The following is a 352,011-nucleotide window of genomic DNA, read 5'->3' as shown; positions in this document are numbered from 1 at the left end:
CTGCCGAGGACCAACCTCGTCAATCTGTCCGGACTTTAGTGAAACTGCTGTCCGGGAATTGGCGGAAATCCTGTCCAACTTTTGCGAAGCGCGCACGAATCATGAGGGATCAGCCATTCTTGATTCTGTTTGCTTGCATGGACGAACGAAAACGGCGCCATCGCCAGGATTCGTAATGGGCCGGCAGGCGACCCCTGACGGGACTTGTTCTTTGGATATCGACGAGAATCTCGGTAACCGAGTTAGACCAAGAGAGCGTCTACTTTCTGGGAGCGACTTCTGGAAGGAGCGGCTTGATAGTCTCGCGCTTCATCCGATCGCCGTCGTTTCGAGCGGAGGCCCAAGGGGGTGGTCGTTGCCTGTTTAGGCTGCGTCAAACCCTGTATGATATGCAACAGCGCCAGCTGGTGACGCTCCCTTGAACACGATCCGCTGAAAGTATTCCGCGGGTACGTCAGCATATCGCAGGGCAAGGTCGTTGGTGAAGCCGAAGCGGGCATAATAGCGGGGATCGCCGAGAACGACGCAGCCGTTGGCGCCTTGGGTTTTCAGCTGAGCCAATCCGCTCGTGATCAACTGCCTTCCGATGCCCTGGCCCTGCCGGTCCGGCCGGACCGATACCGGGCCTAGGCCGAACCATTCTTCCGCTCCGGATTCGATGGTGATGGGCGAGAAGGCGACATGGCCGATAATCTCGCCATTATCGAGAGCGACGAGGGAAAGGGTCAGCTCGCCGGCGGTTCGCAGCGCGTCGATGATCGCAGCCTCGGTGCCGGAACTGTGCTCCACACCCTCGAAGGCAGCGGTGGTGACTTCTCGAATCCTATCGATATCCGCGGGCATCTCGGCACGTAAAGTAATCAAGGCTGTCGACTTTCCTTGTTGGTGATTTCGAATTGGCTGTCGCGTAGCACCATCATACATCTCGAACAGGTTGCAAAGGGGCTTGCGCCGGGCGCGATTGTCGCCGGGCCACCGGGGTCGTTGTCCGTCTGGCACTGCCGGCGGCCGGATACTCACTCCGCCGATTGATGAATGGCTGTGGTGCCGCGGCCATGCCCATGCGTGTCACCGACATGGTTTTCCGGCTCTGTGCCGCACCGGACTCTTTTAAGTAGACCATCAAATTCTACGAGGAAGCACAGGAGATCGCCTGCCAACAGCGCTTCGAGAATAAGGAAATGCGTATCAATGGCGCGAAAGTCCGCCGAGTACTGATCGTTTCCGGACGTGACGAAGATCTTGTGTTGGTGCGTGACATCGTGCGGTTTTCTACGTGGATTCCCTCGACGCCTTCCAGAATCTGTCGGCCGGCGCAATAGCCTACTGCTTTACGGACAGGGCAGGGTTTGCGCCACCATTCAAAATCCCGCCTTTTTCAGGCCTTCCCGATAGAGATCTTTGTGCCATTGCTCCTTGACCGGAACGAGCGACAGCCATCTGTCGACATCGAAATCAGGATTGGTCTCGCGGACACGGCGCACGAGCATACGCGCCTCGTCCCGATGGCCCAGCATCGCCCAGCTTGCCGCCGCAAGCCTGTCTGCCAGGCTTGGATCGGCCATCTGGTTGATATAGTCGAGTACTGTCTGGAACTGGCCGAGAGCATAGTTGGCGCCAGCGGCCGTCCAGATATAGGAATCCGGGTTTATGGGATTGAGGTTCATCGCACGCTGGATTTTTTCCAGAGCCAGACCGGGTCTGGAGAAGTGGACCAGCGTGTCCGCGTGATCGGCGATGACGTCAGCATGATGTGGGCTGAGGGTTTCCGCTACTTCCAGCGCCTCAACGCTTTCGTCGATCGCTCCTCGAAAGAGTTTGGCGACGCCGAGTTCGCGATAGCCGTCGGACAAGTCGCTGCGAACTAAGATGGCGCGCACCGCAAAATCCTCTGCCAATTTCAGCAGTTCGTCGTCACCGCACGCAGTCAGCAGCCATTCCTTGGAATAGGTGCGGGCGACGGAGCTGAGTGCCGGTGCAAAATCGGCGCTCTCCAACAAGGCTGCTTTCAGCTCCTTGCGGGCGCGCCGCATGTTCGGCAGGCTCAAAAGATGGAGATATTGCTGGCCGACGAGATATTGATGGTAGGCAGCCGGGTTGTGCCTGAAATATGCGCGCGTCATCTCATGACGCTCGACCTCAGCGGTGGCGGCGAGCACGATCTGCCGCGAGATTTCGCGCTTGTTGTGTGCAAGATCCAGCCTGCCGAAGTTGAAACGTTCGGCCCATAGGACCTCGCTGCCCGGCAAAGAGATGAGCTGCGTAAAGAGCGAGAGGTCGTCATTCGGCCCGCTCAATCGGGTCTCCAGCACATAGTTGATGTTGTATCGCTCGAAAAGCGCGCCTTGATCGTCGCTTTGGCGCCCGATCTGAATGGCGGAGTAGGGGGCGATCACGCGCAAACTGTGCAGGGCGCAGAAGCCGAGGGTGATGTCTTCGATCAACGAGGCCGCGATCATGGTCGCCGCGCCATCAGGACTGTCGTTTCCGGGCGGCAGCAAGGCGAGACGTGGTATGCGCAGGATGGTCCGCGCCGCAGCATCCTGCTCCGATACCGCGGCCGAGTGTGCGGAAGCGGCTGACGCTGGAGAGCGAGGCAACGCCGGCGAGGTTGCCGACCATGATGAAATGAGATCCTTGCGCCGCGCAAATATGCGTTTGAGCTGTTCGAGGCCGCCTTCGACGTCAAATGCCCTCAGCAGTATACGATGGGCGATCTCGTCTTGCGGCTCGGTTTCGAAAAGAAGGAGAGCTGCCTCCTTGACGACGGCGATATCGCCGGCTGCGACCGGAAGCTTTACCGCGGCATCCAGCGTTTCCTTCAGCATGGCGAGATGCCGCTTTCTTTCACCCGCTCGCCAATCGACAAAGGGCCTGCTTTGACAGTTCGCCCTTTCCAGAAATTTTAACTGCAAGGCCTTCGTCAGGAAGGCCAGGTTCTCGGCCGGATTCTTGGGCGTGCTTGCGCGTGTCGGGATAGTATCGCTCGCAAGCGAGCCACTCACAAGGTGGATATCGGTATCGTCAAAGGTCAGAAATTCGGCGCTCAGGTCCGATTGCCGGCTCTTGATACGGGAAACGAGCTTGCGAAGGTTGGCCAATGAATTTGCCAAGTCACCTTCGCCCCAAAGAAATCGCGCCATGCTTGTCCTGCTGACGGATTTGCTATCGCTCGCGAGCAGATAGGCAATAATCAGAAGTGCCTTTTTCGGGAATGCTATTTGGCGTTCGTCGCTATCCAGAAGAGCGATTTCACCAAAAGTTCTCAGTAAAAAATTCATCGCGCCATCTATATTGCTTTAGATATATAACGACCGTCGTCTTCCGGCGTTTCGGTGATTCCGCCTAGATAAACGCCAAGATGACAGTGGAATCGATTATATATTTCTGATGCAAGGTATGAATATTTGCAACTGAACTAATTTTGTTTCTCTATTTTGAAAGTTATTGTTGCACAAAAGCTTAGTTTCCCGGCTCCATTTCCAATGTCGCTCCGGCGACGGGTTTGTCGGGAAGTGTCTTTAGTTTGACTGATCGGTAAATTGATCCACACTGCAGGGCCAAGGGCTGCGGTGCCCCACATACTGGGCCAGGGCGAAAGTCGCTAACCGGCTTTAAAGACAGGGTTTTTATTGCTCCCCGCCAAGCTGCCGGTCATCGAGATCGTGCTGCATATACTTTGGTATAATGGCGGTGCACCATCGCCTGATTGACCGCTCTCGGTGGTTGTGACAATACGGCGATGTCTTCGCAACGTGATGCGAAGGCTGATGAAACCAACAGATTAAGAAACCAATGGACAGCTACCCTAGTCGCTGTCCGGCTGCGGCGTCGTGCCGCATCCGGACGGTCATCGCAACAACCTGGACCGCTGCCGGCATTCGCCGGGCGAGCGTCGGTCGGGCCTAGCCTGTCCAGCTCTCCCCCGGATCTGCCGTCAGGTGGGCCGAGGAGGTGAGCCATGAACAACATCGTTCTTTTCCGCGGACGTAGGTTCGCAACCAAGTTTTCCGCCCCGCACGCTTTCGCCGTTTCGACCGGTATCCGTCCGGCTGGACATTCGCTGTCTTCGCAGCGTCCGCGCCTGATCGCCGTCTGGCACACCAATTCCCATACCGGGAAGCTGGAGTGCTTCTGGACGACCGAGGGCGGACCAGTTCTCGACGAGGACGGCAGTCGCCAGGCGGCATAAGCGTCCTCCTTCAAACAAGCGCACCGTGTGGCGTCGCGAATGCAGCGCCCCACGGCCGCGCCCTAGTTGATAACATCCTGTTCTCAAAGGGTTATTACATGGTTTTCCTTGCTAACGATCGACGCGAGCGTAGTGCCGTTGCTGCGTTGGCCGGTGCACGTATTCTGCCGAATGGCTATGACCTCGCCGCATTCGCCTTCATTGCAGCTGTCGCCTATCTCACACTTCACGGCGTAGCGGAGATGCGCGCGCCGCTCGCCGGTCTGTCCACGGCACCGCTGTCGCTCGACCCGGCCTATCTGCCCGAATATGCGCTGCGTACGACCCTGCGCATGATGGCGGCCATCGTTGCCTCCCTCATCTTCACCTTCGTCGTTGCAACGCTTGCCGCGAAGAGCCGCCGTGCCGAGAAGATCATCATTCCGGCTCTCGACATTCTGCAATCTGTTCCGGTGCTGGGTTTTCTGACCTTCACCGTCACCTTCTTCATGGGTCTTTTCCCAGGAAGCCAGCTTGGGGCCGAATGTGCGTCGATCTTCGCGATCTTCACCAGTCAGGCATGGAACATGGCCTTCTCCTTCTATCAGTCGTTGCGGACGGTTCCGCGCGATCTCGATGAGGTCAGCCGGGGTTTTGGCCTTTCGACCTGGCAGCGTTTCTGGCGGCTGGAGGCTCCCTTTGCCGCACCTGGCCTCGTCTGGAATACGATGATGTCGATGTCCGGCGGCTGGTTCTTCGTGGTTGCGTCCGAAGCGATTACGGTGGGCAATACCACCGTGCAGCTTCCCGGGCTCGGCTCGTGGCTGGCGGTTGCCATCGACAAGCAGGATTTTGCCGCCGTAAGCTGGGCTGTACTTGCCATGGCGGTCGTCATCCTCCTCTACGATCAGCTGCTCTTCCGCCCGATCGTTGCCTGGGCAGACAAGTTTCGCTTCGAGCAGACGGCCGGACAGCAGAAGCCGCGTTCCTGGGTCTATTCGCTGATCCGTCGCACGCGCCTGCTGAAATATGTCACCACCCCGATTGCCGCCGTGTGGGGCCGACTGATGCTCATGCGGCTGTTGCCCATGTCGCGGGCCGTCGCAAAGAAGGGGGACGAGCAACATGCCGTCAGCTGGGCTATCGACCTTGCCTGGTATGCCCTGATCGCCGTCGTTGGCGCCTGGAGTGTCTGGGATGCGGTATCCTATCTCAGCCAGACGCTTTCCTGGGGCGATGTCTGGATTGCTTTCGCCGGCGGGTTCCTGACGCTCATTCGTGTCGTCGTTCTCATTGCGGTCGCGAGTGTCATCTGGGTTCCGATCGGCGTGTGGATCGGACTTCGCCCGGCCGTTGCGGAGCGGGTGCAGCCGCTGGCCCAATTCCTGGCGGCGTTTCCGGCAAACGTGCTCTTTCCCGTCGCGGTGGTTGCCATCGTTGCGACGGGTGCCAGCCCGAACATCTGGCTGTCGCCGCTGATGGTGCTCGGCACGCAATGGTACATCCTGTTCAACGTGATCGCCGGGGCGAGCGCATTTCCCACCGATCTGCGGGAGGTATCCTCGGTCTACCGGCTGCGCTCGTGGACCTGGTGGCGGCGCGTGATACTGCCGGGAATATTCCCCTACTACGTCACTGGAGCGTTGACGGCTTCCGGCGGCTCCTGGAACGCGAGCATCGTCGCTGAACTGGCGAGCTGGGGAAACACGAAACTCGAAGCCTTCGGGCTTGGATCATACATCGCAAAGGCGACGGAAGCGGGCGATTTTCCGCGGGTCATCCTCGGCATCGTCGTCATGTCGATCTTCGTCACGCTCTTCAACAGAACGCTCTGGCGGCCGCTCTACGTCTACGCTGAACGCCGCATGCGCCTCGATTAAATTCAGATCGGAGAACCGAACATGGAAAACGCTGTCATCTCCAAGAAGAACGATATTGCAAAGAACGCACCGCTGGTTCTCGCCAAGCAGGTGTGCCAGACCTACGACAAGGGGGCTTCCGGCTCGCTTGTCGTGCTCGAGAACGTCGATCTTCAGCTCTATCCCAATGAAATCGTGGGGCTGCTTGGTCGCTCCGGTTCCGGCAAGTCCACGCTCTTGCGTGCGATTGCGGGCTTGATCCGCCCGAGCAGGGGCGACATCACCTTCGCGGGCCGGCCGGTCGTCGGCCCCAACTCGGATGTTGCCGTGGTCTTCCAGAGCTTTGCGCTCTTTCCCTGGCTGACCGTGCTGCAAAATGTCGAGCTCGGCCTGGAGGCGCAAGGCGTTGCGGCGTCCGAGCGGCGCAAGCGTGCGCTCGCCGCCATCGACCTCATCGGCCTCGACGGTTTCGAAAGCGCCTATCCGAAGGAACTGTCGGGTGGCATGCGCCAGCGTGTCGGTCTTGCTCGGGCACTCGTCGTCCGGCCGAAGGTTCTGCTGATGGACGAGCCCTTTTCGGCGCTCGACGTGCTGACGGCGGAAACGCTTCGCACCGATCTGCTCGATCTGTGGTGCGAAGGCCGGATGCCGATCGAGTCGGTGCTCATGGTGACGCACAATATCGAAGAAGCGGTGCTGATGTGCGACCGCATCCTGATCTTCGGATCGAATCCCGGTCGCGTGATCGCCGAGATCCATGTGGATCTGCCGCAGCCGCGCAACCGCCTCGATCCGGCGTTCCGAATGCTGGTCGAAGACATCTACGCCCGGATGACGGTCAAGACCGGTGCGCCGACGCGCGAGGGGCTTTTCCCCGGCACGGGCATCGCGATGGCGCTGCCGCGTGTGTCGACCAACCTGATGTCCGGTCTGATCGAGACGGTCGCCGCCGAGCCCTACCGCGGGCAGGCCGACCTGCCGCCGCTGGCCACCCATCTGCATCTCGGCATCGATGATCTTTTTCCGGTTGCGGAAACGCTGCAGCTTCTGCGTTTCGCCGATCTGGAAGGCGGTGACATCAAGCTGACGGCACCAGGTCTGCGTTTCTCAGACAGCGATGTCGACGAGAGGAAAAGACTGTTCGAGCAGCATCTGGCGACCTATGTGCCGCTGGCCGCGCACATTCGCCGCGTGCTCGACGAGCGGCCGACCCATCGCGCGCCCGCACGGCGCTTTCGCGACGAGCTGGAGGATTACATGTCGGAGGATTATGCCGACGTCACCCTCAAGGCCGTCACGAACTGGGCCCGCTATGCGGAATATTTCGCCTATGACGAAAATGCCGATCTGTTCACGCTGGAGAACCCGAGTTGAAACCCACGGCTGGAACGGATGCGAAAGGGTCGCCGCCGGTTGAGGCGGCGACTGGCCCCAATGCATTTTTTAGTTTGATAGGCCGCCAAGGCAGGACTTAGCGCATGAGATCCAGCAGATCGCCGGCTTTGGCGATCTGCGGTCGCGCGGCCTGTCTGGCTGCGGGACGGATTGACATGCCCAGAGACAACGAAGAACTCGGCCGCTTCCTGGAAGCTCTCAACAGGAACAAGCCAGGTAGATCAGACAGGGAAAAGCGCCGCCATTCTCGTTCCCACAGAAGCTTCAGCGCACGCATAGCGCGGCTGAAGGATTTTATCGGCCTGGCACATATGCTGGCGCTTCTGTGGGGCGCGCATTGGCTCATGCGATCGGCTACGCGCTTGTTCTTCAACGGATTTCTGTCGGCAAGCCAGACGCGCAGGCTGCTTCGCTGCGCCGCACGTCTCAACAGGGCAAGCCTTGCCGTTCTCCGGCGTCGTCAGCGACGGCGCCTCGCCAGTCGCTATGCCGGAAACGACAACAATGACCGTCGCGCTTGATGAGGCTGCCGTTTCTTCGAGCGCGGTATAGGTGTCCGGCGTTAGCTGCGATGGCCGGGCAGATATAGGCCCGAGCTCTCGCCACGCCCGAGGAATGCCATATGAGGCTGGGCGGGAGAATACGGCAGTTGTCTTGGGGCCTCGGGTCAGGCAGTTTGCAGCTTCTGCACGCAATGCTGCGGGAACGCTGATGCAGGGATGCAAGGGATGAGGCGCGAGTTTCTGAAATACCTTTTCGAAATGCCCTTGCTTTGGCTCGGCATCGCAGTCCTCGCCGGCCTTATTTTCATCGGTGACACGATCACCGATCTGGAGATCGCCTTTGCCGTTCTCTATGTCTCCGTGATCCTGCTGGCGGTGTATTCCGGTCGAACCGGTGCGATCGCGATGGTCGGGATCGCATGCGCCGTTCTGACGATCGTCAGCTATTTCTTGACGCGCCATGGCGCTTCGCAAGCAGGCCTGATCAACAGTGCTCTTAGCCTGGTGGCGATCGGCGCAACCACCTATCTGGCAATCAGGATCGAGATGCTCGATGCCAGGGCGAGACAGGCGCAATCGGAACTCGCACGCATGTCGCGTCTGATGATCGTCGGCGAATTGGGCACTTCCATAGCCCACGAGGTCAGTCAGCCGATCACTGCGATTGCCGCCAATGGCAATGCTGCACTGCGATGGCTTTCCGCAACGCCACCCGATAATGACGAAGCTCGCCGAGCCATTGAGCGAATCGTAACCGATGCCGGGCGGGCGGGGGATGTCATCGGCCGCGTCCGGGGGCTTGTGGCGCGCTCGTCGCCTTCGCGCGATACGGTTGATCTGGTCGAAGCGATCAACGATGTTCTGGAACTGGTCCGTAGTGAGATCCGCAGGAACCAGATCTTGTTGCGCACCGAATTGGCGGGTGATCTGCCATTGGTGGCCGGCGATCGTGTCCAGCTTCAGCAGGTGATCCTCAATCTCGTCATGAATGCGATCGAGGCCCTGGTGGAGGTTGATGCGGAAACACGCGAGCTGCTTGTCAGCGCCGCGGCAGACGAACGGAAAGTGACCGTCAGCGTGCGCGATACCGGCAGCGGCATGCCCGCCGAGATGCTCGACAAGACATTCGAGGCCTTCTACACGACCAAGCCGAAGGGCATGGGAATGGGGCTTGCTATCAGTCGGTCCATCATCGAAGCGCATGGCGGGACCGTTTATGCGGCACCGAATTTTCCGCACGGGGCAGTTTTTGGTTTCACCTTGCCGCTCGGCGGAAAAGCAAAGGGGTAGGGCATGCAGGGGCAGCAGTCGACCGTTTATGTCATCGACGACGATCCATCCGTGCGCGACGGGCTGGACAGCCTCCTGCGTTCCGTCGGCTATGATACGCGCGGCTTTGCGTCGCCGCGAGATTTCCTGGCATCTCCGCGATCGGAAGGCCCAGCCTGCATCGTGCTCGACGTCAGAATGCCGGATGCGAGCGGCCTTGATTTTCAGGATGAGCTTGCGCGAATGGGCCATCCGATCCCGATCATTTTTCTTACCGGACATGGCGATGTGCCAATGTCCGTCAGGGCGATGAAAGCCGGAGCGGTGGAGTTTCTTTTAAAGCCATTTCGGGAGCAGGATCTGCTCGATGCTATCAGGCAGGCACTCGAAATCGATCGTGCCCGGCTGCGGAAGCAGGCGGCGGAAGTTGATCTTCATGAGCGCTTCTCGACGCTCACGCCGCGCGAACGCGAGGTCATGGCACTCGTCGCGCGAGGCCTTCTGAACAAGCAGATCGCGGCCGAGATCGGCCTGAGCGAAATCACCGTAAAGGTCCATCGGGGGCAGGCCATGCGCAAGATGCGGGCCGACTCTGTCGCCGATCTCATCCGGATGGCGGATAGCCTGGGATTGACGGACGGCAAAGCCAACGATGTGGTGCCGGGGCTGCGTTAATCCTCCCGCGGTTGGCGCAGCCGCATGGATATGGTCGCTTGCAAGTGCGTTGCTACGGTACCATGGGTTCAGCCTTTTGGAGCGGTGAGCGTTCCCTGGTGAAAGATCATCTGCCAGCGTCCGTCGATACGCTGCCAGATCGAGCTCCGCAGAGTGTGTCGCTCCTGGCCGCTCTCTCCGGCTTGGCGGGTGCTTCGGTAGGTGACGAGGACGGCATCGGGTGAGATCGGTCGAAAGGCATAGTCGCGGGAAATGACTAGTGGAGAAGGCTTCTCCGTCTTTTCTGCTGCCAGATGGGCGATTAGTTCATCCCTGTCGTCATAGATCGTTCCGGAACTGCCGAACTCAACGAAGCCTTCCGCCAGCAGTTCCGTCACGGCCGTTGGCGACTGTCGGATTTCAGGGAGATGCAGCTTCTGCTCGAGTAAACGGATCTCTTCGAGCTCGTGCTGGGGTACGTCCATGGTCTCAGCGATCTCCTTCTGGTGTCGATGCCCGCATGTTCCGGACCTTAATGTGATGCCACGAGCAGCTCCAGGTTTCTCTCCTGCTTGATCTTCTGGTCTTGATCATGGTCAGTCTCCCTGGACTGCTCCAATTCAATGGCGAAAAGTTCGGCGGCGTGACGACCGGCATGCGTCTTGTCGTCTTCAATGACGGAGGCTATTCGCCGAAACAATTCCGACTCGAAACCGCCAGCATTATTCGAGGCATTCGGCCGCGCCAGCCGTGCACCACCATCCAATCTGATCGCTGATACGTAGAACTCGTCTTCGTAGTCGGCGCCGGCTGATGTCAATTCAGCGCGCCCATACAATAGCAATCCGGTTTCCCAACGATCGCATAGGCGGATGCTGAGCTCATCGAACGAATATTCGCAGGAAAATTCCGAGGCGTACATTGTCATTACCCCCCGGTAGCAAGCGATGATGACGCAGGAATACCTGCCCTCTTAGAGGCGTTTGCCAGCGTAATCATGAAAGCATTCGGCTTTCTCCGCATGAATGACACTCTCCCTTCGACGGCCTTGCGGCCTTACCAATAGATCCGCCTGGTCCGTCCGGTTTCGCTGACTTCGGGCAAGATCCTGTGCTTGCTCGGGCTCATTCCATTCAGGGCCAGTGGCTCTCATCGGCTAGACTGTCATGCAACATAATGTATGTCAACATTATTTATGTTTATTTGTGTGGGCTGGACATCAAAGGTGTTCAAGGCCTCTATTATTTCTATTTTCGGGCGATATGCCCGCAGATTCGACCGATGATGGTCAATCGATCCAGCTCTACGGTAAAGGTTTCCAGTGCCGGATTATCGGAGATGATCTTGACCTGGCTCGGATGGGTAAAGGGAACCCGCTGCAAACGCTTGATCTGCGGTTCCGTATAGCCGTCGCTGATCGCATAGACGGTATCCGTGGTCATCAGGTTCTGGGAGAGGTCGACGATGACGCGATCGCCCGGCATGTAGGTCGGCTGCATGGAATCGCCGACGACTTCCATGATGATCGTATGGTTCGGCGATGCCTTTGCCTCGTTTCGCAGATAGCCGGTGGGAATAAGCCATTCGGCGACGATTTTATGCCCGGCGACATTGCCGGAGCCGACGGGGAGATTGATGACTTCGCCGACGACGCCGCTGCCGGCGCCGAGTTTGACGTCCACCTCGGGCGTTGCACCCTCGATGTGCGGCTTCCAATGCTCTCGGCTGTAGCTGAGGTCGTCGCCGCTCTCGGCAAATCCATCCTGATCCTGTTCGTCAGGATCGAAGGAGGTCACGATATTCGGTGCCATGCGTACCGTCTTGCGAGGGCCTTCACCGGTCAGCAAATAGGCGGCCGTGGTGCCGAATTTCTTGGCGTAGCGATTGGCGATTTCGGCGTTGAATTCGTTTTGCCCGTTTTCATGCGCGCGATAGGTGGACAGGCTCACGCCCAACGCTTCCGCCGCCTTCGTGGCTGATGGATAATTTGCGGCCTCGCGTGCCGCTCTCAGTCGTTCGCCCATGGATTTCTGCATCTTTCGACCCTTGCAAAATTTCCGACATAAATCATGTTGACATCGCCATTATTATCAACATAATTGATGTTTATCAAGGGGCCGGCAGCGCAATCCGCAGCTTGGCAGGTAGGCAGGCTCACGCCGCGTGCGGCGGGCAATGATTTAGGGGTGAAGGCATGGTTACGGGCAGCGGGAGTAGGAAGGCGGTGTCCCAGGCTGGATATTTCGATCGCTTCTGGGGATGTCCCGGCTGCTTCCGAATCCTGTCGATCGCGGAGATCATCGAGCTGCATTGTGAGGATTGTGCTGCAGCCGTCGAGCCGATGGAAATTGCAGAGACCATGTCCACCGCCGAAACAACCGAACAGGAGATCTTGCCATGATCGAAATGCTTCAGGGCTTTCTCGCCTGCATCGGCGCCGCGTTGTTTTTCGCCACCATGGTGATCGCGATAAAATCAGTCATTTGGAGGTCGCCGTCGCGATTCCTCGATGATGAAGATTCCGGTGCTCCGGAGGGAGACCAATTTCACTTCCGCATCGTCGAAGACCCAAGCTCGCGCCCAAGGGAGCCGGTCCGTCCGGTGAAGCTTCGCAGGCGATAGCGAGCGCTGAAAAGCTAAAAACCCAATCGGAAACTCAACAGACAGACCTGGCCCAGCCGGCCGGGGGAGGTTGCTATGAACGAATTTCAAATCGGAACAGAAGCCGTTGCCGGCGGCCATCTCGGCTGGATTCGCAAGGTTCACCGGGCGACGAACGAGATACTTCGGGATAATCGGGGCGAGCCGATCGTCTTTGCCACGCAGGATGCGGCAAAGGCTGCAGCCGGCGAGGCGATGGTCGCCTATCTCAATACGCCGATACTGCGCGATGGCGCGCGGGTGGAAGCGATTTCCAAGGCAGAGGCGTTCTTCAAACCCAAATCGGTCAGTGCGGCAAGCGCCGCCGGTAGCGTCGCGTGATCCGTCCGCTTCATCGACGAGGTCGCAAATTCACCGACGAAAGGAGTTGAGCTGAGATGACCAAAGGCAGGCTAGATCTTCTTCTCGATGGGCTTGGCATCAAGTTGGTTCCGGTCCATCGACGCCGTGCTCCGGCGGAAAGCCACGCGCGCGGCACGATGCAGGAAATCCGTGCCCACTACGGCGACGGCCATCTGGTCTTCGTCTTGCGGTGCATCCGGCAGACCGGGGACAATCGCGACGAGCTCTGGTCCGATACGATCGGCGCGGTGTCCGATGTCCTCGCACAACGTCAAGATTGGGCATTGCAGCGCCCCGGCGATCTTCTGGGAGCCTTTGACGATATCGCGCTCGCTACATTGCGCACGGACGCTGTGGCGCGGCGACCTTGGCCCGTTCGGGCGACATTGCGCACGCTGATCTATCGCGAATTGGAGAAACGACTTGATGCACCGGTCCGCCTTGCAGTTTAACGACCTATCCCATCGTGCGGCCGAAATCGCTGATCTGAGCCTGATCATCCGTGCGCGTTTTGTCGAGGCTGCCGATACGATGGTTCATCTCGATGTGCGCGGCATCCGCCCCGACAGGATGCGGACGCTCTGGCCGGAGGTTTTGCCCGAGCCGACGGATCATGCCGATATCCGCATTCGCTATCGCCCGAATGCTTCCGCAATCAGTCGGGCGGAGGAGGTCTTGCAGGAATGGCTGCGGGTTCACGTCAAGGACGAGGAGCGGCGCATCCTGCTTTCTCGGTGGTCCATTTGCCTTGCCGCACCTTATGTTGCCGGTTCCTTTCGGGATTTCTGCGCCCGAACGGGGCGCGTACGGCGCACGGCCGAACGGCACATTCAGAGCGAGTTCGAGAATCTTGCCAGCGTGCTTCTCGCCGCTTCACCGATGTTGCAGGAACCTGACTGGTCACGCATAGCGCCGATGATGCCGAATACGCCTAGTGGGCTTGACCGGGCAAAGCCTCCATCGCCAAAGCATGAAACACATTGGCTGCCGGATGATGCGCGCCCCGTCTTCGATGCGGAAAGTTCTGAACTAGCCGAACTGGCAAAGCGACTGGAGCGTGGGAACCGCAGGCGCGCCAGGATGAAGGCCTAGTCTCTGCGACACGTGCGGTCCGAACCCGCATTTTTGCTACAAAATAACTAAATCTCCGATCGGTGACTTACTTCATTCGAATGCGAAGACGCCGGCTGCGCTGGTTCTTGCGGCATCCTCGCCGAAATCCGAGACTGCATACTCCGCAAGAAGTCTAAGCCGTGATTTCGGTAAATGGACCCGCCACGGGTCGCCGATCAAAATCGCAACTCCATGCGCTCGACAACGATCCAGAAATGCGATGACGCTTTCCGCAAGCCCAGCTTCATAGAAAAGATCGCCGACACATATAAGATCGACTTCCGGCGGCTCGCCCTTCGTCAAGTCGGCGAGCATCGTGTCGATCGTGACCTCATTGAGTGCCGTATTGAGCCCGATGGCTGAGATCGCGTAAGGATCGACATCGGCGGCATAGACCTTCGCCGCGCCGGCCTTTGCGGCTGCAATACCGACAATTCCCGAACCGGCGCCAAGATCGAGCACCCGACGACCGACCGCGCTTTCCGGCCTGTCGAGAAGATAACGGGCCAGGACCAAACCCCCACCCCAATAATGTGCCCAGTAGGGTGAACCGAATTGCGGATCTCGTTTCGCGAGGCGCCGCAATCCGCTTTGGGGGCCTGCTTTATACAGGCGAATATCCGGAATACCGGGAACGGGCAGGATCGGAAGGTTGGCGGTAATAAACCGCCGAATCCAATCTTGGTCTGCAGGATCATCCGAACCGCAGTTTTGTCTTGCCGAGATTCCTATCAAGCGGTCCTTGCGCATCTCGAGTATTTTGTGAATTGAGGGCTATATCGTCTAATTCGTCGGACTACAGAGTGCGATATTTTCTTGTAATTTCAAGCCGTTATTTGTGGTCTCCGTCAAAGTCCTCATTCCTTGCGCGCTGATCGCCCTCCGAGGGTGTCGCCAACTGCGCCGAAATGGGGTATCTATTTTGACATGATGAGAACAGTTGCAGCGACGCACTGTCGACCGCAAGCGGTTCTTCTGAACCGCTTGTTTTCTTTCAAAATTCCATCGGAAATCTCAAGCATGTCCAATGCCGACAAGCCGGTCGCGCCGCGCAAGCCACGTGCGCGCCGTCGCAAGGTTGTCTCCACCGGAGATACGCCGCTCGATTACATGTTGAAAGTGATGCGCGACGACGAGGCGGATCAGAAGCGGCGCGATGAAATGGCGAAGATCGCCGCTTCCTATGTTCACCAGAAGCCGAGCGAACGTTCCGCTGCCGGGGCCAAGGGAGGAAGCGGCCTCACCATCGACTTAACCAATGCCACGGATGAGCAGCTTGCGATACTCGAATCCCTCTTCGCTCCGCTTGCCGAAGCCGGCGACCATGATGGCGGCGATTCGGGAGGAGAAGGCGAGGCGGAGAGCTGAGCGTGAGGGAGCCGAGCATGCCAGCCAGATTGCAATGGATGCGGCGCGAATACGTGCCAATTGCCGGTCGCTGGCCGGTTTCGTACGAGAGGCCTGGCACGTCGTCGAACCCTCTATCGACTATATTCATGGCTGGCATATCGATGCCATTTGCCAGCATCTTGAAGCGGTGACTTCGGGTGGCATTACCCGGCTGCTGATCAATGTGCCGCCGGGCACGATGAAATCGCTTCTCTGCGGCGTCTTCTGGCCGGCCTGGGAATGGGGGCCGAAAGACAAGCCGCAGATGCGCTATCTTGGCGCTTCTTACTCGGAGCATTATGCCAAGCGCGACAACAGGCGCATGCGCGACCTCGTCGCGTCGGAATGGTATCAGGCGCTGTGGGGTGATCGGGTCAAGTTGACGAGAACCGGCGAGATGGCTTTTGCCAATACCCGCACAGGCTCACGTCAGGGCGTGCCGTTTTCCAGACTGACCGGCGGACGTGGCGATCGCGTCATCATCGACGATCCGCATTCGGTCGATGGCGCCGAATCGGAGGCGGAGCGTCTTTCGACGGTTCGAACTTTCCGTGAATCCGTGCCGACCCGGCTCAACGATCCGCAGCGCTCGGCAATCGTCATCGTGATGCAACGATTGCACGAGGCGGATGTGTCCGGCACGATCCTGGCGCTTGGGCTCGGCTATGAGCATTTGATGCTGCCGATGGAGTTTGAGCCGGAGCGTCGTTGCCGGACTTCGATCGGATTTGTCGATCCGAGAGCTGTGGAGGGCGAACTGCTTTTCCCGCAGCGTTTTCCCCGCTTTGTGGTCGAGCGGGACAAGGTACCGCTTGGCTCCTACGCGGTGGCCGGTCAGTTTCAGCAGCGGCCTGCGCCACGCTCGGGCGGCCTGTTCCAGCGCGGCGACTTCGAAATCGTCGAGGCGGTGCCCGCGGGTGCAAAACGCTGCCGTGCCTGGGACTTCGCCGCTTCGAAAGCGCGTCCCGGCCACAAGCCGGACTGGACTGTCGGTTTGCGTATGGCTTTGGCCGATGGTGTCTTTTATGTGGAAACCATCGCGCGCGGACACTGGTCGCCCGCCGAGGTCGAGCGCAATCTGAAAAATATAGCATCGCAGGACGGGCCGACGGTCACGATCCGGATGCCACAAGACCCGGGCGCGGCCGGCAAGGCCGATGCGGAAACGAAGATCAAGTTGCTCGCGGGCTTTCCGGTCAAAGCTATATCTCCGACTGGCGACAAGGCGACGCGTGCCAAGCCGGCCTCGGCGCAGGCGGAGGCCGGGAACGTCAGGCTCTTGCGCGGAGACTGGAACGAGGCATTTCTCGATGAGGTCTGCGTCTTTCCGAGCGGACAGTTCGACGATCAGGTCGACGCCTTTGCCGATGCCTTGAATGAACTCGCGCTGAGCTCCTCTTTCAGCTTCAGCAATTTCTAGGCTCGCCCGGTGCGAGCCTCTTCATCACATGACATCAAAGGATAATCCATGGGGCAGGTATTCTCGATGGTTCGCGACGGATTGGTGAGCCTTGCATCCCGCATGGGCACCGAACGCGACAAGGCGGCATCCGTTTTCTACACGCAGCCGATCCTGACGGACGAGCAGATCATTGCCGCCTATCGCGGCTCCTGGCTGCCGCGCAAGATCGTCGATATTCCGGCGCTGGATAGTTGCCGGAAATGGCGGAACTGGCAGGCTGCTAGCGATCAGATCGGATTGATCGATGCCGAGGAACGTCGTCTCAATATACGCGGTAAAGTGCTGGAAGCATCGACGAAGGCGCGTCTCTTCGGTGGTGCCGCCTTGTTCATCGGATCTGAGGACGCCGATCCGGCATTGCCGCTTGAGCCAGAGGGGATAGGAAAGGGCGGCCTCAAGCACCTGACGGTGCTGACGCGCCGCCAACTGGCTGCCGGTGACATCGACAGCGATCCCACGTCGGAATGGTATGGCAAGCCGAAGTTCTACACGCTGACCGGTGCCAATGGCATGCAGGTGACCATCCATCCTTCTCGGCTCGTCATCTTCAAAGGGGCGATGACGCCGAATGAAGATTTTGCCGGAATGGGCAATCAGGCCTGGGGCGAAAGCGTGCTGGCTGCGACCTTCGATGCGATCAAGAACGCCGACAGTACGGCTGCCAACATCGCCAGCCTCGTCTTCGAGGCGAAGGTCGACATCATCCGGGTACCGCAGTTCTCCGCCAATATCGGCAATCAAGCCTATGAAGACGCCGTGCTGCGCCGCTATGCGCTCGCCAACACGATCAAGGGGGTCAACGGAACGCTGATCCTTGATGCCGAGGAGGAGTACGACAGCAAGAGCGCGCCGCTCTCCGGCCTCACGGATATTCTGATGGCCTTCCTGCAGGTCGTTGCCGGCGCCGCCGACATTCCGGTCACCCGATTGCTCGGTCAATCGCCGGCCGGCATGAACGCGACGGGTACGGCCGACATGAAGAACTATCACGACCGCATCCAGGCGATCCAGGAGCTCGACTATACGCCGGCAATATCCCGGCTCGACGAATGCCTCATTCGCTCCGCGACAGGCGGCCGCGATCCCGCGATCTATTCGACCTGGGCTCCCCTGGAGCAGATGAGTGAGAAGGAGCGGGCCGATATCTTCAAGACGAAGGCAGAGGCGGCCCGAGCCCTCTTCGGCGCTGCTTCCGGAGACGAAGTTATTCCCCGCCGGGCGCTCTCGGAAGCTCTGTTGAATGCTTTCGTGGAAGACGGATCGTTGCCGGGACTGGAGGCAGCCGCGAAAGCACTCGACCGACCGGATGATGTCGAGGAATCAAAATCGTCCCCCGACGTGGCCTGACGATCTAATGCGACGTGCTTGTAGCCGTCGATAGATCCGCTTCGCCAAGGGAAGCGGCTTTCATCACGAACCTGATTGGCTTCGGCCAGGAGAAATCCCCACATGAACTTCACAGACACTGTCACCGTCGCGGGGACGCGGCGGACTGGAGACGGCTATCTTGTGGCCGACGCCCGGATCGCCCGCACGGGCATTCAGAGCTATGCCGGCGCTGAAATCGGCAGGCCCGAAATGCCGACCGTACGGATCTACAGGCCTGGAGGCGAGGTCTTTTCCGAAGACACGTTCAAGAGTGCCGCTCACCGTCCGGTGACAAATGAACATCCTCCGGAAATGGTCACGTCGGAAAACTGGAAGAAATACGCGGTCGGCCAGACCGGAGACGAGATCGCAGGCGAGGGCATCTTTCTGCGTGTCCCGCTGATGGTCAGCGACGAAGAGGCCATTCAGGACATCGAAAGCGGCAAGCAGGAGCTTTCGGCCGGCTACGTCTGCGATGTCGATTTCACCGCTGGCGTAACGCCTGCAGGCGAAGCCTACGACGCCATCCAGCGAAACATTCGCATCAACCATATCGCCATTGTGCGCCGTGGCCGTGCGGGCTCGAAAGTCCGCATCGGCGATGCAGCCGCACCGTGGGGCTGCTCTCCTCTCGCAGCCCCACGCCCCCTTTCCGATGACAAGCAAAGCAAGGAAGGAATGATGCCCACGAAGACAATGACGATCGACGGCATCGACATCGACATCGAGGTCAGCGATCAGGCCGCGGAGATCATCACGACATTACGGCAGCGCCTTGCCGACGCAGAGGTCGGCTATCAGAAGGCCATCGCGATCCGCGACGCCGAACTCGATACGCTGAAAGCCGCTCTTTCGGACGAGGCGGAGATCGAGCGTCGAGCAGAGGCGCGTGCAGAGCTGATCGGCCTTGCCAAGGCGATTGCCGGCAGCGTCCAGACATCAGGCCTTTCCGACGCCGCGATTCGCAAAGCCGTCGTAATCGCCAAGGCGGGCGAGGGGGCCGTTCAGGGCCGATCGGACGCCTATATCGACGCTCGCTTCGACATGCTGGCCGAAGGGCTGCGCAAGAAGCCGGATCTTTTTGCCGATGCGATCAAGGACGGCATCACCTCGGCGCAGCCGTCCACATCCGTAGCCTTTGCTGCCTACGCCGCCATGGTGCGCGACCTTGAGAGCGCACATCTGGCAGCCAATCCCACCTAACCAGGTCAACGAAAAGGAGACGCTTCAATGGCGACTTATCAGACCACCTATGGAAACGCTCCTCGGAAGGGCCTGCATGGGCAGATCGCTTCTGAGGAAAACACCAACAAGATCAGCCGTACCGTCGAAAATGTTGCCGGCATCAAGTTCGGGCAACCCGTCCAGCGCGGCCTTGCCGATCATGGCGTGGCGCCCTTTGCCGCCGGCGGCAAATTCATCGGCATTGCCGTGCTGACGCCGACCGTGCTGCCCGATGTGGCTCCAGCCGGTGGTTACGCCCAGTTCGTGACCGGTGCATTCCTGACCTCTGGCCAGATGTATGTGCGAGCCGGCGGCGGCGTCGCGGATGGTGACGTCGTCTACTACAACCCAACGACGGACGCCTACGTCAACGCAGCCGGAGCCGGCATCGTCGGTCCTATTCCCGATTGTTTCTTCGACACGAGCGGCAGCAACGGCGACATCGTCGAGATCTCGCTCAAGCACAGGAGCGCCTAATTTATGAACCAGTTCGTTCGACAGCATTTCGCCGATGCCCAGGCGGCCTATTCCTTCGTCATCGCGCAGGGCCGCAATATCGAGACCCGCATCTACCAGCGGCGCTATCCAACCTTCAATTACGGTCTCCATGTTCCGGTCGTCACCGAAGGCAATGAATGGGCGTCGGGAACGACCTTTTTCACCGTCGACAGCGCCGGCGAGGCGAAGTTCCTCTCGGCTGCCGGTGCGGATATGCCGTTCAACCAGTCGACCCGCGACAGCGCCAGCCACGATTTCGCGATGATCGGCTCCGGCTGGGAGTGGAACCTCGAAGAGGTCAACCAGGCTGCGCTCTACAATCTCGATCTCAACGCTTCCAACGCCATCTTCGCCGCCGATAAGATCGAGCGCCTGCTCAATTCCGTCGCCATGACCGGCTCGACGGAAAAGGGCTGGACCGGTTTCGTCAACGATCCGAAGGTGTCGCGCTCCGATGTCGCTGCCGATGGTACGGGCAGCTCGACGAAATGGTCCGCCAAGACAGCCGACCAGATCCTGCGCGATGTCAACGATCTTATCGGCGGCGTGCGGCAGCGAACGGGCGAAGTCGAGTGGGTCGACAGCCTGCGCCTCCCACCGGAAGCGTTCCGCCTGATCGCCACCAAGCGGCTTGCCGATGGCGACGGCTACATTACCGTGCTGGAATTCCTGCGGCGCGGCAACGTCTACACTGCTGAAACCGGCCAGCCACTCGACATCCAGCCGCTGCGCGAACTGGCGACGGCCTCGCAGGATGGCGGCGGCCGCATGGTCGTTTATCGCCGCGATCCCGAAGTGCTGCGCTTCCATCTGCCGATGCCACGCCGCGTGCTGCAGCCGCGTCAGAAGTCGATCATGAGCTTCGAGACGGGCATCATCGCTCGCACTGGTGGCACCGAAGTGCGCCTGCCGGCGGCCATGGCTTACGGCGACGAGATCACCACTGCTGCCTGAGGCTGAACTCCCTCTCTCCGTTTCATGCGGGGAGAGGGTTTTTCTTTCCAACGATCGACATCGGAGCTTTCATGTCCGCTTCCTTCTACGGCACGCTTGCTGCCGCCGATGCCCATTTTGCCGATCGCGGCAAGGCGGCCTGGGCTACTGCGAGCGATAGCGATCGTCTGGCGGCGCTGGTGCGCGGATCGCAGGCGATCGATGCTCTCTACGAGCCAAGATTCACCGGCCGGCGGGCTGGCGGCTACGATCAGGTGCTCTCCTGGCCGCGCAGTGAAGCAACGACGGTCAATGGCGAGCCGATTACCGAGAACACATTGCCGCTCGCCGTGACTTACGCTGCTTATGAGGCGGCCGCGATCGAGCTTTCGGAACCTGGCAGCCTGACGCCCGTTATCGTCGCGGCTCGCACGGTGAAGCGCGAGAAGGTGGGGCCGCTGGAGACGGAGTATGCCGTTGCCGATACGAGCGGCGAGATGATCGCCTCAGCAAAGCCGGTGCTGACCATGCTTGACGGGCTGCTCTATCCACTCTTGCGTCCGGTGCTGCCGGGCATTCTGGTGGTGTGATGGCCGCTTTCGATTACGACAGGACGCGGGCGACTGCCGCGCGGCTGATCGCCAAGTTCGGCGGGAAGGGCAGTCTGCGGCGCATCTCAAATACAGGTCTGGATTACGATCCGGCGCAGACGAGCGAGGACTTTGCCTGTTCGCTGGTCGATCTCGATCACAGCCAGGCGCATGTCGCCGACACGCTGATCCAGCGCGGGGATCGCATGGTCTATCTCTCGACCGAGGGGCTATCGATCACGCCGGCACTGGCCGACAAGGTGCTGATCGGCGGCGTCGAGCATGCGATCGTCGATATCCAGCCGTTGTCGCCGGGCGGGGCTGTCGTGTTTTGGCAGTTGCAGGTGCGGAGATGAGGGCGATTGTTCGTTTCAAGACGATCCTCACGCTCTGGCTGCTGTCGCGGGTCATCCTGCTGCTCAATCGGCTTTCACCATTGCCGGGAATTGAGAGGAGTGGCGGGGCAAAGGCCGAATCCCACACTATCCGGCCTGCGGTTCGCGCCCGTTACGGCCATCTCACCCTTCTGAATTTCGAGCAGCGTAACGCCTCATCGGGCGACGCCGCCGATGATGCATAACCCTATCAAGGGGCAATCGACATGGCTTCCTCGAATTTTTCTACTGATATCGCTTCTTGGGCCGAGTGGACCAAGAAGCGCATGGAAGAGGTGGTGAACCTCTCCGCGCAGCGGCTGGCCGAGGCGATCGTCGAGGCAACGCCTGTAGCCTCCGGCGAACTTGTCAATTCCTTCCGGGTCTCAGCCCCGCCACGGCAAAGCGGGGATGCGGAGGAATCCAATGAAGGCCAGCCTGTCAATCTGGCCGGCCTCGGCGCGCCATTGGGCGGTCTGATCCATATGGGTTTCACCGCGCCGCACGCCGCTGCCGTCGAGTATGGCACGGATGGACAGGCGGGGCAGGGCATGGTGCGGCTCGCGGCGCGCCAATGGCCTGACATTGTCGAGCGCGCCGCGCGCGACACGGCGAACTGATCCCTCGAAATTTCAAACATTAGACAAGGTGACGCATGGCGACGGCGACGGACGCTCTCATTCTGGCTGCGCTGCTGGATCATCTGGCGGCGCTCCAATTCCAGCCGCCATTGCCGGTGGCGCAGCCGGGCATTCCCTTCCCGTCGGCAGGGCAGGAAAAGCCGGATAACTATCTGGCTGTCAGCTTCCTGCCCAATCGCCCCCGGCAGGTGACGCTCGGCGATGATCCGCAGCAGAAGCTCGGGCTTCTGCAGGTTTCCGTCTATTGGAAGGCCGGCGGTGGGCTGATCAAGCCACTCGATGCCGCCGGCCAGATCATCGGCCATTTCAACAACAAGACGCTGTTCGCCTCTGGCGTGAAGATCACGATCAGTGGCGAGCCGTGGGCCGCAGGCCCGATCCAAGAGGATGACCGGGTGCAGATACCGGTCACCATTCCCTACACCGCCTTTGAACCGGAGACATGATCCATGGCGAACAAAAGTACGAAGAAGGGCTCGAAAGTCTATGTATGCGAGACGCCCCAGAATACCGACCTAACGGCCACGGCCTATGCCGCGCTAACCTGGGTGCAGGTGGGCAAAGTCGGCAAGGTCGGTGATTTCGGCTCGGAATCCACCATCAACAACTACAATACGCTGGATGAGCCGGTGCAGCAGAAGCAGAAGGGCGTTTCCAACGCCGGCGACCCGGAACTCGAAGTCGCCTCCATCGCCGACGATCCCGGCCAGGACATCCTGCGCGTCTTCGGCGATCCCCTTAACATCAACAACATGGCGATCAAGGTCGAGCGCAACGACGCGCCGCAGGGCAAGACCAATACAGTGTTCTATTCGCGCGGCGTCGTTTCCGGCCCGCTCTATCCCGGCGGCGGCTCCGACGATTTCGATCTGGAGAAGTTCAAGATCGGCCTCAACCAGCTGCCGATCCGCATCGATCCCGTCACCACGCCGTAAGCACCATCTTACGGAGCCTTGCGCGCGTCGCTCTCCTGCGGCGCGCGGCCACTCGATTATGTCCCAACCGATAAGGTGTTTCCTTGGATATCTCCAGTCTCGTCAATTCCGAAGATCTCTTCGAGCTGCAGCTCCTGCATCCGGCCACCGAAGAGCCGCTCGGCATCTCCTTCATGATCCGCTCGGCCGAAAGCAACGAGGTGAAGAAGATCGTTCGCCAGCATAGCGACCGCTTTCTCGCCAGCCGCAAGAAGAAGCTGACCACCAGCAAGGTCGAGGCCGAATATCTCGACAAGGCCGCCGCCGCCATCGCTTCCTGGAGCTGGGGCGAGCAGCAGTGGAAGGGCGAGCAGCCCGCGCTCTCCTTCGAGAAGGCCCGCGAAGTCGTCGAGGACGCCGGCTGGATCTACGATCAGGTGGCCGGCGCCTCGGAGGACCGCGCAAATTTTATGAAGAGCTTGCCGAAGGGCTTTCAGAAGCCGTAGGGATCGTCGCGCGCTATGATTGCGTGCGTGATGTAAACGGTGAGACCCGGCGCGAACGCAACGAGGCCTTCGAGCTTTTAAGCCCGGAGGCCGAGGTGCCGGAGGCCGCCCATGCGCTCTGGGACTGGTTCTGGGACCTGCGCTCGGCGCAGGCTCCCGGCTTTTCCGGCCCGGCGCCGCTCTCCCACCAGGAAATGCTGGCCTGGCTGCAACTGACCGGCAACCTGCTGCGCCGCGAGGACATCGCCGTGCTGAAGGCGATGGACGGGCGCTATTGCCAGGCGGTGGAGGAGGAGACGGAGGCGATCAGGGCGCGGGAGGCGGGGTAGCTATCTCGCGTACTTAACCGTATGTGCAAAATACCACCGGAAAACACCCGAAAACTAACAGTTTCGATCCCTTTATCGTCCTGTAAAGCATTCGTCAGAGTCAATCCTCCCGATTGCATCTGTTGACTGAAGAATCTTCTCCAGATTGTTTAGCATATCGGCAATGGCCTTAGAGGGAGCACCGATCGCTTTCAATTTGGATTTCTCCTCCTCGCGGACCAAGGGATAAAGGTCGGCTCCGAATACGTCACGGCATGCGTAAGCTATGGTCAGTTTGTGTAAAGATTGGTCGACGATTCTGCGTGACGAAGCGTTCGTATTGTGATTATTTTCGGCCGTCGCATTTGCGCTGGTAAAAAACAACGCAGCCAGCAATGTGATGATGCCCGAGGGCAGCTTCATCAAACCTCCTATTTCGATTTATTCTCGCCTTAAAATAGGCAGCCAATGTGCTTAGTCGCAGGCCTATCGATTTTCCGGGTACGCAAAATCGATATAGTTTTTTTGTGCCCTTTGAAGGTTGTGGTTTACGGTTGCGATATTCCACACGCATCCTTCGAGCCCCTCCTTCCGACCGAGTTTCTTGTCGTTTTCGAAAGATTTTTCTAGCTTGTTCAATCGCTGTGTCGCTACTTCCGGTGACGAGCCGATTTTCTAGAGGGCTTTCTCGGCATACGTCCGAATTGCATTGTAATATGTGGTGCCAAGAGCATCGCGGCATTGATAAGCAATCATGAAGCTCACGTCCACATTATCGATAACCCGACCGACCAATTGAACACGCTTTTGCTGATCGTCAGCCAAGGCTTGGGTGATGATTGTGCACGCGAAGAATGCAGTCAGAAGTAGTTTTAGCCCCATAGTCATGTCACTACACATACAAAAGTTGCGAAAATAGTCGATGCATATTGCATCCATAGGTTGATCAAAACAAGCTCTGATATTGATGTTCATCCTAAGAGCCGTCTAAGCGTATCGCGAATCCAACCAGCATAAGGGGCGATTGGCTTTGAGTATCTCAACTCTTCTTCCGGTGTCGGCGGCGGATCGTTGCGGATGTTTCGTATTATTTGGGAAAATGCGGCTGCATCCACCGGCGACGGGACGACCGACCAAATCGCAATTTGGGACGTGCGGCCGTCGGTGGAGAAGTATCGACAAGTAACCGTTGTCGTGACGCGATCAGCGTTACTGTTCAATGCGCTGAAGTTCAGGATTCCGGTATAAATTACTGGCTTCAGCGCTCCCGTATCAAACTCCTTCAGGTAGAATTTTTTCAGATCGGGATGCCGTAATTCCTCGTCGAGTTCGGCTCTGGTGGCGGGCCTTTCGCCGGGGATGAACCTATTACGCTCATAGCTTGACGGTACCACGAGTGCCGGCTTCAGATTTTCCTCACAAGCCGTCACGATCGGCGGGTCGAAGGCGCCGCAACTGCTCAGCAGCGGCAACAGAAACGACGTGATCACAACATTTGAAAACAACTTCATGAAATCCCCCGAATGCGCTGGGTGATTTCTGCCATCTATTCGAAAGGTACGCTAGTGGCTGATGTTGCAACTCTTAGTATTTCTGTTGACAGCTCGAATGTACGGAAGGCGACTGGTGACGTTGATGGTTTTGTTGCAGCGATGGGGCGTGTGACAAATAGCTCGAGCGCAACATCACGCGCGTTCAAGACCATGAATGGTGAGGCGAAGACGACTGGTGGAATCGTCGATAAGGCGGCCGCAAATGTACTAAAGTTTGGAACCAGTTACGGTCTCGCTGCGGATAAGTTGAGGGGAGGGCTGGTGGTCCTTGAAGCGCAGCCCAATAATGGCGCGCTCTCGTCGCATGCTTCTATGGCGGATACCCACGGCGCAGTCGCCGCTTCGGTAAACATACAATCTACGGGGGACAAGGATTATGATTATTTTCTAGCACATCGGGCTGATTTCGCCAACGATACAGGTAAAGGCATAGCGGATATCCTTTTGAGCGCTACGAGCTTCGCAGTGAAAGGTATAGCTAATGAGAAAATCCCTTATGTAGGTGAAGTTGGTGAGTGGGTAGGGAATTGGATAGAGTCCTTCAGCCCGGCGGTAATGCGTGACAAGTCTGCGGCGCAGATCAGAGCTGACGCTCAACTTGCCAGGGACGTGCAATCTTTGCCAGGGCAAAAAAGCAATCCGGCAGTCGCTGACTTTGCGGCTGAGAGGATCGCAAGAGAGGACTCCCTCAAAGAAACCATTCGATTTCGCGAGAGCGCGGAACGCACATTTAGTCAAACTCTCGGCAAGTTCGAAAATGTTGCGAGTGGGTTCGATGCATCACTTTCTGTTTCTGCAGGCAGGGCTGACAGTCAGCTTTTCGAACTGGGAAATACCTATGTCGACTTCAAAGAGAAGCTTAAAGCGGGGACTGCTCAAATAGCTGATGCGCTGAACTTTGATAAAGTTCTGTCTAAGACGGCAGCACAAATGCCCGACTATCCTGAACTCACTGAATTTTCCAAGAGTTTCAAAGGCGTTCTTGGGTCAATCACACAGGACTTAACTGTTGCGAATGGTTTGAAAGCGCAACACGAAGCAGTTAATAGACCTCAAGGCGTTGCCGTAGATCCAGCAAAGCAGGCCATTTTCGCCCAAGGTGGCACCAGCGCGAATATGCTCCTTCCAAATATCTCTGCTTTCTCTCGCGTCAGCCCACTTGCGATTGGAATGACATCGAAGCAGCCAATCGCCAACAATATTGGTGTTCGAAATAGTCAAAAAGATGAGCTTCAGGGCGTTCAACAAGCCACGGACGCTCTTACGAAATCCTCCAAGGACAACACCGAACAGACCAAACTTGGCACCCAAGCCTCCACCCAGTCCGCTGCCGCGACGGACAATGTGAAGTCGAAGGTTGTCACACTGAAGCAAAGTCAGGACGAGCTTCAGAAAAGCTGCGCCGTGCAACTGGCGCAAATGCCGCAATTGACCAAGGCGGCCAACGACCAAGCTGATGCCTATCGGCGCGTTGCCGACGCGCAGGCGCTGCAGAAGCTTTCGGGCGATATCCAGTTCCAGCAGGAGCAGATGGGTCGCTCGACCATCGATCAAACAGTCGCCTCGACACAGAAGCAATATGGCCTGCCGGTCGATATGAATTCGGCCTCTGCCAATATCATTCGCTACAATGAACAGCTGAAATATGCGCGTGAGCTTGCCGGCGATTTCGCCTCGACGTTGGTCAGCGGCTTGCGCAATGGCGAGGGCCTCTGGAAATCCCTGGGGAAGGCGGCGATTTCCGTGCTTACCAAGATTTCCGACAGGTTGCTGAACGATGTCCTCAACAGCCTGTTCAAGGTCAACAGTGCCGCTGCAGGCGGCGGGCTGTTCGGTGGCGGCGGTATCCTTGGCGGGCTCTTCGGCGGTGGTGGCGGGCTGGATCTCGGCATTCTGGCGCGATCGCCGCAGGCGGCGGCAGCTGTCGCGAGCGGTATTCCCGGCCTTTGGGCCGATGGCGGCTATACCGGCCCCGGAGGCAAGAATGATCCAGCCGGCATCGTTCATGCCGGCGAGGTCGTCTGGAGCCAGAAGGATATCGCCCGGGCGGGCGGCGTCGGCATCGTCGAGGCGATGCGGCTTGGCCGGCGCGGCTATGCCGATGGCGGCGTGGTCGGCGAGGGCGGGCCGCAATTGCTGCGGGCGCAGCCGGATGCCGCCGTTCCCGTCCGTCGCCTCCGGGCTGACAATCAGAACGATGCCTCCGGCTCCGCTTCCGGCGTGCATGTCACCGTCGGCGTTTCCGTCGATGAGGACGGCAATCTGAAGGCGTATGTGAAAAATGTCGCGCAATCGGAAGCGCAGAGTTCGACGCGGCAGGGGCTGAATGATTTCAATCAGCAGCTTCCTGATCGCGTCGCGCAGATCAACCGCAATCCCCGGAGGCGCTGATGGCCGTTTCCTATCCCTATAGCCTGCCCGCCTTTGCCGATCTTCTGAAGATCTCCAGCATCGTCTGGGACATTCAGCGCAATGACGAGCTTTCCGGCTCCGGCGATGGCCGGGTCTGGCAGGCGGAGCTGGCGCCGCCGCTCTGGACCGGCACGGTGACGCTGGCCGACATGTACAACGCGGAGGCAAAACAGATCGCCGCCCGCATCCGCAAGCTACACGGCGCCCAGGAGGCGCTTTTTCTTTATGATCCGCTGTCGAAATATCCGCAGGCCGATTCAGACGGGACGAAGCTCGGGAGCGCTGCGGTCAGTGTCGCAGCGCTCGGGGGCGATAACGCCTCGCTCAGCCTCAAGGGCCTGCCGGCTAGTTATAGGCTGACCGTCGGCGACAAGATGCAGGTGGGGTATGGCGGCCGCTATGCCTTTCTCGAAATTTCGGAAACGGTCGATGCCAGCGGGCAGGGGATCACGCCCGTCTTCGGCGTTTTCCCGCATCTGCCGGCGGGTTTTGCCGCCGGTCTCGGCGTGACGCTTCTGCTGCCGGCCTGCAAATGCCTGGTCATGCCGGGCAGCCACAATCCCGGCACCGCAAGCGGCCCGATCACCACGGGCGCCACCTTCAAGATCATCCAGAAGAAATAGACGATGAAAAACATCACCTCCGCCTTCTTCGCGGCGCTGACCGGCGCGCGCGACAAGGGGCTCGTGCCCCGTCGTTTCATCTGGATCACCGTCAAGGATCTCGCCAGCGGCGCGCCCGCCTCGATCGGCCTGTGGACCGGCGACGACGACATCAACATCACCGTTACCTCGGGCGTCACCGGTCTGCCGGAGGCGCGGACCTATTATGGCGGCCTCAATCTGCAGGTAAGCCCGATCCCGCGCACGGCGGATCTGACAATCCAGACCGTGACCATCACCATCGGCCAGATCGCGCCCGCCGTGCAGCAGCTCGTGCGCGGCTACGACCTGCGGCTGGCGCCGATCGAAATCCACGACATGACGTTCGATACCGGCACGCGCCTGCCGAGTGCGGCGCCGGAAATCGCCTTTCTCGGCATTGCCGATGGCGCGCCGGTGAAGACACCAGCGGTTGGGCAGGATGGCGATATCGAAATCTCCGCCATCTCCGCCGCCATCGCCATGCTGGAGCGCACCAACCCGGCGAAATCCTCCTATGAGGGCCAGAAGCGCCGCAGCGGCGATGAATTCGGCCTCTATTCCAGCACCGTCGCCAATTGGCAGATCCCCTGGGGGCAGAAATGAACAGCGATCTTGTCAGGGTCAAGAACTGGCGCGCCTGCTTCGTCGCCGAGATCGATCGGCTGAAGCGCACGCCCTTTGCCTGGGGCAGCCATGACTGCGGCCCGGGCCTTGCCGGCAATTTGGTGCTGGCGATCACCGGAGTCGATTGCGCCGCCCAGTTTCGCGGCGAATATTCGACCGCAGCAGGCGCGCTGAAGACGATGAAGGCGGCGGGCTTCGCCGATCTCGCCGATCTCGTCGCCAGCATGTTGCCCGAGATCCATCCGAGCGAAGCCGGCATCGGCGATATCGCCGCCGTCCCGCATGAGGGCCCCTTCGGCTACGCGCTCGGCGTCGTCAATGGCGAGCGCATCTTCGTGCTGCGCGAGAGCGGGCTCGGCACCGTCGACCTGCTCGACGCCAAGCGAGCCTTCAAGGTCGGCTAGCAAGTCTCCCGACACCAAGTTTATCTCTGACCGGTGACAAGTCGGCGCAGCTTTGCCTGCGACGGCCCTTTCCATTCGCCAATCGAGGTCGTCCGATCCATGAAATATCTCATTCTGCTCCTGAATGTCCTCGGTTTCTGGCTGATGGCGGATGCGGCACATGCCGGGCCTCTGGTAGCCGCTATCGGCGCGATTGCACAGCTTCTACCGATCGGCGCCATAGGCAAACTGTTTCTGACCGTTGCCCTCAATATTGGCCTGTCATTGATCGAGAAGGCACTGGCGAAGAAGGACCAGCCGCAGCCAGCGGGAACGAAGCTCGAGATCAGCATGGGGGACGACCATGCGATGTCCTTCATCATCGGCAGCTACGCGACTGCCGGCAAGCGCAAGTACGCCGGCACCTGGGGCGATGACGGCAAGACGCCAAATGCCTATTTCACCGATGTCATCGAGATCGGCAGCATTCCCAACCGCGCCGGCGAACGCGGCCTGACCAGCGTCTGGATCGATGACCAGAAGGTCGGCGTGCTCTGGGATCAGCCTCATCCCGATGGCCGCGGCTTCCCCGTGCTGCAGTATCGCGTCAAGAACAAGGACTATCTCTGGATCAAGTTCCTCGACGGCACGCAGACGGCGCCCGATCCCTTCCTCACCGCTAAGTTCGGTACCCATGCCGAGCGGCCCTGGAAGGCGACCATGATCGGTCGCGGCTGCCAGGTGGTCATCCTGACCTCGCGCTACAATACCGATCTCTTCAAGGGTGTTCCTGCCGGCCTGTTCGAGCCGCATCCGCTGCCGCTTTATGATGTCCGCAAGGATTCTTCGGTCGGCGGCAATGGCGGACATCGCTGGGCCGATCCTTCGACGTGGCAGCCCAGCACCAATCCGGCCGTGATGATCTACAATCTCGCCCGCGGTGTCTATTACGGATCGGAATGGGTCTATGGCGGCCAGAATATCGGCGCCTTCTGCTTGCCAGCCACGAACTGGATGGCCGCCGCCAATGCCTGCGACACATCCGTCCAGCTCGATGGCGGCGGCAGCGAACCGGCCTTCCGGGCCGGCTACGACGCCCAGTGCGATCAGGAGCCGCTCGACGCTATTTCCGAGCTGTTGAAGGGCTGCAATGGCCGCATCGCCGAGGTCGGCGGCATCTTCAAGATGCTCGTGGGCACGCCAGGCGGCGCGGTCTACTCCTTCACGGACACTGATATCGTCGTCACCGAAGAACAGGATTTCCAGCCATTCCCTTCGCTGTCTGCCACCTATAATGCCATCGAGGCGACCTATCCCGAGCCCGAGGAGAAATGGGCGACGAAGGACGCTCCTGGCCGTTACAACACCGATCTGGAGGTTCAGGACGGCAATCGCCGCCTGCCGGCGCAGATCCAGCTGCTCGCCGTTCCCTTCGCCAATCAGGTGCAGCGCGTCGGCCTGGCAATGATCCAGGACTACAGGCGCTTTCGCGTGCATCAGGTATCGCTGCCGCCGGACGCCTATCCGCTTGAGCCGAACGACGTCGTCTCCTGGTCTTCGGTTCGCAATGGCTATGACGAGAAGAAATTCCTTGTCGTCAAGGTCGAACCGCAGCCGAATTTCCTGATTGTGGTCACGCTGAAGGAAGTCGATCCGGCTGACTACGATTGGCATCCGGGGCTGCAATTGCCGACCGCTATCGGCTGGCTCGGCCCGATCACACCACCGTCACAGCCGATGATCGGCTGGACCGTGGAGCCGTCCACGATCAAGGATGCAGGCGGCATCGACCGCCGTCCGGCGATCAAGATCAGCTGCGCGCCGGATCTCGACGACGTGACCGGCGTGTGGGTGCAGGTGCGGCTCAAGGAAACCGGAGACGTGGTTTTCGACAGCGATAGCAATCCCTATGCGTCGCCTTACTCGTGGATCATCTCCGGGCAGTGGATGATTTCCAATACCGACTATGAGGCACGCGGCCGGTATCTTCCGAAGTCGAACCGAGCGACGGATTGGTCGGCCTGGCTGGCCGTCAAGACGCCGAACGTCCTCATTCAGGCAAGTGACGTCCTTGACGGGGCGATCATCGCGTCCAAAATTGCCGACGCAGCCGTAACCGCCTCCAAAATCATGGATGAGGCCATCAGCAATCTGAAGCTCGCCAATCAGGCCGTTTCGACTGCCAAGCTTCAGGTCGCTGCGGTCACCGCCGATGTTCTTGCCAGTGGCGCAGTAATTTCCACCAAGCTTGCTGACGGTGCCGTGACGGCTGCAAAGCTCGCCCAGGGTGCCGTGGATGCGACAGCGCTTGCGAGCGGCATCAGGGCAGTCGAAGTCGTGGCCGCCCTACCAACGACGGGCAACGTCGAAGGCCGACAGGTATTTCTGACGACGGACGGTAAGCTTTATCGGTATCACAACGGGGCATGGACAGCGGCGGTTGCGGCCGGCGACGTTAACGGTACTTTGAACACCACCCAAATCGCCGACAACGCCATCACGAACAACAAGCTGGCGGCGTTGGCCGTGGATGCAAGCAAGATAGCCGATGGTTCGGTGAGCGCTGCCAAGCTCTCGGCCAATGCTGTCGATGCGACCAAATTCGCTTCGGGCATTCGTCCTGTCGAAATCGTTAGCAGTCTGCCGACTTCGGGCAATATCGAAGGTCGTGCAGTCTACCTGACGACGGACGACAAGCTCTACCGCTACACCGGCACGGCCTGGACAGCGGCGACGGCCGCTGGCGACATCGCCGGTCAGATCGTCGGAACGCAAATCTCCGATAGTGCCATCTCGACACCCAAGCTCGCTGCCGGCGCGGTCACCGCCAATACGCTCGCAGCGGGAGCCGTTACCGCCGACAAGATCGCCGCCAACAGCATCACGGCCGGCCAGATCGCGGCCGGCGCGATCGGCGCGACACAGATTGCTGCGAAGGCGATCACGGTAGACAAGTTGCTTGTCGGCAGCTTCGACAACATGATCGACCTTGGCTTTTCGACCGGCGATCTTTCTGCTTGGATCACTCCGGGGAAAGTGTCCTACTATCTTGAAGCAGCGACGAGCTCCCTTCAAGGTACTTGGATACTGCAGGGTGACGGGCGTGGGCAGGCGCTAATAGGAAACCCGCTCGTCAAGGTTTCTCCCGGCGAGAGCTATAATTTCTCTGTCTGGTTCTACAACACCGATCCGAGCGTCAATGCTTACATTGGCTTCTGGCAAAAGGATCAATCCGGCAACAACGTCGCACCCGGCTTCGTAACGGTCGTATCTAGTTCCGCTAAAGTGTGGACACAGATGCAGGGGAACTTCACGGTCCCGGCTGGGGTTTATGGTATCCAGCCGACACTTGCCGTCGACAAGGATACTGCGAACGGCAAGTATTGCTATTGGGGTAAGCCCAACATGCGCCGCGCTTCAGGTGCCGAGCTGATCGTCGATGGTGCGGTGACGGCATCGAAGGTTGCGGCCAATGCGATCACGGCCGACAAGATCGCTGCAAATTCGATCACTGCGCGCAGCATCGTTCTGCAGGATTGGGAAAACCTCATTCCAGATAATCAGATGCAAAGTTCTGACTCTTGGTTCTCGCGGCCGGCCAACACTGTAGTCAATCCGGTGGCTACGCAGCCGTTTAACAGCAAGGGTTCTCTCGACTTCACGTATGTGAAGGGGGGCGGATATCAGTTGATCGCGCAGTCTGATCCCTTCCCGGTGGTGCCTGAGCAACAGTATCTCGCCTCTGCTCAGGCGATCCGAACATCTGGTACTAAAATGGCTGTTTGGTGCCGTGTGCATTGGACTGACGCAACCGGCCAGGTTCTCAACCCCGATGTCTACCCCGCGATATTCGATACGTCAGCAGGCACGACAGTTTCAGGCCTGCAAACCTACATCGTTACGATGACGCCGCCCGCGAACGCCTTTGGCGCTATCCTGCGAATATACGTTCAGCTCCTCAACACTGACGGCAATATTTCGTTCGGCGGCTTCAGCTTTCTGCGCAAGGCTTCGGCCAGCTTAATTATTGATGGCGCTGTCACGGCCGATAAGATCGCGGCCAATGCCGTCACCGCAGGCAAGATCGCCGCCAGCGCCGTGACAGCCGGAACGATTGCCGCAAATGCGGTCACGGCAGGGACGATCGCTGCCGGTGCCGTCTCCGCAGCGCAGATCGCGGCGGGCGCAATAACGGCCGACAAGCTTGCGGCCGGCTCCATCTCCACTCAGGTGCTCGCCATCGGCAACGGCGGCAATTATCTGTCAAATTCCGATCTGTCAGCAGGCCTAACCGGTTGGGGGGCTGAATGGTCGCCTGAGCCAGCAAGTTTTAGATTTGGGCTGCGAACCGACACCTATGCGCCTCTCCCCGGAGCGATCGAGGTGTACCAGTCCAACGGCATCCAGGGGATAGAGTATGGCGTGCAGCCATATGATGGCTACGGGAACGGGCAGGTTTTTGCAGTCAAAGCGAATGGCTGGTACGAGCTGTCCGCTTATTATCTTGGCCATCGCTGCAAGGGCGTCCAACCGTATTTGGCAATTATGGACGCCGGCGGTAACCTCATTAATTACTTTCAGTGGGGTGTCTTTCCTGCGACGCACAACACCGATCCTCAGAAGAACCTGGCAAATTACCAGCGCTTTTGGGGCAAAGCGCAGATGCCCACGAACGCCGCCAAAGTCGTCCCATTCTTTCGGATGAAGGGGACTGTAGCCGGGCAAAGCGACAGCTATCTCTGGCTGGCGTGCATGTATTTCGGTGAAGCCAATCCCAATCAGACTGAGCCGACGCCATGGAGCGATGGCAGCCTGACGTTGGTTTCAGGCGGCAACATCGTCGCCAACGCCATCACCGCCGACAAGATTGCCGCTAACGCCATCACTGCCGGCAAGATCGCAGCGAATGCGGTTACGGCCGGGACGATCGCGGCCGGCGCAGTAACCGCGACCACGATCGCGGGCAGCTCGATTACTGGTGACAAGCTTGCCGCCAACACGATCGGCGCGAACCAGATCGCGGCGAATGCCATCACCGCAAAGCAGCTCGTCCTGACCGATTTCAGCAACATGGCCGACAATGGCTGGCAGACCGGAACGTTGGACGGCTGGGTCACCCAGAACCAGCAGAACTTCTACAATGATACTGGTGCAAGCGATGCAGCCGGCTGGGTGCTGCAGTCGCTCGGTCGAGATTGCGCACGATCAAACTTTGTCGCCGTCACATCGGGAGAGATCTACGCCTTCGATGTTTGGGTCTATAACACAGATGCTGCATTGGCGAGCATCCTTGCCATGACACAAACCCCTTCCGGGGGGGTAGGCTATAGCTTCGTGGCTGGCACCAATGCCAAGAATGGCTGGGCTCGTCTGCAGGGCCGCTTCACGATCCCGAACGGCTATACCAAACTTGCCATGTTGCTGCAGCTCGATAGGACGGCTGGCACTGGTGGCCCTTGCTACTGGTCGAAGCCGGTCATGCGCCGCGCCGTCTCGGCCGAACTGATTGTCGATGGCGCGGTCACCGCAAACAAGATCTCGGTTAACAGCCTCGATGCGATCACCGCTAACCTCGGGGCGGTCAACATCAGTTCCGCCGTCATTGGCACATTGCAGGTGGGTACGTCCAACATCACCCCAGGTGCCGTAACGGCGATGAATGCCGGTCGTGTGGCGGACGTGCAGACAATCGGGGCTAATCAAACGGTCAATCTTGCTGCGGTAGGAATCAATGTCGCGGGGGATAACCGGGTGATGATCAATGCCATGACGCTTGGACAGTTCAATCAGAACGGCGGCAGCCAAAATTCTCAGCCGGTCGGCTGCAACATCTTTCGCGACGGTTTGGCGATCTTCAGTCAGACCTACTACCTTGGCGTCGTTCAGACGGTAGTGTCAGGTGGCGGCAATGGCGGTACCTCCCAAGCGACCTATACCGCGGGCCTCGTTGGCGTACCGGCTCTCTATGACGTCCCCGGCGCAGGCTATCACGTCTACACCCTGCAGATTTATTGCCCCGGCAACACGATCGGCTGGCGCGAGAGCAACATCGTTGCAACTGCATTCAAGAGGTAATTTTATGACTGCGTTAGACGATAAGACGACACACTATGTCATCTATGATACGGACGGGCGCATCCGCCAGCATGGCAATTGTGCGGAGAGCGTATTGCCCCGCTTCGCCATGCTATTCGGCCGCGGCTATTCCGCAATGGCGGTCACGGCCGGGCAATATCGGTTCGATATCGACGCGACCTCTTATGTGCTTGACGGCGTCATTACGCCCAAGGGCGTCGCTCTCAACGTCACCGAATACACTGTTCAGGCCAATGGTGTGGATGCGGTGCATTTTTCCGTACCGGCAGGCACCTCAGTCATTCATGCCGGCGATATCATCCCGATCGAGGACAATATCTTCGAGTTTGCAACCGACGTTCTCGGTGATCACCCCTTTTCCTTCATCGCGCCCGCCGCCTTTTATCATTTCGAGGTGACGATCCATGCGGTGTAACGTGTCCGCTGATCTCACCCTAGAGCGCGTCCAGGTACAAACCGACATCGATCGGCAGGTCAGGCTAGCGCGTATGTTGTTTATCACGGTCATTCCCGGTCAGGAGGCTGTCTACGCGCTGAAGCTTCGTGAGGCCGAGTTGATCATCGCCGATCGGCAGCAAGGCGCGAATGTGCCGGAGGGCGAGACGCCACATGTCACGGACGAAGCGGCCGAGGATGGCGTTAGCCGCTTCGAAAAGGCGGTGGAGATCCTGACGCGCGACCAACATTGGAAAGTCGGCTCGCAGATGATCGAAGTCTTGCGCCGCTCCGCAAACGCCGCTCTTGCCATTGCCAAAACCGCTCCCGAAATCCGCGCCGCCGCCGAGATTGACTGGTGGGCTGTGCGTGCCTTTGCCCAAACGTAACGTAGGAAGGGACTGCCATGTATCGCATTGACAGCATGTATGAACCGATGGTTGAGGCGCTGCTTGCGGCGCGTTCTGAAGACAAGGCCGACCGCTGGATGGCGTGCGTCGCCTTCTGGCTCGGCCGACAGCAGATCTACAATGTGCCGGATTTCTGGCTGGCGCTCGCCGCCAAGATCACCTCCGGGCTGGATGCGGCAGAGAAGGACGCCGTCCTTGACCAGCTGAACAACAAGGAAGCCGCCCTGGTCGCCTCGGTCGCCGATTGGCCGGAAATGCCGGCAAGTCTTCTGGCGATCGTCGCAAGCTGGTCGCCGGAGCCAGATCCGGTCGATCTTTACGCCTATGCCGCCTCCAAGCGCTACGCAATCGAAACGGGCGGTGTCGAGCTCAATGGCATGCGGGTGATGACTGACCGCGCGAGCCAGTCACTGATTACCGGAGCCTATAACTATGTCGAGGCGAATCCAGACGTATTCGTGAAGTTCAAGACCGCGGCCGGCTTCGTCGAATTGACCGCGGCGCAGATGATGGCGATCGCCAATGCGGTCGGCGCGCATGTCCAGGCAAGCTTTGCGGTCGAGGGCGAAGTGAATAGTCTCATCATCGCGGGAACGATCACGACCACTACCGAGATCGATGCCTTCGCTTGGCCGTCTAACACAGTCGCGGTGCTCAAGGTCTGAGGAGCTTTGAATGTCTACCCATGCAAATTCTCTGAAGAAGCAAATCGAGCTGTTGCAAGGGGAGATCGAGATCTACTCGAATGCGGTCGATCGCCTTGCTGCACAGCTCGCCGAAAAGGAAGCTCAATTGCGTGCCGTTGCGCCATCAGCAGCGGTGGATGCGCCTGTAGTGGTTCCCGCCGACCAGCCGGCGCAGGAGATGGGCGAAATGGTTCAATGAGTGAAGAGCTGGGGTCGTAGTCGATTGAGACGGCTACGAAATGCGAAACCGAGCTGGTTTTAGCTATGAAGATCGGTTTCTACCGGCTGATAGTGCTAGCGGGAGTTGCACTCTCGTTCGGTAGTTCAAACTCTACATCTTCGAAATTGGAATGAAGATTATGAACCACGAGACGTTTTTCTCGGCGGTCCGGACGTCGTTGTTTAGCGGCCGGCTGTCCAAAAATCAGGTCAATGGCACGGGGGCGATCCTGGCGGCATGGGTAGCAGCGCCTTTCGATCCCCGTTGGCTGGCTTATATGCTGGCGACTGTCTATCACGAGACGGACAAAGCCATGTGCGCCGTCTCCGAAAATCTCAACTATTCCGCGACAGGGTTGCAAGCCACGTTTCCCAAGTATTTCAGTACTGTCCAGGCTGCCACCTATTCCCGTCAGCCTCGGCGGATTGCCAATCGTGCCTATGCCAACCGAATGGGAAACGGTGACGAAGCTAGTGATGACGGTTGGCGGTATCGGGGGCGTGGCCTTGTCCAGATCACCGGGAAGGACAACTACGCCAAATATGGGATCGCTGATGATCCGGACACGGCGCTCGATCCGTCCAAAGCCATCGAAATCCTATTTGATGGCATGATCAACGGTCGGTTTACCGGTAAGAAGCTTGCTGACTACTTCAGCGCCACGGGTTCCGATTGGCTCGGTGCTCGCCGGATTATCAATGGCACTGATCGAGCAATCGATATTGCCGGTTTTGCCAAGAAGTTCGCGGCGGCGATTGAGCGAGCCCGATAGATCTAGCCGAGGTGGCGGCGACTAGATGCTGGCGATGCCTGCAGCGCCAGTTCTCGACGCGCCGAGTCCTCACGCCGCTTATAGCAGCTCCCCACAAATTCCTGGTTTCACCGGCATCATATCGATGAATTGTTACCGTCGATTCAAAAGGAGAATATATGTTCAATACGAATATGTTGCATAATGTTCTGAATGTTTTGATTGCACTATCTGCGTCTATGATTGCGGTTCTTCTGGCAACCGGCTGTACCCAGCTTCCCGACGGCGCATTGGAATGTTCGCAATCCTTCGTCGGCCCGGATTTTGCCGCCGTTGCCGTTGCGGCTCTGAGCACGCTGAAAATCGTCGTCAATATCATGCGCGACGGTGTAGCGGGTTTGATAAAGCCGCAGCCGCCCGTCGTCAAATGAGGCCGTTTGCCCGCTGCTTGCGCTGATGAATAGGCGGCGGCAACCCAAGTTCTCGAGTTGGATGGAGAGAAGCGATGACGTTACACGAATTTCTGGATGCTTTGGGCATCAAAGTCGGAGTTGTCATCGCTGGCCTCTCCGGCGGCATTTTGCGTGGTCTTTCCAGGCGCCGATATACGCCACGAGAGATTGTTGCATCGCCGATCTGCGGCGCACTTGCTGCAACCTATTTGACGGAGCCGGCGCTTTTCTATCTGCGCGCTATCAACTGGCCTTTGCCACAAAAAGATGTGGCAGCCATGAATGCCACGGCTTTTGTCGTCGGCGTATGCGCCATGTGGATTGCCGACCTGGTTTTTGATGCCATTTCCAGATGGGTCAAGGGAGGCCATGAAATGCGGTAACGACCAGGCCGCTTTTGTACGAGAAGGGAAGGCACTACATATTTTCGATTGATATATGCACAGTTCAACCTATTTCTTGATTGCCGTTTACGGGCGATAGGAATGGGGGAGTCTTGTGGTTGATTTGTCGGATCGTTTCGCGGTTTCAACCTGGTCCTTGCATCGTGCGCTCGGCTCCACCTATCCCTATAAGCCCGCCGATCGCGCATATCCGACTCGTCAGGCGACTTACGGGAAGGGCACAATCGAACTGATCGACGTGCCGCAACAATGCGCCGATCATGGTATCTTTCGGCTTGAGATCTGTTCCTTTCATTTACCGAGTCTTCTTCCGAACTATCTTGCCGATTTTCGCAAGGTTGCCGGAAAAGCTGGCGTAAAGGTTCAGACGCTGCTCGTTGAAGATGGAGATCTCAGCAATCCTGAAACGGCCCAGCGCGATGCGGAATGGATGGCCGGATGGATTGATGTTGCCGTGGCCCTCGGGGCTGAAAACATGCGTGTAATTGCCGGAAAGGCCCAGCCGACGGATTCGGCCTTGGCGCTTGCGGAGACCCACCTGCGTCGACTGGCAGAATTGTCAGCCGCGGCGGGGGTGCGCCTCGTTATAGAAAATTGGTTCGACTTGCTGCCGGGACCAACTGAGGTCAATCGAATTCTGGATGCCCTGCATGGCAAAGTCGGCCTCAACGGAGATTTCGGCAACTGGGAGCGAGCCGGTAAATACGACGATCTCGCGAGGATCATGGGCCGTGCTGAACTTTGTCATGCAAAGGGACATTATTCGACAGCAGGTCTCGATGCCGAGGACTATGTTCGCTGCGTCAAGCTTTCTAACGCTGCCGGCTATCAAGGTCCTTTCACGCTGATTTACGACTCGACATACCATCAGGACGAATGGTCCGGGCTTCTCGAAGAGCGAGATTGCATCGCCAATGCCTTCAAAGAAAAGGCGGCGTAAAATCACAATCACGGCCGCTGAAACTATGCAGATTCATTACTTCGCCGAATTGTTCGGTGGTTTCAAATGCCGGGATGGCATTGTCCAGGCAAGATATCAATAGAAATCATAATTCTGCAATGCGCCAAGAAGCTGATCCTGTGTTTGGTAGCCGGCATTATAGAGGTTGATAGCCACATTGGCTGCCGATAGGCCCTCTTGGCTTTGTAGTTTGATACTGCGCTCGGCACACCAAGCAAAGAGGGCGCCCGCAAGGACATCGACATCATCGGAGTAAAGCGGCGCGTGGACCATCATAGACATTCGCTACACCATTCATTGTTGGAGCTTGGTACCGGGTGGGGTGCAGCGAATACTGCTTTGGTTTTGGAAATTTGCAACCAAGTTCATTGCGCGACGTTAACGGCAGCCTGACCTGAGACAAGTCGCTTGTGTCTTAACGCGACACAGGTTCCTTTTGGCACATCATTGTCGGCTTTGATGTTCGCCGGGCTGTCCTGCCGGATGGGTAAGCCTGTCCCTCGTATCGTGTGGCGCAACGAATAAGAGGACGCCGAGCGTAATTGCCAGCGCCACTAAAAGGGACAGGGCGAGCCTCGGCCCGGAAGGCATCACTGATGAATTGGATGCGACGCCTTGACCGCGGCCTCGATCAATTCCTCGGCATATAAAAGTGCCGATGCCGTGTCTTCTCCGTCCAGCTTCAAATCCTTGCATTTGTGGTGCATGGCTCTGCGAATCTGGGCCAGCAGGGCAGCATCGATATCGACTTCACCTTCATCGAACACGTGGGTCAGTGCGGATTGCGCGACAATTTCGAGAACCGCAACGCGCCCCTCGATCTCACCCAGGGACGGTATTGCGTTCCTCTTCACATGCTGTTTGCAATCGCGATGGGTAGTAAGCATTTCGGTCACCTCCTTCACGAAAAAGGATAACCACTGAGAACGGAAAAAGTTCAGCCGTTTTGCAAAAAAAGCGCGCAGCTTGCAGCTGGCGATTCGTTACTTGATCTACGGTCGACACATCCTTGCCAGCCTGTCACTTCATGGGGCAAAGGCTGGGGTCCGACAATACATCGGCGCAGTGGGGCGAACGACGAAAGTCGTCATAGTAAAGGGTCCATACGGTGGTATCGGCGGCGCGATAGGGGCCGAATTTGAAATATTGATTCTTCCCCAACCCGTGGTCTGCATGTCCCACGTGGCCTGTAACGGTAACGATCCATTTGTTGTTGGCGAATATTTCAATGTGCCCAGAGCCATCCGGGCCTGGTTTGCTGTAAATAGCGAAATCGATCCAACCTGAGGCTGGCGTCGGCAATTTGTTTCCGCGGCTTATTACTTTGATGGCGCTTGTGCAGCCGGTAAATTCTTGGCCGTCGGATTCGCTCCAATTGCCATCCGTGGCCACCAATGCACGCATCTGATTGGTGTCCGGACGGAACCAAACCGGTGCCTCGTCGCCGCCGCATGCTTTGCTGCGATTTTTGGGCTCGTGCTTCTTGATGGGTGCAACGTAGTTGGTTTCAACGGTTGCGAAGAGTTTGCCATTATTGAGCCGCAGTGCGAGGAAGGGACTGAAGTCCCCCTTGGCGTTAGGCCCGATTTCCCGCTTCCATTGCGCGATGAGGTAGCGATGGTCGCCCGAGGGTATCGGGTCGGCGAATTTTACGGCAAAGCCGTACCAAACCCCCTGGTCGTATGGCACACGATATTTGGTGCGCTCCCAGATTTCCGCTCTCTCGCTGCAGTTTGCTTTACCCGGCGGACAGAATGGCTTGACGCTCAACTTCAATGCGCCCGTGCCGGTACGCTTCACTTCAGATTGAAATTCGACCGTTCCCGCCTTCTGCTCGAAATTGTCGCGGTAATAAAGGTGGCCAGATGGAGCGAAATCCGTGCCGTCGAAACCATCACGCAGTACCATTTGTGCCGGGCTATCGGCCAGAGCCGGTGTTGCGGCGCAGGTACAGGCCAGGATAGCGGGTAGTGCGTATTTTGCATTCATGCTGGAGTATTCCTGTGGCGGGATATTCGTAAAGCTTTATCAATGACCTGTTCGCTTCCTGCAGGCAAGCGAGAGCAACATGACTTCAAGGCCGGACTGATGGCTCTCAGATCACTTCCAATCAATTCCAGGAGAACGACAGCCTGTGAATGTGATGATTAATGGTGCAACTTTAACCGCATGTTAGACGCTTTACGGTTCATATCCCGGCAGAATTGGGCTTTGGTTGCGGTTATCATCGCCCCGGACATGAATGTTCGCTGCTGCAACCTCATCGACGTTTTGATGTCGGTTATGTGAAATACCGGCTGAGGGTCGCTGTTGGGGACCGCCTTTGGCAAATTGGAAAGTAGAGCTGGGCACTTCAGGGGCTCAGCCACGACGAAAAATCGTGATTTTGACGTCGCACGCGTTTTTGCGCGGCTACCGTAAGGCGTCAATTCACTTCATCGCATCCTGCTGGGCTCAGCAGGGACACGAGGTCTATTTTCTCACAATAGGCCACAGCTGGCTCACCCTGCTCAAGGATCGCTCGCGATTTCGCGCCTTGTCTCAAGATCAGGCAAACCGGTTTCAGACCGTTGCAGCAAATCTGAGAGCGGGCGCCTATCTTCCGCCATTGCATGCCTTCAGCTCCAGCAACCGCTTTCTCAATGCAGCCAATGCGGTACTCTTTCGGCTCTATGGCAGCTATTTCCCGACTTTTGCGCGGCACGCTATTGCCAACGCAGATCTGGTGCTGGTTGAGAGCGGCTCCGCACTCGCCTTCTTCGATAAGGTCAAGAAGCTGAACCCAAGGGCGTGTACTTTGTACTTCTGCCGCGACCTGTTGAGAACCATCGGTGCGGCGCCGGCGCTGCAAGATATTCAAGCTCGGGAGATTACTCGCTTCGATGCCGTCTGCGTTCCTTCGGAGCGGCTAGGGGCCATGCTTCCACCGGGGGGGCGCGTACGGGTCATCCCGCAAGGTGTCGATGCGACCCTGTTTGATCGCGAGCAGCCATCCCCTTATCCACCCGGAAGCCGCAATGCGATTTCCATCGGCAATATGCTTTTCGACCAAACTTCCATCGCTGCCATGGCCGCTGCCGCTCCGGATGTAGATTTCCATGTCTTTGGCGCCACATGGGACGGCTGGGTTCGGCCGAATATCACGATCTATGGCGAGCGGGACTTTGAAAGCATTGTCCCTTACCTGCAGCATGCTGATTTCGGTGTTGCACCCTATCGCCTCACCGCGGATGAGGTCTATCTGGCGGAATCGAGCTTGAAACTTGCACAATACAGCTATTGTGGGCTGCCGATCCTGTTGCCTGATCTTGTTCCCTTCACCCGTGCCAACGGCATCGCCTATCGTCTGGATGGCGAGGTGGCCTGGCGGGAGAAGATTGAGGCGGCACTGGCGATGCGGCGCTCTGCGGCTTTTCGCGAGGGGATAATGACCTGGGACGAAGTCGCGCAGCAAACTCTGTCCGCCGCTTTCGAAACGCGGTGATTGCCTCAGCCGGGTGCAAGGAAGTTTAGCAATCTGCCAGCGATGAAGCGGGACACGTTCGGTAGTTTCCCACCGGCTGTTGCCATCAGAATTTGCGCGTCTTCGGGCGTAATCAAGCGCAGAAAGCGAATTGCCAGCATATAGGTAATTGCTCCGGTGGGAATGGCGCTCAAAAGCGCCGGCAGCCCGTTTAGCATATAAACGCCGAGGCTGGCGGCGCCTGCGCAGAGAATTGCGGCAAGAATTGTTTTTGCCAAGGCGGCTACGGGTACGGCAACTTGGACATATTTCCAAGCCATCCAGCCGAGCAATGCAAACGTCAATGTCACGATCACAGCGCGGGCCAGGGCGGCGCCTTCGAGGCCGAGGGAGGGCACTAGAACGGTTAGCAGGAGTATCGTCGCTATGGCGCTTGTAATCTGCACGCGCAGCAAAATGGCGCTGTGCCCGGATGCGCTGATGATACCCCAGGGAATCACGGACATGCCGGCAAGCCACACGAAGGCCAGCAACGTGACTGCCACCGGAACAGCGGGCTCGAAGGCGTCGCCGAAGATCAGCGGTAGGAGCTCGGGCATGATGATCGCGCCGCCCATGCTGATTGGCAGCATGATCAGCGCAACTATCCGGATGACGCGCCCATAGGCCGCATCAAGCGCCTGCTGATTGCCTCTGGCATGGACTTCGGTGAAGTTTACGATCAGCGCCGGCGATATCTGGAGCATGATCTGTTCGATGAGACTGGCCAGACCGAGGCCGGCAGCGAAGTAGCCGATGCTGGTTGGAGATACAAAGACGCCAAGAAAGAGGAATTCGATGCGCGAGAGGATGAGGATTTCGATGAGATCGCTGAACCAGATATACCGGCCATAGCGCAACATTTCCGGCGATAGCGCTTCTCGCGAGTATTTTATGGTTGGATCGATATAGCCGCGCAATTTCAATGCCTGCGGCAGGTAGCGAGCGATATAGCCGATCAAAGCTCCTGTCGGGCCAAGTAACCAGGCACCGAGGAATACAAGTGGGATTTGCATTGCTCCGCCGAGCAAGGTGGTGCGCGCGGTTTGACTGAAGCGATTTCTTCCGCGTGCCACGGCTGTAGAAAATACGTGGAATGCATAGCTGAGGAAGAGGAGGCCGGTGATCAGCCAGAACCATGCATGCTGCGCATCGCGTTGAGCGTAGGTAATCACAGCAAAAAGAATAATGCCCGTACCGATCATGCCGACCGATATAAGGAAACTGCGCAGCGCCGTGCGGACCAGCGCTTTCCATGCATTACCATCGCCCGCAAGACCGCCTGCATTGCGCAGCAAGGTCTGAGGCAAACCCATATCAGCCAATGCGGCAGCTGATGTCGCAACCCACAATGCGTAGGCGACTTTGCCAGATCCCGCAGGACCAAGCAGCCGGGCCGCGATGATACTGCTCGCAAAGCCCGCGGCCAGCGAGATGAAAGTCGCTGCCAGGCTGATCAGCGAGCTTTTGAGAAGATTGGATACGGATGTGCTCATTGCCATCTATCTTGAGGGCCGACGCATAACCTTGTGTTAAAGGGCGGCTGATAGTTTTCACTTGCTTTCTAGTTGAAATTCGAGACGGTCACCATGACAGATCGAGCTGCCGACCGAGATGGATTTCTCATTCCGGGGTATCTGCAAAAGGGATTGCGCGAGCGGGCGCACAACCTTCTCTGGCGGCTTATGTCGCCTTTGCCCGACAAGCCCTATTGCGCGCTCAAATATCGTGTCATTCGTGGCAAGTTCCCGAACTTGGCATCCCCTCAAACCTTTACCGACAAGGTACAGGCACGCAAACTATATGATCGCAATCCTCTGTTTCCCCGTTTCGTGGACAAGGCCGATGCAAAAGTGCTGATTGCGGAAAGGGTTGGCAGCCAGTATGTCATCCCGACGCTTTGGGTAGGGAACGATCTGGCCTCCGTGGATTGGTCGAGGGTTTCCTTGCCGGCTGTCGTCAAGCCGACCCATGCGAGTGGTGTGGGACGATTTCTCTACGGAGAGGCCGATGTGGTTCGGCTTCTCAACGACGATCCGTCTGCCGAGTGGCTTGCGATCAATCATGCTTCCTACAACCGAGAGTGGGCTTATAGCCAGATCGAGCCTCGCATTCTCATAGAAAGCATGCTGCTTGTCGATGGGCGGGTTCCTTGGGATTATCGGCTCTTTACGTTCGGCGGCAAGGTGTCGCATATCGAGATCGACATACGCGAGAATGGTCGAGGCTATTCCTGCAACTATACGCCTGACTGGCAAAAGTTGCCGTTCTACGATCAGGATTATCTTGGTATTTATCCAGGTGAGGTGGCTTGCCCGCCAAGACTCGATGAAATGATCCACATCGCTGAAAAGGTCGCTCACGACATCGATTTCGTTCGCGTCGATCTCTATGCCTCGCCGGAGTGGGTTCGTGTCGGTGAACTGACTTTCTATCCGGGCGGAGGTTTCGAGGCATTCGAGCCGGAGGGATACGACCTCTCGATCGGTCAGAAGTGGCAGCTCGACTTCGAAATACCGAAGAGATAGATGGACAAATCATCCTCTGCGCGTTTCATAGGCCGATCTATTCTAGAGAAGGTTTTCCATGACGACCGACCAAGACCTTGCCTGTATCGAGCTGCAAGAGGAAACGCTGCGTTTCGATGCCTTTGACCTTTCGACCGCTTGGGTGCTCGGCAAGCTGTTGCGCGATCTCGCCAGCGAGCGCAATATGGGCGTCGCCATCGATATCACGCTGCATTCGATGCCGGTTTTCTACATAGCCTTGCCGGGCTCAACGCCAGACAATTCCAACTGGATTCGCCGGAAGCGCAATATGGTGCTGCGTTATTTCCGTAGCAGTTACGCCAGCACCTTGCGGCTGCAGCAGCAGGGCAAGACGATCGAGGATAACGGGCTTTCCAGCGCCGATTACGCAGCGTCCGGCGGCAGCTTTCCCATTTTCGTCAATGGCACGGGTTGCATCGGCGCCGTCACCGTTTCGGGCCTGCCGCAGCGCGAAGATCACAATCTGGTGGTCGAAGCCCTCGCTCTGACCCTTGGTCACGAACTTCACAATCTGAGCCTAGCATAGAGACTTGAGGCGGCGCGGCACTTCGAGCGAGCGCCGCCTCAGTCTCAGATCTTGCCGCCAGCCTTGGCGATGACCTTTGTCAGGCTGCCCGTTGCCGGGAAGAGGGGGATGAGGCACGCCTGCAGGGCATGATAGATGTCGCCCTTGCCCGGGAATAGGGTGTGAGCTGGAACGAGGTCCTCCGTCAGCTCCTCATGCCAGCCGCCATTGTTGCGATCGACGAAGGCGCGGCCGATCACGCTCCAGATCTTGCGGTAGCTCTCTTCATGGAAATCGCTCGGTGCATGTTCGTTCAGATAGTGAGCGGCACCAGCACCCTCGCAGGCGGGCCACCAGAGCTTGTTGCGCTTTGCAGGCGCATCCTCCCAGTCGAGCGTGTAGAAGAAGCCGTTTTCCTTGTCATCCCAACCGAGTGACATGGACTGGGAGAATAGGCCCTTGGCCGCTTCCGGCATCCAATCGTGACGCTTTTCCCCAAGCGCCCAGAGCTGCAGGATGAGACGCGCCCACTCCAGCCAATGTCCGGGTGTCGTGCCTGATGGTCGGAACATCTCGTTGCCGCGATAATTCTTGTCAAGCACCCAATCGGAGTTGAAGTGTTCGGCGACGCGCCAGCCAACGGAGCCTGCCGAGCGGCGAATGACGAGATCGGCGATGCTTTCGGCCTTTTCGAGATATGCCTTGTCGCCCGTTGCTTCGAACGCGGCCATCAGGGCTTCCGTCAGGTGCATGTTGGAGTTCTGGCCGCGATAGGTACCGCCGTCGATCAACGACCAATCTCGATTGAATTCCTCGGCGATCGCGCCGTGCTTTACTTCCCAGAACTTCGTATTCAGGGTTTCCGTGGCATCGGCGAGCATTCCGTCCGCAAGGGGATGACCGATCGTCTTTGCGGAAGAGGCGGCGAGCAAAACGAAAGCGTGACCATAGCCCTGCTTGCTGGAATCGACAGGACCGTCATTGTTCAGCGACCAAAAGTAGCCGCCATGCTTCGTGTCGCGATGATTATTCCAAAGATAAGTCATGCCATGGTCGACAATCTCATTTGCACCGGGGCGACCCAGCAGCGATCCGATCGAGAAGCAATGCACCATGCGGGCGGTCGAATGAATGCCGCGGACGGGATTTGTGGCATCCAGGGGGTTGCCGGCATCATCCATGTCATAAAAACCGCCTTTGGGATTGACGGCGCGATACTGGAAGAAGTCAAAAAGCGCATCAGCCTGATCCAGCAGCCAACGCCGATGATAGGCGCGCGTACTCCAGTTTCCGAGCGTTGCGGGTTCAACCTGTATGTTCATGCCGTCCTCCTGGGATTCTTTCTTCAAGCCTATAGCTCTGCCCGATAGCGCTGTCATCGCATAACGGATGAAACTGTGTCGCTGTCCTCATCTTGTCCATGGCGTGTGCCGGCAATCGGTTCCGCTCGCTCTTATTTTTCGAAAACACTTCGAACTATGGAAGCATCGTGCTTGCGGTGACGCCACTTCAAGCGTAGATATGTTGACATAAAGATATCTTTATGTGATCTGGTTGCGAAGTCGCAATCAGGCCAGAGGAATTCGCTTATGTTTGACAATCTTTTTGGTTCGGAAACGGCGAAGCGCGACGGCAACGAGGTATTCGCAGCCCTGCGGAAAGCGGCGAGCGAGCGAATTCTCGTGCTCGATGGCGCCATGGGCACGCAGATTCAGGGGCTCGGCTTCGACGAAGATCAGTTTCGCGGTCACCGCTTCATCGGTTGCGTCTGTCATCAGAAGGGCAATAACGACCTTCTTATTCTGACCCAGCCTGATGCGATCGAAGAAATCCATTACCGCTATGCAAAGGCTGGCGCCGATATCCTGGAGACCAACACCTTCTCGTCCACGAGCATTGCGCAGGCGGACTACCAGATGGAAGGTGCGGTTTACGACCTCAACAAGGAAGGCGCGGAAATCGTGCGCCGTGCCGCGATCCGCGCCGAGCGCGAGGATGGCAAGCGCCGTTTTGTTGCTGGCGCCATCGGCCCGACCAACCGTACAGCTTCGATCTCCCCCGATGTCAACAATCCTGGCTATCGTGCCGTCACGTTTGATGATTTGCGCCTGGCTTACGGCGAACAGATCGATGGCCTGATCGATGGCGGCGCCGATATCATCCTGATCGAGACCATCTTCGATACGCTCAACGCAAAAGCGGCGATTTTTGCCTGCGAAGAGCGTTTCGAGGCAAAGGGTATCCATCTACCCGTCATGATTTCCGGCACTATCACGGATCTTTCCGGCCGGACACTGTCAGGGCAGACCCCTTCTGCATTCTGGAATTCCGTGCGCCACGCCAGCCCCTTCACCGTTGGCCTCAATTGCGCTCTCGGCGCCAATGCGATGCGGCCGCATCTGCAGGAGCTTTCGGCTGCCGCTGACACCTTCATCTGCGCCTATCCCAACGCCGGATTGCCGAACGAATTCGGCCAGTACGACGAGACGCCTGAGATGATGGCGGCACAGGTCGAGGAATTTGCGCGCGAAGGTCTCGTCAATATCGTTGGGGGCTGCTGCGGCTCCACGCCCGAGCATATTGCTGCGATCGCAGAAACGGTGTCGAAATATCCGCCGCGCCAGCTCGCCGAACATCGACCGTTCATGTCGCTCTCCGGTCTGGAGCCGTTCGAGCTCACCAAGGACATTCCCTTCGTCAATGTCGGCGAGCGCACCAACGTCACTGGCTCGGCAAAATTCCGCAAGCTTATCACCAATGCCGATTACACCGCGGCGCTTGCCGTTGCCCGAGATCAGGTTGAAAACGGCGCACAGGTGATCGACATCAACATGGACGAGGGCCTAATCGATTCCGAGAAGGCTATGGTGGAATTCCTCAACCTCATCGCCGCCGAACCGGATATCGCCCGCGTTCCGGTGATGATCGACAGCTCGAAGTTTTCGATCATCGAGGCAGGCCTGAAATGCGTGCAGGGCAAGCCGATCGTCAATTCCATTTCCCTGAAGGAAGGCGAGGAGAATTTCCTCAAGCAAGCTCGATTGATGCGCATGTATGGCGCGGCTGTCGTCGTCATGGCGTTCGATGAGCAGGGCCAGGCGGACAGCTATGAACGCAAGGTGGAGATCTGCTCTCGCGCCTATAAGCTGCTGACGGAAGTTGCGGGCTTAGCGCCGGAAGACATCATCTTCGATCCGAACATCTTTGCGGTGGCCACCGGTATCGAAGAGCACAATAATTATGGTGTCGATTTCATCGAGGCGACGAGGACGATCCGAAAGACCATGCCGCTGGTCCATATTTCCGGCGGTGTCTCGAATCTATCCTTCTCGTTCCGTGGCAATGAACCTGTCCGTGAGGCGATGCACGCCGTATTCCTCTACCACGCCATCCAGGCAGGCATGGACATGGGCATCGTCAACGCCGGGCAGCTGGCTGTGTACGACAATATCGATCCGGAGTTGCGGGATGCTTGCGAGGACGTCGTCCTCAATCGCCGGCCCGACAGCACCGAGCGCTTGCTGGAGGTCGCCGAGCGTTTCCGTGGCGCCGGCGGCAGAGAGGCCAAGGCGCAAGATCTTTCCTGGCGGGAATGGCCGGTGGAGAAGCGGCTTGAACATGCGCTGGTCAACGGCATCACCGAATATATCGAAGCCGATACCGAGGAAGCGCGTCAGGCCGCGCAGCGGCCGCTGCACGTCATCGAAGGTCCTTTGATGGCCGGCATGAACGTCGTTGGCGATCTCTTCGGCTCGGGTAAGATGTTCCTGCCGCAGGTGGTGAAGTCTGCCCGTGTCATGAAGCAGGCCGTTGCCGTTCTGCTGCCTCATATGGAGGCCGAGAAGCTTGCCAATGGCGGCGGCAGTGAGCGGCAGTCGTCCGGCAAGGTGCTGATGGCGACAGTCAAGGGCGACGTGCATGACATCGGCAAGAACATCGTCGGCGTCGTCCTCGCCTGTAACAACTACGAAATCATCGATCTCGGCGTCATGGTGCCGGCAACGAAGATCTTGGAAACAGCCGTTGCCGAGAAGGTTGATATCATCGGCCTATCGGGACTGATCACGCCGTCTCTGGACGAGATGGTGCACGTCGCCTCCGAAATGGAGCGGCAGGGCTTCGATATTCCCCTATTGATCGGAGGGGCCACCACGAGCCGTGTTCATACGGCGGTGAAGATTCATCCGAGCTACCATCGCGGGCAGACGGTCTATGTCACGGATGCCAGCCGCGCAGTCGGTGTTGTATCCGCGTTGCTGTCGCCTGAAGCGCGGCAAGGCTATATCGATACCGTTCGGGCTGAATATTCCAAGGTCGCAGCCGCACATGCGCGCAGCGAGGCGGAGAAGGTCCGGCTGCCGATCGCAAGGGCGCGTGAGAATGCCGAGAAGGTCGATTGGTCGAGCTACAAGCCGGTGAAGCCTCAATTCTTTGGAACCAAGGTATTCGAGAGCTACGACCTCGCCGAGCTGGCGAAATATATCGACTGGACACCGTTCTTTCAGACCTGGGAGCTCAAGGGTCGCTTCCCGGCGATCCTGGAGGACGAAAAGCAGGGCGAGGCGGCACGGCAGCTCTATAGCGATGCGCAAGCGATGCTGGAGAAGATCATCGCGGAAAACTGGTTCCGGCCGCGCGCGGTCATTGGCTTCTGGCCGGCGGGCGCGGTGGGCGACGATATCAGGCTGTTCACGGATGAAAGCCGTAGCGAGGAACTCGCCACCTTCTATACGCTGCGTCAGCAGCTGTCGAAGCGCGACGGCCGACCCAATGTTGCTCTTTCGGACTTCGTGGCCCCGGTTTCGAGTGGCATCAGCGATTATGTTGGAGGCTTCGTCGTTACTGCGGGCATCGAGGAGGTCGCGATCGCGGAGCGTTTCGAACGGGCCAATGACGATTATTCGTCGATCCTCGTCAAGGCGTTGGCTGATCGCTTTGCGGAGGCTTTTGCCGAACGGATGCACGAGCGGGTGCGACGCGAATTCTGGGGCTATGCCGCAGATGAGGACTTCTCGAGCGAGGAACTCGTCCTCGAAGCCTATGCCGGCATCCGTCCGGCGCCTGGCTATCCGGCTCAGCCTGACCACACCGAGAAGGACGCGCTTTTCCGTCTGCTGGATGCCGAAGCGGCAACGGGCGTGAGGCTCACGGAAAGCTATGCGATGTGGCCCGGCTCCTCTGTCTCAGGTATCTATATCGCTCATCCGTCCGCTTATTATTTCGGCGTTGCCAAGGTCGAACGCGATCAGGTTGAAGACTATGCTGCTCGCAAGGGCATGCCTGTTGCCGAGGTGGAGCGCTGGCTAGGCCCGGTTCTCAACTATGTGCCTGAAAAGCGTGATGCAGCTGTCGACGACGCGGCCTGATTGTGAGCCGTTTCAGAGACCTGCAGTGCTTGGCTTGGAATTTGATTCTGCATGCAAATGCCGCCCCAGCTATTTCGGCTGGGGCGGCTTTTTTTGATTCCGGGCGCCTTCTGTTTCGTGGATTGAACTAGTTCGCGCCTATCGTCAGTTCCGCGACAAAATCATAGGCGTCTCCCCGATAAAGCGATCTCGTGAACTCCACAGCTCGGCCGGAGCCGAGATAGGAGATACGTTCGATCGACAAACCGGCGGCTCCAACCGGAACGCCAAGCAATCCCGCATCGGCCTCTTTCATGTTGGTCGCCGATATGCGTTGAACGGCGCGAACGGGACGCACCTGACGCTTTTCCAGTTCCGCATAAAGCGATGTCGTCACGACAGATGGATCGGGCAGGAATTCGCCGGAGACGCTGGCGTGCTCGATTGCCAGCGGCTGGTCGTCGGCGATGCGGAGACGGCTCAGCCGCGATACTTTGGTGTCGGCTGCAAGGCCGAGGATCATCATCTCATCCGGGGATGGCGTGTGGATGCCCTTGTGCAGCCATTCGGAACGAGCCGTCATCCCGCGCCTGGCCATGTCCTCGGTAAACGATGTCAACTGTGACAGCCGTTGCTCCACCTTGGAAACGGGTTTTGCGACGAATGTGCCCGAGCCGTGGCGGCGAACGAGAATGCCTTCCGCCACGAGATCGTCGATCGCCTTGCGCACCGTGACGCGGCTGACCGCGGCAAATTCAGCGATATCACGCTCCGGCGGAAGCGCGTCCCCATGCTTCAGCCTGCCGACTTTCACGGCCTCTTCGAGCGTGCGTCGCAGCTTGACGTAAAGCGGACCCGTGCCGCCTCCAGAAAGGCGCTCGGGCGAGAAGATCGCGCTCAAATCTTCGGTCATGCCTTGTCTTCCTCTCCACCCCGCAGCAATTTTGCCGCCAGTTCCACGGCGCCGCGCAAGACATCGCCCTTAGGTTCCGCGAGTATCGCCTTGTGGCGTTCGTCAAGCCAGGGACGATAGGCCTGGGCAAGTCCGCCGAGCAGGCAAATAGAAGGGCATTCCGGCCAAAGCAGCGCGTCCAGGCTCTCGGTTATGGATCTTGCCGCCGTCTTGACGATATTGGTGGCGACAACGTCCTCCATCCCGGCATATTCGAACACGATCGGCGCGTAGCGGGCGAAATCCTTGGGCTTGGAAGCATGCGCAAACTCGACGATGCGTTCCGGATCGTTGCCGTATTCGCCCATGATCGATGCCGTGAGGGCGGAGCCCGCCGTCACCCCGTCATGCGCCAGAACAGCTCTCTCAAGCAAATCGCGTCCGAGACGAGCGCCGCTCGCCTGATCGCCGATCACAAACCCCCAGCCGCCGATGCCCCAGATCCTGCCCTCGCGACGGGCGTTATAGACGGAACCGGTGCCGAAGGCGCCGATGATTCCATCGGCGTCGCCAAGAGCGCCTTGAAGCGCCGTCGTCGCATCGGTCACCACCCGCGTGCTTGCAAAGGGCAGGGCACCTTCGACCCGCTTGCCGTAATTGCCGACATTGGCCCCGGCTGTCCCGATGACGGCAGGCAGCGTTCGCAGCAGTTCGGGGGCGAGACCGGCTTCGATCAATGCTTGCTTTGCCGAGGCGACAATATGGATCAGCGAGTTTTCCAGATCAGATAGAATGTTCGCCGCGCCGGCCTTGCCGGTGCCGAGCACCCGCCCCGTGCCGTCTATGACCGCTGCCCGGCAATTTGTGCCGCCGCCATCGATACCAATTGCCAACTGCCTCATCATGCCTCCGGATGCCGTCCATTCCCCGTTTTTTCATACAATACCAAAAAAATACCATTTACCAATAGGAAAGACGTCTATTTTTCCTTGTAGATATCCATTTGAATTATATGAATAAAATTATCGCCTTCAATCTTTTTGCGTCCGAAAGTTAAATTCGGCTGGACAATTGGTATTTTTTTGGCCTTAATTCGAGACAAGGGAACAGAGCGAACAGACATCGGCAAAGCCGGCAGAAGAACAACAGTCGGTAGGTGAGGCGTAAAGGCGTGCATCTCGCCGTTGTCCCAAGCCGTCCGGATCAGGAGGATCTCGATTCGGCGTTCGTCACAAATTTCCCGCGTGGTTCTTGCAGCATCTCCGCCTGACGGCGGCAGGCTGCAATTGATGGGGTAGATCGGGCCGGTGCCCTTGAAGCCTGTTGGATGGAGGGGTCGGCAATATTGGCGGTCCCTATGGAGCGCTGACCGTTTCCTCGGACAGGCCAGCGGATTTTCAGATCGAGAACAGCGCCTGCTACGGCGCGGAAAACAGGAGAGGGAAATGAAAACCAATGTTCTGAAAGGCTTGCTTCTTGCATCCAGCCTGCTGACGTCTGTCAGCCTGGCGCATGCGGCCGATGTGACGCTGACGGTTGAAAGCTGGCGTAACGACGACCTGCAGATCTGGCAGGAAAAGATCATCCCGGCTTTCGAAGCGAAGAACCCGGGCATCAAGATCGTCTTCTCGCCGACCGCTCCGACCGAATACAACGCATCGCTCAACGCCAAGCTCGATGCCGGCTCCGCGGGCGACATCATCACCTGCCGTCCGTTCGACGCCTCGCTCGACCTCTTCAACAAGAAGCATCTTGCTGATCTCACCAGCCTGTCGGGCATCGAGAATTTCTCTGCGGTCGCCAAGGCTGCATGGTCCACCGACGACGGCAAATCCACCTTCTGCGTACCGATGGCTTCCGTCATCCATGGTTTCATCTACAACAAGGATGCCTTCGACAAGCTCGGCCTGAAGGTCCCGGCAACGCGCGATGAGTTCTTTGCCGTTCTTGATAAGATCAAGGCCGATGGCACCTACATCCCGATGGCGATGGGCACCAAGGACCTGTGGGAAGCCGCAACCATGGGCTATCAGAACATCGGCCCGAATTACTGGAAGGGTGAGGAAGGCCGCGAGGCTCTTATCTCCGGCAAGGAAAAGCTGACGGACGCTGCCTGGGTCGATCCTTACAAGGAACTCGCCAAGTGGAAGCCTTATCTCGGCGATGGTTTCGAGGCTCAGGGTTATGCCGACAGCCAGAACCTCTTCACGCTCGGCAAGGCCGCTATCTATCCGGCCGGTTCCTGGGAAATTGCTCTGTTCAATACGCAGGCGCAGTTCAAGATGGGTGCCTTCCCGCCGCCGGTCGCAAAGGCTGGTGACACCGGCTACATCTCGGATCATCCGGATATCGGCGTCGGCCTGAATGCGAAGAGCACGCACCAGGAAGAAGCCAAGAAGTTCCTGAGCTGGGTCGCTTCCGACGAGTTCGCCACCATCTACGCCAATTCGCTGCCAGGCTTCTTCAGCCTGAATTCGCATCCGGTAAAGATGAGCGATCCGCTCGCACAGGAATTCGTGTCCTGGCGCGACAATCACAAGTCGACCGTTCGTTCCACCTATCAGATCCTGTCGCGCGGTACGCCGAACCTGGAGAACGAAACCTGGACCGAATCCGCAAACGTGATCAACGGCACGGATACGCCTGACCAGGCTGGCGCAAAGCTCCAGAAGGGCCTCGACAGCTGGTACAAGCCGGCCAAGTGATCCATTGTGTAGTGCGGGCGAGGGGCCATCGGGCTCCTCGCCCTTTTTCCTTGTGATGGATAATCGGATTGGCGATCGTATCGTCATTGCATTGCGACACACCCGACGTCGTTTCAGTCCGACCGCAGACTGGGGCAATGGGTGGATTTGAACCTTAGTGCTGCCGTCTCGTCATGCAGCCAACAAGAACAGGCAGAAAGCCATGAGCGACGTCGACACGTCCCATATTGTTGAGGTCACGCCGATCAGACGCTCCAAGCGCTGGCACATCCTCGTTTTCCTTTTCCCGGCTTTCGTCGTCTATACAGCGGTCATGATCCTGCCTCTGATCGAGACGCTGCGGCTGTCGCTCTACAATGTCGTCGACAATCAACCCGTCTTCGTCGGTCTCAACAATTTCAGAGTATTATTCGGCGACGAACGCTGGTCTCATGATTTCTGGAATGCGCTGCGCAACAACCTGATCTTCTTCGCCATCCATATGTGCGTGCAGAATCCGATCGGTGTCGCACTGGCTGCGCTGCTGTCTCTGCCGAGATTGCGGTTCGTCGCTTTCTATCGCACCGCCATTTTCCTGCCGACGCTGCTTTCCTTTGTCGTCGTCGGCTTCATCTGGAAGTTGATCCTGTCGCCGCTTTGGGGTGTGGCGCCCGAGCTTTTAAGCATGATCGGCCTCAAGTCGTTTTTCGCGCCTTGGCTCGGCAGACCGGGCACGGCGCTAATCACCGTCGCGCTTATCTCAGTCTGGCAATACATCGGCATCCCGATGATGCTGATCTACGCCGCCCTGCTCAATATTCCCGAAGAGGTCGTCGAAGCTGCGGAATGCGACGGCATTACCGGCTGGAGCCAGTTCTGGAAGATCAAGCTGCCGCTGGTTCTGCCGGCCATCGGTATCATTTCGATCCTGACGTTCGTCGGCAATTTCAACGCTTTCGACCTGGTCTACACCGTGCAGGGAGCATTGGCTGGACCTGACGGCTCCACCGATATTCTCGGCACGCTTCTCTATCGCGTCTTCTTCGGCTTCCAGCTGCAGCTTGGGGATCGCTCGATGGGTGCGACCATCGCCACGGTGATGTTCCTCATCATCCTCGCCGGCGTGTCCTTCTATCTTTTCATCGTGCAGCGGCGCATCCGCCGCTACCAGTTCTGAGGAGCGCGACCCATGTCCAAGGCACGCACTTCCACTATCCGTACCGGTTTCGTCCATCTGGCGCTGATCGCCTATACGCTGGTTGCCATCTTTCCGGTGTTCCTGACCGTCATCAATTCCTTCAAGGATCGCGCATCGATCTTCCGCGCACCCCTGAGCCTGCCGACGCCATCCTCCTTCAGCATGATCGGCTATGACACGGTTCTGAAGCAGGGGGATTTCCTGACTTATTTCCAGAACAGCTTCGTGGTGACGATCGTTTCGATCATCCTGACCCTGCTGTTCGGCGCGATGGCCGCCTTTGCGCTGTCGGAATATCGCTTCCGCGGCAATACGGTCATGGGTCTTTATCTGGCGATCGGCATCATGATCCCGATCCGTCTCGGTACCGTCGCGATCCTGCAGGGCATGGTCGCTGCCGGGCTCGTCAATACGCTGACGGCGCTGATCCTCGTCTACACGGCGCAGGGCCTGCCGCTCGCGATCTTCATCCTGTCCGAGTTCATGCGGACGGTTTCCGACGATCTGAAGAATGCCGGCCGCATCGATGGTCTCAGCGAATACTCCATCTTCTTCCGTCTCGTCTTGCCGTTGGTACGTCCGGCCATGGCGACTGTAGCGGTCTTTACCATGATCCCGATCTGGAACGACCTCTGGTTCCCGCTGATCCTGGCGCCGAGTGAAGCGACAAAAACCGTGACGCTCGGATCGCAGATCTTCATCGGTCAGTTCGTCACCAACTGGAATGCGGTGCTGGCAGCCCTGACGCTCGCCATCCTGCCGATCCTCGTTCTTTATGTCATCTTCTCGCGTCAACTCATTCGCGGCATTACATCCGGAGCAGTCAAGTGAGCCTATCTGAAAAGCCGATCCGCGTTCTCGTTGCCGGCCTTGGCAATATGGGCCGCAGCCATGCGCTGGCCTATCACAACAATCCGGGCTTCGAGATTGTCGGCCTCGTCAACCGGTCCAAGCGGGAACTGCCCGAGGAATTGCAGGGATATACGCTCCATCCGGATTTCGAGACGGCGCTGAAGGAACTGAAGCCGGACCTCTGCTCCATCAATACCTATTCCGACAGCCATGCCGATTTCGCCGTCATGGCCTTCGAAGCTGGTTGCCACGTCTTTGTCGAGAAGCCGCTGGCCACGACGGTCGAAGACGCGGAGCGTGTTGTCGCGGCCGCAAAGAAGGCCGGCAAGAAGCTGACGATCGGCTATATCCTGCGCCATCACCCCTCGTGGGTGCGGTTGATTGCCGAAGCGCGCAAGCTCGGCGGCCCCTATGTGTTCCGTATGAACCTCAATCAGCAATCGAGCGGTCCGACCTGGGAGACGCATAAGGCGCTGATGCAGAACACGTCACCGATCGTCGATTGCGGCGTGCATTACCTCGACGTCATGTGCCAGATCACCGATGCGAAGCCTGTGGAAGTGCGTGGCATGGGTCTGCGGCTGACGCAGGAGATCAAGCCGGACATGTATAATTACGGCCATCTCCAGGTGATCTTCGAAGACGGTTCCGTCGGCTGGTATGAGGCTGCCTGGGGTCCGATGATTTCGGAAACGGCTTTCTTCGTGAAGGATGTGATGTCGCCGAACGGTTCGGTGTCGATCGCCATGGATCAGAACGCAAAGTCCGACGATATCGACATGCACACGAAGACGTCGGTTATCCGGCTGCATAGCGCCGAGACGGGACCAAGCGGCCAGTTTATCCGGCCAGATCAGGATCTGCATATGGATGGCGAACCGGGCCACCAGGAGCTCTGCAATTTCGAGCAGGCCTTCATGCTGAAGGCCATCCGAGAGGATCTCGACCTTGATCGCCATATGACCGATGCCGTTCAATCGCTGCGCATATGCCTCGCCGCCGACGAGAGCGTGCGCACCGGCAAGCCTGTTTATCTATAAGGACAAAAGACTGTGGGATCGCTTCAACTGAAATCCATCCGCAAGGCCTATGGCTCGCACGACGTGCTGAAAGGCATCGATCTCGAGGTGAAGGATGGTGAGTTCGTCATCTTCGTCGGTCCTTCCGGCTGCGGCAAGTCGACCCTTCTGCGCAGCATTGCCGGCCTTGAGGACGTGACCTCCGGCGCCGTGCTGATCAACGGCCAGGATGTGACCGTGACGCCGCCGGCCAAGCGCGGCATCTCGATGGTCTTCCAGTCCTATGCGCTCTATCCGCATCTGACCGTCAAGGACAATATGGGCCTGGGGCTCAAGCAGGCTGGTACGGCGAAGGCCGAGATCGACAGCCGCGTCGAGAAGGCGTCCGGCATGTTGTCGCTCGCGCCCTATCTCGGCCGCCGCCCGTCGGAGCTTTCCGGCGGCCAGCGCCAGCGTGTCGCCATCGGCCGCGCCATCGTTCGCGAGCCGGAGCTTTTCCTCTTCGACGAGCCGCTCTCGAACCTCGATGCGGCGCTGCGCGTCCAGACGCGCCTGGAGATCGCCCGACTGCACCGCAGCCTGAAGGCGACGATGATCTATGTCACCCATGATCAGGTCGAGGCGATGACGCTTGCCGACAAGATCGTCGTGCTCAATGCCGGTGCGATCGAGCAGATCGGTTCGCCGATGGAGCTTTACAATCGTCCGGCCAATACCTTCGTTGCCGGCTTCATCGGCTCGCCGCAGATGAATTTCATCCCGGCCGAGCGTCTGGGTGAAAGCGGCGCCAAGACTGTTGGCATTCGCCCCGAACATATCACGCTATCGCACGATCAAGGTACCTGGGCCGCCAAGGTCATCCATGTCGAGCATCTCGGTGCGGACACGATCATCTATCTCGAATCCGATGCCACGGGCCTTTTGACCGTGCGCCTTTTCGGCGAGCATCAGTACGAGCCGGACGAGATGGTGTATGCGACACCGGATACGAGCCACATGCATCGCTTCGATGCCAATGACCAAGCGATCCGCGCGTAAGCAGGACTAGTCGAGGCGGGGTGGCAACCTTCGTCTCGGCTGCCCCGTTATTGTATGACTTGCAGGGTCATTTTCCTTGCGGTTGCGAAGGGTTGCCGGCGGTGAGAGCAGCCCGCTCGATGACTTCGGCTATGTGGAGGGAAAGGGCGGGATCGGAAACGGCGCGGGCAAGCGTTAGACCACCGCTCAACGTCGCGAGAAGAACGATAGCGCGGTCCTCTGCCGTTGTTTCACCCGCGCTCGTGCTCTCCGGCAGGCCGGCGGCGACATCGGTGATCAGTTTTCTCAATTCTACCGTATAGACGCGGCGTGTTTCCTCATCAGCACGCATCACATCAGGGGAAAGGCTCGGCAGCGTGCAGCTGTCGCCGAGATCGCAGGTCCGCTTGTAGCCGAGATAAAAGCCGGCAAGCGCCTTCAGCCAGTCTTTCGGCTGGTTTTGCCTGAGTGTCAGGATAGCCTGACGCAATTCCTCCAATCCTTCCACGACCGCCGTGCGAAACGCATCGCTCTTGGACTTGAAGTGCCCGTAGAAGGCGCCGTTGGTAACGCCCGCTGCTTTCGTCAGCGCATCGATGCCCGCGCCACCATAGCCTTCCTTGCGAAAGACTTGCCCTGCCGCCGCGACGACCCGCGTCCGGGTCTCTTCCTTATGCTCGGCGCTGTAGCGCATTTTTTTGTCTCCATTGAGAGTGATCTCTCTTTATCGCTTGAATAGAGAGCGATCGATGTGTATCGTTAAAGAGTGATCGGTATATATCAATTGCCGCCACAGGTCCAACAAGGAGATGTTCCCATGCCCATTACACTCACCATACCCGAAGGGTTGCTTTCGTCCGAAGCGCAGGCGCAGGCCTTTGCCAGATTGACGGATGCCGTCCTCGACGTTGCCGGCTTGACCGGGAATGAATTCATGACGGCCAATGTCATTGGTTCGATCAATGTGCTTCCGGCCGGACACGTGCTGGCGGCCGGAAGGCCCGTTGCCGCGGCCTTCATCGAACTCAAGCTGCCCGAAATCGCGCTCGCGACCGCCGAGGCCAAGCGCGCTTTCATTGCACGGGCGACCGATGTCGTCGAGCAGGCGGCCGAAGGGAGGATCAAGCGCGAGCATATCTGGTCTAATATAGTCTATGCGCCCGAGGGTGGCTGGGGCATAGCCGGGCAAAGCTACAGCAATGCCGATCTGGTCAATGCCATTGCGAATGCCGCAACGTCTGAGGTTACAGCTCATCGCGTTTGATGAAGGCAGTTTGTGTAAACATCGGGCGGCCGCGTGAGCCGCTTGTGGGATAGCGAGAAGGAGGCAGGACGTGCAACTCGCCAATTATTTGTTTTTTACAACGCATTGCGACGAAGCTCTTGCCTTCTACACCGCCTGCGGGCTCGGTAAGATCACACTGTTGGTTCGGCATGGGGCGAATGGAATGCCGCTCTCTGACAGCTCGATGCGGGGCAAAGTGATGCATGCGCGTTTCGAAGGGCCGGGCCTCCTCTTCTTTGCGTCGGACAATCACGACGCCGAGCCGATGCGAGGCTCTGCGCACATGCTTATGATGGATGATCGCGACAGCACCGACGAGATTTTTGCCCGCTTGGCTGAGGGCGGTAGGGTAACAACGCCGCTCGCCGTGCAGCCGTGGGGCAGTTACTACGGCAAGCTGACGGATCGCTATGGCGTGCAATGGATGATCGACTGCACGAAATAGGGATCTTCCCGGTTAGGGAGGAGTGAATCATAGTAAATAGTCCGGTCGTCCGGATGAATTCATACGGCTGTCATGAGAGCTGGCTATCAAGGGTTCAGTCCACTCCAACGGCGAGCCCATCATGACAAACGCAGCATCCATTTATGCAACCTGGCACACGGAGCCGCAGGGCGATGTCGCCATGGCGGAATCGCATGCTCCTTATTGGCGTCACTTCATCGAGACCGTGCCGGAGCGGGATCTCTCGTCAAAGACCGTCCTGGATTTCGGCTGCAACCGCGGCGGTTTCCTGCGGCTGCTTCACGCCATGCGGCCGTTCCGCCGGGGTGTCGGCATCGATATCGCCTCGGAGTCGGTAGCTGCAGCCGCTGCTGCTGTAGGCAACATGCCGTTGCAGTTTCATGTCACGACCGACCTGGCGCCCTTTACCGATAGCTTCGACGTGGCCTTCAGTTACGAGGTCATCTATCTGCTGCCGGAATTGAAGCAACACGCCGAGCAGATGTTTCAGGTCATGCGCAATGGCGGCGTCTATTATGCCGTGACCGGCTGCCACAATGAAATGCCGCTCTGGCCGAAATGGTTGGAGTTGATCGGCAACAACAGCAATGCGCCGGTGCAGGATCGATCTCCGCAGGACTATATCGAGGCTTTCACGGCGGCCGGCTTCGATGTCTCCGTCAAGCGTTTTGGTTATGACGGCTTCGTGCGCGCGACGAAGGATCGGAAATATTATCCGAGCATTCTAGATGCGCTGAGTTATCCAGCCGAATACAAGCTCCTGTTCCGGCTCGAGAAGCGCGTTTGACATGGAGACGATCGATCGCAAGGGCGGCAGTGCCCTCTGGCATCAGATCGGCGAGATCCTGGCGGCTGATATTGCCGCCGGGACTCTCGCTCCCGGAGAGAAATTGCCGACCGAGCCGGAGCTTATGCAACGCTTCGGCGTCAGCCGCTTCACCGTGCGTCAGGCCCTTGGGCATCTCGAGCAACGCGGGCTGGTGCGCGCCGAACAGGGACGTGGAACCTTTGTCCATAGGGGCGTGCTCGATTATACGCTGTCGAAGCGTACACGCTTTCACAAGAACCTGATCGAGCAGGGTTTCGAGCCGGGTGGCGAGTTGCTCGCCCATGAGATCGTGCCGGCGACGGAAGGCATCGCCAGCTATCTGAAGCTGGCGGTCGGGGCGCCGGTCATCCATCGCCGCGGCGTGATGACGGCAGACGGCATTCCGGTCGAATTGGGCGATTCCTATTATCCGGCCGAACGCTTTCCCGATTTCGATAAGGCCAGATTGAAGCACCCAACTATTACGGCGGCGCTCGCCAGCTATGGTGTCACCGATTATGAGCGGCTGTCGACGGAGATCGAGGCGCGCATGCCGACGGCTGAGGAGGCGAGAATCTTGCGCCAGCCGAAGTCCGCGCCGCTGCTGGTGACGCGCAAGGTCGATGCGGATGCAGATGGAGTGCCGATAACCTATTCGGAATCGGTATGGCCGGCTGAACGCACCACCTTCAATCTTGATCTGCGATAGGGGCCGCGGGAAGGGCGCTGGGGTTCCTCGTGACCTTGGTTTAAAGCATGATGCCGAAAAGTGTGATCGGTTTTCGGACGACATCATGCTCTACCTTTTTGATTCTAGAGCGGATTCAGGTTTTAGGTCGAACAGACCTAAAATCATCCGGCTCTAGCGGTGGGAGAGGATATTGACCACCTTGCCGAAGGGATCGCGGACATAGAAGCGGCGAACGCCCCAGGGTTCATCCGTAAGGTCATACAATATGCCGAAGCCCATCGATGTGGCGCGTTGGTAGAGCGCGTCGACATCGTCGACCTCGATCGAGAGATCTGGGACGATGGTGCCTGAGCCGCCCTCGCTGGCGACGCTGATCTGCGGCACCGTTGCCGCTTCGGAGGCGAAGGTGACGATCCAGCCGTGATCCATGACGATGTCGAGACCGAGCAGTTCATGATAGAACAGCCGGGCTGTAGCGGGATCTGCGGCGGGCAGGTTTGGAATGATACGCAGGACGGCCACGGACGTTTCTCCCTTGTGAGGTGGAGGCGGGCTTTGGCCGCGCCTCCTCCATGATGCTGGTTCAGACCGTAACGGCCGGCAGCAGCTTGGCGCGTTCGTTGAGGATATGGCGGCAGGCGCTGGCCACCTCACGGCCCTTCAGGATGAAATGCTCCTTGAAGAACTGGATATGCGCCTCCGATTCCTGGAAGTGATGGGGCGTGAGGACGGCGGACAGGATCGGAACGCCGGTATCCAGCTGGACACGCATCATCGCATCGAGAACGGTATTGGCAACGAACTCGTGACGATAGATGCCACCGTCGACAACGAAAGCGGTGGCAACGATCGCCGAATAACGGCCGTTGCGGGCAAGCGTCTGCGCATGCAGCGGGATCTCCAGCGCGCCGGGAACGTCGAAGATGTCGATCGGCGATGCGCCTTCTGTCGTCTGCCACTCGGCGACGAAGGAATCGACAGAGCGATCGACGATGTCGGCATGCCAGCGGGCCCGAATGATCGCAATGCGGCTCGGCTGGGTAGAGATAGAAATGGTCATGAATTTTGCCTTTCAAGGGTTGTTGTCAATTATCCCTTGGGCGAACACGCATGAACGCAGCGCTCCCCGCTCGGAGGAGGTGCGACCTGCTTGCTCTCTTCCATCCGGACTATACCGTCGGCTCCGGCCTCTCACCGGATCTGCTGACCCTTCCGGATATCGGAAGGCGCTCGCGGGCTCGGGGAAATCCCCATACCGCCGGTGGGGAATTACACCCCGCCCTGAGAACGAGTGGACTATAAATGCATTTGCGCAGCGAAATCAAAGAAAAACGCCGAGCTTTTGGCCCGGCGTTCGCGAATATTTTTTCAAAATTGTTTCACTGCGAGGCAGCTTCTCAATCCTGGATGACCAACAGGTCTGAAGAAGCAAAGCGCAGCGTCACCTTCTCGCCGACGCTCGGAGGCATCATGCCCGGGCTGTTGAACATATCGAAGGAGATCGTGTTGCCGGCGACGTTCATGCGGGTGCGGATGACCGAACCGAGGAAATGCGCGGAGGAGACTTCGCCCGTCAGCGCCGTGTCGCCCTTGGCCGATTCAGCGAGCGAACCCGCTTCCGGGCGCAAGGCCAGCGATACCGTATCGCCAGGCTTGTAGGCGGTGACCGACTGTCTCAGCGTGACATTCTGATCGCCGATCGTGATGCGGCTGCTGTCGGGATCAACGACCTTGCCCTCGATCAGGTTCAGCGTGCCAACGAAGGACGCGACGAAGCGGGTGGCCGGAGTGTTGTAGATCTCGAAAGGCGAGCCGATCTGGTCGGCGCGGCCGGCATTCATGACGACGATGCGGTCGGAAATCGACAGCGCCTCTTCCTGATCGTGCGTCACGAAGACAGTGGTGATGCCGAGCTGCTGCTGAATGGCACGGATTTCCTCGCGCAGCGATACGCGGATTTTTGCATCCAGTGCCGAAAGCGGCTCGTCAAGCAGGAGAACCTGCGGCTTGACGGCGATGGCGCGGGCGAGCGCCACACGCTGCTGCTGGCCGCCGGACATCTGATACGGGAAGCGAGTGGCAAGATGATCCAGCTTGATGAGAGCAAGCATCTCCTTGACGCGCTTGTCGATGTCGGGCTTCGCCATGCCGGCGACCTTGAGGCCGAAGGCGACATTGTCATGCACCGTCATGTTCGGGAACAGCGCATAGGCCTGGAACACCATGCCGATGTTGCGCTGGTTCGGTTTCAGCGCTCGCTGATCCTTGCCGTTGATCGTGAGCGTGCCGGCGGTCGGGGTTTCGAAGCCGGCAATCATGCGCAGCACGGTCGTCTTGCCGCAGCCTGACGGTCCGAGGAAGGAGATGAACTCTCCCTTCTCGATCTGCATGTTGAAATCATGGACGACATGAATGTCGCCGAAGGACTTCTTGATGTGGGTAAGTTCGAGAAAAGCCATAGCGGGGAACCTTACGCCTTAATCGGAGCGGATTTTGAGAAACGGGAGACCAGCTGGAGAAGGGCCATGCTGAGCCAGGTCACTGCAAGCGCGATGATCGCCAACGCAGACGGCTCATAGGCCTTGTTGGCGCCGACGAGCTGCATATAGGGCCCGAACGCCGGACGGTTGAGCAGCGAGGCCATGGTGAATTCACCCATGACGATCGCGAGTGTGATGAACGCTCCGGAAAGCACACCGCTCATGACATTTGGAAAGATGCATTTGAACATGATCGTCGTCCATTTTGCACCAAGGCTTTCGGCCGCCTCCGTCAGCGTGCCGATATCGATGGTGCGCATCGCCGTATCCACTGAACGATACATGTAGGGCAGCGATAGGACAATGTAGGAGCAGACAAGCAGGATATTCGTTGTCGAGTTGTAGCCCGTCAGCGGCAGGACCGACGACGAATTATAGAGGCGGAGATAGCCAAAAACGATGACGATGGCGGGAATGACCAGCGGCATCAGCGTGATGAACTCGACGATGGGGCGGAGTTGCGGCAACCGCAACCGCACCCAGTACGCCGTCGGCACCACGAGGAGCATGCCGAAAATGATGGTCAGAAGCGCCATCAACATCGAGAAGCCGAAGGCGGTCAGGAAGCTGAAATCGGAAAAGACCGAAGCATAGGCATCGAAGCTGTAGGCGCCGCGCCGCATGCGCAACGAGAATTCCAGGGTGCCGATGAGCGGCACCAGGAAATAGATGAGGCCGATGGCAACGGCGATCCAGGCGAAGAGTTTTTGCAGCTTCATTTCTGCCACCGTTCAGCGCGCATGCGCATCAGGATATAGATGACGTTCGAAATACCGGTGATGACGATCATGCCGAGCGCCAGCGCATAGCCGAGATTGGCGTTATGCAGCACGTCGCCGCGGATCTGCGCATAGAGCACGATCGGAACGATATTCAGTGAACTGCCCGTGAGCGCGATGGCCGTCGCGATCGCGCCGAAAGAATTGGCAAATAGCAGCAGCGTCGTGCCGAGCAGGCTGGGCCAGAGGATCGGCAGGGCGACCATCAGCCAATATTGCCTGTTGGTCGCGCCAAGAATGGACGCGGCTTCACGCCATTCCTTCTTCATGCCGTCGAGTGCCGGCGTGATGATCAGCACCATCAAGGGAATCTGGAAATACATGTAGGTAATGGTAAGGCCGAGAAAACTCAGCAGATTGAAGCCGGTCGAATAAAGGTTCAAACCAAAATGAGCGAGCAATATGGTGACCAGGCCCTGGCGGCCTAGTGTCGCGATGAACGAAAAGGCCAGCGGCACGCCGGCGAAATTGGATGCGACGCCGGAGAACGTCAGGAAGGCGTGGCGAATCCAGGTGGGAAGGCCGCCAAGGACGAGTGCCCAAGCCAGATAAAAGCCCAAGATCGCACCGCCGAGCGCCGAAGCGACCGAGATTTTTATACTGATCCAATAGGCGCTCATGATGGTCGGCGTGAACAGATCGACGATATTCTTGAGCGTAAAGCTCCCATCCGGCGTCAGAAAGGCGCCAGCGACGAGGTAGATCGTCGGGAAAATCAGAAACAGCAGCGCGAAGATCGTGAACGGCGCAATGCCCAGCCAGTCAACGACGACGCGTTTACTGATCAGGGGAGTGGAACTGACTGTCGATGTCGTGACGATGCTCATGATTGGCCCAATCCGCGGCGTCAGAAAAACGGAAAACCTCCCCGTCGAAACGGGGAGGCCATGTCAGGTCGGATTACTGTACGTTCGAACCGACGACAGAATCCCACTTGGTGGTGATGGCGGCCTTGCCGGCATCCTGCTCTTCGAGCGTCGGGAAGACGGCCTTTTCATAGGCGGCAGCCGGCGGCAGCTTGTCGAGAAGTTCCTGCGGGACCTTCTTGTTCTTCGCCAGATCGTTGAAGCGGATCGGGTGGCAATAGCCCTTCAGCCAGCCAATCTGACCTTCGTCAGAGTACAGGAACTCCATCCAGAGCTTGGCAGCGTTCGGATGCGGAGCGAAAGCCGAGATCGCCTGGACGTATACGCCGGCGATAACGCCCGAAGCCGGAACGGTGACGTCAACCGGCGGGTTGCCGTTCAGGCTGTCGCGCCAGGAGAGACCGTTGTAGTCCCAGGCGACGACGATCGGGGTTGCACCCTGAGCCAGCGAAGCAGACTTGCCGATGACCGGAACGAAGTTGCCGGCCTTGTTCAGCTTGGCGAAGTAGTCGAGGCCAGCGGCGCCGACCTTGGCGGCGTCCTTCTCGCCGGCGGCGAGACCTGCGGCGTAGACGGCCTGAACAGCCTGGTTCGAGGTACGCGGGTCGCCAGCGAGCGAAACGGTGTTGGCGTATTCCGGCTTCAGGAGGTCAGCCCAGTCCTTCGGCGGGTTCTTCACGACGTCCTTGTTCACGACGAAGGAGAGAACGCCGTAATAATCGCCGTACCAGTAGCCTTCGGCATCCTTGGCGCTGTCCGGAATCGAATCCCAGGTGGAAACCTTGTAAGGTTGCAGCAGGCCTTCCTTCTTGGCGGTTGGGCCGAAGGAGAGGCCGACGTCGATGACATCGGGAGCCTGCGGGCCGGTGTTGCCCTTGTTGGCGCGAATTGCTTCGACTTCATCACCAGAACCGGCATCCGGGTTCAGTTCGTTGACTTCGATGCCATACTTCGCCTTGAAGGCGGCGATCAGGTCGCCATAACCGCACCAGTTGTGGGGCAGGGCGATCGTGGTCAGCGTGCCTTCCTTCTTGGCGGCAGCGATGAGATCGGCGCTCGGTTCTGCGGCCGCAATTGCCGTCGAAGCGACGAGCATCGCTGTGGAGATGGTCAGAAGACGATGAATTTTCGAGATCACTGCATTTCCTCCTTTAGGGTTTTCAGTGCCTGGCGTTGCTGTTAATGACGTTGCATGAAGGTTGTGTGACGGCTTCAAAGCATTGCGTTTGCTGAAAACGCAGTTGATTTTGCTTCTAATCGACAAGTATGACAGTCGCTGCATTTCACACCGCCTTGCGACGCGTTATTTTATGTTTTCATTCCCCTTCAGCTTAGCTTGCGAAACAATTTTGTTTGTTCGAAAAGGCCTTCCAGCGTTTTCATGCGCTCGCTTGTCTCGTCCCATGTCGAGCTTTGTACGGCTTCGATGAGGGCTTCGACGATGAAGAGAGTGACAACCGATGAGTCCCAGGCGGAAGGCGCCTCGATCTGCACGCGAAACGTGTGTTTCGCATGCTTGGCGGCGGGCGTCGCCCACTGGTCGGTAAAGACGATGATTTCGGCGCCGCGCCGACGGGCGGCAGCGGCGAGATTGACCATTTCCTGCTCGTAGCGCCTGATATCGAATATGACGAGCAGGTCGCCCGGGTTCATGTTCAGGACATATTGCGGCCAGGTGCTCGAATTGGAGGAAAGCAGGGTCGTGTTGGGCCGGATGACCTGCATATGGGTGAAGAAATACTCGGCAAGCGCTCCCGTGATGCGGCCGCCCACGAAATAAAGCCCGCGTTTTCTTTCCGACAGCAGCGTTGCAACGCCCTCGAATGTCGCCACGTCGATATCCGACAGGGTCTGCCGCAGGTTGCCCATGATAGCATCGGCGAAACGATTGAGGATATGGGTGCCCGGCGCGTTCGATGCCCAGCGATCGTGCTTTGTCAGAGGGTTGGAGATGGTTGCTTCGACTTCCTGATGAAGATGGGCCTGGAAGTCCGGATAGCCCTTGTATCCGAGTTTCTGCACCATGCGCGCAACAGTCGGGGTCGAGACGCGGGCATTCTCGGCGACCGTCGTGATACTTCCCAGTCCTGACACCGGATAGTTGTCGAGCAGGCTCTTAGCCAGCTGCCTTTCGGCGCGCGTCAGCGTGTCGAAGCGCGCATTAATCACGTCAGAAACTGTCTTCGACGCCTTGTTCACTCGATTTTTGCTCCCCGGGACGGTCTTATGCCAGTCTCCTGCAAGGATATAACAACGCTGTCACATTTCGAGTCAATGTCACAAATGAAGAAATAATTTCAGTTTCCAGTTGACAGCGACGAAAACCTGAAGAATTCTTTTCTTATAAACATTTTATTAATCGGCTATGGGGCGTCTGCGATGCTTGCGCAGCACGGCATTTTGACGAAGGCAGACGGCGATTGCGTTGCGGTCGAAAGATCGGACGGAAGCAGCGCGGCCCTGCTCATCTGCGAGCATGCCTCCCGCGCGCTTCCGGAGCGGTTCGGCAATCTTGGGCTTTCCGCAGAAGCGCTTGCCAGCCATATCGCCTGGGACCCGGGCGCACTCGCGGTTGCAAGAAGAATGTCTGCGGGCTTGAATGCCACCTTGGTTTTTCAGCGCTTTTCGCGCCTGATCTATGATTGTAACCGGCCGCCTGAAAGCGCCGGCGCCATGCCGGAGACGAGCGAGATCTATACGATCCCCGGCAACCAGCATCTGGGCGAAGCGGATAGGCAGGCGCGTACGGAAGGGCTCTATATACCGTTTCACGATCGCATCCGGGCGCTTCTGAAGGAGAGGGCGGCGCGCGGACAAAAAACCGTGATCGTGACAATCCACAGCTTCACGCCGATCTACAATGGCAGACCGCGGGCGGTGGAGCTTGGCATTCTGCATGACGAAGACCGTTGGCTGGCCGATCGCATGCTGAATGCGGCGGCTGAGGCACCGCTCTATCAGACCGAACGCAACCAGCCTTACGGGCCCGAAGACGGCGTCACCCATACGCTGAAGCTGCATGGGCTCGCCAACGGCCTGCATAACGTAATGATCGAGGTCCGCAACGACCTCATTCGAGATGACGTCGGCCAAGGGGTCATGGCCGATTATCTGACGGGGCTCCTCCAGAGCAGTCTGGAAGCCTGAGTACAAAAGAAAAAGACCCCGGGGAGCAGTTCAACTGCGATCAAGGCGGCGTGCCGAAAGGCAGGCAGCTCACGTGCACATGGTTCTCCGCAATCCTGCGGACGACCCGGCTTTAGGGGAGTGACATGCCTGAATATACAGAGTTAGACAAGAAGCAGGATGTTCATATCCTGCACTCCATGGGCTACGCTCAGGAGCTGGAACGGCGCATGAGTTCGTTTTCGAACTTCGCCATTTCCTTCTCCATCATCTGCATTCTATCGGGCGGCATCAACTCGCTCGCGCAGGCGACATCCGGCGCTGGCGGTGCTGCGATCGGTTTAGGTTGGCCGTTAGGCTGCCTGATTTCTGGCGTTTTCGCGCTCTCGATGGCGCAGATTTCCTCAGCTTATCCCACGGCCGGCGGCCTTTATCACTGGGGTTCGATCCTCGGCAACCGCTTTACCGGCTGGCTGACGGCTTGGCTCAATCTGCTCGGCCTGATCACGGTGCTCGGCGCGATCAACGTTGGCACCTGGGGCTTCTTCAGCGGCTCCATCGCCGGCTGGTTCGGCATTGCGGTGGATACCAATACCTCGGCAGGTTTCGCCAATCAGATCATCTTCGTTGCCATCATCACCGGCCTGCAAGCCCTGATCAACCACTTCGGCATCAAGCTGACGGCAAAGCTGACTGACATGTCCGGCTACCTGATCTTCGCCGCCGCGATCGCGCTGACGATCGTCTGCCTCATCGGCGTCAAGAGCTGGGACATCAGCCGCATCTGGACCTTCACCAACTATTCCGGCACGCCGGAAGGTGATGCATCCGTCTGGCCGAAGATGGAGAATATCTGGTACGTCTTCGCCCTTGGCCTGTTGCTGCCGATCTACACGATCACCGGCTACGACGCCTCGGCGCATACCTCTGAAGAGACCGTCAAGGCATCCAGTTCCGTGCCGCGCGGCATGGTGTCTTCGGTCTGGTGGTCCTCGTTCTTCGGCTATATCATGCTGCTCGCCTTCCTGCTGGCGATCCCGGACATGAACGAAGCCTCGAAGCAGGGCTGGAACGTCTTCTTCTGGACGATCAACAGCATCACTAATCCTGTCGTCGCCAATATACTTTACGTGGCGATCTTCATCTCGCAGCTCCTGTGCGGTCTTGCGACCGTCACATCGGCATCGCGCATGATCTATGCCTTCTCGCGCGATGGCGGCTTGCCGTTTTCGAAGGCGCTCGCCAGCGTCAGCCCGAAGTTCAGGACGCCTTCCGTCGCCATCTGGACGGCCGCGGTTCTGGCCGTACTGTTCGTCTGGGGCGCTTCGCTCGTCACGATCGCTGGCTCTTCGGCCTATACCATCGTCGTGTCGTGCACCGTCATCTTCCTTTTCCTCTCCTTCACCGTGCCGATCGTGCTCGGCATCAAGGCGATCGGAACTGCGAAATGGCCGAAAATGGGGCCATGGAACATGGGTATCGGCCTTTACAAGGTGGTCTCGATTGTCGTGATCCTTGCGATGGCGATCATCTTCATCATCGGTGTGCAGCCACCGAACGAGTGGGCACTTTACATCACCATCGGCTTCCTGGTGCTGACCGCAATCGTTTGGTTCGCCTTCGAAAAGCGCCGTTTCCAGGGCCCGCCTATCGGTGACATGATTGCCAAGCGTCAGGCCGATATCGCTGCTGCCGAACGGGCTGTCGGCGAGGCATAATCCTCACATATCATCGATCCGGGGGGGCCGTTGTCGCGGCCCCATCCAACTTGACGAGCGGCTTGGGGTAAATCTCCCGCAGCGCTCCAGCCGATCACTCTTCTATCTTTCAGGCGGATTCATCATGACCACTAGCTATACGTTCGACGACCTCAAAAAGGATGTGGCCGAGGGGCGCATCGACACGGTTCTGGCATGCCAGGTGGACATGCAGGGCCGCTTGATGGGGAAGCGCTTCCAGGCGGAATTCTTCGTCGAAAGCGCATGGAAGGAAACGCATAGCTGCAACTACCTGCAGGCGACCGATATCGAGATGGAAACCGTCTCCGGCTACAAGTCGACGAGCTGGGAGAAGGGCTATGGCGACTACACCATGAAGCCGGATCTCGCCACGCTGCGCCGCATTCCCTGGCTGGAAGGCACGGCGCTCGTTCTTTGCGACGTGCTCGATCATCATACGCATGAAGAAGTGGCGCATTCTCCGCGTGCCATCCTCAAGAAGCAAGTCAAGCGCCTTGAGGCGATGGGCATGAAGGCCTACATGGCCTCGGAGCTCGAATTCTTCCTGTTCGATCAGAGCTACGACAGCGCCCGCGAAGCCGGCTATCGCAACCTCAATCTCGTCAGCGGCTACAATGAGGACTACCATATCTTCCAGACCACCAAGGAAGAGGATGTGATGCGGGCGATCCGCAAGGGCCTGCAGGGCGCCGAGATCCCGGTCGAAAACTCCAAGGGCGAGGCCTCTGCCGGCCAGGAAGAGATCAACGTTCGCTACGCCGACGCTCTGACGATGGCCGACCGTCATGCGATCATCAAGAACGGCTGCAAGGAGATCGCCTGGTCGAAGGGCAAGGCGATCACCTTCCTGGCGAAATGGAACTATAGTGCCGCCGGCAGCTCGTCGCATATCCATCAGTCGCTCTGGAGCACCGACGGCAAGACACCGCTGTTTTTCGACAAGGAGCAGGCACACGGCATGACGCCGCTGATGAAGCATTATGTCGCCGGACTTTTGAACCATGCCAGCGAAATCACCTATTTCCTGGCGCCCTATATCAATTCCTACAAGCGCTTCGTTGCCGGCACTTTTGCGCCCACCAAGGCGATCTGGAGCACCGACAATCGCACAGCCGGCTATCGCCTGTGCGGTGCAGAGACTAAGAGCATTCGCATCGAGTGCCGCGTCGGCGGCTCCGACCTCAATCCCTATCTCGCGTTCGCGGCCCTGATTGCCGCCGGTATCGACGGCATCGAGAACAAACTTGAGCTTGAAGCGCCCTTCGTCGGCGACGCTTATGGCGCGCGCGAGGTTCGCGAGATACCGCGCACGCTGCGTGGCGCGACCGAGGCCTTGACCAATTCGAAAATGTTGCGCGCCGCCTTCGGCGACGATGTCATCGATCACTATACGCGCGCTGCCGAATGGGAGCAGGAAGAGTACGATCGTCGCATCACCGATTGGGAAGTGGCGCGCGGATTCGAAAGAGCGTAAGGCTTTTGCGATCTGCCTCGTGCCCGATTTTCATTCTATGATCGGGCAGGGGCGCCAGGAGGTTTGCCTGCTCGTCATTTCCTTGTGGATGCGGCGGGTTGCGCAGCATCCGGCAATCAATGGATGACCAAGAAAACAGGAATTCGATCATGACGATGATCACATGCGTCTCCCCGGTGAACGGAGAGGTTTATGCCGAGCGTCCGGCCTTGTCGCTGGATACCGCCAAGGAAGTCGTGGCCCGCGCCCGCAAGGCGCAGAAGGATTGGGCTCGCCGCCCGCTGGAAGATCGTGTCCAGCTGGTACTGAAAGGTGCCGCCCGGCTCAATGAGATGGCCGATGTGGTCGTGCCAGAGCTTGCCTGGCAGATGGGCCGCCCGATCAAGTACGGCGGCGAGTATCGCGGCTTCAATGAGCGCTCCAACTATGTCGCATCGATTGCCGCCGATGCGCTTGCGCCGCTTGTCGTCGAGGACAGCGCCAATTTTGCCCGGCGCATCGAGCGCGAGCCTCATGGCGTCGTTTTCGTCATCGCGCCGTGGAACTATCCTTATATGACGGCGATCAACACGATCGCCCCGGCGCTGATGGCCGGCAATACGGTTATTCTCAAGCATGCTAGCCAGACGCTGATGGTCGGCGAGCGGCTCGTCCAGGCTTTCGTTGAAGCCGGCGTTCCCGCCGACGTCTTCCAGAATGTCTTCCTCGATCATGAAACGACTTCGGCGCTGATTGCGGCCGGCAGCTTCAACTTCGTCAATTTCACCGGCTCCGTCGAAGGCGGCCGGTCGATCGAGCGTGCGGCAGCCGGCACATTTACCAGCCTCGGGCTCGAGCTTGGCGGCAAGGACCCGGGCTATGTCATGGAAGATGCCGATCTCGACGCCGCCGTCGACACGCTGATGGACGGGGCGACCTTTAATTCCGGGCAGTGCTGCTGCGGCATCGAACGCATCTATGTGCATGAATCGCTCTACGACGCCTTCGTCGAAAAGTCGGTCGCATGGGTTTCGAACTACAAGCTCGGCAATCCCCTTGACCCGGAAACCTCGCTCGGGCCGATGGCACACAGGCGCTTCGCCAAGGTGGTGCGCGAACAGATCGCCGATGCGGTTGCCAAGGGCGCCAAGGCGCTGGTCGACCCGAAGCTCTTCCCGGCCGATGACGGCGGCGCCTATCTCGCCCCGCAGATCCTCATCAATGTCGATCACTCGATGGCTTTCATGCGCGAAGAGACCTTCGGCCCGGCCGTCGGCATCATGAAGGTGAAGAGCGATGCGGAAGCGCTGAAGCTGATGAACGACAGCCCCTACGGTCTGACGGCATCGCTCTGGACCAAGGATGTCGAGCGCGCCTCGCGCCTCGGTCGCGAGATCGAAACCGGCACCGTCTTCATGAACCGCGCCGACTATCTCGATCCGGCTCTATGCTGGACCGGCGTCAAGGAAACCGGCCGCGGCGGTTCGCTGTCGATCATCGGCTTCCACAATCTGACGCGTCCGAAATCCTATCATCTGAAGAAAGTAACAGCATGAGCACTATCTCAGCCAACTGGAGCTATCCGAACGCCTTCAAGCTCGGCCGCGGCCGCATCAAGGAACTCGCGGACGCCTGCAAGAGTCTCGGCATGAAAAGGCCACTCCTGGTTACCGACCGGGGACTTGCCTCGATGGCGATCACGGCGGCGGCTCTGGATATCTTGGAAGATGCAGGTCTCGGGCGTGCCATCTTCGCCGATGTCGATCCGAACCCGAACGAGAAAAACCTCGAAGCCGGCGTCAAGGCATTCAAGGACGGCGGACATGACGGCGTCGTCGCTTTCGGCGGCGGCTCCGGCCTCGATCTCGGCAAGTGCGTGGCGTTCATGGCCGGTCAGGCACGCCCGGTCTGGGATTTCGAAGATATTGGCGATTGGTGGACCCGCGCCAGCGTCGAAGGCATCGCGCCGATCGTCGCGGTGCCGACTACGGCAGGCACCGGCTCTGAAGTCGGCCGCGCCAGCGTCATTACCAATTCGGCGACGCATGTTAAGAAGATCATCTTCCATCCGAAGTTCCTGCCCGGCGTCGTCATCGCCGATCCGGAACTGACCGTGGGCATGCCGAAGGTTATCACGGCCGGTACGGGCATGGATGCGTTTGCCCATTGCCTGGAAGCCTATTCCTCGCCCTTCTATCATCCGATGTCGGCTGGTATCGCGCTGGAAGGCATGCGGCTCGTCAAGGAATTCCTGCCGCGCGCCTACCGCGAAGGGACCGATCTCGAAGCGCGCGCCAATATGATGAGCGCTGCCGCCATGGGCGCCGTCGCCTTCCAGAAGGGGCTTGGCGCCATCCACGCGCTGTCGCATCCGATCGGCGCCGTCTACAATACGCATCACGGCATGACCAATGCCGTCGTCATGCCGGCCGTTTTGCGCTTCAACCGCAAGGCCATCGAGGACAAGATTGGGCGCGCCGCCGCTTATCTCGGTATCTCAGGCGGTTTCGACGGCTTCTATGATTACGTATTGAAGCTGCGTGCGGAACTCGGCGTTCCGGAAAGCCTCTCTGCCATGGGCATCGCCCCTGACCGGATCGACGAGCTTTCCGCCATGGCAATCGAAGACCCAAGCGCCGGCGGCAATCCGGTGCCGATGACCTTGGAAAACACCAAGGCTCTCTTCCGGGATTGCTTCTGATAGGCCGCACCACTCCTGACGCGCCGCGCGGAAGTTGCAGTGGGTCAGGGACTTAATGATAAACAAAGAAGCCGCCGGGCGTCACTCGGCGGCTTCTTTTGCTGAAGCTTTATCGCCGATCAATCGACGAATTCGACGACGACGCCAGGCTTGACCATCTTTGCCAGCTCGGTTGCGTCCCAGTTCGTCAGACGCACGCAGCCATGGCTCTGAGTCTTGCCGATCCTTGAAGGGTCCGGCGTGCCGTGGATGCCGTAGGTCGGCTTCGACAGGGCCATCCAGACCGTGCCGACCGGGCCGTTCGGGCCTGGCGGAATGTTGAGAACCTTGTCGTTTCCGGCTTGCTGAAAGTTGATCTTCGGATTGTAAGTATAGCCCGGATTGAAGGCGACGCGCTCGACCGTGACGGTGCCTGACGGCGATGGCGTGTCGGCCGAACCGATGCTGGCCGGGTAGGCTGCGATCAGCGTGCCGTTGGCATCATAGGCGAAAACCTGCTTGCGGCCCTTGTCCGCCAGGATCTTGGCGACCGTGCCCGTCTTGCCGGGGCCTGTATTGACGACCTTGATGGTGCTGCCCGGCACGGTGAAATCGACGCCGGGGTTGAGCGCCTTCAGATAACCCTCATCCATGTGAAAGCGTTCGGCCAGCATTTCCGTCGTCGAGGTATAGCCGAGCGACGGCATCTGAGACTTCGCCGCATAGTCCTCGGGGATCGATGCGACATAGGGGCCGGCAGCGTCGGCGGCCGTGATCGTATAGTTGACGATCGGCATGCCGCCGGACATGCGCAGCTGCTCGAGGATCGCGTCGGTATTGTTCGGATCGAGCGTCTGGCCGGTCATCTGCTGATAGGCATAGATCGCCTTGGTGACGTTTGCGCCCATGCGGCCGTCGATAGCGCCTGGCGAAATGCCCTGCCGCGCGAGGAAGACCTCCAGCGCGGTAATCTCCATCTTCGACTTGCCCTTGAGCGTAATAACGGGTTCGGCCGGCGGCTTGTTGACGATGTCAGGCGTGCCCTGCTGCGGATCGATCGATGCGTAGTCACTGCCGTTCTGGTTCGTCTGGCCCTGGTTCGTGCCTGGCAAGGGCTGATTGTCGAGCGGCTGTCGCTGGATGTCGCCATCGCGCGGAATGCCGCCGGTGACGACGCTGCGATCCTGCTGATCATAGCCGTTGTCCGGGTTGCCGTTGTAATTACCGTAACTGTCGGTCCGATACTGACGATAATCCTGGTAGTCGCCGTTGTTTGAAAGCTGCGTGTCGCCATAGCGACCGCCGTCGCGGTTTCCGTTGTCGCCGTAGCCGTCGCGAGCCGGTGCGCGCGGATAATAGGTGCTTGCCTTCATCTCCGTCGCCACGACATTGCCATAGGCGTCGATCAGAACCCGTCGGCCGCGGCCGTCACGCGCCATGGAATATCCACCGCCGTTCGGGTATTGATCGAGAATTCGACCGTCAGGAGTGACGAGAACCGTGTTGCCGTTGCCACCACGGTAATATTGCGCCTGCGCATCGGTGAGCGCGAGCAGGGACATGGTGGCAGTCGTTGCCAAGGCTAAACTCAATTTTACGAACCGGTTCACGTCTGTCGAATCCTTGGGATGGTCGTTCGGCTGACACACACATGGCAATTTTGACGCCAGTATGGAAATTTAGATTATCATGCTGAATAAAATATAAAAATTTGTGTGATCAAGGCTTCAAGTTAACATTCGGTAAGCTAAATCACCGTTTATTTGCGCCGCGCTCCATCCCGGGACAACGTCCGCTGGTGGCGCCGACCAGGGAGGGTTTTAAGGAATGATCGATTTTTCCGCAGCCAAGGGGCCGAAATTGGCGCTCGACGAGGGCTCCGTCCTGGATATTGGCGCCTGCATTGTCGAGGGTAACAATCTTGCGCCTGGTAGCGCCGTTCCCGATGATGGCGATGCGCGCATCAGCCATTCCGTGGAGGGCTTCCTCTTCACATGTGGGCCGGATCATATCCGCCATCCCGAGCCGATGTCCGGCGCATATGAGGGTAAGCGCTATCCGCTGCATGGTTCCTTCTCGTCTCATCCAGCCAAAATTCTCTGGACCAAATTCGAGAACGGCGATGCCGAATGCCGCGCCGATATCGATGTTGTCACCGCAGAGGGGCGGACGGCGAGGTTGGAGCGTCATTGGCGGATCGATGGCGCCACCGGCGAAGTCTCGCTTGCCGATCGTCTTGTCAACACCAGCACGGAGGCGATGCCGGCCTTCCTGATGTACCACATGAATATCGGCGGCAAATGGTTCGACAGCGGCACGCGCCTTGCCGGACAGATGCTGGAGAATGGCGGTTTTCCCTGGACCTTCGGCGAGGAGGGGGGCGATATCTTCTGCGTGCCGGCAGAGGACAAGGGGGAGGATTGGGCGGAGATCAGCCTCGGGCCCATCGCGGCCATCGGCGGCAAGACGCTGAGGGTGCGTTTTGGAACGGATACGCTGCCGTTCCTGCAGGTCTGGCGCAATCAGCGCGCGCCCGCGCATGTGCTCGGCATCGAGCCGGTCTCTCATCGCTGGGTCTCCCGCGCGGAGCTCGAGGCGGCGGGTGAATTCAATATTCTCCAGCCCGGCGAAGCCCGCAATTTCATGCTCAACTTTGCCTTCGTTTGAGCGCGCGCCGCGGTTGACGCTTGCCCTATGGCGGCGTAGATCAGGGCCACGGTTTTAGAGAGGACATGAACCATGGATATCCGCCCGATCGACGACGAATACTCCGTCTCCGGCCAGATCACCGTCGAGGATCTCGATGAGATCAAGGCCATGGGTTTCAAGTCCCTCGTCTGCCATCGTCCCGATGGCGAGAGCCCGGATCAGACGCCGTTCGGCGTCATCGAAGCTCGTGCCAAGGAACTCGGCCTCGAGATTGCCCATGTGCCTGTTGGCCCCATGGGCGTCACGGAAGAGGCCGTGCAGAGCATGGTCGATGCGCTGGACGAGTTTCCGCGGCCGATGCTCGGCTATTGCCGCTCGGGCGCGCGTTCGACCGCGATCTATCAGAAGACGCATCACATCCGCGGCTGAACGGGCGTATTTCCAATTTGAGATTGAAGGGCAGGCCTGAGGCGGTGCCTTTCGCTCACCTGTCGAAGAACAACATCAGGAGAAAACCATGAGCATCAAGCGCATCGACGTTGGCGCCCGCATGAGCGGCGCTGTCATCCACGGCAACACCGTTTACCTCGCCGGCCAGGTTGGCGAAGGCGAAAGCGTCACCGATCAGTGCAAGTCGGCACTGGGCGAAGTTGATCGTCTGCTTGCAGCAGCCGGCACCAACAAGTCGAAGGTCCTGCAGACGCTGATCTATCTCTCGGACATTTCCTACTTCGCCGAAATGAACGCCGCCTGGGAAGCCTGGGTCGATCCGGCCAACACGCCGGCTCGCGCCACCAGCGAAGCCAAGCTCGCAGCGCCAAAGTACAAGGTCGAATTCATCGTGACCGCAGCACTCGACTAAGTCGATTTCAACGCGATTTTTGAAAGGCCGGTGGGTTCGCGCTCACCGGCTTTTTGTTTGGGCGATTTCCGTGAGGGTGCGCGAGGGCGTGATCGCTTCCGGGTCCAGCACGATCTCGATGATTGCCGGCTTGCCGCTCGCGCGTGCCCGCTCGAATGCCGGGCCGAATTCTTCCGTCACCTTCACTGTTTCGCCGTGCCCGCCATAGGCGCGGGCAAGCGCGGCAAAATCCGGATTGTCGAGCGCGGTGGCGCTGACGCGGCCGGGATACTCCCGCTCCTGATGCATGCGAATGGTGCCGTACATGCCGTTGTTGATGACCAGGGCGATCAGCGGCAGGCCGTACTGGACGGCGGTTGCAAATTCCTGGCCGTGCATCATGAAACAACCGTCGCCGGCAAAGCAGATCACTTCGCGCTCCGGAAACAGTTGCTTGGCGGCGACCGCTGCCGGCAGGCCATAGCCCATTGATCCGGAAGCGGGGGCTGCCTGGGTGTTGAAGCGGCGGAAGCGGTGGAAGCGGTGCAGCCAGGTCGCATAATTACCGGCGCCGTTGGTGAAGATCGTATCCTCGGTCGTATTGGCCTCGATCCAATCCATGATGCGGCCCATGTGGGCCGCGCCGGGGCTCTTTTCAGGCGTCGTCGACCAGGCAAGATAGGCTGCGTGCATACGCTCTGTCCGCTCGGCCCAAGGAGTCTCGCGTGGCGGGTCCAAATCTGAGAGCGCCGCAACGAAATCCGCCGGGCTCGCACAGATCGCCAGATCCGGGCGATAGACGCGGCCGAGTTCGGAAGGATCGGGATGGATATGCACAAGCTGTTGAAGCGGATAGGGGATGTCGACCAGCGTGTAGCCGGAGGACGGCATCTCGGAAAGACGGCCGCCGAGAAGGATCAGCAGATCCGCTTCCTTGATCTCTTTCGCCAGGGCCGGGTTGATGCCGATGCCGACATCGCCTGCATAATTTGGATGCAGGTGGTCGAACAGCATCTGGCGGCGGAAGGAGCAGCCAATCGGCAGCTTGAAACGCTCGGCAAATTGCCGGATACCGGCTACCGCTTCCTCGTTCCAGCGCGTACCGCCGAGGATGACCATCGGACGCTTTGCTGTGGCGAGCCGCTGACTGAGGTCGGCAAGCTGGCCGGGGCCTGGGTGGGCGGCAACAGGGAGATAGGGCAGCGCTTCCGGCGCCTCGACCTCGTCGCGCAGCATATCTTCCGGCAAGGTCAGTACGACCGGGCCGGGGCGGCCCGATGTCGCCAGCGCGAAAGCGCGGGTGACGAATTCCGGAATGCGGGCGGCATCGTCGATCTCGCCGACCCATTTGGCAAATTCGGTAAAGGCTCTCCGGAACTCGACTTCCTGAAAGGCTTCGCGTTCGCGGGCATCGCGCTGGACCTGGCCGATGAACAGGATCATCGGGATCGAATCCTGCCGGGCAATGTGCAGACCGGCGGATGCGTTCGTGGCGCCGGGGCCGCGGGTGACCATGCAGATGCCCGGCTCGCCGGTCAGTCGGCCCCAGGTATCCGCCATCATCGCCGCGCCGCCCTCCTGACGGCAGACGAGCACCTTGATGTCGCTGTCATGCAGCGCATCGAGCACCGCGAGAAAACTCTCGCCGGGCACGCAGGAAATACGCTTGACGTCATTGGCCTTCAAGGCTTCGACGATGAGTTGGCCGCCCGTTCGTTTCATGTCTTCGCCTTCCCCTCCAGTTCCGCCAATTCGGCGAGAACCTTCTCCTGATGTTCGCCGAGACGCGGGCTCGGGCGCGAATAGGTCAATGGCGTCTCCGTAAGCACGATCGGCGTGCGCACGCTTGGGATCATGGTACCGGCTGCGTCCTCGAGATTGATCCTCAAGCCGCGCGCCACAATCTGCGGATCGGCGAACATGTCCTCGATCGTGTTGATCGGGCCTGCCGGAACGGCGTTGGTCTCGCAGGCCTTCAGCAGATCCGCCTTGTTCCATTTCAGCGTCTCCGCCGAGACGAAAGCCCGCACCTCGTAGCGGTTGGCGACGCGCGCCTTGTTGGTCGCGTAGCGCTCGTCGTCGGCCTGGGTAGCGAGGCCAAGAATAGTGCAGAGGCGGCGGAACTGTCCGTCGTTGCCGACCGCTAGAATGAGATAGCCGTCTGCGGTCGGAACGACTTCGTAGGGCGAGATATTGGGGTGGGCATTGCCGAGCCGCACGGGCGGCTTGCCTGAGATCAGATAGTTCATGTTCTGGTTGGCAAGCACGGCCGATTGCACATCGAGCAGCGCCATATCGACAAGCTGTCCTTCGCCGGATCTGAGCGCATGGATCAGCGCTGCCTCTATCGCCGAGACGGCATAGATGCCCGTGAAGATATCGGCGATCGCGACGCCCGCCTTTACGGGTTGGCCGTCCGGTTCGCCTGTGATCGACATGAAGCCGGACATGCCCTGGACGATATAGTCGTAGCCTGCGAGGTTGGCGTAGGGGCCGGTCTGCCCAAAGCCGGTGATGGAGCAGTAGACGATGCGGGGATTGATCTTCTTCAGGCTTTCGTAGTCCAGCCCATATTTGACAAGGCCGCCCAGCTTGAAGTTCTCGATCACCACATCTGCCGTTTTCACTAGGCGGCGGACCAGTTCCTGACCTTCCTCGGTCTTGAGATCGGCGGTGATCGAGCGCTTGCCGCGATTGGCTGAATGGTAATAGGCGGCGGAGAGATTCTCGCCGTCCTTGCCTTCAACGAAGGGAGGTCCCCATTGGCGCGTGTCGTCGCCGCCGTCGGGATTTTCCACCTTGATCACATCGGCGCCGAGATCGGCCAGCATCTGCCCGGCCCAGGGACCGGCAAGCACGCGGGCAAGCTCAATGACACGAATACCGGAAAGCGGGGGTTTCTTGGTCTTTTGTTCTGTCATGTCTGTCCGCTCTCCCGCTCAGGGCGTGAATGCTATTTCAGATGTATCGGATACCGGCCTGGAAGCAAAGCGCTGCTCGCGCCAGAGGATGTAGAGCCCGGAGCCGATGATGATGAGGATGCCGAGCCATTTGATGGCGTCCGGGAAGTTATCGAAGACGAGCCAGCCAAAGATCGTGGCGGAGACGATCTCGAAATACTGCAGCGGTGCGAGCTTGGAGGCCGGCATGGCGCGATAGGCATAGACGGTGAGGATGCCGGCAGCGGCTGCAGTCGCGCCAACGCCCAGCAGATAGAGCATGGCCGTCAGATCCGGCATGACCGGATCGAGGATTACCGACCCCGTCGCCCGGCCGATGGCGAGCAAGATCAGGCTGAGGCCGGTGCCCCACAAGGCGGTTTGGAACTGCATCGACCAGGCATCCTCGCTATGGGAGACAACCCGCGTGATCATCACATAGATGGCGATGCAAAGGGCGGTGACGACCGGAAGCAGGGCGATGACGCCGACTTCCTGAAAGCTCGGCTGAATGATCAGCATCGCGCCGAAAAAGCCAACGCCGCAGGCGGTATAGCGGCGCCAGCCGATGGTTTCCTTCAGGAAGATGCTGCTGAGGATGGTCAGCATCATCGGCTCGACGAAGAAGATGGCGATGGCATCGGCCACTTCCATCACCTGCAGCGTCGTCACGAATGACACCATGGATAGCGTCAGTACGGCGCCGCGGATGGCATGGACGCCGCTGCGCCGCCATGTCCACACGCCCCATTGCCTGCGCATGGCCATCATCGGCAGGGCGAGGAGCGCTTGAAAGATGAAGCGGGCAGCAGTGACTTCGCCCGGCGGAATGGTGGCTGCCGCGAGCTTGGAAAAGATGTCGATGATCGGCGAGAGGATGACGGAGAGAAACATCATCGACAAGCCGAAGGTCAGCTCCGACTGCGACAATTGCGCCGAGGAGCCGCTGGAGGTGTTCATTGCAGAATTCCCATGAGGATCAGTTGTTCGCCGTCACCTTCTTGCACCAGTCGGCGAAGCGGGAAATGGCTTCCTCGGCATCGATGTCGTTGAGCGTCTCGTGCCGCATATCGGGGTAGATCTCGGTCGTGATACGAGAGAAGGCAGCCTTTTTCAAATGGCTTGCCAGCCAGGAAATCGCCTTCCCATTGTCGGTTGCCGGATCTTGGCCGCCTCCGACGAGATGGATCGGCATGTCGCGTCGCAGCCGATCGAGATAGGCTTTTTGCGGCGCGCGAAAGCTAAGCTCGAATATGTCGAGCCAGAGCGAGACGGAGGCATCGAAGCCGCAGAGCGGGTCGGCGATGTACTTGTCCACCTGTTCGGGAATGCGCGAGAGCCAGTCGAAATCGGTGCGGCGGTTTGCGATCGATTTGCCCCAGGTCCCGAAGGTCAGTTTCGGCAATGGCCCGCTCGGGACATCCGATCCCTTGAACATGCGCTCTGTCTTGAGGATGAGCTGGGCGGCGCGGCCGGCGAGGCCCGGATTGAAATTGGAGTTCCAGACTGTGACGGCATCGAACTTGTCCGGATGCGTGACGACCGTGTTCAGGCTGATCAATCCGCCCATGGAATGACCAAACAGGATGATCGGCAAGCCGGGATGGGTGCCTGCGGCAAGCTCGCGCATGGCGAGCACGTCCGCGATCACCCGTTCGACACCGCCTCTTCGGGCAAAGCGGCCGATCGGCGCGTCGGAGGCAATGGTCTCGCCATGGCCGCGATGATCGTGCGCATAGACATGAAAGCCTTGGGCCGCCATCGCATCTGCAAAGGCTTCGTAGCGACGAGAGTGCTCTGCAAGGCCATGCGAAATCAGCAGTACGCCGCGTGCATCGGTCGCCGCCGGTAAATGATGATAGGCAAGCGTCGCGCCTGTCGGGCTATTCAGGCGCTGCGTTTCGGCGAACATGCATTCGTTCCTCCCCGATTGGACGAAAGGTTATCATCCGCTCGATTGCAAGGGATAGGTGGTAAAGCTCACAGAAATAAATCTTTCCGAGCGCTGCGATTCAGGATTGCGCGCTTTCGAGCAAACTGCTTATTTGTTCCCATAATGTTCTAGTTGGAGGCGGGGAATGAAGCATTGGCTTCGGGTATTTACGGTTGTAGTCCTTTCGATCGGCACTGTGACGGGCGCCATGGCGCAGGAGCACAGTCGCGGCCGGACACGCTTTATCCTGGCGGCAAGCTGGGAGCCGGCATTTTGCGCGACGAACCAGAAGAAAGCGGAATGCCGGAACCAATCGTCGGACAATCACGATGCCACGAACTTTTCGCTGCATGGTCTTTGGCCGATGCGGCAGGAATATTGCGATGTCTCGGAGGATTTGAAGCAGGCGGATCGCGGCCGCGACTGGAAAGATCTGCCGGCGGTTGAGCTATCGCAGGACGTCAAGACGAAGCTGGACAAGGTGATGCCGGGCACGCAGTCCGGCCTTGAGCGGCATGAATGGATCAAGCATGGCACCTGCACGAAGCTCAGTGCCGACCAATATTTCTCCATCGCCGCCGGCCTGATTACCGAGCTCAATGCGTCGGCCGTGCGCGAGCTCTTCGCGCAGAATATCGGCAAAGAGCTGGATGCGGAAACCATTAAGGCCGCCTTCGACCAGAGTTTTGGCGAGGGCGCCAATGCCCGCATCAAGATGAGCTGCCGCCGGGTCGGCAATGTCAGAATGATCTCGGAGCTGACCATCGGTCTCTCGGAAGATGCGATCGATCCTCAGCGGGGCAGCGAGCCACGGCTCGCCAAATTGATCCAGGGTGCAGGCAGCACCTCGTTCGGCTGCGATCGTGGCGTGGTGGACGCGGCCGGTTTCTAGCCTAATCCGGTCTTTGCGACGCGGATAAATGCCCTCGGACAAGGTTTCGCCGTTGCCCGAGGGCCGGGTTTCGCCTACATAGCGGCACAATTCGCAATGTTATCCGCCCGTGGAGCAACCCAAGCTATGGCACGTCAGTTCATTTATCATATGGCCGGTCTGAATAAGGCCTATGGCGCCAAGAAAATCCTCGAGAATATCCATCTCTCCTTCTACCCCGACGCCAAGATCGGTATTCTCGGCCCGAACGGCGCGGGTAAGTCGACCGTGCTGCGCATCATGGCCGGCCTCGATAAGGAATATACCGGCGAAGCCTGGCTGGCCGAAGGCGCCACCATCGGCTACCTGGCGCAGGAGCCTCAGCTCGATCCCAACAAGACGGTTTTCGAAAACGTCATGGAAGGCGTTGCCAAGAAAACCGAAGTCCTCAATCGCTACAACGAATTGATGATGAACTATTCCGACGAGACGGCGGAAGAGGGCGCCAAGCTCCAAGACATCATCGACAGCCAGAATCTCTGGGATCTGGAAAGCCAGGTCGAGATGGCGATGGAAGCATTGTGCTGCCCGCCGCGCGATGCCGAAGTCACCAGCCTTTCCGGCGGTGAGCGCCGCCGTATCGCGCTGTGCCGCCTGCTTCTCTCGCAACCGGACCTGCTGCTGCTCGACGAACCGACCAACCATCTCGACGCTGAAACCATTGCCTGGCTGGAAAAGCACCTGCGCGACTATCCGGGTGCCGTGATGATGATCACCCACGACCGCTACTTCCTCGACAATGTTACCGGCTGGATTCTCGAACTCGACCGCGGCCGTGGCATTCCCTACGAAGGCAACTATTCCGCCTATCTGCGGGCCAAGGCCAAGCGCATGCAGCAGGAAGCCCGCGAAGAAGCTGGCCGTCAGAAGGCAATCAGCCGCGAACAGGAATGGATCGCCTCCAGCCCCAAGGCTCGTCAGGCCAAGTCCAAGGCACGTATCAACGCTTACGAACAGCTGGTCGATGCTGCCGAAAATCAGCGTCCTGGTGATGCGCAGATCATCATTCCGGTCAGCGAGCGTCTCGGCCAGGTGGTGGTCGAGATGGAGGGCATCACCAAGGGTTTCGAAGGCCGCACGCTGATCAACGATCTGTCGATCAAGCTGCCGCCCGGCGGCATCGTCGGGATCATCGGCCCGAACGGCGCCGGCAAGACGACCCTATTCAAGATGATCACCGGGCAGGAAAAGCCAGATGCCGGCTCGGTCCGCATCGGCGAGACGGTGCATCTCAGCTATGTCGACCAGAGCCGCGACGCGCTTGATGGCAATAAGACGGTATGGGAGGAAATCTCCGGCGGCGCCGAAGTCATCAAGCTCGGCAAGTTCGACATGAACTCGCGCGCCTATTGCGGCGCCTTTAACTTCAAGGGCGGCGACCAGCAGCAGAAGGTCGGCAATCTCTCTGGCGGTCAGCGCAACCGCGTTCATCTGGCCAAGATGTTGAAGGCAGGCGGCAACGTGCTTCTGCTCGACGAACCGACTAACGACCTTGATACGGAAACGCTGGGAGCGCTGGAAAGCGCGCTCGAAAACTTCGCCGGCTGCGCCATCATCATTAGCCATGATCGCATGTTCCTCGACCGTCTGGCCACGCATATCCTCGCCTTTGAAGGCGAAGGCCATGTCGAATGGTTCGAAGGCAATTTCGAAGATTACGAGCAGGACAAGATCCGCCGCCTCGGCCCCGATGCCCTCAATCCGGGCAGCCAGGCGCACAAGCGACTGACGCGCTAAGCTCTCGGTTTCGCTCTTCGAAAACCCCGGCTTGTCCGGGGTTTTTGTTTGCCTGACGGCGGAAGCCGATATTCCGTTTTCGTCAGAAACTAACAGATTTCCGACGTGGAATTGTCGTCGCGATCGATTGGCTCTTGCAGATTGCATTCAAATCACATAAAGATATCTTTATATCTTGATTGGGTGTCGAATGACGGATCTGGTTAAACTCGGCTTGGATGACGTGGTGGATGTGCTGAAGGCGGTCGGCGAGCCGACACGATTGCGCCTTCTCGCACTTCTCGCCGCCGGCGATCTCACGGTTACCGATCTTACAGAAATTCTCGGTCAGTCGCAGCCACGCATCTCCCGGCACTTGAAGCTGCTCGGAGAAGCCGGCTTGATTGATCGCTATCAGGAAGGCGCGTGGGCCTATTTCCGCCTGAAGCAGGAGGGCAAGGCCGTGACGCTGGCGCGCTCGCTGCTGCGCCACACCGCCGAAAAGGATACGGTGCTGCTGCGCGATGGCGAGCGCCTTACCTCGGTGAAGCGTATTCGTGCCGAACGCGCCCAGGCCTATTTCAGCCGGAATGCCGCCGAGTGGGATGAGTTGCGTCGCCTCCATGTCGCCGATGAGGATGTCGACAAGGCGCTGATCGAGCTGATCGGCCCGCAGCCGATCGACGCCTTCCTCGACCTCGGCACGGGTACGGGCCGGATGTTGCAGCTTCTGGCCGGCCATTACCGCCGCGCTGTCGGCATCGATGCCAGCCGCGACATGCTGGCGGTTGCCCGCGCCAATCTCGACCGGGCCAACATCACCGCCGCCTCCGTGCGGCATGGCGATATTTTCAACCTGCCGCTCGAGCAGCAGGATTTCGATCTCATCACCGTCCATCAGGTGTTGCATTTCCTCGATCAGCCGGAGGTCGCCATCAACGAGGCGGCGCGAATGCTGCGGCCCGGCGGCCGGCTTGTCATTATCGATCTCGCGCCGCACGGGCTTGAATATCTGCGTGACGAGCATGCGCATCTGCGTCTTGGCTTCTCGCATCAGTCCATGTCGGATTGGCTGAAGCTGGCGGGGCTGGATGTGGAGCGCGTGCAGGACCTTCACTCGGGGCGGGAAGGCGGTCAGGCACTGACCGTCACCATCTGGCTGGCGCGCGACCCGCGTCTGCTGATGGCAGCCGACCGGGGCCACCAATCATCCCCCATCCTTGCCGGGAGAGTTTGACATGTCTTCGAGATCAGAAAGCCGTAACGACGGTATCCGCATCTCTTTCGAGTTCTTTCCGCCGAAGTCGGAAGAGGCTGAGCAGCAGCTGTGGAACACTGTCGAGGAGCTCAGCGATTGGGAGCCAGAATTTGTTTCGGTCACCTATGGGGCAGGCGGCTCGACCAAGGCGCCGACGCTTTCGGCCGTGCGCAAGATGATCCATGAGACGCCGTTCACGACCGCATCGCATCTGACCTGCGTCGGTGCCACGCGTGAGGACACGCATCGGGTAATCGATGAATTCCTTGCCGCGGGCGTTCGCCGGTTCGTCGCTCTGCGCGGCGATCCGCCTGGCGGTGTCGGCTCGGCCTATCAGCCGCATCCGGGCGGTTATGCCAATGCCGCCGAACTGGTGGGAGCTTTGCGCGAGCGTGGCGATTTCGATATTTCCGTCTCCGCCTATCCGGAAAAGCATCCGGAAAGCCGCGATACATCAGCCGATATCGATATGCTGAAGCGCAAGGCCGAGAACGGCGCCGACCGGGCGCTGACCCAGTTCTTCTTCGATAATGATGCGTTCGAGCGCTATCATGATCGCGTTCGCGCTGTTGGCATCAAGATTCCAGTTGTGCCGGGCATCATGCCGATCCAGAACCTGACGCAACTGAAGCGCTTTGCCGGCGCTTGCGGTACCAGCATTCCGTCCTGGCTCGATGAGCGTTTCGATGGTGTGGAAGAAAATACCGAGGAGCGGGCCAGGGTTGCCGCCGAGGTTGCCGCCGAGCAGATCCAGGACCTGATGCGCCGTGGCATCCACGAGTTTCATCTCTATACGATGAACCGTTCGGCACTGGTTTCCGCCGTGCTCGAGCGGCTGGGCCTGCAGCGCAAGGTGGATGCGCGGGCCGGCGCTGCCGCCTGAATCTTCCGCGAAATCACGCATGAAAAAGCGCATGTCCAGTTGGGACATGCGCTTTTCTAATGAAACAGGGGTTTTGTTAGCTTTTCGGAGTTTGATCGTTTGCGAATTTCGTCAAAGCCATCAGATGAAAAGCATCGTCACGACGAAAGCGAAGGCCGCACCGACCACTAGGACGTTGATGGATCGTGTTAATCCCATGTCTTCCTCCTCAGTCAGCCGTTAAATTTTATGTCGAAAATGTGTTGCTTGGAAAGAACATTCGATGCTGCGGCGCGGTATCGAGTTTGCAATTTGATTCATGGCTTCGCGGCAACAATTTGATTTCACGTCATAAATAGCGATTTCTGGCTCGGTGACGGGCTGTGAATAAATATTAATATGCTGTGACCGGGGATCATCCGAGTGGAGGACGAGATCATGTTTCACGCGTTCTGACGCTGCGTTTCATCCAGATGTAAAACCGCCCATCGAGGACGAGGAGGCCCGCGGCTATGAGCAACATGCCGGCGATTTCGCTCGGACCCATCCGCTCGCCCAAAAAGAGGAAGCCGAGCAATAGCGCGCTCGGCGGCACGAGCAAGGTGACGAGGGAGGTGTTGGTGGCGCCGGCAAGTTCGATGATGCGAAAATAGAGGATATAGGCGAAGGCGGTCGATAGCAGCGCCAGGCCAAGAATGGCTGCAATTGCCGTGACCGGTGGGGCGGCAAGCGTCCAAGGCTGATCGATGAACAGGGCGGCCGGCAGCATGATGAGCGAGGAGCCGGTCAGCTGGCCCGCCGCAACGACGGGTGGCGCGATGCCCTTGAAGCGTTTGGCATAGATCGCTGCAAATCCATAGGAGATCGCCGCGAGGATTGGCAATGACAGCGCCCAGAAGGGAATCGAGCCGCTGCTGGTAACACTCGGCCCGAGCAGCACGATCGTTCCGAGCAGGCCGGTGAGGCAGCCAACCAGCTTGGCCGACGTGAGGCGTTCGTCCGTCGTCAGCTGATTGCCGATCAGCACGGTCCACATCGGTGTCGTCGCGTTCAGGATGGATGCAAGTCCGGCGCCCATCTGCGTCTGACCGCAGAAGAGCAACACATGCGGCACCGCGTTGTTGATCAAGCCCAACAGGAGAAACTGCGGCCAGTGACGCCGCAAGGACTGATAGATGCCAAGACGGCCGGCAAGATAGATGTGCAGTGCGATCGCCGCCAGCGACAGGCGCAGCAGAACCAGCGTGAAGGGCGGGACATAATGAACAGCGATGCGGGCGAAAAAGAACGATCCGCCCCAGATCAATCCCAATAGTAGCAACAGGCCCCAGGTCGAGGCGCTCATTCTGTTCTCGGTATTCATCGTGATTTCCCCTCTTTCAATCTATCTAAGCTGAAAGAAGGCCGGCTCTCCACCCGTTTCTTGCTGTCGCAGGATCGTAGGCTGTCGGAGGGACGAAAGAGCGCGCATAAAAAAAGGCGGCCCGGAGCCGCCTTTTCGTTCGAGACATGCGAGAAATCAAAGTGCGTTGAGCAATGCCGTCGTTGCCCAGCCGTCGGCCGGCATGCCCAGGCGGAACTGTTCCTTCTGGATGGCGACGCGGGTTCCGGAGCCGAGAATGCCGTCGATCTTGCCGACATCATAGCCGCGTGCCACGAGCTTGGTCTGGAGCGCCTTCATGTCGACATCGTTGAGGCCCGGTTCAGGCGTGCCCTTGTTGTAGGGAGGAGCGCCGGCGAAACGGGTGGCGAAATAGGCGGCCGAGGTCGTGTAGATGAACGACTGGTTCCAGCCGAGGTAGGTGTTGTAGTTCGGGTAGGTGAGGAAGGCTGGGCCTTTGCGGCCCTGCGGCAGGATGAGAGCGGCCGGCAGTGACGCGAAGTTGGTATCGCCGTCGCGCGGCTTGACGCCAAGCTTGAACCAGTCGCCGGCCGTCAGCGTGCCACCGATGCCGGATTTTTCCCATGGCAGATTGTCCGGGACAGCAACTTCCTGCAGCCAGGGCTGGTCGCGTATGAAGCCGAGATGCTGTAGGAATTTCGCCGTGGTCAGGATGACGTCGGGCGCGCTTGTCTTCAAGTTGACGTGACCGTCGCCGTCGCCATCCGTGCCGTAAGCAATGATGTCGGGCGGCAGCATCTGCGTCTGGCCGATTTCGCCGGCCCATGCGCCCGTCGTGGTCGCCGGATCGACATCGCCGCGTTGTACCAATTCAATCAGCGCGATCAGGCGCGGGCGAAAGAATTCTGGCCTGCGGCAGTCATGGGCGAGGGTGACCAGGGCGTTTCGGGTGTTGAAATTGCCCTGAACCGCACCGAAGTCGGTTTCCATGGCCCAGAAGGCGGTGATGACGCCGGGGGGAACGCCATAGTCCTTTTCAGCCTTGGCGAAGACGTCGGCATATTGCTTGATCTTCTGGCGGCCGATATCCAGGCGACCCTGGCTGACGGTGCGCTGCGAGAATTCGAGGAAGGTCTGGCGGAAGACACCCTGGCTACGGTCCATGGCCAAGACCTTGGGGTCGATTTGCGCGCCGGCAAACGTCTTGTCGGCCGCTGCAGCATCTGCACCATCGGCAATCGCCTCGGCTTTTACTCCGGCCAGGAAGGCTGCGAGATCACCACCGCAGGCCGCTTTGGGAGTAGCGTCGCTGCTCGCGGGCGGCACCGTGGCCGGAGCTGCATTCTGAGCGATCGCCGTGCCGGCGACAGCGGAGGCGAAGATCAACGCGAGCGCGCTGCGTCGAATGGTGTGACGATCCATGAGCGATCCTCTCTAGTGATAGAATAGGGTCGCTTTCACAGAAGATTGTGACATAAGCAAGAGAGAACTGATCTCAATCTCAAGAATTTCCCTGCTTCTGTACTGCCGCCACCCAGTTGTGCCAATTCTGTTCGGAACCGGCAAAGACGTTGATATCCGTCGGTCCTTTTATGCCGGGGATGAGCCCGGTGGATGTATATTGCCAAAAGGCCCAACTGCGGTCGGCATAGATCTCCCTGGGATGCTTTGCGACCGAGCGCACCCAGAACTGATAGTCCTTGAAGTAACCGACAAGATTTTCGCGATGGAAATCGACCGATGTATAGATGATCGGGCGTTTGCCGTAGTATGCCTCGAGGCGATCCATGAAGCGCTTGATTTCCGTCCGCACTGTTTCGGGGGCAGGTCTGGTGCGGCAGGTCGGGGAACCGGGGTTCCATTCGACGTCGATAACGGGCGGAAGCGCCGTGGCATCCTTCGGCACGTTGCGGATGAACCAATCGGCCTGATCGTCGGCGGTGGAGCAGAAATAATAGAAATGATAGGCGGTATGCAGCAGCCCCGCAGCAGCTGCTTCCTGCCAGTATTCGGTAAAGCGAGGATCGATCCTGTCCTTGCCTTCCGTCGCCTTGATAAAAGCAAAGGCAACGCCGGAAGATTTGACGGCCCGCCAATCGATATCGCCCTGGTACTTGGAAATATCGATACCGTGGATGGGATGGCGCCCGGGATGGTCGCGGCCGAAATCCTGCGGCTTCGTATCGCTGAACCTGGTCTTGGGAAGGGCTGCCGTCGAGAGGGCGTCGTAACCCGTCGTGCAGCCATTCAAGAAAAGGGCGAGCGGCAGTAGGCATGCCAGAAGCCGGCGCATGGGTTTCCTGTTATGGCGCGAGTGATCTTGCTGCCCCAAGGCCTGGCTTCCGTAATATGGTCCCCGAGAATCCGAAAGAGCGGCAGACCATACCGTTACCAGCTGGTCTTGCCACTTTATTCACCATATCAACGTAAAAAATGCGTTATCTTCAAGCAGATTCTTATGCTTGATGCCCTCCGGGGCTGGATTCTACGTTGGAATCGACAACTGCTCAGGCGCTCTGCCGGGTTGCCACGACCCGCCAGGCATAACCGCGGCCGATCCTTTCGGTCTTCAAGGACATGCCCCGCGCTTCAGCCTTTTCTTCGAGCACGGTCAGAAGATCGGCGCGAGGGGTGACGTGGAATTTCCTTAGCCACCCCTTGAGCATGGCGCGGAACCAGCCCGGCAATCCCTCCTGCTGGCCGAAATCGACGATGTGCAGCTCGCCGCCCGGTGCGACCGCGTCGAGCGAGGCGTCGATGGCACTTTTCCAATCCGGGATCATCGAGAGCGCGTAGGAAATCATGACGCGATCGAACCCGCCGGCGCCGAAATCCGCCGGCGAAAAGGCCGTGGCGTCAGCAACGCGGAAATCCGGCATGTGCTTCAAGCCGCGGAAATTGGCCCGCGCCGAAATCAGCATCTCCTGCGAGATATCGAGGCCGTAGAGACGGGCAGAGGGAAAGCGCCGATAGGCGAGCAGCATGTTGCGGCCCGTGCCGCAGCCGACCTCTAGCAGGGAGCCGCCGACCGGCACGTTCAACTGTTCGATCGTCCGGTCGCGCCCGAAAAGGTAATATTTGCGGGTCAGGTCATAGATGTGGCGCTGATAGCGGTACATGCCGTCCATCAGCTTGGCGTGGTTGTTCCCGCTTGTCTCTATGCCCGTGTCCGCCTGGCTCACGCTTTTTTCCCGTAGATATGGAAGCCACCATAGATTGCCGAGCGATCGTGGGCATTGAGTTCCTGCGAACGCTCTTCGAAATAAACCCACTGGTCGCGGATGGCCGGAGACAGGCGACCTTCGATGATGCTCTTTTCTGCCGCCGTGCGGAAGATCACGCGGGCGCCTTCACGCGCCGTGCGGGTGATCTCGGCCCAGAGACCGTTGAGCTGTTCGTCGGTCATCCAGTCCTGGGCATCAAGCAGGATATAACGATCACGCGAGGCTGCCGGCTTGGAAGCAAGAAGTTCGGTGAAGTTGGCGTGATGCACGTCGACGCGGTCGGCATTTGCGCGGATCGCGGCATAGTGCTCCGGCTTGAGATAGGTGGGCAGTGGCCCCTGGTGCTGGGCAGCATAGCGCCGCGAGAATGCCTGCCAGGCGAAATAATTGTCGCGCATCGGGAAGTGGCAGGCGAGCTTTTCCAGGCGATGCTTCAACACAGCGGAAATGGAATCGTCACCAGCCAGGCTCGCAAGCTCGTCATATTGCTGCGGCGGGATGCCAAGGCCGAAAAGCGAGCTCTTGCGCCCGAGCAGCCAGCGAACCATCCGCTTGTCGAAGATCGGCGCGATCTCCTCCTCGAAGAACTGACGCTGCTCGCGCATGGTGCGGGCTTCCGTCATTCTGTCGAGGCGGACGCCATGCACGCGTGCCAATATGTGAGCGGCACCGATAAAGCGGCCGAGAAGGCCGGTCTTGTAGATATTGCGATTGAATACCGTGATGCGGCGGCGGCCATAAAGGTCGCGGCCGGCCCAGTAGTCGGCTGTGGAGGCATCGAGCCGCGGTGCGATGAACTGGTCGTAAGCCTGGCTGTTGGCGGCGGTGTCGGGCGTCCCGAAGAAGCGCACCAGGTCGGAATGGCCGGGGAGCAGGCGGAATGCCGCAAGTTTCAGCTTGTTCAGCGCGATATGGTGGCGATTGAGATCGACGACATCGATAGAGGCCGGATTTTGCGAGAGGTAGGCGAGCATGTTGCAGCCGCCCGAACCGATCGTCACGATGCGGTGGTGTGGTTGAAGCTCCATTGCCGCCATATCGACATCCGGATCTTCCCAGATCTGCGGATAGACGAGGCCGGAAAAGAGCATGCCGAACAGGCGTTCGGAGAGGCCCGCCTTGGACAGTGCCTTGTGTTGGAGCAGCGCGTCCTTGAGTTTCCGGTTCTTCTGGAGACCGGCATCCGGGGCGAATTCCGTCATCTGAGTCTTGTCACCGATTTGTGAAGTTCAGGGCGTTTAACCCGGCAATGCTACAGTCTGATGACGCGGGCTGTTGGCAGATTGGGCATAAGAGTAACCCTGCACATATTTAAGGAGCCCTGATCATCATAGGTCTTTCATCTTGTTGCGTTTCCTGATTGTCTCCGCCTACCTTTCTGGAGGGTATGCAATATGCGTTTGATATCGAGAGTGATCGGGGCTCTGGTTGTACTGCTGCTGATCATTGTCGCCGGCGGAGCCGTCTGGCTTTCCGTTTATCCGCCGGAATTGCTCAAGGTTGGCGATGGCTATGCGGCAAAGATCGTCTGCTCCAACACCTTCGTGGCCAAGCGGGACCCGGACAAGGTGTTGGAGGAGGATGTGCAGGCTCCCGGCAATCCGGCACTGAAGCTCATACGGGTGTCGGTCGACCGGGAGGAAGGGGTTGTCACGGCCCGCTTCCTCGGATTGTTTGCGCCGAACCGCGCGCTCTATCGCGGCGCGCTCGGCTGCGCGCTGGTTCCGGATGGCGATCTGCAGGCGGCTCGCAGCGCCGTTTTCCTCAACAAAATCAAGGCGCCGAAGAATGATGCGCTGTGGCCGGACGGAGATGCTGTCAACATCGAGCAGGGCGGCGAGGGGGCCAAACTTGCCAATGTCGTCGCAAATCCGGAGCTTGCCGGGCCTGCTATGCGTGCGGTCGTCGTCGTCAAGGATGGGCGCATCGTCGCAGAGACCTATGGTGACGGCTTCGGCAAGGGGACGCCTCTCGTCGGCTGGTCGATGACAAAGACGGTCAACGCCGCCATTATCGGCCGCCTCATGCTGGCCGGGCGCATGTCTTTCGACGATCAGAATCTTCTGCCGCAATGGAGCGGAGACCCACGCAAGGATATCAAGCTCAGCGATCTCCTGGCCATGGAGAGCGGGCTTGCCTTCAACGAGGCCTATGGCACCGTATCGGACGTGACGCGCATGCTCTATCTCGACCCGGATGTGACGAGTATCGCAGCCAATGCACGCCAGGTAGTCAAGCCCGGCGAACGTTTCAGCTATTCCAGCGGCACGGCAACCCTGCTTTCGCGCCTCTGGATGAACCGGCTGCCCAATCTGAGCGCCGCCGTCTCCTATCCACGCGAAGCACTTTTCGGGCCGCTCGGCATGTACAGCGCCGTTTTCGAGGCCGACGAGCGCGGCACCTTCGTCGGCAGCTCCTATCTCTATGCCAATGCTCGGGACTGGGCGCGTTTCGGCCAGTTCCTGCTTCAGGATGGTGTCTGGAATGGGCGCCGCCTGCTGCCGGAAGGGTTTGTCGGCGCCATGCGTACGCCGACGAAGGCTTCCGAGGGTGTTTACTCGCAGGTTCAGGCCTGGCTCGCCGGCCCCGGCGGCTCGAATGCGCAATTCGGCCTGCCTGCGGATACGTTCTGGATGACCGGACACGACGGTCAAACTGTCGCGATCGTGCCGTCTGCCAATCTCGTCGTCGTGCGGATGGGGCTGACGCCGACCTGGGCGGACTATCGACCACAGGTTCTGGTAAAGCGGATCATGGATGTGATAAAGCCGGCCACGAATTAGGCCAGCTTTTCAGACTGTCTCGATAAAATCAGTGCTCGATAAAATCAATAATTGCCGTTGGCGACGTCCGTCAGGCCCTTGCGCTTGGCATCGTAGTAATAGCCGCGTGCGTAGAGCTGTACGGCGTTGACTTCCTTGTTCTGGGCTTTGCTGTCCGCCGTCATCCACGCGCCGCGCAGATATTTGGCGGCGTATTTGATGTTGGTTTCGGCATCGAGCAGGCCGGACGCCGGGCCTTCATAGCCCATGGACTTGGCCGTATTGTACTTGATCTGCATCAGGCCGAAATATCCGGCGCGGTTATACGCCTTCGGATTGTAGCGGCTCTCGCGATGAACGACGCGATGGATCAGGGATTCGGGAATTTCGTAGAGCTTGGCGTATTTCTGGATGAGTTTCGAAACGTAGCTCTTTTCGGCCGCCGGAACATCGGAATCGTAATTCGGCGTGTTGGTGGTGGTCATGACAGCCGGAACGACCGTCGGGCCGCTGCTATCGAAATTGAAGTCATAATGCATGCGGTTGTCGGCATAGCGCAGAAGGCCGATCTGCGCGGGCGTGGCGAAGGCGACCTCCGCCTGTGCCATCGAATCCGGGCGTGGCGTCGGCACGGCGACCTGAATGGCGGCAACATCCGACGTCATCGGAATGGTCGGCTCGCCCTGAGCCACGGAGGCGGAGACCGGCATGAGCGCGGCATCGCCGGGGCGGGCCGGATTGGGCATGGGGATTGCGACCACGGAAGGCACAAGAGGTACATCGGATGCCGCATAGGCGGCGGCCGTTGACGTGCCGGCAGCCGAAGCACCCGTCGCTGCCGCGATTGCGGCAGTTCCCTGGTTGGCAGCGTTTGCCGCCGGCGTGCCGAAGCGTCCTTGTGCCGCGTCCACCTGCTGCTGGCTTACCGTGCCGGAGGCAATGTTTGTCGCGCCCGGTGCAAGACGGCCGGACTTTGCCATTGCTATCTGTTGCGGCTGCTGCGGTCCGATGAATCCAGGCGCTGCTGCGGTCATTGCGACGCCCGTGGACGGGGCAGCGCCAGTTGCGCTCGCGGTCATATTCGGATGCGGCACGTTGGCGTGTGCCGACGGGAGTTCTGCCTGAGACGTCTTCTGCTGCTGAGTGCTTGCGCACCCGGCCAGAGCGCCGCACATCATTGCCGATAAGGCAACGCTGCGCTTCAGGCTGGGAAATCCGATCGCTACCATTCTGTCACTTTCGAAAAAACCAAACCTAATTTCGATGCAATTCCGCCACAGGACCGCCAAATTCGGTCACAGTATCGGTAAAATTATGAATCCCCATTAACCTATCCGTGATCGCGCCGCAACCCTGCACCGCCTCAGGCGGCCATCCGGCGGTATCCGGCGGTCACTGCGCCGGCTGCAATCAACAGGGTACCGCCCGTTCTGTTGACGGCGCGTTGCACGCTTGCCTTGCGGATGAAGCCGCGCGCCATGTCGGCCACGAACACGTAAATCAGCGAGTTCAGTGCCGCCAAAGTGAGGAATGTTGCCTCCAAAATAAGCGTTTGCTCAAGAAATGGCTTAGACATGTCGAGAAATTGCGGCACGAACGCAATGAAGAAGACGATGCTCTTCGGGTTGAGGGCTGTTACAACATAGGCGTGTAAGAGAATTTTTAACGGTTTTTCCTCTGGGAGATTGTCATTGTCGCCCATTGGACCCGTTACAATAGGGGCTCTCCAGAGCTTGATTCCGAGGAAAACGAGATAGGCCGCGCCGATCAGTTTAAGAATCGTGAATAGTGTCGCTGATGTGGCGAGTAGGGCGCCGAGACCGGCGAGCGAGGCGGTCATTGCCGTAAAATCGCCCAAAGTGACGCCGGTGACCGTTGCGAGCGCCGTCTTGCGGCCGTGGCCGAGTGCATAGGATATGACAAGGAGAATAGTCGGACCCGGTATGGCCAGCATGATGCAGGACGCGGCGGCGAAAGCGAGCCAGGTTTCGATTGACATGGAATCCTCCCTAATTCCTATTTCGCCGCCAGCAAAGACATCGGATTGGTCATCCGTCAATCCGCTTGATCGAAGATCGGGCCGCTTGATCAAAGATCAGGCCGCTCGATTACCGATCAGTCCGATTGACCACCGATCAATCAAGCTTGTGTGTATTTCTGCCCGATATGATCCATGACCTCGCCGAACCAGGGCGCCGAGAGATCGAATGCCTTGCCGCCCTTGATGCGCGGGAATTCGATGACGCGCAGCTTGCCGCCCTGGCCTTCGTCATGTCCGGTGACGCCGGATACCTTGTTGAGAGCGCTTTCGACCGCAAGATCGACCATGCCCTGGATGAGGCGAAGATCGTCGCCGTTTGCCGGGGCGGAGCGGGCGAAGTAACCCGATTTCTGCACCATGGAGCGCTCCGCGCCGATGATGGCTGCGAACTGCTTCTGGAACCAGCCACCGACATTGATGGTGTCGATCTTCACATGGCCGAAGGCGTCGCGCTTGACGGTTTCTCCGGCGGCTTCCCGTTCGGCGACGATGGCGTCGAGGGCGGCACCTTCCGACACGAACAGCGTCACCTGGCCGGTCTTCTCCATAATATTGCGCAGTCGTTCGCCTTCAGCTTCGATATCGAATGCCATTTCCGGCAGGTAAAGGCCGTCGATGCCCTTCATCTCGGCGTTCATCATGAAGCCTTCGACATATTCGTTGGCGCTGCTCTTCTGGATATAGGCGCGCGCGGTTGCCGCCGTCAGCCAGCCACAGTGGCGGCCCATCACTTCATGGATGACGAGCGTTTTCGGCGCGGCGGTCTGCTCATTGCTGACATTGTCGAAGAAGTGAGCGCCAACTTCGGCGGCCGTCCAGGCGCCGAGGGACTGACGGATCGGCACGACGTCGTTATCAACAGTCTTCGGCAGGCCGACGACGGTCAGGTCATAGCCGTTGGCGCCGAGGTAGGCTGCGAGATCGGCCGCCGTCGTATTGGTGTCGTCGCCACCGATCGTGTGAAGGATGGTGACGCCGTCGGAAGCCAGTCGCTCGGCTGCGACGCGCAACGGGTTTTCGCCTTCCTTGACCAGGCCGCGCTTGACGCAGTCCGCGATGTTGGTGAGCTTGACGCGGCTATTGCCGATCGGCGAGCCGCCATAGCGATGCAGCAGATAGGCACGCTCGCGCATGGCCGGCGTCACCTCGATACTGTCACCCAGCAGAACTCCCTGGTAGCCAGAACGATAGGCGATCATGTCGAGATCGGGCGCCACGTCGGTGTAGCGCTGGATCAGCCCGCCGACGGCAGACGAAAGGCAGGGCGCCAATCCACCAGCAGTGAGCATTGCGACTTTCTGTTTGGCCATGGAGATCCTCCTTGCAGTCAAGCTGCGTCATTTCAATGGTTGCGGTGGGAATGGATGCGACAGGCGGGCATGGGTGTAAAGTAAAGAATTTAAGAAACCCGCGGTTTGTTTTGCCGTTGTGGGGTAGGCGTACGTCCGATTGGAGAATGTCTTGCAGTGCAGCATCATTACCAAATCGTGAAAAGTGTTTTCGGGCTTGCGACGAATGGACAGCTTGCATTGGCAGGCATTATTTGATCAAGGTGTTCTACTGTTTCAGTAGGATATCGAGACCTGCATGTCGTTCTGGGAAAAATTGCTGAATGCTATCGGTAGCACTGCCGGCAATGCCCTGTCGGCGGTGGTCGAGGCTATTCGCACCGTCTTCGAAGGCGACCCGGAAACGCGCCGCAAGGTGGCCTTTTCCGTCGCCATAATCGCTCTTTCGGCCAAGATGGCCAAAGCTGACGGCGTGGTGACGGAAAACGAGGTCAATGCATTTCGCGAGATCTTCGAATTTCCCCCCGATCAGGCAAGAAACGTCGCACGTCTTTATAATCTGGCGCGTCAGGACGTGGCCGGTTACGAAGCCTATGCGGAACGGCTATCCTCTCTTTGCGAGACATGCACGAAGAACTGCCCGGTGCTGGAAGACGTGCTGGACGGTCTCTTCCATATCGCCAAGGCGGACGGTCTGATCCATGAGAAGGAAATGGATTTCCTTCAGCATGTCGCCGAGATCTTCCATATGAGCGAGGAGCGGTTTGAACAGATCATGGCGCGCCATGTGAGCACCGGCGGCCGCGATCCCTACAAGATACTTGGTGTCTCGCGTCAGGACGATTTCCCGACGATCCGCCGCCGCTACCACGGCCTCGTCTACGAGAACCATCCGGATCGCCTCGTGTCGCGCGGAGTGCCGGAAGAGTTCCACGCCATCGCCAACGAGCGCATGGCGGCTCTGAATGCTGCCTATGCCGAGATCGAGAAAGAACGCCGCGCAGCATGAGTGCATTTAAGGCCGATTTCACTCGCGCCCGTGTGCAGCCTTCGCCGAACCATGGCGAGAGGCGTGATGGGCGTCGGCCTGATATCATCCTCCTGCACTATACGGGCATGGGCACGGCCGAGGGAGCGCTCGATTGGCTCTGTCGACCGGAGAGCCAGGTGTCGAGCCACTACTTTGTTTTCGAGGACGGGCGCGTCATGCAGCTTGTTCCCGAAGAGCGCCGCGCTTGGCATGCGGGCAAGAGCTCCTGGCATGGCGAGGCCGACATCAATTCATCCTCAATCGGCATCGAGATCGCCAATGCCGGCCACCCCGGCGGACTGCCAGAATTCCCCGATGCGCAGATCGAAGCGGTCATCGAACTGTGTCGCGATTGCGGCCAACGCTGGGCAATCAGGCCAGAACGGGTGCTTGGGCACTCCGATGTAGCCCCTGTGCGCAAGGTCGATCCGGGCGAGAAATTCCCCTGGGCACGGCTGGCCGCGGCAGGCGTAGGCCACTGGGTTGAGCCGGCTTCGATCACCGGCGGGCGGTTCTTTCAGAAGGGCGATGTGGGCCAGCCGATCGAAGCCTTGCAGTCCATGCTCTCTCTCTATGGTTACGATACTGTAATAAATGGCGAATTCTCGGAAAAGCTGAAGGGCGATATCGAAGCTTTCCAGCGTCATTTCCGGCAGGAGCGCGTCGACGGTATCGCTGACTTCTCGACGATCGATACGCTTCATCGCCTTCTGTCCGCGCTGCCACGCTATTCCTAACTGGGTCGATCCTGCCTCCTATCTTTATAGCCGGCTATAGAGACGAAAACGCGCAACACCCTGCTGCGCCACAGCTTTTCCCTATTATCTCCGCATTGCATTGGTCTAACGACGCTCGCTGAACGGCGGTCGCGCCGTCTGGGTTTGTGTGTAGCGCGACCGTAGACGACTAATGGGGACTGTGCATTCCGGCGGCTCTTTTTGCCTCCAGCCGGACGTGACGGCTTGTGCTGTCCGCGGTCCCGCCCCTGGAGACAAAAGACTACATGAAAAATTTGATTGTTGCGGCGGTAGCATGCGTGGGCGTGCTGCTGGTGGGATATGATTGTGCCTTTGCGGGCCAGCGTGACGCAAAGCAGAAAACGGTTCCCCTCAAGATTGTCAGCCGCACCACCGGCTTTCCGGTTCCCAATGTTCCCGCCGAATTGCGCGATGCCGACACATCCTTCGCACGGCAAAATCGCTATTCCGTATTGATTGCCAAATATGCCAAGCAGAACGGCGTCGCAGTCGAACTCGCCACCGCCGTCATTCAGATCGAAAGCAATTTCAATCCGAAAATTCGCGGAAGCGCAGGCGAAATCGGCCTGATGCAGATCAAGCCGGCGACCGCTAGACTGATGGGCTACACTGGCCGGAGCAAGGGGCTCTACGATCCTGAGACGAACATCAAGTTCGGCATGAAATATCTTGCCATGGCGCAGAACCTTGGCGGTGGCCCGACCTGCAACACCATTCTCAAATATAATGCCGGCCATGGCGCCACGCGCATGAATCCGATCTCGAAGCGCTATTGCGGCAAGGTGCTCGCGCTTCTGGACTGACGTCCCCTCTCTTGGAGGATTACGGGTAGGGCGGAATCGCTTTCCATGCTATCGAACCGCTATTGTTTGCGAGGGATCATAGCATGGCAGCGGATTTCAGGTTCATCGTCGTCGGCCGAGGAATGATGGGAGCTGCTGCTGCCCGCCATCTCGCCAGGCAAACAGACGGTATCGCCGTCATCGGACCGGATGAACCAGAGGATCGCGCGAGCCATCGGGGTGTCTTCGGCAGTCACTACGACGAGGGCCGCATCACCCGCACGATCGACCCTAACACGGATTGGGCTCGCCTCGCAAACCGTTCGATCAGCCGCTATGCGGAAATCGAACGGGATAGCGGCATTCGGTTCTATGCGCCCGTCGGCTGCCTGGTCACCGGTCCGATGCGGGGCGGCGACAACGGCTATGTAGGCGATGTGGTGGATGCAGCGCAACGGCTGGGCGTTCAGACCGAGATTTTCGACGATGCCGGGCTGAAGGCGAAGTTTCCCTTCTTCTCTTTCGCATCGGCAAGCGAAGGGGTCTATGAGCCTCACGGCGCCGGCCATATCAGCCCGCGCCGGCTGGTGAAGGCGCAGTCGCTGCTGGCGGAGAAGGCCGGCGCGCGGGTCATCAAGCAGACTGCAGCGTCGATCCGCGCCGACGGCGGCTTGGCTATCGTGACGACCGCCGAGGGCGAGACATTCAGCGCGGAAAAGGTGCTGCTGGCCGCTGGCGGTTTCTCCATTGCCGAGAATCTCTTGCCGCGACCTGTTGAGATGAAGGTTTATGGCCGCACGGTCACCTTCTTCGAGGTGAGCAAGGACGAGGCCGAGGCGATGTCGGCAATGCCGTCGCTGATATCCAAGACGCTCGACGATATCGACAGCATTTATATGCTGCCGCCGATCCTCTATCCGGACGGCAAATATTACATGAAGATCGGCGGCGATCCGGACGACCTTCAGTTCGATACCGAGGTCGAACTGCGGGCCTGGTTCCGCACCGCCGGCCGCGACAAGGCGCGCGAGCATCTGGCGCGGATATTCCACGACCTCGTTCCCAGCGTAACGCACCCTCCCGCTTTCACCAATTCCTGTGCGGTTTCCTATTCACCGACCGGTTATCCGATGATCGGCTACACGTCTTCGGCACGCGTTGCGGTTCTGACGGGCGGTTGCGGCACGGCAGCCAAGAGTTCCGATGAAATCGGCCGGCTGGGGGCGGAACTGCTGCTCGCAGGTCGAATCAAGGACGAGGGCTACGACACGGATTTCTCAGCGCATTTCCGCGATTGACATCAGCCCGGAACAAAGCCGCATATTTAGGTGGCAATTGTGGGCGGTCTCGGTTAATGAGCCTGTGCCAGTTGGCCGGGCAGCCGCGCTTCATCAATGTCGAAAGACGATGAGGTGAGGAAAGTCCGGGCTCCACGGAAACACGGTGCCGGATAACGTCCGGCGAGGGCAACCTCAGGGAAAGTGCCACAGAAAGCAAACCGCCTGGTCCTCGGATCAGGTAAGGGTGAAAGGGTGGGGTAAGAGCCCACCGCGTCTCTGGAAACAGCGACGGCACGGAAAACCCCACCGGGAGCAAAACCGAATAGGGATGACGCGGAGCGCGCGAGCGCTCCAGCCTGTTTCCAGGCCGGTCATCCGGGTGGGTTGCACGAGGCGTCGCGTAAGCGCCGTCCCAGATGAATGGCTGCCACGTTCCGGCCTCGGTCGGAGCCATACAGAACCCGGCTTACAGGCCAACTGGCAAATCATCGCACTCTTTCAACAAGGGCGTTTCTTGCTCTCCAAAAAATAAATCCGAAAGCCTGCGGATGCCCTGAATTTCCAGGGCTTCCGGTTGTTGCCGGCGAGAGTTTTCGCTTGTGAAAACAACCCGTTTCGGGACGTTGGCTGAAGGCATTCCTAACCTTTCGTTAAACTTAACGGCTTATGAATATTCAAGCTGTGGCCGCGCCTGATGCGGCTTCATCCCATTGACGCCCATATGGTCCCATGGTATCCCAAAAGAACACTGCACTAGGGCAAATCAGAGCCCAATCATCGCAAGACCATGATTGCTCCCGTCCCGGGGGTGTCGACGGGGTGTTCGCTCTTTCGGTTTGCGAAGCTGTGTCCGATTTTGGCTGTGCCTGCGAGCGTGTAGCGGCTTGCGGGTCATGGGGGACGGGTGTTTCGCGTCATGAACCGCTTCCTGTCAAATGCGACCAACCGTATCGATGCCAAGGGGCGGGTTTCCGTACCGGCGGCGTTTCGATCCGTGCTGGCCGAGCGCAATATCCAGGAGCTGTACTGTTTCCAGGACTTTGTGTTCCCGGCGATCAGCGTCGGCGGTCTCGATCTGCTCGATCGCTTCGAGCGGCAGATTGCGGCGGACGATCCTTTTTCGCCGATGGCGAACCAGATGTCGCTCCTCATTCATGGGGGCGGGGTCTTCATGAAGCTCGACGCGGAAGGGCGGCTGATGGTCACGGATTTCATTCGCGACTTCACCGGAATTACAGGCGAAGTGACCTTCGTCGGACGAGCGGATCATTTTCAATTGTGGCGTCCGGAGGGCTTTCTGGCCTTGCAGGCGCAGGCACGAGAGGAGCGCAGGCTGGCGGGCAGGCGCTCGGAATAGAGCGGAGAAACGGAATGGCGGCGAATTCGGGCGGAGGTTCTTCTGATGCCGGTGGCGGACCAGTTCGTCACATTCCGGTTCTTCTTTCCGAGGTGATCGAGGCCCTGGCTCCGGCGCCAGGCAAGATCATCCTCGATGGCACATTCGGGGCCGGCGGCTATACGTCGGCCATTCTTGCCGCCGGTGCGGACGTGATCGCGCTCGATCGCGACCCGACGGCAATTTCGGCAGGGCAGGCGATCGTTTCGGCTCATGATGGCCGGCTCAAGCTCATCCAGTCGCAGTTTTCCCATCTTGCCGACCATGCTCCCGGGGGCGGTCTCGACGGCGTCGTTCTCGATATCGGCGTCTCCTCGATGCAGATCGACGAGGCCGAGCGCGGCTTTTCCTTCAACAAGAACGGCCCGCTCGACATGCGCATGTCGGCAAGCGGCGTGTCGGCCGCCGATGTCGTCAACCGCGCCAAGCTGGCCGATCTCATTCGCATCTTCGTGTTTCTAGGCGAGGAAAAGCAGGCGCCGCGCATCGCTCATGCCATAGAGAAGCGGCGTGCGGAGGCTCCCTTCGTCACCACCCGCGATCTGGCCGGGTTGATCGAGGTCGTGACGCCGCGAAAAGCGAAGGACAAGATTCATCCGGCGACGCGCGTTTTTCAGGCGCTGCGCATCTTCGTCAATGACGAGCTTGGCGAGCTGGCTCAGGCGCTGTTCGCCGCCGAGCGCGCCCTCAAGCCGGGCGGACGTCTTGTCGTTGTGACCTTTCATTCGCTGGAAGATCGGATCGTCAAGAAGTTCCTTGCCGATCGCTCCGGTCGTGCCGTCGGGTCGCGGCACATGCCTGTTGTCACTGAGCGGCCGGCCACCTTCGAGCCGGTCGGCAAGTCGATGATTTCTGCGAGTGACGCTGAGGCGGAAGCCAATCCGCGCGCTCGTTCAGCCAAGTTGCGTGCGGGGGTTCGCACCTTGGCTCCAGCAGAGACGGCAGATCTTGCGATTTTCGATCTGCCCAATCTCGCCAGTCTCGGAAAGCTTGGGGGGTGAAATGCTGAAGACTTTTGACATTGTGCTGATCGGCGTCATGACGGCCACGGCCAGCGTGACCTACACGATCAAGCATCATGCCGAGCTGAAGCTGGAAGAGGTCCATCGCCTCGAGGCCGAAATCAAGCTGGAAAGGGATACGATCGAGCTTCTCAAGGCGGACTGGGCTCTGGTTTCCCAGCCGAACCGCCTCGAGCGTCTCGTCAACAACTATAGCGGCGAACTTCAATTGCAGCCGACGCTTTCGACGGCGATCGTTCAGCCGAGCGAGTTGCCGATGCTGCGCTCGCAACTTCCTCCGCCGACGGTAACGGCGTCAAACGATCCGAAGAGCGGCAAGGCGATTGGGGCCAAGGCCGGTGCGTCGCTTGCTTCCAAGAGCAGCGATACGACGGATGCGGAGATCAGGAAGGCCATAGCTGACGTCGCTGCCGCGCCCGCGCCGCGACCCAAGCCGCCAGCTCTTGCCAAGCGCAAGAAGCCGGATGTCGACAACATAGCAACGGGATCGGTGGGGGAATAATGTCTTTTCTTTCTCGCATCATGGTCCTGAAGAGCAGGGCCCATTTCTCCACCGACGGCAATAACCGCCCGAGCGACGGCGTTTCCCGTTCGACCTTCGAGGGCGCACGCAAGCGCAAGTCCAATCAGGCGAAAAGCCGCGTCGTGCTGCTGGTCGCAAGCTTCATCGCCGTCTATTGCCTGATCGGCGGCCGGCTGGCGCAATTCGCCATGACGCTGCCGGAGACCACGTCGAGCATTCTGCCGCCGGACCGGCTGATGGCCTCGCGTCCTGACATCGTCGACCGCAATGGCGCTCTTCTCGCCACCGATATCCGCACCGTCTCCTTGTTTGCCGAGCCGAACAAGATCATCGATCCCGATGAGGCCGTCGAGGAGCTGCGCAAGGTTCTGCCTGACCTCGACACCAAATCCACCTATAAGAAGCTTTCGGCAAAGTCCTCGCACTTTGCCTGGCTTCGCCGGCAGCTGACGCCGAAGCAGCAGAGCCAGATCCTTGCGCTCGGCATTCCCGGCATTGGCTTCCGCCCGGAGAAGCGTCGCTTCTATCCGGGTGGTACAACTGCTCCCCACATTCTCGGCTACGTCAATATCGACAATCGCGGCGTCGCCGGCATGGAGAAATACATCGACGACCAGGGGCTCGCCGATCTGGCTGCCGCCGGCATGACCAACGATCAGCCGCTGCAGCCGGTGAAGCTTTCGATCGATCTGCGCGTGCAGGGCATCGTCCGCGATGCCGTCGTCAACGCCGTCAAGAATTTCCAGGCGAAGGGTGCTGGCGCCGCAATCATCGACGTCCACACGGGCGAGGTGCTCGGCATGGCTTCGGCGCCCGATTTCGATCCCAATTATCCGAACGAGGGCGCCACCGAAGGCTGGCTCAACCGCATGACGAACGGCACGTTCGAAATGGGCTCCACCTTCAAGACCTTCACCATGGCCATGGCGCTCGATGATGGCAAGGTGACGCTACGCGATGCCTTCGATGCCACCAATCCCATCCGCATCGGTGGCTTTACCATCAAGGATTTCCACGGCCAGCGTCGCGTTTTGACCGTTCCTGAAATTTTCCAGTACTCCTCGAACATCGGCACGGCCAAGATTGCCGATCTCGTCGGTATCGATGGCCATAAGGAATTCCTCACCCGTATCGGCCTGCTCTCGAAGATGCAGACCGAGTTGCCCGAGGTGAAAATGCCATCGCAGCCACGCGTCTGGAAGAAGATCAATTCCATCACGATTTCCTTCGGTCACGGTGTCTCGACGACGCCGCTGCAGACGGCTGTCGCGGGAGCGGCGCTCGTCAATGGCGGTAAGCTGATCGAGCCGACCTTCCTGCCGCGCACGCGCGATCAAGCCGACGCCATCGCCAAGATGGTCATCAAGAAGAGCACCAGCGATGACGTGCGCTTCCTGCTCGAGTTCAACGGCACCAGGGGCTCGGGTCGCAACGCCCGCGTTCCCGGCTACAATGTCGGCAGCAAGACTGGCACGGCCGACAAGGTGGTCAACGGCCGGTATTCGAATACGCTGAACTTCAATACCTTCATGGCCGTCTTTCCGATCGACAATCCACAATACATCGTCATGACCTTCATCGACGAACCTAAGAGCGGCGAGCGCGGCGGCGGGACGATTTCGGCCTTCACGGCCTTGCCGATCGCCCGTGATATCGTCGCCCGCTCGGCGCCGATTCTTGGGGTGCAGCCCAGCTTTGGAAAAGATGACTCGGCCTTGCTGGCGTCTTATTAAGCGTGAAAGAATACACACGTCGATTCGCGAGGGGCGGACTGATCGAGAAGGCGAAAAGTACATTCGATGAACTTGCGGGATATTGCCGGAAACACGTTTCCGGAACTCAACACACAACTTGGCGGGGCGGTTGGCGATCTTGAGATAAGCGGGATCTCCGCCGACAGTCGTAAGGTATCGCCCGGCATGGCCTTTGTTGCCGTGGCCGGCACGAAGGCCGATGGCGCGAGCTTCATCGCCGATGCCGTTTCGCGTGGAGCCTCCGTTGTGGTTGCCGGCCATGAAGCCGATGCCGGCAGCGTGCCTGTGCTGCAGGTCTCCGAGCCGCGCCGGTTCCTCGCGGTCGCCGCTTCACGGTTCTTTGGACGTCAGCCGGAAACGATGGTGGCGGTGACCGGGACGGCCGGCAAGACCTCGGTTGCTTCCTTCACGCGGCAGATCTGGGCCCATGCTGGCCATCCCGCGGCCATGATCGGCACGACGGGCGTCGTTTCGCCGACCCGCAATGAATATGGCGCGCTGACGACGCCCGATCCGGTGTCGTTGCACGAGCTGCTGACCGAACTTGCCGATGAGGGCGTCACGCATGCGGCCATGGAAGCCTCCAGTCACGGCCTCGATCAGTTCCGGCTCGATGGGGTGAAGCTCGCTGCTGCCGCCTTCACCAACCTCGGTCGTGACCACATGGACTATCATCCGACGGTCGAGGACTATATGGCCGCCAAGATGCGGCTGTTCCGGGATTTGCTGCCGAAGGGCTCGCCGGCCGTCATTTTTGCTGACGATGCTTGGTCCGCGCAGGCGATTGCCGCTGCCCACGATGCGGGACAGGACGTGCGCACTGTCGGCCGCAAGGGCGATTTCCTGACGTTGAAGCGCGTCGAGCACTTTCGCCACAAGCAGATCGCCGAGGTCCATATCGGCGACGATATCTTCGAGATTCATATTCCGCTGGCCGGCGATTTCCAGATCGCCAACGCGCTTGTTGCGGCCGGCTTGACCATCTCGACGGGTGTTGCGGCACCGGTTGCCATGGCGGCACTCGAAAAGCTCATCGGTGCGTCCGGCCGTCTGGAGCTCGTCGGTCATACGCATGACGGCGCACTTGCCTATGTCGACTATGCCCACAAGCCGGATGCGCTTGAGAACGTTCTGAATTCGGTACGGCCGTTCACGACGGGCCGCGTCGTCGTCGTCTTCGGCTGCGGCGGGGATCGCGATCGCGGCAAGCGTCCGATCATGGGTGAGATTGCCTGCCGTCTCGCCGATGTCGTCATCGTCACGGATGACAATCCGCGTTCGGAAGATCCGGCAACGATTCGCGCGGAAATCATGGCGGCTGCCGCCTGTGCGGTGGAGATCGGCGATCGTGCCGAAGCGATCCGCAAGGCGGTCGGCCTGCTGAAATCCGGCGACACGCTGATCGTCGCCGGCAAGGGGCATGAGGAAGGTCAGACGATCGGCGGCGTCACGCTGCCATTTTCCGACCATGCCGAATTGCGCAAAGCATTGGAGGATTTGAAGTCTTGAGCTGGCTATGGACAACTGAGGATTTGATCGCCGCAATCTCGGGCCGCTTCGTCGGATCGCTGCCCGCTGGCATTACGGGCATTTCCATAGACAGTCGTTCCATTCAGCCGGGCGAGGCTTTTTTCGCCATCAAGGGCGATCGCGTTGACGGTCACGACTATGCCAATATCGCTATGGCGAACGGCGCAGCATTCATCGTCATAAGTGAGGCACGCCTGCCGGCAATGGGCAGTCTGACCGTGCCGAAGATCGTCGTGGATGACGTCTTGGCGGCGCTTGGGCGACTTGGTGTCGCCAGCCGAAAGCGTACGCAGGCCAAGATCATCGCTGTCACGGGTTCGGTCGGCAAGACGACCACGAAGGAGATGCTGCGCCGTGCGCTGACGCCTTCGGGCAAGGTGCATGCCTCGGTCGCCTCCTTCAACAATCATTGGGGCGTTCCGCTGACATTGGCGCGCATGCCCGAGGACACCGATTTCGGCATTTTCGAAATCGGCATGAACCATCCCGAAGAGATCAGGCCGCTCGTGAAGATGGTGCAGCCGCATGTGGCGATCATCACCACGATCGCGCCGGCCCATCTCGGCAATTTCAATAGTATTAGCGAAATCGCCGCCGCGAAGGCGGAAATCTTCGACGGTGTCGTGCCTGGTGGTCATGCCATTCTCAATCATGACAACGACCAGTTCGAGATGCTGGAGCGGGCAGCTGTCGCGGCCGGCATCGAGCATGTGCACAGCTTTGGCCAGCATGCAAAGGCGGATGTGCGACTCGCCGAATTCAACGCCTCGGAAGAGAATTCCACGCTGTGGCTGACGATCGGTGGCGAGACCATGGAAGTGGCGCTTGGCGCGCCGGGTCGCCATATCGCTGAAAACGCGCTTGCCGTGCTCGGTGCGGTCATGCTCGTGGAGGCCGACCTTGACGAGGCCGTCGATGCCCTCGCGGACCTGCGGGCGGAAAAGGGCAGGGGACAACGCCACAAGCGCGCGATCGGCAACGGCTATCTCACGCTGATCGACGAAAGCTACAACGCCAATCCCGCATCCATGCGCGCGGCAATCGCGCTGCTGGCGACGACATCGCCGCATGCGGGACCGGGCGGCCGGGTGGGCAGGCGGATCGCCATGCTCGGCGACATGTTGGAGATGGGGGATTATGCCCAGCGCGTGCATGCCAACCTTGCCGGGCCACTCTTGGCTGCCGGCATCGAGCATGTCTGGCTGGCTGGTCCGGAGATGGCGGCTTTAAGGGATGAGCTGCCGGATAGTGTTCATGTCGAATATCGCGAGACGACTGAGGAACTCTCGGAATTCGCGCTCAATTCTGTCGCTTCGGGCGACGTGTTGATGTTGAAATCTTCGCTGGGAATGGGATTTGGAAAGATCGTTGCGGCCTTGCTTGACAAGTTTCCCGCATTTTCCGACACGGGCCCCCATACCCATCAGGGGCTTTAGAAAGGGCTCTTATGCTGATCTGGCTTGCCGAACTGTCGGACCATATTCATTTTTTCAGTACTCACTTCAGATTCCTCAATCTGTTCAGATACATCACGTTCCGTACCGGCGGTGCCCTGTTCACGTCAGCGTTGATTGTTTTTCTCTTCGGACCGCGAATCATTTCATCTCTGCGCGTGCGCCAGGGCAAAGGACAGCCGATCCGTGCCGATGGCCCTCAGACGCATTTCAAGAAGGCCGGGACGCCGACCATGGGAGGCCTGATGATCCTTGCCGGCATCGTCGTCTCGTCGCTGCTCTGGGCTGATCTCGCCAATGTCTACGTCGTTGCCACCCTGCTGGTGACGCTCGGCTTCGGCGCCATCGGCTTTTATGACGACTATCTCAAGGTGACCAAACAGAGCGACAAGGGCTTCTCCGGCCGCGCGCGCCTCGGCATCGAATTCGTCATTGCGGGCATTGCAGTGTATTTCATGATGACCACCGCACTGTCCTCCGGTCCCGCCGGTTCGACCTTCGGCTCGTCGGTTGCCTTCCCATTCTTCAAGAGCCTGCTGCTCAATCTTGGCATGTTCTTCGTGTTTTTCGGCGCCTTCGTCATCGTTGCGGCAGGCAATGCCGTCAATCTGACCGACGGCCTTGACGGGCTTGCCATCGTGCCGGTCATGATCGCGGCAGCTTCCTTCGGGATCATCGCCTATCTGGCGGGCAACTTTGTCTTTGCTGATTACCTCGCGATCAATTTCGTACCGGGTACGGGCGAACTGGCGGTGGTTCTTGGTGCGGTGATCGGTGCCGGCCTTGGTTTCCTCTGGTTCAATGCGCCGCCGGCGGCAATCTTCATGGGCGATACCGGCTCGCTGGCGCTGGGTGGTTTGATCGGCTCGGTCGCCGTCGCCACCAAGCATGAGATCGTCATGGCGATCATTGGCGGTCTCTTCGTGCTCGAGGCACTTTCCGTCATCATCCAGGTCGGCTTCTTCAAGATGACCAAGCGCCGCGTTTTCCTGATGGCGCCGATCCACCACCACTTCGAGAAGAAGGGTTGGACGGAAAGCCAGGTCGTCGTGCGTTTCTGGATCGTCGCCGTTATTCTGGCGATGGTCGGCCTGTCCACCCTGAAGCTGCGGTGAGGCATCGATGATCCCAGTCTCCACGCTGAACGGAAAGAAGGTCGCCCTCTTCGGCCTTGGCGGCTCCGGCCTTGCCACGGCGCGCGCGCTCGTCGCCGGTGGCGCCGATGTGACGGCCTGGGACGACAATCCGGACAGCGTGGCCAAGGCGGCTGCGGAGGGAATAACGGTCACTGATCTCAGGACGATCGACTGGAACAGTCTGTCGGTCTTCGTTCTGTCGCCCGGCGTGCCGCTGACGCATCCGAAGCCCCATTGGACTGTCGATCTCGCTCACGCTGCTAGCGTCGAAATCATCGGCGACGTCGAGCTTTTCGTTAGGGAACGGCGGGCGCATGCGCCGGATTGCCCATTCATCGCCATTACCGGGACGAACGGCAAGTCGACGACGACGGCGTTGATCGCCCATATCCTGCAGTCAAGCGGACGGGACACGCAGCTCGGCGGCAATATCGGTACGGCAATCTTGACGCTCGATCCGCCGAAGGCCGGCCGTTTTTATGTCGTCGAATGCTCGTCCTACCAGATCGATCTGGCACCGACCCTCAACCCTTCCGCCGGCATTCTGCTGAACCTGACGCCCGATCATCTCGATCGTCATGGTACGATGCAGCATTATGCCGATATCAAGGAGCGACTGGTCGCCGGCAGCGACGTTGCCGTGGTCGGCGTCGATGACAGCTATTCTTCCTTGATTGCCGATCGCATCGAGCGCGCTGGCACCAAGGTAATGCGGATTTCGCGCCGGCACGCATTGGCGGATGGCCTCTATGCGGAGACGAGCAGCATCGTTCAGGCATCGAACGGCGCGGCGAGCGAGATCGCCGACCTCGACGGCATCGAGACCCTACGCGGCGGCCATAATGCACAGAACGCAGCGGCGGCAATCGCGGCCTGCCTTGCCGTCGGTGTCTCCCCTGACGAGATCCGGGCCGGCTTGAAATCCTTTCCTGGCCTCAAGCATCGCATGCAGCCTGTGGGAAAGCGCGGCCGGGTCGTCTTCGTCAACGATTCCAAGGCGACCAATGCGGATGCGGCCGCACCTGCGCTTTCGAGCTACGAGAATATCTACTGGATTGCCGGTGGTCTGCCGAAGGAGGGCGGTATCACCACCCTGGCGCCACTCTTTCCGCGCATCGCCAAGGCCTATCTGATCGGCGAGGCGGCGCCAGCCTTTGCGGCGACGCTCGGCGACCGGGTGCCCTATGAGATTTCCGGTACGCTGGAGCGTGCAGTCGCGCATGCTGCCGCGGATGCGGACAGGGACGAGCATGGGTCCGCGGCGGTGATGCTTTCACCGGCTTGCGCAAGCTTCGATCAGTATAAGAATTTCGAGGTCAGGGGCGACGCCTTCGTCAGCCATGTCGCTGCGATCGATGGCGTCACCATGCTGATCGGTTCAGCAGCTGGAGGCAAATAATATGGTAAGCCGCGTTGAACGTGGGGCCTTGGCCGAGTGGTTCTGGACCATCGACCGTGTATTTCTCGCCCTTTTCATCCTCTTGATCGGCATCGGCTTCATGTTGTCCTTCGCGGCGTCGCCGGCGGTGGCGGAGCGCATCGGGCTTGAGCCGTTCCACTTCGTCAAGCGCCATGCCCTGTTTCTGGTTCCGGCGATCGCGGCGATGATCGGCATTTCCTTCATGACGCCCAGACAGGTGCGAAGGACGGCGGTCATCCTGCTCGTCGTGTCGCTAGCGATGATGCTTTTTGCGCTTTTCTTCGGCGTTGAAGTCAAGGGGTCCAGGCGCTGGGTCAATATCGCGGCCTTGTCGATCCAGCCTTCGGAATTCATGAAGCCCGCTTTCGTCGTCGTCTGCGCCTGGCTGTTTTCCGAACATGCGCGCCAGCCGGAGATCCCGGGCAATCTCTTCGCCATCATCCTCTTCGGCATCGTCGTCGCATTGCTCGTCGCGCAGCCTGACCTTGGCCAGACCATCCTGACAACAGCCGTATGGGGCGGCATGTTCTTCATGGCCGGCATGCCGTGGCTGTGGATCATCGTGCTCGGCGGTCTCGGCGCGGGTGGTTTCGTGACGGCCTATTATGTGTTCGATCACGTGGCGCAACGCGTGAACAAGTTCATGACGGGCGAGGGCGATACATTCCAGGTCGACACTGCCAAGGAAGCGATCGTTCACGGCACCTGGTTTGGCGTCGGTCCGGGCGAAGGCACCGTCAAGCGCATCATTCCGGACGCCCATACCGACTTCATCTTCTCCGTCGCAGCCGAAGAGTTCGGCGCCATCTTCTGCATGGCGCTCGTGCTGATCTTTGCTTTTCTCGTGCTGCGCGGCCTGTCGCATGCCTACAAGGAAAAGAACGACTTCAACCGCTTCGCCGTCGCTGGCTTGGTGCTGCAGATCGGTATTCAGTCGATCATCAACATCGGCGTGAACCTGCAGCTGCTGCCGGCCAAGGGCATGACGTTGCCGCTGATTTCCTACGGTGGCTCGTCGATGACCGCGATCTGCGTGACCGCGGGCTTCATCCTGGCGTTGACGCGTCACAGGCCGGAAAAGCGTGCACAGGATCGCAGCCAGTTCCGCGTGACGCACGGGCTGCCGGCGGAGTGATCGTCTTGGGACTACCTGTTTTTCGCTCTCGATATCTCCTGCCCGTTCTTGATTCTCTGGTCGCTTTTCCAGGAGCGGCGGTCTATGAGGGGGGCTTGGTTTGCACCGATGACGCGGTCATGGCGACTTCCTATATTAGGGAGATGCCCCGGGTAGTGGGGTATTCGCGGGAGCGAAAATTATGAGTAAAGGCATTGTCCTTCTTGCCGCCGGCGGAACCGGCGGTCACGTATTTCCGGCCGAGGCACTGGCCTATAAGTTGAGAGAGCGCGGCTATTCCGTGCACCTCGTCACCGACAGCCGCGCCGAACGCTTTGCCGGCAAATTTCCGGCCGACGAAGTCCATGTCGTGCCCTCGGCGACGATCGGTTCGAAGAACCCGTTGAAGGTCGCAGGCGCCCTGTGGACGCTGTGGACCGGCATGCGCGCAGCGCGCAAGCTGATCCAGCGCATCAAGCCCGTCTGTGTCGTCGGCTTCGGCGGCTATCCGACGGTTCCGCCGCTTCTGGCCGCCACGCGCATGGGCGTGCCGTCCATGCTGCATGAGCAGAATGCGGTCATGGGCCGCGCCAACAAGATGCTGGCGACGCGCGTTCGCGCGATTGCGGGCGGCTTCCTGACGGAAAATGGCGCGTTTGCCGAGAAGACGGTGACGACGGGCAATCCGGTGCGTCCGGCCGTCATCGAGGCTGCCAAGCGTCCCTATGTGCCGTCCGGTCCGGACGACCCTTTCAACCTGGTGGTTTTCGGCGGCAGCCAGGGCGCGCAGTATTTCTCGAAGGCCGTTCCGACGGCGATCAGCCTGCTTGAGGAGCCGCTGCGCAAGCGCCTGCGGATCACGCAGCAGGTGCGTCCTGAGGATATGGAAACGGTCAACAGCTGCACGAGAAGGTTGGAGATGGGCGCCGATGTCGCACCGTTCTTCAACGATATGGCGGAGCGGATTGGCGCCGCACATCTGGTTCTGTGTCGCTCCGGGGCCTCGACCGTATCCGAGCTTGCCGTCATCGGCCGTCCGGCGATCCTCGTGCCCTATCCTCACGCGCTGGATCACGACCAGGCAGCCAATGCCGCGGCACTGGCGGCAACCGGTGGCGTCAAAGTCATCGTGCAGTCGGAACTGACGCCGGAGAAACTTTCCACCATTCTGCGCGGCTCCATGACCATGCCGGAAAAGCTCGCCAAGATGGCCGCCGCCGCCAAGCAGGCGGGGAAACCGGATGCGGCAAACTTGCTTGCCGACATGGTTGAGGCTATTGCCGCGGGACGTTCAATTCAGCAATTCAAGGGGGCAGGCGCATGAAGCTGCCGAAGGCAATCGGCCTTGTGCATTTTATCGGTATCGGCGGTATCGGGATGAGCGGCATTGCCGAGGTGTTGCATAACCTCGGCCATCGCGTGCAGGGTTCCGATCAATCGGAAAGCGCCAACGTGCAGCGACTGCGCGACAAGGGCATTCCGGTTCATATCGGTCACAAGGCGGAAAACCTCGGCGATGCCGAAGTCGTTGTCGTCTCCACCGCCATCAAGAAGACCAATCCGGAACTGGCCGCCGCGCGCGAAAAGCTGCTGCCGGTCGTGCGCCGCGCCGAAATGCTGGCGGAATTGATGCGCTTCCGCAGTGCGATCGCCATCGGCGGCACGCATGGCAAGACCACGACGACCTCGCTCGTGGCGACGCTTCTGGAAGCCGGTGGCCTTGACCCCACAGTCATCAACGGCGGCATCATCAATGCCTATGGCACGAATGCGCGCATGGGCGCCGGCGAGTGGATGGTGGTCGAGGCCGACGAGTCGGACGGCACGTTTCTGAAACTGCCCGCCGACGTCGCGGTCGTGACCAATATCGATCCGGAGCATCTCGACCACTACGGCAATTTCGATGCCGTGCGGGCCGCCTTCCGGCAGTTCGTCGAGAATGTACCGTTCTACGGTTTCGGCGTCATGTGCATCGACCATCCCGAGGTGCAGTCGCTCGTCGGCCGTATCGAGGACCGCAAGGTCATCACCTATGGCGAAAATCCGCAGGCGGACGTGCGTTTCTCGAATGTTCGCATCGATGGCACGCGTTCGCTGTTCGATATCGAAATCCGCAGGCGCCGCACCGGCAAGGTGATCCACATCAAGGATCTCGTCATGCCGATGCCGGGCCGCCACAATATTTCCAATGCGACGGCGGCCGTCGCGGTTGCCAACCGCCTCGGAATTTCCAGCGAGGCGATCGCCAAGGGGCTTGCATCCTTCGGCGGCGTCAAGCGCCGCTTCACGCTGACCGGCGAGTGGAACGGGATCAAGGTCTTCGACGACTACGGTCATCACCCCGTCGAGATCAAGGCCGTGCTGAAGGCCGCGCGCGAAGCCTGCAACGGCCGCGTCATCGCGATCCACCAGCCGCATCGCTATACGCGCCTGTCGAGCCTCTTCGAAGAGTTCGCCGCCTGCTTCAACGATGCCGACAGCATCTTCCTGGCGCCCGTCTACGCGGCCGGCGAGGACCCTATCGAGGGCGTGGATTCACAGACACTGGTTTCGCGCATCAAGGCAAGCGGCCATCGCGATGCGCGCTATCTACCATCACAGGAAGATCTTGCCGCCATGGTTGCAGAGATTGCGCAACCGGGTGATTTTGTGGTTTTGTTGGGAGCCGGCAGCATCACATATTGGGCAGCATCATTGCCAAAGGAATTGGAAGGCCTCTCAGGTAAGTCCGCATGAAACAGGTCAATGGAGAAAAGCTTCTGGCGTCGCTCGGCGACGGTGTAAAGGACATCAGGGGTCGGCTGACGCCGGACGCGCCGATGGATCGTGTGACGTGGTTCCGTGCCGGCGGACTGGCGGAGCTGATGTTCCAGCCGCATGACACGGACGATCTCATCGCCTTTCTGAAGATCCTGCCGGAAGAGGTGCCGCTGACGGTCGTCGGCGTGGGTTCGAACATATTGGTGCGCGACGGCGGGATTCCGGGCGTCGTGCTCAGGCTTTCGGCCAAGGGCTTCGGCGCCGTCGAACTTGTCGGCGAAAACCGCATCCTGGCCGGCGCCATCTGCCCCGACAAGCACGTCGCGGCCATGGCGATGGATAATGGCATCGGCGGGTTCCATTTCTATTACGGCATTCCTGGCAGCATTGGCGGTGCCGCGCGCATGAATGCTGGCGCCAACGGTGCCGAGACCCGCGAGCGCGTCGTCGAGGTGCATGCGGTCGACCGCAAGGGCGATAAGCATGTCCTGACCAATGCCGAGATGGGTTATTCCTATCGTCATTCCGACGCCTCTGAAGACCTGATCTTCACGCATGTCCTCTTTGAGGGCTATCCGGAGGATCGGGCCACGATTCGCGCCGAGATGGATGCCGTGCGCGCCCATCGCGAAACCGTGCAGCCGATTCGGGAAAAGACCGGCGGCTCGACCTTTAAGAATCCGGACGGCCTGTCGGCCTGGAAGCTGATCGATGAGGCAGGTTGCCGCGGTCTCGTCATTGGCGGTGCGCAGATGTCGTCGCTGCATTGCAACTTCATGATCAACATGGAGCAGGCGACGGGCTACGATCTGGAGTATCTGGGCGAGCAGGTTCGCCGCGAGGTTTTCGAAAAGTCTGGCGTCAAGCTGGAATGGGAAATCAAGCGCCTTGGCCACTTCATGCCCGGCCGTGAAGTCCACCCGTTCCAGGGTGTCACGACGGAATAGGCTTGGGCCGCAACCGGCGCAAACTTCATAAAATGATTCAACAAAAAGGCCGGGTTTTCACCCGGCCTTTTCAATTGCTTATGCTTGTTTTCTCAGACTTCGTCGTTGCCCGAGAGCAAGATGCCGATCAAGGAGAGCACCGCAGCGCCGGCGAGATAGTAGCCGACATAGACTAGACCGTAATTGGTCGCGAGCCAGGTGGCGATGTAAGGCGCCAGGGACGCGCCGACGATGCCGCCGAGATTGAAGGTCATGGATGCGCCGGTATAGCGCACGGTGGTCGGGAAGGGCGCAGCCAGTGCCGCGCCGATCGGGCCATAGGTGAAGCCCATCAAGGCCAGGCCGATGATCGAGCAGGCGAAGGCGCCTGCAAGGCCCGCCGTCAGCAGCGACGAATAGAACAGGCCGAAGATCAGAATGCCGATGGTCGTCAGGATCAGAACCAGCCGGCGCGAATAACGGTCCGACAAAAGGCCCGAGATCGGGATCATCAGACCGAAGAAGACGACGCCGACGAGCTGGACGACCAGGAACTGACCCTGCGAATAGCCGAGACCTGCCGGCAGCGCTCCAGTACCCGGAGGCCGGGTGCCCCAGCTGAGTGTAAAGGCCGTCATCAGATAGAACAGCACGAAGGTGGCGACCGCGATGATGGTGCCGAGGATCAGGCTGCGCAGATGCGAGCGGAAGATGACCGCGATCGGCACGGAAACCCGTTCTTCCTTCTCGATGGCGCGCTGGAATTCCGGGGTTTCGGTGATCTTCAGGCGGACATAGAGGCCGACGGCGACCAGCACGATGCTGATCAGGAAGGGGACGCGCCAGCCGTAGCTGAGGAAATCGGCGTCGGTCATGGTTTCGCGCAGGATCAGGAAGAGGCCCGCCGAGAGGATGAAGCCGATCGGGGCGCCGAGCTGCGGGAACATGGCGTACCAGCTGCGCTTGCCTTCCGGAGCGTTTTCCGTTGCAAGCAAGACCGCACCACCCCATTCGCCGCCGAGCCCAAGGCCCTGACCGAGACGGCAAAGTGCCAGCAGAATCGGTGCGAGAACGCCGATCGACTCATAGGTCGGCAACAGGCCGATCACGATGGTCGAAAGGCCCATGGTCATCAGCGCCGCGACGAGCGTCGCCTTGCGGCCGATCCGGTCGCCGAAATGGCCGAAAATCATCGCGCCGATCGGGCGAGCGAAGAAGGCGATGGAGAAGGTGGCAAAGGACTGCAGCGTCGCCGACGTCGGATCGCTTGCCGGGAAGAACAGCTTCGGGAAGACGATAACCGCCGCCGTCGCATAAACATAGAAATCGAAAAATTCGATCGTTGTGCCGATAAGGCTCGCGATCAGAACACGTGCCGGGGAATTCGCAACAGCATTGTTCGATGACGAGGGGGTCGGCGATAAAGGAGATATCGCGTCAGTCATGTTCCCACCAGTTCAGATGATGCTAAGGCGCGCTTAGCGGATAAAAATTGTCCTTAGCGTAATTTTTGTTCAACGCAAACGCTAACTGCGCAAGAAATCAGCGGTTGCGTGCTATTATTTTGCCGTAATTGTTGATTCGTGAGCAATCAGGCGGGCGTTTGTTGTTGGGGGGGCGTACTCCGGCGAGTCCTTGCTGGAATCTTTTCACCAACAACCGATTCTCGCTTGGATTGCGGGCTGAGGAGAAGGGTTTCATGCAGAAAAAACTCATTGCTGAGTTTCTTGGGACGTTTTGGCTCGTATTCGGCGGCTGCGGCAGTGCGATCTTCGCAGCGGCATATCCGAGCCTTGGTATCGGTTTTCTAGGTGTTGCCTTTGCGTTTGGTCTAACCGTGCTGACCATGGCTTTTGCCGTCGGCGGCATATCGGGCGGGCATTTCAATCCGGCCGTTTCGGTTGGCCTGACGGTGGCTGGCCGCTTTCCCGGCGGGCAGCTCATTCCCTATATCATTGCGCAAGTGATCGGCGCGATCGCCGCGGCGGCGGTGCTCTATCTGATCGCAAGCGGCAAGGCTGATTTCCAGCTCGGCGGCTTTGCGGCAAACGGCTATGGGGAACATTCTCCCGGCGGCTACTCCATGGTCTCGGCATTGGTGGCCGAGATCGTGCTGACCCTGTTCTTCCTGGTCGTGATTCTCGGCTCGACGAGCAGCAAGGTGCCGGCCGGCTTCGCGCCGATCGCCATCGGTCTGGCGCTGACGCTGATCCACCTGATCTCGATCCCGATCACCAACACATCCGTCAATCCGGCCCGCTCGACGGGGCAGGCGCTGTTTGTCGGCGGTTGGGCCTTGCAGCAGCTTTGGCTGTTCTGGGTCGCGCCTATCGTCGGCGGAGCGTTGGGCGGCTTAGTCTGGAAACTGGTCGACGACAGCGAGTGATATCGGCCTCATTTCAAGGCTTTGAGCCCCGCATCGATCCGTCGATGCGGGGCTCTTTGTTTAAAAAAATCTAAATGTAGCGATTTCAAAAGTAGCAACTCCATGATTCCAATGGCAGAATTCTTTAAGTAGGTTTGATTCGAGCCATTCGGTCATCGCCAGGACGGCGGAAAGTTAACGAAAGTAAACGCTTCATTAACCTTAATGTCGTTCTAATCGGCCTATTGAAAACGGGGCAAGAATCGCGGTTAGGCGAGGCCCTGCAAAAGCAGTGTAGAGACCGTGAAGTCGGGGGTATTGATGGGTGGCAAGCATGTGGCTGTCCTTTTGGGCGGATTTTCCTCGGAGAGGCCCGTCAGCCTTTCCTCGGGAAAGGCATGTGCCGATGCCCTCGAAGCGGAAGGCTTCCAGGTTGCCCGTGTCGACGTCGATCATGATGTCGCCAGCCGCCTTGCGGAGCTGAAGCCCGACGTCGTCTTCAATGCGCTGCATGGTCCCTTCGGCGAAGACGGTACCATTCAGGGCATTCTCGAATATCTGCAGATTCCCTATACGCATTCCGGCGTGCTTGCCTCGGCTCTCGCGATGGACAAGTCCCGCGCGAAGACGGTTGCGGCGGCGGCGGGTATTCCGGTTGCCAGCTCGATCGTGATGGATCGCTTCGCCATTGTCGGCGAGCATCCGATGAAGCCGCCTTATGTCGTCAAGCCGGTGCGCGAGGGCTCAAGCTTCGGTGTCGTGATCGTCAAGGAAGATCAGGCACATCCGCCGCAGATCATCACGTCGTCCGAATGGCGCTACGGCGACGAGGTGCTGGTCGAGCGCTATATCCATGGCCGCGAGCTGACCTGCGGCGTCATGGACGGCAAGGTTCTCGGCGTCACCGAGATCGTGCCGCTCGGCCACAGCTTCTATGATTACGACGCCAAGTACGCCAAGGGTGGTTCAAAACATGTCTTGCCGGCGGAAATTTCACCGAATCTTTACCAAAACATACAAACATTATCGTTAAGGGCGCATGAAGCTATCGGCTGCCGCGGTGTTAGTCGATCTGACTTCCGTTTTGACGATCGCTTTTCCGAAGAGGGCGAACTTGTCTGGTTGGAGATCAATACCCAGCCCGGCATGACTCCTACCTCCCTGGTGCCTGAAATGGCCGCTCATGCCGGCTACTCTTTTGGTGAATTTCTCCGGTGGATGGTGGAGGACGCGTCTTGTTTGCGCTGACGGTCAAAAATATGAGGCGGTCCCGTCATCGCGTCCCGCTCGCCATCGACGACGTCGAGGACGCATTCGTCCTGCCACGTCCGCTGCGCCGCGCGGTTCGCTTCCTTGTCAGCCTCGGTTCGGGGCGCATCAATATTCCCGCACACACGGGTACGGTTTCGACCTTCGTCCTTCTTGCCGTGACCGGCCTTTACGGCATGTCCGTCGGCGGCCACACCCAGGCTGTCGCCGAGGCGACGACGTCCGCCGCGGGTTTTGCGATCGAAGATGTGAAAGTCTCCGGCAACGATGAGACCTCCGAAATCGAGATCCTGCAGCTGCTCGGCCTCGACGGCACCACCTCGCTCGTGGCTCTCAATGCGGATGCGGCTCGTCAGAAGATCGCGAACCTGCCCTGGGTTCAGAATGTCGAGGTTCGCAAGGTTTATCCAAGAACCGTCGAGGTAAAGCTGAAGGAGCGCAAGGCTTACGCCATCTGGCAGCACGGCTCCGAGCTTTCGCTGATCCAGAGGGATGGCAGCGTGATTGCGCCGCTGCGCGACAACAAGTTTGCCAAGTTGCCGCTCTTCGTTGGCCGCGATGCCGAAACTGCCGCTGCCTCCATCGATGACCAGTTTGCCAAGTGGCCGGATGTTCGCGGCCATGTGAAGGCTTTCGTGCGCGTCGCCGGCCGCCGCTGGGATCTCTATCTCGACAACGGCGTGACCATCAAATTGCCGGAAGACAATATCGATGGTGCGCTCGCACGCCTGACCAGGCTCGACAAGGATGAGAATCTTCTGCAGCGCGATATCGCCGCCGTCGATCTCCGTCTCGATGATCGTACCGCGATCGAGTTAACCCCGGATGCCGCAGTTCGTCGCCAGGCCGCAGTCGATGCAAGAAACAAGGCTTTGAAGAAAGCAGGTCAGGATACATGAGCTTATTCGGTTCGTCCCATTTCGGCCTGCCTCGGTTGAAGCCGCTGTCTTCGAAGCGGTCGCACATCGTCTCGGTCCTCGACATCGGCTCGACGAAGGTCGTCTGCATGATCGGCCGCCTGACGCCGCGCGAGGAGAGTCAGGTTCTCCCGAACCGCACGCACAATATCGAGATCATCGGTATTGGCCATCAGCGTTCCCGCGGCATCAAGACCGGCGTGATCGCCGATCTCGACGCTCTCGAAGGCGTCATCAGGCTTGCTGTCGATGCCGCCGAACGCATGGCTGGCCTGACCGTCGACAGCCTGATCGTCAATGTCTCGGCCGGCCGTCTCGGCAGCGACATCTATACCGCGACCATCGATCTCGGCGGTCAGGAAGTCGAAGCCAATGATCTGAGAAAGGTTCTGGCTGCAGCTTGCCAGCAGTCGATCCGCCAGGAGCGTGCCGTGCTGCATTCGCTGGCGACCGGCTATTCTCTCGACGGCGAGCGCGGCATTCGCGATCCCCTGGCGATGTTCGGTGATGCGCTCGGTGTCGACATGCATGTGGTGACGGCCGAGCGCGCGGCGCTTCGCAATCTTGAGCTCTGCATCAACCGCGCGCATCTTTCGGTCGAGGGCATGGTGGCAACACCCTATGCCAGTGGTCTTGCCGCTCTCGTGGACGACGAAGTCGAGCTCGGCTGCGCCGCGATCGACATGGGCGGCGGCACGACGACGATCTCGGTCTTTGCCGAGGGCAAGCTGGTGCATACCGATGCCGTGAGCCTCGGTGGCCATCATGTCACCACGGACCTTGCTCGCGGCCTTTCCACGCGCATCGAGGATGCCGAGCGGCTGAAGGTCGTCCATGCCTCGGCGCTCGCGAATTCTTCGGAAGAGCGTGAACTGATTTCCATCCCGCCGATCGGCGAAGATGAGCGTGACCAGCCGACGCAGGTGCCGAAGGCCCTGGTGTCGCGCATCGTCAAGGCTCGTATCGAGGAGACCCTCGAGCTCATTCGCGATCGCATCCAGCGTTCGGGCTTCAGCCCGATCGTCGGCAAGCGCGTCGTCCTGACGGGCGGTGCCAGCCAGCTGACCGGTCTGCCCGACGTGGCGCGCCGGGTACTTGCCCGCAATGTCCGCATCGGTCGTCCGATGGGCGTGTCCGGTCTGCCGACGGCAGCCAAGGGGCCGGCTTTTTCGACGGCGGTCGGTCTGATGATCTATCCGCAGGTCGCAGACATGGAAACACATGCGCCGAGCAGCGGTCTGCTCTCGTCGCTTGGGGGTAACAACAGCCGGATCGGCCGTGTCGGCCAGTGGTTGAAAGAGAGTTTTTGAGTGCCTGATCCCGGAAAGTTCTTCCGGGGTAAGCGTCAGGCAAGTGAAATCAGTGAATTGGCCGGCGTGGCGATGCGGCCATAAAGAGAAGGAACGGGTACAATGACTATCAAGCTGCATAAGCCAGATATCACCGAGCTTAAGCCGCGAATCACCGTGTTCGGTGTTGGTGGCGGTGGCGGCAATGCCGTCAACAACATGATCACGGCAGGCTTGCAGGGCGTCGATTTCGTCGTCGCCAACACCGATGCGCAGGCGCTGACCATGACGAAGGCGGAGCGGATCATCCAGCTCGGCGTCAACGTCACGGAAGGTCTCGGTGCCGGCTCGCAGCCGGAAGTCGGTCGTGCAGCTGCCGAAGAGTGCATCGACGAAATCATCGATCATCTGAATGGCACGCATATGTGCTTCGTCACCGCCGGCATGGGCGGTGGTACGGGTACGGGTGCCGCGCCTGTTGTCGCGCAGGCCGCTCGCAACAAGGGCATCCTGACCGTCGGCGTCGTGACCAAGCCGTTCCACTTCGAAGGTGGCCGCCGGATGCGGCTCGCTGAGATGGGCATCCAGGAACTGCAGAAGTCGGTCGACACGCTGATCGTCATTCCGAACCAGAATCTGTTTCGCATCGCCAACGACAAGACGACTTTCGCCGACGCGTTCTCGATGGCCGACCAGGTTCTCTATTCGGGCGTTGCCTGCATCACCGACCTGATGGTGAAGGAAGGTCTCATCAACCTCGACTTCGCCGACGTGCGTTCGGTCATGCGCGAAATGGGTCGCGCCATGATGGGTACCGGCGAGGCTTCCGGCCAGGGCCGCGCAATGCAGGCTGCTGAAGCTGCCATTGCCAACCCGCTGCTCGATGAAACCTCGATGAAGGGCGCACAGGGCCTCTTGATCTCGATCACCGGTGGTCGTGATCTCACCCTGTTCGAAGTCGATGAAGCCGCGACCCGCATCCGCGAAGAAGTCGATCCCGACGCGAACATCATCCTCGGCGCCACCTTCGACGAATCGCTCGAGGGCATCATCCGCGTTTCCGTCGTCGCAACGGGCATCGACCGTGCAATGAACGAGGCAGCCGACAGAGGCATGGAGTTCCGTCCGGCCGCGAAGCCGGCTATGCGTCCTTCCGCGGCCGCCGCTCCGGTAGCGGCCGCAGCCCAGCCTGCCCACGTCGCGCAGGCCCATACCGCACAGGCTGTCGCTCCGGCTCCCCGTACCGTGGACCCGGTCGCCCAGACCATACGTACGGCAGAGGCCGATCTTGAGCGTGAACTGGAATTTCAGATGGGCCGTCAGGCGCATGTCCAGCAGCAGCCGGTGATGACGCAGGCCGCCGCGCCGGAAGAGAATTTCCGTCCGCAGAGCCGCATCTTCGCAGCTGCTCCGGAAGCTCAGCCGGTCCGTCAGGCCCCGGTTCAGCCGCAGCAGCCGGCACCGGTCATGCAGCAGCAGCCGATCATTCGACAGGCTCCCGAGCAGGTCCGCATGCCGAAGGTCGAGGATTTCCCGCCGGTCGTTAAGGCGGAAATGGAACACCGCGCCCAGCCGGCAGCAACCCAGGCTGCTGAAGAGCGTGGTCCGATGGGTCTGCTGAAGCGAATCACCAATTCGCTCGGCCGCCGCGAAGAAGATCCGGCTTTCGACGACATGATGGCTCCGACGAGCAATGCCGCCCCGCAGCAGCAGCGTCGCGCGCCGTCGCCCGAGGCCAGCCTCTACGCTCCGCGTCGCGGCAATCTCGACGATCATGGCCGCCCGGCTCCACAGGCACGCATGGCAAGCCATGAGGACGACCAGCTCGAGATTCCGGCCTTCCTGCGCCGTCAGTCGAACTGACCCGCACTGGACAACCTTTTAATAGGTTGCTAACCATCCTGATGAAATCCGGGGCCGCAAGACCCCGGATTTCCTTATTTTATACCTGTTGTCGTATTTAAAATTATCCAATGAATTCAATCGGCTGCTTTCGTAACAAAACGAAAGAAACAGTGATTTGGAATGCAATGCCCCGGCGAGTATGTAGATACCAAGCAAGCCCGCTGAATCACATTCGATGACGAATGTATGTGACCTGTGTGGCATAGTTAACAGACTGAACCGGCGATAAGGGTAAGCGTCCGAAGATGACCGCCCGGCCTGGATCAGACAGACGAAGGCAGAACTATATGGCAATCGGATTGCTTGGTTTTCAGACCACCATTGCAAACCCCGCGACACTTTCCGGTATTGGCGTTCATTCCGGTGCTAACGTGTCGATCACCTTTTATCCCGCCGAGGCCGGCACCGGTGTTGTTTTTCAGCGCCTGCACGACAATGGCGATGTGACCGAACTTCGCGCCGTTTCGGCGCAGGTCGGCAATACGGACCTCTGCACGGTTCTTGGCTTTTCGCCGGCGCGCTCCGTCGCGACGGTCGAACACGTCATGGCCGCGATCTACGCGATCGGTCTCGATAACGTCGTCGTCGAAGTGAGCGGCGCGGAAATGCCGATCATGGACGGCAGCTCCCATCCGTTTATCGAAGCCATCGAGCAGGCCGGCATCGTTTCGCTCGGCGTCAAGCGTCGCTATATCCGCGTCACCAAGCCGGTACGCATCGAAGCCGGTGGTTCCTGGTGCGAGTTCCGGCCTTATGACGGTACGCGCTTCGAAGTCGAGATCGATTTCGAATGCCCGCTGATCGGCCGCCAGAAGTGGGCAGGCGATCTGACCGCCGAGACCTTCAAGACCGAACTGTCGCGTGCCCGCACGTTCGGCTTCATGCGCGACGTCGAGCCTCTCTGGGCTTCAGGTCATGCGCTCGGCTCGTCGCTGGAAAATTCCGTCGTCATCTCCGACGACAACACTGTCATCAACGTCGAAGGCCTGCGTTATGCCAAGGACGAATTCGTCCGTCACAAGACGCTCGATGCCGTCGGCGACCTGGCTCTGGCCGGCGCGCAGTTCATCGGCTGCTATCGCTCTTATCGCGGCGGCCATCGCATGAATGCGAACGCGCTCAAGGCGTTGCTCAGCGATCCCACGGCTTATGAGGTCGTCGAAACCTCGGCTCCGCGTCATCGCGGTCACAGCCGCGAGTTCATCGCGGTCAACGCTCCCGAATTCGCTCCCTGGTCGGCGTGATCTTTTCGGGATTGGAATGAGAAAAAAGCTGCCGCTCTGATGAGGAGCGGCTCTTTTTTTGGCGGACGACTCACAGGGTTTGTCTTCGGTCGCGCAGCGGCGGCAGGGTAGCGCAGGCCCAAATGAGAAATCCCTGTCAAAACAGTGATTAAAGGCTGCGTATATGCGGTCTTTGCCACAAAAATGCGTTAATGCATGATCAATGCGTTGCCCTGATGGTGTTTTTGCGGCTAGAAACGCCAGCGAGAGAACGCCGTCTCCGCAACGACGGCTATGGGACAGTTATCCGATGGGTTTTGCAAGGTCTGAACGCATGAATATCACAGCACGGGCTTTGCTCGTATCGCTCCTTCTGGTCGGTACCGGTGCGGTGGTGACGGGGTGCAATACGAAAAAGGATATCGACATCACCAAGCTCGGTGTCGATAGCGATCCGCCGGAATTGCTCTACAACCAGGGTCTTGCCAACATCAAGGCAGGCAACATGACCGAGGCTGGCAAGAAGTTCGATGCCATCAACCAGCAGCAGCCCTTCTCGGAATGGGCGCGCAAGGCATTGGTCATGAGCACCTTCGTCAAGTACCGCACGGGTCGCTATGATGACGCGGTGCAGACCGGTAATACCTATCTCAAGCAATATCCGGGCTCCGAAGATGCCGACTACGTCCAGTATCTGGTCGGCTCGTCCTATGCCAAGCAGATCGTCGACGTGACGCAGGACCAGCGCGCGGCACAGCAGACGATCGAGGCGATGACCAAGCTCGTCAACAACTATCCGAAGTCGCAATATGTCAGCGACGCTCAGGAAAAGATCCGCTTTGCCAAGGACCAGCTCGCCGGCAAGGAAATGCAGATCGGCCGTTACTACCTGGAACGCAAGGATTACCTTGCCGCTATTTCCCGCTTCCGCGTGGTCATAGAGCAATATCAGACGACGAACCAGATCGAAGAAGCACTGGCGCGACTCGTCGAAGCTTATTATGCAATGGGTATCGTGCCTGAGGCGCAGACGGCTGCCGCCGTTCTCGGCCACAACTATCCGGACAGCCGCTGGTATAAGGATTCCTATCAGCTGCTGCAGAAGGGTGGCGTGGAGCCGAGCGAAAACTCGGGTTCGTGGATTTCGAGGGCAGGCAAGAAACTTCTTCTTGGGACGTGAGATTGAGCGCAGATGCTGATCCAGCTTTCGATCCGCGATATCGTTCTGATCGAGCGGCTGGATCTTGCCTTCGAATCCGGGCTCTCGGTGCTGACCGGCGAAACGGGTGCAGGCAAATCCATCCTGCTTGACAGCTTGTCGCTGGCCCTTGGCGGGCGCGGCGATGGTGGGCTCGTGCGTCATGGCGAGGACCGCGGCCAGGTGACTGCGGTTTTCGATGTCGGCACACAGCACCCGGCCCGCAAGCTCCTGCGTGAAAATGACTTAGACGATGACGGCGACCTGATTTTCCGCCGTGTTCAGTCAGCCGATGGCCGTACCAAGGCTTTCGTCAACGATCAGGCGCTCAGCGTTCAGCTCATGCGCCAGATTGGCCAGCTTCTCGTCGAAATTCATGGCCAGCATGACGACCGCGCGCTCGTCGATACGGATGCGCATCGCACATTGCTGGATGCCTTCGCCGGCCTTGCCGAAGAGGCGCTGGACGTTGGCAAGCGTCACAAAGTCTGGCGTGATACCGATCGCACCCTGAAGAAGCACAGGGAGCAGGTGGAGCGAGCCGCTCGCGAGGCGGACTATCTGCGCGCTTCGGTCGAGGAGCTGGAGAAGCTCTCGCCGCAGGATGGCGAAGAGGATGAGCTCGCTGAAAAGCGTTCGCGGATGATGAAGGCCGAGCGCATTGCCGGCGATATCGCCGAGGCTTCGGAATTCCTCAACGGCAATGCGTCGCCCGTGCCGCATATCGCATCTCTGGTGCGCCGGCTGGAGCGCAAGAGCCACGAGGCGCCGGGCCTGCTGGAGGATACCGTGGCGCTGCTCGATGCGGCTCTCGACCAGCTTTCCAATGCTCAGATGGAAGTGGAGGCTGCGCTCCGCAAGACGGAATACGATCCGCGTGAATTGGAGCGGGTCGAAGAGCGCCTGTTTGCGCTAAGGGGCGCCTCTCGCAAATATTCCGTGCCCGTTACCGATCTGCCGGCATTGGCGCAGCGGATGATTTCGGATCTTGCCGATGTCGACGCCGGCGAAGAGAGGCTGGCGCGGCTTGGTGCCGAGCTTGCCGCCGCCAGGGCGGATTATGATGTTGCCGCGCGCAGCCTGTCGGAGAAGCGCCGTCACGCCGGCGAGGCGCTTGCTGCTGCTGTCATGGCGGAACTTCCGGCGCTGAAGCTTGAGCGGGCGCGCTTCATGGTGGAGATCACCAGCGATCCAGAAGCGGGCACTGCCGAGGGCATCGATGTCGTCGAATTCCATGTGCAGACCAATCCCGGCACGCGGCCGGGGCCAATCACCAAGGTTGCCTCCGGTGGCGAGTTATCGCGTTTCCTGCTGGCGCTGAAAGTGGCGCTTGCCGATCGCGGCTCGGCGCCGACCCTGGTTTTCGACGAAATCGACACCGGCGTCGGCGGTGCGGTTGCGGATGCGATCGGTCAGCGGCTGAAGCGCCTGTCCGATCGGGTGCAGGTGCTGTCCGTCACCCACGCGCCGCAAGTCGCCGCGCGCGCCGCGACGCATCTGTTGATCTCCAAGGGTCCGGTTGCGGATGGTTCGGAGAAGATCTCCACGCGTGTCGCGACAATGGAGCCGAAGGACCGCACCGAGGAAATCGCCCGCATGCTCGCAGGCGCTTCGGTGACGGAAGAGGCGAGGGCGGCCGCCAAGCGCCTGCTGGCTGGCAACGGCTGATCGCCAGGCGCGTCCCTCTGGCGATTTCTCCCTTTGTTTTTGCGTGCCCAGCGTGGAAAACCGCTTCGCACTTTTCCCGGAAGTGCTCTAAAACATCTTCGAAATCGGGGAGTGTCGATTCATGAGCACCGAACAGAAGCCCGTCGAGGATTTGAGCGAAGAGGAGGCGGCTGCAGCGCTTGCCTATCTGGCCGCGGAAATTGCGCGCAACGACGCGCTTTACCACGGCAAGGATGCGCCGGAGATTTCGGATGCGGACTATGATGCGCTGAAGCGGCGCAATGATGCCATCGAGGCGCGGTTTCCGGCTCTCACTCGCGCCGATAGCCCGTCGCGTCGGGTGGGGGCGGCACCTTCAGAAACCTTCGCGCCGGTCGTTCATGCAAGGCCGATGCTGTCGCTCGACAATACCTTCTCGCAGGAGGATGTGCAGGATTTCGTCGCCAGCGTCTATCGCTTCCTCGGACGCCTGCCGGATGACTCGATCGCCTTTACCGCCGAGCCGAAGATCGATGGCCTTTCCATGTCCATCCGTTACGAGAATGGCCGGATGGTGAGTGCGGCGACGCGAGGCGACGGTACGACCGGCGAGAATGTCACTGCCAATATCCGAACGATCCGGGAAATCCCTCAGACACTGCCAGCGGGCGCCCCTGATGTTGTCGAGGTGCGCGGCGAGGTCTACATGGCCAAGAGCGACTTCCTGGCGCTCAATGCGCAGATGGAAGCCGAGGGCAAGCAGACCTATGTCAACCCGCGCAATACGGCGGCGGGTTCGCTGCGGCAGCTCGATGCGAAGGTGACGGCGAGCCGCAAGCTGAAATTCTTCGCCTATGCCTGGGGCGAGATGTCGGACATGCCGGCCGATACGCAATATGGCATGGTGCAAATCTTCAAATCCTGGGGCTTCCCGGTCAATCCGCTGATGGCGCGATTGCATTCCGTCGCCGATATCCTCGGGCATTACGAGGAGATCGGTCTGCAGCGGCCCGATCTCGATTATGATATCGACGGCGTCGTCTATAAGGTCGATAGCCTGGAGCTGCAGGCTCGCCTCGGCTTCCGTTCGCGCTCACCGCGCTGGGCGACGGCGCATAAATTCCCGGCAGAGCAGGCATTCACGCGTCTGGTTGGTATCGATATCCAGGTTGGCCGCACCGGGGCGCTGACGCCGGTTGCGCGGCTCGAACCGATTACCGTCGGCGGTGTCGTCGTGACCAATGCGACGCTGCACAATGCCGATTACATCAAGGGCATCGGCAACAAGGGTGAGCCGATCCGCGACGGCCGCGATATCCGTGTTGGGGACATGGTGATCGTGCAGCGGGCAGGCGATGTCATCCCGCAGATCGTCGATGTCGTCATGGAAAAACGCGAGGCATCGAGCGTCTCCTATGAATTTCCGAAGGTTTGCCCGGTTTGCGGCAGCCATGCGGTGCGCGATATCAACGAGAAGACCGGCAAGGTCGATGCGGTCACCCGCTGCACCGGCGGTTTCATCTGCCGCGCGCAGGCAACCGAGCATCTCAAGCATTTCGTCTCGCGCAACGCCTACGACATCGAAGGGCTCGGTTCGAAGCAGATCGACTTCTTTTTCGAGAGCGACGATCCGGCGCTGCAGATAAAGACTGCGCCCGACATCTTCACTTTGGAGAGTCGCCAGCAGTCGTCGCTTGCCAAGCTGGAGAACATTGACGGCTTCGGAAAGGTCAGCGTCGGCAAGCTTTATGCCGCGATCAACGAGCGGCGGCAGATTGCCTTGCATCGCTTCATCTTCGCGCTCGGCATCCGCCATGTCGGCGAGACGACGGCCAAGCTGCTGGCGCGTTCCTATGGTACCTACGATGCCTTCGAAGCCGGAATGAAGGATGCTGCGCCGCTTGCCGGTGATGCCTGGAATGATCTCAACAATATCGAGGGCATCGGCGAGGTGGTGGCGCGGGCTATCGTCGAATTCTACAAGGAGCCGCGCAACACCGACGTGATCGCGAAGCTCCTGGAGGAAGTAAAGCCGCAGGAGGCCGAGCAACCGGTGACCTCCGGCAGCCCCGTGGCCGGCAAGACGGTCGTGTTTACGGGCTCGCTGGAAAAGTTCACCCGGGACGAGGCCAAGGCGAAGGCGGAGAGCCTTGGAGCCAAGGTTTCCGGTTCGGTATCGAAAAAGACCGATATCGTTGTGGCCGGGCCTGGCGCGGGTTCCAAGCTCGACAAGGCCCGGGAATTCAATGTCCAGGTCATGACCGAGGACGAGTGGCTGGACTTGATCGGCTGATGGTAGGCGGCGGCGGAATCACAATCCGCCGCCCCTTGGTGCTCAGAATCTCAGCCGCGCCATCGTGAACGCGTCGACATATCCGCCGTTGCGGAAACCGAAGGCGCGCAGGCGGCCCTCGGTTTCGAACCCGAATTTCTCGTAGAGCCCGATCGCCGCTGCATTATCGACATAGACAGTCAGCTCCAGACGCTTGATCGCCAGCCAGTTGTCGGCGGTATCGACGAGAGCGCCCAGCAGTGCCGATCCGACGCCACGACCAGCAAAATCGTCGTGTACGCCCATGCCGATGTTGGCGCTGTGAATCCGCCGGCCGGCGAGGCGTTGCATGCCGGCATTGCCGACGATCTGCCCTTCAAGCACAGCGACAAGGCGGGTTGAGTTGGGAGCCGGCTTGTCCAGCCATTCTCGCGTTTCCTCAACACTCTGGAAGGGTAGGCGCAGGGTGCCGGCGCGAAAGCCGGGGAGGTTGGCGATCATTGCGATCGCTTCGGCATCGGACGGGCGCGTTGCGCGGATCTGGATCGGACCGACTTTGACTGGCCGTCGTTTTTCGGTTTCTTGCTGTTCTAAAGACATCGGCTCTCCTTGATATTGGGGGAGGAGAGCAAGGAAACTTCAACCCTGATCGCCTCGGCAGGGTTGAGATGGATCGCGGTTAGCTCAGCGCAACACGGCTTCCACTCGCCCTGCAAGGGGAGAGATGGTGTGAAGGTGCATCACGATGGCGCGGTTTGCGATCATGGTTGGATGATCCGATGCGACGCGGAGCTTGTCAATCGTTCGTTGCGCAAATCCCTCGGCTAAACCGCTGCACCCTCAAGGTGGCATGAGATCGGATTTTGTTACTCGATGCTTGACAAGCAACCATTTGGTTGCCTATAAGTCAATAATAGGCAACCAAATGGTTTCGTATCCGTGGATTATGATGATGCGGTCTTCAAGGCGCTGGCGGATGCCAGCCGGCGGCAACTGCTCGACAGGCTCTATGAGCGTAACGGGCAGACCCTGAACGCGCTCTGCGAGGATCTGGACATGAGCCGCCAGGCGGTCGCCAAGCATCTTGTCATTCTGGAGGAGGCCAATCTGATCTCCTCGGAGAAGCATGGGCGCGAGAAGCTGCATTTCATCAATGCGGTCCCGATCAACGGCATCGCCGAGCGTTGGATCAATAAGTTCGAACGCCGGCATCTGAGTGCGCTTTCGGCCTTGAAGAAGGCGCTGGAAGGCGGGGGCGATCAATGACCTCGATAGCCAAGAAAATCCAAACAAGGAGAAATGACATGACTGGAAGCAAATTCGTCTACGTCACCTTCATCCGCACCACGCCGGAAAAACTTTGGTCGGCGCTGACCACGCCTGAATTCATCAAGCAATATTGGTTTGAGATGGTCCACGATACCGACTGGAAGGTTGGGTCGCCGTGGAGAATGCTCTTTCCGGATGGCCGTGTCGCCGACACGGGAGAGATCGCGGAGTTCGAGCCGCCGCGACGGCTGGCCTTCAAATGGCGCAATGAGTTTCGCCCCGAACTGAAGGCAGAAGGCTGGTCTCGCTGCGTGATGGAACTGGAACCGGCGGACAGTGTCGTGAAGCTGACTGTTACACACATGATCGAGGTCGAAAATTCCAAGTTCATCGACGCGGTTTCAGGTGGCTGGCCGAAGATCTTGTCCAATCTCAAATCGCTGTTGGAAACCGGAACGGTTGCCGTCAGCCAGAAATGAGATGACGTACTACCCGCCTGTATTGCGGGCGCCGTTGCCCTCCTGGCGGCGTCTGCATCGCGGGCCAACAGCCGTATCGATCGCGAAGCGTAGCGGCGCGGAGTGCGCCGCCCATCTTGCATCGCTCATGCGCCATCCTACCTTAGCCGAGCCGCATTTGCTCCCGGCGGCTGTTGTTGGAGGATGATCGATGCGTTCACGCAAATTCTTTGCCACCATTGCCGCGTCATTTCTGGCTCTGGTGCCCGTTTCCGCTTCCGCCGAGGTCGTCGGCAAGGTCGGCGTGGACTGGACGGGCAATGATATTCTGGTCGATGCAGTGGCTGATCCGGAAGTCGCGGGGGTGACCTGCCACGTGACCTACTTCGACCGCAGCGTCATAGACCGGCTGCGCAAGGGCAACTGGTTCGAAGATCCCTCCAACAATTCCATCGCCTGCCGCCAGACCGGCCCGATTGAGATCGGCGATATCAATCTGTCCCAGAGCGGCGAGGAGGTGTTTCGCGCCGGGCTGTCGCTGATCTGGAAGAAGTTGGTCGTGACACGCATCTACGACAAGAAGAACGATACGCTCGTCTATCTCATCCATTCGCGGCAGCTGACGGATGGTTCCGCCAAGATGGCGATTTCGACGATCCCCTTGTTTGGCCAGCAGGTAACATGGAAGAGCGGCAAACCGAAGTAACGGTGTTTCCGTACCTCACGTATAACTCGCAGAAAGATAATACCAAAAAAAGTCATACTCTTGGGTTGTCTAATTCCTTCTAGTTGCTTTCGGTTTGCACCTTTTTGATGCAATTTCGAAAGCGAACAAGGTGGCGACTCTTGCCCCTGTTCACGGCCTGCAAGACCGCGTCATTGGCTACACCCCTGCCAAAACCGGTTACTGAAAAAACGATCGCCCTGGAGCTCTGCTTCAGGGCGATCTTCTTTTTTGGGCTAACTTATTGAAATCAGGCCGCTTGTGCCAGTTGATCGGCAATGACCGTGTCGAGGTTGAGGAAGCAGACCATGGTCTTTTCCAGAGCCACGATGCCGCGGCAGAAGGCGCGCTGAGCTTCCGGGATGATTTCCGGAGCCGGTTGCAGATCTTCGCTCTTGATCGACATCATGTCCGAAACCTGTTCGACCAGAAGGCCGACCAGCTTGCCGGCAATATCCGTGACGATGATCGCCGAGCGTTCGGAAGGCTCCGTCATCTTCATGCCTAGGCGGCAGGCCATGTCGATGACCGGAATCACCGCGCCGCGCAGGTTGATGAGGCCAAGCACGTAGGGCGGCGTGTGCGGCATCGGCGTCACCGGCGCCCAGCCGCGGATTTCGCGGATGGCCATGATGTCGATGCAGAATTCCTGATCGCCGAGGTGGAAGGAGACGATCTCCAGATAGGCGCCCGATTGCTTGATGGCGTTCGTCATGTTCGACAACTTCCCGTTTGGCATCGCCGCAAGCGACGCTCGCGATTGAAAAGAGAGATCGGCTGGAGCGGCTTGGGCAGCGGCAGCGTCCGGAGCTTCGGCAAAAATACGCCTGGCTTTCCGGCGGGCGTCATGCCCTTCTGGGACAGAGAGGTTCGCCGCGTTTTCAGGCGGCGGGCGAACTAGAGTTCGACCTTTGGTGCAGATGTTGGCGCGGACTGGTTAGGATTGGTTTAACATCAATCGAGATTTTGTCTCACCAGGCCAAGAAGAGCGGGGAAACGGGGTGATCGGGGCTTGAAACACCTGGATCTCCATGCTGCGACGATTTCGGCCTCGTCTGAACATCTTCTTGAATTGCGTCCTCCACTTCGAGCCGTTACATCGGCAGGTGGGTTGGTCGCGCGCATCCGGGCGCGATCGCTGGGATTGGTGAGGAATGGCAGGCATGAGAAGCGTGCGGATTGCAGTTTGGGTGGCCGTGTTGATCGTGGCCGGGATATTGGGCTGGTTGAGCTTTGGCGGCGGCAAGCCGCCTGAGGTCGCGGCATCAGGGCCTTATGGCGTGCCCTTCACCCTCGTTTCGCAGAGCGGCCAGCCGATCAGCGATCAGGCGTTCCGTGGCAAGCCGTCGGCCGTTTTCTTCGGCTATACGCATTGCCCCGATGTCTGCCCGACGACGCTGTTCGAGCTGAACGCCTGGCTGCAGAAGGTCGATCCCGATGGCAGCAAGCTCAATGCCTATTTCGTGACCGTCGATCCCGAGCGCGATACGCCCGAAATCATGGACCAGTATGTTTCCAACGTGTCGAAGCGCATCACGGGCATTTCAGGCGACCCCGCCAAGGTGATGGACATGGTCAAGGGGTTCCGTGTCTATGCCAAGAAGGTGCCTGTCGATGACAAGCAACCGAACGGCGACTATACGATGGATCACACCGCTTCCGTCTTCCTGCTGGATTCGGCAGGACGCTTTGCCGGAACCATCGCATACGAGGAGGACCCGGACGTGGCGGTGAAGAAGCTGGGGAACCTGGTCAAGAAGGGATAGGGCCCGCATGGGCGAGGGGATTGGCGGACAAGGAAAATCCAGATCCATCCTGGTTGCTGGGGCCGGACCTGTCGGTCTCGCGGCCGCGTTGGAGCTTGCCCGTCGCGGGTTTTCGCCGCGTGTTGTTGATGACGGCGCCGGCCCGACTCCCCTGGAGGAGAGCCGTGCTCTCGGCGTCAATGCCCGCACGCTGACGCTGCTGTCTCCTTCCGGCGTTGCGGAGCGTATCGTCGCAGCCGCTCAGCCGATCGAGCAGTTTCGCGTCCGTTCGAAAGAGAAAACTCTTGTCCAGCTGGACACCCGGCAGGTGCGGGGCCGTTTCAGCGCCATTCGCGCCCTGGCGCAGGGCCATACCGAGCGCCTGCTGATGGAGGCGCTTGCGACCTATGGCATCGCACCCGAATGGCAGACCGCGGTCGTTGCCGACGCCATCTCGGATTTTCAAAAACCGGAGGTGCTGTTGCGCCGTGCCGACGGCAGGTCGGAAACGGTGCGGCCAGACATATTGATCGGCGCCGATGGAGCCCATTCGGTCGTTCGCAAGGCGCTGGGCGCCGGCTTTCCGGGCGAGGCGCTGGAGACCTACTTCTATCTTGCCGATTTCCGCTATGCGGGTCCGGTCGATACCCATTACGGCGAAGTCTCGATCTTCGATCCCGGCATGGTCGCGCGCTTGCCCGTATCTGCCGACATTATCCGCTATATCTCGACGCTCGAGAATTTCGAAAATCGCATTGTCCATCCGGCTACCGTCGCGAAAAAGACCTGGGCTTCGCAGTTCCGCATCAATTTCCGTCATGTCGAGCCGATGGCGAAGGGCAATATCTTCCTGGCGGGCGACGCCGCGCATATTCATTCGCCGGCCGGCGCGCGCGGCATGAATCTCGGCATCGAAGATGCCTGCTGGCTTGCCTGGCTCATTGCGGAAGGCCGTGAACAGGAGTATTCGGCGCTGAGAATTCCCGCCGTGAAGCAGGTCCTGAAGCAGACCTATGGCCTGACGCGACTGGTGACCATGAAAAATCCGCTGGCGATTGCGGTGCGCAATCTGGTTGCGCCGCTGTTCCCGCGCTTTGGCCCGGCCCGTCGGGCATTGCTTCAGAGTGTTGCCGGCTATGATACGCCGAGACCGCCCTGGATCGACTGGGCCGAATAAGAACGAGAAAGAGCGACGAGTTGAGTGAGATCCGCTTTTATGTGACGACGACCGAGAAAGAGGCAGCGCAGATCCTCGATCTAATGACGCCAGTGTTCGAGGACGAGGAGTTTCCGATCGCGACGACGGAAATCGACGAGAAGAACGATGTCTGGGAGGCATCGATCTATCTGTACGACGAGGATGAAGATGAGGTGCGCGGCCGCTTCGAGGCGTTGCTGAAACCTGCCTTTCCGGAACTTTCGATCGAAAAGGAAGTACTGCCGGATATCGATTGGATCGCCAAATCCCTGGAAGGCTTGAAGCCGGTTCGTGCCGGCCGCTTCCTCGTTCATGGTTCGCATGACCGCGACAAGGTCGGCTCCAGCGACATCGCCATCGAGATCGAGGCCGGGCAGGCCTTCGGCACCGGCCATCATGGAACGACAGCGGGCTGCCTGGAGACGATCGAGAAGGTCGTCGCCAGCCGCCGCGTGCGCAATGCGCTCGATCTCGGCACCGGCAGCGGTGTTCTGGCGATCGCCGTGCGCAAGCTGCGCAACATTCCGGTTCTGGCGACGGATATCGATCCGGTCGCCGTCCGTGTCGCTCGAGAAAATGTCCGCAGCAACGGAATTGCCTCGGGCATCGCGCTCGAGACGGCGCCGGGATTCCATTCGACGGCGTTTTCCCGTCATGGACCGTTCGACCTGATCATCGCCAATATTCTGGCGCGGCCGCTGATCAAGATGGCGCCGCAACTTGTTGCACATCTGGCGCCGGGCGGCTCGGTCATTCTTTCGGGTATCCTGGCCGAGCAGCGCTGGAAGGTTCTGGCCGCCTATAATGGTGCAAACCTGCGGCACGTGCGCACGATCTGGCGCAACGGCTGGGTCACCATCCATCTCGACCGGCCTTGAGCCGGTCGTTTCCCTCTCAGCTTGTCGCAGCAATAAAAAAGGCGGTGCCGAAGCACCGCCTTGAAGATCGACTTTCGCCGACCTTGCCCGCGAGCGTGTGGAGGAGTGCTCAAGCAGGCTCTAGCGTTCTGACCGCGATCCGGGAGGGAGGAGGAGAACCGGATTGCGATCTGTTTAGAACGCGTAGCTCGTAAATTTCTTAGCGGCGATCGCCGCGGCTAGCGCCAATTGCCCTCGAGGTTTCGACTTCGAGCTGACGAAGCGAGCCTACGGAGTGGCGTACGGTGCGACGCTCGCCAGCCAGCGCCGGGCTAACATATGCGGAGCGAGAGATAGGCATTGTCTTAGTCCTTGTTCGTGCGGGTTCTTCGTGAACCCCGTTTGATGCGCCGGATATAACGATTCGTTCTTCGGTGTGGCAGGGGGGCGGGTTCATGGGAGCTATGCGTGATATGCATATTGCATGCCGTGAAGATGTCATATTTGGCTAGTGATGCTCACGAAATGGGCGGATTCGTTAACGGCCAAGGATGAGACGGAGCGCTCTCCCAAGGTGCGGCGCCGTCGTTGATGCGCATATCGTCTCAATGATCTAAAATCACGTCGCACTTCCGATCATCATGCTCTAACATACTGGCACCATTCGGTTTCACGGATTCTCCACCAGTCTCGGATCAGCTCATGTTTCAGTCTTTCGACGTCACTTCCACCCCGCAATTCGGTCGCGAGCGTGTGGCCGGTTTGCGTGTCGCCTTCGGCGATCTCGGCATTGACGGCTTCCTCGTGCCGCGTGCCGACGAGTATCAGGGCGAGTATGTGCCCAAATGCTCGGAGCGCCTGGCATGGCTCACGGGCTTCACGGGATCGGCGGGTGTTGCGCTTATCACACACTCCCAGGCGGTGGTCTTTGTGGATGGCCGCTATGTGACTCAGCTTAGCGAGCAGGTGGACCGCGCCGTCTTCACCGGTGGCGATCTGGTAAACGAGCCGCCGCATGTCTGGCTGCCGCGCCATGCGAAGAAAGGTTTCCGACTCGGCATCGATCCGTGGCTGCATACGGGCGCTGAAGTGCGCCGGTTGGAAAAGGCGTTGGCCGAGATTGACGGCACGCTCGTGTTCCTGCCGCACAATCCGCTCGACAAGCTGTGGACGGACCGGCCGGCCGAACCGCTCGGCGGAGTCATCATTCAGGATATCGGCCAGGCCGGCGTGCTGGCCAGGGACAAGCTTGCGACCATCGCGGCCAACCTCAAGGAGAAGAACCTGAAGGCGGTATTGATCACCGATCCGTCTTCGGTCGCCTGGATCTTCAATATTCGCGGCAGCGACGTGCCGCATACGCCGCATCCGCTGGCGCGGGCCATCATCTATGCAGCAGGCGAAGCGGAGCTCTTCCTCGACAAGCGCAAGACCAAGGTCGAGGCGGAAGCCTATCTGGCACAGATTTGCAAGCAGCTGCCACCCTCCGAACTTGCCAGGCGGCTGGCTGCCACTGCTGCGAACGCTGGTCGTATCCTGGTCGATCCGGATCTCGCCTCCTACGCGCTTACGGACATCATCCGTCGCGGGGGCGGAGAAGTGGTTGAGGGCAACGACCCCGCCAAGCTGCCGCGCGCTTGCAAGAATGCTGCCGAAATCAACGGATCGGCGGCTGCCCATCTGCAGGACGGGGCTGCCATGGTCGAGTTTCTCTACTGGCTGGAGACGAGCAAGCCGGGAACGGTGACGGAAATCGCCGCTGCCGAACGGCTGGAAGCCTGCCGCGCCCGCGTCGGTGAAAGCATGCAGAACCCGCTGAAGGACATCTCCTTCGACACGATCTCAGGCGCCGGCGAGCATGCCGCCATCATGCATTACCGCGTGACGACGGCGAGCGACCGGCTGATCCAGGCCGGCGAATTGTTCCTGATCGATTCGGGCGCGCAATATATCAACGGCACCACGGACATTACCCGCACGGTCGGTGTTGGCGCCGTCTCCGAAGAGCAGAAGCGTCTTTTCACGCTGGTGCTGAAGGGGATGATCGCCATCAGCACGGCGCGTTTCCCGAAGGGCACGCGCGGCTGCGATCTCGATCCGCTGGCGCGCATCGCGCTCTGGAAGGCTGGCGTCGATTTCGCCCATGGCACAGGCCACGGCGTCGGCTCGTACCTTTCCGTGCATGAGGGGCCGCAACGCATCGCCCGTCTCGCCGTGCAGGAGCTGCTTCCCGGTATGATTCTTTCCAATGAGCCTGGCTACTATCGCCCGGGTCATTTCGGCATCCGCATCGAGAACCTGATCTATATCCGCGATCCGGAAGGGATCGATGGCGGCGATATGCCGATGCTGGGTTTCGAAACGCTGACCTTCTGCCCGATCGATCGCAGCCTGGTTCTCGTCGAGCTGCTGACGCATGAAGAGCTGCATTGGCTGAACGAATATCACGTCAGGACGCGCGAGGCGCTGATGCCGCTGATCCACGATCACGATATCCGGGCATGGCTGGAAAATGCCACGCTGGCGCTCAATCACTAGGAAATGACCCCATCCCGCTCCGAAGGCGGGATGGGGTTTAGATGCTCAGGCGCCGATCGAATGGCGCCATGCCATCACGACGATCCATCCCGCGACGAGCATATAGGTCGAGGGATAGCGCAGCCCGACGAGAAGAGCGGCGAACATCGCCACCTTGGTATCCCAGCCGCCGATGAAGAAGGCGGGTGCGACAAGCGTCGTGAGGACGGCAGCGGGCACGGCATTCAGCGCCGCTTCGACGCGCGGCGGAATGCGGGTCATCTTGACGATGAGGACGTAGCCGCCGATGCGCGTCAGGAAAGTCACGACGGCTGCGGCTGCAATCAGCATGACCATATGGGAATTGAAATCGAACATGGTCAGACCTCGTGGTTTTCGTGGGCGAGGTCTGGCTTGCGGTTCGCCTTCACCGGTGGCAGCACGGCGGCAAGCGCAACGCCTGCGAGCGCGCCGATGCTGACATGCCAGGGCGAGCCGACATAACGATGCGCGATGGCCGATGCCACGGCGCTGGCGGCCACAACAGGCAGGAAATTATCGCGCGTGCGGAAGCCCATGACGATGCCGAGGAAATAGATCGGCAGCAGGATATCGAGACCGATGGCTTTCGGATCGCCGATCAGGCTTCCAAGCAGGCCGCCGATCAGGCTGATGACCACCCATGGAATATAGACCATGGCCGCAAAGCCGATGTACCAGGCGAAGGTCACCGACTTGCCGCTCTCGTGGCGCTTGATCGTTTCGGCAAATTGCGGATCGACCAGCAGGAAGAAGGTGAAGAACTTCTCTACCGCGGAAAAATGCCTGATGTAGCGCGCGATCGCCGCCGAATAGAGCACGTGGCGGAAGTTCACAGCCAGGATCGACAGAACAATCAGCCAGGCCTGGACATTGTGCCCGAAGAGATCCAACCCGACCATCTGGCTAGCGCCGGCATAGACCGTGCCGCTCATCAGGGTCAATTCGCCGAGCGACATGCCCTGATCGCGTGCCAGCGCACCGAAGAGGGCGCCGAAGGGCGCCGCAGCGAGGCCGACGGGAATGCCACCCTTCAAGCCTTCAAAGAATTCCGCGCGGTTCATCGTCCGCCCTGTCCTTTATGGAAAATCCGGAGCTTTGCCCGGGTGCCGCATTTGCCGTCCAGCACACAGATCAAGCGCGAAGTGCAACATCATTGCACCCTTGCGCATCTGCCCCCGAGCGCTGTTCAATAGGGGGAGCTGTAAGCCGTGCGCGTGGAAGCAGCAATTCAATTTACTTGATGGATTAATTGATTTTCTTGAAGCAGTTCCTTGGACCTGCTTGCAAAATGGGAGATGCGGAGAATGAAGAAGATCACCTTCACCAAGGACGAAAAGGCGGCGATCGTCGCCCGTCTTCAGCGCTATTTCTCCGAAGAACTCGACCAGACGCTCGGCACTTTGCCCGCCGAATTCCTGCTCGATTTCTTCACGGCCGAGATCGGACCCTACTACTACAATCAGGGTCTGCGCGATGCCCATGCCGCATTGGTAAGCAAAATGGAGGATTTCGGCGAGGCGATCTATCTACTGGAGAAAGAGCCGGCCAAGGACTAACGAGGCCTATTTCTTTGGCTGGAATGTATGTTCCAAAGCCGGGAAACTGCGGGCCTTTACTTCCTCGGCATAGGCTTCCGCTGCTTTCGAGACCATGGGCGCCAGCTCCGCGAAATGCTTGACGAAGCGCGGCTTGAAATCGTTGAAGAGGCCGAGCATGTCATCGGAAACGAGGATCTGCCCATCGCAGGCGGCAGAAGCGCCGATGCCGATGGTGGGGATGGCGACTGCAGCGGTGATTTCGCGGGCGAGCGGCTCGATCGTGCCCTCGATCACCATGGCGAAGGCGCCGGCTTCGGAGATCGCCTTGGCATCGCGCCGGATCTTGTCGGCTTCCTTCTCCGAGCGCCCAAGCGAACGGTAGCCGCCGGTCGTGTTCACCAACTGCGGCATCAAGCCGACGTGGCCGAAGACCGGAATGCCGCGCGAGGTGAGGAAGGAAACGGTTTCAGCCATTTCCTCGCCGCCTTCCAGCTTCACGCCGTCGCAGCCGGTTTCCTTCAGGATGCGCGCGGCGTTGCGAAAGGCCTGTTCCTTCGATTCCTGGTACGAGCCGAAGGGCAGGTCGACGATGACGCAGGCATGTCTGGCGCCACGCATGACGGCCTGGCCATGGGCGATCATCATCTCCATCGTGACGCCGACGGTCGTCTCCATGCCGTAGAGCACCATGCCGAGGGAATCGCCGACCAAAAGCAGGTCGCAATGCGGATCGAGCAGGCGGGCGATCGGTGTCGTATAGGCCGTCAGGCTGACGATGGGGCGCGTGCCTTTCAGCGCTTCGATCGCGGCGGGCGTCGTGCGCTTGGTGTGTCCGACGGTGCTCATCTCAGGCAGTCCCTTCGTTGGCGGACGGTCTGCGCCCGATGACACGGTTGTCGAGCAGGCGGGTGATGCCGATGCGGACGAAGAGAGCCACAAGCACCGGCTCGCCCTGCAGTCTTGTCAGCTGTTCCAGCGTATCGGGATGGCGAACGGCGGCGACTTCGGCTGTTGCAAGGGACTCCCTTTCGATGAAGGCGTGCAACGCTTTTTCGAACGCTGCAGGATCATCCGCACCGAGATTGTAGAGCCTCTCGGCCTCCGCCAGTGCCTTGGGAACGATGACGGCGGCGGCACGCTCTTCCTTCGACAGATAGATGTTGCGCGAAGAAAGCGCCAAGCCATCGGTATCGCGGACGGTCGGTACCGGCACGACGCGAACGGGCTGTGCGAGATCCTCGACCATGCGGCGGATGATCGCCACCTGTTGATAGTCTTTCTCGCCGAAATAGGCGCTGTCGGGCTGAACGATGTTGAAGAGCTTGGTGACGACGGTGGCGACGCCGGCGAAATGGCCGGGACGAACGGCACCTTCCAGCTCCGCGCCGAGCTTGGGGACGTCAACAACGGTTTCCATCGGGCGCGGATACATGTCGGTGACGCCGGGGGCGAAGAGGTAGTCGACGCCGGCGTCGCGCAGCATGGCGCTGTCGCGCTCGAGATCGCGCGGATATTTGGTCAGATCCTCGTTGGCGCCGAATTGCAGCGGATTGACGAAGATGGAGGTGACGACGATATCGTTTTCGGCCTTGGCACGGGAAACCAGCTCCATATGGCCGGCATGCAGATAGCCCATGGTCGGCACCAGGCCGATTGTCCTGCCGGCTCTGCGATGTTCGCCAAGCCGTTCGCGCAGTGCCGCTATCGTGTTGATGACCTTCATCGTGGCACTCCTCCCCAGGCAGCGCCGCCTTACACTACCCATTCCATCCCTTGAATTTTGCGGGCCGTTCTAACGTGTGCAGTGCAAAAAAGCAATTCAAGGGAATGCGGCGCCGGCTTGGAAGATGACGCATATGAGACTGGCCGGCGGAGAGGTCGCTACCGCGGTCTCGTGCAGGCAAGCCGCTCCCCAAGACATCATCCGGGAGAGCGGAAACCGTACACCGTGCCGGGGAATCAGACCGAGCGGGTCAAGCCTCCATCGACCTTGAGGTTCTGGCCGGTGATGTAGCCGGCACCGTCTGAGGCGAGGAAGGCGACGGTGGCGGCGATCTCGGCGCTGGTGCCGTAGCGCTTCATCGGCACGTTGTCGCGGCGCTCGTCGGTTGCCGGCAGGCTGTCGATCCAGCCGGGCAGCACGTTGTTCATCCGGAGATTGTCGGCGGCATAGGTGTCGGCGAAAATCTTCGTGTAGGAGGCAAGGCCCGCACGGAATACGGCTGAAGTCGGAAACATTGCCGAAGGCTCGAATGCCCAGGCCGTGGAAATGTTGATGATTGCGCCGGACTTCTGCTTCTGCATGATCGGAGCGACGAGCCGGACCGAACGGATGACGTTCATCAGATACACGTCGAGACCGGTGTGCCACTGTTCGTCGGTGATATCGAGGATGGGAGCACGCGGGCCGTGGCCGGCGCTGTTCACGAGCGCATCGATTCTTCCCCACCTTGTCATTGTCGCATCGACCAGACGCTTGAGATCGTCATTGGACTGATTGGAGCCCGTAATGCCGATGCCGCCGAGTTCCTGTGCAAGAGCCTCGCCCTTACCGGAGGACGAAAGGATCGCCACCTTGAACCCGTCGGCGGCAAGACGTCTGGCGCTCTCGGCACCCATGCCGCTGCCGCCTGCGGTGATGATCGCAACTTTTTCTATTGACATATGCGTTTCCTCCTTCGTCTTGCCCGGATGATTTGATTGCTTCAAACTTACCGACGAAATATCATCTTTCTCGCGCGGGAGCGAAGCAGTTACGCTCTCATTTAACAGTAGAAAAACTATCGCATGAACGGTTCACTCGGTAAACTTCCTTCTCTTAACGGCCTGAAGGCATTCGAAGTGTCCGCGCGTCATCGCAGCTTCCGGCTGGCCGCCGAGGAGCTCGGGGTTACGCAGGGTGCGGTGGCGCAGCAGGTTCGCGGGCTGGAAGCCGAACTTGGCGTAAAACTGTTCGAGCGGATGCCGCGGACCCTGGTTCTGACAGGCGAGGGCCGCGGCTACATCGCCGATATCAGGCGTGCCTTTGAGATCATCGCCGAGGCGACGGGCGATCTCAGGCCGCAACCCGTCAGGCTCACCATCAGCACCACGCCGACATTCGCATCGAAATGGCTGATCCCACGACTGCCGGATTTTACGGCCCGTCATCCCGATCTCGATCTCCATATCCTGGCGACGGAACGTATATCGGGGTTTCAGGTGGATGGAGTGGATCTTGCCGTCCGCTACGGGCGACCACCCTTCGGACCGGGACTGGCGACCGAGCTGCTGTTCGAGCAGGAAATCATTGCCGTTTGCAGCCCCGTGCTGTTGCGTGACCGAAAGCCGCCGAAGACATCGGAAGAGCTTGCGGACTATGTGCTCCTTCATGACGCCCATAATTCTTGGCCGGAATTCATCGACAGGCATTTCGGACGGGCAGCGCAAGCTTCCTATAAGGGGATCAGTTTCAGCCAGACATCGCACGCGATCGAGGCTGCCATTGCCGGGCAGGGGATCGTTCTTGCGAACCGCGATTTCGTCGCGCGCGACATGGCGGAGGGCCGCCTGACGCAGATAATCGAGGGGTCGCTAAGCGGTCCCTCCGACTTCTATCTCGTCTGGCCGCGCTATCGGAAATCCCCTGCGCTCGAGACCGTGATCGGCTGGATCAGCGAAGAGGCAAGGCGGAAATGATCGGATGATGCGGTGCCGCATCATTGCCAGGATCTTTGCCTTGCCGATCGAGCAGATTTTTGGAGAGTGGGATCGTGTGGCGGGCAAACGGCTCATATCGCCGAGCAGGCTAGAGCGCGACATCATCTTTGATGGCTCTTGTATCCCCGATACCGGAATTCATCGCGCGGGATTAGCGCTTTTCTCAATCTTTTGCTGTTAGCTGCCGACATGGCAAAGATCGTGGCATTGGCGGCATATTTCTATCAGGCGGCGGTAGCCTTCGGACTGCTGATCGCGGTCGCGCATCTGCTGGCTCCGGCGGATTATGCCGGTTATTCGCTGTTCATCTCGATCAGCCAGTTCGCGGCAATTTTCTGCTTTGAATGGGTCCGCTTTGCCTGCAGCCGCTTCTATCCCGGGCAGGGGCCTGACAGCGAGGCGCTGGAGCGCAAGGCGCTCACCGTCGAATTCGCGGCGTGCTCGGCGCTCTGCCTGATTGCCGCCTCCGTTTCGATCTTCTTTTCGGTACCGGCGGAGATTGCCGTGCTCGGCGGTCTGGTCGCGATCTTCCAGGGCGGCAGCGACCTGCATCTCACCATGCTCCGCTTCCGTCAGGAGTTTCGCGTCTTCTCTCGGCTGCAGGGCTCGCGAGCCACCATTCTCGCCATCGGTACGCTTGCGGGTGCGGCCGTTGCTCCGAATTTCACATCCACCGTCATCGGTCTGATGGCTGGCTATGTGGCCTATGGTCTCCTCGCTGCATTTCTGACCCGCAATAGTCTGCGCGAAGCGGCGCCCTTCAAGCCGTCGCTGGTGCGCAAGCATTTCGTCTATGGCAGCGTTGCAGCCAGCGCCTCCGTCATCGGCATGCTGACGCCGCTCGGGTTGAAGTCCATCCTCACGGCCATGCTGGGGGCAGGCGGCGCTGCCGGCGCGCTTCTGGCGCTTGACCTGCTGCAGCGACCTTTCGTGCTCATCGTTTCCGCCTTGCAGGCGATCCAATATCCCGATGTTGTCACGACCTATGATCGTGACGGCGCAACGCCCGCCTTTGCCAAGCAACTGGGGGAATATTATTCGCTGCTGACCGGCCTCACCCTGATGACGGCCGCCGGTATTTTCGCGTTGCTGCAGCCGGTTGGGCAACTGGTCATCGCGGCGGGTTTGCGCGCCGAATTTCTGGCCGTTGCCCCCTTTGTCATCGGCCTTGCGACATGCCGCGCTCTGACTGCCAACATGATGCCGACTCCCGCACATCTGCAGCATCGGCTGCTGACGATTTTCCTGCTTGCCGCGCTGGATTGCGTGTTGCTGAATGCCGGCACCCTCGCCGGCGGCTATCTCGGCTCATTTGGCGATGCTGCCCTTATGGCCGGCGGCATGATTGGTGCGCTCTGCGCCATGACGATCGGTGTGAAGGTCATGACGTCTCTTTCATTCAATTTCGTCTGGCCACCCGTTACCTTCTCCGCCGTCGGGCTCGCCGTGCCGGTGCTGGCGACAGCCGGGTTCGCCTATTCGCTGTGGATATCGGTGGCGGTCGGGGTTATCGGCGGCGCGCTCTTTTGCCTGCTCGGCCTTTACAGCTATTTCGTGACCATGTTCCGGCCGCAGGCTAGGTCCTGAGATCTCTCAGAGATCTTCGAGAATGGACAGCACGCGGTCTGCGCTGCCATCCCAGGAGAAACGCGCGACGTTCTCGTGGCCGCGTCGGCGCAGGTCCTGGCGCAACGCGTCGTCCGTTGCGATCCGGCGCATGGCGGTAACAAGCTCATCCTGTTGCGAAGGGTCGAAGTAGAGCGCAGCATCGCCCGAGGCTTCGCGAACGGCGGGAATATCGGCTGCGAGCACCGGGCAGCCCTGCGTCATGGCTTCCAGCGGCGGGATGCCGAATCCTTCATAGAGACTTGGGAAGACGAAGGCGGTGGCATGGCGCTCAAGGGCGACGATCTCCGCATCGCTGAGGCGCCCAGGAAAGAGCAGGCTGTCGTTGGATTGCTGGCCTTCCGATTTGAAGACGGTTGGCGCGGAGCCGCCGACGACCACGAGTTTCTGGTCTTCATCCTTCAGCGCTTCGAAGGCGCGGATGGCGAAATCGAGGTTCTTGTTCGGCTTCATCGTTCCCACCAGCAGGAAGAAGCTGTTCTCCTTCAACCCGAGCCGTTGCATGACGGCCTCATCCGGTTCGATGGCGGCGAAATGATCGACGGCATTGTAGACGACGTCGATGCCAGCCGACGGAACCCGGAATACGGAGGCTAGTTCCTGCCGCGAGAATTCGGAGACAGTGCCGATCTTGGCGGTGCGCGTCAGCACCGTGCCAAGCGCACCGTGCAGCAGGCGATAGCTGCGCTTGAAGGACTGCGGATGGCGAAAGATCGTCACGTCATGGATGACGACGGCCTGGCGGCGATGCAGCAGCGGGCCGCTGCCGCCGAAGCCGATCAGCCGGCTGCCGCGCGAGTGCGAAAGCAGTGATGTCTGCTCCCAGACGTGACCGGGGCCGGACCCGAAGCTGTCGATTTCGATGGCCGAGAGCCTGATATCGATGGGCGTATTGCGCGGCACGGCCAGCCGCCAGCGCGCGCCTTTCAACGAGGCGGGCAGGGCGCCTGTCGAGATCTTGCGGTCGAGCGCCAGCGTCAGCTCGCGCGCGAAGCGCTGTACGCCGGACAAGGGCTGGCCGAGGAAACGCCCGTTGATGACAATCGACTGCACGCTAAGTGTCCCGACAACTTATTGATGAGACATAGCTTGCATCATTTTGTTTAGAGAAGGTTTAGCTTGGTTCGCGCGATTTTAGGTAAGCGCGTCCTTGCTGCTGGCAATGGTGACGCCGCGCGCTCGCATGTCGTCGATCGCAGCCTTGACCCCGGCGGGATCGATGCCGCGGCTCGCGTCTTCGATAAAGCGAACGGTGACGCCGGGCAGCATTTCGACTGCATCGAGCGCCGAAAACTTGACGCAATAGTCCGTCGCGAGCCCGCACAGATCGAGCGCGGTAACGCCCTTGCTGCGCAGATAGGCTGCCAGACCCGTGAGGGCTGCCTGGTCGTTGTCGCGGAAGGCGGAATAGCTGTCGACTGCGGGGTTCTGGCCCTTCTGCTGGATGAAGTCGAATGCAGCCATATGGAGGTCGGGATGGAACGCGGCATCTTCGGTGTTCTGGACGCAATGATCGGGCCACATCATCTGCGGCTTGCCCGAGAGCATGCCGATTTCGAAGGGCTTCTTGCCTGGGTGGGCAGAAGCGAAGCTGCCATGACCGGCCGGATGCCAGTCCTGCGAGGCGACGATCAGATCGTAGTTGTCGCTGTCGATGAGCTTGTTGGCGATCGGCACCACCTGATCTCCATCCGGTACGGGCAGGTGACCGCCGGGGCAGAAGCCGTTCTGGATGTCGATGAGCAGCAGTGCTTTCATGAGGCTTGTCCTTCCCTTTTGTTGCGCTGCACGATGCCAAGCGGCGCGCTCCGGATCAAGCCCTTTGCGCCCCGCCGAAAACCTCGGCGGGGCGCAATTCTGAGCTAGTCTCAGGCCGGCTTGTGGCCCTTGAGGCCGTAGAAGGCAATATAAAGGTAGCAGATGATCGGCATCAGGAAGGCGAGGTGAATGCCGATCGAATCGGCGAGGCCGCCCTGGATGACCGGGAGGATTGCGCCGCCGACGATGGCAAGGCACAGAATGCCCGAGCCCTGGCTCGTATATTTGCCGAGGCCATGCAGCGCCAGGCTGAAGATCGTCGGAAACATGATGGAGTTGAACAGGCCGATGGCCAGCACCGACCACATGGCGACATGACCTGTCGTGAGCACGGTCACCAGCAGAAGAATGATCGCAATAGCGGCATTGAAGGCGAGCGCCTTGCCATCATCGATGTGGCGCATGATTGCAGAGCCGACGAAGCGCCCGATCATGGCGCCACCCCAGAAATAGGAGACGTAATGGGCGGCATCCGCCTCGGAGAGGTGGGCGATGTCAGGCTGGCTCAGGAAGTTGACGAGGAAGCTGCCGACGCTGACCTCGGCGCCGACATAAAGGAAAATGCCGATGGCGCCGAGCACGAGGTGGCGATACTGCCAGGCGGAGCCGCCGCCGCGCATCGGTTCGACCGTTTCCTCATCCTCGACTTCGGGAAGCTTGAGAGCCGCAAACACGGCGGCGAGGACCAGGAAGGCCACGGCGAGCAACAGATAGGGGAACTTGACGGCACCGGCTTCGGCAAGCCGCATGGCGTCGAGCTGCTCCGGCGTCGCATTGGCTGCTGCAACGGTTGCGGCAGACAAGATCAGCATCGCGCCGAAGTACGGCGCAATCGTCGTGCCGAGCGAGTTGAAGGCCTGCGTCAGGTTCAGGCGGCTGGCTGCGGTGTCGGGTGGTCCCAATACGGTGACATAAGGATTGGCGGCGACCTGCAGGATCGTGATGCCGGTGGCGAGCACGAAGAGCGCGCCCAGGAAAAGGGCATAGACGCGATAGCTGGCGGCCGGGATGAAGAGCGCGCAGCCAACCGCCGCGATCGAGAGGCCGACGACGATGCCCCACTTGTAGGTGATACGCTTCACGAGCGCTCCCGCCGGCAGCGATACGATGAAGTATGCGCCGAAAAAGCAGAGCTGAATGAACATCGCTTGGGTGTAATTGAGCTGAAAGACGCTCTTCAGGTGCGGGACCAGAATGTCGTTCAGGCAGGTGATGAAGCCCCACATGAAAAAGAGTGAGGTGAGTGCGATAAGCGCGAATTGATAATTGCCCTGGCCATGGCGTGCGGATGCACGGGCGCTGGTGGGCGCAGAGCTTGTTGCTGAGCCAGCCACTTTTTTATCCTTGGTTCTTGTTGTTGCCAGGCTTCGAGATCCGACCCGGGCGAAAGCCCCGAACGGGCCGAAAGAAAGACAGGCAGCGGCTTGCCGAGATGCCCGCAGGAGGCGCGGAATCCCGAAGCCGCTTAGATCGATATAATCGATTAGGCTCATATTGGTAGCTTGCTAGTGATGCGGATTTTGCAATGCTGCAATGCAATCACTTGCAAGCTTGGAATAGCAGGCCAGCCCTCTGACTTTGGGCGATGCCCTGATTTTACGCCGGTTGACGATCCCAGCCTAGATAGCCGAGCACAGCGCGCTTTACGCGCTGCGCCAACAGGTCTTTATCCTGATCGCCGTGTTCTCCGGCGGCATCGACCATTCCCTTGATGATGGCAACCACATCGCGACTTGCGACATCGATATCGGCCTGCGGCGGCAGGTCTGGCCGCTGGAGCGTTGCGCGCGTGAGCTCGAAGAAACGCATCTTCACCTGTTCGGTGGCGGCATCGAGCGGCAGGCGCGCTTCCTCGAAATCGAGCAGGCGGGCAAGGGCAGGGCGGCGAAGCTGCTGTTCGACGCAGGGCAGAATCAACGCCGATAGAGCTTCCCCGGCGGTGGGCTGGGCGGCGGCATTTTCCGCATCCTCGACGAGGCGGCTTGTCTCGCGAAAGATCAGCGCCCCGATCAACGCATCCTTGCGCGGAAAATATTGGTAAAGCGAGCCGACGCTGACGCCGGCCCTCTCCGCGACGGCATTGGTGGAAAAGGCTTCATGGCCGCGCTCCTCCAAAATGCGAGCTGCAGCTTCCACGATCGCTTCGACGGTCGCGAGCGAGCGGGCTTGTTTCGGCGCTTTTCTCGGCGCGGGGCGGCTCTTCAGGGCGCTTTCGGACATGTTCCCGGAATGCGAGTAGCAAAAAGCGAATTATCGCTCATATTACAGATCACGGCCCAACGACACAAGCGTTCCAGCGACATCCGGGGATGGAGTTCCTTCGGCGTGTTCGAGAGCGCATGTGCGCGCACCGCTCGCCGTTACGAACGGAAGAACAAAGGAGAGAATACATGTCCAGCGAAATCAGAACCGCAATCGTCACCGGCGCATCGAAGGGTATCGGGGCTGCCATTGCGAGGCAGCTTGCCGCCGATGGTTTTCAGACCGTCGTCAATTACGTATCGAGTTCCGCCGAGGCTGAGGATGTCGTCGCCGGTATCGAGGCGGCGGGCGGTCGTGCGCTTGCGGTCCGCGCGGATGTGGCTGAGGCTTCGGCTGTGGCGGCATTGTTCGATCGTGCTGAAGCCGAGTTCGGCAGAGTCGATGCCCTCGTCAACAATGCCGGGATCAGCAAATTCTCACCGATGGCCGAGGTTACGGATGAGGATTTTCAACAGCAGATCGCCGTCAACCTCACGGGCACCTTCAATGGAATGCGTGAGGGTGCAAAGCGGGTGCGCGATGGCGGCCGCATCATCAACCTGTCGACGAGCATTATCGGCCATTATTCCCCCGGTAATAGTGTCTACGCGGCGACGAAGGCGGCGGTGGAAGCCATGACGCATACACTCGCCAAGGAACTGGGCCCGCGCGGCGTCACCGTCAACGCCGTTGCGCCGGGACCGATCGCTACGGAATTGCTGTTCAAGGGACGCTCCGAGGCTCTGATCCAGCGGCTGATCAACGACATTCCGCTCGGCCGTCTCGGGTTGCCGGAAGAGATCGCCCAGATCGTGTCGTTTCTCGCCAGCGCCGAGAGCGGTTGGATCAACGGCCAGATCATCCGGGCGAATGGCGGCCGTAACTGAGGTCGGCGGTGAGCGCCTGAAAATCTGAGATAGCCCAGGGGCGGCAAAGCGGATGATCCGGTTCGCTAGTCGCTCGCCCGCGCTTCGTCGCCGGCGGGAAAGCGCCTTATATGCTCGATCAGCGCCCGAAGCTTCGGGGCGGTGTTTCGCCGGCTTGGATAATAGAGATAGAAGCCCGCAAAATAGGGGCAGTATTCTTCCAGAACCGGCAGCAGTTCGCCGCGGCCGATGAAGGGGCGGAAACTCTCCTCCATGCCAAAGGATATGCCGGCACCGGCCACGGCAAGCTTGATCATTAAGCCCATGTCGTTGGTGGTAATGGTCGAAGGCACCGCGACACTGAATTCCTTGCCCGCCTCAGCGAACTCCCAGCGATAGGGTGCCGATTTCGGAGAAGGGCGCCAGCCGATGCAGGCATGGCCGGCCAGCTCCGCCGGGTGCGTAGGCACTCCGAAACGCTGGCGGTAGGATGGCGCGCAGACGGCGAGTTGCCGCTCCGTGCCCGCGATCGGCACGGCGATCATGTCCTGCGCGATGACCTCTCCCAGCCGCACTCCCGCATCATAACCTTCGGCAACAATATCGAACTCCTCGTCCGTGACGGTAACATCCAGTTCCACCTCGGGATACTGGCGGACGAAGCGGGCGAGGAGCGGTCCGGCCAGAAAACGTTCGGCGATCGAGGAGACCGCAAGCCGCAGGCGGCCGCGCGGAAGTTCCGTCAGCGCTTCGGTCTTTTCCAGCGCGGCGCGCATTTCGGCAACGGCCGGTGCCACCTTCTCATAAAGCCGTTCGCCGGCTTCGGTGAGGCTGACGCTGCGTGTCGTGCGCAACACAAGCGCGATGCCGAGATTTTCTTCCAGACGCCGGATCGTCTGGCTGACGGCGGAGCGTGTCACGCCGAGCCGTGTCGCCGCAGCCCGGAAGCTCCGCTCCTCCGCAACGAGCGCAAAGACCGCGAGCGCATTCAGATCTGGCTCCATTGGTTATTTTTTCTTTCCAATCTGGCAAGGAAGTGATGGCTTATCGAAACAATAGCCGATCCGTACAGTCAAGGCCTCATAACATGGACCACGAAAGGATGAGGTCATGCCGATGGACAAAGTTATTCTGATCACAGGTGCTTCGAGCGGGATCGGCGAGGGTATTGCCCGCGAACTTGCCGCCGCCGGCGCGAAAGTGGCTCTGGGCGCAAGGCGCGTGGAGCGCCTGGAGGCGCTGGCTGCCGAATTAAGCGCGGCGGGCGGCGCGGTGCTCGCCCATCCCCTCGATGTGACGGACCGCCAGAGCTTCGATGCCTTCGTGAATGCTGCCCGCGAAAAATGGGGACGCGTCGACGTCATCGTCAACAATGCCGGCGTGATGCCGCTATCTCTGATGGCGTCGCTGAAGGTAGAGGAATGGGACCGGATGATCGATGTCAACATCAAGGGCGTGCTCTATGGTGTCGCCGCGGTTCTGCCTGAGATGATCTCTCGCAATTCGGGCCAGATCATCAATATCGCGTCGATCGGAGCGCTTGCCGTCTCGCCCACGGCGGCCGTCTATTGCGCCACGAAATATGCCGTGCGGGCGATCTCCGACGGGTTGCGGCAGGAGCACAAGACGTTGCGCGTGACCTGCATCCATCCCGGCGTCGTCGAAAGCGAGCTTGCCCACACGATCACCGATCCAGTCGCCGTGGAAGCCATGAAGACCTATCGCGCCATCGCCTTGAAGCCCGATGCCATCGCCCGCGCCGTGCGCTTCGCCATCGAGCAACCCGTGGATGTCGACGTCAACGAGATTGTCGTACGCCCGACGGCCAACACCTAAGCGGCGGTGGAGACGGCCGTGCCTATCCAGAGTCTCGCCATGGCTCTTGCTGTCTGCGCCATATTCATCTTCACATCCGAGGTCTACGCCACCATGAACAACAAGCCTGTTGCATCTGCGGCCACCCAGCAGAACCATCCCTATGCCGGCATGTGGGTTACCGCCGATGGCTACGTGCGCCACAATCTGCTGCCGAACGGCCGTTATGACGAAGCACGCGGCCGGCGCGAAAGCGCCTATCAAGGGCGCTACGAGGTTCGCGGCAATCACATCGATTACTGGGACGATACCGGCTTTACCGCCGACGGAGACTTCATCGATGACGTACTCCATCACGGCGGCATGATCCTTTATCGCCAGAAGTAGCGTTTGCTGAATGACGCCACCGCGAGACTGGGAATGTCTCGCGGTGGCTTTTCTCTTGCTGTTCGCCATGATGGCTATCAGTCAAACGCCAGTCCTTCCTCCAGGATGGATTTACGCACCGCATCGCGTTGCCTCATGCGGCCATACCAGGCCTGGAGATTGCGCAGTTCGTCGAAATGGATGCCGGCTTTATAGTAGGATTTGAGCCATGCGGCCTGGCCCCATCCGGTCAGTGCAAACAGATAGGCATCGGCAACCGTGAAGCTGTCGCCCATGAGGAAGGGGCGGTCGGCGAGGTGCGCGTCGATCCATTGATACCGCTTTTCGAGCTTCGGTCTCGCCGTCTCGACATAGTTTCCCGCCAGCCGCGCATAGAGAAGCGGGATGAATCCCTTGTGGATCTCAGTCGACAGGAAACCGAGCATTTCCTGCAGCTTGTAGCGTTCCATCGTGCCGGCGGCCGCAGCCAGTCCGGATTCGGGCTTCAGATCCGCCAGATACTGGACGATGGCCGGTCCCTCCCTGAGACGGCTGCCGTCGGCGAATTCGAGAAGGGGGACATAGCCGTGCGGGTTGATGTCATAGAAATCCAGCCCGGTCTCGGTCTTGTGGCTGGTATGATCGACCTTGATCAATTCCACGTCCAGGCCGAGTTCGTTGATGACGATATGGGGCGAGAGCGAGCAGCTTGCCGGCAGATAATACAGTTTCACGAGGGATCTCCATGGTGGTTTCCAGTGCCAGCTTCCGGTTGGAAAGACTGTCGCTGGAGCATGTAGTCCGCTTGGTATGGAATAGTAAGAACGGAAAAGTTTGACATCTAGGTACAAAAATTATACCAGCTTGCGCATGAGGTATGCGCAATGAAAAAGACCGTCACGGGCTGTTCAGTCGAGGAGGCGATGCATTTGCTGGGGGGGCGCTGGCGGCTGCTGATCGTCTCCTACCTGGTCGATGAACCCAAGCGCTTCAACGAGTTGCGGCGGCTGATGCCCGGCATCTCGCAAAGAATGCTGACGCTTGATCTGCGGGCGTTGGAGCAGGCAGGCCTTATCCGCCGCACGGTCTATCCGACGGTTCCGGTGAAGGTTGAATATTCGTTGACAGGGGATGGGCGCCGGTTGGAGAAGGTGGTGGCCGTGGTCAAGGAATTTGGATTGTGGCTGAAGGACCGGGATAAGCAGGTGCTCGCAGGGCGTGAGGTTTCACCAGCGCTCACGGTCTAAGTCTCGCCAATCGGGATTTGTCTTCTCGATCAGCCTGATCCTTGCGATTGCACGGGGCTCGACCCTCTAGTCCCAAACCAGATGGCCCGCTTTTTCCGATCAAACCCTCTCCACAAACCCGTCCAGCACGCGCTTCTGCCCGGCGCGGTCGAATTCGATCGTCAGCTTGTTACCTTCGATCCCGGAGACATTGCCGTTGCCGAACTTGATGTGGAAGACGCGGTCGCCGATGGTGAATTTCGAGGGTTCGGTGGAGGTGGATTTGGCCACCAGCTCGCCGTCGATGGTGCGCACCTTCGGGCCGCTTTCGCCATAGCCGATGCGTTCGACGGCGTGACCCGAGCGGCTGCCCCAATTGTCGCGGGTTGCGTCGTTGCGGTTTGCCTGCGCGCGCTTCCAGCCGGGCGTCGAATAGGAATTGGCGAAGGGCTCGGCCTTGTCGAAACGCGACTGGCCGTAGCCGCCGCGACCATACCCGCCATAGGATTGCTCGACTTCAGCGACCTGAACATGCGTTTCCGGCAGCTCGTCAAGGAAGCGGGAGGGGATGGTCGATTGCCAGAGGCCGTGGATACGGCGGTTGGAGACGAACCATATGTGGCAGCGGCGCTTGGCGCGGGTGATGCCGACATAGGCGAGGCGGCGCTCTTCCTCCAGACCTGCCCGGCCGCTTTCGTCGAGCGAGCGTTGATGCGGAAACAAGCCTTCCTCCCAGCCGGGCAGGAACACCGTGTCGAATTCCAGACCCTTGGCGGAGTGCAGCGTCATGATGGAGACGGCGTCGAGATTCTCGTTCTGCTCGGCGTCCATGACCAGCGACACGTGCTCGAGGAAGCCGCGCATGGATTCGAAACTATCCATCGAGCGGATGAGCTCTTTCAGGTTTTCCAGGCGTCCCGGCGCTTCCGCCGATTTGTCGTTCTTCCACATGTCCGTATAGCCGGACTCTTCGAGGATCTGCTCGGCAAGCTCGGTATGCGGCGTGTTTTCGAGCAGGCCCTGCCAGCGGCGGAAGGACTGCACGACGTCGAACAGTGCCTTGCGCGCCTTCGGCTTCATCTCGTCGGTTTCGATGATATCGGTCGCCGCCGCCAGCATCGGAATATCGCGGGCGCGGGCATAATCATGCAGCGCGCGCACGGTGGTGTCGCCGAGGCCACGCTTCGGCGTGTTAACGATGCGCTCGAAGGCGAGATCGTCGGCCGGCTGGCAGACGAGGCGGAAATAGGCCATGGCATCGCGGATTTCGAGGCGCTCATAGAAACGAGGGCCGCCGACAACGCGGTAGTTCAGGCCGAGCGTGACGAAGCGGTCTTCGAATTCGCGCATCTGAAAGGAGGCGCGCACGAGAATCGAGATGTCGTTGAGATTGTGCTTGTTGCGCTGCAGCTGCTCGATCTCTTCGCCGATGGCGCGGGCTTCCTCCTCGGAGTCCCAGGAGGCGTGTACCTGCACCCTGACGTCGTCGGGATCGGAGCGATCGGTGAACAGAGTCTTGCCGAGCCGGCCCTCATTGTGAGCGATCAGATGCGCGGCGGCACCGAGAATATGCTCGGTGGAGCGGTAATTGCGCTCAAGCTTGATGACCTTGGCGCCGGGAAAATCCTTTTCGAAGCGAAGGATGTTGTCCACTTCCGCGCCGCGCCAGCCATAGATCGACTGGTCGTCGTCGCCGACGCAGCAGACATTCTGCAGCTCGCCCTTCGGCCGCTGCGCCAGCAGGCGAAGCCACATATACTGCGCCGTATTGGTGTCCTGATACTCGTCGACCAGGATGTAGCGGAAGCGCTGGTGATAATCCTTGAGAATATCAGGATTCTGCCGGAACATATTGATCGGATGCAGCAAAAGATCGCCGAAGTCGCAGGCGTTCAGCGTCTTCAGGCGGTTCTGATAGGCGGCATAGAGTTCGCGGCCCTTGCCGTTGGCAAAAGCGCGCGCATCGCCCTCGGGAATTTCGGCCGGGCTCAGACCCTTGTTCTTCCAGGTGTCGATCATGCCGGCGAACTGTTTGGCCGGCCAGCGCTTGTCGTCGAGCCCTTCCGCCTGGATCAATTGCTTGATCAGGCGGATGACATCGTCGGTATCGAGAATGGTAAAGCTGGAGGTGAGGCCGACCAGTTCGGCATGACGGCGCAACAGCTTGACGCCGATCGAGTGGAAAGTGCCGAGCCAGGGCATGCCTTCGACGGCACCGCCAACGAGCAGCGCGATACGTTCCTTCATCTCGCGTGCTGCCTTGTTGGTGAAGGTGACGGCGAGGATCTGGCTGGGGAAGGCGCGGTTGGTGGACAGGATATGGGCGATGCGGGTGGTCAGCACGCGCGTCTTGCCGGTGCCGGCGCCCGCAAGCACCAGAACGGGGCCGTCGAGTGTTTCCACAGCTTCCGCCTGCTCGGCATTGAGGCCCGAGAGATAGTCCGGCCGGCGGCCGCTGTCGCGTGCCGCCATGGCGCGGGCGGCAATGCCGCCGCCGATGCCGCCGGCAGCCGGTGCGGGGCGTCGCGGCGCCAGGTGCTCCGGCTCCTCGTCAAAGAAGGGAATATCGTCATGTCCAATGGTCATGCGGTCCAATGTAATGATTCTACCCTGAAAGGCAAAAGAAACGGGCCGAAACTAGAACAAAAAGTGCACATTCACAGGGTAAAATGCCCGCGGGAAGGCCATTTTTCATATCGGAATGGATCGACCGAGGCGCCGCTGAAACGTCTCGTTGTCCGCGCCGAGATTGCAACTTTGTCATAATCTGTGGCAAAACTTGCCGCATATGCTCAAAGACACGATATTGCAGCAAATCGGGCACAATCTTGCTTTATAGAGCCGGCTGATCCGAATTTGGCCCCCGGTTAAGTGCGCTGGGTGAGAGGGGCCGTACAGAAAACCAACGACGCGATTTCATCGCCTCTGACACAACGAGCCGGAGACGTGCATGACCGCCTGGAAGCAGCTTTCCTTGTCTTTTTTCTTGCTGGCAGCCGGCATTGCCGCTGTCGTGGCCTTCGTGCCGAGTGCGGCAGGCCTGCTGCAGAAGGTCGGTGTTCCCGAAGCCGTCGTGGCCTGGATCGCACCGCGCGATGACGCGGCCGACGGGAAAACAGAGACGAAGGCAAGCTCCGGCGGGCGGCGCGGTCAGAACATACCGCTTGTCGTGACCGAACCTGTGGTCAGCGGCATCGTCAACGATCGCCTGAGCGCGATCGGTACCGGTGATGCCATCCGTTCGGTGGTCGTCATGCCGCAGGCGGCGGGCACGATCCGGGAAATCCTCATCAAGTCCGGCGACAGGGTCAAGCAGGGCCAAGTGCTGGCGCGTCTCGACGACGACGAGCAGATCATCGCCCGTGGCCAGGCGGAAGTGGCGCTGAAGAGCGCTGTCGAAAAATCCCAGCTCTACCGCAATATCAAATCCACCGTTTCGCGCATGGATGTGTTCGATGCCGAGATCGTCGAGCAGGGCGCCAAGCTCGCGCTGCAATCGGCTGAGCTGGCGCTGAAGCGTCGCGATGTCGTCGCGCCGATCGACGGTATCGTCGGTATCGTGCCTGTGGTCGTCGGCGACAACGTGACGACGGCGACCAACATCGTCATGCTGGACGACCGCTCGGAAATCCTGGTGGATTATTGGGTGCCGGAGCGCTTTGCCAATACCGTCAAGGTCGATCAGTCGGTGGAAGCGACGTCTGTGGCGCTGCCGGGGCGTGCGTTTTCGGGTGCCGTCGAGGCGATCGACAATCGTGTCGATGGCGCGAGCCGGACGCTGCGCGTACGCGCCCGCATCGACAATGCCTCCGACGAGCTGCGTGCCGGCATGTCCTTCAATGTCGGCATGCGCTTTGCCGGCGAATCCTACCCCTCCGTCGATCCTCTGGCCGTGCAATGGGATGGCGCGGGCGCTCATGTCTGGCGCGTTGTCGACGGCAAGTCGAGGAAAGTGCGTGTCAGCATCGTGCAGCGCAATCCCGATGCCGTTTTGGTCAGAGGCGAACTCCACAATGGCGATCTCATCGTCATCGAAGGATTGCAGCGCGTGACCGAGGGCGGCGCGGTTCGCTTTGCCCGTGATGTCGCCGACGCCAGGGAGGTCATTACCCAATGATGACGGATGGCGATGACGCGACGAATGCCGGCTCGGCTGCTGCCAAGCAGTCCTTTACCGCACTCTTCGTGCGGCGGCCGATCCTGGCGCTGGTCTTCAATACGCTGATGGTGGTTGCCGGTCTTGCCGCCTATTTCGGCGTCGAGGTGCGCGAACTGCCTGATGTCGATCGTCCTGTCGTGACTGTCAGAACCGTGTTCGACGGTGCATCGCCGCAGACCGTCGATCAGGAGCTGACGAAAATCATCGAAGGGGCGGTGGCTCGCGTCAGCGGTCTGAAATCGGTCTCTTCAAGCTCGTCCTTCGGCCAGAGCAGGGTGACGCTGGAGTTTTCCGACGCCACCGATCTTTCGGTTGCGGCCAATGATGTCCGCGACGCCATCGGCCGCATCGCCGAACAATTGCCCGATCAGGCGGATGCGCCGCAGATCGTCAAGGCGGATTCGGACTCGCAGCCGATCATGCGCCTCGCCGTCACGTCCAGCACGATGACGATGGACGACCTGACGCAACTCGTCGACAAGGAAATCCGGGACAGGCTCGCTTCGGTCGAGGGCGTCGCCGATGTCGAGCTTTATGGCGATCAGGAGAAGGTCTTCCGCATCGATGTCGATCAGGCGGCGCTTGCCGGGCGTGGCCTGACGATCGGCGATCTGACGACGGCACTTTCGACCGCCGCACTCGACGTGCCGGCCGGATCGTTGAAGAGCGCGCGTCAGGATATCGTCGTGCGTGCCACGGCCGCATTGCAGACGCCGGAGGATTTTTCCCGGCTGATCATTAAGGATCGCGTGCGGCTTTCCGATGTCGCGACCGTGACACTCGGACCGCGGGACGGCACGACGGCACTCCGCTCGAACGGCGTACAGGGCGTCGGTCTTGGCATCATCCGCCAGGCGCAGTCGAACACGCTGAATATTTCCGAAGGCGTGAAGGCGGTCGTCGCACAGCTGTCGAAATCGCTGCCTAACGGTACGCGCATCGTTGTGACGAGCGATGACGCCCTGTTCATTCAGGGTGCGATCCATGAAGTCGTGCTGGCGCTGGTGCTGTCGGCGCTGATCGTCACGGCGGTCATCTATCTCTTCCTGCGCGACTGGCGGGCGACGCTGATCCCGGTCGTCACCATGCCGGTGGCGCTCATCGGCACGCTTGCCGCGCTCTATATGGTCGGCTTCTCGGTCAATATTCTGACGCTGCTGGCGATCGTGCTTGCGACCGGCCTCGTGGTCGACGACGCCATCGTCGTGCTGGAGAATATCGTGCGCCGTCGAGCCGAGAAGATCGGGCCGCGGGCGGCCGCCGTGCTCGGCACGCGGGAGGTGTTCTTCGCGGTCATCGCGACGACGGCGACGCTTGCCGCCGTGTTCATTCCGCTGTCGTTCCTGCCGGGGCAGGTGGGTGGCCTGTTCCGTGAGTTCGGTTTCGTGCTTGCCTTCTCCGTGGGCCTCTCGTCGATCGTGGCACTGACGCTGTGCCCGATGCTCGCCTCGCGGATGCTGACCAAGGAGATGCGCGAGGAGCATGGCGCGCTCGGGCGTTTCGGCGAGCTTTTCTCCGGTGTCTATCGCCGTACGCTCAAGGCCTGTCTCAATGCGCCTCTTGTTGTCATCGTCTTCTGCGCGGCGTTTTCAGCCGCCGCTGTTTTCGCGTTCATGAACGTGAAAAGCGAGCTGACGCCTAGCGAGGACCGCGCGATGGTCATGCTGCGTCTCACCACGCCGCAGGGTGCCGGTCTCGATTACACGAAGGACCAGCTGCAGCGCGTGGAAGAGCGGCTGCAGCCGCTGATGGATAGCGGCGATATAAGAAATATCTATGCGATATCAGGCATGAACAGCCAGAAGAACAGCGGTTTCATGGTGCTGACGCTGGCGCCCTGGAGCGAGCGCCATCGTACGCAGCAGGACATCGTCACTGACATCAACCGTGCCATGGCCGGCGTGCCGGCGCTTCGCGGCAATGTCATCCAGGCCAACAGCCTGAGAATTCGCGGCGCCGGCAGCGGCCTGCAAATGGCTCTCATCGGCAACAATCACGAGGCGCTGACCGAGGCGGCGCTGAAGCTGGTAGAGGAACTCGACAAGACAGGCCGATTCGACACGCCACGGCTCAACAACGAGCCGACACAGGCCCAGGTCTCCGTTACCATCGATCGGGAGCGCGCTTCCGATCTTGGGGTCGATATTGCGGGCCTTTCGATCGCGCTGCAGTCGCTGCTTGAGGGGCGTTCGGTGGTCGACGTGTTCGTCGCCGGCGAATCCTATCCGGTGCTGCTGACGTCGACGATGCGGCCGATCGACGATCCCACGGATCTCGAAAACGTCTTCCTGAAGACCGCCGACGGCAAGATCGTGCCGATGTCGGTTATTGCGTCGCTGAAGGAGAATGCGGTTGCGCCGCAGTTGACCCGCGAGCAGCAGCTGGCTTCCGTCGCGATCACCGTCGGGCTCAAGAACGGCATGTCGCTCGGGCAGGCGGTCGACGAGGTGACACGGATCGCCACGCCGCTCTTGCCGGCCGGTGCGCGGTTGATGCCGCTCGCCGAAGCGGCGACATTGGAGGAAAACTCCAGCGGCATGGCGCTCACCTTCGGCTTTGCCATCGTTATCATCTTCCTGGTGCTGGCCGCGCAATTCGAAAGCGTGCTGTCGTCGGTCATCATCATGTCCACAGTGCCGCTCGGCCTCGCCTGTGCCGTCTTTGCGCTTGTCATCACCGGTTCGAGCCTCAACATCTACAGCCAGATCGGCCTGGTGCTGCTTGTCGGCGTCATGGCGAAGAACGGCATCCTGATCGTCGAATTCGCCAACCAGCTCCGCGACAAGGGCGAAAGCGTGCGCGAGGCGATCGAAAAAGCCTGCGCGCTACGCCTGCGGCCGGTCATGATGACGATGATCGCGACCATTCTCGGTGGCGTACCACTCGTCTTTGCCGCAGGTGCCGGTGCCGAGGCGCGCATTGCGCTCGGCTGGGTCATCGTCGGCGGCCTCGGGTTCGCGACGCTGGTCACGCTTTACATCACGCCGGTCGCCTATCTGCTGATTGCGCGTTTTGCAAAGCCGCAGACGCACGAGGAGCAACGTCTGCATGACGAGATGTCTGACGCGGCGCTGCGCTCGAAGCTCGCGAATCTAAGGGCCGCGGAATAGGGCGGGCACGGGCGGGTTGCGCCTGTTGCCGCTCCTGCGCTTATTTATGGTGAATCAAGCGTGTCGCTTAGCGCTTTATTAAGTATGTTTGCTAATCATAGCGGCATGTAACCGCTGGAGCGAAGGTGTTGTTTTTGCCTTGCTCCCCGTTCGCCGACACGCTCGGCCCGCGCGCATGAGCGCCCGCGGCAAGGTTCCAATGTTTCCTTGTATCTGTTGCGTATTGTTGCGTCCGGAGTTCATGTGTCGTGAGTGTTTTTTCGACCTTCATCAGGGTTAGTCCCTCCGTGAATACAGCACTGGAAGTGCTGAGGGACACCCAAATCAAACTGGGCAATGCCCAACGGCAGATGTCATCCGGCCTGCGGGTGCAATCGGCTCAAGACAATGCCACATACTGGAAAATCTCGACTCTGACGCATACCGACATCGGCGCGATTTCGTCGGTTCAGGATGCGCTCGGTCTCGCCGCTTCCACCGTCAGCACCGCCTCCACGGGTGTCAGCAGCGCAATCGACGTCGTGACTGAGATCAGGACGAAGCTTGTCGGCGCTTATGAGACCAGCGTCGACAAGACGACGCTCAATGACGAGCTCACCGAGCTCAAGCAGCAGCTGCGCAGCGTGGGGGAGTCGGCGACCTTCAACGGTGTCAACTGGACCGTGTTGCGGGACGGCACCGATCCGACCGCTCCGCATGAAGTGCCGGGCTCTCTCATTCGCGGCAGCAACGGAACGGTTACGATCGGCATGCTGAATTATGCAGGCGTGAGCTCGACGACCGGCCCGATCACATCGGCCGATGCGCGTTATCTGATCGATGATCAGTCAAGTGGCACCGGCGGATATGGCGTGCTGACCTCGACCTCCTTCGCGACGGAGGCAGGTGCTGCCAAGAACTACGTGCTTATCAGCAGCCAGAACGGCAATACGAGCGGCCAGGTGGAAATCTCGCTCGATGCGAATACGACCCGGGGCGCCATCGTCGACATGGTGAACACCGTGACGGGAATGCTGAACCAGCTCAAGACAATCGGGTCCGCCTTCGGCTCCCTCGAAGCGCGCATCAACCTTCAGACCGAGTTCGCCAAGAATCTCAACGATTCGCTGACCAGCGGTGTCGGCAAACTTGTCGATGCCGATATGGAGCAGCAGTCGAGCAAGGTTATGGCGCTGCAAGCCCAGCAGCAACTCGGGCTGCAATCGCTCTCGATTGCCAATGCGAGCTACAATACGGTTCTGCAACTCTTCCAGAATCGCTGATTGCCGTTGGGGGGTGGGGAGGCCGGCAGATGGACGGCTCCGCCTTTCCGGATGAGCCGGCACCCTCAAAAGCTTCGCCGATGCTCTATGCACAGGGGACAAAGGTCCGGATAAGATTTCTCTTCATGATATTGCCGCAATGCTTCATATCTGCTGCGGCCATCGAACCGGAGAGCGACGATTCTATGATCAAGAAAATTGCCATTCTTGCCCTAGCGGCAGCCTTTTTGAACGCATGCACGACCACCGACCCCTATACAGGGGAGCAGAAAGTCTCCAACACGGCAGGCGGTGCGGCACTCGGTGCGGGCGTTGGTGCTGTGGCCGGCCTTCTCATCGGTCATTCGCCGTCTTCGCGCCGCAATGCAGCGCTGATCGGCGCTGGCGTCGGGGCGCTCGCAGGTGCGGGCATCGGCAATTATATGGACCAGCAGGAGTCCGAATTGCGCGCGCAGCTGCAGGGAACCGGCGTTTCGGTGACCCGCGTTGGCGACCGCATCATCCTGAACATGCCGTCGGCAATCACCTTCGATATCGACCAGGATGCGATCAAGCCGGAATTCTTCGCGACGCTGAATTCGGTCGCGATCGTTCTGCGCAAGTTCAACCGCACGCTGATCGACGTCAACGGCCATACGGATTCGACCGGCAGCCTGCAGCACAACCAGGATCTGTCCGAACGGCGAGCCGGCTCGGTTGCCTCCTACCTCGGCAGCCAGGGTATCGATCAGCGCCGCATGTCGGCCATCGGTTTCGGCCCGTCGCAGCCGGTTGCATCCAATGCGACCGAAGCCGGCCGCGCCCAGAACCGCCGCGTCGAGATCCAGATCGCGCCGATCACCCAGAACGGCTAAGCCCTTTCAACGAAAACGGCCGGATCTTGCGATCCGGCCGTTTTCTTATGTGCATTTATCACGCGTGCATGCTTGCGCCCTTGGTGATCTTGTCGACGATTTTCTTATCAGCGCGGATGGCTATGCCGACAACCTTGGCGTCGTCGGGCGCGAATTCGGAGAAGACGGCGCGATTGGCGACATCGTGACCGGTCGAGAACATTTCCTCGATGAAGACAGAGGAGGTGACGCCGCGTTCCAGCGAGCGGCGATGAATGGCGGCGATACTCTCTTGGTCGGCCGAAAGCACGATGATGGGCTGGATCGACAATGCGTTGTAGACGTTGCCGTTGCGATCGCGATAGGCTTCGCCGATGATGTCAGGATGTTGTCCGGCTATGCCTGTCGACAGGAAGGCAGTTACGTTCAGCTTTTGCCAGGATTGAAGGTCGCTTCGCAAAACGATCGCGATTTTCGTATCGAACATCGATGGTCACTTTCATGCAGTCTGAGAATGGGACATTGCAAAAGGATGTAGCCGGACAGATCTTCGAGGGTCTTGAACGTTTGTGCGTGACGCCGGAGGCAAACCGCATCCTGTCGGCACCCGCCTATCCCGGCATCGAGCGCATCCAGGCGCAATTCCGCGGCGATGCCTTCGATCTGCATCGGCACGATACCTATGCGCTCGGGGTCACCATGCGGGGCGTGCAGACATTCCGTTACCGTGGCGAGCAGCGCTACAGCCTGCCGGGGCGGGTGATTATCCTTCATCCGGACGAACTGCACGATGGCGGAGCTGCGACCGAGGACGGGCTCGTTTACCGCATGCTGTATCTCGAGCCTTCGGTACTGTTTCAATGCCTGGAGGCGGCACGTATCGGCCTGCCTTTCGTCGACGATCCGATCGTTAGGGATGATCGGCTCGCCGGGCTGCTGCTGGCGGCGCTGGGCGAACTCGATCGTGAGCTGGATGACCTCTTCGTCGACGATTTCGTATCCCGCCTGGCGGATGGTCTCGCGCAACACGCGCGTCTGCCGCCAAGGCCGCTAGGCAGCATCGCCTGGGGCCAGGTGAAGGCCGCCCGCGACTATCTCGAGGCGCATGTCACGCGCGGCGTGGACTCACAGGAACTCGAGCGCATCACCGGCCTCGATCGTTTCGCGCTCGCCCGGCATTTCCGCGCTGCCTTCGCCACCAGCCCGCATCGATTCCTGCTGATGCGCAGGTTGCAGCAGGCGAAGCTCCTGATCGGCAGCGGCGAGTCGATCGCCGAAGTCGCCGCTGCCACCGGCTTTGCCGATCAAAGCCATTTGACTCGGCATTTCAAAAAGACTTTCGGCATCGCACCGGGTGCATGGAGCGGGATGGTGCGAGCAGCCGGACAACGAGGCTGACCGGCTTTCAGTGGTGGCCGAGGAACTGCTTGAGTTCCGGCGTCTGCGGGTTGGCGAACACGTCGCTCGGTGGGCCGATTTCGTGAACCCGGCCCTGATGCATGAAGACGACGCGGGAGCAGACATCGCGGGCGAATTTCATCTCATGCGTGACCATCAGCAGCGTCATGCCTTCACCTGCCAGTTCGCGCACAACGGCGAGAACTTCTGCCACCAGCTCCGGGTCGAGTGCGGAAGTGATCTCGTCGCAGAGAAGCGCGATCGGCTGCATGGCGAGTGCCCTGGCAATGGCGACGCGTTGCTGCTGGCCGCCGGAGAGCTCGTCCGGATAGGCGTCGAACTTGTGCCCGAGACCGACGCGATCGAGCATTTTCCGCGCCATGGCCTCCGCTTCGGCCTTGGCGATCTTCTTGACGACCATCTGCGACAACATGACGTTGCGTCCCGCCGTCAGGTGCGGAAACAGATTGAATTGCTGGAAGATCATGCCGACCTTCAGCCGGAGCGCTTTCAAGTGTAAGTCATCGGGCAGGAGCTGCGCACCTGCGACCGAGATCGAACCGTCGTTGATCGTCTCCAGCCCGTTGATGCAGCGCAGCAGCGTCGATTTTCCCGAACCGCTCTTGCCGATGATGGCGATGACTTCGCCGGGCTCGACATCAAGATTGATGCCTTTCAGAACCTCGTTGCTGCCGAAGCTCTTGCGGACTTCAGTGACCTCGATGAGCGACATTGAGCTTCCTTTCCAGGATCTGGCTGCTCTTCGACAGCGGCCAGCACAGGGCAAAATAGATGAGGGCGACGAAGCCATAGACGGTGAATGGCTGGAAGGTCGCATTGGTGATGACGGTGCCGGCCTTTGACAGCTCGACGAAGCCGATAATGGAGGTGAGGGCCGTGCCCTTGACGACCTGAACGGAGAAGCCGACCGTCGGCGGCACGGCAATGCGCAGCGCCTGCGGCAGGATGACGTAGCGCATCTGCTGGAAATAACCCATGCCGAGGCTGGCGGAGGCCTCCCATTGGCCTTTGGCGACCGCCTCGACGCAGCCGCGCCAGATTTCGGTGAGGAAGGCTGCCGACCAGAGGGTGAGGGCGGCGCCGGCGGCCAGCCATGCCGGCACGTCGATGCCGAACAGGCCGAGGCCGAAGAAGGCGAGGAAGAGCTGCATCAGCAGCGGCGTGCCCTGAAACAGCTCGACGAAGTATTTGACGGCGATGCGGCCGGCCTTGCGCTTGCCGATGCGCAGGAACAGCAGCGTCGCGCCGACGATGGCGCCTCCGGCAAAGGAGACCAGCGACAGAAGTATCGTCCAGCGTGTGGCCAGCAGCAGGCCGCGAAGAATATCCCATGTGGTGAACTGGATCATCGGCTGGCCCTGCGTGGAAAGATCAATGCGCCCACGCCTGCAAGTGCCTGCCGTAGCAGGATCGCCAGCACCAGATAGATCGCCGTGGACACGAAATAGGCTTCGAAGGCACGGAATGAGCGTGATTGGATGAAGTTTGCCGCGAAGGTGAGATCCTCCGCCGCGATCTGCGAGACGACCGACGAGCCGAGCATGACGATGACGACCTGGGACGACAGCGCCGGCCAGATGCGTTGCAGGGAGGGCACGAGGACGACATGGCGGAAGGTTTCGAATGGTGTCATCGCGAGACTGGCGCCGGCCTCGAACTGGCCGCGCGGCGTTGCCTGTATGCCGGCACGGATGATCTCGCAGCTATAGGCGCCGAGATTGATGATCATAGCGAGATTGGCCGCCGTCATCTCGTTCATCTGGACGCCGATGCCGGGCAAGCCGAAGAAGATGAAGAACAGCTGGATCAGAAAGGGCGTGTTGCGGATCAGCTCGACATAAGTGGCGACAAGGGGCTTGAGCCAGCGCGGGCCAAGCGCGCGCACCCAGGCGCAGGCGATGCCGAGGATGATGCCTAGCACGGCGCCGATCAGGGTCAGCTCCAGGGTGACGAGGACGCCCTTGATCAGGACCGGGTAATATTCGGCGAGCCAGCCGAAGTCGAAATGATAGCGCATGGGAAGATGCCTCGCTCGGACGGACCGCACAGCCAGTTAGCGGTGCGGTCCGTCGCGCGTTGATCAGAAGCCGGCAGGAAGGTCGGCACCGAGCCACTTCTGCGAGATCTTGTTCAGCGTTCCATCGGCCTTGGCGGCGGCAATGATTTCATCGACCTTCTTCTGCAGGGCCGGCTCGCTCTTGTTCAGGCCGATGTAGCAGGGGGAGTTGGTGATGAGGAATTTCATCTCGGGCTTTTTCGGCGGGTTCTTGGCAAGGATCGCTGCCGCCACGACGTTACCGGTGGCGATCAACTGTACCTGGCCGGAGAGGAAAGCCGAGATGGTGCCGTTATTGTCTTCGTAGCGCTTGATCGTCGCATCCTGTGGCGCGACCTTCGTCAGCGCCAGATCCTCGATGGCGCCACGGGTGACGCCGATCGTCTTGCCGGAAAGATCCTCCGGCTTGGCGGCGGCAGTGTCGGCCGGGCCGAAGATCCCGTTGAAGAAGGGTGCATAGGCATCGGAAAAGTCGATGACGGCCTGACGCTCGGCGTTCTTGCCGAGGCTCGAAATCACCAGATCGACCTTGTTCGTCTGCAGATAGGGGATACGGTTGGCGCTGGTGACCGGCACAAGCTCGGTCTTCACACCAAGCTTTTCGCCGATCAGGTTGGCCATGTCGATGTCATAGCCCATTGGCGCCATATCCGTGCCGACGCTGCCGAAGGGCGGGAAGTCCTGCGGAACGGCGACGCGGAGCGTGCCACGCGAGGTTATGTCGCTCAGGGCATCCGCCCGAGCCGTATGCGGGGCGGAAAGCGATCCCATCGCGGCCATCGCGATGCCGAGTGCCATGAGCAATTGTCTGCGCTTCATCGAAAATCCTTCCAATCAGGCTGTGTGAAAGCTGCAAGGCAAAAAGCAAGACCCATGCCAGTCGATGGAGTAATGCCGGCGCTCCGCCGATTACTGAGCTCGGCATCAGGGAAGTTTATCGCCGATGATCAGTTTGCTCGGCATTCTGCTAAAAAAATGGGCGATTTCCTGCTCGCGCTGTTCATCAGGACAGCCGGCTGCCCGCGCCGCCGAAATCGATCCGGATCAAAGATTTGAGAGGTAGGACGGCACAGCAATTGCTGTTTATTTTCATGACTGGACAGCGCCGCGCCGATGTCCCATAGAACCGACAAGAGGGTTAACGCCCTTGGATGATCGCGATGGGAGATTCGGATTATGGTTCTGGCTGATGCGAAGGCGGGAGCACGCAACGAGGCGGGGATATCGGCCGTTCTCGGCATTCTCAAACAGGCTTTCGGGGAGCGTTTCCAGACCGGCGAAAGCTTTCGCGCCCAGCACGCCCACACGACGACCTATATCCCGCCGCAGCTTCCTGACGGTGTGGTTTTTGCGGAAACCAGCGAGGATGTGCGGGCCGTCGTCAATGCCTGCGCAGAACACAAGGTTCCGGTCATTCCCTTCGGCATGGGTTCTTCGCTCGAAGGTCAGGTCAATGCGCCGCAGGGCGGAATTTCCATTGATTTCAGCCGTATGAACCGCATTCTCGAAGTCAATGCCGAGGATCTGGATTGTATCGTCGAGCCCGGCGTCACGCGCGAGCAGCTCAACACCTATCTTCGCGACACCGGATTGTTCTTTCCGATCGATCCGGGCGCCAATGCTTCGATCGGTGGCATGGCATCGACGCGCGCCTCGGGCACGAATGCGGTGCGCTACGGGACGATGAAGGACAATGTGTTGTCCCTGACCGTGGTTACCGCCAATGGCGAGGAAATCCGCACCGCGCGACGCGCCAAGAAATCATCGGCCGGCTACGATCTGACACGGCTTTTCGTCGGCGCTGAAGGCACGCTCGGCGTGCTGACCTCGATCACGCTGCGTCTGCAAGGCATTCCGCAGAAGATCGCCGGCGGCGCCTGCGCCTTTCCGGATATCAAGGCGGCCTGCGATGCCGTCATCATGACGATCCAGATGGGTGTTCCCGTCGCCCGCATCGAGCTGCTCGACGCCGTACAGATACGGGCGTGCAATCGTTATTCCGGCCTGACCTATGATGAGAAGCCGACGCTCTTTCTCGAATTCCATGGCACGGACGAGACCGTCGCGCTACAATCGGCGCAGTTTGCCGAGATCGCGGCGGAGTGCGGCGGGGGCGAGTTCCTCTGGACGAGCAATGCGGAAGAGCGCAACAAGCTCTGGAAGGCCCGCCACGATGCCTATTGGGCCTGCCGCGCGCTCGCGCCGGAGCTGTCCGCCCTGTCGACCGATGTCTGCGTGCCCATCTCACGTCTGGCGGAATGCGTTGCGGAGACCCAGGCCGATATCGAGGCGCATGGCCTGCTGGCGCCGATCGTCGGTCATGCAGGCGACGGCAACTTCCATGTGCTTGTCCTGTTCGACGACAAGACTCCGCAAGGCATCGCCGTCGTCGAGGATTTCGTTGGGCGCCTCAATGCGCGTGCACTCGCCATGGATGGCACGTGTACGGGCGAACACGGGATAGGGCAGGGCAAGATGGCGTTTCTCGAACAGGAACTCGGCGCTGCGGTCGATCTGATGCATCAGATCAAGGAGTCGCTCGATCCGGATGCCATCTTCAATCCCGGAAAGATATTCCGCAGGCACTGAAAGATGGAATATTTTCATGATCTTGGCTTGCTACGCGCGCGAATGAGGCTAGGCTGCAGCCGCTCTTTTCCGGTTTTTGTCACGAAAAGCCACATGTATGCGCTAGATGGGGTGGCATACCTCTTAAAAAGAACTGCTGTGATCGGCAGGGATCGGGTAGAACTGTGCATATTCTAGGTTATGTCGTGTATGCGCTCTGACAAGCGACGGCTTGGCTCATGTTGGGAATGAAGATTGGAGACGATACGCGTTGTTAGGTAGGGTCCTGGTTTTTCTGGGTGGGTTGCTCGTGGTGGTGCTGTTCGTGGCGCTGCTCGCTCCGCTCTTCATAGACTGGACCGATTTTCGCAAGAATTTCGAGGATCAGGCAAGCCGCATAATCGGCAAGAAGGTGACCGTTCACGGCACCGTGGATGCCCGCCTCCTGCCGTTCCCATCGGTGACGCTGCACGATGTCCGCGTCGGCCAGGAGGCCGATGGGACGCCGCTCGTGCAGATCGACGAATTCTCCATGGATGCCGAACTCGCGCCTTTCCTTTCCGGCGAAGCGCTGATCTTCGACATGCGCGTATCGAAGCCCAAGGTGCGGCTGCGGTTGCTGAAGGACGGTACGCTGGACTGGATGCGCGGCAGCCAGCCGGAAATTCCGGCGAAATCTGTGGTGCTCGAAAGCGTTCACGTCGAAGACGGCGATATTCTCTTCATCGACGAGCAAACGGGCAGAACGCGGCATGTCACCGGCCTGAACGCCCAGATGTCGGCGAGGTCGCTTGCCGGGCCATGGCGCATCGAGGGCGATGCGGCACTCGACAACGAGCATGGCAATTTCACCATTTCCAGCAGCCAGCCTGACGACAACGGCGTCTTGCGCGTCCGAACCAGGCTAATGCCGGATCGCCATCCCCTCAATGTCGATCTCGACGGCGAACTGAAACTCGTCAACAGCAAGCCCGACTACATGGGTTCCTTCACGGCCGGGGTCAACGACAAGCAAGCCCGTGATTCTGCCGATCAGAAGGCGCAGCCTCGCATCAAGGGCCGTTTCGAGCTGACGAATGATCGCATTCGTGTTCCCGAATACCGTCTCGAAGTCGGCGCCGACGACGATCCTTATGTGGTCACCGGCGAGGCGACACTCGATACCGGTTCCAAGCCGGAATTCCTGCTGACGGCCGATGGGCAACAGATCGACGTCAACCGCCTCGGCGGCAACAAGGGTTCCAACGGCAAGACCAATCGGAATCCGGCGATCTCGGTGCGTCAGCGTCTGAACAGCCTGATTGCGATCGCCGCCGAAATCCCGGTGCCGCAGGTTCCTGGCAAGGCGACCTTCAGGCTGCCGGCAATCGTCGCGGGCGATACGACTATACGCGACGTGCAGCTCGATCTGGAGCCGGCGGGGACGGGATGGAAGATCGACCATGCCATCGGCACGATGCCCGGACGCACCCAGGTCGAGGCGCGCGGCAATCTGATGCTACAGGGCGAGCCGAATTTCATCGGCAATCTGGTCGTCGCGTCCAACCAGCCCTCCGGCCTGGCTTCGTGGCTGGTCGGGTCCGTCGATCCGGCGATCCGCCAGTTGCGTCAGGCCGGTTTTTCTGCCGATGTCAGCCTGCGGCGCGAAGAACAGCGTTTCGACAATCTGGAGATCGCAATCGGCCCGGCTACGCTGAAAGGCCGGCTTGATCGCCAGAGCGGGACGGACAAGACCCCGCCGAAGCTTGCCGTCGACTTGACCGGCGACGCGCTCGACCTCGACGCACTCAGGGCGCTGACCGGGCTGTTTACGGGACAGGATACCGGCGAATCTCTCTTCGATCACCGGATCACCGCGCATCTGCAGGCCGACAAGTTCATGGCCTTCGGCGTGCCGGCCGACAATGTCGATACCTCCTTCTCGATAGCCGACGGTGCGCTGACGCTCGACAAGCTTTCGGTGCGCAATGTCGCCGGCGCCGAAATCACCGCCACGGGCCGCGCCGATGGTTCGCCTTCCGACTACAAGGGATCGGGAGAGATCACCTTCAAGGCCGCCGATCCGGGGCCGTTTTTTGAAATGCTGCGCCAGCATCTGCCGCAACACCCCGTCATGGACCGGCTGGTGCGCAATGCCGCCTGGTATGGAAACACGGCGCTTCGCGGCGCGGTGACGCTTGGCGGCGATCAGGACAATGCGCTGACCGTCACGCTCGCCGGCGTTTCCAACGGCAGCCGCGTCAATTTCGATTATCGCATGTCGGATCTCTCGGCTTTCACCGGCAAGGGCACCACGACCCTGGAAGGAACACTGGAAAATTCGGTGACGTCGATCCTGTTCGGTCAGGCGGGCCTTGATCCGCTGCCGGTCGAGGCCGACGCCAACGGCCGCCTGACGCTGAAAGTATCTGCGAATGGCACCGATCCGGCCGATGCCTCACTGACGTTTGCGACCGACAAGACGTCGTTCACGGCGAACGGCAAGGTCGATGTGCGTCCCGCCACCTTCCTCAACGGCAACTTGGCGCTATCGCTCGACAGCGCTGACATTGATCCCTATTTCGTCATGAACGGCATCGGCATTCCGCAGATGGGCTCTGGCTTGCCGGTCAAATTCCAGGCCAATGCCGCGCTGAACCCGGACAAGATCGTGTTTTCCGACATGAAGGGCCTGTTTGCCGACAACAACATGTCCGGCACGCTGACCGTTGATCGGAAGGCGCAGAACCTCAAGGCATCGGGCGAACTGGCGCTCGACAAGGTGGATCTCGACTGGCTGGCGGAAGCCATCTACGGGCCGATAAGCGATCCGAAAACGGGTGCCCTCAACAAGGACAAGCTCGGCTTGCCTGCCTTCAGCGGGATGGACATCGGCGTCAAGCTTTCGGCAAAGCAGGTATGGCCCGGCATATTCGGCCCTATCTCGAACTTCACCGCCAATGCCGCCTATAGGGGCGAGGAGTTGCGGCTGAACGACCTGACGGGCGGCTGGAACGGCGGCACGCTGAGCGGCAGCGCAATGCTCGCCAATTCGGACGGTACGGGCCTTCTGCAGACGAAGCTCAGTCTCACCAATGGCGATCTTGCCGCCGTTGCCTGGCAGCGCGACGGGGCGCCACTTGCCACCGGTCGCTTCGGTCTTGCGATGAATGCCGAAGCGAGCGGCAAGAGCATTGCCGACCTTGCCGCCAATGCCAGCGGCTCGGGAGAAATCAAGCTCGGCGAGACGCATGTGCGTGGCCTCAATCTCTCTATCCTGCCGCCTTTGCTTTCGGCGACGGATCAGATTCAAGGCGATATTACCGCCGCCAAGGTATTTCCGATCGTGCAGACGCTGCTCAACAATGGCGAGGCTGTCCTTCCGGCCACGAGCATTCCCTTCAACATTTCAACGGGTGTGGTGCGGGCGTCCAATATTGCAACCGGCAACGATCTCGCAAAGCTCTCGGGCAATGCGGAAATCAGCCTGCCGGATGAGCGTATGCGCGGGTCTTTCGGCATTGATTTCAATGCCGGCGCGGAAGCGCAGAGCGGGGCGGAGCCGGCCTTGCGCCTTGATTTCGCCGGACCGCTGGCAGCGCCTGGCCGGACGATGGATGTCACCGACGTCACCAGCTTCCTATCGGTTCGCGCATTCGAGCGCGAGCGCCGCCGCGTTGAGCGCTTGCAGGCCAATGTGCTTGAAAAGCAACGGCTGCGGCGTGAGGTGGGGCTCTATAAATATGTAGCAGGCGTGCGCGAGGCCCAGCGCCAGCGCGATGCCGCCATCGAGCAGCAGCGTCGCGCGGAAGAGGAGCGGCTGCGCGATCTGGCCCGCCAGGCGGCCGCGCAAAAGCAGGTCGAAGAAGAGGCGCGCGCCAAGCAGGCAGCGGAGGAGGCAGCCAAGGCCAAGGCTGCTGCCGACGCGCGAGCCAGGGCCGAAGCTCAGCGTCCGCCGGCATCCAACAATCCGGCTCCGCAGACGACGGCACCTTTGAACTTCAATGAATTGCCGGGAGTTGCCCAATAGGCTGGGCACCCAATAGGCTGGGCAATCGCGAACCGATCCATATTGGGTGGGTGAAGCGTGCTCGCGATGGAGTCGTGAGCCCCCGTGCAACTCGTCAGTTGCGATCCTTCAGCCATTTGAGGACATAAAGACGGAGAGCGGAGGAGAGGTTGCTGCCGGCCTCGCGCCCGTCGTCGATCTCGGAGATCAGCGCTGCGAGCGACGTGCCACGCGCATTGGCGATAGCCTTCAGTTCTGTCCAGAAGGCATCCTCAAGGGAAAAGCTCGTGCGATGGCCATGCAGCGTCGCGGAATGTTTACGGATCATCGGCGGATCGATCAAAAATCGGAAATGGAGGGATATTTACGAAAGTGATTCAAAATGCGGAAGTAAGCAACTGATTTCTGAAGTTTTTTATCTGAAGGCCGAAACTAGTCTTCGGTCTTCTCGGTCTCGATTCGACCCGCATCATGCGCCTTTGCGGTCTTTTCGTTGAGCGCCGTCGTCAGGTTCTTCTCAGCCTTGGTTCGCCCGAAGGCGATGCGGTTCTGCTCCGCCTGCTTTTCCTTGTCCGAGCGGGCCTGCTTCTTGCGAAACTGGCGCAGATTGACGATTTCCGCGCTCATCGAGCTCTTCCTGTTACCGATGTGGAAAGGGGAGGCAGATGCTCCCCCCAATATGGCTACTGCTTCTTGCGGAACGAGTCGAGGGAGACGACTGAGCCCGGCTTCTTTTCCTCGCCTTCCTTGGCTGCCGGAGCCGGCGCTTCCTCGCCTTCGACAGGCACCGGATAGGCAGTGATCTCGCCGGAGGTGGTTTCCTCCTCGTCGTCGGCCAAAGGCACGTCGAACTCCAGTTCGAAATTGACTGAGGGGTCGTAGAAACCGCGGATCGCATTGAACGGGACGACCAGCTTTTCCGGAACGTCGGAGAAGGACAGGCCGATCTCGAACAGGCTCTCGGTGATTTTCAGGTCCCAGAACTGGTGCTGGATGACGATGGTCATCTGCTCGGGATACTTCGCCTTGAGGTGCTGCGAAATACGCACGCCGGCAGCGCCTGTCAGAAATGTGATGAAGAAATGGTGGTCGCCGGGCAGGCGGCCTGAGGCGCCGACCTCGGTCAACACCTTGCGGATGACTCCACGCAGGGCGTCCTGTGCCAAAATGTCGTAGCGGATATGATCCTGCCCCATGCTTTCCTGTCTTTCGTTGGCCATGTTTTTTATAGGCTTATGCCACGCTGAACGCCGCGGGAAAAGCCCTGTGCGCGAGTCACCGCATGTCGATCTATAATATAGCACTGGAGAAGAAGGTGAAGGCTTCTGTTGCCAGGTGCCTTCGAACCCCGCCTAAGAGTGCGACCCCTTAGGACTTTATTTGAAGTGTCACACCGCGATTAAGCAGCGAGACGAGCTTCCGCATAGTTGTCGTTTGCAACTACAATTTTAGCCCGATAACGGCGGTACAATGCCGAGCAAAAAGTCGATCTTTACACCCTTGTCGATCCTGTTTCGCCCCCATCAAAAGCCGGTCTGACGCAAGTTCTGCCGGCCGGTTTTTGGTGGAGGCGCCGGGTACCGCCCCCGGGTCCAATAGGTTTATTACACCGCTCATTTATCGCCATAGCCGGCCCGAAGACCGGCATGGGTGATATAGTGTTTTCCGCGGGCGAAGGGAAGGGCAATTGTCACAAATGCTTCGCCGAAACATCGGTTTGCCATGCAGACCTAGCAGATTTATCCGAATTACCTTCCGCCACGGTTGGTTTCGCGCCCACTTGTCATTAAAATCGCAAAAAAGGAATCGGCCGGGCACGCGGCGGCAGTTTGCCGTTTGCGGCATCCGTGCCGCCCGGAAAATTCAAGCAATTTCGGAGCGGAAGATGGCTCGTCACCCGGAGTACCAATATCTCGACCTGATGGCGCACCTGCTGGAGCATGGCGATCGCCGGATCGACCGCACCGGCGTCGGCACCCTGAGCGGCCTCGGCGCGATGATGCGCTTCGATCTCTCCAAGGGACAGATCCCGATCTTCACCACCAAGCGCGTCTATTGGAAGCTTGCCGTCAAGGAGATGCTCTGGTTCCTGACCGGCGACACCAATATCCGCAATCTCCTCAAGGAGAATGTGCGGATCTGGACCGATTGGCCGCTGGCGAAATATCGCAAGGCAACGGGCGAGGATATCGATCAGCTTGCCTTCGAGAAGCGCGTCCTCGAGGACGAGGCTTTCGCGCTCAAGTGGGGCGATCTCGGCCCGGTCTATGGCAAGCAATGGCGGCAATGGCGCGATGCCGAGGGCCGGGTGCATGACCAGGTCGCCTCGGTCATCAAGGACCTCAAGACCAATCCCAGCAGCCGCCGCATGATCTTCCACGCCTGGAATGTCGGCGAACTTGCCGATATGGCACTGCATCCCTGCCATATGGTCTATCAGTTTCACGTATCGAACATCTCGGCTGAGGGGGGGAAGCGTCCGCGTCTCAGCCTGATGGTCTTCCAGCGCTCGTGCGACCTGTTTCTGGGTAATCCCTTCAATATCTGCCAGCAGGCAGCCTTGCTGGCTATGGTCGCGCAGCAGGTCGATATGGATATGGGAGAGCTGGTCTGGTCGGGTGGCGACGTGCATCTTTATCTCAACCATCTGGATGCGATCCGCGAGCAGCTCAGCCGCGAACCGAGGCCGTTCCCGACGCTGCGTCTGCTTCGCCGTCCCGACAGTATCGACGATTATCGCATCGAGGATTTCGAGGTTCTGGGCTACGAGCCGCATGCCGCGATCGCGGCGGAAGTCGCGGTTTAGGCTGTAGTTCGGCCGGCAACGAGCGCGGCGCCGGCGACGAGCAGCAATGCTCCGACAAGCTGCCACACACTGAGACCGGCAGTCGCCTTTCCGGAGATGGCGGCATCGAAGGCGAGGCCAGCCAACAACTGGCTGGCGACGAGCACCGCGATGGTGGGTGCTGCGCCAAGGCGCTGATATCCGAGAATGCCGGCAAAGACGAAGAACGAGCCGAGCAAGCCCGGCAGCAGGGCCCATGGCCTGATGGCGCCGGCCGCTTCCGCAAGTCCGCCGAGGCCATTGCGGGAAATCAGGATCACAAGCAGCGCCGTCAGGCCGACTGAGGAGTTGATGACGAGCGTGATGAGTACGGTCGACACCGACTGAGTGATCCGCACCATCAATGCGTTCTGCAGAACCAGCGATATGCCGGCGAGAATGAGCGTTGCCACCGTGATCGGCATGATGTCAGCACTTTCAGGCGGTCGGTTTGGAAGCAGGATCTGTGCGCTGATCGAGCAGAAGCTGCAGAAAGGCGAGATCGAGCCAGCGCCCGAATTTCGTGCCGACTTGCGGCAGAAGGCCGACCTGCTGGAAGCCGAGCTTCTCATGCAGCCGGATCGAGGCCTCATTGCCGGCCTCGATGCCCGCGACCATCGCATGTTTTCCGATCACCCGGGCGCGTTCGATCAGCGCGATCATGAGCGCCTTGCCGATGCCGCCGCGATATTGATCGTTGCGGACGTAGACGGAGTGCTCGACCGTGTGACGATAGCCGTCGAAGGCGCGCCAGTCGCCGAACGAGGCATAGCCGATCACGTCGCCGTCGTCGTCGGTTGCCACCAGGACCGGATAGCCGAGCTTGTGCCGATCCTGCAGCCACTGGCTGCGATTGGCGATATCCACTTTGGTCTCGTTCCAGATGGCGGCGGTATTGACGACGGCATCGTTATAGATTGCGGTTATTCCCGCCAGATCCTCATCTCTCGCATCGCGAATTTGCATCGGTGGCTCCGTGGGCTATCCACTCAATTGGATGTATAGGCGGTTTGTCGTTCCAGCCTGTCATACACCGATTTTCATATCTGTCCACTATATTATTACATAAATCCAATAGACCGAAGGTGGTGCGAGAGGCCCATATCATCACGGTTTTGATGAAGTATCGTACATTGCCTGATCGCTATACGGCTTCCTTAGTGGAGATTTTGGTGGCTTCCTGCATCGCTGGGATTTGCGTGAAGCAATCTTTCGAAGGTTCCCTGCATCGATTGTCACTCCTGTAATTGTCCACTATAGTAAAACGATGTCGCAACTTGATGATATCGATAGGCGCATCGGCGCACGCATTCGCATCGAACGGGAGAGCCGGGGCTGGTCGCTGACGGAACTGGCCGAGCGCTCCGCCGTGTCCCGTGCCATGATCCACAAGATCGAGCGCGGCGAGAGCAGCCCGACGGCAGCGCTGCTCGGCAAGCTTTCCGGCGCCTTCAGCTTGAGCATGTCGACCTTGATGGCGCGCGCGGAGATGCAGCAGGGACGGTTTCTCCGGAGGGAAGAGCAACCTGTCTGGGTCGATCCGCAGACAGGCTACGAGCGCCGGCACGTTTCCCCGAAGTCCGATCTGCCACTGGATCTCGTCCGAATCGAATTGCCGGCGGGGGCGGAAGTGCCCATGCCCGCATCGGCTTACGCTTTCATGCGGCAGCTCATCTGGGTACTGGAGGGGCGGCTGACCTTTCTCGAAGGAGCTGTCAGGCACTTGATGTCTGCGGGCGATTGTCTCGAGCTCGGTCCGCCGACGGATTGCGTCTTCAGCAATGAAAGCCAGGAGCCGTGTATCTACGCCGTCCTCGTGCTTCGCAATGCATGAAGGATGGCGCTAAACTTAGCGTTACCGCGTGGCATTCCGCTCGTCCGGCCGGGAGATAGGCGATATGCTGGTCTCTCCCCTATGCGGAGAAGGAGATCGGCCATGGAAATCGCAGTCATCGGAGCCGGTGCGATGGGGAGTGCCATCGCTCGGCGTTTGGTCGAACATGGGGTGAGGGTGGTCACCTATCTTGAGGGCCGTTCTGCTTCGACCGTCGAGCGGGCGAAAGCGGCGGGCATGGAGCCGGTCGGGTTGGACGTTATCGCGGCGTCGCGTCTCATTCTTTCGATCGTTCCGCCTGCTGAGGCCGTCGCCGTCGCCGAGCAGGTTGCCGCTGAATTGCGTCGGAGCGGTATCCGGACGACGTTCATGGACTGCAACGCGATTTCGCCGAAGACCATGACTGCGGTCGCGGCGATCTTCGGACGTGATTGCGGGGTAGTCCTCGACGGCTCGATCATCGGCGGTCCGCCGAAGCCAGGCCAGAAGGGACCGAAGCTCTATGTCAGCGGCGACGCAGCCAATGACAGCGGCGTGCTTGCGGATCATGGACTTCAGGTCCGCCGCATCGACGGGGCGATCGGTGCGGCCTCGGCGTTAAAGATGTGTTACGCCGGCATCAACAAGGGCGTGACCGGCCTCGGCACCGCCATGCTGCTTGCCGCGATCCGTTCCGGCGCCGATGCGGCCCTGAAACGTGAGCTTCAGGAAAGCCTGCCGGATCTCGATGCAAAATTTGTCCATGGTATTCCAGACATGTATCCCAAAGCCTATCGCTGGGTCGCGGAAATGGAGGAGATTTCCGAGTTCCTCGGCGAGGACGATCCTGCCGCCCTGATCTTCAAGGGCATGGCCAGGCTCTATCGGGAGATGGCCAGGGATCGGGAAGATGGAGGTCTGCTGGCTGGCCAGCTCGACAAATTGAATAGCGGCACTTTGAATAGCGGCACTTGATGCAGGGCCGCAACAAATGCCTTCGACCTCCCCTCACGGCCATCATGATATAAAGTCATCGGGCCGACTCGCATTGATGTCGGTGACGTAGACTGAGGGAGACGCATGACCCAGCCGATCAAGACCATCGTCGTTGCCGTATCGCGCAACGGCATCATCGGGCGCGAAGGCGATATGCCCTGGCGGCTGTCATCCGATCTCAAGCGCTTCAAGGCGATGACCCTGGGCAAGCCCGTGATCATGGGCCGCAAGACATTCCAATCGATCGGCAAGCCGTTGCCCGGCCGGCCAAACGTCGTCATCAGCCGCGATACCGGGTTCTCGGCCGAGGGGATAACGGTGGCGCATTCGCTTGATGAGGCGATCGAGGTTGCGTCGCGTTTCGCAGAAGAGAGCAATGTCGATGAAATCTGCATCCTCGGCGGCGGTGAAATCTATCGGCAGGCGATCGGCCTATCCGACCGATTGCTGATTACCCATGTCGAGGCGGATGTAGAAGGCGATACTTCGTTTCCAAAGATCGATCCGGGCATCTGGCAGGCGGATAGCGAGCTTGCCGTGCCGGCGGGAGAAAAGGATACCTATCCGACGCGTTTCGTTCGCTACTTCAGGCGAAAAGCATAAAAGCTGTCCCCGAAAAGCAAATATTTTCCAATGAATCCGACGAACTTCCTGAAGTCGCGTTGAAAGCAGGTGCTTCGATACCTATAACGGGAAACAATCGCTGCCGCCTGCGGATCTCGAGCCAAGAATTCCGCGGTTTCGGCGCGATATCGGGAGTCAACAAACAAAGAGGTTTTGATGCCTTGGAGCAATCAGAATGGCGGCGGCGGTGGCCCATGGGGCGGCGGCGGCGGCGGTGGAAATAATCAGGGACCTTGGGGGCAAGGACCGAACCGGCCGCGGGGAAGCGGCAACGGAGGGCCTCCGGATCTTGAGGATATCATTCGCCGCGGCCAGGACCGGTTGAAGGGCTTCATGCCCGGCGGCTTCAACGGAGGCGTCGTCCTCATCATCATCGCGGTGATCGCCATCTTCTGGCTGATCCAGTGCATCTACACGGTGCAACCGGACGAGCGTGGCGTCGAGCTGCGCTTCGGCAAGCCGCGCCAGGAAGTCTCGATGCCTGGCCTGCACTTCCATATCTGGCCGATGGACCGCGTCGATTTCGTCAAGGTCACCGAGCAGCAGCGCAATATCGGCGGCCGCTCCACGCCTGGCTCGACCGCAGGCCTGATGCTGACGGGCGACCAGAACATCGTCAACGTGCAATTCTCGGTCCTCTATACCGTGACCAATCCGCAATCCTATCTGTTCAATCTCGAGACCCCCGACGAGACGCTGCAGCAGGTTGCCGAAAGCGCGATGCGCGAGGTCGTCGGTCGCCGTCCGGCTCAGGACATCTATCGTGACAAGCGTCAGGACATCGCGACCGAGGTCAGAAGCATCATCCAGGATACGATGGATCGCTATGGCGCCGGCATCTCCATCAATGCCGTACCGATCGAGGACGCAGCCCCGCCGCGCGAAGTGGCCGATGCGTTCGAAGAAGTGCAGCGTGCCGAGCAGAACGAAGACCAGCAGGTGGAAGAGGCTAATCAATATGCCAACCAGCGGCTCGGTCAGGCCCGCGGTCGCGCGGCCCAGGTCCGCGAAGAGGCGGCTGCCTACAAGGACCGCGTCGTCAAGGAAGCACAGGGTGAGGCGCAGCGCTTCATCTCGATCTACGACGAATACGTCAAGGCGCCGGAAGTGACGCGCAAGCGTCTGTTCCTCGAAACCATGGAGTCCGTCATCGGTAATTCCAACAGCATCATCATCGACGACAAGCAGGGCGTCGTGCCTTATCTGCCGCTGAACGAAATCGGCAAGCAGTCCACGACGCAGGCGGGCAGGCCCGCTGCTGCAACTCAGCCGGAGGCCAAATAATGACGTCCAGCCGTTTGCCAGCCATTCTCATCGCGCTCGCGGTAGTGCTGCTGCTTATTTATTCGTCGGTGTTCGTGGTCAATGCCCGTGAACAGGCGATCGTCCTGCGCTTCGGCCAGATCCGCGCGGTCAAGACGGAGCCGGGCCTCTATTTCAAGTTGCCCTTCGCCTTCATGGATGCCGATCGGGTCCAGTATATCCAGCGACAGGAGCTGCGTTTCGATCTGGACAATATCCGCGTCCAGGTCTCGGGCGGCAAGTTCTACGAAGTCGATGCCTTCGTCGTCTACAAGATTACCGATGCGAGCAAGTTCCGTGAGACCGTCTCCGGCGATCGCGACGCGGCGGAATCTCGTCTCAGGACCCGCCTCGATGCCGCTCTGCGTCGTGTCTATGGTCTGCGCGGTTTCGAAGCGGCGCTTTCCAACGAGCGTGCCGCGATGATGACGGAAGTGCGCAACGATCTGCATCGCGATGCAGAAACACTCGGTCTCAACATCGAGGACGTCCGCATCCGCCGTACAGACTTGTCTCAGGACGTGTCGCAAAACACTTACGACCGCATGAAGGCCGAGCGTTTGGCGGAGGCCGAATTGATCCGCGCTCGCGGTAACGAAGAGGGCCAGCGCCGGCGTGCAGTTGCCGACCGCCAGGTTGTCGAGATCGTTGCCGATGCGCAGAAGGATTCGGAAGTGCTGCGCGGTGAAGGCGAAGCCGAGCGAAACGGCATCTTTGCCGATGCCTCCAAGCGCGATCCGAACTTCTATGAGTTCTATCGCTCGATGGCCGCCTACAACAAGGCTCTCGCCTCGGGTGGCAAGACGCTCGTCCTGCCGCCGAACCAGTCGGATTTCTTCAAGTTCTTCGACAGTCCTACGGGCACGGCACCCGCTTCGGGAGCTCCGGCGCTTGCCAACCCGACGCCGCCTGCGAACTAAGGCGTCGATTTTACGGAAACGGAAGGGCTGCCTCGGGGCGGCCCTTTTCTCTTAGGCGGACTGCATCAGCTGCAACCTGCAAGCATCGGCGGCGAGGAGGTCCGGGGATTTCGCAAAAAGGTGATTTCACGCTTCATCATTCCGCCTTATGTTGATGCTTATACAAGTTTTCCCTTTCTCTATGAGGATGCCTGATGGCTTCGACCAATCGCCTGCCTTTCGGCCGTTCGTTTGCCCTGCTCGCGAGCATTGCGCTGATTGCCGGCCCCGTTGTGGGCGTCACCGGACAGGCTGATGCGCAGACGCAGAACAGCGGTGCGGCCGCGGGTGCTCAGGCGCCGGCCTCGACAAACAATCAGACGCCGCCGGCAGCATCACCGACGATCACGACGAACCCGGCGATGAATGCCGGACCGGCGTCGGTCGCCGATCTTGCTTCCGGCTTGCTCGATGCGGTCGTCAACATTTCCACATCGCAGAAGGTCAAGGATGAAGGAAATGGCCCGGCGACGCCGAAGGTGCCGGATAACTCTCCCTACCAGGATGAGTTCAACGATTTCTTCAACAACAAGAAAGATAACGACAGCAATCGCAAGGTGAGCTCGCTCGGCTCCGGTTTCGTCATCGACCCCACCGGCTACATCGTCACCAACAATCACGTCATCGAGGGCGCCGACGATATCGAGGTGATCTTCCCGAACGGCACGAAGCTGAAGGCCAAGCTGATCGGTACGGATACGAAGACCGATCTTTCGGTCCTCAAGGTCGAGCCGAAGCATCCGCTGACGGCTGTCAAGTTCGGCGATTCCTCCAAGATGCGGATCGGCGACTGGGTTATGGCGATCGGTAATCCCTTCGGCCTCGGCGGCTCGGTCACCATCGGCATTGTCTCGGCGCGCGGCCGCAACATCAATGCCGGCCCCTACGACAATTTCATCCAGACGGATGCGGCGATCAACAAGGGCAATTCCGGCGGTCCGCTCTTCAACATGAAGGGTGAGGTGATCGGCATCAACACGGCGATCATCTCGCCGAGCGGCGGCTCGATCGGCATCGGCTTTGCCGTGCCGTCCGAGCTGGCGGAAGGCGTCGTCAATCAGCTCCGGGACTTCGGCGAGACGCGCCGCGGCTGGCTCGGCGTGCGTATTCAGCCGGTAACGGACGATGTCGCCAACAGCCTCGGTCTTGCCGAAGCCAAGGGCGCGCTCGTCGCCGGCGTCATCAAGGGCGGTCCCGTCGACAACGGCTCGATCAAGGCGGGCGACGTCATCCTGAAATTCGACGGCAAGGATGTGGACGAGATGCGCGATCTGCCGCGCGTCGTCGCCGAAAGCCCGGTCGGCAAGGCAGTCGATGTCGTCATTTACCGCGATGGCAAGCAGCAGACCGTCAAGGTGACGCTCGGCCGACTGGAGGACAGCGATCAGGCGGCGGCAGCAAGCACCGACAAGAACAAGAAGCCGCAGCTTGCGCCTGACGACAAGGGCAGCGGCGATGGCGTCATCAACCCCGACCAGGGAGACGATGGCAATGATGACAGCATGGACGACGGGCAGGATCAGGGCGGCGATCCGCAGCAATCGCCGCAGGCTCAGCCGCCTGTTCAGGCGACGTCGAACATACTCGGCATGAAGCTTTCGACGCTGACTGCGGAGAACCGCAAGAGCTTCGGCATTGCCGACAGCGTCGATGGAGTCGTCATCACCGAAGTGGCACCCGGTTCGGCCGCGGCGGAAAAGGGGTTGAAGCCCGGTGACGTCATCGTCGAGGTCGCGCAGGAATTCGTCCAGACCCCGAGCGCTGCTTCGGAAAAGGTGGCTTCGCTGAAGCGCGAGGGACGTCGCAACGCGCAGATGATGATCGCATCTCCGAACGGTGACTTGCGCTTTATCGCCGTCGCGCTGGAGTAGAATTCAGCTTTCGGTTCGACTTGCCTGCTGCGCCCGCCATTCGGCGGCGCGCAGGCGATGGACGACGTGACGCTTCAGATGCGGATGCGTCTCCGGAATTTGCGGATGGTCAAAATCGCGGGCCGGATCGGGGTGCATGCCGATCTTGCGCATCACTGCGAGCGCGCGCCTGTTGTCATGCACCGCGACCGAGAGGATTTCTTCAAGGTTCAAAACGGTGAAGGCGTGACGCATAAGAGCCGCACCTGCTTCGGTCGCATAGCCGTTCCCCCAATGGCGCACCGAGAGCCGCCAGCCGATCTCCACGGCATCTCTGGGCAAGTGAGGATCGAGCCTTATCCTGGACAGCCCCGAGAAACCGATTGGCTCGCCGCTATGCTTCAAGACTAGAACCAGAAACTCGAATCCGGGTTCGGAGATGAGGTTCTGGATCACGGTGAAGATGGCGTCGGCAGCTTCACGGCTGCGGCTGAAGGGAAAGAATTCGAGAACGGCCGGATCGGAGCTCAGCTCGTAAAACAGCTGGCGATCCTCTTCCGCGCATGGCCGCAGGATCAGCCGGGGCGTTTCGATCGGGATCATTGCCGGGAGCGCCACTCGGCTGATGTCAGGCGGTAGAGGACATGGCGCTGCAGATGGGGATGGGTGTCGGGAACGTTGGGGTGATTGAAATCGCCGCCCTCGACGCGGTGCATGCCGATCCGCCCCATCACGGCGGTTGATCTGACATTGTCATGCACGGCGAAGGAGACGATTTGATCCAGATCGAGCTTGCCGAAGCCGTGAGCAAGAAGCGTTCGCGCCGCTTCGCTGACCAGTCCCTTGCCCCAGTACCGCGCCACCAGCCGCCAGCCGATCTCGATCGTTCCGACCGGAACGAATGGCTCCAGATGATCGGTACGCATTAGCCCGCAATAGCCGATTGCCTCGCCGCTTTCCTTCAGCTCCAGCACGTAGAGGCCGAGCCCAGTTTCGGCGATCATCGACTGAACGCGATCGAAGAACGCGTCCGCTTCCGCACGATTGCGGCGGAACGGGAAGAACTCCATGACCGCTTCGTCGGAATTGATCTCATAGGCCAGGTCGCGGTCCGTCTCGCGCCAGTTGCGGATGATGAGGCGGTCGGTTTCGGTAATGATCATTTGTGGCCTCGATTCCGGTAGTTGATGCCAGCCTATGGTTTGATGAAGTCGGTCTTGCGATAGCCCTGGATGTAGAGCAAGGCGGTGAGGTCGCTGTGGTCGATGCGCATCCTGGCCTGTGCGGAAACCGTCGGCTTGGCGTGGAGCGCAACACCGGAGCCGGCGAGCTGAAGCATGCCGAGATCATTGGCGCCGTCGCCCACAGCCAGGGCGTCATCAGCGGAAATGCCGAGCTTTGCGGCGATATCGTTCAGCGCATCCACTTTTGCCTGCTTGCCGAGGATCGGCTCCTCGACGAGGCCGGTCAGGATACCGTTTTCTTCCAGCAGAATATTGGCGCGGTCTTCATCGAAGCCGAGGGTCGCGCCGATGCGGCTGGTGAAGACGGTGAAGCCGCCGGAAACGAGGGCGGCGTAATAGCCCTTCGCCTTCATGGTGGCGATGAGCTCGGGGCCGCCCGGCGTCAGCGTGATGCGCTTGGCGATGACGTCGTCGACGACGGAAATCGGCAGCCCCTTCAGCAGAGCGACGCGCTCGCGCAGGGCCGGTTCGAAGGCGATTTCGCCGTTCATGGCGCGCGCGGTGATGTCGGCCACTTTATCCTTGAGCCCGACTTCGGCGGCGAGCTCGTCGATGCACTCCTGGCCGATCATGGTGGAGTCCATGTCGGCAATCAGCAGCTTCTTGCGGCGGGTATCGGCTTCCTGGATCACCAGATCGATCGGCGCAGTGCCGATCACCGCCTGGATATTGGCTTCAGCGGCCTTGAGGTCCGTATCGTCGCGAAGTGCGATATCGCAGGCGATGCCGTCGGCCAGCCAATAGAGGCCGGACGCTTTGACGGCATCGGCCGCCTGTTCAGCGATGGCCGGAACAAGAACGGGGTTTGACGGATTGGCAATAAGCGTGGCAACGAAGGCCATGAGCAGAAACCCTATGAGCAATATCGACGCGATCCTGATAACCGGGCCGACAGCCAGCGGCAAGTCCGCGCTGGCGGTTGAATTGGCGCGTTCACATAATGGAGTCGTCATCAATGCCGACAGCATGCAGGTCTATGACACGCTGCGCGTGCTGACCGCGCGGCCCGACGAGGCCGACATGGAAGGCATTCCGCACCTTCTTTATGGTCATGTACCCGCGGGCCAGGCCTATTCCTCAGGCATCTGGCTGCGCGAGGCCGGCGCATTGGTGGAGCGTCTACGCGGCGAGGGAGGAATGCCTATCTTCGTCGGCGGCACTGGCCTCTATTTCAAGGCGCTGACCGGCGGACTTTCCGACATGCCGGAAATTCCGCCTGATATCCGCGATCGGCTTCGTGCCCGTTTGCTGGCGGAAGGGCCGGAAGCGCTGCATCGCGAACTTGCGGAGCGCGACGGTGCGGTTGCCGAAAGTCTGAATCCGCAGGATGGGCAGCGCATCGTTCGCGCGCTCGAGCTGATCGAAGCGACAGGCCAGTCTATCGCCGCTTTTCAGGGCAAGACCGGGCCAATGGTCGTCGATCCGGACCATGCGCGAAAGATCGTGGTATTGCCCGAGCGCGCCGTCCTGCACGAGCGCATCAACAGCCGCTTTGAAAAGATGCTGGCGATGGGAGCTGAGGCGGAGGTCCGGGCTCTATTGGCGCTGGACCTGCCGCCGGAATTGCCCGTCATGAAGGCGATTGGCGTGGCGCAGATCACCGCGATGCTCAAAGGCGAGATGACACGCGCCGAGGTCATCGAAACCGGAGCGGCGGCAACGCGACAATATGCCAAGCGGCAAATGACCTGGTTCCGCAACCAGATGGACGAGAGCTGGGAGCGTTTGAGCCCCTAGTTCGAGGCGTCAGTCCTTGTCGTAGAGACTGCTCAAGGGCTTTTTCAGAATGCTGTCCCGCAATGACGTGCCGGATTCCCGCCGCAGCGATGGGGAGGCTTCCCTTGTCGGTGCCGGGCGTGCGCCTGCGTCGTCGCTGCGGAATTCGCGACGCAGGTCTGTAAGTCTGCTGTCGATCGACGTTTGCATCGGGGCTGCAGTCTGGGCTGCTGCGGCGCGGGGCAGCATGTCGGGGCGATAGGGTTCTATTGATGGCGAATTCGGTTCCGCCGCACCTTGTATCATCCGGGTGAGAGACAGGCCGTCGAATTCATCACCGAGTTCCGTTGCGGTGCCATTGCTCTGTTGCAGGGCGCTGATATCGGGGCCTGAAATCGAGCGCATGCGGCTGATGATCGTGCGTAGATCGACCGTGTCGGGCGAGTCCTCGCTGGCTTTCGCGACGCTGCCGCTGGCTTTTGGCAACAAATGACGTTCAACCTGGGAAAAGCGCATCCGCATCGGGACCGCGATGGCCTCGCCGAAGGCGATGGCTTCGCCGTTGCCGATCGATGACAGAAAGCTGGTCGTCGAGATCGAGGAGTTCGGAATGGCCGAACGGATGATTTCCTGGTCGCGGTCGTTGGCGAGACGCATGGCGAAGAGAGTCGAGCATTGCGAGAGGATCGTCTGGTCCAGTTCTCCGGGGCGCTGGGTGATGATGCCAAGCGATACCCCGTATTTGCGGCCTTCCTTGGCGATGCGGGCGATGGCCTGCCGCGTCGGGAGGAAGCCGAGCGTCGGGTCAGCGGGGATATAGCGGTGCGCTTCCTCGCAGACGACGAGCATATGGATAGCGCCGTCGCTCCAGAGCGCCAGCTCAAACGCCATGCGGCAAAGGACGGAGGCGACGGAGTTGATGACTTCCGAGGGAATGCCGGCGAGCTGGAAGGTGCAGATCGGCTTGCCGTCGCCCGGAATGCGGAAGATCTTGGCGATGGTCTCCATGATCGTATCGGTGATCGTATTGTTGGAGAACATGAAGTGATAGCGCGGATCGTTGATCGCCGAGATGATGCGCATCTTCAGGGAGCGCAGATGCGGTTTTTCCTGGCGGCCTTCGAGGCGGCCGATGCGTTCGTCGATCAGCGCCAGCAGATCGGCCATACGGTAAGGGACCGGCGTATCCGCCGTGACGGAGGACTTTTCCGTCTGGCGGCGCATCAGGCTTGAATCGCTGCCGCGAAAGGCGCGCCTCGCGTCGGGGATGAGGTCGCGCAGCGCGTCCATCTCTTCCGGGACCGCCGGGCGGCCGCGGAAGACGACTTCGCTGAATTCGTCCAGCCGCATCAGCCAGAAGGGCAGATCGAGCGTATCGGTGTCGATGACGACGGCGTGCCGGGGAAAGGCGGCGGCGAACTCGTTGTGCGGATCGAGGATTAGCACGCGCAATTTGGGATCGGTGCTGATCGCCTTGTGCAGCAGCAGCGAGACGGCGGTTGATTTGCCGACGCCGGTCGAGCCGACGACGGCGAAATGCTTCGACAACATCGAGGGAATATGGATGGCGGCGTCGATGCTTTCGTCCTGCGTCAGCTTGCCGATGACGCAGCTGCTGCCCTTGCCGGCATCGAAAATACGCATGAGGTCGGCAGCACGAATGCGATGCGCAATGGCGCCGAGATAGGGATAGGCCGATATGCCGCTCGAAAACTCCTCGCGACCATCAGGTTCGACGCGGACTTCGCCCAACAGTTCGACTTCGATGCGGAAGAGATTGTCCTGCCCTTCGCCCCAGCCGACGCTTTGGGTATTCATCGCATAGACGAGGGCGGCCACGCGGTTCGATCCGACGCTGATGGAAATCAGTCTGCCGACCGACCAGAGTTCGGTCAGATCCGTGCCGCCTGCCTCGGCGACGGCGGCGATTGTCGCGCGCGAGCCGTTGCACGCGACAACGCGGCCAAGGAAGCGATTTCCCGGCTTCAGCCTGTCGCGGCGATCAAAATCTCCAGCGTTGCCGGACGTCTGCAGATCATTGTTCAGCAAACAGCTACCCCAACCATTAGATGTCGGAGCATAGAGACGCTGGCTTAACAAAATCCTGTCTGCCACCCACGCTTTTTATGCGGTTGTGATGCGGCCGCGATTTTTTATTGCTTCACGCGTTGACGCTTCGAAATTTTCTGTCTATCACTTCGGCCCATGAAAAACTCGATCATTCTTATCGTGGTGGGAAGGCGCATGGGCAGGATGGTGTAACCATCCGGCGATAGCCACCCATGCGCTAGATGACAGGCTCCCCAAGGGGCCTTTTTTTATGCCCGAAATCGAGATTTCATCCTTCCAAACCTCCAGTAGACAGCGGAACAAACGTATGACCGGCACAGATAATCAGGCGAGCGGCAATCGAATGACAGGCGCGGAGATCGTGTTGCGGGCGCTCAAGGACAACGGCGTCGAACACATCTTCGGTTATCCGGGCGGCGCTGTGCTTCCGATCTACGACGAGATTTTCCAGCAGGACGATATCCAGCACATTCTGGTTCGCCACGAGCAGGGCGCCGGCCACGCGGCCGAAGGCTATGCCCGCTCCACCGGCAAGGTCGGCGTCATGCTGGTCACCTCCGGTCCCGGCGCGACGAATGCCGTCACGCCGCTGCAGGATGCCTTGATGGACTCGATCCCGCTGGTCTGCCTGACCGGCCAGGTTCCGACCTCGCTGATCGGCTCGGACGCTTTCCAGGAATGCGACACGGTCGGCATCACGCGGCCCTGCACCAAGCACAACTGGCTGGTCAAGGACGTCAACCAGCTCGCCGCCGTCATTCATGAAGCCTTCCGCATCGCGCAATCAGGCCGTCCCGGTCCTGTCGTCGTCGATATTCCTAAGGATGTTCAGTTCGCCACCGGCACCTATACGCCGCCGGAAGCGCATGATGCGCAGAAGAGCTATCAGCCGAAGGTTCAGGGCGATCTCAACAAGATCACCCAGGCGATCGAGTTGATGAAGAATGCACGCCAGCCAGTCATCTATTCCGGTGGCGGCGTCGTCAATTCTGGTCCGGAAGCCTGCAAGCTGCTGCGCGAACTGGTCGAGTTGACCGGCTTCCCGATCACCTCGACGCTGATGGGCCTCGGCGCCTATCCGGCGTCCGGCAAGAGCTGGCTCGGCATGCTGGGTATGCACGGCTCCTACGAGGCCAATATGGCGATGCATGATTGCGACGTCATGGTCTGCATCGGTGCGCGCTTCGACGACCGCATTACCGGCCGCCTGAATGCCTTCTCGCCGAATTCGAAGAAGATCCACATCGACATCGATCCGTCGTCGATCAACAAGAACGTTCACGTCGACATCGGCATCCTCGGCGATGTCGGCAATGTTCTGGAAGACATGGTTCGCCTGTGGCGGGCGCTGCCGCAGAAGCCTGCCGCGGAGCGTCTCGACGACTGGTGGGGGAACATCGCCCGCTGGCGTGCGCGCAATTCCTTCGCCTACAAGCCGAGCAGCGATGTCATCATGCCGCAATATGCGATCCAGCGGCTCTACGAGCTGACGAAGCATCGCGACACCTACATCACGACGGAAGTCGGCCAGCACCAGATGTGGGCTGCGCAGTTCTACGGCTTCGAGCAGCCGAACCGCTGGATGACCTCGGGCGGCCTCGGCACAATGGGCTACGGCCTGCCTGCCGCGCTCGGCGTACAGATCGCCCATCCGGAAAGCCTGGTCATCGACATTGCCGGTGATGCCTCGATCCAGATGTGCATTCAGGAAATGTCGGCGGCGATCCAGCACAATGCGCCGATCAAGATCTTCATCCTGAACAACCAATATATGGGCATGGTACGCCAGTGGCAGCAGCTGCTGCACGGCAACCGCCTGTCCAATTCCTACACCGAAGCGATGCCTGATTTCGTCAAGCTGGCCGAGGCCTATGGGGCAGTCGGCCTGCGCTGTGAAAAGCCTGATGATCTCGACGCAATGATCCAGGAGATGATCGACGTCGACAAGCCGGTCATTTTCGATTGCCGCGTCGCCAATCTCGCCAACTGCTTCCCGATGATCCCCTCGGGCAAGGCGCATAACGAGATGCTGCTGCCGGACGAAGCCACCGATGAGGTCGTTGCCAACGCCATCGACGCCAAGGGTCGCCAGCTGGTTTGATCGATAGCCGGGGCGCGGCATAAGCTGCGTCCCGGTCGATCCCGCTGGCAGACCGAACAAGAACCGAGGAAACGGAACAAGGACAATGAACGCACACCTTCAACCCACGGGCTCCGCCTATTTCATTTCGCCGGAAACCGCGGCGGCGGAGAGCCACACGCTTTCAGTACTGGTCGACAACGAACCCGGCGTTCTCGCCCGCGTCATCGGCCTTTTCTCCGGCCGGGGCTACAACATCGAAAGCCTTACCGTCTCGGAGACGGAGCATCAGGCGCATCTGTCGCGCATCACGATCGTCACGCGCGGCACGCCGCAGGTGCTGGAACAGATCAAGGCGCAGCTTGAGCGCATCGTGCCCGTTCACCGCGTGGTGGATCTGACGGTACGCGCCCGTGAACTCGGCCAGGAACGGCCGATCGAGCGCGAAGTGGCGCTGCTGAAGGTGACCGGAAGCGGCGAGACCCGCGCCGAAACGCTGCGGCTGGCCGATGCCTTCCACGCCAAGGTGGTGGATGCGACCGTCGAGCATTTCATCTTAGAGATCACCGGCAAGTCCTCGAAGATCGATCAGTTCATCGCCATCATCAAGCCGCTCGGCCTCATCGAAGTCTGCCGCACCGGCATAGCTGCGATGAACCGCGGCTCGCAGGGGATGTAAGAGCCTCTTGCCCTTGTCGTTGACCGGTCAGTGGGCGTCGCTTAGCTTCTGCGACGCCCGACCTGGATCGGTGGCCTTATTTGCAGCGGAGGATGAAGGTGGCAGTCATTGCCGGCGAGACTTTGCCTGAGATCGGTGGAAAGCCGTGGCATCCGCCTGATGATATGCGTCTCGGTGCTGCGTTTTTCGTCCGCGGCGATTTTCCCTGGCTTGGGCATTATTTCGGCGAGCAGAAGCTGGCATCGATCCTTTCTCCCGACATCGGCGGCATCGTTTCCTGGGGCGGCCGTGCCCCGGCCAAGATAGCGGGCAGGATCGCTCGCTTCCGCCGATTGCGGCACTGGCATCTGGAGGACGGCTTCCTGCGGTCCACGGGGTTGGGCAAGGCCGGCGCCATTCCGCTTTCCATCGTCATCGACGATTTGGGTCTGCCCGTCGATGCAGGCCAGCCGTCGCGGCTTGAACGGCTCATAGAAGGAGCCGGGGAGACGAGAGAGCAGGGCGGCGCCATCCGCGAGCAGATCGTTCTCAACAAGCTTTCGAAATACAATCATCTTCCGCATCGGCAGCCCAATATCGAGCGGACGGCAAAGCGGCGCATTCTCTTGGTCGATCAGGTCGTCGGTGACATCTCAGTCGGCAGAGCGCTCGGCTCAAAGGCCTCCTTCGAGACGATGCTGGCCGATGGGCTGGCGAGCGATGCGCAATGCCTCATCCGTACCCATCCGGATGTCATGGCCGGGATTCGTAAGGGGTACCTTACGGATGGCGCTTCGAAAGGTAATGCAATCCTTGTCGGTGACGAGGTGTCGGTGGCGTCGATCCTCGAAGTCGTCGATGAAGTCTGGACGGTTTCCAGCCAATTCGGCTTCGATGCGTTGCTGCGCGGCATTCCGGTTCGCTGCTATGCCGCGCCCTTTTATGCGGGCTGGGGCGTGACCGAGGATCGTTTCGGCGTCTACACCAAGGCCGCGCTTGCCGGGCGGCGGACGAAGCTGCGGACGGTCGACCAGATCGCCGCTGCCGCCTTTTCGCTTTACCCGACCTATCGCGATCCTGCCGACTGGCGGGAGATCGACGTCTTCCGGGCGATCGAGCTGATCGTCGCGCAGCAGAAGGCCGCTGCCTGAACCTATAGCATGTCCAGCGGCTTCTTTCGCGATGGCGGCGGGAAGGCGGCGTCGAGGACTGCCCAATCCTCGTCAGTCATGTCGATATCTATGGAGTCGCGGTTTTCCTCGATGCGTTGCGGGTTCGATGATTTCGGAATCGATATCACGCCGTCGCGCTCCAGCAGAAAGGCGAGTGCGATCTGGGCAGGTGTCGCCTGATAGGTCTTGGCGATGCGGATCAGCTCGGGGTGATGGAGCAGGCGGCCTTGTTCGATCGGCGAATAGGCCATGATCGGAATGCTGCGCTCCTGGCACCAGGGCAGCAGGTCATATTCGATGCCGCGCCGGGACAGATTGTAGAGCACCTGATTGACGGCGACATTGCCGCCATTCGGGACTGAAAGGAGCTCATCCATATCATCAACGTCGAAATTGGACACACCCCAGGCTTCGATCTTGCCGGCCGCCTTCAGGCTCTCGAAGGCTTCAACCGTCTCCTCGAGCGGATGATTGCCGCGCCAATGCAGCAGATAGAGGTCGATACGATCGGTATTCAGGCGCCTCAGGCTGCGTTCGCAGGCCTCGATCGCGCCTTGGCGGCTGGCGTTGGCGGGATAGACCTTGCTGACGAGGAAGACCTCGTCGCGGCGGCCTTCGATCGCTTTGCCGACCACCTCCTCGGAACCGCCATCGGCATACATTTCGGCCGTGTCGATCAGCGTCATGCCGAGATCGAGGCCGGTCTTGAGGCTGGCGATCTCGTCCCTGGCGGTCGCGGCATTCTCCCCCATGTTCCACGTTCCCTGGCCGAGTGCCGGAACCATGATGCCGGAAGGGAGGGTGACGGTGGGAATGGGCTCGCGCATTGTCTGTCCTCGCTGCAGAAAACCGAAGGATAAGGGCATTCAATCGGATTTCAATCGACATCCGTCATGTCACGGTGACAATCATCCTATGGCTTTCGTATGGCCGGCGAACTAATGTTGCACGGATATGCGCCGTCACATTTCTGTGCGCATGAAGAAGAATTTTGGATGCCGCTCTTTGTCACAATACGGTGTCCTGGGAGGCATCATGGCGCTGGATACATTTCTGGCTCTTTTACTTTTCGCGTTCACCACATCGATCACTCCAGGCCCGAACAACATGATGCTGTTTGCGTCCGGCGTGAATTTTGGTTTCCGGCGCACCATTCCGCACATGCTCGGCATTGGAGTCGGCTTTTTTGTGCTGCTGATTGCCGTGGGATTGGGATTGGGGGCGCTTCTGCACACGGTGCCGTTACTCTACACCGTGCTGAAATTTGCCGGCGGTGCCTATCTCATCTGGATTGCCTGGAAGATCGGAACATCGCGCAGCCTGAGCGAGGCGGAAAGCGATGCGCAACCGATGAGCTTCATCAGTGCCGCCGCGTTCCAATGGGTCAATCCCAAGGCGTGGGTGATGGCCGTCACCGCCATGGCGACTTACACCAACGAGCAGCTCTATCTCTTCACGGTTCTCCTCGTCGGCTTCGCGTTTGCCGCCGTGAACGTGCCGAGCGTATCGACCTGGGCCGGCTTCGGCTCTGTTCTGCGCGATTGGCTGTCCGATCCCATCAGGCTTAAATGGTTCAATATAACCATGGCCGCCCTGCTGGTGCTCAGTCTCTGGCCGATGCTAAAGTAGCGTTCAAGAGACAGGAGACGGCTATGTCGCACGACCATTCGTATGATGACGACGATCATCATCACGACAACCACTATTCGGATATGCAAGCGCGCGTGAAGGCGCTCGAAACGCTGCTGACGGAAAAGGGGTTGATCGATCCGGCGGCAATCGACCGTATTGTCGAGACCTATGAGACGAAGGTCGGGCCACGCAACGGCGCGCGGGTGGTGGCAAAAGCCTGGGCCGATCCCGACTTTGCCGACTGGCTGCGGCGCGACGCAACGGCGGCAATTGCCAGCCTCGGCTTTACCGGCCGCCAGGGCGAGCATATGCGCGCGGTGTTCAATACGCCGGACACGCATAATCTGATCGTCTGCACGCTTTGCTCCTGCTATCCGTGGGCCGTGCTCGGGTTGCCGCCCGTCTGGTACAAGGCGCCGGCCTACCGGTCGCGCGCGGTGATCGATCCGCGTGGCGTGCTCGCCGAATTCGGCCTGACGCTGCCGCGGGAGACGAAAATCCGCGTCTGGGATTCGACCGCCGAACTTCGCTATCTGGTGATCCCGGAGCGGCCGGCCGGCTCCGAGGGTATGGACGAGGCGACGCTCGCGGATCTCGTCAGCCGCGATGCCATGATCGGAACGGCAGTCGCCAGAACGCCGGAGGCCGCGCTATGAACGGGCCGCACGATCTCGGCGGCCAGATGGGCTTCGGCCCGGTCGCGCCGGAACCGAACGAGCCTTATTTCCATGCAGAGTGGGAAAAGCGTGCGCTCGGCATCACGCTTTCCTGCGGCGCTTTCGGCGCCTGGACCATCGACGAAAGCCGACATGCGCGTGAAAACATTCCGCCGGCGAGCTATCTGGGTGCCAGCTATTACGAGGTCTGGACACGAGGCATCGATATGCTGCTGGAGCGGCATGGGTTTGCAACGGTCGAGGAGCTGCGCACCGGTCATTCGCTCGAGCAGGGCAGGGTGCCGAAGCGGGTTTTGAAGGCGGATATGGTCGATGCGGCCCTCGCCAAGGGCGGCCCCTGCGACCGGCCGGTCGAGACCACACCGTTTTTCGCCGTCGGCGATCATGTGCGAACGAAGAATTTCAATCAGACCGGCCACACCAGATTGCCGCGCTACGCCCGCGCCAAGGCGGGTGTCGTCGAGGCTGTGCAGGGCTCGTTCGTCTTCCCCGACGATAACGCCCATGGCCGCGGCGAAAACCCGCAATGGGTCTATACGGTGGTTTTTGACGGCGCCGAGATCTGGGGCGAGGGCGCCGATTCCTCGCTGACGGTCTCGATCGATGCCTGGGAGAGCTATCTTGAGCGCGTGTGAGGTCGTTTCGCCTCTGGCGCAATCGCCGGGACTGCCGAGGTCAGCCGATGGCGAGCCGGTTTTTCCCGAGCCTTGGGCGGCCGATGCTTTTGCGATGACCGTTCATCTGCACGAGAGGGGCCTGTTTGCCTGGGGCGAATGGGCGGAGCGGCTGTCGGCCGAACTGCATAAGCCCGGCCGTGCAATGGACGGCAGCGACTATTTCGATTGCTGGGTTGCCGCTCTATCCGAGTTGCTGGTCGCGAAAGGCATTGGCGATGCCGACGCGATTTTGGCTTTGCAGCAAAGCTGGCAACGTGCGGCGGAGGCAACGCCACACGGCAAGCCGATCGTGCTGGAAAATGATCCGCAGCGCTAGAAAGCGGGCTTGCCCGGGGCCATCCTCGCCCTTCGAGGCTTCGGTCTGCGACCTCCGCGCCTCAGGATGAGAATGGAGCCGATGCCGCATTCGATGAAGCCGATTTTATCGACGCGGAAAAGACCAGCCCTCATGGTGAGGAGGCCCAAGGGGCCGTCTCGAACCACGAGGGTGGGTGGCCGGCCCCTATCTAAATGTCCTATGCGAGTGTCCCGCCGGCGTCAGGACGAGAACTGCTTGTAGCACTCGTCCGCCACCTGCCGCAGCATGTCGCGGGAGATTTCGCCGGTCACGGCGTAGCCGAGATCGCCGTCGATCCAGTAGAAGGTCTCGACGGCGTTGTCGCTGGCGAAACGGAAGCTGGTCGTGGTGTTGCCGCTATTGCGCCCCACCAGCACGGTCAGGCGCTGACCACTGGCATTTTCATACATGAACAGGGCTCCCGGCGTGCCGTTGATCGGCAGCAGCCGACCGCCGACCAGCTGGAAGCCCAGTCTCTGCAGGCTCGGCACCTTGAGGCCGGCGACGTTCATGCGCTTGCCGAGCCAAGTGGCGAGATGGGCTTCCTGATCCGCGCCGACTTCGACGGGATGGCGGATGTCGCTGGCATAGACGACAAAGGCCGAGTGTGCCTGCTGCGGCAGGGCTTCGATCGAGGTCAGCTGCAATTCTGGCCGGGTGAAGAGTTCGGGGCCGAAATGACCTGTCGCCGCGCCGGCGACGAATAGTGCCAGCGAGGCAGCGAGCATCATCAGCCTGCGGCTTCGCTGTGGCGGGATGGCTTGTGCGGAAGGCGTGCTTCGACTTCTGGAAATGAGGTCCGCATCGCCGTCCTTCGACATAGTATAGGGAGAAAACAACGCCCGGATGTCATCGTTCTGGGCCTGCCATGCAGCAACGGTGGCGGCGTCCTCGGGGTTTTCGGCCAGCCACGCCTGCAATTCCGCCTGCTTTTCAGGCGGCAGAAGGCCGTCGGCAAGGGCGTGAAGGTCCGCTTCGGTCACGGTCGGGTTGCGTTCGTTCATCTTGGTCTCCGAAGCGTGACGACATTGTCTGCATTCAGCAGGCTGGTCATCTTCTGGCGCGCGCGCGACAGGCGCGACATGACGGTGCCGATCGGTATCTCGAGTATGTCAGCCACATCCTGATAGCTGCAGCCCTCGACGACGACGAGCATCAGCACTGAGCGATAGTCTTCGCCGAGACTGTTCAGGGCTAGCTCCAGACGGGACCGTTGCAGCGGGTCGTCATCGATCTCGGCTGCGGCTAGGTGGTCGTTGTCGTCGATATCGACGAAACTGCGGCCGCCCTGCTGGCGCCGCCCATTGCGATAGAGATTGGTCATGATGGTGAGGACCCAGCTGCGCAGGTTCAGCCCGCGCCATTGGCCGCGCCGGGTCAGAACCTTCTCGACGCAATCCTGAAGCAGGTCCTCGCCGTCGGCATCCGAACGGGTGAGGCTGCGCGAATAGCGCCGCAGCGAGGGGAGGAGCGCCAGCACCTCCGCCTCGAAACTATCGGGCGCGGAGGGCGTTGCCGCCGCGCCCCTTTCGATCCCGTCAGGGCCGTGCGGCATTCCAGACGTCCTTAAAACCGTCGCCGGCGACATCGCCGGACTTTGCGTCCTTGACGAAGAAATAAAGCGGCATGCCGTCCTTTGCCCACTGTTTCATCCCGTCCTTGCGGGTAATGATCGAATATGCACCCTCGGCCTTGGCTTTGTCATCGGCCATCAGCGGCGGCCACGCTTTCGCGCAATCGCCGTTGCAATTGGATTCGCCAGCCTTGTCGTTCTTGAAGGTATAGAGCGTCTTGCCGTTTTCACCGGCAAGCACTTTGCCCTTGGCGCTATCGACCGTCTTGACGGGGGCTGCGGCGAAGGCGGCTGTGGCAAAAGCCGATGCCGCAGCGAGTGCGGCCAGGAATCTCATGGTCTTCACGATGTTTCTCCTCGGGTGATGGACGATGGTCGCTCGGGCCTCGCATTTTGCGCTGCCGGACATGAGACACGGTTGCTCCTGATTTTATTCCCAGGCTCGCCGGGTATTTTTTACTGCTTGCTTCCATCTGCCGAATCCTGCCATTTCGGCCCATGCAATTCGCGCCGCAACAAGATGAAGCGCTCAAGGCCGTTGCGAAATGGCTGAAGGAAGGGCGCTCGCCGCTGTTCCGTCTGTTCGGCTATGCCGGCACGGGCAAGACGACGCTTGCGCGGCACTTTGCCGAACATGTGGACGGCGACGTACTGTTTGCAGCCTTTACCGGCAAGGCGGCACAGGTGCTGCGCTCGCGCGGTGCCTCGAATGCCAAGACCATCCATTCGCTGATCTACCGGCCACGCGGCGAAGAGGCCGTCGAGGACGAGGAGACCGGCAAGACGTCGATCGCCCCGATGTTCACCATCAACCGCCAGAGCCCGGTCGCCAAGGCGGCGCTGATCATCGTCGATGAATGCTCGATGGTGGACGAAGCGCTCGGCAAGGATCTGATGAGTTTTGGCACGCCCATTCTGGTGCTCGGCGATCCCGGCCAGCTCCCGCCAGTTTCCGGCGGCGGTTTCTTCACCAACGAGGAGCCGGATTATCTGCTGACGGATATTCATCGCCAGGCCCGCGACAATCCGATCATCCAGCTCGCCATGCAGGTGCGTGAGGGCAAGGAGATCATGCACGGCGACTATGGCACCGCGCAGGTGATTTCGAAGAACGAGGTCACGCAGCCGCTGGTGATGGAGGCCGATCAGGTTCTCGTCGGCACCAACAGGACGCGTCGGCGCTACAATCAGCGCCTGCGCGAACTCAAGGGCTTTACGGCCGACTATCCACAATCCGGCGACAAGCTCGTCTGCTTGCGCAACGATCCGGCCAAGGGGCTGCTCAACGGCTCTCTCTGGCAGGTCATGACCTCTTCCAGGGAAACCACGAAGCCGGGCATCAATCTGCTGGTGCGGCCGGAAGACGACGACATGGATCGCGGCGCAGCCAAGATCAAGCTCCTGAAGCAGGCCTTCGAGGATGTCGAGGGCGAGATCCCGTGGTCGACGCGCAAGCGCTACGACGAATTCGATTATGGCTACGCGCTGACCGTACACAAGGCGCAGGGTTCGCAGTGGAACAATGTCGTGCTGTTCGACGAGAGCTGGGCCTTTCGCGACACGCGCGAGCGCTGGCTCTATACGGCTATCACCCGCGCCGCCGAGACGCTGACCATCGTCCGGTAGGACGGTGATTGGGCCGATAGACATTCGCAAAAGAGACTCGCTGTCGATGTGTCACTGCATGGTGACGCGTGCCGGGCGCGCCCATCAAAGTTTTGCATGGGTTGATGTCGGAATCTCGTTGGTTTTGCTGGGCATAATGGCCTAAAACGGTTGGCATCTTCCGCTTTGAAAATCAGGGATTTCGATCATGCCCGCCAAGCTTTCCGTGAACCTCAACGCCATCGCGATGCTGCGCAACCGGCGTGATCTTCCCTGGCCGAGCGTTACCGGGCTTGGCCGTATCGCACTTGCCGCCGGCGCCAGCGGTCTGACGGTTCATCCGCGCCCCGACCAGCGGCATGTCCGCTTTTCCGATCTGCCTGACATCCGTGCTCTGATCGACGACGAGTTTCCGGAGGCGGAGTTCAATATCGAAGGCTACCCGAGCGACGAGTTCTTCGATCTCTGTGCTTCCGCCGAGCCCGAGCAGGTGACGCTTGTGCCCGACGATCCCGCGCAGGCGACATCGGATCACGGCTGGGACTTTCGCAAGGACCGCGAGCTGCTGGTCGAGGTCGTCGCCAAGTACAAGACGATCGGCTGCCGCGTGTCGCTGTTTGCCGATGGCGACGGCGATGCCGACGCCGTGAAGATCGCCAGGGACGTCGGTGCCGATCGCATCGAGCTCTACACCGGCCCTTATGGCGGCTGCTACGACGATCCGCAGAAGGCCGCCGTCATTCTCGAAGCACTCGGCAAGACCGCCGATGCCGCCTTCGCCAACGGCCTTGACGTCAATGCCGGCCACGACCTAACGGTCGCCAACCTGCCTGCACTCCTCAAGCGTATTCCGAAGCTTGCCGAAACCTCGATCGGCCATGGGCTGACCGCTGATGCGCTGCAATATGGCATGGCCGAGACTGTGCGGCGCTTCCGCCGGGCTTGTGGTCAGGTGGTCTAGTCAGCGGCTGCAAACCCAGGATTGCTGCTCCATCAAAGCTGACGACCGTCGTAATGAAGGCGGTTGTCTTCGATTTCTCCTCGATGGGCTGCCGCCCAATCGGCGAGATGTCGCGCGGTTTCCGACAGGGAATGTCCGAGCGGCGTTAGCGTGTATTCGACCTGCGGCGGAGTGTTGTGGCGAACGGTGCGTTCGACCATGCCGTCGCGTTCCAGCGTCTTAAGCGTCCTTGTCAGCATCTGTTGCGAAATGCCGCCCACGCGCCGCTTGATTCCGTTGAAACGGAGCGAACCGGCGCGAAGCGTGACGACCACCTGGATCGTCCACTTGTCGCCTACGCGGCTGAGGATTTCGCTCACGCCCTTGCAGTCTGCTCCTGCGGGCTTGGCGGTCACATCCATCTGACCAACTCCCAAAAATATGCTTTTGACGGTTATTTCTTGGTCCCATAAATGGCTGTGGTCAACATTGTAGACCATGTCTTCGACCCCAAAACGTCGAGATGGGTTCACCCACGGAGACCACTATGAACCTCTTCTATTATCCCGCCGCCTGCAGCTTGGCCGATCACATAGCGCTCATCGAGGCCGGGCTTTCCTACAAGCTCCTCAGCATCGACCGCGAAAAGAAGACCGAAGACGGCCGTGACTTTCTGTCGATCAATCCGAAGGGCTATATCCCGACGCTCGAGATGGACGACGGAACGATTCTCACCGAGAATCAGACTATCCTGGCCTTTATTGCGGAACAGAGTGGCAAACTCCTGCCCGACGATAGAATTCTCAGGTGGCGGACGTTTGAGGCGCTCGCCTTCATGTCCTCCGAAATCCATGGAAGCTATACCCCGTTCTTCAGGGGTTTCTCCGAGCCAGAAAAGGAGCGCGCCCGCGAGAAGCTCATGAAGGCCTTCGCCATCCTGGCCGATCAGATGGGCGACAAGGCATTTCTGGTGAGCAATGAGATGACAATCGCCGATTGTTATCTTTTCTGGGTCCTGATGGTCGCGCCGAGAAGCGGCGTCGAACTGCCGGGAAATCTGCAGAACTGCCTGGATCGCATGAAGGCGATGCCTTCCGTGATCCGGGCGCTCAAAGAGGAGGGATTGAGCTGACAGAGCGACAGCTCGACCGAGCCGAGCATTCCCCGGCCAGGTGTACCGCGGCAACGGAACGTTTGGCTGGAAGGGCCGCGAGCAGCGAATGGCGCAAGACGGTCATCACGACCGCCGCGAAACGGCTGGTGATATTTGTTGTATAGTACCGCACCGGTTCCCTGACGCGGCGCGGTGAGAATTTACTTATAAGGCGTGAGAATTCCCTCGCCCCGCGTTGCGGGGAGAGGGTTGGGGTGAGGGGCAAGTGCAGAAGTGTCGCAATAACAGACCCGCCCGGCCGCTCGAAAACTCAGCCAGCCAATGCAGCCTTGTGTTCCTCAAAGAAGCTGCGCAGCGTCTGCGGCTCCTTGCCTGTGAGCTTGTTGAAGTCGTTGGTGAGGATGTCGAATTTGCCGGCGCGGGTGTTGGCGTCGGCGGAGACGAGCATGTCGACCACGAAGGGCGGCAGGCCGGCTCCGGCGAGGCCGGCAGCGAACTGTTCGTCATTGACCTCAACGACCTCAAGCGGACGGCCGGTGATCTTGCTGACGACGCTTGCAATATCCCGGACGGTAACCGCGGTCGAGCCCGTCAGCGTGTAGGTGGCGTTGTCGGTCGTGTCGGAAGCCAGGGCTGCGGCGATCGCGAGCGCGCAATCGTCACGGCTGATGTTGCTGACGCGGCCGCCGGCGGTCGCGGTGTACCACTTGCCGGTTTCGATGCTGTGCGGCAGGCCATGCAGGAAGTTGTCGAAGTACCAGGCGTCGCGCAGGATCGTGTAGCCGATGCCGCTGGCCTTGATGGCGTTTTCCGTGCCGAGGTGGTCCGGCGCGAAGCTGACGAGCGAGCCTTCTGGAGCCGGCATGGACGTGTAGAGAATATGTTTGACGCCAGCCTTCTTGGCGGCCTCGACGGCAGCGGTTTGCTGCTTCAGGCGCTGGCCGGGCACGGCGAGCGCGTCGGTGCTGATGATCAGCAGGCGATCGACGCCGGTAAAGGCGGCGGTCAGGCCGGCGGCATCGTCGAAATCGGCCTTACGGGTGACGACGCCCTTGGCGGCGAGATCGGCAAGCTTTTCGGGGCTGCGCGTGGCGGCGACGATGCGGCCGGGCGCGACCTTGTATGTCTCCAGCAGGTGATGAATGACGCGTTGGCCTAGCTGACCCGCGGCGCCGGTAACGAGAAGAGTGCTGCTCATGTCTTTATCCTTGTTTGACCGCCGCGGACTTGCAGAGGTTTGTTGCTCTCAAAAAGAGACTAGCACTACATTGGGGTTTGACACCGACCTGTAAAGGAGGCAGTTTTTTGGCTCTACGTTACCAAAAGGGAACCGCCTTGAGCAGCAGCACCGTCGTCAATCTTCGCAGCACGAAGCCGCAATTGCGTGCCGTGGATATCAGCAAGGTCACGTTTACGGATTGTCCGGTGCGGGATCTGGTTTCGCAGATCGGTGGCAAATGGTCGGTGTTGTTGCTGGAGGCCCTGGCGCAAAAGCCCTATCGTTTCGGCGAGCTGCGCCGCATGGTGCCCGATATCTCCCAGCGCATGCTGACCCAGACGCTGCGCGAACTCCAGCGCGACGGCTATATCGGTCGCGAGGTTTTCCCGACGAAACCGCCGAGCGTCGAATATCGCATGACCGATCTTGGCTATTCGCTTTACGAGCCATTGGCGCAGCTGCTGAACTGGGCCGAGGCCAACCACGAGGCCGTTCGGACCGCGCGCGCCCGTTTCGATCAATTGCCGGACTGAGCCTCGCGGTGAAGCCTCTGAAGATCGCCATCGTCGGCGCGGGACCTGCCGGTCTTGCCGCGTCTCTCTTTCTCACTCGCGCCGGTCATACGACCGATATCATCGAACGTTTCGATAGTCCGGCCCCCGTCGGCTCGGCTCTGATGCTGCAGCCGACCGGATTGACCGTGCTGGAAGCGCTCGGGCTCGGTCCCGCCATTCATGCCGCCGGCAACCGCATCGATCGCTTGTTCGGTACGGAAACCGCCCGGGGCCGCATCGTCCTCGACGTGCGCTACGATGCGCTGCGGGGCGGGCGTTACGGGCTCGGCGTTCATCGCGCCGCGCTGTTCGACACGCTTTACGATGAAGTCTCTGCGCGGCGACATCCTGTGTATACGGGGCAGCGGGTCGCCGGCGTGGTGGAGCAGGGCGCTGTCAGCTATCTTTCCATTGAAGGCGGGGAGCGTCTTGGACCCTATGATCTCGTCATCGATGCCAGCGGCGCGCGCTCGGAACTGGTGGTGGCGTCATCCGTAGCGCCGCGTGCGCGCAACCTCGTCTATGGCGCCTTCTGGGCGACGCTCGACTGTCCGGATGGATTGGTGGATCAGGCGGCGCTGACGCAACGCTACGACAGAGCGAGTGTGATGATCGGCGTCCTGCCGGTCGGCAGCAGGCGGCCTGACATGCCGAAGCAGGCGGCCCTGTTCTGGAGCCTGAAGGTGGCGGATGCGGATGAGGTGCGCAAGCGCGGGCTTGAGCGCTGGAAGCAGACGATCCGCGGTTACTGGCCGGAATGCGAGCCATTGCTGCAGCAGATCACCGATTGGGATCAGCTGACGCTGGCGCGCTACGCTCACCGCACCGTGAAAACACCCTATAGCGGGCGGACGGTCTTCGTCGGCGATGCGGCCCACTCCACCAGTCCGCAGCTCGGGCAGGGCGCCAACATGGCTCTGCTCGATGTGGCGGCGCTGGCGCATGCGCTTGCAGGACATCAAACCATCGAGGCCGCTCTTTCGGCCTATACCAAGGCACGGCGAATGCATGTTCGGCTGCTCCAGCTACTGTCGCTGGCGTTTACGCCCTTCTACCAGTCGGATTCGGCAGCTCTCGCATGGATTCGCGATCGGCTGGTGGCCACCATCGCCAAGGTGCCGCCGGCACCGCAAATCCTGGCGGGCATCGTGTCCGGCACGCTGGTCGATCCTTTCAACGCCGCGGGTTTGCGGGAGTGCGACTGGCTGCGGCTGGCCGTGCCGCAGCCGTCCTGATCACTTCTCGCGCTCGGTCAGGAAGGCGAGCAGCGCGATGACCGGGAAGGCGATGCCGAACCAGGAGGCGAGATTCCAGCCGCCGGTGGCATAGGCCCAGCCGCCGAGCGCCGAACCGATGGCGCCGCCGCCAAAGAAAGTGGCCATGTAGAGGCCGTTCAGGCGGCTGCGGTGTTCGGCGCTGAGCGCGTAGATGGCGCGCTGGCCGAGCACGAGATTGGTCTGCACGCCGAAGTCGAGCATGATGCCGGCAAGCGTCAGTGTGATCAGCGCCAGCAGCGAACCGCTGCCCGAGACGTGGCCGATGAAAAAGGCGACGATGGCAAGTATCATGGCGAAAGCGGTGGCGAGCTTGGTCCAGCCGCGATCGGCAACCCGCCCTGCGATCGGCGAGGCGACGGCACCCGCGGCGCCGGCCAGCGCGAAGAGGGCAATGCCGTTCTGTGTCAGACCGAAGGCCGGGCTGGCCAGCAGCAGCGGCGTGGTCGTCCAGAACAGGCTGAAGGCACCGAACATGCAGGCCTGATAGAGTGCGCGCCGCTGCAGCACAGGGGTATGCAGGGCGAGGTGCCCCATAGATGAAAGCAGCTGGCCGTAATGCAGCTTGGTGTGCGGGACGCGGGTCGGCAGCACGACGCGCAGGATGACGATCAGCCCGACCATGATGCCGGCCGAGATGATATAGACCGCATGCCAAGAAAGGAGTTCGGACAGAAAGCTCGCGGCTGGGCGGGCCAGCATGATGCCGCAGAGCAGGCCGCTCATGACATTGCCGACGACGGCGCCGCGGCTGGCATCGGGCGCCATATGCGCCGCAAAGGGGACGAGAACCTGCACCGCGACGGATGCAAGGCCGATGCAAAGCGAGGCGAGCAGGAACAGCGACGGCGACCAGGCGAAGGCCGCACCGATCAGTGCGACGGCGGAAAGCGCCACCAGTGTCAGCACCAGCCTGCGATTCTCCAGGAGATCGCCCAACGGGACGATCAGCAACAGGCCGAGGCCGTAGCCGATCTGCGTCAGCGTAACGATCAGGCCAGTGGCAGCGGGAGTGAAGCCGAGCGACTGGCTGATGGGGCCAGCGAGCGGCTGGCCGTAATAAAGATTGGCGGCCACCAGCCCGCAGGCGGCGGCGAACATGAAGGTCATCAGCGGTGAAATGGTCTTTTCGGGGAGCGGTGTGCTCTCCCGTCTAGCTGCGGCAGTTGCGGGCATGTCTCGTCCTCGATGCGGGCAGGGGGCGTGCCCCCACAATTCAATGAGAAATCAGTTCAGCAATTTCATGGCCGTCTCGGCGACGGCGAGCATATGTTCGGTCTTGCGGCCGGTCTTTCCGATCACGCGCATGCCCTTCGTGAGGGCAAGCAGGGCGCAGGCTGTACTTTCGGCTTCGACATACCTCGGGATGGAACCGTCCTCCTGTCCGAGGTGGATCAGATCCAGAATGCGCCGCTCGTCGAAATCGAAGGCGACGCCGACGCGACTGGAGACCTCTTCGTCGAACAGCGCAAGTTCGGTCGCGCTGCCGACGACGAGGCAGCCTCTTCGACCGATCTCGCCGCACGAAGCCTCGGCGAAGAATGTCACCAATGCGCGCAGCTTGTCATGGCCGTTGGCAGCCTCGGCGAGGCGTTGGTCAATCATGCCCTGGCGGACGAGGCGATAGCGATCGAAGGCCGCGAGGAAGATGCCGCGTTTGTCGCCGAAGGCCTTGTAAACGCTGCCGGCGGTCAGGCCCATGGCCTCAGTCAATTCGCTGATCGAGGCGGCGTAATAGCCACGCTCGGAAAAGACCCGCAGCGCTTCGTCGAGCGCCGCTTCTATGTCGAACTCCCTGGGGCGACCGCGAAGTCTGGGGGGCATGTCGATGGTATCGGTTATCATGCAACTCTTTTAGGAAATGATCGTTTCCAAATCAAGTGAATTTTTGCGCCGCAGCAAGATTATCGCCGGTCACCGACGCCGGTGGCGGCTGTTAAGCCGCTTATTTCGTTGTCGTTATTGGAAAATGATCGCCATGTGGATCTTGTCCTTGTAACGCCCATCGATGCGCACCGCTTTACGTGCGAGGCCCTCACGCACAAAGCCGACCTTCTCGTAGAGCGCGATCGCCCTGGCATTGTCGGCGTAAACGCTGAGCTCCACCCGTTCGATGCCGGCATCGCCAGCCGCCCGTATTGTCGTTTCGATCAGCCTGCGGCCAAGGCCCTGACTGCGATAGGCCGGAATAATTCCCATTCCAAGCCAAGCTGCGTGGGCATGGGAAGGGAAGGTATGGCGGCTGATATCGCACCAGCCGACGACGTTGCCGCCTGCCAAAGCAACGAATTGCGGATTGCCTTTCGCGATCATGCCGAGCACAAAAGCTCGGGTCTCTTCCAGCGGAAATGCTTCGAGCATTGCCAGATATTCACGCTCGCGTGCGACGGTATCGAGCGCCTTGTGAAAGCCTTCGATGTGCTCGCTGGCGATAGGCAGGATCGTGATATCGGCGCTGGCAGTCATAAGGTGATATCCCGATGCAAATCAAAGATGTATCGAGAATAGGGCTCAACCTTTATCCTGTCTATCTCGGCATCCGGGCGGGGCTTACAGATCGAGTTCCCAGGTCTGGCCGTTCAATTCCGGGCCGAACATGCAGTGCCTTTCCTCCGCCATAAGCTTGAAGCCCGCCTTGACGTAGATCGCCCGCGCCGTGTCGAGAATATCATTCGTCCAGAGCGAAAGCTTGGCATAGCCGGCACCGCGCGAGAAGCGGATGCATTCGTCGACCAGCAGCTTGCCGAGGCCGAGACCGCGTGCGGCCTTGTCGACGTAGAGCAACCGGAGCTTGGCGACGCCGTTGCCGCCATCGGCGATCATGGCGGAACCCACCTTCAGGCCGCCTCTTTCCGCGATCCAGCACCGGTCCTTCTTCGGATTGAAATTGGACAGGAATTTTCCGGCGACTTCGGCCACCAATCCCTCGAAGCGATCGTCCCAGCCGAATTCTTCGGTGTAAAAGCGTGCCTGGCTTTGAACGATCCAACCAATATCGCCGGGGCGGTGGGAGCGGATGATCGCGGGAGCTGCGGTGTTTTCGTCGCCACCGAGCGTATCCTGGATGGTCCGCATGGCCGAGACGATGCGTTCGGGTTCGCCGATCGCAAGCCTTTCGAAATATCCGGCGATCTGCGCGCGCGAGCGGCGGACGAATTCCTCGAATTGCGCCTGTCCCTTGTCGGTGACCTTTATGATCTGGCTGCGGGCATCGCTCGGGTCCGGAGTCGTCTCGATCAGTTCGTCCTCGCGAAAACGCTTGACGATGCGGCTGAGATAGGCGGGATCGAGGTGAAGCTCGCGCGTCAGCGCAGAGGCGGCGACGCCGCCTCGGAAGCCGACTTCGAACAGCACGCGCACATCCGTCAGCGTGTAGGGGCTGTCGAGATAGGCCTTGTTCAGGACGCCGAGAAAATTCGTGTAGAAGCGGTTGAAGTCGCGGACGGCGTCGATCGTCGCGAATTCGGCAGCATGGGTCATGACATCGTCTCCTCACATATAGGAGACGATGTCCATTATTTATTGGACCCAGTCAAGTAAATTGATTGGCGTCACGCCGCGCAGCTGCTCTGAGCCTTTTCATCCGCAAGGGCGAAGTCGACGGCGGCTTCCGCATGGATCGTCGTCGTGTCGAAGCCGGGCAGGATGAGGCTATTCGGATCGAGGATGAGGCAGATCTCGGTGCAGCCGAGAATGACGCTGTCGGCGCCCTCGGCCTTGGCGCGTTCGATGATGCCGTTCAGCTTCCGGCGCGACTCGTCCTTGATGATGCCGGCGCAGAGTTCGCTGAAGATGATGTCATGCGTGATAGTGCGATCTTCGGCACCGGGGACCATGATGGAGACGCCGTTCTCAGCCATGCGCTCGGCATAGAAGCCGTGTTCCATCGTGTAGCGCGTGGCGAGCAGCAGCGGCTTGACCCGGCCCGCGGCCTTCAGCGCTGCCGCCGTTTCATCGATGATATGGATGAGCGGCGCGGAAACGCGGGCAGCAACTTCTGGCGCAATCAAGTGCATGGTGTTGGTGCAGATGAGCACGCATTCGGCGCCGGCCGTCTGCAGGCGATGTGCCGCATCGCCGAGCCGGTCGGCGGCATCGTTCCAGCGACCCGCCTTCTGCAAGGCGACGATTTCCTCGAAATTGACGGAGTACATGACCATCTCGGCCGAGGAGAGACCACCCAGCCGCTCGCGGACCATTTCATTGATCAGGCGATAATAGACGACCGAACTCTCGAAACTCATACCGCCGATCAGGCCAATGGTGCGCATAGTGCTGTTCTCCGCTTCTTAGATGTGAATGGAGGAATAGTGCGGCGATTCATCCGCCATGTGTTTGCAATCTTTGTGATCTCGACGGTCTCGGCTGCAATGATTTGCACTTATTTCTCATTTTGTGCAAAATAAAGGCGCACTGACGGAGATCGCTGCACATGCTTGACGAACGTGACCGAAAGATTCTCGAATTTTTGCAGGCAGATGCCGGCATTTCGGTGACCGAGCTTGCCGATCGGGTGGCTCTATCGGTCTCTGCCTGCTCGCGCCGCATTCAGCGGCTGGAGGAGAGCGGTCATATCGCCAGGCGCATCGTTGTGCTTGACCGTGAGAAGATGGGAGTGCCGACCACGGTCTATGCGCTGATCAAGACAGCGCACCACGCCGACGAGTGGATCGAAGCCTTCCGCAAGGCGATCGGCGATATCCCCGAAATCGTCGAGGCCCATCGGCTCACTGGAAATCACGACTATATTCTGAAGATCGTCTTGCCCCGGGTCGAACATTATGACGTGATCTACAAACAGCTCGTGCGCCGGGTCGAATTGTTCGATGTGTCGGCGTCGATCTCGATGGAGGAGCTGAAAAGTGGTGCGTCCATTCCTGTCGGCTATGCATGGTAGATTCACATAGCTGCGCGCCGAACTTGCATATCACCTCGGCAAAGGTGGCATGAAGGATAAGAGCTTTCAGTTGTAGAGTTATTGTCGCGGTTATCGCTTTAGGGGCTATAAGCCATGCGCAACACAGACATCCAAAACTACTTCCTGCCCGGCGAAAAGCTATTGTGGCTAGGCCGGCCGAAACAAGGCCTCATGTTCAGCAAGAGGGACATACTGCAAGTGCCGTTCTCGCTCATGTGGGGCGGTTTTGCGATCTTCTGGGAAACTATGGCCGTGCGCCAGGCTAACGCGCCGCTCTTTTTCAGATTGTGGGGCGTGCCTTTCATATTGATCGGCCTCTATCTCATCGTCGGCCGGTTTGCGCTCGATGCGTTTGTTCGCGCCAGGACACAGTATGCCGTCAGTGATCAACGGATCATAGTCTCGCGCGAGGGCTGGTTTTCCAAACTTCTGACCATGTCGTTGGACCGGCTGCCTGCTCTGGATTTAGATCAGAAAGGCGATGGAACAGGGACGATCAGTTTCGGCAGCGATGCCCAAGTCGGTTATGGCCGCCGCAATGGCCTAGGTTCCTGGACCCCGGCGCTTTCGAATGTGCCGCAATTTCTGGGAATCAGTGAGGTGCGCGAAACATTCAATATCATCCAGCGAGCGCAATCGGCGAAAGCATCTTGACCATCAGCGCAAGGTGGCAGCCGCAGGGGTGCCATGCATAAAAGATGATTGCCGCTCATCCTCCGCAACTCTACGTTTCGCGGTAACCGTAGATATGAGGTGTCGCCATGCAGGATCATCATGTTGTCGTTGTCGGGGGCGGTTTCGGCGGGTTGCAGCTCGCCAACGATCTGAAGGGCGCCCCCGTCCGCATCACGCTGATCGACCGGCGCAATCATCATCTGTTTCAGCCGCTTCTTTATCAGGTCGCCACGACCCTGCTTGCGACATCCGAGATCGCCTGGCCGATCCGCAGCTTCTTCAGGGACCGGCCTGAAGTGACGACGCTGCTTGCGGAGGTTGTCGGCGTTGACAGCGAGGCACGCGAAGTCCTTCTCAAGAATGGGCAAAAGATTGGCTACGACACGCTGGTGCTGGCGACCGGCGCCACCCACGCCTATTTCGGTCATGACGAATGGGAGCCGGTGGCGCCCGGCCTGAAAACGCTGGAGGATGCGACGACCATCCGCCGCCGCGTGTTGCTGGCCTTTGAGCAGGCGGAGCTGGAAACCGATCCTGCCGTTCGCGAGGCGCTTCTGACCTTCGTGATCGTCGGCGCCGGTCCCACGGGTGTTGAGCTTGCCGGCATCATTTCGGAGCTGGCAAGGACGACATTGCCAAAGGAATTCCGCAATATCGACACCCGCAAGGCGAAGATCATGCTCGTGGAGGCGGGTCCACGGGTGCTTCCGGCTTTCGCGGAGGAGCTGTCCGACTACGCGCGCAAGGAGCTGGAGCTGCTGGGCGTCGATGTTCGCTTCGGAAAGCCCGTCACTTCCTGCTCGGCCGAAGGGGTTATGATCGGCGATGCCTTCGTGCCTTGCCGCACCATCGTCTGGGCAGCGGGTGTCGAGGCATCGCCGGCGGCAAAATGGCTGGATATCCCGGCCGACCGCGCCGGCCGCGCCATCGTCGACAAGGAACTGCGAGCGCCTGGCAGGGAAGATATCTTCATCATCGGCGATACGGCGGCCGTCGTGCGCGACAATGGCAGCGCCGTGCCGGGGATCGCTCCGGCTGCCAAGCAGCAGGGCGCCTACGTTGCCAAGGTAATCAAGGCGAAACTCGCGGGCAGGCCGGCGCCGGGACCGTTCCACTATCGTCATCAAGGCAGCCTCGCGACGATCGGCAAGAGCGCCGCCATCATCGATTTCGGCTGGCTGAAGCTCAAGGGATGGATGGCCTGGTGGATCTGGGGTCTTGCCCACATCTACTTCCTGATCGGCGTGCGCTGGCGCATCGCGGTCGCCTGGAGCTGGCTGTGGATCTATATCAGCCGGCAGCACAGCGCCCGGCTGATCACGCAGAGGGAAACCATGCATGAGGATTGAAAAAAGGGCAGCCACTGCGGCTGCCCTTTTCCGTGTCAGCGGTTGCTTCGCATAGCTTACGCCAGCGAAGCGATATCGATGACGAAGCGGTAGCGGACGTCGCTCTTCAGCACGCGCTCATAGGCTTCGTTGATGTCCTGAATGCTGATCTTCTCGATCTCGGAGACGATGTTGTGCTCGCCGCAGAAGTCGAGCATTTCCTGGGTTTCCTTGATCGAACCGATCATGGAACCGGAGAGGCTGCGGCGACCGGGGATGAGCGAGAAGGCATGGACCGGAACGGCATGTTCGGGAACGCCGAGCAGCACCATGCTGCCATCATACTTCAGCAGGTTGAGATAGGCGTTCCAGTCGATGGCGGTGCCGACCGTGTTGAGGATGAGGTCGAAGCTGCCGGCGAGCTTGGTGAAGGTTTCGGCGTCGCTCGTCGCGTAGTAGTGGTCGGCGCCGAGCTTGAGGCCGTCTTCCTTCTTCGACAGCGACTGGCTGAGAACCGTCACTTCGGCGCCCATGGCATGCGCGAGCTTGACGCCCATGTGGCCGAGGCCGCCCATGCCGACGATCGCAACCTTCTTGCCGGGGCCGGCGTTCCAGTGGCGCAGCGGCGAATAGAGCGTGATGCCGGCGCAAAGCAGCGGCGCGCCCGCATCAAGCGGAATGTTCTCCGGGAAGGAGAGGACATAGCCTTCCTTGACGACGATGGAGTCGGAATAGCCGCCGAAAGTCGGCGTCTTGCCGTCGGCTTCGACGTCGTTGTAGGTCTGGACGAGGCCGGGCATGTAATGCTCGTAGTCCAGATCGCGCGTGGCGCAGGTCGTGCAGGAATCGACGAAGCAGCCGACGCCGACGCGGTCGCCGACCTTGAACTTCGTTACCTTCGAGCCGACCGCAGTGACGATGCCGGCAACTTCGTGGCCCGGAACCATCGGGTACTTGGAGAAGCCCCATTCGTTGCGGGCCTGGTGGATATCGGAATGGCAGACGCCGCAGTATTTCACAGAGATGGCGACGTCGTCGTCATTCGGTTCGCGGCGCTCGAACGTGAAGGGAACGAGCGGCTTGGACGCGTCGGTTGCTGCATAACCCTTTGCGATAGGCATGGGAGTATCCTTGATCTTGGGACGGGTTGGGAGTGGAATTGAGACGCTGCACTATGCAACGGGACGGAGCCACAGCGATAGAGCGATCCTGCAAGCTTTGTGTACGATCCTGCGAATCTAATTCAGCGTCGGCCCTTTCGCTGTCGGGGGCGGTGACCTAGATAAGGCCAGACAAGGCCTCGAAAACAGATGGTTGCGCATGACACTGCCTTTCAACCCCAACCAGGAACTCGCGTCCATCGTTGCCCGTTTCGCCACGGGGGATGGAGAGCATCGCACGGCCATAGAGGGTCTCAACCTTTACCGGCAGTCGGCCGTGACCGTATGGCAACACGGGGCGTATCGGCCATCCTTCGCGGTCGTCGTTCAGGGGCGCAAAAGCCTGACGGTCGGCGCCGATACCTACCATTACGGCGTCGGCGAATATATTCTGATGGCTGTCGACCTGCCCGTGTCGACACAGGTCACCAATGTCCAAAGCGAAACGCCCTATCTCTGCTTCGGCATGGTGCTCGAAAGCGAACGGCTGAATGAGCTGCTGTCGCGCGTCAACATTCCGCGCCAGGCTGTGACGGCGGAACCCATGCGCGGGCTCGCGGTCAATACGGCATCGCCAGAATTGCTTGATGCTTCATTGCGACTGCTCAGATTGCTCGATCGGCCCGACGATATTCCGGCCATGGCGCCATTAATCGAGCAGGAGATCCTTTATCGCCTGCTGACAGGGCCGAACGGCCCTCGGCTGCTGCAGGTCGCTATGGCCGAGAGCCAGAGCAACAGAGTTGCGCGCGCGGTTGCCTGGATACGCGGCAATTTCACTCAACCGCTACGCATCGAGGACTTGGCCGAGCGCGTCGGCATGAGCGTGTCTTCTCTGCACCATCATTTCAAGGCGGTGACTGCGATGTCGCCGATGCAGTATCAGAAGCAGCTTCGGCTGCACGAAGCGCGGCGGCTGATGATCGTCGAGCAGCTCGATGTGGGTTCGGCCGGCCATCGCGTCGGCTATCAGAGCCCTTCGCAGTTCAGCCGCGAATATAGCCGCCTTTACGGTCTTCCGCCGCTAAGGGATGTCGAGGCGATGCGCAGCAACGCTGTCGCGGCCGAATAGGTTCCGCTCATGGGCGCGCCACAATTGCCGCCGTTCCAAGTGTAGTTGGGGATGGCGTCTTGCGGTTCCATTCGCGTAATGAGCGCGCGCGGAATTTTTTGGCGCAGTGCAGCAACGAATTCCGCTTGACGGCTGCTTTGGTGTGCTGCATAACGCGCCACGAACCGTACCGTACGGTACGCATTTGGGAGTGGCCATCGTGCTGAGCGAAGTAGGACAGTCGAGCGAGTTTTCGCCGCGCCAGAACGCGGTTCTGGAACAGGCGCTGCGTCTGCTCGTCGACGGCGGCGAAAAAGCGCTGACGACCTCGGGTGTCGCCCGCGCCGCCAATTGCTCCAAGGAAAGTCTTTACAAGTGGTTCGGCGACCGCGACGGCTTGCTTTCCGCGATGATTACCTACCAGGCCAGCAAAGTCCGCACCTTCGAGCGCAATGGCGAGCGGCTGACGGTGTCGAGCCTGCATGATCATCTCGTCGTCTTCGCTCGCGATTTGCTCGAGGTTCTGGCCGGCGATGTTTCTCTCGCATTGAACCGCCTGGCGATCGGCCAGTCGAACCGCGACGGCTCCAAGCTCGGTAAATTGCTGCTAGAGCGCGGCCGCCGGCAGATCGACCGCCGCGCTATCGGTCTCATCGAAGCCGGCAAGCGGGCAGGGCTGTTGCGCTTTGCCGATGCCGACGAGGCATATCACACGCTTTACGGGCTCATCGTTTCCGATCTGCATGTCCGCATGCTGCTCGGCGAGCCCGGTTTAAGGGATACGAGCCATCAGGCGGAGAAGGCGGTCACCGCCTTCCTCCGGCTTTACGGCACGGAAAAGGTATTGGCGGAAGCAGTAGCGACCGTCTGACAGTTCGAAATCTATACCCAGACAAGCAAAGGGAAGGACCAACAATGCGCGTCTATTACGATCGTGATGCCGATCTCAACCTCATCAAGTCGAAGAAGGTCGCCGTCATCGGCTATGGTGCCCAGGGCCGCGCTCATGCGCTGAACCTGAAGGACAGCGGCGCACAGAATGTTGTGATCGCGCTGAAGGTCGGCTCCCCGACCGTCAAGAAGGCTGAAGCCGATGGCTTCAAGGTCGTAACCGTTGCCGAAGCTGCCGCCTGGGCCGACCTGATGATGATGGCGACCCCGGACGAACTGCAGGCCGACATCTACAAGGCCGAAATCGCTCCGAACATCCGTGATGGCGCCGCGATCGCTTTCGCACACGGCCTCAACGTTCACTTCGGCCTCATCGAGCCGAAGGCTTCGGTCGACGTCGTCATGATCGCTCCGAAGGGTCCGGGCCATACGGTTCGCGGCGAATACCAGAAGGGCGGCGGCGTTCCCTGCCTCGTTGCCGTTCACCAGAACGCTTCCGGCAATGCGCTTGAACTCGCTCTCTCCTACGCCTGCGGCGTTGGCGGCGGCCGTTCGGGCATCATCGAAACCAACTTCCGCGAAGAGTGCGAAACCGACCTCTTCGGCGAACAGGTCGTTCTGTGCGGCGGTCTCGTCGAGCTCATCCGCGCCGGTTTCGAAACCCTGGTCGAAGCCGGTTACGCACCGGAAATGGCCTATTTCGAGTGCCTGCACGAAGTGAAGCTCATCGTCGACCTGATCTATGAAGGCGGTATCGCCAACATGAACTACTCGATCTCGAACACGGCCGAGTGGGGCGAATACGTCTCCGGCCCGCGCATCATCACCGCCGAAACCAAGGCTGAAATGAAGCGCGTCCTCAAGGACATCCAGACCGGCAAGTTCACCTCCGAGTGGATGCAGGAATACCGTTCGGGCGCTGCCCGCTTCAAGGGCATCCGCCGCAACAACGACAGCCACCAGATCGAAGAAGTCGGCGCCAAGCTGCGCGGCATGATGCCCTGGATCGGCAAGAACAAGCTGGTCGACAAGGCCGTCAACTAAGCTTTTCGAGACATCGAAGCATTGAGTACGGGCCGAGGAGGGAAACTTCCTCGGCCTTACATTTTCTACGGTCTAGTCTGCACTGGCGAGCCATTCGCGAATTCGCTATAGAGTTGTATATGAGCGCGAATGAAACCAATTTGGCCCGAGCGGCTAGCAAGCTCCAAGGGTGCTGGTACGCGGCCTATGCAGCGTTTGCTGAATATCCATCTCGTGAAATTCTGCATGCATCGCCACTACGCGATGCGGAGAAGATCTTGCGCAAATTGAGTTCCGCACCGCTGGCGAAACTCAGTGGAGATGCTCTAGGCGGCTATGCCATGAGTGCTATGACCACCGTTGGGGATGTCGACGACTATAGGCATTATCTGCCGCGCATTCTGCAGCACGCTCTTTTGACACCAGGTGAACCCGGTTTTGATCCGCTGATGATCCTTTCGAAGCTGGAATATGCCAACTGGTGTCAGTGGCCGGCATCGGAACGCCTCGCAGTCGGGAACGTTTTTCATGCGTCGTGGGTTTATGCGCGGTTGCAACATCCCGATGAACTCGATGCGATGAATTGGTTCATGTGCGCAATTCGTCTCGAAAAGGATATCAATTCCGTTTTGGACTTATGGTTGTCCAATCTGACACCGAATTCTGCCCTGCAACTCGCCGATGTCATCAGTCAGTCGGACGGGCTGCCTTGTGGTCGCTCTTTTTGGAAAGACCTTGATTTAGCAACCAGGCGGACGATCCTCGGTTGGCTTTGCGGCGATGGATTGCAAGCTGCCATAATGGCAGTTGTCGACGATATAGCCGATGAGGATAGGTGGCGCATCGATTCCATTGGGGCTGCTTTGGCCCCTTTGCGTGCGATGCCCTACAGTTAACTCGGGTTTGGAGTAGCTGGCAGGGCAGGTTTCGCCTGGGTCAACGGAGCCAGCGCCACTCGGCCTGGATACGATGAGAGCAACAACTAAGGTCAAGCCGCCTTCTATTTATGCGCGCTGACGTAAAGCCACTTCGTCGGCTTGCCATCGAAACCGCCGCCGTCAGCTTCGGTCATCGCTATGTCTCTCCAGCCGCCTTCATTCAGCATAGCCGTCAGCCATTCGGCCGAAGGGTAATTGTAGTAGCGGCCGAGCGTGTCGTGTCCTTCCGCATCGCCCGCCTTGAAACTGCTATGGAAGATGCCTCCGTCTTTCAAAGCGCGCAGAATCCGGTCGAGGATACTCGGTAGGTCGGATCGCGGTACGTGAAGGAGGCTAGCTTCCGCCCATATGCCGTCGAAAGCAGCGCTGGCGTCGAGCGTCTCGAACCGCATGATCCGGACGGGTCGGCCGATCAGCTTTTCAGCCTCATTGGCGAGTTCTGCCGAACCGTCTGTCGGTGTGATGTCGAAGCCGCGCGAGAGCATGTAGGCGGCATCCTGACCGGCGCCGCATCCCAGTTCCAGGATAGACGCGTCGGCGGGAAGGGCGGCGAGAAAGGCATCGAGCCTCGCTCTGGGAAGGTTGCGGTCGCGCGCTGCGTAGACGCTGGCATTGTCGGCGTAGAACGATGATGTCGGATCAGTGCTCATGATCTCATTTGTCTCTGCTACTTGGGTTCCGCAGCCCATACCTATCAGGAAAAATAGCGATTCTCAGGCGCGTAGAAAACAAATTAGGTCAGTATTGTTGACTTATCTTTTGTTGCGTGATCTTGTGTCAGAAAGACCAAAAATTACGAGGAAGCCCCATGTTGAATTGGGAAAATATCTTTGCGACGCGTTCGAGCCGTATGCGCGCCTCCGAAATCCGTGAGTTGCTGAAGCTGTTGGAGCGGCCGGATATCATCTCGTTTGCCGGTGGCATTCCCGATCCCGCATTGTTTCCGGATGCGGAATTCAAGCAGGCTTATGCCGATATCTTCTCCGGCCCGACCGTTAACGCGGCGCTGCAATATTCGGTCAGCGAAGGCTACAAGCCGTTGCGCGAATGGCTGGTTGGACAGATGGGCGCGCTCGGCATTCCCTGCGAACTCGAAAACGTCTTCATCGTCTCTGGTTCGCAGCAGGGGCTCGACTATCTCGGCAAGCTCTTCCTGTCGCCGAACGATACGGCGCTTGTGACAGCTCCGACCTATCTCGGCGCGCTGCAGGCCTTCAACGCCTATGAGCCGACCTACGACCAGCTGACGCCGAATGGCAACCGCACGCCGGATTCCTATCGTGCCGCGGCCACGCAGGCAGGCGGGAGGGTAAAGTTTGCCTATCTCTCGGCCGATTTTGCCAATCCGACGGGTGAGACCGTCGATCTGGATGCTCGCGAAAAGCTCATCGATCTTACCGACGAACTCGATATCGCTCTGATCGAGGATGCGGCGTATCAATCGCTACGCTATGACGGTGAGGCGATCCCGCCGATCCTGGCGCGGGAGATCGCGCGCAAGGGTCATATCAACGACACGCGCACAATCTATTGCGGCAGCTTTTCCAAGACGTTGGCGCCGGGTCTTCGCGTCGGCTTCGTCGTCGCCAATGCGCCCGTCATCCGCAAACTGGTATTGATGAAACAGGCTGCAGACCTGCATTCCTCGACCATCAACCAGATCGCCATCCATCAGGTTGCCGAACGCGGTTTCGATGCGCAGGTCGCCAAGGTTCGCAAGACCTACAGCCACCGTCGCGACTGTATGCTGGCGGCGCTCGCCAAATACATGCCTGATGGCGTAAGCTGGACGAAGCCGCAGGGCGGCATGTTCGTGTGGATCACGCTGCCGAAGGGCATGGATGGGGCGAAGCTGCTGGCAAGGTCGCTGGAAACGGCGAAGGTCGCTTTCGTTCCCGGTCAGGCCTTCTTTGCAGACGGTACCGGCGCGAATACGTTCCGCGTCAGCTTCTCCTGCGCCAATGACGAGATGATCGAAGAAGGCATCTCACGGCTTGGCAAGTTGATATCAGGCGAGATCGGGGCATTGGCGGCTTGATTTACCTTCTCCCCGGCGGGGAGAAGGATGCGCTCCTGAGCTTGTCGAAGGGGCGCTGGTTGAGGGGGCGTTGTACCGTTGTGGTGGGCACTGACTATGCCGCGCCGCGCCCTCATCCGCCCTTTGGGCACCTTCTCCCCGTGGGGGAGAAGGAGTTTCTTACTTCGTCAGATGCGGGCCGATCAGCGACAGGTCGGCTTCACCAAGCCGGTCGCTCGCCGTGTTGCGCTGGTGCCAGTAGGGATACATCAGCGGCGGCAGGCTGACATCGTCGAGCCGTTTGCGCTCTTCATCGGTCAGCTTCAGTTCAGCGCTGGCGAGGTTATCCTTGAACTGCGCCTTCGTGCGGCCGCCGATGATGACCGAGGTCACGCCCTTGCGGCCGATGAGCCAGGCAAGAGCCACCTGTGCTGCCGATACACCGCGGCCATCGGCAATTTCCACCAGCGTATCGACGATATTCCAGAGGCGGTTTTCGTCGCGGATCGGCGGTTCCGTCCAGCCGGCGAACTGGCGCGTGCCTTCAGGTGTTGCCTGATTGCGGCGGTGCTTGCCCGACAGGAGGCCGCCGGCAATGGGACTCCAGACGAGGATGCCGAGACCCTGGTCGATGCTGATGGGCACCAGCTCGTTTTCCGCGTCGCGGGCTTCCAGCGTGTAGTGGATCTGCTGGCTGACGAAACGTTCGCGCTTCTCGCGCTCGCTGACACCAAGCGCCTTCATGATGTGCCAGCCGGAAAAATTCGAGCAGCCGATATAGCGGACCTTGCCCTGGCGCACCAAAGTGTCGAGCGCTTCCATCGTTTCTTCCAGCGGCGTCTGTCCGTCCCATTCATGCAGCTGGTAGAGGTCGATCACGTCAGTCTTCATGCGCTTCAGGCTCGCTTCGCAGGCCTGGATGAGATGCTGGCGCGAGGAGCCGACATCGTTGACGCCGGAACCCATCGGGAAGCGCGCCTTGGTGGCGATCAGCACGCCGTTCTTGCGCGGTCCACCGATGATCTCGCCGAGGATTTCCTCGGATGCGCCCTGCGAGTAGACATCGGCCGTATCGAGCAGGTTAACGCCGGCATCGACGCACATGTCGACGAGCTTTTTGGCGTCCTTGACGCCGAGATCGCCGACGGTCTTGGCCCAGCCGACTCCGCCGAAGGTCATGGTGCCCATGGTGATGGTGGAAACTTTCAGGCCGGAGCGGCCAAGCAGGCGATATTCCATAAATAAATCCTCCCAAATCCCATCTGAAATTCGTCCGTCAGGAAATAGTGCAGGGAGCAGACGGTCAAGGTCTAATCATCATACCAACCGAATCCTATTCAAATTCCACTGTCACAATCATGTTAAGCCGCGCGTCTAGAGAACCCTCCTACAACCCAGCCGAGGATATTTCATGAAGACCTTTGTTTCCGCCTTTGCCGGCCTCTTGGCCATCGCTCTTTTCTCCGGTACTGCCAACGCCGCCGATCTCGTCCTCTATACCAGTCAGCCGAATGCCGATGCGCAGGCGACCGTCGATGGCTTCATGGCCGCCAATCCGGGCATCAAGGTCGATTGGGTTCGCGACGGCACGCCGCAGATCATCGCCAAGCTGCAGGCGGAAATGCAGGCCGGTGCTCCGGTTGCCGACGTGCTGCTGATCGCCGATACGGTGACGCTGGAACGCCTGAAGGAAGCCGGCAAGTTGCTCGCCTACAAGTCGCCGGAAGCTGCGAATTACGATGCGTCGCTCTATGACGCCGATGGCTATTATTACTCCACCAAGCTGATCACGACCGGCATCGTCTACAACACGGCCGCCGCGATGAAGCCGGCAAGCTGGCAGGACCTGGTCAAGCCTGAAGCCAAGGGTCTGGTCGCCATGCCGAGCCCGCTTGCTTCGGGTGCCGCGCTTATTCACGCACAGACGCTCGCCGGCGTCGGCAGCCTCGGCTGGGACTACTACAAGAACCTCGCCGACAATGGCGCTATCGCTTCGGGCGGCAACGGTGCGGTGCTCAAGGCCGTCGCTTCCGGCGAGAAGGCCTATGGCATGATCGTCGATTACATGCCGATCCGAGAAAAGGCCAAGGGCGCTCCGCTGGAGTTCGTGTTCCCGAAGGAGGGCGTTTCCGCGGTGACGGAACCGGTCGGCATTCTCGCCGGCACCCAGCACGCTGATGCCGCCAAGAAGTTCGTCGATTACGTTTTGTCCGAAAAGGGCCAGGAGGGCTTCCTGAAGCTCGGCTATATTCCGGCTCGCAACGGCACGCCGTTGCCGGAAGGTTTCCCGGCGCGTGACAGCATCAAGCTTTTGCCGTTGAATGCCGCCGTTGCCCTGAAGAACACGGATCAAGACCTGAAGACCTTCTCCACCTACTTCAAGTCGAAGTAATCCAGCCCGGATTTGAAATGTACGGATATGTGCGTAAGGGAAACAGCCAGCCGGCCTGGCTGTTTCCTTTTGTTGTTGCCGTCGTGCTGCTGCTCAGCGTCCTGCCGCTGGCGCGGCTGGCGATGGTTGGCATCGAGGCGCTGCTGCGAGGCGGCACCTATGAACTCATCACCGATCCCGCGCTTTGGCGCTCGACCTGGTACACGATCGAAACGGCTGTGCTCGGCACGATCATTTCCGTGGCGCTCGGCTGCCTCTTCGCGTTTCTGCTGACCTTGACCGACATGCCGGGCAGGGGGCCGCTCGGCTTTCTCTTCGTGCTGCCGATGATGATCCCGCCGCAGGTGACGGCGCTTGCCTGGGTGCAGATGTCCGGCCCGTCGAGCCCACTTTTGAAGGCGCTGCATATTGCGCCGCCGCTCGGCTCTCCGCAGCCGCTCTATTCCATCGGCGGCATCGCGCTTCTCTACGGCGTACAGCACGCGCCGCTCGTCTATCTGGCGCTGAGGGCCGGATTGATGGCGCTGCCGCGCGACGGCGTCGAGGCGGCTCGGCTTTCGGGTGCATCCGGCCTGCGCGTCTTCCGCGATATCATCCTGCCCTTGTCTCTGCCCGGTATTATCGCGGGTGCCGCGATTGCCTTCGTCTCGTCCATCGGCAATTTCGGCATACCAGCGATCCTCGGGATACCCGCCTCGATCTATACGCTGTCGACGCTGATCTTCACGAAATTTTCCAGTTTCGGCCCACGCACCTTCGGCGATATCGCCGTGCTGTCGACGATGATCGCCGTCATTGCCGTTGCCGGGCTTGCCGTACAGGGCAGGGCCTTGAAGGGGCGCGACTATCGCGTCATCGGCATCTCCGGCGCGACAGCCGCCTTTTCGCTCGGGCGCTGGCGCTATCTTGCCTTGCCGGTACTCTGCGCCATCCTGTTCGTCATGCTTGTCGCGCCCTTCCTGGCGCTGGTCGCCGGGGCGCTGGTGCCCACCTATGGGGTGCCGCTCACGTTCAAGACGGCTTCGCTCAATGCGTTCGTGGAGATCCTGTTTCGGCAGAGCATAACGCGCACCGCCTTTTCCAATTCGCTGTTCCTCGCGAGCATGACGGCACTCGGTCTCCTGCTGGTGACCGTGCTTGCTGCCTACGCGCTGACCCGGCGGAAAGACATGCTGAGCCGCATTGTCGGCGGCATGATCGAGATCCCGTATTCGCTGCCGGGCATCATCATCGCCGTCTGCTTCATCCTGGTGTTCGCGGCGCCGCTGCCGATCCTCAACGTCACGCTTTACGGCACGATCTGGATCATTCTGCTTGCTTATTTCTCTGCCTATTTCGCGGTCAGCCTGAAGCCGGTCATGAGCGCCTTCCTGCAGCTCGATCCGGCGCTGGAGGAGGCGGCGCGACTTTCCGGTGCCGGCTTCTTCCGCCGGCTTGCCGATATCATCGTACCACTGATCGCGCCGGCGGCCGGCGCGTCGGTGATCCTTGTCTTCCTCATCGCCTGCAATGAGCTGACCGTTTCGGCGCTGCTTTGGTCGGCCGGTACGCAGACGCTTGGCGTCGTCATCTACAATCTCGACGATGGCGGCAGCGCCGATCTAGCCTCCGCCATGTCCGTTATCGTCATCGCCATGGTCGTTACCATGATGCTGCTATTGGAAATCATGGCCAAGCGCCTGCCGAAGGGAGTGGTGCCTTGGCGAAGCTGATCCTCAATCACATCAGCAAGGATTTCGGCACGGGCGGGCGCGCTGCGGTCAACGCCTTGTCGCTCGACGTTCGTGAAGGCGGCTTCCTGGCACTGCTCGGCCCCTCAGGCTGCGGCAAGACGACCGTGCTTAGAATGATCGCCGGCTTTGAGCAGCCGACGGATGGCTCCATTCATCTCGGCGAGCGGCTGCTGGCGGATGCGGCGACCATGCTGCCGCCGGAACGGCGCAACATGGCGATGGTGTTCCAGTCCTACGCGCTCTGGCCGCATATGAACGTGGCGGACAATGTCGGTTATCCGCTCAGGGTGCGCGGCATCTCCGGCGAGCGTTATCGCGAGAAAGTGCGCGAGGCATTGGTGACCGTGCGGCTTGGCGACTATGCCGAACGTCGGCCCGCCGATCTCTCCGGTGGCCAGCGCCAGCGCGTAGCGCTTGCTCGCTGCCTGGTGACATCTCCCGACGTCGTGCTGCTCGACGAGCCGCTTGCCAACCTCGACCGCCACTTGAAGAAAGAGATGGAAGAGACGTTCCGAGAATTCCATCAGCGTTCGGGCGCCACCATGGTCTATGTCACGCACGACCAGAGCGAGGCGATGGCGCTCGCGACCGATGTTGCCGTCATGTCCGAGGGGCGGCTTCTGCAGGTTGCGCCACCGGCGGAGATCTATGCACGCCCCGAAGGCAGAATGGTCGGCGGGCTTGTCGGGCAGGGCGCTATCCTGTCGCTCGCTTTTCCCGATGGCGGGCCACGACGTATCGATGGGTCGTCGTTCCGGGGCCTTTGGGAAAACCGGGCGGACGGTTCGTCGGTTGCAGATATCCTCGTGCGGCCTGAAGATGTGCTTGCCGACGCTGAGGGCATTTCCTGCAAGGTCGAGTCTGTTCTCTATGAGGGGGAGCGCTACGCGATGCGGCTGTCGATGCCGGATGGGCAGGTGCTGCGTGCCTATAGTCGCGAGGCGGTCTCCGCGGGTGATGACTATCTCGTCGCCATTCGCTCGGCCTGGCGGCTTTGATCGGGTTGGGGACAAGATGGTTGTTCCCCGTCGTCTCCTATGCTTGATTTATTCGACGTCACGAAGGGGAGTCGCGCATGTCCGATCATAGCTTTCCGATTTTCGATCTCGGCGCCTTCGAGGCAGCCGATCATGACGAGAAAAAGCGACTCGGCGCGGAGGTGGATCGGATATGCCGCTCGACCGGCTTTCTGGCGATTGCCAATCACGGTGTCGCGGATGCGGTGATCGCCAAAGTCTGGAAGAAGACGCAAACCTTTTTCGACCTGCCGGCCGAGACAAAGCAGCGGGCGAAGACGCTTTATCCCGGTTATCCCTACGGTTATCTCGGGCCTGGAACAGAGGCGTTGGCGAAATCGCGCAATGTCGACACGCCGCCGGATTTGAAGGAAAGTTTTAATGGCGGCCCGCTTTCCGTTCCCACGGGCATGAGCGATCCGGAAGCGCTTGGCTTCTGCTACGCCGCGACCATCTGGCCGGAAGGCCCTGAAGGCTTCATAGAGGCGTGGAAGGCTTATTATGGGGCGATGGAGGATCTGGCCGCACGGATCATGCGGGTGTTTGCAATCGCGCTCGGTCTCGACGAGCGTTTTTTCGATGCCTATGTCGATGCGCCAATCAGCGCGCTGCGGGCGCTGAACTATCCCGAGCAGCATGTGCCGCCGCAACCCGGCCAGCTTCGCGCCGGGGCGCATACCGATTATGGCAGCCTGACGATTCTCTTGCCGCAGCCCGGCTCGAAAGGGCTCGAGATCATCGCTCCCGATGGTAACTGGACGCCGGTGCCGCCGGTGGAAGGGGCCTTCGTCATCAATATCGGTGACCTGATGGCGCTTTGGACCAATGACCGCTGGGTCTCGACCGTGCATCGCGTCGTCAATCCGCCGCCGGAGGAGGGCGGCATGCAGCGGCGGCAGTCGCTTGCCTTCTTCCATCAGCCGAACTGGTTCGCAGAGATCGCCTGCCTGCCCTCGTGCCTGAAAACGGGCGAAGAGCCTAAATATGCTGCCGTTCTTTCCGGCCCATATCTGATGGGCAAGTTCAAATCGACTGTTACCGCCAAGACCGGCTGATGTCGACTTAGTAAGCCGGCTCATATTCTTCATAAACTGGAATGCTTCATGTCCCTGCGCCTCGCTACCTTCAATGTCGAAAACCTTCTGACCCGCTTCGATTACACCGGTTTTCGCAACCAGCTGCGCCAGGATCGCGTGCTGCAGCTCTTCGATGTCCGCAACGAGGAAGTCTATCAGCAGCTGGAGGCGGCGCGCGTGGTCGCCGCGACCGACGACACGAGGCAGATGACCGCGCTGGCGATCGCAGATGCCGATGCCGACATCATCTGCCTGCAGGAAGTGGACAACATGGCGGCGCTGCAGGCCTTCGAATATGGCTACCTCTACCGCATGGTCGGCAATGGCTATCGGCAGAAGTACCTGATCGAGGGCAATGACAGCCGCGGCATCGATGTCGCCGTGATGATGCGCGAGGAGACGCGCGACGGCCAGCCGATTGTGCTCAATGACATCAAGAGTCACGCCATGGTGACCTATGGCGATTTCGGCCTTTTCAACGACGAGCTCGCGGAGCTCGGCCACCATGCGGAAGACAAGATCTTCAAGCGCGATTGCCTGGAGCTGCATCTCCACATCGGTGGCGTGCCGTTTTCGCTCTATGTCATTCACTTGAAATCGATGGGGCCGGCGCGCGAAGGCGTGGATGGGCGTCACGCGACCATGCCGATCCGCCGGGCCGAGACGATGGCGGTTCGTCGCATCATCGAAGATCGGTTTGGCGCCGGCCACACCGCGACCAAGAATTTCGCCATCTGTGGTGACATGAACGACTATCAAGAATGGGTCGATGTCATTGGCACGCGCCACACCGGCTATCGTTTCGAGCCCCGCATCGAGGAAAACGAGAGTGCGCTCGATGCCTTCAGCCATGACGGTTTCGTCGAAAATGTGATGCACCGGCGCGACGAACTCGATCGCTGGACGCTCTACCACGCTCGCGGACCGCAGGAGCAGCGGCTCTGCCAGCTGGATTATATCTGGCTGTCTCCGGCTCTGGCGCGCGCCAATGCAGCGCGCGTTCCCGCTATCGTGCGCTCCGGCCAGCCTTTCCGCACCATATTTCCACCGGGGCAGGAGGTGGAGCGCTATCCGCGCGTCGGCTGGGATCGGCCGAAGGCATCCGACCATTGCCCCGTTGTCATGACACTGGATTTGATATGACCGTTTTAGAACCGAACGACATGGCCGGCTGGCCGCCGGAAAATTCCGTATTTCCGGTTTCCCGGATCGAGCTCGCCGTGCTTCCGGGCGAGCATCCTTTCCATATTCAGCAGCTGGAGGCCGCGCGGGAGAACTGGGCGAGGGAAATCGCCGCCAATCCTGCCCTTTACGACGGCCGCATGGTCTTTCAGCACCGACTATCGATTGTCGATGGCGCTGTGACGGGGGAATCCTATGTTACGTCTTTCTCGACGTTTCTCTGGTGGCGCAGGCAGCGGCAGCGGGGTGGCTTTCACCTTTTCGGGCTCGCGGTCGTGGTGTCTTCCGATGGCGCGATCATTGCGATCCGCATGGCGCAGCATACGGCCAATCCCGGACAGGTTTATTGCGCTGCCGGGTCGCTGGACGAGAACGATATCGTCGACGGACATGCCGATGTGGCAGGCAATATGCGCCGCGAGGTGCTTGAGGAAACCGGTCTGGATTTGAACGACGCGGCCGCCGAGCCTGGGTGTTACGCGACCCATATAGACCGTTCGGTCACGCTCTTCCGTGTCTTCCGCTTTCCTTGGACAGCCGAGGATATGCTTCGGCGGATCGAGGCGCATATGCTGGTTTCCGAAGAAGACGAGGTCGACGGTGTGGTCGCCATTCGTTCGGCTGATCCCGCCGCGCAGCGTTACAATGTCGCGATGCTGCCGATCCTCGCCTGGTTCTTCGGTGACGGCAGATAGCTTAGGCTTGCACTGGGGTCGCTTGCCGTTATGAATAACCAAGTCTGGAAATATGGATGGAGGCCGGATTGGCGCGCAGCTACAGTGTCTATGATGTGTTCACCGACAGCAAGCTGGCGGGCAATCCACTCGCGGTCATCTTCGACGCCGAGGGCCTGAGCGACGAGGCGATGCAGGCGATCGCCAGGGAAATGAACCTTTCCGAGACGGTGTTCGTGCTACCGCCGCAAAATCCGGCCCACACGGCGAACCTGCGCATATTCACGCCTGGCCGCGAGCTGCCCTTTGCCGGGCATCCGACCGTTGGCGCGGCGATTGCCTTGGCGGAGAAGGCTCATGCCAGCCATGGCGGTGATCTCGATCTCGTTTCCGTCCTCGATGAGCGCGTCGGCCCGGTGCGTTGCGCTATCAAATTGCGGCAGAACAAGGCGAGCTTTGCCGAATTCGATCTGCCGAGGAAGTCTCAACAGATTCTGCTGCCGCTCGACAGAGCCGATATCGCCAATGCGCTCAGCTTGAAGATCACCGAGATCGGTTTCGAGAATCATGTTCCTTCCATCTGGAGTGCCGGCGTGCCGTTCCTTCTGGTGCCGGTTCATGACATCGGTGCAGCCGAGCGGCTGGAGTTTGATTTGCAACTCTGGGAAAAGACGGTTCCCTTTGTCGACGGTGCTCTGGCGTCGGCCTTCGTCTATTGCCGCGGCGGCGTCAATCATATCGCCAAGTTCCATGCGCGCATGTTCCCGGTGGGAATGGGCATCGTCGAGGACCCGGCGACGGGCTCGGCGGTGGCGGCGCTGTCCGGAGCGATCAATCAGTTCGACGCGCTGCCGGATGGGCATCACCCTATGATCATCGAGCAGGGAATAGAGATGGGCCGGCCGTCGCTGATTCACCTTCATGTCGATGTCGACGGTGGTCAGATCGCCAATGCGCGCATCGGCGGCCAGGCGGTGCGTATTGCATCGGGAATTCTTGAGCTTTGATTTTATTGGATTTTCTGCGGCATCTGAAATTTTTTTGACAAATAATCAAAGAAAATTCGTCTGGCCGCTGGACAATCAAACCGATCCTATTTATATGCCCGATCACGCCGCCAGCAAGCGGTACGGGTGATTAGCTCAGTTGGTAGAGCAGCTGACTCTTAATCAGCGGGTCGTAGGTTCGAGCCCTACATCACCCACCAAAAACCTCTTGAAATTGTTAGAAAATTCGCAACGTCTCAAGGGTTTTCGGCTGCGCGGTTTCCCGCGCATTTTCCACTCTTGCCCTCTAGGCGGCCGGCTTCGCCTCGCTATGCCACTCTTCCATCGGCTTCGCTGCGTCCATCACCGAACTGCGCACCCGTCAGTCCGAAAGCCTGCCCAGCAGAAGACCGGCAAACACGCCGAGGAGAGCGGTCACGATCAAGACAGAGCCTGTGGCCGTCGGATTTTCCTTTGCAACCTGGACTACGTTCCGGCCCTCCGAACGGGCATGGTCCGCGATGCTTGCTACCTTTCCCCTTGCCGAAGAAAGAGCCTCGTCTGCACGATCCGAAGCACTGTCAATCCGCCTTGCCAGCTCAGTGGATAGCTTGTCGATCTGGCTGCGGAGCTCATTGATCTGAGCGTTGATATCCTTGTCCAGCGTGACGTCGGCCATGGTGTTCTCCTTAACAACGGGAAACGCCCTTAGGAACGACCGGCGGCTCGCTTTGGTTCCCATCGCTGCGGATTGATCTGCGATATTGATCCTCGCTCCGGGATAAAGCTCCGCAAAGATCGGTCGGGAGGCGCTCCATAAGCGCGAACGCCGGACTAGTTCAGCGCAGATGCAGCAGAAACGCCGTTGGCGCGGTTAGGGACATCGTGAAGAGAAACAGGGAAAGCCCGTATTTCAGCCGTCTCATCCGTCGCGTTTTGATGCCGTCCCAGTCGTAACCCATAAGTATATCCTCTCCTCTTCATGTCTTGTCGATGGAAGGAAATATCCTAGGAATTGTTTGCGCGAAGCTTGTGGAATGTTTTTCCAATGTCAGCGAATTATTGTGCAAAATTATACAATCATCTGCTGCAATTTTTATTTTGATCGTGAAAGTATAATCATGTGGCTTCATTCTCAAGTCAAAGGGGCTTCGATCTGGCTCTTTTCGGATGCCTTGCAAGATCTGCGCTCCGTCAATTGACGGGCACAAAGCTCGCCCGGGTCTGCAAAAGCGGCCCTCCGGTCGCTTTATGCGAATGGTTGCGGCACGGTTTCGAGGCTGGCGGAATCCCGAGCCTCTTCGCGATCCGGAAATCACGCTCGTTCTGGCTCGATCGCTGTCTTCTTGGAGACGAGTGGAATGTCCTGCTGATGCTGGCGCACATGCGGAGAACGGCCGCGACCGGGAGATGGGTCACCAAGGATATTGCCGCCCATTGGCTCATGCCGCGCCGGCTGACCAATCGGCGCGAACGTCTGTGCAGTCTGCTGCGATGCCTATCTGTGTGAGAACTAGGATGGCTGGGGGAGAGAAAGAGGGATGCAACTCGGCGGCCCATCTGCATCAGCAGATTCTGCCCTTGCGACAGGCGGCCCATATGCACCCGGTTACACACGACTGACAGATACCTGACGGTTCAGCCGCGCACTTCAAATGACACCAGACGTGCCCGCCCGGCGGCAATGACCTCCGCTTTCGACGGCTTGCGGTCAGTGCTTCTTATGTCCGCCTTCCATGACGCTGAACACAAAAATGACGGCCAGAATCACCATCAATGTGTAATCGAAGGCGGTAAGCAGACGAAGCAGTTCCATGATGTTTCTCCTCCCACAGAGAACACGAACCAGAACAACCGCCAGTATGTCTGTTCCTCTGATGTATGCCAAGCTTTTTACATCCTGCGGTGCAAAAACAATGTTGTGCGGAGCACAAATAACCGCTTGTTTGCAAAGGCATATCAGCACTGTATTGACTGCTTTTGGTTGCAGGAGATGCTGGCACGCGCCGCAATCGTATTGTCAATAAATTTTATAGAGTATATCATTATCTCCAACGACAATTGCGATTGCTCGATGGACGCGGAATTCGTGTGGCGATCGATCTGAAGGGAGTTGGTTATTGACCATTGGCTCTGACCATCAGGGGCGTGATCTGCCTGTTATCGTCATTGTCGGCGGCGGAGTTTCGGGAACGGCGGTTGCCTTCCATCTGCTGCAGCGCCAGTTGCTGCGGGCCGGTCAGCTCTTCATATTCGAGCCGCGGGAGCGTTTGGGGGCAGGGCTTGCCTACGATACGCAAGATCCCGCCCACCGCATCAATGTCCCTGCAGCAAAGATGAGCCTGCTGCCCGATGATATCGAGCATTTTCAACGTTGGCTGTTGGAGGGAAATGCGCTCGCGGATGACGGTTCGGCTGTTGCCGCCAATGGCAGCCTCTTTCCGCAACGCTCCGTCTTCGGTCGCTACATCAATAGCATGATCCGTCCCTACCTTGAGGATGGGCAACTTATCCATCTCAGTCAGAGCGTGGAACGCATCCAGAGGGCGGGTCGCCGCTGGCGGGTCACCGGTGCTACGGGGAAGCGTGTGGATGCGGATATTCTGGTCATCGCCACCAGCCATCCGTCGCCTTTGCCGCCGCAAGTTTTGCAGGATGTGCTTGGCGATCACCCGCGCTTCGTTTCCGATCCGACGCGGCGCGATGCGCTTGGCGCCATTCGCGCTGAGGATCGTGTCCTGGTCGTCGGCAATGGCCTGACCTCGGCCGACGTCGTTGCCTCACTCGAGCTTAGAGGTCACAAGGGGCGGATTACCGCCATATCCCGGCGCGGCCTGCGCTCGCGTGGCCATGCAGCGGTCAAGCAGGAACTGTTCGGCGATTTCGCCAGTCAGCCGTCGAAGACGGCGGTCGGCCTGCTGCGCCGCGTGCGAGCCGCTATCCGCGACGCGGAAGATGATGGTCGCAGCTGGCATGCGGTCATCGATCAGGTGAGGGCGCAAGGCCGGCACGTCTGGCGCGCGCTGCCGATCGAAGAGCGGCGTCGCCTCGTCAGGCATTTGAGGCCGTTCTGGGATGTGCATCGGTTTCGCGTCGCGCCGCAGGTGGAGGCCGTCAGCGAGCGGGCGCTTGCAAGCGGTCGGCTGGAGGTGCTGGCGGCGTCGGTCGCGGCCGTAAGCGTTGCCGATGATGTTATCGATTGCACATTGCGGCTCAGCCGCTCCGAACGGTCCGTGGAAAGGCAATTCGATGCGGTCGTGGTTACCACCGGTCCGGGGCACCGCGGCATTCTGCAGTCGCAGGGCTGGATCGATGAACTGTCGAAAGCAGGGCATCTGGCGATGGACCCCGCGCGGCTTGGATTTTCCTGCGATATGCAATCGCGGGCGCTTGCCGGCGATGGAACGATAGTGCCCTCCCTGTTTATTTCCGGACCGCTTGCGCGCGGAACTTTCGGCGAGCTGATGGGGCTGCCCGAGGTGGTCGAGCACGCCGTTCTGGTGGCTGAGCAGGTGGCGGGCGTGGTCACCGACTATGGGCGTGGGCAAAGGAACGCATATTTGGACAGTAGCGCAGCCTAAATCCAAGAAAAGCCGCAAATTCGTTGCTTAGGCGATACAATTGCCTAAATTTACTCATATAAACTATACAATTTGTGAGTTACTGTCTTGTCTGTATGGGGGCGCGGGGTTACTTCCGCAGTCTAGGATGACGGGATGGGCCGGTTGAGTCTCATTTGGGCCGAGCCGGGTTTTCAACAATCGACTTTGCAGTAAAGCGGACGGCGATGCTTACGAAAAAAGGAAAATACGGACTGAAGGCGTTGGTGGATCTCGCACGCCTCGGTCCGGGCGAAACCGCGTTCATCAACGATATCGCGTTGCGCAACAATATTCCGAAGAAGTTCCTCGACACCATCCTGCTCGAATTGCGAAATGCTGGCGTCCTGCGGTCGAAGAAGGGCCCGGGCGGCGGCTATTCGCTGTCGCGCCCCGCATCGGAAATCCGCATCGGCCACGTCATTCGCACGCTCGACGGCCCATTGGCGCCGATCCGCTGCGCCAGCCGCACGGCCTATGAAGCCTGCGACGACTGTTCCGATCCGGAGCGCTGTCAGGTGCGGCGCTCCATGACGGAAGTGCGCGACGCGATTGCCGAGATTCTCGACAACATGTCGCTGGAGCAATTCGTTGCCGGTGGTGCGAATGCTGAAATCCCTGAACGGGAAGACCGGCGCGCTTCCCATATCGGCTGACCTCTTCGGCTTTCCGGCGTCTGTCAGGGCAACGAGTTCTTCGATGGCTTTACGCCGTTGAGATGGTAGTTGCCGACGGTGTGGTATTTTCGGCGTGCCGGCTCATGCAGCGTGTGAATGCGGGCGTTGCGCCAATGCCGATCGAGGTTGAGCCCGATGCGCGTCGACATGGTGCCGGCAAGCTCAAACAGCGTGTCGGCTGCTTCCATCGCAATATCTGCTGTAATCGTCTGGGCCGCTGCAACAGAGAGTGCGGCATCGATGACATGATCTTCGGTGAGATTGATCTGGGCGGCGTCGATCTTACCGCCGGCACGCTCCACCATCGCCGTTGCCGCTTCGATGCGGATGGCAATCTCGCCGATCCTCGTCACGATCAGCGGATCGTTGATAGCTCGCTCGTCGTCATTGTCTGCCTCTGCGTGTGAGCGCGCGCGCACGAATTCCATCGTCGCTGTCAGCGCCGAACGGGCAATGCCAAGATTGATGCCGGCGCGCGTGAGCTGGTTCACGCAATCGATCACCGTGGGTTCAGCCAGCTTCTCGCGGTGTAAAAGCACGGCATCGGCATTGAGATAGACATTGTGCAATATCGCCGTGCCGTTTCCAGACGTTCTCTGGCCAAAGCCATCCCAGTCGTCGATGATCTGGATGCCCTCCGTATTTCTGGGCACGACAGCCGCCATCAGCCCCTTGCGCTTGTCCGGGACGAAGACCGCAATCCAGTCTGAAAACAGAATGCTGGCGGAAGGCAAGCTCCGGCCGTTGAGGCGAAAGCCGAGCCCGTCCGCTGCCAGCTGTAAAGAATCCTGGTCTGTGCCGCTTGTGCCGGATTCGGAAAAGATGCTGCCGAAACGGTCACCTGTGATTGCACGGTCGAAGAGCGAGGTCCGCTGATCCTCGCCGCCGCCGATCCTGATCGCTTCCAGCACATGAAAATGCGTCTGCAATATCTGCGCGATGGAAGGGTCGGCCTCCGCCAGTATGGCAACGACCTCGGCGAGAACGCAGTTTGAAATATCGATGCCGCCATGTTCCGAAGGAACGGAAATCCCGAGCAGGCCCGACTGGGACAGGGCCTCGACCTCCTCATAGGGCAGGATGCGGTTGATATCGCGATCGCTTGCTTGCTGCGCGAAGCCCGCCGCGAGCGAACGTGCAATGTCCAGCGCTTCCTCTTCGCTCTGAACGCGATGCGCGGGCGGCCTGACGCGTTCGTGCAATTGCGAAACAGTCCCCATTCACCACTCCTTGGCTGGCGTCAGGTCAGTTTTTCAGGCACGGCAAATCAGCTAGATCTTAATTTCTATGGATGTCGTGTTCAACGGAATTTCCTGGCGCATTTCCGTCACGCCGCCCGGCACGATGGGTGCCGACTGCGGAAATGGTCAGCGCGAGACCGGATATGAGGGGTGGCGAGATAGCGTGTTTTGCGGCCTCTCGGACAGCGGGCACCAATACCGAAAGCAACTTCACAAACTGATCTCAGGGCTCGGAATTGCTTCTCTTTTTCTCTAGTCGAAGCTCCGGCTGAATGGGAAAAACCATTCGATCGCGGGGACATTCTCCGCAATGCCCCATCATCGATCCAATCTCGCCCAGACAAGAAAGCACTTGCTAGCGGCGCGTTTTCGCGCTTTCATATACGACTAAATAAGTAGACAATAGCAATAATCCTGCTGCCTGACGACTTTCGAGGAAGTAATCATGTGCGGCCGATTGCAGGCATCTGGTGTTGGGTCAGAGTTGGACCTGCCTGTCGCGTCTTTCATTGTGGAAGGGAATTCCGGATTGAAGGAGCGCGCCGAATATTGAGAGCCGATGCGGTTTTGCGCGTTCCGTCGGTCGCAGTTCCGAAATTGCCGAGTCCCAGATACCGGATTACGTTTCTGGGCCCGCAAAGTGAGCAAGCCCCAAGAAAGGCATGATCGACCACCTCTCGCCCCAGGAGTTGATATGACGGTTCAGGGATTATTTTCCGCCAGGACGAACGCGACGCAGCCTTATGCGATGCCGCGCATCGCCGTGATCGGGCGTGGCTTTTCCGGCATGATGATGGCGATCGCCCTGATGAAGACGGTGCGTTTTCCGTTCCATCTGCAGCTTTTCGATCCCAATTCCAGCGTCAGCGGCGGTCAGGCGCTTGCCTCAGGGCACAGCAGCGAGATCCTCAACAGCCGCGTTCGCGATCTTTCCGTCTCCGCCGGCGATCCCGACGATTTCAATCAATGGCTCAGCGGCAACGCGCCTTTCCGCAGTGCCGTTCCCGCGGCCATACCGGGATTCTTGCAGATCTTCGTGCCGAAGAGCATTTTCAGCGATTATGTCTATCAGCGTTTTTCGGAAGCCTTCTCTTCACGGCGCGATGTGGCGGTACAGGTCAGCAGCGAGACGGTCTTCGGGCTTCGCCGCGTACGTGGCGGTCGCTTCATGGTGGAAAGCGATGGCGGCGCCAATTCGCCCTTCGACATGGTGGTGCTGGCGACCGGCTATGGTATTGCCGATCAGCAATTCCAGGCCAGCGATCTCGCAACCGTTCCGACGGCCGTGCGGGCGCGCCGCCTGGTGTCACGACCGCACACGATCCTGCTCGGAAGCGGGCTGCGGGTCGTGGACCGGCTGCTGCAGATGCGTGAGAACGGTTATACCGGGCAGATCACCATCGTTTCCCGGCGAGGCTTCCTGCCGCAGAGCCACACGCGCAACAATGCCGATCCGGTCTTTCCCGCCGACGAGATGCCGGGCAAGCTCAGCGAAATCGTTCGTTTCATCCGCAAGGCCTGCGGGGAGGCGGAGGCGAACGGCCAGAGCTGGCAGTCCGTCATGAACGGTTTGCGCAAGCATGCACGATCGCTGTGGCGATCCTTGCCAGCCGGGCAGAAGCAGCAGTTCAACCGTCATCTGCGCGCACTCTACGACAGCCATCGCAACCGGCTGCCCGAAGCCCTGCATCTTCGCCTGAATCAAGAGATGGCCGAGGGCAACACTCTGCTGCGGCGCGGCCATTTCATCCGGCGGACGCCGACGGGGCTGATTTTGAGGCCCGCGGGCCAACAGGAACCCGAGCAGCTTTATGCGGACGATGTGATCGACTGTCGATGCCAGGCACCCGATCTGAACGCGCCCTTGCTGCGGAGCCTCATCGACGCCGGTCTTGCTGTTCCGGACGAGCTTGGCCTCGGCCTCGCCGTCGATGCGACAGGCGCACTCGAGGTCAATGGCCGCACGACGGAGGGGCTCTTTGCCATCGGTCCTCTGGGGCTTGGCAGCCTTCCGGATATTGATCTGGTGCCGGAGATCGTGACGCAGGCCTATGCGGCGGGCGAGAGCGTCGCGGAGCGTTTCCATCCGCAGTGCAAGGCGGTGTAGCAACCGCGCAGTTTCTACTGTTTACGATCAAGGTAGCGGTGCGCGTACTTCCGTCCCAACGGACGGGGTTGGGCCAAGGAGGAATTGCGGCTTGCGTTATGTAATGTAATAACGTAACTAAAATGCCATGCAGACGTTGAACCATGAACAAACGAAATCACCCATGACATCGCCGTTGCCCGTATCAGCTTTCTATGAGATGAATACCCTCGATGGTGCCGCCTACGGATCAATCCTGATGGCGGCTGAAAAGGGAACACGGTGCGGATTACCCATCAGGGGCCAAAACCGTGGCTGCCCCCGCAACTGTAAGCGGAGAGCGCGTTCGCAGTATGCCACTGGCTTTATGCCGGGAAGGCGCGAACGGGTTGTGACCCGCGAGCCAGGAGACCTGCCATCGACGATATCAACCGCAACGGACGGGGTGTTCCGATGGAAAATCAGTGGTTGGGCGAGGGCGCCGTTGCGCCCATTGGCCCTATCTTGACTGTGCCTCCGGCGAAATCTCCGGGAGGCATTTCATGGACAAAGCAAAAGAGGCGACGCACCGGATCACCGTGTGCACGAATTGCCGACATATCGGCAAGCCGTGCCGGCCCGGCCTCGATCTTTTGAAGCATCTGCAAGCGGCCATTTCCCAGGCCGGGGCTGCGCTTTCCGACGATTTCAGCCTTGAGGGCAGCGTCTGCATGGCAGGCTGCGAGCGGCCCTGCACGGTCTCCTTCCAGGCGACGGCAAAAGCGACGTACCTCTTCGGTGACATCGAGGATGCGGCCGATATCGGAGCGCTCGTCTCTTTCGCGCAGCTGTATCAGGATCGCCCCGATGGACTGACGCGCGAAGGGGAGCGTCCGAGCGCGCTTGGTGGCAAGACGCTGGCGCGCATTCCGGCGGCCATCGTTTCGGCCGAATATCAGCCGCTGCCGTTGCACTAGGAGGCCACGATGTCCGAACGAAGCGCGCGGTTGGATGCCGATGGCGTCACCTGGGGGCCGCAGAAGGGCATGCCGATCATCAGCGGCATAACGCTATCCGTCGAAGCTGGCACCCGGCTGGCCATCATCGGGCCGAACGGGGCGGGTAAATCGACCTTGCTGCGCTGCCTCTATCGCGGTCTCAAGCCGCAGCGAGGTACGGTGCGCATCGATGGCATCGATCTTTGGTCCATCGGTCCGCGGGAGGCGGCGCAGCGCATTGCAGTCGTGCCGCAGGAAACGCCCGATAGTTTTCCCTTCAGCGTGCGTGACGTGGTGCTGATGGGGCGTATTCCGCATCGCAAGGGCATGGCCCGCTGGAGCGATCGCGATCATGAGGTGACCTCCAGGGCACTTGCGCGGCTGGAGCTGGAGCCTCTGGCGCTAAGGCAGTTCGCGTCGCTCTCCGGCGGCGAAAAACAGCGGACGCTGATCGCCCGCGCATTGGCGCAGGAGCCGGAGCTCATCATTCTGGACGAGCCGACCAATCACCTCGATATCCGGCACCAGCTCGAGATACTCGAGCTTCTGAAAGGGCTGGGTCCGACGATCATCACGACGCTGCATGACATCAACCTCGCCGCGGACTTTGCAACCCAGATTGCCGTCATGGATTGCGGAAGGCTGACTGGTCACGGCGAGCCGTCTGAAGTCCTGACCGTGGAGCACGTATCAAGCGCTTTCCGTGTCGGCGCGCGCCTGCATCGCACCGACAGCGGCCCGCAACGATTTTCCTTCTCTCTTCGATAATACGACCATTGGAGTTATTCATGTTCTCTCGCCTATCTTTATCTGCCGCAGTCTTTTTCGTCGGAAGCGTGCTTGTGGGGACGGCGTTCGCCGAGCCTGTCACCGTGCGCAGCTGCAATCGCGACGTCACCTTCGACAAGGCGCCGGAACATGCCGTCTCGAACGACGTCAATCTGACGGAAATGATGCTGGCGCTGAAGCTCCAGGACCATATGGTCGGCTATACCGGCATTTCCGGCTGGAAGACGCTGGATGAGAAGCTGCGCGAGGGCGTGAATGAGCTGCCGGAATTGTCGCCGAAATATCCGAGCAAGGAAGTGCTGCTCGGCGCCAACACAGATTTCTATTTCGCCGGCTGGAACTACGGCATGAAGGTGGGCGGCGAGGTGACGCCGGAAACGCTCGCACCCTTCGGCATCAAGGTCTACGAACTCACTGAATCCTGCATCTTCGTCATGCAGAAGAACAAGCCGACCATGGACGACATGTTCGTGGATCTGCTTAATCTCGGCAAGATCTTCCGTGTCGAGGACCGGGCGGAGGCGCTCGTCGCCGGCTATCGCAAGCAGCTCGGCGAGATCCAGGCAAGGATCGGCAAGGTCGACAAGCCGACCCGCGTTTTCGTCTATGATTCCGGCGAGGAAAAGCCTTTCACATCCGGACGCTACGGCATTCCGACCGCCATGATCGAGGCGGCGGGCGGCGTCAACGTCATGGACGACGTGGAGAAGAGCTGGACGGAGGTTTCCTGGGAGCCGGTCATCGAGAAGAACCCGGAAGTGATCGTCATCGTTGATTACGGTCAGGTGACCGCAGCGCAGAAGATCGCCTTCCTCAAGGGCAATCCGGCCTTCAAGAACATCGATGCCGTGAAGAATGACCGCTTCGTCGTGCTGCCCTATGTCGAGGCGACGCCGGGTCCGCGCAACATCGAGGCCATCGCCACTCTGGCCAAAGCCTTTCATCCGAGCGCGATGTAACTGTCTGCAATGCCGATCCGACCAGTCGATCATTGGGCGGATCTCTTCCTCAAGATTTGAACATGCGCCTCAATCTCTCGATCCTCATTTCCCTGCTCGCGGTAGGCTTCATCCTGTCGATCACCGCCGGGGTGTCGCTGGGCGCCGCACCCATTCCGTTCTCGACCGTCTGGTCGATCGTTGGCAACAAGCTGCATGCGGGCACCTTTCCGGTGACATGGTCCCGCGGGCAGGAAAGCATCGTCTGGGACGTCCGTTTCCCGCGCGTCGTGCTGGCGGCACTGGTGGGGGGCGGGCTTGCCGTTACCGGTGCCGTGCTTCAGGCGCTGACGCGCAATCCATTGGCAGATCCGCATCTGCTCGGCGTGTCCTCCGGGGCGGCCTTCGGCGCCATTCTGGCGCTGTTGCATACCGGGCTGATCCTCGGTCTGTTGACGGTGCCGCTGTTTGCTTTCGCCGGCGCCTTGCTCGCGACCGCGGCGGTGGGACTGACGACCCGCCTGACACGCTCGCACTCGGCCGATCGTCTCGTTCTGTCGGGCGTGGCCGTGGCCTTCGTGTTCACGGCGCTCGGTAACCTCCTGATCTTTCTGGGCGATCCGAGAGCGGCCAACACGGTCGTCTTCTGGATGCTGGGCGGGCTGGGATTGGCGCAATGGCAGCACCTCATCTATCCCGCCGGCATCCTGCTGTTCTGCCTCGCCTTGCTTCTGCCGAAGACGAGAGAACTCAATGCGCTTGCAATGGGCGATGAAACGGCCGTCACGCTTGGCATCGCCGTCGCGCAGTTTCGTCTGCTGCTGTTCGTCGTCACGGCGTTGCTGACCGGCGTGATGGTTGCCTTTTCCGGCGCCATCGGCTTCGTCGGGTTGATGGTGCCGCATTTCGTGCGGTTGATCGTCGGTGGCGACAACGTGCGCGTGGTGCCGTTGAGCGCTGCCCTCGGCGCGCTGACGCTGATCTGGGCCGATATCGTCGCGCGCCTTATCATGGCGCCGGAGGATATGCCGATCGGCGTCGTTACCGGACTTGTCGGAGGCATCGCCTTCATCCTGATCCTGCGAAGCGGACGCGCATAGATCTGCCATTGCCAAGGTGCTTTCCTGGCCTATTTCCGGGCGGACAATGATCGGTCCGGCATGTTGTCTTCGAGATGAGAGCGGGCGATATCCGGTTTTGAGTAAGGTTCGGGACCGGATAAGGGCATAGAATGCCTTTGTGTCGCCTTTCTTTGTCTTACAAGGCGTACGCGTAAGGACTATGGAATTCGCAATCATACTATAGGACGACTCGGCTCTCCATTTTTGCGGCGATTTCGGTCATCCACTGCCTGCGACCTTATGTGCAACGAGGAGCTCTGCTTGCGCCCGCTGAAATCTCGTTTCTTTTTGCTGCCTTTTATGCTGCTGGGATTGGGTGTTTTTACAGCCGTCATTCCGCTGGCGGGCGGGCCTGCCTTTGCGCAAGATCAGCAGCAGCAGCAGCCGGCCCAGGCGCCGACGCAGCAAACCGAGCAGCAGCAGCCCGCCAACGGGCTAATGGATGCCGCCGTTGCCGATCTCAACAAGGCGAAGAAAGCATACGAATCCCTCCAGGTTGCGGCCAAGCAGGCGACATTGGATGACGAGACGCTTGTCGCGCTATCCGGCCAGGTCGACGACCTCAATCGCACCGTGACGGCAATTTCCACCCGCCTGAAGCCTCGTACGGCCGAGATCGATGCGCGCCTGACTCAGCTCGGCGCCGCCCCGAAGGAAGGCCAGCCGCCTGAAGCTCCGATCGTCACGCAAGAACGCGACAGGCTCAATGCCGAGCGATCGCAGATCAGTGCCGTCATTCTCGATGCCGATAATCTGACGGCGGAAACCAACCGGCTTTCAATGCAGTTCGTCGAGATGCGCCGAAAGCTGTTTGCCGAGACGTTGTTTAAGCGGACGGAAATTTCCGGCACGACATTCGACGATGCGGGAGCGGCTCTCGTCGACGAGGGCGTCAAGTTCAGCACCGCCGTGGCGAGCTGGATCGGCTTCGTGCTGAAGGCGAAGCTTGCCTCGCTCCTGGCCGCTGTTCTCCTGTCGGTCGGCGCGGCGCTGATCTTCCTGTCGGGTGGCTATCGCTTGTTCCGACAGTACTACGTGCAGGACGAAACGATCGAGAATCCGCCCTATATCAGCAGGCTCTCCGTCGCCTTCTGGTCGACCTTGATCCGCACCCTTTCTTTGGCGGCGTTTCTCGTCACGTCCTTCTTCTTCCTGTCGAGTTTCAATGTGCTGCGGCCGGATATCTCGCCGATACTGGCGGCGGTCTTCGGCTTCATCGGCCTCGTCTATTTCGTCGGTCGCTTGAGCAATGCCGTCTTCGCGCCGTTCCGGCCGCATTGGCGCCTCGTCAAGCTGTCGAACAAGGGAGCGCATTCGCTGACCTGGTGCCTGCAAGCCATGGCCGTGGTCAACGGATTGGATTACGTCTTCGACCGTATCAGCGAGTCCATGGGCTCGCCGGTCGTAGTGACCGTGGCGAAGAGCTTCCTGGCCGCCTTGCTGATCGGTCTCATCCTGATCGCAGCCTCCTTCGGCTCGCCGATGCTGGCCCGGAATGGTGATCCGGACGCGCCAGGCCGGCGCTGGCCGCATGGCATGGCCATCATTCTCCGCGTTCTCGGCATACTGGTGATCTTCACTTCGTTCATCGGCTATGTCGGGCTCGCCCGCTTCATGGCAACGCAGATGATCGTGACGAGCGCCGTCATCGCGACCATGTATCTCGGCTTCCAGCTCGGCAAGGCCGTGTCGAAGCAAGGTGTTTTTGCCGAGACGATCATCGGCCGCTTTCTGGAAAATCGCTTCCAGCTCCGCGAAGTGGCCCTCGATCAGGGTGGCCTCGCGGCAGGGCTTGCGACCTACGCCGTCGCCCTTCTGACAGGCATTCCCCTGATCCTGTTGTCCTGGGGCTTCCACATTCAGGATCTGGAACTGATCGCCTATCGGCTGTTTACCGAAATCAAGATCGGCAACATATCGATCTCGCTGCTCGGCATCTGCGTCGGCATCCTGCTCTTTGCAGGCGGCTACCTGGTGACGCGCTGGTTCCAGCGCTGGCTCGACAGCAATGTGATGGCGCGCGGCCAGGTGGATCTCGGCGTCCGCAATTCAGTAAAGACCGGTATCGGCTATCTCGGTATCGCGGTCGCGTCGATCATCGCCATCTCGGCTGCCGGTATCGACCTGTCCAGTCTGGCGCTTGTCGCCAGCGCCCTGTCGGTTGGCATCGGTTTCGGTCTTCAGAACATCGTGTCGAACTTCGTGTCCGGCCTGATCCTTCTGGTCGAACGGCCGTTCAAGGTCGGCGACTGGATCGTGTCAGGCACCTCGGAAGGCATCGTCAAGCGTATCTCGGTGCGTGCGACGGAGATCGAGACCTTCCGCAAGCAGTCGATCATCGTGCCGAATTCCGAGCTCATCAACGCCTCGGTCGGCAACTGGACGCACCGCAACAGGCTCGCCCGCTCGGAAATCCCGGTATCGGTCAGCTATGACGCCGATCCGCAGAAAGTCATGGATATCCTGCTGGAGCTGGTGCGCTCGATTCCGAAGGTTCTCAGAAATCCGGAGCCGCATGTCGAGTTCCTGCGTTTCGGCCCGTCATCGCTCGATTTCGAGATGCGCTTTTATCTGTCCGATCTTTCCGACGGGATGGAAATCCGCAACAGCCTTCGCATCGAAATCCTGAAGCGCTTCAAGGCGGATGGAATTTCCATTCCCTATCCGCATCAGGAACTGCATATCGTTCGCGACGGGAGAAGAGGCAGCCAGTCGGATGTCATGGCGGATGCATTGACGGATTCCGCCGATGGGCCGGAAGTTGAGGATGATCTGACGGACGGTCCCGCTTTGCCGGCCGAGGACAGCGTGCCGGCTGCAAAGGGCGCCGGCCGGCGCCGCGGCAGGACCGCCGCGGAGTAGTCCGATCGCCGGCTGAGCCCGTGGCGAAGCATAGTCATGCTGCCCTGGTAGAGACGATGATGGTCGTCGACGCCTGCGCGCTTCAGCTGAAAGCGTTCAAATTCTGTCTTTCGAGCAGTTCACGAGGGGCATCGCAACGGCGCCTGCCTGGAAAGGCGCGGGCCGACGAAGGCCGTATTCTTCACTTCCGGGAAACCAGTCGGCTTAACAAATCCGCAAAAGCTTTGTTCTAAAAGAATACAGAGGGGATCATTTTCAAAAACAGGTTTTCATTATGCCATTTCTGGGTGTTTCTGGGATGCAATATTCCGGCGCGTCTCTTGCCGGCTCGCGCATTCTTCTCGTCGAGGACTCCAATCTTTTCACCTCGATGGTCCGGGCCAAGCTGAAGGAGCTTCTGGACATCGACGTCGAGATTTGCCGCAATTTCGAGGAGTTGCAGCTCGCCTACGACAAGTCGTCGGAGCCGATCAAGCTGGCGATCTCGAATATGAACCTGCCAGGAGCCGAAAAGGGCGAAGCCCTGGCCTATCTTGTCGATCTCAGCATTCCAACGATCGCCTTCACCGGTACCTTTCTCGAAGGCACGCGCGACGAGCTGATAGCCAAGGATGTGGTGGACTACATTCTCAAGGACAATGTGTTCGCGGTGGACATGCTGGCGGAATCGATCTGCCGCTTTCTGACAAACCACCGTCACCACGTCCTCATCGTCGACGACAGCGCGACGGCGCGTGCTTTGCTGTCCAGCCGGCTGAAGCGTTACAATTTCCGCGTCAGCGTCGCGGAGAACGGCTCCAAGGCGCTCGAACTCCTGAAGGCCAACCCGGATATCGGCCTTATGGTCACGGACTACAATATGCCCGACATGGACGGCTTTGACCTGACGCGACGCATTCGTGCCACCACGGGCTCGCACGAATTGCGCATCATCGGCGTTTCGTCGTCCAACAACCGGCTGCTTTCGGCTCGTTTCCTAAAGGCCGGCGGTAATGATTTCATCCTGCGGCCGTTCATCGACGAGGAATTCTACTGCCGAGTGAATCAAAATCTCGACACCCTGCTGCAAATCCAGTTGGCTCGCCCGATCGGGAAAAGCCTGTAGACAAAGACACAGTCAGGCAAGACAATCGAAAAAAAATGTGAGGGAAAATCACTTTTATGTAAATCTCCGCAATCAGCGGTTCCAATTTTTTCACGAATCCTGTTCAGGATACGTGCAAGACGGTTTGGCAGATGTGCAATTGACTGAATATTCATACACCTGACGGTGTGGGAGGAATTGACGGTAAATGGTTCTGCATGTGGGATACCTCGGCGGCGGCATCGGCCACCGCAATGGCAGCCAGAGAATACTTCTGGTCGAGGATTCGCGCATGTTTTCGGCGGTATTGTCGCATCGGTTCGAGGCAGAGCTTGGGCTCGCCGTGACGCATTGCTCTTCGCTGAAAATGCTGAACGAGGCGCTGTCGCAAGCAGATCGCGGATTCACGATGGCGGTGATCGACCTCAACCTTCCCGATGCCGCGCATGGTGAAGCCCTGGATGTTGCCGTCGCCCATGACATTCCCACCATCGTCTTTACGGCGTCCTTCGATATGGCGACGCGCAATCGCATCATGGAGCGCAGTGTTGTCGACTACGTGCTCAAGGATGGCGAGTTCGCCCTCGACAATCTCGTCTCGTCCGTCCGGCGTGCCATTGCCAACAGATCGACGCGCGTACTGGTTGTGGATGATGTGCCTTCAGCCCGGAAGATGCTGACGGACCTGCTGCATGCCCAGCAATTCAAGGTCGCAGAAGCCGGCACTGGTATCGAAGCCCTGGCAATCCTCGAAGCATTCGACGACATCGAAATCGTCATCACCGACTACAATATGCCCGACATGAACGGCCACGAGCTGACCCGCCGCATCCGCCACCGTTACGGCTCCGACCGGATGCGGATCATCGGCATTTCGTCTTCGAACGACCGTTTGCTGTCTGCGACATTCCTGAAGGCGGGCGCCAGCGATTTCATCTATCGCCCCTTCGTGCCGGAGGAGCTGCAGTGCCGCATCGCATTGAACGTCGAGACATTGCTGCAGCTGAAGCAATTGCGAGCGGCGGCGGCAAGCGACTATCTGACCGGGCTCTACAACAGGCGCTATTTCTACGATCACGGCCCGCGTCTGGTCAACGAGTGCCTGCGCCGGCAGCGGCCCAGCTCGGTTGCCATTCTCGACATCGATCACTTCAAGCTTCTGAACGACACCTATGGTCACGAGATTGGAGATCAGGTGTTGAAGGCCGTTGCCGAAAGGCTTCATGGGCTCTTGGAAGGCACCGACAATCTGCTCTCCCGTCTTGGTGGCGAGGAGTTCGCCATTCTTTTCGCGGAAATGAATTCGCGTGCGGCAACCGCACTATGCGATGAGGTCCGACTCAGTCTCGCCAGCCTGAAGGTCCATGCCGATGACGAAGAGCTGTCGGTGACCGTTTCGATCGGCGTGGCTGAAATCGTCGGATATGAAGCCTTCGACAATTATCTCAACGCCGCCGACCAGTTTCTCTACATGGCCAAGCACAATGGCCGAAACCAGGTTTATTCCGACTTCAAGATGACGGAAGAGGCGGCCGAATAGGCCGCCGCCAATGATCCAATTGCTGTGATTTCAGGCCTTCTCAGACGACGATACCGGTGCGGTTGGTCGACATGGTCAGCTTGCGCTCGGCGCGCTCCTGCTGCGGCGAACGATTGTAGAGTTCGCGATAACACTTGGAGAAATGCGAGGCGGAGACGAAGCCGCAGGCGACAGCCACTTCCACGACCGGCATGGAGGATTGCACCAGCAGATGCCGGGCGCGGTCCAGGCGGATTTCGAGATAGTAGCGCGCCGGCGAGCGGCCCATTTCCTGCCGGAACAGGCGCTCGATCTGCCGGCGCGACAGGCCGGCATCGTCGGCGATTTCCAGAAGCGACAACGGCTCGGCGAGGTTGCTTTCCATCAACTCGATGATCGACAGGACCTTGGAGTTCTGCACGCCGAGGCGGGCGCGCAGCGGTAGCCGCTGTCGGTCATGCGGGCTGCGGACGCGATCGGTCAGCTGCTGTTCGCAGACGCGATTGACGAGGTTTTCGCCGAAATCCTGGCCGATCAGGTTCAGCATCATGTCAAGCGAGGCGGTGCCGCCGGCGCAGGTATAGAGGTTGCTGTCGACCTCGTAGAGATCGGCATAGACTTCCGCCTGCGGGAAGGTCTCCGAAAAGCCCGGCAGGTTTTCCCAGTGGATCGCGCAACGCTTGCCGTTCAACAGGCCGGCCTGGGCAAGCACATGGGCGCCCGTACAGAGGCTGCCGACGGCGACGCCGCGATTGTAGGTCTCGCGCAGCCAGGCATTGACCGACTTGTTGTGGAATTCTTCGACATAGATGCCGGAACAGACCAGCACCATGTTCGGGCGGTTCTCACCGCCAAGATAGCGGCGCTCGTCGGTCAGGGAGGAGTTGACCTCCAATCCGATGCCGCTGGATGAATAGACTTTCTGCCCGTCCGTCGAGGCGAGCCGCCATGTATAGGCGGGATAGCCCAGCATGCGGTTGGCGATCCGCAGCGTCTCGATCGCGGCAGAAAACGGCAACATGGTGAAATGCGGAACGAGGAAGAAAACCAGGGAACGCGTCTTGATCGGAGTCTTGCTCATGTTGTGAAAATCCATGCTCCAGGGCCGTTACGTATTCCTTGCGTCAAATACGTCGGCTCGATGGTCTATTAGCGACATTGGCATGGATAATCGCGGCCGCAAAGGGATATTTGCGTTGGCTATGAAAAATGTGGCTCTGGAGAAGGGAAATCGAGGGGAGGCGAGCAATAGGCTCAAGCACTAAATATATATGTAGGCAATTCTCAAGATTAGATCGTAATGCGCGTCTGAAGACAGAATGTTCAAAAGGCGACGCCCGCTGAGGTTGAGTGTCGCCTTCAGTATTTATGCTCTTCGACTGTCATCGGCTGGCCTTCGGATTCTTGGTTTCGTTCGCAGCCGGCCAACCCAGGTCCTTGCGCATGTCGTCGGACAGAGATTCGAGCTCGCGAAGCGAACGCCATTGCTGCCAGCGATGGGCAAGGCGAGAAAAGAAGGGCATGTAGCTGCCGCCGGACGGAAACGAACTCCGCGTGCCGGTCTGTCTGTAACTGATCGTCGTCATTTCCCGGTTCCTTTCAGTGTTAACCGCTCAAAATGTCACGTTTAGCGATTATAAATATGGATCTGGCAGACCCATCAATCAAGCGAATAGATCTTATAGCTGTCATTAGTATTTTTGAACGAAAGCAGCTTGCCAGGCTTCCGCTCAAGCACTGACAGCGTCCGGTCCGGCGGAAGGCCGCGCGCGTTGACGTCATCGATCAGATGAGCGGGAAAGCGGGTGGCAATCTCGTCGAGCGTATGCTGCGCCACCCGCTGAATCTTGCGGACGCGTAAGAGGGTGAAAAGGCGAGAGGCCTCGTCCGATGCCATGCCAGCCATGATTTTTACTCCTTTGAGGCTGTCTGCGTGAACTTCCACTGCATCTAATATGGGGATTCATTGACATTCAGACAAATGAAATGATATGGTGCTTAGGATCAGAAAAATTGAAAGGTAATCGATATGACCGTACCGTTCCGCCGGCCCATACCGTTGCTTGACAATGAAGTTCTGCGCACCTTCGTCGCGATTGCCGAAACGGGGAATTTTTCGACTGCCGCTGACGCGGTTTTTCGTACGCCCTCCGCCGTTTCGATGCAGATCAAGAAGCTGGAAGAGCAGCTCGGCGTCACGCTATTCCTGCGCGATGCGCGCTCGGTGAGCCTGACGCAGCACGGCGAAATGCTGCTCTCCTATGCCCGCAACATCCTTGCGCTTTCCAATGAGGCGGTGTCGCGCTTCATCATGCCCGAGCTTAGCGGCGTGGTGCGGCTTGGCGCCCCTGACGATATCGGCGAGCGTCTGCTTCCGAGCATTCTGAAGAGCTTTTCCGAGAGCTATCCGGGCATCATGGTCGATGTAACCGTCGATATGAGCATCCAATTGAAGAAGCGCATCGAGGAGCAGCGGCTGGATCTGGCGCTGATCAATTGCGCAACGCGGCCTTTCCCGACGGAAGGCGAGGTGATCTATACGGAGCGTCTCGTCTGGGCCGGCGCCAAGTGCGGCACCGCCTATCGTCGCGACCCCCTACCGATTTCCATCTGGGAAGAGGGCTGCATCTGGCGCTCTGAAGCCATGGCGCAGCTGGAGCGGCAGAAGCGGGCCTATCGCGTCTCCTATCTCAGCGCCCATACGATGGCGCAGCGCGCCGCTATCGTCTCCGACCTTGCAGTCGCGCCGTTCCCGCGGTCCTACATCACGGAAGATATGGAAATCCTCGGGCCGAACGAGGGGCTGCCGGAACTGACGTCCTTCGACATTCGTCTGCTGACGGCATCGCAAATGACGGGGCCTATGAAGGCGGTGGCTGACAGCATCCGCCAGGCCTTCGTCGAGATCGGCCGCAAAATGGCCGCGTGAACGCGGCCAATTCCTCTTACTCGCGGCTGCGGCGACGCCTGCGGCCGCCGCCTTCTCCGCCATCGTCGGAGATCTGCTTGCGTTCGGGCAAAGTTACGACCTTGGAGAGTTCCGGGAAGCTGTCGACCTTGTTCGGCAGGGCCATCGCATAGACGAAATGCTCCTGAAACTTTGATTCAAGCGCCGTCTCTATCTTTTCGATTTTCCTGACTGTTTCCTCGATCTCGCGGCGATGGCCGCGATTGAGCAAGGCCATGCGGGCGCCGGTGCCGGCGGCATTGCCGACGGCCTTGACCTTTTCGAGCTCGCAATCGGGTATCAAGCCCAGCACCATCGCATATTTCGGATCGATGAAGGTGCCGAAGGCGCCAGCAAGGCCGATGCGGTCGACATGGTCGATGCCCTGCTTGTCCATCAGCAGCTTGACGCCGGCATAAAGCGCAGCCTTCGCAAGCTGGATGGCGCGGATATCGTTCTGGGTGACCGTGATGCGCGGTTCGCCGTCACGCAGCAGATAGGAGAACGTACGGCCGTTCTGCAGGATGCGCGGCGAGCGTGCCGCCATTGACCCGTCGACGACGCCGTCTTCAGAGATGATGCCGGTGAGGAACATTTGCGCGACGACCTCGATGATGGCCGAGCCGCAGATGCCGGTGACGCCGACAGTTGCGGCGCCTTCGTCAAAGCCAGGCTCGTCCGACCAGGGCTCGATGCCGATCACGCGGTAGCGCGGCTCCAGCGTGATGGGGTCGATGCGCACGCGTTCGATCGCGCCGGGTGCCGCGCGCTGGCCGCTGGAAATCTCCGCGCCTTCGAAGGCAGGGCCGGTCGGGGAAGAGGCTGCGACGACACGATGGCGATTGCCGAGCACGATTTCCGCGTTGGTGCCGATATCGACCAGCAGCATCATTTCATCCTGGCGATGCGGGCCTTCGGCAAGCGTCGCCGCGGCGGCATCGGCGCCGACATGGCCGGCGATGCAGGGCAGCATGTAGATGCGTGTGCCGGCATTCATCGGCAGGCCGATCTCGGCCGATTTCAGATGTACCGCGCCTGATACGGCAAGTGCAAAGGGGGCGCCGCCGAGTTCGGTCGGATCGATGCCAAGGAAAAGGTGGTGCATGATCGGATTGCCAACGAAGACGGCGTTGAGGATGTCCTGGCGCGATACGCCGCCATCGGCGCAAACCTTGTCGATCAACCCGTTCAACGCTTCGCGGACCGCATTGGTCATCGCCTCGCGGCCATCCGGGTTCATCATCACATAGGAGACGCGGCTCATCAGATCCTCGCCGAAGCGGATCTGCGGGTTCGAGGCGCCGGCCGACGCGACGGTTCTGCCCGATAGCAGCGACGAAAGGTGCATGGCGATCGTCGTCGAGCCGATATCGCAAGCGATGCCATAGGCCTCGTTCTTCAGGCCGGGATAGAGCGCGATCAGGCGAGGGCGCTCGCTGTCCTGATCGCGATGAATGGCGGCAGTCACCTTCCATTCGCCCTTGCGCAGGACCGACTGCACCTGCGGAATGAGGTGAAAGTCCACTTCGAGATTGTCGTATTTCCAGTCGGCTGCAATTGCCGCCTTCAGCCGATCGAGATCGCCAAGCGGCTTGTGCATGTCTGGCTCTTCGACCTCGACGTAGCACATGTGTACGGCCGGATCGCGTGCGATGACGCGCTCGTCGGCCGCCTTTCGCACCACCTGCGCATTGATGACGGTATCCTGCGGCACGTCGATGACGAGATCGCCCTGAATCAGGGCGGAGCAGGAGAGGCGGCGGCCCTCGGGCAGGTCGCGCACCTCGGCATAGCGCTTTTCCTTCGGCCCGATCGGCGAAAGATGGTCATTGGCCGAGACGATCTTGTGCTTGGCGAAATTGCCTTCCTGCACAGAAACCTGGCAGCGGCCGCAGGTTGCGCGACCACCGCAGACGCTTTCGACATAGACGCCGAGCTGCCGTGCCGCCTCGAGCACCGGCGTTCCCACCGGGAAGTGGCCACGCTTGCCGGAGGGCATGAAAAGGACGAGGGGTTTCGCGCTGTCGCTGGCTTCGGCCACGGATCAGCCTTTCTATTTGGTAAGGCGGCGCGCGTTCGAGCGAACGCGTTTGCTATAGGGTTTTATCGCGGCGTGGGCGACCGCATCGGCGATGCAGCGCTGTGATTGGCTTGTCGGGCCTGCGGCCGTCAGGGCCGCGAGGCCTTGTTGCACCATCGCCGCGTTGACGGCAACGGCGCTCTCAGCCGCCGCCATCATCTTTTCAGAGACCATCCTGTTCATTTCGGCCGCATTCACGTTGCCGGTCAGCGCGTCCATCCACATCTGCTGCAGCCGTATCGCGATCACGACGGGCGCCTGCAGCCACAGGGTGGCAAGATCGTTGGAGAGGTCGCGGCCGGACGCCATGTTATTCCCTCGCAGCTCCCGCACCAGTGCGCGCGGCACGACCGCCACGACGTCCGCCGCCGGCGGCAGGAGCCGCAGTCGCGGCTGCGACAGCGCCACCTTCGGCCGGCTTATAGTCGCGATAGGTCATGATCCAGTTGGTACAATTGGCATCGGTGCCGTTCAGCACGTTGGCGGCGCGCACGGCTTCCATTTCCTGCGGGCGACAGGGGTTCATGATGGCCGACGTCATACCGGCGCCGATGACCATCGGAATGAAGCCGGCATTGATGCCGTGGCGATGCGGCAGGCCGAAGGAGATATTCGAAAGGCCGCAGGTGGTGTTGACCTTCAGCTCGTTGCGCAGGCGATGCAGCAGCGCGAAAACCTGGCGGCCGGCATCGCCGAGCGCGCCGATCGGCATGACGAGCGGGTCGACGACGATGTCGTGCGGCTTGATGCCATGATCCATGGCGCGCTCGACGATCTTCTTGGCGACGGCAAAACGGACGTCCGGGTCCATGGAAATGCCCGTCTCGTCATTGGAAATGGCGACGACGGGAACGTCGTATTTCTTGATGAGCGGCAGGATGGCCTCGAGCTTTTCCTCTTCGCCCGTTACCGAATTGACCAGCGGCCGGCCCTTGGCGACTTTGAGCGCCGCCTCGATTGCCGCCGTGACTGAGCTGTCGATCGAGAGCGGCACGTCGACGAGGCCCTGCACGATCTCCAGCGTCTGAACCAGAAGACCCGGCTCGGTCTCGTTCGGGTTGACCGAGGTGACGCCGGCATTGACGTCGAGCATGGTCGCGCCTGCAGCCACCTGTTCCAGGGCGTCCTTGATGACGGTGTCGAAATTGCCTTCGATCATCTCGGCGGCGAGCTTCTTGCGCCCCGTCGGGTTGATGCGTTCGCCGATCACGCAGAAGGGCTGGTCGAAGCCGATGACGATCTCGCGAGTGGCGGAGGCAACGATGGTACGCGTCATATCTGGTCCTCTGGTCCGTTGGCGCGATAGCTGGTCTATCGTGCGGTGATTTGGGTTACAAGCCGGCCGGTTCCTCTCCTGGCCTGCCTCGATCCTATCGAATTCAATGCGCCTGCTGTGGCGTGTGGTGGGCCGCGAGTTCCGCCATTGCCTGTTGGTTCTCTTCCTTGCCTTCACTGATCTGATGCAGTCGCTCGGCGACCAGAGCATCGGTCGGATTCGCCTCGCGCTTCCACGGCTGACGGCCCTTCAATACGCCGGAATCATGCACCATTTCGGCGACGTATTCTTCCTGGCGATAGGCCATGACGTGAATGCCGGAAACGCCCTCGATCTCCTTCACCTCGTTGATGATGTCGATGCAGAGCTGCTTGCCTTCCTTCTTCTGATCCTGCGCACCTTCGATGCGCTTGATGACGGCATCGGGAATATGGACGCCCGGCACGTTGGAGCGCATCCAGCGGGCGGTCTTTGCCGAGGCGAGCGGGCCGACGCCGACGAGAATAAAGCATTTCTCGTTAAGGCCGAGGTCGCGCACCTTCTTCATGTATTCCCGGAACATCGGCACGTCGTAGCAATACTGGCTCTGGACGAATTGTGCGCCTGCCTCGATCTTCTTCGCCAGCCTATACGGGCGGAAGTCGTAAGGCGGCGCGAAGGGATTGATCGCGGCGCCAAGGAAGACCTTCGGCGGCGACGTCAGCTTGCGGCCGGAGAGAAATTTCGCGTTGTCGCGCATGACGCGCACGGTTTCGAGCAGCGACATGCAATCGAGATCGAAGACCGGCTTGGCGCCCGGCTGATCGCCCGCCTGCACGCCGTCGCCGGTCAGGCACATGATGTTGCACACGCCCATGGCGGCAGCCCCCAGCACGTCGCCCTGAATGGCGATGCGGTTCTTGTCGCGGCAGGCGATCTGCATGATGGGCGCATAGCCCATGCGCGTCAGCAGGGCGCAGATGCCGACGGAGGACATATGGCAATTGGCGCCGGAGGCATCGACGGCGTTGATCCCATCCACCCAGCCCTCGAAGATGGCGGCGCGATCGTAGACGTCTTCGGCATTGGCGCTGTCGGGCGGATTCAGCTCGGCGGTAACGGCGAACTCGCCGCGGCGAAGCACGCGCTCCAGTCGTCCGAGCGAATAGTGGCCGGGCAAGGGATCGAGCGGCAGATGCACGCCAAGCGGGTTTTCATCGATCTGCGCCATTGCTCAGGCTTCCTTTTTCGCCGCTTCGCGGGCAGCGGCGGCTTCCGCCGTGACGCGCAGCCAGGACGATGTCTCGCGCAGCGACTGGTTCACCGGTTTCTGCACCTTCAGGATCGCGTCGCCGTGGGTCATGTTCCGCGAGCCGTTCCAGGCCTGCACCCAGACGCAAGGCATGTCGGGCTCGACCTCGCAATTGCCATTGGCGCGAACGCCGCCGCAGGGACCGTTGCGCAACTGCTTGGGACAGTTCATCGGACAGGACATGCCCGTTGACGACAGCGCGCACTGGCCGCACATGCGGCAATCGAACAGAAAACCCTTCACGTTGCGTTCGATGAAGGTGATCGGGCGCTCCACACGTTCATAGCCGAATGCCTTCCACAGCGGATGAAGCAGGAGGAAAGCATCGGCGAAACGACGGTAGAACCATTCCAAGAAGCGCGAATGACGGACTGCCCAGAGGCGGACGGTATATTTGCGCCGCGCACGGCGATTGGGAGAGACACCGGCCGGCGTGTAGGCGCCGCTGGCGGCCTTTGCGCCCGCAGCGGCATTGCCCGGCTTCTGGACGGCATCAGCCATTGTCGCGGCCTCCGGCCTTCACCAGCGCCACCAGCCGTTCGCGATCATAGGCGGTCTCAAGTTCGCTCGCCGCCTTGTCCGCTTCGGCTTCAAGATCGTCGGAGACCGGCACGGGATCGGCCTTGCGCCATTCGGCGAGATAGTCGTCGGTTTCGGCGGCACCAGTGCGCATGGCGCACATGTCTATGGCTTCGGTAAAGCGCAGCGAAAGCTCGCGTTTTGCCGTCTGCCTGCCCTTCTTGATAATCACCTGGGCCGGAATATCCCGCCAGTAGACGACAATGCGATCCGCCATACACCAATCTCCTCTTCACGCCAGAATGCACGCCGGCCGACCTCAAGACTGCGCTCGCCACGACGCGGCACATGCCGAAAAGCGACGCGATATCAAAACCTCGTCCGCGAGTGTCCCCAACGCGCATTGTCCTTTGAAACGGCCGGGTTCGAACTGTGATTGAATGTCGATCGCTCGTCCAGCATGTCGGTCTCGGCAAAGAAATACGAGATCAAAATGCGACAAGGTTGTCGCAATCAGACAGCCAGCAATTCTCGGGCAAGATCGCCGTATCCCGTATAGCGATACTCGTAGTTCAGGCCGAGATAGGCGGCGGCTTCCCTTGCCTTTGCCTGCAGTGCGGGATCTTCCTCCTGCGAGAGGTAGACGACCTTGCGGTAGTTGCCGAAATACATGTCGCGCAGCTCCGGATGGCGATCGAGGCCAAGTGGGACGATGACGAAGGCTTCGAATTGGCGGGCCAGGAAATCGGTGAGGAAAAACGAGGTGATGTCATCGTCGCGCGTGGCGAAGGCCTCGTTGCCGGTGAAGAAGGAATAACAGTGCGGGCCGGAAAGGCGCTCTATTCCTTCGCGCTCGCAGAGCCTGTCGATATCGCCGCCCGTGCCGCAATCGGCATAGCCGATGAAGATCTTCTCGAAGCCGCGCGTGCGGGCATCGGCGATTGCCTCTTCCAGAGCCGGGGCGATCTTCTGCGGATAGGAATGGTAGATCGCGGGAAGACAGTGAAGGTCGACGTGATCAAGCCGGTTTATTCTAGTGACCGCCAGTATTTCGCGCGCGATTGCGCCGCACGCGATCACATGAACTTTTTGTGTTGCTGTGCGTTTGTTCTGCGGAGGGTTCTTCTCCGCTTTTTTTTGATCGATATCCACTCAGAGAGGGTTCCCAATCATGACTGCACCGACACTCACGAAAATTGCCACAGCCTGCGTCGTTCTCATGGTCCTCGCCTCCTGCGCCAATACAATTCGTGGCATGGGCAGGGATACCGCAAATGCGGTCAACGCGACCGAAGACGCCGGTCATACCGTCAAGAAAGCGGTGCAATAACCAATTTGGGATGCCGATGCGCCGGCGGCAACCCGTTGGTTACCGCCGGCGCTCAGTTTCTTGCAATCAGGCGCCGGCAGCCAGGCTGTTATGCTTGCGCTTCATGAATTCCTTGGCGGTCTCGACCGCGACGGCGGCATCGCGACAATAGGCATCCGCACCAACGGCCTTGCCGAATTCCTCGTTCAGCGGCGCGCCGCCGACCAGCACGACATAATCATCGCGCAGGCCCTTTTCCTTCAGCGTGTCGATGACGACCTTCATGTAAGGCATCGTCGTGGTCAGCAGGGCCGACATGCCGAGAATATCGGGCTGTTCGCGTTCGATGGCGTCGAGATAGTTTTCGACCGGGTTGTTGATGCCAAGGTCGATAACGTCGAAGCCCGCACCTTCCATCATCATGCCGACGAGGTTCTTGCCGATGTCGTGAATGTCGCCCTTGACGGTGCCGATCACCATCTTGCCGAGTTTCGGGGCGCCGGTCTGCGCCAGAAGCGGCCGCAGGATGAACATGCCGGCCTTCATCGCATTGGCGGAAAGCAAAACTTCCGGAACGAAGAGGATGCCGTCGCGGAAATCGATGCCGACGATGCGCATGCCCTCGACGAGCGCCTGCGTCAGGACGTCGTAAGGCGTCCAGCCGCGATCGAGAAGGATCTGCGTCGCTTCCTCGATTTCTTCCTTCAACCCGTCATACAGGTCGTCATGCATCTGCTGCACGAGTTCTTCATCAGAAAGTTCCGCGAGAATGATTTCGTCGTCAGACATGCGCTCCATCCCGTTTTCGTGCAATGCATCAGAGACTTGTATAAAACACTGCCGTCATTACCGATAGACCGGAAGGCCGCCAAAACTCTTTTTGAATGCGACGTCGCGCGGATCAATCGCGACGGACGAAGAACAGTTGATATTGCCCGTCGATGTCTGTCCTATGCTAATTGCTGGCGCATTGAGGAACGTCCGCTTGGTGGAATCGGATAGCATAGGGTCATGATAGACGCATCCATGCGCAGGAGTGAGGAAACATCATGGACGATATGATTGAGCAACCGGCTGCAGGCAGCGAAGGTGGCGGACGGCGTTCGCGCAGCGAGGGCAGGGGTGCCGCGGCACGGCGCGCCTCGCGCAGCGGCGGCGGGCCCGGCCCATCGCTTCCCTATATCGTCCGGAAGATCGGCGTTTACGAAGTGCTTGACGAAGAGGGCCTGCAGCTCATCGAGCGCAATGCCGACAAGGTTCTCGAGGAAATCGGCATCGAGTTTCGCGACGATGCGGAAGCTCTTGAACTCTGGAAGGAAGCCGGCGCCGACGTTCGCGGGCAGCGTGTGCATTTCCCGAAGGGGCTTTGCCGCGAACTTCTGAAGACGGCGCCGAAAGAATTCACCTGGCATGCGCGCAACAGCGCCCGCAACGCCCAGGTCGGCGGCAAGGCGACGATCTTCGCGCCGGTCTACGGCCCGCCCTTCGTGCGCGATCTGGAAGGCAACCGCCGCTATGCGACGATCGAGGATTTCCGCAATTTCGTGAAGCTCGCCTATATGGCGCCGTCGATGCACTCGTCCGGCGGCACGGTCTGCGAGCCTGTGGACATCCCGGTCAACAAGCGCCATCTCGATATGGTCTACAGCCATATCAAATATTCCGACAAGCCGTTCATGGGTTCGGTCACCGCGCCGGAGCGTGCCGAAGACACGGTCGCCATGGCGAAGATCGTCTTCGGCGACGATTTCGTCGAGAATAATTGTGTGACGCTGAACCTCATCAACGCCAATTCGCCGATGGTCTTCGACGAGACCATGCTCGGCGCGCTGAAGGTCTATGCGCGGCACAATCAGGCTTCGGTCGTGTCTCCCTTCATCCTCTCGGGCGCGATGAGCCCGGTGACGGTCGCCGGCACGCTGACGCAGATTCTCGCCGAAGTGCTGGCAGGCGCCTCGTTCACGCAGCTGATCCGCAAGGGGTCGCCCGTACTCTATGGCACGTTCGCGGCCTCGATCTCGATGCAGTCGGGCGCGCCGACCTTCGGTACGCCAGAGCCGTCGCTGGTATCCTACGGTTCGGCGCAGCTCGCCCGCCGTCTCGGATTGCCGTTCCGTACCGGCGGCTCGCTCTGCGCTTCCAAGGTGCCGGATGCACAGGCTGCGCATGAATCGGCCAACACCCTGAACATGACGCTGCTCGCGGGCACGAATTTCGTGCTGCACGCGGCGGGATGGCTGGAAGGCGGTCTCGTTTCTTCCTACGAGAAGTTCATGATCGACCAGGACCAGCTCGGCATGATGCAGAAGATGGCGGAAGGCGTCGATCTTTCGGAAAACGGCCAGGCGCTCGATGCCATCCGCGAAGTCGGCCCGGGCAGCCATTATCTCGGCTGCGCCCATACCCAGGCAAACTTCCAGTCCGCCTTCTATCGCTCGGCGCTCGCCGACAACAATTCCTTCGAGCAGTGGGAAATCGAAGGGCAGAAGCGTGTCGAGGACCGCGCCAACGCGCTGTGCCGTTCCTGGCTTGATCACTATGAGGCACCGCCGCTCGATCCGGCCATCGATGAAGCGCTGCTCGCCTATATCCAGAAGCGCAAGGATTCGATGCCGGACGCCTTTACTTGAAGAGAGCCCGAGGCCGCCAGGGAGCAAGGCGGTGCGACGCGTGTTGCCGACCTGATCCAGAAGGAGGTCTGGCGGCCGCACTATCCATATAAGGGGCCACGGTGAGCCGCGGCCCTGCCATCTTGGAACAGCTCCGTGCGGCGCTCGGCGTCCACGGAGTTTTCGTTCGCGGCCACCTGTCCTTGCGCGACGGCGAGGGGCCGCTCCTGACGGATGGCACGGCTGCCCGCAGCCTCGTCCTGCTCGGCAATGTCGGCGGTTCGATCTGGCCGGCTTTTTCGAGATGGCTGAATATGCCCGATAACAGGATGCGCAAAGATCCTCTCGATGATTGGTCAAAAGCGATCATCCGGCCGGTCGCCGGCGAGTTGGGGGCCACGGCCTATTTTCCTTCTGATCCTCCATGGCAACCCTTCCAGCGATGGGCCATGCAGGCCGAGGGTTTGAAGGCATCGCCGCTCGGCATCTTGATCCATCCGCAATATGGCCTGTGGCATGGCTATCGCGGCGCATTGGGATTTGCCGAGGGTCTGGAAGGTGCCGGGGTGACGGAATTCTCTCCGCATCCCTGTGATCTATGCGCGGCGAAGCCCTGTCTCACGGCCTGTCCGGTCACGGCCGTAGCTGCGGCTGGTTTCGATGTTCCGGGCTGTCGGTCGCATTTGCGCACGCGCGAAGGGCAGGCCGGCTGCATGGCCGGCGGCTGTCTTGCGCGCAATGCCTGCCCTGTCGGCGCAGACTATCGCTATCCCGCCGGGCAGCTTGCATTCCACATGGCAGCACTCCAGCTATAGTCCTCGCGCATTCCTTGTTTCGCCGCATTGCGATGCGTTCTGGGGCCTGTGCTATTCACGCGGAGCTATGCGCTTGATTCGATTGATGGTCATACTCGCCGTGCTTGCCTGCGCCGCCACAGTATCGGCCGGCGAATCTTGTCGCAAGGTCCAGCATCTCGGTGACGGTTACACGGTCTGCACCTTCCATCCCGCTGGCGACGATATTCAGATTTTCCAGAACGATCGCAGCGGCAGGCCCTATGGCTCGTTCAGGGCGCTGGAAAACGATCTGCGGCAGGATCGCATCTATGTGCGGTTTGCCATGAACGGCGGCATGTATCTCGACGATCAGTCTCCGGTCGGCCTCTTCGTCGTGAACGGACGCGAAATGAAAGCGATCAACACCAACAAGGGATGGGGCAATTTCCACCTGCTGCCGAACGGGGTCTTCTATCTCTCGCCGGGTAAAGCGGGGGTGATGGAAAGCAGGGCCTTCGCCGCTTCCGGCATCAAGCCCTTCTACGCAACGCAATCCGGCCCGATGCTTGTGATCAATGGCAAGCTCCATCCGTCGTTTCTGGCCGACAGCACCAGTCTTAAGATCCGAAACGGCGTCGGTGTCGCCATTGACGGCAAGGTCGTTTTTGCCATTTCCGATGGCCCGGTGCGCTTCCACGATTTTGCGACGCTGTTCCGCGACGACCTGAAATGTCCGAATGCACTGTTTCTGGACGGCAGCATTTCCAGCCTCGACATTCCGGAATGGCAAAGGCGCGACAGCCTGTTTCCGCTCGGGCCGATCATCGCGGTGACGGAAATGCTGCCAGGTTGACCGATGCCTGAAATGCGAAGGGCTCCGCGGCGCTTTGCGCTGCGGAGCCCTCGGCCATTGTCGTCAAATCTCAGACGAACTGGTCGATATAGGTAAGAATGCTGAACAGGCCGTCCTTCGGACCCGGATTGGCCGGAAAATCCTCGGTGAAGCGAAGATAGGCTCTCGGCTTGCCGCCATAGCTGCCGGTCTGCGGCGCCTCCCTCGAGAGATGCTGCCGGATCGACTGCGGGAGCAGGTTGATCGTGGCGTCGTCGATGATCGGCTCGATGATGACGGGCTCGTCATTAAAGGCGATCGCTTCGGTTGCGGCGGTGGAGATACCCGCCAGCTTGCGGATCTGATCGTAGGATTCCGGCGGCAGCGGCGTCGGCAGATAGGCCGCCATGCGGTGATACATGATATAGGCTTCCACCCAGTTCTGGGCATTGACATGCAGGCGCATGGCGACCGCCTGACGCTGCAGCATGAACTCGGTGATGCGCGGCATCAGCGAGCCGCGATAATCCGGCGGATAGCGGTTGTCGCGCAGCGCCTGCGAGGCGAGATATTCGAGGCCGCCCCTGTAGGTATCCCACTGGAACATGCATTCCTTGTTGCCCTGCTGCAGGCGCGGATCGTCGGAAACGGCGGTGACGCGCGCGAAGGGTTCCGGCATGAACAGCACATCGGCCTTGTCCAACGCGCGGGTCGTGTAAAGGAAGGCCCAGAAGATGAACGGCGTCGGGCTGGAAATCGACTTCAGCAGCACGTCGCGCCGGATGATCATGAATTCCGGGAAGATGTGGCGGTCGAGAATGAATTCCAGCATCGCGCGGAAATCGCCCTTGGAGTGACGCGTCGGATAGGAGAGGTGGTAGAAGGGCTCCATGTCGCCACCGCCCGGCCGGCCATCGACCAGAAGCCACGGCGCCTGGATCATGCCGATGTTCTTGTCGTCCACCATGATGCGGAGATATTCGACGACCTTTTCGGGGATCAGCAGGTCGTCGTCGCCGAGGAAGACGGCGTAATGGCCGCGGGCGCGCTGCATAGCAAAGGCGTAGTTGCTGATGAAACCGGAATTGCGCGCCCGGCGGTAGGCGCTGATTTCCGGGTGATGCGAGATCGACTGAATATAGGCCGCCGTTTCATCTGTGGAACAATCGTCGACGATGACGATTTCGAAGGGGAGACCCAGCCGGCGGAACTCTTCCAAATGGAAATTGATGTTCCGCTCGAGCATGAACTGACGGTTATAGGTCGGAACGCAGATCGAAAGGACGGGGACTTGGGCAGAAGACATCGATTTCTCCACGAGGCATCAGCGCGATTCTATGCACGGACTTTGATCCATGGATAAGCCGGATTGCTTTCGCGGGGCTGGAGAGTCGTCAATCACCCGTTTGCGGGAAGCGCCCGTGCTCCAGTTCAGTGCAAGTTCCGTTCTCTATGCTCTTGTAAACGCAGTCCTGCGATCCCGGCAGGAAGTGTTTGCCGGTTTTGGGGCTGCCTCTTCCCGAAAAACGGCTGGACAGCCAGAGGTACGTGGAACATCCGATACCTCCAGGGTTCGGCATCCATGTCAGCATCAGGAGACCCTGTGAGCAAAGTCAGCGTCATCATTCCCGCCTACAACGCGCAGGAGTCCATCGGCGAAACGATTACCGCGGTTCTGGAGAATCGCGACGTTCTGGAAGTGATCGTCGTCGATGACATGTCTCCTGATGCCAGCGCGATGATCGTCGAACAAATTGCGCAGCGCGACAAGCGGGTAAGGCTGCTGCGCAATTCGCAAAATGGCGGAGCAGGATACAGCCGGAATGCCGGTATGGCCGCCGCCCGTGGCGACTATTATTACTTTCTCGATGCCGACGACATGGTGGCGCATCGTTCGATCGATGAGGTCGTCTATCACATGGAAGCCAGCGGCTGCGATGTGATGGTGTTTCGCTACCGCTATGTCACCGACAGGAACGGTCGTCTCGATCCGATGCTGCCGATCGACAATGATGCCTGGCAGGAGCTGGTCGGCGATGCCGACATGAGCTTTTTCACGCTCGACCAGTGCGGACGATTGCTTTTCACCGTGAATTTCCCCTGGAACAAGATCGTTAGCGCCAGGCTGTGCAAAGAGACGGGGCTCCGCTTCTCCGAGACGCGTGTCCACAACGATATCTATGCTCACTGGCATATCTATCTGCATGCCCGGAAGATCGGCATGATGAACCGCTACCTGATCGGCCATCGCGTCTACCAGGACCGGGCGCAGCTGACCAATGTCTTTACCGAAAAGCGGTTCGAGGTCTTCAAGGCCTTTGCCGAGGTAGACGCGCTGTTTGCGCGTCTGCCACGGATGAAGGAAGCCTATTATCAATGGTTCCTTCGCAGCAAATTCGATTTGCTCGACTGGATCTACCCGCAATTGCCGGTCGATCTCAGGGAGCGCTTCTTTGCGCTGGTTCGGCAATGCTATGAGGAATATGGTCAGGTTGACTATGAAAATGTGCGCAGGCAGTCGTTCGAGACGGCCGACATCGCGCTCCGGCTGAAGCAGGCGCCGCATCTGGTGCTGGGCATGACGAAAAGATAGCCGGCTAATTCTGGCCGTGCGCCGTGACATGCCAATGACGTAATCGTCAAAAACAAAGAGGCGCAGCGGCATAGCCGCTGCGCCTCTTTTCCGTTCCGGGCTTATTCTATCGAATGGTGCTGAGTTCGTTCAGATCCGACGAATCTTCAAATTCGTCGCGGCTGTAGATCGCAAAATCCGCCTCCGTCGATTCCTTGAACTTGTACGGGTTTTCGACGAGCTTCAGCAGGCTCCATTGCGGGAACCGGTTGGCGATGTCTGTCGTGAATTTGCGATGGCGGACATGCGATGCGCCGCGAATATCCGGACCGTCGAAATTCGAGGCGTAGATGACGACATAGCGCTGGGGCAGGGAGAACAGCTGGTCGAGGTAATTGACGTAGATATTGTCGTCGATCAGATGGTAGAGCACGTCGAGCGACAGGGCGCAGTCATAGGCGTCCTCGTGCATTTCCCAATCCAGCGACTGATCGCCGAGCCAGACGAAATTGTAGTTCGCCTTATCCCGGTACATCATCATCGTGCGTTCGATGACCGTCTTGGAGACATCGAAGCCGGTATAGCGATCGAACGAGAAGTATTTCAGCTGGTTGCCGTCGCCGGAGCCCATTTCCGCAAAGGATTTCAGCCCCTTCTTTCGCGCAAAGCTGTTCAGGAACTGCCCCTTGTATTTGGCGAGCACATCGTACGAGCCGGCGCCCGAATTGCCGCCATCGCGGTAGCGGCCCTCCCAATAGCCGGAGGAATCAAAGGAAGGCGCTGCTTCCGACCGGCGCATCGGCTGTTCCAGCGGCGTGACGGGAGCAAGCCGTTCCACGGGCGGAGTCGGGATGGCGTATGGCTGTGTGAGGTAGGGTTGCTGCATCGGCTGCATCGCCACCTCGGTCACCGGCATGGCTTCGCGAACCTGCTGCACCGATATGGCCTGCGGGATCGGCGCGGGCTGCTGGACCTGCTGCGCAGGTGCCGGCCGTTGTGCCAGCCAAAGCGGAACGGGCCGCTTGAGATTCGAGCCTGCCTGCTGTTCCAGCGAAGCCACGAACAACGGCTTTGCGACCTCTGCTACCCGATCGCCCATGACGATATCGAGTTCGCGCAGCTGCTTGGCGAGCGGGAACTTCTCGTGCACATACTGCGTCCATTGATGGGTCTGACCGGCGATGATCTTTTCGACGGCTTCATCCACCGAGGAGAAGCGGATTTCATCGGGCCAGAACTCTTCCGCGCCTGGATAATCGTGGATCACGGGCAGGGCGCCGACGGCCATGGCTTCGGCGATATTGTAGCCGAAGCTCTCATGCACCGAGGTCGACAGGATGACGCCCTTGTCGGCCAGGAATGCGGGCATATTCCGCTGCCAGCCATGGAAGAAGACATTGCGGGTAAGGCCGAGTTTTTCCGTCGTGCGCTTCAGGTAGGGCATCATGACGAACTCTTCCTGCTCGCCGGCCACATGCAGCGTGTAGGAAGGGTCGCGCTTCACCAGCGAATGCATGACCTGCAGGAACAATGGCTGGTTCTTGCGCATGAAGGGCTTGGCGGCCCAGGCAATCTTCTTCTTGTCGAGCGACGGGATCGGCTTGAACTTGTCGAGGTTGAGACCGTTCCATACGACGTGGGTGCGCGTTTTCTGCGTGGCGTGCGGCGCCCGGAGCTTGAGGACGCGCAGCATGTCGTGGGATACCAGGATCAGGTCGTCGATGGCGCCGAAGTCGATGCGTTCGGGGAAAGTCGATTCGACGATCTCGAAGCGATGCCAGCGTGCAATGACGCGTTTGCCGAGCCGGCGGATGTTCTGGTTGATCGCATGCACGAAGAGCTCATTGCAGAACTCGAACCAGACGATATCGGCCCATTCCACAGCCGCCTCGATCTCCTTGTAAGTCTTCGGCTGGATCGCCATGACTTCGTAGGTCTTCGACAGATGTTGGAATATATCGCCGATGAAGCTATCGACTTCGATGATTATGGCCAGCTTTTTCTTCTGATGCATCTTCCGCTACCGTAAAAGAGACGAGTGGTTCTTAAGTCCCGACCTGACGGACGACACGACCGACCTTCGTGTCCGCCGAGCACCGACGTTCTTGGCAATATTCTCAGCGCGATTGTCCCCGCACAGAAATTCCAGCACCGAGATTATGCCGATCAACTTTCGCGAGGCTGGATTGCGCGAAGAGCCTCCCGGGCAGCCTACCTTCCGATTTCCCGCACAAGCTTCGCAAAAGGAACGATGGCCAAAGTGCGGATCAAACGAGCTCGATTGCGAGCGAATCTCCGGGAGCCATGTCATCTGGCTGCTTTCCTCGGATCGGGCCGTTACCTGGGGTTCGGAATTAGGGGACAGTCCATATGTCATTGGCAGCGAACAGCCTGCACACGCCCGCCTACGAAGCGCATCCGGCGAGCCAGATAGAATGGTCCGATGCGCCGCCGCTGACCCAGGATATGTTGAGCGGCACATTCTGGAGCCTTGGCGACGTCAATCGCGGCATGTTCGCACGCTTCATGGTTCTGGCTCCAGGCGGCATGATCGGCAACTATTTCGACCCTGCCGTCGATTTCTGGCATGTCATGGGTGGTCGGCTTTGCCTGATCGACAGGGATGGACTGCCTTCGGTCATTTTTGATTCTGCCCATATCGATGGCGGTAATCTGATGGCGCTTGCCGGGCGGGGCGTGATCGGCGGTGTCGATGCGACCTACCTGCTGGTGCCGGCGGATCACCCTCCGCATCCGCTGTTTTCGACGCCAGCGGGCGTCGAGCGCAAGGCGAAGTTCCTCGCACAGCCCCAGGAGGGGCTAAGGCGTCCCAATCTCGTCGTCGTGCCGGCCGGTTCGAAGTCGCTCCATCCGCGCTGGTTCGAGAAGATCGACGATGCCTCGCGCAACTGGGATCTCTGTATCGGCTACTATGGCGCCGAGACGCCGGAGGTTTCCAACAGCCCTTACGAATATCTGGCGCACATCCCGAAGACCAAGAAGTTCAAGATCATCTACGATCTCTTCTATCAGGGCAGCCCGCTCTGGAACTACGAGCGGATCTGGCTGCCGGACGACGATTTGCTGTGCGACGGCGAAGACGTCAACAGGATGTTCCACCTGTCGCACAAGCATGGTCTGGACCTGGCGCAGCCATCGCTCAAGAAAGGTCCCGGCTCCTACCCCAACCATCCCCTGACGGTTCAGCGGTCCAACAGCGTCGTGCGTTTCGAGGGCTTCGTCGAAATCATGTGCCCGGTATTCTCTCGGCGTGCGCTGCAGATCTGCATCGAATCCATGAGGGATGTCGAATCGGGGTATGGCCTCGACCATCTCTGGCCGTCTTTCCTCGGCAGGCCGGTGGCGCGGATGGCGATCATCGATGCTATTTCCGTTGCCCACACCCGGCCGTTGGGTGCGACCTACAATGTCAATGCGGCGGTTGAAGAGCAGGCGGCGCTCTTCAGGTCGTATCAATACACGCCCCTGAAATATGCCGGCGTCTGGTGAGTACACCCGACCTTCCTTTGCTCCACAGCCAAGATTTGCCGGTACCGAAAGTTTGAAAGCATGATCGATTTTTCGAAGGTAGACCTATTGATCGTCGGCGCCGGGTTCTATGGCGCGACGATTGCGGAGCGGGTGGCGAACGAACTGCAGAAGAATGTGCTTCTGATCGACCGGCGCAGCCATATCGGCGGCAATGCCTATAGTGAATTCGACGGCGAAACGGGGATTGAGGTTCATCGCTACGGCGCGCATCTCTTCCACACGCCGAACGAGGTGGTCTGGGCCTATCTCAACAGATTTACTGCGTTTACCGACTACAAGCATCGCGTCTATTCGACCTACCGCGATCAGGTCTATTCGATGCCGATCAATCTCGGCACGATCTCGCAATTCTTCAACCGGCGCCTTTCTCCGGCCGATGCAAAGGCGCTGATCGCCGAGCAGGCGGCCGAGATGGCGGATCGTCATCCGGCCAATCTGGAGGAGAAGGCGATTTCCCTGATCGGCCGGCCCTTGTACGAGGCGTTCATCCGCGGCTACACGGCCAAGCAATGGCAGACGGACCCTCGCGATCTGCCCGAACATATCATCACGCGCCTGCCGGTCCGTTACACCTTCGACAATCGCTACTTCAACGACAAGTACGAGGGCCTTCCTGTCGACGGCTATACGGCGATCTTCGAAAGAATGCTGAAGCATCCGAAAATCCAGATCGCCCTCGGCGTCGATTTCTTCTCGTTGAAATCCTCGCTGCCGGCCGGTCTGCCGATCGTCTATACCGGCCCTATCGATCGCTACTTCGATTACTCCGAGGGCGAGCTTGGATGGCGGACGATCGACTTCGAGAAGGAGACGCTGAATACCGGCGATTTCCAGGGGATGGCGGTCATGAATTATGCCGACGAAACAGTCCCTTACACTCGCATTCTCGAATTTCGCCACTTCAACCCGGAACGCAGCTATCAAAATGAGAAGACCGTCGTGGTGCGGGAATATTCACGCTCTGCCAAGCGCGCGGACGAGCCCTACTATCCGATCGATACGCGGCAGGACAAGGACGTCTTTCTGCGCTATCGCGAGCGGGCGGATGCGGAAACCAATGTCCATTTCGGCGGGCGGCTTGGAACCTACCGCTATCTCGACATGCATCAGGCAATCGGCGCAGCCTTAAAGGCATTCGATAGCCGCGTCGTTCCGCATTTCACCGAGGGACGCAACATCGGCGGTGAAAAGTAGACAGCGGCAATCGCTCGCTGACGCCAGCGTCCTCTCAAGATGAGGCTGAGCAAAACTTTTAGCGAAAAGCGTTGAATTTACGGGGGAAAGCCCGGTTGCCGGACTTTCCCCCGGTTCGTTACGACCGTCTGCGGCGCTCGCGTACGGGTGCGGCACCACCTTCGTTGGCGGTCTTGTTGCGCAGCGGACCGATCCGCTCGATGATCATTTCCAGCGTCGGGCGAGGGCCGGGGACGTAGCTGTCCAGCGCCTGCCGCATGGCGGCCAGATGGTCGCAGGACGTGCCGCAGCAGCCGCCGATGATCTTGGCGCCAGCATCGCGTGCAAGGCGCGCATAGTCGGCCATCAGGGGTGGCGTGCCGGAGTAGTGGATCTCGGCGCCGCGATATTCGGGAATGCCGCAATTGCCCTTTACGACAACGATCGCGGCCGGGTCGGCCTCGGTCATGTCGAGGAGGCTCGACAGGATGTCGGAAGCGCCGACGCCGCAATTGGCGCCGACGGCGAGGGGACCTGCGCCGATATCGGTCGCGACGGCGTGAATATCCTTCGGGTGCAGACCCATCATGGTCTTGCCGGCGGTGTCGAACGAGCCGGTATAGGTGTAGGGCAGGCCGACCTTGGCGGCAGCTTCGGCTGCGGCGCGGATTTCTTCCGGCGAAGACATGGTTTCGATCCATGCGACATCGGCGCCACCGGCCTGAAGACCTTCCATCTGCTCGACGAAGGCTGCGACGGCATCTTCATAGGTCAAGGCGCCGAGCGGCATCAGCAACTCACCCGTCGGGCCTACCGAACCCCCGACGATGACCTTGCGGTCGGCCTTGTCGGCGACGGCGCGGGCGATCTCGGCTGCCACCTTGTTGAGGCTGTGTACGCGATCCTGCGCATGATGAAGCTTCAGGCGATGACGGGTGCCGCCGAAGGTGTTGGTGAGGATGATGTCGGCGCCGGCATCGACGAAATCCTGGTGCAGCTTCGTGATCCTGTCCGGATGCTGTTCGTTCCAGAGCTCGGGCGCTTCACCGGCTTCCAGGCCCATGGCGAAAAGGTTGGTGCCCGTCGCGCCATCGGCAAGCAGTACGCCCCTTTCGGCAAGGAGATCGGTCAGGGGATTGATGGCGACGGTCATGGCGTGTCCTCGGATACGTCGGGTGTTCGGATATCAAATGCAGATATAAACATTTCTTTATGTGAATACAACGACAAGATGGCTGCTCATAAATAAGCGCGCCGATAAGCGAAGAAAAAAGCGCCCGATGAGGGCGCTTTCCCGTTTCGGATGAGGATGCCTTCAGGCCGCGGCCATCTGCGCTGTCTCGTGTGTTGTCGGCGTCACCATAGCGGCGATGATGCTTTGCAGGTCGATGATGCCGATAGGCTTGCCGCCGGCGTCGGTGACGACAGCTCCCGTCTGGCCAGCCTCGGTGATCTGCTTGGCTGCAACCTCCAGCGTCACGTCGCCGGGTATGCGCGTGCCGCTCGGCTCGCCGGTAAGCGGCTTCATGATCGTCTGGGCATGGATGACGCGGCCGCGGTTCACTTCCTTGACGAAGGCGGTGATGTAATCGTCGGCCGGCTGCAGCACGATCTCCTGGCCCGTACCCTGCTGCACGACCTTGCCGTCGCGCAGGATCGCGATCTTGTCGCCGAGGCGCAATGCCTCATCGAGATCGTGAGTAATGAAGACGACGGTCTTCTTCAGTTCCTTCTGCAGATCGAGCAGGACGGTTTGCATGTCCACGCGGATCAAGGGATCGAGCGCCGAATAGGCCTCGTCCATCAGCAGGATATCGGCATCGTTCGTCAACGCGCGGGCAAGACCGACACGCTGCTGCATGCCGCCTGAAAGCTGGTTGGGGTAATGCCTTTCGAAGCCCTTGAGCCCGACGCGCTCGATCCAGTACTGGCCCTTCTTGCCGCTTTCGGAGCGCGGCACGCCTTGGATATCCAGGCCGTAGATCGTGTTCTCGATGACGGTGCGGTGCGGGAGCAGGGCAAATTTCTGGAACACCATCGCCGTCTTGTGACGACGGAATTCGCGCAGGGCATTTTCGTTCATCTTGCAGACGTCGGTGCCGTCGTAGAGTACTTCGCCGGCGGTCGGCTCGATGAGCCTGTTGATATGGCGGATCAGCGTCGACTTGCCGGAGCCCGAGAGGCCCATGACGACGGTGATGGCGCCGGCTGGCATATCTATATTGATGTCTTGCAGGCCGAGCACGTGACCGTGTGTCTCGTTGAGTTCGGTCTTGCTGGTGCCATTCTTGACCATATCGACAAAGTCACGCCCACGCGGACCGAAGATTTTGTAGAGGCTTTTGATCTGGATCGCGTGACTAGCCATGAATGACCTCCGAGTGCTTCTGGAGCCGTCTGCCATAGGCTTGGCTCGTACGGTCGAAAATGATGGCGATGGCGACCAGCGCAAAACCGTTGAGGAAGCCGACGGTGAAGAACTGGTTGTTGATCGCCTGCAGCGTGTTCTTGCCGAGCCCGCCGACGCCGACCATGGAGGCAACGACGACCATGGCGAGCGACATCATGATGGTCTGGTTTATGCCGGCCATGATGGTTGGCAGCGCGAGCGGAATCTGCACGTTGAACAGCTTCTGGCGATGCGACGACCCGAAGGCGTCGGCGGCTTCCAGCACCTCCTTGTCCACCAGACGGATGCCGAGATTGGTCAGGCGGATCATCGGCGGCACGGCATAGATGACGACCGCGATGAGGCCCGGCACCTTGCCGATACCGAAGATGACGACGACTGGAATGAGATAGACGAAGCTCGGCATCGTCTGCATGACGTCGAGGATCGGATTGACGATCGATTGCAGCCGGTCTGAGCGGGCCATCAATATGCCGATCGGCAGCCCGATGATGATGGCAATGAGCGTACAGACCGTGACCATGGCGAGCGTTGTCATTGTGTCGGTCCAGAGGCCGAAGACGCCGATGAGGATCATAGAGATCGCCGTGCCGACGACAATCTTGAGATTGCGGCTCGCGGCATAGACGACGAGCATCATCACGATCAGCACGATGAACCAGGGCGTATTGGTGAACGCCCATTCAAGATAGTTCAGAAACCATTGCAGCGGCTGCACGATGGCATCGATGAGGTTGCCGTAGGCGCGCACGGACGCCCTGAAACCGTCATCGATATTCTTGCGTGCGAGACGTATGATCGATTCATCTATTGCCGGAAAGTTGCAGAGCACATTCGGCAGGATCGTACACTGGATAGCCATGTATTTCCCCTTCTTATTCCGGTTCTGTCCCGTTCCGCCCGTGTGGCCTTCACATGCGGATGGTTTTGCAGCGCTGCGACCGGTTCTTCAGGCTGCCCTTGAATTCTTACTACATTCCCTGCCGTCAATCTGCACTCGTTGCGACCTCGCGCCATGTCGCTCTGTCGGTATGAGCGTCATCCTGGTTGCGGCGGGTTAATGCGGAATCGGCGGCAGGCAAAAGCCCGCCGCCGATTTCTCAGCATCGATTAGAGCGAAGCCTTGACCTTGGTGGCAACGTCCGGAGCAACCCACTTGGTCCACATATCGGGGTAGGTCTTGAGGAAGTACTTGGCGCCATCCTCGTTCGTGCCCTGATTGTCCGTCATCCAGGCCAGAACCTTGCCGACGGTGGCGTTATCCCATTTGCGGGTCTTGACGTAATCCATTGCAACGCCGGCCTTCGATGCGAAGCCCTTGGTCACAACGGTATAGACGTCCGAAACCGGATAGGAATTGACCTTCGGACTGGCGCAATCCTGCTGCGAGGTGCAGGCGTCCCATTCCTTCTTGTCGTGCGGTACGTTGAAGCTCAGGCGCACCATGTCGTACTTGCCGAGGATGGCGGTCGGAGCCCAATAGTAGCCGAGCCAGCCGGTTTTCTTTTCGAAGGCGTTGGCGATCGAGCCGTCGAGACCTGCAGCCGAACCGGTGTCGACCAGCGTGAAGCCGAGCTTCTCGGCGCCAAGGGCCTTGTAGAGGTTGGTCGTGGAGATCTGGCAGTTCCAGCCTGCCGGGCAGTCATAGACGGCGCCCTTCGACGGATCTTCCGGAGCAGGGAAGAGTTCGGGATGCTTCAGCGCGTCCTGAACGGTCTTGATGTCGGGATGGGCGTCGGCAAGGAACTTCGGAATCCACCAGCCTTCCACGCCGCCGTCGCTGAGCAGCGGTGCTGCCTCGATCAGGCGGCCTTCGGACACGGCCTTGTCGAGCGCGGTGCGCACGGCATTGACCCAGAGTTCCGGAGCGACATCCGGTTCGCCCTTTTCGTCCATGGACGTAAAGGTCGGCTGGGTGTCGCCGGTCACCAGGGTGACGTTGCAGCCGTAGCCATTTTGAAGGATAAACTTATCGACCTGGGCGGCAACGCCTGCCGATGCCCAGTTCATTTCAGCGATAGATACGCTGCCGCAATCAGCGGCGTGCGCCGAACCAGCCAAAGCATAGGCGCCAAATGCGAAGATGGCTGAAGCGAGAAGCTTCTTCATTTGATATCGTCTCCCAATTTTTCGTTACGTTGCGGAAATCGACTCCAAACGCTTGCGATTTCTGTCGATCCCCTGTCAGCGCGGTCTAATTGCAACCGTTCATACGCCGCTGACGACGCCCGTACGGTCCCCTTTGCTGCTGTCGTGCATTTGGTCTTTTTGCGACCGCGGAACCCTGTCGCGGCCGAGCATTCTTTGCATCGACGTAGGGCAGCGTAAGGATTTGAATGAATAAATCAACAGCCCGTCGGCCAATTGAAGTTATCGTGCCTCTTGGAGAAGCTTAATTAAGCGCCTGAATTAGCCCGTTTTCTGCTATTCATAGCTGTAAAATGGGCATTGCGAGGCTTCTGCAAAGCTTTGATGTCGAGCCGGACTTAAATACCGCTCAAATATCGCGTCCCTGAAAGACGTTTTGTATCCCATTTGCGTCCTTTGCGATTTCTCAACGCAAAGGGGAAAATTTTCAAAAAATTTTCGGATTCACTCTAATTTAAGCACTTAATAACCCTCCGGTAACGATGTCGGTTTATCAATCGATGCGTGGCGGGGGACATACCGCTGCTTCCCTGGATCAGGTTTTGCGTACCGGGGAAAGCGAACCTTGTGGTGTATGTGCAGGGAAGCCGGCGTTTTTGGCAAACCGCGTCGATCTCCGGATCGCGCGGTTTTCGCGCTTTAGAGGGTACCGTTTTGAGACGGCTTGTCGCCTGCGGGAAGCGGCAGCACTCATTTCTCAGCTGGATAGCGATGAAAAATAAAGCCGCCGATGCTGTCGCATGGCGGCTTCTCATCTGTCTGGATGTCAACTTGACGAGATATCAGCCGACATTATAGGTGCGGATGAAGCCGACCGTGCCGAAGCGCGTATCAAGCTGCTGCAGGCGGCTTTCCGGGCGGTGAGCCGGAAGCTTGCCGTTCCAGGCGATCTGAATGGAATTCTGTCTGTTGAAGATGAAGAGCATTGGGGTATCCTCCGACCCGGGCCGGCCGGTTTCGTTGTGTGTTTTCGCGGTGGAGATAATCTTCTTCCGCGTCACTAACAATGGATGAAATCGTCATCCGATGTCGCAAATGGAGCATGTTTGAATGTGATGCATTTTTGTATCGCGGTCGCTGTTTCCGGCAGTTGAAGATCACGGCGGAATCGTGGCGGAATCGAGCGTTTTCAGTGGCTGTGGCATATCGAGGTGGTGAGGAATGACAAGAGCGATCATGCTGCAGGGAACCGGCTCCGATGTCGGAAAAACGGTATTGGTCGCGGGGCTGTGCCGGCTCTTCGCAAACAGGGGCGTGAGGGTACGCCCGTTCAAGCCGCAGAACATGTCCAACAATGCAGCCGTTGCCGAGGACGGTGGCGAAATCGGCCGTGCCCAATGGCTGCAGTCGCTGGCAGCACGCGTTCCGTCATCCGTGCACATGAATCCGGTGCTGTTGAAGCCGCAATCGGAAACGGGCAGCCAGATCATCGTGCAGGGCAAGGTCTGGGGCCATGCGAAGGGCAGGGACTATCAGGCGCTGAAGCCGCAATTGCTTGGCTCGGTGCTTGAAAGCTTCGCGACGATGCGCGCAGGAACAGATCTCGTCATCGTCGAAGGGGCAGGTTCACCGGCTGAGATCAATCTGCGGCGAGGCGACATCGCCAACATGGGCTTTGCGACACGCGCCAACGTTCCCGTAGTGTTGGTCGGCGACATAGACCGCGGCGGCGTGATCGCGTCGCTGGTCGGCACCTACCATATTCTGCCGGAAGAAGACCGGCGCATGATCCGCGGCTACATCATCAATAAGTTTCGCGGCGATGTCTCGCTGTTCGGCGAGGGCATAGAGGCGATTGGCGGCTTCACCGGCTGGCAATGCCATGGCGTCGTGCCGTGGCTGAAAGCGGCGGCTCGCCTGCCCGCCGAGGATTCCGTCGTGTTGGAGCGGCTTGCCCGCGGCTCGTCCGGCGCGTTGAAGGTTGCCGTGCCCGTACTATCGCGCATCGCCAATTTCGACGATCTCGATCCGCTGCGGGCCGAGCCCGACGTCGATCTCGTCTTCGTCCGTCCCGGCCAGCGGCTGCCTGATGATGCGGGGCTTGTGGTTCTGCCGGGATCGAAGTCAACCATCGGTGACCTCCTCGATCTGCGCGAGCAGGGATGGGATCGCGATATTGCCGCGCATGTGCGTCGCGGCGGCCGTGTCATCGGTATTTGCGGCGGCTATCAGATGCTGGGTCATACGGTCTATGACCCGCTCGGTATCGAAGGATCGGTGACCGAGACGCCGGGATTGGGTCTTCTGGATATCGAGACGGAGATGGCGCCTGAAAAGACGGTGCGCAACAGCCTTGCGGTCTCGAAAGAATATGACGTGCCGCTATCGGGTTATGAAATCCATCTCGGCGTGACGCGAGGCGCCGACTGCGAACGACCCTCGACTGTCATCGACGGCCGGCCCGATGGGGCCGTATCGCCTGATGGACGCGTCATGGGCACGTATCTGCACGGCCTCTTCGGCAGCGATGCCTATCGGGCAAGGCTGTTGGCAAGCTTTGGCCTTGCCGGGGAGCGGATGGATTATCGTGCCGGCGTCGATGCGGCGCTGGATGAAATCGCCGGGGAACTGGAAAGTGCGCTCGATCCAGCCTGGCTCGACAGTCTTGTGAGCTAGAGCATTTCCGCTTTTCTTCGAATCGCGAAAACGCTCTATCCTCTTGTTTCTTTACGCATTCCGGACGGAAAACCGCTGCGCACTTTTTCTGGAAATGCTCTAGAGTTCGCCCGACACTTCCCGGCGGCGGCGGTCGAGTTCTTCGCTGTAGCGGCGCAGCGTATAGCTCTCCGTCAACAGGCCGATCACCTTGCGTTCGATCAGATCGTTGACCACGACGAGCGCTTCGCTCTTGGTCTGGTCGAACATCGCGGCTGCCTGTTTGGCGTTCATCTGCGGCTGCAGGAATTCGTTGCGCAACCGGATGAAATCGGAAAGACCGTGCTCCTCGTCGTCCTTTTCGATCGGGCTTGCATAGATATCGGGTACGAGAACCATTCCCGAATATTTCTCGTTCTTGTCGATGAGGATGACGCGCTGAGCCGAGCCGATCGGAAAATTCTTGCGGAACTCCTCGATGCTCATGTCGATGCTGCCCGTATGCACGTCGGGGCGCATCATGCGGGCGACGGTCAGGTTGCGAATCCAGCCGACATCGTGGGCGCTGCGGATGCTTTCGCCCCGCAGATGGAAGCGCCATGTGGCGAAGGAGTAGCCGAAGGTGGTGCGTACCACGAGCGACGAGGTAATGACGGCCGCCAGCACCAGAGCGGTGATCGGAAAGTCACCGGTGATCTCAAGTGCCAGGAACGTCATCGTCAGCGGGCCGCCGATGATCGCGACGGCAAGCGAGCTCATGCCGACCACCGCGTAGACGACCGGCGTCAGCGTGGCGTGATCGAAATAAGGGGCGCAATAGGCGAAAATCTTGCCGAGCAGCGCACCCATGAACAGCGAAGCGAAGAACAGGCCGCCTCTGAAGCCAGAGCCGATCGACACTGCAGACGCAAGCGATTTGAGCAGGAACAGGCCGACCAACGCCCCAAGCGTTACGTCTGTCGACAGGTTGAGATGCAGGGCGCCATGACCAGCCGACAGGACCTGCGGCGAGATCAGCGCCAGTATTCCGACGACGAGGCCGCCAAGCGCGGGGCGGAAGGGAGGCGCGATGGAGCTTTTGCGCGCCAGCTCCTCGACCCAGGCGACGCCCTGCATGATCAGGATGCCGATACCGGCGCAGAAGGCGCCGAGGAGGACGGCGGGAAGATAGTCCGCCGGGACGATCGCGCCAAAATGATCGATATCGATGGCGAAGTCGTCGCCGGCCAGCAATCTTGCGATGACAGTCGATATCAGTGCCGAGACGACAACCGGGGTCAGGGTCAGGATCGAATAGCTGCCGATGATCAGCTCGAAGGCGTAGAAGGCGCCGGTGAGCGGTGCGTTGAAGGCGGCGGCAATGGCGCCGGCGGCGCCGCAGCCGACGAGCATGCGTAGATCCGCGCGGCGCATCTGCATCTTGTAGCCGAATTTCGAGGCGATGCCGGCGGCGATCTGTGTGTAGCCGGCCTCGAGCCCGACCGAGGCGCCGAATCCGTTCGAGATCAGGTTCTGCACCGCGACGATGATACTGTCGGTGAGCGACATGCGGCCGCCATGCAGCGCATTGGCTTCGATCGGGTCGACCATCGGCTTCTTGCGTGTACGCGACAATACATAGAGCAGGATGCCGAGGATCATCCCGCCCGCGATCGGCGCGATCAGCAGCACCGATTTGTCGGGAATAGCCATCGCCGCCGAACTCAGGCGCTCGTAGTCGGTTATGCCGTAGATGACGCTGTGAAGCTTGCGCGAGATGTAGCTCATCGCCGTCACGGCGCAACCGGAGGCTACTCCCACCAGCGCACCGGCGAAAACCAGTCCCAATTCGCCACGACGCAGCAATGCCCTGAACCGACCGAGATCGAATAGAGCCGAGAAGACGCCGAGGCGTCGCGGTTGGAATTTCTGCAACATTGGAAGCGAACGATACGTTTTTTGCTAGAATGTGAGGGCTGACCCTCTATAAACTCCTAACATCAAAGAATTACGGCAAAAAAGCCGTTGGTTTTGAGGGAATTTTTCGCCGATTTCGCAATCAGGACGGCCGACGTCGCATCCATGCCCTTGATTGACTTGACGTAAGTGAAAGCCTAATCATTGCCGGCATAACGAATGGTTCCTGAGCGGCGATCTGCCGCATGGGATGAAAAGGGAATGTAACGGGACGGACCCAATCCGGGCGTTCTCATCACAGCCGACCCCGCGACTGTAGAGCGGTCAGGGTCTTTCGTTCGGTTTGAAGCCTATTCCTGTCGATCGTTCGCATGGGGCGCACGGGGCGGGGCAGGCTCAAGTCGAAAAAGCCACTGGCGTGGCATCATGATCAACCGGGGCTGGACGCCTCTCATTCTACGAATCGTCCGCCTTTTCATGATGTATTGCCGGGAAGGCGAGAAAGACCCGCTGGCGCACGATCGGGGGCGACCGGTTTCGGTCCGCCCCCGTCGCGGCGCCTTATCCGCGAGCCAGGAGACCTGCCATGCGTGCCGGGCGCAGAGCCTGTTCTGGGACGTGAGTTCCGCTGCCAGCACGGAGGTTGTCATGGCACAAGACGAGTTTTCGGCGTGTAGACGCCTGTTTTCCGGTTTCAGCGACGTGCTGCCGACCCTCGCCGCTGCGCGGGAGCGGGCATAGCGCATGTCTTCTTCGACTTCCCGAGCCGTTTTCGTCCTCGGTGGCGCGCGCTCCGGCAAATCCAGATTCGCCGAAGGCCTGATTTCGGACACCGGTCTTGACCGTCACTATGTGGCGACAGGCCAGGCGTGGGACGACGAGATGCGCGAGCGTATCGCCCAGCACCGTTCCGACCGCGGCGATCTATGGCAGACGCATGAGGAGCCGCTCGATCTCGTCAAGCGGCTGGCCGCGATCGATGCCGAAGGACGGGCGGTGCTTGTCGACTGCCTGACGCTCTGGGCCACCAATCTGATGATGGCTGAACGAGACATGGCGGGCGAGTTTGCCGCTCTTGCCGAATTTCTGCCGAAGGCACGATCGCGACTCGTTCTCGTCTCCAACGAGGTCGGGCTCGGAATCGTGCCGGAGAATCGCATGGCACGCGAATTCCGCGATCATGCCGGCCGGTTGCACCAGATGGTCGCGGCGGTAAGTGCCGAAGTTTATTTTATCGCAGCGGGTTTGCCGCTGAAAATGAAGGGTTGATGCATATGAACCAGGAAAAGATTCCCGCCACCGTCATCACCGGCTTTCTCGGAGCCGGCAAGACGACGATGATCCGCAACCTCCTGCAGAATGCCGGCGGCAAGAAGATTGCGTTGATCATCAATGAGTTCGGCGATCTCGGCGTCGACGGCGACGTGCTCAAGGGCTGCGGCGCGGAGAACTGCACCGAGGACGATATCATCGAGCTGACCAACGGCTGCATCTGCTGCACCGTCGCCGACGATTTCATCCCGACCATGACGAAGCTCTTGGAGCGCGACGCGCGCCCGGATCACATCGTCATCGAGACCTCGGGTCTCGCCCTGCCGCAGCCGCTGGTCGCCGCCTTCAACTGGCCTGACATTCGCACCCACGTCACCGTCGACGGCGTCATTACGGTGGTCGATAGTGCCGCCGTTGCCGCCGGCCGTTTCGCCGACGATCACGATGCCGTCGAAGCCCGCCGCGTCGAGGACGACTCGCTCGATCACGAAAGCCCGATCGAAGAGTTGTTCGAGGATCAGCTGACCTGCGCCGATCTGATCGTACTCAACAAAACCGATCTGATCGATGTCGAGGGCCTCGGCCGCGTCCGCGCCGAAGTCGCCTCGCGCACCGCGCGCAAGCCGACCATCATCGAAGCAAAGAACGGCGATGTGCCGGCCGCCATCCTGCTCGGCCTCGGCATCGGCACGGAAGATGATATCGTCAACCGCAAATCGCACCACGAGCTGGAGCATGAGGACGGCACGCCGCACGATCACGACGAGTTCGACAGCTTCGTCGTCGAGCTTGGCCCGATTGCCGACCCGGTCGCTTTCATCGATGCGCTGAAGGGCGTGATTTCGGAGCATGCCGTGCTGCGCCTCAAGGGCTTCGTGGATGTGCCTGGCAAGCCCATGCGCTTGCAGGTCCAGGCCGTCGGCAGCCGCATCGACACCTATTTCGATCGTGCTTGGACCCCGGGTGAGGCACGCGCGACCCGGCTTGTGGTGATCGGCCTGCACGAGATGAACGAGACGATCGTTCGCAAGGCGATCGAAGCGTTGGTTTGATCGATGCTGTGTCTTTGCCGTGCGATACCCCCCTCTGTCCCTTACGGGACATCTCCCCTACAAGGGGGGAGATTGGAAGCTTGTGGCTGCGACATCGTAAGACAACCGATGTTGGAAGTCGCCGGGGTTTTGGGAGGTAAGTCCGGCGAAGCATGGCGCGGAACGATCTCCACCCTTGTGGGGGAGATGTCGCGAAGTGACAGAGGGGGGTATGCTGCAGCGTGCCCTAGTTCGATATGCATCTCCTCCTAGCTCAAAAGGGAACGATCAGTGACGGCGAGGAGGCAATCGACCTCGGCCAGTCGCCGGCCGATATCCTCTTTTTGTCAGCCGCCGATACCGAGCTTGCGGCTATCGCCGCAGCGCATGGCGAGGGCGGTCGTTCGCTTCGGCTTGCAAGCCTAATGAGCCTCAAGCATCCGATGTCCGTCGATACCTATATCGATAGGACGGCGCGGCATGCAAAGCTCATCATCGTACGGGCGCTGGGAGGAGCGAGCTATTTCCATTATGCGCTGGAGGCGCTGCACGCCTGTGCCGCGCGTCAGAGTGCCTTGATTGCGGTGCTGCCGGGGGATTCGAAACCCGATCCCGGGCTGACGCCCTTCTCCAACGTTGCGCTCGATGATCTCAATGCGCTCTGGTCCTATCTGATCGAGGGCGGGGAGACGAATTCCAGCGCCTTTCTCGCCTATGCCGAGGCGATGCTCTCGGGCGCCGAGAAGCCGATGCCTGCCGTGCCCTTGATGAAGGCCGGCATCTGGTGGCCGGGCAGGGGCGTGATCGGTGTCGAGGAGTGGAGGAGAGTTTCCAATTTTGGGGTGGCTGTCCCGGAGGGACTCGAACCCCCGACCGTCGCTATTTCTTTCTATCGCGCTCTCGTGCAGAGCGGTGAAACCAAACCCGTCGAAGCCATGATAGAGGCCCTCATCGCTGAGGGCATGCGGCCGCTGCCGGTCTTTGCCTATAGTCTCAAGGATGCCGTTTCGGTCGGCATTCTCGAAAGCGTCTTTACCGAGTTGAAGCCCAGGGTCGTCGTCAATGCCACAGGCTTTGCCGTTTCAGCGCCGGGTGCTGATCGCCAGGCAACGGTTCTGGAGACGGGCGAGGCCATGGTTCTGCAGGCCATCTTCTCGGCTTCGTCGAAAGAAGCGTGGGAGGCGTCCTCACAGGGGCTTTCGGCCCGCGATCTCGGTATGAACGTGGCGCTGCCCGAGGTCGATGGGCGTGTTCTTGCCCGTGCCGTGTCCTTCAAGGCTGCGGCCCGCTATGACGAAAGGGTCGAGGCCAATATCGTCGCCAGCGAGCCGCTGGAAGATCGCATGCGCTATACGGCGCGGCTGGCTGCCAATTGGGCGCGGCTGCGCAATACGGCGCCCGAGGATCGCCGCGTTGCGCTGGTCATGGCGAATTATCCCAACCGCGACGGACGCCTGGGCAATGGCGTCGGGCTCGATACGCCAGCCGGCACCATCGAGGTGCTGAAGGCCATGCGGATGGTGGGCTATGGCGTTGCCGATCTGCCCGCCGATGGCGATGCGCTGATGCGGCATCTGGCGGAAGGTCCGACGAATGCGGCGCATGACGGTCGCGTGGTCCGCGAGAGGCTTTCCTTCAGCGACTACAAGGATTTCTTCTCGTCGCTTCCCAAACAGATTCAGGATGAGATTACTGCGCGCTGGGGCGAACCGGAGGCGGACCCTTACGTGCTAGAGGACAGTTTTGCCCTGCCGTTTGCCCGCTTCGGCGAGGTGCTTGTCGGCATTCAGCCGGCACGCGGCTACAACATCGATCCGAAGGAGAGCTACCACTCTCCCGATCTCGTTCCGCCGCACGGCTACCTCGCTTTCTATGCGTTCCTGCGTCGCTCCTTCGATGCGCATGCGGTCATCCACATGGGCAAGCATGGCAATCTCGAATGGCTACCGGGCAAGGCGCTGGCATTGTCGGTAAACTGCTACCCGGAAGCAATCCTCGGGCCGCTGCCGAACCTCTATCCATTCATCGTCAACGATCCGGGCGAGGGCACGCAGGCCAAGCGCCGAACGAGCGCCGTCATCATCGACCACCTGACGCCGCCGCTGACACGCGCAGAAAGCTACGGTCCGCTGAAGGATCTGGAAGCGCTGGTCGACGAATATTACGAGGCCTCGGGCGGCGATCCGCGCCGCATCCGTCTTTTACGCAAGCAGATCCTCGATCTTGTCGCCGATATCGGCCTCGATCAGGATGCCGGCATCGCCAAGGGTGAGGGCGAAGACGAGGCCTTGCGCAAGCTCGACGCCTATCTCTGCGACCTCAAGGAAATGCAGATCCGCGACGGCCTGCACATTTTCGGCGTTTCGCCCTCTGGACGGCTGCTGACGGATCTGACGGTGGCGCTGGCACGGGTGCCGCGCGGGTTGGGGGAGGGCGGTGATCAGAGCCTGCAGCGGGCGATTGCGCGGGACGCGTTTGAGGGCATGGTGGGTGCTATACCCCCCTCTGTCGCTCTCGCGACATCTCCCCCACAAGGGGGGAGATCGGTAAGGCTCAGCGCTTCCTCCGACCAAAGCGAAGCCGCTGATACTGTCAATGGAGAGGCAGTAAATCCAGGCGGCATCCTCCCTCCAATCTCCCCCCTTGTGGGGGAGATGTCAGCAAGGCTGACAGAGGGGGGTATCCCTTCACGCAAACCATTCGACCCTTTGGATTGCGATATGGCCGCCGAATGGACCGGCCTGCGGCCCTCTGTTCTGCAAGATATCTCGGATGCTCCCTGGCGCACGCAGGGCGATACCGTCGAGCGCATCGAACTCCTGGCCGCGAAACTGGTGGATGGTGACATAGCCTGCCCCGAGAACTGGCCAAACACCCGCATGGTCCTTGGCGAAATCGCCGCAAAGCTCCAGCCCTCCATCCTCGCTTGCGGCGATGCCGAGATTGCCGCCCTGCTCAAAGGCCTCGACGGCCGTTTCGTTCCACCGGGTCCTTCCGGTGCGCCGACGCGTGGCCGACCCGATGTCTTGCCGACGGGGCGGAATTTCTACTCGGTCGACAGCCGCGCCGTGCCGACACCAGCCGCCTATGAGCTCGGCAGGAAATCGGCCGAACTGCTGATCCGTCGTTACGTACAGGACCATGGCGAATGGCCCGTTTCCTTTGGCCTGACGGCCTGGGGCACGTCGAACATGCGCACCGGCGGTGATGATGTCGCCCAGGCGCTGGCGCTGATCGGCGTCAAGCCGGTCTGGGACATGACCTCGCGTCGTGTCACCGGCTACGAGATCATCCCGCCGGCCATGTTGCGGCGGCCGCGTGTCGATGTCACGCTGCGCATCTCCGGCTTCTTCCGTGATGCCTTTCCCGAGCAGATTGCCTTATTCGACAAGGCAATCCGCGCCGTTGGCATGCTCGATGAGGATGCGGCCGACAATCCCATTGCCGCTCGTATGCGTGGCGAGATCGCGCGGTTGGAAGCAGCCGGCCTTGATGCGGTCTCTGCTAGCCGCAGGGCCGGCTATCGCATCTTCGGGTCAAAGCCCGGGGCCTATGGTGCCGGTCTGCAGGCTCTTATCGATGAGAAGGGTTGGGAGCGGCGCGCGGATCTGGCTGAGGCTTATCTCGTTTGGGGCAGCTATGCCTATGGCGCCGGCGAGGAGGGAAGAGCCGAGCGCGGCGTCTTCGAGGAGCGGTTGCGCTCGATCCAGGCGGTCGTCCAGAACCAGGACAATCGTGAGCACGACCTGCTTGACAGCGACGACTACTATCAGTTTGAGGGCGGCATGGCTGCGGCGGCCGAACAGCTCGGCGGTACACGCCCGTCGATCTACCACAACGACCATTCGATGCCGGAAAAGCCGATCATCCGTTCGCTGGAGGAAGAGATCGGCCGGGTGGTGCGCGGGCGCGTCGTCAATCCGAAATGGATCGATGGCGTCATGCGCCATGGCTACAAGGGTGCCTTCGAGATCGCCGCGACGGTCGATTATCTCTTCGCTTTTGCGGCAACGACGGGTGCGGTCCGCAACCACCATTTCGAGGCCGTCTATCGGGCCTTCGTCGTCGATCAACGCGTGCGCGATTTCATGGCGGAGAAAAACCCGGCGGCGCTGCGCGAACTAAAGGAACGTCTGCTGGAGGCGATCGACCGCAAGCTCTGGACACCAAGAAGCAATTCGGCGCGCTTCGATCTGGAGAGCCTGAAAGAAGGCAAGGAGGCGGCGGCATGAGTGCGATCGACGAACTTCTGGTTGCCTTCCGCGCCTATATCCTGTCGCGCAGCGATCCGGTGCTGCGGCATTTCATCGAGGGTTTCCAGTGGTCGATGGAAGAGCGGTCGCTTGCGCCACGCGAACTGCCAGTCGTTACCCACCTTCATGAGCAGCATGGGCCGGACGGTGAAGCGGAGGTGAGCTTGCTTGACAGCCTTCGCAATGCCGCCGGCATGCTGCATTGGGCTCAGACCTACAGCATCACCGATTTCGGCGCGGATTTCCTGCAGAGATACGGCTGGGTCGAGCTGTTCGGCACGCGTGGGCATTTCGCAAGCGACGAGATGGCCGGCGGCTTCCTGCTGCTTGGTCCCGGTGTGCATTATCCGGACCATCATCATCTGGCCGAGGAGATCTATATCCCTCTGGCCGATGGCTCGCTGTGGAGCAAGGATGCACAACCGTTCCTGCCACGCTGGTCGGGCGAGATCATCCACCACCCCTCGAATATCCGCCATGCCATGCGCACGGAAGACGAGCCGCTTGTCGCGCTCTACCTCTGGCGCGGTGGGCCGCTGGCACAAAAATCGATCATATCAGGGAGAATGCAATGAGCGACGAATTGGCCGAAACCAGCGCGGATGCACCGAAGAACGATGACGCTCGCCATGCCGACAAGATGGCCAAGAAGAAGGCCGCGCGCGACAAGATCATGGCGACGAAGAACGATGAGAAGGGCCTGATCATCGTCCATACCGGCAAGGGCAAGGGAAAGTCCTCTTCCGCTTTCGGCATGATCTTCCGCCACATCGCCCATGGGAAGCCCAGCGCCGTCGTGCAGTTCATCAAGGGTGCCATGTGGACCGGCGAGCGCGATCTGATCGAGAAGCATTTTTCCGATCTCTGCCAGTTCCATACGATGGGTGAAGGTTTTACCTGGGAAACGCAGGATCGTGCTCGCGACGTCGCGGCGGCGTCTGCTGCCTGGGAAAAGGCCAAGGAGCTGATCCGCGACGAGCGCAACTCGATGGTGCTGCTCGATGAAATCAACATCGCGCTTCGCTATGACTATCTCGATATCAACGAGGTGCTCGAATTCCTGAGGAGCGAGAAGCCTTACATGACCCATGTGGTCCTGACGGGCCGTAACGCCAAGGAAGAGCTGATCGAGATCGCCGATCTCGTGACCGAAATGGAATTGATCAAGCATCCCTTCCGTTCCGGCATCAAGGGCCAGCCGGGCGTCGAGTTCTGATCATTCGCCGGGCGCTCAACTGCCCGGCAGCATCGCCTTCAGTGCTTCCGCTGTCTGCGGGTTCGCGGGAAAGAAGGATTCGATCGCCAGTTCCGACAGGGTGATATCGACCGGCGTTCCGAAGACGGTCGTGGTCGAGAGGAAGGAAAGCTGTCCCGCCTCTGTAACAAGTTCGAGCGGCACGGCGATGCCGGCGAAATCCCGTTCCGGAATGGCTGATTTCTGTATTTCCGGCGCGGGGTAGGCCGACAATTCCTCAAGCAGCCTTATCAATACCGGGTCGCCCGTTGCGGCGATTTGCTGGCGCAACCGCTCCAGCAGATGCGCGCGCCATTCGGCGAGATTGGCGATCCGGGACGCCAGGCCATGCGGGTGCAGGCTGAGCCGCAGGACGTTGATCGGTGGGGTGGTCAATGAAACATCGGTGACGCCGGCAAGCAGCGGTGCAACGGCGGCATTGGCGGCGATAAGCCTCCAGTGCCGGTCGATTGCCAGGGCCGGGAAGGGCTCGTGCCCCTTCAGGATGAGGTCGATAGCCTGTCGTGCCGGGGCGAGCGCCGGATCGTCCAGCTTGCGTTCTGGAAAGACCGGGGCAAATCCTGCCGCCAGAAGCATGGGGTTGCGTTCGCGCAAGGGTACGCCGAGCCGTTCTGCGAGATGCATCAGCATCTCGCGGCTCGGAAGCGCCCGCCCGCTCTCGATGAAGCTCAGATGTCGTTGCGATATATCGGCTTCAAGGGCGAATTCGAGCTGGCTCAGGCGGCGTCGCTGCCGCCATTCGCGCAGATGGTCGCCGAGAGAGCGGGCCGGGTTCATCATGCGGCAGCCGGTAGCTGGTCGATGAAGCCGTGTACGGACTTCAGCCGATCGCCTTCGAGGATGGCGAAATCCGTGCCCTTGATCAGCGGCTCGGCGTCGGCCGGACCAAAGCCCCAGGAGAAGCGGAGATTGTCGCCGTGGCGGTCGCCGTCGGTGATGAGCGTGAAACGGAAGCCGGGGAAGCGGTCGTGCGCTGCCGTGACCAGCGCGTGGATCTGCTCCTGATTGTCAGCGCGCATCATCGGGTCGATATAGCTGCAGGTTTCGGTCCATGTCTCGGCAATGAGCGCACGACGGCGCTCGGTATCGGCCTCGTTCCAGATGGCGATATAGCGGTCTGCAATGGTGTTCGCATGGGTCATCGATCAACTCCTTTGGATCGCCTGAACCGTTCAGGCAGGGTGATCATCGGCGCGTACCGAAGCACTATCAATTACGTCCGAGGTAATCAAAGGCCAGATCTTACAATCCCAGCCAGATCCTTACGGGATGGGTGGGGTCGGCCAGCAGCTTGACCGCGAAGGCGATGCAGACGACGACCAGCAGCGGCTTGATCAGCTTGGCGCCGACGCGCATGGCGAGCCGCGAGCCGACCTGGGCACCTAGGAACTGGCCGATCCCCATCGTCAGCCCGACTTTCCAAAGGATCGCGCCGGAAAAGATGAAGACAATCAGGCCGCCGAGGTTCGAGCCGAAATTGAGCAGCTTCGTATGCGCCGTCGCCTTCAACAGGCCGAAGCCGGCGAGCGTCACGAAGGCGAGCATCAGGAACGAGCCCGTGCCAGGCCCGAAGGCGCCGTCATAGAAGCCGATCAGCGGCACAAGCGTTACGCCGAAAAGCCCGGCACTCATGCGCCGATGCTTCTCGACATCGCCGAGATTGGGTTTCAAGGCGAAGTAGAGTGCGATCGCGATCAGCAGGAAGGGCAGGACGATGCGTAGAACTTCACTCGGCATGATGGTCGCGAGCATGGCGCCGAGCATGCCGCCAATGACAGCCATCGCGGCCATCGGCAGCTGTTCGCGAAGCTTGACATGCCCCTGCCGGGCATAGGCGATCGTTGCCGAAGCCGCGCCGCAGATCGACTGCACCTTGTTCGTGCCGAGGGTCTGCAGTGGCGGAATGCCGGCCAAGAGCATGGCAGGTACGGTGACCAGTCCGCCGCCGCCTGCGATCGAATCGACGAATCCGGCAAAGAAGGCAGCGGCAAAGAGCAGAAGCAGGATCTGAAATGTAATGTCTGGCAAGGCAGGGACTCTGAGGCGGGAAATCAGAGGCCTTCTTGCACTTCGATCGCTCCAAGGCAATTGCCTGCGGGACACACCGCGCGAATTTGACGGCTCGGCAGCGGATGGCTACACCTGTGCTATCGGTTGCATCCGTCGGGAGCGAGTATGACGACATATGCCAATTCCACCCGCCGCTATGTTCTGGGGCTTGGCTGCGAGCGCGGCACCGACTGGAATGATGTCCGCATGCTTGCGGAAAGAGCGTTTCAGGAAGCGGGAATAGGAAGTGAGCAGGTTCTTGCCATCGTGTCGATCGATACGCGCATGGACGAAGCCGCGATCCTCGAGACCGCCACGCATTTTCGTCTCCAGGCCCGCTTCTTCAACGTTGCGGCGCTGGAGCGGGAGACGCCTCGCCTGAAGAACCCCTCCGAACTGGTCTTCGCTCATGTCGGTTGTCACGGGGTTGCCGAAGCTGCTGCATTGGCGGCTGCAGGTCCAGATGGAGAGCTCGTGCTTCCCAAGATCAAGTCCAGTTTTGCCACTGCAGCGATCGCCAGGATCGGCTGAACACCAAATTCGCCACGCAAATCTCACAAATGATCCATAGAATCCTCGGCGGCATTTCACCGCCAGCTGTTCTCGTGTATGCCGATAGGTCAAGCGCGATCCGCGACGGGAGGAAGTTTCCGGAAGATCAAGCTTATTCAATATGTTGCTAAGGAAAAATCATGCATAAGGTCATTTATGATACCGATCCGGGCGTCGACGATGCCATGGCGCTTCTCTTCCTGCATCGTCATCCGGATATCGACCTTCTCGGCGTTACGACGGTTTTCGGCAATGCCTCGGTAGACATGACGACCCGCAACGCGCTGTTCCTGAAGCGCGAGTGGAATATTCCGTGCCCGGTCGCGCGCGGCGCCAGCGTCACCTTCGATCCCTCACGGCAGGAACGGCCATGGCCGACCGTCGTTCACGGCCACAATGGTCTCGGTGACATCGACGTGCCCGAGACGATCGACCTGCCGGCCGATCCGCGGCCGGCCTACCAGTTCATCATCGACACGGTCCGCGCCCATCCGGGCGAGGTAACGCTGGTTGCCGTCGGCCGCATGACCAATCTGGCTCTGGCGCTCAAGCACGATCCGGAGATCGCCTCGCTGGTGAAGGGCGTCGTCATCATGGGCGGCAATTTCTATGTGCCGGGCAACGTGTCTCCAGTCGCGGAAGCCAATATTCACGGCGACCCGGAAGCCGCCGATTTCGTCATGGTGGCCGCCTGGAAGGTGGTTGTCGTCGGGCTCGACGTGACGTCGATCACGACCATGAGCCGCAGCTACCTCGCCGAAATGGCGAAGGCGGGCGGGCCTTCGGTGCAGCTGCTGGCGGATCTGTCGCAGTCCTATATCGATTTCTACAAGCACGCCGTCAAAGACGGCATGATGGTCCACGACAGCTGCGCCTGCGTCTATGTCGTGGCGCCAGAACTGTTCGACACGATCGAAGGATCGATCCGAGTGGTCTGTGGCGGCATTGCCGATGGCCAGACGATCATCAAGCAGGATGGCCGCCACTTCCCGCCGGGCGATTGGGACAATCTGCCGAGCCAGATCGCCTGCACGGGCATTCGTTCGCAGCAGGTTCTCGACCTGATCCGCGACGCTATCCTGGGCAAGGTGAAGCACTGAGAGCCATGCAAAGGGAGCGATTGCGCTCCCTTCGCATTCCTGTTTGGGCGGGATGTATATTTTCCCATTCTTTCATATGGATACTCGAATGTCCGGACATATTGAATCCGGAAGCCGGTGCGATCCGCCTCTCGCTTTTTTCGCGACCTGTCGTCGCTGGCAAAGCCCATAGCGCGCCATCGCCGCATTTCGGACCTTCTGTCGCATAGTATCCCCTATGGAACGACATCAGGCTGCGACCGTCTTATCCCGTTCTCAACGTTGCAATTTTGGCGATCCGGGCATAGGACACATGGGATGAACGATACCGCTTTTTCCAATCTACCGGCTTTGGAACCGGGGTCCGTCTGGCTTGTCGGCGCCGGGCCGGGTGATCCGGGGCTTTTGACCCTGCTGGCAGCCAAGGGGTTGGCCGAGGCTGACATCATTGTGCACGATGCGCTGGTGAACGAAGAGTGCCTCAAGCTCGCCCGTCCGGGTACAGTGCTGGAATATGCGGGCAAGCGCGGCGGCAAGCCATCGGCCAAGCAGCGGGACATCTCGCTGCGGCTGGTGGAGCTGGCGCGTGCGGGCAAGCGCGTTCTGCGCCTCAAGGGCGGTGATCCCTTTGTTTTCGGGCGCGGCGGCGAGGAAGCGCTGATGCTCGTGGAGCATGGCATTCCCTTCCGCATCGTACCCGGCATCACGGCCGGTATCGGCGGGCTTGCCTATGCCGGCATTCCCGTCACCCATCGCGACATCAACCACGCCGTCACCTTCCTGACCGGCCATGATTCGTCCGGCGTCGTGCCCGACGCGATCAATTGGGACGCGATCGGCAAGGGTTCGCCCGTCATCGTCATGTATATGGCGATGAAACATATTGCCCAGATCAGCGCCAATCTCATCGCTGCGGGTCGTCTGGCGGATGAACCGGTTGCCTTCGTCTGCAACGCCGCGACATCCTCCCAGCAGGTATTGGAGACGACACTCGGTCGGGCGCCGGATGATGTCGCGGCATCCGGCCTTGAGCCGCCCGCCATCGTCGTCGTTGGCGAGGTGGTGAAATTGCGGCCGTCGCTCGACTGGCTTGGCGCGCTTTCCGGCCGCACGCTGCTGCCGGTAGCCGAAGGGCCCGGCGGAAGCGGACACAAGGTGCCGGCATGAGCGGCCTTCTGATCGCGGCACCGTCTTCGGGCTCCGGCAAGACCACCTTCACGCTCGGTCTGCTGCGGGCACTGCGAAGCAGGGATGTTGCGGTCGCGTCCGGCAAGGCTGGACCTGATTATATCGATCCGGCCTTTCACGCGGCAGCGGTGGGTTCGCCCTGCCTCAACTTAGATCCCTGGGCGATGCGCACCGAACTCATTTCCGCCAACTCGGCGCTTCATAGCGCCGGCGGGCGGATGCTCGTCATCGAGGGGATGATGGGCCTGTTCGATGGTGCAGCCGACGGCACCGGAACGGCCGCCGATCTCGCCGCCTTGCTCGGCCTGTCCGTCGTTCTCGTTGTCGATGTCTCGCGCATGTCGCAATCCGTTGCCGCCGTCGTCAGCGGCTTTGCCAACTTTCGCGCCGATATCCGCATTGCCGGTGTCGTCCTCAATCGCGTCGCCAGCGACAGGCACGAGAAAATGCTGCGTCAGGCGCTGAATGCGGCGCGCATGCCTGTCGTCGCGGTCATCCGTAGCGATGCCAGCCTGGCTTTGCCGGAGCGGCATCTCGGGCTTGTGCAGGCCGGAGAGCACGCGGCGCTCGAGCAATTTATCGAAGCGGCCGCCGAGATCGTGTCGAAGGCCTGCGATTTCGATCTGCTCCTGCGGGCGGCGCATCAGCATGTCGTCCGCCCGTCGGTGGCGAATATCGCGCGCCTGATGCCGTTCGGTCAGCGCATTGCCGTGGCGCGGGATATCGCTTTCGCCTTCTGCTACGAGCATATGCTGCTCGGCTGGAAGCGGCGCGGCGCGGAGATTTCCTTCTTTTCTCCCCTCGCGGATGAAGCGCCTTCGGCCGATGCCGATGCCGTCTATCTGCCGGGCGGCTATCCGGAATTGCATGCCGATAAGCTCGCCGCTGCCCAGCATTTCCGGGATGGCATGAAGGCGGCCGCAACGCGCGGGGCACGCATCTACGGCGAGTGCGGCGGGTATATGGTGCTTGGCGAAGGGCTCGTGGATGCGGGGGGCACCCGCCACAAGATGCTCGGCCTCTTGCCCGTCGTCACCAGCTACGAGAAGCGGCAGCGTCACCTTGGCTATCGGCGCGTGACGCCGCTTGCCGGCGCCTTCTTCGACAAGCCGATGACGGCGCATGAATTCCATTATTCAACGATTGTATCGGAAGGCGAGGCGGACCGCTTGTTTGCGGTCAAGGATACGCTCGATGCCGATCTGGGTGCTGCCGGCCTGCAGCGGGCCAATGTCGCTGGTTCCTACATGCATCTGATCGACCTTGCCGGCGAGGCCGCATGACGAACAGGATCGTCCACGGTGGCGGCATCACCGCGGCGGCGCGCCAATATGGCGGACGTCCGGAAGCGTGGCTGGATCTGTCGACCGGCATCAACCCCAATCCGGTCTCCTTGCCCGAGATTCCCGTTCCCGCATGGCACCGGCTGCCAGATCAACACTTGCAGGAGCGGGCGCGAGAGGCGGCGAGGGGCTATTATCGCAGCGGCGATATCTCGCCATTGCCTGTTCCGGGCACGCAATCGGTCATCCAATTGCTTCCAAGGCTCGTGACCGGCGGCAGCGTCGCGATCCTTTCTCCCACTTACGGCGAATATGCGCGTGCCTTCACGCTGGCGGGCCTGCGGGTTCGTCACGTTTCGACGATTGCCGAGCTCAACGCGGATGACAGGCTGGTTGTTGCCGTCAATCCCAACAATCCTGACGGGAGAATGCTGTCCGTCGAGCAGCTGCAGGATCTGCATGAGCGGCAGCGCAAGCATGACGGCATCCTTTTGGTCGACGAGGCTTTCGGCGATATGGAGCCGGCGGCAAGCATGGCGCCCTTTGGCGCGTCCATGCCGAACCTGATTATCTTCCGTTCCTTTGGAAAATTTTTCGGCCTGGCCGGCCTGCGGCTTGGCTTCGTGATTGCGGATGCCTCGATCATGAACCGTTTCGAGGATTGGCTTGGCCCCTGGGCGGTGTCCGGGCCAGCGCTTTCGATTGCTGTGTCTCTCATGGAAAGCGACACAAGCGCCATCCGAAACCGCATTCTTCAGAGGCATTCGGCGCTGGAGGCGGTTCTTCGCCGCTCGAAGCTGCATGTCGCGGGAGGCACGGCCCTGTTTGCGCTGGTTGCAGACGAGCGGGCCGAGGGCATATATACGCATCTCTGCCGTCATCATATTCTGGTCCGCAAGTTCGATTATGCGCGCAATTGGCTGCGTTTCGGGCTGGCTCCGGACGAGGGGGCAGATGAAAGACTCGCCGGGGTACTAGAGGATTATTCGACATGACCGCCGACGAACATTTGCTCATTCTGGTCCTTGCCTTGCTGCTCGACCGCATTGTCGGTGATCCCGACTGGCTTTGGCAGCGCTTTCCTCATCCTGTCGTACTGTTCGGCAAGGCAATTTCATCCTTCGATCAGCGGTTCAACGCGAAGCACCTGCCTGGGGTGCTGCGCCGCCGCAATGGCGTCATGTCGATCGTCGCGCTGCTGATGGGCGCTATTATCGCCGGCTGGGCGATTCATGGCTTTCTCGCTTTCTTCGGCTGGCTCGGCATATTGGTCGAGGCGGGGCTCGTCGCGGTTTTCATGGCGCAGAAGAGCCTTGCCGATCATGTGGGCGAGGTGTCGCGCGCATTGCGTTCCGACGGTCTGGAAGGCGGGCGCCTTGCCGTTTCGCGCATCGTCGGCCGTGATCCGCAGACGCTGGATGAACCGGGTATCTGCCGTGCGGCCATCGAAAGCCTTGCCGAGAATTTTTCCGACGGCGTGGTCGCGCCGGCTTTATGGTACGGGTTTTTCGGGCTGCCTGGCCTGTTTCTCTACAAGATGCTCAACACCGCCGATTCGATGATTGGCCACAAATCCGAGACCTATGTCGATTTCGGCCGCGCTGCCGCGCGCCTCGACGATATCGCCAACTGGCCAGCCGCGCGTCTGTCGATCCTGTTGATCGCCGCCGGCGCTCTGATCAAACGGGGAATCTCCGCGCTTGGAAATGCGATCCGCATCGCCGTCCGCGATGGCGGGCTGCACCGCTCACCCAATTCCGGCAGGCCGGAAGCGGCTATGGCCGGTGCGCTCGACATCCAGCTCGCAGGCCCGCGTATCTATGGCGGCGAGCTTGTCCGCGAACCGATGATCAACGGCGCCGGACGTGATACGGCGACCGTCAGCGACATCGAAGCCGGCATTTCGATCTTCTATTGCGCATGCTCGATGCTGACGCTTCTCGCTTTTCTTGGATTCCTGCTGCTGTTGTGAGCGTCGTTAAATTAAGCAATCGCTCACTATATGTATTAATTTGGTATAATTAGCATAGCGATAGACTCTCCCATCGTCTGAATTGCTTCAAGAGGAAGCAAACAGTCGGAGGGGACAAGATGAAACGCTTCGCATTTATAGCAACGGCATGTCTATTCATGCAATTCCACACCGTTTCGGCCCAGGCCGGAACTGTTGTTGCCGTGGTCGATCTTCGATCGCAAACGATGACCGTTTCGGAAGATGGGACCATGAAGTATCGCTGGCGAGTATCGACGGCGCGCAGAGGTTATGTGACGCCGATCGGCTCCTACACAGCCAAATGGCTGTCGAAGGATCACCGCTCGAAGAAATATGACGACGCGCCGATGCCCTATGCCGTGTTCTTCAATGGCGGCTATGCCATTCACGGTACCTATGAGGTGCGGCAGCTCGGCCGGCCGGCATCGCATGGCTGTGTGCGGCTCGATACCCGCAACGCCGCCACCTTCTTTGCGATGGCAGCGGATGCGGGGCTTCACAATACGCGTATCGTGATCAGCGAGTGATCTTTCGCGAACAGGCGGCTTCGTCATTGCGGTTCAGCCGCAATGCTGCCGCATCTCGCGTCCATGTCGCGCGTAATTCCAAATTGTGACGCGACTGTCATTTTGCTGTTTGCGCAACAGTGCTTCGCCAAATTGCCGGGGTTTCTGGTGGAAACCATTGGCTTTTGGAATGGATTTCCCTATGAGGGGGATGATTTATTATTTCAAGAGGTATGGGCAGTGACTGCTACATTTGACAAAGTTGCCGACATCATCGCTGAAACCAGCGAAATCGACCGTGATACGATCACCCCGGATAGCCACACGATCGACGACCTCGGCATCGACAGCCTCGACTTTCTGGATATCGTTTTCGCTATCGACAAGGAATTCGGCATCAAGATCCCGCTCGAGAAGTGGACGCAGGAAGTCAACGAAGGCAAGGTTTCGACCGAAGAGTATTTCGTGCTGAAGAATCTCTGTGCGAAGATCGATGAGTTGCGCGCCGCCAAGGGCTGAGCGACATCCTTGCATTTTTTTAACGCCCAGCCGCCCCTGAATATGGCGGCCGGGCGGTTTCATTCTTAAATAGCGTATCCCGCCCGAAGCATCCTGCATCGCCGGGTTGGATCGGAGGCGTTGATGCTGCTGGAATATTTCCAGATGATCGACAGGATTGAATCCGTCGATCTGTCCAAGGGCCTGCTGAAGGCCCGTTCCATCGTTCCGGCGAAAAGCCCGGTCTTCGAAGGCCATTTCCCCGGCATGCCGCTGGTTCCCGGCGTTCTCCTTATCGAAACGATGGCGCAGGCCTCGGGTATGCTCCTGCTTGCGGCAACGAAATTCGCCTATATGCCGTTTCTGATGTCGGTCGACGGCGCCAAGATGCGGACCTTCGTCGAACCGGAAGCGGAACTCGACATCGAAGCCGAGCTGGAGCACGAAGGTTCGGGATACGCGGTCACGAAGGCGCGTATCACCATTGCCGGAAAGAAGGTCTGCGATGCGCAGTTGAAGCTGCGCACCATGCCGTTTAATGAGTTGCCGCTCGGCGATATCGTGCGCAAGCGGGCAGGCGAGGTCGGGCTTCTCGACGCCATCGCCGCCAACGGTTGACACGGCCGGCTTGTTCGGCGCCGCATTCGAAGAGGATTGATGAATGAGCAAGGCTCAGAATGATGTGGTGATCACGGGTATCGGCATCGTCACCTGTCAGGGTGTCGGCAAGGATGCGCATGTGGCACTGCTGACTGCCGACAAGGCGCCGCCGACCATCGTCGAAACCGAGAAATTCAAGCCCTATCCGGTGCATCCGCTGCCAGAGATCGACTGGTCGCAGCAGATTGCGAAGCGCGGCGATCAGCGGCAGATGGAAAACTGGCAGCGCATCGGCGTCTTTACCGCCGGGCTGGCGCTGGACGATGCCGGTTTCAAGGATGATCTGGACGCTTGCGGCAGCATGGACATGATCGTTGCTGCCGGCGGTGGCGAGCGTGATACCAATGTCGACACGCTGATCGTCAACGAAGGCCTGAAGCGCAACGATCGCGAATTGCTGCTGAACGAGAAGCTGACGACCGAACTGCGGCCTACCTTGTTCCTGGCGCAGCTTTCGAACCTGCTTGCCGGCAATATTTCGATCGTCCACAAGGTCACGGGTTCGTCGCGCACCTTCATGGGTGAAGAGGCCTCCGGCATTTCCGCCGTCGAGACCGCGTTTCATCGCATCAAGTCGGGCGAATCGAGCCATGCGCTGGTGGGCGGCGCGTTTTCCGCCGAGCGTCTGGACATGATCCTGCTGATCGAGTCGATCAATGCGCATGCCATCGGCGACTGGCACCCGATATGGTCGCGCAAGCCTGAAGATGGCGGCGGCATGATCATGGGATCGCTGAGCGCATTCCTGGTGCTTGAATCGCGCGCCCATGCGGAAGGTCGTGGTGCGTATATCTATGCGACCATCGATGCGGTCGAGGGCGATCGTGGCCGGCGTGACGAGGACAAGTTCGAGGCGCGGCTGGAACGCATGCTCGCACCTGCCAAGCAGGGATCGAACGAGACGACCATCATCTTTTCCGGCACGACAGCGATCCCGGACCTCGCCCATCGCGAGAAGGCGGTGCTGGAGACACAACTTCCGGGCGCGGCGATCCGTGCCTATTCCGGCGTTTCGGGGCATGGGCTTGAAAGCCAGTTCCCGCTTGGGCTCGCCTTGGCAGCGCTCGCCGTCGCCAATCGGGCCAAGGTGCCGCCCTTCGATGCAGCGAACGAGAAGCCGATGGCGACCGGCGCAAGCAATGCTGTGGTAACAACAGTCGGCCATGTGCGCGGTGAAGGCATCGCCGTGCTATCGGCTGAAGCGTGAGGAACAGGATATGACCGCTTACAAGGATCATCTCGGACGCCCGATCGTCGCCGTTACCGGCATGGGGATCATCACGTCGCTGGGGCAGGGCCTGCAAGACAACTGGAACGCATTGTCGTCGGGTACGTCGGGCATTCACGACATCACCCGCTTTCCGACCGACGGGCTTTCGACGCGGATCGCCGGGACCGTGGATTTCATCGATATTCCCGTTCCAAATGCCGTCGAGCGCTCCTACGCCTTCGCCCGCGAAACAACCGTCGAAGCGCTGGCGCAGGCTGGGATTTCCGGTGATTTCGGAGCGCCGCTATTCCTTGCCGCGCCGCCGATCGAGCCGGAATGGAGCGCACGTTTCGAGCTCGCCGATCGTTCTCCGCCGGCGGATCATCAAGGCGACGCCTATGAGCGGTTCCTCGCGGCCATGCGCCAGCGCCCCGATCCAGCCTTTCACGAGGCGGCTCTTTTCGGCGCGATTTCCGAGCGCCTTGCCGACCGTTTCGGCACGCGCGGCCTGCCGGTGACGCTGTCGACAGCCTGTGCATCGGGCGTGACGGCAATTCAACTCGGCATCGAGGCGATCCGCCAGGGCCGTACCACACGGGCATTGACGGTTGCCACCGACGGGTCCTTGAGTGCCGAGGCGCTGATCCGCTTCTCGCTGCTGTCGGCTCTCTCGACCCAGAACGACCCGCCGACCAAGGCTTCCAAGCCGTTCAGCAAGGATCGCGACGGTTTCGTCATCGCCGAAGGGGCGGCGACGCTGGTCTTGGAATCGCTGGAAGCAGCGATTGCGCGCGGCGCTAAGATCCTCGGGATCATGAAGGGGGCCGGCGACAAGGCCGATTCGTTCCATCGCACCCGGTCCTCGCCCGACGGCGGTCCGGCGATCGCGACGATCCGCGCGGCACTTGCCGATGCCGGCATGGATGATAGCGATATCGGCTACATCAACGCCCACGGCACATCGACGCCCGAGAACGACAAGATGGAATATGGCGCCATGTCCGCCGTCTTCGGCGAGCGGCTCCCGAGCATCCCCGTTTCGTCGAACAAGTCCATGATCGGCCACACCTTGACGGCGGCTGGGGCTGTCGAAGCGGTATTCTCGCTGCAGACGATGCTGACCGGCACATTGCCGCCGACCATCAACTACAACAACCCCGATCCGGCGATCGATCTCGACGTGGTGCCGAACAAGAAGCGTGAAAAGCAGGTGAATGCCGTGCTTTCGAACTCCTTCGGGTTCGGTGGTCAGAACGCCAGCCTTGTCATGGCGCTCGAACCGGCTTAATCGGACCCTTGAATAACAAATAATAACTGCGCCCGAGAGGCGAAGGACTTTGCCATGCGTGCTTTGCAACTGATCGACGACCGCAAACTTGAGATCACCGATCTGCCCGAGCCTGAAGCGCCTGGCGCCGGCGAAGTGACGTTGCGCGTCAAGGCCGTCGCCCTCAACCACATCGACGTCTGGGGCTGGCGCGGCATGGCGTTTGCCAAGCGCAAGATGCCGCTCGTCATCGGCGCGGAGGCTGCCGGCGTGGTCGAAGCGATCGGACCGGGTGTTGCAAACGTTCTTCCAGGGCAGCTCGTGTCGATCTATGGCGCGCGGACCTGCGGCCTTTGCCGCCATTGTCGGGAAGGCCGTGACAATCTCTGCGAGAACGTCAGCGGCGTCCACGGCTTCCATCTCGATGGCTTCGCACAGGAGAAGGTCAATCTGCCGGCCCGCCTGCTTGTGCCCGCACCTCCCGGCGTCGATGCGATCGGCGCAGCTCTCGCTCCCGTCACCTTCGGCACCGTCGAGCACATGCTGTTCGACAACGCCAAGCTTGAGCCGGGCGAGACCATCCTCGTTCATGCCGGCGGTTCGGGCATCGGCACCGCCGCCATCCAGCTTGCCAAGAAGATCGGTTGCACGGTCATCACCACGGTCGGCTCGGACGACAAGATCGAAAAGGCCAAGGCTCTCGGCGCCGATCACGTCATCAACTATCGCACCGACCGGTTCGAGGGCGTGGTGCGCAAGTTGACGAAGAAAAAGGGCGTCGACGTCGTCTTCGAACATGTCGGCAAGGATACCTGGGCCGGCTCCATGCTCTGCATGAAGCGCGGCGGACGCCTCGTCACCTGCGGTTCGACCTCGGGCGTGTCGACCGAGATGAACCTGATGATGTTGTTCCAGCAGCAGCTGAAGCTGTTCGGCTCGTTCGGCTGCCGCATGGAGAACATGGCCAATGCCATGCAGAAGATGGCGCGCGGGCTGGTGCATCCGGTGATCGATACCGAAGTGAGCTTCAGCGATATCGACCGGGCGCTGGAGCGGATGGAATCGCGCCAGATCTTCGGCAAGATCATCCTGAAGATGGACTGAGCCGCGTGAAGCTCTTCATCACCCGGATCGTGCTTGCGCTCAGAAATTTCCGGCAGTGGCTGGTGGCGCAGGTCATTTTCGGTTTCCTCAATTTCCTGAAGCTGTTTCCAGCCGATGGCGGCATCCGTTTTGCCGATTGGTTGACCCGCAAGATCGGCCCGCGTATGCGGCGGCACCAGCTGATGCTGACCAATTTGCGCAATGCCTTTCCGGAGAAGAGCGAGGTTGAGATCGAGGAGATCGCGCTCGCAAGCTGGGGCAATATGGGCCGGCTGGCGGCGGAATATGTCTTTCTCGACCGTCTGTTCGATTTCGACCCGCATAGCGACAAGCCCGGTCGCGTCGAGGTTTCCGGTATTCCGATCTTTCTCGATCTCAGGGATAATCCGCGGCCGTTCATCGTCTTTACCGGCCATACCGGTAATTTCGAACTGCTGCCTGTTGCGGGCGCGGCTTTCGGTCTGACGGTGACGGTGCTTTTTCGGCCGCCGAACAATCCCTATGTCGCCAAGAAGGTTTTCGACTTCCGCGCAAAACGCATGGGCAATCTCGTGCCCTCGCATGCCGGGTCGTCCTTCAGTCTTGCCAGAGAGCTGGAAGCAGGTCGCGGAGTCGGCGTGCTGGTCGACCAGAAATTCCGCAAGGGCCTAAAGACCCTGTTCTTTGGCCGCGATGTGAAGACGAACCCGTTGCTGCCGAAGCTCGTGCGCCAGTTCAATTGCGAAGTCTATCCGGCACGCTGCATCCGTTTGCCCAACAATCGCTACCGGCTGGAGATCGAACCGAAGCTGGAGATGCCTCGCAACGAGGCCGGTGGCCTCGATCTGACCGCAACAGCTCAGATGCTGAACGACAAGGTCGAGGGTTGGGTGAGGGAAAATCCCGAGCAGTGGCTTTGGTATCACGATCGCTGGAATATCAAGAAGAGCGTTTTCTAGGCTCTCGTATCGATGCGCTGCCCACAGATTCGCGCACAGATTCGAATGTAAAGTTGCATCCGGTCTTCATGCAGTCATTCCGCCCGGTAAGCCTTGCATTTCAGAAAGTTCTCCTTTCCCGAGAACTTCCGCTCATCCGGATTGAAAGTGTGGGTAAGTCATGTTAATTCACAAGATAGAAAGTTTGGTGAGAATGCGGACGCCAAGCTGAATATCCTTGGGCATGGCAACGCCGGGAATCGAGGCCCCTGCGTCCTGTTGTGGTCGAGGACAGGAGGGCAATTTTGCTGGCACTCTTTCATGCCTTCTCCATGAAATGTAATCAGATTCAGCGTGCGATAAAACTTGGCGACGATGAGCTTGTAGAATCACTTGATCGCGAATTGGAGCCCCTTATCGCGGCTATTTTGGCCTATAAGGCCACGAGTCTGCTTGAGATATACATGCAGCTCCAGTTCATGAACAATCTTATCCGAGAAGAATCGGATGATCGTTCGCGTGTGATGCGCAATTCTGCATCGCTTTCGGTGCTGATTGATCGCTATTTCGGCGGCGCGAGCGACGTGGCCGGCGAGGTTCTGAGAGCGTTTTCGAGCGAAAAGATCGACCGGGACGATGCGTTCGGCTTCGAGGAGGGCAGCGTTCTGAACGATGTCATTCTCGACAGTCTGCCGGATCGTGTCGCCGTCGTCACGCGGGACTATCGATACCTCTACAGCAACGCCGCCAATTCGGAGTTTCTGAAATCGAAGCCGATGGAGCTTGTGGGACGCCACATCTCGGAATTTGTCGGTTCGGAATATTTCGAAAGCAACCTGAAGGCAAAGCTTGATGCTTGCTTTACCGGCGAGAAGGTCGACTGCCTTTATCCGTCCAATCGCCAGATCGAGCCCGGTAAAGTGTTTCACTGCACCATGACGCCCTTGCGCGCCAAGTCGGTGGTGATCGGCGCATTGCTCGTCATGCACGAGATCATCGCCGTTCCCGCCGGAATGTTGGTGGCCTGAACAGTCGTTCAGGCCCCAAATAGCAGTTTTCCAATCACATTCGGCATCAGGCGAGGATTAGCTTCGCCTGAGCTGTTGCCGTCCTGGTCCGAATCCGCGGCGTCGGATCGCAATCCATCGTTTGCGGGCTTATCCTCGTTACTGCATTCGACGCAGTAACAGCGGAATCTGATCACCTTCGGCTTTTTCATGCCGTTGGCCTGTTCCAGCTGGCGAATGGATCGGGGAGGTCCCGCCAACGCTCCGGCGTGAAGCGGTCAGCCTTGACCAGGCAGGCGTCCAATTCAGCCGTAATCTGCTGCTCGCTCATCGGATCGGCGCCGATGAAGACAAGTTCCTGGCGACGGTCGCCCCATATGGGGTCGAGATGGGGCGCAAGAGCCCGCTTGAAGCCCGGATCGCGCGGCCATTGATCCTGCGGCACGGCAGCCCACCAAAGGCCCATCTTGCTTGTGCGGACGAGCGCGCCGGCCTGGCTCATCTCGCCGACATAATAAGGCCGTGTCGCAAGCCAGAAGAAGCCTTTCGCCCGGACGACGCCCGGCCAGGATCGGTTGAGAAAATCCTGAAATTTAAGTGGATCGAACGGTTTCTTCGCGCGATAGACGAAGGAGCGGATGCCATATTCCTCGGTTTCGGGAATATGATCCCTGAAGCCATGCAGTTCCTTGTACCAGAGCGGATGGGTCTCGGCTCGATCGATGTCGAAACGGCCGGTCCCGAGAACCTCACTCGGCTTCACCGTACCGAAATCGGCTTCGATCAACCGGGCGTCGGGGTTGAGGCCGACAATGATCTTGCGGGCTGCATCGCGTTGCTCGGGCGTTGCCGAGCCGACCTTGTTCAGAATGACGACATCGGCAAATTCGATCTGCTCGACCAGCAGGTCGACGATGGTCCGGTTGTCGCCATCGCCGGCAGTCTCGCCGCGGTCGGCGAGGAAATCGGTCGATCCGTAATCGGCCAAAAGATTGGCGGCGTCGACGACGGTTACCATGGTATCGAGGCGGGCAACGTCGGAAAGGCTGTTGCCGTCCTCGTCGCGGAACTCGAAAGTCGTCGCGACGGGCAGGGGCTCGGCAATGCCTGTCGATTCGATCAGCAGGTAGTCGAAGCGATCCTGCTCGGCGAGCTGGCGGACTTCCTTCAGCAGGTCGTCGCGCAGCGTGCAACAGATGCAGCCGTTGGTCATCTCGACCAGCTGTTCTTCCGTGCGGGAAAGATCGGCGCCGCCGTCGCGCACCAGTGCGGCGTCGATATTCACCTCGCTCATGTCGTTGACGATCACCGCGACCCGCAGGCCTTGGCGATTGTTGAGGATATGGTTGAGCAGCGTCGTCTTGCCGGCGCCGAGGAAACCGGAAAGGACGGTGACCGGGAGCTTCTTGTTCATGGCAACCTCATTGTAATGTAATATCATTACATTTGCTGTGAGGAAAAAAGCGAGCAGTAGGCTCGCTTCCTTCGGTGATCTTCAGCCTTGCGCCGAAAGGCAGGCTTTCAGAGAGCTTGCAATACCGCGCATCAGGTCGAAATATAGGTCCGGCCCCTGCGGCAGCGTTGCGGCTTCGGGATCGAGGACGCCTGATTTCGCCGACGTGCCTTCCAGTACGACATTGACCAGCTTCGGTTCGAATTGCGGCTCGGCGAAGACGCAGGTCGCGCCGAGATCGGCGACCTTGCTATGGATTTCGGCCACGCGCTGCGCGCCGGGAATGGTTTCCGGGCTGACGGTGATAGAGCCGGAGACGCGCACACCGTAACGATGCTCGAAATATTGATAGGCATCGTGGAAGACGATGAAAGGCTTGTCCTTCACCGGCGCGACCGTCGAGGCGATTTCGGTGTCCAAGGCGTCAAGCTTGTCGTTCAACGTTTTCTGGTTGGCTTCATAGGTCAGCGCATTGGCTGGATCGGCGGCGACCAGCGACGTGGTGATTTCGGCGACCATCGCCTTGGCATTGTGCGGATCGAGCCAGAGATGGGTGTCGAATTCGCCGTGATCATGGTCGTGGCCATGCGCGTGATCGTCGCTGGCTTCATGTTCGTCGCCATCATCATGCGGCTCGAAGGCGCCGCCTTCGCGGAACTTGAGCTTCGTGATGCCGGGCGCGTTGTCGAGTTCGACCACTGTCGAGTTAGAACCGAGGGAGGAAAGCGGCTTCTGCAGGAAGGCTTCCATGCCCGGGCCGACCCAGAAGACCAGCTGCGCCTGTTGCAGGCTGCGTGCATTCGACGGCTTGAACGCATAGGTATGCGGGGAAGCTGCCCCGTCGACGATCAGATCCGGCGTGCCCACGCCTTGCATAATCGCAGCGACTAGCGAGTGGATCGGTTTGATGGAGACGACAACCCGCGGAGCATCTGCCGCGGTTGCGGTGGTGCTGACAAGCAAGCCCGAGAGGAGGAGAGAGGCGGCGAGGGGAAGGAAGGTTTTTGCTGCGTTCATGCGATAAATGCCCTTGAATGGGTCTGTTATGTTATTACATCAATTGCGTTATGCTATAACGTGTGCGATAGCATGGCGCAATAGTGCAATTGGAAATTTCATGCTTTCTTCCATCGACAGCAAGAGCCGGCCGCTGGTGTCGCTCCACGATGTCGGCGTCCGCCGCGGCGGCCGCTGGCTCGTGCGCGGTGTCGATTTTTCCGTGAGCCGCGGCGAGATCGTTACGCTGATCGGCCCGAATGGATCAGGCAAATCGACCAGCGCCAAGACGGCGATCGGCGTCATGAAGCCGGATGAGGGACGTGTCGAGCGCATAGCCGATCTGAGGGTCGGTTACGTGCCGCAGAAGCTTGCCGTCGATTGGACCTTGCCGCTTAGCGTGCGGCGATTGATGACTCTGACGGGGCCTTTACCGGAGCGCGAGTTGAGCGCAGCGCTGGAATCGGTCGGTATTGCTCACCTTGCGAAAGCAGAGGTGCAGCATCTTTCCGGCGGCGAATTCCAGCGGGCGCTCTTGGCGCGCGCCATCGCCCGCAAGCCCGATCTGCTTGTCCTCGACGAGCCGGTGCAGGGTGTGGATTTCAGCGGCGAGATCGCGCTTTACGATCTGATCAAGTCGATCCGCAATTCGCAGGGCTGCGGTATCCTGCTGATTTCGCATGATCTGCATGTGGTCATGGCAGCCACGGATACGGTCGTTTGCCTGAACGGCCATGTCTGCTGCCGCGGCACGCCGCAGACTGTCAGCCAAAGCCCAGAATATGTGAGGCTTTTCGGCACGCGTGCGGCGCAATCTCTAGCGATCTACAGCCATCATCACGACCATACACATCTGCCCGATGGTCGCGTGCAGCATTCAGACGGCTCGATTACAGACCATTGCCATGCCGACGATGGCCATCACCATGATAATCACGGCGATCATCACCACGACCATGATCATGCCGAGGGAGAGCGTCATGTTTGACGATTTCTTCCTGCGTGCAGTCGTCGCCGGCGTTGGCTTGGCGCTGACGACCGGGCCGCTCGGCTGCTTCATCATCTGGCGCCGCATGGCTTATTTCGGCGATACGATCTCGCATTCAGCGCTGCTCGGCGTGGCGCTGTCGCTGCTGTTTCAGCTGAATCTAACGCTTTCCGTTTTTGCGGTCGCGGCGCTTGTGTCGATCTTGCTGCTCTTCCTGCAACGGCGTCAGGCGCTGTCGGCGGATGCGCTGCTCGGCATTCTCTCGCATGCGACGCTGGCGATCGGTCTCGTTATCGTCGCCTTCATGAGCTGGGTGCGGATCGATCTCATCGCCTTCCTCTTCGGCGATATTCTTGCCGTCAGCCGGTCCGACATTGTGGTGATCTGGGGTGGCGGCATTTTCGTGCTGGCGGCGATTGCCTGGCTCTGGCGGCCGCTACTGGCCTCGACCGTCAATCCCGAGCTTGCCGAGGCCGAGGGATTGCGGCCGGAACTCGCCAGACTGCTTTTCATGCTGCTGATGGCCGTGGTGATCGCGATCGCCATGAAGATCGTCGGCATACTCCTTATTACCGCGCTGCTGATCATCCCCGCCGCGACCGCGCGCCGCTTTGCCGCGACGCCGGAGACGATGGCGATTTTCGCTTCGCTGCTCGGCGCCATCGCCGTCGTCGGCGGGCTGTTCGGATCGCTGCGCTATGACACGCCGTCCGGGCCTTCCATCGTGGTTGCGGCGCTTGTTCTATTTATCATCAGTCTGCTGCCCCTCGTTCGCAGGGCCGGCACGCCAGCGGCGCAACAGAGAGGACAGTCGTCATGACCACTCCGATGCTCACCAAGAACCAGACGCTCGTCTTCGATGTTCTGACCAAGGCGGAAGCGCCGCTCAGCGCCTACACCATCCTCGACAAGCTGCGCGATCAGGGTTTTCGCGCGCCGCTGCAGGTCTATCGCGCGCTCGACAAGCTCCTGGAATATGGCGTGGTTCACCGGCTTGAGAGCATCAATTCCTTCGTTGCTTGCGCGCATCCCAATGAGGATTGCCACAGCCACGGCCTCGTCGCCTTCGCCATCTGTGAGAGCTGCGGCCAGGTGATCGAGTTCCACGATCACGAAGTCGATCACCGACTGATGGATTGGCTGAAGTCGCAGAAATTCAAGGCGGAGAAGTCAACCATTGAGATTCGCGGCCATTGCGCGAACTGCGCGGCTTGAGCTCCGGATGGGCCTTATTCCACGCTCCATCATCTATTTATGAGATTTTTCTAATCTAATCTCTGAAGATCGCGTGCGAAGCGCTGCCAGTTGACGACGTAATGCTGGGCCGAGCGGCGCAGACCTTCGATGGCCGCCTCATCCAGCGTGCGGATGGCTCTTGCCGGCGCACCGACGATCAGGGAGCCATCCGGGAATTCCTTGCCTTCGGTGACAAGCGCGTTGGCGCCGACCAGGCAATTATTGCCGATCTTCGCGCCGTTGAGCACGGTGGCGCCCATGCCGATCAGCGAATTGTTGCCGATCGTGCAGCCATGGATGATCGCATGATGGCCGATGGTGCAGCCTTCTCCGATCGTGACCGGGAAGGCCGGGTCGGTATGAACCATCGTGCCTTCCTGGATATTCGTGGCCCTGCCTATGGCGATCAATTCATTGTCGCCGCGCAGGACCGAGCCGAACCAGATGCCGACATCCGCGCCGATCTCGACCTTGCCGATCACGCTTGCATCGGGCGCGATCCAGTACAGGCCTGGACCGGGTGTTTTCGGCGTCAGACCGGCAAGGGCGTAGAGCGGCATGGTCGATCCTCCTCGATCAGACGACGTTCAGCACGAGTGTTGCGACGCCATCGACGGCGCAGCTGATCCGGTCGCCGCGCGCAACCGGGCCAACGCCGGCTGGCGTGCCGGTCATGATGATATCACCCGGTGCGAGCGTGAAGAGCTTGGAAAGCTCGGCGATGATTTCTGGCACCTTCCAGATCATCTGCGAGAGGTCGCCCCTTTGAGCCGCTTCGCCGTTGCGCATCAGCCAGATGCCGCCCTTGTCGGGATGGCCGGCGCGGGTGGCCGGCACGAGCGCGGAGACGGGGGCCGAATACTCGAAGGCCTTGCCGATTTCCCAGGGACGGCCGAGCTTCTTGGCCTCGCCCTGCAGATCGCGGCGGGTGAAATCGATGCCGACGCCATAGCCGTAGACGCAGTCGAGAGCCTGCTCGACCGGGATGTCCGTGCCGCCGCTGCGCAGCGCCACCACAAGCTCGACTTCGTGATGCACGTCCGATGACAGCGAAGGGTAGGGGAAATCGCTCGTTACCAGCAGATTGTCCGGGTTCTTCTGGAAGAAGAAGGGCGGTTCGCGGGTGGGGTCATGCCCCATCTCGATGGCATGGTCGGCATAGTTTCGGCCGACGCAATAGACGCGGCGCACGGGGAAAAAACCGGTTTCGCCCTCGATCGGCAGAAGGACGGGAGCGGGGACTGGAATGACTGTCGTCAGTGGGGCGTTCATATGGGCTTTCGAAACTCTTGATCTCTCTTGGAAGGGCTTGTTGCCTTCCGACTCCGTCCGGCAAACTAGCATCATTGTTACAGCCACGGAAACTGGCGTTTTTGAGGGATTTGGTGTAGAGGGCGGGGCAGAAAGGTTTCCCATGTATAGCGACGCACTGAAAAACGGCCGCAAGATCTTTGCGGTAGCCCCGATGATCGACTGGACGGATCGCCATTGCAGGTACTTGCATCGGCAGATCAGCCGTCATGCATTGCTGTACACGGAAATGGTGGTGGCCGATGCGATCATCCATGGTCCGCGCGACCGGCTGCTGGGGCACGATGTCGCCGAACATCCCGTCGCGCTGCAGCTCGGCGGCTCCGATCCGGCCAAGCTTGCCGAAGCGCTGCGGATCGCGGAAGCCTATGGTTACGACGAGATCAACCTCAATGTCGGCTGCCCGTCCGATCGCGTACAGTCCGGCACTTTCGGCGCCTGCCTGATGCTGACGCCGGCGACGGTGGCATCCTGCGTCGCTGCGATGAAGGCGATATCGAAGGCGCCTGTCACGGTGAAATGCCGTATCGGCGTCGACGAACAGGAGCCGGAGGAGGCGCTGCCCGAATTGATGGCGCACGTGCTCGATGCCGGAGCGGATGCGATCTGGATACATGCGCGCAAGGCCTGGCTGAAGGGGCTGTCGCCGAAGGAAAACCGCGAAATACCGCCGCTGGACTACGATATCGTCTATCGCATGAAACAACGTTGGCCCGAGGTCTTCATCGGCATCAACGGTGGCATCCAGACGCTGGATCAGGCAGAAGCGCATCTTGCCCATGTCGATGGCGTCATGCTCGGCCGCGCCGCCTATCAGAATGCCGCGATCCTGGCCGATGTCGATCACCGTTTCTTTGGCGAGCCGGCTGTCGAGGCTGATTGGAACGCGCTTCGCGACCGGATGATGGCCTATGTGGAACGCCATATCGAGAATGGCGGCCGCCTGCAGCACGTCGCGCGCCATATGGTCGGACTTTTCACCGGCCTGCCGGGCTCGCGCCGCTACCGCCAGATCCTCTCCACCGACGCCAACAAGCCGGGGGCGGGACCGGAGGTGATTGCGGCCGCCTTCGCTGCCGTTGATTTTGGCGGCGAGGGCGAACGCGCCAGCGCGTGAGTTGGTGGTTCCAATCCGTCCTCGTGGTTCGAGGGCCCTGCGGGCCACCTCACCATGAGGACTAATCGGCTGCGATAGCTGGGCGATTGATGTTGAATAGCGCCGGGAGTTTCTCCACCCTCATCCTGAGGTGCGGAAGGCTCCGAGCTTGTCGAAGGGGCTGTAGCCTCGAAGGACGAGGGTGGCCCCGAACTCACAACCGCAAGGGCCCCAAACGAAAAACGGCGCGGTTGCACCGCGCCGTTCGAAACCTTGATCAGGCTGTCAGCCGAGGCTTAGTGAGCCTGGATGTTGACGGCCTTCGGGCCCTTGCCCATGCGATCCGGCTCGGTGTCGAAAGTGACCTGCTGGCCTTCGCGCAGCGACTGGATGCCGGAAGCCTGAAGAGCGGAGATGTGGACGAAAACGTCCTTTGCACCGCCGTCAGGAGTGATGAAACCAAAACCCTTGTCCTGGTTGAAGAATTTTACGGTGCCCTTGGTGGCCATGGGGGATAGTCCTTTACCCATCAGTCTTAGTTTATCCGGAAAATCCGGACGGCTTTGCCCTCGCGCCATGCGAAAGCCAGTCGAGAAGTCACGTACGGGGAAAGAACGTCTGCGCGGGTCGCAAAACCCAACCGCTGCCTGCCGCAAGCGGATCACCAAATCAGTCCAGTCACCGGCATGTAAATGCCCGAGCATGTTTATGGGTGACAGGATTTTGGGAAAAAGGCAAGGGGTGTTTTAGCTGGCGGCCGTATTGAAAGAGAAATCAATGTGTTGAAGGCCGGTCGCTTCGATTAATCGACGAATCTATTATTTTCAGATCATATAATAAGCTTGCTTGCTATTCGCAAGTGCAGATCAAAATGCTGTTCCTAACAGAGGCGGTCGTTGCGGGTTCTGCAAAAGTCGCTACTTTTCAAGGGTGCAACTTTTGATATCAAGCACCAGGGAGGCTGCATGGCGGAATTGCGCGATGACGATATGATGGGCCTTGCATTGGCCGAGGCAAGGACTGCCCTGGAACGCGGCATTTTCCCTGTTGGGGCAGTTCTATCGGCGGGATCTCGGATACTGGGACGATCGCATAAGACCATGGTCTCGAATCATTTGAACCACGCGGAAATGAACCTGTTCCATGAGGTATTCAGAGGCGATTACGCCTTCTCGCGTAACGACAGCCTGACGCTTTACACAACGCTGGAGCCCTGCATCATGTGTTTCGGCACCATGCTTCACCTGCCGATATCACGGCTCGTATTCGCCATGTCCGACGCATACGGTGGCTGCGCGCATATGAGACTGGAAAACTCTCCTCCCAGACACCTTTCGAGAGCGGTGGAAATCGTAGGAGGCGTTCGCCGCCAAGAGGCCTGCGAGCTCTTTGCGGAGTTTCTCGAGACGACGACCGAGGAATTCTGGCTGACCGGCGGCGCCTCGCATTTCCAGGCCGCGGTGAGAGCCAATCGCCCTGCATTGCAAGGTTGATGACTCCCGCCCAAACCAGGGCGGCGCTAGCTTAGCCTCCCGCCAACGTAAACACCGCGCAAGGCTCGGCAATCCCGCGCAGCTCGTAGTCTCCTAAGGACAGCAGCGGCATGATCGTCCCCGCCGCAACCGCGCCTGAGATCAGCACGTTGCGGCCGAGCGGTTTGCACAGACCCTCCAGCCGGCTGACGAGGTTGACGGCGGGGCCGATGGCGGTGAAGTCCAGGCGGTCGGCGGCGCCGATATTGCCCCAGAGCATGTCGCCGAAATGCAGGGCGGCGCCGAAGGGGAGCGGCGGCAGGCCTTGGCTTGTTCTGGTCGCGTCGAGATGCGCCATGCCGGCGCGGATGGCGGTGGCGGCGCGCAAAGCGGCTTCGCAGGCCTCTTTCGGCGTCCCGCTCATAGGGAAGATCGCCAGCACGCCATCGCCCATGAATTTCAGCACCTCGCCGCCGAAGGCATGCACGGCGCCGGCGACGCGATCGAACCAGGCGTCGAGCGCCGCGATCATGATGGCGGGGTCCGTTGCTTCGGAAAGAGCGGTGAAATCCCTGAGATCGGCGCAGAGCAGGGCCGCGCGGATGGTCTCGCCGCTATTGCGGCTGAGCGCCCCCGCCTGCACACGCGCCGCACTCCTGCGGCCGAGATAGGCTTCGAGCAGGGTCGACAGGGTGGCGCGGGCGGCCAGGCCCGCGAGGGGGGCTGCGGCAAAGCGGGCAATTTCGCGCAGGCTGTCCGTTTCGGATGCGCTGAAGGGTCGGGTGCCGGCCCAGGCCAGCACGGAATTGCCGGGCGCGAGGCCGATCGTTTGCTCGCATGTCGGGCCAAGTTCGCCGAGCCAGTCGCGGCCGGCCCGTCCGAGCGCCGTGCCGGCAAAGCCGAGCGCCTCGGTCACCGCGCCGGTTTCGGCCCGCCAGAGCCAGGTATGTTGCGTGATGATCGGATGCGGGGCGGCGAGCGTCAGGGCGCCGCCAGCAAGCGGCAGTCTGGCAGCCAGCAGATGTCCGCCCAGATCGGCCAGGAAGCGTTCGGGGCTGGGCGAGGTGCCGGCTTCGTCAACCAGCCAGGCAAGGGAGGCGGGCAAATCCATGCCGCGATCATGCCATGGCGGTTGCAGGCTGTCATCCTTGCCCGTGCAACCTTGTTTGCCGCAGTCGGATCGTCACAATGACAAGGGTCAGACCGTTGTCATCAATCGGTGATATGCCTTGGCTGTCAGGGCGTCGAGCCCGATAGCGCCGGGCTCAATGCGTCATCGGCTTTTGCCATCGTGCCCGCGCATGGGATCGGGACCGGGATCTCGTCCCGCGGCCACTTCGGCCATGCGGTCGAAATAATGCGCCCAACCCTTTGCGTGCGCTTCACATTGTTCAATGGTCGGAAGGCCCGTGTGGGTGAGGCGCACCAGCGTCCCATCCGGCTGCTCGATCAGATCGATTTCCACAAGGCTCGACCCGGGCGGCACTTCCTCGCTGCCTTCCCATCCGAAACTGTAGGCGAGACGATGAACCGGCACGACTTCGCGGAAGGAGCCGCGCGCGAAGCGGGCTCCGGTGACGTTGACGAGATAGATGCCGCCGGGTTGTGGTTCGACCTGCGCTTCCGTACCCATCCAGCGCAGGATCTTTTCGGGATCGGTCAGCAGTGCGAATATGGCGGCAGGCGGCGCGGAGACATGGGTCTCGCGACGAACGATTAAAGGCTCGGACATCAGTCTTTCTCCCAAGGTTGCTGTCGCTTCCCACCGGCCCGGCTTGCGGTCAAGCGCTTTCCGTCTTCCGAGGGCCTCCTCATATGATGGCATGTAGGGGCTGTCGCCTTGTCAGCAAGACATCGTTCGATGTCCGCCAGGCCTCAACCCTCATAAAATCGGCAGCGCTTGGTTTTGGACATCTGGCAGTTGTGGACGACCCTATTGTCCGGGTCGTCCCGTCTTTCCCTTTGTCCGCCCCTTGCGCTGCTTTTCGTCCACCGGGTCCTCGTAGGAGCCGACGCCCGGCTTTGCACGGGTGATCGGCTTGTCCGGCACTTTGCCCGTCACTGGCCTTTCGGTGCGGCCGACCGTCATCTCGTCCAGCGTGTTCTTGCGGAAAAGCGGCGTACCGGCGTCGCTGCCCGGCCCCATCTCATCGAGGTTCGGTTTGGCAAAGTAAGAGCGCGAGGTCTCCGGTGCTGGCGGAGCACGCTTGCCCGCCGCAGCGCTGCGGCTTTCGAGGCTCTTGGCTTCCTCGCGGGCCAGCGGATCGTCCATGGCGGCGAGTTCGACGGCTTTGAGGCGTTTGATCTCGTCGCGCAGTCTTGCTGCTTTTTCGAAGTCCAGATCGGCCGCCGCGTCGCGCATGGCCTTTTCCAAAGCGTTGAGGTGAGTCTGCAGATTGTTGCCGACGAGATGGCCACCATCGGCGAAGCCCTTGCCTGAAACACCGCCGATATCGGCGCGGACATGGTCCTTCTCGTAGACGCTATCGAGAATGTCGGAAATCTTCGCCTTCACCGATTCCGGCGTGATGCCATGTTCGAGATTGTAGGCCATCTGCTTATCGCGGCGACGGCTGGTTTCGTCCATCGCCCGCTGCATTGAGCCGGTGATGGTGTCGGCATAGAGAATGACCTTGCCGTCGACGTTACGCGCGGCACGGCCGATGGTCTGGACGAGCGAGGTTTCCGAGCGCAGAAAGCCTTCTTTATCGGCATCCAGAATGGCGACAAAGGCGCATTCAGGAATGTCCAGACCCTCGCGCAACAGGTTGATGCCGACGAGCACGTCGAAGGCGCCGAGACGCAGGTCACGGATGATCTCGATGCGTTCAAGCGTATCGATGTCGGAGTGCATGTAGCGTACGCGCACGCCCTGTTCGTGCAGATATTCCGTCAAGTCCTCGGCCATGCGCTTGGTGAGCACCGTGCAAAGCGTACGGTAGCCCTTGGCGGCCGTTTCGCGGATCTCTCCGAGCACGTCGTCGACCTGGGTGCGGGCCGAGCGGACCTCGACCGGCGGATCGATCAGGCCGGTCGGGCGGATGACCTGTTCGGCGAAGACGCCGCCGGATTGCTCCATTTCCCAGCCGCCCGGCGTTGCCGAAACGGCGATCGTGTCCGGGCGCATCGCATCCCATTCCTCGAAGCGCAGCGGACGGTTGTCCATGCAGGAGGGCAGGCGGAAGCCGTATTCGGCCAGCGTCGCCTTGCGCCGGAAGTCGCCCCGGTACATGCCGCCGATCTGGCTGACGGAGACGTGGCTTTCGTCGATAAACAGCAATGCGTTGTCGGGAATATATTCGAACAAAGTCGGCGGCGGCTCGCCGGGATTGCGGCCGGTGAGATAGCGCGAATAGTTCTCGATGCCGGCGCAGGAGCCGGTGGCCTCCAGCATTTCGACGTCATAGCGGGTGCGCTGCTCAAGCCGTTGCGCCTCGAGCAGGCGTCCTGCCTTTTCCAGCTCGGCAAGCCGGATTTTCAGCTCTTCCTTGATCGCCTTGATGGCGCCGTTCAACGTCGGGCGCGGCGTGACATAGTGCGAATTGGCGTAGATCTTCACCGATTTCAGATCGCCGGTCTTCTGGCCGGTCAGCGGGTCGAATTCGGTGATGGCGTCGATCTCGTCGCCAAACATGGAGATGCGCCAGGCGGCATCCTCCAGGTGGGCCGGGAAGATCTCGATCGTGTCGCCGCGGACGCGGAAGGAGCCGCGGATGAAATCCATGTCGCGGCGCTTGTACTGCTGCGCCACGAGGTCGGCCAGAAGCTGGCGCTGGTCCAGCCGATCGCCGACATTCATCTGGAAGGTCATCGCCGTATAGGTCTCGACCGAGCCGATACCGTAGATGCAGGAGACCGAGGCGACGATGATGCAATCGTCGCGTTCCAGCAGCGAGCGCGTCGCCGAGTGGCGCATGCGGTCGATCTGCTCGTTGATCGAACTTTCCTTCTCGATGAAGGTGTCCGAGCGCGGCACATAGGCCTCCGGCTGGTAATAGTCGTAGTAGGAGACGAAATACTCGACCGCGTTGTCCGGAAAGAAATTCTTGAACTCGGAATAGAGCTGGGCTGCCAGCGTCTTGTTCGGTGCGAGGATGACAGCCGGGCGCTGTGTCGCCTCGATCACCTTGGCCATGGTGAAGGTCTTGCCGGAGCCGGTCACGCCGAGCAGCACCTGGCTGCGGTCGCCATTATCAAGGCCTTCGACGAGATCGCGGATGGCGGTCGGCTGGTCGCCGGCGGGTTCGTAATCCGAGGACATGCGGATCTGGATGCCGCCTTCGGATTTCGCCGGCCGGGCAGGGCGGTGCGGCGTCCAGAGCTTGCCGTCCTTGAACAACGGATTGCCGCTCTCGATCAGCTTGGACAGCGCGTCGACGGTTGCCGTCACGCCGCTGCGGGAAATCTTGTCGGCGTCCTCAAGCGCGATATCGAGACCGGCCACCGGGTTGAGGCCGGCGGCGGCGCGCGTCTTCGGATCGGTCGAACCGCCCATCGAGGTGCCGCGCCCGGACTTGGATGCGGCAATTTCCACCTTCTTGCGGTGCTTTCCGGCCTTCGAGGCAATCTCGCGCTGAGTTTCGACGCTGGATGTCTCTGCGTCCGCTTCGAGCTGCTTTACCCAGTCGGCAACGCTGCCGCTGAGCGGCGCGCCTTCAAACGACGCCTGCGGCGCCTCTTCGAAACCGGTCGGGGCGGAGGGTTTTTTCGGTGATTTTGCCATGGGGCGAATATGGAGACAGATCGCGCGGATGTGAAGAGGCAAAGAGTACAAAAGGGAAACAAATGGCGGATTTTTCCATTCGCCGATGATGTCAAATATGTTACAACCCAAGGGCGGCCGATGCGCTATTGCTGATCTCGAAGTCCGCATAGCGCGATCCTCGCAGGCGCCAAAGGAGGAAGCAGCCGCAACGTCGACATGCCCGGCCACTTGCCGGGTTCCCCCAGCTTCGACGGCATCCGGTATTGCCCGCCTCGCCGCCGCCATCCGGTCGGAGGATCATGATGACCGCCTTGGATAGCTTACGTTCCTTGTCCCCCCAGCAACGAAACACCGTCATCGCGGCCTATCTGGGCTGGACGCTGGATGCTTTCGATTTCTTCATTTTGGTTTTTGTTCTCAAGCATATAGCCGAAGAATTTCACACGGACGTCCCGGCGGTTGCCGTGGCGATCTTCCTCACGCTCGCCATGCGGCCGGTCGGTGCCTTGATCTTCGGGCTCGCGGCGGATCGCTTCGGGCGGCGCACGACCCTGATGGTCGACGTGCTGCTTTATTCCGTCTTCGAATTTCTGACCGGCTTTTCGACCGGCCTGACGATGTTCCTCGTGCTGCGCGCGCTCTTCGGCGTTGCCATGGGCGGCGAATGGGGCGTGGGTGCATCGCTCGTCATGGAGACGATACCGGAGGACTCGCGCGGTCTCGTGTCAGGTATCCTTCAGGCCGGTTATCCCTCCGGTTACCTGATCGCCTCGATCGTCTTCTTCCTGCTGTTTCCGATCATCGGCTGGCGCGGCATGTTCATCGTCGGCGCCGTGCCGGCGCTGCTGGTGCTCTACATCAGGCGCAATGTGCAGGAATCGCCGGCCTTCCTGCAGAGGCAGGCCAAGCCGCAGCGGCCGTTCCTGACCGTGCTGCGTGAGAATATTCCGCTGTTCCTCTGGGCGGTGCTGCTGATGACGGCCTTCAATTTCTTCAGCCACGGCACCCAGGATCTCTATCCGACATTCCTGGAGACGCAGCGGCAATATGATTCCTACACCGTTGGCGCCATCGCTATCGTCTACAATATCGGCGCGATCGTCGGCGGCCTGACGTTCGGTGCTTTGTCGCAACGATGGGGCAGGCGCAGGACCATCGTCATCGCGGCGCTTCTCGCCATTCCCGTCGCCCCGCTCTGGGTTTGGGGCCAGGGGCCGGTCATGCTCGCGATCGGCGCCTTCCTGATGCAGCTTTTCGTGCAGGGCGCCTGGGGTATCGTCCCCGTGCATCTCAACGAATTGTCGCCGGACGAAGTGCGCGGCACTTTCCCAGGATTTGCCTATCAGCTCGGCAATCTGCTGGCTTCGGGCAATGCCTCGATCCAGGCGGGGCTGGCAAAGCAATGGAACGGCGACTATGCCCTGGCGCTGTTGATCGTTGCCTGCATCGTCGCCGTGGCTGTTGCGGTTTTTGCCGGTTTCGGCTTCGAGAAGAAGGGGGTTCGGTTCGGCGGCGGCGATGCCGGACAAGCCGGCAGCGCCGTGCGAGCCTGAACGGACTTGCCATCCTGGTCAGCAAGGGCCGGCCGATACCGTCGGCCCTTCAATGTCACTTTCCGCAGATTTCCGAAATCTTGGCCTGGGCAAAGCCGCGGGCCACTTCCTGAAGCCCGCCGACCGAGGATATCAGCTCGCCGATCGGTCCGTTGATCCCGACATGCAGGTCGGTGATGTGGCAGGAGCCGACATCGACCGTCATGGACGCGTCCAGCTGGCCCTTGATTGTTGTCTTCAATATGCCATGCGACTTGCAAGCCATATCGGCATGTGCGTTGATCTGGACACCGCTGCCGGGGCCGTCGCAGACATCGAGCGACTTCACCTCGAACTGGTCCTTGTGATCGACGCCCGGCAGCTTCTTGCAGGGATCGGCCTCGTTCACCGATTTCTCGATCTGCGGGCCGAATTTGCTATGCAGCAACGACCAGCACGAGCCGGGTGCGGCCTCTGCCGGCGTCGAGGCTATGGGAAGCGGCGAGAGCGGCAACACGATCGCCGCGGTCAGTAGAGCCATGCGAAGCGGCGGCAGAAGCGAGAAACGGGATATGGGATATTTCAGGTTCACGACAATCTATCCTCTCAGGGGAAGAAGCAGCAAATCAGGCCCGGCGCGGCGATAGTCTTTCATTTCTTCGCCCGCCAAGGCAATCCCCCCGATTTTGACGGTTACTCCTTGACGACCATGGTGTCGCAGAAGCGGTCGTAGAAAGTCTGCCCGCGCCAGATGATCAATGGGAAGACCCACCAGATGAGTGCGAATACGAACAGAAGCGGTGCCAGTGCCCCGGTCAAGGCGAAGAAGCCGATGGAATTAAGAAGGTTGGTATCGCGTGCCTGCTGGATCAGTTGGTCGATCGGATGCGGATATGACGGCAGCAAAAACAGGCTGACCAGATTGACGACGGCCAGCAGCATCAATGGCAGAAACTTGAACATTTCGCGCTTGGCGGCGAGTCCAAAGGGCAGGGCGCTGCTTTCCACGGTTGTCACGCGCAATGAGGTCAATCGCTTGCCCAGCGTCCGCCGGGTGCCGGTCGAGCAAAGGGCGAAGGCGAACGGGAGAAGCAGCAGAACGACACTCGAGGTCGGCCTTACTGTTACGTTCGGGTCGACCGGATTGCCGTTGCCGTCGACAGGCACGGAAAAGGCGTGCTTCACCGTGGCCGACCCCTGTTGCGACGCCACCACAGAAACGAAGACGGTGTATCCCTTGCTGCCGAGCCAGGATATGCGGCACAGCTGGTTGCTTCGCACGTCGCCGGGCTGCAGCGGCCATTCGGCCTCTACTTTCGCAATGAGCGGCCCCGAAGTTGCTTCTTCGCATTGCTGCCTCTGAAGAAGCGGCAAGGTCAAGTCCCAAGATGTTACCGCCGACAGCGCGAGGAACAGCAGCGTAAAAGCGATCTGGAAGATGATGATGTCGATCAGATAGGCAGCGGCTCGTCGCCAGAAGTAGCGAGGCGGCAAGGAGGCCGTCTCGTTGTCGGAAGCAGCAAAACTCATAGTTTCCCCCGGCCCAGCGCGTGTCACCACGCCCAACACGTAGCATTACGCACTTCAAGTTGTGGGCATTAGCATGTTTTGCCGCGATTCGCCTGGAATGAAGGCGGGCGAACGGCAGGGCATGATGGTATCGATCGGACTGTGCGTTCCGTCATATCGGAATGGTCTGTTCGCCGGAGGGGTCTTGCTGTTGTTCCTCCGTGTCGCCGTTGTAGCCGAGACGCTTCGCCTTGCGGAACCACTCCGTTGCTTTGGCCGCATCCGCGGTAATGCCATCGCCGTCGCGATACATCATGGCGAGATTGTAGGCGGCGTCGGCGTAGCGGTGCTCCGCTGCCCTCTCGAACCAGTAGACCGCCCGAGGGCCGTTCTTGGCGACGCCTTCACCGTCGCGGAACATGACGCCGAGATTGTATTCGGCCTCGACATCGTTCTGGGCCGCGGCTTTCAAGAACCATGCGATCGCCTGGGCATCGTCCTGCTTGATCCCGTCGCCATCGGCATACATGGCGCCGATATTGAACTGCGCGCTGGCATCGCCCTGGTCGGCTGCCTTCTTGAACCAGGAGAAGGCTGCGACGCCGTCCTTGGCGATGCCTTCGCCGTCGCGGTACATGATGCCGAGATTGTATTGCGCCTCGACCTTTCCCTGCTCGGCCGCCTTGCGATACCACATGACGGCCTTGCTCTTGTTCTTGTCCGTACCATCACCCTGGTCATACATGGTGCCGACATTGAACTGCGCATCGGCATCGCCCTGTGCGGCCGCCTTGCTGTACCAGGCAAAAGCCTGTGGCTTGTCCTGGGTCACACCTTCGCCGGTGTCGTAGACGACGCCGAGATTGTATTGCGCATTGAGGTATCCCTGCGCTGCAGCCTTCTTGTACCAGAGAATGGCCTGGCTCTTGTCGGCGGCGACGCCTTCGCCCTGATCGTACATGGTGCCGACATTGAACTGCGCTTCGGCACTGCCCTGATCGGCGGCCTTCTTGTACCAGCTAAGGGCCAGGTCGAGGTTCTTCTCGACACCGTTGCCGTCCTCATACATTTGTCCGAGTCTCAGCTGCGCTGCGACATTGCCCTTGTTCGCCAGGGGGCGCCAGTAGTCCAGGCCCGACTTGATGTCCCCGCGATCGTAGCTGTTTCGTCCGACATCGGCCTGCGCAGCCCCCATGGACGCCAGCGCGAAGAGCAAACCTGCGGCCCCCTTCTTCCAATTCACGATCTACCCCTCAGTCGAAACCCGTTGAATTAAGATGCCGAACGCTTCGCGGCCACTAGGGCACAAGCGCCATCAGCAAGTGAAATATGACCCAGCCCGTCGTGTCGCCGGCGCTCTTCTTTCCGGCCGCCCCCTGTCCCAGCGGTCCGAGATCCTTGATCGGGCCGTCGCCGTTGGCTTCCATGTAGCCGAGGCCTTGCTGCGCTTCCGGTAATCCCTTCGCCGCCGCCTTGTTGAACCAGTCGGCGGCAATTGTGGAGTCCTTCGGCACGCCATAGCCGTTATAATACAGATATCCAAGGCCGTATTCCGCCCGCGCGTCGCCCTGATCGGCAGCTTTGCGAAACAGATCGGCGGCCTGACCATAGTCTTTGGCAACGCCGACGCCCTGATAGTAGAGATAGGCAAGGGCATACTCGCCCTGTGAATTGTTCTGGTCGGCCGCCTTGTGATACCAGCTTGCGGCTGTCGCTTTGTCGGCCGTGGTCCCCTGGCCGTTCTCGTACATATAGCCGAGGGCGTATTGCGCGTCGGCATGGCCCTGGCCGGCGGCTTTTCCGTACCATTCAACGGCCTTGGCGTAATCCATGGCAACACCGCGACCGCCTGCATACATGTAGGCGAGGGCGTATTCGCCTTGCGCATCGCCTTGCTCGGCCGCCTTGCGATACCACCTCACCGCGCTGCCGTCATCGACCTTCACGCCCTGGCCGTTGGCATAGAGATAGCCGATAGCATATTGCGCGTCGGGGCGGCCCTGATCGGCAGCTTTGCGATACCATTGCAGCGCCTGCCTGTAGTCTCTGGCGACGCCCATTCCATTGGCAAGACTGTAGCCGACGGCATATTGCGCATCGGCACGGCCTTTCGCTGCGGCTTTCATATACCAGGAATAGGCCTCGACATCGCTCTGCCCGACACCCCTGCCGTTGGCATAGGCATAGCCGACGGCATATAAGCCCTGCGCGCTTCCCTGATCGCCCGCCTTCTTATACCAGACGACGGCCTGTTCCTGATCTTCTTCCGTGCCTTGGCCGTTGTCATACATGTAGCCGATGGCATATTGCGCGTCGGACCGGCCTTGGTCGGCGGCCTTGCGATACCAGCCGAGCGCCATGGTCTTGTCCTGTTGCACGCCAAGGCCATTGGCATACATGTAGCCAAGCGCATATTGCGCCTGCGCCTGTCCTTGAGCGGCGGATTTCTGATACCAGGTGACGGCGTCTTCGTTATCGACATCCATGCCCCGGCCATTGGCATAGGAGTAGCCGATGGCATATTGGGCATCGGCATTGCCGCTTTGCGCCGCCCTCAGATACCAGTCGTTTGCCTGTTTCGGATCGGTATCGACGCCGCGACCGCTGGCATACATGTAAGCCAGGGCATATTGCGCCTGCGCATTGCCTTGCTCGGCCGATTTCCGATACCAATCGGCCGCCTGCGCGTCGTCCTGCTCCACGCCCTGGCCGTTGGCATAGCGATAGCCGAGGCCGTATTGGGCGGCCGGATTGCCCTGTTTTGCAAATTCCACCCAGTATTTCAGGTCGATCGTGGTATTGGCCGGGCCCGGCGCAGGGTCTTCGGCATAAGCAAGCCATGGCAACGAAAGAGCAAAGGCCAATCCCAATGCATAGCTCTTTGTCTTCAAGGCTTGAGTCCCCCACCTGTGTCTCAGACGGCAATCGACCTGAACAATATGGCGATGTCTTGGTCAAGAATTGTAGAACATCGAAATGGCAGCCGTTTTACCGCCAAGCGAAATATGATCCTTATCCCGGAAATACGTCATAGAGACGGAAGATCCATGTGATCTGGTAGATCAGTCCGAGGATCACGAAGGTCGCCTGGAAACGCCGGTTGGCGGTGATCGCGGCAATGATGCAGAGGACGATATAGACGATATTGCGCGTCGGGTATTCCCAGCCAAGCGAATGGAAATAGGCTTCGCCCTTCAGTTTCGTGTCGATGAGGTCGACGGCATAGGTGACGGCGAGCAGGCCGAAGAACCAGCGGCGGCGGGAGATGAAATATTCCTCGAAGCCGCCATAATCCTCGACCGACGGCGGATTGAGCAGCACACACAGAAAATAGAAGAGGCAGCAGAAGCAGATAAGAAAGAGGTAGACGCCGAAATTGATCTGCGCGACGGATTGCAGCCGATATTCCCACCACCAGAAATGGATGATGAACAGGAACATCGACAGTACCCAGCCGATGTGGACGAGGTAGATTTTGTTCTTGCCCGGCGATTGCACGAAACCGGCAAGCCGCGTCAGGAGCTGCGCCAGCGAAAGGCCGATCACCATGCTCATGACCGTCCTGATATAGACGTAGACTTCCGGCGCGTTCATCGTCGTCATTGTGTCAGCTCTCCGCCGGGACCTGCTTCGGCAGGCCGTTCTCATCGAGCGCAACCATGATGAAGGTCGCGGCCGTTACCTTCTCCAGCCTGTTGTAGCGTGCGCGATGTGCCCAGGCTTCGACGCTCAGGGTGATCGAGGTGCGGCCGACGCGGTCGATGTCGGTAAAGACGCTCAGCGTATCACCGATCTTGACCGGCAGCTCGAACGCCATTTCCTTGACCGCTGCGGTGACCACGCGGCCGCGCGCGCGTTCGGCGGCGCGGATGCCGCTTGCCAAGTCCATCTGCGCCATGACCCAGCCGCCAAAGATATCGCCGGCGGGATTGGCGTCCGCAGGCATGGCAAGCGTGCGCAATGTCAGCTCGCCTCTCGGTTTGACGCTGTCGTTCATTCGTCTGCTCCTGTTTCATGGTCGATTCCGATAGTCAGCCTATGCAATCCCGCCGCGATGGAAAAGCCATGTTGACGTTTCCATGGAGAACGCCGGTCGGTCGCAGGCTTTGTCTGCAGCCGGTCCGATGTCATATGGTGCCGACCTGAAACAGGGCGGCGTCCGTGCGGTAAGCTTTCGTTCACCCTTCCCATTTAGGATTTGTAATCGTTACCGACCGTGGCTGGGGCAGCGGATCAGGAGTATGACCATTTTACCCATTCTACGGCGGGTCGCGCTGCCATTGCTATTGTCGTCGGCACTTGTCGCCTGCACGGCAGACAGTCTCGTGCCGCCTTCCGGCATCGACAGTTCCTCGCGCGTCGGCTCCATCAAGCCGCATAAGAGCGTGTCGCAGCGGCAATTCGCCTATCAAGGGGTTCAAGATCCCGTCGTTTCCGCCTCGAGCAATTACAATAAGGGCCCTGTTCGCAACACAGGAGCCGGCGAGGCAGTGACCACGACGGATGTCGAGGTCGGCCTGGCACAACAATCGGACGTTCCGTCCCAGGGCGTCAATATGGATGCCGAGCTTGGCGTCGGGCCTAGCGAGGAGGCGCAGTCCGCCTCGGTTGTCGGATTGGCGCAGGAAGAGCAGCAGAGTATTGCCGAGGGTCAGTCCGACGAGCCCGTCGTTGACGGCATCGGCACCGATGCGCCGGTGCAAACCAATCGTTCGGTTGTTCAGCGGCCGGCCGCCCAGGCCGAACTCAACCAGTCGCAAATACCGAGGCAGCAGCCGGGAACCCAGGTTGCGATGCTGCCGCGTGTGGAAAATCCGATGCCGCGCCTCGATCAGCAGTTCGAAGCGCCGCAATCGACGCCGGGCATGATGCCACCTTCGGAAATCGCCTGCCGCCAGGAATTGCGGCGCATGGGCGTCATCTACATCGACAAGCCGGCGATCTCGAACGGTCCGGCTTGCCAGGTTCCCTATCCGGTTTCGCTGAGCGGTCTCTCGGGCAACATCGCCGTCAGACCAGCCGTCACATTGAATTGTCAGGTGACGCTCGCCTTTGCCAAATGGGTGAAGAACGAACTCGCGCCGGCGGCACGCACCCGCTACTGGACGGGCATCGGCACGATCGTACCGCTCGGCGGCTATTCCTGCCGACGGATGAACAATAGCCGGCAACGCTATAATCCAATGTCAGAGCATGCCCATGGAAATGCGATCGACGTCGGCACCTTCATCCTGAAGAACGGCCACGTGATCGACGTGCGCAAGAAGGGCCTTTTCTCCTTCCGGGAAGGGCGGCTGCTCAAAGCGGTGCGCAGCGACAGCTGCCGCTATTTCGATACGGTGCTCGGGCCGGGCAGCAATGCGGAGCACTGGAACCACTTCCATTTCGACCTCAGGGACCGAAAGGGCGGCCGGCGCTATTGCAGCCTTTGATTGGCATTTCGCCGGAACAGCAATCACTCTTGCCGAACCGCGAAGTTGATTTACCTATCGATGGAATCGCGTTCAAGTACGCGGGCCGAGGGCGAGGGAGGGCTCCATGGAAGACGTGCCAAGACGAAAGAGAAGTCTGGGAAGGGCGCTCGTTGCCGCGCTGATTGCCATCATTGTCGTGATCGGTGGCCGCTGGTACGCCTATGTCGCTTATGCCGACAATCCGTTCGATGAGGTCGGCATCGGTCTCAACTCGATGATGCCAGGACCCATTCGCGACAAGGGCTGCGCAATGCTGAAGGCACGCTTCGAGCAAAAGACGCTGCCGCCGGCCGGTTGTGGTGTCAACGGCAACTGGTAACCCTCGTTTTCTCGATCGTAAGCTGGCGAAAAAAGAAAAGCCGGCTAGGCCGGCTTGAGCGGTGCAAGGCAATGACGGGGATCTTTGCCTGCGCCAGAAAAGAACTTCATGTTGCAATGATGATGCACGCAATATGAATGCGAGGACAATAAATCGGCCAATAATACAGGCGCTTACGGTGTCGCCAAGAGGCGTTGGGCGGAGTTGCGACAAACGTTGCTCACCTAAGGAGCTATATGCCCGACGAAGGTCACGATTTGATGACAGCTTATTTGTCTTAAACGAACACTGTGTTTCACTACCGCGGGGTGGTAAAAGCTCAAGACCGGCTATATAGCGTGCAAACGCCGCGAAATTCATCATAAAAGCCGGACTTTGCCGCATCATGGCTGCGATTATTTCCATACGCAATCTCACGAAAACATATGCCAACGGATTCCAGGCCTTAAAAGGCATCGATCTCGACATCGAGCGGGGCGAAATCCTGGCGCTGCTCGGGCCGAACGGTGCGGGCAAGACGACGCTGATTTCCATCGTGTGCGGGATCGCCAACCCGAGCGGGGGCTCGGTAACGGTTGGCGGCCATGATGTCGTGCGCGATTTTCGCGCCACCCGCAGTCTGATCGGCCTCGTTCCGCAGGAGCTGACGACCGATCAGTTCGAAACCGTCTGGAACACTGTGAGCTTTTCGCGCGGGCTTCATGGTAAGAAGCCGAAGCCGGAATACATCGAGAAGATACTGCGTGATCTCTCTCTTTGGGAGAAGAAGGACAACATGCTTCGCCAACTTTCCGGCGGTATGAAGCGGCGCGTCCTCATCGCCAAGGCGCTCTCGCACGAACCGGAGATCCTTTTCCTCGACGAGCCGACGGCCGGTGTCGACGTGACGCTGCGCAAGGACATGTGGCATGTGGTCGAGCGCCTGCGCGCTTCCGGCGTCACGATCATTCTGACGACGCATTACATCGAGGAGGCCGAGGAGGCGGCCGATCGTGTCGGTGTCATCAATGGCGGCGAGCTGTTGCTGGTGGAGGAGAAGAAGGCGCTGATGGCCAAGCTTGGCCGCAAGCAGCTCATTCTCGATTTGAGCGAGCCGCTGGCAGCTATCCCACACTGTCTTGACGGCAATGGGCTTTCGCTCGGACCGAACGGCATGACGCTGATCTATGATTTCGACGCCCAGCACGAGCAATCGAGCATTGCGGCCCTGCTGTCGAAACTGGCCGAGCAGGGAATTCATTTCAAGGACCTCTCGACGCGCCAGAGCTCGCTCGAGGATATTTTCGTATCGCTCGTGGGGGCAAGCAAATGAACTTCGAAGCGGTCAAGTCCATCTATTCCTTCGAAATGGCTCGCACGAGCCGCACGCTGCTGCAGAGCGTCGTTTCGCCGGTCATTTCCACGTCGCTCTATTTCATCGTCTTCGGTGCGGCGATCGGATCGCGCATCAATCTGGTCGAAGGCGTTTCCTATGGCGCGTTCATCACGCCGGGCCTGATCATGCTGACGCTGCTCGGCCAGTGCATCAGCAACGGTTCCTTCGGCATCTATTTCCCGAAATTCACGGGTACGATCTACGAGGTGCTGTCGGCGCCTGTCGCCATGACCGAGATCGTTCTCGGATATGTCGGCGCGGCGGCGACCAAGGGCATGCTGATCGGTCTCATCATTCTCGCCACCGCAAGCTTCTTCGTCGATATCAGGATCGAGCATCCTTTCATGATGATCCTGTTCTTCGTGCTGACGGCCATAACCTTCAGCCTGCTGGGCTTCATGATCGGCATATGGGCCGGGAATTTCGAGCAGCTGAACCTGATCCCGATGTTGGTCGTGCCGCCGCTCACCTTCCTCGGCGGCAGCTTCTACTCGATCAACATGCTCCCGCCTTTCTGGCAGACGGTCAGCCATCTCAATCCGGTTCTCTATCTCGTCAGCGGCTTCCGCTGGAGCTTCTATGGCATCGCCGACGTCAATCCGGTGCTGAGCCTTGCCATGATCACGCTCTTCCTCGTCATCTGCCTGGTCGTTCTCGGATGGATCTTCAGGACCGGCTATCGGTTGAGGAACTGATGGCGGTGCTGGACGGGTGGGGCTACTGCATAATTCCTTAAATCGGAATCGATTTAAGGACAAAATTAAGCAGCAGATTTAAAGTGTTACAGCGACCTTTGCGCGTCATATTTGATGCGCGGCGCTGTAATGAAGCTTGCGGCTTTCTTAGAGCCGCAAGACAATCGTTGAAGAGGCGGTCCCATGTCGCAGTCCCATCCCAGCCAGTCGCTATCCCAAGCACTCTCCCGGCTCGATCAACTGACCAACTGGGAGCGCAAGCCGCGCGGGGAGATGCGGGTCGGTCTTGAGCCGATGCTCGATCTCATGCAGCGGCTCGGCAATCCTCATCGGAGCTTTCGCGCCATCCATGTCGCCGGCACCAAGGGCAAAGGGTCGGTCTCGGCGCTTCTCGAAGCCGGATTGCTGCGGGCGGGGTGGCGGGTCGGTCGTTATGCGTCGCCGCATGTCGACCGTGTGAACGAGCGTGTCAGTGTTCTCGGCATGGAGGTCGAGGACGATGCGCTGGCCAAGGCGATCATGCAGGTTCTGGACAGCTACGAGAGCGCGAAGCAAGCCGTGACCGCTGGAGAGGATGCCACCTGGTTCGATGTGATAACAGCTGCCGCCTTCGTCGTGTTCAGAGATGCCGGTTTGAACTGGGTCGTGGTCGAGGTCGGCCTTGGCGGCAGGCTGGATTCGACGAATGTGGTCTTTGGCGAAGTGGCCATCGTCACCAATATCGGGCTAGAGCATACAGAAATTCTGGGGACTACGCGCGAGGCGATCGCTCGGGAGAAGGTCGGCATATTGAAGCCCGGTGCGACGCTTGTCACCACGCTCGCAGCCGGCGACGCGGCGGGACAGGTCTTGCAGCAGCGTGCCGATGAACTCGGTTGCGAGGCACTTCGAACCGACCTTCCGGCAGATGCGACGATTGCGGAGACGAATATCGCGCTGGTCGGTCTGGTGTTCGATCACTTGGGTCGGCGAGGTGAGACCGTGCGGGACGCAAGCGCAAGGAGGCAGCCGATCGGCGCTTGGCTGCTCGAACCAGCCGTTGTCGAAAAGGCACGTCTGCCGGGGCGAATGGAGCGGTTCGATTTCACCCTGCCGCCTGCGCTGCGAAATGGACGTCAGACCCTGCCCATCGTCATGGATGGTGCGCATGTGCCGTTCAATATCGAGGCTGTGTTGCGCGATATCACGCGCTCGGCGGATGTCGGCGGAGATTGTGTCGCGATCGTCGTGCTGGCATCCGACAAGGATGCGCCCGGCTTTCTGGAGGTGCTGTCCCGATATGTGGCCCATGCGGTCTTCACGGAAGCATCCGGGTCGGGTCGTGCCCATGCGGCGAAGGAGTTGGAAGCGTTGGCGACCTCGATGGGGATGGCTTGCGAATCCGAGCCGGACCCACAGAAGGCGTTGGATCTGGGCGTTGCGAAGGCTTCCGAAGGTGGCGGCTGGATACTGGTGACGGGCTCGCTCTATCTTGTGGGCGCGCTGCGCGGCACGGTCCTCGGGAGTGCCGAGTGACGACGGACATCGTGATCAGACCGGCTCTCATCGATGATGTCGCTGAGATCGCCAGGCTGCATCGCGCGGTCTGGTGCGACGCCTATCGCGATCTCGCGCCCGCCGATGTTTATCAAGCGCTCGACGAGGATTTCCGTCGCGTGCGATGGGCCAATATGCTCGCCAATCCCCGCAAACATCAGCGCGTGCGCCTGGCGGTGCAGGGGGAGCGGCTCGTCGGCATCGGCGCGATTGCGGCGCCGTCCGAGCCGGCATTCGAGGGACGTGGCGAGATCAAGTCGCTCTATATTGATTCCTCCGTCAAACGTCAGGGGCTCGGTCGCCGCATGATGCGGGATATGGCTGTTGAACTGGCGTCGATAGGATATTCGGCTGCAGGGCTCGGCGTCGTGGTCGGCAACGAACCGGCGATCGATTTCTACCGCAAGATCGGAGGGCGATTGATCGGTCAATATACCGATCCAGGCCCGCTCTGGCGCTCCGACAATCTCATCTTCGCATGGGACGACCTGTCTCTTCTGATCGGATAGTCCTATGCGAGCTGGCCTGGACTGATTTCTTCAGGCTGCGGCCCGCTTGCGCGGCGCGATGGTCATCGCCATGACGCCTGCCACGACACAGACGAGGCCGATGGCTGCCGTCGGCGACAGGGGCTCTCCGAGGAAGACCACGCCGATGCCGACGCCGATGGGGACACGTAGATAGGCTTGCGCCGTCGTGCCGACCGAGCCCAGGGTCTGGATGAGCCGGAAATAGATGCTGAAGGCCAGCGCGGTGGAGACGACCGACAGGCCGAGCAGCGCCAGGATCGAAGCCGTCGATGGTGCGATCTGCCAGGGATGCTCGAAAACCACGCTCGCGGGTATGAGAAGCGCAGCGCCGCAAAGCAACGAGCCGGCCGCCGGCATCATCGGATCGAGCCCCTTGAAATTGCGGCCGAACAGCGCCGCGCAGGCATAGCAGATCGATGCTACGACGACGGCGAGTTGTGGCAGCAGCTGGCGGCCCATGCCATGCAGCGCATCGATGCCGATAATCAGGCAAATGCCCGCCATGCCGGCAAGCACGCCGAAAAGCTTGCGTCCCGTCAGCGGCTCGCTGCGCAGCAGGAACGCGGCGATCAGGAAGGCGAAGATCGGCGTCGTGGAATTCAATATGGTCGCAAGACCGGCATCGACAGTCTGTTCCGCCCAGGCGATCAGCGTGAAGGGAATGGCGCTGTTGAGGCAGGATTGAATGAGAAAGCGCTTCCAGGTGGCCGCATCCCTCGGCAGGCTCAGGCCGCGCCAGCGGATGATCGCGAACAGAACGACACCGGCGATCAAGGTGCGGGCAGCGATCAAGGTGATCGGCGGAATGGTCGCCACCCCGACACGGATGAAGGTGTAGGACGCGCCCCAGCAGGTCGCGAGCGCGAGGAGAAGCAAAAGTTCGGTCGTCAGGTTGGGTCTTGCTGGTGTCATTAGTGTTTCACTCTTCATGCGGTTCGGACATGCCGTCTTTTAGAGTGAAGAGAGGGGCGAATGCTTCGGTCCCAACCGAACTATCGCATGCGATAGCATTTCCCTCAGTCGCGCAGCCGAAGTTCGTCGGTCTGCATCTGCATCGATCCTAGGGTTTCGAGAAAACTCATCCCGAGCAGGCTCTGGTCGAGCTTGCCGGCTTCGGCCACGCTCGCCTCGACATCCCTGCGCTTGATCGGGCCGATTGCCACCGAGCCGAGTTCCACGGGGGCTGCCCTGGCGCGGCCGTTGGCGGTTAACACTGTCTGGGAATAGGTGAGGTTTTCCGGAATGATGCCGACGCGCTCGGCGTCTTCCTGCGACAAGGCGATGGTGCTGGCGCCAGTGTCGATCAGCATGTCGATCGGCTGGCCGTTGATCATGACCCGGGCTTCGAAATGCCCGTTCGAACGCTTGTGAAGGATGACTTCCTGCCCGCCTTCGCTCGTCGTGACGACGACCGCATGGCCGGGCATCAGGCCGGCGAAGACGCGACTTCCGACCTGTTCGGCATCGCGTCGATAGATATAAGCGGTCGCGAGCGCCATGATGATGACCAGCCAGATCAGGAGATTGCGGATCGACTGGCTGACCGTTTGGCGGCTTGCCCAGACGGCGGCGCTCATCATCAGCGCGATCGGCAGGAGATAGACGACACGGGCAAAGTCGTCATTGTGCATGCCGAAGGTTGTGCCGGTATTATTGTTGAAGATGAGCAGTGCGAGACCGATGCCGAGAATGGCGAGAACGATGTTCAAGCGGTTCATACGGCACTGCGCTCCCGTGCCATTTTTTGGCGGCGGGTTTCCCGGCGTGGCTTGCGCTCGACCCTGGTCAGACGCTCCGGAAGTGCCAGCATGATCTCGCGGCGCTCGTCGTCGCTATAGCCCATCCAGGCGCCGATTTCGGCGGCCGTGCGGCCGCAACCGAAGCAATAGCCGGTATTTAGGTCGATGGAGCAGACGAGGATGCAGGGTGTCAGCATGAGATCATATATCGATGCTTCAAACGCACATGGCAAGAGTACACAGGGAGGCGATCTCGCAAATCTGCTGGGTCGCGCCGATGGTATCGCCTGTGTGGCCGGCCAATTTTTGGCGCACATATCGGGTGGCAAGAAATGTCGCGGCACTTGTTGCGAGAAGGCAGCCAATGAGCGCCGGAACGCCTATCGCAGGCCAAACGAGCAGCACGGCGAGGCCGAGTGCGGCGATCAGCGCCAGTTGCATGGCATCGCCATCCGGCTTGCCCGCCGATGCTGCGAGCCCATCCGCTTTGGCCGGCGGCAGCGCGTACCAGTGCCAGACCATTGCGCCGCGGCTGAGGGCGGCGGTTGCGAGAATTGCGACCGGGGCCTCGGAGGCCGGCAGTTCGCGCGCGAGGGCTGCAAGCGCTGCCGCGCGCAAGCCGAAGGACAGGATAAGCGCAGCTGCGCCATAGGTGCCGATGCGGCTATCCTTCATGATTTCGAGCGCCCGCTCGCGATCCTTGCCGCCGCCAATCCCGTCGGCGGTGTCGCTCAGCCCATCCTCATGAAGAGCACCGGTTGTGACCGTCTGTACTGCGAGCGCCAGCAGCGCCGCCATCAAAGGATCGGCGTTGACGGCAAGCAGCGTGCCGAAGGTCAGCGCCGCCGGCAGCACGATGAGCAAGCCGGCAAGGGGAAAGCTGCGGGAAACGCGCGCGAGCGTGCCGTCATGGCCCTCGAAGAAGGATGCCGGCACGGGGATGCGGCTCAAGAAAGCAACGGCGCGCGCGGTGTCACGCATATATTCCCGCATTTCTTCTTCTCCCCGCCATGGGCGCGACAGCATCGGGCGCTTTTGGAGTTGTTCGCACCGATTCCGAAGACTAATAGAGTCGCACGCAAAGAACCTGATTTGAGACTAAAAGACAAGGAACGCATTCATGAGCGTCAGCGGCCTCCCATTCGACGATTTCCGCGCATTGCTACGCGAGCTTCCGGGACCGGATGCCCGGGCGCTCGTGGCGGCGCGCGAACGTGATGCGCAGCTCACCAAGCCGCCGGGCGCGCTCGGAAGGCTCGAGGAGATCGCCTTCTGGCTGGCGGCCTGGACCGGACGTTCTCCGGCCGTGACCCGGCCTCTGGTGGCGATCTTCGCTGGCAATCACGGTGTCACCAAGCAGGGGATTACGCCGTTTCCGCCTTCCGTCACGCAGCAGATGGTGGAAAACTTCGCCGCCGGCGGAGCAGCGATCAACCAGATCTGCGTCGCCTACGACCTCGGTCTCAAGGTCTTCGACCTCGCACTCGATTTTCCGACGGGCGACATCACGGAGGAGCCGGCGCTCAGCGAGCGCGATTGCGCCGCGACCATGGCCTTCGGCATGGAGGCTATTGCCGGCGGCACCGATCTGCTCTGTATTGGCGAAATGGGCATTGGCAATACCACGATCGCCGCGGCCATTCACTACGCGCTCTATGGCGGTAAGGCGGAAGACTGGGTCGGCCCAGGCACCGGTTCCGAAGGCGAAATGCTAAAGCGCAAGATCGCCGCCGTCGAGAAGGCGGTCGCGCTGCACCGCGACCATCTGTCTGATCCGCTCGAAATCATGCGTCGCCTCGGCGGTCGCGAGATTGCTGCGATGGCCGGCGCCATCCTTGCCGCGCGCATGGAGCGCATCCCGGTCATCATCGACGGCTACGTCGCGACGGCCGCCGCCTCGATTTTGAAGGCAGCCAATCCTTCGGCTCTCGATCATTGTCTGATCGGTCACGTTTCTGCGGAGCCGGGCCATCTGCGCTCCATCGAGAAGCTCGGCAAGACGCCGCTTCTGGCGCTCGGCATGCGGCTTGGCGAAGGCACCGGCGCCGCGCTGGCCGCCGGCATCGTCAAGGCTGCGGCCGCATGCCATTCCGGCATGGCGACGTTCGAAAGCGCCGGCGTGACCAACAAGCATTAGAAAATCGGAGCGGCGAGATGTTGAAATAGGCGTTTCGCCGCTAATTTTCCTGTCGATGACCGGTTTTCGTCATAAATCTGCAATGAATCTTGAGGTCGACGAGCGGTGTCGCCTTGCTTCGCCCACGGTGAGGCGGTATTCGCAAGGCATCCAGATTGCAACCGGGACAATACGGGCGGAGCGCGAATGGCTGAATTTTCAAAATCAGCGGTCACCAAGGAGACCGGGTTTCGGCACTTTTTCGCCGCTGCCGGCTATTCCTGGGGCGGGTTTCAACGGTTGCTGCAGGAATCCGCCTTTCGCCAGGAGCTTCTTTTTGCCGGGGTGGGACTGATCCTGTTGATCGCCGTCGGCGCGACCATCGGCGAGATCGTCATTGCCATGGTGCTGTTTCTCGGCGTGTTCGCGGTCGAGGCCATGAATACGGCGGTGGAAGAGGTGATCGACCGTATTTCGCCCGAGATTTCCAATGTCGGCAAGCATGCCAAGGATCTTGGCTCGTTTGCCGTTCTCTGCATGCTGGTCGCTTCTGGAATTTACCTGCTTTACGTCATCGGCAGCCATCTGCTGTTCCGCTAGACATGGAATCTGAGTTTCGCTTAGGCGAAACTCTTCTTGCGCCGCTCGACGAGCGGGGCGTCCTCGACCGCTGGCAGGCTTTGCAGCACGCGCTTCGCCGGTAATATGGCGATGACCTCGGTGCCTTCTCGCAGCTTGGATTTCAGCATGAACTGACCGTCGTGCTTGGCCAGAATGGCCTGCACGATCGGCAAGCCCAGGCCCGTGCCCTGTTCGGCGCTCTTGATGGCGATGGAGCCCTGGCCGAAGGCTGAAAGCACCACAGGAATTTCCTCTTCGGGAATGCCGGGGCCGTTATCCTTGATCGCCACATATTCACCGCCGCCGGCCGTCCAGCCGACCTTGACGCTGATCTCGCCGCCCTGCGGGGTGAACTTCACCGCATTCGACAGAAGATTGAGGATCACCTGGCGCATGGATTTCTCATCGGCCCAGACGGAGGGCAGCTGCGCTTCGAATTGCGAGGAGATCGAGATGTTCTTGCCGCGGGCGCGCAGCTGCACCATGCCGATGCAATCCTCGGCAATGTCGAGGAGGGAAATCGCTTCCTCGTTCAATTCGTATTTGCCGGCCTCGATGCGCGAGAGGTCGAGGATTTCGTTGATCAGATTGAGCAGGTGCTGGCCGGACCGGTGGATATCGGTGGTGTATTCGCGATAGGTCGGATTGTTGAGCGGCCCCATGACCTCCGCCGACATGACTTCGGAAAAGCCGAGAATGGCATTCAGCGGCGTTCTGAGCTCATGCGACATCGAAGCGAGGAAGCGCGACTTGGCGAGATTTGCCTCCTCGGCGCGCCGTCGTGCTTCGTCCGACATGGATTTCGCAACCTCCAGCTCCGCAATCAGGTCGTCCTTTTCCGATTGGAAGAAGAGGATCTTCAGGTTCGACTGATACATGCGGTTGGTGATGAAGGTGAAGAATATCACAGCAACCGAGATGGCTGCGGTGAGGGCGATATCGGAAGGTCTTCGCGTCAGGATGGCCGTTACAACCAGCGCCACGGTTGCCGGCGCGAAGGAAAACGGAACGGCCCGCGGCAGCATGAAGCTGGACATTGCCGTGATACAGATCGCCACGAGCAAGGTCGTGCCCTTGTAGAAGGCGAAACTATCGCCACCACAGGTCGAACAATTCTGCATGGTGAAGAGCGCCCAGCAGAAGCCGACGAGCAATTGCCCCAGCAAAAGCAGCTGTCGCCACTTTCTGGCGCTTTCGGCCGACATCTCCTGTTTCTTTGCCCGCCGGCCGATCAGCATGTTGATGGCATGCGCCGTCAGGATCGGAATGGTCCAAAAGAGGATGCTCGCGTCATGCGTCAGGTAGACGCCGAGAACCGCAACGACGATGACGAAGATCGGCACGACGGCGGCACCCTGCCGCAAAGTGTCGATATGCATCATCATGAGTTCGCGGTCGAAATTGCGGCTATGGCCACTCTGCAGGCGCTCGCGCGTTTGCCGCACGGCCTTCGACACAGCCCGGTTACGGTGACTGCGCGATCGGTCGACAATGTTTTTATCTGTCGATGTGCTGACGCCGGTGCTCATGGTTACATTGAAACTTGGCCTGCTTGAGACTACACACTAGCTTCCAAACCTTAAGAAGATGCTGCGTCGAAATGTTTTGTTTGCCATCTTCGCCAAGGATTTGTTCTTGAAGGAGGCAACAACGTGATGCGGTCTGGCCGCCTGTTTCGTGACGGCGTGGCCACTTTCGCGTTGCTTGCTATTCTTGCATTATTCGCGTTGAAGATGAATAATCGACCGGAACTTGTTCAAAACGGCAGCTTTTATGTCATCGATGGCGATACGCTTTCCACCAATGGCGAGCGCCTGAGGCTCAAAGGGATCGATGCTCCCGAATATAGGCAGCGCTGCCAGCGTAACGGCGCGGACTGGGCTTGCGGCGAGGAAGCGCGCAAGGCGCTTGCCACAATGATTAAGACCGGAGCGCCCGAATGTCGGGGGCGCGAGAGGGATGGCTATGGTCGCCTGCTGGTGACTTGCGTTGTCGGGGATCTCGATATCAACGCCGCGATGGTGCGCAATGGCATGGCGGTTTCCTATGGTGCCTATGCCAGTGAGGAGCGCATCGCGCGGCAGGCGAAAGCCGGACTTTGGGCCGGTGATTTCGAAAGGCCGAGCGACTATAGGCGCGAAGAGCATATGGCGCATGGCGAGGAACGCGATCCGATAGCAGGATTGTTCGGCTATCTGCGCGAACTTGTCGGGTGGAGCACGCCATGACGCAGGAGAGTGAGTTGCAGGCCTTGCGTTCAGCGATTGCTGCCTGTCGTCTCTGTCGGGACGCGCCGGCCAAGGGGGAGGCGGATCGCTTGCCGCATGAGCCGCGGCCGGTTGCCACGCTGTCGGCGACGGCCCGGATACTGATTGCGGGGCAGGCGCCGGGATTGCGCGTTCACGAGAGCGGCCTGCCGTTCAACGATGCCTCCGGAGATCGTTTGCGGCAGTGGCTCGCGGTCGATCGCGAGAGTTTCTACAATCCGGATCATTTCGCCATGATGGGCATGGGCTTCTGTTTTCCCGGCTATGATGCGGCGGGGAGCGACCTGCCGCCGCGCAAGGAGTGCGCGCCGCTGTGGCGGCAGCGGGCGATGGACGCGATGCCGCAGATCGAATTGATCCTGACGATCGGTCAATATGCGCAGGCCTGGCACCTTGGCGCGCAACGCATGGGTTCCATGACCGAGACGGTCGCGGAGTGGCGTCGCTATCTTCTGACCAACCGGTCGCCCGCAGTTCTGCCATTACCGCATCCGAGCTGGCGCAACAGTGGGTGGTTGAAACGCCATCCCTGGTTCGAGGCGGAGCTGCTTCCCGTATTACAAGAACGTGTGAAAATCCTGATCTCTTGAAAAATGGTTCTTTTCTCGTCCTTAAAATAGGCTATAGAGAGAATATAATTCGAAGGGATGCTTAAAATGGACCGTCTTGACCGCAAAATCCTGCGCCTCCTGCAGGAGGATTCCACTCTGGCCGTGGCCGACCTCGCCAAGAAGGTCGGGCTGTCGACGACGCCATGCTGGCGCCGCATCCAGAAGATGGAAGAGGATGGCGTCATTCGCCGTCGCGTGGCGCTGCTCGATCCCGAAAAGGTCAACACCAAGGTCACGGTTTTCGTATCCATCCGCACCAACAGCCACTCGATCGAATGGCTGAAGCGCTTTTCCGAAGTGATCGCCGATTTTCCGGAAGTCGTCGAATTCTATCGCATGAGCGGTGATGTCGACTATCTGTTGCGGGTCGTGGTTCCCGATATTGGCGCCTATGACGCCTTCTACAAGCGCATGATCGCCAAGATCGAAATCCGTGACGTATCCTCGGCCTTTGCGATGGAGCAGATCAAGTATTCGACGGAACTGCCGCTCGATTATATGCTGCTGGAAAATGCCAAGTCCAACGAGGACTGATATGAGCTGAGCGCCGCTTTCATGAGGCGCTCAGCAGATGCCGCCAATTTGCGGCGACTCTCTATTTCTTGTCCAGCCGCGCAAGCAATGAGGAGGTATCCCAGCGATTGCCTCCCATAGCCTGGACATCGCCGTAGAACTGATCGACGAGGGCTGTGAGCGGCAGCTTGGCCTGGTTGCGGCGGGCCTCATCCAGCACGATGCCGAGATCCTTGCGCATCCAGTCCACGGCGAAGCCGAAATCATATTTGCCGGCATTCATGGTCTTGTGGCGGTTCTCCATCTGCCAGGAGCCGGCGGCACCCTTGGAAATGACCTCCACAACCTTTTCGATATCGAGCCCCGCCTGCTTGCCGAAGTGAATGCCCTCGGCCAGGCCCTGGACGATGCCGGCAATGCAGATCTGGTTGATCATCTTGGTCAGCTGACCGGCGCCGGCCGGTCCCATCAGGCCGACCATGCGGGCATAGGCGTCGATGACGGAGCGGGCTTTCTCGAACACGGCCTCATCGCCGCCGCACATGACGGTCAGCACGCCATTTTCCGCGCCGGCCTGTCCGCCGGAAACCGGCGCGTCGATGAAGTCGACGCCCTTTTCCTTGGCGGCTGCGTAAAGCTCGCGGGCGACTTCGGCGCTTGCGGTCGTGTTGTCGATGAGAACGGAACCTGTCTTCATGGTTGAAAGGGCACCGCCTTCGCCCGTGGTCACCGAGCGCAGATCATCGTCATTGCCGACGCAGACGAAGACGAAATCGGCACCTTCGGCGGCTTCAGCCGGCGTCGGGGCGAATTTGCCGTCATATTGCTTGGCCCATGCCTCGGCCTTGGCGATAGTGCGGTTGTAGACGGTGACGTCATGCCCGCCCTTGACCTTCAGATGTCCGGCCATGGGATAGCCCATGACACCCATGCCGATGAACGAGACCTTTGCCATTTCATAACTCCGTGACCGAATTTGTTTCGAAGGCTTAGCGGAAAGGCCAGGGAGACGAAAGACCGATTTGTCGGGCAACTTGTCACCATGGCATATGATTTGAAATTTCATTTCTATTTTTAGCTAATGTAGGAATGAAATTTCGTTATCGGCGTGAATCTTCATAATATCCTTTGTCGATATAATCTATGGATTTGCGATCTTAGGCTATCGACAACAAGCCGATGGCAGCGGAAGCGCCGAGGCCTCATAAAAAGGTATCTTCGATGATTTCGCGCAGACAGACACTCGGCCTCCTCGGGGCCACAGCCGCCGCCTTCGCATTGCCCTCGATCCGGCCGGCGCGTGCCGCCGCGGCGACGACGCTTCGTATCGGCTGGCAGAAGAACGGCGTATTGGCGTTGGCGAAACGCAAGGGGGCGCTGGAAAAGCGGCTCTCCGATCGTGGCATCTCGGTCGAATGGTCCGAATTCACATCCGGTCCGCCGCTGCTTGAAGCGCTTGGCGCCGGCGCGCTTGATTTTGGCGCCACGGGCGATGTGCCGCCGCTGTTTGCGCAGGCTGCAAACGGCAATCTGCTCTATGTCGGTCTCTATACCGGCAGCCCCGAGAGCTCGGCCATTCTCGTGCGCAAGGATTCGCCGATCCAGACGCTTGCCGATCTCAAGGGAAAGAAGGTCGCCTTCAAGCGCGGCTCCAGCGCCCACAACGTCACCGTCAAGGCATTGCGCAAGGGTGGGCTGACGATCAACGACATCCAGGCGCTCGATCTCGCACCGCCGGACGCCTCTGCCGCCTTCAAGACGGGCGCCATCGATGCCTGGTCCATCTGGGACCCCTATCTTGCCATCGCGGAAGCCGATCCGGACACGCGCATCCTGACGACAGCGCGAGGAATCGTCGATTCCTTCAGCTATTTCCTGGCGAACGGCGATTTCACCAAGGACAACCCGCAAGTCATCGTCGATGTCATCGATGAATTGGCCAAGGTTGGGGCGGCTGCCCAGTCCAATCTCGACGACACGGTTACGGCACTCTCCGAAATCACCGGCGTTCCCGCTGATGTGACGCGGGTGACGCTGACGCGCCCGGGCGGCGATCTCGGCGGCGTCGCGACGATCACCGATGCGGCGGTGGCTTATCAGCAGGGACTGGCCGACGAATTCTATAATCTCGGCATCGTTCCGAAGAAGCTCAACATCACGGACATCGTCTGGCGGCCGAAGGCGAGCTGAGGCGACAAAGCCGCCTGCGGATGCGGTCTGCACCCGAAACACTAAGGGTGCAGGCTCTTTCGGCAAAAATATTTCGTCTGACACCGGCGATTAGAAAATCCATATTGTCGATATAATCAATAGTCTATGTCACTATCCGGATTGAACATCGGCAGTGGCTCCCGACCACGCGCATCCAGAAGGCAGGAAAGCTTCATGACCGCGATCGCAAAACCCATCGATTTCCTCTGGTTCATTCCGACCTCCGGCGACGGCACCTATCTTGGTACGACGGATCTCAATCGCGGGCCGGAGATCGGCTATCTCCAGCAGATCGCGCAGGCGGTTGACAGGCTTGGTTATACCGGCGTGCTTTTGCCGACCGGCGTTTCCTGCGAAGAGTCCTTCGTGACGGCTGCAGCGCTTTCGGCCCATACGCAGAAGCTGAAGTTCCTGGTCGCGATACGGCCAGGTACGGCGTCGCCTGCCTATTATGCGCGCCTTGCCTCGACGCTCGATCGCGTTTCGAACGGCCGCGTGCTGCTCAACATCGTCGTTGGCGGCAGCCCGGCAGAGCTGGCGGGCGACGGCATTCATCTCGAACACGACGAACGCTACGCCCATGCCGACGAGTTTTTCCATGTCTGGGAGGAGTTGCTGGAGAAGGGGTCCTCGACGTTCAATGGCAAATATATCACGGCGACGAATGCAAAGCTCGGCTTGCCGCCGGTGCAGTCGCCACGCCCGCCGCTTTATTTCGGTGGTTCTTCCGATGCCGGCATCGAGTTCTCTGTTGGCCGCGTCGACAAGTACCTGACCTGGGGCGAGCCGCCGGCGCAGGTGGCCGAAAAGATCGAGAAGGTGCGGACCGCCGCTGCCAAGCGCGGACGCGAGGTCAGCTTCGGCATCCGCCTGCATTTCATCGTCCGCGAGACGGATGAAGAGGCATGGGCAGCGGCCGACAAGCTGATTTCCAAGCTCGACGACGAGACGATCCGCGAGGCACAGGAACAGTTCGTCAAGCAGTCCGACTCCGTCGGCCAGAAGCGTATGGCAGCGCTGCATGGCGGCCGCCGCGACAAGCTCGAAGTATCGCCGAACCTCTGGGCCGGTGTTGGCCTTGTGCGCGCCGGTGCCGGCACGGCTCTGGTCGGTTCGGCGAAGACGGTCGCTGCAAGGCTGCGTGAATATCAGGAGATCGGCATCGAAACCGTGATCGGCTCCGGCTATCCGCATCTGGAAGAGGCCTACCGTGTGGCAGAGCTTCTCTTCCCTGAATTGGGATTGAACCGCGAGGAGCAGCGTGCCGGCTTCCGCAATGAGTTCGGTGCCAAGCAGATTTTTGCCGGCGGCAGCCATGGCGGCAATCTGAAAGTCGTTTCCGGCTCGTAACGCTATCCTTCCAAGGAGACTCCCATGTCGGCATTCGACACGTCCTTCGTCCGCGTGGGCTCGGAACGGCGCACGCGCCCGGCCAAGGTTGCACGGCAGACCATCTCGCTTCAGAGCTTTCTGCCGTTCCTGCTGCCGGTCGTCGTCATTGCGGCATGGCAGCTCGGTTCATCGTTCGGATGGATTTCCAACCGCATCATGCCGTCGCCTGCGGCGGTCGTGGTCGCCTTCTGGCAGACGACGATCTCCGGACAGCTGCCGAACAACATCCTCGTCAGCGCCGGCCGCGCTTTTGCGGGGCTCTTGGTCGGAGGCTCGATCGGCTTTCTGCTCGGCATCGCCAATGGCGTGTCGCGGCTGTCGGAACAGCTGACCGACACCACCTTGCAGATGCTGCGGACCATTCCGCACCTCGCCATGGTGCCGCTGGTCATTCTCTGGTTCGGGATCGGCGAGGAATCGAAGCTGTTTCTGACGGCGCTCGGCGTGCTCTTCCCGATCTATCTCAACACCTATCACGGCGTTCGCAATGTCGATCGCGGTCTGATCGAGATGGGACGGGTCTACGGGATGAGCAACTGGACGCTATTCCGGAAGGTCATCTTCCCGGCTGCGCTTCCGTCCATTCTCGTCGGGCTGCGCTTCGCCCTCGGCATCATGTGGCTGACGCTCATCGTCGCGGAATCGATCGCGGCATCGTCGGGCATCGGCTATATGGCCAACAACGCCCGCGAGTTCGGCATGACCGACGTCGTCGTCCTGACGCTGGTGATCTACGCCATCCTCGGCAAGCTCGCCGATGTCGTCGCGCGGACGATCGAGCGCAGGGCCTTGCGCTGGAACCCGGCCTATCAGAATTGAGGAACCTCCCATGAGCGTCAACGCACTCGACCGCCCACGGGCGGAAGCCGAAAACTCTGCACCGCAGGCTGCGGGCGCCGCGGCCATCCATATCAAGGGTCTGGATAAGAGCTTCGGAAACAACCGCGTTCTGCGCGGCATCGACCTCGATATTGCCGCCGGCCAGTTCGTTGCCGTCATCGGCAAGAGCGGCTGCGGCAAGAGCACGCTGCTGCGTATCCTGATGGGGCTGGAAGAGCCGAGTGCCGGCCATCTGCGTTTCGAAGCGGTCAATGGCAGCGACGCGCAGCCCAATACGCGCATCGTCTTTCAGGAGCCGCGCCTGTTGCCCTGGTTCTCGGTTGCAGACAATGTCGCCGTCGGTCTGGGTGAGGGTGTGCCCAAGGAGGTGTTGCGCAAGGAGACTGCGTCCGTTCTTTCCGAGGTGCAGCTCGCCGAGAAGGCAGGCGAATGGCCTTCCAGCCTTTCCGGAGGCCAGAAGCAGCGCGTGGCACTTGCGCGAGCGCTCGTCAGCAAGCCCGGCATCCTCGCGCTCGATGAGCCGCTGGGCGCGCTCGATGCGCTCACCCGCATCAGCATGCAGGAATTGCTGAACCGCGTCTGGCGCGAGCTTGGCTTTACCGCGGTGCTGGTGACGCACGACGTCAGCGAAGCCGTGCATCTGGCCGATCGCGTCGTGGTGCTGGACGAGGGACGGATCGTGCTCGACCTCGCCATTCCCTATCCGCATCCGCGCCGTCACGGCAATCCGGCGCTTGCGGAACTCGAAGGGCAGCTTCTGGCGGCCATCCTTGGCGAAGTTCGGGGTTAATTCGCTCTCGTATCGTCTCCCTCGACGAAGAGCCTGAGATTATCGAAGCCGATTTCGGTGCCCATCAGCCGCGAGCCGTTGTCGCTGTAGCCGTCGAGGAACACGACCTGCTCGACGAACGTCATCTTCGTGCCGCCGAGCTCCTGGGCGAAGTTGACGGTCGCGAGCGATATAGAGATGCGCTTATCGTCGAGCATCATGTCGAAGGCGTAGATGAAGCGCTCGTTCTGGACGACGTCGATATAGCGCGCCTGATAGGCATGCACGACGCCATCCGCCGAGGCGACGCGATTGCGTTCACTGCCGCCGGTGCGGAAATCGAGCTGAAACTCCAGCGGCTTCCAGCCTTCATGACAGGCAAACCATTGCCGCTTCTGCTCGGGTATTGCCCAGGCATTGAAGACCTTGGGCAGGGGCGCCTTGAAATGACGCTCTATGGTGATGGTCGTATGGTCCGTTGATCTCACGCTCATTCGCCTGTCGTCTCCGTCGATGTGTCAGCCAGGAAGAGGTCGAGCCGGTCGAAGGTCCTGTTCCAGGACGCCTTGCGGTCGGCAATCCAGCGCTCGACGGCTGCGAGCGCCTCCTTGCGAAGGTGATAGGTCCGCACCCGGCCGGCCTTTTCCGATAGCACCAGCCCGCTTGTCTCGAGCACCTGCAGATGCTTCATCACGGTCGGCAGCGCCATGTCCAATGGCTGCGCCAATTCCGTAACGGAGGCAGGGCCGCGTCCGAGCCGGTCGATCATGCCGCGGCGGCTCTGATCGGAAAGGGCCTGGAACATGCGGTCGAGTGCCTGCGGTTCCTCAAGCATTCGGCTTTTCCGGCCGGAATTGCACCGGCAGTTTCTGGCTGTAGGGATAAAAATGGAAGTAGGGCATGGCCTCCTTCAGCACGCGCGCGAAGGAGGGGCGGTCGAGGAGACGTTGATAATAAGCCTCCAGTCGACCATGTTCCTCGCCAAAGGGAACGAGCGTTTCGGCATAGAATAGAGCCGGTGCGGCGGCGCAATCGGCCATGGTCAGGCGGTCGCCGGTGATCCAGATCTTCCCGTCCAACTGTTTTTCGATCATTCCATAGGCCGTGCACAGCAAGGTCTGGGCTTCGGCAACGCCCCGAGGGTTTTGGTCCCTCTCAGTCCTGCGCACGTCCGCGACGATTTTCTGCATCGGGTCCTGCACATAGAGATCGAAGAAGCGGTCCCAAAGCCGCACACACAGGGCATCGGACGGATCTGTCGGCAGGAGCGGTGCGGCTCCCGGATAATGCTGGTCGAGATATTCGATGATGATGCTGGTCTCGGGGACGGTGCTGTCGAGTGCTTCATCGCGCAGCACCGGAAACTTGGCGAGCGGCCAGAGGCGCACCAGCGAGGCGCGCGATTCCTCGTTGCCGAGATCGATGATGCGGCTTTCGAACGGCGTGCCGTTTTCATAGAGCGCCATCAAGACCTTATGACAGAATGAGGCGAGGGGATGCTGGTAGAGAATAAGGGACATGCGACGACCTTTCCGAGATCAAGGTTCGAGCTGATACTTATCTGAATGGCTAAGTATCAGCTCCCGCGCCGCCGCGCAAGAAAATACTTATCCTTTTGGATAAGTATTTCTATCGATAGATATCCGCAGTCTCAATCGGCGATCAGGCGGGCGATGATCAGATGGCCCGGCGTCGGCCGGCCGTCTTCCATACGGACATTGATGTCGGTGATTTCGACGAGCTCGAAGCCGGTCGCGGTCAACCGCTCGCGGACATAGGCCTCGGAATGGGCGAAGCGCTGGTGCGGGCCGACCATATAGGGCCGGCCGGCCATGGTCGCATCCGGCAGGGTCTCGGAGGAGAAGATGAAGAGGCCGCCCGGCGTCATGTTTTCGGCCGCGCCGAAGAAGAGCGGTTCCAGCGCACCCAGATAGGGCAGGACATCGGTTGCGGTGATCAGGTCGAAAGCATCCTCGTCGTTGTCCTCGAGGAAATCCTCGACTTCGGCGACGAAGAGGGTTTCGTAGATTTCCTTTTCATGGGTGACTTCGACCATGTTCTCGGAAATATCGATGCCGGTGATATCCTCGACGATATCGCGCAGCGTGCCGCCCGTCAGGCCCGTGCCGCAGCCGAGGTCGAGCATGCGCTGGAAGGGGCCGAGGCCGAGCGCCTGCAGGCGCTGGCGAACGAGGACCGGGACGTGGTAGCCGAGCTGCTCCACGAGCACGTCCTCAAAAACCTCCGCATGCTGGTCGAACAGGGTCTCGACGTAAGCGTCGGGCGCCTTTGCCGGCGTTTCGCCGCGCCCCATGGAGGCAATGCGCACGGCTGCGCCGCCATGGTCTTCCGGGTCGAGGGCCAGAACGTGCTCATAGGCCCGAACCGCAGCGTCGATATCGCCCGCCTTCTCCAGCGCCAATGCCTGGTTATAGGCTTCCGCAAGCGCGTCTTCGTCGATCTTCTTTTTTGCCATGGTTCCAGGCCCTTCCTTTTGTCACGCAGGCATTAAGACGCTTGCGCGGCTTTTGCAATGCTTGCCGTGCAGGCGCAGAATATCGCTCTCGGCGAAGGCGAATTGGGGGCGCTATCCGCATAGAACAATCAATAAGGGAGGAACGACAATGGATACCGAACTGACGGCCGGAGGCTCGACGGGCGATGGAGCAGGGCGTGTGCGCCCCTCCCTGCCGGCGACCTCGGCTGAAGTCACCAACACATTGACGCATTACTATCGAGGCGAACTGGCGAGAATGACCAGCTGGCGCGACCGTATCGACCGGACGTCGAACTGGGCGATCACGGTGGTCGCGGCGCTGCTGTCTGTATCGTTGTCGACGCCGTCGTCGCATCACGGCGTGCTGTTGTTCGGGATGATGCTGATCACGCTTTTGCTGATGATCGAGGCGCGGCGATATCGCTTTTTCGATGTCTACCGTTCGCGGGTGCGGCAACTGGAGCGGCACTATTTTGCGCAGATTCTGTCGCCGCAAGCCGAACTCAATTCCGACTGGGCTCTGCCGATTGCGGCTAGCCTGCGGTCTCCGCGGCTGCTGCTCAGCCATGCCGAGGCGGTGCAACGGCGGTTGCGGCGCAATTACTGCTGGATGTATGCGATCCTGCTGCTGGCGTGGGTCCTGAAGATTTCGACGCCGAGGTTGCAGACGGACGCCCTGGCGCAGGAGCAGGCGCGCTCATGGGGCTATATTGCCGACAATGCGGCCCTCGGACCGATGCCCGGCTTCGTTGTCATCATCCTCGTCGCCGCCTTCTATGCCGCCATTCTCTACGGCACGCTCCATCGCGGGCCTGACGATGGCGATTTCATCCATGGCGAGGCGCATGTCTGACGGCCGCCGCTCGCCACCTGAACAAGGCGACATACTCGGCCTCATGCCTCAGTGCAGGATGAGCTCCCCCTTCACCGCACGCCATTCGGTCGCCGAAATCAGCTTGCGATGGACATAGCGCACGGAATGGAGCGGCCCATCCAGCGTCTCCTGCCAGAATCTCAGGAAGCCGCGCATTTCCGGGAAGTTCGGGGCGAGATCATAGTCTTGCCAGATATAGGTCTGGAGAAATTGCGGATGGTCGGGCAGGCGGTAGAAGATCTGCGCTGTCGTCAACCCATAACCCTGCAACTGCTTTTGCATGTCGTCGTGCATGAGCTTTCTCTTTCCGTTCCCATTTTTGTTCGTGACTCATGGTCACATGGATATGGAAACAGCTGATGGTAAACTCAAGCTTTACAAAACCGTCATGAAGGCAATTTTATTCACAGAAATCAATATGTTAGCAGCGAAGATCGGAGAGTGCTGCCAAAGGCGGCGCTTCAACGCCGCCCCTTACGGGATCAGCGCTTGAGATGCCGGGTCAAGCGGCCTTCCATCCGCGCCCAGCCGTTGCGCATGAGCTCGACGATCACCAGGTAGAAAATCGCTGCCCAGAGATAGATCTGGTAGTCGTAGGTGCGGGAGAACGCGTAGCGCGTCTCGCCCATCAGGTCATAGACGGTGATGATGGAGACGGTGGCCGAGCTCTTGATCAGAAGGATGATCTCATTGCCGTAGGGGCGCAGCGCCACGATGAGCGCCTGGGGAATGATGATCTTGCGGAAGGCGATCCACGTGTGGATGCCAAGCGCATTTGCCGCTTCTCTCTGCCCCTTCGGCACGCTCTGGATGGCGCCCCGGACGATTTCCGTCTGATAGGCGGCCGTGTTCAGCGTCATAGCGAAGACGCCGCAATAGAAGGGGTCCTTGAAGAACCACCAGAGGCCGATATCCTCGAAGAGCCAGCGAAAGCTCGGAAAGCCGTAATAGACCATGAAAATCTGTGCCAGCAGCGGCGTGCCGCGAAACAGATAGACGTAGCAATAGGTCAGCGTGCTCAGAATCCTGTTGCTCGACATGCGGGCAAACGCCAGCGGTATCGACAGGATCGCGCCGAGAACAAAGGATATGGCGACCAGCTTGACGGTGATCCAGAGGCCATGCAGGAGCCGAGGCCCGTAGGTCTGGAGCTTGTCGACATCCCAGCCGGTCACGACCATCGATATCAGGGCGATGCCGAGAATGGCCCATAGGGTCAGGAAGGAATAGCCGGCGATGGCGGATTTGGACAGTTTTCTAGCTGCCTTTGGCGGCGCAGGCTGTGCCGCTATCAGGACTTCGGCATGGCTCATCGATGAACCTCCGCACGTTTGGCCCATCGATCGAGATAGAAGAGACCGATCGAAGAAATCACGGCCAACGTCAGATAGAACAGGCAAGCGATTGAATAGAAGGTGAAGGGTGCTTTTGTCGAGCGCACGGCGATGCCCGTTTGCCTGATGATGTCGGCAAGACCGATGATCGAAACGTAGGACGTGTCCTTCAGCAGGTTCATCCAGAGATTTCCAAGGTTCGGCAGCGAGATGCGGACAAGCTGCGGCAGGATGATCAACCGCATCGTGCGCACGCGATGGAAGCCGAGCGCGTCGCCGGCTTCGTATTGGCCCTTGGGGATCGCCTTGAAGGCGGACACCAGCACCTCGGAGCAATAGGCCGAGAAGACGATCGCCAGGGCGATCATGCCGGCGGCAAAGGCATTGATCTCGATCGGGCCATCATAGCCGAATTTGGCTAGCACGGACTGCAGTAGGATCTGCATACCGTAGTAGATGATGAACAGCGTCAGCAGCTCCGGCAGGCCGCGGAAAATCGTCGTGAACACGCCGGCGGCAAGCCGCAGCGACTTCTCTTCCGATTGCTGCGCAAGTGCGACGAAGAAGCCGATGACGAGCCCGAGCGGCAGCGTCAGCACTGCAACGGCTATCGTAACCTTCAGGCCACCGGCCAGTTCATCGCCCCAGCCGGTATCACCACAGGCCAGCATCGTGTTCTGGAAGAACACACTGAACAAACCGGCCGGACCACACAATGGGTCAAAAATCGTAGTCAACCAGGTCCAAAAAGAACCGAGGGCGGAAAACAATCCGCTCATGCTGTATTTCCCCTAGCGGCTTTTGCCGCGTTTCTGCTTATATTCTTCTCGTTGTCAAACAAAAACGGCGGAAGAGCAAGCTTCCGCCGTCGTCTTTTCCCAGGGAATCGACGGACGATCAGTCGCCGTAGACGTCGAAATCGAAATACTTGTCCTGAATCTTCTTGTAGGTGCCGTCGGTGCGGATCGCAGCGATCGCGGCGTTCAGCTTGTCCTTGAGAGCCGTATCGCCCTTGCGGATAGCGATACCGGCGCCAGCGCCGTTGACGACCGGGTCGATTTTCAGCGTGCCGAGCATCTTGCAGCAGCTGCCGGCATCCGACTTCACCCATTCCGACAGGACGACGACGTCGTCGATGGCGGCATCGATACGGCCGTTGCCGAGGTCGAGCTTGTATTCGTCGGCCGACGGATAGAGCTTCAGCTCGGCGTCCTTCAGGTGGACGGTCGCATAGTTGGCATGGGTCGTGGAGGACTGGGCGCCGATCGACTTGCCCTTCAGGGCTTCGTCGGTCGCTTCCTTGATGGTCGAATCCTTCGGAACGGCGATCGCCGGCGGCGTATTGTAGATCTTGTTCGTGAAGTCGACGATCTTTTCGCGTTCAGGCGTGATCGACATGGACGAGATGACGGCGTCGAACTTCTTGGCCTGCAGGGCCGGGATGATGCCGTCGAAATCCTGATTCACGAAGCTGCACTTGACCTTCATCTGATCGCAAAGCGCATTGGCTATATCAATGTCGAAGCCGACGAACTTGCCGCCTGCTTCCAGCGATTCGAAGGGCGGGTAGGTCGCGTCGGTGCCGAAGACGATCGTGTCGCCGTCCGCAAGCGCCGCGCCTGCGACGAGCGACATCGCGGCGAAGGATGCAGCGGCAAAAAGACGAGTGGAGATGCGCATATTGACCCTCTCTGTTGGTGGCCGGCGGCCCATTATTGTTTTTGGCAGACGGCTCGAGTGGAGCGGGCCGGTGGCCCGCCTTGTGGCGATATTCGTACTTTTTTTTTGGAAAATGCAACTGGAATTACGAAGGTAACCCGCCTTTGCGCAATGCCGCCGTAATGCGAACGCGCCAAAGGGAAATCTGAACGAAAGCCATCCGCTACGTTCAGCCAGGGTTAATTGCGGCAACCTAATAGTGCGGGAACTTATAGCGGCTTGCCGCGATTCAGCCTCATGAGAACCGAAAATTGGCCGGGATCTTGAGGCAATCGCCTTGCCCGCTGAGATTCGCAATTCGGCGGACAAAGATCATAAGAGGAGACCCATATGGGAAAGCGATCCAGACTTTTTGCCAGCGCCGCGTTTCCGCTGCTTTCGCTATCGCTCGCATTCGAGCCGGCAGCAGCAGCGGCGCTTCGTGAACAGCCCATCGCACCGCTGAACAATGGTATCGTTGGCGCGAACACCGTTGCTGCCAGCTCGAGTTTCGAGGTGGCGCAGCAGGAAGCGCCGGCAGCGCAGCCTGACGAAGAGCAGCCCAAGCACAAGAAGCCCGCCGAAGGCGGAGAGGGTGAACCGCAGGGCCAGAAGCATCAGGGTGGCGCGGAACAGCAGCACCAGATGAAGCAGGCCGAGCCTGAAGGCGAGCCGCAGCAGAAGGCGCCGAAGCAGCAGCAGCCGGAAGCCCAGCCGCCGAAGGCCGAGCATCAGCAGCCCGCGGAGCAGGAGCAGCCGAAGCCGCAGAAGCAGCAGCCGGCTGCAGAGGCTCCGCCCGAGCCGAAAAAACAGCGCCAGCAGCCGGCGGAAGAGCCGCAGGCCCAGCCTGAAGCCAAGCCGCAACCCAAGGCCGTTGCTCCCGAGGCCGAGCCGGAAGCGCCTCAGCCGAAGCCGAAGGCCAAACAGCCGGAAGCCAAGCAGCCCGAGGCGGAACAGCCGGCCGAGGCTCCGCAGCCGAAGGCAAAACAGCAGCCTGCCGAAGAGGCCCAGCCTGAAGCCAAGCCGCAGCCCAAGGGCAAGCCTCAGCCGAAGGAACAGCCTGCGCCGGCGCAGAATGAAGCCCCCGCGGCACAGCAGCCGCAGAACCAAGAGGCTCAGCCCGGAAAGCAGGCGCAGCCTGAAGCCAAGCCACAGCCCAAGCAGCAGGGTCAGACCGAGAACCCGGCAAAGCAGCCAGCCGAACAGCAGCCTGCACCCGCAGGCGAGCCGGCGCAGGGTCACAAGGCTCAGCCGGGTACCGAGGCACAACCCGGAGCGCAGGGCCAGCCCGAAGCCCAACCCGCAACGCCCGGCGCCCAGCAGGGACAGAAGGGTGGCGACAAGACCCACGGCAAGCAACCGCAGAATCAGCAGCAGGGCGAGCAGCCCGCTGCCAATCCGCAGCAGCCGGCCCAGAAGGGCGAGCCGCAGGCAGAGCCCACCCAGCCCGAGAATCAGGCAAAGCCGCAGCCCGGCAAGCAACAGCCGGCCAACGGCACCGAGACACCGGCACAGGGCGGTGCGACCGCTCCGGCGGCCAACGGCAACGGTCAGCAGGCCGGCGAAATCCAGGTGCCTCCGGCCGAGCAGGTCTCGCCGCAGGAGCTGGAACGCCGAAAGAAGATCGCCGAGGACCCAGCGTCCGCCAAGGGCCCGGTCATCCTGCCCGTTGAAAACGGCAGCGCCGTTCTCGACAGCCAGAAGGATGCGGTTCGTCGTGGCGAGCATCTGAACAACGGCCAGAACCCCGGCGCTCCGGGAGCTCAGGGTGGTCGTGGGCAGGGCCAAAACGGTCAAGGTCAGGGCCAGAACGGTCAGGCACAGAATGTTCCGGGCCAGCAGCCGCCTCCGGCCTATACGAAGCCGCCGGCATCCGACGCCGAAGCTCAGCGCGTGACGGGTGGAGGCCAGGCACAGCCGCCCGTGAAGATCGAAGCCGTGACCAGCGAGCAGGGGCGCCGGATCGACCGCCGGCCGGATTTCGTCGCGCCGCAGGGGCCGCAAGGAACGATAGTCCAAACCATCATCAATCAGGACAATCGCACCGTCATCAACGTCGACAACACCTATGTGGTTCGCCACGATGACAGCGACCGCTTCGTTCGTGATGGCGAGCGTCCGAACTATGAGCAATTGTCGCGGGATCGTTATCGCGAGACGATCGATCGGCCTGATGGCGATCGCATCGTTACCATTCGCAACCGCTATGGCGACATCATCCAGCGCTCGCGCATCGACGCCCGCGGCCGCGAATACGTGCTGTTCTACTCGCCGGAGCTGGAAGACCAGCCGGATCATGACGACTATTTCCGCGATCCGGGCGACAGCCTGCCGCCGATGCGCCTGCTCATTCCGTTGAGCCAGTACATCATCGATACGGCATCCAACCGTAACGCCGACTATTACGACTTCCTGCGCGAGCCGCCGGTCGAGCCGGTCGAGCGTATCTATTCGGTCAACGAAGTCCGTTATTCGGCTCGTATCCGCGACAAGATCCGCCGTATCGACCTCGACACGATCACCTTCGCAACGGGCAGCGCCGACATTCCGATGTCGCAGGCGAGCACTCTGCGTGGGGTCGCCGACGGCATATCGAAGATCGTCAAGCGTGATCCGACCGAGACCTTCCTCATCGAAGGTCATACGGATGCCGTGGGCTCGGCCCAGAGCAACCTGATCCTGTCGGACCAGCGTGCGGAATCGGTCGCCAATGTCCTGTCGGATGTCTACGGCATTCCGGCCGAAAATCTGGTAACCCAGGGCTATGGCGAGCAGTACCTGAAGGTGAACACGACCGGCCCGTCGCAGGAGAACCGCCGCGTCACCATCCGCCGCATCACGCCGCTGGTGCGCCCGGTTGCCTCCAACCGGTAAGCGTCAGGCTACATTCAAACGAGGGGCCGCCGGGAAACCGGCGGCCTTTTCATGTCGGCGGCTTGCCGAGGCCGACCCTTGCGGCGATGAAATCGGCAATGGCAAGCGTATCGTTGAGGTCGAAAACGGCAAGCGAGCCGGCGTCTTCCACCGGATGGTCGGCGGCGATGGCGACGATGTGGGGGTCCTGAGGGGCAAGCGGTTCGCATTTGGCCGCTTCCAGCCGGCGGGCCTCGATCTTGGGTATGGGTTCGCGCTTGTAACCCTCGATCAGAACGAGGTCGCAAGGGGCAAGGCGCGCCAGTATCTCTTCGAAACTGGGTTCCGGCTCGCCGCGCAATTCGTGCATGATGGCATAGCGTGTGCCGGAAACGATGGTGACTTCATGCGCGCCAGCCTCGCGATGGCGAAAACTGTCGGCACCGACCTTGTCGATATCGAAATCATGATGCGCATGCTTGATCGTCGAGATCCGATAGCCGCGCTGGGTGAACTCGGTGACCAGCCGCACGGCAAGTCCCGTCTTGCCGGAATTCTTCCAGCCGGCAAGACCGAAGATTTTTGGTCGAGACTTCGTCATGGCATGCTTTCCAAGGCTGCCAGCCACGTCTCGGCTTCGGCGAGATCGGCGGGCGTATTGATGTTGAAGAAGGGGTCGAGAGGGCCGATGGCCGTTTCAATTGCAGGAAATTCCACCTGCAGGACCTTGTGCAGGGCGAGGAAATCCCTGACGCGGCGCTTTTCGTCGGAGACGATCCATCGCTCCAGATCGGTAGCGGCAGAAACGGGCCAAAGGCCGAAAACGGGATGATCCTGGCCGAGCGATGCGGCAATGGCAATCTCGTCGGGACCGTGGAGGACATCGGCCAGGCGCGCGATGAGGTCGGGCGCAAAGAAAGGGGTGTCGATGGGGATCGTGGCGACATGCGAGACTTGCGGATATCGCAATATCGCATCTTGCATTGCGGCGAGCACACCTGCAAGCGGCCCCAATTTTCCGGGAATACTGTCGGGGACAAGCAACATCCCCATGGCATCAGGCCAATCGGTATCCGCATTGAGAGCGATTGGCCTGCTTTGCCGTTCTCCGATTTTCGAGGAGATGCGGGCGAGCAGGCTTTCGCCGGCGAGCAATGCGAACGCCTTGTTGACGCCCATACGGCTCGACCGGCCACCCGCAAGCAGAACGACGGGAATGTCTTCAGGTTTGGCGATGAAGCCGGGCATGATTGCGACCTCAGGCGGGAACGCGGGGTTTTGATTCCTGTGCGACGGGCTCGGCCGCCCTCCGCTTGCTTTCTCGATAGAAAGTATAGATGCCGGAGGCGATGACAACGGCCGCACCGATGATCGACCATCCGTCCGGCATCTCGCCAAAGGCGATCAGGCCGAGCAGAGCCGACCAGATGAGACTGAGATAGCGGAACGGTGCGATGAACGAGATTTCGCCCGTGCGCATGGCCAATATGACCGCCTGATAGCCTATCAGCACCAGAACCGAGGCCAGCAGGATCTGGAGAAGCGACGTTGTGCCCACCGGTTGCCAGCCACCAAGGGGAACGATGCACAATGCTCCGAATATGGAGATGGAGATTGCGGTGCAGAGCGTCACCATCAGCGATGGCACGTCCTTGTCGACGCAGCGGGTCGCCAGGTCTCGGGCCGCGGTCGCGAACATGCAGGTGATGACGAGCAGCGCCGCGGTGTTGAAACCGTCCGGTCCGGGCCGGATGATGATGAGAACACCGACGAAACCGACCATGATCGCCGTCCAGCGCCGCCACCCCACCGGCTCCTTCAGAAAGATCATCGCGCCGAGCGTGACGGCAAGCGGCACGGCCTGCTGGATGGCCGAGGCATTGGCAATCGGCATCATTCCAAGGGCGGTAATATAGGTTATCGCCGCCAGCGCCTCGCAGGCGATCCGCAGCGCAATCATTGGCTGCAGAATGACCTTCCAGCTGCGCAGCGCACCCATGCGGCGGGCGAGCAGATAGACGAAAAGGGTCGTAAACAACCCGCGGATGAAGATGATCTCGCCCGCGTTCATCGTGACGATGACCGACTTCGACAAGGCGTCGCTGCAGGAAAAGCCGGCCATGGATATGGCCATGAGAAGTGCGCCCTGCGTATTCTTGGTCAGTCGCATGAGAAAGATGAGTCCCCCCGATATATCCATCTGGATTAGCGCCGTTTTCCGCAAATTGGAATCGCTTGTCCTTTGACTGCGGTTGAATTCGATTGTGCGATGCGGTGGAGTTGTCGCGAAACAGACGGTTTTTCGCGCAATGGTCGCGAAATAATACGTCGGTTGTAATATTTTTGCCGATGCGAAGGGTTTCAGGCGGGGGATTAATTCTTATTCAATCTTATTTCCCGAGGCTCGCAGCGGTTTTGCATGAGGCAGAAGCACCTACCGCAGCGCAGCAGGAATGACGATCCCGCCTTCGCTGGAGATTTTTAATAATCCAGTTGAGGCGCCGCATGTTTTTCATTGATCGTCTTTTGCAAGGCCGCAGGATTGTCACCAAGGTCCTTATTTTCGTGGTGCCGCTGGTGGTTCTCATCGCTGGTGTGGGCCTCGTCGGCTATCACACGGCCAATATTCTGAACGGTCATATGACCGTGACGCGCGCCACGATTGAAAACATCAGTGACTTTGAAAATCTGCAGGCCGCCCTGCAGGAATTCACCGGATCGCCTTCCGAAGAGACCCGCCAGGGACTGGCCGACAAGATCGATGCGCAGGAGCGGGGCGTGCTTCGCCTGAGCGGGTTGCTGAGCGACGATCAGCGCGCCAAGATCGTTCCGGTCAGCGATCTCGCCGCCAAGATGCGCACGCAGGAAGCCACGCTCTGGTCCATCCGGCAGAAGCAGGATAGCGACGTCGGGGCCATCCAAAAGGCCGTCCAGAACATCGAGGCGACCGCCAAGGCGGCCGGCAAACAGATCGACATCATCCGCAAGGATTTCAGCGACAAGGAAACTTTCGCCAAGGAACTGCTCTACGATGCCGCTGCCTATAAGGGGCTCTCGGAGAAGATGAGCAATCTGCGCATTCAGGTGCAGATGGCCGCCGACTCCACCGAAGAAATATC

At 60.1% G+C, this 352,011-nt stretch carries 344 protein-coding genes, 1 tRNA gene, 2 other RNA genes and 3 riboswitches (1 of these 350 running past the window's edge); of the genes, 210 read left to right on the top strand and 137 right to left on the bottom strand.

Annotated features, from left to right (window positions below; genetic code table 11):
* Positions 1-363: 363 nt before the first annotated feature.
* Both ACIQWP_RS13210 and ACIQWP_RS13205 read right to left on the bottom strand, forming a co-directional pair.
* The gene (locus ACIQWP_RS13210; RefSeq protein WP_402787551.1) at positions 364-864 is read right to left on the bottom strand and encodes a GNAT family N-acetyltransferase; all 501 of its coding nucleotides are present in this window, start codon (positions 862-864) and stop codon (positions 364-366) included.
* Between the two features lie 497 nt (positions 865-1,361).
* The gene (locus ACIQWP_RS13205; protein WP_402787548.1) at positions 1,362-3,281 is read right to left on the bottom strand and encodes a hypothetical protein; all 1,920 of its coding nucleotides are present in this window, start codon (positions 3,279-3,281) and stop codon (positions 1,362-1,364) included.
* A 680-nt stretch (positions 3,282-3,961) separates the two neighbouring features.
* On the opposite strand from ACIQWP_RS13205, the gene ACIQWP_RS13200 reads away from it, so the two are divergent.
* The 6 genes from ACIQWP_RS13200 to ACIQWP_RS13175 all read left to right on the top strand — a co-directional run bounded on the left by ACIQWP_RS13200 (position 3,962) and on the right by ACIQWP_RS13175 (position 9,872).
* Positions 3,962-4,192: a hypothetical protein gene (locus tag ACIQWP_RS13200; RefSeq protein ID WP_402787545.1), complete on the top strand. Its 231-nt coding sequence runs from the start codon at positions 3,962-3,964 to the stop codon at positions 4,190-4,192.
* A gap of 98 nt (positions 4,193-4,290) precedes the next feature.
* Positions 4,291-6,051, top strand: coding sequence for an ABC transporter permease (locus tag ACIQWP_RS13195; RefSeq protein ID WP_402787542.1), 1,761 nt, complete (start codon positions 4,291-4,293; stop codon positions 6,049-6,051).
* 21 nt (positions 6,052-6,072) lie between these two features.
* Positions 6,073-7,404, top strand: a complete 1,332-nt coding sequence (locus ACIQWP_RS13190; RefSeq protein ID WP_402787539.1) for an AAA-associated domain-containing protein — start codon at positions 6,073-6,075, stop codon at positions 7,402-7,404.
* Positions 7,405-7,580: 176 nt separating this feature from the next.
* Complete coding sequence (locus ACIQWP_RS13185; RefSeq protein WP_402787536.1) at positions 7,581-7,946, top strand: hypothetical protein; 366 nt, start codon at positions 7,581-7,583, stop codon at positions 7,944-7,946.
* Positions 7,947-8,153: 207 nt separating this feature from the next.
* Complete coding sequence (locus ACIQWP_RS13180; protein WP_402787533.1) at positions 8,154-9,218, top strand: sensor histidine kinase; 1,065 nt, start codon at positions 8,154-8,156, stop codon at positions 9,216-9,218.
* Between the two features lie 3 nt (positions 9,219-9,221).
* Complete coding sequence (locus ACIQWP_RS13175) at positions 9,222-9,872, top strand: response regulator transcription factor (protein ID WP_402787530.1); 651 nt, start codon at positions 9,222-9,224, stop codon at positions 9,870-9,872.
* Between the two features lie 68 nt (positions 9,873-9,940).
* On the opposite strand, the gene ACIQWP_RS13170 is transcribed toward ACIQWP_RS13175, so the two are convergent.
* The 3 genes from ACIQWP_RS13170 to ACIQWP_RS13160 form a co-directional block, all read right to left on the bottom strand.
* A complete protein-coding gene (locus ACIQWP_RS13170) occupies positions 9,941-10,336 on the bottom strand; it encodes a DUF4440 domain-containing protein (RefSeq protein WP_402787527.1) in 396 nt (131 codons plus the stop codon).
* A gap of 47 nt (positions 10,337-10,383) precedes the next feature.
* Entirely contained in the window at positions 10,384-10,773 is a 390-nt protein-coding gene (locus ACIQWP_RS13165; RefSeq protein ID WP_402787524.1) for a hypothetical protein, read from the bottom strand.
* Between the two features lie 325 nt (positions 10,774-11,098).
* The gene (locus tag ACIQWP_RS13160; protein ID WP_402787521.1) at positions 11,099-11,887 is read right to left on the bottom strand and encodes an XRE family transcriptional regulator; all 789 of its coding nucleotides are present in this window, start codon (positions 11,885-11,887) and stop codon (positions 11,099-11,101) included.
* 188 nt (positions 11,888-12,075) lie between these two features.
* Between ACIQWP_RS13160 and ACIQWP_RS13155 the strand changes: the two genes are divergently transcribed.
* The 4 genes from ACIQWP_RS13155 to ACIQWP_RS13140 all read left to right on the top strand — a co-directional run bounded on the left by ACIQWP_RS13155 (position 12,076) and on the right by ACIQWP_RS13140 (position 13,946).
* On the top strand, positions 12,076-12,252 hold the full coding sequence (locus ACIQWP_RS13155; protein WP_402787518.1) for a hypothetical protein: 177 nt from the start codon (positions 12,076-12,078) through the stop codon (positions 12,250-12,252).
* Positions 12,253-12,548: 296 nt separating this feature from the next.
* Positions 12,549-12,833 (top strand): hypothetical protein, encoded by a 285-nt coding sequence (locus ACIQWP_RS13150; RefSeq protein WP_402787515.1) that lies wholly within the window; start codon positions 12,549-12,551, stop codon positions 12,831-12,833.
* Positions 12,834-12,889: 56 nt separating this feature from the next.
* Positions 12,890-13,306 carry a hypothetical protein gene (locus ACIQWP_RS13145; RefSeq protein WP_402787512.1) on the top strand — a complete coding sequence of 139 codons (417 nt, stop codon included), beginning with the start codon at positions 12,890-12,892 and terminating at the stop codon, positions 13,304-13,306.
* Positions 13,281-13,946 (top strand): DUF6362 family protein, encoded by a 666-nt coding sequence (locus tag ACIQWP_RS13140; RefSeq protein WP_402787599.1) that lies wholly within the window; start codon positions 13,281-13,283, stop codon positions 13,944-13,946. Before ACIQWP_RS13145 ends, ACIQWP_RS13140 begins: the two co-directional genes overlap by 26 nt.
* 72 nt (positions 13,947-14,018) lie before the next feature.
* Here ACIQWP_RS13140 and ACIQWP_RS13135 read toward each other — a convergent pair whose 3' ends face one another.
* Entirely contained in the window at positions 14,019-14,717 is a 699-nt protein-coding gene (locus ACIQWP_RS13135; RefSeq protein ID WP_402787509.1) for a class I SAM-dependent methyltransferase, read from the bottom strand.
* 270 nt (positions 14,718-14,987) lie between these two features.
* Here ACIQWP_RS13135 and ACIQWP_RS13130 point away from each other — a divergent pair, with 270 nt between their 5' ends.
* From ACIQWP_RS13130 to ACIQWP_RS13065, 14 genes are all read left to right on the top strand, one after another.
* Positions 14,988-15,335 carry a hypothetical protein gene (locus tag ACIQWP_RS13130; RefSeq protein WP_402787506.1) on the top strand — a complete coding sequence of 116 codons (348 nt, stop codon included), beginning with the start codon at positions 14,988-14,990 and terminating at the stop codon, positions 15,333-15,335.
* Complete coding sequence (gene terL / locus ACIQWP_RS13125; protein ID WP_402787503.1) at positions 15,292-16,776, top strand: phage terminase large subunit; 1,485 nt, start codon at positions 15,292-15,294, stop codon at positions 16,774-16,776. Before ACIQWP_RS13130 ends, terL begins: the two co-directional genes overlap by 44 nt.
* Before the next feature lie 48 nt (positions 16,777-16,824).
* Positions 16,825-18,165: a DUF1073 domain-containing protein gene (locus tag ACIQWP_RS13120; protein WP_402787500.1), complete on the top strand. Its 1,341-nt coding sequence runs from the start codon at positions 16,825-16,827 to the stop codon at positions 18,163-18,165.
* A gap of 102 nt (positions 18,166-18,267) precedes the next feature.
* Positions 18,268-19,389: a DUF2213 domain-containing protein gene (locus tag ACIQWP_RS13115; protein WP_402787497.1), complete on the top strand. Its 1,122-nt coding sequence runs from the start codon at positions 18,268-18,270 to the stop codon at positions 19,387-19,389.
* Between the two features lie 27 nt (positions 19,390-19,416).
* Positions 19,417-19,887, top strand: coding sequence for a hypothetical protein (locus ACIQWP_RS13110; protein WP_402787494.1), 471 nt, complete (start codon positions 19,417-19,419; stop codon positions 19,885-19,887).
* Between the two features lie 3 nt (positions 19,888-19,890).
* Entirely contained in the window at positions 19,891-20,862 is a 972-nt protein-coding gene (locus ACIQWP_RS13105) for a DUF2184 domain-containing protein (protein WP_402787492.1), read from the top strand.
* 71 nt (positions 20,863-20,933) lie between these two features.
* Positions 20,934-21,431, top strand: coding sequence for a DnaT-like ssDNA-binding protein (locus tag ACIQWP_RS13100; protein WP_402787490.1), 498 nt, complete (start codon positions 20,934-20,936; stop codon positions 21,429-21,431).
* Complete coding sequence (locus tag ACIQWP_RS13095; protein ID WP_402787487.1) at positions 21,431-21,787, top strand: hypothetical protein; 357 nt, start codon at positions 21,431-21,433, stop codon at positions 21,785-21,787. Before ACIQWP_RS13100 ends, ACIQWP_RS13095 begins: the two co-directional genes overlap by 1 nt.
* Positions 21,784-22,011, top strand: a complete 228-nt coding sequence (locus ACIQWP_RS13090; RefSeq protein ID WP_402787486.1) for a hypothetical protein — start codon at positions 21,784-21,786, stop codon at positions 22,009-22,011. The genes ACIQWP_RS13095 and ACIQWP_RS13090 overlap by 4 nt, the downstream gene beginning before the upstream one ends.
* 21 nt (positions 22,012-22,032) lie before the next feature.
* Complete coding sequence (locus tag ACIQWP_RS13085) at positions 22,033-22,425, top strand: HK97 gp10 family phage protein (RefSeq protein WP_402787484.1); 393 nt, start codon at positions 22,033-22,035, stop codon at positions 22,423-22,425.
* Between the two features lie 35 nt (positions 22,426-22,460).
* Positions 22,461-22,892, top strand: coding sequence for a phage tail terminator-like protein (locus ACIQWP_RS13080; protein WP_402787481.1), 432 nt, complete (start codon positions 22,461-22,463; stop codon positions 22,890-22,892).
* A gap of 3 nt (positions 22,893-22,895) precedes the next feature.
* Entirely contained in the window at positions 22,896-23,381 is a 486-nt protein-coding gene (locus ACIQWP_RS13075; RefSeq protein ID WP_168807265.1) for a hypothetical protein, read from the top strand.
* Between the two features lie 83 nt (positions 23,382-23,464).
* Complete coding sequence (locus ACIQWP_RS13070; protein ID WP_113502229.1) at positions 23,465-23,866, top strand: hypothetical protein; 402 nt, start codon at positions 23,465-23,467, stop codon at positions 23,864-23,866.
* Positions 23,867-23,889: 23 nt separating this feature from the next.
* Positions 23,890-24,195 (top strand): hypothetical protein, encoded by a 306-nt coding sequence (locus ACIQWP_RS13065; RefSeq protein ID WP_402787476.1) that lies wholly within the window; start codon positions 23,890-23,892, stop codon positions 24,193-24,195.
* Between the two features lie 72 nt (positions 24,196-24,267).
* Here the strand turns inward: ACIQWP_RS13065 and ACIQWP_RS13060 are convergent, their stop codons facing one another.
* The 3 genes from ACIQWP_RS13060 to ACIQWP_RS13050 form a co-directional block, all read right to left on the bottom strand.
* The gene (locus ACIQWP_RS13060) at positions 24,268-24,597 is read right to left on the bottom strand and encodes a hypothetical protein (protein ID WP_168807259.1); all 330 of its coding nucleotides are present in this window, start codon (positions 24,595-24,597) and stop codon (positions 24,268-24,270) included.
* A gap of 252 nt (positions 24,598-24,849) precedes the next feature.
* Positions 24,850-25,149, bottom strand: coding sequence for a hypothetical protein (locus tag ACIQWP_RS13055; RefSeq protein WP_402787471.1), 300 nt, complete (start codon positions 25,147-25,149; stop codon positions 24,850-24,852).
* Positions 25,146-25,685, bottom strand: coding sequence for a hypothetical protein (locus tag ACIQWP_RS13050; RefSeq protein ID WP_402787468.1), 540 nt, complete (start codon positions 25,683-25,685; stop codon positions 25,146-25,148). Before ACIQWP_RS13050 ends, ACIQWP_RS13055 begins: the two co-directional genes overlap by 4 nt.
* Before the next feature lie 12 nt (positions 25,686-25,697).
* Between ACIQWP_RS13050 and ACIQWP_RS13045 the strand changes: the two genes are divergently transcribed.
* The 13 genes from ACIQWP_RS13045 to ACIQWP_RS12985 all read left to right on the top strand — a co-directional run bounded on the left by ACIQWP_RS13045 (position 25,698) and on the right by ACIQWP_RS12985 (position 40,184).
* Positions 25,698-28,118 carry a hypothetical protein gene (locus tag ACIQWP_RS13045; RefSeq protein ID WP_402787465.1) on the top strand — a complete coding sequence of 807 codons (2,421 nt, stop codon included), beginning with the start codon at positions 25,698-25,700 and terminating at the stop codon, positions 28,116-28,118.
* On the top strand, positions 28,118-28,762 hold the full coding sequence (locus tag ACIQWP_RS13040; protein ID WP_402787462.1) for a hypothetical protein: 645 nt from the start codon (positions 28,118-28,120) through the stop codon (positions 28,760-28,762). Before ACIQWP_RS13045 ends, ACIQWP_RS13040 begins: the two co-directional genes overlap by 1 nt.
* A 3-nt stretch (positions 28,763-28,765) precedes the next feature.
* On the top strand, positions 28,766-29,386 hold the full coding sequence (locus ACIQWP_RS13035; RefSeq protein ID WP_402787459.1) for a hypothetical protein: 621 nt from the start codon (positions 28,766-28,768) through the stop codon (positions 29,384-29,386).
* Positions 29,383-29,811 carry a DUF6950 family protein gene (locus ACIQWP_RS13030; protein ID WP_402787456.1) on the top strand — a complete coding sequence of 143 codons (429 nt, stop codon included), beginning with the start codon at positions 29,383-29,385 and terminating at the stop codon, positions 29,809-29,811. Before ACIQWP_RS13035 ends, ACIQWP_RS13030 begins: the two co-directional genes overlap by 4 nt.
* Before the next feature lie 99 nt (positions 29,812-29,910).
* Positions 29,911-35,865: a carbohydrate binding domain-containing protein gene (locus tag ACIQWP_RS13025; RefSeq protein WP_402787453.1), complete on the top strand. Its 5,955-nt coding sequence runs from the start codon at positions 29,911-29,913 to the stop codon at positions 35,863-35,865.
* A gap of 4 nt (positions 35,866-35,869) precedes the next feature.
* Positions 35,870-36,301: a hypothetical protein gene (locus ACIQWP_RS13020; RefSeq protein WP_402787450.1), complete on the top strand. Its 432-nt coding sequence runs from the start codon at positions 35,870-35,872 to the stop codon at positions 36,299-36,301.
* 73 nt (positions 36,302-36,374) lie between these two features.
* Entirely contained in the window at positions 36,375-36,710 is a 336-nt protein-coding gene (locus tag ACIQWP_RS13015; RefSeq protein WP_402787447.1) for a hypothetical protein, read from the top strand.
* Between the two features lie 17 nt (positions 36,711-36,727).
* Positions 36,728-37,396 carry a DUF4376 domain-containing protein gene (locus tag ACIQWP_RS13010; RefSeq protein WP_402787444.1) on the top strand — a complete coding sequence of 223 codons (669 nt, stop codon included), beginning with the start codon at positions 36,728-36,730 and terminating at the stop codon, positions 37,394-37,396.
* A gap of 10 nt (positions 37,397-37,406) precedes the next feature.
* Positions 37,407-37,616 carry a hypothetical protein gene (locus ACIQWP_RS13005; protein WP_402787441.1) on the top strand — a complete coding sequence of 70 codons (210 nt, stop codon included), beginning with the start codon at positions 37,407-37,409 and terminating at the stop codon, positions 37,614-37,616.
* Positions 37,617-37,776: 160 nt separating this feature from the next.
* A complete protein-coding gene (locus ACIQWP_RS13000; RefSeq protein WP_402787438.1) occupies positions 37,777-38,409 on the top strand; it encodes a hypothetical protein in 633 nt (210 codons plus the stop codon).
* A gap of 158 nt (positions 38,410-38,567) precedes the next feature.
* Positions 38,568-38,819 (top strand): hypothetical protein, encoded by a 252-nt coding sequence (locus ACIQWP_RS12995; protein ID WP_402787435.1) that lies wholly within the window; start codon positions 38,568-38,570, stop codon positions 38,817-38,819.
* Positions 38,820-38,893: 74 nt separating this feature from the next.
* Positions 38,894-39,223: a hypothetical protein gene (locus ACIQWP_RS12990; RefSeq protein WP_402787432.1), complete on the top strand. Its 330-nt coding sequence runs from the start codon at positions 38,894-38,896 to the stop codon at positions 39,221-39,223.
* A 115-nt stretch (positions 39,224-39,338) separates the two neighbouring features.
* The gene (locus ACIQWP_RS12985) at positions 39,339-40,184 is read left to right on the top strand and encodes a sugar phosphate isomerase/epimerase family protein (RefSeq protein ID WP_402787429.1); all 846 of its coding nucleotides are present in this window, start codon (positions 39,339-39,341) and stop codon (positions 40,182-40,184) included.
* Between the two features lie 96 nt (positions 40,185-40,280).
* Here ACIQWP_RS12985 and ACIQWP_RS12980 read toward each other — a convergent pair whose 3' ends face one another.
* From ACIQWP_RS12980 to ACIQWP_RS12970, 3 genes are all read right to left on the bottom strand, one after another.
* Positions 40,281-40,487 (bottom strand): hypothetical protein, encoded by a 207-nt coding sequence (locus tag ACIQWP_RS12980; protein WP_402787426.1) that lies wholly within the window; start codon positions 40,485-40,487, stop codon positions 40,281-40,283.
* 308 nt (positions 40,488-40,795) lie between these two features.
* The gene (locus tag ACIQWP_RS12975; protein WP_402787423.1) at positions 40,796-41,110 is read right to left on the bottom strand and encodes a hypothetical protein; all 315 of its coding nucleotides are present in this window, start codon (positions 41,108-41,110) and stop codon (positions 40,796-40,798) included.
* Positions 41,111-41,225: 115 nt separating this feature from the next.
* Entirely contained in the window at positions 41,226-42,194 is a 969-nt protein-coding gene (locus ACIQWP_RS12970) for a polysaccharide lyase (RefSeq protein ID WP_402787420.1), read from the bottom strand.
* A 334-nt stretch (positions 42,195-42,528) separates the two neighbouring features.
* Here ACIQWP_RS12970 and ACIQWP_RS12965 point away from each other — a divergent pair, with 334 nt between their 5' ends.
* Positions 42,529-43,689: a polysaccharide biosynthesis protein GumK gene (locus tag ACIQWP_RS12965; protein WP_402787418.1), complete on the top strand. Its 1,161-nt coding sequence runs from the start codon at positions 42,529-42,531 to the stop codon at positions 43,687-43,689.
* Between the two features lie 5 nt (positions 43,690-43,694).
* On the opposite strand, the gene ACIQWP_RS12960 is transcribed toward ACIQWP_RS12965, so the two are convergent.
* On the bottom strand, positions 43,695-45,203 hold the full coding sequence (locus ACIQWP_RS12960; protein WP_402787415.1) for an oligosaccharide flippase family protein: 1,509 nt from the start codon (positions 45,201-45,203) through the stop codon (positions 43,695-43,697).
* A 72-nt stretch (positions 45,204-45,275) separates the two neighbouring features.
* Here ACIQWP_RS12960 and ACIQWP_RS12955 point away from each other — a divergent pair, with 72 nt between their 5' ends.
* Together ACIQWP_RS12955 and ACIQWP_RS12950 are read left to right on the top strand one after the other, a co-directional pair.
* Positions 45,276-46,235 (top strand): ATP-grasp fold amidoligase family protein, encoded by a 960-nt coding sequence (locus ACIQWP_RS12955; protein WP_402787412.1) that lies wholly within the window; start codon positions 45,276-45,278, stop codon positions 46,233-46,235.
* Positions 46,236-46,293: 58 nt separating this feature from the next.
* Positions 46,294-46,782: a heme-degrading domain-containing protein gene (locus ACIQWP_RS12950; RefSeq protein WP_402787409.1), complete on the top strand. Its 489-nt coding sequence runs from the start codon at positions 46,294-46,296 to the stop codon at positions 46,780-46,782.
* A 44-nt stretch (positions 46,783-46,826) separates the two neighbouring features.
* Here ACIQWP_RS12950 and ACIQWP_RS12945 read toward each other — a convergent pair whose 3' ends face one another.
* Positions 46,827-48,083 (bottom strand): AGE family epimerase/isomerase, encoded by a 1,257-nt coding sequence (locus tag ACIQWP_RS12945; protein ID WP_402787406.1) that lies wholly within the window; start codon positions 48,081-48,083, stop codon positions 46,827-46,829.
* A gap of 267 nt (positions 48,084-48,350) precedes the next feature.
* Between ACIQWP_RS12945 and metH the strand changes: the two genes are divergently transcribed.
* Positions 48,351-52,127, top strand: coding sequence for a methionine synthase (gene metH, locus ACIQWP_RS12940; RefSeq protein WP_402787403.1), 3,777 nt, complete (start codon positions 48,351-48,353; stop codon positions 52,125-52,127).
* Positions 52,128-52,254: 127 nt separating this feature from the next.
* Here the strand turns inward: metH and ACIQWP_RS12935 are convergent, their stop codons facing one another.
* Together ACIQWP_RS12935 and ACIQWP_RS12930 are read right to left on the bottom strand one after the other, a co-directional pair.
* Positions 52,255-53,019, bottom strand: coding sequence for a GntR family transcriptional regulator (locus ACIQWP_RS12935; protein WP_047631969.1), 765 nt, complete (start codon positions 53,017-53,019; stop codon positions 52,255-52,257).
* The gene (locus ACIQWP_RS12930; protein ID WP_402787399.1) at positions 53,016-53,900 is read right to left on the bottom strand and encodes a BadF/BadG/BcrA/BcrD ATPase family protein; all 885 of its coding nucleotides are present in this window, start codon (positions 53,898-53,900) and stop codon (positions 53,016-53,018) included. Before ACIQWP_RS12930 ends, ACIQWP_RS12935 begins: the two co-directional genes overlap by 4 nt.
* Before the next feature lie 543 nt (positions 53,901-54,443).
* Between ACIQWP_RS12930 and ACIQWP_RS12925 the strand changes: the two genes are divergently transcribed.
* The 5 genes from ACIQWP_RS12925 (at position 54,444) to ACIQWP_RS12905 (ending at position 59,789) form a co-directional block, all read left to right on the top strand.
* Entirely contained in the window at positions 54,444-55,703 is a 1,260-nt protein-coding gene (locus tag ACIQWP_RS12925) for an ABC transporter substrate-binding protein (protein WP_402787396.1), read from the top strand.
* A gap of 202 nt (positions 55,704-55,905) precedes the next feature.
* Complete coding sequence (locus ACIQWP_RS12920; RefSeq protein ID WP_402787393.1) at positions 55,906-56,859, top strand: carbohydrate ABC transporter permease; 954 nt, start codon at positions 55,906-55,908, stop codon at positions 56,857-56,859.
* A gap of 12 nt (positions 56,860-56,871) precedes the next feature.
* Positions 56,872-57,711: a carbohydrate ABC transporter permease gene (locus ACIQWP_RS12915; RefSeq protein WP_402787390.1), complete on the top strand. Its 840-nt coding sequence runs from the start codon at positions 56,872-56,874 to the stop codon at positions 57,709-57,711.
* Positions 57,708-58,772, top strand: coding sequence for a Gfo/Idh/MocA family protein (locus tag ACIQWP_RS12910; protein ID WP_402787387.1), 1,065 nt, complete (start codon positions 57,708-57,710; stop codon positions 58,770-58,772). Before ACIQWP_RS12915 ends, ACIQWP_RS12910 begins: the two co-directional genes overlap by 4 nt.
* Positions 58,773-58,784: 12 nt before the next feature.
* Complete coding sequence (locus tag ACIQWP_RS12905) at positions 58,785-59,789, top strand: ABC transporter ATP-binding protein (protein ID WP_402787384.1); 1,005 nt, start codon at positions 58,785-58,787, stop codon at positions 59,787-59,789.
* Positions 59,790-59,856: 67 nt separating this feature from the next.
* Here ACIQWP_RS12905 and ACIQWP_RS12900 read toward each other — a convergent pair whose 3' ends face one another.
* Positions 59,857-60,462, bottom strand: coding sequence for a TetR/AcrR family transcriptional regulator (locus tag ACIQWP_RS12900; RefSeq protein ID WP_402787381.1), 606 nt, complete (start codon positions 60,460-60,462; stop codon positions 59,857-59,859).
* A 123-nt stretch (positions 60,463-60,585) separates the two neighbouring features.
* Between ACIQWP_RS12900 and ACIQWP_RS12895 the strand changes: the two genes are divergently transcribed.
* The 4 genes from ACIQWP_RS12895 (at position 60,586) to phnF (ending at position 63,036) form a co-directional block, all read left to right on the top strand.
* Positions 60,586-61,032 carry a 4-oxalocrotonate tautomerase family protein gene (locus ACIQWP_RS12895; RefSeq protein ID WP_402787378.1) on the top strand — a complete coding sequence of 149 codons (447 nt, stop codon included), beginning with the start codon at positions 60,586-60,588 and terminating at the stop codon, positions 61,030-61,032.
* 70 nt (positions 61,033-61,102) lie between these two features.
* Positions 61,103-61,498 carry a VOC family protein gene (locus tag ACIQWP_RS12890; protein ID WP_402787375.1) on the top strand — a complete coding sequence of 132 codons (396 nt, stop codon included), beginning with the start codon at positions 61,103-61,105 and terminating at the stop codon, positions 61,496-61,498.
* Between the two features lie 121 nt (positions 61,499-61,619).
* Positions 61,620-62,306: a class I SAM-dependent methyltransferase gene (locus ACIQWP_RS12885; RefSeq protein WP_402787372.1), complete on the top strand. Its 687-nt coding sequence runs from the start codon at positions 61,620-61,622 to the stop codon at positions 62,304-62,306.
* 1 nt (position 62,307) lies between these two features.
* Complete coding sequence (phnF, locus tag ACIQWP_RS12880; protein ID WP_402787369.1) at positions 62,308-63,036, top strand: phosphonate metabolism transcriptional regulator PhnF; 729 nt, start codon at positions 62,308-62,310, stop codon at positions 63,034-63,036.
* Positions 63,037-63,189: 153 nt separating this feature from the next.
* Here the strand turns inward: phnF and ACIQWP_RS12875 are convergent, their stop codons facing one another.
* The 7 genes from ACIQWP_RS12875 to ACIQWP_RS12845 all read right to left on the bottom strand — a co-directional run bounded on the left by ACIQWP_RS12875 (position 63,190) and on the right by ACIQWP_RS12845 (position 69,402).
* Positions 63,190-63,540, bottom strand: coding sequence for a VOC family protein (locus tag ACIQWP_RS12875; RefSeq protein ID WP_402787366.1), 351 nt, complete (start codon positions 63,538-63,540; stop codon positions 63,190-63,192).
* Positions 63,541-63,601: 61 nt separating this feature from the next.
* Complete coding sequence (locus ACIQWP_RS12870; protein ID WP_402787363.1) at positions 63,602-64,078, bottom strand: 6,7-dimethyl-8-ribityllumazine synthase; 477 nt, start codon at positions 64,076-64,078, stop codon at positions 63,602-63,604.
* Positions 64,079-64,166: 88 nt separating this feature from the next.
* A riboswitch (FMN riboswitch) is annotated at positions 64,167-64,311 on the bottom strand.
* A 104-nt stretch (positions 64,312-64,415) separates the two neighbouring features.
* Positions 64,416-65,477, bottom strand: a complete 1,062-nt coding sequence (locus ACIQWP_RS12865) for an ABC transporter ATP-binding protein (RefSeq protein WP_402787360.1) — start codon at positions 65,475-65,477, stop codon at positions 64,416-64,418.
* Between the two features lie 11 nt (positions 65,478-65,488).
* Positions 65,489-66,277 (bottom strand): ABC transporter permease, encoded by a 789-nt coding sequence (locus tag ACIQWP_RS12860; protein ID WP_402787357.1) that lies wholly within the window; start codon positions 66,275-66,277, stop codon positions 65,489-65,491.
* Positions 66,274-67,164: an ABC transporter permease gene (locus ACIQWP_RS12855; RefSeq protein ID WP_402787354.1), complete on the bottom strand. Its 891-nt coding sequence runs from the start codon at positions 67,162-67,164 to the stop codon at positions 66,274-66,276. The genes ACIQWP_RS12860 and ACIQWP_RS12855 overlap by 4 nt, the downstream gene beginning before the upstream one ends.
* 73 nt (positions 67,165-67,237) lie before the next feature.
* A complete protein-coding gene (locus ACIQWP_RS12850) occupies positions 67,238-68,341 on the bottom strand; it encodes an ABC transporter substrate-binding protein (RefSeq protein ID WP_402787351.1) in 1,104 nt (367 codons plus the stop codon).
* 188 nt (positions 68,342-68,529) lie between these two features.
* Positions 68,530-69,402 carry a MurR/RpiR family transcriptional regulator gene (locus ACIQWP_RS12845; RefSeq protein ID WP_402787348.1) on the bottom strand — a complete coding sequence of 291 codons (873 nt, stop codon included), beginning with the start codon at positions 69,400-69,402 and terminating at the stop codon, positions 68,530-68,532.
* 180 nt (positions 69,403-69,582) lie between these two features.
* On the opposite strand from ACIQWP_RS12845, the gene ACIQWP_RS12840 reads away from it, so the two are divergent.
* The 5 genes from ACIQWP_RS12840 (at position 69,583) to ACIQWP_RS12820 (ending at position 76,222) form a co-directional block, all read left to right on the top strand.
* On the top strand, positions 69,583-70,350 hold the full coding sequence (locus ACIQWP_RS12840) for an N-formylglutamate amidohydrolase (protein WP_402787345.1): 768 nt from the start codon (positions 69,583-69,585) through the stop codon (positions 70,348-70,350).
* Between the two features lie 125 nt (positions 70,351-70,475).
* Positions 70,476-72,047 (top strand): amino acid permease, encoded by a 1,572-nt coding sequence (locus tag ACIQWP_RS12835; RefSeq protein ID WP_402787342.1) that lies wholly within the window; start codon positions 70,476-70,478, stop codon positions 72,045-72,047.
* A gap of 124 nt (positions 72,048-72,171) precedes the next feature.
* The gene (locus ACIQWP_RS12830) at positions 72,172-73,542 is read left to right on the top strand and encodes a glutamine synthetase family protein (RefSeq protein WP_402787339.1); all 1,371 of its coding nucleotides are present in this window, start codon (positions 72,172-72,174) and stop codon (positions 73,540-73,542) included.
* A 149-nt stretch (positions 73,543-73,691) separates the two neighbouring features.
* On the top strand, positions 73,692-75,077 hold the full coding sequence (locus ACIQWP_RS12825) for an aldehyde dehydrogenase family protein (protein WP_402787336.1): 1,386 nt from the start codon (positions 73,692-73,694) through the stop codon (positions 75,075-75,077).
* Positions 75,074-76,222 (top strand): iron-containing alcohol dehydrogenase, encoded by a 1,149-nt coding sequence (locus ACIQWP_RS12820; RefSeq protein WP_402787333.1) that lies wholly within the window; start codon positions 75,074-75,076, stop codon positions 76,220-76,222. The genes ACIQWP_RS12825 and ACIQWP_RS12820 overlap by 4 nt, the downstream gene beginning before the upstream one ends.
* 119 nt (positions 76,223-76,341) lie before the next feature.
* On the opposite strand, the gene ACIQWP_RS12815 is transcribed toward ACIQWP_RS12820, so the two are convergent.
* Positions 76,342-77,811 (bottom strand): L,D-transpeptidase, encoded by a 1,470-nt coding sequence (locus tag ACIQWP_RS12815; RefSeq protein ID WP_402787330.1) that lies wholly within the window; start codon positions 77,809-77,811, stop codon positions 76,342-76,344.
* Positions 77,812-78,028: 217 nt separating this feature from the next.
* Between ACIQWP_RS12815 and ACIQWP_RS12810 the strand changes: the two genes are divergently transcribed.
* The 3 genes from ACIQWP_RS12810 to ACIQWP_RS12800 all read left to right on the top strand — a co-directional run bounded on the left by ACIQWP_RS12810 (position 78,029) and on the right by ACIQWP_RS12800 (position 79,712).
* Positions 78,029-78,868 (top strand): DUF4432 family protein, encoded by an 840-nt coding sequence (locus ACIQWP_RS12810; protein ID WP_402787327.1) that lies wholly within the window; start codon positions 78,029-78,031, stop codon positions 78,866-78,868.
* Between the two features lie 72 nt (positions 78,869-78,940).
* Entirely contained in the window at positions 78,941-79,279 is a 339-nt protein-coding gene (locus tag ACIQWP_RS12805) for a TIGR01244 family sulfur transferase (RefSeq protein ID WP_402787324.1), read from the top strand.
* A gap of 88 nt (positions 79,280-79,367) precedes the next feature.
* Positions 79,368-79,712, top strand: a complete 345-nt coding sequence (locus ACIQWP_RS12800) for a RidA family protein (protein ID WP_402787321.1) — start codon at positions 79,368-79,370, stop codon at positions 79,710-79,712.
* 42 nt (positions 79,713-79,754) lie between these two features.
* Here the strand turns inward: ACIQWP_RS12800 and ACIQWP_RS12795 are convergent, their stop codons facing one another.
* The 4 genes from ACIQWP_RS12795 to ACIQWP_RS12780 are packed head-to-tail and all read right to left on the bottom strand — an operon-like array spanning position 79,755 to position 84,542.
* Positions 79,755-81,413, bottom strand: a complete 1,659-nt coding sequence (locus ACIQWP_RS12795; RefSeq protein WP_402787318.1) for a thiamine pyrophosphate-binding protein — start codon at positions 81,411-81,413, stop codon at positions 79,755-79,757.
* Positions 81,410-82,612 (bottom strand): CaiB/BaiF CoA transferase family protein, encoded by a 1,203-nt coding sequence (locus ACIQWP_RS12790; RefSeq protein WP_402787316.1) that lies wholly within the window; start codon positions 82,610-82,612, stop codon positions 81,410-81,412. Before ACIQWP_RS12790 ends, ACIQWP_RS12795 begins: the two co-directional genes overlap by 4 nt.
* Positions 82,613-82,630: 18 nt before the next feature.
* Positions 82,631-83,590, bottom strand: coding sequence for a DMT family transporter (locus tag ACIQWP_RS12785; protein WP_402787313.1), 960 nt, complete (start codon positions 83,588-83,590; stop codon positions 82,631-82,633).
* Between the two features lie 19 nt (positions 83,591-83,609).
* On the bottom strand, positions 83,610-84,542 hold the full coding sequence (locus tag ACIQWP_RS12780) for a lysophospholipase (protein WP_402787310.1): 933 nt from the start codon (positions 84,540-84,542) through the stop codon (positions 83,610-83,612).
* Between the two features lie 166 nt (positions 84,543-84,708).
* On the opposite strand from ACIQWP_RS12780, the gene ACIQWP_RS12775 reads away from it, so the two are divergent.
* The 4 genes from ACIQWP_RS12775 to metF all read left to right on the top strand — a co-directional run bounded on the left by ACIQWP_RS12775 (position 84,709) and on the right by metF (position 89,351).
* Entirely contained in the window at positions 84,709-85,455 is a 747-nt protein-coding gene (locus ACIQWP_RS12775) for a ribonuclease (RefSeq protein WP_402787307.1), read from the top strand.
* Positions 85,456-85,581: 126 nt separating this feature from the next.
* Entirely contained in the window at positions 85,582-87,231 is a 1,650-nt protein-coding gene (gene ettA, locus ACIQWP_RS12770; RefSeq protein WP_402787304.1) for an energy-dependent translational throttle protein EttA, read from the top strand.
* 190 nt (positions 87,232-87,421) lie between these two features.
* The gene (locus ACIQWP_RS12765) at positions 87,422-88,447 is read left to right on the top strand and encodes an ArsR/SmtB family transcription factor (RefSeq protein ID WP_402787301.1); all 1,026 of its coding nucleotides are present in this window, start codon (positions 87,422-87,424) and stop codon (positions 88,445-88,447) included.
* A 1-nt stretch (position 88,448) separates the two neighbouring features.
* The gene (gene metF, locus ACIQWP_RS12760) at positions 88,449-89,351 is read left to right on the top strand and encodes a methylenetetrahydrofolate reductase [NAD(P)H] (protein WP_402787298.1); all 903 of its coding nucleotides are present in this window, start codon (positions 88,449-88,451) and stop codon (positions 89,349-89,351) included.
* Positions 89,352-89,766: 415 nt separating this feature from the next.
* Here metF and ACIQWP_RS12755 read toward each other — a convergent pair whose 3' ends face one another.
* From ACIQWP_RS12755 to ACIQWP_RS12735, 5 genes are all read right to left on the bottom strand, one after another.
* The gene (locus ACIQWP_RS12755) at positions 89,767-90,693 is read right to left on the bottom strand and encodes a DMT family transporter (protein ID WP_402787295.1); all 927 of its coding nucleotides are present in this window, start codon (positions 90,691-90,693) and stop codon (positions 89,767-89,769) included.
* A gap of 156 nt (positions 90,694-90,849) precedes the next feature.
* The gene (locus ACIQWP_RS12750; RefSeq protein ID WP_402787292.1) at positions 90,850-92,094 is read right to left on the bottom strand and encodes a lytic murein transglycosylase; all 1,245 of its coding nucleotides are present in this window, start codon (positions 92,092-92,094) and stop codon (positions 90,850-90,852) included.
* A gap of 79 nt (positions 92,095-92,173) precedes the next feature.
* Entirely contained in the window at positions 92,174-92,965 is a 792-nt protein-coding gene (locus tag ACIQWP_RS12745; protein ID WP_402787289.1) for a GH25 family lysozyme, read from the bottom strand.
* 214 nt (positions 92,966-93,179) lie between these two features.
* Positions 93,180-93,800 (bottom strand): class I SAM-dependent methyltransferase, encoded by a 621-nt coding sequence (locus tag ACIQWP_RS12740; protein ID WP_402787597.1) that lies wholly within the window; start codon positions 93,798-93,800, stop codon positions 93,180-93,182.
* Positions 93,801-93,850: 50 nt separating this feature from the next.
* Positions 93,851-95,098 carry a DUF3419 family protein gene (locus ACIQWP_RS12735; protein WP_402787286.1) on the bottom strand — a complete coding sequence of 416 codons (1,248 nt, stop codon included), beginning with the start codon at positions 95,096-95,098 and terminating at the stop codon, positions 93,851-93,853.
* Between the two features lie 192 nt (positions 95,099-95,290).
* Here ACIQWP_RS12735 and ACIQWP_RS12730 point away from each other — a divergent pair, with 192 nt between their 5' ends.
* On the top strand, positions 95,291-96,679 hold the full coding sequence (locus ACIQWP_RS12730) for a serine hydrolase domain-containing protein (protein ID WP_402787283.1): 1,389 nt from the start codon (positions 95,291-95,293) through the stop codon (positions 96,677-96,679).
* 44 nt (positions 96,680-96,723) lie between these two features.
* On the opposite strand, the gene ACIQWP_RS12725 is transcribed toward ACIQWP_RS12730, so the two are convergent.
* The 3 genes from ACIQWP_RS12725 to ACIQWP_RS12715 form a co-directional block, all read right to left on the bottom strand.
* Entirely contained in the window at positions 96,724-97,638 is a 915-nt protein-coding gene (locus ACIQWP_RS12725) for a transglycosylase SLT domain-containing protein (protein WP_402787280.1), read from the bottom strand.
* A gap of 383 nt (positions 97,639-98,021) precedes the next feature.
* Positions 98,022-98,657 carry a LysE family translocator gene (locus ACIQWP_RS12720; protein WP_402787277.1) on the bottom strand — a complete coding sequence of 212 codons (636 nt, stop codon included), beginning with the start codon at positions 98,655-98,657 and terminating at the stop codon, positions 98,022-98,024.
* A gap of 140 nt (positions 98,658-98,797) precedes the next feature.
* A complete protein-coding gene (locus ACIQWP_RS12715) occupies positions 98,798-100,009 on the bottom strand; it encodes a pyrophosphate--fructose-6-phosphate 1-phosphotransferase (protein ID WP_402787274.1) in 1,212 nt (403 codons plus the stop codon).
* Positions 100,010-100,286: 277 nt separating this feature from the next.
* Between ACIQWP_RS12715 and ACIQWP_RS12710 the strand changes: the two genes are divergently transcribed.
* The 17 genes from ACIQWP_RS12710 (at position 100,287) to murB (ending at position 118,894) form a co-directional block, all read left to right on the top strand.
* The gene (locus ACIQWP_RS12710) at positions 100,287-100,997 is read left to right on the top strand and encodes a TerB family tellurite resistance protein (RefSeq protein ID WP_402787271.1); all 711 of its coding nucleotides are present in this window, start codon (positions 100,287-100,289) and stop codon (positions 100,995-100,997) included.
* On the top strand, positions 100,994-101,755 hold the full coding sequence (locus ACIQWP_RS12705) for an N-acetylmuramoyl-L-alanine amidase (RefSeq protein WP_402787268.1): 762 nt from the start codon (positions 100,994-100,996) through the stop codon (positions 101,753-101,755). Before ACIQWP_RS12710 ends, ACIQWP_RS12705 begins: the two co-directional genes overlap by 4 nt.
* 266 nt (positions 101,756-102,021) lie before the next feature.
* Positions 102,022-102,579 (top strand): lytic transglycosylase domain-containing protein, encoded by a 558-nt coding sequence (locus ACIQWP_RS12700; RefSeq protein ID WP_402787265.1) that lies wholly within the window; start codon positions 102,022-102,024, stop codon positions 102,577-102,579.
* Between the two features lie 83 nt (positions 102,580-102,662).
* On the top strand, positions 102,663-103,856 hold the full coding sequence (locus ACIQWP_RS12695) for an NAD(P)/FAD-dependent oxidoreductase (protein ID WP_402787262.1): 1,194 nt from the start codon (positions 102,663-102,665) through the stop codon (positions 103,854-103,856).
* A gap of 67 nt (positions 103,857-103,923) precedes the next feature.
* Positions 103,924-104,323: RNase P RNA component class A (gene rnpB, locus ACIQWP_RS12690), an RNA gene on the top strand.
* Between the two features lie 431 nt (positions 104,324-104,754).
* On the top strand, positions 104,755-105,195 hold the full coding sequence (gene mraZ, locus ACIQWP_RS12685) for a division/cell wall cluster transcriptional repressor MraZ (RefSeq protein ID WP_402787259.1): 441 nt from the start codon (positions 104,755-104,757) through the stop codon (positions 105,193-105,195).
* Between the two features lie 14 nt (positions 105,196-105,209).
* Positions 105,210-106,235, top strand: coding sequence for a 16S rRNA (cytosine(1402)-N(4))-methyltransferase RsmH (gene rsmH, locus ACIQWP_RS12680; RefSeq protein WP_402787256.1), 1,026 nt, complete (start codon positions 105,210-105,212; stop codon positions 106,233-106,235).
* Between the two features lies 1 nt (position 106,236).
* Positions 106,237-106,758 (top strand): hypothetical protein, encoded by a 522-nt coding sequence (locus ACIQWP_RS12675; protein ID WP_402787253.1) that lies wholly within the window; start codon positions 106,237-106,239, stop codon positions 106,756-106,758.
* Entirely contained in the window at positions 106,758-108,512 is a 1,755-nt protein-coding gene (locus ACIQWP_RS12670; protein WP_402787250.1) for a peptidoglycan D,D-transpeptidase FtsI family protein, read from the top strand. The genes ACIQWP_RS12675 and ACIQWP_RS12670 overlap by 1 nt, the downstream gene beginning before the upstream one ends.
* A 66-nt stretch (positions 108,513-108,578) precedes the next feature.
* On the top strand, positions 108,579-110,042 hold the full coding sequence (locus tag ACIQWP_RS12665) for a UDP-N-acetylmuramoyl-L-alanyl-D-glutamate--2,6-diaminopimelate ligase (RefSeq protein ID WP_402787247.1): 1,464 nt from the start codon (positions 108,579-108,581) through the stop codon (positions 110,040-110,042).
* Complete coding sequence (locus tag ACIQWP_RS12660; RefSeq protein WP_402787244.1) at positions 110,039-111,499, top strand: UDP-N-acetylmuramoylalanyl-D-glutamyl-2,6-diaminopimelate--D-alanyl-D-alanine ligase; 1,461 nt, start codon at positions 110,039-110,041, stop codon at positions 111,497-111,499. Before ACIQWP_RS12665 ends, ACIQWP_RS12660 begins: the two co-directional genes overlap by 4 nt.
* 11 nt (positions 111,500-111,510) lie before the next feature.
* Positions 111,511-112,632, top strand: a complete 1,122-nt coding sequence (gene mraY / locus ACIQWP_RS12655; protein WP_402787241.1) for a phospho-N-acetylmuramoyl-pentapeptide-transferase — start codon at positions 111,511-111,513, stop codon at positions 112,630-112,632.
* Between the two features lie 7 nt (positions 112,633-112,639).
* Complete coding sequence (gene murD / locus ACIQWP_RS12650) at positions 112,640-114,052, top strand: UDP-N-acetylmuramoyl-L-alanine--D-glutamate ligase (protein WP_402787238.1); 1,413 nt, start codon at positions 112,640-112,642, stop codon at positions 114,050-114,052.
* A gap of 1 nt (position 114,053) precedes the next feature.
* Complete coding sequence (gene ftsW / locus ACIQWP_RS12645) at positions 114,054-115,208, top strand: putative lipid II flippase FtsW (protein WP_402787235.1); 1,155 nt, start codon at positions 114,054-114,056, stop codon at positions 115,206-115,208.
* Between the two features lie 181 nt (positions 115,209-115,389).
* On the top strand, positions 115,390-116,511 hold the full coding sequence (gene murG / locus ACIQWP_RS12640) for an undecaprenyldiphospho-muramoylpentapeptide beta-N-acetylglucosaminyltransferase (protein ID WP_402787232.1): 1,122 nt from the start codon (positions 115,390-115,392) through the stop codon (positions 116,509-116,511).
* Positions 116,508-117,923, top strand: coding sequence for a UDP-N-acetylmuramate--L-alanine ligase (gene murC / locus ACIQWP_RS12635; protein ID WP_402787229.1), 1,416 nt, complete (start codon positions 116,508-116,510; stop codon positions 117,921-117,923). The genes murG and murC overlap by 4 nt, the downstream gene beginning before the upstream one ends.
* Positions 117,920-118,894 carry a UDP-N-acetylmuramate dehydrogenase gene (murB, locus tag ACIQWP_RS12630; RefSeq protein WP_402787226.1) on the top strand — a complete coding sequence of 325 codons (975 nt, stop codon included), beginning with the start codon at positions 117,920-117,922 and terminating at the stop codon, positions 118,892-118,894. The genes murC and murB overlap by 4 nt, the downstream gene beginning before the upstream one ends.
* 92 nt (positions 118,895-118,986) lie before the next feature.
* Here murB and ACIQWP_RS12625 read toward each other — a convergent pair whose 3' ends face one another.
* Positions 118,987-120,318: an MFS transporter gene (locus ACIQWP_RS12625; protein WP_402787223.1), complete on the bottom strand. Its 1,332-nt coding sequence runs from the start codon at positions 120,316-120,318 to the stop codon at positions 118,987-118,989.
* Between the two features lie 254 nt (positions 120,319-120,572).
* Between ACIQWP_RS12625 and aqpZ the strand changes: the two genes are divergently transcribed.
* The 9 genes from aqpZ to ligA all read left to right on the top strand — a co-directional run bounded on the left by aqpZ (position 120,573) and on the right by ligA (position 132,979).
* A complete protein-coding gene (gene aqpZ, locus ACIQWP_RS12620; protein WP_402787220.1) occupies positions 120,573-121,259 on the top strand; it encodes an aquaporin Z in 687 nt (228 codons plus the stop codon).
* A gap of 300 nt (positions 121,260-121,559) precedes the next feature.
* Positions 121,560-122,486, top strand: coding sequence for a D-alanine--D-alanine ligase (locus ACIQWP_RS12615; RefSeq protein WP_402787217.1), 927 nt, complete (start codon positions 121,560-121,562; stop codon positions 122,484-122,486).
* The gene (locus tag ACIQWP_RS12610) at positions 122,474-123,406 is read left to right on the top strand and encodes a cell division protein FtsQ/DivIB (protein WP_402787214.1); all 933 of its coding nucleotides are present in this window, start codon (positions 122,474-122,476) and stop codon (positions 123,404-123,406) included. Before ACIQWP_RS12615 ends, ACIQWP_RS12610 begins: the two co-directional genes overlap by 13 nt.
* Positions 123,403-124,734 (top strand): cell division protein FtsA, encoded by a 1,332-nt coding sequence (gene ftsA / locus ACIQWP_RS12605; RefSeq protein ID WP_402787211.1) that lies wholly within the window; start codon positions 123,403-123,405, stop codon positions 124,732-124,734. Before ACIQWP_RS12610 ends, ftsA begins: the two co-directional genes overlap by 4 nt.
* 102 nt (positions 124,735-124,836) lie before the next feature.
* Entirely contained in the window at positions 124,837-126,576 is a 1,740-nt protein-coding gene (gene ftsZ, locus ACIQWP_RS12600) for a cell division protein FtsZ (RefSeq protein WP_402787208.1), read from the top strand.
* A 329-nt stretch (positions 126,577-126,905) separates the two neighbouring features.
* Positions 126,906-127,862, top strand: a complete 957-nt coding sequence (lpxC, locus tag ACIQWP_RS12595; protein WP_402787205.1) for a UDP-3-O-acyl-N-acetylglucosamine deacetylase — start codon at positions 126,906-126,908, stop codon at positions 127,860-127,862.
* Positions 127,863-128,151: 289 nt separating this feature from the next.
* Positions 128,152-129,021, top strand: a complete 870-nt coding sequence (locus tag ACIQWP_RS12590; RefSeq protein WP_402787202.1) for an outer membrane protein assembly factor BamD — start codon at positions 128,152-128,154, stop codon at positions 129,019-129,021.
* Positions 129,022-129,033: 12 nt separating this feature from the next.
* Entirely contained in the window at positions 129,034-130,707 is a 1,674-nt protein-coding gene (gene recN, locus ACIQWP_RS12585) for a DNA repair protein RecN (protein ID WP_402787199.1), read from the top strand.
* Positions 130,708-130,828: 121 nt separating this feature from the next.
* Positions 130,829-132,979: an NAD-dependent DNA ligase LigA gene (gene ligA / locus ACIQWP_RS12580; protein WP_402787196.1), complete on the top strand. Its 2,151-nt coding sequence runs from the start codon at positions 130,829-130,831 to the stop codon at positions 132,977-132,979.
* Between the two features lie 42 nt (positions 132,980-133,021).
* Here the strand turns inward: ligA and ACIQWP_RS12575 are convergent, their stop codons facing one another.
* Complete coding sequence (locus ACIQWP_RS12575; RefSeq protein ID WP_402787193.1) at positions 133,022-133,558, bottom strand: GNAT family N-acetyltransferase; 537 nt, start codon at positions 133,556-133,558, stop codon at positions 133,022-133,024.
* 339 nt (positions 133,559-133,897) lie between these two features.
* Between ACIQWP_RS12575 and ACIQWP_RS12570 the strand changes: the two genes are divergently transcribed.
* The 3 genes from ACIQWP_RS12570 to ACIQWP_RS12560 all read left to right on the top strand — a co-directional run bounded on the left by ACIQWP_RS12570 (position 133,898) and on the right by ACIQWP_RS12560 (position 135,391).
* Complete coding sequence (locus ACIQWP_RS12570) at positions 133,898-134,224, top strand: ArsR/SmtB family transcription factor (protein ID WP_402787190.1); 327 nt, start codon at positions 133,898-133,900, stop codon at positions 134,222-134,224.
* Positions 134,225-134,262: 38 nt separating this feature from the next.
* Positions 134,263-134,706: an SRPBCC family protein gene (locus tag ACIQWP_RS12565; RefSeq protein WP_402787187.1), complete on the top strand. Its 444-nt coding sequence runs from the start codon at positions 134,263-134,265 to the stop codon at positions 134,704-134,706.
* Positions 134,707-134,896: 190 nt separating this feature from the next.
* Positions 134,897-135,391 carry a CreA family protein gene (locus ACIQWP_RS12560; RefSeq protein WP_402787184.1) on the top strand — a complete coding sequence of 165 codons (495 nt, stop codon included), beginning with the start codon at positions 134,897-134,899 and terminating at the stop codon, positions 135,389-135,391.
* 268 nt (positions 135,392-135,659) lie between these two features.
* Here the strand turns inward: ACIQWP_RS12560 and ACIQWP_RS12555 are convergent, their stop codons facing one another.
* Positions 135,660-136,124, bottom strand: a complete 465-nt coding sequence (locus ACIQWP_RS12555; protein ID WP_047633896.1) for a chemotaxis protein CheW — start codon at positions 136,122-136,124, stop codon at positions 135,660-135,662.
* Between the two features lie 448 nt (positions 136,125-136,572).
* On the opposite strand from ACIQWP_RS12555, the gene ACIQWP_RS12550 reads away from it, so the two are divergent.
* The 4 genes from ACIQWP_RS12550 to ACIQWP_RS12535 all read left to right on the top strand — a co-directional run bounded on the left by ACIQWP_RS12550 (position 136,573) and on the right by ACIQWP_RS12535 (position 141,747).
* Entirely contained in the window at positions 136,573-137,175 is a 603-nt protein-coding gene (locus ACIQWP_RS12550) for an SCO family protein (protein WP_402787594.1), read from the top strand.
* Positions 137,176-137,182: 7 nt separating this feature from the next.
* Positions 137,183-138,331 carry an FAD-dependent oxidoreductase gene (locus ACIQWP_RS12545; RefSeq protein ID WP_402787179.1) on the top strand — a complete coding sequence of 383 codons (1,149 nt, stop codon included), beginning with the start codon at positions 137,183-137,185 and terminating at the stop codon, positions 138,329-138,331.
* A 20-nt stretch (positions 138,332-138,351) separates the two neighbouring features.
* Positions 138,352-139,230 (top strand): 50S ribosomal protein L11 methyltransferase, encoded by an 879-nt coding sequence (locus ACIQWP_RS12540; protein WP_402787176.1) that lies wholly within the window; start codon positions 138,352-138,354, stop codon positions 139,228-139,230.
* A 681-nt stretch (positions 139,231-139,911) separates the two neighbouring features.
* A complete protein-coding gene (locus tag ACIQWP_RS12535; protein ID WP_402787172.1) occupies positions 139,912-141,747 on the top strand; it encodes an aminopeptidase P family protein in 1,836 nt (611 codons plus the stop codon).
* A 45-nt stretch (positions 141,748-141,792) separates the two neighbouring features.
* Here the strand turns inward: ACIQWP_RS12535 and ACIQWP_RS12530 are convergent, their stop codons facing one another.
* Together ACIQWP_RS12530 and ACIQWP_RS12525 are read right to left on the bottom strand one after the other, a co-directional pair.
* Positions 141,793-142,104: an AzlD family protein gene (locus tag ACIQWP_RS12530; protein WP_402787169.1), complete on the bottom strand. Its 312-nt coding sequence runs from the start codon at positions 142,102-142,104 to the stop codon at positions 141,793-141,795.
* A 2-nt stretch (positions 142,105-142,106) separates the two neighbouring features.
* Positions 142,107-142,829 (bottom strand): AzlC family ABC transporter permease, encoded by a 723-nt coding sequence (locus tag ACIQWP_RS12525; protein ID WP_402787166.1) that lies wholly within the window; start codon positions 142,827-142,829, stop codon positions 142,107-142,109.
* 243 nt (positions 142,830-143,072) lie between these two features.
* On the opposite strand from ACIQWP_RS12525, the gene ACIQWP_RS12520 reads away from it, so the two are divergent.
* Positions 143,073-143,324 (top strand): DUF2164 domain-containing protein, encoded by a 252-nt coding sequence (locus tag ACIQWP_RS12520; protein WP_402787163.1) that lies wholly within the window; start codon positions 143,073-143,075, stop codon positions 143,322-143,324.
* Between the two features lie 6 nt (positions 143,325-143,330).
* On the opposite strand, the gene panB is transcribed toward ACIQWP_RS12520, so the two are convergent.
* From panB to ACIQWP_RS12505, 3 genes are all read right to left on the bottom strand, one after another.
* On the bottom strand, positions 143,331-144,152 hold the full coding sequence (panB, locus tag ACIQWP_RS12515; RefSeq protein ID WP_402787160.1) for a 3-methyl-2-oxobutanoate hydroxymethyltransferase: 822 nt from the start codon (positions 144,150-144,152) through the stop codon (positions 143,331-143,333).
* 1 nt (position 144,153) lies between these two features.
* On the bottom strand, positions 144,154-145,029 hold the full coding sequence (panC, locus tag ACIQWP_RS12510; protein ID WP_402787157.1) for a pantoate--beta-alanine ligase: 876 nt from the start codon (positions 145,027-145,029) through the stop codon (positions 144,154-144,156).
* Between the two features lie 236 nt (positions 145,030-145,265).
* On the bottom strand, positions 145,266-145,970 hold the full coding sequence (locus ACIQWP_RS12505) for an SDR family oxidoreductase (protein WP_402787154.1): 705 nt from the start codon (positions 145,968-145,970) through the stop codon (positions 145,266-145,268).
* A gap of 123 nt (positions 145,971-146,093) precedes the next feature.
* On the opposite strand from ACIQWP_RS12505, the gene gcvA reads away from it, so the two are divergent.
* Both gcvA and ACIQWP_RS12495 read left to right on the top strand, forming a co-directional pair.
* Entirely contained in the window at positions 146,094-146,984 is an 891-nt protein-coding gene (gene gcvA, locus ACIQWP_RS12500) for a transcriptional regulator GcvA (RefSeq protein ID WP_402787151.1), read from the top strand.
* Positions 146,985-147,194: 210 nt separating this feature from the next.
* Positions 147,195-148,592, top strand: a complete 1,398-nt coding sequence (locus tag ACIQWP_RS12495) for a hypothetical protein (RefSeq protein WP_402787148.1) — start codon at positions 147,195-147,197, stop codon at positions 148,590-148,592.
* 6 nt (positions 148,593-148,598) lie between these two features.
* On the opposite strand, the gene ACIQWP_RS12490 is transcribed toward ACIQWP_RS12495, so the two are convergent.
* The 4 genes from ACIQWP_RS12490 to ACIQWP_RS12475 all read right to left on the bottom strand — a co-directional run bounded on the left by ACIQWP_RS12490 (position 148,599) and on the right by ACIQWP_RS12475 (position 152,669).
* Complete coding sequence (locus ACIQWP_RS12490; protein WP_402787145.1) at positions 148,599-149,684, bottom strand: glycosyltransferase family 4 protein; 1,086 nt, start codon at positions 149,682-149,684, stop codon at positions 148,599-148,601.
* Positions 149,685-149,765: 81 nt separating this feature from the next.
* Positions 149,766-150,389, bottom strand: coding sequence for a bifunctional nicotinamidase/pyrazinamidase (gene pncA / locus ACIQWP_RS12485; protein WP_402787142.1), 624 nt, complete (start codon positions 150,387-150,389; stop codon positions 149,766-149,768).
* A 110-nt stretch (positions 150,390-150,499) separates the two neighbouring features.
* Positions 150,500-151,783, bottom strand: coding sequence for a sugar MFS transporter (locus ACIQWP_RS12480; RefSeq protein ID WP_402787139.1), 1,284 nt, complete (start codon positions 151,781-151,783; stop codon positions 150,500-150,502).
* A 262-nt stretch (positions 151,784-152,045) separates the two neighbouring features.
* On the bottom strand, positions 152,046-152,669 hold the full coding sequence (locus ACIQWP_RS12475; RefSeq protein ID WP_402787136.1) for a TetR/AcrR family transcriptional regulator: 624 nt from the start codon (positions 152,667-152,669) through the stop codon (positions 152,046-152,048).
* Positions 152,670-152,839: 170 nt separating this feature from the next.
* On the opposite strand from ACIQWP_RS12475, the gene ACIQWP_RS12470 reads away from it, so the two are divergent.
* Positions 152,840-153,577 (top strand): SDR family oxidoreductase, encoded by a 738-nt coding sequence (locus tag ACIQWP_RS12470; RefSeq protein ID WP_402787133.1) that lies wholly within the window; start codon positions 152,840-152,842, stop codon positions 153,575-153,577.
* Positions 153,578-153,642: 65 nt separating this feature from the next.
* On the opposite strand, the gene ACIQWP_RS12465 is transcribed toward ACIQWP_RS12470, so the two are convergent.
* Entirely contained in the window at positions 153,643-154,560 is a 918-nt protein-coding gene (locus ACIQWP_RS12465) for a LysR substrate-binding domain-containing protein (protein WP_402787130.1), read from the bottom strand.
* 106 nt (positions 154,561-154,666) lie between these two features.
* On the opposite strand from ACIQWP_RS12465, the gene ACIQWP_RS12460 reads away from it, so the two are divergent.
* Both ACIQWP_RS12460 and ACIQWP_RS12455 read left to right on the top strand, forming a co-directional pair.
* Entirely contained in the window at positions 154,667-155,392 is a 726-nt protein-coding gene (locus ACIQWP_RS12460; RefSeq protein WP_402787127.1) for an SDR family oxidoreductase, read from the top strand.
* Between the two features lie 93 nt (positions 155,393-155,485).
* Positions 155,486-155,758 carry an Atu4866 domain-containing protein gene (locus ACIQWP_RS12455; protein WP_402787591.1) on the top strand — a complete coding sequence of 91 codons (273 nt, stop codon included), beginning with the start codon at positions 155,486-155,488 and terminating at the stop codon, positions 155,756-155,758.
* Between the two features lie 77 nt (positions 155,759-155,835).
* Here ACIQWP_RS12455 and ACIQWP_RS12450 read toward each other — a convergent pair whose 3' ends face one another.
* Positions 155,836-156,471, bottom strand: a complete 636-nt coding sequence (locus ACIQWP_RS12450) for a glutathione binding-like protein (RefSeq protein ID WP_402787124.1) — start codon at positions 156,469-156,471, stop codon at positions 155,836-155,838.
* Positions 156,472-156,621: 150 nt separating this feature from the next.
* On the opposite strand from ACIQWP_RS12450, the gene ACIQWP_RS12445 reads away from it, so the two are divergent.
* A complete protein-coding gene (locus ACIQWP_RS12445) occupies positions 156,622-156,984 on the top strand; it encodes a winged helix-turn-helix transcriptional regulator (RefSeq protein ID WP_402787121.1) in 363 nt (120 codons plus the stop codon).
* A 99-nt stretch (positions 156,985-157,083) separates the two neighbouring features.
* Here the strand turns inward: ACIQWP_RS12445 and ACIQWP_RS12440 are convergent, their stop codons facing one another.
* A complete protein-coding gene (locus ACIQWP_RS12440; protein ID WP_402787118.1) occupies positions 157,084-159,549 on the bottom strand; it encodes an ATP-dependent helicase in 2,466 nt (821 codons plus the stop codon).
* 364 nt (positions 159,550-159,913) lie between these two features.
* Here ACIQWP_RS12440 and ACIQWP_RS12435 point away from each other — a divergent pair, with 364 nt between their 5' ends.
* The 4 genes from ACIQWP_RS12435 (at position 159,914) to ACIQWP_RS12420 (ending at position 166,348) form a co-directional block, all read left to right on the top strand.
* Entirely contained in the window at positions 159,914-161,080 is a 1,167-nt protein-coding gene (locus ACIQWP_RS12435; protein WP_402787115.1) for an efflux RND transporter periplasmic adaptor subunit, read from the top strand.
* Positions 161,080-164,232, top strand: a complete 3,153-nt coding sequence (locus tag ACIQWP_RS12430) for an efflux RND transporter permease subunit (protein ID WP_402787588.1) — start codon at positions 161,080-161,082, stop codon at positions 164,230-164,232. The genes ACIQWP_RS12435 and ACIQWP_RS12430 overlap by 1 nt, the downstream gene beginning before the upstream one ends.
* A gap of 248 nt (positions 164,233-164,480) precedes the next feature.
* Positions 164,481-165,494 carry a flagellin gene (locus tag ACIQWP_RS12425; RefSeq protein WP_402787112.1) on the top strand — a complete coding sequence of 338 codons (1,014 nt, stop codon included), beginning with the start codon at positions 164,481-164,483 and terminating at the stop codon, positions 165,492-165,494.
* A 185-nt stretch (positions 165,495-165,679) separates the two neighbouring features.
* Positions 165,680-166,348, top strand: coding sequence for an OmpA family protein (locus ACIQWP_RS12420; RefSeq protein ID WP_402787109.1), 669 nt, complete (start codon positions 165,680-165,682; stop codon positions 166,346-166,348).
* Positions 166,349-166,406: 58 nt separating this feature from the next.
* On the opposite strand, the gene ACIQWP_RS12415 is transcribed toward ACIQWP_RS12420, so the two are convergent.
* A complete protein-coding gene (locus tag ACIQWP_RS12415; RefSeq protein ID WP_402787106.1) occupies positions 166,407-166,814 on the bottom strand; it encodes a DUF2000 family protein in 408 nt (135 codons plus the stop codon).
* Positions 166,815-166,849: 35 nt separating this feature from the next.
* Between ACIQWP_RS12415 and ACIQWP_RS12410 the strand changes: the two genes are divergently transcribed.
* Positions 166,850-167,725 carry an AraC family ligand binding domain-containing protein gene (locus ACIQWP_RS12410; protein ID WP_402787103.1) on the top strand — a complete coding sequence of 292 codons (876 nt, stop codon included), beginning with the start codon at positions 166,850-166,852 and terminating at the stop codon, positions 167,723-167,725.
* 7 nt (positions 167,726-167,732) lie between these two features.
* Here the strand turns inward: ACIQWP_RS12410 and ACIQWP_RS12405 are convergent, their stop codons facing one another.
* From ACIQWP_RS12405 to ACIQWP_RS12390, 4 genes are all read right to left on the bottom strand, one after another.
* The gene (locus ACIQWP_RS12405) at positions 167,733-168,458 is read right to left on the bottom strand and encodes an amino acid ABC transporter ATP-binding protein (protein ID WP_402787100.1); all 726 of its coding nucleotides are present in this window, start codon (positions 168,456-168,458) and stop codon (positions 167,733-167,735) included.
* Positions 168,436-169,095 (bottom strand): amino acid ABC transporter permease, encoded by a 660-nt coding sequence (locus ACIQWP_RS12400; RefSeq protein ID WP_402787097.1) that lies wholly within the window; start codon positions 169,093-169,095, stop codon positions 168,436-168,438. The genes ACIQWP_RS12405 and ACIQWP_RS12400 overlap by 23 nt, the downstream gene beginning before the upstream one ends.
* Complete coding sequence (locus tag ACIQWP_RS12395; RefSeq protein WP_402787094.1) at positions 169,092-169,763, bottom strand: amino acid ABC transporter permease; 672 nt, start codon at positions 169,761-169,763, stop codon at positions 169,092-169,094. The genes ACIQWP_RS12400 and ACIQWP_RS12395 overlap by 4 nt, the downstream gene beginning before the upstream one ends.
* 63 nt (positions 169,764-169,826) lie before the next feature.
* Positions 169,827-170,621 carry a transporter substrate-binding domain-containing protein gene (locus tag ACIQWP_RS12390; RefSeq protein ID WP_402787091.1) on the bottom strand — a complete coding sequence of 265 codons (795 nt, stop codon included), beginning with the start codon at positions 170,619-170,621 and terminating at the stop codon, positions 169,827-169,829.
* A gap of 357 nt (positions 170,622-170,978) precedes the next feature.
* Between ACIQWP_RS12390 and ACIQWP_RS12385 the strand changes: the two genes are divergently transcribed.
* Positions 170,979-172,391: an FAD-binding oxidoreductase gene (locus tag ACIQWP_RS12385; RefSeq protein ID WP_402787088.1), complete on the top strand. Its 1,413-nt coding sequence runs from the start codon at positions 170,979-170,981 to the stop codon at positions 172,389-172,391.
* 250 nt (positions 172,392-172,641) lie between these two features.
* Positions 172,642-176,379: an AsmA family protein gene (locus tag ACIQWP_RS12380; protein WP_402787085.1), complete on the top strand. Its 3,738-nt coding sequence runs from the start codon at positions 172,642-172,644 to the stop codon at positions 176,377-176,379.
* A gap of 94 nt (positions 176,380-176,473) precedes the next feature.
* Here the strand turns inward: ACIQWP_RS12380 and ACIQWP_RS12375 are convergent, their stop codons facing one another.
* The 4 genes from ACIQWP_RS12375 to ssrA form a co-directional block, all read right to left on the bottom strand.
* A complete protein-coding gene (locus ACIQWP_RS12375; protein ID WP_041677915.1) occupies positions 176,474-176,686 on the bottom strand; it encodes a ribbon-helix-helix domain-containing protein in 213 nt (70 codons plus the stop codon).
* A gap of 104 nt (positions 176,687-176,790) precedes the next feature.
* Complete coding sequence (locus ACIQWP_RS12370; RefSeq protein ID WP_402787079.1) at positions 176,791-176,985, bottom strand: DUF4169 family protein; 195 nt, start codon at positions 176,983-176,985, stop codon at positions 176,791-176,793.
* Between the two features lie 56 nt (positions 176,986-177,041).
* A complete protein-coding gene (locus tag ACIQWP_RS12365) occupies positions 177,042-177,554 on the bottom strand; it encodes an SspB family protein (protein ID WP_402787585.1) in 513 nt (170 codons plus the stop codon).
* 118 nt (positions 177,555-177,672) lie between these two features.
* Positions 177,673-178,043: a transfer-messenger RNA gene (gene ssrA / locus ACIQWP_RS12360) on the bottom strand.
* Between the two features lie 200 nt (positions 178,044-178,243).
* On the opposite strand from ssrA, the gene ACIQWP_RS12355 reads away from it, so the two are divergent.
* Positions 178,244-179,164 (top strand): thymidylate synthase, encoded by a 921-nt coding sequence (locus ACIQWP_RS12355; protein ID WP_402787076.1) that lies wholly within the window; start codon positions 178,244-178,246, stop codon positions 179,162-179,164.
* Here the strand turns inward: ACIQWP_RS12355 and ACIQWP_RS12350 are convergent.
* Positions 179,161-179,607 carry a DMT family transporter gene (locus ACIQWP_RS12350; RefSeq protein ID WP_402787073.1) on the bottom strand — a complete coding sequence of 149 codons (447 nt, stop codon included), beginning with the start codon at positions 179,605-179,607 and terminating at the stop codon, positions 179,161-179,163. The genes ACIQWP_RS12355 and ACIQWP_RS12350 overlap by 4 nt on opposite strands.
* Positions 179,608-179,620: 13 nt before the next feature.
* Positions 179,621-180,148: a GNAT family N-acetyltransferase gene (locus ACIQWP_RS12345; protein WP_402787070.1), complete on the bottom strand. Its 528-nt coding sequence runs from the start codon at positions 180,146-180,148 to the stop codon at positions 179,621-179,623.
* Between the two features lie 301 nt (positions 180,149-180,449).
* On the opposite strand from ACIQWP_RS12345, the gene ACIQWP_RS12340 reads away from it, so the two are divergent.
* From ACIQWP_RS12340 to ACIQWP_RS12315, 6 genes are all read left to right on the top strand, one after another.
* On the top strand, positions 180,450-181,016 hold the full coding sequence (locus tag ACIQWP_RS12340; RefSeq protein ID WP_402787067.1) for a helix-turn-helix domain-containing protein: 567 nt from the start codon (positions 180,450-180,452) through the stop codon (positions 181,014-181,016).
* Between the two features lie 102 nt (positions 181,017-181,118).
* Positions 181,119-181,970: a DUF1932 domain-containing protein gene (locus tag ACIQWP_RS12335; RefSeq protein WP_402787064.1), complete on the top strand. Its 852-nt coding sequence runs from the start codon at positions 181,119-181,121 to the stop codon at positions 181,968-181,970.
* 105 nt (positions 181,971-182,075) lie between these two features.
* Positions 182,076-182,594 carry a dihydrofolate reductase gene (locus ACIQWP_RS12330; protein WP_402787061.1) on the top strand — a complete coding sequence of 173 codons (519 nt, stop codon included), beginning with the start codon at positions 182,076-182,078 and terminating at the stop codon, positions 182,592-182,594.
* A 177-nt stretch (positions 182,595-182,771) separates the two neighbouring features.
* Positions 182,772-183,899, top strand: coding sequence for an FtsH protease activity modulator HflK (gene hflK / locus ACIQWP_RS12325; RefSeq protein ID WP_402787058.1), 1,128 nt, complete (start codon positions 182,772-182,774; stop codon positions 183,897-183,899).
* Positions 183,899-184,837 (top strand): protease modulator HflC, encoded by a 939-nt coding sequence (gene hflC / locus ACIQWP_RS12320; RefSeq protein ID WP_402787055.1) that lies wholly within the window; start codon positions 183,899-183,901, stop codon positions 184,835-184,837. Before hflK ends, hflC begins: the two co-directional genes overlap by 1 nt.
* A 194-nt stretch (positions 184,838-185,031) precedes the next feature.
* Positions 185,032-186,747, top strand: coding sequence for a DegQ family serine endoprotease (locus ACIQWP_RS12315; protein WP_402787052.1), 1,716 nt, complete (start codon positions 185,032-185,034; stop codon positions 186,745-186,747).
* A 3-nt stretch (positions 186,748-186,750) separates the two neighbouring features.
* On the opposite strand, the gene ACIQWP_RS12310 is transcribed toward ACIQWP_RS12315, so the two are convergent.
* Genes ACIQWP_RS12310 through serB form a run of 3 tightly spaced genes read right to left on the bottom strand, consistent with a single transcriptional unit; the run spans position 186,751 to position 188,812 of the window.
* Complete coding sequence (locus tag ACIQWP_RS12310; protein ID WP_402787049.1) at positions 186,751-187,329, bottom strand: GNAT family N-acetyltransferase; 579 nt, start codon at positions 187,327-187,329, stop codon at positions 186,751-186,753.
* Positions 187,326-187,889: a GNAT family N-acetyltransferase gene (locus ACIQWP_RS12305; protein ID WP_402787046.1), complete on the bottom strand. Its 564-nt coding sequence runs from the start codon at positions 187,887-187,889 to the stop codon at positions 187,326-187,328. Before ACIQWP_RS12305 ends, ACIQWP_RS12310 begins: the two co-directional genes overlap by 4 nt.
* Positions 187,890-187,921: 32 nt before the next feature.
* On the bottom strand, positions 187,922-188,812 hold the full coding sequence (gene serB, locus ACIQWP_RS12300) for a phosphoserine phosphatase SerB (RefSeq protein ID WP_402787043.1): 891 nt from the start codon (positions 188,810-188,812) through the stop codon (positions 187,922-187,924).
* 13 nt (positions 188,813-188,825) lie between these two features.
* Between serB and miaA the strand changes: the two genes are divergently transcribed.
* Positions 188,826-189,707, top strand: coding sequence for a tRNA (adenosine(37)-N6)-dimethylallyltransferase MiaA (miaA, locus tag ACIQWP_RS12295; protein ID WP_402787040.1), 882 nt, complete (start codon positions 188,826-188,828; stop codon positions 189,705-189,707).
* Between the two features lie 9 nt (positions 189,708-189,716).
* Here miaA and ACIQWP_RS12290 read toward each other — a convergent pair whose 3' ends face one another.
* Positions 189,717-191,735 carry an ATP-binding protein gene (locus ACIQWP_RS12290; protein WP_402787037.1) on the bottom strand — a complete coding sequence of 673 codons (2,019 nt, stop codon included), beginning with the start codon at positions 191,733-191,735 and terminating at the stop codon, positions 189,717-189,719.
* A gap of 328 nt (positions 191,736-192,063) precedes the next feature.
* On the opposite strand from ACIQWP_RS12290, the gene ACIQWP_RS12285 reads away from it, so the two are divergent.
* From ACIQWP_RS12285 to ACIQWP_RS12275, 3 genes are all read left to right on the top strand, one after another.
* On the top strand, positions 192,064-193,857 hold the full coding sequence (locus ACIQWP_RS12285; protein WP_402787034.1) for an acetolactate synthase 3 large subunit: 1,794 nt from the start codon (positions 192,064-192,066) through the stop codon (positions 193,855-193,857).
* An 85-nt stretch (positions 193,858-193,942) separates the two neighbouring features.
* The gene (gene ilvN / locus ACIQWP_RS12280) at positions 193,943-194,515 is read left to right on the top strand and encodes an acetolactate synthase small subunit (protein WP_004115886.1); all 573 of its coding nucleotides are present in this window, start codon (positions 193,943-193,945) and stop codon (positions 194,513-194,515) included.
* A gap of 98 nt (positions 194,516-194,613) precedes the next feature.
* On the top strand, positions 194,614-195,645 hold the full coding sequence (locus ACIQWP_RS12275) for a capsular biosynthesis protein (protein WP_402787029.1): 1,032 nt from the start codon (positions 194,614-194,616) through the stop codon (positions 195,643-195,645).
* 2 nt (positions 195,646-195,647) lie between these two features.
* Here ACIQWP_RS12275 and ACIQWP_RS12270 read toward each other — a convergent pair whose 3' ends face one another.
* Positions 195,648-196,493 carry an aldo/keto reductase gene (locus tag ACIQWP_RS12270; protein WP_402787027.1) on the bottom strand — a complete coding sequence of 282 codons (846 nt, stop codon included), beginning with the start codon at positions 196,491-196,493 and terminating at the stop codon, positions 195,648-195,650.
* A 208-nt stretch (positions 196,494-196,701) separates the two neighbouring features.
* On the opposite strand from ACIQWP_RS12270, the gene ACIQWP_RS12265 reads away from it, so the two are divergent.
* The 4 genes from ACIQWP_RS12265 to ACIQWP_RS12250 are packed head-to-tail and all read left to right on the top strand — an operon-like array spanning position 196,702 to position 198,968.
* Positions 196,702-197,295: a LysE family translocator gene (locus ACIQWP_RS12265; protein WP_402787023.1), complete on the top strand. Its 594-nt coding sequence runs from the start codon at positions 196,702-196,704 to the stop codon at positions 197,293-197,295.
* 23 nt (positions 197,296-197,318) lie between these two features.
* Positions 197,319-197,954 (top strand): nitrile hydratase subunit alpha, encoded by a 636-nt coding sequence (gene nthA / locus ACIQWP_RS12260; protein WP_402787020.1) that lies wholly within the window; start codon positions 197,319-197,321, stop codon positions 197,952-197,954.
* Entirely contained in the window at positions 197,951-198,610 is a 660-nt protein-coding gene (gene nthB, locus ACIQWP_RS12255) for a nitrile hydratase subunit beta (protein WP_402787017.1), read from the top strand. The genes nthA and nthB overlap by 4 nt, the downstream gene beginning before the upstream one ends.
* Complete coding sequence (locus ACIQWP_RS12250; protein ID WP_402787014.1) at positions 198,597-198,968, top strand: nitrile hydratase accessory protein; 372 nt, start codon at positions 198,597-198,599, stop codon at positions 198,966-198,968. The genes nthB and ACIQWP_RS12250 overlap by 14 nt, the downstream gene beginning before the upstream one ends.
* A gap of 221 nt (positions 198,969-199,189) precedes the next feature.
* On the opposite strand, the gene ACIQWP_RS12245 is transcribed toward ACIQWP_RS12250, so the two are convergent.
* Genes ACIQWP_RS12245 through ACIQWP_RS12235 form a run of 3 tightly spaced genes read right to left on the bottom strand, consistent with a single transcriptional unit; the run spans position 199,190 to position 200,908 of the window.
* The gene (locus tag ACIQWP_RS12245) at positions 199,190-199,993 is read right to left on the bottom strand and encodes an anti-sigma factor family protein (protein WP_402787011.1); all 804 of its coding nucleotides are present in this window, start codon (positions 199,991-199,993) and stop codon (positions 199,190-199,192) included.
* Positions 199,990-200,544: an RNA polymerase sigma factor gene (locus tag ACIQWP_RS12240; RefSeq protein WP_402787008.1), complete on the bottom strand. Its 555-nt coding sequence runs from the start codon at positions 200,542-200,544 to the stop codon at positions 199,990-199,992. The genes ACIQWP_RS12245 and ACIQWP_RS12240 overlap by 4 nt, the downstream gene beginning before the upstream one ends.
* Positions 200,528-200,908, bottom strand: coding sequence for a hypothetical protein (locus tag ACIQWP_RS12235; RefSeq protein ID WP_402787005.1), 381 nt, complete (start codon positions 200,906-200,908; stop codon positions 200,528-200,530). Before ACIQWP_RS12235 ends, ACIQWP_RS12240 begins: the two co-directional genes overlap by 17 nt.
* 152 nt (positions 200,909-201,060) lie before the next feature.
* Between ACIQWP_RS12235 and ACIQWP_RS12230 the strand changes: the two genes are divergently transcribed.
* Positions 201,061-202,188: an ATP-dependent RecD-like DNA helicase gene (locus ACIQWP_RS12230; RefSeq protein WP_402787002.1), complete on the top strand. Its 1,128-nt coding sequence runs from the start codon at positions 201,061-201,063 to the stop codon at positions 202,186-202,188.
* A gap of 187 nt (positions 202,189-202,375) precedes the next feature.
* Positions 202,376-203,128 (top strand): pyridoxine 5'-phosphate synthase, encoded by a 753-nt coding sequence (locus ACIQWP_RS12225; RefSeq protein WP_402786999.1) that lies wholly within the window; start codon positions 202,376-202,378, stop codon positions 203,126-203,128.
* 32 nt (positions 203,129-203,160) lie between these two features.
* Here ACIQWP_RS12225 and ACIQWP_RS12220 read toward each other — a convergent pair whose 3' ends face one another.
* Positions 203,161-203,607 (bottom strand): winged helix-turn-helix transcriptional regulator, encoded by a 447-nt coding sequence (locus ACIQWP_RS12220; protein ID WP_402786996.1) that lies wholly within the window; start codon positions 203,605-203,607, stop codon positions 203,161-203,163.
* Positions 203,608-203,654: 47 nt separating this feature from the next.
* Here ACIQWP_RS12220 and ACIQWP_RS12215 point away from each other — a divergent pair, with 47 nt between their 5' ends.
* The gene (locus ACIQWP_RS12215; RefSeq protein WP_402786993.1) at positions 203,655-204,239 is read left to right on the top strand and encodes a glutathione binding-like protein; all 585 of its coding nucleotides are present in this window, start codon (positions 203,655-203,657) and stop codon (positions 204,237-204,239) included.
* 292 nt (positions 204,240-204,531) lie between these two features.
* On the opposite strand, the gene ACIQWP_RS12210 is transcribed toward ACIQWP_RS12215, so the two are convergent.
* Positions 204,532-205,419: an SDR family oxidoreductase gene (locus ACIQWP_RS12210; RefSeq protein ID WP_402786990.1), complete on the bottom strand. Its 888-nt coding sequence runs from the start codon at positions 205,417-205,419 to the stop codon at positions 204,532-204,534.
* Positions 205,420-205,556: 137 nt separating this feature from the next.
* Here ACIQWP_RS12210 and ACIQWP_RS12205 point away from each other — a divergent pair, with 137 nt between their 5' ends.
* Positions 205,557-205,973, top strand: a complete 417-nt coding sequence (locus ACIQWP_RS12205) for a winged helix-turn-helix transcriptional regulator (RefSeq protein WP_402786987.1) — start codon at positions 205,557-205,559, stop codon at positions 205,971-205,973.
* Between the two features lie 8 nt (positions 205,974-205,981).
* Positions 205,982-207,229 carry an FAD-dependent oxidoreductase gene (locus tag ACIQWP_RS12200; protein ID WP_402786984.1) on the top strand — a complete coding sequence of 416 codons (1,248 nt, stop codon included), beginning with the start codon at positions 205,982-205,984 and terminating at the stop codon, positions 207,227-207,229.
* On the opposite strand, the gene ACIQWP_RS12195 is transcribed toward ACIQWP_RS12200, so the two are convergent.
* The 5 genes from ACIQWP_RS12195 to ACIQWP_RS12175 all read right to left on the bottom strand — a co-directional run bounded on the left by ACIQWP_RS12195 (position 207,230) and on the right by ACIQWP_RS12175 (position 211,539).
* Positions 207,230-208,444, bottom strand: coding sequence for an MFS transporter (locus ACIQWP_RS12195; protein ID WP_402786981.1), 1,215 nt, complete (start codon positions 208,442-208,444; stop codon positions 207,230-207,232).
* Between the two features lie 51 nt (positions 208,445-208,495).
* Positions 208,496-209,113: a TetR/AcrR family transcriptional regulator gene (locus tag ACIQWP_RS12190; protein ID WP_402786978.1), complete on the bottom strand. Its 618-nt coding sequence runs from the start codon at positions 209,111-209,113 to the stop codon at positions 208,496-208,498.
* 114 nt (positions 209,114-209,227) lie between these two features.
* Positions 209,228-209,734 carry a GNAT family N-acetyltransferase gene (locus ACIQWP_RS12185; RefSeq protein ID WP_402786975.1) on the bottom strand — a complete coding sequence of 169 codons (507 nt, stop codon included), beginning with the start codon at positions 209,732-209,734 and terminating at the stop codon, positions 209,228-209,230.
* Positions 209,735-209,818: 84 nt separating this feature from the next.
* Positions 209,819-210,748, bottom strand: a complete 930-nt coding sequence (locus tag ACIQWP_RS12180; protein WP_402786972.1) for a GNAT family N-acetyltransferase — start codon at positions 210,746-210,748, stop codon at positions 209,819-209,821.
* A gap of 71 nt (positions 210,749-210,819) precedes the next feature.
* Positions 210,820-211,539 (bottom strand): aspartate/glutamate racemase family protein, encoded by a 720-nt coding sequence (locus tag ACIQWP_RS12175; protein WP_402786969.1) that lies wholly within the window; start codon positions 211,537-211,539, stop codon positions 210,820-210,822.
* A 161-nt stretch (positions 211,540-211,700) separates the two neighbouring features.
* Here ACIQWP_RS12175 and ACIQWP_RS12170 point away from each other — a divergent pair, with 161 nt between their 5' ends.
* The 3 genes from ACIQWP_RS12170 to ACIQWP_RS12160 all read left to right on the top strand — a co-directional run bounded on the left by ACIQWP_RS12170 (position 211,701) and on the right by ACIQWP_RS12160 (position 214,210).
* Positions 211,701-212,165, top strand: coding sequence for an Lrp/AsnC family transcriptional regulator (locus tag ACIQWP_RS12170; protein ID WP_402786966.1), 465 nt, complete (start codon positions 211,701-211,703; stop codon positions 212,163-212,165).
* Positions 212,166-212,279: 114 nt separating this feature from the next.
* Positions 212,280-212,840: a PH domain-containing protein gene (locus ACIQWP_RS12165; protein ID WP_402786963.1), complete on the top strand. Its 561-nt coding sequence runs from the start codon at positions 212,280-212,282 to the stop codon at positions 212,838-212,840.
* Between the two features lie 107 nt (positions 212,841-212,947).
* Positions 212,948-214,210: an NAD(P)/FAD-dependent oxidoreductase gene (locus ACIQWP_RS12160; RefSeq protein WP_402786960.1), complete on the top strand. Its 1,263-nt coding sequence runs from the start codon at positions 212,948-212,950 to the stop codon at positions 214,208-214,210.
* Positions 214,211-214,266: 56 nt separating this feature from the next.
* Here ACIQWP_RS12160 and ACIQWP_RS12155 read toward each other — a convergent pair whose 3' ends face one another.
* Positions 214,267-215,310 (bottom strand): NAD(P)-dependent alcohol dehydrogenase, encoded by a 1,044-nt coding sequence (locus ACIQWP_RS12155; RefSeq protein ID WP_402786957.1) that lies wholly within the window; start codon positions 215,308-215,310, stop codon positions 214,267-214,269.
* A 199-nt stretch (positions 215,311-215,509) separates the two neighbouring features.
* On the opposite strand from ACIQWP_RS12155, the gene ACIQWP_RS12150 reads away from it, so the two are divergent.
* From ACIQWP_RS12150 to ACIQWP_RS12135, 4 genes are all read left to right on the top strand, one after another.
* Positions 215,510-216,421, top strand: coding sequence for an AraC family transcriptional regulator N-terminal domain-containing protein (locus ACIQWP_RS12150; protein ID WP_402786954.1), 912 nt, complete (start codon positions 215,510-215,512; stop codon positions 216,419-216,421).
* Positions 216,422-216,620: 199 nt separating this feature from the next.
* On the top strand, positions 216,621-217,271 hold the full coding sequence (locus ACIQWP_RS12145; RefSeq protein WP_402786951.1) for a TetR/AcrR family transcriptional regulator C-terminal domain-containing protein: 651 nt from the start codon (positions 216,621-216,623) through the stop codon (positions 217,269-217,271).
* A 44-nt stretch (positions 217,272-217,315) separates the two neighbouring features.
* Positions 217,316-218,335: a ketol-acid reductoisomerase gene (ilvC, locus tag ACIQWP_RS12140; protein WP_402786948.1), complete on the top strand. Its 1,020-nt coding sequence runs from the start codon at positions 217,316-217,318 to the stop codon at positions 218,333-218,335.
* Between the two features lie 119 nt (positions 218,336-218,454).
* Positions 218,455-219,210: a hypothetical protein gene (locus ACIQWP_RS12135; RefSeq protein ID WP_402786945.1), complete on the top strand. Its 756-nt coding sequence runs from the start codon at positions 218,455-218,457 to the stop codon at positions 219,208-219,210.
* Positions 219,211-219,314: 104 nt separating this feature from the next.
* On the opposite strand, the gene ACIQWP_RS12130 is transcribed toward ACIQWP_RS12135, so the two are convergent.
* Positions 219,315-219,902 carry a class I SAM-dependent methyltransferase gene (locus tag ACIQWP_RS12130; protein WP_402786942.1) on the bottom strand — a complete coding sequence of 196 codons (588 nt, stop codon included), beginning with the start codon at positions 219,900-219,902 and terminating at the stop codon, positions 219,315-219,317.
* 158 nt (positions 219,903-220,060) lie between these two features.
* Between ACIQWP_RS12130 and ACIQWP_RS12125 the strand changes: the two genes are divergently transcribed.
* Complete coding sequence (locus tag ACIQWP_RS12125; protein ID WP_402786939.1) at positions 220,061-221,290, top strand: PLP-dependent aminotransferase family protein; 1,230 nt, start codon at positions 220,061-220,063, stop codon at positions 221,288-221,290.
* Positions 221,291-221,449: 159 nt separating this feature from the next.
* Here the strand turns inward: ACIQWP_RS12125 and ACIQWP_RS12120 are convergent, their stop codons facing one another.
* Positions 221,450-222,508 carry an aldo/keto reductase gene (locus ACIQWP_RS12120; protein ID WP_402786936.1) on the bottom strand — a complete coding sequence of 353 codons (1,059 nt, stop codon included), beginning with the start codon at positions 222,506-222,508 and terminating at the stop codon, positions 221,450-221,452.
* A gap of 172 nt (positions 222,509-222,680) precedes the next feature.
* On the opposite strand from ACIQWP_RS12120, the gene ACIQWP_RS12115 reads away from it, so the two are divergent.
* From ACIQWP_RS12115 to ACIQWP_RS12080, 8 genes are all read left to right on the top strand, one after another.
* A complete protein-coding gene (locus tag ACIQWP_RS12115) occupies positions 222,681-223,661 on the top strand; it encodes an ABC transporter substrate-binding protein (protein ID WP_402786933.1) in 981 nt (326 codons plus the stop codon).
* A gap of 17 nt (positions 223,662-223,678) precedes the next feature.
* Complete coding sequence (locus tag ACIQWP_RS12110) at positions 223,679-225,373, top strand: ABC transporter permease (protein WP_402786930.1); 1,695 nt, start codon at positions 223,679-223,681, stop codon at positions 225,371-225,373.
* Entirely contained in the window at positions 225,361-226,392 is a 1,032-nt protein-coding gene (locus ACIQWP_RS12105; RefSeq protein ID WP_402786927.1) for an ABC transporter ATP-binding protein, read from the top strand. Before ACIQWP_RS12110 ends, ACIQWP_RS12105 begins: the two co-directional genes overlap by 13 nt.
* A gap of 77 nt (positions 226,393-226,469) precedes the next feature.
* Positions 226,470-227,465: an isopenicillin N synthase family dioxygenase gene (locus ACIQWP_RS12100; protein WP_402786924.1), complete on the top strand. Its 996-nt coding sequence runs from the start codon at positions 226,470-226,472 to the stop codon at positions 227,463-227,465.
* A gap of 48 nt (positions 227,466-227,513) precedes the next feature.
* The gene (locus ACIQWP_RS12095) at positions 227,514-228,629 is read left to right on the top strand and encodes an endonuclease/exonuclease/phosphatase family protein (protein ID WP_402786921.1); all 1,116 of its coding nucleotides are present in this window, start codon (positions 227,514-227,516) and stop codon (positions 228,627-228,629) included.
* A complete protein-coding gene (locus tag ACIQWP_RS12090; protein ID WP_402786918.1) occupies positions 228,626-229,363 on the top strand; it encodes an NUDIX hydrolase in 738 nt (245 codons plus the stop codon). The genes ACIQWP_RS12095 and ACIQWP_RS12090 overlap by 4 nt, the downstream gene beginning before the upstream one ends.
* A gap of 68 nt (positions 229,364-229,431) precedes the next feature.
* Positions 229,432-230,349 (top strand): PhzF family phenazine biosynthesis protein, encoded by a 918-nt coding sequence (locus tag ACIQWP_RS12085; protein ID WP_402787582.1) that lies wholly within the window; start codon positions 229,432-229,434, stop codon positions 230,347-230,349.
* A 124-nt stretch (positions 230,350-230,473) separates the two neighbouring features.
* Positions 230,474-230,549, top strand: a tRNA-Lys gene (locus tag ACIQWP_RS12080).
* 161 nt (positions 230,550-230,710) lie between these two features.
* Here ACIQWP_RS12080 and ACIQWP_RS12075 read toward each other — a convergent pair.
* Both ACIQWP_RS12075 and ACIQWP_RS12070 read right to left on the bottom strand, forming a co-directional pair.
* Positions 230,711-231,007: a hypothetical protein gene (locus ACIQWP_RS12075; RefSeq protein ID WP_402786915.1), complete on the bottom strand. Its 297-nt coding sequence runs from the start codon at positions 231,005-231,007 to the stop codon at positions 230,711-230,713.
* A 160-nt stretch (positions 231,008-231,167) separates the two neighbouring features.
* Positions 231,168-231,290, bottom strand: coding sequence for a hypothetical protein (locus ACIQWP_RS12070; protein ID WP_402786912.1), 123 nt, complete (start codon positions 231,288-231,290; stop codon positions 231,168-231,170).
* 161 nt (positions 231,291-231,451) lie between these two features.
* Here ACIQWP_RS12070 and ACIQWP_RS12065 point away from each other — a divergent pair, with 161 nt between their 5' ends.
* From ACIQWP_RS12065 to ACIQWP_RS12055, 3 genes are all read left to right on the top strand, one after another.
* Positions 231,452-231,838: an aminoglycoside adenylyltransferase domain-containing protein gene (locus ACIQWP_RS12065; RefSeq protein ID WP_402786908.1), complete on the top strand. Its 387-nt coding sequence runs from the start codon at positions 231,452-231,454 to the stop codon at positions 231,836-231,838.
* 610 nt (positions 231,839-232,448) lie between these two features.
* A complete protein-coding gene (locus ACIQWP_RS12060; RefSeq protein ID WP_402786904.1) occupies positions 232,449-233,909 on the top strand; it encodes an FAD/NAD(P)-binding protein in 1,461 nt (486 codons plus the stop codon).
* A gap of 206 nt (positions 233,910-234,115) precedes the next feature.
* Positions 234,116-234,583, top strand: a complete 468-nt coding sequence (locus tag ACIQWP_RS12055; RefSeq protein ID WP_402786901.1) for an RrF2 family transcriptional regulator — start codon at positions 234,116-234,118, stop codon at positions 234,581-234,583.
* 23 nt (positions 234,584-234,606) lie between these two features.
* Here ACIQWP_RS12055 and ACIQWP_RS12050 read toward each other — a convergent pair whose 3' ends face one another.
* Positions 234,607-235,824, bottom strand: a complete 1,218-nt coding sequence (locus ACIQWP_RS12050) for an SfnB family sulfur acquisition oxidoreductase (protein ID WP_402786898.1) — start codon at positions 235,822-235,824, stop codon at positions 234,607-234,609.
* A 715-nt stretch (positions 235,825-236,539) separates the two neighbouring features.
* On the opposite strand from ACIQWP_RS12050, the gene ACIQWP_RS12045 reads away from it, so the two are divergent.
* The 8 genes from ACIQWP_RS12045 (at position 236,540) to ACIQWP_RS12010 (ending at position 247,242) form a co-directional block, all read left to right on the top strand.
* Positions 236,540-237,952 (top strand): FAD/NAD(P)-binding protein, encoded by a 1,413-nt coding sequence (locus ACIQWP_RS12045; RefSeq protein WP_402786895.1) that lies wholly within the window; start codon positions 236,540-236,542, stop codon positions 237,950-237,952.
* 196 nt (positions 237,953-238,148) lie between these two features.
* Positions 238,149-238,366: riboswitch (cobalamin riboswitch) on the top strand.
* Positions 238,367-238,473: 107 nt separating this feature from the next.
* A complete protein-coding gene (locus ACIQWP_RS12040; protein ID WP_402786892.1) occupies positions 238,474-238,887 on the top strand; it encodes a DUF1636 family protein in 414 nt (137 codons plus the stop codon).
* A 9-nt stretch (positions 238,888-238,896) separates the two neighbouring features.
* A complete protein-coding gene (locus ACIQWP_RS12035) occupies positions 238,897-239,676 on the top strand; it encodes an ABC transporter ATP-binding protein (protein ID WP_402786889.1) in 780 nt (259 codons plus the stop codon).
* A 20-nt stretch (positions 239,677-239,696) separates the two neighbouring features.
* Entirely contained in the window at positions 239,697-240,656 is a 960-nt protein-coding gene (locus ACIQWP_RS12030; RefSeq protein ID WP_402786886.1) for an ABC transporter substrate-binding protein, read from the top strand.
* 62 nt (positions 240,657-240,718) lie between these two features.
* Positions 240,719-241,735: a FecCD family ABC transporter permease gene (locus ACIQWP_RS12025; RefSeq protein WP_402786883.1), complete on the top strand. Its 1,017-nt coding sequence runs from the start codon at positions 240,719-240,721 to the stop codon at positions 241,733-241,735.
* Positions 241,736-241,996: 261 nt separating this feature from the next.
* Positions 241,997-244,618, top strand: coding sequence for a mechanosensitive ion channel family protein (locus tag ACIQWP_RS12020; RefSeq protein ID WP_402786880.1), 2,622 nt, complete (start codon positions 241,997-241,999; stop codon positions 244,616-244,618).
* A 274-nt stretch (positions 244,619-244,892) separates the two neighbouring features.
* Positions 244,893-245,723, top strand: coding sequence for a response regulator (locus ACIQWP_RS12015; RefSeq protein ID WP_402786877.1), 831 nt, complete (start codon positions 244,893-244,895; stop codon positions 245,721-245,723).
* Between the two features lie 187 nt (positions 245,724-245,910).
* Positions 245,911-247,242, top strand: a complete 1,332-nt coding sequence (locus ACIQWP_RS12010) for a diguanylate cyclase (RefSeq protein WP_402786874.1) — start codon at positions 245,911-245,913, stop codon at positions 247,240-247,242.
* A 40-nt stretch (positions 247,243-247,282) separates the two neighbouring features.
* Here the strand turns inward: ACIQWP_RS12010 and ACIQWP_RS12005 are convergent, their stop codons facing one another.
* The 3 genes from ACIQWP_RS12005 to ACIQWP_RS11995 form a co-directional block, all read right to left on the bottom strand.
* Positions 247,283-248,302 carry a GlxA family transcriptional regulator gene (locus tag ACIQWP_RS12005; protein ID WP_348627044.1) on the bottom strand — a complete coding sequence of 340 codons (1,020 nt, stop codon included), beginning with the start codon at positions 248,300-248,302 and terminating at the stop codon, positions 247,283-247,285.
* A gap of 301 nt (positions 248,303-248,603) precedes the next feature.
* The gene (locus ACIQWP_RS12000; protein WP_402786867.1) at positions 248,604-248,807 is read right to left on the bottom strand and encodes a hypothetical protein; all 204 of its coding nucleotides are present in this window, start codon (positions 248,805-248,807) and stop codon (positions 248,604-248,606) included.
* 74 nt (positions 248,808-248,881) lie between these two features.
* Positions 248,882-249,127, bottom strand: coding sequence for a hypothetical protein (locus tag ACIQWP_RS11995; protein WP_402786864.1), 246 nt, complete (start codon positions 249,125-249,127; stop codon positions 248,882-248,884).
* Between the two features lie 123 nt (positions 249,128-249,250).
* Between ACIQWP_RS11995 and ACIQWP_RS11990 the strand changes: the two genes are divergently transcribed.
* Positions 249,251-250,150 carry a LysR family transcriptional regulator gene (locus ACIQWP_RS11990; RefSeq protein ID WP_113345640.1) on the top strand — a complete coding sequence of 300 codons (900 nt, stop codon included), beginning with the start codon at positions 249,251-249,253 and terminating at the stop codon, positions 250,148-250,150.
* Positions 250,151-250,166: 16 nt separating this feature from the next.
* Here the strand turns inward: ACIQWP_RS11990 and ACIQWP_RS11985 are convergent, their stop codons facing one another.
* The 7 genes from ACIQWP_RS11985 to ACIQWP_RS11955 form a co-directional block, all read right to left on the bottom strand.
* Positions 250,167-252,167, bottom strand: a complete 2,001-nt coding sequence (locus ACIQWP_RS11985; RefSeq protein WP_402787579.1) for an ASKHA domain-containing protein — start codon at positions 252,165-252,167, stop codon at positions 250,167-250,169.
* A gap of 54 nt (positions 252,168-252,221) precedes the next feature.
* Positions 252,222-252,557, bottom strand: coding sequence for a hypothetical protein (locus ACIQWP_RS11980; RefSeq protein ID WP_402786859.1), 336 nt, complete (start codon positions 252,555-252,557; stop codon positions 252,222-252,224).
* 1 nt (position 252,558) lies between these two features.
* Positions 252,559-253,524 (bottom strand): methyltetrahydrofolate cobalamin methyltransferase, encoded by a 966-nt coding sequence (locus tag ACIQWP_RS11975; protein ID WP_402786856.1) that lies wholly within the window; start codon positions 253,522-253,524, stop codon positions 252,559-252,561.
* Positions 253,525-253,627: 103 nt separating this feature from the next.
* Positions 253,628-254,734 (bottom strand): methylenetetrahydrofolate reductase, encoded by a 1,107-nt coding sequence (locus ACIQWP_RS11970; RefSeq protein WP_402786853.1) that lies wholly within the window; start codon positions 254,732-254,734, stop codon positions 253,628-253,630.
* Between the two features lie 3 nt (positions 254,735-254,737).
* Positions 254,738-255,316, bottom strand: a complete 579-nt coding sequence (locus ACIQWP_RS11965; RefSeq protein ID WP_402786850.1) for a methylenetetrahydrofolate reductase C-terminal domain-containing protein — start codon at positions 255,314-255,316, stop codon at positions 254,738-254,740.
* The gene (locus ACIQWP_RS11960; RefSeq protein WP_184354663.1) at positions 255,309-255,611 is read right to left on the bottom strand and encodes a virulence factor; all 303 of its coding nucleotides are present in this window, start codon (positions 255,609-255,611) and stop codon (positions 255,309-255,311) included. The genes ACIQWP_RS11965 and ACIQWP_RS11960 overlap by 8 nt, the downstream gene beginning before the upstream one ends.
* Before the next feature lie 236 nt (positions 255,612-255,847).
* The gene (locus ACIQWP_RS11955) at positions 255,848-256,486 is read right to left on the bottom strand and encodes a DUF1638 domain-containing protein (protein ID WP_402786846.1); all 639 of its coding nucleotides are present in this window, start codon (positions 256,484-256,486) and stop codon (positions 255,848-255,850) included.
* 19 nt (positions 256,487-256,505) lie between these two features.
* On the opposite strand from ACIQWP_RS11955, the gene ACIQWP_RS11950 reads away from it, so the two are divergent.
* Positions 256,506-256,664 (top strand): entericidin, encoded by a 159-nt coding sequence (locus ACIQWP_RS11950; protein WP_402786844.1) that lies wholly within the window; start codon positions 256,506-256,508, stop codon positions 256,662-256,664.
* A gap of 66 nt (positions 256,665-256,730) precedes the next feature.
* On the opposite strand, the gene ACIQWP_RS11945 is transcribed toward ACIQWP_RS11950, so the two are convergent.
* Complete coding sequence (locus tag ACIQWP_RS11945; RefSeq protein ID WP_163987591.1) at positions 256,731-257,432, bottom strand: B12-binding domain-containing protein; 702 nt, start codon at positions 257,430-257,432, stop codon at positions 256,731-256,733.
* Between the two features lie 260 nt (positions 257,433-257,692).
* Between ACIQWP_RS11945 and ACIQWP_RS11940 the strand changes: the two genes are divergently transcribed.
* The 3 genes from ACIQWP_RS11940 (at position 257,693) to ACIQWP_RS11930 (ending at position 260,881) form a co-directional block, all read left to right on the top strand.
* A complete protein-coding gene (locus ACIQWP_RS11940) occupies positions 257,693-259,273 on the top strand; it encodes a trimethylamine methyltransferase family protein (protein WP_402786839.1) in 1,581 nt (526 codons plus the stop codon).
* Between the two features lie 101 nt (positions 259,274-259,374).
* Positions 259,375-260,067: a ferredoxin gene (locus ACIQWP_RS11935; protein WP_402786836.1), complete on the top strand. Its 693-nt coding sequence runs from the start codon at positions 259,375-259,377 to the stop codon at positions 260,065-260,067.
* Between the two features lie 85 nt (positions 260,068-260,152).
* The gene (locus ACIQWP_RS11930; protein ID WP_402786833.1) at positions 260,153-260,881 is read left to right on the top strand and encodes a phosphodiester glycosidase family protein; all 729 of its coding nucleotides are present in this window, start codon (positions 260,153-260,155) and stop codon (positions 260,879-260,881) included.
* Between the two features lie 70 nt (positions 260,882-260,951).
* On the opposite strand, the gene ACIQWP_RS11925 is transcribed toward ACIQWP_RS11930, so the two are convergent.
* Positions 260,952-262,166, bottom strand: coding sequence for a glycosyltransferase family 2 protein (locus tag ACIQWP_RS11925; RefSeq protein ID WP_402786830.1), 1,215 nt, complete (start codon positions 262,164-262,166; stop codon positions 260,952-260,954).
* 297 nt (positions 262,167-262,463) lie between these two features.
* On the opposite strand from ACIQWP_RS11925, the gene ACIQWP_RS11920 reads away from it, so the two are divergent.
* A complete protein-coding gene (locus ACIQWP_RS11920) occupies positions 262,464-263,453 on the top strand; it encodes a glycosyltransferase family 2 protein (RefSeq protein WP_402786827.1) in 990 nt (329 codons plus the stop codon).
* Positions 263,454-263,559: 106 nt separating this feature from the next.
* Here ACIQWP_RS11920 and ACIQWP_RS11915 read toward each other — a convergent pair whose 3' ends face one another.
* On the bottom strand, positions 263,560-265,446 hold the full coding sequence (locus tag ACIQWP_RS11915) for a glycosyltransferase (RefSeq protein ID WP_402786824.1): 1,887 nt from the start codon (positions 265,444-265,446) through the stop codon (positions 263,560-263,562).
* Positions 265,447-265,802: 356 nt separating this feature from the next.
* Here ACIQWP_RS11915 and ACIQWP_RS11910 point away from each other — a divergent pair, with 356 nt between their 5' ends.
* Together ACIQWP_RS11910 and glf are read left to right on the top strand one after the other, a co-directional pair.
* Positions 265,803-266,942 carry a hypothetical protein gene (locus tag ACIQWP_RS11910; protein ID WP_402786821.1) on the top strand — a complete coding sequence of 380 codons (1,140 nt, stop codon included), beginning with the start codon at positions 265,803-265,805 and terminating at the stop codon, positions 266,940-266,942.
* A 60-nt stretch (positions 266,943-267,002) separates the two neighbouring features.
* The gene (gene glf, locus ACIQWP_RS11905) at positions 267,003-268,178 is read left to right on the top strand and encodes a UDP-galactopyranose mutase (protein ID WP_402786818.1); all 1,176 of its coding nucleotides are present in this window, start codon (positions 267,003-267,005) and stop codon (positions 268,176-268,178) included.
* Between the two features lie 118 nt (positions 268,179-268,296).
* Here the strand turns inward: glf and bmt are convergent, their stop codons facing one another.
* The 5 genes from bmt to ACIQWP_RS11880 all read right to left on the bottom strand — a co-directional run bounded on the left by bmt (position 268,297) and on the right by ACIQWP_RS11880 (position 273,641).
* Positions 268,297-269,310 (bottom strand): betaine--homocysteine S-methyltransferase, encoded by a 1,014-nt coding sequence (gene bmt, locus ACIQWP_RS11900; protein WP_402786816.1) that lies wholly within the window; start codon positions 269,308-269,310, stop codon positions 268,297-268,299.
* 162 nt (positions 269,311-269,472) lie between these two features.
* A complete protein-coding gene (locus tag ACIQWP_RS11895) occupies positions 269,473-270,525 on the bottom strand; it encodes a glycine betaine/L-proline ABC transporter ATP-binding protein (protein ID WP_402786813.1) in 1,053 nt (350 codons plus the stop codon).
* Positions 270,518-271,429: an ABC transporter permease gene (locus tag ACIQWP_RS11890; RefSeq protein ID WP_402786810.1), complete on the bottom strand. Its 912-nt coding sequence runs from the start codon at positions 271,427-271,429 to the stop codon at positions 270,518-270,520. The genes ACIQWP_RS11895 and ACIQWP_RS11890 overlap by 8 nt, the downstream gene beginning before the upstream one ends.
* Before the next feature lie 248 nt (positions 271,430-271,677).
* Entirely contained in the window at positions 271,678-272,676 is a 999-nt protein-coding gene (locus tag ACIQWP_RS11885) for an ABC transporter substrate-binding protein (RefSeq protein WP_402786807.1), read from the bottom strand.
* Between the two features lie 821 nt (positions 272,677-273,497).
* Positions 273,498-273,641, bottom strand: a complete 144-nt coding sequence (locus ACIQWP_RS11880) for a hypothetical protein (RefSeq protein ID WP_015340209.1) — start codon at positions 273,639-273,641, stop codon at positions 273,498-273,500.
* Between the two features lie 235 nt (positions 273,642-273,876).
* Here ACIQWP_RS11880 and ACIQWP_RS11875 point away from each other — a divergent pair, with 235 nt between their 5' ends.
* The gene (locus ACIQWP_RS11875) at positions 273,877-275,331 is read left to right on the top strand and encodes a cobyric acid synthase (protein WP_402786802.1); all 1,455 of its coding nucleotides are present in this window, start codon (positions 273,877-273,879) and stop codon (positions 275,329-275,331) included.
* A 99-nt stretch (positions 275,332-275,430) separates the two neighbouring features.
* Here the strand turns inward: ACIQWP_RS11875 and ACIQWP_RS11870 are convergent, their stop codons facing one another.
* Positions 275,431-277,227, bottom strand: coding sequence for a chloride channel protein (locus ACIQWP_RS11870; protein WP_402786799.1), 1,797 nt, complete (start codon positions 277,225-277,227; stop codon positions 275,431-275,433).
* A 182-nt stretch (positions 277,228-277,409) separates the two neighbouring features.
* A riboswitch (cobalamin riboswitch) is annotated at positions 277,410-277,810 on the top strand.
* Between the two features lie 140 nt (positions 277,811-277,950).
* On the opposite strand from ACIQWP_RS11870, the gene cobU reads away from it, so the two are divergent.
* From cobU to cobO, 5 genes are all read left to right on the top strand, one after another.
* A complete protein-coding gene (gene cobU, locus ACIQWP_RS11865; RefSeq protein WP_402786796.1) occupies positions 277,951-278,475 on the top strand; it encodes a bifunctional adenosylcobinamide kinase/adenosylcobinamide-phosphate guanylyltransferase in 525 nt (174 codons plus the stop codon).
* A gap of 5 nt (positions 278,476-278,480) precedes the next feature.
* Complete coding sequence (gene cobW, locus ACIQWP_RS11860; RefSeq protein WP_402786793.1) at positions 278,481-279,530, top strand: cobalamin biosynthesis protein CobW; 1,050 nt, start codon at positions 278,481-278,483, stop codon at positions 279,528-279,530.
* Positions 279,531-279,766: 236 nt separating this feature from the next.
* A complete protein-coding gene (cobN, locus tag ACIQWP_RS11855; RefSeq protein WP_402786790.1) occupies positions 279,767-283,741 on the top strand; it encodes a cobaltochelatase subunit CobN in 3,975 nt (1,324 codons plus the stop codon).
* Positions 283,738-284,337 (top strand): dimethylsulfonioproprionate lyase family protein, encoded by a 600-nt coding sequence (locus ACIQWP_RS11850; RefSeq protein WP_402786787.1) that lies wholly within the window; start codon positions 283,738-283,740, stop codon positions 284,335-284,337. The genes cobN and ACIQWP_RS11850 overlap by 4 nt, the downstream gene beginning before the upstream one ends.
* Positions 284,334-284,978 (top strand): cob(I)yrinic acid a,c-diamide adenosyltransferase, encoded by a 645-nt coding sequence (cobO, locus tag ACIQWP_RS11845; RefSeq protein WP_402786784.1) that lies wholly within the window; start codon positions 284,334-284,336, stop codon positions 284,976-284,978. The genes ACIQWP_RS11850 and cobO overlap by 4 nt, the downstream gene beginning before the upstream one ends.
* A 15-nt stretch (positions 284,979-284,993) precedes the next feature.
* Here the strand turns inward: cobO and ACIQWP_RS11840 are convergent, their stop codons facing one another.
* The 3 genes from ACIQWP_RS11840 to ACIQWP_RS11830 all read right to left on the bottom strand — a co-directional run bounded on the left by ACIQWP_RS11840 (position 284,994) and on the right by ACIQWP_RS11830 (position 287,045).
* A complete protein-coding gene (locus ACIQWP_RS11840; RefSeq protein WP_402786781.1) occupies positions 284,994-285,797 on the bottom strand; it encodes a helix-turn-helix domain-containing protein in 804 nt (267 codons plus the stop codon).
* The gene (locus ACIQWP_RS11835) at positions 285,794-286,159 is read right to left on the bottom strand and encodes a nuclear transport factor 2 family protein (RefSeq protein WP_402786778.1); all 366 of its coding nucleotides are present in this window, start codon (positions 286,157-286,159) and stop codon (positions 285,794-285,796) included. The genes ACIQWP_RS11840 and ACIQWP_RS11835 overlap by 4 nt, the downstream gene beginning before the upstream one ends.
* Before the next feature lie 100 nt (positions 286,160-286,259).
* The gene (locus ACIQWP_RS11830; RefSeq protein WP_402786775.1) at positions 286,260-287,045 is read right to left on the bottom strand and encodes a TSUP family transporter; all 786 of its coding nucleotides are present in this window, start codon (positions 287,043-287,045) and stop codon (positions 286,260-286,262) included.
* Positions 287,046-287,192: 147 nt separating this feature from the next.
* On the opposite strand from ACIQWP_RS11830, the gene ACIQWP_RS11825 reads away from it, so the two are divergent.
* From ACIQWP_RS11825 to ACIQWP_RS11760, 14 genes are all read left to right on the top strand, one after another.
* Positions 287,193-287,597 carry a cobalamin biosynthesis protein gene (locus tag ACIQWP_RS11825; RefSeq protein WP_402786772.1) on the top strand — a complete coding sequence of 135 codons (405 nt, stop codon included), beginning with the start codon at positions 287,193-287,195 and terminating at the stop codon, positions 287,595-287,597.
* 161 nt (positions 287,598-287,758) lie between these two features.
* Positions 287,759-288,718, top strand: a complete 960-nt coding sequence (locus tag ACIQWP_RS11820; protein WP_402786769.1) for a nucleoside hydrolase — start codon at positions 287,759-287,761, stop codon at positions 288,716-288,718.
* 297 nt (positions 288,719-289,015) lie between these two features.
* The gene (cobA, locus tag ACIQWP_RS11815) at positions 289,016-289,864 is read left to right on the top strand and encodes a uroporphyrinogen-III C-methyltransferase (protein ID WP_402786765.1); all 849 of its coding nucleotides are present in this window, start codon (positions 289,016-289,018) and stop codon (positions 289,862-289,864) included.
* A complete protein-coding gene (locus tag ACIQWP_RS11810) occupies positions 289,861-291,168 on the top strand; it encodes a cobyrinate a,c-diamide synthase (RefSeq protein WP_402786762.1) in 1,308 nt (435 codons plus the stop codon). The genes cobA and ACIQWP_RS11810 overlap by 4 nt, the downstream gene beginning before the upstream one ends.
* On the top strand, positions 291,165-292,163 hold the full coding sequence (gene cobD / locus ACIQWP_RS11805) for a threonine-phosphate decarboxylase CobD (RefSeq protein WP_402786759.1): 999 nt from the start codon (positions 291,165-291,167) through the stop codon (positions 292,161-292,163). Before ACIQWP_RS11810 ends, cobD begins: the two co-directional genes overlap by 4 nt.
* Positions 292,160-293,140 (top strand): adenosylcobinamide-phosphate synthase CbiB, encoded by a 981-nt coding sequence (gene cbiB, locus ACIQWP_RS11800; RefSeq protein WP_402786756.1) that lies wholly within the window; start codon positions 292,160-292,162, stop codon positions 293,138-293,140. Before cobD ends, cbiB begins: the two co-directional genes overlap by 4 nt.
* Positions 293,141-293,259: 119 nt before the next feature.
* Positions 293,260-293,688: a L,D-transpeptidase gene (locus ACIQWP_RS11795; RefSeq protein ID WP_402786753.1), complete on the top strand. Its 429-nt coding sequence runs from the start codon at positions 293,260-293,262 to the stop codon at positions 293,686-293,688.
* Between the two features lie 219 nt (positions 293,689-293,907).
* Positions 293,908-294,186: an acyl carrier protein gene (locus ACIQWP_RS11790; RefSeq protein WP_041677496.1), complete on the top strand. Its 279-nt coding sequence runs from the start codon at positions 293,908-293,910 to the stop codon at positions 294,184-294,186.
* 123 nt (positions 294,187-294,309) lie between these two features.
* Positions 294,310-294,783 carry a 3-hydroxyacyl-ACP dehydratase FabZ family protein gene (locus tag ACIQWP_RS11785; RefSeq protein ID WP_047632916.1) on the top strand — a complete coding sequence of 158 codons (474 nt, stop codon included), beginning with the start codon at positions 294,310-294,312 and terminating at the stop codon, positions 294,781-294,783.
* A 43-nt stretch (positions 294,784-294,826) separates the two neighbouring features.
* Complete coding sequence (locus tag ACIQWP_RS11780) at positions 294,827-296,032, top strand: beta-ketoacyl-ACP synthase (protein ID WP_402786748.1); 1,206 nt, start codon at positions 294,827-294,829, stop codon at positions 296,030-296,032.
* 10 nt (positions 296,033-296,042) lie between these two features.
* The gene (locus tag ACIQWP_RS11775; protein ID WP_402786745.1) at positions 296,043-297,323 is read left to right on the top strand and encodes a beta-ketoacyl-ACP synthase; all 1,281 of its coding nucleotides are present in this window, start codon (positions 296,043-296,045) and stop codon (positions 297,321-297,323) included.
* A gap of 54 nt (positions 297,324-297,377) precedes the next feature.
* Positions 297,378-298,406 carry a zinc-binding dehydrogenase gene (locus ACIQWP_RS11770; RefSeq protein WP_402786742.1) on the top strand — a complete coding sequence of 343 codons (1,029 nt, stop codon included), beginning with the start codon at positions 297,378-297,380 and terminating at the stop codon, positions 298,404-298,406.
* Positions 298,407-298,411: 5 nt separating this feature from the next.
* Positions 298,412-299,344 carry a lipid A biosynthesis lauroyl acyltransferase gene (locus ACIQWP_RS11765; protein WP_402786739.1) on the top strand — a complete coding sequence of 311 codons (933 nt, stop codon included), beginning with the start codon at positions 298,412-298,414 and terminating at the stop codon, positions 299,342-299,344.
* A gap of 284 nt (positions 299,345-299,628) precedes the next feature.
* Entirely contained in the window at positions 299,629-300,351 is a 723-nt protein-coding gene (locus ACIQWP_RS11760; protein ID WP_402786736.1) for a PAS domain-containing protein, read from the top strand.
* A 187-nt stretch (positions 300,352-300,538) separates the two neighbouring features.
* Here ACIQWP_RS11760 and zigA read toward each other — a convergent pair whose 3' ends face one another.
* Complete coding sequence (gene zigA, locus ACIQWP_RS11755; protein WP_402786733.1) at positions 300,539-301,744, bottom strand: zinc metallochaperone GTPase ZigA; 1,206 nt, start codon at positions 301,742-301,744, stop codon at positions 300,539-300,541.
* A gap of 81 nt (positions 301,745-301,825) precedes the next feature.
* The gene (znuA, locus tag ACIQWP_RS11750) at positions 301,826-302,800 is read right to left on the bottom strand and encodes a zinc ABC transporter substrate-binding protein ZnuA (RefSeq protein ID WP_402786730.1); all 975 of its coding nucleotides are present in this window, start codon (positions 302,798-302,800) and stop codon (positions 301,826-301,828) included.
* 100 nt (positions 302,801-302,900) lie between these two features.
* On the opposite strand from znuA, the gene ACIQWP_RS11745 reads away from it, so the two are divergent.
* Genes ACIQWP_RS11745 through ACIQWP_RS11735 form a run of 3 tightly spaced genes read left to right on the top strand, consistent with a single transcriptional unit; the run spans position 302,901 to position 304,982 of the window.
* Positions 302,901-303,767, top strand: a complete 867-nt coding sequence (locus ACIQWP_RS11745; protein ID WP_402786727.1) for an ATP-binding cassette domain-containing protein — start codon at positions 302,901-302,903, stop codon at positions 303,765-303,767.
* Complete coding sequence (gene znuB / locus ACIQWP_RS11740; RefSeq protein WP_402786724.1) at positions 303,760-304,587, top strand: zinc ABC transporter permease subunit ZnuB; 828 nt, start codon at positions 303,760-303,762, stop codon at positions 304,585-304,587. Before ACIQWP_RS11745 ends, znuB begins: the two co-directional genes overlap by 8 nt.
* Complete coding sequence (locus tag ACIQWP_RS11735; protein WP_149636391.1) at positions 304,584-304,982, top strand: Fur family transcriptional regulator; 399 nt, start codon at positions 304,584-304,586, stop codon at positions 304,980-304,982. The genes znuB and ACIQWP_RS11735 overlap by 4 nt, the downstream gene beginning before the upstream one ends.
* 50 nt (positions 304,983-305,032) lie before the next feature.
* On the opposite strand, the gene ACIQWP_RS11730 is transcribed toward ACIQWP_RS11735, so the two are convergent.
* Positions 305,033-305,563, bottom strand: coding sequence for a gamma carbonic anhydrase family protein (locus ACIQWP_RS11730; RefSeq protein ID WP_402786719.1), 531 nt, complete (start codon positions 305,561-305,563; stop codon positions 305,033-305,035).
* Positions 305,564-305,579: 16 nt separating this feature from the next.
* Complete coding sequence (locus ACIQWP_RS11725; RefSeq protein WP_402786716.1) at positions 305,580-306,275, bottom strand: fumarylacetoacetate hydrolase family protein; 696 nt, start codon at positions 306,273-306,275, stop codon at positions 305,580-305,582.
* Positions 306,276-306,417: 142 nt separating this feature from the next.
* Between ACIQWP_RS11725 and dusA the strand changes: the two genes are divergently transcribed.
* Positions 306,418-307,431, top strand: coding sequence for a tRNA dihydrouridine(20/20a) synthase DusA (dusA, locus tag ACIQWP_RS11720; protein WP_402786713.1), 1,014 nt, complete (start codon positions 306,418-306,420; stop codon positions 307,429-307,431).
* A 275-nt stretch (positions 307,432-307,706) separates the two neighbouring features.
* On the opposite strand, the gene ACIQWP_RS11715 is transcribed toward dusA, so the two are convergent.
* Positions 307,707-307,919, bottom strand: coding sequence for a cold-shock protein (locus ACIQWP_RS11715; RefSeq protein WP_402786710.1), 213 nt, complete (start codon positions 307,917-307,919; stop codon positions 307,707-307,709).
* A gap of 456 nt (positions 307,920-308,375) precedes the next feature.
* On the opposite strand from ACIQWP_RS11715, the gene ACIQWP_RS11710 reads away from it, so the two are divergent.
* The gene (locus tag ACIQWP_RS11710) at positions 308,376-308,903 is read left to right on the top strand and encodes a nucleoside deaminase (RefSeq protein WP_402786707.1); all 528 of its coding nucleotides are present in this window, start codon (positions 308,376-308,378) and stop codon (positions 308,901-308,903) included.
* Between the two features lie 31 nt (positions 308,904-308,934).
* On the opposite strand, the gene ACIQWP_RS11705 is transcribed toward ACIQWP_RS11710, so the two are convergent.
* The 3 genes from ACIQWP_RS11705 to uvrB form a co-directional block, all read right to left on the bottom strand.
* Positions 308,935-309,993, bottom strand: coding sequence for an adenylate/guanylate cyclase domain-containing protein (locus ACIQWP_RS11705; RefSeq protein WP_402786704.1), 1,059 nt, complete (start codon positions 309,991-309,993; stop codon positions 308,935-308,937).
* 162 nt (positions 309,994-310,155) lie between these two features.
* Positions 310,156-310,614 carry an SRPBCC family protein gene (locus tag ACIQWP_RS11700; RefSeq protein ID WP_402786701.1) on the bottom strand — a complete coding sequence of 153 codons (459 nt, stop codon included), beginning with the start codon at positions 310,612-310,614 and terminating at the stop codon, positions 310,156-310,158.
* Positions 310,615-310,815: 201 nt separating this feature from the next.
* Positions 310,816-313,605, bottom strand: coding sequence for an excinuclease ABC subunit UvrB (gene uvrB / locus ACIQWP_RS11695; RefSeq protein ID WP_402786698.1), 2,790 nt, complete (start codon positions 313,603-313,605; stop codon positions 310,816-310,818).
* A gap of 284 nt (positions 313,606-313,889) precedes the next feature.
* Between uvrB and ACIQWP_RS11690 the strand changes: the two genes are divergently transcribed.
* The gene (locus ACIQWP_RS11690; protein ID WP_402786695.1) at positions 313,890-315,140 is read left to right on the top strand and encodes an MFS transporter; all 1,251 of its coding nucleotides are present in this window, start codon (positions 313,890-313,892) and stop codon (positions 315,138-315,140) included.
* Positions 315,141-315,195: 55 nt separating this feature from the next.
* Here the strand turns inward: ACIQWP_RS11690 and ACIQWP_RS11685 are convergent, their stop codons facing one another.
* From ACIQWP_RS11685 to ACIQWP_RS11660, 6 genes are all read right to left on the bottom strand, one after another.
* On the bottom strand, positions 315,196-315,711 hold the full coding sequence (locus ACIQWP_RS11685) for a hypothetical protein (RefSeq protein WP_402786692.1): 516 nt from the start codon (positions 315,709-315,711) through the stop codon (positions 315,196-315,198).
* A 101-nt stretch (positions 315,712-315,812) separates the two neighbouring features.
* Positions 315,813-316,649 carry an RDD family protein gene (locus ACIQWP_RS11680; protein ID WP_402786689.1) on the bottom strand — a complete coding sequence of 279 codons (837 nt, stop codon included), beginning with the start codon at positions 316,647-316,649 and terminating at the stop codon, positions 315,813-315,815.
* A gap of 151 nt (positions 316,650-316,800) precedes the next feature.
* Entirely contained in the window at positions 316,801-317,871 is a 1,071-nt protein-coding gene (locus tag ACIQWP_RS11675; RefSeq protein ID WP_402786686.1) for a hypothetical protein, read from the bottom strand.
* Between the two features lie 55 nt (positions 317,872-317,926).
* Positions 317,927-319,519, bottom strand: a complete 1,593-nt coding sequence (locus tag ACIQWP_RS11670; protein WP_402786683.1) for a sel1 repeat family protein — start codon at positions 319,517-319,519, stop codon at positions 317,927-317,929.
* 121 nt (positions 319,520-319,640) lie between these two features.
* Positions 319,641-320,231 carry a hypothetical protein gene (locus tag ACIQWP_RS11665; RefSeq protein ID WP_402786680.1) on the bottom strand — a complete coding sequence of 197 codons (591 nt, stop codon included), beginning with the start codon at positions 320,229-320,231 and terminating at the stop codon, positions 319,641-319,643.
* 4 nt (positions 320,232-320,235) lie between these two features.
* On the bottom strand, positions 320,236-320,625 hold the full coding sequence (locus ACIQWP_RS11660; protein ID WP_402786677.1) for an acyl-CoA thioesterase: 390 nt from the start codon (positions 320,623-320,625) through the stop codon (positions 320,236-320,238).
* Between the two features lie 244 nt (positions 320,626-320,869).
* On the opposite strand from ACIQWP_RS11660, the gene ACIQWP_RS11655 reads away from it, so the two are divergent.
* From ACIQWP_RS11655 to ACIQWP_RS11630, 6 genes are all read left to right on the top strand, one after another.
* A complete protein-coding gene (locus tag ACIQWP_RS11655) occupies positions 320,870-322,060 on the top strand; it encodes an extensin family protein (RefSeq protein WP_402786670.1) in 1,191 nt (396 codons plus the stop codon).
* Between the two features lie 106 nt (positions 322,061-322,166).
* The gene (locus ACIQWP_RS11650; RefSeq protein WP_402786667.1) at positions 322,167-322,421 is read left to right on the top strand and encodes a hypothetical protein; all 255 of its coding nucleotides are present in this window, start codon (positions 322,167-322,169) and stop codon (positions 322,419-322,421) included.
* Positions 322,422-322,806: 385 nt separating this feature from the next.
* Positions 322,807-323,733, top strand: coding sequence for an ABC transporter ATP-binding protein (locus ACIQWP_RS11645; RefSeq protein WP_402786664.1), 927 nt, complete (start codon positions 322,807-322,809; stop codon positions 323,731-323,733).
* Positions 323,730-324,491 (top strand): ABC transporter permease, encoded by a 762-nt coding sequence (locus tag ACIQWP_RS11640; protein WP_402786661.1) that lies wholly within the window; start codon positions 323,730-323,732, stop codon positions 324,489-324,491. Before ACIQWP_RS11645 ends, ACIQWP_RS11640 begins: the two co-directional genes overlap by 4 nt.
* A gap of 183 nt (positions 324,492-324,674) precedes the next feature.
* Positions 324,675-326,006, top strand: a complete 1,332-nt coding sequence (locus ACIQWP_RS11635) for a bifunctional folylpolyglutamate synthase/dihydrofolate synthase (protein WP_402786658.1) — start codon at positions 324,675-324,677, stop codon at positions 326,004-326,006.
* Positions 326,003-326,536 (top strand): GNAT family N-acetyltransferase, encoded by a 534-nt coding sequence (locus tag ACIQWP_RS11630; RefSeq protein ID WP_402786655.1) that lies wholly within the window; start codon positions 326,003-326,005, stop codon positions 326,534-326,536. Before ACIQWP_RS11635 ends, ACIQWP_RS11630 begins: the two co-directional genes overlap by 4 nt.
* A 30-nt stretch (positions 326,537-326,566) precedes the next feature.
* On the opposite strand, the gene ACIQWP_RS11625 is transcribed toward ACIQWP_RS11630, so the two are convergent.
* The 4 genes from ACIQWP_RS11625 to ACIQWP_RS11610 form a co-directional block, all read right to left on the bottom strand.
* Positions 326,567-327,469 (bottom strand): DMT family transporter, encoded by a 903-nt coding sequence (locus tag ACIQWP_RS11625; RefSeq protein WP_402786652.1) that lies wholly within the window; start codon positions 327,467-327,469, stop codon positions 326,567-326,569.
* Positions 327,470-327,573: 104 nt separating this feature from the next.
* Positions 327,574-328,275: a TIGR02281 family clan AA aspartic protease gene (locus ACIQWP_RS11620; RefSeq protein WP_402786649.1), complete on the bottom strand. Its 702-nt coding sequence runs from the start codon at positions 328,273-328,275 to the stop codon at positions 327,574-327,576.
* Complete coding sequence (locus tag ACIQWP_RS11615) at positions 328,272-328,493, bottom strand: DUF1289 domain-containing protein (protein ID WP_402786646.1); 222 nt, start codon at positions 328,491-328,493, stop codon at positions 328,272-328,274. The genes ACIQWP_RS11620 and ACIQWP_RS11615 overlap by 4 nt, the downstream gene beginning before the upstream one ends.
* 19 nt (positions 328,494-328,512) lie before the next feature.
* Positions 328,513-329,289 (bottom strand): adenosylcobinamide-GDP ribazoletransferase, encoded by a 777-nt coding sequence (locus ACIQWP_RS11610; protein ID WP_402786644.1) that lies wholly within the window; start codon positions 329,287-329,289, stop codon positions 328,513-328,515.
* A 127-nt stretch (positions 329,290-329,416) separates the two neighbouring features.
* On the opposite strand from ACIQWP_RS11610, the gene cobT reads away from it, so the two are divergent.
* Entirely contained in the window at positions 329,417-330,433 is a 1,017-nt protein-coding gene (cobT, locus tag ACIQWP_RS11605) for a nicotinate-nucleotide--dimethylbenzimidazole phosphoribosyltransferase (RefSeq protein ID WP_402786641.1), read from the top strand.
* A gap of 186 nt (positions 330,434-330,619) precedes the next feature.
* Positions 330,620-331,012 (top strand): diacylglycerol kinase, encoded by a 393-nt coding sequence (locus ACIQWP_RS11600; RefSeq protein ID WP_402786638.1) that lies wholly within the window; start codon positions 330,620-330,622, stop codon positions 331,010-331,012.
* A 20-nt stretch (positions 331,013-331,032) separates the two neighbouring features.
* Here ACIQWP_RS11600 and ACIQWP_RS11595 read toward each other — a convergent pair whose 3' ends face one another.
* Positions 331,033-332,562 carry a sensor histidine kinase gene (locus tag ACIQWP_RS11595; protein WP_402786635.1) on the bottom strand — a complete coding sequence of 510 codons (1,530 nt, stop codon included), beginning with the start codon at positions 332,560-332,562 and terminating at the stop codon, positions 331,033-331,035.
* A gap of 123 nt (positions 332,563-332,685) precedes the next feature.
* Between ACIQWP_RS11595 and ACIQWP_RS11590 the strand changes: the two genes are divergently transcribed.
* The 3 genes from ACIQWP_RS11590 to ACIQWP_RS11580 all read left to right on the top strand — a co-directional run bounded on the left by ACIQWP_RS11590 (position 332,686) and on the right by ACIQWP_RS11580 (position 334,445).
* A complete protein-coding gene (locus ACIQWP_RS11590) occupies positions 332,686-333,261 on the top strand; it encodes a thermonuclease family protein (protein ID WP_402786632.1) in 576 nt (191 codons plus the stop codon).
* Positions 333,258-333,890, top strand: a complete 633-nt coding sequence (locus ACIQWP_RS11585; protein ID WP_402786630.1) for a uracil-DNA glycosylase family protein — start codon at positions 333,258-333,260, stop codon at positions 333,888-333,890. The genes ACIQWP_RS11590 and ACIQWP_RS11585 overlap by 4 nt, the downstream gene beginning before the upstream one ends.
* A gap of 66 nt (positions 333,891-333,956) precedes the next feature.
* Positions 333,957-334,445 carry an Lrp/AsnC family transcriptional regulator gene (locus ACIQWP_RS11580; RefSeq protein ID WP_402786627.1) on the top strand — a complete coding sequence of 163 codons (489 nt, stop codon included), beginning with the start codon at positions 333,957-333,959 and terminating at the stop codon, positions 334,443-334,445.
* A gap of 61 nt (positions 334,446-334,506) precedes the next feature.
* Here the strand turns inward: ACIQWP_RS11580 and ACIQWP_RS11575 are convergent, their stop codons facing one another.
* Positions 334,507-335,490, bottom strand: coding sequence for an NAD(P)-dependent oxidoreductase (locus ACIQWP_RS11575; protein WP_402786624.1), 984 nt, complete (start codon positions 335,488-335,490; stop codon positions 334,507-334,509).
* A gap of 155 nt (positions 335,491-335,645) precedes the next feature.
* On the opposite strand from ACIQWP_RS11575, the gene ACIQWP_RS11570 reads away from it, so the two are divergent.
* The 4 genes from ACIQWP_RS11570 to ACIQWP_RS11555 all read left to right on the top strand — a co-directional run bounded on the left by ACIQWP_RS11570 (position 335,646) and on the right by ACIQWP_RS11555 (position 339,657).
* Positions 335,646-336,614 (top strand): aliphatic sulfonate ABC transporter substrate-binding protein, encoded by a 969-nt coding sequence (locus ACIQWP_RS11570; RefSeq protein ID WP_402786621.1) that lies wholly within the window; start codon positions 335,646-335,648, stop codon positions 336,612-336,614.
* A gap of 195 nt (positions 336,615-336,809) precedes the next feature.
* Positions 336,810-337,985 carry an FMNH2-dependent alkanesulfonate monooxygenase gene (ssuD, locus tag ACIQWP_RS11565; protein WP_402786618.1) on the top strand — a complete coding sequence of 392 codons (1,176 nt, stop codon included), beginning with the start codon at positions 336,810-336,812 and terminating at the stop codon, positions 337,983-337,985.
* Between the two features lie 24 nt (positions 337,986-338,009).
* Positions 338,010-338,846: an aliphatic sulfonate ABC transporter permease SsuC gene (gene ssuC / locus ACIQWP_RS11560; protein WP_402786615.1), complete on the top strand. Its 837-nt coding sequence runs from the start codon at positions 338,010-338,012 to the stop codon at positions 338,844-338,846.
* A gap of 10 nt (positions 338,847-338,856) precedes the next feature.
* Positions 338,857-339,657, top strand: a complete 801-nt coding sequence (locus tag ACIQWP_RS11555; RefSeq protein ID WP_402786612.1) for an ABC transporter ATP-binding protein — start codon at positions 338,857-338,859, stop codon at positions 339,655-339,657.
* On the opposite strand, the gene ACIQWP_RS11550 is transcribed toward ACIQWP_RS11555, so the two are convergent.
* The 4 genes from ACIQWP_RS11550 to ACIQWP_RS11535 all read right to left on the bottom strand — a co-directional run bounded on the left by ACIQWP_RS11550 (position 339,654) and on the right by ACIQWP_RS11535 (position 342,112).
* Positions 339,654-340,130: an SRPBCC family protein gene (locus ACIQWP_RS11550; RefSeq protein WP_402786609.1), complete on the bottom strand. Its 477-nt coding sequence runs from the start codon at positions 340,128-340,130 to the stop codon at positions 339,654-339,656. The two genes, ACIQWP_RS11555 and ACIQWP_RS11550, sit on opposite strands and share 4 nt — an antisense overlap.
* Complete coding sequence (locus ACIQWP_RS11545) at positions 340,127-340,471, bottom strand: ArsR/SmtB family transcription factor (protein ID WP_402786606.1); 345 nt, start codon at positions 340,469-340,471, stop codon at positions 340,127-340,129. The genes ACIQWP_RS11550 and ACIQWP_RS11545 overlap by 4 nt, the downstream gene beginning before the upstream one ends.
* Positions 340,464-341,156: a glutathione S-transferase family protein gene (locus tag ACIQWP_RS11540; protein ID WP_402786603.1), complete on the bottom strand. Its 693-nt coding sequence runs from the start codon at positions 341,154-341,156 to the stop codon at positions 340,464-340,466. The genes ACIQWP_RS11545 and ACIQWP_RS11540 overlap by 8 nt, the downstream gene beginning before the upstream one ends.
* A 131-nt stretch (positions 341,157-341,287) precedes the next feature.
* Positions 341,288-342,112 carry a methyltransferase domain-containing protein gene (locus ACIQWP_RS11535; protein WP_402786600.1) on the bottom strand — a complete coding sequence of 275 codons (825 nt, stop codon included), beginning with the start codon at positions 342,110-342,112 and terminating at the stop codon, positions 341,288-341,290.
* A 148-nt stretch (positions 342,113-342,260) separates the two neighbouring features.
* Between ACIQWP_RS11535 and ACIQWP_RS11530 the strand changes: the two genes are divergently transcribed.
* Complete coding sequence (locus ACIQWP_RS11530) at positions 342,261-342,986, top strand: DUF2270 domain-containing protein (RefSeq protein ID WP_402786597.1); 726 nt, start codon at positions 342,261-342,263, stop codon at positions 342,984-342,986.
* Positions 342,987-343,034: 48 nt separating this feature from the next.
* Here ACIQWP_RS11530 and ACIQWP_RS11525 read toward each other — a convergent pair whose 3' ends face one another.
* Positions 343,035-343,301 (bottom strand): usg protein, encoded by a 267-nt coding sequence (locus ACIQWP_RS11525; RefSeq protein WP_402786594.1) that lies wholly within the window; start codon positions 343,299-343,301, stop codon positions 343,035-343,037.
* Here ACIQWP_RS11525 and ACIQWP_RS11520 point away from each other — a divergent pair.
* Positions 343,300-343,500 carry a hypothetical protein gene (locus ACIQWP_RS11520; RefSeq protein WP_402786591.1) on the top strand — a complete coding sequence of 67 codons (201 nt, stop codon included), beginning with the start codon at positions 343,300-343,302 and terminating at the stop codon, positions 343,498-343,500. The genes ACIQWP_RS11525 and ACIQWP_RS11520 overlap by 2 nt on opposite strands.
* On the opposite strand, the gene ACIQWP_RS11515 is transcribed toward ACIQWP_RS11520, so the two are convergent.
* The 3 genes from ACIQWP_RS11515 to ACIQWP_RS11505 form a co-directional block, all read right to left on the bottom strand.
* Complete coding sequence (locus ACIQWP_RS11515; protein WP_402786588.1) at positions 343,490-344,320, bottom strand: ABC transporter permease; 831 nt, start codon at positions 344,318-344,320, stop codon at positions 343,490-343,492. The two genes, ACIQWP_RS11520 and ACIQWP_RS11515, sit on opposite strands and share 11 nt — an antisense overlap.
* Complete coding sequence (locus ACIQWP_RS11510; RefSeq protein WP_402786585.1) at positions 344,317-345,120, bottom strand: ABC transporter permease; 804 nt, start codon at positions 345,118-345,120, stop codon at positions 344,317-344,319. The genes ACIQWP_RS11515 and ACIQWP_RS11510 overlap by 4 nt, the downstream gene beginning before the upstream one ends.
* A 118-nt stretch (positions 345,121-345,238) precedes the next feature.
* On the bottom strand, positions 345,239-346,021 hold the full coding sequence (locus ACIQWP_RS11505) for a transporter substrate-binding domain-containing protein (protein WP_402786582.1): 783 nt from the start codon (positions 346,019-346,021) through the stop codon (positions 345,239-345,241).
* 369 nt (positions 346,022-346,390) lie between these two features.
* On the opposite strand from ACIQWP_RS11505, the gene ACIQWP_RS11500 reads away from it, so the two are divergent.
* Positions 346,391-348,913 carry an OmpA family protein gene (locus ACIQWP_RS11500; RefSeq protein WP_402786579.1) on the top strand — a complete coding sequence of 841 codons (2,523 nt, stop codon included), beginning with the start codon at positions 346,391-346,393 and terminating at the stop codon, positions 348,911-348,913.
* Between the two features lie 49 nt (positions 348,914-348,962).
* On the opposite strand, the gene mobB is transcribed toward ACIQWP_RS11500, so the two are convergent.
* Genes mobB through ACIQWP_RS11485 form a run of 3 tightly spaced genes read right to left on the bottom strand, consistent with a single transcriptional unit; the run spans position 348,963 to position 351,062 of the window.
* Positions 348,963-349,493 carry a molybdopterin-guanine dinucleotide biosynthesis protein B gene (mobB, locus tag ACIQWP_RS11495; protein ID WP_402786576.1) on the bottom strand — a complete coding sequence of 177 codons (531 nt, stop codon included), beginning with the start codon at positions 349,491-349,493 and terminating at the stop codon, positions 348,963-348,965.
* The gene (gene mobA / locus ACIQWP_RS11490; RefSeq protein ID WP_402786574.1) at positions 349,490-350,140 is read right to left on the bottom strand and encodes a molybdenum cofactor guanylyltransferase MobA; all 651 of its coding nucleotides are present in this window, start codon (positions 350,138-350,140) and stop codon (positions 349,490-349,492) included. Before mobA ends, mobB begins: the two co-directional genes overlap by 4 nt.
* Before the next feature lie 10 nt (positions 350,141-350,150).
* Entirely contained in the window at positions 350,151-351,062 is a 912-nt protein-coding gene (locus tag ACIQWP_RS11485; RefSeq protein WP_402786571.1) for a DMT family transporter, read from the bottom strand.
* Positions 351,063-351,397: 335 nt separating this feature from the next.
* Here ACIQWP_RS11485 and ACIQWP_RS11480 point away from each other — a divergent pair, with 335 nt between their 5' ends.
* Positions 351,398-352,011 carry the beginning of a methyl-accepting chemotaxis protein gene (locus ACIQWP_RS11480; protein ID WP_402786568.1) on the top strand. Its footprint extends 1,936 nt past the window's final position, so only the first 614 of its 2,550 coding nucleotides appear in the window; its start codon is at positions 351,398-351,400; its stop codon lies beyond the right edge, outside the window.

This window comes from Rhizobium sp. NPDC090279 (assembly GCF_044769665.1).
GTDB lineage: Bacteria > Pseudomonadota > Alphaproteobacteria > Rhizobiales > Rhizobiaceae > Rhizobium.
This window is presented reverse-complemented; position numbering and strand designations above follow the sequence as displayed.

Excerpts from the sequence above, each read along its gene's own strand:
- ACIQWP_RS13205 (WP_402787548.1), bottom strand. The coding sequence starts at position 3,281 with ATGAATTTTTTACTGAGAACTTTTGGTGAAATCGCTCTTCTGGATAGC.
- ACIQWP_RS13200 (WP_402787545.1), top strand. The coding sequence starts at position 3,962 with ATGAACAACATCGTTCTTTTCCGCGGACGTAGGTTCGCAACCAAGTTT.
- ACIQWP_RS13195 (WP_402787542.1), top strand. The coding sequence starts at position 4,291 with ATGGTTTTCCTTGCTAACGATCGACGCGAGCGTAGTGCCGTTGCTGCG.
- ACIQWP_RS13190 (WP_402787539.1), top strand. The coding sequence starts at position 6,073 with ATGGAAAACGCTGTCATCTCCAAGAAGAACGATATTGCAAAGAACGCA.
- ACIQWP_RS13185 (WP_402787536.1), top strand. The coding sequence starts at position 7,581 with ATGCCCAGAGACAACGAAGAACTCGGCCGCTTCCTGGAAGCTCTCAAC.
- ACIQWP_RS13180 (WP_402787533.1), top strand. The coding sequence starts at position 8,154 with ATGAGGCGCGAGTTTCTGAAATACCTTTTCGAAATGCCCTTGCTTTGG.
- ACIQWP_RS13175 (WP_402787530.1), top strand. The coding sequence starts at position 9,222 with ATGCAGGGGCAGCAGTCGACCGTTTATGTCATCGACGACGATCCATCC.
- ACIQWP_RS13170 (WP_402787527.1), bottom strand. The coding sequence starts at position 10,336 with ATGGACGTACCCCAGCACGAGCTCGAAGAGATCCGTTTACTCGAGCAG.
- ACIQWP_RS13165 (WP_402787524.1), bottom strand. The coding sequence starts at position 10,773 with ATGTACGCCTCGGAATTTTCCTGCGAATATTCGTTCGATGAGCTCAGC.
- ACIQWP_RS13160 (WP_402787521.1), bottom strand. The coding sequence starts at position 11,887 with ATGCAGAAATCCATGGGCGAACGACTGAGAGCGGCACGCGAGGCCGCA.
- ACIQWP_RS13150 (WP_402787515.1), top strand. The coding sequence starts at position 12,549 with ATGAACGAATTTCAAATCGGAACAGAAGCCGTTGCCGGCGGCCATCTC.
- ACIQWP_RS13145 (WP_402787512.1), top strand. The coding sequence starts at position 12,890 with ATGACCAAAGGCAGGCTAGATCTTCTTCTCGATGGGCTTGGCATCAAG.
- ACIQWP_RS13140 (WP_402787599.1), top strand. The coding sequence starts at position 13,281 with ATGCACCGGTCCGCCTTGCAGTTTAACGACCTATCCCATCGTGCGGCC.
- ACIQWP_RS13135 (WP_402787509.1), bottom strand. The coding sequence starts at position 14,717 with ATGCGCAAGGACCGCTTGATAGGAATCTCGGCAAGACAAAACTGCGGT.
- ACIQWP_RS13130 (WP_402787506.1), top strand. The coding sequence starts at position 14,988 with ATGTCCAATGCCGACAAGCCGGTCGCGCCGCGCAAGCCACGTGCGCGC.
- terL (WP_402787503.1), top strand. The coding sequence starts at position 15,292 with ATGATGGCGGCGATTCGGGAGGAGAAGGCGAGGCGGAGAGCTGAGCGT.
- ACIQWP_RS13120 (WP_402787500.1), top strand. The coding sequence starts at position 16,825 with ATGGGGCAGGTATTCTCGATGGTTCGCGACGGATTGGTGAGCCTTGCA.
- ACIQWP_RS13115 (WP_402787497.1), top strand. The coding sequence starts at position 18,268 with ATGAACTTCACAGACACTGTCACCGTCGCGGGGACGCGGCGGACTGGA.
- ACIQWP_RS13110 (WP_402787494.1), top strand. The coding sequence starts at position 19,417 with ATGGCGACTTATCAGACCACCTATGGAAACGCTCCTCGGAAGGGCCTG.
- ACIQWP_RS13105 (WP_402787492.1), top strand. The coding sequence starts at position 19,891 with ATGAACCAGTTCGTTCGACAGCATTTCGCCGATGCCCAGGCGGCCTAT.
- ACIQWP_RS13100 (WP_402787490.1), top strand. The coding sequence starts at position 20,934 with ATGTCCGCTTCCTTCTACGGCACGCTTGCTGCCGCCGATGCCCATTTT.
- ACIQWP_RS13095 (WP_402787487.1), top strand. The coding sequence starts at position 21,431 with ATGGCCGCTTTCGATTACGACAGGACGCGGGCGACTGCCGCGCGGCTG.
- ACIQWP_RS13090 (WP_402787486.1), top strand. The coding sequence starts at position 21,784 with ATGAGGGCGATTGTTCGTTTCAAGACGATCCTCACGCTCTGGCTGCTG.
- ACIQWP_RS13085 (WP_402787484.1), top strand. The coding sequence starts at position 22,033 with ATGGCTTCCTCGAATTTTTCTACTGATATCGCTTCTTGGGCCGAGTGG.
- ACIQWP_RS13080 (WP_402787481.1), top strand. The coding sequence starts at position 22,461 with ATGGCGACGGCGACGGACGCTCTCATTCTGGCTGCGCTGCTGGATCAT.
- ACIQWP_RS13075 (WP_168807265.1), top strand. The coding sequence starts at position 22,896 with ATGGCGAACAAAAGTACGAAGAAGGGCTCGAAAGTCTATGTATGCGAG.
- ACIQWP_RS13060 (WP_168807259.1), bottom strand. The coding sequence starts at position 24,597 with ATGAAGCTGCCCTCGGGCATCATCACATTGCTGGCTGCGTTGTTTTTT.
- ACIQWP_RS13055 (WP_402787471.1), bottom strand. The coding sequence starts at position 25,149 with ATGAACATCAATATCAGAGCTTGTTTTGATCAACCTATGGATGCAATA.
- ACIQWP_RS13050 (WP_402787468.1), bottom strand. The coding sequence starts at position 25,685 with ATGAAGTTGTTTTCAAATGTTGTGATCACGTCGTTTCTGTTGCCGCTG.
- ACIQWP_RS13045 (WP_402787465.1), top strand. The coding sequence starts at position 25,698 with ATGCGCTGGGTGATTTCTGCCATCTATTCGAAAGGTACGCTAGTGGCT.
- ACIQWP_RS13040 (WP_402787462.1), top strand. The coding sequence starts at position 28,118 with ATGGCCGTTTCCTATCCCTATAGCCTGCCCGCCTTTGCCGATCTTCTG.
- ACIQWP_RS13035 (WP_402787459.1), top strand. The coding sequence starts at position 28,766 with ATGAAAAACATCACCTCCGCCTTCTTCGCGGCGCTGACCGGCGCGCGC.
- ACIQWP_RS13030 (WP_402787456.1), top strand. The coding sequence starts at position 29,383 with ATGAACAGCGATCTTGTCAGGGTCAAGAACTGGCGCGCCTGCTTCGTC.
- ACIQWP_RS13025 (WP_402787453.1), top strand. The coding sequence starts at position 29,911 with ATGAAATATCTCATTCTGCTCCTGAATGTCCTCGGTTTCTGGCTGATG.
- ACIQWP_RS13020 (WP_402787450.1), top strand. The coding sequence starts at position 35,870 with ATGACTGCGTTAGACGATAAGACGACACACTATGTCATCTATGATACG.
- ACIQWP_RS13015 (WP_402787447.1), top strand. The coding sequence starts at position 36,375 with ATGTTGTTTATCACGGTCATTCCCGGTCAGGAGGCTGTCTACGCGCTG.
- ACIQWP_RS13010 (WP_402787444.1), top strand. The coding sequence starts at position 36,728 with ATGTATCGCATTGACAGCATGTATGAACCGATGGTTGAGGCGCTGCTT.
- ACIQWP_RS13005 (WP_402787441.1), top strand. The coding sequence starts at position 37,407 with ATGTCTACCCATGCAAATTCTCTGAAGAAGCAAATCGAGCTGTTGCAA.
- ACIQWP_RS13000 (WP_402787438.1), top strand. The coding sequence starts at position 37,777 with ATGAACCACGAGACGTTTTTCTCGGCGGTCCGGACGTCGTTGTTTAGC.
- ACIQWP_RS12995 (WP_402787435.1), top strand. The coding sequence starts at position 38,568 with ATGTTCAATACGAATATGTTGCATAATGTTCTGAATGTTTTGATTGCA.
- ACIQWP_RS12990 (WP_402787432.1), top strand. The coding sequence starts at position 38,894 with ATGACGTTACACGAATTTCTGGATGCTTTGGGCATCAAAGTCGGAGTT.
- ACIQWP_RS12980 (WP_402787426.1), bottom strand. The coding sequence starts at position 40,487 with ATGTCTATGATGGTCCACGCGCCGCTTTACTCCGATGATGTCGATGTC.
- ACIQWP_RS12970 (WP_402787420.1), bottom strand. The coding sequence starts at position 42,194 with ATGAATGCAAAATACGCACTACCCGCTATCCTGGCCTGTACCTGCGCC.
- ACIQWP_RS12960 (WP_402787415.1), bottom strand. The coding sequence starts at position 45,203 with ATGAGCACATCCGTATCCAATCTTCTCAAAAGCTCGCTGATCAGCCTG.
- ACIQWP_RS12950 (WP_402787409.1), top strand. The coding sequence starts at position 46,294 with ATGACGACCGACCAAGACCTTGCCTGTATCGAGCTGCAAGAGGAAACG.
- ACIQWP_RS12945 (WP_402787406.1), bottom strand. The coding sequence starts at position 48,083 with ATGAACATACAGGTTGAACCCGCAACGCTCGGAAACTGGAGTACGCGC.
- metH (WP_402787403.1), top strand. The coding sequence starts at position 48,351 with ATGTTTGACAATCTTTTTGGTTCGGAAACGGCGAAGCGCGACGGCAAC.
- ACIQWP_RS12935 (WP_047631969.1), bottom strand. The coding sequence starts at position 53,019 with ATGACCGAAGATTTGAGCGCGATCTTCTCGCCCGAGCGCCTTTCTGGA.
- ACIQWP_RS12930 (WP_402787399.1), bottom strand. The coding sequence starts at position 53,900 with ATGAGGCAGTTGGCAATTGGTATCGATGGCGGCGGCACAAATTGCCGG.
- ACIQWP_RS12925 (WP_402787396.1), top strand. The coding sequence starts at position 54,444 with ATGAAAACCAATGTTCTGAAAGGCTTGCTTCTTGCATCCAGCCTGCTG.
- ACIQWP_RS12920 (WP_402787393.1), top strand. The coding sequence starts at position 55,906 with ATGAGCGACGTCGACACGTCCCATATTGTTGAGGTCACGCCGATCAGA.
- ACIQWP_RS12915 (WP_402787390.1), top strand. The coding sequence starts at position 56,872 with ATGTCCAAGGCACGCACTTCCACTATCCGTACCGGTTTCGTCCATCTG.
- ACIQWP_RS12900 (WP_402787381.1), bottom strand. The coding sequence starts at position 60,462 with ATGCGCTACAGCGCCGAGCATAAGGAAGAGACCCGGACGCGGGTCGTC.
- ACIQWP_RS12895 (WP_402787378.1), top strand. The coding sequence starts at position 60,586 with ATGCCCATTACACTCACCATACCCGAAGGGTTGCTTTCGTCCGAAGCG.
- ACIQWP_RS12885 (WP_402787372.1), top strand. The coding sequence starts at position 61,620 with ATGACAAACGCAGCATCCATTTATGCAACCTGGCACACGGAGCCGCAG.
- phnF (WP_402787369.1), top strand. The coding sequence starts at position 62,308 with ATGGAGACGATCGATCGCAAGGGCGGCAGTGCCCTCTGGCATCAGATC.
- ACIQWP_RS12870 (WP_402787363.1), bottom strand. The coding sequence starts at position 64,078 with ATGACCATTTCTATCTCTACCCAGCCGAGCCGCATTGCGATCATTCGG.
- ACIQWP_RS12865 (WP_402787360.1), bottom strand. The coding sequence starts at position 65,477 with ATGGCTTTTCTCGAACTTACCCACATCAAGAAGTCCTTCGGCGACATT.
- ACIQWP_RS12860 (WP_402787357.1), bottom strand. The coding sequence starts at position 66,277 with ATGAAGCTGCAAAAACTCTTCGCCTGGATCGCCGTTGCCATCGGCCTC.
- ACIQWP_RS12855 (WP_402787354.1), bottom strand. The coding sequence starts at position 67,164 with ATGAGCATCGTCACGACATCGACAGTCAGTTCCACTCCCCTGATCAGT.
- ACIQWP_RS12840 (WP_402787345.1), top strand. The coding sequence starts at position 69,583 with ATGCTTGCGCAGCACGGCATTTTGACGAAGGCAGACGGCGATTGCGTT.
- ACIQWP_RS12835 (WP_402787342.1), top strand. The coding sequence starts at position 70,476 with ATGCCTGAATATACAGAGTTAGACAAGAAGCAGGATGTTCATATCCTG.
- ACIQWP_RS12830 (WP_402787339.1), top strand. The coding sequence starts at position 72,172 with ATGACCACTAGCTATACGTTCGACGACCTCAAAAAGGATGTGGCCGAG.
- ACIQWP_RS12825 (WP_402787336.1), top strand. The coding sequence starts at position 73,692 with ATGACGATGATCACATGCGTCTCCCCGGTGAACGGAGAGGTTTATGCC.
- ACIQWP_RS12820 (WP_402787333.1), top strand. The coding sequence starts at position 75,074 with ATGAGCACTATCTCAGCCAACTGGAGCTATCCGAACGCCTTCAAGCTC.
- ACIQWP_RS12810 (WP_402787327.1), top strand. The coding sequence starts at position 78,029 with ATGATCGATTTTTCCGCAGCCAAGGGGCCGAAATTGGCGCTCGACGAG.
- ACIQWP_RS12805 (WP_402787324.1), top strand. The coding sequence starts at position 78,941 with ATGGATATCCGCCCGATCGACGACGAATACTCCGTCTCCGGCCAGATC.
- ACIQWP_RS12800 (WP_402787321.1), top strand. The coding sequence starts at position 79,368 with ATGAGCATCAAGCGCATCGACGTTGGCGCCCGCATGAGCGGCGCTGTC.
- ACIQWP_RS12795 (WP_402787318.1), bottom strand. The coding sequence starts at position 81,413 with ATGAAACGAACGGGCGGCCAACTCATCGTCGAAGCCTTGAAGGCCAAT.
- ACIQWP_RS12790 (WP_402787316.1), bottom strand. The coding sequence starts at position 82,612 with ATGACAGAACAAAAGACCAAGAAACCCCCGCTTTCCGGTATTCGTGTC.
- ACIQWP_RS12785 (WP_402787313.1), bottom strand. The coding sequence starts at position 83,590 with ATGAACACCTCCAGCGGCTCCTCGGCGCAATTGTCGCAGTCGGAGCTG.
- ACIQWP_RS12780 (WP_402787310.1), bottom strand. The coding sequence starts at position 84,542 with ATGTTCGCCGAAACGCAGCGCCTGAATAGCCCGACAGGCGCGACGCTT.
- ACIQWP_RS12775 (WP_402787307.1), top strand. The coding sequence starts at position 84,709 with ATGAAGCATTGGCTTCGGGTATTTACGGTTGTAGTCCTTTCGATCGGC.
- ettA (WP_402787304.1), top strand. The coding sequence starts at position 85,582 with ATGGCACGTCAGTTCATTTATCATATGGCCGGTCTGAATAAGGCCTAT.
- ACIQWP_RS12765 (WP_402787301.1), top strand. The coding sequence starts at position 87,422 with ATGACGGATCTGGTTAAACTCGGCTTGGATGACGTGGTGGATGTGCTG.
- metF (WP_402787298.1), top strand. The coding sequence starts at position 88,449 with ATGTCTTCGAGATCAGAAAGCCGTAACGACGGTATCCGCATCTCTTTC.
- ACIQWP_RS12755 (WP_402787295.1), bottom strand. The coding sequence starts at position 90,693 with ATGAATACCGAGAACAGAATGAGCGCCTCGACCTGGGGCCTGTTGCTA.
- ACIQWP_RS12750 (WP_402787292.1), bottom strand. The coding sequence starts at position 92,094 with ATGGATCGTCACACCATTCGACGCAGCGCGCTCGCGTTGATCTTCGCC.
- ACIQWP_RS12745 (WP_402787289.1), bottom strand. The coding sequence starts at position 92,965 with ATGCGCCGGCTTCTGGCATGCCTACTGCCGCTCGCCCTTTTCTTGAAT.
- ACIQWP_RS12740 (WP_402787597.1), bottom strand. The coding sequence starts at position 93,800 with ATGGACGGCATGTACCGCTATCAGCGCCACATCTATGACCTGACCCGC.
- ACIQWP_RS12735 (WP_402787286.1), bottom strand. The coding sequence starts at position 95,098 with ATGACGGAATTCGCCCCGGATGCCGGTCTCCAGAAGAACCGGAAACTC.
- ACIQWP_RS12730 (WP_402787283.1), top strand. The coding sequence starts at position 95,291 with ATGCGTTTGATATCGAGAGTGATCGGGGCTCTGGTTGTACTGCTGCTG.
- ACIQWP_RS12725 (WP_402787280.1), bottom strand. The coding sequence starts at position 97,638 with ATGGCAAAGTCCGGCCGTCTTGCACCGGGCGCGACAAACATTGCCTCC.
- ACIQWP_RS12720 (WP_402787277.1), bottom strand. The coding sequence starts at position 98,657 with ATGTCAATCGAAACCTGGCTCGCTTTCGCCGCCGCGTCCTGCATCATG.
- ACIQWP_RS12715 (WP_402787274.1), bottom strand. The coding sequence starts at position 100,009 with ATGGCCAAACAGAAAGTCGCAATGCTCACTGCTGGTGGATTGGCGCCC.
- ACIQWP_RS12710 (WP_402787271.1), top strand. The coding sequence starts at position 100,287 with ATGTCGTTCTGGGAAAAATTGCTGAATGCTATCGGTAGCACTGCCGGC.
- ACIQWP_RS12705 (WP_402787268.1), top strand. The coding sequence starts at position 100,994 with ATGAGTGCATTTAAGGCCGATTTCACTCGCGCCCGTGTGCAGCCTTCG.
- ACIQWP_RS12700 (WP_402787265.1), top strand. The coding sequence starts at position 102,022 with ATGAAAAATTTGATTGTTGCGGCGGTAGCATGCGTGGGCGTGCTGCTG.
- ACIQWP_RS12695 (WP_402787262.1), top strand. The coding sequence starts at position 102,663 with ATGGCAGCGGATTTCAGGTTCATCGTCGTCGGCCGAGGAATGATGGGA.
- mraZ (WP_402787259.1), top strand. The coding sequence starts at position 104,755 with ATGAACCGCTTCCTGTCAAATGCGACCAACCGTATCGATGCCAAGGGG.
- rsmH (WP_402787256.1), top strand. The coding sequence starts at position 105,210 with ATGGCGGCGAATTCGGGCGGAGGTTCTTCTGATGCCGGTGGCGGACCA.
- ACIQWP_RS12675 (WP_402787253.1), top strand. The coding sequence starts at position 106,237 with ATGCTGAAGACTTTTGACATTGTGCTGATCGGCGTCATGACGGCCACG.
- ACIQWP_RS12670 (WP_402787250.1), top strand. The coding sequence starts at position 106,758 with ATGTCTTTTCTTTCTCGCATCATGGTCCTGAAGAGCAGGGCCCATTTC.
- ACIQWP_RS12665 (WP_402787247.1), top strand. The coding sequence starts at position 108,579 with ATGAACTTGCGGGATATTGCCGGAAACACGTTTCCGGAACTCAACACA.
- mraY (WP_402787241.1), top strand. The coding sequence starts at position 111,511 with ATGCTGATCTGGCTTGCCGAACTGTCGGACCATATTCATTTTTTCAGT.
- murD (WP_402787238.1), top strand. The coding sequence starts at position 112,640 with ATGATCCCAGTCTCCACGCTGAACGGAAAGAAGGTCGCCCTCTTCGGC.
- ftsW (WP_402787235.1), top strand. The coding sequence starts at position 114,054 with ATGGTAAGCCGCGTTGAACGTGGGGCCTTGGCCGAGTGGTTCTGGACC.
- murG (WP_402787232.1), top strand. The coding sequence starts at position 115,390 with ATGAGTAAAGGCATTGTCCTTCTTGCCGCCGGCGGAACCGGCGGTCAC.
- murC (WP_402787229.1), top strand. The coding sequence starts at position 116,508 with ATGAAGCTGCCGAAGGCAATCGGCCTTGTGCATTTTATCGGTATCGGC.
- murB (WP_402787226.1), top strand. The coding sequence starts at position 117,920 with ATGAAACAGGTCAATGGAGAAAAGCTTCTGGCGTCGCTCGGCGACGGT.
- ACIQWP_RS12625 (WP_402787223.1), bottom strand. The coding sequence starts at position 120,318 with ATGACTGACGCGATATCTCCTTTATCGCCGACCCCCTCGTCATCGAAC.
- aqpZ (WP_402787220.1), top strand. The coding sequence starts at position 120,573 with ATGCAGAAAAAACTCATTGCTGAGTTTCTTGGGACGTTTTGGCTCGTA.
- ACIQWP_RS12615 (WP_402787217.1), top strand. The coding sequence starts at position 121,560 with ATGGGTGGCAAGCATGTGGCTGTCCTTTTGGGCGGATTTTCCTCGGAG.
- ftsA (WP_402787211.1), top strand. The coding sequence starts at position 123,403 with ATGAGCTTATTCGGTTCGTCCCATTTCGGCCTGCCTCGGTTGAAGCCG.
- ftsZ (WP_402787208.1), top strand. The coding sequence starts at position 124,837 with ATGACTATCAAGCTGCATAAGCCAGATATCACCGAGCTTAAGCCGCGA.
- lpxC (WP_402787205.1), top strand. The coding sequence starts at position 126,906 with ATGGCAATCGGATTGCTTGGTTTTCAGACCACCATTGCAAACCCCGCG.
- ACIQWP_RS12590 (WP_402787202.1), top strand. The coding sequence starts at position 128,152 with ATGGGTTTTGCAAGGTCTGAACGCATGAATATCACAGCACGGGCTTTG.
- recN (WP_402787199.1), top strand. The coding sequence starts at position 129,034 with ATGCTGATCCAGCTTTCGATCCGCGATATCGTTCTGATCGAGCGGCTG.
- ligA (WP_402787196.1), top strand. The coding sequence starts at position 130,829 with ATGAGCACCGAACAGAAGCCCGTCGAGGATTTGAGCGAAGAGGAGGCG.
- ACIQWP_RS12575 (WP_402787193.1), bottom strand. The coding sequence starts at position 133,558 with ATGTCTTTAGAACAGCAAGAAACCGAAAAACGACGGCCAGTCAAAGTC.
- ACIQWP_RS12565 (WP_402787187.1), top strand. The coding sequence starts at position 134,263 with ATGACTGGAAGCAAATTCGTCTACGTCACCTTCATCCGCACCACGCCG.
- ACIQWP_RS12560 (WP_402787184.1), top strand. The coding sequence starts at position 134,897 with ATGCGTTCACGCAAATTCTTTGCCACCATTGCCGCGTCATTTCTGGCT.
- ACIQWP_RS12555 (WP_047633896.1), bottom strand. The coding sequence starts at position 136,124 with ATGACGAACGCCATCAAGCAATCGGGCGCCTATCTGGAGATCGTCTCC.
- ACIQWP_RS12550 (WP_402787594.1), top strand. The coding sequence starts at position 136,573 with ATGAGAAGCGTGCGGATTGCAGTTTGGGTGGCCGTGTTGATCGTGGCC.
- ACIQWP_RS12545 (WP_402787179.1), top strand. The coding sequence starts at position 137,183 with ATGGGCGAGGGGATTGGCGGACAAGGAAAATCCAGATCCATCCTGGTT.
- ACIQWP_RS12535 (WP_402787172.1), top strand. The coding sequence starts at position 139,912 with ATGTTTCAGTCTTTCGACGTCACTTCCACCCCGCAATTCGGTCGCGAG.
- ACIQWP_RS12530 (WP_402787169.1), bottom strand. The coding sequence starts at position 142,104 with ATGTTCGATTTCAATTCCCATATGGTCATGCTGATTGCAGCCGCAGCC.
- ACIQWP_RS12525 (WP_402787166.1), bottom strand. The coding sequence starts at position 142,829 with ATGAACCGCGCGGAATTCTTTGAAGGCTTGAAGGGTGGCATTCCCGTC.
- ACIQWP_RS12520 (WP_402787163.1), top strand. The coding sequence starts at position 143,073 with ATGAAGAAGATCACCTTCACCAAGGACGAAAAGGCGGCGATCGTCGCC.
- panB (WP_402787160.1), bottom strand. The coding sequence starts at position 144,152 with ATGAGCACCGTCGGACACACCAAGCGCACGACGCCCGCCGCGATCGAA.
- panC (WP_402787157.1), bottom strand. The coding sequence starts at position 145,029 with ATGAAGGTCATCAACACGATAGCGGCACTGCGCGAACGGCTTGGCGAA.
- ACIQWP_RS12505 (WP_402787154.1), bottom strand. The coding sequence starts at position 145,970 with ATGTCAATAGAAAAAGTTGCGATCATCACCGCAGGCGGCAGCGGCATG.
- gcvA (WP_402787151.1), top strand. The coding sequence starts at position 146,094 with ATGAACGGTTCACTCGGTAAACTTCCTTCTCTTAACGGCCTGAAGGCA.
- ACIQWP_RS12495 (WP_402787148.1), top strand. The coding sequence starts at position 147,195 with ATGGCAAAGATCGTGGCATTGGCGGCATATTTCTATCAGGCGGCGGTA.
- pncA (WP_402787142.1), bottom strand. The coding sequence starts at position 150,389 with ATGAAAGCACTGCTGCTCATCGACATCCAGAACGGCTTCTGCCCCGGC.
- ACIQWP_RS12475 (WP_402787136.1), bottom strand. The coding sequence starts at position 152,669 with ATGTCCGAAAGCGCCCTGAAGAGCCGCCCCGCGCCGAGAAAAGCGCCG.
- ACIQWP_RS12470 (WP_402787133.1), top strand. The coding sequence starts at position 152,840 with ATGTCCAGCGAAATCAGAACCGCAATCGTCACCGGCGCATCGAAGGGT.
- ACIQWP_RS12465 (WP_402787130.1), bottom strand. The coding sequence starts at position 154,560 with ATGGAGCCAGATCTGAATGCGCTCGCGGTCTTTGCGCTCGTTGCGGAG.
- ACIQWP_RS12460 (WP_402787127.1), top strand. The coding sequence starts at position 154,667 with ATGCCGATGGACAAAGTTATTCTGATCACAGGTGCTTCGAGCGGGATC.
- ACIQWP_RS12455 (WP_402787591.1), top strand. The coding sequence starts at position 155,486 with ATGAACAACAAGCCTGTTGCATCTGCGGCCACCCAGCAGAACCATCCC.
- ACIQWP_RS12445 (WP_402787121.1), top strand. The coding sequence starts at position 156,622 with ATGAAAAAGACCGTCACGGGCTGTTCAGTCGAGGAGGCGATGCATTTG.
- ACIQWP_RS12440 (WP_402787118.1), bottom strand. The coding sequence starts at position 159,549 with ATGACCATTGGACATGACGATATTCCCTTCTTTGACGAGGAGCCGGAG.
- ACIQWP_RS12435 (WP_402787115.1), top strand. The coding sequence starts at position 159,914 with ATGACCGCCTGGAAGCAGCTTTCCTTGTCTTTTTTCTTGCTGGCAGCC.
- ACIQWP_RS12430 (WP_402787588.1), top strand. The coding sequence starts at position 161,080 with ATGACGGATGGCGATGACGCGACGAATGCCGGCTCGGCTGCTGCCAAG.
- ACIQWP_RS12420 (WP_402787109.1), top strand. The coding sequence starts at position 165,680 with ATGATCAAGAAAATTGCCATTCTTGCCCTAGCGGCAGCCTTTTTGAAC.
- ACIQWP_RS12415 (WP_402787106.1), bottom strand. The coding sequence starts at position 166,814 with ATGTTCGATACGAAAATCGCGATCGTTTTGCGAAGCGACCTTCAATCC.
- ACIQWP_RS12405 (WP_402787100.1), bottom strand. The coding sequence starts at position 168,458 with ATGTCGCTCATCGAGGTCACTGAAGTCCGCAAGAGCTTCGGCAGCAAC.
- ACIQWP_RS12400 (WP_402787097.1), bottom strand. The coding sequence starts at position 169,095 with ATGATCCAGTTCACCACATGGGATATTCTTCGCGGCCTGCTGCTGGCC.
- ACIQWP_RS12395 (WP_402787094.1), bottom strand. The coding sequence starts at position 169,763 with ATGCGCTATCATTTCGACTTCGGCTGGCTCGCCGAATATTACCCGGTC.
- ACIQWP_RS12390 (WP_402787091.1), bottom strand. The coding sequence starts at position 170,621 with ATGAAGCGCAGACAATTGCTCATGGCACTCGGCATCGCGATGGCCGCG.
- ACIQWP_RS12385 (WP_402787088.1), top strand. The coding sequence starts at position 170,979 with ATGGTTCTGGCTGATGCGAAGGCGGGAGCACGCAACGAGGCGGGGATA.
- ACIQWP_RS12375 (WP_041677915.1), bottom strand. The coding sequence starts at position 176,686 with ATGATCCGTAAACATTCCGCGACGCTGCATGGCCATCGCACGAGCTTT.
- ACIQWP_RS12370 (WP_402787079.1), bottom strand. The coding sequence starts at position 176,985 with ATGAGCGCGGAAATCGTCAATCTGCGCCAGTTTCGCAAGAAGCAGGCC.
- ACIQWP_RS12365 (WP_402787585.1), bottom strand. The coding sequence starts at position 177,554 with ATGGGGCAGGATCATATCCGCTACGACATTTTGGCACAGGACGCCCTG.
- ACIQWP_RS12355 (WP_402787076.1), top strand. The coding sequence starts at position 178,244 with ATGGCTCGTCACCCGGAGTACCAATATCTCGACCTGATGGCGCACCTG.
- ACIQWP_RS12350 (WP_402787073.1), bottom strand. The coding sequence starts at position 179,607 with ATGCCGATCACGGTGGCAACGCTCATTCTCGCCGGCATATCGCTGGTT.
- ACIQWP_RS12345 (WP_402787070.1), bottom strand. The coding sequence starts at position 180,148 with ATGCAAATTCGCGATGCGAGAGATGAGGATCTGGCGGGAATAACCGCA.
- ACIQWP_RS12340 (WP_402787067.1), top strand. The coding sequence starts at position 180,450 with ATGTCGCAACTTGATGATATCGATAGGCGCATCGGCGCACGCATTCGC.
- ACIQWP_RS12335 (WP_402787064.1), top strand. The coding sequence starts at position 181,119 with ATGGAAATCGCAGTCATCGGAGCCGGTGCGATGGGGAGTGCCATCGCT.
- ACIQWP_RS12330 (WP_402787061.1), top strand. The coding sequence starts at position 182,076 with ATGACCCAGCCGATCAAGACCATCGTCGTTGCCGTATCGCGCAACGGC.
- hflK (WP_402787058.1), top strand. The coding sequence starts at position 182,772 with ATGCCTTGGAGCAATCAGAATGGCGGCGGCGGTGGCCCATGGGGCGGC.
- hflC (WP_402787055.1), top strand. The coding sequence starts at position 183,899 with ATGACGTCCAGCCGTTTGCCAGCCATTCTCATCGCGCTCGCGGTAGTG.
- ACIQWP_RS12315 (WP_402787052.1), top strand. The coding sequence starts at position 185,032 with ATGGCTTCGACCAATCGCCTGCCTTTCGGCCGTTCGTTTGCCCTGCTC.
- ACIQWP_RS12310 (WP_402787049.1), bottom strand. The coding sequence starts at position 187,329 with ATGATCCCGATCGAAACGCCCCGGCTGATCCTGCGGCCATGCGCGGAA.
- ACIQWP_RS12305 (WP_402787046.1), bottom strand. The coding sequence starts at position 187,889 with ATGATCATTACCGAAACCGACCGCCTCATCATCCGCAACTGGCGCGAG.
- serB (WP_402787043.1), bottom strand. The coding sequence starts at position 188,812 with ATGGCCTTCGTTGCCACGCTTATTGCCAATCCGTCAAACCCCGTTCTT.
- miaA (WP_402787040.1), top strand. The coding sequence starts at position 188,826 with ATGAGCAATATCGACGCGATCCTGATAACCGGGCCGACAGCCAGCGGC.
- ACIQWP_RS12285 (WP_402787034.1), top strand. The coding sequence starts at position 192,064 with ATGACCGGCACAGATAATCAGGCGAGCGGCAATCGAATGACAGGCGCG.
- ilvN (WP_004115886.1), top strand. The coding sequence starts at position 193,943 with ATGAACGCACACCTTCAACCCACGGGCTCCGCCTATTTCATTTCGCCG.
- ACIQWP_RS12270 (WP_402787027.1), bottom strand. The coding sequence starts at position 196,493 with ATGCGCGAGCCCATTCCCACCGTCACCCTCCCTTCCGGCATCATGGTT.
- ACIQWP_RS12265 (WP_402787023.1), top strand. The coding sequence starts at position 196,702 with ATGGCGCTGGATACATTTCTGGCTCTTTTACTTTTCGCGTTCACCACA.
- nthA (WP_402787020.1), top strand. The coding sequence starts at position 197,319 with ATGTCGCACGACCATTCGTATGATGACGACGATCATCATCACGACAAC.
- nthB (WP_402787017.1), top strand. The coding sequence starts at position 197,951 with ATGAACGGGCCGCACGATCTCGGCGGCCAGATGGGCTTCGGCCCGGTC.
- ACIQWP_RS12245 (WP_402787011.1), bottom strand. The coding sequence starts at position 199,993 with ATGAACGAACGCAACCCGACCGTGACCGAAGCGGACCTTCACGCCCTT.
- ACIQWP_RS12240 (WP_402787008.1), bottom strand. The coding sequence starts at position 200,544 with ATGCCGCACGGCCCTGACGGGATCGAAAGGGGCGCGGCGGCAACGCCC.
- ACIQWP_RS12230 (WP_402787002.1), top strand. The coding sequence starts at position 201,061 with ATGCAATTCGCGCCGCAACAAGATGAAGCGCTCAAGGCCGTTGCGAAA.
- ACIQWP_RS12225 (WP_402786999.1), top strand. The coding sequence starts at position 202,376 with ATGCCCGCCAAGCTTTCCGTGAACCTCAACGCCATCGCGATGCTGCGC.
- ACIQWP_RS12220 (WP_402786996.1), bottom strand. The coding sequence starts at position 203,607 with ATGGTCTACAATGTTGACCACAGCCATTTATGGGACCAAGAAATAACC.
- ACIQWP_RS12215 (WP_402786993.1), top strand. The coding sequence starts at position 203,655 with ATGAACCTCTTCTATTATCCCGCCGCCTGCAGCTTGGCCGATCACATA.
- ACIQWP_RS12210 (WP_402786990.1), bottom strand. The coding sequence starts at position 205,419 with ATGAGCAGCACTCTTCTCGTTACCGGCGCCGCGGGTCAGCTAGGCCAA.
- ACIQWP_RS12195 (WP_402786981.1), bottom strand. The coding sequence starts at position 208,444 with ATGCCCGCAACTGCCGCAGCTAGACGGGAGAGCACACCGCTCCCCGAA.
- ACIQWP_RS12190 (WP_402786978.1), bottom strand. The coding sequence starts at position 209,113 with ATGATAACCGATACCATCGACATGCCCCCCAGACTTCGCGGTCGCCCC.
- ACIQWP_RS12185 (WP_402786975.1), bottom strand. The coding sequence starts at position 209,734 with ATGACTGCCAGCGCCGATATCACGATCCTGCCTATCGCCAGCGAGCAC.
- ACIQWP_RS12180 (WP_402786972.1), bottom strand. The coding sequence starts at position 210,748 with ATGACCCATGCTGCCGAATTCGCGACGATCGACGCCGTCCGCGACTTC.
- ACIQWP_RS12175 (WP_402786969.1), bottom strand. The coding sequence starts at position 211,539 with ATGCGCACCATTGGCCTGATCGGCGGTATGAGTTTCGAGAGTTCGGTC.
- ACIQWP_RS12170 (WP_402786966.1), top strand. The coding sequence starts at position 211,701 with ATGCTTGACGAACGTGACCGAAAGATTCTCGAATTTTTGCAGGCAGAT.
- ACIQWP_RS12165 (WP_402786963.1), top strand. The coding sequence starts at position 212,280 with ATGCGCAACACAGACATCCAAAACTACTTCCTGCCCGGCGAAAAGCTA.
- ACIQWP_RS12160 (WP_402786960.1), top strand. The coding sequence starts at position 212,948 with ATGCAGGATCATCATGTTGTCGTTGTCGGGGGCGGTTTCGGCGGGTTG.
- ACIQWP_RS12155 (WP_402786957.1), bottom strand. The coding sequence starts at position 215,310 with ATGCCTATCGCAAAGGGTTATGCAGCAACCGACGCGTCCAAGCCGCTC.
- ACIQWP_RS12150 (WP_402786954.1), top strand. The coding sequence starts at position 215,510 with ATGACACTGCCTTTCAACCCCAACCAGGAACTCGCGTCCATCGTTGCC.
- ilvC (WP_402786948.1), top strand. The coding sequence starts at position 217,316 with ATGCGCGTCTATTACGATCGTGATGCCGATCTCAACCTCATCAAGTCG.
- ACIQWP_RS12135 (WP_402786945.1), top strand. The coding sequence starts at position 218,455 with ATGAGCGCGAATGAAACCAATTTGGCCCGAGCGGCTAGCAAGCTCCAA.
- ACIQWP_RS12130 (WP_402786942.1), bottom strand. The coding sequence starts at position 219,902 with ATGAGCACTGATCCGACATCATCGTTCTACGCCGACAATGCCAGCGTC.
- ACIQWP_RS12125 (WP_402786939.1), top strand. The coding sequence starts at position 220,061 with ATGTTGAATTGGGAAAATATCTTTGCGACGCGTTCGAGCCGTATGCGC.
- ACIQWP_RS12120 (WP_402786936.1), bottom strand. The coding sequence starts at position 222,508 with ATGGAATATCGCCTGCTTGGCCGCTCCGGCCTGAAAGTTTCCACCATC.
- ACIQWP_RS12115 (WP_402786933.1), top strand. The coding sequence starts at position 222,681 with ATGAAGACCTTTGTTTCCGCCTTTGCCGGCCTCTTGGCCATCGCTCTT.
- ACIQWP_RS12110 (WP_402786930.1), top strand. The coding sequence starts at position 223,679 with ATGTACGGATATGTGCGTAAGGGAAACAGCCAGCCGGCCTGGCTGTTT.
- ACIQWP_RS12100 (WP_402786924.1), top strand. The coding sequence starts at position 226,470 with ATGTCCGATCATAGCTTTCCGATTTTCGATCTCGGCGCCTTCGAGGCA.
- ACIQWP_RS12095 (WP_402786921.1), top strand. The coding sequence starts at position 227,514 with ATGTCCCTGCGCCTCGCTACCTTCAATGTCGAAAACCTTCTGACCCGC.
- ACIQWP_RS12090 (WP_402786918.1), top strand. The coding sequence starts at position 228,626 with ATGACCGTTTTAGAACCGAACGACATGGCCGGCTGGCCGCCGGAAAAT.
- ACIQWP_RS12075 (WP_402786915.1), bottom strand. The coding sequence starts at position 231,007 with ATGGCCGACGTCACGCTGGACAAGGATATCAACGCTCAGATCAATGAG.
- ACIQWP_RS12070 (WP_402786912.1), bottom strand. The coding sequence starts at position 231,290 with ATGGGTTACGACTGGGACGGCATCAAAACGCGACGGATGAGACGGCTG.
- ACIQWP_RS12055 (WP_402786901.1), top strand. The coding sequence starts at position 234,116 with ATGCTTACGAAAAAAGGAAAATACGGACTGAAGGCGTTGGTGGATCTC.
- ACIQWP_RS12050 (WP_402786898.1), bottom strand. The coding sequence starts at position 235,824 with ATGGGGACTGTTTCGCAATTGCACGAACGCGTCAGGCCGCCCGCGCAT.
- ACIQWP_RS12045 (WP_402786895.1), top strand. The coding sequence starts at position 236,540 with ATGACGGTTCAGGGATTATTTTCCGCCAGGACGAACGCGACGCAGCCT.
- ACIQWP_RS12040 (WP_402786892.1), top strand. The coding sequence starts at position 238,474 with ATGGACAAAGCAAAAGAGGCGACGCACCGGATCACCGTGTGCACGAAT.
- ACIQWP_RS12035 (WP_402786889.1), top strand. The coding sequence starts at position 238,897 with ATGTCCGAACGAAGCGCGCGGTTGGATGCCGATGGCGTCACCTGGGGG.
- ACIQWP_RS12030 (WP_402786886.1), top strand. The coding sequence starts at position 239,697 with ATGTTCTCTCGCCTATCTTTATCTGCCGCAGTCTTTTTCGTCGGAAGC.
- ACIQWP_RS12025 (WP_402786883.1), top strand. The coding sequence starts at position 240,719 with ATGCGCCTCAATCTCTCGATCCTCATTTCCCTGCTCGCGGTAGGCTTC.
- ACIQWP_RS12020 (WP_402786880.1), top strand. The coding sequence starts at position 241,997 with ATGTGCAACGAGGAGCTCTGCTTGCGCCCGCTGAAATCTCGTTTCTTT.
- ACIQWP_RS12015 (WP_402786877.1), top strand. The coding sequence starts at position 244,893 with ATGCCATTTCTGGGTGTTTCTGGGATGCAATATTCCGGCGCGTCTCTT.
- ACIQWP_RS12010 (WP_402786874.1), top strand. The coding sequence starts at position 245,911 with ATGGTTCTGCATGTGGGATACCTCGGCGGCGGCATCGGCCACCGCAAT.
- ACIQWP_RS12005 (WP_348627044.1), bottom strand. The coding sequence starts at position 248,302 with ATGAGCAAGACTCCGATCAAGACGCGTTCCCTGGTTTTCTTCCTCGTT.
- ACIQWP_RS12000 (WP_402786867.1), bottom strand. The coding sequence starts at position 248,807 with ATGACGACGATCAGTTACAGACAGACCGGCACGCGGAGTTCGTTTCCG.
- ACIQWP_RS11995 (WP_402786864.1), bottom strand. The coding sequence starts at position 249,127 with ATGGCTGGCATGGCATCGGACGAGGCCTCTCGCCTTTTCACCCTCTTA.
- ACIQWP_RS11990 (WP_113345640.1), top strand. The coding sequence starts at position 249,251 with ATGACCGTACCGTTCCGCCGGCCCATACCGTTGCTTGACAATGAAGTT.
- ACIQWP_RS11985 (WP_402787579.1), bottom strand. The coding sequence starts at position 252,167 with ATGCCCTCCGGCAAGCGTGGCCACTTCCCGGTGGGAACGCCGGTGCTC.
- ACIQWP_RS11980 (WP_402786859.1), bottom strand. The coding sequence starts at position 252,557 with ATGGCGTCCGGCCGCGACCTCTCCAACGATCTTGCCACCCTGTGGCTG.
- ACIQWP_RS11975 (WP_402786856.1), bottom strand. The coding sequence starts at position 253,524 with ATGACGCGTACCATCGTTGCCTCCGCCACTCGCGAGATCGTCATCGGC.
- ACIQWP_RS11970 (WP_402786853.1), bottom strand. The coding sequence starts at position 254,734 with ATGGCGCAGATCGATGAAAACCCGCTTGGCGTGCATCTGCCGCTCGAT.
- ACIQWP_RS11965 (WP_402786850.1), bottom strand. The coding sequence starts at position 255,316 with ATGGCTGATGCCGTCCAGAAGCCGGGCAATGCCGCTGCGGGCGCAAAG.
- ACIQWP_RS11960 (WP_184354663.1), bottom strand. The coding sequence starts at position 255,611 with ATGGCGGATCGCATTGTCGTCTACTGGCGGGATATTCCGGCCCAGGTG.
- ACIQWP_RS11950 (WP_402786844.1), top strand. The coding sequence starts at position 256,506 with ATGACTGCACCGACACTCACGAAAATTGCCACAGCCTGCGTCGTTCTC.
- ACIQWP_RS11945 (WP_163987591.1), bottom strand. The coding sequence starts at position 257,432 with ATGTCTGACGACGAAATCATTCTCGCGGAACTTTCTGATGAAGAACTC.
- ACIQWP_RS11940 (WP_402786839.1), top strand. The coding sequence starts at position 257,693 with ATGGACGATATGATTGAGCAACCGGCTGCAGGCAGCGAAGGTGGCGGA.
- ACIQWP_RS11930 (WP_402786833.1), top strand. The coding sequence starts at position 260,153 with ATGGTCATACTCGCCGTGCTTGCCTGCGCCGCCACAGTATCGGCCGGC.
- ACIQWP_RS11925 (WP_402786830.1), bottom strand. The coding sequence starts at position 262,166 with ATGTCTTCTGCCCAAGTCCCCGTCCTTTCGATCTGCGTTCCGACCTAT.
- ACIQWP_RS11915 (WP_402786824.1), bottom strand. The coding sequence starts at position 265,446 with ATGCATCAGAAGAAAAAGCTGGCCATAATCATCGAAGTCGATAGCTTC.
- ACIQWP_RS11910 (WP_402786821.1), top strand. The coding sequence starts at position 265,803 with ATGTCATTGGCAGCGAACAGCCTGCACACGCCCGCCTACGAAGCGCAT.
- glf (WP_402786818.1), top strand. The coding sequence starts at position 267,003 with ATGATCGATTTTTCGAAGGTAGACCTATTGATCGTCGGCGCCGGGTTC.
- bmt (WP_402786816.1), bottom strand. The coding sequence starts at position 269,310 with ATGACCGTCGCCATCAATCCCCTGACCGATCTCCTTGCCGAAAGGGGC.
- ACIQWP_RS11895 (WP_402786813.1), bottom strand. The coding sequence starts at position 270,525 with ATGGCTAGTCACGCGATCCAGATCAAAAGCCTCTACAAAATCTTCGGT.
- ACIQWP_RS11890 (WP_402786810.1), bottom strand. The coding sequence starts at position 271,429 with ATGGCTATCCAGTGTACGATCCTGCCGAATGTGCTCTGCAACTTTCCG.
- ACIQWP_RS11885 (WP_402786807.1), bottom strand. The coding sequence starts at position 272,676 with ATGAAGAAGCTTCTCGCTTCAGCCATCTTCGCATTTGGCGCCTATGCT.
- ACIQWP_RS11880 (WP_015340209.1), bottom strand. The coding sequence starts at position 273,641 with ATGCTCTTCATCTTCAACAGACAGAATTCCATTCAGATCGCCTGGAAC.
- ACIQWP_RS11875 (WP_402786802.1), top strand. The coding sequence starts at position 273,877 with ATGACAAGAGCGATCATGCTGCAGGGAACCGGCTCCGATGTCGGAAAA.
- ACIQWP_RS11870 (WP_402786799.1), bottom strand. The coding sequence starts at position 277,227 with ATGTTGCAGAAATTCCAACCGCGACGCCTCGGCGTCTTCTCGGCTCTA.
- cobU (WP_402786796.1), top strand. The coding sequence starts at position 277,951 with ATGTCTTCTTCGACTTCCCGAGCCGTTTTCGTCCTCGGTGGCGCGCGC.
- cobW (WP_402786793.1), top strand. The coding sequence starts at position 278,481 with ATGAACCAGGAAAAGATTCCCGCCACCGTCATCACCGGCTTTCTCGGA.
- cobN (WP_402786790.1), top strand. The coding sequence starts at position 279,767 with ATGCATCTCCTCCTAGCTCAAAAGGGAACGATCAGTGACGGCGAGGAG.
- ACIQWP_RS11850 (WP_402786787.1), top strand. The coding sequence starts at position 283,738 with ATGAGTGCGATCGACGAACTTCTGGTTGCCTTCCGCGCCTATATCCTG.
- cobO (WP_402786784.1), top strand. The coding sequence starts at position 284,334 with ATGAGCGACGAATTGGCCGAAACCAGCGCGGATGCACCGAAGAACGAT.
- ACIQWP_RS11840 (WP_402786781.1), bottom strand. The coding sequence starts at position 285,797 with ATGATGAACCCGGCCCGCTCTCTCGGCGACCATCTGCGCGAATGGCGG.
- ACIQWP_RS11835 (WP_402786778.1), bottom strand. The coding sequence starts at position 286,159 with ATGACCCATGCGAACACCATTGCAGACCGCTATATCGCCATCTGGAAC.
- ACIQWP_RS11825 (WP_402786772.1), top strand. The coding sequence starts at position 287,193 with ATGACGACATATGCCAATTCCACCCGCCGCTATGTTCTGGGGCTTGGC.
- ACIQWP_RS11820 (WP_402786769.1), top strand. The coding sequence starts at position 287,759 with ATGCATAAGGTCATTTATGATACCGATCCGGGCGTCGACGATGCCATG.
- cobA (WP_402786765.1), top strand. The coding sequence starts at position 289,016 with ATGAACGATACCGCTTTTTCCAATCTACCGGCTTTGGAACCGGGGTCC.
- ACIQWP_RS11810 (WP_402786762.1), top strand. The coding sequence starts at position 289,861 with ATGAGCGGCCTTCTGATCGCGGCACCGTCTTCGGGCTCCGGCAAGACC.
- cobD (WP_402786759.1), top strand. The coding sequence starts at position 291,165 with ATGACGAACAGGATCGTCCACGGTGGCGGCATCACCGCGGCGGCGCGC.
- cbiB (WP_402786756.1), top strand. The coding sequence starts at position 292,160 with ATGACCGCCGACGAACATTTGCTCATTCTGGTCCTTGCCTTGCTGCTC.
- ACIQWP_RS11795 (WP_402786753.1), top strand. The coding sequence starts at position 293,260 with ATGAAACGCTTCGCATTTATAGCAACGGCATGTCTATTCATGCAATTC.
- ACIQWP_RS11785 (WP_047632916.1), top strand. The coding sequence starts at position 294,310 with ATGCTGCTGGAATATTTCCAGATGATCGACAGGATTGAATCCGTCGAT.
- ACIQWP_RS11780 (WP_402786748.1), top strand. The coding sequence starts at position 294,827 with ATGAGCAAGGCTCAGAATGATGTGGTGATCACGGGTATCGGCATCGTC.
- ACIQWP_RS11775 (WP_402786745.1), top strand. The coding sequence starts at position 296,043 with ATGACCGCTTACAAGGATCATCTCGGACGCCCGATCGTCGCCGTTACC.
- ACIQWP_RS11770 (WP_402786742.1), top strand. The coding sequence starts at position 297,378 with ATGCGTGCTTTGCAACTGATCGACGACCGCAAACTTGAGATCACCGAT.
- zigA (WP_402786733.1), bottom strand. The coding sequence starts at position 301,744 with ATGAACAAGAAGCTCCCGGTCACCGTCCTTTCCGGTTTCCTCGGCGCC.
- znuA (WP_402786730.1), bottom strand. The coding sequence starts at position 302,800 with ATGAACGCAGCAAAAACCTTCCTTCCCCTCGCCGCCTCTCTCCTCCTC.
- ACIQWP_RS11745 (WP_402786727.1), top strand. The coding sequence starts at position 302,901 with ATGCTTTCTTCCATCGACAGCAAGAGCCGGCCGCTGGTGTCGCTCCAC.
- znuB (WP_402786724.1), top strand. The coding sequence starts at position 303,760 with ATGTTTGACGATTTCTTCCTGCGTGCAGTCGTCGCCGGCGTTGGCTTG.
- ACIQWP_RS11735 (WP_149636391.1), top strand. The coding sequence starts at position 304,584 with ATGACCACTCCGATGCTCACCAAGAACCAGACGCTCGTCTTCGATGTT.
- ACIQWP_RS11730 (WP_402786719.1), bottom strand. The coding sequence starts at position 305,563 with ATGCCGCTCTACGCCCTTGCCGGTCTGACGCCGAAAACACCCGGTCCA.
- ACIQWP_RS11725 (WP_402786716.1), bottom strand. The coding sequence starts at position 306,275 with ATGAACGCCCCACTGACGACAGTCATTCCAGTCCCCGCTCCCGTCCTT.
- dusA (WP_402786713.1), top strand. The coding sequence starts at position 306,418 with ATGTATAGCGACGCACTGAAAAACGGCCGCAAGATCTTTGCGGTAGCC.
- ACIQWP_RS11715 (WP_402786710.1), bottom strand. The coding sequence starts at position 307,919 with ATGGCCACCAAGGGCACCGTAAAATTCTTCAACCAGGACAAGGGTTTT.
- ACIQWP_RS11710 (WP_402786707.1), top strand. The coding sequence starts at position 308,376 with ATGGCGGAATTGCGCGATGACGATATGATGGGCCTTGCATTGGCCGAG.
- ACIQWP_RS11705 (WP_402786704.1), bottom strand. The coding sequence starts at position 309,993 with ATGGATTTGCCCGCCTCCCTTGCCTGGCTGGTTGACGAAGCCGGCACC.
- ACIQWP_RS11700 (WP_402786701.1), bottom strand. The coding sequence starts at position 310,614 with ATGTCCGAGCCTTTAATCGTTCGTCGCGAGACCCATGTCTCCGCGCCG.
- uvrB (WP_402786698.1), bottom strand. The coding sequence starts at position 313,605 with ATGGCAAAATCACCGAAAAAACCCTCCGCCCCGACCGGTTTCGAAGAG.
- ACIQWP_RS11690 (WP_402786695.1), top strand. The coding sequence starts at position 313,890 with ATGACCGCCTTGGATAGCTTACGTTCCTTGTCCCCCCAGCAACGAAAC.
- ACIQWP_RS11680 (WP_402786689.1), bottom strand. The coding sequence starts at position 316,649 with ATGAGTTTTGCTGCTTCCGACAACGAGACGGCCTCCTTGCCGCCTCGC.
- ACIQWP_RS11665 (WP_402786680.1), bottom strand. The coding sequence starts at position 320,231 with ATGACGACGATGAACGCGCCGGAAGTCTACGTCTATATCAGGACGGTC.
- ACIQWP_RS11660 (WP_402786677.1), bottom strand. The coding sequence starts at position 320,625 with ATGAACGACAGCGTCAAACCGAGAGGCGAGCTGACATTGCGCACGCTT.
- ACIQWP_RS11655 (WP_402786670.1), top strand. The coding sequence starts at position 320,870 with ATGACCATTTTACCCATTCTACGGCGGGTCGCGCTGCCATTGCTATTG.
- ACIQWP_RS11650 (WP_402786667.1), top strand. The coding sequence starts at position 322,167 with ATGGAAGACGTGCCAAGACGAAAGAGAAGTCTGGGAAGGGCGCTCGTT.
- ACIQWP_RS11645 (WP_402786664.1), top strand. The coding sequence starts at position 322,807 with ATGGCTGCGATTATTTCCATACGCAATCTCACGAAAACATATGCCAAC.
- ACIQWP_RS11640 (WP_402786661.1), top strand. The coding sequence starts at position 323,730 with ATGAACTTCGAAGCGGTCAAGTCCATCTATTCCTTCGAAATGGCTCGC.
- ACIQWP_RS11635 (WP_402786658.1), top strand. The coding sequence starts at position 324,675 with ATGTCGCAGTCCCATCCCAGCCAGTCGCTATCCCAAGCACTCTCCCGG.
- ACIQWP_RS11625 (WP_402786652.1), bottom strand. The coding sequence starts at position 327,469 with ATGACACCAGCAAGACCCAACCTGACGACCGAACTTTTGCTTCTCCTC.
- ACIQWP_RS11620 (WP_402786649.1), bottom strand. The coding sequence starts at position 328,275 with ATGAACCGCTTGAACATCGTTCTCGCCATTCTCGGCATCGGTCTCGCA.
- ACIQWP_RS11615 (WP_402786646.1), bottom strand. The coding sequence starts at position 328,493 with ATGCTGACACCCTGCATCCTCGTCTGCTCCATCGACCTAAATACCGGC.
- ACIQWP_RS11610 (WP_402786644.1), bottom strand. The coding sequence starts at position 329,289 with ATGCGGGAATATATGCGTGACACCGCGCGCGCCGTTGCTTTCTTGAGC.
- cobT (WP_402786641.1), top strand. The coding sequence starts at position 329,417 with ATGAGCGTCAGCGGCCTCCCATTCGACGATTTCCGCGCATTGCTACGC.
- ACIQWP_RS11600 (WP_402786638.1), top strand. The coding sequence starts at position 330,620 with ATGGCTGAATTTTCAAAATCAGCGGTCACCAAGGAGACCGGGTTTCGG.
- ACIQWP_RS11595 (WP_402786635.1), bottom strand. The coding sequence starts at position 332,562 with ATGAGCACCGGCGTCAGCACATCGACAGATAAAAACATTGTCGACCGA.
- ACIQWP_RS11585 (WP_402786630.1), top strand. The coding sequence starts at position 333,258 with ATGACGCAGGAGAGTGAGTTGCAGGCCTTGCGTTCAGCGATTGCTGCC.
- ACIQWP_RS11580 (WP_402786627.1), top strand. The coding sequence starts at position 333,957 with ATGGACCGTCTTGACCGCAAAATCCTGCGCCTCCTGCAGGAGGATTCC.
- ACIQWP_RS11575 (WP_402786624.1), bottom strand. The coding sequence starts at position 335,490 with ATGAAATTTCAAATCATATGCCATGGTGACAAGTTGCCCGACAAATCG.
- ACIQWP_RS11570 (WP_402786621.1), top strand. The coding sequence starts at position 335,646 with ATGATTTCGCGCAGACAGACACTCGGCCTCCTCGGGGCCACAGCCGCC.
- ssuD (WP_402786618.1), top strand. The coding sequence starts at position 336,810 with ATGACCGCGATCGCAAAACCCATCGATTTCCTCTGGTTCATTCCGACC.
- ssuC (WP_402786615.1), top strand. The coding sequence starts at position 338,010 with ATGTCGGCATTCGACACGTCCTTCGTCCGCGTGGGCTCGGAACGGCGC.
- ACIQWP_RS11555 (WP_402786612.1), top strand. The coding sequence starts at position 338,857 with ATGAGCGTCAACGCACTCGACCGCCCACGGGCGGAAGCCGAAAACTCT.
- ACIQWP_RS11550 (WP_402786609.1), bottom strand. The coding sequence starts at position 340,130 with ATGAGCGTGAGATCAACGGACCATACGACCATCACCATAGAGCGTCAT.
- ACIQWP_RS11545 (WP_402786606.1), bottom strand. The coding sequence starts at position 340,471 with ATGCTTGAGGAACCGCAGGCACTCGACCGCATGTTCCAGGCCCTTTCC.
- ACIQWP_RS11540 (WP_402786603.1), bottom strand. The coding sequence starts at position 341,156 with ATGTCCCTTATTCTCTACCAGCATCCCCTCGCCTCATTCTGTCATAAG.
- ACIQWP_RS11535 (WP_402786600.1), bottom strand. The coding sequence starts at position 342,112 with ATGGCAAAAAAGAAGATCGACGAAGACGCGCTTGCGGAAGCCTATAAC.
- ACIQWP_RS11530 (WP_402786597.1), top strand. The coding sequence starts at position 342,261 with ATGGATACCGAACTGACGGCCGGAGGCTCGACGGGCGATGGAGCAGGG.
- ACIQWP_RS11520 (WP_402786591.1), top strand. The coding sequence starts at position 343,300 with ATGAGCTTTCTCTTTCCGTTCCCATTTTTGTTCGTGACTCATGGTCAC.
- ACIQWP_RS11525 (WP_402786594.1), bottom strand. The coding sequence starts at position 343,301 with ATGCACGACGACATGCAAAAGCAGTTGCAGGGTTATGGGTTGACGACA.
- ACIQWP_RS11515 (WP_402786588.1), bottom strand. The coding sequence starts at position 344,320 with ATGAGCCATGCCGAAGTCCTGATAGCGGCACAGCCTGCGCCGCCAAAG.
- ACIQWP_RS11510 (WP_402786585.1), bottom strand. The coding sequence starts at position 345,120 with ATGAGCGGATTGTTTTCCGCCCTCGGTTCTTTTTGGACCTGGTTGACT.
- ACIQWP_RS11505 (WP_402786582.1), bottom strand. The coding sequence starts at position 346,021 with ATGCGCATCTCCACTCGTCTTTTTGCCGCTGCATCCTTCGCCGCGATG.
- ACIQWP_RS11500 (WP_402786579.1), top strand. The coding sequence starts at position 346,391 with ATGGGAAAGCGATCCAGACTTTTTGCCAGCGCCGCGTTTCCGCTGCTT.
- mobB (WP_402786576.1), bottom strand. The coding sequence starts at position 349,493 with ATGACGAAGTCTCGACCAAAAATCTTCGGTCTTGCCGGCTGGAAGAAT.
- mobA (WP_402786574.1), bottom strand. The coding sequence starts at position 350,140 with ATGCCCGGCTTCATCGCCAAACCTGAAGACATTCCCGTCGTTCTGCTT.
- ACIQWP_RS11485 (WP_402786571.1), bottom strand. The coding sequence starts at position 351,062 with ATGCGACTGACCAAGAATACGCAGGGCGCACTTCTCATGGCCATATCC.